This is a genomic window from Spiroplasma syrphidicola EA-1 (assembly GCF_000400955.1).
Taxonomy (GTDB): domain Bacteria; phylum Bacillota_I; class Bacilli_A; order Mycoplasmatales; family Mycoplasmataceae; genus Spiroplasma; species Spiroplasma syrphidicola.
Genome location: NC_021284.1, coordinates 346,029 through 807,401, shown reverse-complemented (window position 1 = coordinate 807,401; position 461,373 = coordinate 346,029). Strand labels below are relative to the sequence as shown.

Here is a 461,373-nt window from a genome sequence, read left to right as displayed (position 1 = left end):
CATATTATTGCTATTGTTTTACCTTTGATTGTGTCTTTTTTTGTATATTGATTATGAAATAGATATAGTATATACAAAATAACTCCACCAGAAATGCTTGCTTTTTCTACAATTACGATTTTGTTTTCAACTTTTTATATTGGCATTTTTACATATGAAGCAAAAGAAACTTCTTTTTTAAGAAGGATCTACTTAAAAAATAATAGTAAAGCTAATATTTTTATTGCCTTACTAATTGTTTCATCAGAAATTTATGTGGTAAATACGATATTAGGCCTATTACTTTATTATGGAATGTCTAAGATTTCTATTATTGGTTTAAATTCTGAATTATTTAACAATATTTTACCTTTTATGTGAATATATTTTGTTTTAACAACTTTTGTATCAATGGTTTTACTTACATTTATATTTGTTTTGTTAGCCGGAGTTTTTAAAAATAAATATGCTTGTTTTGGGGTGATGTTTCTAGTTTTTTTATTTTTATTAATATTTTCCGATGTAGCAATTCCCCCAATTCAATCCAATTCAATATTTTTTAATGTTGTTGGTTATTTTAATCCTTGAAAATATTCTAATTGAACAATGTTATTATTTACTTCTTATCAGGTTTTTGATCCAGAAGGGATGGGACAAATTTTTCTTCCTACAAATTCTAATTGACCGCCATTTAATAATATTGCACAGACTATTATTCCAAGTTTTGCGTTTATTGGTTTATTTATTTTTTTAAATATTAAATATTTTACTTTTTCATTAAAAAGTTAAGTTTAGAAGGGATAATAATATGAAAAAAAGATTAAATTTATTAGCTTCTGTTATAGTAGTAGGAGCAATGACTTTGGCTGTTGTAGCTTGTGATATTGGTGATAAAAATGGAAATAGGTTTTTAAATTCGTTACCTGATTTTGATTGAAGTGATTTAGATTATGGGGACGGATTAAAATATGATCTAAACAATAACCCGGCTGGAATAAATGTTGATGGAAATATTAGCCAAAATGGACAGTCAATTAAAGCTTTAAATTCTGGTAGATTTTTAGATTATTCTAAATTTAGTACTGGCTTTCAATATAAAGAAGGAATTAAAAAACAAGCTGTGACTGGGGCTCCAATGAATAAAGGATTTATGCCTAATGGTAATTTTGCGTCAGATTTTGGAATAACAAGTAAAGCTCAAAGTTATAAAACAGTTAATTCAATTTTAGATTGGTCACCGAATAATGATAATGATGCAAAATATAATAGATCTAATGTAAAATTACAAACTCGTGTAGATGTACCATTTTATAACCCAGAACAACATGAAGGAATGAATTTTAATTATTTAGGATTTTCAACTAGAAAACATAGAACTTTTGATAGTTCAATTGTAGGAAGTAAAAATCCATTTGAAAATACAAATACTAATTGGCAGTATATTAATAATTTTATTAATTGATCAGGATCATGGTTTGAAGGGCCAATAGTTCCGCCCCCAGCTGATACTATTGATATTGCTCATAAAAATGGGGTCCCAATTTATGGAAATGTTTTTCTTGATGGATCACATGGTTTAACAAAAGATATGTTAACTAACTTTATTAAAAAAGATGCAAGTGGAAATTATTTAATAGTTGACAAGTTGATTGAAATTGCCCAATATAATGGCTTTGATGGTTGATTTTTAAATGATGAATCTAATGGGTTTGATCCAAATGGAACGGTATTAGATTACCATGTTATTCTAGATATTGTTAATCAATTTAACCAAAAAATTAACAGGTCAGAAGACGAAAATGTTAAAAAACTGCGCTTAACATTTTATCGAGCATGATCAACTTTATCAAAACGTGGAAATGATTATGTTGATAAAGAAACTTATGGAATTACCCAAGAAGCAATTAAAACTAAAACACCAATAGACATTCAACTAGATTTTTCCGAGCCTGTTGAAAAATCTGAAATGTTTTTAAAAGAAAATCCATTTTATAAAAATAATAATTTATATACAATGTTAAACATTAGTGAACCAGGTGGGGGTTATACGTGATCAATTGGAACTTATGATTGAAAACAATTGTCTTATAAGTTAGTGAATGGCTACAATAATAGTGGAAAAAGTATAGTTGATTATGATAAAAATGTTTGATCCTCTTTCTCAGGTTATATGGATGACGGATCTGGAGCGATTGCTTCATATGCCGCAAAAAAATTAACAAACTATAATTCTATCTCTGATTTTGTTTTTGCAACACAAGTCAATAATTTATATAATGATATTATTTTTAATGGTTTAAACACTAATATTAACCCTAATGACAAAGGTTTAAATTTAAACAGATTATCAAATGATTACAGAGGATTTAAAGATAGAACACATTATAAAAACTTATTTTTATTAAATGATGATCGAATAAAAGTTCAAAATAAAGACAAAAAATTAGAAGATACAGATAATGAAAAGTTTATTAAAAATTTCATTTACAATGCAAATTCTAACAATGGTATCAATTCTAATTCTTATGGAATTGGTAATTTAATTAAAGAAAAAACAGTAATTAGTGATAAAGACCAAGATATTAATTTTGCAACTAATTTTTCAATGGGGAGTGGTATTCAATTTGTTGATAGAGATTCTGAAGGAAATAGTTATGTTGTAAAAAATTATCCGTTTACTAATAAACGTTTAGCTGATGTTTTACCAACATATCAGTGAAATATTGATCAAGCTGATAATAGTGATTTATCAAGTTATGATATATTAAACCCTAAAAAACCAGCATACAATAAAATTAATGGTTTTTATGATTATTATGATGTCTTTAAAAAAACTAATTCCTTATCTATTGGTTCAGGTTTTGATGAATATGGAAAAGTTATTCCAGCAAAACTGGAAGCGAATAAAAAATATCTATGAAATATTATGGGAACTGATATTAAAAATAAAAATAATTTAGTTCAAATGGCAATTAAAAATGATAGTAATTTAAATACTAAAGGATTAGTTACTATAACTGATATTGATGGTAAAAGTAATCGCTATGAAGAATTAGAACAAATAAATTCGCAAAAATATAATGATAATTGAACAATAGTTACCTTTGATTTATCGCAAATTAAAGGGACAATTGACAATAATCATAAAATATCGCGTATTGGGTTATCTTTTTCGGCAAATGCTGATATAAATGCAAAACTAAATGTTGGGCAATTAAAAATATTTAAAAATAGTAGTAGTTTTGCATCCCAAGATCCAGTTTTAATTTCGAATTTAAAAATTGAGTATTTAATTAAAAGAGAAAATAGTGTTAATATAAGATTTTTATTTGAAAGCATTGGTAATAATGTTGATTATTATGAATTTTATATAAAATCACCGAAATCAGGGATTTGAAATCGTGCTGGGGAAACAACTATGAATAATTATTTTATTAGAGATATAAACGTTGAAGGTTTAGAACATATTAATTTAGCAATTATTCCAATTGATAAGCAAGGAAATATAATGAAAGGTGTTGAATTTAAAATTGAAATATAAAGTCCAAAATTCTTTTATCGATGTAAAGAATAGTTTCATTAAAGAACATAAAGTTTTTTTATACACTTCTAAAACAATTTTTACAAGTTTTAAATCTTATATATATTTAATTATAATTCCTGCCTTATTAAGTTTTATTGATTTAGCAATTAAAAGTTCATTTTTTCATAATCCAATAAATCATTATTTATACCCAACCTTATTTTTTGTCCCAATTTTATCAATGATTTTATTTACTTCTTTTATTTTATTTGATTGAAGAAAAAGTATCTTTATCAAACAGATGAATAACTTTAAAATAACTAAAATTAATTTTTTACTTGGTTTTATTAACGCAAATATTGTTGCAAGTTTATTTACGATTGCCTGTAGTTTTCTTTATTTGTTTATTTTTGGGTTTATAACACCCACTAATGACTTTATTAATTGAATTTTATCGATTATAGATTTTAGACAAATTTTAGGCGTAATTTTTGCCTTATTATTGAGCTCAATTTTAGGTACTTTTATCGGTGTATCTATTACTGGAACTTTAAAAAATATTTATGTAATTCAGACGATAAATATTTTAATTATATTTTTTATGGCAATTTTTGGTGATATTTTTTTATCGCCAAATGATAGTTCTTCAGTTTTAGCAATCAGCATAATTGGTTATTTTGTTCCCCAAAAATATTCAACATGATTGCTATTATATGCAAATGCGGAAATGTATAAAAATTTTTATAATGTTTATTTCTTTATTAATAGTATTGATTCCTATATTCCTTTTTCTTATTATTGACAACCTTTATTAGGGAATTTAGGATTTATTATTTTAACTTTCAGCTATTCTTGTTATGCCTTTTCTTTAAATATAAAAAAATAAAAACTAATCTTTACTATTAGTTTTTATTTTAATTAAATTTTTAAAATAATTACTTTTCAGAAAGATTACTTAATAAAATATAAATAGATAATATTAATCATCTTTCAAATACTTATATAAATAATATAAATATTTGAAAATGTTTACTAACAATGAAATGCTTATTAAACCATTACAATTACTATAAATTGTATGTTAAGCAAAACTAAGGTATAATAAAACTATTAAAAGGAGATAAGTTAAAATGGAATTTAAAGAATGAAAACAAATTTTACGTGATAAAACAGAATTACATATGTATGAATGAAAACCAAAAAATTTAACTAGTGTTAAAGGGGTTGTTCAGTTAGTCCATGGTAGTTGTGAACATGCCTTACGATACCAAGAATTTGCTGAATACTTAGTAGAACATCATTATATTGTTATCGCAAGTGATCACCGTGGGCATGGTAAAACCGCTTTAGCAAAAGAAGATTTAGGATTTTTTGCAGAAGAAGATGGTTGAGATAAATTAATTGAAGATTTAAATGAAGTAACAACTTATATTAAAAAACATTATCCTGAACTACCAATTGTAATGTTTGGACACTCAATGGGATCATTTATGGTTCGTCATTATGCAATGTTGTATGGGGATAATTTAGCAGCTTTAGTAGTTTGCGGAACAGCCCATCATAAAAAAGGGTTACTAAAATTTTCAGCTCATTTAGCGGAAAAGCACCAAGCCAAATATGGGCCAAAAGCAAAAGACCACTTTATCTATAATTTATCTTATGCCCCATTAAATAAAAAATTCCAAAAAGAGGGTAAAACTGGGACAGAATGATTATCTTCTGATTTAAAAGTGCAAGATAAGTTTCAGCGTGATCCTTTGGCTGGACAAATTTTTTCAACAAGTGCTTTTAAAGATATGTTTAACGGTTTAATTTTTATTACCGATACAAAAAATATTGCTAAAACACCTAAAAAATTACCGCTATTATTTATTGCTGGAGGCGATGATCCGGTTGGTAACTTTGGGAAAGGTGTTAAAAAAACCTTTAAATTATATAAAAAACACCATCATAATGATGAAATGAAATTATATCCAGGGGCTCGTCACGAAATTTTAAATGAAAAAATTAAATCTGAAGTAATGGCTGATATTCTTAAATTCTATGATAAACATTTACCAGTTAAAAAATAAGTAATAAATTTTAATAATAAGAATAGGGTTAGTTTAAGGTTAAACCTATTCTTATTTTATTTTACTTATTTTGTAAAACAAGGGTTTCAAAGTGGATTATTGCAAAAAAAACATTCTTTTGCTATAATTATTATTACAAATAATTAAAAAGTTTGTAAATCGTTTTGGGAGAAAAGTAAATATGAACAATAAAATTCAGTTAATTTACAATAAAATGTGTTATGACTGTCAATTTAAATTTAGAAACATTATCTCATATGTTAAAAATAACCGAGAAAAAAATTTAAATGACCTAGATTTATTTAAGTGTAAAGTTGATAAAACACGAGATGTATTAGATGATAAAAATATTTTGCCTTTGGCATTAATTTTTTGTCGTCAAGACTCATATGTTTTTATTTGAAAAGATTCAATTTATAATGGAGATGGCACTACCAAAATACCAGTTATTAATAATACTATCTTATTATCACAACAAACAATTCACAAAATCAAGGACTATAATTTAGTTTCAAATAGTTTAACAACTACAAAAAAACAACAAATGTTAGTTCCAAAAATAATTGAAAAAAATAATCACGCTCTAAAACAAAGTTTTAGTCGTCAAATGACGTTGATTCATCGCCAACATTTTTTACATATGTCAAAAATGCGAAAAACAATTATGTTACTTAGTTTAGTTTTTATTTTAATGTTTGCAGCAATGGGTGGTTTTTTAAGTTGATATTTTTTATCTGGGCAAAATAATTCCGGATCAATAATTAATCCAAGTAAGCAACGAATTGATTTAAATGAACATCTTGCTGATTCTCAACTTGATTTAATTAATGATAATCGGGAAAACTCAATTTTACAAGCCGCAAAAAAGAAAAATAAAAAATTAGACATACAGGATTTATTAGTAAAAAATATTACTGATACAAATGCAGTTATTTATGTAAAATCTTCAAGTAATATTTATAATACTGATTCAACTGTCATAGTTTCTTTTTTACCTACAAAGATTTCTTTATTAACCCATGTTATAAAGAGAAATTTTTTTATCAACACTAATTCACCAAACCCACCAGAATTATTGAAAATTATTAAATTAGAAAACCCAAAATTAGTTTTAGACTATGTCAATATTGAAAATATTATTACAGTTGAAAATAATCAAATTATTTTAAAAGGAAATTTAGTTTCGCAAGGGGAAAAATCAATTTATGTTTCAGATGAATCATTAGAATTATATTTTAGTAATACAGATAGAAAAATGCTATCAAACGATTTAACTGAAATTAATTTAGGGGATATTAAAAATTATAAATCTAAGACAATTTTAGAAGCAGTTAAATTAAAAAATAAAAATGTTCTTATTGATCAAGTTGAAGTAATACCTGGTAATGTTGTTGATAAGGAAGCAAAAATTAAGGTTAAAAGTAATAGTAAAGATTATTATATTAATGATAGTTATTTAATTACAGTAGAATTTCGGAGTTTTAATAAAGAATTAGGTCAAATTAAAGAAAAGGTAGAAAATGATATTAAAATTAGCGATTTAGACACAGCATTTGAATTAGAAAATAATTTAATATTAGTTTCAGGATGAGTAGAAAATAAAGGACAAGGGACACACTTATTTAGTCTTGATGGTAAATATGTTACTAAAGTAGAAGACCAAATTTTTAATAAAATTATAAAAACACCTGATAACAATATATTAATGGGGCTAGGATATTCTAAAGGTTTATTTTTATTAGATAGTAGAAGTGGAAAAATAATAAAAAAAGTTGAAGATAATCCTAATAATCCTTTAAATGACAAATTGGGTGACATAATTTTTTTACACAATGGAACTATTTTAGGAATAAGTTCAGAAAAAAACCCTACTCTATATCAACTTAATGCGGATGGGACTCTTCTAAAACAAATTAAAAAATATGATGATATTTCCTACACTTATTTATATCAGTTAGAAAATGGATCAATTTTCTTGACGTCTAACTTGAATGGTGAAGAAATTATTCAATTAAATAAAGATTATAGCATTCAAAAGAAAATTTTCCTTAATCCTCCTGGAGTTTGTAATGCTTGAGGTTATAGCCTTCTTCAATCCGAAAATTCGGGCATTATCTTATTAGGGGGAGCAGCGCAAACTAAGTGTATTTATCATCTTTATTCAGATTTGAGTCTTAAAGAACAAACTGGGTTCCCTAATGAAGAAGAAATGCAATTAGCCATTAAATTAAAAAGCGGGACATTTTTAGGTTTTAGAAAAAGTTATAATGGTGACAATGGCGTGTATATCCTAAAAAATGAGTAGTATTTTACTTTTTAAAAAAATTTAAGTTATAGAAATATTTTAAAAGACTAAGATATTTAGTCTTTTTATTTATTATTTTCAAATGATACTTTATTAAAGTAATATAGATTTGACTTGTAATCTAAGAAGTTTTTTATTATTAAAGATTATAATATTAAACTAAGTATCAAAATAGTAATTAATTCGTTATAATATAGTTATATTATTGGAAGGTGAAAAAGATGTTTAGTTTTACAACAAAACAAAAGAAAATTATTAGCTGATCATTATTTGGCTTAGCAGTATTAGCTGGAATTGGAACTATTTTTTATTTATTTGATTTTATTATTGTTGCCATTGTGCTTTTATCTTTGGCTGGTTTAGGTTTTTTTTGTTTAATGATTTTATGGTTTATTTTTGAACGATATAATAAAAAACATTAGGGGGCAATTATGACAGAAAATGATATTATTCGGAAAATCAAGGAAATTAGTTTAAACAGTGATCATCGCTTTTCATTTATTGCAAAGTATATTATTCAAAATCTAGCTATTATCCCTGATATTACAATTACCGAAATGGCAGAATATACTTATACTTCTGTTGCAACAATAAATCGTTTTACTAAATACCTTGATTTGGACGGCTACAAAGAATTAATTCATGTTATTAAATATTTTAATTATAATTTAACGGGAGAAGAGTTCCTCTTAAATGAACAAAATAATAATAGTTTTATGATTAAGGGATACCACAATACTGTTAAAACTTTACACGATACATTTCGTTTAGTGATTAAACAAAAAGAAAGTTTTGATGAGATAATTACCTTAATTAAAAAAAGTCGTAAAATTGTTGTTTTTGCCGTTGGGGGAACATATAACGTTGCTAAGGATTTTCAAGAAAAACTGTTGCGGTTAGGTTTTAATATTTTTGCTGTTAATGATTTTCATAGCGGTTATTTTCTGGCAAAACAATTATCGCCTGATGATTTAGCAATTTTTATTAGTTATTCAGGGGAAACGTTAGACTTAATTAAATTAGCAAAAATTTGCCAAGATAATAGAACCCCAGTTGCTGTTATTTGTAAAAATGCCAATAATAGTTTAGCGGCAATTGCTAATAACGCAATTACTATTTCAAGTAATGAATCAATTGAACGATTAATTTCGACAACAAGTCGTTTTGCCTTATTATTTGCATTAGATATGCTGTATTCAAGTTTATTAACAACTGATATGGAGCAATATCATCATATTTTAGAAAATACCATTATTAATAAATTTTAAATAGAAAATTTTACAATTTTTGATGTGAAATTACAGAACAACTGTTTTTAATTGTGAATTAAGAACAGTTGTTTTAAGATAATAAAGGATATATCAGGAGGAATAGAAAATGGCAAAAAATCCAAAACAAACCGCACAAGATCTTGTCGGTGTAATTGGGCCTGAGAATGTTGTTTCATTTACAAATTGTTTAACAAGACTACGCTTAAACATCAAACCTGGCGTTAACGTAGATTTAGAAAAATTAAAAACAGTAACAAATGTAATGGGAATTTTAACACCCTCAGCAACTGAATTACAAATCGTTTTAGGACCTGGTTTTGTTGGAACAGTTACCCAAGAATTTGGGAAATTAGTTAATGCACAACAAACTAGTCCAGTTGATGGTGCTGAACAAAGCGCCGACTTTGTCAGTGCTGCTGACGTCGCAAAACAAGTAAAAGGAGCAATAAAAGGAAAATCAAATTGATTACAAAACTTCTTTACGAAGTTTTCACGAATTTTCTCACCAATGATTATTGGTTTCATTGGAGCAGGGATTCTAGCTGGGATTGCTGGAATTATGCAATCAGCTTTTGGTGGCGATATTACAACCGCTTCAGCAGTTGTTCAGTCATGATTTAACGCTTTAAACTTGTTATTAAATATTTGAAAAAATGCCTTCATTATTATTGTTGGTTGAAGAACAGCCGAAGTATTTGGAGGTAGTGGAGTATTAGGAGCAATGGTTGCTTCAATGTATTCACCAGTTTTTGGTTCAGAATTAATTAAATTAATTATCAATACTGATCCAAATAATATTACTTTTTTAGGAATTCCAATTCATAATCCAGCAAGTAACTGATTAACAGTTGGATTCCGTCCTGAAATGAATGAAAGTGGGCAATGAGTTTTTGGTTATGCTTCAGGAAATATTTTAGGAGCATTATTAACAGCAACAGCCTCAATTTGATTAGAACGTGGGGTTCGTAAGTTTATGCCTGGAGTTCTTGACACAATTGGAACACCAACCCTAGTTTTATTCGCATTATTAATCTTAAATATTTTTGTATTAATTCCTGTTTCAGGATATTTATACATGGGAGTAGCATGATTCTTTCTTCATCTCCATACAAATCCATTTGGAGCCTTCGTCCTAGCCGCAATTTTCTTAACTGCGGTCGCGTTTGGAATTCACCAAGGATTTGTCCCAATTTATGCAATGATGATTCAACAAACTGGTGTTAATGGATTATTCCCAATTTTAGCAATGGCTGGAATGGCTCAGTTTGGAACTGGAATCGCTTTATGATTATTAGCTGATAAAGGTAGTTTATTACGTCGTCAAATTCAAGGATCATTGATTCCAGCCTTTTTTGGAATTGGAGAACCAATGATTTATGGGGTAACTTTACCTCGTGTTCGTCCATTTATTACTTCATCAATTGGAGCTGGTTTTGCCGGATTCTTTATTGGCGCAATGTCAATGTGAGGAAACATTACTTTTGGTCTTAACGCAATGTTTGGGCCATCAGGAATTTTAGCAGCCTTTATGATGACAACTGATTCAGGAAATATTGTTTTAGCAGTAATTTTATACTTAATCGCTTGTGGAATATCAATTGCTGGGGGACTATTAGTAACCTTATTTGGATATTCACGAATTGTTAAAATTGGTGGTAAAGATATGAAAGAATTGTACAAAAAAAATGGTAAATATAAACTTTGACAACAAATTTTATGAACAACAGCCTTTTGTACAGTAGTTGGGATTTTTGTGTACTGAACAGTATCATATTATCAATTACCAAAAGCTGAACGCTTAAAAATTGCTAAAACAAAAGTAGAATAGAAGTTAAATGAAGGAGTTATTTATGAAAAAAATTGATTTGTCAAAAATTGATACTGAGCAAAGAAATATAAATAGTATGGATATTGACCAAAAAAGTACATCAGAAATTTTAACAATTATTAATAATGAAGATGGGAAAATTGCTGAGGCGATTAAAAGTGAATTGCCAACAATTACAACAGTTGTTGATTTAATTTTTCCCCGTTTTCAACAAAATGGTCGCGTTATTTATATTGGAGCTGGAACATCAGGGCGAATTGGTGTTTTAGATGCTTCTGAAATGCCCCCAACTTATGGTGTTAGTGATCAACTTATTATTGGTATTATGGCTGGGGGAGATTACGCCATTCGTAATGCCGTTGAAGGAGCTGAAGATGATGAAACCCAAGCAGTTGCTGATTTAAAAGCAATTAACTTAGGACCATTAGATACAGTCATTGGAATTGCTGCTTCAGGAAGAACACCATATGTTTTAGCTGGGTTAGAATATGCTAAAACAGTTGGCGCTTTAGCGGTTGGAATGTGTATGACAAAAAACTCAGAAATGAGTGCCGTTGCCGACCAAACAATTGCGGTTGTAACTGGCCCAGAAGTTGTAACTGGAAGTACAAGAATGAAAGCCGGAACAGCCACAAAGTTAGTATGTAATATGATTTCAACAACCTTAATGATTAAATGAGGAAAAGTTTACCAAAATTTAATGGTTGATTTAAAAGCTTCAAATGAGAAGTTAAAAGTACGAACAGCACGGATTATTAAAGAAATCACTGGGGCGGATGATGAAAAAATCAATGCCGCATTAGTGGAAGCAAATTATTCATGTAAGCATGCCATAGTGATGATTTTCTGTAATGTTAATTATGAGGAAAGTATTACCCTACTAGCTACAGCTAATAACAGTATTGCCGCAGTATTAAAAAATCAATAATTTATAGGTAAAAGACATCTCCTTTGAGATGTCTTTTATTCCCATAACAGGAGGTCAAGATGTTAGGAGTTTCAATTTATACAACGGGAGAAATGAGTTTGACCGAAAACCAAGCTTATTTAAAAACAGCGCAAAGCGCCGGCTTTAATTATGTTTTTTGTAGTGGCCATTTGGTCGAAAGCCAAAATGAGACTGAATTAGCGACTTTAATTAATTATGCCCAACAATTAGGGATGTATGTTTGTCTTGACATTAGTAAAAAATATTTTGATCAAGCAAAAATTATGACTTGAAAACCAGATGCGATTCGGTTAGACTTTGGTTTTAGTCTTACCGAAGTAATTAGCATAATTGATACTTTACCGTTTGATATTCAAATCAATGGTAGTGATAATAGCTTAGATGATATTATTGAAATTATTAAATTACGAGGAAGTAGTCGTTTATCGGTTTCTTATAACTTTTATCCAAAACCATATACTGGGATGGATGAGGGGACTTTAATTTATCGTAATCGAATTATTAAAGAATATGGTGTTAAAACAAATGCCTTTATTGCTTCTCAAGCCCATCCTCGTAAACCTGTTTTTCAAGGATTACCAACAGTCGAAAAAATGCGCTTTTTAGAGCCATATGTCCAGTTACAATGATATAAAAAGCACGATATTGATACTTGTATTATTGGGGATTTAAATGTTAGTGAAGAAGAATTAAAATTTTTAACAAAAATTAACAAATCGGACAATATTACGATAAAATTAGATTATGCTAATCTGCCAAAAGCGATTATCGCAAAATTACAAAATCAGCGTTATCATTTGCGCGAAGATAGCAATTCTTATGTTTTAAGGTTTTTAGAAAGTCGGGGATTAGGACAAAATAATAGTCTAGTCGTACCATTTCAGAATGAAATTAGCGGCGAAGTTAAACCGTATACATTATTAATTGATAATGAAAATTATCATCGTTATAATGGCGAGATTTATCTCACAAAATTACCAATTAAAATTGATGAAAAAACTAATTACCTTGCAAACCTGGAAAAAGAAGGGATTTTAATTGAATTATTAAAACCTGGCCAACCAATTGCTTTTGTATAATAACAAAAGCATTTTTTTACCAAAAAAAGAAAAAGTGTTTCAAATTAAAAACTATAAAAAAGTTTGGTATACTTAATTATGTCCACTAATTTGACAAAAAGGAGAGTTTAAAATGTACGCAAAAGAATTAATAGCAAGTTTAAATCAAGATATTCGTGAACATTTCCCATATCTAAAAGAAATTGAAGATAGTTATCAAATGGTTTTTGATGGAGTTTCAAGAATGGTTGTTTTAGACCGCTATGCTCAAAAAGATAATACTTTAAAAACATTAAAAAAGAATGATTTAGTGTTAACAGTTATTAAAGATGATGGCTGATTCCCAACTCGTGGAATTGGGAACATTGTTGAAGTTGATCGAATTAATGGAACTTGTGATATTAAAATTGAGGAAGAATATGTTCATAGTATCGATAAAGACTTATTAATTAATAATAGTAATAATATAATTCGTAAAAATTTACATATGGTGGAAAAACCATTAGAAATCTTTTATGAACAAATTGCTTGAAGAGTTGCTAAAGCTTTAAGCAACCAAGAGGAAAACCAACCACCACATTTAGAAAGTTTTTACAATGAGTTAAAAGACTTAAATATTGTTCCAGCAGGTCGTGTTTTATATGGAGCTGGAAGTAATAGTGATGTTACATTCTTTAACTGTTTTGTAATGCCCTTTATTAAAGACTCACGGGAAGGAATTTCAATTCACCGAAAAGAAGTAATGGAAATTATGTCACATGGGGGAGGAGTTGGAACAAATGGCTCAACTTTACGACCACGTGGAACTGTTGCTAAAACAGTTGGGGGTCGTTCATCAGGAGCGGTATCATGATTAAATGACTTGTCAACTTTAACACATTTAGTTGAACAAGGAGGGTCACGAAGAGGAGCCCAAATGATTATGATGGCGGACTGACACCCTGATATTATTGAATTTATTATTTCAAAAATGCAAAACCCAAAAATTCTACGTTGATTAAAAGAAAATGGGAATGATAAATTAATTCGGGATGAAGCAAGTCGTAAAATTAAGTTTTCACCATTAACAAGTCTTGATCGCACACTATATGAATATGCTGTTAACAAAGAAGCAGATATTAATGACAGTGCTGTTGTTCGCGAAGCGCGCATTAAATTAGATGAAGGGGGAACATGAGAGGTAAATAACCCAGCCTTTTTATCAGGGGCTAATATCTCTGTAACAATTACCCATAAATTTATGCAAGCAGTTGAAAACAATGAAGATTGAGAATTACAATTCCCTGACTTGGATAATTATACAAAAGAAGAAAAAGCCTTTTATGATGAAAACTGATCAAAAATTGGTGATATCAATGAATGAAAAGCTTTAGGATATAAAGTTAAAACTTACTATAAAATGAAAGCCAGAGATTTATGAGATTTAATTAATTTTTGTGCCAATTATTCAGCAGAGCCAGGAATCTTCTTTATTGACACGGCAAATGATATGACAAATGCGAAAGCATATGATATGAAAGTTGTGGCGACAAATCCTTGTGGGGAACAACCATTAGCACCATACTCAGTATGTAACTTAGCGGCAATTAATTTAGCTAACTTTGTTGATAAAACAACGAAAGAAATTTTATATGATAAACTACGCCAAACAGTTCGTACTTGTGTTAGAATGCAAGATAATGTTATTGATGCAACACCATATTTCCTAGAAGCAAATAAAAAACAAGCTTTAGGAGAACGTCGAGTTGGATTAGGAGTAATGGGATTACATGACTTACTAATTTATCATGGGGTTCGTTATGGTAGTGTGGCAGGTAATCAAATTGTTGATAAAATCTTTGAATTAATGGCAACAGAAGCTTACCGTGCTTCAATCGAATTAGCAAAAGAAAAAGGATCATTCCCATTCTTAATTAGTCCCGAACGTTTCATTAATACTGGATATATGAAAAAAATGCCAGAAGATATTCGTCAAGATATTTTAAAATATGGAATTCGTAATTCACACTTATTAACAATTGCCCCAACTGGTTCAACAGGAACAATGGTTGGAGTATCAACAGGATTAGAACCATACTTTGGCTTTAAATTCTATCGTTCAGGACGATTAGGAAAAAACATTGAAGTAAATGCAAAAATTGTTGATGAATGATTAAAATATAATCCAGGGTATAGTGCAACAAATTTACCAGATATTTTTGTTGCTGCGATGGATTTAGCACCAGAAGACCATGCTGATACACAATGTATTATTCAACGTTGAGTTGATTCATCAATTTCAAAAACTGTTAATGCCCCTCGTGGTTACTCAGTTAAAGATGTTGAAAAAATTTATACTCGTTTATACAAAGGAGGGGCAAAAGGAGGAACTGTTTATGTTGATGGTTCTCGTGATGCCCAAGTCTTATCATTAACAACTGATGAACAACATCCAGCATTAGAACAATTAAACTTTGATCAATTAGGAGTTGAAGTTGATAACCGTAGTGGTCAACAAGATGATGAAAAATTACATACTGTTGGAAAAATGCGTGGAATTAACCAAGACCGTAAAATTGGGGCTGAGGTTGGTGATGTTTGTCCAATTTGTAAAGAAGGAACAATGATTGATGCTGGAGGATGTGTTACATGTAATAACTGTAATGTCCAGTTAAAATGTGGTTTATAAAATAACCGAAAAATTATTAAATATAACAATGAACTAATTGTAAGGAATGATATTTATGGGCGAAAACAGCTTAACAAATGTTGTCAGCGCAAAGTTGCCAACAAAATATGGAAATTTTGCCTTAAGATTATTTAGCGATCAAAATGGCCGCGAAATAATTAAAGCAATTATTAAAGAACCACTTAATTTAAATCAACCAGTTTTGGTTCGATTACATTCAGAGTGTTTTACTGGGGATGTATTAGGATCATTACGGTGTGATTGTGGTGAACAATTAGCAAACGCTTTAGAAGCAATTAATGCTAGTACGGGGGTTGTCTTATATTTGCCCCAAGAAGGGCGGGGAATTGGTTTGGTTAATAAACTGAAAGCTTATAATCTCCAAGATGAAGGTTATGATACTGTGCAAGCAAATGAACAATTAGGTTTTGCTCCTGATTTAAGACATTATGATAGTGCTAGTGTAGCTTTAGCATTACTAGGAATAAAGGAAGTTAATTTATTAACCAATAACCCTGATAAAATTGAACAGCTAATTGCGAATGGCATTAATGTTACAGCAAGAACCCCTTTAATTGTTGGTAAAAATGAAACTAACGAAAAATATTTTCAAGCCAAAAAAGATAAAATGGGTCATTTATTATAAAACAAAAAAAGAATTAACTTAAGGTTAATTCTTTTTTTGATAATTTATTTTTTTGGCAAAGATTTATTTCACTATTAATAATAAAACGGTTATTAAAAATAAAGGGTCATTTTTGTACTAGTTGTTCCATTAATTTATACACTGGAGCAAATAGCAGCGCGGTAACAATAATATTTCCGGTCCCATGAATAGCGTCAAAGACTAAACCATTAATTCAATAGGCTAAACCAACACTGGTACTATTAAATAACAGAGCCGTTTGGATGGCATAAAGGCTACCAAATAAATAACCAAATAAGCCGTTCATAATAATCATTGTTCATCATCACTTACTAATTAACGGTTTTAATCAAAGAATAATTACGGCATATAAATTAAAAATAACAAAATACATTAAACTTCAATCGGCAATTCCAAAGGTTACCATATTTAAAGTACAATAGACATTCACAATTCCAAAACCAATTTCAATGCTAAAGAAAAAAATACTAAACATTAAAATAAAGGTCACAAATTCAATATTTGGTAAAAAAGCAAACGCTGCTTTTAAGGCTAAGCCAAGAGCACTAAAAACGGCAATTATGGTAATTTTCATTGTTAATTTAATTGAATTTGTTCAAAAAATATCTTTTTTCATTTGCTTAACCATTTGTTTTAACAGCTGTTAAAACAAAACGAAAGACATTAATATCTTCTAAAATAACATCTGTTGCTCCTTTTTCGCAACTATTATTTTCCCCTTTACAAATTGGATTAATGTTTTGCGCGTCTTTATCATCGCTATCTCCACTACGAAGATCAAAATATTCTTTATTAATATCAGTTTTAATGTTACCAATGCGGATAACAAAAATCCCAATTCCAGGTGTTACTGAATAATCAAAATCTTTGGTGTCTTTTTCAATGACATCAGCTAATGTTGTAACATTATTGAAAATTAGGGTTTTATTTAAATACTCAACACCATTTTTATCAGTTGCCCGAATTTCAACATTTTTATAAGTTACACTGTTATTTTTATGGAGTTGATCATAATATTTTGGAATATAAATGATATTTAAAATAATGGCTCCAAGAATTACAATTGCTAGACTTAGAAACATCAAATATTTTTTTCATGAAAAATTTTTCATAAAGTTCTCCTTTCCTAATTCTTAGGCTAAAAAAATAAAAAAGAACCAATAAAATAAGGGTTCTTTGTTTTTATTTATGAGTTAAAAAAAGACATTATTACAATAAAATCTTAACGTTGCTCATAAATATCACACCCCCAGGGATATTTACTTTTTATTTCTTTTATTAGTAGGTCTTCTGGCTTAGAATCACTTTACTTATTGCCTCTTCCCAAGAATAATCTCAGTGAGTTTATGCAATGTTCATCATCCTTACAGATGCTGGGGCAGCTTGAGCTTTTAACTCAATTCCCTTTAAAATAGTCGAGGACTATTAACTAATAAAACAATTTGAAAGCGAATGCTTTCTTATAATTAATTATAACTGACTTTTAAAATTTCTAGAAAATTAATTTTCAATATTTTTCTTGTCCAATTTTGGTTATAATAAAAGCAATAATAAATAGTTTTTACAAAGGAGTATAAAATATGAATAAAAAAATTAAACTTGTTGCTGTTGATTTAGATGGAACATCATTGAATTCGCAAGGATTATTATCTTCGCGAACTGTTAATACTTTTCAAAAGTTAAATCAATTAGGAATTAAATTAGTGATTGCCTCGGGGCGACCACTTTATCAAATTAATCATTTAGTCGAAAAAGTGGGCCTAAAAGATGAAAATGATTATTCAATTGGCTTAAATGGGGCTGTAGTTGGGAATAACTTTAATGGTGAAGTACTATATGAAGATCATTTACCAAGTAATTTTATCGGACAATTATGCACAGAGGCACAAGAATTAGGAATTTCAACAATTATTATGTTTGAAAATCAACAATCAACTTTTAATTTTTTACAAATTTATTGTCAGAATTTTAATGATGGCGTAACAGCCCATTATTTTGCAAATTTTAAGTCAAAATCTTCTCAGGAAGTTGTCTTAAATAAATATAAGGGAGAAACTAATTTAAAAATTGGTAAATTATTTATGGCTGGGTCAATTGCAACAATTGCCACAATTGTTAGCAATTGACAAGACCGGTTAGAAATTTCTCATGAAGTAAAAATAGACCATGCAATTGTTGAGATTACAAAAAAAGGAACAAATAAGGCGTGAGGATTAAAACAGTTATGTCAGTTAAGTAACATTAAACCAAGTGAAGTAATGGCTTTTGGCAACGAACAAAATGATGTTGAAATGTTAAAATGAGCCGGGGTTGGTGTCGCAATGGCTAATGCTGGGAACCATATTAAACAGCATGCTAATACGACTTGTTTATCAAATGATGAGGATGGGGTTGCCGAAGCACTAGAAAAGTATTTTGAATTTTAAAATTAGACTTAGATTTTATTAATCACGCAAAAATAGTGCTATAATCATATAGAATAGATATTTATATCTAAATATATTAAAACTATAGGCAACATAAAAAGGGGTTTTTATTGATGGAAAAAACATATATCGTAAAAGTTTTAGCAAAAAAAGATGTTAAAATTAATTATCAAAAAATTTTAAAATTAACAAGTGAGCAATTACAAGAACAAGGGATAACTGAACCGAAAGTATCATTGCGTTTTAAATGATATCGTCCAAGTATTGAGGTTTTTGATAGTATTTATACTTCGGCTGTTTGAGGAACAAAAGTAGGTTTTAAACATGAAGACAGTTTTTTTCCAGGGGTAAAGTTAGAAGATGTTGTATCTTTTAAAGCACTATATAAAGCTGTTATGAATAGTTTTACAAAAGTAAGTAATGCTGTTGAAGAAGATAGTGATTCGCAAGGGGAAGCAACAGATTATATTAATTTATTATTAAATTTATTAACAGAAATTATTAAGGCGGGTTTTATTCGCCCACAGTTTTATCATGAAAATTTAGATAATCCTCATGTCTTAAGTTTTATCTCTTGAATTTTAGCTGGAGCTTGTGCTGGAGTTGGTCGTTGATTTGGATATATCTTTTTAAACAAAGAATTGGGAATTACCTTTGTAGAACGCCTTTATTTATATTATCAAGAGTTAACAAATGAAAATAGTTTTGAAAGTATTAGCACTTATATGGAAATTATGGATGATTTTGTAATGTATTTAGAAGATAGCTCATATTTAGTAGATGAGTTTAGCGAATAATAGAAGGGAAAAACAAAAAAATGGCAAAAATGAAAAATTTTATTGATCAAACATATGATAACCAAAATGTTTATTTAATTATTAATGATAGTAATGAAGCAATTATGATTGATGCTTCTAATGCAGCAAAAGAAGCTGTTGACTATTTAACAGAACGTAATATTAGTTTAAAAGCATTATTTATTAGCCATGGTCATATTGATCATTTTGATGGCTTAGATTTTGTTTTAGCAAAATATCCTGATATTAAAATTTATTTACAACGTAAGGACGAAAAATTATTAGCTCAGAAACGTGTTGATGATATTACCGGTGATATTATTGGGCCAGTAATTAATTCTCCGCTTGTTAATTTAGAATTATTAGATGGTAATACAATAACAAATGATATTGGTTATGAAGTTGAAGTATTTAGTGTTCCTGGTCACACAAAAGGAACACAGTTATTCCGAATTAAAAAATTAAATTTAGTAACATCAGGATTTAGTTTATTACCAGATTATAATGCTCCAGGTTATACGGGAAAATTATGTAATGATCAATATTTTGTTAAAGAACTAGTTAAAATGACAAATTTAGAACCACAATGACATGTTTTACCAGGGCATAATAAAAATTTTACTATTCAAGCAGCGCTTGAAGCAGGTAAAATTAGCCCTGATCATTAATTTAGAAAATATTTTAGGAGGAATTAGCGAGTGTTTACTTGAAATCCCAAGACCCACTTTTATCTACGATTAGTTTCGTTAATTTGCTTAGTGTTGTTTTTAATCTTTGACTGTTATTGAGCAATTTTTCATCCAATGCCAAAATTTGCTAATTTAGGTTATGGCGATCGTGCTTCGGTTTATTTTGCTTATTTTACAACCCAAACAAATTATTTAGTTGCTTTTTATTTCTTAATTTATTTATTTGAAAATAAATTTAAAAATACTAAACCACATTATATTATTCGTTTGGCAGTTACAACCTATATTACAATTACAATGCTCGTTTTTTGAACTGGTATTTTTAGTCAAGCGTCAGAACCAAATCAGTATGATTTATGACGATGAATTGCAACAGTTATTTTACATTTAGTAATGCCAGTTGCAATGATTACTAGTTATGTTTTAACGGCAGGGGATGAAAACTATGATGGTTTAAAACATCATTATTTATATTTATGACTAATCATGCTTTATATGTTATTGTATTTTACTTTCACAATTATTCGGGGAACACTACGACAATGAGATGGTAAAGATCCTATTTCATGATTTCCTTATGGCTTTTTAGATTATACGAAAGAATTTGGAGAAGAATTACTAGTGATTTCACTTGTTGTTATTTTTACGATAGCAATCCTATTACAATATTTTTATATTTGAATTAACAACTTACTTTATAATCGTTATCATAAACCAGAAAATCCGCTACCAAAACAAAAATGTAATAAACGCTGTTATCAACCAGCTCGTTCAGCCATAATTGGCGGGGCTATTGCTATTGCCATTACTGTGGCAAACATGGTTATCTGTGCGTTAATGATTTTTGGCAATTTAGAAGAATTTGAGTATTTACATTTAAGCTTTAGTAATAAATTAACGTTAGTTGGATTCTTTACCATTTCTGTAATTATGTTTGTGGCAATGATTGTTTGTTATGTTTACATCTTGCGAGGTCGCCAACTGGCTCGAATTGCCGCGGGATTATTAATGATGAGTTTAATGTTTTTCACCTGAATTTGATTAGTTGGACCAATTTTATGTTTAGCAAGTGCGATTATGATTTTTAACGGTAAAGAAATTTTTGTTGGTGATAATCCACCTGCTGAGAAAGCAAAACAACCAAAAAAAATAAAACAACATCAGAAAAATTTAAGTTAATAGTTATTTCTTAAATTTTTCTTTCTTTTTGTTTAATAACTTAGTAAAATTAAAGTAAATTTAGTAGGAGCGATATGAGTAGTCAAATTCTGGAAGTAACTGTAAAAAGCAATGATGCTGGTCAAACACTATTTAATTTTTTAAAAAAAATGTTGCCAACAACAAGTTTGTCAGTTATTTATAAATTATTTCGTAATAAAAAAATCAAAGTAAATAATAAAAGTGTCAAAGATCGCAAATATTTGTTAGCTGTTAATGATAAAATTTTAATTTTTGATAAAAATATTGAAATTGTTTATCGCCCAACCGTCCAAACCCAGGTAAATAATAAGAATAATACTTTAAAAATTGTTTATGAAGATGAGAATTTGTTAATTGTTGATAAACCCCATGGGGTGGAAATGCATTCCACACTGCATGATAGTTTAGACCAAAGCGTTCGTAATTATTTAATTAATACTAACCAATATGATCCAAACTATGAGCAGTCATTTTTAATTTCGCATGTTCATCGTTTAGATAAATTTACTAGGGGTCTAGTAATTTATGCCAAAAACAAAGCAACATTAGATAGTTTATTGACAAAAATTAATGATAAAAAATATATTGTTAAAAAATATTTAGCTCAATGTCAAGGTAATTTCCCAGCGGACCTAACAACAGTGAGAGGATATCTTTATAAAGATGAACAAAGAAAACGAATGGTTTTCAGTCCCAAAAAAGTCGAAGAGAGCCAAGAATGTGAAACAAGTTTTAAGGTAATAAAACCATCAGTGGATTCAACATGATTAGAAGTTACTTTAACAACGGGACGGAAACATCAAATTAGAGCAACATTAAGCTATTTAAAACACCCTGTTGTAAATGATCAAAAATATGGGGCAAAAAGAATTAATCCTAATTTTATGATTGCGCTGTATGCTTATCAAATTGAATTTCATCATTTTTCTGGTAATTTAGAATATTTAAATGAAAAGATTATTAAAATTGAGGAAAATATTATAAAATAAAAAAGAATAGAAAAAAGGAGAACATTATGTTGTCAACACAAAAAGGGATTTTTGCAATTTTAATTGGAGCATTAACTTCTTTAATTGGGACGATTTTCCAATTTATTTTAATGTATTTACTAATTTCAAGTTATGGTCCAAAGTTTAACGGTTTTGTAAAGAATACCATTGCAATTGTTGCGTTTTTAGGAAGTGTTGAGGGAGCATTAGGTTCTTTAACTGTTATTTTCTTATTAAAACCTTTATTACAAAAAGATTATATTCGCGCTAATGAAATTTTGAATACAACAAAACATCAGTATCGCATTGCTGGAATTATTGGAATATTCTTATTATTAGGGATTTCATTAGCATATAGTAGTTACACATATATTTTTGAAAAAGATTTTTTAGTAACCGTTAATGGCGTGGCCGAAAAATATGCTTTATGAAAAATGATGATAATTGTTGCTTTAATTGGTTCAAAAAATTTAATTGGATTATTTTGAACAGCTTGCTATGAAAATTTAATGCAAGCTGATCAAAATAACCATATTCGTCGTTTAGTCATGATGATTTGTGATTTAGTTGCATATTCAATTATTTTCTATGCAATTTCTGTCACAATTGATCCACTTTTTATTTTCTTAATTTTCCTAATGTATTCCTTAATGAAAGGCGTCTTAGTTTATTTGTTTGTAAGACTAAATTATCCATGAATTAGAATTATGAAACAAAAAGATAATATGCAATTAGTTAAAAAGAGTAATATTATTGTTTTTAAAAACATTGGTGAGACTTTAATTATTAACTTAGATGCAATTGTTGTTGCCATTTTATTAGGCTTGAATATTTCTTCAACTTTGTCGCTGTATATGACAATTGCGGTTGGGGTTCGTAGTATTATGTTAATTTTAATTAATTCGTTCCGTGAATTTTTTGCCGCTTGAACAGCAAAGAATGGCCGTATTAATTGAGATACTTATATTAAGTTTGAAACATACGCTTTTATGATTGGCGCCTTCTTATTTATTAACCAGTTTATCTTATCCCCATATTTTGTGACAGCGTTATATGCTCCCCAAATTGGTGTTGACTTTTCTGGGTGAACAGCCCAAGAACTAGCTATTTTTAATGATATTTTCTATTATCCAACTTTTTCATTATTAATTGCGATTTCTTCGGTGTTTATTATTTTAGGAGAGCCTGCAAATGTCTTAATTTATGCGAAAGGAAACTACCAAAAGGTAGCAATGCCGATTTTTTACTTAGGGATTGCTAATGTTGTTATTTCTGTTATTGTTGCGATTATTTCACGATTCGCCTTTAATGATTATAAAAGTGCTTTATATGGAATTTTAATTATTACTTGTATCGTTACTTTCATTCGCTTTGTTTACTTATGAGTTTATAATTGGATGTATCTAACTTATAATAGTAGTTTCAAAGGTGTCTTTCGTAATTGAATGATTCTATTAGTTCCAATTATCATTGCTATTTTAGTCAACTATTTATTTATTAATGTTTCCTATAACCCCAATAATATTTATGATGAGAATTTTCAGTATCAGTGGGGCTGAAACATCTTATTATCAATTTTCTTTGGATTAATTGTTACCTCAATTATGCTGATTTTAATAAATTCAATTTTATGAGCCCCACGTTCAGTTAAAGGAATTATTTTACGACTACCAATTATTCACCGCATTTGGTTGAAAAAACAAGAAAAAGCCCGTAAAATTCGCAAATCAAAATTTGAAGATGATTTTATTAACTTAACTGAACCAACTGATCCGTACCAGGAAATGTGAGAACGAGAAGAAGCTTTAGTTAAAAGCCATATTACTAATCTTGAAATTGATGTCGGACCGAGTGGGGAAGATGAGATTTATGTCTTAAAAGGTTAAAAAAAGGAATTATTATAATTCCTTTTTTTATTATTGTAAATCAGCCCCTAAATAGCCTGGATGGTATTTTTCGCCATGAATTATTTTTGTAATATTATATAAGGCATTGATACTTTCTCCAAAACCAGTTGCCATATTATAGTATTTTCCCTCATAGGCAGCAATATTACCAGCGGCAAAAATGCGGGGATGGGAAGTTTGACCACTAGGACTAATAATAATTTTATTGGCTCTTGTAAATGTTAATGGTCATTGACTAATAACTGAAGGCGCAATTTTGGCACCATATTGGATTAAATAATAGTCAGCTTGTAAAGAAACTAAACTATTATCATCATTATGAATAAGAGTCATTTCAGTGATCAATTCCCCATTAGTTGTGATTGTTTCAATATGATAGTTTTTGTATTCTGTGACTTGATTTTGTTGTAATTTGGCAACGCTACTTTCTTTTGCCCGATAGTGTTCACGGCGATGTACAATAGTGACATTGCTTGTAATTTTTTCTTCAATAAAATGATTAGCTCAATCAAGTGCTGAATCACCACCACCTAAAATTGCAATTTTTTTATTATGATATTGCTGGGGATTATTAATTTGATAAGTCAGATTCTGATAGGTAACATTACTATCAAGTTGTTCTAATTTAATCGGCGTAAAAACACCATTTCCAGTTGTAATTAAAATTGTTTTAACTTCAATAACAGTATTATTTGATAATTTAACCGCAAAACCATCATTAATTTCAGTTAGCTCACTAACCTTTGTTTCTAATAAGAGAGTCATATTACCACAATATTTTTTGGTGTTTGCTAATAAATTATTAACAAAATCTTGCCCGGTAATTTTATCAATCCCAGGAAGATCATAAATTGCCTTATCGGGAAATAGTTCGGCTGGCTGTCCACCGGGGGCAGAATTACCTTCAATAATATAACCAGATAAGCCCATTAATCCGGCACAACTTCATGCATATAATCCAACCGGCCCAGCGCCGATAATTAGTAAATCTTTCATTTATAAATAAACCTTTCATTGTATTTTTATATTATTATTACATATTTTTAAAAAAAAGTAAGGGTTATTTTATTTTCTCGGTATAATTAGAAAAGAAAGTAGGAAGTAAATGCAAATTAACATAAATAGTTTAAAAGACAGTGAAAAATTAGCCCAAATTTTAGCTCAATTTGCTGGTCCAAATCAAGTACTATTACTGAATGGGCCATTAGCGGCTGGTAAAACAACAATCACAAAATTACTTTTAGCTGCCCTTGGTTATAATGAATTAGTAACTTCACCAACTTTTGTCATTATGAACCAATACCAGTGTCCAAATGAATTAACTGTTAATCATTTTGACTTTTACCGTTTATTAGATAACATTTCTCCTGAAGAAGCTGAAATGTATTTAGATGCTGCTAATGATTGCTATAATATTATTGAATGACCAGCCCCAATTAAGCAATATTTACCATTAAAATGAGTCATTACAGAAATTACAATTGAAGTATTATCAACTGGGCGGTTAATTGATATTAGAACAACAAATCCTGGATTACTAGCAAATTTAGAAGAGGAATTTTATCATGCATAGTTTATTTATTGATACAACAGGGAAATATTTAACCTTAATTTTAGAATCAAATAATATTGTTCTTGGCGATTATCATCTTGATGGGGAACGAAAACACACAGAATTAACGGTTCCAACAATCACAAAATTACTTGGTGAACATAATTTAAAGTTAAAAGATTTAACGGCGTTATATTTAACAATTGGACCAGGAAGTTACACTGGCATTCGGGTTCCAATCACAATCGCAATGATTTTGAAAACAATTAATCCTAATCTGAATGTTTATACAATTAATAGTCTATTATACCAAGCTGGGTTAGATAATTGTATTTCAATGATTGATGCGAAAGGAAGCCAGTTTTATTTTGCCATCTATCAAAATGGCCAAGAAATTATTCCAATTCAGTTGCTTACATTAGAAAATTGTCGAGAAATTAGTCAACAGTTTGCTGGTTATGAAATCCGCGAAGATTTACTTGAATTTGATTATTTAAATAATTATTTAAATTTAAAACCTTATTTTACTCTTAGCGAAACAGTAGATGATTTAGCACCTTTATATTTGAAAAAGGCGGTTGAAACTAATGAAACTAACCGTTAAACCAATTAGTAATAGTGACGGTGTTTTCATTTTTTTGCTAGAAAAAGAGAATTATCCCGACCATTATTATAAATATCGTAATCTAATTTTAATGATAAATGATCAAAACTATTATTGTCTAAAATTACTTTCTGAAGATAAAGTTCTTGGTTATGCGCTGCTATTAAAGAGTGGCCCGGATTTGGAATTAATTAGGTTAACAATTAAAAAATCAGAACAGCATCAAGGCTATGGGCAGTGATTTTTACAATACTTATTAACTACCCTTCAATTTGAAAAGCTGTTTTTAGAAGTAAATACAACAAATATTATTGCCCAAAAGTTATATCAAGCGAATGGTTTTGCGATAATTCGGACAATTGATAAATATTATGGTCAAAATAATGCTATTGTTATGGAATATAAAAAATAAACTTTAAGGTATAATAAATAAGGAAGAAAAAGGAGAAAAAAACAATGGGAAGAGCATTTGAAGTTCGTAAACAATCAATGGCCGCAACATCGGCGAAAAAAGCTGTCTTATATAATCGCATGGCCCGAGAAATCTATTTAGCGGCCCGTGAAGGGAGCCCTGATCCAACGGCTAATTTAGCTTTACGTAACGCAATTGATAAAGCTAAATCAAAACAAGTACCAAAAGATGTTATTGAACGGGCAATTAAAAAAGCCAGTGGTAATGATAATGATAATTACCAAGCAATTCGTTATGAAGGCTATGGTCCTGGGGGTAGTGCAATTATTGTTGAAACATTAACAAACAATGTTAATCGTGCTGTCGCTGAAGTTCGTAATTGTTTTACAAAAACTGGGGGTAAACTTGGTGTATCTGGCGCTGTAACTCATCTATTTGATCATTTAGCTTTGTTTGCTTTTACAAAGCATAGTGTTGATGAAGTTTTTGAACAGTTATTATTAGCAGATTGTGATGTTAATGATGTTGTTGATGAAGAAGACCAAGTTGTTGTCTATGCTCCTGCGACTGCTTTTAATGCAGTTAAAACAGTCTTAGATAGCATGGGAATTAGTGATTTTGCGATGGCGGAAATTACAATGCTAGCGCAAGAAGAAATTACTTTAGCTGGGGAAGAAAAAGAACGTTTTGAAAAATTATTAAATATGCTTGATGAATGTGATGATGTCCAAGAAGTCTATCATAATGTTAAACTAGATTAAGTTTTTAATCTAGTTTTTAATTTTTATAAAAAATAAATTTTATCTAAGCGAATATTTAGCAAGGTGGTAAAATAATATTATTACTATGAGAAAGGAAGAAATAGCAATGAGCAAAAAAATTCTTGTTATAAATGGGACAGTTAGTCCAGAAAAAACTTCATATTCAATCGCGTTAACTAAACGTTTTATTAAACATTATCAAGCTTTAAATCCCCAAGATGAGTTTATTTATTTAGATTTAAATAAAACAGCAATGGCGTTAAAAACTTTAACAGTTGATAACTTTGGAACCTTTTTTAATGCTGAAGATACTGATTTTTATGTTGACCAATTAAAAAATGTTGATAAAGTAATCATCAGCTGTCCAATGAATAATTTTAATGTTAGTGGATTAGTTAAAAATTATTTTGACCATATTTTAGTGGCTGATAAAACATTTTCATATAAATATTCAAAAAAAGGTGATGCAATTGGGTTATTACCACATTTAAAAGTACAAATTTTAACAACCCAGGGAGCACCTTATGGATGATATTTATGAGGAAATCATACGGAATACTTAAAAGGAACATGAGAATTTGTTGGGGCACAAGTTAATGAACCAATTCTAATCGCTGGAACAAAAGTTAGTCCGATGAAAGAATTAACTCCTGAACAATTAATTGATCAGTATGATGAGCAAATTCAAAAAGCAGTTAAAACATTTTAACAGTTAAATTTTAAATTATTACCAGGCAGTTACAAGGCAACCATATTAATTATTAACCAATATTAATAACTATTAACATGGGAGGGAAATAATGTATCCAAAAATTACATGAGATCTATCAAAAATACGTCGTAATTGCCGCGAAATGTTAAAAGAAGCAGCTAACCGGAATTTGGATTTAGTTAGTGTTGTTAATCTTGCGGCTGGCCATGAAGAAATTGTTTGAGCTTTGGCAATCCAAGGAATCAAAACAATTGGTGATTCACGCGTTTTAAACTTAAAAAAATATCAAGATATTCCAATTAAAAAAATGCTCTTGCGTGCGCCAATGTTAAAAGAATTGAAATACTTAGTTGAATATGCTGATTGTACTTTTATTTCTGATTTACAAACCATGCGAAACTTAAATCAAGAGGCAATTCGCCAAAATAAGCATGTTGAAATTATTTTAATGATTAATGAAAAAGAATTACATACAGCTTTTGACAGTAATTATCATTTTATCGCGGAATTAACTGAAATTGCTACTTTTTCCAATTTAGTTTTAACGGGGCTAGGAACAAATCTTAGTCAATATGATGAACCTGATGTTGTTATTAATAAACTAAATAATTTAGCTCATTTTAAAAGAATCCTTGAAGAAAAACTAGGGATTAGTATTTCGCTAATTAGTTGTGGAGGATCAAATCATATTAGTATTTGAGATAGTGAAAATCTTGATAAGGCTAATAATCAAATTCGTAGTGGAACTGGAATTTTAATGGGTGTTGGGTTAAACCATGAACCAATTCCATTTTTAGAACAAGAAACAAGTTGGTTAGAAGCTCAAATTATTGAAGTTTATCCTTCATCCTTGTCCACAAAAATTACCGTTAGTGGGGGAGATGATGAACTTCTTGCAACAGATAGTAATCCAAATCATAAGCAGGCAGTTATTGCTTTAGGTCATCAAGATTGTTATAGTAATGATTTAATTACCACTGATGATAATATTAAAATTTTACGCCAAGGGCCAGACTACACTATTCTAGATGTAACTAATAGTGAAAAAGATTATCAAGTTGGGGATGTTATTAAATTTAATTTAACCTACCTAGCAAATCTTGCCCTAATGAATAGTGAATATGTTGTTAAAGAATATTTAATTTAAAATGATAATATATCTCTTGCTATTCAAGCAATAGCGATACCAATATATAAAAATATTACACAAAGTTGCTCATTATAATTTAATTTTAAAGAGTAACTTTTTTTGTTTGTAATATTAGTTAGTTATTCTTAATAAATGGCAAACACCGTTAAATTGCCAATAATTATCATTTTTTTTTTTTTTTTTCAAAAACTAAAAAATTCGCTAGATATGGATTTTTTCAAATTATATACTTGAAGTAGCTTATTTTAAGCAAAGAAAGGATAATAAATAGTGAAAAAATTACTAGCAATATTAGGAGCCTTTGGTCTTACCGCGACTGGTGCAACAAGTGTTATCGCTTGTAAAACAACCAACAATGACAATAATCCAACAGTTGAAAAAAAAGATATTTCAAAAACTGTTGTAAATGATCCAAAAACAATTTTAAATCATGACAAGACATATGGAGATTTAAATAAAGATGAAACAATTCTTAAAAGTGTAGTTGATGCAATTAATGGTGCTTTATCAAAAAAATTAAAATCAACTGTTACGGCAGCTGATTTTAATTTAAAAAATGATAAAGATGAAAAAGCTAAACAAGTAGCTGGAAAAGTATTATTTACAGTTACGGCAAAAGCTGATTCAAAATTAATTACAGGAACTTTTAGTTTTACTAATACTTTAACTGAACCACCTTTGGAAAAAAATAGTATTAGTGAGGTTACTATGACTGATTTAGGAACAGTTGCAAAGCCTGAACAGACATATGGTCAGTTAAATCAGGATGCTGATATTATTAAAGCAGTTGTGACTGCGATTAATGAACAGACTAAATTATCAGTTACAGAGAAAGATTTTGATTTAACAAATGATCAAGAAAAAGATGCAAATCAAAAATCAGGGGCAGTTGTTGAATTTACAGTCACTGCAAGATCTGATTCAAAATTAATTAAAGATTCGTTTAATTTTACTAATACTTTAACTGAACCACCTTTGGAAAAAAATAGTATTAGTGAGGTTACTATGACTGATTTAGGAACAGTTGCAAAGCCTGAACAGACATATGGTCAGTTAAATCAGGATGCTGATATTATTAAAGCAGTTGTGACTGCGATTAACGAACAGACTAAATTATCAGTTTCAGAGAAAGATTTTAATTTAACAAATGATCAAGATAAAGATACAAATCAAAAATCAGGGGTAGCTGTTAAATTTACAGTGACTGCAACATCTGATTCAAAATTAATTAAAGATTCGTTTAATTTTACTAATACTTTGACTCAACCACCTTTGGAAAAAAATAGTATTGAGAAGGTTATTATGACTGATTTAGGAACAGTTGCAAAGTCTGAACAGACATATGGTGAGTTAAATCAGGATGCTGAAATTATTAAAGCAGTTGTGACTGCGATTAACGAACAGACTAAATTATCAGTTACAGAGAAAGATTTTGATTTAACAAATGATCAAGATAAAGATGCAAATCAAAAATCAGGGGTAGCTGTTAAATTTACAGTGACTGCAACATCTGATTCAAAATTAATTAAAGATTCGTTTAATTTTACTAATACTTTGACTGAACCACCTTTGGAAAAAAATAGTATTGAGAAGGTTACTATGACTGATTTAGGAACAGTTGCAAAGTCTGAACAGACATATGGTGAATTAAATCAGGATGCTGAAATTATTAAAGCAGTTGTGACTGCGATTAACGAACAGACTAAATTATCAGTTTCAGAGAAAGATTTTAATTTAACAAATGATCAAGATAAAGATACAAATCAAAAATCAGGGGTAGTTGTTAAATTTACAGTGACCGCAACATCTGATTCAAAATTGATTACAGGAACTTTTAGTTTTACTAATACTTTGAAATAGGCTGTTATTATCTAACATATTATTACATTTTATAAAATATTTACATCAACTTAATACATATTATATAAATTAGTCTTACTTAATAATAATATAATGTATAAATAGGCCCGTTAGCAGATACTAAAATAAATTATAGTATCTGTTTTTTTATATTTAAGATAGCTACCATATTTTTTAATTCTTGCCAATTTTTTAGTTGAAATGCTGTTAATATTAGTGCATAATGTAAGAAAGATATAGGAAATATAAAAAGGAGTTTTAATAATGTCAGATTTTTTAGGTGGCGGAGCAACAATGAATATTATTTTAATTATCATTGTCTTGGCGGTAATTATTTTTGCAATTGTTTCCTCAATTATGGGTCGTAAAGCCCAAAAATTAGAACGTGAAAAACGAAAAAAACAGGTAAAAGATAAAATTAAAGAATATATTAAAGAAACTGATAATCGTAAAAATTTACGTTTAGAATATGAAAAAGTTATTGCCCGAAAAGGGAAAGAATATAAATATCGTGATCTTTTTGATGTAATTGTTGATATTTATGAAGCAAAAACTAATTCTTTTTTAGAACAAAAAGCTTTTGAAATTGAAGGAATTTCAAAAAAAGTTGGGAAAAAGCAATATGAAACAACTTGAATTGTTAATCAAGAAATTGATTTAGTTGAAGCAAAAAAACGCATTGACATTATTGAGAAAAAAGTTAAATTAACAAAAGAACAAAAAAAAGAACAAAAAATTAATTCTAAAAAAGAATATCAACGTCAACGTGAAGAAATGGTGCGAAAAAAAGCAGAAGAACGAAAAATGCGTAAAGAAGGAACATTGCCACTGGAACCAATTGCTCCTCGGCCAAAAGCGGAAAAGTTTTCACCCCGTAAATAAAATAACTAATTTTAATAAATGAACTCCTTAGGAGTTCATTTATTTTTTTAGATTAGATTAATCGGGCTATTAAAATTTGCAAAAAATATTAAATTAGAATATAATCAAACAATATTACTTAAAAACTATTTAAAGAGGGATTTATGAACATATATAAAATTAAAAATTGATTAATTTCTTTTATTACGATAGTTTTAATTTTTATTTTCTTAAATAATGTCTTTTTCTTATTGCCAAGCTATATAATTGAAATGCATTTTCTCTCTTATTTTATTTTTAATATTATTTATATAATCCTAATGTTTTTTATTTTTAATTTTTATATGATATTAATTATAGATTTTTACCGTAATCTTAAGAATAGTTATAAACTAATTAAAAATAGTTATTTACTAATTTGAAAAAATTTTATTATTAATAATAGAGTGTTAATTATTTTATGATTTATTAATATTTTTAACATTTTTTTCAAATTATTTAATAATTTTGATTTTAATATTCTGAATGAGATTTTTGTCGATTTTCCCTTAGAAATTTATAATCAAGTTTATTATTTTTTAATAACTTTATATGTTTTATTTATTTTTTTCTTCTTTGTGACAGTTACAATTATTTATGTTGTTAAGTTTTATTTAAATTTAATTCGAAATTTTTCGTTCTATAGTAATTTTGATGAGTTTTTTATTGAATATTTTAATTACTTATTTTTCATTGATAATTTAAACCAAATTAAAATTTCTACCTCTGAATTTTTATTAGTTATTGGTAATTTGGAAAATAATAATTCCATTTATTATTTACAATGATCAAACTTTTTAAAAGAATTTAAAAAGGGAAAATGCCCACCTAATAATGTAATTTTTTCAGCTTAATAATCAATAAGTAAATAAAAACAAAAATTAAAGGAGAAATAATAATGAAAAAATTATTAAGTATATTAGGAGCAGTAGCAATTACTGCATCAGGAGCAACTGCTGTAGTTGCATGTAGTACTAATGCTAAAATCAATGATAGTTATGCCGTTATTCCAAATGCCTTTGCATTAAATCAACAATTAGCAAAAGAAGGATATAGTATTGAAAAATTACAAGTTAAATTTTTACCTGGTTTAAAGGAAGCAACAATTCGTTATATGGGCCAACCTTCAGAAGCACCATTTGTCACTAAAACAATAAAAATTAATCCAGTAACAAATGATATTAGTAAAATTATTACTAAAACATCATTAGCAATTAGTGCTTTTGAAGAAAAAAAACAAACCGAATCAGAAATTTTAAGAGCAATTAATTTATTGAATCAAACAAATTTAACAACAAATGAAGTTAAAATTAATTATGATAAAGAATTAGGACAAGTTACATTAACTGGAATTGGGGATTTTAATGGAACAGTAACAATTTATGATGAACCAATGGAATGAAGTGATTTAATACCTTTCCAAAATTTAGGGGATATTTATTTTTCCCATTCTGTGATAGATTATTTTAATGAAAATGTAAGTATTTTAGAAGAAGATGAGCAATCTGGAGCGACAGTAATGTTTATAATGCCGTTTGTTTTAGAATTTGTTGGTGGAAAAAATTTATTAATGGAATTTTTTCAAAAACAAATGGTTGATTGAGGAAAAAGCTGAATGAGCACACCAAATGTAGCTAAAGCAACATTTGATAGTAATTATCAAGGAAGTTTTATTTTAACACCCCCAACTAATAAAATTTTTAATAGTGGAAAAATGACTTTTAGTTTTAATGCTATTGATGATTCTCGTGATTATGTAACTTCAACGCACAAACCATTAGATAGTTTTGAAAAGGGGCATTATACTTATATTGAGGAAACTCTTGATAAAAGTTATGATGCTAATAATATAGACGAGATGGCCAAAGATTTAGTTGAAAAATATTTTGGTGAAGATTTTGCTAATAAATATAGTAGTATTTTAAATGAAGAATTTTGAATTACAAATGTTGACTATGTTAAAAAAACTGCTGTTTTAGAAGTGAAACCAGGCTCAATGTTATTCTATAATCATGATGAAGAATTATTAGCTGTTGTAAATGATGTCGATGTACCATTTTATGCTTATAAAATTAATGTTACTTTTGGGTAAAATCAATAAGAAACATTAATTAATAAAGGTTTTATTTTTAGGATAAATCCGCTAAATTAAAAAAATTTTTTATAAATGAACTCACAAGGAGTTCATTTTTTTCTTAAAAAATATGATAAGATAAAACAAGAGCAAGGGGATTAGCACCAATGGCAAGCAAGTTAACACTAAAAAAAGAAGATTACAAACGGTTTAAAAAATGCTTTAAAATTGCCTGAACGTTAGCTAAGCGGGAAAATTTAGCTGCTGTTCGGAATTGAGTTCTTAATAAAGAATTATCAGTTTTTTTTGACTTAAAAGATAATATTAATGGGGCAAAAATTAATGATGATGATTTTTTAGCCGATGATGATGATAACGAAGAAGATGATTCGCTGCTGTTTGACCCTAATCTTTATGATTTAACCTTAGAAACTTTTTGACCAGCTGATGGAGAAAGTGATGATAATGAAACTAAAAAGCTTCTTGCCATTGATAAAATTCAAGAAACAAAAATTACCGATAATCCAATTCCATTTTATCCCGGAGAAACTTTAGCCGATGGGGAAGAAATAGGTCAAAAAGCTCGCGAGTTTTTTATGCGCGATGGGCACTATTTTAATCTTGATCTATATAGTAAGAAAATTGCCTTTGCTAAAACCCAAGAGGTTTTAGCTGATGAACGCTATCAAATTTACTTTGAACCATCATTTCAATTTAATGACTGTATTACAAAATGTGATATTTTAAAAAAATTACCCGATGGAACATATCATTTAATTGAGGTTAAAGCATCAACTGGTTGTAAATTTGATAAAAATGAACAAGCCTACATTATGAAAGATGTCAAAGATGAATATGCATATGACGTTGCTTACCAGTATTATATTTTAACTGGTCTAGGATTAAAAGTTAGTCGTGTCTCAATGATGCTCTTAAATTCTGCTTATTATCGTGAGGGAGATCTTGATTATGATCAGTTGTTTTTATTCCAAGATGTTTATAAACATGCAACAAAAAAATTACCTGCTCTAACTCTGTTAGAATTTTGCCAGCAAATGCTAACGGGAGAATTTAATTCTCGCGTTCAAAAAAATAATCGGTCAATTGAGCTAGATTTAGCAACAATTAAAAAATATTTTAACGAAGATGAAAAGAATATCAAAAAAATGTTAGCTGCTGAGCAATGTTTTAATTTTAAAGGAGATTCATATGGTTTTTGTGCCCATATGACATCCTTTTTGCCTGAACATCATAGTGTTTTTGAATTGGTGCAAGGCCGAACAAAAAAAACGCTCCTAAAATATGATGAAGGGATTAATTTATTAAAAGATATTCATTTACCATTTACTTTTAAAATGGAGCAAGAAAAGAAAAAACCAATTACTTTTAGTGAAGCCCAAGTTCGCCAAATTAAAGCTGTGCAAAATTTGGCCCCAATTATTGACCCAAATAAAATCACAGCAATAACAAATGTCTTTAGTGAATATCAATATCCAATTTATATGTATGATTTTGAAACAATGAAATCAGCTGTACCCCGTTTTGATCATAGTTATTCATACCAACAAATCCCGTTTCAGTATTCTGTTCATATTATTATAGATGACAATTATGATTATAATGATGAAACAACAATGCAACACTTTGCCTATTTAGCTGATGGGCAAGAAGACCCCCGTTTAGGGCTAGCAAAACAATTAGTCAATGATTTGTCATCAGCTGGCCCAGGGGTATATGTCGCTTACTACAAAAGTTTTGAATGTAAAGTCCTATGGGAACTAGCTCAATATGCTAGTTTACTAGCATCACGTAGCGAGAGTCCCACAGAAAAACAAACATTATTAACATTACAAGAAGAATTATTAAGAATTCGTAGTCATACAATTGATTTAATGGATTTCTTTAAAGATTTTATGATTTATCAGAAAGAGTTTTATGGCTCAAAGTCAATTAAAAAAACCCAACCAGCTTTTGATAATAATTTTAGTTATCAAGCTTTAAAAATTCGAAAAGGGGATATGGCTAGTGAAACCTTTCGTCGTCGCGCGGAGAATAACATTTCTTTACCGCTATGATTAAAATATTTCCGTACGCCAATGTTAGAATATTGTAACCGTGATACATTAGCAATGGTTGTTATTTTCCAACATGTTGCTAAACTATTACAACAACTTAGAAAAGAGGAATAGAATGAAGAAAAAAATTATTTTTATGGGAACACCAACCTTTGCTTTAGGGGTTTTACAAGGATTACAAACTTTACAGTCAGAGCTTAGTTTAATCGCTATTATAACTCAACCTGATCGTAAGGTTGGGCGTAAACAAGAAATTCAATTTTCTCCGGTTAAGAAATTTGCTTTAGAACATGATATTCCAGTCTATCAACCAGAAAAGATTGGTGATTTAACCGCAACAATTACTAACCTTGCCCCAGATATTTTGCTGACTTGTGCTTATGGTCAATTTATTCCAGAAAAAATTTTAGCTATTCCAACAATTAATGCCTTAAATGTTCATGCTTCTCTGTTACCAAAATTACGAGGTGGGGCCCCAATTCATAAAGCGATTATTGATGGGGAAACGGAAACGGGAGTTAGTTTAATGCAAATGATTAAAAAAATGGATGCCGGAGTAGTTTATTATCAAGAAAAAATAACAATTAGTTCAACTGATACAGCAAGTAGTCTTCATGACAAATTAATGCTATTAGGGGAAAAAATTATTGCTGAACAATTATTAAAAGTTATCAATGGCGAATTAATTGGCGTTCCCCAAGATGAAAGTAAAGTTACTTTTGGTTATAATATTTCTCGTAGTGAAGAAGAAATTAACTGAAATAAACCAAGCCAAACAATTTATAATCAAATTCGGGGATTATATAGTTGACCAATTGCTTATACGACTTTGCAAGGTATTAACTATAAAATTTATCATAGTATGATGAGTTCTGAACCATTACATCCATCGGATAGTAACGTTGCTCCTGGAACAATTGTGGCAATAGAAAAAACGGGAATTAAAGTTAAAACTGCTGATGGGTATTTAATAATTACCGAATTACAACGGGCTGGTAAAAAACCCCAATTGGCAGAAAAATATTACTATAATATTAATGAAAATAAAGAATTACAAATAGGTTATCAATTTCAATAAAAGGAGTGCATCATAATGTACCGTTTAAAATCACTCAAATATCTAGTTACAACTGGCGTAATTACAGGCCTTTTAATTACCTTGGCGTATGTTAGTCAGTTTATCCGGATTGGACCAAACCAAAGTATTCTCCAATTAGCGGATGGTTTATTTCTGGGTCTAATTATTTTAATTCCAGGACCAATGATGTTAATTAGTGGCATAATTTATGTTGGGATAATTGATTTAATTACTGGTTTACCTGTTTATATCCCAATTTCAATGGCGATTAGGACGCTAATGTTTTTTATTACCGCTTTTGGTTATAAATTTTTAACTCGGTATGTCGTTTTTATCTTAAGTAGTTTAATGACATATTTATATGTTATTCCGGCATACTTCATTTTTGACCCAACAGTTGCTTTGGCGGAAGTAGTTAACGATAGTATTCAAATTGTTTTTGCCATTGTTATGGCAATAATCATTTCGTTAAGTCTCGAAAAAGTTAATCGCCGCTATCAACAACGATTATGAAATGACGAAGAGTTTCTGATTTATAAAAAAGTAAAGGTAAGAGCTAACAAAGCTGTAACACTAGAAAATAAGAATTAAAGAAGGGATTAAACATTATGGAAAAAGTTAATCAAGCTAGTAAATATTTAGCAAAAGAAATTAGCGAACCAATTGATATTGCGATCATTCTTGGTTCGGGGTTAGCAAATCTTGTTAATGATATGACAGTTATTAAAGAAATTCCGTTTACCAATATTCCCCATTTTACCGCCTCAACTGTTGTTGGCCATGAATCAAAACTGGTTTATGGAACATTGTTAGGTAAAAGAGTCCTAGCGTTAAAAGGGCGCTTTCATTACTATGAAGGTCATGACATTGATCAAGTTGTTTTACCAATCAGGGTTTTAGCAAAATTAAAAGTTAAAAATCTAATTTTAACAAATGCTTGTGGGGGAATTAGTGATCATTTATTACCAGGAACATTAATGTTGATTCGCGACCAAATTAGTCTGTTTTGTCCAAGTCCATTACGGGGAGCGAATTACGATGAATTTGGGCCACGCTTTCCCGATATGACAAATATTTATCATCCAGAGTTATTGGCGAAAGCCCAAGAAGTGGCGACGAAGTTAACAATTGCTGTACAAACGGGGGTTTATGGTTACTTTCCTGGTCCAATGTATGAAACACCAGCTGAAATTCGAGCTTACGAACTTTTAGGATGTGATGCGGTTGGAATGAGTACAGTTCCCGAAGCCATTGTTGCAAAGCATGCCGGGATGAATATTTTGGGCCTTAGTTTAATTACCAATAAAGCGGCTGGGCTTGGGGGTAATTTAAGTCATGATGAAGTGTTAATGATTGCCCAACAAGCCGAAACTCGGACAATTACCTTTTTAAAAGAAATAATTAAAACAGTATTTTAAGAGCTATCATTTTAGTATAATAAGAATAGTTATTTCAGAAAGGAAATTAAGATGGATTCAACATTTAAACAAATTACTTGAGCCGAAGTCCCTAGTTATGCCCAAGCGGGCTATCAATTAATTGATGTTCGCGAACCAGGGGAATTAACAATGTTAGCAAAACATCCCTTGGCCCAAAATATTCCAATGGCTGGGTTAGTTTTTAATCCAACAGATTTTTTCCCCGATAAAGCAACTAAACTAATGATTACTTGTCATAGTGGGGGGCGTTCCCAGCAAGTTTGTAATGTCTTAACTCGCAATGGCTATCATAATGTTGTTGATGTCGCTGGGGGAATGAGTAGCTATCAGGGTTAAAATAACAATAAAAACTCACTAAGGATTGGTGAGTTTTTATTATGGGAAGAAAAATAGCAATCATCTTTGATTTCATAGCAAAATCACAATTATTCCTTTATAATTAATAATTGAAGAAGTAAAAAAAGGAGAATTAAGCGGATAATGGAAAAATCAAAAATTAGGAATTTTTGTATTATTGCCCATATTGATCATGGTAAATCAACGTTAGCAGACCGGATTTTAGAAACAACCGGGACGGTTGAAAAACGCGAAATGCAAGAACAATTACTAGATTCAATGGCTTTAGAGCGTGAACGGGGAATTACAATTAAATTAAATTCTGTCCAGTTAAAATACCATGCTAAAGATGGCCAAGACTATATTTTTCATTTGATTGATACTCCTGGCCATGTTGATTTTACTTATGAAGTTTCCCGTAGTTTAGCGGCCTGTGAAGGAGCCATTTTAGTTGTTGATGCTTCACAAGGAATTGAAGCCCAAACTTTAGCGAATGTTTATTTAGCAATTGATAATAATTTAGAAATTATTCCTGTTATTAATAAAGTTGATTTACCATCAGCTGATCCTGAACGGGTAAAAGAACAAATTGAAAATTTAATTGGGATTCCTTGTGATGATGCTCCTTTAATTAGTGCCAAAACTGGCCTTAATATTGACCAAGTTTTAGAAGCAATCGTTAATAAAGTCCCAGCGCCATTAACTGCTGATGATAATAACCCCTTACAAGCGTTAATTTTTGATTCTTATTATGACAAGTACCGGGGGGTAACCGTTTCAATTCGGATTATGCAGGGAAAAGTTAAAGTTGGTGATCAAATCAAATTAATGAATAGTGAAGCTGTTTATCATGTCACAGAATTAGGAGTTAAAACCCCAAAAGAAGTTAAAAAAGAGGAATTAACCGCTGGGGAAGTAGGATGATTAGCGGCAAGTATTAAAACAATTAAGGATGTTAACGTTGGAGATACAATTACGTTAGTTGATAATCCGGCTGCTAAGCCATTAGCGGGATATAAAAAATTAAATCCAATGGTCTATTGTGGAATTTATCCGATTGATTCAGCCCGCTATAAAGACTTAAAAGAAGCGTTAGAAAAAATCCAATTATCAGATGCATCATTAGTTTATGAACCAGAAACATCACAAGCATTAGGGTTTGGTTTTCGCTGTGGTTTTTTAGGATTATTACATATGGATGTGATTCAAGAACGATTAGAACGTGAGTATAATTTAGAATTAATTGCAACAGCGCCATCGGTAATTTACCATGTTTATTTAACAAATCAAGAAATGATCAAAATTGATAATCCTAGTGAATTACCAGAAGTACAACGGATTGCCCGAATTGAAGAACCATATGTTAAAACAACAATTATGACGCCCGATAATTTTATTGGAGCCTTAATGGAATTATGTCAAAATAAACGGGGAACTTATGTTAACCTAGAATATATTGATGATACACGTCGGATTTTAACTTATGAAATGCCATTAAATGAAATTGTTTTTGATTTCTTTGATCGCTTAAAATCAATTAGTAAAGGTTATGCTTCATTTGATTATGAGTTTTTAGGATATCGCCCAAATAAATTAGTTAAAATGGATATTTTACTAAATGGGGATATCATCGATGCGTTATCAACAATTGTCCACCGTGACTTTGCGTTTCACCGTGGCAAAGCGTTATGTAGCAAGTTAAAAGAAATTATTCCCCGTCAGAACTTTGAAGTACCGATTCAAGCGGCAATTAATCAAAAGATTATTGCTCGTGAAGATATTAAAGCGATGCGAAAAAATGTTTTAGCTAAATGTTATGGGGGAGATATTACCCGTAAGAAAAAATTATTAGAAAAACAAAAAGAAGGTAAAAAAAGAATGAAAGCCATTGGTTCAGTAGAAGTACCACAAGAAGCATTTATGGCCGTCTTAAAATTGGATGATTAAAGAAATTAGAGGATAAGAGAAATGAAACTAAATGACCCAAAAAAATATTCACTTAGTGAGTTATTTAAAAATTTTAATTATAAGATTATTAATATTCCACCATATCAAAGAAAATATAGTTGAGGAATGGATCAATGATCCAAATTAACAGATAATATAGATGAATTATTACAAGAATTAATAGATAATGTTGATAAAGATATAAATGATATTTATTATATGGGAACATTAATTTTTCATAATGATAATAATAAAGGAGAGATTAATATTGTTGATGGTCAACAAAGAATAGTTACATACTTAATATTAACTTCTGCTTTTTATGACTTTTATTATAATAAAATATATTTAACTGCAGATGAAGAAGATAAAAATCATCTTGTTAAACAAGCGTTTGAAAATATTCTATTTTTACCTCCGCAGAAAATTTATGAAAAAAATAAGAATAGAGTAAAAACACATAGAATTAAATTACATGAAAAGGATATGAATATATATAAATCAGTAATTAGCAATGAAAATAAATATTCTAATTTTAAATTATCTAAAGCAAAAGTTTTTTTTAATAATTGATTAAATGAAAAAAATAAAGAAGAATTAGAAGTTTTAACACAAATTTTGCTTGAAAAATTAAATATTATTTTAATTACAATTAATGAAATAGAAGATGTATTTGTTTTGTTTGAATCAATCAATGATACAGGTTTAAAATTAACAGTGGCAGATTTATTGAAAAATTTATTAATTAGGAGTTATCAAAAATATGAAGTCGATCAGCAAAAACTAGATAATTTTGCGAGTGATTGATCAATAAAAATTGAGGAACCATTAGGAACTAATATAGATAAATTTCTTTTACATTATTTTATTTCAAAATATGGTAAAAATCCTCAAAAAGAAATTTTTCCTGAAGAATCTGTGAGCATAAAAAATTTATTTAAATTTTATAAAAGTGCAATAAATGATATTGATAATAATTTAACTGATTGATTACAAGATTTTTATGATGCCGCAAAATTTTATTCGGCTATTATCAATAAAAATAATATTTATTCAGACGAAATTATAAATAATTTTAGCGCGGCAAAAAAAACATTTAACTTGCTAAATGACTTTAAAACTTTAAGAATACAACAAATTTATCCATTTATTTTGTCTTTAAAACCTTATAAATTTACAAAAAACACAGAATTTGAAAATACTAATAAAGATTTAACTATCTTATTAAATTATTTATTTAGAACAATTATAATAAAAGGAAAATCACCATCTCATGTTGAACGAGAAATTTATGAGCTTGTTGAAAAAAATATTGAAGGAAAAAGTATTAATTTGGAATCAAAACCATTTATAGTCAAAGAATCATTAGAAATAGCTGACTTTGCGAATTTACTCTGAAAAAATGCATTTGAAAGTTACAGATTAAAATATATTCAAACAAAATATTGTGATAATATTATTCCTCATGGTGTTAATTTAGATAGCAATTTAGAATTAGAACATATTTTTCCTCAAAATCCTTCATCTGAATGGAAAAATGATTCTGATTGAAAAGAAGTAATTGAAAATGAAGAATTAAATGAGGATATTTTAAAGTGTATAGGTAATAGCACATTGATTAATCCAACTAAAAATAAAAAAGCAGGTAATAGTATATGAGAAAAGAAAAGACAGGCATATAATCAAGACAAAACATGATTCTGTTTTGAGAGTGATGAAACATTAAAAAGTCTACCAATTATTCTTAAACCAAAGGATATTCAACAGCGTAGTATTAATATAGTTGAATATTTGATTAATAATAAAGTTTTTGCTATATTAGAAAATGAAAAGGAAATTAGTTTTGATACTGATAAAAATGAATTTGTTACAAAGTAAGGGGTATTTATGAAGCCAATATTAAAATGGGTTGGTGGTAAACGCTGGCTAATGCCAAAAATTGAAGAATTGTTTAAAGAAAAAAAAATTATTTTTAATAAGAATTCTAATACATATTTTGAGCCATTTTTTGGGGCAGGAGCTATTTTTTTTAAAATAAAACCTGTTAATTCTGTTATTAATGATTATAATTCAGAATTAATAAACTTATATAATGTAATAAAAAATAATGTTAATGTTCTTATTGAAAAATTAACTGAATACACAAATTTTTTAAAAGAAAACACTAATTTTTATTATGAAATAAGAAATTGAGATCGTGAAGATTCATGAGATGATATAAGTCCAGAAGCAAAAGCGGCTAGAACCATTTTTTTAAATAAAAGCTGTTTCAATGGTTTATATAGAGTAAATCAAAAAGGTCAGTTTAATGTACCAATTGGAAAAAATAATATAACAAATATTTTAGATATAGATAATTTAAAAGAGGTTTCAACTTTTTTTAATACTAGTAATATTCTTTTTTTAAATAATGATTTTGAAGTTATTAGTTCCTTAGTAAAAAAAGGTGATCTTATCTATTTTGACCCTCCATATGATCCGATTGATTTAACTTCAAAATTTACTGAGTATACAAATCAGGGATTTACAAAAGAAGACCAAATTAGGTTAAAAAAATTTGCTGATTATTTAGTGAAAGAAAAAGGGGCAAATGTTATAATTAGTAATAGTTCAACAAGGTTTATAAAAGAACTATATTCAAATAATAATGAGCAAGCATTTTCAGATGTAAATTATTATATAATTGATTTAGTTCAAGCAAATCGAAATATTAATAGTAATCCTAAAAGACGTAATAAAATAGAAGAAGTTTTAATTTATAATGTAAAGCAAGAAAAGTAGGACAGTTTAATGAAAAAAGAAATAGTTTATAAAGTAGAAAATAATAAAACAATTATACCTCAAGCAGATAAATTGGAAAGTTTATATAATATATTAGTAGCAATTGAGATTAGACCACTTTTTTATCATGATATTGCAGATGATATTGAAGATTTGAAAGATAAGAGACAATGGGATTATTATGCAAGTAGTTTATATTTTTTAGGAGTTGCAAATAAATGAATTTATAATAAACATAAATTTATTTTTATAAATGAATTAGGCTCAGATATATTAAAATCATCAGATAGTAAAAGAAGTTTTATTAATTTAGCTAAAAAGAAATTAGTTGAATATGATTTATTCAACTTAGATGAAAATTATTTAGCTGATAAATTGGAAAATAAGTATAAACTTAGTGGAGAAACTATTTCTCGAAGAATTCAGACTATAAAAGCTTGGATAAAAATAATAAATGAAATTTAATTTTATTTATTATTAAAAATTTAATATTTATATAAAAACTAAATAAATACTATCCTAAAAAACTATATTAGAATTTTAAAATTTTAATATAGTTTTTTAATTATTAATAAAATAATTTTTAAATAAATTTAAAGCAATTATAATCAACTTTTGTTATTATTAATATAGAAATTACCTTGTCATTATTAATAAAATATCTAGGAGCTGATGGTTTTATTTATATGTATAGAAATTAGGTGATTAAATTGTTAAAAATAGCAAATTTATCAAAAAAATTTGGTAATAAAGCAATTTTAGAAAATGTAAATCTTACTTTAGAACCTGATAATATTTATGGTTTACTGGGCAATAATGGGGTTGGAAAAACAACGATCATAAAAATTATTTTTAATGAAATAAATAAAAATAATGGTGAAATAATTTATAATGATAAAAACCAATCAAATATTAATTATAAAGAATGATTTTATTTTACTGAAAATAATGAATTACCAAAAAATCTTTTAGTATATGAATATTTAGAAATTATTAAGGATTTATCCGGATTAAAAAAACAAGATTTTTTGGAACGATTAACTAAGTCTGAACAAATTTTAGATATAAAATTTGAAAAAAATAAGAAAATAAAAAATTTATCAGCAGGTCAGCAAAAATTATTAACTGCGCTTAGTGTGCTTATTTTAAAACCAAAGGTTGTCTTTTTTGATGAACCAACAGCAAATCTAGACCTGGAAAATAAAAAAATAATTGTAAATTTAATTCAGGTACTAAAAAGTAATGAACGAATTATTGTAATAACAACACATTTAATTGAGGAAGTTCAAAATATTTTAACAAATGTTATTATTTTAAATAATGGAGAAATTGTTTATGATGAACCTTTTAATGCCCAAAAGGAAAATTTAAAAAAGCTTTTTGAAATAAAGGTTTCTAATACTACTAATCAAGAAGATATAAAAAATTTGAACAAAGTGGAGGATTACTTAAATGAATAATATTTTAACTTTAAGTAAACTAAAAATTAAATTGTTTTTTAAAAAAATAAGTAATCTTGTTTTAATTAGCATGTTATTGATTCTTTTTATTATCTTAAATGGTCTAGGAAGCGTTTTAATTAAAGGGACAATTGATTTTGGGCTAATTTATATAAATATTTTAATTGCTCTTAATTCACTAATTTTTGCAACCTTTATTGTTTTTTTATCCGTCAAAACTTTTAACAGTGAAATTAGAGATGGGATTAGTAGTATTGAATTAAGATATGGTTGTAAAACAAGAGAATTATTTTTATCACGATTAATTTCTTCGCTGTTATTAATTTTGATTTTTTTTACAGTCAGCGTGATTATAAACATAATTTTTATTGCTTCCACTAGTGGATTTATTAATATTTTTGCTTATCGCTTATATATTTCCGCGTTAGGGTGATATGCCATATCTTCTTTTATTATTTTTGCTATTACTTTATTAATAACTTTATTTTTAAATGAAATTTTATCAGGTATTTTATCAATTATCTTCTTTGTTTTATTAATTTTATCCAGTGCAATGGGACCAATGTTTTTTAAAGATCTTGGTGTAAAAGATAGTAAATTAAATTATCCAAAAATAATTTATAAAAATATTCGTGATTCAGATTTTTTGAATACTTTAAAAAGTTTAGATCAAGAGTTTTTAGATTGAATAGCTTTTAAAAATAAAGTTGAATATAATTCCGATATTAATAATATATCGAATGATATTAATAAGCTAACATTAGGGCCTAGTATTTGAACTAATAAAATTGAACTAGGTAAAGAGTATCCAACACTTGTTCAATTTTATGATTATTTTGATAATTACTTTAATAATCCTAAAAATAATCATTTTTCATATGATGATATTGTAGATTTTAATACAAAGATGTATACATTAGAACCTTTAGAACAACTGTTTAAAAATATTTTATTGAATGTTGATACAAAGTATCAAAAATTAATTAAAATGATGTATCAGCAAAATGCTAATATTGCAGTTTTAACTGAATTAAGTTTAGATTATCAATGAAGTTTCGATGTTCCTCAAAATATTAAATCTGTTGCACAGCAATACAATATTTCTGCTGATAAAATTTTATTTTTTAAAACATTTAATTATTCTCTTAAACGGATAAAGTCTTCAATTTTTAGAGATGGCATTATAGGAAAACTTGACTACAAAGATATTCCTGATCTCCAAAAAAAGAATCTAATGTTAAATCCAATTTTACAAATTGCTGCAATGTTTCAATCAATTAATTATCGGGATTTTTATTTAGATAATGCAATTGCTGCAAGTGGAATAATATTTTCTAATACAATTAATTACAATATTTTGGAATATCCTCTAAATAATAATACAAATTTTGAAACTAATATTGTTAATTATAAAAGAAATTTCCATGTTGAAGTCCTTTATGTTATTTATTTTTTACTAAATAGTGCTTTAATTTGGATATTATATTTACAATTCAAAAAGAAAGTATATATTAGTTAGAAAATAGTTGTTAATAATTTAAAAAATAGTCATTTGACTATTTTTTAAATGAACCTAATATATAATTTTAATTATTTATGATTTGGATTTTTCTGATTAGCACGATTATTATTTGTGCTATTATATTGATCATTATTATGGCTTTGATTTGTGTTATTGCTATTTTTTTGATTTGCTTTGTTATTATTCATCATTTTTATTTCCTTTCTTTTAATTACATTATGATCAGGGATCTTCTTGGGAAAAGAATCTTAATTATTTTTTAAAAGATAATAAAATTATAATAAAATATCTTTGTTACAAAATTTAATTAAATTTTTATTGCTAGTAGATTGCTTTAATTTAATTAACTAATAAATTTAGTTAAGTAATCTAATAAGCTAATAAAATATTAGGTCAATTAATTTTGTAAGAGATATTATATTTATTTTTATAATAGTCTTACAACCTCATTATAATAAAAAATATCTAAATAATTAATATAATTCTTAAGAATTATATTGTCTGGCTATAATTTTTTAATTACCCCGGTCTTTGGCAAATAGCAACAGGGTTCTTTACTTTATTTTTCTTTTTATTTATAATTATTTCATGTATTAACCAAACTCTTGTATTAAAAATATATCAAAATATTAATTATAACTTAAGAAAGTAGGATAAAAAAATATGAAACATTTATTAAATATTTTTAGTGTTGTTGCTTTAGCAACTTCAACTGCTAGTGCAACACTAATAAAGGACTATAATTTTAGCGAAAATACACTACTAAATCGATCTTCAACAATTGATTTAGAAAATGTTAATTTAAATGGAGGAGAAATTAATTTGTATAAAATCAAGGATAAATTTGATGATGATGCAATAGTAACAAAAACCATTTTAATGGGTTTATTACCTCTTAATAAAGGCAACGATGCTGAATTAAAAAAAGTGATTGCAAATTCAACAAAAAATTTTGATAATTGGATTGTTGATTTACCAGAATTACCAGAATTAGAGCATGTGATAAATAATGTATCAATGACATTATTATATGTTGGAAGTGACTATGAATTTGAGAATTATTTAACAATTAATGACTTAATTTTAACGAATTATTCTTTAAATGAAAAACAAGATTTAAATAATGTAGTTAAAGAAAATATATTTAATGATCTTAAAGTTTTATCAGAAACAAGTTTAACTGATGAAATTATTAAGGCAAACAGCAAATATGGCGTTAAAAGAGAGGACTTTGAAATTTCAGAAATTTGATATGATTATGCAATTATTTCGGCCACAGAAACGTCAAATTATAAAGGTAATGTAACGATTATTTATAATGATGTGTATGAAAAAGTTGGTCATATCGAAAGTGGAGTTGTAAAAACTAATGTATATAATTCACATCATGAGGATGCAGAAGTTAAAACATTAGACGTTGATGTTGCTTTGGGCAAAGAAGCTTTCCTAAAAAAATATTCAAGTATGTCATATGTAGTAACAGGATATACTGATAATAATGGCCGTGGTGAAGAAGGTGGAAGAAGAGAACTTAATAGTATTACAGGTGAAAATGTTACATATAAAGACTTAAATTTAAAATCTAATTCGGATAATAATGTTATATTTACTAGAGACTATAGTTCAACGAACTGAAACAAAGCTCGTGGAGAAATTTCAGTTCGTTGAATTTCTGATAAGAAAATCGAGATTCAATTAGTAGTACACACAGAAGCATGAGCCACAGCATGAAATGCATACTGATCACGAGTAGAAGCACAAGCAATGATTTCAGAAATTAAATTCTTTTAATGAAAAAACAAGTATTCCAAGAAATTTTAACTTTTAAAATTTTACGTTTTCTATTAACAAGATGAATTAAGTCAAAATCATTCTGAATTATTTTTTCACTTATGTGTGCTATTAATATTATTATTTTGTGATCATTATCAGCTAAATTAGTAACTTTTTCTGATAATAGTTTAGTATTATTAATTATTTTTACAAATGCCGCTGGAATTTGTTTTATCGCGATTTTTAACATTTATTCGTTAATTCAGATTTATATTAAAGACCAAGAAAATGGGATTTATAGTTTAGAAAAACGAATGGGAGTTTCAAAAAATAATTACTTTTTTACGAGACTATTTGCTAATAAAATTATTATTTGATTTTGATTTTTACTTAGTGTTTTATTGTTTCTATTTTTTGTCGGAATATTTACAAAGAGTGAATCTGGATTCTTTTTTAGTAAAGTTTTACCAGGATTATTTACTCAAGTTATTTTTGACCTAGTATTTTCTGGAATTGTTTTAATATTAGTTGCCACAAAAAATATTAAATTATCTTCTAGTTTAGCAGGGGCTTTAACAGCTATTTTCATGATTTTTCCTTTTATAGGAATGATTCAGTTTACACTTTTTGATGCTAATCCATCAAAATATCGTTCTTTTAACCTTCAATATGTTGATTACACTCATATGTATGATTTAGAACAAATCCAAGAAAAATATCCAAATGGAGTTTTAGATAATTTATATAAAGATTTTAAAAATAATAGTATTAAACCACTTAAATTAATCAGTAGTAACTGTGATGCTAATCAAGAAACTAATCAGGATTGCATAGCATATTTTGAAAAAATAGATTTTCAAAAGGCATATGATCAAGGAGTCTTTTTAGATCTTGAAAATATTGTTAATAATAATGTTTTTAGTGAAACGGAAGATAAAACATATAAGTATGTGACAGAGTTAACAGAAGATTTTAAAAATACTTTTTCCTATCAATTTTTTACCGCAGTAAATAATAGGGTTAAAAATCAAGGTGATTTTAGTAAAAGTTGATTTAATGGTAAAAATATTAGTAATTATAATAGTCCGGGTCAATTGGGAGACACCCTTGCAATTTTATCAGACGTCCAATTAGATGGTGTTAATAAACATGAATTATTAGAAATAACAAATTTATTAAACAGTTATTATTCAAATTATTTTACAATTAAAGATACAAGGGTAAAAACTAATCCGAATGATAAAGGATTGTATTGGTTAACTCTCTCACAAGAAAAAATAAGTTTTAGTACAAAACATAATTTGGGAACAAAAATGATGATTTATATGTTAAGTCAGTTATTTAATGTAAAACAAAAGCCAATTTGACAGTCAACTGTTGATATTAATTTACAAACAATTGAGGATTTAAAAAAATATAATTTTAAACTTAAATTTATGTTAAATCCCTTTACAACTTTAATTTTAACATCATTATATAGTGGTAATAATAATTATTTAGCTGATAATAAAATTCATAAATATGATTTTATGCTTCCTGATTTTCGAACAGTTAAATTTAATTTTGTACCTGTTGATTCTCAAGGAGAAAATATTATTTACAAAATAGCTGGATATCAAGACACAGAACGACCATTTAACATTGCAATTATTTATCTTATTTGATCAATTACGGGCATTGCCTTAATGGGAATTGGCTATGGGATATTTTTACGAAAAGCAAAAATATAGAAAGGGGTTAATTTTATGAAATTTGAAATAAAAAATTATAGTAAACTTTTCAAAAATGGAGCTGGAATTAACGGACTTTCAATGGAATTCAATAGTGGTGATATTGTTGGTCTAATTGGAGATAATGGTGCTGGAAAATCAACTTTTATTAAATGTATTTTCCGGGAATATGAAAAAGATACAGGAGAAATTTATTTGGATGGTGAAAACATGCAAATAAAAGATTTGCGACAATTTTCTTTATTTCCAGATCAGAGTATTTATCCGAATGGAATTTCAATTTATGATTTTATGTATTATACAGCTAGTTTATCGGGAATAAAAAATAATGCAATTAAGGAAATTGTTTTAAAAGCCTTACAGGCAGTTAATCTTTTAGAATACAAGAATAAAACATTTAAAAATCTTTCAGCGGGGATGCAGAAAAGAGCTTTATTAGCTAATGCTTTAATTACTAAGCCAAAAGTTCTATTTCTTGATGAACCAACAGCCAATCTTGATGTTAAAACAAGAGTGCAATTTTTAGACTTGCTTAAAAGCTTGGCTGAACAAGGGGTGGCTATTATTATTACTACTCATTTAATTGATGAATTAGCCCAAATTATTAATCGTCTTGTTATTATTGAAAAAGGGGAAAAAGTTTTTGAGGATGCAATTAATAAAACTATTGATATTCGAAAAATCTATCAAGATGTAACAAAAAGTAGTAGCGAAAAAATTAATTTGTCAGTATTTACAGATAATTAATTATTAAGTTTTATATAATAGGTATTTAAAAACAGGCAATTAGCCTGTTTTTAAATACCTATTTACTTTTTTGTTTTCTTGGGTGTTTAACAATTTTTTTGCTGATTTTTTCTCATCAACTATCATTAATTTTTTGTTTTAATTCTAATGAATAGATTGGTTTAAAATACCAAATTATTAAATAAAATATTGTAAACAATAGTGGTCATATTCATGAAATAACAAATAAGAAATAATAAATCTCTTTTTGTTGGCCAATAAATATTTCGGCCACCGCTTTATAACCAAACGAAGTGCCGAACCCTAAGTTGTATACTTCAATGCCAAGACCAATAATTGTTGTATAAACAATACTTCTTTGAATAAAGGTTTTATCAAAGCGGGTTTTAGTATAACCGTAAGTATATAAGAATAAATAAGAAAAGAAAATTGTAATATGACCAAACATATCTTGTCAGTATCAATAATTTGTAAAACTCATATTACTTAAGTTTGCTGGGAAAAATACTGTTGCACAAGGCCCAATTAATCCTAATGGCAAAGTACAGTCCATAAATAACTTATTTGGTTTAATTAATAATATCATGATTGTAAATGCTGAGAAATTACAAAACTCCAATCAAAAATAGTTTTGTCAATTTTGTCAGGCATTTTGTTTATCATCAAGATATAAATGATTTAAGTAAAATCAAATTTCAGTAATCAAAACTAAGAAAAATAGCAAATAGCGAAAGCTAAGATCATATTTCTTATTTTCCCTGATTTTTAAGTAAAAATTAGGGAAAAGATATAATGTCAGAGGTAACAAAAATAATCCAAAAATAGCGAAAATATATGCTGCTGTTTCCATTCAATGTTCTCCTTTTTTTCTTTCCGTTTAATAGTATCATTATTTTTTTATTAAAAGCAACAAAACTATTCTCTTTTACCAAGAATAAATAAGGCAGCACTAGCTTTTATTTAATGGAAAATAGCAAATAATAGGGGATTTTTAATAGGGGATTTTAAGAAATTATTCCAAACAAAAAACATATACTATTTATAAAACTCTAGTATATGTTTTTAAATATCATTAAGCATATTATCATTAAAAAGATTTAAAGATTAACTTACGGTTACAGAAATTTGGGCTAAACCACCACTTAGAGCAGTAACATTGATAAAAGTTGTCCCTTTTTCTTTTGCATAAACGGTAATTATATCTCCATCTAACTTAGCTTGTGCTACTCTTTCATCACTTGAAGAAATATAAATACCACGTAGGTCGCTGTAATTTATTATCTGAACAGTAGCAGATTCACCCGATGGAAGATTAGTTAATTGAGTTAAACTAAGTTGGATATAAGTTGGTGAAATTTGAACATAAATTGATAACATTCCCGCATTAGATGTTGAAATATTAATGTATGTTCAACCAATTCTAACTCCGACTACTTTAATATATCCTTCAGAATATTCATATTTAATTAGACTAGGATCACTAGCTGCAACATTAACATCTCTTAGTTCACTATAATTTAAAATTCTAATAACACCATCATAACCAGGAGTTAATCCTAATTGATTAATATCGGTTCTAATTTGAACAATGTCATTTTCAATTTTAACATTAATTGTTACACTATTGGCATTATCAGCTGAAACATAAATTTCGACTTTACCGGTTTTTTCCATTGAGTTAACATTAATTTGACCATTGTCAGGATTATATCCTACTTTTAGTAAACTATCATCACTAATTCTTACGGAAACATTTTTTAAATCACGGAAATTAATGATGTTAATATTTTCGTAATCATTTGATTGTAGTCTAACATAATTTAAATCTAATTTAATATCAAAAGTAATAACTGAAACTGTAATTGCTTTATCTGTTGTGGCATTATCAGCTGATACTCAGATTTTTGTATTTCCAGTTTTGTTTGCTGTAATACTAATTTGGCCAGAAGAAGCATCATAACTTGCTGTGGCAATATTTTCATCAACAACTGAAACCTTTAAATTAACAAATTTACTATATTGTTTGACGTTAATAATTCTGTTTTGCTCAACATTAAAAGTAATTTCGCTGTTATCTAATTCAATTGGATATAAATCTTCTTTGTTAACTGTTACTTTTATTGTTGCATTATTTGGACTATTATCAGCAGCAATTGAAATATTAGTTTCCCCAACTAAATTTTTTGATGAAATTGTTAAAATTCCAGTACTAGCCTCGTATTCAACAGTCGCAATATCTTCATTCTCTGATGAAACAGTAACATTTTTTAAATCCTCGAAATTCATGATTTCTACTGTATCAGAATCTGCTTTTGTTAAATTTAGATTTTTATTCGATAATTTAATGGCAAATTCATCTTCTTTTAAAACAGTTACCGTGATTTGACTTTTTTCTTTCATGTTGTCAGCTGTAACTTCAACCAAAACAACCCCAGCAGCTCGCCCTGTTACGGTAATTACTCCATTAGCATAACCAACAATAGCAATCTCATCATTTTTACTGTTGACTTGAATATTTTTTAGATCAGTTTTATTTGTAATTTTAATGTTAATTGATTCATAAATTTTTAAATCACAACTATTTGAATCTAAGTTTATGGCTGTTTTATCCGTAGTCGGATTTGAAGTTCCACATGCAACAACTGATGTTGTAGTGGTAGCCACGATTCCAAAAGTTGCTAGAAAACTTAATAATTTTTTCACAAATTAACCCTGCTTTCTTTAATACCCATCCACCCTCTACCAAAGTTTTGATAAATTGATTTATATTAAAGTGATAGTTTTGTTATTAACTTTATTATAACATTTTTGAAAAGATATTAGAATTTCTATCGCCTAGCAATTTAAGATAGTTTGATTTTAAAAAATAATCATACAACAGCAGAATAATCCTTTTTTCTAGACTATTGCATTTTATTTTTATCATTCTATAATAAAGATAGTATCAAATATAACTAGATGTATTTCCAAATGAATTCCAATAATAATTAAAGAAAGCGAGATTTAAAAAAATGAAACACTTATTAAACATTTTTAGTGTGCTTACTTTAGCAACAACTAGCGTTAGCGCAACGTTATCAAAAGATTTTAGAGATGGAGAACAACAATTATCTTCCCGAGCTTCAACAGTGGATTTATCAACCATTGAATTACAAACTGGGGATATTAATTTATTTAAGATTAAAGATAAATTTGATGATGAAAAATTAGTAACAAGAACTATTTTAATGGGATTATTACCTTACAATAAAGGGAATGACACTGAGTTAAAAAGTATTATAGCTAGTGTCAACCGTAATTTTGATAATTGAATTGTTGATTTACCAGAATTACCAGTAATTGAACAAGTGGTAACAGATGCATCAATGACATTATTATATGTTGGGTCAGATTATGAATTTGAAAATTACCTAACGATTGATAATTTATTATTGAGTAATCATTCTTTAACAGAAAAACAAGATTTAAAAACTGTTATTCAAAAAACAAGTTTTGATAATTTAAAAACAATATCAGAAGCAATTATTATTGATGAAATTATTAAGCAAAACACTGAGTATGGTGTAACAAAGGCCGATTTTAAAATTTTAGAAATGTCTTATTCATATACCCTTGTAACAGCAACAGAAGAATCAAATTATAAAGGTAATGTAATTATTACTTACGATAATATTTTTACAGGGTTAGGGGAAATGGAAAGTAAAGTTGTACGATCAGATTCATATGCTACTCCTCAAAAGGATAAAGATGAGAAAACTGTGACTGTTGATGTTAATCTTGGCCGCGAAGTATTTTTAAAAAAATATTCGAAAATGTCTTATTTAGTTACAGGTCATAATTGGGATAGTGCTGGTGAGACTTGGTATTTAGATAGTAGCAAAGGTCAAAATGTTGTTTATAAAGATTTATCATTAATTTCAAATGATAATAACCAATTATTTAATCGCCAATATCATAATGTTAATCAAACAAAAACTTGAGCAGAGTTACAAACAAAATGAGCTGATAATTATCAGTTAGAAATTAAATTATTTGTAAATACTTGAGCATCAGCATCAGCTATAAACGGTTACTGAGCAAGAGTAGAAGCCCAAGTAAAAATTTCAGATATCCATTTTTTCTAATTTTCAATTTAAAAACTATAGTCAAAAAAATAACAATTATCATTTAAGTAATAAAAGTATTAGCTATAAATATAATACTTTTATTATAATTAAAGTCATTGTTTGGGTTTTAACTTTATTTCTTATTTTGCTTAATAAAATTTTTTAATTTTTATTAAAAATATTTTTAAATAAATAAGTTATTATTAGTTTATAATTTAATAGTATCAAAATAGAAAATTCCTAGGCTTAAAATTAATTAAATAAAATATTTTTATAAATTAATTAATAATTAAATTTTAAAATAAAAACAATAAATTAAATATTATAAAAGGAGGATATCAATAAGAATGAATGTTATCGAACTAAAGAATTTAACAAAAATTTTTGACTTTAACACTGGAGCATTTGATATTAGCATAGATGTAAAGCAGGGAGAAGTATACGGCTTTATTGGTCCTAATGGTGCAGGTAAGACAACAGTAATTAGACAAATGATCGGTTTTATTAAGTCAGATAGTGGTACAGGTCAAATTTTAGGACATGATATTTGAAAAAATAGTAATACTATTATGAAAGATTTAGGTTATTTATCGGGAGAGATTTTTTTACCAGATTTTATGATTGGTTTTGCTTATTTAAAATTATTAAGTGAGATACGAGGTAATGTTGATTGACATTATGTATTAAAATTAGTAAATTATTTTGAGCTTGATGCTAATACAAAAATAAAAAAAATGTCAAAGGGAATGAAACAGAAAGTGGCGATTATTGCCGCATTTATGCACAAACCAAAAGTTTTAGTATTAGATGAACCAACAAGTGGTCTTGACCCATTAATGCAACAAAAATTTAATAATTTAATTCAAGAATTAAAAAGCCACGGCACTTCCGTTTTTATGAGTTCGCACATTTTTGGTGAAATTGATAATCTTTGTGATAAAGTAGGGGTTATTAAAAAAGGCAAAATGGTTTCAGAAATTTCAATGGAAGAAGCCAAAAATAACTCTGAAAAAAAATATGAAATTAAATTTTTTACTGAAGAGGATTATAATAATTTTATTAAAACAGAATGAAATATTTTAGAGCAAAATAATGTCACTAGAGTTACGATAATTAGTGTTCATAATGAAAAAGTCAATAATTTTTTAAAATTTATAACTGAGTATAGACTTGAATATTTTAAAGAAATTCCATTTAATTTAGAAGAATTTGTTATGAAATATTATCAAGATGAGGTGAAGTTCAATGATTAATTTTAAATATGCCAAATCACAATTTAAAAGCATTAAAATACCGATAATTCTTTTTTCAATTTTTTTATTTGCATCACTAATCCCGGCATTTACTTATAAGTATATGGCTCCATATTTGTCAGTTTCAGATATTCCAAATGGAAATAGGCAAAGCCAAGGAGCAGCAAATATGATGGACTACACATACTTTGGTCTTGTTGGCTGCGCATTATATTTTGTCTTTAGTATAATAATGATCTATCGGCTATTAAATCGTGAAGTTGATAAAGGTTATTTTGCTGTTTGATTAGCAACACCAATGTCACGACGTACTATTTTAAATTCAAAGCTTTTCACAATCTTAATTACGATTTTTAGTATTCAGATTGCTTTGTTAATTGTTCAGTTTACTTTATTGCCAATTTTAACAAAAGATTTTAGCGCTGAAATTGCTGGAAATTTATTGCTCTTTAATATTAGTTATATGCTTTTAATTTTATTATGAGTATCAATTAATTGACTAATTATTACTTATTTTGATAAAGCAACAGTTGGTATTTCAGTTGCAACTGCTGTAACAATTGTTTTTATTGGTTTTTATATGATTTTTATTTTTGCAAGAGAAGCTAATTTTGATAAACTAAAATATTTTAGATTTGGTTCAATTCGATCATTGTTAAATTCACCATTGCATTATGCTCCGTTGTCATCATTGTATGGCGAACCTGGAATTTCGCCATTTCCTCCTGGCTTTGTTGGGGTAGTAACTACGGAATATCTGGGGGGAGCAAAAGCTAGTGAATTTGCCTGGCAAATGCCACTAATGTTAGGAACAGCAATTGGCTTTTATGCCTTAGGAGATTGATTTATTTGCAAACGTAACTTTTTCTTATAAAATTACCTTAAAAAGTTTGGTGAAAGCCTTGCTTTTTTTTTTTTTTTTTAAAATAAGGATATATTTTAAAAAAGAAGGAGGGAAAAAATGTACCGTGTTGACCGGAACAATTTTTACACAAATGAAAAAAAAGCCAGTATTTATACCCCCGAGCATGTTTCTGATTTTTTATATAAAATCTTAAAACCAACAATTAAATCAGGTGTTATTTTTGATCCCTGTGTGGGAGCAGGATCATTATTAAAACCCTGAAAAGAACAAGGGTGACAAACAATTGGGGTTGATATTGAATCAAATGGGGATTGAGAAATTGATTATTTAATTAATTATTTGGAATTAACAAAAAAGGATTTAAATGATATTGCCCCGGCCTTAGTAATAATGAATCCCCCTTTTAATATTGACCAAAAAACTAGTAAATATATTAAAGAACATTATGAAGGACGCCCACTATTACCAGAAATTTGATTGCAAAAAGCAATTGAATTATTTGGCAAAGATACTCCAATTGTGATGTTTACTCCATATGGCTTTCGTTTAAATCAAACAGTCGTTAGTAAACGCTGACAAAAATTTTTACACCATACTTACCCAGAAATTAGCTCGATTATTTCCTTACCAAAAAATATTTTTAAAAATGTCTTATTTCACTCTGAAATTTTAGTTTTTAATATTAAAGGTTTAAAACCACACTATTTTTTAGGGCAAGAGTAAAATGGCTTCTTCAAAGCAATTACAGTTAAATGCCAACCAGCATATCTCAAAATATAGCAAAAGTAAAGCAGATGACAAAGACATTTATCTTAGTATTATTGAAGTAATTATGTATTTAAAGAATCGTTTTGCTTCGGAAGTCGGGGAAAAAGGGGATGAGAAGAAATACTATATTTCTTTTACCAAAACTTTATCAATTGATTTCATGCTAAAGATGATTAAAAGTAAAAGTAAACGCACTGAATATTACCATCATTATAATGAACGAACAATTAAACCAGAAGGGGGTTTTATCTTATTAAGGTCAAATCACGACCCTGATTTCTGTCGAATTCTATTGATTTCGGAATTAAAACGGCAAGGGACAAATGACCAACGCCTCCAAGAAGGAAAGAAAAAGCAAGCGAAAGGAAATGCGATTGAACGATTAGGCAAGAATTTAATTGGGATTCGGGCCATGATGATGCATGAAAAAATTACGCCTTTTATCTGTTTTGGCTGAGGATGTGATTTTAACCATGAAGATACTTATATTGATTCCAAACTTTTTATGATGAATGAATTTTATCAGATCAATACTATCTATGTCTTTAAAAAAGATGGTGGGTCAGATTATAATTATTTTGCCCCTGTATCAATGTTTTTTCGTGAAGAACGTTGGACAATTAAAGAAATGTATGAATATATGAAAGAAATTGCGGAAACGGCTTTTCGCTACTATACGCAATAAAATAAATTTCAAGGAATAAATTTTTTTAAAATTTAATTGCTAAAAAAGGTAATTTAATATTCTTTTTTTCCATCCTTTATATAATAAAGTTATAAAGGAGGTGAGTAAAAGTTATTCCAAATTTTAAAAAATCTCTATTATATTTTAATTTACTGACTTTTTCCAGCTTCTTTTTAAAACCCAAAGAAGTTAAATCATTTTATCAATATAGTCCCAATATTACATAGTCAATTTATTAATTCTTATTATTTAGTAAAATATATTTAAAAACAGAACCTTTTCAAAACATAATATAAAAATAAAAAGTTATTCAATTGAATACCTACAATAAAATAGACACATAAAAAGTTAGTTATGTGTCATAATTTTATTGAAAGGTATTCTTTTATTATGGGAACAAAATGATTTACAAAAAACGAAAAACTTAATATTTTAAAATATTATAAGGAACATGGTTGAGCAAAAACAATTAAAAAATTTGAAATTACAACAACAACTTTATCTCGTTGAAAAAAAGCAATTAAAATTAGTGGCGAAAAAGCATTAGAACCAGGGAAAGGTCCACAATCAAAAGGGATTCGCCGAACAGGGCGACCAAAAGATCTTAACTTTGAACAAATGACAAAAAAAGAATTAATTGAATATATTGAAATGATTCAAGATGTAAAAAAGTCCTTGACCAAATCGAAAAAGAAGAAATTCCAAACGATTTGGTCCTTAAAGAAAAAATACAAGATTAAATATTTATATAAAATTTTAAATGTTTCTAGAGCTGGTTATTATAATTGATTTAATAGTGGTATGAAAGCATTTAATAAATGAAATAATACAATTGCAAAAATAATTAAAACATTATTTCTAAGTTTTAAGAAAATTTATGGATATAATATGCTAACGTTAATTATCAATAAACTATATAACTGAAATTTAAAACCACATATTGTTTATAGATATATGAAGAATATGAACTTGAAGTCAATTGTTAGAGTCAAAAAATTTAATTATCGATTATCTTCTGGTAGTAAAAGACATGAAAATATCATGAATCAAGATTTTTCAACCACAGATATTAATCAAAAATTGGGAACAGATATAACATATTTACTAACAAATGATAAAACCTACTTTTTATCAATTGTTAAAGATTTTCATACTAATGAAATTTTGGACTACCAAATAAGTAATAATTTAGGAACAGAATTTGTTTTTAAAAATATAATTAATTCTTGAGTAAAAGCTGGAAAACCATCAACTTGAGTACTGCAATCAGATCAAGGTTTTCATTATACAAATTCTGATTATGAAAAATTATGCAATTATCTTGGAATTAGAATTTCAATGTCCAGACGTGGGAACTCTTATGATAATGCCCACACAGAATCATGGTTTGGCACTATGAAAACTGAATTTTTATATCATATAAAAAGAAAAAAACGAACAGCTAAATGAATTAATGAAAATCTTCCTAAATATATCTACTTTTACAACAATTTTAGACCACAAGTCAAATTAAAAGGAATGAGCCCTGTTCAATACAGAAAGTCATTCCCTCAAGTAACTTTTTAAGTGTCTATTTTTCTTGACATATTCAAATTGAATAACTTTTTTGTTAATAATTTATTTTTTTTGTTATAATTATTATAATTTATCATTAAATATCAAAATAAATCAAAATAGTTTATCAATATCAAATTGTATCAAATATCACAAAATATTATGGTTGGGATATGGGTGGGTTTAGTAGAAGGTAAAAACTATGAAAAGTTTATTAGTAATTTTAAGTTTAATGAATACACCGGCAGCCGGAGTAGCTCCAGTGGTAACATCAACAGAAAATGTTTTACACATTAATGATGATGCAAAAGAAATGATTGAAGTTAAGCATAGTCTTGATTTAAAAGGATTTGTGGATCCAAATAATCCAGGAACCCTTGTTGAAGGAGAGCTTGATTTTACAGAAAGTTTAGTTGATTTTATTGAAACAACTAAAAACCAATTAGCTGAATTAAATGCGACAAGTTTTGAAGTAACCGCTGGGGAATCTCATTTTAATAATACTGCAATACCAGGTCATGCAATTAATCTTGGACCAATTCTAGATGAAATTTTACATGCTAAAACATATGAAGTTCTTAGCTTAACAGCAACAGTAACTGGACCATCAGAGTATGATAATTATCAGTTTGGTTTATCAGCGCAAATAGTTCTTGATGGTGTTGAAAAAACAATGGAAATGGATTCATTTCTAAAAAGTCAAGAATTAGCATGATTCCAAATTGCCGGAGGATTTTATAATCTTTATAACATTGAATTCTCAGTGGGGCAATCAATTGAACATACTGATGATAACTTTATTTCAAATATTGCTTTACCAGACTTAGGATTTGATTATGTTGGTTTCCAAGTTAGAGATCTTTTCAGAAATAATGAGGAATTTATTAAATTAGTAATCAGCACAATTAATAGTCAGTTAAAAACAAACATTAAAACAATTAACGTAGAAAAAGTTTCAAAAGTAGATGGAACTAATCCGGGGGTTGTTGGTGCTGAATATGGTGAATTCGAAGTTATTAATGAAGAACTTGTGTATGTTTCATTTTCATCAGCAGATGCAACTGGAATTTATCACATGTTAATCCAAGCATAGAACAAAAAAAGAGAGGAAAATTTCCTCTTTTTTTCTTTTTTTCTTTAAAAAACAAAATAAAAAAAATATTAACTTACCGATAATTAAAAAATTACGATATAATTACCCTATGAATGGGAAAAGGATAGAAATAAAAAATTTGCACAAAAAGGTTAAGGACTTAGTCATTATTAAGGATTTAAGTCTCGATATAATGAAAGGAGAAAAAATCGCAATTTTAGGGGCAAACGGAAGTGGAAAGACAACTTTAATTGAAATTATTGCCGGAATTACAAAACCATCTTCAGGAACAGCCAAGGTCCATACTCAAGGATCAAAAATGAAACGGTTAGGACTGCAATTTCAAGAAGGGTACTGGCCAAAAGGAGTTACACCTAAAATTATTATTAATTATTATACAAATAAAAAAGATCGTAACAGTGCTTGATTAAAAAAATTAATTGAGATTTTTGAAGTTGAGCCATATTTAAAAAAAGATTTAAATAATTTATCAGGAGGGGAAAAACAACGCTTTAATGCAATGTTAGCAGTTATTAATCAACCAGAAATTATTATTTTAGATGAGTTAATTACTGGGCTGGATTTAAAAATGCAAATGAAATTAATTGCTTTTTTTAAAACCTATCTAAAAGAACACCCTGATAAAACTTTAATTTTAGTTTCACATCATCCTGAAGAAGTTGAGGAAGTCTGTGAACGTATTATTTTATTAGAAAAAGGAACATTAATTGTTGATGCCCCATTAACAGAAATTAAACAAAAATATGGTAGTGTCCGCAATTTTATGGAGCAATATTATCAAGAAATGGGAGTGGTTGTGTAATGTTAGATAATTATTGACAAAAAGTGAAAACGAATTATTTTGAGTTTAACTTATTTTTAAGAAAAAACTTAAGTCTATTATTTTTATCAATTTTTAAAAGTTTTCGAACTTATATCTATGTTTATGTCATTCCAATTATTTTCTTGGTCGTAATTTATGTCTTTCAATCATATGGGGGAATTAATAAACCATTACCCCCAATTGTTGCTGGGTATTTGTTAATTCCTGGTTTTGGGATTGGAATCTTAATTAATACTTTAATTTCTGAATGAAAAGCTTCAATCTTTTTAAAACGGATTAATATTTTAGGAACCAATAAGTGACAATTTTTATTATCAATTTGAATTGTCGGTTATATTTTAGGAATGTCAGCAATTTTACTTGGTATTTTTATCATGTTAATTCTTGGCGAATTTATTGGGACAAAAAATAGTAATATTTTTCTAGAAACTTTTAGTTTTTTTAATTATGGTTCATCAACACAAGTCTTCATGGCTTGGTTTGGCTTTTTCTTAGGTTGTTCAATTGTTGTTATTACTAGTATTGGGATTGCAAGTATTATTGCAGGAGCTCTGCGTAGTGTACCATTGTGCCAAAGTTTAACGATTTTAATTTTAATTGTTTGTATCCCGTTATCTGATCTATTTCTAGGTCCAACAATTATGGGGGAAGCACCAAAAGTTTTTATTATTTTATCGTATTTGATTCCGCAAAAATATGGGGCATGAGCAACATTTTTATCGGTCGCGGGTGGCAATATTGATTATATTTTGGCCAATCCGGGTATGAAGACCACGATGATTAGTTTTACAAATTTATATGGACCAATTTTTGGTGGGTTAGGCTATGGATTAGGTTTACTAACAATTTCCTTTTTCACTTTTAACTGGAATAACCGGGGATAGAGCGATGAAAAAGTTACTAAGTTTCCTCGGAACAGTTAGCCTAATTATCCCACCAGTGACAAGTTTAGTCGGTTGCTCTTATTCGTTTTTAGGACCCGATTTAGCAAGTTTGCCTAGTTATGATTGAAAACAAGAAGAACCATATTTTAGTGCCTATCAACCAACATCAATTTCAAATTCAGTTATTAATAGTGGTCAATTAAGAGTTGATAATTCAGAACGCTATCTTAATTATCGTAATTTTAATACTGGTTATAAAAATCCAAAGGGTATTTATAAGCAAGCCGTAACAGGGGCACCGTTAAATGCCGCTTATTTACCGAATGGGAACTATCGCAAAGACTTTGGTGAACGTGATCGTAATTTGCTATTTTCCCAAATTAATAGTATTTTAGATTGAAATCCCGCAGTTGATCAAGATTTAAAATATAATCAAAGTGATCAAAAATTATTGAAAACAAAAAAAGTAGCTGGAAAATGAGTAACAAAACAAGATCCGACGGTTAAAACAATGAATATGGGTTTAGCAGTTCGTAGTACAAGTGGGGAAAGTACCGTTGTCGGAACAAACCGTTTATTTAACTATAATTTTAATAATTGACAGTATGTTAATACTTTTACTGCGTGAGCCGGAGCCGCTGATGAAGGAATTATTGTACCCCCACCAGCAGATGCTGTTAATGCTGCGCATATTAATGGAACGAAAATGTACGGTAATATTTATTTAGACGGTTATAATGGTTTAACAAGAAGTATGCTAACTGATTTTTTGGCCAAAGATAGTAATGGTAATTATTTAATTGTTGATGTTTTAATCGCAATGGCAAAATATCTTGGTTTTGATGGTTGGTTTTGAAATTATGAACCAAATGGTGGGGCCCCAGATGGTTTTATTATGGATATTAGTGGTGCAACCGGGATTATTAATCAGTTTATGAACAAGGTAAAAAGTAGTTCAGACCCTGCTATTAAAAATTTACAAATCATTAGTTATCGCAATTACGGTAATCTAAAGTATTTAGATAATGGCCAAGTTTATGATGTCTTAGCTGATCAATTAGCAAAAGCAACTGATGGTCATTTTCAACAAGACTTTTATGTTTATCCAAATGAAACTATTAAATGATCAAGCCATAACCCAAATTATAATCCCCTGGACCTTTATAATATGTATAATCTTGGTGGCTGGATTAATAACGAAATATTTTATAATGAAAAGCGGATTGGAACTCGTGATATTCGGGACTTAACGCAATTACATTTAGATCCAGCAACAAATCAGCCTTATACTGATGTGATTAAAGAAAATGATGATTTACGAAAAAATAAGTGAGCTTTTTCGGGTAAGAATGTTAATTCATTGAGTATTTTTGCCTCTTCAACCGCAACTGATTTGGCCCGTAGTTATTTAGATAAACAACCAAAAATTAGCTTAAAAAATGACTTATATGCAGTAATGCTTCAAAATGAATATGATGATATGATTTACACTGGCCGCAATCGCTTTTTAAGTAATGATGATCATGGTTCAATTTCCCTTGATTCCAATTTTGATGTTTCCCACATGAGTTATGGTGTTGGAAATGTTGTTTTAGAAAATACGGTTTTATTTGATAATGATCCTGATGCTTTGGCTGAATTCAAAACTAATTTTTCAACTGGGCAGGGACAATTATTTGTCAACGATGATGGAACAGTTATTAAAAATTACCCATGAAATAACCGTCGGCTAACAGATACCCAGCCAACTTATAAATGAGATATTCATAAAACAATTAATAATAATAATAATGAACAGGTGAAGACCGTTAAAGGTTATTACGATTATTATGATGCTTACCAAAAGGGCAATTCGCTTGCTTTAGGAAGTGGCTTTGATGAGAATGGAAAAGTAATCCCAGGAATAATTGACCAACCAATTGTCTGAAATATTATGGGGACTAATTATCAAAGTAGTGCCAAAGAACTTAATTTTAAAATCAAACTTAATAATTGAAATAGAACCGAATTAAAAAAATACTTTAATATAGTACCAGTTGTTACATTAAATGATGGCTCAACAGTTAACATTAATGATGTTAAATTAAAAGATTTAGCAAATAATTGAATAGATTTAACAGCTAATATTAGTCAAAATATTGTTTTAAAAAGTGATCAAAAAATTGCTAAACTTGGTTTAGCAATAAGTCCAACAACAAATGGAGCAAAAACTCCAGTTAAAATGAATGTTGGGGAATTTAAAGTTCACAATCTTAATCTGCCAGCCCCAACAACAGTTAATACAATAAATGGTAATTACATAACTAATTTAAACAATGAATATAGTATTTATCGCGATGACAAATATAATATTCGCTTAAATTGAACAATTAACGAAAATTTACGTGATGAAATCAGTTATTATCAAATTTATTTGGAGAATGGGAATGGGGCGTATTATTATTTAGGCCAAACAACAAATCGTAATTATTATCTTCATAGTTTAGATTTACAAGCAAATAGTAAAATTATAATTAAGACAGTAAATAGAGATAATCCTAATAAATCAACTTATCAAAGTTGAACGATAAATTAAAGATAATTATGTTTCAATTAATTAGTGAAAAAGCAATAGAAATGGTAATTGTGCTTGAATAAGATCGTGAGTCAATATCTAGTTTGATTTATTAATCTTAATCAGTGATTTTAAAAATAACTTACTAAAAGTTATTTTTTTATTTTTCCTTGTGAAAAAATCATAAGAAAATAACCAAAATTTACCAAAAATTTTTCAAGTTTACTAAGTTACTATAATTTTAGCAGAGGACTAAAGTTAAATTATTATATAATTTTAAAAATATTAAAGATAAATGGGGAATTTTATGAGAACACTTAAAAGAACACAGTATTCAATATTTTTTATCAGTATTGTTGCCTTTGTTATTGTCTTAAATAATTTGCTGATATTACTATTTAATCATTTTTTTCCAATTAATAATCTTAGTTACAGTCTTTTCAATATTAGCTATATCTTAATAATTTTTACGTTATTTGTTATTTACATGGCATTATTAATTCAATTGCATAAAAAACTAAAAGATAAAACTAATTCCCAGAAATATAACGATATTTTAATAGTAAAAAAAACTTTTGCCAATAATGGTCTTTTAATTTTTCTTTGATTAATTAATATTTTTGTTATTTTTTATAAACTTTTTATTAATTTTTACTGATCTTTTTTAACCAAACTAGCTTTTTCTAATTTATTAGAAGCCTTTAATGATTTATATTATTTTTTAGTTTTTCTTTATGCCTTATTTATTCTCTTTTTCTTAATAACAATAATTATTATTTATAGCATTAAATTTTATTTTAAAATAATTACTAATATTTCATTGTTAAATAGTTTTGATGAATTAGTCCTGACATATTTTAATTATTTATTTGTTATTGAAAACAACCCTCAAAATCATCTGTTTTATCATGAAACTTATTTAATTCCATTTAATATTAAAAGAATTAACCTCGTATCTGATTTACGTGAATCAATTCTTTTAAATCAGTTTAAAAAGGGGAATGCACCCCCTTATTTTTAAGAAAAAATAATATTAAATTAAAAATATTCTATAAAAAATAAAACTTAATTAAAGGAGTGAAACAAAATGAAAAAATTAATAAGTTTATTAGGAGCTGTTACACTAACAGCAACTAGTGCAACTGCAGTTGTTGCATGTCATACAAAAACTTCCGACAAGGATACATTTAATATCAAAGATAGCTATAAAGTTATTCCAAATGGTTTTTCTTTAGCTGAACAGTTAAAAAAAGATGGTAATAATATTGATAAGTTACAAATTAAATTTTTACCTGGGTTAACTAAAGCCACAATTCGTTATATGGGAGTAACAACGAAGTCTGATTTTATTTCAAAAACAGTAAATATTGAGTCAGCGACAAATGATTTGAGTAAAATTATTACCAAAAAATCAATTTCAATTGCCGGAATTGATAAAAAATTTTATGAAAAAGATGAAAATGGTAAGCCTACCAATATTATTAGTAATGATGTTATTTTAAAAGCAATTAATTTACTAAACCAAACTAACTTAACAACTGATGATGTTGATTTAGTTTACAAACCATTAGAAACAAAAATTGAATTAACAGGAAAAGGGCAATTTAGTGGAACATCAGTTGAGCTTAATGATGAACCAATGGAATGAACTGATTTACTTGAACAAAGTAATTTAAATGAAGTTTATTTTCCAAAAGGATTAGTTGAAGCTTTTCAAAAAGAGAGCGGTAATTTGGGAACTTTGATGATGACTATTTTTCCTGTTGCAATGGAATTCTTTGGAGCTCGTAATCCGTTATTAGAATTATATCAACAAAAATTAACTGATTTTGGATATGATGCGATGGGGGGAAGTGGTCCATACTCTGAATCAAAAACTATTGATCCTAAAGTAGAGGCAAAAATTTCAGATAATAAGGGTTCAATTACTTTAGGAGGAACACTAAATAAGAAAGATTCTTCAATAACAATCTTTTCGAAAGGCTCATTAACATTTAATTTCACAGTTCTTATTGATGAAAATGATAAATATGTTACTAGTACACATAGCCCTCTTGAAAGTTGAAAAGCTACAGACCCTAATAATGAAATTATTGAAACATTAAGTGAACATTATGATCAAAACAGTCAAGCGAAATTAGTCCATGATTTAGTAGCAAAATATTATGGAAAAGATTTTGCCACAAAATTCGAAAATGTTTTATTAGAAGATTTTTGAGTAACAGATTTTACGCCAACTAGTGCTATTTTAACGCCAAAACCAGGTTCAATGATTTTTCGTAATCACGATAAATCAACTTTAATAGTAAATATATTTGCAAAAAGCCCAGCATATAGTTACCATATTAAAGTTAATTTTGCATAATAATAAATAGTATTAAGCAATAATTAAATAGAAAAAGTCCTATTTGCTAAATGGGACTTTTTCTATTTAATAAACAACCTTGTGATATTTTTAGTTTTTAAACGATATTAAAAAGCAAAAAAAAGATTTTTTCTCATTTTATTTTAACAATTAGATAATATATTAGAGTTTTCTTAGAAAATAATGTATAATATCTTTGTAAAATAGGGTTAATATTAATTAGGCAGAGCATATCAATGCAAAAGATGGGTGAAAAAATGAAACAATTACGTGCATGATCATTAACATTATTAATAATAGGAGGTGTTCTTAGTACCTTTATTTTTGGATTATTAATTATTTTAATTACTAAGCTTAAAAGTGGGGATATTTTATTGTTATCACAAATTATTTTAAATGGTATAGCAACAGCAGTTTATAAAATGTCAGGAAATAATTTGCAACTTTTTGCAAACATTGTTGCAAAACCAGAAATAGTTGGTGGGATTTTAATTGCCATTTCAGCTGTCCTTGTTTTATTGTATTTAATTCCAGTTTGTTTATCAAAAATTAATGGTTTTAAAAAATTTGGGGTCGCATGAAGTTTTATTTTAGGGGCAGTAACATTAGCATTAACGGCAACACTAATTATTTTAGCAGCAAAACCAATAACTGCTCAACCAAGTTTTAACCTAGGAATTGATTTAAGTCCCTGAATTGTAATTTTATTTTTAGGCCCAGCATTTACTTTTTTTGGATCATGATTTGCTATTGGTTATTTAACAGTTGCCAAAGGAAAAACTGGGCTAAATGAAGATCAACAAAACCGCTTAAAAGCAATTAATTTAGCAACTGGTAAAATTGGGGCATCAGGAATTATTCCTCGTAAAGAATCAGTTTCTCAACAAGATATTGAAAAACGTCGCGCTGAAATGGGAAATCCTCAACAAAACCCTAATAGAGGTTTACAACGTGATGATTTAAAAAGTAAAGTTGAACGCTTAAAAGAAAAAATGTATCAAAGTACTAAATTTACAGAAGAAGGTTCAGCCCAAATTGTTGATGAGGGTTATGAAAAAATGAATAATAGTCGTTGAAAAAACCCCCAAGCACCACAAGGGCCAGTAAAACCAGTTATTAGTGTTGGTCCCAATGGGCAATATTTACGTACAGTTGATGAAACAAAAGGAGTTATTGATGAATCAACTCGTGGTGTTGCAATTGAACAACGTGGTGATTTTGTCCAAAAAGGTGATATTATTAAGCATCATGATTCCTATAAGCCTAATTTTGCTAATAATAATACTGCTAAACCAAAACCGGAAAAATATCAAGGGCCAATAATTATTCCTCGTTCAAAACAAAGTCAAACAATTGATACTCGCTCACTAGAAGAAAAAATTCGCCAAGTACCATTACCAACTGGAAAACAACGTGTTAATCCAAATGCAAAAGTTGATAATTCTTATGATGGAAAAGTATTTTTAGGAGATATTGAGAAAATTTATTCAGCAGGGCAAAAATATCGTCAAGATATTACAAAAAACCCAACTGCTAATAATAGCAATCAAACTGGGCCAAACAATTTTGATCCATATAATGATGATTATCATAAACCACAATAAGTGGTTTTTATTTGTCAATTACTAATTAATTGGGGAGGTTATTCTTAATGGCAATGGCAAAGTATTTGTCTTATCAAGGGACAACAATTCCATATTACTTAACAATAAAAAAACAAAAAAATATTGTTTTAAATGTTTCTAGTGGCGAAATTAAAATTTCAGCTCCTGCCCATGCCCAGGATTGAGAAATTGAAATGCTTCTATATAAAAATATTAAGAAAATTTTAAGCGTTGTTAATGATCATAATAATTATCGTAAAATTTATTGAAATCAGGCTGGTACTGGTTATTTAATCTTGTTTGATCAAAAATATCCGTTACAATTAACTTCTGATAATGTTTATAGCAAAATTATTGATCATGAAGCTTTTTTAATTAAAACAGCAGGGAGTGAAGAAGAAAATATTAAACGGATTCATACCTTTTTAAAGCAAAAATTTTATTATAAATTTGAACAGCTACTTAATAAATGAGCAAAAATAATGGATTTAGAATATAAAAATTTGACTGTTAAATCAATGAAACGCAAATGAGGGGTATGTTATCCTGAAAGTAAAAAAATTGTTTTAAATATTAAATTAATTCATTTTGATCCAAGCGTTTTAGAATATGTTATTGTCCATGAACTATCTCACCTGGTTCATCACAACCATTCAAAAGCATTTTGACATTATGTTGAGAAATATTTCCCAACTTACCGGGAAAAAATGAATATTTTAAAAAGACCAGGAATTTAAATTATAAATATAGGTTATAATATATAAGGTAAAAAAAACCATAAAGGAGCTGCTAAAATGGATCAAACATCAACGATAGCAACACATAAAATTAAACATAAAATTAAACATAAAATTAAACATAAAATTAACTATAAACAAAATATTATTGAATTATCAAAAAATTGACGATTTTGGGTGAAATTATTAATTGGGTTCTTACCAATTTTATCAATGATTATTTTTTCATCTTTTCAAGTTGCAAGAATCTTATGATTCCGTGCTAATCATGTTTTTCCCGACTTTTGAGTCGCAAAATATAACACAACATTAGCCGAATTAGAAAGTTGATCGGTCTTTCAATGTGTCTTTCAGGTCTATTTTCGTAATATTTTTCTATACACATCTTATTCAACAATTATTTTTTCAGCATTTTTCTTAAATTCAGCTTTTAATACGAACCATGAAGGAAATGGTAAATATGATAATAGTTATTTTGGGTTATGAACGATAGTTATTATGGGATTCACAATTTTTTTCTATAACTTATCGCTATTTATTACAAAAGATTATCAAACATGAGCATGAAACCATTGAATGAGTATGTTTTTACAACACTCATTAGTTCCAATTGCTGGGGTAATTTATTTTTTATTATTTTATCAACATAAAGCAACTTTTATTTATAATCGCCGTAAAATGTTAAGCTGATGAGGTTATGCTGGGGCAGCGATTATCGGGTATTACGTTATTTTTACAATTTTAGGTTATATTTTCAAGGCTAGTCATGCTTGAAAATTATTTCCTGATATGTCTTATTCTGGATATTTCCCCTATGATTTTATGGAATTTACAAATCCAGATGCGACATATACTGCCGGAGCATTACCAATGGGGGCGCAAACGTTCTTAATTTATTTTGCCTTCATTCTTATTATGAGTGGATTATATTTTGGTTTTTATTTCGCAATTATTAAACGTGTCAAATATCAAAATAATATAATAAAAAATCCTAGTCAAAAAAAATAGTTTTTTAAAATTACTATTTTTTTTATTTTTTGTTTAGTTCCAAACAAAAAAGGAATAAAATAATAGTATAGTTTTTACATGATAATCCTTGCAGATAATAGGGAGATGAAACATATGATTTATATTGGAACAACAGAAAAATTCTATCGCCTTGAACAAATTATTATGGACAATTATAAAGTTTCAAGTCTTAACTTAATTGCTAAAACAGCAACAAGTTTATTATCGTTTCTATCACCCCAACCACGAAAATATCTAATTTTTGTAGGGTGAGGTAATAATGGGGCCCAAGGATTAGCGCTAGCCCAAATGATTGTTGAAAAGAATGTTGGAAATAATGTTAAAGTTGTTTTTTGTGCGCCAAAATTAGATTTTCTGGCTCACCAAACACCAGTTAATAAACACTGAACTAATTTAATTGCTCAGCAAGATAAGATTGCGACTTGCTACTTAGATAATAATGAATATCAAGAATGAATCACGGAATGTGAAGAAATTATTGACTGCATTTTTGGGCTTGGTTTTGAGGGAAACATGGCGAAAAAATTACAAGAATTAATTACTGATATTAATAAAAGTAATAAACCAATTTTGGCGTGTGATATTCCCAGTGGTATTATAAATGATGAACAGAAAACCCCATCTGTTGCGATTAAAGCTAGTCGTACAGTTACATTTTTTATTTATAAAACAGCATTTATTAATTATCAAATTATCCCATTTTTGGGCAAAATTACTTTAACTACCCTTGATTTTGAACAAGAAAAGATTAATGAATTCTGTAATCAAATAATTGATAATAAAATTTTTATTGTGGATAATGTTAAAATAACGCCGAGACCGCTTGTTACAAATAAGGGAAATTATGGGAAATTAATGTTATTTGGTTCAAACAATGATTATTTAAATGCTGGAACAATTGCGGCTAATATGGCAATCCAAGCAGGGGCTGGCCACTTGACTTGAGTTATTCCCCAAGAATTACGGACTTATTTAGTTAATACTGTCCTTGAAATGACGTATTGTGATGCAAATGATCGATCAAAAATTCTTGATTTATTAGAAAAAGTAATAAATGTTGTTATTTTTGGTCCCGGCACTGGTCGCACCGAACGAACTTTAAATTTATTAAAACTAGTTTTAGACAATTATGAAGGTCGAATTGTAATTGATGCCGATGGAATTAATGTTTTAACCCCTGAATTATTACGAAAACTAAAGAACCGTGGTATTATTACTCCCCATCCCCAAGAATTTGCTCGGTTAATTAATAAACCGCTAGAAGTAGTTTTATCAGATCGTGTAGCATTAGCACAAGAATTGGCAAGCAAATATAAAATTATTGTTGTTTTAAAGGGTTATCAAACAATTATTACTGATGGGGAAGTGACATATATTAATTCAACGGGAAATCCATATATGGCAACACCCGGAATGGGGGATGCTTTAACAGGTTTGATTGCCAGTCTTTGTGGCCAGGGTTATAATAATTTAACAGCTAGTTACCTAGCAGTTTATTTACATGGTTTTTGTGGTGATTTAGTGGCCCAAACTAAAAAACCGGTTTTAGCAACAGATGTTGTTAATAAAATTGGAAATGTCATTGCCCAACTAATAAACAGTAATTATTAATGAAGGGAAAAAATAATGCGTCAAATTTTAAAAAGTTATTTAAAAGCGTATTTTAAAAATTGAATTGAAGCAATTGGCTTAATTTTATTTATTGTTATTATTGTTGCAACATTTGCTGGAGTTTTATCCGGAGCTCTTCAATTTAAAATTATTTATAATAATATTGCCAATAGTTCACAAGAATGAGATTTTTATTTTACTGGTCGAAGCCCATATAAAGCAAAGTTTATTCAAGATTACTATCTAAATAATATTTTTGTTAATCAAGATGGTAATGTTGAAACAGTAACTGATAGTGGGGACAGTATTATTGATAAAAATAGTGAATGATGAGTTAATGTTAAAAAAACTTGTGCAAACAATAGTAATCCTGCTAATCGAACTAATTGTGAAGACTTAGCAATTACTAAAAAATTAAATGATGTTTATCAAAATCAGGGAAAAATGTCTCATGATGGTTTAACACCAAGTGGCGTAGCTTATTTAGGAAAATTTAATTATAATCGTTGAAATGAATTATTATTTCGTATTTTAAAATCACCACGCTTGGATTGAGGTTTTGCTATTTCCAATGAACTAATTGCTAAAAGTACTAAAAACGATAATCTGACTTTAAATTTTGTTCCAACACCCTTAATTGATTTAACAAATAGCAAAGTTGCAAATTTTAATCAACTTCATCTTTTTGCTGGTCAACTGCCAGGTGAGGATAATACAATCGCAGTTAGTAGTTTATTTGCCAAACAGCATAACTTAAGCATTGGGAGTGAAGTTAGTTTAGGGGATAATGCCCCAAGTTTTACAGTTAGTGGGATCGCTAGTACTTTAAATACAATGTTAAGAATAGAACCGATTGGTTCAAATCATGCCAATACTAGTGGATTGAACAATTATGGTGTTATTTATTTACCGCAAAGTAAAATTTATCAATTATTAGGAAGTTCTTGAGTTAAAGAGCGTGAAAAAGCGTTAGATTATGTTTTTTCAACCCAGCAAATGGTAATGATAAAACTAAATAATTCTGATCCAGAAACATTGTTATCGTTGAAAAAAGCATTAGGACAAGTTTTTGTTAATCCTTCTGGAACGTTGCTATCTTTTAACGAAAGTGGTCTTGCTGTCCAAATGCAAAATATTAATTTGCAAATTATTCTTTATGCTGTGATGGGAAGTGTTTTATTAGGATTAGGCTTTATTTTCATTAATTATGCAATGAAAAAAGAAATGAATAAAACTCGTCGCCAAATTGGGATTTTTAAAGCTTTTGGTTATCGAACTGCCGAATTAGCTTGAGTTTTTACTGTGAAATTTTTTATCACGATGCTATTAGGAGCCCTAGTTGGTTATGCGATTAGTCTTCCAATTCAAATGTATGTTAACAAATTATATACGATTGGTCTGTTGGTTCCTTTTGATTTAATTTATATTGCGTGATGATTCCTTGTTTTGTTATTTGTCGCGATGCCAGTTTTATTTACCGTAATATCATTTGGTTTAATTTTATTGCACTTAAAATTACCTAGTTTAGATTTAATTAATTTAGCTTCCAAAAAACGCATTACTTTTTTTGAAACTTTTTTAAAAACTATCACAGTTAAAGCCCCGTTTCTCTTTCGGCTACAATTATCTTTTATGATGCGAACTTTTAGTAAATGATTAATAGTGATGGTAATTTTCTTTATATCTTCTTTACTTTTTATTCTCCAATTTAATGCTAGTGATATTTTTAAACAATTAACAGTTCGTACCAATTTAATTTATCAAAATAGTGTTGATCATAAATTTGATTTTGGGACAAAATTAACGGCTAGTGAAGTTAAAAATATTGGTGGTCACGAAACTTTACAACTATTAAATGTTGATAATTTTCGTTTAATACCAACATTAAATGCTGAACAAACAGCCCAAGAATCGCTTCAAAATTTTCATAGTTTAGTACAAAGTATTATTGAAGGTGGGGAATGCAAAGATTTGGCAAAGTTTGCTTCATATCAACCAATTTATCAGTCGATTTATTTTGATGACTTATTAGCTATTATCAAATTTGTCAAAAGTTGTGGGGCTGCTGAAAATTTACCTGGATGATTAACTAATATTGAAAAATTATCATCTCAATTAGACCAAACAAAAGTTAAAACAATTATTAGTTTTAACCAACTAATGTATAATCCAACAGCAGAAGCTTTAGGGGTGACATTACCAGTTTCACCAAGTGAAAATGAACAAACAGTAATTGATGATATTACCATTAAGGGTTTATCACAAACTCTTGCGGATGATTTTTATTATTTGCCAGGAATTTCGGAAAATGTAATTAACGAAGTTATTAATTTTTCAGCCGGAAGAACTAATATTCCGGCCATTATTTCAAAAAAAATAGCAAAATTAGCAAATTTAAATGTAAATGATCATTATCAATTTGTTGTTAAAAATGCAATTGGTTCTTTTCCAATTGCAATAGTTGTTAAAGGAATCATTAATGATGATACAATTCGCCGGAACATTTTTATCAGTGAACAAGCAATTCAAAGTTATTATCGTGATGCGCAAGGTGCAATTATGCCAAGTTTTTATAATAATCTTTTGTCAAAAAATCAGTTAATTCAAGAAAAAATCAATCTGAAAGAAATTTTAATGCAAAAGCAAAGTTTTAAAGTAACAGTTCAAAATTTAACGATTAATCTCTTTAATCAAGATTTAGATGTTACAATCGGTCAACTTTTGACGAATAATTTTAATGCTGCCGATGTTGCTAGTTTTACTAACCTTAATAATGTAACGATGATTAATTTGGAACGATTATTATTAGCAGCAGGAATGGAATTATTTAATAATTCATTATTGATTTTACAAGTTTTAAATGGCCTTATTATTTTTATTATTTTAGCTGTTGTTACTACTTCGGTAATTGATGAAGCAAGTGATATTATTTTGACAATGCGAGCATTAGGCTATCGTACGCGGGACATTAATTTTATTGTTATTGGTAATTATATTTTAGGAATAATTTTTGCCTTTTTCGCCGCTTATTTACTATCACTATTAATTTGACACTTTGTCCTCGCAATGGTGTTTACAAATTATCAGTTGGTAATAAATTTACCACTAAATTGGCAAACCCCAGTTTTAACAGGAACCATTATTGCCACAATTTTAGGGTTTGCCTGAGTCTTGGCAATGTACTTAATTAAAAAAAGAAAATTGCAGGAATTAACAATTTAAAATAATTTCATAATTTTAAAAAATCAGTTATAATATCAATAAGTAAGTAAATATTTAAAACGATGATTTAGGAGTAGTAGTTAAAGTGTTATCTTTCAGCGAGGTTATAGATGGTGAGAGTAACTAAGATAATATTAATGAATTCACCTAAGGAGTGCTGCTAATCCCAGCCGGATTATTTTTATAATTCGTTAAACTAATTAAGACTAGGAAACTAGTGCAAAAGGATGGTACCGTGAAACATTCACTCCTTGTTTATTTTTTTAAATAGACAAGGTTTTTTATTTAAGGAGGAAATTATGGAACAGCAATTAAATGATTTATTAGCACAAGCAAAAAAGGCGATCGCGTCATCAACATCCCTTGAACAACTTAATAACTTACAAGTTGAGTATTTAGGGAAAAAATCAGTTTTAAATGAATTTTTGAAGGGGATGAAAGATTTACCCCATGAAGAACGCCTCATCGTTGGTCAGTTAGCAAATAAAATTAAAGGGGAACTAACTGCGCTTTGACAAGCAACTCGTAAGGAATTAGAACTTGCCGAATTAACAGCAAAATTAAATGAGGAAAAAATTGATGTTACTTTACCTGGTTTTAATATTAATTCAGCGGGAAGGCATCCGTTAATGTTAGTGATTGAAGAAATTACTAATGTTTTTAATGGTTTAGGTTATGATGTTATTTTTGGACCAGAAGTCGAAAGTGATGAGTTTAATTTCCAAAAATTAAACCTCCCAAAAGATCATCCAGCCCGTGATATGCAAGATACTTTTTATATTACTGAATCAACATTATTACGAACACATTGTACAAACATGACAGCACGAATGTTATCACAAATGCAAGATAACGAAGAGGTAATTGCCGTAATTTCGGCTGGTAATACTTATCGCCGTGATGATGATGATGCAACTCATTCTCACCAGTTTATGCAAATTGATGGTTTTTTAGTTGCTCCAAATATTAGTTTTGCTAATTTAAAATGAACAATTCAGTATTTTTGTGAAAGAATGTTTGGCGAGAATGCTAAAACAAGATTAAGACCAAGTTTTTTCCCATTTACCGAGCCATCAGTTGAAGTCGATGTGACTTGCATTTGCTGTGGGGGACAAGGATGTTCAATTTGTAAAAAAACCGGGTGAATTGAAATTATGGGAGCCGGAATGATTAATCCCTTAGTTTATGAAGCATGTGGCCAATCAAAAGATTTAACAGGGTTTGCCTTTGGGATCGGAATTGAACGAATTGCAATGCTAAAATATGGTGTTGATGACATTCGCCGTTTTTACACTAATAATATTAAATTTTTAGAACAGTTTAGAAATTTTAACTAGGAGGAAATTATGATAATAACACGAAATTGATTAGAAAAATATCTTGATTTAAATAATATTAGTAATGACCATATTGTTGAGGCCTTAAATAAACTTGGTTTTGAAGTTGACAGTGTTGTTGATTATAATAAAAATTCTAATGTTGTTGGTGGGCGAATTCAAGTTGTTAACAAAATCCCAAATACGCATTTAAATTTTTGTTTAGTTGATACAAAACAAGACTTAGTTGATCCAATTGTTTGTGGTGCAGCTAATCCGGTGGAAGAAGGATATGTTGCGGTTGCTCGCCCGGGGGCAAAACTTGCCAATGGGATGGAAATCCAAATCCGTGAAGTGCAAGGGCATAGTTCCGAAGGGATGATGTGTTCGTTTAGTGAATTAGGAATTTCTGAAAAATATTTAACCGAATTAGAACAAGATGAAATTGTAATGTTAAAATTACCATCAGAAGAAGGTTATAATTTAATTGGAAAAGAAGATATTTTAACTGACTGAGGTTTTACTGATGTTGCTTTTGAAGTTGATTTAACTTTGAATCGTAGTGATTGTTTAAGTGCTTATGAATTAGCTCGGGAATTAGCTGCTTTTTTTGACCGACCATTATTGCCATTATTGATTGAAACAACCGAACAATTACCAAAATATGACCAAGATTTAAAAATTATCATTGATAGCCCAGAAATTATCAAAAGTTCTGCTGTTAATGTTAAATTACAAAATCTTGATCAGTCATTAGCCTTAGCAAAGAGAGTTTGATTAAAAATTAATCAATATTGTTCTGATATTGCTAAACCGCTTGATGATTTACAAATTCAAACAACAATTGAAACAGGCCAACCAATTATTGTTTATGACTATCACAAAATTAAAACCGGCTTACGAATCACAACCGATTATGAAAATGCGGAATTTAAGATTGCAAAAGGGGATTTAGTTATTTTAGATGGCGATGATTTTGTTGAACTAGTTGGGGTTAGAGTTAATCCTAATTATTTAGTTAGTTCAACAACTACGGAAATAACAATTTTAGCATTGAAAGTTAATCATTTGTTAATGCGTCGTCAACAACGCAAAGTAGGGATTAGTAATATTAATTTACAACGTTATTTAAAACCATTAAGTAGTTCAACAGTTAATTTTGGTTTAAGTCGTTTTTTAATGTTATTAGAAGAGCACCGTTTTTTGGCAGAATTATCAACAGTTAATTATGTTAGAGAATACAGTGAAAAACCAGTTTCATTAGCAATAACTTTAACTGAAATTAATGCTTTAATTGGTCATCAGTTTAATAGTGAACAAATAAAAAATCTTTTAACACCATTAGGATTTAGTGTTGCGGATAGTGGCGAAAACAAATTTGAGATTATTAGTCCAGCAACAAGAACAGATATTCAACAAAAAGCCGACTTAATTGAAGAAATTGCTCGATTATATGGTTATGATGAGATTATCGCCAAACCACCGGTTGTTCCAAACTTGGCAAAAAAAAGACTGGCAAGTGAAAAAACAATTCAAAATTTTGAAAATTTCTTATTAAATCAAGGATTTTACCAAGCCAAAACCTATTCATTGGTTCCGCAAACCGAAATAGAACAATTTAATTTCTTTAATTACAAAAAACCTTATCAATTATTATCACCATTATCACAAGAACATGAAATGATGCGCGTTAGCTTATTAAATAGTTTATTAGAAGCTGGAATTTATAATAATACCCGTAATAATAACAATATTAAATTATTTACTGTGGAAAAAGTTTATGTCAATCAAGGGGATAGTTATTATCACGGTGCTTTTATTGCCCAAAATGAAATTATTAATAATTTAGTAACAAAAGAAAAAATTGATAATTCATTCTATTATATGAAAGGATTATTTGAAGGTTTTTGTGCCAAAGAAGGGCTTGATTTAGCAGCGTTAGATTATCGTCTTGCCCCAGCAAGTACAGTTTATCATCCATATCGGACAAGTTTAATTTATTATCATAATCAATTATTAGGAATTATTGGGGTAATTCACCCCCAATATCAAAAAGAACATGATTTAAATCCAACCTATTTTTGTGAATTTCAGTTTGATATTATTTTTAAAGCAAATCATCAAGTTGTTAAATTTCAAGAAGTTTCAAAATTTACCCCATCATCACGAGATATCTCAATTTTATTAAAAGGTGATCAACAATATGGTTTAATTAAAAATCAAATTATTACTGGAGTTAATTATTTAACTGATGTCAGAGTAATTGATAAATATCGTGATCCGAAAACGATGAGCGATGAAGTTGCTTTAACAATTAGCTTCACATTTAATAACCTTACTCATCAATTAACAGAACAAGAGATTAATCTTGAATTTGATAAAATTAAAGAACATTTAACAAAACTAAAAATTGTAATTCGTTAGATTAAAACCCTTTATTTTTAAAGGGTTTTAATTATTTTTTCTGAGCTTCTGCTTTTGGCGATAATTCAAGATGATACTTGGCGATTAATAATTCAAATAAAAAATTAATTGTCATTAAATTATTAGCATAAGAAGTAAAATTAGGACTATTCTTGACGATATCTTTTTTTGTTAAGGTTATTTTTTGAATAAAATCGTTATTCTTAATTTTATTGGAGTTAGTAAATAATAGAATTTTAATTTTTTTTGTATGAGCTAATTGGTAAAGATCTTGTCATGGTAACTTAACTAATTGCTCATGATATAAATAAATAATTAAGAGATCATTTTCTTGCGTTGTCGCAAGGAGTTGTTGAAAAATACTAAAATAATTTACTAAAATTGTTTGGTATCTTAATAAATTTAAATAAAAATTAAAGTTTTTTAAAAAAATATTACTATCACTAGGACCATAAATAATAATCTGGGAACTGTTATGAATTCAATTAATAGCAATTTCAAAATCATTAATTTCAATGTTTAAATAAGTTTGTTCTAATTCAAAACCATATTGATGATATATTTTAGTGATAATATCAAGGGGGTTCTTTTGTTTATTTGCTAATTGCGTTGAAGTATAGCGTTGGGCTAATTGATATTGTCCAGATAATCAAATGATAAAGGCGTTATAATTTTTAAAGCCTAGTTTACGAACCAGCCGACTTAAAGATGAAGGACTAATATAGAGTTTTAACGCTAATTTATTAATTGATAATTTCAAGGTTTCTTTAATGTTTTCATTTAATTTGGCAACTAACTGCTGTTCCAAATTTGTTAGCTCATGACTTTCAGTATATTTAATAAGTTGCATTTTATCACTTCCAAAATTTTACTGATTACGGTATGCTATATTTATAGCATAAAAAGCCAAAAAAAGCGAAAGTTATGGCGTGGAATTCTTGTTATAATAGTTATAATAATAGAAATAAGGAAAGTTGGAGGGTCCAATGATTTATAAAAAAGCTGATTTTATTAATAGTCCAGTCATTAATTTTACCGAAAATTTAACAACAATTGAAAATCTAGAAAATTATTCGCCAAATATTCGGGACGGAAAAAATTTAACTGCTACGGGGATAATTAAATATAATGCCGAATTAGATGCAATTGAAGTTAAAGCAAAGATCAGCGGTGAATTAGTGATTGAAGATTCACGAACATTAAAGTTATTTTTGTATCCAATTACATTAGAATGAAATGACTATTATAGTTTTAAATTTTATCAAAAAACTGATATTAATTATTTAAAAGAGCAAAATTTTGATATAATAAAATATGCATGAGATGAAATAATTATTAATATTCCTATTAATTTATCGGAAAATAGTGATACAATAATTAGTGGTGATTCATCTTGACAGGTTTTATCGGAAGAAGACTTTGAGAGTTACTTGGCAAAACAAGAAGATTCACGATGAAATAAATTGCAAGAATTATGGGAGCAGAAAATAAAGGAGGGGAAATAAAGTGGCAGTACCATTTAGAAAGACGTCGAAACAGGCAAAAAGAAAGCGTCGTACACATTTTAAATTAGCTGGAGCAACATTAATTTCATGTAAAAATTGTGGAGCAACAATTAAACCACACAGAGTTTGTCGTGAATGTGGATATTATAAAAATAAAGAAGTAGTCAGAGTTGACTAAAAAAAACTTCCCTTTGAAAGGGAAGTTTTTTTTTTTTTTTTAGCCTATAATGATGATTTAAAAGTTTTTGTTGAAAAGTGTTGCATTATGGGGAAGAATGTCATATAATTTGTATGAAAGTGGGGGAAAGTGGGAGATGGCACTACTAGGCACATACAATCATACCTTAGATGATAAAGGGCGTTTAACGATTCCCTCAAAATTACGAGAGCAATTTAAAGCTAATAAAGTCTTTATTTCTCTTGGTTTTGATGGTTGTATTGATGTGCGCAGTGAAGATGAATGGCTAAAATGAATTGCCAAAGTTGCTTCAACTGGGCAAGCCACTCCTGAAGGACGAGCATTGGCAAGAAAAGTAATGTCAATGTCGGATGAAACTACTTTCGATAATGCCGGAAGAATAAAATTAACGGTAATTTTGCAAGAAAAAGCGCAAATTAGTAAAGATGTTGTTATTATTGGAAATAACGATCATTTGGAATTATGAGACCCAATTGTGTGAGAAAAATATATTGATGGTGCGCCAGCAATGGAAGACGCTGCCAAGAATTTTGAAGAAAAAATTTAATTAACAATGGATAAACATTATCCCGTTTTATTAAAAGAAGCACTTGAGGGCCTAATGATTAAACCAAATGGGGTTTATGTTGACTGCACATTAGGGCGTGCTGGTCACAGTACCGCAATTTTAAGCCAATTAACAACTGGAAAATTATATTGTTTTGAACAAGATGATGAGGCAATTAATGCCGCCAAAAAACAATTGGGGCTGTTAAACAAACCTAATTTTGAAATCATTAATGCCAATTTTATGCATTTACAAGCTGAATTAGTCATTCGAAATGTTCAAACAGTTAATGGGATTCTTTATGATTTAGGAGTTTCCTCACCACAGTTGGATAGTGACTACCGCGGGTTTAGTTATCGCTATGATAGTGAACTTGATATGCGGATGAATCAAAAGCAAAGTTTAACAGCTAAAATAGTTGTTAATACTTATTCTGTTAATGATTTAGCTCGGATTTTCCGCGAATATGGTGAAGAAAAATTTAGTTGAAAGATTGCCCAAACTATTGTTGCTGCTCGAGCAAAAGAAGAAATTAGCACAACATTTCAATTGGTTGATATTATTAAGCAATCGTTACCACAAAAAGTGTTAAAAAAAGCGAAACACCCTGCTAAGCAGGTGTTTCAAGCGATTCGAATTGAAGTTAATCAAGAATTAGAAGTGTTAAAAAAATCGTTGGAACAAGCGGTTGAAATGTTAGCAGTCACAGGGCGACTAGTTATTATTTCATTTCATTCCTTAGAAGATCGGATTGTTAAGCAGTTTTTTCAAAAACTGACAACCGATCCCGCCGCGATGGTATATCAAAATTTACCAGTCGTTTCCAATTACCAAAGTAATTTTAAAATTATTACAAAAAAGGTTATTGTCCCCACGAGTAAAGAGCTTGATGAAAATCATCGTAGCGCCAGTGCCAAAATGCGAATATTAGAACGGGTGAACTAATACGCAGTAATAGAAAGGAAGGTAGTGGATATGGATTACAAACTAAAAGAAGTATATGCCGTGTTAGAAATTAAAGAATATAGTTTTAGTTTTATGGTTGGAATTTATAGTAATTCAAATATTAAAGTCCTTTACAAAAAACACTTAGAGTATCGTTTTTGTGAAAATGGCAAAATTATGGATGAAAAAAATATGGCCAAAGAATTAAGCATTGTAATTAAAGATGCTAATCGTCAATTAGGACTTGATCTGCAACGTGTTGCTGTTTCAATTCCATCACACAATTTAAAAATTAAAACTTCAACCAAAATGCTAAATCTAACCACAGATCGTTTAATAACAAAAAACGATATTGATGCTTTAATTGGTCTAGCAAAAGAAGTACCATTATTAGATGATGAAACAACGTTTTTCATTCGACCATACCGCTACATTCTTAATGAACAAAAGGCGGTAACGGCGCCCCCAATTGGCTTTCCTGCACATAAAGTTAGCATCAAAGCAATTGTCTATGTAACAAAAAAACAAATTATACAAGGAATCTTTAATGTTCTGAAGTATGCAAAGGTAGAAGTAATGGGTATCCTACCAGAATCGTTTAGTCTTGCTTGAAATATCGCTTCACCATTAGATCTCCAAAATGGGATTACAATTGTGGATTGAGATTATGATAGTATTAAAGCACATATCTTTGTCCGTGAGACATTATGTGAACAAATTATTATTCCGGGTGGAATTAAAAAAATAATAATGCGTTTACGTCAAGTGATGAATTGTGATTATAAACAAGCAAGCAAATATTTATATAAAATAATTAACTTAAATAATAAAACAAAAGATAATCTGGTTATTTATAGTAAATACTTACCAGAACAACAAACACAATTAAACTTTACCCACCATGATTTAACAACAATTGTTAATCGGGTGTTAGAAGAAGAAATCGAACATTTAAATCAAAAATTAGCGACAACGCTAAAAAAATATGATTACCCCCTAGTTGTTGTTGGGGATATCCTAAAAATTAGTGGATTTAAAGAACAATTATTAACAATGAATAAAAACTATAATTTAAGTGTTTATTTACCTGAAACAATTGGCGCTCGCGAAGCGTGATGTACCGGGTTATTGGGAAACATTTATTATCAGCATTTAGCTAATAAAGTTAGCGGAACAAGTTTACAAGCTGTTGATCAACGTTTTGTAACATATCTGGCTCCAACCGTAAAACAGCCAGAAGTAACACAAAATCCAGCAGAAAAACAAGGTACATATTTACGACCATTACCAGTTAACCAATTTGGTGAACAAGGACAATATCAACAAAATTTGTACCAAAACCTTAAATAAAATAGTACAATATATTTAAATAAGAATATAAAGCGGAGGAATTAAACGATGGACAATTTTGACAATTATGAACAAGTCGCTTCAATTAAAGTAATTGGAGTTGGAGGCGCTGGAAACAATGCTGTTAATAGAATGATTGAAGCTGGAGTACAAGGTGTAGAGTTTATTGTTGCAAATACAGATGCCCAAATTATTAGTGTTTCAAAATCAAAGAACAAAATTGTTTTAGGAAAAGAAACATCAAAAGGATTAGGAGCCGGAGCCAACCCTGATGTTGGTCGTCAAGCAGCAATTGAATCAACCGATGAAATTAGAGAAGCATTAAAAGATGCTGATATGGTCTTTGTTGCCGCTGGAATGGGGGGAGGAACTGGGACCGGAGCGGCCCCAATCATCGCCAAAATCGCCAAAGAAGCAGGAGCTTTAACAGTTGGGATTATTACAACACCATTTTCATTTGAAGGCCGTGCGCGTAATAGTTATGCCATTCAAGGGACAGAAGAGTTACGCAAATATGTTGACTCACTAATTATTATTTCAAATGACCGTTTACTAGAAGTAATTGGGGGCGTACCATTAAAAGATTCATTTAAAGAGGCTGACAATATTTTACGTCAAGGGGTACAAACAATTACTGATTTAATTGCCGTACCGTCGTTAATTAACTTAGACTTTGCTGATATTAAAACCGTTATGCGCAATAAAGGGAATGCCTTATTTGGAATCGGAATTGGATCAGGAAAAGATAAAGCAATTGAAGCGGCTAACAAAGCAATTATTTCACCATTATTAGAAGCCTCAATTCGTGGGGCAAAAGATGCTATTATTAACGTTACAGGGGGAAATACTTTAACTTTAAATGATGCTAATGATGCTGTTGATATTGTCAAACAAGCAATTGGTGGGGAAGTTAATATTATTTTCGGAACAGCTGTTAATGAACATTTAGATGATGAAATGATTGTAACCGTTATTGCCACTGGGTTTGATGATGACCACCAAGCTTATAATTATAATGGTTATCCCCAAGATGCTGGTAGTGAAGAAGAATATGAAGGCCCAACGGAAAATCATGACGATGATGAAGTTGATGGTGAAAATATTCGTAAACGACCAAGTTATTTCAATAACTTACAACAAAATGCTGAACGGGAAACAGCAAATGCTAATCGCCGAATTAATGCTTGACGTGAACATGTTAATCCAGAACAAAATGACCAAAATGATGATGACGATGATGACTTACCACCATTTGTTCGCAGAAGTTGATAATTAATTATGGGAATTTTTTCAAAAAAGAAAAGTAATAACTTAGATTTTTCCCAACAAAAGATAGATTTTTCAGAACAAACATCATCTGTTGATCACCAACAACACGAGGGTACTAATCCAAGTCTTAACGCAGAACCATTACAAAAAGTTAGTTTTACTCAACCAGTTATCAATCCTGAACAGGCGTCACTAGTCAGCGCCAAAGATGATAGCACTGATCAAAGCGCGACAACAGGATATACAGCAAAAGACTTTAATGATGCTCCTAAAATTGCTGATTTATTGTTAAAACATGGCCAAATTATTGTTCATTTAGAACATTTACCAAAAGAAGAACGAATTCGCTTACTTGATTTTATCAGTGGGGTAATGTATAGTTTTGCTGGAACAGCCCGCCGCTTAGAAAATCAGACATATGAATTTGTCTTAGGAGATTAGGTGAACGATAAAGCATATTTAGCTCAGCATTATCAGAATGATTTAGCTTTTATTAATAAGTTAAAAGGATGATGTGAGCAAGCTAAACGAGGTCAAATCGTCACAACCGATTTTATGTCCTTGGCGCAATTAAATATCTTACAGGGTGTTTTTAAAAAAGCACAAATTAAGGACTATACAATACATCGTCCTTTTTTAAATGGTTATCGTGTAACAGTAACGGTTAATAGTTCAGTTAATAATACAGAGTTATTAGTGGCAACCCAACCAAAAGACCATCTTTTTAAGCATAATGTTTTGGTTGGTTACTTTTTAAATCAGTTGCAACTTGACCAAAAAGTCCTTGGTGATTTGTACCTTACCGAAGACAAAATCTATTTAAGTGTTCTTACAAAAATTAGCCCGGTTTTTTTATCAGGGCCATTAGAGTGCCAGAATCGCTGATTAGAATTTAGTTTAGCCCCAACGCCGGTTGAAATGGTTATTAAATTTAAGACTTTTAGCAAAGTTACGCAAAGTTTACGATTAGATGCGATTGTTAGTGCGATTTGTAATTTGTCACGAACTGTTGCTCAGACAATGATTAAAAAAGAAATGGTTTATGTCGACTTTTCAGTCAACAATCGTAGGACTTTTAGCATTAATTATGGTATGATATTATCGATAAAAAAATATGGACGATTTTTAATTCAAGATATTAATCAATTGAAAAATGATAATTTTCGAATTGAAATTGCCAAATATGAGTAGGTGAAAAGATGAGTGAACTGGAGCAACTAGAAAAAATCCTGGCCCGCCAAAAACAGCAGTTAACAGAATTGCAACAAGAAAATGACAATTTAAAAAAGTATATAGCAGAAGTTCAATCATTAGAAGAAGTTTCGCGCTATAATATTGAAAAATCCCATGAAGCTTTTGAAGTTGCCAGTCATAATGCTGGACGAATTATTATGAAAGCTGTTGATTTCTCATATGCCTTCAAAGAGGAAATTGCCAACTTATTAGATGAAATTGATGAAAATCGGGCAAATCCTCAAGCAGTTTTACAAGCAATTGATGATTTTCTTGAGCGGAATAAAAAAATTTATGCTTTTACCATTAATGATGGGACAAGAATTTCAGAAATGATTAAAAAAGAAATTATTAACAAAATTAAATAAAATAAGATATGATTAAAGTAGAAAAATAAACCACGGTTTAACAAAACTTTTATTCCAGCAAGATTAGGACGATGCGAGCTAATTATAAAAATTGTTAAATTATCAGTTATTTTTAACAACTTAACATGAAAGAGAAAGATAAATATTTAACAAAATATTTATGAAGTAAGATGGTACCGTGTTTTTAACACTCTTATATCACTTACTTTTTTATTAGGAAAGGAAAAAACATGAACTATAAAGATACCTTATTGACTCCAAATACTGAATTTGAAATGAAAGCTAATTTACCAACCAAAGAACCGTTATTACAAGAAAAATGACGAACATTAAATGTTGCGCAATTAAGTAATGCAAAAAACCGCGATAAACCACAGTTTTTATTACATGATGGGCCTCCTTATGCTAATGGTAATTTGCATGTTGGGCATGCCTTAAATAAAATTTTAAAAGACTTTATTGTCCGCTATCAAAATTTAAAAGGGAACTATAGTCCTTTTATTTGTGGTTGAGATACCCATGGTTTACCAATTGAAACAGCAGTTGCCAATCAAGGTGTTGATCGTAAAGCCGTTTCACCAGTTGAATTTCGTGAAATTTGTGCCCAATATGCTGCAGGCCAAATTAACAATCAAATTAATCAGTTAAATAAACTAGGATTATTAACCGATTTTGATGATAAATATGTTACATTAACATTAGATTATGAATTGGGACAGCTAGAATTATTTAAAAAAATGGTTGTTGATGATTTAATTTACCGTGATTTAAAACCAATTTATTGATCATGTTCAAGTGAGTCAGCTTTAGCCGAAGCAGAAATTGAATACGAAGAACTAACATCACCTTCAATTTATGTTACTTTTGATGTTGTAACAAGTAAAGAATTACCAGTTGGGACAAAAATAGTGATCTGAACAACAACACCATGAACAATTCCAATGAATCAATTATTAGCAGTTGGCGCTGAAATTGAGTATGTCCTTGTCACAGTTGCTGAGCAAGGCTATTTAGTTGCTAAAAATTTATTGGAATCTTTAACAATAACATTAGGGTGAGAAAATCCAACAGTTGTTAAAACTTACTATGGAAATGACCTTGTTGGAACAATAACTGCTCATCCGTTATATCAACGGGAAACAACAGTTGTTTTAGGCCATCATGTTACAACTGAAGCGGGAACTGGGATTGTTCATATTGCTTCAGGATTTGGTGAAGATGATTATTTAATCGCCCGTCAAAATAATATTAAAGTTTATGCACCATTAAATAACGAAGGAAAATATACAACAGCGATTAATGATGACCAATTAGTCGGACTATTTTATGAGAACGCTAATAAGTTAATTGGGGAACGCTTAGCCGCTAATAATCAATTATTAAAATTAAAGTTTATTAAACATAAACACCCAATTGATTGACGAACAAAAAAACCAGTAATTTACCGGGCAACTGATCAATGATTTGTTGCGATTAATAAAATTAAACCAGCGTTATTAACAGAAATTAGTCAAGTTAATTGGTTCCCAGAATGGGGTGAAAAACGGATTGCTAATATGATTGCTAATCGCCAAGATTGATGTATTTCGCGTCAACGACTATGAGGAGTCCCAATTATTGTTTTTTATGATGAAAATAATGTCCCACAAGTCAACGCAGAAATTATTGAGCATGTTATTAATCTTTTTAAAGTTAATCAAACAACAAATATTTGATTTTCATGATCAGCTGACGAATTATTACCAGCCAGTTATCAAAATAAAAATTTTAAAAAAGAACAAGATATTATGGATGTTTGATTCGATAGTGGATCAAGTAATTTAAATGTGATTAAAAACCGTGGTTATAATCATCCCGTTGAATTATATCTAGAAGGGGTTGACCAGTTCCGAGGATGATTTAATTCGTCTTTAATTACTTCCGTTATTGCAACAGGCCATGCTCCTTATCGTAATGTTGTTGCTCATGGTTTTGTTAATGATGAAAAAGGTCGCAAAATGAGTAAGTCGCTTGGGAATATTATTAGTCCCTTAGAAATTGCTGAACAATATGGGGCGGATGTTTTAAGAATGTGAGTAGCTTCGGTGGATTATCAAGATGATGTTAAAATTGGTCCTGATATTATAAAACAAAGTGCGGAAGCGTATCGAAAAATTCGTAATACTTTACGTTTTATGTTAGCAAATTTAGCTGATTTTGATGCAAGCAAAGATTTTAGTGCAAATTTAAGTGAAGTTGATAAGTATGTCTTACATTTAACAAAAGAGTTTCAAGCAAAAGTAATTAAAGGCTATGAAAGTTTGAATTTTAATACTGTCTTTACGTTAATTAATAATTTTGTTATTACAACTTTATCAAAGTTCTATTTAGATTTTATTAAAGATATTTTATATATTGAAAAAGCTAATGCGCCACGTCGTCGTGCCGTCCAAACAACTTTATACCAAATTTATCGTGTTTTAATTGATGTTTTAAAACCAATTATTCCTCATACGACAGAAGAAACTCATCAGTTCATTAACTATCCTGATAAAGCATCATCAATTCATTTAGAAGATAATTATGTTTTAAATTGTGAAGTTAGTCCTGAAATTATTAATCGTTGGAATAAAGTGCTAAAATTACGTGATGATATTAATAAAGAATTAGAAGTTTGTCGTGAGCAAAAAATTATTAATAAGTCATTAGAATGCCAAGTCACAATCGCCTTGAAACCAGAATATCAAGAATTAGCAGCTATTAGTGATTTACACCAAATTTTTATTGTTAGTGGTGTTAATTTTACCGACGATAAAACTAATTTAAGAGAATATGAAACAAGTTATTTACAAGTTCAACCAAAAAACGGTTCAAAATGTGAACGTTGTTGAATGATCGTTGATAAATTAGCGGCAAATAATGAAATTTGTTTACGTTGTTTTGATATCTTAAATTAAGAAATTATGAGATAATAATTAATAAAAGGAGAAGAAAAGATGACAGCACGCTCAAAACAGTTTTTTAATGATGTTAAGGAACATTTTAAATTAAGAGAATATCTTTGAAAATATAAACTAATTGTTTGTTTACCAATTTTTTGTGGTTTATTAACGTTAGATATTATTTCAAAACAATTAGCATTTAATTTATTACCTTATAATGTTCAAGTTCCGTTTTTAGATGGTTTTATTAATTTTCAGTTAATTATTAATAAAGGGATTGCCTTTGGGGCTAATGCTGATAATTTAGCTGGAACAATTGTTGGCGCTGTTTTAATTACTGTTTTAGCGTTACTATTATTTTTATATGCCAATCAAAAAGTTATTATTGTAGGATTAATAATGATTGTTACTGGTGGTTTTGGTAATTTAGTTGATCGAATGTGAAATAACGGTGGAGTTGTTGATTTTCTTGCTTGAGTATTATTTCCCCCATATAGTATTTTTAATTTAGCTGATATGTGAGTAACATTTGGGGTTGTTGTCATTGTGATTGGTGTTATTATCAGTATTATTAAATATTATCGCGAATATCAAAAAGAGGGAATTGCCCACCCAGAAAGAGAAGAATAATGAAGCTTATTAGTACTAGTCAAATGCGCCTTGATAAATATTTAACAGAATATTTTGCCACAACTCCAGAACCTTTATCACGAACTAAAATTCAAACGTTAATTCGAACAGGGTATATTAGCGTTAATAATCAACAAGTTAGTAGCAATTACCAATTACAAATCAATGATGAAATTGAAATTAAGAGCCCAGAAATATCTACTAACCAAGAATTAGTTGGCCAAGAGATGGATTTAAAAATTATGTATCAAGATGATGATTTAATGATTATTGACAAACCAAATGGGTTAGTTGTTCATCCAGCCCCGGGGCATTATGAAAATACCTTGGTAAATGGCTTGCTAGGATTAGATGTTAATTGATCAACTGCTAGTGGGGAATTACGGCCAGGAATTGTTCATCGTATTGATCGTCAAACAACAGGGTTACTAGTAGTTGCTAAGAACGATTTTACACATCAGGAATTACAAAAACAAATTCAAAATAAAATCCTCCATCGTCGTTACCGAGCTTTGGTGCATGGTGTAATTACTGAGAATCGGGCTAAAATTAATGCCCCAATTGGTCGTAGCCCTTTTGATCGCAAAAAAATGGCTGTGACGGGACAAAATTCAAAACCAGCTGTGACAAATATACTTGTAATTGAACGCTTTAGTGATTATACTTATATAGAGTGTGAGTTAGAAACAGGAAGAACTCATCAAATTAGAGTTCATTTGCAATATATTAATCACCCTGTTTATGGGGACCCAACTTATGGTTATTTAAGTGATAAGAAAGAATCATTTGGGCAATATTTACATGCATATGAATTAGAATTAGTTCATCCTCGCACTGGTAAAATAATTAAAATTACTAGTGAATTACCATTAGAATTTAGTGAAAAATTGGCAAGTTTACGAGAGAAAGAGTAGGTGATAATATGGCAAATTTTGATAAGGATAAGTTATCATTAGTAGAATATTTTTTAAAACAGGAAAAATATACTGTTTATAAAAATAAAGCGCGTAGTAATAATAATGTTTATCTTTACAAAATTGATAATAAGCAGTTTCAAATTATTCGAATTGTTGATAATTTTGAAAAGGATTTAAATGAGTTTATTATTGATGATGAAGTTGTCGTAAGTTTAAAAGGGTTTTTATCAAAAAAACAACAACGGGCAAAATTAAACGTATTATCAGTTATTTTAACCGAAGATCGTTCTCAAATGATTAAAAAGGAAGATGGGGATGTTATTTTAGCGGTTGATAAAACAAATTACGCAACCAAATTACAAGAATTTTATCCTAAAGCAAATATTTTGAGTGATAATATTGAAAATTCTAATGTGGGGTCTTTATCCCCAGAAGAATTAATGGATAAGATTAATGATCCCGATAGTAATATTACCAAGCATTTAAAAGAATTGAGTCAAAAACTAAGTTACAATAATTTGGTTATTACCTGAATTATTTGTTTTGTTTTATTAGCTTTTCCACTATTTATTATCTTTTTTGGAGCAAATGTACTAGGGATAGCTGGAACGCCAATATCAATTCAGCAACTAATATTTGGGGGGATTAACCGTGATTTATTAGTTTGGTCAAATCAATGATGACGGTTATGAACTTTTTGGATTTATGATGAAAGTATTATTTCAACAATTATTAATGTTTTTCTATTATTCTTAATTGGTCGATTTACCGAAGCAATTTTAGGGCGTTGAAGAATGGCGGTTATTTTAATTTTTGGGATTCCGTTAGTTGGCTTATTCTTATCATCAACAATGCCAAACTTTATTTTTTCAGGATCATCAATTATTTTAAGTTTGTTATGAGGAGGATTATTTACTTATAACTTTGGGAAAGATAATTTAGCTGAACTAGTTTCAAATAAAAGAACGCTAATTGTTCCAATTTGATTAATTGTTTTTCCAATTTTTGGTCAACAATATATTACGTTATTAATAGTTTTAGCTGCTTTTTTTGTTGGTAGTGCGCTTTCCTTTTTGTTTGACATTAATTTAAAACAAAAAAATGGTTTAACAGCGATAATTTATCCATTAATCATTTTATTGGGAACAATTATTACAATTTTGGTTTGTTTCTTAATTCGCCCGTATGTTCCCCCATATAATCCGGAAACAATATATACTTTAATTAAATATTGGCAATTAGGGTTAATTGATAAAGGAACAATTGAAAATATGCTCCGTAATTACTATCATTTACCACAAGAAAAATGACCAGAAATATTAAAAGAACAAGCAAATTCGTTATATCAGTTATGACAAGGAGTTAAATTCTAATGCCAGCAAATCAACAACAAAAACGAGAGAATTATTTAAGTTGAGATAATTTTTTTCTAAGTGTTGCCCATGTTTGCGCAATGCGGAGTAAAGACCCAAATACGCAAGTTGGGAGTTGTATTGTTAATAATATTAATCAAATTATTGCGACCGGCTATAATGGTTTACCACGTGGTTTAAATGATGATGAGTTTCCTTGAAGTCGGGAAGGACAATATTTAGAAACAAAGTATCCCTATGTTGCCCATGCCGAATTAAATGCAATTCTAAGTGCGAAAACAAACTTAGATAATTGTCGAATTTATACAACTTTATTTCCTTGCTCAGGATGTGCTAAATTAATTATCCAAGCTGGGATTAAAGAAGTCATTTATGATAATGATAAATATGATCAAACTGAAGATAATCAAGCTGTTAAAAAAATGTTTGCGCTTGCAAACATTAATTGTCGGATGATATCACCGGTTGAAGTTATTGTTAAATATTAGCAATAACTTTTTTATTTTGGTTCGAGATTAAAGTGGTCTTTGATGAATTGGTGATATTGTTCAAGGGGGAACATTTTTTTATATTTTTTGCCTAATTGTTTTGTTGACTCACTAGCTCCTAATGGTAAGACAATGTTAAATTTATTTTCAAGTTTTTTGATTTCAGCTAAAAATGTTGCCCGTGCTAGAATTGCACTGCACGCAATTGCTAAAATTTGTTCTTCACCATGGGTTAAAAAATTAACGTTTTCTTTAATAACATTTTTTTGATCTTGTAAATATTCAAAATATTTTTTGGGATTAACAAACTGATCGATATAAATTGCTTGATGTTGATTTAATTTTGCTGTTAAGTTTATTAAAGCCTGATTATGGCCCTGGGCTTTAATAATATGAGAATTATGATATTTATTAAATAATGTATTATAGGTTTCATTATTAATAATAACAATGCTATAACTAACAAGTTCTTTAATTTGGGGAGCTAAAGTTAAAATAACATCATCTCGTAATTTTTTGCTATCTTTAATTGGCAAGGTGGTTAATATTTGTGCGTTTTCTTTTGTAAATGATGTGGCACATACAACAAGCGGGCCGAATAGGTCACCAACCCCAACTTCATCGTTACCAATAATATTTGGTGTATTATAAGCGATTGCTAGTTTTTGGCTAGGTTCGTTTTTTTCCTTGCTGGGAAAAAAACGTTCTGCTGCTCTAATAGCATTGGGTCCTTGTCATAAAACAGTGTTTGTGTGGTAAATTGTAATTGTTATTCCATCTTTTTGAAAAACATTTTTTTTATTTTTGTCATGTTGTGTGACTTCATAGTTACTATAGTAGGCCATAATTTGTTTGATTATATTTAGATCAACATTTTTGAAACTAATATTAGCCATTACAAAGCCCTCCCGTTATTATTTTAATTATAGCGAAAAAATTGATTAAACAATAAAATTTAAAATATATTTGGTTTATTTTTAAAAATGGGTTAAAATATTCGTGTATCAAAATAGTTAATATAGTATTGAATTGGGGGTTATTTAAGTGATTAAGAATGTAGGGATAGATATTGTCAAAAATAATCGCATCACGGCGAGTCCTGAATTTGTTAAAAAGCTTTTATCGCCAGTTGAGTATGAATATTATTCAAAAATTAGCAACTTAAATCGTCAAATTGAATATTTAGCTGGCCGTTGAGCGGCAAAAGAAGCAATTATTAAAGCAATTAATCATGAAAGAATTGTTTTAAACGAGATTAGTATAACCTTAAGTGATAATAAAATAATAGTTGTTGACGGTGTTCCACTTCAACGAAATGAACAGTTAAATGTTTCAATCAGTCATGAACAAGAATATAGTGTTGCTGTTGCAATTCTAAGTGAAAATAATTAAGTTACCTTGGAGTTAAAAAGTTTAACTCATACCACCGATAATAAGGGAGGGTATTAATGTTTAACCTTTGAGAAAAAAATTTAATCGAATTTTTGAATCATTATAATTTTTCAAATAATTTTGTAAATTCGCAAAAAGATTATTTCCAATTTATTTTATTGGTTTCCGTTTTTACTTGCCTTTATGTTATTTCTATTTTAGCTATTAGTTATCTATTATATTTTTCTAATCGGCCTAACCAAAATCTAAAATATAAAATAATTAAATATTCAACAATTATTTTTTCCTTTGCAATATTTTTCTTAGGAAATACTATTTGAAAAAGCTTTTATATTGAAACAAAAACTCTTAATATTAAATCTTTTTTATTTACAATTTCTTGTTTTAATTATTTTCAATTATCAATTGGGATATTGTTAATCTTGCGTAATTGAAAAATAGTTAATATTTTACTAAAAATCGGATATTTTTTACCAATTGTTATTTTTGGTGCTTTAATATTAAATGATTTTAATCTTTTAAATGAAGTTTTTAACCCCATTTATTTAATTATCTTAACAATAATTGTTTTAAATGACTTATTTATTTTTATTCCTCTCGGGATTTTAGTGTCAAAACTATTTGGACCGAAAAGATTTTTAAAATTCTGTTTTTTAATTATCTTGTTTTTTAGTATTAATATCTTATCAAAATTTTCCCTTGCTATACCGTACTTAGAAAATCTTAAAAATCGACCCTTTTCAAAATTAATTAATTCAATTTTATTTGTTGTTGTTCCAATTCAAATTTTGATTGCCATTATTATGGTTGCGGAAGTTTTAAAAATAATGGATGTTTTAAGTCAAAAAAAAGAAGAGGAATCGGTTGATAGTTCTTTCTATATTATGCATAGTGAGAGGTTTAATTTTGATCTTAAAGCTCTGGCGCAAGGTTATCAACTACCGCTCAGAAATTAGAATTTAGTTCTTTCGAAAAACAAACTTTAATTTTAAACATTTTAAAAAAACAAAAAAAACAAAAAAACAGCCAAACTTTTTATTTTTTTAAAGGCACTATTTTATTAAATAGTGCTTTCTTTTTTAAAAATATGTTATAATTCATATGTTGTATTTACTTAATTTATGGTTATACAGACACATTTATGAATTCATTTGTCGAGTGCTTTATTTTTAATATAAAGTGGTAAATGTTAGAAGTAGATGGAAGCAGAAACGAAAAGGAGAAAACTAAAAATGGCAAAAGAATTAACAAGAGAAATGCTTTGGGAAGCCGGAGCACAATTTGGTCATCAAACAAAAAGATGAAATCCAAAAATGAAACCATATATTTATGGAGAAAAAAATAAGGTTCATATTATTGACCTACAACAAACATTATGAAGACTTGAAGATGTTAAAAAATTAATGGCAACATTAGCAACAAAAAAAGGAAAAATCCTTTTTGTTGGAACAAAAAAACAAGCAAAATGAATTGTAAAAGATGCAGCAGAACGTAGTGAAAACTTCTATGTTAATCAACGTTGATTAGGAGGAACACTAACTAACTTAAAAACAATCCACTTACGTGTTAAACGTTTATGAAATATTGAACGTCAAGAAAAAAATGGTGAATTAAAATTATTACCAAAAAAAGAACAAATTCTAATTAAAAAAGAAAAAGAAAAATTAGAAAAATTCCTTGGTGGAATCAAAGGGATGAAAGAATTACCACAAGCATTATTTGTTGTGGATCCAAAAGAAGAATATATTGCTGTTAAGGAAGCGCAAAAATTAAGAATTCCTGTTATTGCAATCTGTGATACTAATGTTGATCCTGATGGTATTGACTATATTATTCCTGCAAATGATGATACAACAAGAGCAATTGCAATTATTACTCATCATATTGCTGATTTATATGGAGATGCTATGGGCTTAAAAATGCCTGAACCACAATTTAAACCAAGTGAATTTGTCCGTCGTGAAGCTGATGATAATCGTTCTGACCGTCGTGAATTTGGGAAAAGAGATTTTAATCGTCCAGACCGTCGTGAACAATCAGGGCCAAGACCAGCAGCAACTCCAGTAGTGGAAAAACCAGTTGTTGAAACAGCACCAGTTGCTGAAGCGGCACCAATTGCTGAAAAAGCACCAGTTGCTGAAAAAACAGTTGAAGCACCAGTTTCAACTCCTGTTGAAAAAGCTCCAGTAGTTGAAGCAACTAACTCAGTTTTTGCTGGGATTGAAGTTGTTGACAATGATCTTGAAAAAAGTTTAACAAAATTAAAAGTTGATCAATTAGAAAAAATTGCTAGTGAAGTTGGCTTAAAAAAGGCTAAAAAAGCAGAAATGATTGAACAATTAACAGCATTATTACAAATTAGTAATAATCAAATCGTAAAAAAATAATTTAAGGAGGGTTTTTAGAAATGGTAGTTACTGCACAATTAGTTAAAGAATTACGTACTGCAACCGGAGCAGGGATGCTTGATTGTAAAAAAGCATTAGAAGAAACAAACGGAAATATTGATGAAGCAATCAAATGATTGCGTGAAAAAGGAATCACAAAAGCAGCAAAAAAATCTGATCGAATTGCCGCAGAAGGATTAGTTGGAATGGCGATGAAAGGAAATAAAGTTGTTGTTTTTGAAGTAAATTCAGAAACAGACTTTGTGGCCCAAAATCAACAATTTTTAACTTTATTAGATCAAATTGGTGCAACTTTAGTAAACAGTAATGTTAGTGCTGTTGAAGAAGCATTGCAATTAGACGTTAATGGTCAAACATTAGATGCGTTAATTACAAATGCGATTGCAACAATTGGTGAAAAAATTACTTTACGTCGTTTTACAATTTTAGAAATAAATGATAATCAATCAATCGGAACTTATGTTCACTCAAATAAAAGAATTGTTGCGGCTTTATTATTCGATGGGGTAATTAGCGAAGAAGCTGGAAAACAATTAGCAATGCATGTTTCAGCAATGCGTCCACAATTTGTTTCGCGTGAAGAAATGAGCCAAGACTTTTTAGCAAGTGAAAAAGCAATTTTAACAGCGGAAGCAAAAAATGATCCAAAAAATGCTGGTAAACCAGATAACATTTTAGAAAAAATGGTTGAAGGTCGTTTAAACAAACAATTAGCAGAAATTTCATTACTTGATCAAGCATTTGTTATTAATCCTGATCAAAAAGTTAGTGACTTTTTAAAAGCTAATAATGTTAGTGTTAAAAAAATGATTCGTTATGAAGTTGGAGAAGGAATTGAAAAAGAGCAAGTAGATTTTGCCCAAGAAGTTATGGCCCAAGTTCGTAAATAATTTTAAAAGGAGATGAAAGAATGTTTAATCTTTATGCAGATTTAGATTCAGTTAAAAGTCTAATTATTGCCTTAGCAATGGCCGCTTTCTTATTAGTGGCGGTTGGCGCTTCAATTTTAGGTTATTTAATTAGTTTTAAAAAACATGAGTTTAAAGAAGTCTTTATAAACAAAAAAGTATTAATTAGTGTCTTTTCAATATTAGGGTCTAATATCCCGGTGGTTGCTACTGGTTTTGTTCTTCAATTTGTTGTTGAAAATATTCCAAGTTATGCTGTGATTATCTTAATTGTCTTAGGTTTTGCCTTAACAGTTGGGGTTGGAATTTATATCTTTTTATTCTTACACACAATGGCAATTGGGATTGATGACAAAGAAATTACTTTCTTAGGAGAAAGAATTCTAATTCGTAAAATCAGCAATGTGAGACAAAATACAAAGTTAAATCAAATTACAATTAATTATATTGAAGGAACTCGAAGTAAGAAAAAATGTCGCTACTCTTTAGCTTCACAAGCTGGCCAATTTATTTTAAATAATGTTAGTTTGTTGAATCAAGAAGTAGAAGTTGACCCAGTTGAACCAAGTTCAACACTAAAAAGAAGCAAAGATGAAGCATCAGAATCATCAAAATAAAAAAACTTACTAATAAATTAGTAAGTTTTTTTATTGTTATAATTACTTTGTTTTTATTAATAATCTAATCTAATTCCATTACTAAAGTTAATAGTACTATATATCGCTGAAAATGTACTATGTGTTGAAACATATTTTTTTGAAACAATTTGAATATAATAATTATCATTTTCTTGGTACCAAGTGTAACCAAACTTAACTATGATATCAAAATAAGCTAATCCGCCTCATTGTTCATCATTTACAACTTCAATTGTTGCAAAATTATCAATATCATTATCATTTTGAATTTTATAGTTATTATCATTTGTAAAAATTGGAGTAAGATTTTGTACATTTCAATGATAAGAATCACTACCTCATGTAGCGCTAACACTACTTGTTCCTAAAAAATCCATTTTTTTATACTGTGTTAAATCTTGGTTTAATTTACCAACATTTACTTTTACAACTGAGTATAGCGTACGATTAGTACTAAATCCTGGAGTTTTTAAACTTACTGTTTCATCAGTATGATTACTATTATAGTAAAGTTCTTTTTTACCATCTTCAACTGGTGGGATAGTATATTCTAAAGTATATAAGTTATAGAATCCCCCTAAAATTTGAAAATCTGCAAATTGTTTACCTGTTTCAAATCCATCCATTTGTAAATCGAATGTTTCACCATCAATTGTAACATTTGCTGTTAAACTAAAAGTATAGTTTCCAAATTCATCTGGACCTGATACTTTAGCAATATTGTTATTAATTTGATAATTTTGTGCATGTAATAATGCATTCATTCCTTCATTTATGTTAATTGGGCCATGTTCATCTAAATTATTGAATCATGATTCACCTTTAACTACTTTAAAATCAACAATTTTATTTTCTTTTAAAAATTGTCGTTGTTCTTCTACAATTTGAATTAAACTATCAGAAAAATCATTTTCTTTTGCAATAACAGTTCCCCCAGGTCCGGCAAAAATGCTCATATCAAGGGTATGTTTAAATTGCACAGTTTCAACTGCTTTATTTTCAACAATACTATTTTCTGTTGAAGTTAATAGCGATGATACTCCTCCCATGACAGGAGTTGTTAATAAAGATAATACAACTAATAAACTTTTCATAGTTTTCCTCCTGCTATCCCACCCAAACCCAACCATATTTTGCTACAAATTTGTTCTTTTTTGGTAATTGATATTTTAGTAATTGCTATGTTGATATTTTTTAATTGATATTTTTTTAAATTATTTTGTAAATAATTATAACATAAAATAATTAATGTGATATTTTTTAATTCTTTTTCTAAAAGTAAGTTATAATAATTAAGTAAATTAATTAAAGGAGAAAGAATATATGATAAAACGGATTGGAATTCTTACTTCTGGTGGTGATTCACAGGGAATGAATGCTGCTATTAGTGGAGTTGTAAAAACTGCAATTGCTAAAGGTTTAGAAGTATATGCAGTAAAAGACGGTTATTTAGGATTAGTTAATGACTGAATTGAACCAGTTGACGTTAATTTTGCTGATTCAATTATTAATCGCGGGGGAACAGTGTTAGGTACAGCACGTTTGCCTGAATTTAAAGAAGTTGCAGTTCGTCAGAAGGCTGTTGCCAATTTAAACGCAAAAGGAATTGAAGCTTTAGTTGTAATTGGAGGAGATGGTAGTTACCAAGGAGCCCAACGATTAACGGAAATGGGTATTAATTGTGTTGCTTTACCAGGAACAATTGATAATGATATTACTTCAACTGACTATACAATTGGATTTGATACGGCAATTAATATTGTTGTTGAAGCCCTTGATCGCATTCGTGATACAATTCAATCTCATAATCGTTGTGCAATTGTTGAAGTAATGGGTCATTCATGTGGTGATATTGCCCTTTATGCGGGGATTGCCGCTGGAGCTGACATTATTTCAATTAATGAAGCAGCTTTAACTGAGGAAGAAATTGCCGCAAAAGTAAAAGAAATGCATGATAAAAATAAACGTAGTGTAATTGTTGTTGTTAGTGAGTTAATTTACCCAGATTTAAAAAAATTAGCTCGTTTAGTCGAAACAACTAGTGGTTATGTAACTCGTGAAGCTGTTTTGGCACATATTCAAAGAGGAGGTACGCCAACGGCAATGGAACGTTATCGTGCTTTCCAAATGGCAAAATTTGCTGTTGAACAAATTTTATCTGGAATTGGTGGAATCGCAGTTGGTAATGTTGGGGATGCAATTGTGGCTCGCCCAATTATGGAAGCCTTAAGCATTCCCCGCATTTCGCGGAAAGATATTTTGGCTGATTTTACTAATTTAAATGATAATATCTATAAAAAATAATGAAATTAGGATAAAATAAAAGAGTAGAGAGTTAAAAGGAGAATACAAAACTAATGGACAAAATAAACTTAAAAGATAAAATGAAAAGAACTAAAATCATTACAACAATTGGACCAAGTACTCATTCAGAAGAAGGAATCACAAAATTGTTTGATTTAGGAATGAATACAATTCGTTTAAACTTTTCACACGGTGATTATGAAGAACAAGGGGCTCGTATTGTTTGAACAAAAGAAATTATTAAAAAAATTGGGAAACCAATCTCAATTATGCTTGACACAAAAGGACCTGAAATTCGTGTTGGGAAAATGAAAGATGGTAAACAAGAAATTGTTAAAGGAACAAAAGTAACAATTTACTCATTACCAGCAGAATATGCTAGTCGTGAAGGAACAGGATCAGAAATGACTGTTTCATATGATATGTCACAAGACTTAAAAGTGGGAGATGTTGTTTTAGTTGATGATGGAAAATTACAATTAAATGTAACAGATGTACAACCAGGGGTTATTACAACTGAAGCATTTAATCATCATGTTGTAAAAACAAACAAAAGAATTAACTTACCCGGAGTGGCCTTTACATTACCATTCTTAGCTGACAAAGATATCGCCGATATTAAATATGGAGCTGAACAAGGGGTTGACTATATTGCTGCTTCGTTTGTAAACACCAAAGAAAACGTTTTAGAAATTCGTCAATTATTAAAAGAAGCAAATGCTGAACATATTCAAATTATTGCAAAAATTGAATCACAAATTGGAATTAATAATATTGATGATATTATTGCCGCTGCTGATGGAATTATGGTTGCACGGGGAGATTTAGGATTAGAAATTCCATATTATGATGTACCATATTGAGAAAAAATTATTATTAGAAAATGTCGTGAAGCTGGTAAAGTTGTTATTGTCGCAACACAAATGTTAGAATCAATGACAGATAATCCACATCCAACAAGAGCTGAAGTTACTGACGTTTACTTTGCAACAGAACTAGGGGCTGATGCAACAATGTTATCAGGAGAATCAGCGAACGGGGATTACCCATTTATTACTGTTGATACAATGGCAACAATTAATAAAAGAGCTGAAATGGAATTTTACTCAAAATTATATTATGAAAAACAATTAGAAAATGCTTGTCAAACAACAACAGGACCACGTGCTGAAATTGCTAAAAAATTAGCTGAAAAATGTAAGAACGGGGAATATGAATATGCAGTTGTGTTATCAAATACAGGAACATTATTAAAAACTGTTTCAAAATTCCGTCCAAATGTTGTAATTTTAGGAGTTTCTCCAACCCCAGAATTATATACTGCTTTTGGAGTATGACATTCAATTTTTATGAACAAAGTTGATAACTATAATGAATTTAAAGACAACGATCAAGCAATTATTGAAGTTGCAAAAAAATGAGGAGCAAAAGTTGGATCAAAAATCTTATTTGCTCGTAATGATGTATTAAAAGAATTAATAGTTGAATAATTAAACTACCTGACCACAAATTATTGAGCTCTTTTTCCCAGCAAGTTAAGGATGATGGAAGCTTAATAAAAACCTTAATAATTTACTACCAGGACAATAGTTTACGTTTAAGCTCATTTCGTGATAATGAGTGAAAGATAAATTAAGGTAACTTAATTTAATAAGGATGGTACCGCGAAAAAAATCGCTCCTAATTCATTAGAATAGGAGCGATTTTTTGCTTAGAAAGGAATGAAAACAATGATTAAAATAATTTTACCAGATGGGCAAGAAAAACAATTTGAGGGCCCACTTAGTGTTGAACAAATCGCAAGTAGTATAGCAATTAGTTTAGGAAAAGCAACTTGAGGAGCTATCATTGATGGCAAATATTATCAACGTGATGAAATTGTTACAGTGGGGGGGAAATTAGAATTAATAACTGAAAAATCACCACAGGCGTTACAATTAATTAATAATAGTGCTAGTTTATTATTAGCCCATACTTTACAAGAAATGTATCTTGATATTGTAATTGCCCAAAGTGAAGCTTCAGGAGAAGGATTCTATCTGGATTTTGATCTTAATCCTAGTATTAAAGAAGGGGATTTAGCTAAAATTGAAGAAAAATTTAAGCAAAATTTAGCTAGTCATTTGCAGGTTCAAAAAGTTTGTGAGCCATTTGCAATAGGAGCTAAACGCTACAAAAATAATTCTTATTTACAGGAATTATTACAAAGTGCTAACGAATCAGCAATTTGCTCATATCAAATTGGGGATAATTTTTATTATCAGCCTTTTGATGTTGTTAGTTTTAAGCTAATTAAAGCTTTTAAAATTATGGGATTGGCAGGGGCATACTGACAAAATAATGCTAAAAATAAAATGCTACAAAGAATCAGTGCTGTCAGTCATTTTTCAGTTAGTCAGTTTGAAGAAATGTTAAAAGAATTAAATGATCGTAAAGAACGTGATCATCGTAAAATTGGGAAAGATTTAGAGATTTTTACATTTGATAATTTAATTGGCCCAGGTTTACCAATTTGATTACCAAATGGAATGGTTTTGAAAAAAATTATTCAAGAATATATTCGTGAAAAAGAATGAGAATATGATTTTGTCGAAGTTGAAACCCCTGTTATTGGAACTGATGAAATGTATAAAATCTCAGGACATTGAGACCATTATCAAGAAAACATGTTCCCGGTAATGGAACGCGATAATGAAGCAAGTGTCCTACGACCAATGGCTTGTCCTCATCATATTGCAGTCTTTAATTATAAACAACGTAGTTATCGTGAGTTACCATTACGAATTGCTGAACATGCTATTTTACACCGCTTTGAATCATCAGGAAGCTTAACGGGGTTAGAACGAGTACGAATGATGACTTTAACTGATTCCCATATTTTTGTTCGTAATAGCCAAATTAAGGATGAATTTAAACGCTGCTTTAAATTAATTAACGAAGTTTTAACAACTTTTAATATTAAAGTTGATTATTATTCATTATCATTACGTGATCCAAATAATAAAGAAAAATATTATGATGATGATCAAATGTGAGAAAATGCCGAAAAAATGTTGCAAGAAGCCCTTGATGAATTAGCAATTCCTTATGTTCCAATGGTCGGGGAAGCGGCCTTTTATGGACCAAAGTTAGATATTCAAATTAAAACAGTCTTGAACCATGAAATTACTGTTTCAACATTACAATTTGATTTCTTACTACCAAAAAAATTTAATTTATCATATATTAATTCAAAAGGGGAAATTTCAACCCCAACAATCATTCACCGTGGGTTAATTGGAACATATGAACGTTTTATTGCCATTCTATTGGAACAAACTAATGGGGTTTTACCTTTATGATTAGCACCAACCCAAATTACAATTATTCCGGTTGCTTTAACAGCAAGTCATTTAGAATATAGCCAAAAGCTCCAACAACAATTTAAACAATTAAAAATTCGGACAATTGTTGATGAACGAGATGAACGATTAAGTTATAAAATTCGCGAGGCACAAACTTCAAAAATCCCTTATCAACTAGTAATTGGGGATAAAGAAGTGGCCGAAAATGTTATTACTTATCGTCAATATGGAAGTCAAGAACAAATTACAATGCCATTTGATCAGTTTATAATCCAATTAAATGATTTAATCATTAATAAAAAATAGTAAGATAAATAAATTAGAAAAAGAGGTGTGAAAAAAGTGAAACAGCAAAAAGTAGCCGTTGTGACTGGGGCTTCATCAGGAATTGGAAAAGTAATTGCCATTGAATTAAGTAAAGCAGGTTATTTAGTATATGGTTTAGCTCGTCGTCTTGAAAGAATGGAAGCGGAACTAAAACCATTTGGAATTATTCCTGTTCAAGTTGATGTAACAGATGACCCTAGCATTGTAGCAGCAATTACAAATATTATCACAAAAAGTGGCCGCATTGATGTATTAGTCAATAATGCTGGTTATGGTTTATATGGAACAATTGAAGATACCAACTTAGCAGAAGCCCGTCAGCAATTTGAAGTTAATCTTTTTGCTCTAGCTCGTGTCACGCAGTTAGTATTACCCCAAATGCGTGCGCAAAAAAGTGGCCATATTTTTAACCTTTCATCAATTATGGGAGTTATTTCTCATCCTGTTGGGGGTTGATATGCTGCTAGTAAATTTGCTGTCGAAGGATTAAGTAATTCCTTACGATTAGAAACAAGAAAATTTGGGATAAAAGTTGTAGTTATTGAACCAGGGGCAATTAAGTCAGAATGATCACATTTAGCGGCCGAAACCCTAGCAAAAACTGCTGAAACATCAGCTTATCAAGCAGAAATTAATTTAGCATTAGGGATGTTACCAGGACCAGATTTTGGTCATGACCCAATTGTGATTGCAAAATTAATTACAAAAGCCCTTCATAAACGTCATCCCAAAGCCCGTTATCATGCTGGGTATTTAGCAGGGCGAACATTATGAGTTAAACGTCATTTAAGTGATAAACATTTTGATAACATTATGATGCGCTCATTAGCAAAGTTAGCAAGAAAACAAGCCAAGAAAAAAGTAAAAAGAGGTTAGAATAATGAATATTTTTGAAATAGATTATTTACAATTATGTTTTTCTGAATTAGATGGGAAATTGACCAAAGAATCATTAGTAGATATCATTTTATCTCCCGACCAAATTGTTGTTGATAATTTACGGGTAAATTACCAAAATACTAGTGATTTTGAAAAAAGTTGGGATTCGTTTAAGCTTAAAATAACCGATAAAGTAGCGAAAAAATCAGTTAATGAGCAATTAATTAAGATTGATTTTGCAAATAATCCGAAAGTAAAAGTGCTATGTAAATTAAAACCAGCTGGTAAAATGATTATTCGTTGTACAGCAAGTATTACGCAGAGTATTAATGGTGATAATATTAGTTATAGTATTAATATTTTAAAATAAAAAAGCTTTTTTTTGTTAAAACAAACCTCATAAGGGGTTTGTTTTATTTGGACGATTTAATTGCAAAATAACAAAAAATAAATATAATTAATAATGATATTTTATTTTAAATAAAGGAGAGGTTTAAAAATGATAACATTTTCATGAATTTTAGCAATTACTCTGTCATTTTTCTTATGGGCCAGTCTATGAATGTTCCCAAAATTTTATAAAAAAACAGCCAACCATTGATATTTAAGAGTTGTCGTGGCAATTTGGATTTTATTTGTTGAAGTAGAACGCCTTTATATAATGCTACGTAATGGGGGATGACAACATTTTCCAAATTATTTTACCTTATATTCTTGTTCTATTGTGGCATGGTTATCAATTATTATTTTGTTTTTCCCTCACAAAATCTTTTTAGAGTGTTTTTTTCCATTAGCAATCTTTGGGCCAATTTTAACCTTGCTTGCTCCATCATCCTTGCCTCCGTTAACAGAATTACATTATTATACTTTCTTTTTTGGCCATACATTTAGTTTATTTGCCTTTCTATATGTTTATTTATATGGCTTAAGTGATTATAAACTTAATAAAGATACGATTAAAAATGTGGCTATTAAATCAATTTTAGCTGGTTTAATTATGTTACTTGCTGTTGAGTTATTTAATCAATATTTTGATACAAATTATATTACTGGAGATATTACCGGAGCCTTAGGGTTAGGAACATGAGCTCGACCATGGCAATTTGTTATTACCTTTGTTCTTGGTTTATTAATGATCATAATTGGGAATGCTATCCTATACTTTTCAAAACCAATTTATGCCTATAAAAGCCAAGTTAAATTACATGATACGTATTGAGAAATTTGAATGGGTAAAATTAAAGCAAAATTTAAAAAATCAAAACAACAACCTAAAGATAAAGAGTAACTTTAGGTTATTAACAATAATATTTAAGCGAAAACCTTCTTTGAAAAAGTACAAAGAAGGTTTTTTATGATTTAATTTATACAAAATTATCATATTTTATACAAAATAATCATTGATTACGATATAATGAAACAAAGAAAGGAAGAAGATAATGATTTTTGGATTAAACCAACAAGACCTTAAAGAAATGGGGTCAATTTATACAGCGCAAGAAATTTTTCAACAACCAAAGGTATGAAGTGAAGTTATTGCGTTAGTAGCAAAAGAAACTAAAAAAATTAAAACCTTTTTAAGTCGTTTTGATCTTAAAAAGATAAAAATTATTTTTACTGGCTCAGGTTCTAGTGAATTTGCCGGGATTATCTTAGCAGATTATCTAAGATTACGAGGTTATGATGCTATTAGTAACGCGGCAACTGATATAGTTTCCAATCCAGCTGTTTATTTTGATAACAGCGAAGAACCACTTATTTTGATTTCATTTGCTCGCTCTGGAAATTCCCCTGAATCTTTAGGAGCAATTAATTTAGCTGAACAAATTGTTCCAAACTTATTTCAAATTATTATTACCTGTAATAATGAAGGACAGCTATATCAAAAAAATAAAAACAATGAAAAAATATTAAGTTTATTATTACCACCAGCAACAAATGATCAATCCTTTGCAATGACATCAAGTTTTACGAGCATGCTATTAACAGTTTTCTTGATTTTTCACCAAGATGATAGTAGTGTTAAAAATGAATTAATTGATTTAATTACTAAAACAGAAAAATTCTTAAACGAAAACTACCGTCAAATTGTTGCTTTAGCACAAATACCAGCAGAACGGGTTGTTTTTTTAGGATCAAATATTTTAAAAGGTTATGCTCAAGAAGCAAGTTTAAAATTATTAGAGTTAACAAATGGAAAAGTAGTAAGTACCTTTAATACGGCGTTAGGTTTTAGGCATGGCCCTAAAGCAATTATCACCCCAAATACGACGGTATTCTTTTTTGTCAGCCAAGATAAATATACTCGTCAATATGACCTTGATTTGTTAAAAGAACTTTATCATGATAATATTGCTGGGGAAATTATTGTTTTTGATAGTATCATTGATAAAGCAATTATGACCTATTGTAATAAATATCTTCCTTGCGCATTGGCAGCTAGCAATGATGTTATTAGTGGATTACAAGCAATTGTTTGAGCCCAAATATATGCTTTATTTACTGCTCTGCAATTTAAAATTACCCCGGATAATCCTTGTCCAACGGGGCAAATCAATCGAGTTGTTAAAGGAGTTAAAATTCATCCTTGAAAAAAATAACTATCTAATAGTTATTTTTTATGTGAAAAAGATTTTCTAAATTATCATAATTTATAATTTATTATCATAATTTATATTGATTGTATTATAATGGGGATAGCATCTATAAATTATTAATTAGATGTTAAGAAGTTTTACAATAAAATAAGTCCGACACAAAAAAGTGTCAAAATTATTTATTTCCAAGTAAGTATTATTAAATAATAGAAAGGAAAATAACATGACAGAATTACTTTTGAATAAGAAGGAAAAGCCAGCTGCTAAAAAACCACGGGCTAATTCTTCTGTAAAAAATTTCTTTCATCATACTGGGGTTAGTTTACAACGCTTAGGAAAATCATTAATGTTTCCAATCGCTGTTTTACCGATTGCGGCGTTAATGAATCGGATCGGTTCATTAATGAGTGACCCGACAATTGGAATTGTGGAAAATTCGGCAGTATGATGAATTGGCCAATTTATTATGGCCCCGGGAGCTGCGGTCTTTAATAATATCGCAATCATTTTTGCGATTGGGGTGGCTTTTGGTTTAGCAAAAGATTTTCGTGGGGAAGCGGCCCTTTGTGGGGGAATTGCTTATTTTATTTTAGCCTTGATGACACAAGAAGGAATGATTGCCTCTTTATTTTATAATAACGTTTTGACATATGATGGGTTTAAGAACGCAACAAATCATGCTGATGAACTAATTTCCTGAAATTTTAGTCAGCTCTTATATGTTCCCAAACCATTTCAAGATCCTAGAGCCGGAGCTAATCCAGGAGATTTAATTAATTCGGGAATTTATGTTTTAAATACGGGGGTTATTGGTGGTATTACCTGTGGGGCCTTAGTTGCTTATTTTTATAATCGCTTTAAAGATATTCAATTGCCTCAAGCCTTAGCCTTTTTTGGCGGTCGACGCTTTGTCCCAATGATTACAGTTGTAACTACATTTGGTCTAGCCTTCATTTTTGCCGCAATTTGACCTTGAATTCAGTATGCCTTAATTATTATTGGGCAGGGGATTTCTTCCTCAACAGCATCCGCGGCCGGTGGGGCTTGGGTATATGCCTTTATTAACCGGTTATTACAACCATTTGGTGCTCATCATATTATTAATACCTTTTTATGATTCCAATTACCAATTGAAGGATCATTATTGCCAGGGATTAGTGAGGTTCCTGGGGCAATTAACTTAGGTGATGGCCGCTGAATCGTTTTTGGAGATATTACTGCCTTTAACGCCGGGGTTATTGGTTCAGGAATTTTCCAAGCAGGATTCTTTCCAACTTTCTTTGGGGGAATTCCAGCGACAGGTCTAGCAATGATTATGATTGCTGATAAAAATAAACGCCGGGAAACAGCAACGTTTATTGCTGGGACAGCGTTAGTGGCCTTTCTAACTGGAATTGATGAACCACTTGTCTTTATTTGAATTTTCTTATCACCACTATTACTCTTTATTCATGCTTTCTTAACCGCTTGTTTTGCTGCTTTAGTTGTCGGGATGGGAATTAGATTAGGATTTGGTTTTTCAGCGGGATTAATTGATTATTTAATTTCCGTACCAAAATCATGAACAATGTCATTACAAAATGCTAGTTCGGGGGCTAAAACATTAGCTAATCCATTATGAATCTTCCCAATTTCCGCGGTAATGGGAGTTATTTATTATTTTGTTTGATATTATGTTATTAAAAAAATGAATATTCCAACTCCGGGCCGTACAATTGGTACAAGTAAAACAGAAGATAACTTGCCAACAAATCTTGGGGCTGAAAATGTTGAAGATTTAAAAGTTATTGCGAAAGCTAATCAGGGAAAACATAATAAACGAGCAAATTTAAAAGAAAAATATGATAATATGGCCAGGGAAATTGTTCACCTCGTTGGCAAGGACAATTTTAAAGTAATTGAAAATTGTGCAACAAGATTACGGTTAGTTGTTAAAGATAATAAGTTAGATATTGATGAACAATTAAAAGCAGCCGGAGTGTATCAAGTTATCCGAATTGGTCAAGAAGGGCTTCAACTGGTGATTGGAACTGATGTTGAGCATGTTACTGATCGCATTCGTGAAATTGTTAAATTATAAGATTGTTTTAAAATAACGATGGTAATTTTTACAGTTGATTTAACAAATACCGTCCTGTTATATTCGTATATTGGTCTTGGTGTTTTTGGCGCTCTCTTGCTTATTTTCATTGGCTTGCACATTTGATGAAATCGTTATCAAGAAAAGAAAAGCCATATTGAGCATGTTGGCTCAAATTCAATTTGACGATTTATTAAATTAAATATTTTTGCCATTTTTGCGGCAATTTGAGGTTGTGGATTATTTAGTGCCATCATGGCTTTAATTAGTTTACGATAATTGATAAAAAGAATAGATATTATTATTTATTCTTTTTTAGGTTATAATTTATTTGTTGCCCCTTGGGGTGTTTTATATAACCAAAAGGAGAAAGTTATGCATAAAATTGAGCGCCAAAAAATATTATTAGATTTTTTAAAACAAAAATCATTTTATAATATGAATGATGTCAAAGATTATATGAATTCCCACCAAGTTCCTTATATTACTTTACGTCGTGATTTAAAAGAATTAGAAGAACAGGGAATTATTAATTTATCATATGGAGGGATTAATGTTTTAAACAATATTAATCAAAATGAAGAAACACGCCATACAAAGGCTAATTTAAATACTAATCTGAAGAATACCTTAGCAAAAACAGCCCAACAGTTGGTTAAGGAAAATGATGTTATTTTTGTTGGGGCTGGGACAACTTGTGAAGCCTTTGTGAAATTAATTACAAAAGAAATTAAAGTAATTACAAATTCATGGTATGTTTATAAACTAGCCCGCGAAAATTGCTATATTAATGAAGTAATTTTATTAGGGGGAAAATATCGTGATCAATCAGGAGCTTTTATTGGTAGCTTCACCGAAAAAGCCTTAAAAATTGAAAATTTTTCAAAAGGATTTATTTCTGTTAATGCAATTGATTTTAATGGTAATTTGTATAATAATAATGAACAGGAGTCACATTTAGAAACATTAGCTTTAAATATGGCCCAGGAAAAGGTTATTTTAGCTGATAGTACAAAATTTAATGTAATTGGCTATGATAATTTTTATCAGGCCAAAGATGTTGACTGAATTATCACTGATCAAAATGTTGTAATAATAGAAGCGTTGCAACCAAAGATAAAATACTAGAGGAGAAACAAATGATGATATTAAAAAATGCTAAAATAGTTTTATTAGATGAAATTATTGAATTGGGATGAATTGAAGTAGAGGGACAAAAAATAACAGCAATTAATCGGGGGGTAACTGACCTTGATGGTTTAGATTGTAGCGGTTTAACAATTATGCCAGGTTATATTGACTGTCACGTGCATGGTGGCTATGGTTATAATTTTGAACAAGGGACAATTGATAGTTTTGTTAATTTTGCTAAAAATGTTACAAAAGAAGGGATTACTCGTTATTGCCAAGGAACAGTAACCGGAGCGATTAGTAATTTAGAAAAAATTCTAACAGTTTATGCGGACTTTATGGCAAACCATAATAATGGTCCCCAAGCCCGTCAAATTGGGGCACATTTAGAAGGGCCATTTATTTCGCCAGCTTTTAAAGGAGCCCATGAAGAAACATTGTTACTAAAACCAGATGTTGTGGCAATGAAAAAATTAGTACAGGCATCAAATGATAATATTCGAATTGTAACTTATGCCCCAGAATTGCAAGATGGTAGTTTTACCAAATATTTATTAGACCAAAAAATTGTCCCATCAATGGGCCACTCAGCTGCAACTTTTAAAGATGTTGAACATGAAGTTAATGTTGGGGCCAATCATTTTACCCATTTACATAATGGGATGAGTCGTTATGATCATCGTAACCCAGGGATGATTAATGCCGGATTATATTTTGATGAAATTCTTTGTGAATTAATCACCGATGGGATTCATAATGATTTAAATGTTCTTAAAGAAGTTTATAAAATCAAGGGGCCAGATCATATTTGTATTATTACCGATGCAATGACAGCAAAAGGAATGCCAGATGGTCCATATAAACTAGGGGAGTTAGATGTTGTTAAAAACGGCCAAACTGTAACATTGTTAAATGGGGTGTTAGCTGGATCAGCTGCAACATATGATTATTGTGTAAAAAATATGTATGAGGTAACTAATTGTTCATTAATTGACTTAAGTAAAATGACAAGTATTAATGTTGCTAAACAGTTTGGTCTTTTTGACCAAACTGGGTCAATTACGGTTGGTAAATTTGCTGATTTTACAATTGTTGATGGACAATTAAATGTTAAAGCAACGATTGTCGAAGGTGAAATTGCCTACAATAATTTATAATTAATTTTTAAGGTTTTAAGCTTCTGTTAAAAAGAAGCTTAAAACCTTTTTATTTTATTGCTTTTTATTTTCCTTGCTGTTAAAAAAACTATTTGCTATAATTAAATTAACATTATAGCCCGAAAATATTATCATCGCTTTGTTGATATTTTTTATTGGCAATTTTAGTTGGAAAAAGGACAGAGAGGAGGCGATTTAATGCGCAAAGATAATATCGATATTAATCAGATTGAAAAAAATCTTGATCAACAGTTGGAAGGTGAACAAGTAACTGCTCATAAAAAACAGTCACCATTAGAAATGATGAAAAACATCAAAAATCCAAAAATTGGTTTTTTTACATTAGTTTCAATTTACTATAAAAGATATTTATTACGGGCTTTCACAATTGTTTTTGCCATTATTGTTTCTTCTTTTGCCTTAGTATCAATTACTTTTCTAATTGGTCAATTAATGAAAGAAGTTGCCCATGCATTTGGGGACCAACAGTTAAATCCTTCAACGGGACTTGAGTGATACTATTGATTAATTATAATTGCCGGGGTTTTATTAATTTCTGTTATTACAACTTATCTACGAGAAAGAGTCGGCGGGATGTTTGGCCGCCAAATTGAAATTGATATTCGTAATGCTGTTTTAAATAATTTAGTTAATTTAAATATTGGTTATTATTCGGATAAAAAAATTGGGGAAACAATGACAAAATTAATTAATGATACTCAAATTATTGGCGATGAATGTCAATTAACCCCAACAAACCTAATTAGTATTCCTATCATTTTTATTGGTAGTGCAGTAACATTAGTAATTATTGATTGACAATTAGCCTTAATTACCCTTGGAGCAACAGCTGTTTTTATGACGTTAGTTTCAGTGACATTTCGTTCACAAGCATTAGAAACAGAAGTTGTTCGGAAAAAAATTACCGAAGTAAATGGGGATGTGACAGACCGCATTGGATCTGTTGCGCTAATTAAAGCTAGTGGAACGGAAGAATATGAAAAGGTCCGTTTTGAAAAAATTCATGATAGTTATTATAATGCTAATAAGAAATTAAACCGTATTCAAGCTGGTATGATGACAATTATTTTAACATGTGCTTCGGGACTAACTGTCCTTGTTGTTGTCTGCGCAATTCTATTATATGGAACTGGTGGAGAAGGTACTGATGCTTCAAAAATTATGTTAATTCTACCATCATTTATTGCTGGGGTTAACACACTATGTTGACCAATCTGAACTTTAACAGGATTAATCCCTGGCATGGCTCGTGCGACAGCTTCAACACGACGAGTAACGGCTTTAATTAAAGTTTCAACAACAATTGAACCAAATTTATCAGCCCCAAAAATTGATAAAATAACAGGTGATATTGTTATGGAAGATATTGTATTTGCCTATCCGGAAAAACCAAATACAGTTATTTTACCAAAAACTAATTTAACTTTTGAACAAGGGAAAAATTATGCTTTTGTTGGGGCAACCGGAAGTGGTAAATCAACAATTAGTAAATTATTATTACGATTTTATGACCCAACAGAAGGGAAAATTTTAATTAATAACCAAGATTTAAAAAGTTTAAATTTACCAAGTTATTTAAGTCATGTTGGTTATGTTGAACAAGAACCAAAGATCTTATATGGTGATGTTTTATACAACGTTAAATATGGGAACTTTAATGCAACTGATGAAGAAGTAATTGCCGCTTGTAAAAAGGCTAATCTGCATAAGTTAGTAATGAGTTGAAAAGATGGTTATAATACCATTTTAGGAGAACGTGGTTTTATGATGTCAGGGGGGCAAAAACAGCGTTTAGTAATTGCCCGTATGATTTTAAAAGACCCAGAAATTTTAATTTTAGATGAGGCAACAAGTGCTTTAGACAATATTGTGGAAAAAGAAATTCAAAAAGAATTGGAAAAAATTATGGTTGGTAAAACAACAATTTCGATTGCCCACCGTTTAACAACAATTAAAAATGCTGATCAAATCTTTGTTTTAGAGCCTGGCGTGGGGATTGTCCAACAAGGTAAATTTAAAGATTTAATTGCCAAACCAGGAAGATTTAAGGACTTATATGAAGCTGGCCATCATGATTAAAATTCGAAAATAAAAGTAATTATCGATTGACTAATTAATATAATTGCTTATAATTAATAATGTAAAAGATGACAAGTAGCAGTGCTCACCTAAGCCCTTTATTGTGGTAACTAGGTTTACTAAAGTTTAAAATTAATCTTACTTAATAAGATCATTTATTTTAATAACTTTAAAATGTGCTACTTTAGCGCATTTTTTATTTAATTACAAAATGGAGGTAGTAAATGAGCCAAATAACTAAAAACAATAAAAACATTGACCAGGTAAATTATGATATTAGAGCACGCGAAGTTTTAATTATTCTTGATGATGGGAGCCGGATGGGACCATTATCACGTAATGAAGCAATTGCTTTTGCGGAAACTAAAGGGTTAGATTTATTAATTGTTTCGGCAAATAGTAATCCCCCAGTAGCAAAACTAGTTGACTATGGAAAATATAAATACGAGCAAAAGAAAAAAGAAAAAGAAAACAAGAAGAATCAACATGTAACGGAAAATAAAGAAATTCGCTTACGTACAGGAATCGGTGATCATGATTTAGGCTTTAAAGCTAAAAAAGTTCGTCAATTCTTGGAAGAAGGTTGCCGTGTTAAAATCTCATTAAAATTCCGTGGTCGGGAAGTTGCTCGTCCTGAATTTGGCCATGAAACTTTGAAAAAGTTTTATGCTTTAATTGAAGACTTGGCTAAAATCGATAAAGAGCCGCATTTAAATGGTTTGTTTTTAGATATGTATGTTGTACCAAAAAAATAGGTAATTAAATGATTGAAATGAAATGCAGAAAGGAAACAAAATTATGCCAAAGATGAAAACAAAAAAATCATTAGCAAAACGTGTTAAAGTAACAGGGACAGGAAAATGAAAAATTGCTAGTGCTTATACATCACATTTAGCGCAAAATAAATCAACAAAACAAAAGCGCCATCTACGTAAAGCTAGTTTAATGGATAAAACAGATCAAAGTAGATTAAAAAACTTATTGCAAAAGTAATTTTTAAAAGGGAGGATAGAAGAAAATGGCAAGAGTAAAAGGTGGGCCAGCCACAAGAAAAAGACGTAAAAGAATTATTAAACAAGCAAGTGGATATTTTGGAACAAAGTCAACACATTATAAAAAAGCAAAAGAACAATTAATGAAATCATTAAGCTATGCTTATCGTGATCGTAAACAACGTAAAAGAGATTTCCGTTCATTATGAATTCAAAGAATTAACGCCGCTGTTCGTGAACATGATATGTCATATTCACAGTTTATGAATGGTTTAAATAAAGCTCATATTGAAGTTAACCGTAAAATGTTATCAGAAATCGCAATTAATAATCCAAGTGAATTTAAATTATTAGTTGAAGAATCAAAAAAAGCTTTAAAAAATTAATCTAAAACTACTTTTTAAGACAATAAAAAGTAGTTTTTTTTCTTTTTATTAAAGATAGTTATGTTATACTAAAGGTAGTATGTTTTTTAAAATTATTAATTATATATCTCTAAATATCTCTAACATTAGTTTTATTGAATAATATTTTAAACATAATATACAAATTCTTGTCGAATTAATGAAGGAGAAAAGATATGAACAGAGAATTTAATCAACCAAATTTCATTACAAATGATTTTTCAGTAGTAGCAGAAAAAGGAACTAACTTCAAAACTATTACTTCTAAAGAAGGAGATACACATGACTTATTTGAATTCTGAGTTTTAGACAATGGTCAAGAAGTACACTGTATCGCTTGAGATGCAACTGCTCACAGTTTAAAAACAGCATTTGAAGGCCCAATCGCAGAAATTAAATTAACTTACAAAGAACGTCAAAACAAATTTACTAATGCTATTGATTATAGTATTAGAAATTACGAAGTTAAATAATTCTTCAATAAAAATAAAAAAAACATTTTGCATAAAATGTTTTTTTTATTGCCTTTTTTCCTAAATAAAAATGTTATGATATTCTTAAGAAAATATTTACTAAGGGTGAAAATAATAATGGCAATTTCTTTGAAAGAACAAGTTAATCAATTACCAACAAAACCAGGGTGCTATCTTTTTTACAATGATAAAAATCAAATTTTATATGTTGGAAAAGCCAAAAATCTCAAAAATCGCGTTAGTTCTTATTTTAATAAAGTCTATAATTATAAAACAACCAAACTAGTTCAAGAAATTACCCGCTTAGAAACGATTATTACGGGAACCGAAAAAGAAGCTTTAATTTTAGAACATAATTTAATTAAACAACATAAACCCAAATACAATATTTTATTAAATGACGACAAACATTATCCCTATATTATCATTACAAAAGAAAAAGATCCGCAGTATTTATATTTACGAAAAATCCCCAAAAAATATAGCTATGCTTTTGGTCCTTTTCCTGATGGTAGTCATGCCCGCGAAATTATGAAGGTTTTAGAACGGTTATATCCGTTACGTCGTTGCCAAGGGAATTTAGGTAAACCATGCCTTTATTATCACATTAAACAATGCTCTGGGGCTTGTTTTCAAGATGTTCCAGCCCAATACTATCTTGATATGATTAAAAGGGTCCGCCATTTTTTTAGTGGGAAAAATGATGATACAAAAGATTTATTAACGCTTAAAATGCACCAAGCAGCTCAAAATTTACAGTTTGAAGAAGCTAATAAACTAAAATTATTAATTCGCCGCTTAGATTGGTCAATTTCTGATCAAAATGTTGAATTTTTAGCAAAAAAAGATAATCTTGATGTGATTGGGATTTATTATCAAGATGACTACCTAGTAATAACAACCTTATTTTATCGCCAGGGAAAATTAAGTTATAAAGATAGCGAATTTTTAGTTTGCCAACAAGAGCAGTTTCAAGAAACCGTGCGCCTTTATTTACAAGAACTTTACGACAAAACAGCATTGCCACCCAAAATCTTTATTAATGAAATGATTGAATCAACCGAATTAGAATTATTATATGGGGCCCACTTTTTTTATCCAAAAACTAAAACGGAAAAAATTATGATGAATTTAGCAAATAGTAATAGCCAAGAAACTTATCAACAAATAATCAAGCGCCAAGCATTAGAACAGCAAACACCAGAAGTTCTAACGAAATTGCAAGACCTTTTACAGTTACCAGAAATCCCATATTTAATTGAAATGATTGACATTGCAAATATCCAAGACGAATATGTGACAGGGGCTGCTATTACCTATAAGAATGGTAAGCCTTCACGCAATGATTATCGTAAATATCATATTGATATTCCCCAACAAGATGATGGGGCGAGAATTGCCAATGTTGTGGCTCGCCGCTATCAAAAAATTTTAACAACAAATGGGGCCTTGCCTAATTTAATTATAATGGATGGGGGGATTCAGCAAGTTAATGCTTGCCGAAAAGAATTACAAGCTTTGCAGTTAACGATTCCGGTAATTGGTTTAGTTAAAAACAAGCAACACCGTACTGATCATTTATTAGATGTTAATCGCCAGGAAGTTTATTTACCAAAAGATGATAAATTATTTTTGTTTTTAACAAAAATGCAAGATGATGTCCATCGTTTTGCAATTACCAGTTTTCGTAAGCGTCAAAGTCGGGGGCTGATTAGTAGTATTCTAGACCAAGTACCAGGGCTGGGACCCCAAAAAATTAAACAACTACAAGCTAATTTTCCAACAATTAAAGATATCATTGCAGCTTCTTCGGAACAGTTAAATGAAATTATTAAAAATAAAAATACGGTAAAAGCATTACAAAATACCTTGCAAACTATTAAATAATTTTATTTTTGTTATAATAAAACTATGTTTATGTTTGTATCGCGGATAAAACTAAACATGAAATTGGACCATGAGAATTATTAAACAAAGGAGACATATATAAATGCATCGGTTTGCACGAAAAAAACTATTTTTGTCGTATCTATGTACAAAAAGTTTTCATAATATGCAAGACATCTTAGAGTATGCAAAAAAGAATGGAATCTCTTCAACAACTACTCGTCGTGATTTAAAACAAATCGAACACGAGGGAATTATCGAATTATTTTATGGTGGTGTTAATTTTATAGGTTTAAAAAACCAAATTACGGATAAAGAAGAACTTGTTGAAAATTTTGATAAAAAAATTATTATCGCTCAAAAAGCTGAAACTTATTTACAACAAAATGACTTTATTTTTGTTGGCAGTGGATCAACATGTGAATTATTTGTCAGTCGTATTTCAAGACCTGTAAAAGTAATAACAAATTCTTATCGAATTTTAAATTTACTAGAACAAAATCCAAATATTAATTACATAATTTTAGTTGGTGGTAAATGAAATAAAAATGGGGCAAGTTTTTACGGATCATTTTGTGAAGAAAGTTTAGCTTTAATCAACTTTACAAAAGTATTTTTTACGGCTAGTCATGTTGACCATAAAGGAAACATTTATAAAACAAATGAAGAAGAAGCTCGTGTAGAATTAGCAGCGCTAGCAAAAGTTCAGACAAAAATTGCCTTAATTGATAGTAGCAAAATTGGTAAAACCGGTTTTTACCAGTTCTATCATCTTGACAATTTAACTTCTCTGATAACAGATAATCCAGATTCCATTAAAAAGAAAACTTTAGCAAAAATAAATATTATTTAAAAACATTGGCATTAATTGGTTCAATGTTTTTTTAATAAAGGATAAAGATTTTTCCTCTGGTAAATATTTGACGAAAGGAGGTTATGAGTGGAAAAAATAGTATCCAAATAATATGTAACCAAATTGAAAATTTTGCTTTTGAAGATTTATTCATTATTTTAACAAAAATTGAAGAAGTAGTTAAAGAACGAACTGTCATGTATGATTAGTAAAATATTTTAATAATCTCTCAATTTTTTTTCATTCCATTTAGTATCAATCTTTAATATAATTCGAGTAATGATTATTCCGGATGTTTTACCTCGAAAATATTAAATGGGATGGATAGGTGGGTATAGTGGACAAAAAAATAATTCATGAGAAATTAGAAGAAATAGTTATTCGTAATGATGAAAGTGTTAGAACTATTATTGCCAAAACAATTTTAGAATTAACAAAAATTAAGACAAATATTATTATTAATGATATTGCAAATGCTTCATTTACAAGTATTTCTTCGGTAACAAAATTTTGTAAATCCTTAGGTTTTACAGGATGAAAAGAATTTTACATTTTATTTCGCTCTGAAGGCGACAATGAACAAAGCAACTTTAATCAGGAAATGACCCTAACAGATGAAAAGATAAATAATTTATTAGCCAAACATAAACTTTTAGTATCAGAAGTACTATCTTCTAATCAAACGGCAATTGTTGAATTACGTGATCTTTTTACTAGCGTGGCCAAGGTTTATATTATTGGTGAACAAAATTATTACGCCTTATTGCTAAATTTTTATCATCAATTAATAATTTCAAGTTATGATTCATATTTAACTTGTTTAAATTTTATTGCAAAAAAATTTTTTGAACGCCTGCAACCAAATGATTTAATTATCTTATTTGTTTTAGATCACAATTCAACTTATTTGATAAATTTAATCAAACAAAAAATTGAAGAATTCTCTTTTAAAAATATTAAAATAATTACAAAAGCAAATACGGTTGATAAGGTAAAAGATATTATCACAACAACCCCAATTTTAATTAATGACAAACAAAAAATTTATACCCACCAAACAATTTATGAAAGTTTACTTATTATTTTAAATTCAATGATAAATATTATTGAAGAATAAAAAAATACTCAGATTATAATGAGTATTTTTTTATTATCTTCAATTTTCAAGAACCATATGGTCAATAAATTTGGTAAAATATTTATCATTTCCAACTTTAGGTGGGTCTTGTCATGTCCCAAAACTATCAAATTCAAACCCCATATATTGACCTTGTTTAATATATAAGAAGAAAGGCGTTGCGTTACTTCCAAATACTGATTGGACAGTAATTGTTTTATCAATTTCGCCATTAATTAATTTATTATTTCTCTCTTGGGTTACGACTCAATCGGCAATTTTATTAAATCCTTTTTGTTCTCATATTCCTGAATGTTCTTTTGCATCAGCAATATATAAGTATGAATTTGTTAAATCTTCAATGACTTTTTGATCTTTTTCAGCATCATAATATGTTTCTAATCCATATTGATTACCCTCATTACCAGCTAAATAGTCTTTAAAAACTTGTGTTCCTTGGCCATTATTATATAATTCTTTAATTGTTGTTGCTTTTGTTACAGTACAATAAGGACAGTCATCTGCTGAAACAAACATTACAAAGGTGTCACCTTTATTTACTTTTGACATAAATTCTGTATAGTATTTCATATTATTTTGTGAACAAGCGACAACGCTTGTTGCTGTTGTGGTCATAAAGGCTGTTGCTGACAATAATGTTAATATTTTTTTCATAAAACCTGTGGCCTCCTGTACTAGTTTTAGTCATAACTATACTATACCGTATTTTTCTTAATTTTAAAAGATTTTTATTAAATATCTTTCAAAAAAACACACCAAAATATACCATTTTTTTCTAAACCAAGCTTTTTTTAAAAAAATAACCCTTAAATTTAATTTTGAAAATGATAGTATTATCCTATGAAAAATTAAAAACTAATTATGGAATCTTTTAAAGCAGGAAAAACTAATAAGATATTATTTATCCTTAAATAAACCAGTTATTTTAATATTAATTTAACAACCAAGTAAACTTTTGCCAAGTAAATAAAGTATTTTAACAAAGCTACTTATTACTTTTTAAATCAGTAGTTGGGTGGGGAGCAGGGTTGGAAAAAGTTAGTACTTTATCATTTTAATAAAAATTTTATTTTTAATCGAAGTATATTCCAAAGTTTTATTTATACAGGAGATTTTAAATTATGAAACAAGAATTACATTTTTTAACGCGCCATAGTGCAAAAATCAAGTATGGTTTATTTGTTATTTTTGCCTTGGTACCATTATTTTGTGTTCTTCTAGATTTATTTTTTTCAACAATAATAATGGATAGTCAATATGGTGAACAAACCCGTAATTTTGATTATTCAATTATTAACCAATCAATTTATTTATCAGTTTGAATTGCATTAGCAACATCGTGTTATGGGTTCTTGAATTGAATTAATTGCCATACTAAAACAATGCCAACTTGAATAACGGGGAAAAATAATTTGACCCGCATTGTGACTTTAAATCTAATTAGTTTTTTAATTTTTACTTTAACTTTTGCAATTGCACCCCAAAGCATTGTTGGTTTTAACACTTGATATAAAATTATTAAATCAGTCTTTGAACACATGCTAATTCCAATCATTATTTTGGCCTATTATTTTTTATTTACAACCAATAAAATTAGTACAAAACAATATTGTCAAAAATATTGTTGATATAATTTACCTTTACTAATTATCTATGTCACTTATGTTTTTTTACGATGAGTTATGTTAGTGACTTATTTTCCTTCTGATAAAGGTGAACCATTTACCCCAATGCCCTATGATCAAATCGACCCAGCAAATGTTGGCTATCCGCTTTTTTTCTTAGCCATCTTTGCCTTACTATTAGTTACTATATCATTGGCAATTTTGCTAAATTTTTTAAGTAATCTTCGTAGTAAGAAGGGAAAACAAATTTAACCAAGTACTTATTTTCTTGGGTTTTTCAACTTTAAATCAATCTATAAATAGAATTAATAAATTCTATTTTTTTATTTTTATGGTTTTTCTCAATTTTTCATGAAAACTTGCAAAAAAATAAAAATCAAGTATATTATTAATTAAATACAAAAGGAGATGTAAATAAATGATTGACACCACCACCATTTTTGTGGTTTTGTTACCTCTAATGATTATTTTGTTGATTTTATCAGCTTTTTTTTCCGCCTCAGAAACAGCAATTACCTCAATTAATGTAATTCGGTTAAAACAAATGGCGCGGGGAAAATTACAAATTAATAGTCCAAAAGCAAAAAAACGTAGTATTAAAAAGGCCAAACGCGTCTATAAGTTTGTCAAAGACTATGACCGTACTTTAGCAACAATTTTAATTATTAATACCTTAGTCAATACTGCGTTAGCAACAATTGGAACCTTATTTTTTACCAATATTATTAATAATGCTGAAACAGCAACCTGAGTCGCAACCGCTGTGATTGGGGTTATCGTTTTAATTTTTGGGGAATTAGTCCCAAAAACAATTGCCAAACGTTTTCCAGAAAAGTTTTCAATTTTTGCAGCTTATATTTTAACCTTTTGAAAAATTCTAGTTTATCCATTTACATGAGTTTTAGTAATAAAAAAACACCATGCTGGAGTATCTACAACCGAAAATGAATTGTTAGAATTAATCTCAACAATTGAATCAGAAGGGGTATTAGAAAAAAATGAAAAAAAATTAATTGAATCAGCAATTGTTTTTGATGAAAAAAATGTTGGTTCAGTTATGCGCCAAAAGAATAAAGTAAAATGAATTTATTCAGATATTCCATGACGGGAATTACAAACTTTTTATAAAGAAGAGCGTTATACCCGGATGCCAGTTTTAGATCGCAAAACTGATTTAGTAATTGGTCTGTTAAATATTAAGGATGTTTTTATTGCCTTAATTGACCATGAAACACTTGATTTTAAAAAATTATCAACGGAACCAATTTTTTTATCGCGTTATTTAAAGCTAGATGATGCCTTAGAAATCATGCAACAAGAACAAGTTCATATGGCAATTGTTAGTTCAAGTAAAGATAGTAATGATTTTTTAGGAGTTGTGACAATGGAAGACATTTTAGAAGAACTAGTTGGGGAAATCTATGATGAAGATGATGAAACTGGATCAGTGAAAGAAATTGGTCACCATATGTTCTGAATTAATGGTAATATGCGTGTCCCAAAAGTTTTCCAAAAATATCTTCAAATTGCCGCCCCACCAGATACACAGGGACAAACATTATACCAATGGTTTATCAGCCAAACAAATTATGATATTAAAAATCCTAATCTGAGTGCTAATGAATTTATTTATCATAATTATGCCTTTCGGATTAATAATAAAAAAACCCGTCGTGGTAATGTGAAAGGAATAATGTTTGAAATTGAATCATTAACTGATTTAAAACCTGATGATGATTTAGAAGATTAGTAATTTCAGTAAAAAATGGAATGAAATGAGATTAAATTAAAAAAATAGTGAACTAATCTATCATAATTCACTATTTTTTCATTTAAATGACAATTTACCAAAATTTACCAAAAAAAATTTGTAAATATAATTGATTTATAATCTTTTTTTATTTTTTAAAAAGCAAAAGATATATAATTAATAATATTTAGAATTTTTTATTGTATCAATTGGAGAAACAAATATGGAAAATAAAGAAAAAATTTTTTATGATAGTATGTGTAATAATTGTCAGGAAAAGTTTAAAAAAGTTATTACTGCAGCAAAAAAGAATCCGATAAAAGATTTAAAGGATTTAAAATTATTTGCTTGTTATGTTGATAAGGAACGTAGTATTGATAATGATAATGGTTTGGTTCCGTTAGCGTTTATTTTTTGTAAAAAAGATTCTTATGTTTTCTTTTGAAAAGAAGATTTATATAATGGTGATGGTTCACCAAAAATAAAAATTGCTAATGATAAATTAATATTGTCACAAACGACAATTGATCGGATTAAAGAAAATAAGCATAAAAGTAATCAGTTAACAGTTAATAATAAAGAAGAAACATATGCAATTGCCCAACAATTAATAAAAACAAATAATTTAATGATGCAACGTAATTTTAATCAACAAATGGCGATTTTAAATCGTCATGATTTTCATCTGTTAAAGTTTAAAAAAATGCTATTAGGTATAGTGTTAGCTTTAATTTTAATTTTGGCAACAATAGGAAGTGTTTTAGGATGATATTTTACCAGCCTTGCGAATAAGAATGTTAATGGTCAAGCACCTATTATAAACTGAAGAATTAATTTGAATGAACATTTAAAAAATCCTGAATTAGGGGAAATTGATGATAATCGGGAAGAAACGATTTTAAATGCAGCGAAACTACAAAACCCAGATTTAGTAATTAAAGAATTATTAATTGAGAATATTACTCAAACTTCAGCAATAATTTCCGTTAAATCATGAAGTTATAGATATGATTTAAATTCTTTCATAAATGTTTATTATTATGCTAAATTAAAAACATTAAAAACTGATGTTACGATAAATAATTTTTCAAATTTAACTAATGTTCCAAATGATCCGCAAAGTTTGTTGACAATAGTTAAAAGGGCAAATCTTGGTTTAGATACCAATGATGTTACAATTGAAAATATTAAGACTGCTAACCAAATAGTTTCTGCTGATTTAAAGGTTATTGAAGATAATAAAGTTTATGTTCATAATGATCAATTAAAAGTATATTTTAGTAACACTAATAAAAAATTATTATGAGAAGTTTTAACAACTACTAAATTAGGAGACATTAAAAATAATGAATCAACAACTATTCTAGCTAAAATTGAAAAATTAAATCCAAAACTATATGTTGATGAAATTGGGGTTGATATAAGTTCTATCAATAGTAATCAAGCCAAAATAAAAGTTAACTCCAATAGCCGGAATTATATTATTAGTTCTGAAACAGTTACAGTTGATTATCGAATTTTTAATCCAAGCATAGGAACAATTAAGGAAAAAGTTGAACAACCAGCAGGACAATCTTTTGATAGCAGTATTAGGTCATTAATCCAATTAAAAAATGAGACGATTTTGGCCGGAACTGATGCTGGCTCGATTTATCAGTTAAATTCTGATGGTAAAATTATTAAGAAAGTTGTTGATAGAAAATTTGATAATAAGCCAGTTTATTCGTTGGTCGAGTTATCAGATGGTATGATTTTAGCTGGGACAGAGGGTCAATACAATAATATAGGGGGAGTAATTTATCAGTTAAATAGTGATGGTTCAATTAAAGAAAGATTAATTAAAAATATTGAGGATGGTGCTGTTAATGCAATAGAGGAACTAAAAGATGGCACTATTTTGATAGGAGTATCGGTAAAGAGTAGTGTGAGAAGCTATGGCTCAATTTATCAATTGCGGAAATCTGGGCAAAGCTTTTCAGTAGAAAAAAAAGTTAATAAGGGAATAGATGGTGGTATTAATTCAATGAAACAACTTAATAATGAAAAGGTGTTAATTGGAACTGATTTCCCTTATGGATCAATATATGAATTAGATCCTAATAGTTTTAACAAAAAACTAATTGTTGATCAAAAATTTAATAATGGAAGAGTCTCTTTATTGCAATTGCAAGATGAAACGGTGCTGGCTGGCGTTGGAGGTTGATCTAACTATATTTCCGCAATTTACCAATTGAATAATAATGGAACAATTAAGGAAAAAATATTAGAAAATGATTACTTTATTAACATAAGTATGATACAACTAAAAAATAAAACTATTTTATTGAGTAGTAAAACCTCGATTTATCATTTAAATAGTCAATAAAATTAAAATGAGAGATAATATTGGCCATCTATCATTTTAATTATAAGATTATAATAATCATTAATGCCATTAAAATTTATTATAATTTTAATTTAATAGTAAAAAAGTACTTTAATTAGCGCATTTACAAAAATAATTCGGTTTTTTTATAATTTACGGTAAAATAAACATAGCATAAAACATTGAAAACAAGGAGGAAAATAATGAGTACAACCACAGCACAAGCAAGTACTAATAGTCAAGAAGAAACTCTTGCTGCTAATACTCGTGAAAAAGATAAAAAACCTTCAAAAATGGGATTTTTTAAATTACTATCAATTTATTATAAGCAATACTGATTTCGATGATTGCTGTTAATTATTTTTGTGATGGTAACAGCTGGGATTACTGTGGCGTTACCAAAACTAACAAATATTGTTATGACTGAATTGCAAACAGGAATTTTTGCACGGACAAGTTTATCTGATCCGGCAATGCCTTGAATGACATTAATTTATTGAGCAATTGGATTTGCCAGTTCATTTATTGTATCAGGAATCTTTTTATATTTACAAAACTGAGTAGGAGGATCAATTTCACGAAAAATTGAAATTGATATTCGTTTAAAAGTTTTAAATAAGTTAATTGATTTAGATATGAATTATTATCATGATAAAAAAATGGGAGATATTTTAACAAGATTAATTTCTGATACACAAATTTTAGGAGATCAAGCCTATCAAGTTCCTCAAAACTTTTTAAATGCTTTCTTTACCTTTTTTGGAGCGATAGCGATTATGTTTACCCTAGATAACCGTATTTTACAATATACTGAATTAGATGGTAAAATTATTCCGCAACTAGATGAAAATGGTAATTATGTCTTCAAAAATGGGGCTGGAACAGTAGCAGAATTATCAGGGATTATTCTAGGAATTTCATTTGGAATCCTCTTGTTAACAGCCTTTTGTTTTACTTTTATTCGTCGGTTAATGTATAAACAACGTCAAGTTGTTTCAAATGTCAATGGGGATGTTAATGACCGTTTAAATACTATTCGGCTAATTAAAGCTAGTGGCACTAGTCAATATGAAAAAAAACGTTTTACTGATATTCATAAAAACTATTATAAAGTAAGTATGCAAGCAATTCGCGCCCAGTCATTGTTAATTGCCTTTGTTATTACTACTTTAACAAGTATGAATACAATTGCTTTAATTGTTGGGATTGTTTTTGTTAATCAACAAAAATTAGATGCAACCGTAATGCTATCAATTTCAATGAGTATTAACTCGCTAATTTTTCCAATTATTCAAGTTGTTCGTTTACTAGGTAATTTAGCGCAAGCTTCAACATCATCAATGCGGGTAGCGGACATTTTTGAACAAACTTCAAAAATTGATGTCAATGAAGATCGTCAGGGCTTAACTGATATTTCTGGTAATATTGTCTTTGAAAATGTTTACTTTAAATATGACAACGATGATGAAAAAGAACGGTACATTTTAGAAAACTTTAACTTTAAATTCGTCCAAGGAAAATCATATGCCTTTGTTGGCGAAACCGGGGTTGGTAAATCAACAATTGCAAAATTATTATTACGTTACTATGATCCTTCGAAAGGAACTATTTATGTTAATAATGATAAAAATTTAAAAGAAATTAACTTGAAATCATATTTAGACCATGTTGGTTATGTTGAACAAGAACCTCAATTATTATATGGAACATTTTATGACAATATTGGTTATGGGGTCGTTGATGTTAGCAAGGCCGAAATTGAAGAAGCGGCTAAAAAAGCTGAGTTATATGATTTTATCTCATCATTACCAGAAGGTTTTGAAACAATCTTAGGAGAACGGGGATTTATTTTATCAGGGGGGCAAAAACAGCGCTTAGTAATTGCCCGAATGTTCTTACGTAATCCCGAAATTTTAATTTTAGATGAAGCAACTAGTGCTTTAGATAATATCGTTGAAAAAGAAATTCAAGTTGAACTAGACAAATTAATGAAAGGGCGAACAACAATTATTATTGCGCATCGTCTAAGTACCATTAAAAATGTTGACCAGATTTTAGTTTTAGAAAAAGGAAAAGGGGTTTGTCAAACTGGAACCTTTGAAGAATTAAAAAAAGTTGATGGCCGCTTTAAAAAATTATATGAAGCAGGATTAATGAATTAATTTATTGTAAAAAAAGATTTATGTTCTTAAATCTTTTTTTATTTTTTAATGTTATGATATTTACATAGGAGACGAGAAATGAAAAAAGTTAGTGCCAAAAGTTTAAATGATCATGATTTTTTTCTTCAATATCAAGCAATTGCTAATGATAATGAAGAAAATTTACTTAATAGTCTAAAAATTCCTCATCTTGGTTATGATGATGAACAAGCAAATAATTTATTAAAAACAAAAACTTTTGCGCAAATTCGGCCAGAGAAATTTAGTTTTTTAAAAGAGATTTTTATGACTTTTATTAATCCTTTTAATTTATTATTAATTTTTATTTTAGTTTTTCAAATTGTTAATTATATTATGACAAAATTTACTGACTCATTAGCATTAGCTAGTGCGGTAATTATTCTAATTATGATGTTATTAAGTGCGATAATTTCAATTGTTCAAAACTATAAAGCGTTCCGAACATCAAAAGAATTACAACAGTTGGTTAAAAAAACCGCATTTGTAATTCGAACTGGTGCTACAAAAATGACGTTAATTAATGAACAAAATATTGCTAATTTAGTCACAAAAGTCCAAAAAATTGAAGCCCAAAAAATTGTTCCGGGGGATTTAATTTATTTATCAACTGGCGATATTGTCCCATGTGATGTAAGGATTTTATATACCAAAAATTTATTAGTCAATCAATCTGTTTTGAATGGGGAGTCAACTCCCGCTTATAAAACAATTTTAAATAATAGTACCAACAAAGCTTTATTCGATATTTCTAACTTTTGTTTTATGGGCAGCAGTATTGTTGGTGGTAGTGCCATTGGTGTTGTTGTTAATACTGGGGCCGCAACTTATTTAGGAGCCATTAATACCGAATTACAAACAATTAAAGTTGAAACTAATTTTAATATCGGGATCAAAAAAATTACCCGTTTAATTATTATTATGATTTTAGTAATGGTACCGTTAGTCTTAGTTTTAAATGGGGTGCGAACAGGACAATGGTTAAATGCTGTTGTTTTTGCCGTATCAGTTGCTGTTGGTTTAACACCCGAATCATTACCAATGATTGTGGCCGCTAATTTAACGAAAGGAAGTAAGCGCTTAGCCAAACAAAAAGTTGTTATTAAGCAATTAGATGCCGTTCAAAACTTAGGAGCGATTGATGTTTTATGTACTGATAAAACAGGAACCTTGACTGAAGATGAAATTAAATTAGTTAATTACTATAATGTTAATAAAATTAATAATCCGCAAGTTTTAAAATATGGTTATTTAAATAGTTATTTTCAAACGGGGATGCGTAATCAAATTGATAATGCTATTTTAGATTATAAAAGAGTCAATTATACTAGTGATTTAAAAGATAAGTATCAAATGTTAGATGAAATTCCATTTGATTTTACCCGCCGGAAAATGTCAGTGTTATTAAATAATGTTGCTAAACAAGAACATACTTTAATTAGTAAAGGGGCCGTTGAAGAAATTTTAGCGGTTTGTAATTACCTTGATAATGATGGTGATATTCTCCCATTAGATCAAACCCAAAAATTAAAAATAATTGAAGATTTATTATTATTAAACCAAGAGGGTTTACGAGTAATTGCGATTGCTTATAAAAATACGACTAGCTCGGCAGTAACAATTGCTGATGAACAAGATTTAGTTTTTTTAGGATTTTTATGTTTTACAGATGTTGTTAAAAAAGATGTCGAAGAAACATTAAAATTGTTAAAAAAATATGGGGTAACAATGAAAATCTTAACTGGTGATTCACCCCAAGTAACAACTTCAGTTTGTGCCCAAATTGGCTTAAAAGTTGAGGGAACATTATTAGGGGAAGAAGTTGATGAATTATCACCTGAACAGTTAAAACATGCTGTTGAAACAACAACAATTTTTGCCAAATTAACCCCTTTACAAAAAGCCAAAATAATTGATGTTTTAAAAAGTAATAAACATAAAGTTGGTTATATGGGGGATGGAATTAATGATGCGCTAGCGCTACGAAAAAGTGATGTCGCGATTTCAGTTAATAACGCAACTGATATTGCCAAAGAAGCTTCAGATATCATTTTGTTAGAAAAATCATTGGCAGTTTTAGAACATGGGATTTTAGAAGGTCGTAATATCTTTGGAAATATTATTAAATATTTAAAAGTAACAATTGGGGCTAATTTTGGTTTAATGTTATCATTGTTAATTGCTTCATCATGATTGGCTTTTGCCCCAATGGCGCCAATTCAAATTTTATTTCAAAATTTATTATATGATTTTTCACAAGTAGCCGTTGTTTTTGATAAAGTTGATCCTGACTTTGCCCAAAAACCACGGAATTGAGATACAAAAGGAATTCTTTCATTTACGTTTTGAAATGGTCCATCCGTAACTTTTATTAGTGTTTTAAACTTTATTGTAATGGGAATTATTTTAACATCGTTAGGAACAATGGGTCAAATTGATTATAATAACCCAGAAAATGTTAATTTAATTTATCAGTTTCAAACAACAATGTTTACTGAGGGAGCCGTTTTACATATTTTAATGATATTCTTTATGCGAACAGATAAACTAAATCTCTTTAAAAATCGTCCTCCATTAGCGTTAGCTTTACCATTATTAGCAATCATCATCTTTGTGTTTGCTTTACCATATATTCCTGTTGTTGGTAGCTGGATTCAACTAGCGCCACCTCCAGCCATTTGGTACGCTTATTTAGCGGGGGGAGTCCTCTTATTTGCCGCGATTAGTATCGTTATTAAAATTATTTATAAAAAAATTTATAAGTTCTGATTATAAAACAGTTGCAAAACTGTTTTTTTGTTAAAAGGAATTTGTTACTTTCGCTGTTAAATAGTTAACAGAAAGGTTGGGGGAAATGATTTATCCTTTTTTAAAACAAGAAAGTAGAAATGACTGTGGCTTTGCTTGTTTAGGAATGCTAATTGAATATTATCACCAACAAAAAATTAGTTTATTAGATTTAAAAATGCAATATTACCAGCCCGAAACAGCATTAAGTATCTATGATTTAGGTCAATTAGCAAATAAGTATCAACTAACTTTTACGCCTTATCAAATTACTAATCAGGAATTTCTTGAACAAAAAATCGACCAACCCCTTATTGCTTATGTTAAAAATGAGAACGGCGATTTTCATTATATTATTATCTATGAAAAAAAAGGGCAAAAATATTTAATGGCTGATCCTAGTAGCGATAAAGTTACCTCAATTAGTAGCGATGATTTTTTAAATATTTTTCAAGGGATTATTATCTTTACTAAAAAAGCAAATAAATGAGTTTCTAACCGAACATCGTTTTTTAGTTTGTTTGTTTTTCTAAAACCTTATCGCAAAACTCTTTGCGCGATTTTTACTTTAACACTTCTTTTAAATTTATCTTTAATTTTTAGTAAAAGCTTTTTAAAAGTCTATTTTGATCAACTTACTAATGCGGTCAATAATGATCTGGGCATTATTTTTATTGCTTTTATTATTATTTTACTTTTTCGGTTATTTGTTAATTATTTTACAACGCTTTTAAACAATTATTTAAATCAGCAAATTACCAAAAAATTACTCTGCCAATTTATAAGTAATTTTAATCAATTATCATATCAAGAAGTCATCAAAATTAGTCGTAGTAATTGAATCAAGTTGCAAGAAGACTTGGCTTTATTAGCCACGTTTCTGGGTAGTCATCTTTCGCAACTATTAGTTACTTTTTTAATGTTTTTAATAAGTTTTTTTATTTTACTGATTATGAATAGCACAATTTTAATTATTGTCTTAATTGAAAATATTTTATCTTTTTTAATGATGCTGATATTTTTACATGTTCATAAATATCATTATCAAGTTTATTATAATCAAGGGGTAAAGCTGCAAAATCACACGCTTGCTTTGTATGATAGTTTTTTGGCCCAACGGGGGAGTAATTTAACAGGATATTGTAGTTATCAATGAGAACAACAACTAAATATTTTTTTGACAAAAAACTTTAAACTCCAACAAGTTATTTTAGGGCAAAATTTGCTCCAAAGCTTTTTAAGCCAAATAATTAGTTATATTATCTTTTATTTTTCTTTTACCTTAATTTTTCATGCTGTTTTTAGCATTGGTGATTTATTATTTTATTCGGCCCTGGCGATTTACATGAATGATTTTATTATTAGTAATTCAGTTTTAATCGTTCAAAAAACAAAATTTTATGACGCTTTTATAAGAACGCGATCTTTTATTTTTAAACAAGCCTCAGAACAAAACGAAATTGTTAGTTTACCTACGATTACAAGTCTTAATTTAGTTGAATTATCTTATGCCAATGATGCAGAAATACTATTTAAAAATGTAACCTTAACTTTTTCTGGTCATCTCTTTGTGAAAGGTCGTAGTGGGATTGGTAAAACAACCTTGTTACTTTTATTAAGCAAAATGTTGTTAACCGAAGAGGGTGAAATTAGAATAAATAATAATTATAATTTAACGTTAATATCACCAGGTTTAATAGCTACAAAAATTTATAGTCTTGTCCAACAACAATATTTATTTGCTGGAACGGTTTATGATAATATTACTAATTTTAATCAAGGCTGCAATTATCAAATTTTTAATTTTGAAGAAATTCAAACAGTTTTTCACCGTAATCAAATTAAATTAACAACACTTATTAATGCCAATGAACCTACTCTTTCAAAGGGACAAATTCAAATCATTAATTTTATAAAAATGTTAGGACAAGACCGCGATGTTTATTTAATTGATGAAGGGTTGAGTAATGTTGATAATGTATCAAAAAAACTTTTAATCCAATTCTTACTTAAGTTAAAGCGTAATAAAGTTATTATTTACGCTGGTCATGATTTAATGATTGAGCAATGTTTTGAACAAATCATTGATTTAGAAAGGGAGTTTAAACAAAATGATTAAAGGTAAAACTACTTTTTTAAGTCTTATTTTACTGATAATAACAATTTTTTTAATGTTATTTCTTGGTTTTAATTATGTTAAGAACTTTGAAGGAGGCTATATTATCAAAAATATTAACCCCCTTGATAGTAGCGAGGTTGATTTTCAATTTATTCCAACAAAGAAAGAAAACCTTAATTTTAACAATAAAAAAGCGATTCTTTATTTTCAGTATAATAAAACATGGCTAAAAACAAGTCTTGATTTAAAACGAACCCCAACAGGGAGTTATTCGTTAGCTTCATGAGATGTGTCCTATCAATTTCCGCTTTTTTTACTAGCAAAACTTGAATTACCCCCTAAAACAATGCTAAAATATTTAATAGATATTTTATTTTAAAAAAAGAGGGTGAACGGATGACAGATATCTTTGACATTACTAACGAAACAGCGATTGATCTGGAAAAATATTTGCCTGATTTTGAAGCAATTTTTGCCCATGTTAAAACAGTTTTAGCGATTACAGAACCGTTAGAATTATCATTGACGTTTGTTAATCCTGCGACACAAGTCGAACTTAATCAACAATATCGCAATAAAGACTATGTTGCTGATGTGTTAACTTTTCCCCTTGAAGATGAGAGCCCAATTGATTTTGGTAAAGTACTTGGGATTAGAGTTTTAGGGGATATTTTTATTTGCCCGCAAAAAGCAATTGAACAAGCCGAGGCTTATCACCACTCTTTACGTCGGGAATTAGCTTTTTTATTTACACATGGCATGCTTCATATTTTAGGATATGATCATATTGAACCAGCTGATGAAGAAGTTATGTTTGGTTTACAACGAAAAATTTTAGATGATTTACAAATCACTCGAAATCTAATACAATAGAAACAAGGAATGAGGATTAACATGGCAGAAAATAGAAATTCAAATAAAAAAAAGGTCTTTTTTAAACTTCGTAATAAATTTTCAAATGCTTTTCGTGGAATTTATACCGCAATTAAAGAAGAATCAAGTTTAATTATTCACTTAATTGTTTCCGTTTTAATCATCGGGTTGGGAATTTGATTACAAAAAGAAGTCCCTAATGAGTTTGGTTATGTTCAATGGGCGATTTTATTATTAACAATTGGAATTGTAATTGGGTTTGAACTAATTAATACAATGGTTGAAAACTTCGTTGATTTATTATCTTTTGAATATAATATTAAGGCAAAGAAAATTAAAGATATTTGTGCTGCGGCGACTTTAATTAACTCAATTTTGGCGATTGCGATTGGTTTATTAATTATGCTACCCCCATTAGTGGATGTAATTAAAATTTATTTAAAAATTAGTTAGGAGAATTATCATGGCAAATTATTTTGAAAAATTAGGGCAGTTAAAAGAAAATGCTTATGTTCCTTATTCAAATTTTCATGTTAGCGCAATTTGTTTACTGCAAGATGGTCGTGAAGTTGCGGGGGTAAATATTGAAAATAGTGCATATCCAGTTGGAATTTGCGCTGAACGAACAGCAATTTCCCAAGTATATACCTTGGGTTATCATAAAGAAGATATCATTAAATTATTTCTCTATACTGAAAGTGATAATATCTCTTCTCCTTGTGGAATGTGCCGTCAATTTATGATTGAGACTTTACCTTTAACAACGCCAATTGAAATGTATAATTGTCATGGTGAAAAACAAATAGTAACCGTTGCGGACTTATTACCATTTGCCTTTAATCAAGCGAGTTTAAAATAACATGAAAAAGCCAAAAATTCTGCCAATGTTAAAATTTAATAATTCAAAAACAAAACAATATAATAATATTCCAGGACTTTATAAAATAGTTGCTCCCGATCAAATCGAAGAATATTTAGCCGCAAATAAAATATATATTAAAATGTTCTATGCAATTCAAGATCGGCGAATGTTATTAACTCACAGTACATGATGAAAAAAAGGTTATGATTTAGAAGGATATTGTAAAAAGTACTTGGTTGATCTAACAACACGGTTGAAAATTAAAGCAATGATGCCAACAGCCAGTGAATTGGCAACAAAATGAGATATCAATGAATATGATGTTCCCGGTTATCAAGATGCGATGTTAAAAACTATTACAATTAAATCCTGAGTTAAAAATGATAATAATGATAAATGGGTTGTTGTTGTCCATGGTTTAAATTCTCATAAATTCCGTAGCATTTTCTTTGGTTTAATTTATTTACGTCAGGGTTATAATATTGTTGTTTTTGATCAACGTAACCATGGACAATCAACTGGGGAAATTACAACGATGAGTAATTTTGAGAAGCATGATTTAGAATGCATCGTTAATTTTTTGAAAGCTTTACCGGCAACAAAAATTAGCGAAATTAATTTTCATGGTTGATCAATGGGGACTTTTGTTATTGTTGAATATTTAAAAATGATTAGTGAGAAGCAAGAACTAGTTGGTTGGGCGGTATTAGACTCAACAGTTAATCGTTTAAGTGAATTGTATTATTACTATATGAATAATTTAAAAATCAATTATTATGAACATTATTATGCGATTAAATTATATGCTGAACAACAACGTGGTTATGATCCCGAAGAAATTAATCCGGGGGAAAATTTAGATTTAGTGGCGAAAATTCCATTTTTATATATATTAAATCAAAAAGACCATGCCACACCTTATCAAATGGGTAATCAGGCTTTTTATAATAAAAAAGGCTTTGAAAAAACGAACCTTAGTCGTAAAGTTTTATTCAATTGTGATCATGTTCGTGGAATTCACTATGATCCTGTTAATTATTTAAATGAAATTAATTTATTTATTACAAATTGTGACAACAAAAAAAGAAAGTAACTAATTACTTTCTTTTTTTTATTTTTGTTTTAATTTTAATTATTATTTTTTCATATCAGAGAACTTTATTTTGATTTTTTAAAAAAACTTTATACATCGCATTATTGAATCAAGTTAATAAAAGTTGAACCCCACCAAAAATAAGAAAGAAACTAAAACCAATTAAGAAAACCATCCCGGTCGGTGAAACATTTTCTATAAAAGGATTATAAATATCTAAAAAAGGATAGGGGAAAGCCCATAGCGTTTCATAGTCTAGTAATCAAATTTTTGCCCGAATTAAGACATAAATTCAATAGAATAAAGGATAACTAACTGAAAGTCACAAATCTTTAATTCAAAATTCTTTTTTTAAACTGATAGTTGTTGTTCCAAAAGAAATAAAAACATAAATAAAAAATAAAATTGGTAAGATAAAATGGGTGACAGTTGTACAAGCTTTTTGTGCGGTAGTAAAATCACCAAGATTTAATTGATTAGTACGAAAACCAGTAATAATCCCAATTCAAAAAATAATAAACATAATAATATCTCAATTAAGAATTGCTAATTTAACATTAACCCCAAAGAATCATGTTTTGTTTTCCTTATGATGATTAAAAATACTAAGAATCAATCAAACAATTGTAATAATATTAACTTGGACAGAATAGAAACTCATTAATAAATCAAAATTTTGAAAATGAGCATGATTTTGATAGAACTTATCTTCGATACCAATTGATGGGTAGGGTTTTATATATCAATATTCAACAAAAACATCCATGTAAAAACCATAAATTAAAAAGCCTAAGGCTAATCCGGCAGTAAAGATTTTAAAATATCATAGATAATCTTTATATCATATTTTATTTAAATGTTGTTTCATTGTTGCCTCTTTCAAATTATCAATATTTTTTTAATACTACACTAAATAAAGTTTTTATTCAAGACTTATCATTATTAATACTTTTCAGTATAATTAAACTATACAAAAATGAAAAGAGGATTTATATGAAAAATTCAGTTAAAGTTGAAAGAATGCAATCAATTATTGTTCGGGAAGTAACATTAATTATGCAACGCGAAATTAAAGACCCCTTAATTAACCAAATTATTATTCATGATGTTAAATTAACAAGTGATCTAGGATATGCCAAAATTTATTACTCATCATTATTAGAACAAAGACAAGAAGAAGTTGAATCCGCTCTTGAAAGTTATCGTAAAGAAATTCGTAGTAAATTAGCGAAAAAATTAGACATTTATAAATGTCCAGAATTAGAATTTATCTATGATAATGCTTTGGCCAATGCTAATCGTATTAATGATATTTTAGATAAAATTAAGCAATAATTAATAAAAAAGTTACTTTTAGATGAATATGTCAAGAAAAATAGACACTTAAAAAGTTACTTGAGGGAATGACTTTCTGTATTGAACAGGGCTCATTCCTTTTAATTTGACTTGTGGTCTAAAATTGTTGTAAAAGTAGATATATTTAGGAAGATTTTCATTAATTCATTTAGCTGTTCGTTTTTTTCTTTTTATATGATATAAAAATTCAGTTTTCATAGTGCCAAACCATGATTCTGTGTGGGCATTATTATAAGAGTTCCCACGTCTGGACATTGAAATTCTAATTCCAAGATAATTGCATAATTTTTCATAATCAGAATTTGTATAATGAAAACCTTGATCTGATTGCAGTACTCAAGTTGATGGTTTTCCAGCTTTTACTCAAGAATTAATTATATTTTTAAAAACAAATTCTGTTCCTAAATTATTACTTATTTGGTAGTCCAAAATTTCATTAGTATGAAAATCTTTAACAATTGATAAAAAGTAGGTTTTATCATTTGTTAGTAAATATGTTATATCTGTTCCTAATTTTTGATTAATATCTGTGGTTGAAAAATCTTGATTCATGATATTTTCATGTCTTTTACTACCAGAAGATAATCGATAATTAAATTTTTTGACTCTAACAATTGACTTCAAGTTCATATTCTTCATATATCTATAAACAATATGTGGTTTTAAATTTCAGTTATATAGTTTATTGATAATTAACGTTAGCATATTATATCCATAAATTTTCTTAAAACTTAGAAATAATGTTTTAATTATTTTTGCAATTGTATTATTTCATTTATTAAATGCTTTCATACCACTATTAAATCAATTATAATAACCAGCTCTAGAAACATTTAAAATTTTACATAAATATTTAATCTTGTATTTTTTCTTTAAGGACCAAATCGTTTGGAATTTCTTCTTTTTCGATTTGGTCAAGGACTTTTTTACATCTTGAATCATTTCAATATATTCAATTAATTCTTTTTTTGTCATTTGTTCAAAGTTAAGATCTTTTGGTCGCCCTGTTCGGCGAATCCCTTTTGATTGTGGACCTTTCCCTGGTTCTAATGCTTTTTCGCCACTAATTTTAATTGCTTTTTTTCAACGAGATAAAGTTGTTGTTGTAATTTCAAATTTTTTAATTGTTTTTGCTCAACCATGTTCCTTATAATATTTTAAAATATTAAGTTTTTCGTTTTTTGTAAATCATTTTGTTCCCATAATAAAAGAATACCTTTCAATAAAATTATGACACATAACTAACTTTTTATGTGTCTATTTTATTGTAGGTATTCAAGAAAGTAACTTTTTTATTTTATAAATGTGATTGATATAATAACATCAAGTTTTGTAGTAAACCCGCAATTGTCATTGGCCCAACACCGCCAGGAACAGGTGTAATTTGTTTAACATCGTCAATCACATTCTCAAAATCTACATCGCCACATAGTTTATTATTTTCATCATAGTTGGTACCAACATCAATAATAATAACATCTTTTTTCAACATTTCTTTGGTAATAAATTTTGCTTTACCTATTGCCACAATTAAGATATCTGCTTGTTTTGTTAATGCTGCTAAATTTTTTGTTTTAGAATGGCAAACAGTAATTGTTCCATTGGCATTTAAAACTAAATTAGCAATTGGTTTTCCGACGATATTACTACGTCCAACAATAACGACATGCTGACCTGTTAAGTCAATTTTATTATATTCAAATAAATTCATAATTCCTTTTGGGGTTGCTGGTAAGACGATTTCGTTTGGTGAGGCATTACTCAATAACATTTGCCCAAGAATTGTTGGGGAAAAACCATCAACATCTTTTGTAATTGCAATTGTTTCAGTAATCAGTAAGGCATTAATTTGTGGTGGTAAGGGGAGTTGAACAAGAATTCCATCAACATTATTATCATTATTTAATTGCTTAATTTCGTTTACTAAAATATCTTCCCTAATTTCGGCAGGGTGCTTAATAATTTCACAAATAATTCCAACTTTTTCACAAGCTATTTTTTTATTTTTAATATATGTTGTACTAGCTGCTAAATCACCAACTTGAATAATAACTAATTTTGGCTCTCGATAACCTTTATTTTTTCAGGCAATAATTTGTTCTTTTATTTGTGTTTTAATTTCCGTACTAATTTGTTTGCCATCAATTATTTTGCTATCCATTATTCCATTTCTCCTTTAGTATGATAAAATATTGCTATAATTATTATAACAATTTAATGTTTATAAAATATTTTTTTTGTTAATTTAATAATAAAAGAGAGGATTTAGCTTGTTATGAAAGATATTAAAGCAATTGCAACAAAACTTGGTCTAACAACAGAGCAATTAATTTTCTATGGTAATCATATTGCAAAAGTTAAAGCAGAAGTTTTTAGCACGCTTCCTCAGAAAGGGAAATTAATTTTAGTAACGGCAATTAATCCGACAAAAGCTGGGGAAGGTAAAACAACTTCTGCGATTGGAATTGCTGATTTAATGCACCACTTAAATTATTCAGTTGTTTTAGCTTTGCGTGAACCATCATTAGGGCCAGTTTTTGGCTTAAAGGGTTCAGCAACTGGGGGTGGAGAATGTGTTATTATTCCGGAACCAGAAATTAATTTACATTTTACTGGCGATTTCCATGCAATTACTAGTGCCAATAATTTAGTTTCCGCTGTGATTGATAACATTTTATATTGAAATAATGCTTTAGCAATTGATCCAAATAAAGTTATTTGGCAGCGCTGCCTTGATATTAATGATCGGGCTTTACGAAATGTTACATTAAACTTAGGACATAATATTGTTCGAACTGAACACTTTCAAATTACCGCCGCCAGTGAAATTATGGCAATTTTATCTTTGAGTAAAAATTTAGCAGATCTAGAAGACCGTCTAAACAATACAATTGTTGCTTATAATTTCCAACAAGAACCAGTTTATTTAAAAGAATTAAAAATTACGGGATCGATTATGGCTTTATTAAAAGAGGCGATTCGTCCTAATTTAGTTCAAACAAAATATCATACCCCAGCTTTTGTTCATTGTGGGCCATTTGCCAACATTTCGCATGGGACAAATTCATTAATAGCAACGGACTTAGCCTTAAAACTAGCTGATTATGTTGTTACTGAAACTGGGTTTGGTAGTGATTTAGGATTTGAAAAATTTAATGATATTATTAATTTGCAACAAGAATATACTCCTGCTTGTACAGTTTTAGTTGTAACAATTCGTGCTTTAAAACTGCATGGGGGTATGTCAGAAGCACAATTAGATTTAGTTGATTTAATTAGTTTACAAAAAGGTTTTGAACATTTAAATAAACATATAAATATTATTAGACAGTATAATTTACCATTTATTGTTTGTATTAATAAATTTTCTCAAGATGATCCTAGCGAATTAAATTGTTTAGAAGAATGATTAACTAACCAAGATATCAGTTATGGAATTAATACAACTTATCAAAATGGGGTTAATGCTGATGTTGATTTGGTTAATAAAATAATTGCCAAAACAACAGAGCAACAAGAATATCAACCATTATTTAATCCCCAAACAACAACAGTTACTGACAAAATTATAACAATTTGTCAAAAGATATATGGGGTGGAAAAAGTTATTTTTTCGGAAGTGGCCGAAAAGAAACTTGCGAAATATAACACCAGTCCCTTTCGTCATTGACCGGTTTGTATGGCGAAAAATCATCAAACAATTACTGGTAATAATGATAGTAATAATAATGTAATTTCAATTCGGGATGTTAAAATAAACTCAGGAGCAAAGTATTTTATTATTTATTTATCGGACATTATTACATTGCCAGGCTTAAATCAAACGCCAAATGCTAATAATATCGCTTTAATTGGGGATAAAATAATTAATATTAAATAGAACAGGGAACACAATGAAAGCTAAAAAAGCCAAGTTTTTAGAATTAAATAGTATTATCAAGAAACATTTTGATTTACAAATTAATTTTCGGCAGAAAATTAAAGCAATTTTTGCCCATTATCGCCAAGTTTTTAATGCGTTAGGATATGAAACTGTTGCGTTAGGGGAATACGGTTGTAAAACAATGACCAAATATGATAAGTTGGAGTTAGAAATTGCTGTGATTAAGCATTTCCCCCAAGAAAAAAGTGGTCTTCGCGATAAGATGTTTCAAGATATTGGAAAAGAAATTAAACGTTTTAGTGGGGTTGATCCATTTCAAAAAAATACTCAAAATGAAGGATATTTAGAGTATAAAATTGATGATGAAATTATTTTAACAGTCCGAATTATTCCATTTGTTTATAAAAAAAATAGTAATGATGAACTAGGTTATGTTTTCTGACGAAATGGAATTGAAAAAAAAGATAATGTTATTAGTGTTGTAAAAGCGTTTAATAAAGCAAACAAAATTTCCAATAATTTGCTAAGATCATTGGTAAAAATGATTAAATATGTTGTTGGTAGTGAGTTTGGTTATTATTATATTATTTATATTCTTGTTTTACGATGATTCTATGAATATTTTGTTAAACAATACGATAAATATTTGCAAAAAGTAACTGCTGATGTTGAATTGGATGAAGAAACATTAGCAAAATATCGTAGTACTGCTTTTCAAAAAAATTGATTCATTAATAATATTGATGGGGAAGAATTAATTTTCTATATTCTTGAACGTTATTGGATGTCAGAAACTTATTATTTCCGGGAATTAGAATTTATTGAAGAAGAAATCTTTGAATCAATTTCGCGCTATAGTTGGTATACTAATAGTTGCTTTTTAACTCCTTATGATTACTTTATTGATTTTAAAATATTTAATCTAAAAAATTATGATGATTTAAATTATATTCAAAATGAGTTAAAAAAATCGGAACTATCACGAATTCACTATGACTTTTGTCGTAACCATGATTTAAGTTTATATGTCACTCCAATTAAAGTTGCAGGACCAGTTGGATTTATTAATTACGCAATTAATTTTAAAAAGAAGGCAACAGAATTATTTAAAAAATTACCAGCTGAAAAAAGACGGGATGCAATTAGTGTTAATCAACGCGAAATTATGGAAGAATTAAATCTAATTGCCCATAAATGATTAGCAACTTATCGCAATAAATCAACTTATATTAAAACCTATTTTGATTATAAATATCCAATTATTTCAGCTTCAAATTACTATATGCGCTTACAAGCAATGCTTTCAGCGGTGGAAAATTTAAAAAATGATGACTATATTATTGGTTATGATAATTAATAATCTTTTTTAAAAATTAATTTATACTAAAAAAAATATGCTATAATATTACAACAAGAAAAAAATTATGAGGTGAGAAAGTGGAAGTAAAAGATTATAATGGTAGTCAGTTCTATAATTCAGTAATAAAAGAATTAACGTTAATTACTGAAAATGAACATATTACTTCAAATGTTAATCCAGTTTTTAGTTTAAAAGTTAAAGTTTATTATTTGAATAAAAATGTTAATAATGATTTAGCAACAAAAGATAAAATGATTGCGGAATTAATTCAAGAGAAAACTTCAGGATTAGAACGAACAATTATTGGAATTGTTAAAGAGTTTGCCGATTTACACTATAATGTTTATAAAAAAGAAGCAGATTTACATTACATGTATTTAAAATTTTTAAAAGAAGTAAAAATTATTACGTTAGAAAATTATGGGTCAAGATTAAATTATGTTCGAACATTCTACTATCGTTATTTAGAATGAATGGCTTGAACAGAACAATTAAATTATGTTCGAACAGATGCAAAGAAAATGTTGCGTTCGAATGGGTAAAAAATATATTTGGTAAAAATATATTTTTTATTTTATTGAAATAGGATATTATTAGTTTTAGATAAGAAATAGGTTAAGGAGTTAACATTGATGGCTAAAATAGTTTTAATTCTAACAAGTAGTATTGCCGCCCCAAAAGGTTTAGCTTTATATCAACAATTAAAAGTTATCCATGATGTTAAATTAGTGTTAACACCAGATGTCAAATATTTTTTACCATCAATACCCTCTGATGCTTTTAGCGAGTTATTTACTGAAAAATACTATGATAAGAACAGTAAATCAGTCCATATCGATTTAGCTGCCCAAGCTGATTTATTAGTTTGCTATCCAGCTAGTCATGATTTTATTGCTAAAATTACGGCTGGAATTACTGATAATTTAGCTAGCCTAGTTTATAGCGCTAGTGATTGTTATAAAATGGTGTTTCCGGCAATGAATAATATTATGTATCAGTCACCAGCCAACCAACGTAATCTTAAACAGTTAATTGCTGATGGTGTTGGGGTTTTCCCACCTAAAGAGGGTCTACTAGCTTGTAAAACGATTGGGATCGGCCGAGCATGAGAATCCGAAGATGTCTATCAAACAATTATTAAATATTTAACTTATCAAAACAATTTAAAAGCGAAAAAGGTATTACTAAACTTTGGTCGGACAAAAACATATCTTGATGATATTCGCTATTTAACAAATAATTCTTCTGGTTTAATGGGTGACGCCTTACACCAAGTATTGACTTGAAGTCGTTGCGCTTTAACAACGATTGTTGGGGATACAGATTTTCCAGTATATTATGATCATCTTAAAGTTAATACTAATCAGGAAATGTTAGCGCAAATGGTTAAAAACTTTGATCAAAAAGATATTGTTATTTGTTGTGCGGCATTAAATGATTATCAAATTAAGGAACCTTTTAAAGGGAAAATTGCCAAACGCCAGAATCCCTCTTTAAAATTAACATTAGATAGTAATATTGATGTTCTGGCTCATTTAGGGGCCAAAAAAACCCATCAATTTTTAGTAGGTTTTAGTGCTCAAAATGATTTTGATTTAGATTATGCTCGGCAGAAATTAATTGATAAAAATCTTGATTTATTAATTATTAATCAAACAAAGAGTATGCAACAAAACGACAATGAAATTATCTTTTTAACAAAAACTGAGGTTGAAAAAATTAGTAAAGCTTCAAAATTAATAATCGCCGGACAAATTGTGCAAAAGATTATTAGCCAATGCTAGAAATGAGGATTTACAATGGAATTATTAGTTGATATTGGTAATACGGCAATTAAGTTTGCCCTTAGTGATAATAAAAAACTTATCCCGTTTTTAATTATTCCTAGTCAAAATATTTTAACGGAAAAATACTTATTTGATAAATTAGAAATGGCAATTTTAGCAATTGGTAAAAGCCTAAAAGATTTTCATTTATTATGCTTATCATCAGTTCGGCCAATGTGAGATAACTTATTCCGCCAGTTAGCACAAGATATGCAATGATCTTTTTATCAAGTTAAAGTAAATTTAACTGTTCCAGAAAATTTTTTAGCGGTGCCAAATCCGCGCAATGTTGGGGCAGATATTTTAGTTGGGGCTTATGCAGCTGTCCAAAATTATCAAAAAGACAATTGTATTATTGTTAATATGGGAACAGCAACAACAATTACTTTAGTAAAGCAAAAACAACTAATTGGGACGATCATTATGCCTGGCTTAGAGACATCGGCAATTGCCTTATTTAATAATGCGCAATTATTACAGGAGTTTGAATATACTTTAGAAAAAGATAAGTATATTGGTCAAAATACTAAAGAAGCTATTAATTTAGGTCTTGTTAATGGTCATGGGTATGCTGTTAAAAGTTTAGTTGAACAAATTCAACAGCAAATCCCTGATTTAACTGTTATTTTAACTGGTGGCAATAGTAGATATTTCCAAACTTTTTTCTCAACATATCATCGCGATGAAACCTTAATTTTCAAAGGTTTATTGGCGTTATTAGTTGATAATAAAGTTATTAAATAAAATAAAACAGTACTTTACAGTACTGTTTTATTTTGAGATATTTTGTATAAAAGGCCAGTTAAGTATTATACACTTATTAGTTCGTTTCTTTATTATAGATTAATAAAGATTACTTAATCTGTCCTTCTGAATACTATATTTGATTTATCCATATTGTCTTACTTAAGACTTTGTAATTATATTACATTTTTTTTAAACTTGCAAATTATTTATTTTTTTTGTAAAAAAAATCAGTCAGAGTAAATTAACAGCCTTTAAAACTCTGACTGATTAGGCGTATGAAAAACAAACTTTAATTTTAAATTATTTTTATAAAATACTGCTATTCGCAATTATTTTTTGCACATAAGGAAAGGCTAGAACAATTTGCAATTATTAGAATGTATTTATTTTTCATAACTTAATATAATAAACGAACTGAATTCAATTAGCAATAAGTTTAAAAGAATTCATAAATGTTATCGTTTTATTGCTGAAACCATTTGAAGAAATGTTATAATTAAAGGCAGTTAAGGAATAAGGAGGGACTAGGATGAGCACAACAATGTTAAATGATGGTATTTTATTAATTGATAAGCCAGTTGGTAAAACTAGTAACCAAGTTATTCAAATTATTAAGAAAAAACTAGGAGTTAATAAAATTGGTCATGCGGGGACCCTTGATCCATTAGCAACAGGGTTATTAGTTGTTTTATTGAATAATGGTACAAAAATCAGTGATTATTTATTAACAGCAGATAAAGGCTATGATGTCACAATGAAATTGTTTATTAAAACGGATTCTGGGGATATAACGGGGAAAATAATGGAAGAAATTGCCCCATTTAAAATGAAAAAGAAAGTTATTAAAAAAGCTTTTGAAAGTTTTAATGGTTTTATTTATGAACAATATCCCCCAAAATACTCGGCGATAAAAGTAAATGGTAAAAAATTATATGAATATGCCCGCGCTGAACAGGAAGTACAAATTACACCACGAACAGTAACAATTCAAGCAATTAAATTTAAAAATTATAACCATGCAACTCAAACAATTCAATTTAGTGTCCTTTGTTCAAAGGGAACATATGTTCGTAGTTTAGTTGAAGATATTGCCGATAAAATGGGAGTATTGGCAACAGTTGAAAAATTAACTCGTGTCCAGTCAGGAAATTTTAAGTTAGCTGATGCTGTTAAAGTTGAAGATGTGGACCAAAAAGATATTATTTCGATGTATGATGCCTTGTTTATTAATAAACAGCCGTTATTAATGTATCATTATGATGAAGAAATTCGTCAAGGAAAACCTATTGTAATTATTAATCATAGTGATCCAAATATTTTTATTATTGATAAGCATAAAAATGTCTTAGCAATTTATAAACATATTGGTAAACATGTATATGCTTGCCAACGAGGATTATGATCAAATGAACAAGGCCCTACGCCAACCAGTGAAGGGGACAAGTACTAATAATGAAAATTTTAAATTGAACAGAACCTAATTTAACTGAAGAAAAAGTAGCATGTTTAGGATTTTTTGATGGCATCCATCCGGGTCATTTAAAATTATTAGAACAAGTTGGGGCAATTAAAGCCGTAACAAATAATAAGAGTCTTTTTTTTACCCTTTCAAAACGAGTAACCGATTTTTTTAATAACAACCAAACAGCAATAATTTCAAATAAAGCAAAAGAAGAAATTATTGCTCAACTTGGCTTTGATTACTATTTAAGTGTTTTGGTAAGTGAAGAGTTTTTAGCATTATCATGATTTGATTTTCTTACTATTTTAAAAGAACGTTTTAACGTTACAAAGGTTGTTGTTGGATCAGATTTTTGTTTTGGTAAAGACCGTTTGGGAAATGTTGATAAGTTAATTTCTTTTTTTGGCAAAGATAATGTCACTATTGTTTCACGGGATTTTAATTATTCTTCGTCAACAATTCGCAAATTATTAGAAGAACATCAAATTATTGCTGCCAATAAAATGCTTTTTCAGAAATACCAAATTATTGGGATTGTTGAAAAAGGGGAACAGCAAGGCCGATTAATTAATTTTCCGACTGCTAATCTCTATCTTAAAAATAAGTTATTAATTCCCTATGGTGTTTATGTTTCAACTGTTATTTATCAAAAGCAACAATATCAGGGAATGACTTGTTATTGAAATAAGAATGGTCAAGAACGTGTTGAAACATATTTGTTAAATTTTGATGGTGATTTGTATGGTCGGGAGTTAACAATCATATTTGAAGATTATTTGCGCGATAATATTAGTGTAAATAGTTTAGCTGATTTGAAAATAACCCTGGAAAAAGATTTAAAAAATACTATTGATTTTTTTCATAATAAAGCATAAAATGTTATTTAGGTTGTTATTACATTGTTTTTAAAGTTACCTTCTTTTATTTACTTTGTTTTAACATAATAAACCACCAATTAGAAGGGAAAAATACAATGATTTCAAAAGCAAAAAAAGAAGAATTAGTTGCTAAGCATGCGCGTGGTAAAAATGATACTGGATCAGCAGAAGTGCAAATCGCCTTATTAACAGAAGATATTGCAAATTTAACTGCTCATTTACAAAGACACCGTAAAGATATTGTTTCACGTCGTAGTTTGTTAAAAAAAGTTTCACAACGTAAACATTTATTAGCATATTTAACAAAAAAAGACTTTGCTCGTTACAAAGCAATTATTGAAGAATTAGGACTTCGTAAATAGTAACAAGGATAGTAATTCATTCAAATGTTTCTTTTAATTAGAATTATATTAAATAAAAATCTTTTCGATTATTATCTAATATAATTAGTTAGAAGAAACATTTTTATATTATAATGTAAAAAAATATGAAATTGTTAAGTTTAATTGAATAAGGAGATTTTGAAATGAGTAATATTTTTATACGAGATAAAAATGGTGAATTAATTTTACCAACGGATATTGAAATTACAAAAATAATTAAAGCGATTGATAATACACAAAAACAATTAAAAATTTTAAATTATAAATCTAATAGGACTAAAAAAAGTTAAAACTATTTTCAAAAATAATTAATAAACCTTTACCGGAAGGATTTTCTTTTTTAACGCCAATTTATTTTGATTACGCGAAGAATTTTGAGATAGGTAAAAATAGTTTTATTAATTTTGGTTGTTCTTTTTTGGGGCGGGGTGGAATAGTTATTGGTGATAATGTTTTAATAGGACCTAATTGCAATATTATGACAACTAATCATCCTGTTGATAAAACTCTTCGAAAAGGAACAATTTCAAAAGAAATTATTATTGAAAATAATGTTTGACTTGGTGCAAATGTAACAGTGACACCAGGGGTTGTAATTGGTGAGAATTCAATTATTGGAGCAGGCAGTGTTGTTACTAAAAACATTCCAAAAAATGTTATTGCTGCTGGGATTCCAGCAAAAGTTATTAAAGAAATTTAATTATATTTGATCTAATTATTATAATATTTTTTAGAACATTAAAAAAATTTTAAATTTTATAAAAATCAGATATAATTTAAAAGTTAGAATATTTATAAGTAAAAGATATTAAAAAGGAATAGAAACTATGTTATTAACATTTAATCCATTTGAATTTAATTCCCCCGATGCTCCAATATTGTGGGAATTGTATAGCTGACAACACATTATTCCATTAATAATGTGTTTAGGAATTACTTTTTCATTATATGCTTTCCCAAAGGGGTATGCATATTTATCAAAAACAAATTATTTTTTATATTCGTTAGTTGGTGTTCAAATTCTCTTTATGATTTACCTAAGAGTTATGCAAGCAATTAACTTAAAAGCATATCAAGAAGCTGGCATTAATTGAACTGGAATTTTGCCGTTTGACTTTTGTGCGTTAACACAAATCTTTTCAATTGTTACAGTATTTTGAAAGAATAATAAGTTTTTTAGTTTAACTATTTTCTTTCCAATTTTTGCTTCATGGCTAAGTATTTTTATTCCCGAAGGACAAGTACAAACTAATCCAATTACTTCAATTCGTTTTTGAGAATTCTTTGTTGCTCATTTCTTAAGTTTTTATATCTATTTTTATAGTTACTTATATGGAAAACGTCAATTTGATCGAAAATGAATTAAATTATCAGCTTTTAGTTTACTAATCTATGCTTTATTAATGTATATTGTTAATACATCATTTGGTACTAGTTTTATCTACATGGGCAAAGAAATTACCCCTGGGCCAGTTGATTTTCGCCCATGGTTAGGAACTGATTTTGGTAGTTTTGTTAATACGATGTTTACGATTTTTGTGATGGGATTAGGGGGAATGACCTTATCATACTGATTATTACGAGGTTTAAAACCATTCTATCAAGACAATGGCCAAACAAAATTACATGATTCTTGGGTTTATGTTTTAATTAATAAAATTAAAGCGAAAAAAGATAACGTATCAGCAGTAAAAAATAGTAAAAAAGTAAAGGAATAAAACTTTACTTTTTATTTTTTAATTTTTTTTACAGTCATATCCTTTTCTAAAATATCATTCACAAGGGGTTTAAAAATGAGAAAAAATAAGGTATAATTAATATAATTAATCAGAGAGGACATATTTTATGACAAATTTTAGTAAAAAATTATCAGAACCAGAGATTAGAATGATTTGAGACAATACCCAGCAAGGTGGGGGAAGAAATAATTTATTGTTCCGTCGTGATATTGCTGGTGCTTTTATCAAAATTGGAGAGTTAAATCAAGAAAGTGAATTCGGTTGAGTAATTGATTTATTAGTACCACTAGATAAGGGTGGTAAATTAGAAGTTAACAACTGTCTAGCAATGCATTGAAAAAATTCTAAAGCGCGTCGTGGTACTTTAAATGATTGAAAAGCTGCTGTTGAGGGAAAAGTACAAAGTGAAAATAAAAGGGAATTTCAAAAACCGACTAATGTTAAAACTAATAAAATCATAAAAGGATCTGGTATGAAAGTACATGAAGTTTCACCAATTTGAAATAAATATTAATGGTTAGTATAACCATTTTTTATTTGTCCTTAATTGTTTAAAATAGGACCAATTAATCAAAGAATATCGGCTGTTCAAATATTAAAACCAATTAGGAAAAATAATAATTATAGTTACGAAATTTTTAATTGAAATTGCTCATAATATAATCCTATTAGTTTAACAAATAGTAAATATGGATTTATTTCAATTATTATTAGTGCCAGTGCGACAAGTTCAGTTATTAAAGGTAAAACAAATAATATTGTAATTGTTTTGCCCCCAATTTCGTAAAAAAATAGTTATTTTTACAAAAAATAACGATTAATTTAAATAAATGATAAAAAACCTTATTTTGATGGCTTTTTTAATCCTTTTTTTCGGATAATTTTAGGAAAAGAAGATAAAAAAAATGCAATTCTTGCAAAATGAATTCGAACTTAGTATAATAATACCACGTTCAAAATTAACGGAAAAGGAAGTGTAGGCAAAGTAATGAAAAAATTATTGACGATGTTTACGACAATTTCAGTTTTTAATGCAACAACTAGTCTTGTTGTTAGTTGTAATATTAATGAATATCCATATATTATAAATAATTCTATCTCAAATCAGGCAAAAAAAGCCCTTGATAGTATTGTTTTAAATTCTGAACCAGGGCAGGAAGGGCAAGAACCTAAAATCTCAACGTTATTTAACTATGATTTAAATGTTTGATTAAAGCCAAATTATGTTCCAGAAAAAGATCTTTTAGTAACAAAAATTAAAAATAATGATAAAAAAAATATTCCGGAAATAACTGGACCAACATTACGTCATAGTACTCAAAAACCTACCTTGCCAAAAGATAGTTTCAAATATATGGGGCAACACTTACTAACAACAAAAGATATCGTTAATTCACCATGAAAAACGGTGGTTGAAAAATATAATCCAGGTGGAAAAGACAAAGATAAGCCAGGTTGAACCGATCAAGAAAAAAATACTTTAGTTCAAGATTTAAACGATTTAGCTTATTATTATTTCCCAAATTATAATAGCAATAGTACTGAAGCAAATCAGCCAAAATGACTGTTTGTTGATAAATTACGTTATGAATATCAGGATTGATATAAAAAAGATAGTCCTCGTGATTGGTCATTAAATCCGTTAGATAGTAACTATTCACCAGATGGAGAGTATGACCAAGGAATTTCCTACTTTACAATTATTAATAACTTTATTAATAACGTTGATTTTGAATATTATACTAATTTGCTAAGTTTATGAGGGCGAGATAAGGGAACAAATGTTGATGAAAGTATTACAAATGTTTCAATTACATTTACAACATGAGATCCAAAAAAATGAACAAAGCATTTTGTTCAAGGTAAACCCGTTATTAGTAGTAATGATAATGTTTTTGAAAATTTACCAATCTTACCATTAGATGAAGAATTAGGCGTTAAATTAGTAATTGCTGATTCTTATGGAAATTTACATAATTATATTATTGGTAAAATTGTTTTACCAAAAGAATTATTTTTCTAATATAAGCAATTAACAAAAAATATGTTAAAATATAACTGTCCGTAAGGACAGTTTTCTACGTTTGTTATAACGTTAAGGTGTGTTTGGGGTTATTAACCGCTATATAAATCAATAACTCTACACCCAAGCACTTAAAGCGGTTCAGGGTTATTTTAAAGATAAAATAAAAGACTAAGTTTTACTTAGTCTTTTTCAATTGTCTAGTAATTTTTTTAAAAAAAGTTATAGTTATATTAAAGGAGTTTAATGAAAATGAAGGAAATTAAAGTAGTTTTAATTATTGGCCCAACCGCTAGTGGCAAGACTGATTTGTCAATTAAATTAGCCCAAACCTTTAATGGAGAGTGTCTAAATGCCGATGCTACGCAAATGTTTAATGGTTTAGATATTGCAACTAATAAAATTACGCTTGAGGAACAGCAAGGAATTAAACATCATTTTCTTTCCTTTTTGGATTTAACAGCTAGTTATTCAATTAGTGATTTTCAAAAAGCCGGACGAGCAACAATTAATGAAATCGTGGCTGATCATAAATTGCCAATTGTTGTTGGGGGCAGTGGTTTATATATTAATGCTCTTTTAAAAAATTATCAGTTTTCTTCGCAAGGTCGTAACTTCGCTAATTTGGCAAAATATGATGATTATTCTAATCAAGAATTGTGAGAAAAACTAGCAGTTGTTGATAAAGCCGAAAGTGAAAAAATCCATTATAATAACCGCAAACGAATTCTGCGCGCTTTAGAATATTATGAGCAAAATCAAATTCCAAAATCAACCAATGATCGTGATCAAAATACTTGATATATTAAACCTTATATTATCGGACTGTTACCCGATAAAGATGAATTACATCATCGGATTGCCGAACGGGTATTAGCTTTGACAGCACGGGGATTATTTGCTGAAGTTGCCGAAGCTTATCAACAATGTCATCAGTCTTTAGCATATCAAAGTATGCATATTATTGGATGTCGAGAAATTGTTAGTTTTTTAAAAGGGGAAATTAGCGAGCAAGAAGCAATTATGGCAATGGTCAAGGCCAATAAAATTTATGCTAAAAAACAAATTACATGATTTAAACATCAATTAAGTGATGTTAATTGATATCAATTTTCCTATGCTAATTTTGAAACAGTTTGTCAAAAAATAATTACGGATTTAAAGGAAAGTAATTATTTGAGTCAAAAATAATCACTTCAATAAAAGATATTTTAATAATTTTTGGGTTTAGATAAAAAAGTTATTAAAATTAAGATATAATTAATCATAGTTTACCTAAATTTTACAAAATAAGGAGTCAATATGTACGAAAAGGATTATTACAAAATTTTAAATGTTGCTCAAACAGCAACTAAAGATGAGATTAAAGATGCCTTTCGTCAACTAGCAAAAAAGTACCATCCTGATATTTCAACTGAAAAAAATGCCGAACTTAAATTTCGGGAAATTTCAGAAGCATATGAAATTTTATCAGATGATAATAAAAGATCTCAATATGATCAGTTAAATTTTGTTGAAGAGTATCAAGTTGATTATGCTAGTGAAGGTCAGATTTTTAATAGTGGATATTTACTTAAAAAAATCCCTAAAAAAGTTAAAAAAGGACCTTTATTAACGGGAAAAGTAAAAGCAAAATTGACAAGTCTATTATTTAATTCAGTAATTTCATTCAATTTGTTTATTGAAGAAAATTGTACAAGTTGTAGTGGTAAAGGGTATGTTATTTTTAATAAGAAAAAATATCTTTGTGATAATTGCCAAGGTTTAGCAAGATTTGAAGTTGAAAAAACAGTGCAATTTAATGTAACAAATTTTAAAGAAACCAAACAAACTATTGTGTTAAAAGAACAAGGAAGTGATGGTTATAATGGGGGACCAAAAGGGGATATTAAATTAAAATTAATTTTAAAAAGAAATAAAGGTTAAAGGAATGGTGAATTACTCGTGAAATTTATCGATGTAGCAAAGATTAAATTAAAAGCTGGTGATGGTGGAAACGGCGCAGTGGCTTTTCATCGTGAATTGTATGTCCCAAAAGGTGGCCCATCAGGAGGAGATGGTGGTCATGGTGGTGACATTATTTTTGTTGGCGATGAGGGGATGAATACGCTATTAGATTTAAAATATCAACGTGAAATTAAAGCCGAAGATGGTAATAAAGGGGATATTAAAAATATGCATGGCCGTAATGCTCCCGATAAATATATTCACGTCCCATTGGGAACATTAATATATAATAATGATAATGACGAAATAATTTGTGATATTGTTCAACATAATCAAGAAGTTATTATTGCAAAAGGTGGTAAAGGTGGTCGTGGCAATGCTCGTTTTGCGAGTAGTAAAAATAAGGCGCCAACAATTTTTGAAGCTGGTGAATTAGGACAAGAATTAGAAATTCGTTGTGAATTAAAAGTCCTAGCTGATGTTGGGTTAGTTGGATTACCAAACGCTGGAAAATCAACATTATTATCAAAGATTTCAAAAGCAAAACCTCAAATTGCTGATTACCCTTTTACAACTTTAACTCCCCAATTAGGTGTTGCTCAAGATAGTAAAGGGCGAACATTTGTTGTTTCTGATTTACCAGGTTTAATTCCTGGGGCTGCTGAAGGGAAGGGCTTAGGTTTTGCATTTTTACGTCATATTGAGCGTTGTAAAATAATTGTCCATGTCCTTGATATGTCGGGAAATTATGGGACAGAAGATGTTTATCAAAACTATTTAAATATTCGTTCGGAATTAGAACGCTACAATATTAATTTAGCTCATCGCCCTGAAATTATTGTGGCAAACAAAATGGATATTGATTTATCAGCCCTTAATTTAACTGATTTTAAAGAAAAGTTACCAACTGCTGAAATCATTGAAATTAGTGGATTGTTTTCCCAGCATCTAGATGAACTGCTGTTAAAAATTGGTGATAAATTAGCAACCGTTAGTGATAGTCAAGCATTATGAGAAATTAATCAAGGCGAAGAAAATCCAGCGGATTATAAAGTTTATGAATTTGAAGAAGCCGGAATTGATGTCAAAGTTATTAATTTAGGAAATGGTTTATGAGAAGTAACGGGAGAAGATGTTCATAAAGCATATCAAAAAAATCCAATTAGTACTTATGATAATTTACTAGTCTTTAATAAAAAATTACAAAGTTTAAAAGTGTTTGATATGCTAAGAGAAAAAGGCATCAAAGATGGTGATTTGGTCAAAATCTTTGAATATGAATTAGAATGGAATGGATAAGATGACAACAATTGAACAATATGAAGAATATTTAGTATCTTGAATTAAAGCCGAAGTTACTGCTGCCCAATGTGCTGGAGTGATTGTTGGTTTATCGGGTGGAATTGATTCAGCTGTCGTAGCATTGTTAGCAAAAAAAGCTTTCCCAGATAATTATTTAACGGTAATTATGCCCTGCCAGTCTGATCCAGTTGATGAACAATTTGCTCAACAGTTGGTTGAAAAACATTCCTTAAATACTTTAACAATTGATCTTAGCGAAACTTATCAAACCTTATTAAAAAATTTACCTTTAAATCAGCATCAATTAGCAGCGGCTAATATTAAACCGCGTTTGCGAATGACAACGTTATATAGTTTGGCTCAGGCCAATCGTTATTTAGTGTTAGGAACAGATAATGCTGATGAATGGCATGTTGGTTATTTCACAAAATATGGTGATGGGGGAGTTGATTTAGTTCCATTAGTCCATTTATTAAAACAAGATGTTCGCGCTTTAGCCAAACTCTTAGGAGTTAATGATGTAATTATTGACCGATTACCAACAGCCGGATTATGAGAAAACCAAACCGATGAAGCGGAAATGGGTTTTTCATATCAACAGTTAGATGCTTTTTTACTTGGTGAACCAGTTGCAGAAAGTATTAAAACACGGATTGATTATTTGCATAAGATCTCTGAACATAAGCGTAATTTAGCGAAATCACCCTTAAAACCGTTTCGTAATTTACCAAATTATCATAAATAATTAAATATTATTTTAAAAATGACGATAATATCATTATCATCCTGGTTATTTTAGGTTTATAATTAAACTATAGAAAAGAGGAATAGGTATGCAATATATTATTCGTAGTAAAAATATTAGAGTTACTGAAGCGATGGATAATCATGTTAGAACAACATTAGATAAAATTCAAAAATATGAAATTATGAAAAATAATAAACTAGTACATGTTGACCTCGAATATACAAAAATTGGAGAAAACGATATTAAAGTGTCAATTGATTTGGCGGGGAAAAATAATTTTTTAACCGCAACAAGTAAAAACAAGGATTTTTATAAAGCCGTTGATTTGGTGTTAAAAAAATTAGAAGAACAGTTAAAAAAAATCAAAGATAAAATCATAACAAATCATACAAAAAGAACTTCTTTTGCTAAGGTAATTGAGGAAGATGAGTATAGTGATGTTGATTTGGATGAACAAGAGTAAAGAGTAAATTATGGCAGAAAAAAACTTTATTTAATTTAAATAAAGTTTTTATTTTTTATGCACTTGGTGTTGCAGCATTTTTTGTGCGAATTTTAATTACGCCTAAACCTTCTAATAATCAAATTAAAGCGCCAATAATTGTTACTAATTCTGCCACAAAGATTAATCATGTTGAAATTTGATTAACAGATGTAATTAAAGCGCCAATGATTCCAATTACAGCAAATGTTAAGAATACGATTCCCACAACTAATTTTGATCATTTGTGACGAACAAATGTTGTTACAAATAAATATAAAAATGATGATATTAAAATAATTGACCCACTATCTTTACCATATAATTCAATATTTGCTCCAATAACTCCGAATGAATTTAGAATTGCCATAATAAATAGTCATAATCCTGCAATTCAAATCATTATTTTTTGAAAAGTAATATTAATGGTAAATGTTCAACCGTTTTTACTTTTTGCCATCTCTTCTTTTCCTTTCTCATTATTTAACATTATTATAACTCTTTTTTATCCAAAACTAAATAATTCTTAAAATATCGTTTTCTTTGATATTTAAAAATTTAATCATCCCAGGAGCTAAGCAATAAATAAAATAACTATCTTTAAAATAGTGACTAATTTTTTGGGGACCAAAATTTTCAATTTGTTTGATAACTTGAAAGTTTTTGTTACAAAAAATAACATCAACATGATAAAACATTCCAAAACTATTAAAAGCATGGACTTTCCGCAATAAGTAACCATCTTTCATTGTAATGTTTTTTGGTTGAATTAGACTTGTTACTTTGTCTTTTAAATTGTGAATTACTTTAATTGACAAGTCTTGGGGAACACTGTTTATTGTTAATATTTTTGTATCTTTTAACGCATAATGAGGGTTCTTAGCACTTTTTTTATTTAATTTTGAAAAGATATTTGGAAAAAGTCGCATTTTCATCACCTAATTTTTATTCCTTCTTAACAATTATATAAAAATATAATATAATTACTAGTGAAAAGAGGTGTATAATATGAAATTTGCCTTGTTCTTGGCACCAGGGTTTGAAGAGGGAGAAGCAATCATTACTACTGATGTTTTACGTCGTGGTCAAATTAAAGTTGATCTAGTAAGTATTACAGATCAATTAGAAGTAACTTCATCCCATCAGGTCGTAATTAAAGCTGACCAGTTGGTAACAGAGGTTAAATATGAAGATTATGATGGTTTTATTTTACCAGGGGGTAAAGTAGGGGTTGATAATCTTGCTAAAAATAGTCAAATTAAAGAATGATTATTAAAAGCTAATCATGATGAAAAAACAATTGCGGCAGTTTGTGCAGCGCCCCAAATTTTGGGTCATTTAGGAATACTAGATAACCGTGAAGCAACAAGTTATCCTGGTTGCACAGAAGGAATGGAAAATGCGATCTACAATGATGAAATGGCAGCAATTACTGATGGTCATATCATTACTGGCGCTTCAGTTGGTTCAACAATGAACTTTGCTTTAGCCATTGCTGACCGTGTTTTGGGAGCAGAAAAAGTCTTTGCGTTACAAAATGAATTAGTTATTCGTGATTAAAAAAGTAATTTTATTACTTTTTTTCTTTTTTTACCAAAAAATAAATTTAATCTTTTTTTCTTTTTGCGATATAATTATCTTATCTCAAAAAGGCAATACCATGATTTTATCGTTTAGGACTTAATTTAATATTGTTTTGGGATATTTTTTTCAATTTTTATGGGTTTATTGATATTAAAAAATATGACAAAAGGAGCTAAAAAATTATGAAAAAATTATTAACTATTTTAAGTACCCTAACAATTAGTATGACAGGAGTAACATCAGTTGTTGCTTGTAGTGCTAACACTGAACAACCATCAGATCAATTATCACCAGAAAAAGTAAAAGCATTTTTAAAAACATATCAAAATGAAGCAAATCCTTTTACTTTAAGCCGTGATGATGGTAATCAACAAAATCGCTTAGTAAAAGACATTACTCAACAATTACATTTAACTTCGGAATATGAAGTTAGTGTTTTAGAAAATGGTTATTTATTGCCAGATCTTGAAGCATTAAACAGAACAGAAGTGGCAACAATTCGGAATGGAGAAGCAAAGGTCAGCGTAAAATACCAAGGGAAAGAATTTTGAAATGACAAAATTTTCTGATTAACAAATGATCTTAGCAATATTAAAACTAAGTTAACTAAATTAGACATTTTTACTGAATCAACAAATGGTTTTGTTGTTCCTGGAGCAATAGCCCCAAATGACATTACGGTTGAAATTTTAACAGCGCAGTTAAAAAAACAATTCCAAAATACTTTTAAATTTAATGTTCAGAAAATAACTGACATTCCTAGTTTGAATTCAACACCAAGCGAAACACAAGATGCACAATTGATTAATTATGGAAAAACATTAATTGAAGTAACAACATCAAACGACATTGCTGTTTTTAATGGTGAAATTAATTGAGTAACAGAACCAATTAATACTGTCGCTGGGTTCGCAATGGATTTAATGGGAAAAGGTCATAGCTCAAATAATGGGTTTGATTTTAAATTACCAATTCCAGGGCTACCAATTGAAGTATCATTAGGAAATCTATATACATTTGCTGGGCTAATTAACACATTAATTGGAAATGGGATTAAACTAGTTAATTTGGATAACATTGGAACTGATCATTTTGATAATGAATGGCAAAACTTTTTAACAACTTTTGATGGCCTATTAAAATCATTAATTGGAAGTTCAATTATTAATATTCCAATTAATATTGATATCAGTGGCACATTAAAAGTTAATGGAACAGTTGGGGAATTATTAACAAATATGGCCCCAAGTTTAATGGCTTTATTACAGTGATTTATTAGTAATGATTTTAAATCACATAATGCCGTTATGGAATTATTGCAATATTTATTAAGTGATGTTAATCCAAAAGTAAAAGCTGGTTTAGTTAAAACTTATGGGGAAAAAAGTCCAATGATAAATAAAACAAATACTAATTTGGATAGTTTATTAGGCCAAGCATTAGTAGGATATAAAAAGGATTTACCATTTAGTATTTCATTAAATCTTTTCGGTTCAGAACTTAAATTAACAGCTGATATTGCTTTTGGGCCTTTAGTAAAATTAGAACCAACAACATTAGTTATGAGTATTTTAAATGAGTTTAGTACTTTATCAGCAAATGGATTTGACCTAATTAACCAGAGTGTTATTAATAAAACTCATTTAAAAGGAGTTACAAAATTGGTTTTGGGATTTATTCCAGAAGTTAATCTTACTTTAAAAGATGCAATGGGACCGTTATGAAATGCGGCATTACCATCACTAGGATTTGATGCTAATCAGTTAGAACAATTAAATGTTGAATTATTACAAGGACGTTTAAAAGTAATGTTTAAAAATCAAAACGATCAATGAGAAGAGTTCCAAGACGTCTTTAAAGATGGTGATACACCAAACTTAAAACAAATTCTGGCGGCAAAAGATATGAAACTGCAATTTACTAATTTACAGTTTAAATTAACTTCAAAAGTTGACGCAAATGCAACATTTACAACAAACAATGATTTAACATTTGAAATGTTATTATCAGATAAAACAAAATAGCGTTTTAAAGAACTTTTTGACAATAAAAAAGAGAGCAAATTTCTGATTTATTAGATAAAAGTTCTTTTTTTATTTAAAAAAGAACATAAATTTTTTCATTTTTTAAGTTATAATGTACCTATCTCAAAAAGCAACAATTATGATTTTATCGTTTTGGACCTATTTAATTATTATTGTATTGAGATATTTTTTCAATTTTTATGGTTTTTAAATTTAAAACAAAAGGAGATGAAAGAATATGAAAAAATTATTAACCATTTTAAGTGCGTTAACTATTAGTATGACAGGGGTAACTACTGTAGTGGCATGTCATTCAAATACGCAGAAACCATCAGATCAATTATCACCAGAAAAAGTGAAGGATTTTTTAAAATTATATCAAGATGAAAAAAATCCGTTTATTTTAAGTCGTGATGATGGTAATCAACAAAATCGTTTAGTAAAAGATATTATTCAACAATTGCATTTATCTTCTAATTATGAAGTTAAAGTGTTAGAAAAAGATTATGAAGAACCAGTTTTACAAGGCAATACTAAAGCTGCTATGGCAACAGTTAATAACGGTACTGCTAATCTTAGTCTTAAATATCAAGGAAAAGAATTTTGAAATGACAAGATTTTTTGATTAACAAATGAACTTGGTACTGTTAAAACAAATTTAGAAAAGTTAACTAGTTTTACAGCTGACAATAATGGCTTTGTTGTTCCTGGGCAATTTACACCCGACAAAATTGATTCAGCAATAATGACCAAAGCCTTGAAAACTCAATTTAAAAGTAGTTTTAATTTTACTGTCTCAAAAATTAGCGCAAGACCTAGTGTAAAAGGAGCAACTACCAAAAAAAGTGATGATAGCATCATTAATTATGGTACAACAACAATTGATGTTAAAACCTCAAAAGGTATAACTGTTTTTAGTGGTGAAATTAATTGAGTAACAGAACCAATTAATACTGTTGCAGATTTTGTAATGGAATTAATGGGGAAAGGGCACAGTACAAATAATGGTTTTGATTTACAAATTCCAGGATTACCCATTAAATTATCATTGGCAACCCTATATGATTTTGTTGGTATGATTAATACAATGATGGGACATAGCATTAATTTAGTCGATTTAAGTAGCATTGGAACTGATAAATTTGATCAAAATTGAGCTAGCTTTTTGGCTGAACTTGATAAGAATATAATGACCATAGCTAAAGTTTCAATTTTGGACATATCACTTAATAAAACAATAGGTGAAGGAAAACCTAGTACTTCCAACCCTTTTGTTATTATTGAAGGAACAGTTGGGGATTTGTTAACAAATATGGCCCCAAGCATAATTGCTTTGTTACAATGATTTATTAGTAATGATTTTAAAAGTAACAACGTTATTTTAGAATTAATACAATTTTTATTATCTCCTGTTAATAGCGATGTTCAAAATGGAATTAAAAATGCTTGGGGAGAAGATGAGTTATTTTTTAAAAATGTTAAAACGAATTTGGATAGCTTAATTGGTTTAGCCATACTTGGTTATAAGCCAGACTTAGCATTTAACCTTAAGCTAAACATTGGGGCCGTCTTACCAATTATTCAAGGTTTTTTGTTTGGTAAAGATCTTCCTTTAGTAAAAGGCTTAGAATTAAGACCAACAAAATTAATTATGAGTATTTTAAATGAATTTAGTACTATTTCTAAAGGAGGTGTTGATTTACTTAATCAAAATATTCTTAATAAAGATAATATAAAAGGAATTCTAGCTGATGTTAAAAATAATCTACCAGAGGTTACTTTAAAAAATTTTATGGGACCGTTATGAAATACGGTTTTACCATCATTGGGATTAAATGCTAATCAGCTAGGACAATTAAATGTGGAATTACTGCAAGGTCGCTTAAAAGTGATGTTTAAAAATCAAAGTGATCAATGAGAAGAATTTCAAGATGTCTTTAAAAATACTGAAGACCCAAACTTAGACCAAATTCTGCAGGCAAAAGATATGAAACTTCAATTTACTAATTTACAGTTTAAATTAACGTCAAAACATGACCCAAATGCGACATTTACAACAAACAATGATTTAACATTTGAGATGTTATTATCAGATAAAACAGTTTAAAAAAATTAAAAAAATACTTATTTATAAGTATTTTTTTAATTTACAATGTTTTAGTTAATAGTATAATAATTAATATATGTTTGAAGAAAAAGAAGGGAAAAATAATAATGAAGAAACTTTTAACAATGATGACTGTCATATCATCAGTAATTATGACAACAACTCCTGTTTTAGGGTGTGGAGCCATTGCTAATTACCAAAAAAATTTGTTAGATACTTTCCAAATTAAAGATAGCCAAACAGGGGCTGAAATTTTTGCGAACTTACATACTTATATGCAAGTTCGTTACAATTTAACTGATGATAAAAGCGCAACTAAAATTGCTAATTATGCGATTTGATATAATGGTAGCGAAATAAGCAATAATGATGAAGTAAAAGTTACTGTTGGACAAATAGCCACAATTAAAATTTTCTTAAACAAATTTGATTCAGCTATTCAAAATGATCAGCAAAATTTAATTAACGCTGGGTATGCTTTGAATACAGAATATGCAATTGATATTATGGTAACAACGGTTAACAAACAAGATATTAAAAATGTTCACGTGCCAGATTTACAAACAATTGCGCAAGAGGGGGCTAATTATCAAGAATTAAATCAAAATCAAACTATTTTAACAGCTGTTACTAATAGTATTAATAAAACTTTAAATCTTGTTACTTCCCAAAAAGATTTTTATTTAACAAATGATTATCAAGATAAACCGGATTTTCAAACTGCTGATACAGTTGTCACTTTTACTGTTCATGCCCAAGCTAATAGTTATTTAATTCAAGGTGATTTTACTTTTATTGATACGTTAAGTGCTAAAAAAGATCTTAGTTTAGTTGAAATTAAACCATTCGAATTTCCAACTGATTTAATGGCCACATATGATAGTTTAAATGACAATCAAGAAATAATAGCAACGATAATAAAAGCAATTAAAGCAAAATTTGATATCTCTGTTGCAATCGAAGATTTTTCTATCACAAATGATCAAGCTGATAGTGCTCTTCAAACTGCCGGGGTAAAAGTGATTATGACAGTTTCCGCCACGCCAACTAGTTTAATTTTGGCTAATTATTTTCAATTTACAATCACTTTAAAATAATCACCCTTAAAAAAGAAAAAACAGAATAATTTGCTAAATTAAGATAAGGTAGTTTATAATGAAGATAATAGTAAAGTTAATGATAAGCAAGAAGGAAAAAATAAATTTATGGCAAAGCAAACCGAACAAAGTAGCTGAGTACAAAAATCAAAAAACGAAATTAATAGCGTTTTAGCAAAATTTAATAAAAGCAAGGTTATTTTTAAATCACCAACAAAAAAATGACAAATTGCGATCCGCTGAATGTTATTTTTTGGACCCTTATTAACATTAGTTGCAATTTTTATTTTTGCAATGTTTTATATTAAAAAAACACCAGGACTATATTATTTTATTCCTGTCGTAACAATTATCTTAGGGTTAGTTTTTGACGGTTTTATTATTTATTATTTAATTAAATGAACAAAAATAATGCGTTTGCAAAAAAACATTTTAGATAATTTAGATTTTAAAAAGTTATATGACTGGGGTCTAAAAGAAACTTTTGAGGATAAAATTGATGTAATTAATATTAGCAGCAGTTATAATTTACCACCAAGTAAAGTTGTTAATCTTGAAAATAATACAAAAATAGACCAAGTTTTAAATTTACATCATACTAGTTTTGAAATATCTTTAGGGTCAATTACCCATAAAACAAAGAAGAAAACTAGTTCAAATTATACTGAACCAATTTTTTATCGGGTTCCAATTTTAACTTTAAAACCTTTGAAAAAACCCGTTAAAGATAATATGATAATTCAATTAGTTGATCTTAATAATGATTTTTTCCGTCCAGCCCAGACAGTTAAAACTGGTAATCCTACTTTTGATGACATTTTTGTTGTGGGGAGCAATCAAAAAGATCTTAGTCATGTTTTACCCCCATCTGTCCAAACGAAACTAATTGCTGAACAACAAAAATCAGCAACAATCCCTGTGATGATATTTGAGGATGGGATTTTAACTTTAATTTTCCAGAGTTATTTAGTTGATGGCTGAAATGACCATAAAATGGTAATTAATGATGTTGAATTTTTTAGTGATTGAGATCATGTAACTAATGATATTATTACAAAAATGCAAATTGATTTAAACTGATTAAAAGATAGTTTAAATTGAGCCAATCAGTTTGATATAGTTGATGTTAAATAAGTTAGCGCCGCCTATTTTTCAGAAAGGGGATGAATCACATTAGCAAATTATTTACCAATCATATTGCGCAAGAATTAATTACCGAATTTAATGCAGAAATGCGGAGTGCGCAAGAAGTGCTATTGATTTTTCCTTTTATTTCAAAAAGTATTATTAATAAAATTGAAAGATCAATTAAATATTGTCAAAATCATAATATTATGATTCGCATTATTACAACGACATTTGATGATTTAGCCCAATTTAATGATTTTAATGAGCTAGAACGGTTAGTTACAACTTATAATAATATTTTAATTCATGTTGAAGATAATTTTGAAAAGCGAAGTGAGCGAATTCATATTAAGGCTTCAATTTTTTCGCGACCAAATCATCAGTCAACAGTAATTATTGGTTCTTCTAATTTAACTTACCGTGGAATGGTTACTGGTCGGGAATGAAATGTTAAATTGGAAGAACCAGCAAACAAGGATGTTATTACAAAAATGATTAATGAGTTTAATCATCTCTGAGAAAATAATTTAATTAATTTTAATGATCAAACAGCGCGCCAAGCATTATTAGCAAAAATTGCCCGTAATCAAGAACAGCAAATTGTTGGAATGTTTGGTACTAACGAAACTGAATTTGAGACCATTAAAAAATATTTGTACGACTACCAACAAAAAATTATTGACCATTTAGAATATCGTCGGGGAAGAGGTAAAAACAAACATTTAGTGATCATGGCAACAGGGACAGGAAAAACTGTCATTGGGGCGTTTGATTATTTGAAGCAATGTCAACGCCATAAACGAAGATTAAAAATTTTATTTTTAGCTCATCAGCGCGAAATTGTTGAGCAAGCGCTAAAAACTTTCCGGACAGTATTACAAGATAATACCTTTGGTCTTTTAATGTCTGAAGGAAAAGTACCGGATAAGCAAGATCATTTGTTTGCGACAATTCAAACAATGTTAAATAATTTAGATCAATTTGACCCAAATCATTTTGATTATCTTATTTTTGATGAGGCCCATCATATTGCAGCAGTAAGTTTTGAAAAGGTATTTAATTATTTTCAACCCCGCGAAATCTTAGGCTTAACAGCAACCCCCGAACGAGAAGATGGTAAGTCAATTAAAGAATATTTTGATGATGAATATGCTTATGAATTAAGAGTATGAAGCGCCATTAATCAGGGCTTATTAGCCGCTTTTGATTATTACTGTATTGACGATATTACCACTGATTTACAAGGGGTGGACTTATCTTCTGATAGTCAAGTTTTCCAGAAATTAAATACCCCCGCGCGTAATGATTTATTATTTAACACAATTGAAAAGTACTTGGGCGTTTATGCTCATCCAACAGCTTTAATCTTTTGTGTGACAACTGAGCATGCGAAAATAATTGCCAATTTTTTACAGAGCAAAAATCTGCGCGCCGCTTATTTAACAAGCGAAGTTAGTGACCAACGCACGACAATTTTACATCAATTTAAAACTGGTCGAATTAATTATTTATGTGTTGTTAACATGTTTAATGAAGGTCTTGATGTCCCAGAAATTGATACAATTATTCTTCTACGCCCAACTAATTCCCGAACAGTTTATTTACAGCAATTAGGGCGTGGCTTACGAAAAACGGCTCGGAAAGGGAAATTAGAGGTTTACGATTTAATTAGTAATATTGATAGTAAATATGATTTGACGATTGGAATTAAAAATTTATTTGACCCTAACCTAACATCAATAAAATCGTTAACTCAACAAGCAGGGCTGCCATATAATTGTACAATTACGTTAGAAAAAAAAGCGCAAGAGTTAATTCTTAATAATTTAAAAAAATGATATCACCATAAAAACCGCTTGCAACCGCAAATCGAAGAATATTATCAAAAATATCAGGATGAAGGATTATCTCGACTACTAGTTGATGTCGAAATGTCAATTTATCAATTTTATAATCATATTAATGATTTTTATTTGCGCCTTGCCAATAATTATCGTAAGTATAGTCCTGGGCAAAATGATTTACAACGTAATCAAAATTTATTAAAACAATTCTTGTTTTTAGACAGTTATGAGATTGTTAATTACTTTTATTTACGGTTAGCCCAAAAATTATCACCTGGCGAAATTAATTTGGAATATGATAATTTATTGGTAACATCATTATTATATGAAGTAACTAGCCATTCGGTCTTTGAAAAGTTATTACCAAATTATCAAAAGGAAGTTGATTTAGTTCAAAGAATTATTGATAATAATCAAATGATTGTCCGTGAATTGTTAATTATTTTAAAATATAAGTTAGAACATGAAACTTTGCTGAAAACGGCAGGAGGGGCAAATAATTTATTATTAAAACAATGTACCTTTACGGTCAAACAAGTTTTAGCAATAATTGGTCGAACAAATTTTTTATTGAACCGTGGGGCATTACGAATTATTGCTTTTCAAGCGGGATATTTAACTTTTGATAATCATTATCAAGTTATTTTAGCGGATGAAGATGGCCAAGGTTATGGGAAGTTAACAGGTTATGATGACCAACAGCAAAAATTTTATTGATCGGTACCCGAAAAAATGACAATTAATCATAAAATTGTTAAAGATATGGAAAATAAGGAAATTAAAAAATATTTATTTTTACAAAATAAGATTAATTTAAGTTATCCAAATTTAAAATTAAAGTTATATCGCTATATTGGGATTGGAAGCTTTGAACAGTTATTAGATAGTAAATATTTAACTGGGCAATTTGCGGTAATTTAAGGTTAATTTGATATAATTAAAAAAACAAGAAATGAACAAGACAGATGCAAGACGAAAGAAAAGATGATTTATTAATTAAATATGATCAAGGTAAAATTGCGGCGCTAATAAAACAATGGCAATTTCCAATTTTGGCCCTTGATTTTGAAGCGTATCATTTTAAAAAAGATTATAAGGATTATGATCATCTAAAAGAATGTAACGCTAAACCTTTTTTAGTTGGTGTTAATGTTATTCTTAACCCAACAACCTTATTAAAAAAACCTTTGGATGAATTAATGGCATATCACTATCATTTAAATTGAAATATAAATGATAAAAAACTACATAGTTTTAAATCATTTGCCCTTTTTCTTACTAAACTAGTTCGTAAACATAATATTCAAACATTGTTAGTTCTGGGTAAAGAATTAGAACAAGAATTAATTACTGTAATGACGAAACGTTGACCGCGCTGATTTCGATTAAAAAAATTAACAATAATTGATATTTATGATTTATATGCAAATCAAACTTTATTTCAGCTGTATCTGGGCGAAGATTCAACCCCTTTGAAAGTTAAACAAATTGACCAGTTTTTACGCTTTGATGAGTTATATCAAATTATGTTACGTCCGGCCAATAATGATCGTCAGTACTGAGATAATATTTGACGGCGCTTGGATGGTTTTTATTCATATGATAAAAAAAATCTTTATCAAAATTTGCAACAATATCAAGCAGAACATTTAAATGAAATTATTGATAAAAATTATAATGACTTATTAAAAATGACAAGTTTGCTAAAAACTTTTATTAGTTACGGAAAAAAAAGACAAGAATAAGTCTTTTTTTATTTAGAGGAAATAAATGATCGTTGTGATAATTATTATCTGAAAGGAGTAAGATAATGTTTAATTATTTAACAGGAATAGTTCAAAATGTTGCTAGTCAAAAAGTATGGCTAGATGTTAATAATCAAGGTTATGAAATTATGATTATTACTTACAAACCGCTTAAAATTAAAACAAATGAATCTTATCAATTTTATACAACATTAGTTAACAATGATTATGTTAATTACCAATGATATGGGTTTTTAACTTTAGAGACGCGAAAACTATTTTTAGATTTACTAATGATTCCCTCAATTGGTGTCAAAACAGCTTGTTTAGTTTTACAACAATTAAGTGTTGAACAACTTTTAGGAATGATTAAAAATGGCGCGATTGAAGAATTATGCCAATTGAAAGGGTTAAAAAATCACAGTGCTCGTTTAATCATGACAACATTACAAAAAATTTATTTTCGGAAAAGCTATAATAATATTCAAAATAGTATGATTGACTGCTTAAAAAAACTAGGGTATTCACTACCAATAATTTACCGGGCGTTAAATGCGCTTCCCGAGCAGAGTAATTTGGAACAATATTTAACGGCTGTGTTAAAGCAAATCAGTGCAAATAATGGGCAAAGCTAATTTTCGCCCAACTTCTTGAGAACAATATATTGGCCAAGAAGATCTTAAAACTAATTTACAAATTACGATTACTGCTAGTCAATTAGAAAACCGCGCTGTTGATCACATTTTGCTTTCTGGTCCAGCTGGTGTTGGGAAAACTAGTTTAGCCTATTTAATAGGGGTGATGTTAAAAACAAAAACCCATATTTTACATGGTCCAAATCTGCAAAAACCGAGTGATTTAATATGTGTTTTAACGCAATTAAAAGATTTTGAGGTTGTTTTTATTGATGAAATTCATGCGATAAGTAAAGAAGTTAGTGAGTTATTATATCCTGTCTTAGAAGATAATACTTTAAATTTAATTATTGGCAAAGATTATAATAGTAAAAATATTAATATTCCTTTACCAAAATTTACCTTAATAGGAGCAACTACAAATCTTTATCATTTATCCCAACCCTTAATTCAACGTTTTCCCATTAATTTAACAATGAATAATTATACGCTAGCTGACTTGCAACAAATAATTTTTAATTGTGCCCAACAACAAACAATTAAATTAGGAATGCCAGAAGCATATTTTATTGCCCAACATAGCCGTTTTAATCCTCGGATTGCCATCAATTTGTTTAAAAGGATTTATGACTACGCCTTAACAACAAACTGTAAAATAATCACAATTGTTTTGATTAAAGTTGTTTTTAAAAATTTACAAATTTATCTTGGGGGAATCAGTAAATTAGAAATTAACTATTTATCGATTATTAATAATACTTTTGGTAATAAGCCAACAGGGATTGATATGATTGCCCAAGTTTTAAATGAACCAGTGGTAAATATTACTAATAGTGTTGAACCGCTGTTATTAAAGCTAGGATTTTTGGAAAAAACAAACCGGGGTCGCGTAATAACTGTAAAAGGGCAGGGCTTTTTACAAAAAATAAATTTTAAAAAATTTGAAAATAGTTAATTTTTAAAAGAAGTTAGTTTATAATATAAAATGAAATAACATAAGGTGATTATATGGAAGAAAATAAACAACTTAATGAACGCCAACTTAGCAAGTATTTGCAAAAAATGATTAGTTTAAAAACAATTGAGCTAAAACTAATTAACGCAAATATTAGCGAGCTTGATGTAACTAATTATTTATTACAAGTAATATTACCTGATCGAAAAATTACAGATGTTAGTGAAGGGGCATTTTATATTTTTAATATTAAAATTAACCGGATTATTGAATTTATGAATAACCAAAAAGTGATGGACAAAAATATTTCTTTAGAAGAATTTGAAGATATGTTTAAGAAATAATTTTAATTATAGTGTACAATATAAATAGCAAAATCAAAAAAGAAAGAATTGTGGTGTTAAAATAGTGCAACAGGTAGAACAAACAAAAAAAACTAAGAAAAGCCCAGTTGATAAGAAAAAAATTACTAAATTAATTGCTCGAATTTCAATATTAGTTTTATTTGCTGTTGCTATTATTGTTGGTTCTTTTTTTTCTGCCGATAATTTCCGTTATCAGTACAAAACGGGGATAGCTTATTCTGGTGGATACCAAGTTCAAGTTGATGTTTATGATCATTCCGTAACTAATCCTGACCCTAATACTCCAAATGGAAATAGTGAAAAAGGTTTAGAATTATTGAAAGCCAAGTTAGACCCTTTAAATAATTCTAATTTATATTTACAAACATTAGGGAAACATAGTGTTGAAGTCATGATTGGTAAAAATAATTTCACTAATTTTAATGATTTAATTAATAATATTCAACGTTTAGGAGCAATTTATTTAACTGATAGTACAGGAAAAGATTTATTGGTTAAAGATAATGAAAGAACACCATTAAGTGATGTTATTTCGGGCTCAACAACAGGGGTTGACCAAGCTCGTAATCCAGTTATTACTTTACAAATCAAAGACCAAGTTAAGTGAAATGAAATTATTAATTCACTAACACCAGAACAAGGTAATGCACAACCATTGTATATTTGAACGGATATTGGTCAATTTATTGATGATTTACGCCATGATACTGATAATATTGAAATTATTCGTACTGCTTTTAATCAGTTAAGTTTAGCTGCCGATAATAATGTTTTAAAAATTTTTAATTTTGAATATTATGATGCTGGAACATCTAGCACAAAACGCGATAATCTCTTAACAACTTCATTATTTGGAGCCCAGTTAGTTGAAGTTATGAAAAGTGAGAAATTTACTTTTCAGGATGTTAAACATAATGATTTAATTATTGATCCAAACGATAAAGCGGCAATTTCAAATATTTATCTTGATCCAATTCGTCCAAAATTAAAACAGATTATTGACTATTCAAAAAAATTAACAGATAAATATAAAAAATATTTAATTAACTGAGATTCAATTAATAAAGGGGTTGGAGCAGGGGCTAACTCAAATACAATTCAAACAACAACTGCGACCGAAGCAAAACAAATTAGTAACTTAATTAATGGTGGGCTAAGTGGTTATGCCTTTGTAATTTCGGGATACCGTGAAATTGATCCAGTTGTATCACAACCAATCTTTATTATTTCAATGGTAATTCTTGGCGTTTTAACGTTAGCAATCTTTGTTTATCTAATAGTTTACTATCGTTTATTTGGTTTTATTGGCGTTTTAACATTAGCCTTTACGATTATTTTAACGCTATATTTTTCATCATTACTAGGGGTTCAAATTTCTCCTGAAAGTATTTCAGCATTAATTATTGCTTTTGGAATCGGATTAGAAGGAAATATTCTATTTTATTCTCGCTATAAGCGTGAACGTTATGAAAATGGTGTTCCCTATGAACCAGCGGTTAAGATTGCTAATAAACAAACAATTGCCTTATTTGTTGATGCAGTTGTTGTGTTAATTATTTTAGGATTATCTTTATTCTGAGTTGGAACAAATAATATTAAATCGTTTGCAACAATTTTATTAGTTAACTTAATTATTGCAATGGTAATGGTCTTTGCTGTTGCACGATTATTATATTGAGTTGTAATTAAATTACGTTGACAAGAAAAATTTAAGTGATTAGATATTCCCCAATATTCATTTAATAAATTAATTTTGAAAAAGAAAAAAAACGGGTATTCTTATCATAGCGATGATAAATTATTAGCAACAGCAACAGCAACAGCAACAGTAGTTGGAAGTGAAACCCCAGCAAAAAGTGATGTGGTGGGGACAGAAACTCCAATTAATGATAGTTTGAAAAAAAGTAAAAAACCAAAAAAACTAACAGCGCGTTTTTACCACTTTTCAAAATGAACACCAATTGCTGGATTGATTTTAGTTATTGCCGCAATTATTATTGCTTTAACAGGAGCCGCTAATTTTGATAGTTCAATTAAAAAAGGAACAGAAATCACAATTGGAAGCGAATATTGACAAGATCATGAAAATGAAGAAAAAGCCAAAGCAGATTTAGCTAACCATCTTGATACCATCATTCGTGAACATAAAATAAAAACGAAATTTACTTATAACTTATATACAATTAAACGTTTAAATGATACAAAAGTTTTAGTTGTAAGTACAAATATTACTGGTTCTAACTATGCCCGAGCATTATTAGCTTCAATTGCTTCATATTATGGAGCATCAGCAGAAGATAGCGGAATTAATATGTATCAAACTAATCCAATTATGGAAGTAAAAGCTTTAATTATTACCCTAATTAGTTTTGCAATTGGAATTTTATGTATTTTTGTTTATACATTATTCCGTTTAGATTGAGCGCAGTTTGTTGGAATTGTTTTAGGAAGTTTATTTGCTTTATCAATTACAGTTTCAATCGCGATTATTTTCCAAATTTTAATTACTTTTGAAATGTTGGTTGCCTTTATTGCTATTTTTGGTTTTGCGATGGCAATTGGAACAATTATTATGGCTCGAGCAAAACAAAATAAACGAACAGTTAATAATGTTGAATACGAAAAATTCTTTAATTATATGTCAAAACATCATAACGCAGTTAAAAAACTACGTAATGAACCAAAACAGTATGTCAAAGCTGAAATTAAAGCCTTACGTTTAGCAAACCCGGAATTAAAACGTGGCGAATTTAAAGAGACTTTTAAAGCGCAAATTAAAGCGATTAAAACTCAAGCGGCTGAAATTAAAAAGAAAAATAAAAAAGAAATAAAAGTAATTAATAAAGAGTTCCATCAGTATGATCTAGCAAATAACTTTTTACAAAAAATTGCTAATATTACAATTAAACAAATGTTTAAACATTGTTTAACATTATTAATTATTTTAGGTTCATTATTATTAGTATTAGCAGCATTTTCAGGAAGTTTATTTGGCTTTAACTTGGTAATTTTCTTAGGAATTTTCTTTGGAATGTTTGCAACATTGTTAATTGGAATTCCAATTTGAGTATCATTAGAAAAATACCGTGCCTTAAATAAAATTCGGGTAAAAAATTACTTAGACTCACAACGAGTTGAAATTGATGAACAAATTGTCATCGGGATAAATGATTAAGGAGAGCATCAAAATGATTGATTTAAAAAAATATATTGTTAATGTTCCTGACTTTCCGACCCCAGGTATTAGTTTTAAAGATATTACCCCATTATTGAATGATGCTGGTGCTTTTCACTACGTAATTGAGGAATTTAGCCAGTTGGTAAAACAATTAAAACCAACCGTAATTTTATCCCCTGAAGCAAGAGGTTTCTTGTTCGGGCCGGCGGTTAGTTTTAATAGTAATGTTGGTTTTGTCCCTGTTCGTAAACCAGGAAAGTTACCCCGGACTGTTGTTCGCAAAAATTATAGTTTAGAATATGGCGAAAATATGTTAGAAATGCATCTTGATGCAATCAAACCAAATGATCGGGTTTTGATTATTGATGATGTTCTTGCCACTGGGGGGACTGTTAAAGCAATTTGTGACTTAGTGGAAGAACAAGGAGCAACGGTTGTTGGTTTAGGATTTTTAATTAATTTAACTTCCGTACCAAAAGATTCAGGGTTATTAAAATATTCAACAACATCATTAGTTGAATATTAAGCTAAATAAGTATATAATTATAAACGCTATTGTTATGTAAGTAAAAGAGGTGTTTATAGTGGATCAGAATATAAAATTTGAAGATGTCTTAGCACAAATTAAACTCTATATTAAAGATGAAAAGAGTTTAAATGAAATTGTGAAAGCTTATGAATTTGCCGAAGAAAAACATCGTGGCCAAATTCGTAAAAGTGGGGCACCTTATATTATTCATCCATTATGAACAACCTTTTTTTTAGCCCAATGAAAAATGGGGCCAAAAACTTTAATTGCCGGATTATTACATGATGTTTTTGAAGACACCCCTGCGACTTATGAAGAAATGCAAAAACTGTTCGGCCTTGAAATTACTAATTTAGTTGAAGCAGTAACAAAAGTTAGTTATTTTGCAAAAGAAAATCGTACCCAAATTAAAGCCCAATATTTACGAAAGCTTTATTTATCAATGGCGAAAGATATTCGGGTAATTATTATTAAATTAGCTGATCGTTTACATAATTTACGAACAATTAATTTTTTATCCCCTGAACGCCAACAAATTATTGCTAAAGAAAGTTTAGAAATTTATTCAGCGATTGCCCATCGTTTAGGGATGAAGGCAGTAAAATCAGAGATTGAAGATTTATCATTTAAAATTTTAAACCCGCAAGAATATAATAAAATTATTACTTTATTAGAAACAAGTAATAAAGAACGGGAAAATACTATTAACAAAAAAATTGAGGAATTGAAAGACATTTTAATTAACCAGAAAAAAATGGATGTTAAGATTTATGGTCGCAGTAAATCAATTTATTCAATTCATCGAAAAATGAATCAGTTTGGAAAGAATTTTGATGATATTCATGACATCTTAGCGGTAAGAATTATTACTAATTCAATTGACGACTGTTATAAAGTATTAGGGTTTGTTCATCAACAATATACCCCATTAAATAACCGTTTTAAAGATTATATTGCCACGCCAAAACATAATTTATATCAATCTTTACATACAACAATTGCCGCTGAAGATGGTTCAATTTTTGAAGTTCAAATTAGGACAGAAGAAATGGATGAAATTGCTGAACAAGGGGTAGCTGCCCACTGACGCTATAAAGAAGGCGAAAATTATGATGTGCAGAAAAAACAAAAAGACATTGATGATCGGCTAGATATTTTCAAGCGAATTTTAGACCTTGAAAATTTAACCGTTCATGAACGCGATGAAATACAGCAAGAAGTTTATAAGCCTGACCAAGTAATGGAAGAAATTATTCAAAATGATATTTTTGCTTCGTTAGTTTATGTTTTAACTCCCAACGGGAAAGTTGTGACATTACCATTTGGTTCAACAGTATTAGACTTTGCCTATAAAATCCACTCTGAAATTGGGGAAAAAACAATTGGGGCCAAAATTAATGGGTTATTTTCCCCAATTGCAACCGTCTTAAAATCAGGAGATGTTGTTGATATTAAAACATCAGTGACCCAAAAACCAAATCATTCCTGATTAGTGATTGCCAAAACTTCATCCGCTGTCCAAAAAATTCGGAAATACTTAAAAAAAGAATTAGTTGAAACAAGTGGTGATTTAAAAACACAAAACTTGGAGAAAATTAAAACCGCTAAAGCTCAGATTGAAGAATATATTGGTAAAAAAGATTTAAAATATAAATTAGTTGATGCTGACACACAATTAGAACGGCTACGCGAAATTGACTATACAAATATTGAAGATTTCTTATTAGATGTCGCTAATGATGAATATACAATTGAAGAAGCAGTTAATTTAATTTATTATGATCCTGATACAAATCAAAATCAAAAGATTTTGAAAAAGTTACAGGATAAAAAATATAAAAAAGCGCAATTAAAAGATGACATTATTGTCCAAGGAATTACAAGTATTAAAGTTATTATTTCACAATGTTGTTTACCAATTCCTTATGAAGATATCGTTGGTTATGTCTCAAAATCAGAAGGAATTAAAGTGCATTTAAAAGAATGTCATAATATTCAAAGTGAAGATAAACAAGAACGTCAAGTTGATGTTGTTTGAAATGAACTTGTATGTAAAAATAAACAATATGATTGTGGGATTAGAATTGAAGCAATTGATCGCCCAGCATTATTAGCAGATATTACGAAAGTATTAAGTCATTTAAATGCTTCAATTCAGATGATTAATGCAAATACAAGTAGTGATTTAATGACAATTTCAATTAAGTTAATTATTAAAGTTGCTAATGTTGATCGTTTGCGCCAAATTCGCTCGTCATTATTATCAATTCCCGATATTAAAACGGTTGAAAGAATTTTAATGTAGTTTTTTCGTAATAAAATATGGTATTATTTTAGTATAGTTTCAATTAATATTGTTTTGAAGGTTGTTATAATAAACAGTGGAGCTTTAAAAATAGATTTTTGGAGGAAGTTATGTCTATAAAAACGTGAATTAAATTTAGTGCTGTTTGAGCAGTAACATTGTTAACAATTTTGTTATCAGTTGTCTTTATTCCTGTTTTAAATGGTCAAGTTGGTGATATTAAAGCCGCTGCCATTACTGCCTTGAGTATTCCGGGATTAACAAATAATCCGTTAGCAAATCTTAGCAATAATAGTGCTTATTCATTACTTAATTTTTTATTATCATATTCATCATTTGAAGGAATTTTTAGTTTACCAGGGCTAGGTTTATTTAAGTTTTGATCATTATTGTTATACATTTTTTTACCAATTTTTACCTTAATTGGGGGAGGATTAGCAATTTTTGTTATTACGTTATCAATTATCAATAATCAAGCAAAATGAAAAAATGAGCGATTAGTTAAAATAACATTATTATCAAAACGAATCACTGGGATTATTACTTACTTATTATTATTTATCGGACTATTTTTGATAGCAATTCAAGATAATTCAGCTTTTAATAATAGTCAAAAATTGGCGTGATATAATTTATCTGCTGATGGCAATATTGTTACTTTTGAAAATGGAACAACTTTTCACCCAACAATTTTTTCAATTGTGGGATTGGTGATTAATCAATTTGGTTTAAATCATTTCTTTAGTAACCAAACTGCTGTTTTACAGGCGGGAATGGTTATTTTAATCTTTTTAACACCAATCTTTTTTGTAATTTACCTTGTTAGTTTAATTATTAATCAAGCGGTACGGGTAGTTACTCCACAATCATTATCTTATGGTGGCGCAAGTAGTTTCAGCCAATGATTAGGTTTTGTCAATATTAGTTCAAGACGTGAATTACGAACAAGATTAGGAAGTAATATTGGAATGATCTTATTATTCTTTGGGTTTATTGCTGTCATGATTTTCCCAACCTTTATTCCTTTAAATGGTTTTCAAACTGCAAACTATGTTATTATCGCAATTGCCTTAGTTTTAATTTTTACCAGTTTTTTCCCATTGTATTTTATGTTGTATCGTTTAAAAAACTTACGTCGCTTTTCGTATAATTTATTAATGTTTATTCAAATGCTAGTATGATTAATTATTGGTGTTGTTTGACAGTTAGTATTAATTATTGCCTTCCAAAAATATTTCCAATATCCAGCCTATATTTCAATTATTACAACTTTTATCTTTTCATTAATTTTGGTGATATCATTTTTACTACTTGTCCGTGGTCACAGATAAAAACTGCTTGGCAGTTTTTTTTTTTTTTTTAAGTTCTGGGGCGATAACAAAATTAACCGTTTTTTTCAGCCCTGAATATGCTATAATTCTTATGATTATTTTATTTAACAAACAAAGAAAGGGTTCTATATGAAAAAAATAACATCAAATCAAATTCGTGCTATGTGAATCGAATTTTTTAAAAGTAAAAACCATTTTGAATTAGCACCATGTTCATTAATTCCAATTGATGATGATTCATTATTGTGAATTAATTCTGGAGTTGCAACGTTGAAACCTTATTTTGATGGTCGCAAAACACCTCCAGCACCACGTTTAGTTAATTCACAGAAATCAATTCGGACAAATGATATTGAAAATGTTGGTTACACGGCGCGCCATCATACTTTATTTGAAATGCTAGGAAATTTTTCAATTGGGGATTATTTCAAACCAGAAGCAATTGCTTTTGCGTGAGAATTTTTAACAAGTAAAGAATGAATTGGATTTGATCCGGAAAAACTATATATTACAATTTATAAAGAAGATAAAGAAGCATACGATATTTGACATAATAGCATTGGGATTCCAGACGAAAAAATAATTTTAGGAGATAAAGACACTAACTTTTGAGAAATTGGAGCGGGACCATGTGGACCAAATACAGAAATTTTTTATGATCGTGGCGAAAAATATGATCCGTTAAATTTAGGTATTAAATTACTACAAGAAGATATTGAAAACGACCGTTATTTAGAAGTTTGAAATATTGTTTTTTCCCAGTTTAATAATAATGGCGCTGGGGAATATAGCGAATTACCACGGAAAAATATTGATACGGGGGCTGGCTTAGAACGAATTGTTTCAATTGTTCAAGAAACACCAACTAATTTTGAAACTGATTTATTTATGCCGTTAATTAAGAAGGTTGAAGAATTAATAAATCACCGTTATCAATATGATATTAATAACTTTTTTGTCCCTAAAGACGATCAAACTAAAATTAATACAGCTTTTAAAGTTATTGCTGACCATATTCGTGCTGTTACTTTTGCGGTTGCGGATGGGGCTTTTCCTGGTAATAAAGATCGTGGCTATGTTATTCGCCGCTTAATTCGTCGCGCAAGTTTATATGGAAAAAAACTAGGATTAAACCAAGCATTTTTATATTTACTTGTTGATGTTGTGATTGAAATTATGGGGGATTTTTATCATTATTTAATTCCAAAAGCAGAAGTTGTTAAAAAAGCGATTTTTGATGAAGAAGAGAAATTCTTAAAAACATTAGAACAAGGTAGCAAGTTATTTAATGAAGTGAAAGATAAATACCACCAAATTTCAAAAGAACATGCTTTTCGGCTATTTGAAAGTTATGGATTCCCAATCGAACTAATTGAAGAAGAAGCAAATGACGCTAATATTAGTGTTGATGTCAAAGGTTTTTATGAATTACTAGATAAGGCGCGAACATTATCTCGTACTAATCGTAAAGATGTAAAAGCAATGCAGTTGCAGTCAGAAATTTTTACAACATTAGATGTTAATAGTACTTTTGTGGGTTATGACCAAGATGAAGTTGAAGGGGCAAAAGTAGTTTTCATGTTTGCCAATGATATTGTTGTTAATGAATTAACTGATTGTGAAGGTTATATCATTCTTGATCAAACCCCATTTTATGCCGAAAAAGGGGGGCAAGCTAGTGATAGCGGTTTAATGACAAACGATAAAGCCACAATTCAAGTCATAGATGTGCAACAAGGTCCAAATAAGCAACATCTACACTATGTTAAAGTAACAGGAACAGTAAAATTAAATGATTTAGTTAATGCAACAATTGATCGTGATAAAAGATTTTACACACGTAAAAATCACTCAGGAACACATTTACTACACGCTGCTTTACGAGAAGTGTTAGGTAATCATGCAATGCAAATTGGATCATATAATGATGAAGAACGCTTAAGAATTGATATTAGTCATAATCAGCCAATTAGTGCAAATGATCTACAGTTAGTAGAGCAATCAGTTCAAAACGCAATTTTAGCCCAGATTCCTTGTGAAGTTATTTATACTGATTTAAAAACAGCCCTTGAAGAACATCATGCTTTAGCTTTTTTCACGGAAAAATATGATGCAACAGTTCGAATTATTAAATTTGGGCACTATTCTTGTGAATTATGTGGGGGAACACATGTTACTAACTCTGTTGAAGTAGAAGACTTATTGGTAACTGGTGTTGAATCAAAAGGGGCTGGAACATTCCGAGTTCATGCCATCACTTCCCATAAGACAATTGCGGCTTATGTTAATGATCAATTTCAAAAAGAAATCCAAAGTTTAAGTAATTATTTTGATAAATATAATCAAGAAAAAAATCTTCTTAACGATGAACAATTAGTAGCTTTGGCTGAAAAAATTAATAATTTAGCGGCGAATAAAAATAATTTTGATGTTTTAAAAAATTTAGCAGGGCTTTATAAAGAACAATTTAAACAATGACAAAAAGAACTCGAAGAGTTAAAAATCAAAACGGTGTTAACTAAATATCATGCTTTACCAATAACAACAATTGGGGATATAAATCTGTTAGTTTATCAAACCCCAGAAGAATTATCAATTCCAGCTTTAAAAATGTTAATCGATGATTACAAAGCTCGTTTTAACAAAATTATCGCTTGCTTAATTGATGACAATAATCCCCAACAAGCAAAACTTGTTGTTGGAGTTAGTCATGATTTAACTGAACAGTATCAAGCAAATAAAATTGTTAAAAATCTTTGCCAATTATTAGAAGGCAATGGGGGAGGTAATGCTGGCTTAGCGCAATGTGGCTTTAAAAATGTTCCTGCCTTAGCGGAATTTTTAGCTAACCCAATGGCGGTCTTTGAACAATAATGGCATTTTATTTAGCATTAGATATTGGTACTAAAACAATTGGGCTAGCGTCTAGTCATGGGGTTATTGCCAGTGGCCGGGGAACTTATTATTTTGATGAGCAAGATTTTAGCAAAGCAGCAAATGATATTTATCAGATAATTGTGGCGGAAAAAGTAACCGATTTAATTGTTGGGTATCCAAAAAATATGAATAATACAATTGGCCCTCGGGCTGTGATGGTTGATGATTTTTTAGCAATTTTAAAATCATTGTTAAGGGTAACAATTAACATTCATCTTGTCGATGAGCGGTTAACAACAAGATTATCCAACCAAATTATGTTAGAGGCAAATTTGTCACGGCAAAAACGAAAAACAAAAAAAGATAGTCTTGCTGCTCAACTAATTTTAGAAACATTTTTGCAGCAGCAAGAAAACATAAAAAGGTAAATTATTTTACTTTTTTTTATTATTTTCAGAATTTTTTTTTCAATAATTAATGATAAGATTATCTATAGAAAGGAAGTTTATAATAATGCATTTTCATTCATGTCGAAAAATCGACCAAAAACGTTGAAATTACCATGAAATTATTACCAAGTATAATATTAGCCCAGAGGATGCAATTGGGTTATGAATTGCTGATTCTGATTTGCCTCTGCCCCGAAAAATTGTTCGTGGTATTGTCAAAAGGGCAAAGTATCCTTACTATGGATATCAAATCTTACGTAAAGATTTTGCGGAAAATTTATTATTATGACATCAAAAAACAAAAGATGTCGAACTTTCTTTATCAAATTTCTTTTTCACACCAAGTACAGTTTTTACTGTTGCCACGATAATTGAAGCCTTGACAACATTTAAAGATAAAATTTTAATTTGTACGCCAATTTATGAACCGTTATTTCACACAATTGAAGTTTTAGACCGTAAACCAGTTGTCGTTCCGTTAATTGTTGAACAAAATCAAATTACATTTGATTTTGTTGCATTACGAGCTAAAATTAAAGCAGAAAAGCCAAGGGCTTTTGTTGTTTGTTCACCACTTAATCCTGGGGGGCGGATTTGAACAAAAGAAGAAATGAGTGAAATTGTTAAAATTTGTAAAGAAAATAGTATAATATTAATTGCAGATGAAATTCATGGGGATATAACTTTATATCAAAATCAGTTTATTTCATTTTTAAAATTTTGGGAAGAATATGATAACATTATTGTTGCTAGTTCAATTAATAAAACGTTTAATTTAGCTGGGATTCATAATGGTTGGGGGATTGTCAAAAATCCAGTTGACCAAGCAAAAATAGCTACTATTCTTGATCAACGTCATATCTCATCTTCTCCAAATATTTTTGCCCAAGCGGCATGCATTAGTTGTTTTAAATATGGTGAAAAATATTTACAAACATCAAAAAAAATTTATCAACAAAATCTTGAGTATATTATTAATACTTTTAAAGAACAATGTCCAGAATTAGTCCCAATAATTCCGCAAGGAACATTCTTATGTTGCATTAATTTTGAAAAAACCGGGATTTCTCATCTCGAAATGATGGATTTATTAATTAAAGACATTAAAGTTTTACCACAATTTGCCGAGGATTTTGTTGATTCATGTCATTGCTTCTTCCGGTTAAATTTAGCAATTAAACCAAAAGTAATGGTTGAAGTTTGCCAACGAATTATTAAAATAGTAAATGAGTTTAAAAAAACAGAAGGAGAAATTATCAATGAAAAATAAAATGATCAATTCAGATTTAGCTCCCGCCGCAATTGGGCCATATTCACATGCCGTTTTAGCAGCAAATGGGACCCTTTATATTTCAGGTCAATTACCAATTGATCCTAAGACTGGCAATTTTGCTGGTGATGATATTGTATCTCAAACCGAGCAAGCGTTACAAAATGTTTTAGTAATTTTACAAGCAGCTAAGATGACAAAAGAAAATGTTTGTAAAACAACGGTATATTTAAAAGATATGAATGATTTCACTAAAATGAATGAAGTATATGCTGATTTTTTTGGTGATATTAAACCAGCTCGCGCTGCTTTTGAAGTTGGTAAATTACCAAAAGATGCAAAAGTAGAAATTGAGGTTGTTGCCTGCTAATGAAAACAATTATTATTGGTGGAGCAGCCCTTGGGATGGGTGTTGCTGCGCGCTTAAAACGTAATGATCCAACAATGGAAATTGTTGTTTATCAAAAACATAACTATGTTTCCTTAGGAGCTTGTGGTCTTCCTTATTTTGTCGCTGATAATTTTCAAGACCCTGATAAATTAATTGCGCGCCAAATTAGTCAATTTGAAGCAACAGGGATTATTATTCATCCAAATAGTCAAGTAACAAAACTTGATCCGAAAAATAAAATGATTACATTTCTTGATGAAAATCAAGTTGAAAAAACCGATTTCTATGATGAAGTCGTAATTGCCACAGGAGCACGACCAATTGTTCCTAACATTATGAATGTTAATCATCCAAAAGTGTTTACTTTAACAACGCTAGAAGATGGTGTTCGTTTTAAAGAAACCTTAGCTACAGACCAAACAATTCAAAAAATCGTTGTGATTGGGGCTGGTTTCATTGGGTTAGAAATGTGTGAGACCCTACGACATTTGCAAAAAGATGTCACATTAATTGAAATGGCAAATAATGTTGTTTCGAAACAATATGATGAAGAAATTAGTGCCATGATTAAAGCCGAATTAATTAAAAATGATGTTGAAGTATTATTAGAAGAACAAGTGACAGAAATTTTAGTTAAGGACAGCGAAATAGTTGGGGTTAAATTAGCAACGGGAAACATTGTAGACTGTGATGCAGTATTATTAAGTGTTGGTTTTATTCCAAATACTAGTTTTTTACAAGAAACAGGCTTAAAAATGCTAACAAACCATGCAATCGTTGTTAATGAACACGGTCAAACAAATCTTGCTCATGTTTGAAGTGGGGGCGATTGTGCTACTTCAAAAAATTATTTAACGGGGGAAGACATTTACAGCCCCTTAGCAACTGTTGCTTCAAAAATCGCCCGGGTAATTGCTGATAATATCACTGGTAAACCAGCAAAATTTGTCGGATCATTACAAACAGCAATTATTCGAGTTTTTGGGGTTGAAGCTGCTCGCACGGGTTTAACATCTGTTGAAGCCCAAGCAAAAGGCTATGATATTAAAACTGTTTTGATAAAGGATAAAGATCGAACACATTATGTTTCTAATCAAGGAGAACTAATGTTAAAGTTAATTTATGATCAAAAAAATGAAATAATATTAGGAGCCCAAATGGTTGGAAGCAATCAAGCGGTCTTACGAATTTATGGTTTAGTTGCAATTATATGGAATAAAGTTAAAGTTGATAGTATTTTAGAACAAATTGACTTACCATATGCTCCACCATTTTCTCGGACAACTGATATTATTCATATTGCAATATCAAAATTATTAAAATAAAATAATAGCGAAAAGGAGAAATAACAAAAAATGACAATTAATTTATTAGCAGATAATGCAGGGTCTAGTATTCTAAATGACTTTTTAGCGTTAGGGTCTTGGCAGACACTTGTTGCTGTACTTGTTTTTTATGCAGTTATCATTCCATTTTTTATCCTAATTAATCGTTATAAAGTTAAATTTATTTATCGAATTTTAATGGGATTAGGAATTGGGTTAGTTTTCGGGATTGTTATCCAAGCAATTATTGGTTTTCCCCAAACAGCTGAAGGCTTAAAAGAACATACTTGAGTAATGCAATTTAATATTTGAGCAAACTTATTAAAAGAAATCTTTATTAATGGAATTTTATTATTAACAGTTCCAGTCGTATTTTTAGCGATTTTCCGAATCACTGCTAAACCAGGGCAAAAAGGAATTGGCCGTATTACTTTAAAAGGAATTGGGTTATTATTATTAAATGTAACTTTTGCCTTTATTATAACTTTCTGATTAGGAATTTTATTTAAAGTTGGCGCTGGAATGGATCTTGATTCACAAGTTGAAGGAAATGATCCAAATGGTAACCATGAAACAAAACCATTACCACAAATTATTTGGGATTATATGCCTAAAAACTTTATTGGAGCATTAGCTTTAGGAGTTATTATTCCCGTGATGGTTTTAGGAGCAATAACAGGGCATTCGGTTAAAATGCTAAACAAACGTAAACCTGAACAAATGGCACGAATTCGTAATGCAATGGATACAGGTTGAGATTTAGTTATTTCAATGTTAATGACATTTATGAAAATCATGCCAATTGCCGTTATTTCAATGATTACAACAGCAATTACTTCACGACCAATTGGAGCCTTAGCAACAATTGGAAAAGTAATTGGATTAGGATACTTATCATTATTAATTTCTGTTGCCTTCTTAACATTGATGTTATTCTTATTTGGTTTCCGTTTGAAAGGATGATGAAAAGCAGCTTGAAAACCATTGGTACAAGCGTTTGCAACCCAATCTTCAAATGCAACATTACCTGTTGCAATGGAAACATTGAAAGATGATATGAAAGTTGATGATAAAGTTGTTTCAACAATTGCGCCACTTTCGACATCGTTAGGTCTGATGGCCTGTGCTGGGGTTCAAGCGGGCTTAGTTACTAGTTTTTTATGAACTGGTAGTGATAAAATTGCAAGTGGCTTTAGTGGTGGCTTAGCAGTCTTCTTTATTATGTCTTTAATTATTTGTTTAATTGCTTCATTAGGAATTGCCGGAATTCCCGGAACAGCCGCAGTTGTTACTAGCGGGGTTTTAGGTGGTTTAGGATATGCTTCTATGTTTGGACCAGTTTATGCAATTATTGGGGCTTTAGATGGCTTATTTGATATGGGTCGAACAGCTGTCAATGTTGTCGCCGGAGTAGCTGTCGCCTCCATGACCGCGAAGACGGAAGGGTTGATTGGCGAAGATAGTGAAATTCTATCAGCTAAACAATTAGCAAAACAAAAAGAAGTTTTATCAAACCGAATTAAAAAAGATGATTTAAAAGAAGCAAAACAATTAGCTTTAAAAGAAAAAATGGCGGCGAAAAAAGCCAGACATGCGAAATAAAAAATTAACATAATTATGTTAATTTTTTTTATTTTAGCCGGAGATAGGAAAATAAGAAATTGGTAAATGTTGGAATATCTTCTTGAGGTCCTAAAAACCCTTATTTTATTGCGTTTTTTAGGGGTATTTTTCAACTTTTCCCCTTATTTTTATTGGTAATTAATTGTATCATTTTTTTCAAAAAAATGATATAATTTATTTAGAAATTTTATTTATAGCAAATAGAGGTAAAGAAAATGAAAAAAAATCTTGCAATGATAAACAAAACAGAAGATATTAAGTTAGCAGAATTAAACAAACAATTTATCTTGCCAGATCAAACACCGGAAATGTCAAAAATTTTAATTAAAAGTTGAAAAGCTTCACAAGAATATCAAAAATTAATGAAAACAACAGACAAAAATTCAGGAAAAACAACAGATCTATCTCAAAAATACCAAGCGCAATATTTAAAATTTGTTAAAAACCTTTTGGGGGAAAAATTAACAGAATCGAAGGGAACAACAGCACCAACAAAACATTTACGTAACGAAAGAAAGTCAGAAAAAGTTTTGCATTCAAATGCTAGCCCACAAATTAAGAAAGTTAACCAAGTCCCGCTACCATTAATTAATAATAGTTCATCGGAAACTAATGCTTTTATGTTTAACGAAAAAATTAAATTAAGTGCCAAAAATAAAGGATTAAGTAAAACACAATTAGAATTATTAAAAAGCCGTAAGAATGGGAAAAAACAACTTAGCTTAAGCAATCTTAAGAATTTGAATGCTGAAACATCAAATGAAAACGTGCAGAAAAAGGATTCACTATCATCGCGGGTTGCTGATCAACCTCACACAAATTTTTTTGATGAAATGTTAGCAAATAATGATAACACTAGTTTGGAAAATAAGGAATTAGTATCATTTAATGAACGAATTAAATTAAAATCAAAAACATTTGGGTTAAATAAAACACAATTGGAATTATTAAAAAAACGAAATAATGATGTAAAAAACACTAGTTCAGGATATCCTCAAAGGTCAAAGACTTTAACATCAGGTGAAAATAGTCAAAAAGACGCCTCATTACCATCACCTTTTAATGAACAACCAACCACAAATTTTTTTGATGAAATGTTAGCAAATGAAGATAATGCTATTTCTGAAAATAAAGAAATTGTATCATTTAATGAACGAATTAAATTAAAATCAAAAACATTTGGGTTAAGTAAGACTCAAGTTGAACTATTAAAACGTCGTGATAGTGTTAAACCACAATATAATAATGATCGTCTTGCCAAGACTGGTGTAAAGACAAACCTGGAAGTTGAAACTCATCAGGAGCAAGAAAGTCTTAATAAAATTAATGTTATTAATCAAAACTTTAAGTTATCACCAGGACAGTTAAAATTAATTGCTGGTCGGGATTTAACTCCCCAACAATGAAAAGAATTTATTGGTTCATCACAAAAAAAAGGTGCTGAACCAGCTCCACGTCGTAAACGAGTGACAACTCAAGAAATTTTAGCGAAACAAAAACAAATTAGTGGTGCCGCTTTCAAAAATACCCTTGGTAAAAAACGGATTTTTGATGGCAAAGTTATTTCAAATTATATTGCTGAATCAACGGCGATTAAAACAGTTATTAAATCAAATCCTAATAATACAGAATTGGATAATAATAAGCTTTTAGAAATTAAGTCTTTGGTAATTTCAAATGAAGAAAAACTTAAAAAAGAGCAACAGACTATGGCAATGGCATCATCGATTTCCGATGACATTAAAGCTGAACCAAAAATAACTCTGGGTAAAGAAAATAAAGTTATCGAGGAAAAATATGTTTCAATTATTGATCCAAAAAAACGACCAAATTTAAAAAAATTAAAATATGGGGAAACATTCAATAATGCTAGCAAAGATAACGAACAAAATGATATTAAGCAAGTAGGGAAAAGAAGTTTAAGAAAAACAAAAAAAAGTAGTAAAAACATTGATAATGAGGAAAGTTTTGCTCCAAAAGAATTACCAGATTATCAAATTGACTATTTTAATTTAGAAAAACGACCCGACTTAGACAAGGATTTAACAAGAAATATTTATACCTATGAGGGTTATCATCCCAAAGAAATTCGCGAAATTGAACGCCAATATCTAAAAGAGGTAAATGAACAACAACAAAAAGAAAAATTAATTGCTAAGAATTTGAAAAAAACTGCTCGGCAACAAAAACATTTAAAAAATAAATATGTTAAACCACAACCATTACCTAAAATTTTAATTGATAAATATCAAAAAGAAGGGAAAAAGGTTATTAATGGGATGTTAATTGATGAATCAAAACCAAAAAAATAACTCAACTATTAAACAAACTATGATTAATGAGGTGAGATAATGAGCACGAAACAAAATGAGATGGAAATTCAAAAATTAATTAATAAGTATTTTGATGAAGTGATTACCTCAAGTGGAATTGATGCAACAAAACGACCAGATGTTGCTTTACAATGAGCCAAAGAAAAGGAACTGTGATCAAAAGAGCAAGACGCTGAATTACAGCGCCAATTACTGCTTCAACTTGAGCAAGCAAAATTAGCTGGAACAAATCAATCATTGATCAAAAAGCACTTAAAATTAAAAGATTTACAGCAAATTAGACTCCAAGAATTAAAGTTACGCGAAGAGTATTTAGCAACTTTAAATCAAAAACAAAAATTGCCGCGAATCACAAAAAAAGATTTAAATGCAGATGTTAAAATTAACCAAGATTCTGAACAATTAAACCAAGAAATAATGGCTTTAAAAAAGAAAAAAGCAGTTGATGATCAATCATATGGCACAATGTTTATGCAACAAATTGCTAAAACATTAATCGATGAATATGAAATGTACAATCAACCCCCGGTTGTTAAACTTCCTAAAGTGAAGAAAGTAAAAAAACCGCGAAAACTATTTACAAAAAAAATAGTTTATAAAAAAGGGCCACGGTCAAAATGATAATAATCACTTTGATTATTATTTTTTTATCCCTATTTTTAAGGATAAATAAAATAAGTATAATATTATAGATAATTTATAAAAAAAATCAACATTTTAGTAAAAACTATTTAAAAAAGATCAGAAATTTTATATAATATAATAGTGAATAAAAAGAGGGTAAAAAAATGGCAAAAGAAAAAAATAGTAATCAATTATTAACAGAAAATATTAATTATGGTAATATTATTGATCCTAATCGTGATCCAGCTGAGTTAGTCGATAAAAAATTAACTCCTGGGACAATTAAAGCCTTATTAGGAAAGCTTGATAAAAATAGTCAAGAGTTTAAAACATTACAAAAAAAATATCATGATGAAGTTGCTGGTACTAAAAAACCAGGTGTAATTCGCTTAAATAATGCTTCACATTGAGAAAAAGCCCGTACTAAGAGCCAGTTTATTAATCGCGATTATCAAAATGACTATAAAGAAAAAACTGAAACAAAACTTGCTTTATTAGCAAAAAAACCAGCAAAAAATGCTAAAACTGTTTCAACAGTTAGTGCTAATGAAACAATTAAATTATTAGAAAAAACTGCAAAGGTAAAAGAAAATTTAAATCCTAAACCAGTTAAACTGAAAGCTGTTGCTAAACCAAAAAAGGAGAAAAAAACCGGGGCAGCTAATTTAATTAAACCACCAGTTCACAACGAAAAAGAGGTTACTGTTGAATTAGCAAAACAATGAAACCAAGAAGTTGTTGGTAGTTATAGCGAAGGGCGAGGAACTAACTTTACTAACAAAAATAAAGGACAAACAAAACAGGAAAATAATGAAATTCAACGTCAATATCGCCCTGTTCTTGCAACACAATTATCACAAATTAAACGTAATGGCCTATCAATTGTTGATTTTATTATTGAACCAGATGATAAAATTGAAATTGAAAAAAAAGACGATGAAATTTTAGTTCATTTAGTAAAAGACCATAAAATTGAAATTGAATTTGATGAATTTTTTGCTAAACCAGAAGTTATTGAAAAACCAACGCCAGTTAAAGTAATTCGTAAAGAACAAAAACGTTTAACATTAGAAGAACACATGTTAAAACGCTTAGAAAGTAAAGCAAAAGTAGATAAACTAGAATTATTAGAACTACAACAGTTAAAAAATCTTCGTCATATTTTAGGAATTAAAGAAGGGGATTTTGAAACCCAACGAGAAATGACAAGATCGTTGCAAACAGAATTAATTGCGGAAATCTCAGAGATGGAATTACCAGATGCTGAAGTTTATAAACAAACAGATTACAATTATGTGTTTGATGCTGAGAAACGCCCTAATGTTGTTAAAAATAAAAAAGAAACATTTGAGCAACAAATTTTAAATTATTTATTAACAGTTCAAGAACAATATGACCAAGGTTATAATCGCCAAATTTCCCAAGAGTTAGCTGATTTTAATCAAGCAATTAATCAAACCAAATCAATGCTATTTAATGCAGATATTATTGAAAATCATAAACGTGCTAATAACCTTTTACGTTTATATGTTAAATTATTAAACCGTAAACAACAGTTAGAATTATTAATTTTAAATCGTCATTTATTAAAAAATACAGAGGTTAAAGCTGATATTGAAGGATTTGTTCGCTCGAAAAAAGAGTTTCAAAAGTTATTAATTCTACAAGAAACAATTAAAGACACTCGTCAACAATTAATTGAATTATTACAAGAACAAACGAAATTAGCAAATAAATTCCGTCAAGAAAACAAAAAATAGTTTATAATATTAATAAATAACAGGAAGTTATTTTTATTAAAAACAATCAGTAAATGAGGGATTATTTTGCCAAAATTAGAACTTAAAAGTCGACATGTTTACCGTCTTAAAGATGAGTCATTAATTTGTATTGATCGCAGTCATAAAAAAAGGTTATTTTTTAATTCACGTAATGAAAAAAGAAACTATTTATATTATCGAATATATTTTGAAGACCAAGTGGCAGATATTAAGCATCGTAAAGAATATGTGTTATTAAAAAATATTAAGTTAGATAATAAAGCTTTATATTTGTTTACTAATGAATTGTACCTCTTAGATTTAACCGAAAATCCTGAACCGTTAATTATTGACGAAGTTCATATTCGCTTAAATGATAATCTTCTTTCATATTCAAAAGAGTTAACCCAAGAATATAATAAAAACTTGCTTGAACAATTAATTAATAATGAAGAAGAAGAATATCGCCAAAAACGTACGAAACGGAAAAACCGCTAAGAAGAAACAATTGTTTCTTTTTTATTTTAAGGAGAATTAAGCCATGACTAAATATCGTTGAAAAAAAGCCGTAAATCAGGGTCGCCAAGCGTTAAAATTAGCGCCATTAACCTGAAAACTGGAATTAAAACCAGAAAAGTATCATGATTTGGATAAAGCCATTAAAAAGTACTTAAAAAACGTTAATTACTATTGATATTTTAAAAATGTCGCCTTTTATGATGAAAAAACAAACTTAACCTATTATTTACCCCGTCTGCTTTTAACCCGAAAACATTTATATGTTTTTAAAGCAAAAATAATTCCCTTAGAAGGTGAATTTACTTTAACCAATCCGGTTTGAAGTAAGGGTAATAAAAATATTAGTTCCCCAATTGTCACTCAACAATTTGTTATTAATCAAGTATTAGAACTTTTACAACAAAAACAGTTTTTAGCAACTTGTGTTATCAATTTACAATTATTAAAATACGCTGAGCAAACATCTTTTCAAGACATAACAAAATATAGTAATATTCATATTTTAAATACTCAAGAATTAACAGGAAGTGATATAATTAAGCATATCGAAAAATATGATGAACTAAGTTCAGATTATTTAGCTGATGAAACAATTTTTGCGTTACATAAGATTTTTACAGTCCATAGTAATAAAAAAAATCATCGGATCAAAAAACATTGATTATATTGTTTGTATCATTTAATTTAAAGGAGAATTATCGTGTCAAAACGAAAAGAACGCTTAAACGCTATTAACTTATTATATCGCCATTTTGTCTTAAATCATGATTTAACGATTACTCGTCAAGAAGCATTTGATTTTTCACAAAGTATTACAACTATTGAAGAAAGCAATAATTTTGAGCAACTATTAAAATACTTTGATGAAATTATTATTTTAATTAATCAAAATTTAGCGGAAGACTGAAATTTTGAACGCTTAAGTAATTTTCATAAGGCAACATTAGTTTATAGTACATATGAAATTAAATATTTAGCGGTTCCCCGGGCAGTTGTTATTAATGAAGCATTAGAAATATTAAAAAGATATGGTGAATTAACAGAACTGAATTATATTAATAAAGTTCTTGATCAAATTTAAGGTTAAATTTCCCCTTAAATGATTGGTAGTTAATTGTAGAAAAGAGGGAAAGAATGGCTAGTGTTAAAACATATACTGTTAGTGAAATTAATAAATATTTGAAAACCGTCTTAGAACAAGACAATAATTTAATTAACATTGCAATTCAAGGTGAAGTTTCAAATCTAACACGTCATAGTACTGGTCATCTTTATTTTACAATTAAAGATAAAGATTCCCAGTTAAAAGCAATTATGTTTAATTTTAATGCCAAAAATTTAAAATTTAATTTAAAAGAAGGTTTAAAAGTTGTCGCAATTGGAACAATTAAATTATATGAACCTTATGGCACTTATAGTCTCCAAGTCAATGTTTTAACGTTAGATGGGGTTGGTGAACTATATCAACAATATGAAGAATTGAAAGTTCGTTTAGAACAGCAAGGTTGATTTGATCAGTCCCTAAAGCAACCGATTCCACGCTTTCCAAAAAATATTGGAGTTATTACGGCCCCAACAGGAGCTGCTATTCGTGATATTATTACGACAATTCATCGTCGTTATCCCCAAGTTAATATTTATCTATTTCCTTGTTTAGTACAAGGCAAAGAGGCCACAAATGATATTGCAAATAAAATTAAGGGGGCTAATAATTTTGCTGTTAAATTAGATGTCTTAATTGTTGGCCGCGGTGGGGGTAGTATTGAAGATTTGTGAAGTTTTAATGAACTAGCAGTTGTTGAAGCAATTTATCAATCAGCAATTCCAATCATTTCAGCGGTTGGCCATGAAATTGATTTTACCTTGGCCGATTTTGTTAGTGATTTGCGGGCCCCAACCCCAACAGCGGCCGCTGAGTTAGCGACTCCGAATCAACAAGAATTATATCGTTATTTACAACAGCAACAAAAAATTTTAATTAGTATTATTAAAAACAATGTTGATAAAATCGCCCAGCAAATTGTTACGTATAAGAATAATCAAGTCTTAAAAAATCCTTTGCAAATTTATGAGCAAAAATTATATAGCTATCAGTTAATTGAAAATAAATTCGTTCATCTAAAAGAAACTTTTTTTAGTCATAATTTAAATCAAATTAAAAATTTTGAAACTAAAATAGTAACTTTAATAGCAAAGCTTTTAAAACAAAAAACCTATGATAAAAATAACTTAATAGCAAAATTAGATTTATTAAGCCCGTTAAAAACGTTAACCCGTGGTTATAGTATTACTTATTTAGAAGCAACAAAAAAAATTGTTTTTACAACTAATGCTGTTAAAAATAATGATAAAATTATCACAAGAGTTAATGATGGAATTATTTATGCCACAGTTGATAAAGTTGGGAAGGAAGAAAAAACGAATGGAACAAAAGAATAAATCATTTGAAGAAATTTTAGATGAGTTAAAAACAGTAGTCAGTGAACTTGAAAATAATCAGTTACCATTAGATTTAGCAATTGCTAATTTTGAAAAGGGGATTAATTTAACAAAACAAGCGGAACAACAGCTACAAGATATTAAGAACAAAGTAACAAAAATTGTGCAAGATAATAAAATTAGTGACTTTTCAGTGAATGAATAGGAGTTAAGATGGCCCAAATTTTTGAACGTAAAGGATGACTTAAAAAAAATAATCTGAAAATTTTGCACCGGTTAAATAAATTACAATTAAGCTGAATTATTTCTCGTCATTTTAAACCATTTGATAAAAAAGATTTAATTATTAAAAATTTTGTTTATTTACTGCGCTTAGCAAATTTAAATGAACAAGACTATTTTGATAGTATTATGTTAATTAAATTATTATTAATTTACTATCATCTTCAGCATGTTAAAAATAGTAAAGTTCAAGCTCAAGGAGAACAAATTTTAAAGGTCTTACAAGATTTAGGCGAAAAAGTAATTAATAATAAATTTGAATTTAATTGAGAAACAGAAATTTTTAAGCAAAATAATTTAAATAATAAAACAGAACGCTATTATAATTTTCACCAACTATATTCTATTATTGCCCAAATTTATGTTCAACCATTTTTACAACAAGATAATTATCAATTGTATTATAACTATGGTTATTTAGTTACTTTTTTAATTAATTTAACTGTTATGAAAAAGATTTTTAAAGATTATGAAAATGTTGATCTTTACAAAATTAAATTAAATGTTATTTGGGAATACCAATATGCCATTGCCAAAATTACGCCATTATATTTTAATCAATTTATTCAACGCAATAATTACTTTTTAAAAAAATACTAAGGAGTCACAAGAATGAAGTTAGCAGAATATTCAAATTTTAATGATTTAAAAAACCTTAAAACTAAAGCGTTAATTGAATTAGCTGCTGACCTGCGCCAAGAAATTATTGCAACAGTTACAAAAAATGGTGGCCATTTAGCTAGTAATTTAGGGATTGTTGAATTAACAATTAGTTTATTACAGAATTTTGATTTAGATAATAATGATATTATTATTTTTGATACTGGTCATCAAACTTATACTTATAAGATTTTAACTGATCGTAAAACAACATTTAAGACAATTCGGTTACGTAATGGTTTAGCTGCTTTTCAACATCCTCAAGAAAGTAAATATGATTTTTTAGCTAACGGCCATGCCGGAACAGGCTTGTCAATTGCAATTGGTTATAGTTATAATCCTAAGAATAATAATATTATTTGTGTTCTGGGTGATGCAGCATTTACAAATGGTTTAACGTTAGAAGCATTAACCCATTTAGGAACAATTGATAACAAAATTATTATTGTTTTAAATGATAATGGGATGAGTATTTCAAAAAATATTAATATTTTACATACAACTGTCAGCAAAGTGCGCCGTGGTTGATTCTATCGCTGGGGAGTTAAAATTGCAAAAGTAACAAAATACATTCCGCCCTTTACAATTTTTTGATTGGGATATTTATTAGTTGAAAAAATAGTGCGAGCCTTTGTCATTCCAAGTATTTTTGCTGGATTTAAACTAGATTATATTGGTCGGATTAATGGCCATAATTTTAAAGAATTAAAAAAAGGCCTACAAGCAGCAAAGAAAACCTCTGGATCAGTTGTCGTTCATGTTAACACGAAAAAAGGATATGGTTTTGGGTTGGAGCAAGAAGTCCAAGAGCGTTATCATTCTTATAGTTTAATTAGTCAAAAAGAACAAGAATGAAGTTATTATGTTGCCCAACAACTTGAAAGAAACTTTAATGACCAGGGAGAAAAATTTTATTTAATTTCCGCCGCAATGCAATCATCGCTATATCTCGAAGAATTTATGAATAATAATAAAAACTATTGTATTGATGTTGGGATGGCTGAAGAACATGCTGTGACCCTTGCCTCAGGATTAAGTCTTGATGGTCAAAAAGTTGTGGTAAGTATTTATTCAACTTTTTTACAACGTTGCTATGATCAACTTTTGCATGATATTATTCGTAATCATTTACCAGTTATTTTTTTAGTAGATCGTGCTAGTTTATCACCAGGGGATGGTGATAGTCATCATGGGATTTATGACGTTGGTTTTTTAAATAGTATGGGGGATTTAGCAATCATTGCCCAACCAGCAACTGATTTAGAATTTAATCAATTATTTGCTTTAGCTCTTAATAATAAAAGTAATCCATTTTTTATTCGCTATCCAAAATCAGGGATAACTTTTAACTCCCCAGATAATTTTGTTCCTTTTGGGATTGGTAGTTGAGAATATCAAATTAAAATCCCACAAGCGCAATATTTAATTATTACTTATGGAAATAACGTTATTAAAGCAAAAACAGCAATTACAGCAAGTGAAGAGCAAAAGATTGATTTGGTAAATGCTCGTTTCATTAATCCAATCGATGAAACAATGCTAGCAGCTATTTTTAATCAGCGCTATAAAAAAATTATTATTTTTGAAGAAGTGTTATCTCAAACCGGATTGTATAGTAAAATTGCTAGTTGTTTTCCCGCTGATCAACAGTTTAATTTAGTCCATTATGGTTTTACCAATGGCTTAACAAATGATTATCCAGCGGATATTACAACAATTATTAAAAATTTGATTGGGAAAAACGAAAAACAGCAATAATGCTGTTAAAATTAATTTGTTAAAGATTGATTAATGTAAAGGAGTCACAAAAAATGAAAACTTATCTTAATAAGGAAATTGATAAAACTAAAATATTATTGGCAAAGTTAACAGCAAATAACCTCGACGGGATTTTATTTTATTCACCAGAAAATCGTTTTTGATTATCAGAATTTATGTCATCAGAGGGGTATTTACTATTTAGTAAAACCCAAACAACATTATTTTTAGATGGTCGTTATATTACCGATGGTCAAGCAAAAGCAAAAAATGTTACAAATGTTGCTGAAATGATTACTAATAATCCTGGGGGATTTTTACAAATGTTAAAAGAACAATTGATAGCTAATAATATCAATAACCTTGGATTTGAAAGTAATTTTTTAACCTATCAACATTATCAAGTATTACAAAAGCAACTGGCTCCAATTACGTTAGTTCCAGTTGATTTTTCGGAATTAAGAGCAGTTAAAACAAACAAGGAAATTAACGCTTTAGCTCAAGCTTGTGCAATTGGAGATTTAGCTATTGAAAATGTTTTAAAAGTGATTAAACCTGGAATGACAGAACGGGAAGTTGAACAAGTCATTATTAATACTTTTATTAGCGCTGGAGCAGAAAAACCAAGTTTTGATACAATCGTTGCGTCTGGCGAACGAGGAGCTTTACCACATGGTCGCGCAACAGAGCGGGTAATTCAAAATAATGAATTAATTACAATTGATTTTGGTTGTATCTATAATGGTTTTTGTTCCGATACAACACGAACAATTGGGGTTGGTCAGCCTAGTGCAAAATTGCAAGAAATTTTTCAAATTGTTTATGAGGCTCAGGATGCTGCCATTAAGGCGATTAAACCAGGGGTGTTAACTTCAACAATTGATCAAATTGCTCGTGATTATATTAATAGCAAAGGATATGGTGAATATTTTACCCATTCAACTGGTCATGGCGTTGGAATTGAAATTCATGAATTTCCTCGGGTTTCTCCGTTTTGCCAAGTGCCATTAGAACCAGGAATGATTATTACCGTTGAACCAGGGATTTATATTCCTAATCTTGGGGGCGTACGGATTGAAGACGATATTTTAGTAACAGAAACTGGCTATGAATTACTAACAAAATCAGATAGAAAATTAATTTTAAAATAATGTTTAAAAATAAATGAAAAATTAGTCTTCTCATCGTTAGTTTGTTGATGCTCTTAGTAATTGTTTTGTCATTAATTATCTTAGGAACAACTGGGAAAATGATTAATACGGAATTGGTAAATCAACAAGATCAAAAGTTAATATTTCCCAACAATAATAAAATCGCCCCGGTTGAGTATTTATTATCACCATTTTATTTATTGCAATTTTCATTAGGAAATCTTTCAGCAATGAAGTTTGCCCTAGCGCCTCAAACAGTTAGTGCAACAATTTTAATAGGTTATCAAATTGGTTATATTTTATTAGTTATTGTTGCCCCAATTTTAGGAACAACTGTTATTAGTTTAATCTTAGTAATAATTTTTCATGGTAATGATAAAAGCAAAGTAATTCAAGAAGTAAAAGCACCAAAACCATCATCAGAGGAAATTTTATTAACAGAAATTAAACAAAATATGAATGATATTCAAGAGTTTTTAGTTAAACTCCATTATGATGTTAAGGCTCTAAAAAAATTTACTGGTTTAATAACACCAAAAAGTTCTAAACAATCAGCAGTAATGAAAACCCATCAAACATTTTTAACGACCAAAAAAAATGACCTAGATGGAATTTTGAAAAAACAAGAACAATTAATATCTGATCAAAATCAGGCACAAGAAAATAACCCTTCCCCAAAACTTTCTGTTGAACAAGATGCAATTAATCGCCCAGTTAGTTTGATAGAACCAAAAGAATATATTATGCCAAAACGAGAAGAAAATTTTGTTAATAATTTTCCAACGCAAGAATTTTTATCAACAAACTTACCACAAACCGAAAAAAAATTATCGTTAAGTGCAATATTTGATCGTAAGAAAGTTGACAAAGTTTTAAATGAATCAGAAGAGATTGATAATACAACAACAGTTGAAATTCAAGAAATTAATTTTAAAGACGAAGTTACAACAACTGAAACTACTAAAGAAAAGGTTGGGTTTGATTTAAATAATTATAATTATAGTGAAAAAACCGAAATTATTGATCAAAGCGGTGGGGCAATTTATCAACCAGGAGATGTCTTATTTTATCAAAATGAAGAATACAAAATTATCCAGTTAATTGCAAAAAATATTCCACAAACTGGTCAAGTTTTTGAATTAACCTTACAAAGTAATAAAGATGGTAATATTATTACAATTTATCGTAAATAGTTTTTAATTAAACATTAAAAAAAACTCATTCAATATTGAATGAGTTTTTTTGTTAAATCAAATTATTTACTGATTTATTTTTTGTTTTGACAGAAATAATGGGAAGCTGATAATGGCAATTCCAAGGAAAGTACCATAAATGATTAAAATTACCAGATTATTAGCATTAAAGGTAATTAGTAATGGTAGACAAACAGCACTAATTATTAAGCTGATAATGGCGTTACCAAAAACATGTTGGATCATCATCGCTAGATTAAAGTTATGAGCAGGAACGATTTCCGTAATTTCGGCTTTTTGTTTGCGTTGCATGATTCCCAGACTAAAACTTAGCCCAAAAAAACCGCCCGCAAGGCCCAAAATGAAGTATAGTCAAGCAAAAAAAGTGTTGGTAAATAAAGTAGTTATTAAAAAAGTACTAAATAATAATGCGAGACTAATGAAACTAATAATAGTTACTAAGAAACGATAACTGTTATTGTTGCTAATCTTCAGGGCATAACCAATTAAAAAGGCACTTTTTCGAATAAAATATAAGACTCCAATCAGGATAATTAATTCAGGGGTTATTGGAAAAACTAAAATTGGTAAAACATAACCAAAAAATTCAATTATTCCGTTTAAAAAACTGTTTGTAAATAGATATTTTAGAAAAGCTTTATTTTTTAAAAGCTCTTTAAAATTGGCATCTTTTAAATTAAAAGTAATATTTTCCCCTTTAATATCTTGGTTAGTTAAAACTAAAATTAAATTACCTAACCCCAAAACTCCTAGATAACTTCCAAGAATAATATTTTGTGTTTGATTTTTTGTCAAAAACATAATAAGAAAGGGGATTAGAATTAATGAAACTAAGCCAAGATTAAATATCAGATTGGGATTAAATTTAATTTCATTTTTAATTGCATAGCTACGCGTTATTTCCATTGTGAAGGGAACTAAACCGGCAGTAAAAATTCCAATTAAAATTAAATTAATAATAAACAACGTTAAGTAATTATTAAGATTAAAAGCATTAATAATCATTATGGTTGTTAAAAAAATGAATAAGAAACAACTATTTATTTGTAAGACTTTTTGATTACCAATTTTTATTTTTAACCGCATTCAAAGAGGAGTTATGAAAAACATCATTATTGGTATTAGCAAAAAAAGTCACATTCAGTGTAATCCGAGGTTAAAATAAATTATTGTTGGTAATAGGGAAAAAATTGTCCCCAAGAGGGCTCCTTGTCAAAAAAGCGTTATTTTCCAAGGAATCAGTTTATTCTTCATATCGTGTTCCTTTCTGTTGCAAAATATTTTTATGATTTTTTTTGCGTTGATATAAATTAACTTTTTTAGCATTTAAAAAGAATTTATTAAAGAGAAAAGGCCATTTATTTTGATATAGCATTAAAACGCGTCAAAAAAGAGGATATAAGGTAAATGGTAAAATCAAATATAAGGTAAATAAAATATCATCTTTTAAGGTATTTTGTATGAATAATGCATTTGCCGTTGCAAGATTATGAATTAAAAGTCAAACTAAATAATTAGTTAAGCGCATTCCTAAAATTAAGATTGGCATTAAGATAATTAAAATTCACCATCAGCGAATTAAATATTTTCGTAAGATAAAAATTAAAATTCCGTAAAGATTATATAGTAACATAATGAAAACCATTTCAATGACGGCACTTTCTAACAAAAATTGTAATATACTACTGATGTTAATAACCCCTAGGGCAATATTATAACGAAAAACAATTGTTGTAATAATAACCATAAAAGGTAAAAAATTAAAGCCAGGAATAAAACGAAAAACTAAGTTTAAGACAAAAGTAAAACTACTTAATAAAGCGATTATAGCTATTTCAAAAATGGGCTTAAAAGTTACACCACAATTTGAATTTTTTTCGATCATCAATATCTGTTACACTTTTTTAATCAAAGTGAAACATTGAGACTATCAGGGAAAAAGAATTTATTGTGGCTAAAATTAGATGTTGATTTAAAAAAGAATTTTTCATTTTTTTGCTCTCCATTTTTTTATGATAAATATAAAATTGTTATTAATTATTAAAATTTTTCCTTGTTTTTCTTACCTAAGTTATAAAACATCATCTCGACTTTTAAATAAGTATTTTTTCATTTGTGTTATCCTCTTTTCGTAATAATAAGTTAAATTATTACTGTTATTTTATCAAATTTTTTAAGGTTTGTTTCATCTTTTACGGTATAATTGAAATGCATAGGAGGAAACATTATGAAAAAACCACTAGTAATCATTACAGGAGCATCATCAGGAATTGGAAAAGCAGCAGCAATTGCTTTTAGTAAGGAAGGGTACCCGTTATTGTTAATTGCTCGCCGGAAAGAATTGTTAGAGCAATTACAATTACCAGAAGCAATTTGTGCCCAAGTTGATGTAACTGATTTTGAAAGTTTAAACAACGCAATTAAAGCTGCCGAAGCACAATATGGCCCTGCCGATTTATTAATTAATAATGCGGGCATAATGCCATTAGATAAAATTTATGACCAACCATTAACAGATCAATATAATTTAATTGATATTAATATTAAAGGTGTTTTAAATGGGATTCATGCTGTTGTGAATGGGATGAAAGAACGTTGCCATGGAACAATTATTAATGTTTCATCAGTTGCTGGCCGCTATACTTTTGCTAATCATAGTGTTTATTGTGGAACAAAATATGCTGTTCACGCAATTAGTGAAGAAATTCGTAAAGAATTAGGGCAATTTAATGTTCGCGTTAGTGTTTTAGCTCCTGCTATTGTTGATACGAATTTATTAACTTCGGTTAAAAATGCTAATATTTTGGCAAGTTACCAAGCAACGAAAAAAGAAATTGATAATGGGCTAAAACCTGAAGATTTAGCGGCAATGATGTTATATGTTTATCAATTACCACAGCGTATTGCGATTAAAGAATTAGTTACATCAGCAACAAATCAATTATGCTAACTAACTAAAAAATATTATTTTTCAAAAAAGGTATGATAATTTTAAAGGAGAAGAAAATGAAAAAAGCAATTGATACAATTAAAATACTAGGAGTTGAAGCAATTAATAAAGCAAATTCAGGGCATCCTGGGATTGTTTTAGGAGCAGCACCAATGGCTTATACGCTATTTACAAAGCATTTACGAGTTAATCCAAGTGTTGATAAATGAATTAATCGTGATCGCTTTATTTTATCAGCTGGACATGGGACTGGTTTATTATACCCATTATTGCACTTATCAGGATTTGACTTATCCATTGACGATTTAAAAGATTTTCGTCAAGTTGATTCAATTACTCCAGGCCATCCTGAATCACATTTAACACCAGGAGTTGATGTAACAACAGGGCCATTAGGACAAGGATTTGCAATGGCAGTTGGAAGTGCGTTAGCTGAAACGTTTTTAGCGGCAAAATATAATCAAGAAAAATATCCTTTGTTTGACCATTATACTTATGTCTTATGTGGCGATGGTGATTTACAAGAAGGGGTAACCCAAGAAGCATTATCATTAGCTGGACATTGAAAACTAAAGAAATTAATTGTTTTATTTGATTCAAATGATGTTCAGTTAGATAATATGACATCAGTTGCGCAAAGTGAAAATATTGCTGAACGTTTTGTTGCGGCAAACTGAAACTATTTAAAAGTTAAGGATGGGAATGATGTCGAAGCAATTGATGCTGCAATTAGTCAGGCCAAATTAAGTGATAAACCAACTTTAATTGAAGTTAAAACAATTATTGGGCAAGGGGCAACAAAACAAGGAACCCCAAATGTCCATGGGGCACCATTAGGCCATGATATTGAAACAGTTAAAACCAGCTTAGAATGAACAGAAAAAGATTTTGTTGTTCCAACTGAGGTTTATAGTTGTTTTGAAAAAAATGTTAAAGAACGTGGTGAAGATGCTTACGAAACTTGAATTAAACTTTATCAAGATTTTTGCCAAGAATATCCAGAGATTGGAACGGAAATTGATCGGGCAATTCATGGTGATTTTGCAATTAACCTAAAAGATTTTAGCGATTTAATTCCAACCCAACCGCAAGCAACACGTATTAGTAGTGGGACAATTGTTGATCGCATTTCACAATTATGTCCAAATTGAATTGGTGGTAGTGCTGACTTAACTGGTAGTACAAAAGCAAAAGGAGCCGATGGTAATTATAGTCACGACCATTTAACTGGCCGAAACATTAATTATGGTGTTCGTGAATTTGCCATGGGAGCTATCAATAATGGGATTTATGCCCATGGGGGATTATTACCATTTGCTGGGGTTTTCTTTGTTTTTGCTGATTATATGAAACCAGCCATCCGGATGAGTTCATTAATGGAATTACCAGTAATTTACATTATGTCGCATGATTCAATTGCTGTTGGTGAAGATGGCCCAACCCATCAACCAATTGAACAATTAGCAATGTTAAGAGCTCAACCAAATTTAAATGTTTATCGCCCAGCTGATTTTAAAGAAACATTAGGATCTTATTATCAAGCGTTTCAAACAAAACATACCCCAAGTGCAATTTTAATTACCCGCCAAAATTTACCAGAATTAAGTGATACTAGTGCTGAAAAAGTTAATCTAGGAGCATACAAAGTTTATGGTAAAGATGCAAATAATAATATTGTAATTTTAGCAACAGGAAGTGAAGTGCATTTAGCAATTGCTGTTGCCCAAAAACTGGAACAAGAAGAAAAATTACAAGTAAAAGTTGTTTCAATGCCGTCATGAGAGTTATTTGAACGACAGACAAAAGCTTATCGTGAAAGTTTAATTGAACCAACGGCGTTTAAAGTATCAATTGAATTAGGAGCAACATTTGGTTGAGAACGTTATACTTCAAATAATGGTTTAAATATTGGAATTGATACTTTTGGAAAATCAGGACCATTCCAAGATGTCTTTAATTATTTTGGAATTAGTGTTGATCATATTACCAAAAAAATTATTGATAAATTATAAAATAGAGAGTAATTATTATAATGTTTCTTTTAACTTTAAAGAATTTAATAAAAATCGTAGCAGATTATTATTAAATTTAGTAGTTAGAAGAAACATTTTTATATGGTAAAAAATAATACTGTTTTAAGACTACCTTGATATTTTCTATTAATAAGAACTATTTAAATAACGTTCCCAAAAAATAGGTGCTAATGCTCGTAACGATAGGGGAATAACAACTTGCGATAAGGGATAGGTAAAAATAAATAAATGAATAAAGTTATAAATTAAACTGTATAATCAATTACTATAACCTGGCCAAACTGAATCAGGGAAGGCAGTTGTTCAAATAAAATAGCCCCCAATTACTTGTCATAAGTAAATAATTAAAAAAATAGTGATACATAGAATAAAATAGTTAGCATAAGTAATATAATTTTTATCTTTTTTAACGGCAAAGCGCATTAATCCAGCTAGCGCTGGTGTTGTCATTGGTAAAAAATAGTCTAATAAGTATGATCAGGGGGAAATAATATAACCAGCTTGAATAAACAGTAAAGACATTAAGGCACTAATAGCTCCCGTTATTCAACCAGCTAAACTAGAATGTAGAAAAGCAATGATAATTAAAGGAATATATTTTAGGGCTAAACCGCCACCAAAGGGCAGATTAGGTAAAAAGTAGCTCTCAATGTACCCTAAAGCAATCGTAAAACTAGCAAAAAGAGCAATTAAAACATAATCAAAGGTTTGTCATTTTCAAAATCCCAATTTAATTTTGATTTGTTTTCAAAATGATTGGTCATTAATTTGTCATTTAATTTCGTGACGATAATATAAATAAACAACGCAATTAAAAGTTAAATTAATTAGATTTAAACCAATGATATTTAGCATTATAAACTGCATTTTATAATGGAGATATTCATCTTTTGTACATAATCAACTACTAATTGAGTATAAGACATTAAAAATTAAACCAAGCGTTGTAAAGGCAATTAAAAACTTTTTAATATTATCAACAGTTTCAACAGTAAGAGCTGGGAAAATTGTTATTAGTTGTTCGTTGTTAAGAGTAACAAAGATAAGAAAAAAACTTAAAAATAAGCCTAGAGAAATAAAAAGAAGAGTTTTATTGGTAATTAAAATCTTTTTTCATTGTGGTTCTTTTGTTATTGTCATAAAAAAAATCTCCTTACATTAAATTAACAATAATTAACATATGAGATTCAAATTAAGTAAAATATCTATTTTAATAATAGATGCCATAATTTGAACTTCCTCCGCTAGTATTAACTAGATCAGGTTCTAAGAGTATTTCTCAAACTTATCATTTGAAGATAAGCTACCTCTGTCAATTACAACTTTATCATACCATTATTTCTTAATTTTATTAAGAATATTTAAGTTAATTAATGTTTTGTCATAAAAAATTTGATAAAATAATCGTATAGGAATTTATATTTTTTAGATAAGGAAAACAAGATGAAAAACTGATTCAAACGCAAAAAACTTAATGAGAGCGAAATTACTAGTTTAAAAACAGCAAGCTCATATGATGATGAAATTGAAGCAGTTAGTGGCTTTCATTTTAATGATGACCCAGTTATATCACCGATTGAAAATAATGAAGTTCCAAAAGCAGAATTTAATGATAATCAAACTAATTCAAAAGGCAAACCAGAAAATATCTCAAGTATTTTGCAACAAGCACGTAATAAAATTAATGTTATTAAAAGTGAATCAAATATGAATGAACATGAAAATTTATTAGAACGGTTAGAGCAATTAAAAAATTTGCGGGACAATGCAACAGCCCAACCAAATGAATTTCAACAAATGTTAAATCAAATTAAAGAACGTAATTTTAATGATAGAATGGACTATATTATGTCACGAATTAATGCATCGCATCGTGATGACCATAAATTTAAAAATAACAAAATTACTGAAGAACAATTTGATGAGGAAGAGGTAATTATTAATGCTAATGGTGAAAAGGTTTTTGTTCCAAAAACAGCTGTTGAAAAATCTAAACCAAAACCGGGGGGAAAAGCAAAAAAAGAACCTAAAAAAATGGATGATGAAATGACAATTACCTTATCAATTGATCAATTACAAAAAATTGTCCGTGATACTGTTGAAGATGTTTTAGTAGAATTAGGGATTAAACAAAAATAAATTAAAACAGAAAGGATTTTGGAGAATGAAAGTAGCTTTATTTGGTGGTAGTTTTGACCCTTTTCATACTGATCATTTACAAATTATTAAATTAGTTAAAACTACATTGCCAGTTGATGAAATTTGAATAATTCCAACTAACCAAAATCCTTTCAAAACAAGAAAATTATCTCCAATTACTGATCGTTTAGCAATGATCAATTTAGCCGTTAATGATATTTCGTATGTCAAAATTAATAATATTGAATTGAAAAATAATGAGCCAAGCACTACTTATGAAACGGTTGTTAAATTAAAAGCAAGTAACCCTAACATTGAATTTTATTTTATTATTGGTTCTGACCAGTTACCAAAATTAGATGAATGAAATAATATAAACGAATTAATTAAAATTCAAACATTTATTATTTTACAACGCTCAGAAGAAGTTTCCCCAGAGTTATTGCAAAAGTATCAAGCTATTACGATTCCGTTTGTAAATAATAATTTTTTAGCATCAACAGATTTAAGGGCGGGAAAGAATTTAACTTTACAAATTCCGGCTATTAATAACTATATTAATGAACACTTATTATATTTACCAGAACGGTTAGAATCGCAAATGGATGAAAAACGTTACCAGCATTGTTTAAATGTTGGGCAAGCCGCCCAAGAATTAGCTACACTTTATGATTTAAATCCCCAACAAGCTTTAATTGCTGGAACATGACATGATGTGACAAAACAATGATCGCTTGAAAAACAAGAGGCTTATTTATTAAAATATGCGCCAGAATTAGTTAGTGAGCCAATGCCAACATGACATGGCTATAGTGCATATTATTATTTAAAACATGAATTACTATTTAACGATGAAGAAATTTTATCAGCGATCAAATGACATACGGTCGGTCATCGATCAATGACAAAATTAGAAATGATTACTTTTATTGCTGATAAAATTTCAAAAGAACGTCATTATGATGAGGTTGAACATTACCGTGAATTGGCAAAAATTAATTTGGAAAAAACATTCCAGGAATTAATTATTATGCAATATCAGCGGGCAGTTGACAAGCATGGGTTGTCAGGAATCGGCAAGAATATTATTAAAACAATTTCAAAGTGAGGAAAATCTTAATGAAATTAATAATTAGTGCAATGGCTGAAGAACTTAGCGAAACATTAACTAGTTTAGCAGCACAATTAATTCATAATAAAAATGGCTTAAAAGTTTATCAAAAAAATGATTGATTATTTGCTATTACAAAAATTGGTCAAGTTAATGCTGCAATTGCTTTAACAACAATTATTCAAAATTTTGACATTAGTAAAATTTTTAATTTAGGGACAGCAGGGAGTTTAATCCCAACAGTTAAAATTCAAGATATTGTTATTATTGAAAAAGCTTATTATACTTTTGCTGATGCAACAGTTTTTGGCTATCAATTAGGACAAATTCCCCAAGAACCATTTGGTTATCAAAGTGATCAAACCTTAATGACTTGTTTAAAAAAGATTGCCCCTGATGCTAAAGTGGGATTGTTAGGAACAAGTGATGTTTTTATTAATAGTTCAAATCATTTAGCACATTTAAGAGCAATCCCAGTCGAACTTACTGTTAGTGATATGGAGGGAACAGCTTTTTTCCAAACAGCTTATAGTTTTAACATTCCAATTGTTGCAGTTAAAATTATTAGTGACCAGGTTTTTTCGCCAATTAATTCGGAAGTTGAATTTAAAACTAATTTATTATTAGCAAGTAAAAAAATTAAAAATATTATTGATAATTTAATGCTATCTTGCTAACTTTTTATTATAATTTAATTAGTAGACTATAAAAACTTTTTTATCCTTAACAAACATGTTTTTCTTGGGAAGAGGGTGAATTTTATCAATAAGTTAATTAAAAATTCATTACAGTATATTTCAAAAAAACTATTAAACTATTTATCAATCTTTTTTCTATTAATTTTATCAGTTGGGGTATTTGCTGGGATGTTTAATTATAATGCTCAGTTAGATGTCTTATATACAAATGCAGTTAACAATTCAATTCGTTATGATACGCATGTCAATTTAAATAAAATGGATTTAAATAGTCGTAGTTATAATGCTTTAGCAAGTGATTGAATTGGTTTTGCTAACTTTGATCAAAAAACGATGATTTCAGATTGAATTGAATTTATTGAAAAAACAAATAATAATACCCAAGTTTGTCTTGATTCACAAAAAGGGATTACTGATCAATTACAAACTTTTATTAGTCAACATAATTTAAGTTTTAAACCTGGAAAATCATTATCCCAGTTTGTTGAAGAATTTAAAGGAGTAAATTGTAACTATTTAATTTATAGTCTAAAAAATATTTTAACAACTAGCTTAGATTCCCAAACAAAAAAACCATTAAATTGAGAACTGATGGTTGATAATAGTGCCGATTTAACAATTAATGAGACAACTTATCATCTAATTAATGCTTTTCACCATAACATAAATCAATTGTGAAGCAATAATAACTTAAACCGTGTTGATATTAGTAACAATATTAAAACAGCGACTAGTATTAGTGATGGTGAAATTTTTGTTAATAGTTATTTTATGAGTAAAAATGGCTTAAAAAATAATGATTTGCTTAATTTAGGGGTGAAAGATGGTAAACCAAATCAATTTGAAATTGTTGGAAATGGTTATCGTTATAGTGATTTAATGTTAGAAGCGTTTCGGACAATTAATGGTAATTACAATGGTTCATCTTCAACTAATTTTGCTTTGGTTTATATGACCGATAATGGCTATAAAAATATTTTTGAATATAATCCGGCTTTAACAAATAATTATCAAGCTTATATCCGCTTTAACAATAATGATAATTTTAATAATAGTTTTAAAGAGTTAAATACTTTAATAACTAACTATTTTTCAACAACTTGAAATCAAACAATTACTAAGTATGATGATTTTGGGGAACCTGGTCAACAAGAAATTTTAATTTTGATTGATTATATTATTTTTGCCGTAGTTTGTTTTGCCGCCAGCTTGGTTATTTTAACGATTATGTACTTTTTTATTAAACGTGATATTGCCGCTCAACATCAAACATTAGGGATTTTAAAATCACTTGGTTATAGTACTTGGCAATTAGCCTTAAGTATTATTGTTCCAATTGTTTTAACAATTATTTTAGGTTCAATTTTAGGTTATATTTTTGCCTTTGGGTTTGCTAGTTACTTTATTATTTTATACAAACCATTTGCATTATTACCATTTAGTGATTTTTATAACAATTGAATTATTTTTGCTGTTTTTCTGGTCACTATTCCATTAATTTTTATAATGATTTTAATGCTAATTACGATTAATTTATTGAATAAAAATCCGTTAACATTAATTAATAATCAAAAACAATTTAATAGTCTTAAAATTGGGAAAAAATTTAGAACAATTCGTAAAAAACCCGTCCTTTATTTACCATTTGGTGTCAAAATTGCCACTTCTTTTGCCCAAAAATCAATTACAAAATGGATTACAACTTTGTTAACTTTCCTTTTTGGAACTTTAGTGTTGTTTTTTGAGTTTAATGCTATTGATTTATTTAATAAATATGTTGCTAGTGTTCGAACACCGTATACCCAAAAAACAACCCAAGTAATTGATATTCCTTTTCAGTTTTCATATCAACTGGCAAATGATAAATTAGCAATAAACCCTGACCCAACTACTTTTAATTACAATTGAATTCCAGAGTCAGAAATCTTTCCAGCAGATATTGATGAAAATAGTTTTAATTGTTCGTGAGAATGAGCAAATAAATATATGCCAATTACTTTTACGGATCAAAACGACGAAGTTGGTAAAAATAAACCAGGAAACGAAATAATTAGAATTATCTCTCAACCAATGATGAATAAGTGTCTTAATGGTGATTATTTAAAACAAGTAATTAATAGTAAATCTTTTGATGAATTATTAAGCACAGTTCAATCTGCAACGACACCAGAATTATTTGTCAAAATCAAATTTTATTTACAAAATGCTAAATTACAGCCATCAATCCCAAATTTAAGTTTTGGAAAATTTATTTATGATTCAAATGATGAATTACCATTGTTTTCAACCTCAATTGAACCTTTACAATTAGAAGATAATACTAAAATCCGCCAAGCGAGTGTTATTGGTTTAGACCAAGAAACTAATTTTGCTGATTATTATAATTTTGATGATAATACTAGCTATGTTAATAATCTTTTTAAACCACTATCAAATTCAACTGCTATTCCAATTGTTGTTTCAAAAAAAATATGATATAGTAATGAAATTCCCATTACTCACCCATTTGAATGAAAAGTTAAAACTTCGCCAAAAGATTATCAAACAACCTTATTACAAGTTGTTGGTTATACAAATAATGATACTACAACCAATAATATTTATATGGATAGTAAAACTCTTCGGAGTTTATTAGGGATTGACCGAATTCCAGATCAAGTTGATAAAAAAGTTTTTGGCCAAAATCGCTTGATTTCCAAACGGAAAGAAGGCTTTCAACCTGAACATTATTTAACAATTTATTCAAAAAATGGTTTAAAACCAGAAAATTATATTTACTTTACCCCAACCTCAGCTAAAGATCAAAATGAGGCTGTAATATATGCAACGGCAATTTTAAATAATGCAAATAGTTTAATGCCCCTTGATTTATTACAAACATCTTTAGAAAATGTTTTTAAAAATGCTACTTTATTAATTCAAATTACAGCTATTTTTACTTTTATTATTGTGGCCTTTATTTTAATGGTTTTAGTTAATATTGTAGTTGAGGAAAATAAAGGAATTATGGCAACCTTAAAAGCAATGGGCTATAGTAACTTTAAAATTATGAATTATGTTTTATCATGATATATAATTGCTTTTGTGATTGGTTTAGGGTTACCATTCTTAATTTCCTTCTATGCTTGGCAATTATTAACTAGTTTTATTTTTTCTTTAACGGGTTTATTATTTGAATTAGTCTTTTCATGGCAAAGTATTGTGATAGTTATTCTAGCGTTATTTGTTCTGACAAGTGCAATTACAATGATTGTTTTAATTCGTTTACGTCGTGAACGGTTAATTGATTTGACAAAATAACATTTATTAACTGAATAAAAAAAGGTTGTTTGAAAACTTATATTTTATAAGACTGAAATTATTCAGTCTTTTTGATATTTAAATTGGAGATATCCATAATTATCGGTTTTTTATTGAAGTATAGTTTAAATATTTAATATTTTTTTATTTGGAACTTAATTTACCAATTTTTTTCATTTTTTTGATTTTTTTTTTTTTTTTTGCAAAAATAGTAATAATTTTTTATGTTTTAATATATAATTACGCCAAGTAATTAAAAATATTTATATTGTATCATTTGGAGGTGAACTGAATATGAAAAATAAAATGCAAGTATTTTACGACAATATGTGTACTAGTTGCCAACAAAAGTTTAAAAAAGTTGTTAGTGCTGTTAAGAAAAACATTTTAAAAGATTTAGATGATTTAGAATTATTTAAATGTAATATTGATAAAAACCACGATATTGATGAAGACAATGGGGTTATTCCTGTAGCTTTTATTTTCTGTAAACATGATTCTTATGCTTTCTTTTGAAAAGAGGATTTATATAATGGTGATGGATCACCCAAGTTAAATATGGTAAATAATGTAATCACATTATCACAAGCAACAATTGAGAGAATTAAAGAAAAATCAACAAATCAACAACAATTAGCTGTCATTAAAAAAGAGAAAACAGAATTAATTGCTTCAAAACTTATTAATGAAAATAGTAATTCCTTAAAAAATCATTTTGGTCGACAAATGTTAATTATGAATCGTCAACATCTTTTACATATGTCAAAGATTAAAAAACTAATTTTAAGCTTAGGTTTAGGTTTTATTTTAATTATCGGAGTAGTTGCTGGAACCTTAGGATGATATTTTACACGAATTGAAAATAAAATTGCTGGCTCACAATCATCAGATCCAAATTGACGTATTGATTTAGCAGAAGTATTAACAAAGCGTAATTTAGGACCGATTCCTGATAATAGAGAAGAGACTATTTTAAATGCTGCAGTGGCCCAAAATAATAATTTGAAAAAAGATGATCTTTATCTTAAAAATATTAAAGCTAGTAAAGCTAGTGTTTTTGTAAAATCATCAAGTAATATTTATTTGCATAATTCTTCGGTTGAAGTAAATTACTTACCAGAGTTAATAACATTAGCAACTGATGTTAAAAAAGTAAATTTTCCAAAAACTGTCACTAGCGGGACGTCAGAGGAACTATTAGATATAGTTAAAGGGTCTATTGAAAATGCTGATTTGGTTACAAGTAATGTTAAAATAGAAAATTTTAATAAGATTGGTGATGATGTCTTGCAAGTTGACTTAACTGTCATTGAAAATAGTAAAATTTATTTAAATAGTGATGTTTTAAAATTATATTTTAGTCAAAGTAATCGTAAATTATTATCAGAAGTTTTAACTGACGTTAATCTTGAGGATATTTTAAATAAAAAAGAAGATACAATCATAAATAAAATTGGGGAAAAGAATCCGGAAGTAAATCTAAAAGCAATTGAAGTTGAAAAGGGAACAATTCTTAATTCTTCTGCTTTTATTCAAGTATCGACAAAATATAATGAAGATTACATTTTAGATACTGACCCAATTCAAGTTAATTATCGTGTATTTAATAAAGATATTGGTACTGTAATTAGTTCAATACCAACTACTGATTCAACTGAGTTTAATGATGCTACAAGTGGTAATGGAATATTATATTTAGATAGTATCAAAAAAATATTAGTTGGAACAAATACTGGTTTATATTTACTTAATTCAGATGGAACATTTAAATCAAAAATTAATGATGAGATGGGCGACGACAATTCGATTAAAGCAATTGGTAAATTAAATGATAACACTATTTTAGTATCAACTGGGAGACAGACTGTATGACATTTGCATTCTGATGGTTCAGTTATTAATCAAGAAAAAATTCAGAACTCTTATACCATTACTTCTTTTTTACAATTAGAAGATGGAACCATTTTGGCTGGAGGATATAATGGGGCAATCTATCAATTAAATAAAGATGGCAAAGTAATTGCAACAGTTCAGGAAAATCTTGGCGTGGTAATTTCATCACTAGTAAAATTATCAAATAATACTATTTTGGCTGGAGGATGAAAGAATTCTATTGGAGGAAGAATTTTTCAACTAACAATGGCAGGTAAGATTATTAAAAAGGTTGGTGATTTTAAAAATGGCATTTATTCTATAATAGAATTGAAGGATGAAACGATTTTGGCAACAAGCATGCAAACAAATTATCAACTAAATGATGATGGTACTGTTAAAGAACAAGTTGAGGCTTTTCGCAAATCCGCTTTTGGAACAGTTCAACTTCCAAATGGAGATTTCTTTATGTTATCTGTTGAAGCTTCAGTTTATAAATTAAGAACTGAATAAAAAATAATTATTTTGATTATTCTGATTTATTTTTTAGTTAAATTTTAATAAATGCATGATTAAATTTTTTAATATTTGTAATGCATTTTTTACTCTTAATATCTAAATTTTATAAGGATTAAAGTATAAAAATAATTTGTTTATTAAATTTAATCCTATTTTAATAGATAGGATTTTTTTATTTTATGTTAAGATAAAAATGACCATTTACATAAAATTAAAAACAATTATACATTAGAAAATTTATCAAAGAAAATAACATATTAGTGATCAACCAGAATTATGATCAACAACGTAAATTATTAAAACGATTTATTAATTGATTATCTTTTTTTAAAAATATCAAGTATAATTAATTAGTTATGATAATTGAGGAGAAAAAAATGGAACATAAAAAAATTATTAATATTGCCGTGATTGCCCATGTTGATGCTGGTAAATCAACGTTAGTTGATGCTTTATTGCAACAAAGTGGTGTTTTTCATGAGAATGCCCAAATTGTGGACCTGATAATGGATAGTGATGCCTTAGAAAAAGAGCGGGGAATTACAATTTATGCAAAAAATTGTGCGATTAACTATAAGGATTATAAAATCAATATTGTTGATACCCCTGGCCATGCTGATTTTTCATCAGAAATTGAACGTATTATTAAAACCGTTGATACAGTAATCTTATTAGTCGATTCAAGTGAAGGGCCAATGCCCCAAACACGTTTTGTATTGCAAAAATCATTAGAATTAGGGTTACGTCCAATTTTATTAATTAATAAAATTGATAAAAAAGATCAACGAGCAGCGGAAGTTGTTAATGAAGCTTTAGAATTATTTATGAATTTAGGAGCAACTGATGAACAATTAGACTTTCCAGTTTTATATGGAATTGCTAAACAAGGAATTGTGCAAAAAGAATTAACTGATCAAGGAGAAAATTTAATTCCGTTATTTGAAACAATTATTAATCATGTCACACCATATCCGGATTTAACTAGTGAACCATTAAGAATGCAAGTTAGTTCTTTAGCTTTTGATGAATATATTGGGCGCTTAGGAATTGGGCGTTTATTTGCTGGAACAATTAGTGAAGGGCAAGAAGTGACAATTGCTAAAAATGATGGTCAATTAGCAAAAGGAAAAATTACTGGTGTTTTTGTCTATGAAGGATTAAAACGAATTAAAAAACAAACAGCGGTTGCTGGGGATATTGTTATTATTGCTGGAATTAGTGATATTTCAATTGGAGATACAATTTGTGATAAAAATAATGTTGTTGCAATGGAACCAATTACAATTGAAGAACCAACTTTAGCAATGAACTTTTTAGTTAACAAATCACCATTTGCTGGAAAAGAAGGAAAATTTGTTACAACTCGTAATATTAAAGAACGATTAGAAAAAGAATTAGAAGTTAATGTCGGATTACGTGTCCAACCATTAAGTGATTCAAGTGTTGATGGATTCCGTGTTTCAGGACGGGGAGAATTACACTTATCGATTTTATTAGAAAATCTACGCCGCGAAGGGTTTGAACTAGCGGTTTCAAAACCAGAAGTTCTTCTACGCCGTGATGATGTTAATGTCTTATTAGAACCAATGGAAGAAGTGATTATTACTGTTCCGGATGAGTATTCAGGAACAGTAATTGGAAAATTAAATTTACGTAAAGGAACAATGTTAAATATGGATATGGTCGGAACTCATACTAAGATTACATATAGTATTCCAACGCGTGGTTTAATTGGTTATCAACGTGAATTTATTAATGCAACTCATGGAGAAGGAATCTTAGTTCGTAAATTTAGTGGTTATGAACAATATAAAGGTGAAATCCCTAGTCGTGGTAATGGGGTCTTAATTGCAAATGAATTAGGAACAACAGCCGCCTATGCTTTAGGGGCGTTAGAAGAACGCGGAAGTTTATTTGTCACTCCAGGAACAAAAGTCTATGAAGGAATGATTGTCGGAATTCATAGTCGTAGTAATGATTTAGTTGTTAACCCATGTAAAAATAAAAAGTTAACAAATACGCGATCAGCTGGAAATGATGATGCCATTCGCTTATCACCACCAATCATTATGAATTTAGAAGAATCATTAGAATTTATTGAAAATGATGAATTAGTTGAAATTACACCATTAAATATTCGTTTACGTAAGAAATGATTAAATGCTAGTGAACGAAAACAATATGAAAAACAAGAACAAACACCAGTAGAATAAAAAAATAAAAACTTAGGATAATCCTAAGTTTTTATTTTTTTGAAACAATGTCTTGTTCTTTCTTCTTTGGTTCTTGTGCGATTTTTTTTGTTTTACTGCTACCACGGCTAATTTCCCCAGTAGCTAAAGATGATTTTTTCTTGAAATCAAATTTTGGTTCTGTTCCTTTTAATAAGCGGGCAATATTTTCGTGGTGGCGAGCAATTGACAAAATTGCTCCTAAAACAATAACAATATTAATTAATGCTAAACTATCATAATAGTTATTATAATTATTTGCAAGGTGGTGAAATTGGTTAAATCAAATAATTTTTGAATCAGCTAATAAATTTCCATCAAAATTAATGACACTAATACCACTAATTTGTGGGACCCAACATAAACAAGCAACTAAAAATACTGCTAAAATTGATGAAACCGAAACACGTTTTCAAATAAAGATGGTAATTCATCAAGTTCCGGCGGCTATTAAGAACAAGTAGGGGTTTGCCATTAATAATAACCCCCCAAATGATGCAACTGTTTTTCCACCTTTAAAACGGTAATAGATTGGATAACAATGTCCAACTAACACGAAGAAAGCCGGAATATAATAACTAGTTGCCCCAAAATTAACGCCATTAATATTAATACAACTAATTCCAAAAACAATAAACATTGTCACAATTACTTTTCCCATATCTAAGAAAGTTACTGCTAATCCTCATTTTTTCCCTAAAACGCGAGTTGTATTTGTTGCCCCCGCATTTTTTGAATAATAATCCCGGACATCAACTTTATACATTAATTTGCTAATTAAAATTGATCAACTAAAAGAACCAATTAAATAAGCGATAATTGACCCAATAATTGTGCCAATAATACCATAAATCTCCATTTTCTTCACCTCTATCTTTAAATCTTTTTAAGTATACTATAATAATAAATTAATTTAAAATATTTGTAAATATTACAGTTATAATATAATATATTATAGAAAGAGATAAAAAAAGGAAGTTCAATAGATGAGTGAGCAAACAAAAAAAACAAATTATGATGAATCTTCAATTCAGATTTTAGAAGGTTTAGATGCTGTTCGAAAGCGCCCAGGGATGTATATTGGTTCAACTGATATTCGTGGTCTACATCACTTAGTTTGAGAAATCGTTGATAACTCAATTGATGAAGCCTTAGCTGGTTTTTGTAATGAAATTAATGTCACAATTCATAAGGATAATTCAATTACTGTCCAAGATAATGGTCGTGGAGTTCCAGTTGGTAAACATAGTTCGGGTAAATCAACCCCTGAAGTAATTTTTTCGATTTTACATGCTGGTGGTAAATTTGGTGGTGACGGCTATAAGACTTCTGGGGGCTTACATGGGGTAGGTTCATCAGTTGTTAACGCCTTATCAGTTAAGTTTGATGTTGTGATTTATCGTGATAAAAAGATCAGTGAAATTAAATTTGAACATGGGGGAAAACTAAGTCAAAAATTAACAACAGTTGGAACCACAACAAAAACAGGAACAACAGTTCATTTTGTTCCTGATCCAGAGATTTTTAAGGTAATTGATTTTTCATTTTCAACAATTTCAGAACGAATTCGGGAATCAGCCTTTTTAAATAGTGGGTTAAAAATAACATTATTTGATGAACGAACTGAAAAACAAGTTGCATATCTTTTTAATAATGGGTTAGAAGAGTTTATTACTTTTATGAATGAGGGAAAAAAAACAATTACTCCAATTATGTTATTAAAAGGAAATGAAAAAAATATTGATGTTGAAATTGCAATTCAATATTCAACTGAATTTAATGAAAACCTTTTGAGTTTTGCCAATAATGTTAAAACAAGTGAAGGGGGTTCCCATGTTGTTGGATTCCGTAGTGGTTTAACACGCGTAATTAATGACTATGCCCGTAAAGAAGGGTTATTAAAAGAAAAAGATAAAAACTTAGATTCAACTGATACCCGTGAAGGTTTGACTGCTATTATTTCCGTTAAAGTTCCAGAAAATTTAATTCAATATGAAGGACAAACAAAAGGAAAATTAGGAACTGTTGATGCCAAAAGTGCCGTCGAAAGTATTGTTACTAGTCAATTTGGGTTTTGAATGACCGAAAATAAAACTAGTGCTTATGCGATTATTGAAAAAGCCTTATTGGCGCGGAATGCTCGTGAAGAAGCTCGTAAGGCTCGTGAAGCTGCTCGTGGGAATAAGAAAAAAAATTCAGAGCGCTTATTAACAGGAAAATTAACTCCAGCACAAAGTAAAAATAAATTAGATAATGAATTATTTTTAGTTGAAGGGGATTCAGCGGGTGGTAGTGCCAAATTAGGGCGTGACCGAAAATTCCAAGCAATTTTACCATTACGAGGAAAGGTAATTAATGCCGAAAAATCAAAACTAGAAGATTTATTAAAAAACGAAGAAATTAATGTGATGATTAATGCGATTGGAGCTGGGGTTGGAAAAGAATTTGATATTGATGATTCTAATTATGGTAAAATCATTATTATGACCGATGCTGATACCGATGGTGCCCATATTCAAACATTATTATTAACTTTCTTTTATCGTTATATGAAAGATTTGATTGAAAATAATCGTGTTTATATTGCTTTACCACCATTATTTAAAATTTTTAATACTAAAACAAAACAAATTGATTATGCTTGAGATGAAAATGAATTAAAAGCAAAACTAAAAACAATCAAAGATAAATTTGAATTACAACGCTATAAAGGATTAGGGGAAATGAATGCCGAACAATTGTGAGAGACAACAATGGATCCAAATACCCGCCAATTAATTGCTGTAACAATTGATGATGCTTCATTAGCTGATAAAAAAGTTGTAACCTTAATGGGTGATGACGCCAAAAAAAGAAAAGAATGAATTGATGAAAATGTTAAATTTACTTTAGAAGATGATTTTCCAACAATTATTCAACAGTAATAGATAAGAAAGGAAACCAACATTGTGAGTGATAATGTTAAACCAGAAAATTTAATTTATACTTTAAATGATATTATGGAAGACCGTTTTGGTCGTTATGCCAAATACATTATTCAAGATCGTGCTTTACCTGATGTGCGTGATGGATTAAAACCGGTTCAACGACGAATCCTTTTTGCGATGAATGAATTAAATTTAACTTTTAATTCGAGCTATAAAAAATCAGCACGGATTGTTGGGGAAGTAATTGGGAAGTATCACCCCCATGGTGATACTTCTGTTTATGATGCGATGGTTCGTTTATCACAAGACTGAAAAGTTCGTTATCCATTAATTGATATGCATGGAAATAATGGTTCAATTGATGGGGACCCAGCAGCGGCGATGCGTTATACCGAAACAAGATTAAGTGAAGTTGCTAGTTATTTATTACAAGATCTAGAAAAAGATACTGTGGCTTTTATTCCAAACTTTGATGATTCTGAACAAGAACCAGTTGTTTTACCAGCGTTATTCCCAAACCTATTAATTAATGGGGCCACAGGAATTGCAGCTGGATATGCAACAAATATCCCACCCCATAATTTACCAGAAATTATTGATGCAACAATTTTTTATTTATCAAAACCAACTTGTCGTTTGTCAGAGTTACTAAAATTTATTAAAGGCCCTGATTTTCCAACGGGAGGAATTGTCCAAGGCAAACAAGGAATTATTGATGCTTACCAAACAGGAAAAGGAAAAATTATTATTCGTAGTAAAATTACTAATGAAAACAATAATTTAGTTATTACTGAAATTCCTTATGAAGTTGTTAAACAAGATTTAGTTAAGAAAATTGATGATATTAAATATAATGAACCAGGCTTGAATATTAAAGAAGTTCGAGATGAAACTGATCGAACAGGATTACGAATTGTTATTGAATTAAGTAAACAAGCAAATTATGAAACAGTCCGTAAATACTTATTGAAAAATACTAACTTGCAAGTTTCATATAACTTTAATATTGTTGGAATTGCTAATAAACAACCAAAATTACTAGGACTAAAAGAAATCCTTGGTTATTATGTTGCTCACCAACAAGAGATTGTCACAAACCGTTCAAAATTTGAACTTGCTAAAGCAACTAAACGTTCAGAAATTGTTGATGGTTTAATTAAAACAGTTAGCATTTTAGATGAAGTAATTGCTGTGATTCGTCATTCTAAAGATCGCCAAGATGCCATTAAAAATTTAGTGGTAAAATTTTCATTTACCCAATTACAAGCGGAAGCAATTGTGCAGTTACGTTTATATCGTTTAACATCAACTGACATTTTACAATTACAAGCTGAACAAAAAGAATTGAAAAATTTAATTACAGAATTAGAAGCAATTTTAAGTGACATTAATAAATTAAATAGTGTTATTGTTGAACAATTAACATTAATTAAAAATAAGTTTAATGCTCCTCGTCGTACTTTTATTGAAGAAGAAATTGAAACAATTGAAATTGAAAAAACTGAAACAATTATTGAAAAAGATTTAAATATTTGAGTATCATATGATGGTTATATTAAAGCATTAGAAAATAATCAACTAGCGCGTTTGGCAAATGAAGATTTTAAACGTAAGCCAAATGATCTTTGAATTGCTGATTTACAAGCTAATACCTTAGATAAATTATTATTAATAACTTCAAAAGGAAATTATGTTATTATTCCGGTTTACAAAATTAAGGTTTCAAAAATTAAAGATATTGGTGAACATGTTAATACAATTTCGGAATTACCAGGGGAAGAAAAAATTATTGGTTGTTACTTATTAAATGATTTTAATAAACCTGATAATTATATTATGTTAGCAACAAAAAATGGAATGATTAAAAAAACAGCTGTCCCTGATTTTATGGCAACGCGAATTAGTAAAGCGATTCGTGCGATTAACCTAAAAGGAGATGATGAAGTTGTTAATAGTCAATTAGTGACAAAACAACCATATATTATTATTGCCACAGCAAATGGTTTTGCTGTTAAATATAAAGCTAGTGAAATCCCAACTTTAGGATTACGAACAGCTGGGGTTAAGGCAATTAATTTAAAAGATGATATTGTCGTTAATGCTGGTTACTGTAAAGATGACTCAATTTTATTGTTGACCGATCATGGAACTGCCAAACGAATTGCCACAACTGAATTAGCATTATCAGCTCGGCCAATTAAAGGTGCTCGTCTGTTTAAACAAAATAAAAAATCACCAGAATTAGTTAAATTATTATTTATTGCAAAAAATAAAGATGTCTTAAATGTTTTAAATGCAAATGATGAAATTAATGTTTTTAAAGTTGATAAATTACCTGTAACTGGATTAGCATTACCAGCTGGTGAATTTGAGTTAAAAAACATTGTTAACGCCGTAATTCCAACATTTTATGATTTAAAACAAATTCCATCGGTGGCAAGTCCAACTGTAAATCCGAGTGAACCAAAACATCCTAGTCAAGCTGGGGTTAAAAAAGCCGTTGCTGCAAATCAAAAGCAAAGTAAAGCTTCAGTAACACCAGCAAAAAGTTCAGTCTCAACACCAAGTAAAGTAGCAAGTGAAAAAGGGGCGATTAAAGATCAAACATCGATTAGTAAAAATGATGATGAAGTTGACCTCAACCCGCAAAACAAGATAATGATAAATTTCAATGAGCCTGTTAAAGAAGATGATACAACAATTAGTAACTCTCTTTCATCAACACAAATAGTTGAAGAAGTGAAACAAGAAGGAAAAAATGAAGATTCTGTTCCTTCAGTTCCTGATGTGGCTAACAAAGTAAAGCCACAAACTGTAACAACGACAGTTGAGAAATTATTGGCTAAAAAGGAAGAACAAAAGCAGCAGGTAAAATCTGCGGAAAGTATTTCACCAGTTTCAGAAGTTGTTAAAGCACCAGAAATAAAGGAACCTGTTAAAGCGGTTAGTCCAACTGAATTTAAGTTAAAGTCATTTGGAAAAGTAACAACGACAGTTGAAAAATTATTAGCTAAAAAAGAAGAACAAAAACAGCAGATAAAATCTGCGGAAAGTATCTCACCAGTTTCGGAAGTTGTAAAAGAACCAGAAATAAAGGAACCTACCAAAACGGTTAGTCCAACTGAATTTAAGTTAAAGTCATTTGGAAAAGTAACAACGACAGTTGAAAAATTAGTTACTAAAAAAACAATAACATCAGAAATACCAGAACCAGAAAAATTAATTAAAGTTGATTTTACCAATAAAAAACCAACTAACAAAAAAGTTGATAAAACACAATTTAAAAATGATTTGGCAATTGATGAAACAAAAGAATTGCAAATTACCTTTGATGATTTATTAAAAGAGAAAAAATAGCTAAATTTTAGTTATAATTACTTTATTAAGGAAGGTGCCAAAATGCAACAAGAAAATAAGTATTTAGTCAAAGCAACAAATATTTCAAAAATTTATAATCATGAGCCTGTTTTATCAGATATTAATTTAGAGGTGAAAAAAGGTGATCGGATTGGAATTGTTGGGCCAAACGGGAGTGGGAAAACTACTTTATGTGAAATTTTAGCACAATTACGTCGTCCTTCCAGTGGTCAAGCCCTAAAAGAATATGGCGTTCGGATTGGTATGCAATTACAAGAGTCAAAATATCCAAAAGGAACAACTGCTTATGATATTTTAAACCTCTACTTAAAAGCTTATAAACTATATTTAGAGCCAGAAGTAATTTTAAGTTATTTAACAACGCTAAATGTGAAAGAATTAATGAATAAAGACATTTCAAAATTATCTGGGGGACAACAACAACGAATTAATATTTTATTAGCGTTAATTATTAATCCTGATTTAGTTATTCTTGATGAATTAGCGACTGGCTTAGATTTGGAAAGTAAAGAACGAATTTATGACCTTTTATCACAATTTCTTGGTGATCAAGAAAAAGGCTTAATTATTATTTCTCATAATATGGATGAAATTCAAAATTTTTGTGACACCTTAATTTTTATGGTTAATGGCGTTATTCAAAAAATTAGCAACGTCCAAGAAATTGTTCGCGAATTTGGGACAGTTGAAAAATTTGTAAAAGAAAAATTTAAAGAGTATCAAATTCAACCAACTAATATTAGCAATAGTAATTTAAATCAGGAGGTGTCAAATGATAAATGAGCAAAACAATGAAAAAAATACGTTGATAAAAACAAAAAATAGTTTATTAGTTAGTGAAAATATTAATATTTTAGCGCTATATCGTTTTTTTATTAATTATTTAAAACGTCAAAAAGTTGTTGCCATTTTCACTTTAATTATCATTCCCTTAGCAATTGTTTTTCAAGGTTTTTTTAATGGAGTAAAAGGATTTTATGATTTAAAATTAGGAATTACCTTTATTGCAATTGGCAGTGCCATTTCGATTTATGTTATTGTTGGATTTTTATTAGATTTAAAAATGTCCGTGATTTATAAACGAATTGGGTTATTAGGAATTAAACCATTTGGTTTTATTTTAATATCATTGTTCTATTGTTTAACCCTTGTTATTATTACTGATCTGTTAGTTTTAATTACAAGCATTATTATTACCGCTAGTTTAAAATTGAATTTTAGCAATGTTTTTTCAATAATTACTTTATTAGGTTTTGTTTTATCAATTTTTTCAACGATTTTTGTGACTTGTTTAATTTTGATTTTTGTTGTTTTAGTTTATTCACGTTCAATGCAAACCTTAATTTCAACAATTTTCAGTTTAATTTTTGTGGGGGGAGCTTTTATAATGGTGGTCTTTATTCCAATGGCTTTTGGCAATAATTACACCACAGTTATTACGAGCCCATTAGGAATAGGAATTTACTTTAGTATTATTGGGGGATTAATATTATTATCAGTGCTAAGCGTTTGAATTAACTTACGAATTTTTAAATGAGATAATTAAAAGGTCTATTGACCTCTTTTTAATTTTTAAATTAGTGCTAAAATTACCTTAACAAAGGAGAAGACAATTATGATGACATTAAAACTTTATGTTCCCGAATTAAATTGTAGTAGTTGTGCTAATGCAATTGAAAAAAAATTACAAAAAATAGTTGCGATTAAATTACTAATTGGGGTGGCAACAAAAACAGTTACAATAACTTTTAATCCCAATGAAATTAGTAAAGATGATATTTTGGCAAAAATGAAAAAAACTGGTTTTGATTATGATGAATTATCAGCAGAAATGGTTTAAGTTAAACAAATGGCTAACCAACAAAAGCGAAAATGATCAAAACGCCAAATTAGAAATACCTATGAATTAGTTCTGGCAATTTGCTGTGATTTACCATTATTATTGGCAATGATTCCAGGGTTAAACGTACTACATAATCAATGATTACAATTAGGGTTAACAACAGTTATCATGTTTTATTGTGGTCGCAATTATTACCTTAATATGTATCGGGAAATTTTTAAATGACATTCAATTGGGATGAATACCTTAATTGGAATAGGGACCTTAATAGCCTATGGGTATAGCATTTATATTATTGCTAGCGCTAGTGCTTATATGTTGTTGTTTGAAGTTGCTGGAACTATTATCACAATGATGCTAATTGGTAATTTAATTAATACTAGTGTGCAACAAAAAGTAACGGTGGGGATTAAAGATGTTGTTTCCTTGCAGGCCCAAAGCGCAAACCTTGTTGATGAAAATAATAATATTACCGTAGTTAATACCCGCCTTGTTAAACTTAATAACTTATTACTAGTTAAAAAAGGCGAGCAAGTACCAGTTGATGGCGTAATCACGTTGGGTGTTAGTTATCTTAATGAAGCAATGCTAACAGGGGAGAGCGCAATTGTGACAAAAAAAGTTGGTGATCATGTTATTGGCGGGACCATTAATATGGGTGAACCCTTTTATTTCAAAGCGCAGAAAGTTGGGGCCGACACTGTCTTAGCTAATATTTTACAAAAAGTTGATGAAATTCAAAGTCAAAAACCAAGAATGCAACAAATTGCTGATCGAATTGCGAAATGATTTACACCTTTTATTTTATTAATAGCCTTGGCTACTTTTTTAGCCCAGTATTTTTATTTTAATCCCGCAAATTTACCAAAGGGGATTAACATTGCAATTACAGTTATTGTTATTAGTTGCCCATGTGCTTTAGGATTAGCAACCCCCTTAGCAGTAGCTGTTGGTTTTGGGAAAGCAATTAAAGAGGGAATCATTTTTAATAACACGAGTGCTTTTGAAAAAATTAATAAAATTGATGCAATTGCGTTTGATAAAACAGGAACAATTACAACAGGAGTCTTAACAGTTGAAAAAATTATTGGTTCTGTAGAGAATTATCGTTTTATTTATCAATTAGAAAAACTATCTGCCCACCCAATTGCTAAAAGCATTATCGCTTTTTTTGGTGAAAAGAGTTTTCCTGATCTTAAATTTACAAATTTTACCGAACAACCTGGAAAGGGTCTAACAGGAGAATATCAAAATAAAGAATATCAATTATTAGAATATTCCCATGCTGTTGAAATGCAATATCCTAATATTGTTAAAAACGAAGTAGCGTTATTAAAACATCCTAATGCAACATTAGTTGCTTTAACTATTAACAAAACAATCACTAACATAATTATTTTAACTGATCAAATTCGTAGTGATGCCCAAGTAACAATTAGTAAATTTAAAAAACAAGGAATTGAATTACATATGATTAGTGGGGATAATCTAACCAGTGTTAAAATAACAGCGGATGCTTTAGGTATTCCAAATTATCATGGCCAAGTTGACCCAATGTTAAAAGCGCAAATAGTTAAAACAATTCAAGATAGTGGGAAAGTGACAGCTTATGTTGGGGATGGAATTAATGACTTAGTAGCATTACAACAAGCAGATTTTGCCATTGCGATGGGAGAAGAAAATGCTGGGGCTGTTAATGGTAGTGACATTACAATAATTCGACCAAGTATTTTTAATATTTACAAAGCTTTTGTTTTGACAAAATTAACAAGAAAGATTATTTGAACAAACTTTTTTTGGGCTTTTAGTTATAACTTAATTACAATTCCGTTAGCTATGGTTGGGATTATTCCACCAATTTTGGGGGCTGTTGTAATGGGCTTTAGCCAATTAGTAGTGTTATTAAATTCATTGGCATTTAATCAAATTAAACTAAAATTTAAGTAAAATTAATTAATGTTATTGCAGATAAAGCAATTAAAATTTTAGTTAAAAAAATAATTCCTATAATGTAGGAATTATTTTTTGTTTTGTTTTATTATTTCATGCTATTAAACCAATCACCGAATTACCAATAAAAAATATTGTTTGTATTAAAATATTAATATTAATTATGACTGGTTGATGAGCAATTAAACTAGTTAACCCTGAAAACATTGAAAATTGTAAAAGATTTAAAATAATTCATAAAATTCATTGTTCTTTGATCCGTAAGAACATTAGCAAGCAAGCAATAATAGCAAAACTATTTACTAAACTATCAAAAAGGTGAGGTAAAAATTGATTTACGTACGCATATTCTGATTGGACAATTGCGTAATGAAAAGCTGGAATTTCATAGTACCATGGCACTGTCAAAATTGCACAAGCCCCTAGGGCTAACGGAGCAATAATTCATCATGTTGTCTTTCTTGCTTGAACGGATGATGTTTGGCCATAAACAAGAGTACGTTGTCAAGAATACCATCCTAAAAACTGAAAAGGAACATAAAAGAAAAGATTTAGTTGCGCAGTTCCAGTATAGCCAAAATCAAATGCAAACAGGCCAAAAATAATTGCATTTATTAACCCCCAAAAATAAGTACTCATCTTACCTAAACTAATTAAAAAAACATTTAAGATACCAGTAAAGCTAGCTAAACCACTTAAACAGTATAATATGGCATCAACTCATTTAGGCATATTTCCTAAATAAACTTTTGGAGTACTTAATACATTTGTAATTGTAAAAAAAGAAGGACTAGTTGTACTATTAATTAAATGGTTAAAATCAAAAAAAGATAAAAATGTTACAACTCCACCAACAATAATTAATAAAATTTTGTAAATTTTGGGTAACTCTTTAATATCTTGAATTATTGTTTTTACTCCTAAAAAATTAATTGGCCTAGTAATAGTAAATCATTGTTTATTTTTTTGTTCCATTTTTTATACCTTTTTTCTTTTTAATTTTATGATAGTATCTAATAATTTTAAGTCTTTCAGTAAACTATAATCAAATTCTATCATTTTTTAATAAGTATTGATAAATAATAATTATTTTAAAAAGACAAGTTTTTTCTAAAATTTTATTAAATTATATATATTTTTTAAAATAGGTGTAGAATATAGTTGTGTAAAGCAATTAAATATTAAATTATGAAAGGGAAAATATATAAATATGAGTAATACACAAGAAACGAAAGGGGAACAGCCCTCAAATAAATTAGTGATTGAATCTGATCATTTTACAAATGAACAGACTTTTACTGAAATATATAAATATACTTTAAAGAAAGCAAAAAATTCATTTTTTAAAACATTTTTAATGGGATTAGCTGCTGGATTATTTATTGGCTTTGGTTACATTGCCTCAATTATGGCAACAAGAGGTGATTGAAGTAACTTACCAGTCGGATTGAAAAGCTTTGTGTTTGGAATTACTTTTACCGTTGCAATTGTTATGATTATTTTTCTTGGTGGTGAATTATTTACTTCCAATTCAATGATTTGTTTAGCCGTTGTAAAACGTCAAGTTTCAGTTCATCGCTTTGTATTAAACTTAACATTTGTTTTATTAGGAAATATTTTGGGATGTGCAATCTTGGCAATTATTACTTATTTTGCTGGATTTTTAAAAAGTGCTGATTTTTTAAATAACACAGTTGGAATGATTGAATCAAAACTGGACCATACTTGATATGAAAATTTTGCTAGTGCAATTTTATGTAATTTTTTAGTCGCCGGATCAGTATACGCTGCTCATTCAACTAAAAATACTGCAGGAAAATTCTTTCTAGTTGTTATTATCATTATGGCATTTGCAATTTCAGGATTTTCGCACGTTGTTGCTAATTGTTATTTATGAGCAATTCAACCATTTTTAGGTATTTATGGTAATAGTGCTGGTAGTTGACAAAACTTCTTAAAGTTTGGCTATACAATACAATTACCAACTCTATTTGGAAATTTCTTAAGTGGGGGAATCTTTTTACCATTTTTATACTACTTTATTTTTCGAAAAGACATTCCAGCTAAAATTACATTATAATATTTTGTAAAAAAATATCAAAAAGATTAGATTAATCATAATATTTTTGTTATGATATATCTGTTGGAAATATTCTAAAAGAAATAAGCAGAGAGGGTGTTAAAATGCGTGAAGGAGTAATTTTACGTTGCGATAATTGTAAAGAAGAAAACTACATTGCAAAGCGTGATAAGAAAAAACAACAAGAAAAACTTGAAGTTAAAAAACATTGTTCAAAATGTAATGCACATACATTACACAAAGAAAAAAAATAACTCTTTTAATGAAAGAGTTATTTTTTTATGTTATAGTTATAGTGGAACTAAAAAGGGTTGTTGGTTACTTTGAACTAACAAGAAAGGAAACGATAAATGTCAACTTTAAAACTTGATACTAAAATACAAACTTTATTAAAGTTTTTATTAAACTTAAAATTAAACTTTGTAGCAATTTCAAGAATTTTAAAAACCAGAACTGATATTACTTTTGAACAAAAAAGTTTATTGTTAAACATAATTAAGGATAAACAAAATTTACAAGTACTTGTTAAAGAACGAATAAGTATTAAAAAAAATAATAGAAAAGTTAATCAAACAACCAAAAATGATAAAAAAGTTAATATAATGGCCCAAACAATTGAAAAAGTAAAAAGTTTGCGTAATGCAAGTAATAATTATAATAAAATGGGGCAAGGACAAATTAGTTGAATTAATCCATATTATAATCTTAAAACTTTTCAGAAGGGAACAATTTTAAGAACAAATTAAAAAGTAAAAACTATTTTGCTTTTTTTTTTTTTTTTTGTTAGAATTTTAATTGTATTATTATAAAAGGAGAATTAAATGACAATTTTTTCACAAATCTTAGCAATTATAATTTCGATTCTCCTTCTAATGAGTTTACATGCTTTTCCTAACTTTTATGCCAAAAAAAATGTTCGTAATATTGTTAGAATTATAATATTTCTTTGAATGAGTTATGTACAAATTCAAGTTTGCTATCAACATGTTTTAAATAATAATTTTCAAACTCCAGGTTGATTTTATTTAGAATTATGTACTTTATCTGGTTGAATAACTATAATTTTAATGGTTTGACCTAATAAATTAATGTTACAATGCTTTTTCCCATACGCAATTTTTGGCCCAGTATTAACATTAATTGTCCCAAATAATTACCCACTTGTGACTGAATTATCATTTTATCGTTTTTATTTTGGGCACACAGCAATCTTATTTGGCTTTTTTTATCTTTATTGATATGGATTTACAGATTATCATTTTTCAAAAGACACTATTTTAAAGAGTATTATTAGTGGTTTAATTACTATTATTGCTGTTGAATTATTTAATCAATACTTTAATACTAATTATATCCTTGGTGACATAGAAGGAGCTTTAGGAATAAAATTGACCCGACCATTCTTATTTTTACTAACGATTGGGGTAATAGGACCAGTTTTAATCTTTTTATCATATTTACCAATTTATTTTTTCAAACCAATTTATGATTTAAAAAATGATCAATTTTATCATTCCACTTGAATCCAGCTGGTCACAGCAAAAATTATTTTAAAAAGAAAACAATTATAGTTAATGTGTTAAAATAATACCATTAGATTAAAAATAAAGGAAAATAAGAATACTACTATGCAAGAATTTTTTACCCGATTTTATCGTAATACTTCCAAACGACCATTAGCATTATCTGGAGCTGCTTTAGGAACAGCCACAATGGGAAATGCCTGAGGAATGTTTAATGAAACTGATCTTGTTTTTTCATTTGGACTTAGTTGATTAAAATACATCACAATTAGTTTTGCAATGTTAGTTGTCATTTTAATGTTATTTAAGTACTTTTTTGCCCCTAAAGATTTTATTTACGATTTTAAACATCCAACATTAAGTAATTTTATTCCCACTATTTTAATGACATGTTTTGTAATTAGTGGTTTTTATGGTCAAGTTAATTTGCCGATGGTTCAATTAATTATTTGATTAAGTTGTATTTCTCTCCATCTAATTTATATTATTTGTTTTACAATTTATCATGTGATTCATTTTTCGTGAAAAAATTATTTAGCATCATGATTTGTTCCCCCAATTGGAATTGTTGTGGCTTGTGTAATGTCAAAAGGGGTTGGGGCCAATATTAGTTTAGAATTTAGCCAAGGCATCCATCAATTATCACAATTTTGTTGATACCTAGGCTTAGGATACTATGTTGTTATGTTACCATTAATGATTTATAAATATAGTTTTACAACTCATCTTGAGCATAATAATTTACCAGCTTATGGGATTATGGCAGCACCCCCAAACCTTTTATTAGCAGGTTATCTTTCAACTTTTAGTTATACCCAAATTGCTAGCCAATATAATTTAGTTATTTTTGGTCTTGCCCCACTAGCAATCTTTTTTACAATTTGTGTTTATATTTCAATGTTTAAAACCTTTCAGAAAAAATTTATGCCATTATTTGCTTGTTATACTTTCCCATTAGCAATTGGGATGGTAGCAATGGTCAAACTAAGTACATGAATTATTACTATTTTTCCTAATGCATCACAATTAGCAGCAATTATTAAAGTATGAGCTTTAATTGCGACAATCACTGGAACAACAGTTATTTTATTTGTTGACATGGGATTAATTATTTTTAGTATTTATCATGTTTATTATCGCCATGATAATAAAGTTGTTAAAAATAAATTTTTAAAATATTTTATTTAACAAATAGCAATAAAGATTAAAATGATATAATAGAAAAAGTTTATGAAATAGTATTTTAGGAGAAAAAATGGAAAAACCAGCAAACAATTTACAAAATGAAGCAAAAATGTCTTTTCAAGAGTATAAAATCTTAGTTACCAAGGATGATATTATTAAATTTGAAAAAAACTTAAAACCTTTTTGATGAGAAAATATTCCGGTTATTGGGACAACAATTTATGCAATTAGGACCGGAATTAAACAAAGTGAGATTGATCGGGGGTTATTACGCAAAGAAATAACAGTCGCTTATACCATTTTTGTTTTTGCTTTTTTAATTTATTTATATGGTCTCTTATATTTATTAACACCATGATTTGGTTATTGAATTAATAGAACAGGTTTAAAAAGAGCGAAGAAAAAACTAGCGGAACTTGAAAATGAAACTAAGGATCTAAAATAACATATTTGCTTTAAATTAAAATATGCGATAAGATAATGAAAATAATGAGGTGTAGAAATGAATTTTAAAAAAATCAATAACTTAAGCATTACATTTTTAATTGCAATCTTTTCTTTAATATTTATCTGCACACTTAAGCTAAACTTAACATTTATTGAATCACTAATTAAAGTTTTAATTTTACTATTTGTTATTATCATTTTTTTAAGTCAAATTAATAAAAAAAATTATCGTAAAATAATTATCTTATTAAGTATTTTGACGATTATTGCAGTGATTTCAATGACATGGTTTATCTATACTTATATTTATTTTTATTTTCTTTATAATGTTTTTTCATTAATTATTTACTTATTGCAAGCTAGTAATTTGTTCTTTTTTGGTATTTTTATAGCCTTATGTATTGCGTTTTCTATTGTTAGTTATTACTATCTAAAAAATGATATTTTATTACAGTACTTATTTAATAACCTTATTTCAAAATATTCAGAAGATAATTTTGAAGATTTTTTCATCCAGTTAATAGAATATCATCAAACACTTATTACAGCGCAACATCATTTATATGAACCCCGAGTATTAGAATTTAACTTTGATCAAAAAGAGCTTTTAATTATTACTAAAGTAGCGAGAGTCTGTCCTTGATAATTTTTAACAACTTACAACATTAAAAATTATTAAAGGAGAAAAAAGAAAATGGAAATTATAAAATTTAATAACGTTACAAAACGATATAATGCCCAAAAAGGGGTTTTTGATATTTCCTTTACAATTAATAAGGGAGAAATCTTTGGTTTTTTAGGTCCATCAGGATCAGGAAAAACAACCATTATGCGAATTTTATTAGGATTTTTAAAAGAAGATTGTGGGGATATTTCAATTAATAATTTAGACCCAACAACCAAATCCCATTTGATTAATCGCGAAATTGGTTTTATTGCAGGAGAACAAATTATTCCAAATAACATGTCAATAAAAGGATATTTAAAATTTTATGCCCAATTAAGAGGAATTAAAGATTTAACAAAAATGGAAGCATTAATCAAATATTTTGATTTAGATACTAGTGGAAAAATCAAAAAAATGTCAAAAGGGATGAAACAAAAATTAGCTATCATTACAGCCTTTATGGGCGATTTTTCTATCTATGTTTTAGATGAACCAACAAGTGGTCTTGACCCTGTGATGCAAAATAATTTTGTTAAATTAGTAAAAAAAGAAAAAGCAGCTGGAAAAACTATTTTATTATGTTCGCACATTATGCGCGAAGTGGAAGTATTATGTGATCGTTTAACAATTTTAAAAAAAGGACGTTTAGTTCATACCTCAACGTTAGCCGCCATTCATGAAGAACAAAAAACAGTGGAAGAAAAATTTTGAGAATGTTATGGTCAAGATGAAATGGGGGAATTATTAAATGTATTTTAATCGTGGAATATTATCAAAAACTTTCAAAGATGCTTTAATTCCTTTTGTAGGTTTTACAAGTATTGGTCTATTATTTTTAATTGTCTACTTAGTCCAAACAACTCAACAACCGCATTTACCGGTAACTGGGCCAGGATCATTAATTCAAACTGTTTCTTCAATGTATTATTCAATGTTTGGCGTAATTATTAGTTTTATGTATTGTATTCTTGTTGCTAGTAAAATTATTGCCGGTGATGTCGAAGATGGTTCATGAGCTGTCTTACTAGTATCACAACATTCACGTAATAAAATTATGTTTAACAAAATTATTGGCTTTGTTTTAACAATCTTAGTGCAATATTTAGTTTTCTTTGTAATAGGGGCTATTATTATTGCCAGTTCAAATTTAGGTTATAAACCAATTGGTAAATTTGCTTTAGTTAATTTATCAATGTTTGCTTTAACAGTTTTATTTGCCAGCATTTGTGTTATTATTGCCACATTATTTGAACGTCGAATTTATCCAATGCTAATTACGGGAGCGATTTTTATTGCTTTTTATCTTTTTAAATTTTTAACAAAGATGTTTAATCAATTAGAAGTAATGGAATACTTTACAATTATTAGTTTATTTGTTCCTAAATGAATTGATAACGGTAATGCTAATATCGCAATTACTATTACAATGTCGTTAGTAGTTGGAACAGGTTTATTTATTGGTTCAATCTTTATATTTAATCGAAAAAATTTATCAATTTAAATAAAGAGAGCAGTTTATAACTGTTCTTTTTATTTATTTTATCTTAATTTGGTTTTTTGTTAAACATAAGATATGATATATCTATATCTATATCTATAAAAAGTAAAATAATAAGCTTTAGAAATATTAGAAAGGATTATCAAAATGAAACAAGAAAAAACAAAATCACCAGATAGTTTATGTAAAGCCGGATGCATTGTTACAATCGTAATTGCTGCAATTTTAATAGTTACTTCTATTACCCGAGGAGCTAGCGCTTTTGCTCAAGCTCATCTTATTACTAGCACTTACTATTCGACTGTTACAATGGTTTTAGGGATTTTATGATTTTGCTTTGCCGCAGCACAAATTGCTTCAATCCTTTTAGCAGTTTTTGTCCTAAATGGTAAAGCCAACAATCATATTGCTGCTGGAGTGGTATCAATCATTCTAACAGGAATTATTGGGGGAATCTTAATTTTAGTTGGCAAATATGAAACAAAAGTAATTACACCTGTACTTAATGTTGAATAATTATTGATTAATAAGAACTGTCTAAACAGTTTTTTTTTTTTTTTTTAAGATTATAAAAGTCAACAAAATATAACTTAATACAGCATTTATTTGCTATAATAAATACTGTATTAAGTTATAAAAACTTTTAATAGTAAAAATAATTATTAATAACAGAAAAATAGGAGAGCACAGAAAATGATTATATTTTCATGAATTTTAGCAATATTTTTATCAATTTTTTTAGTTTTATCTTTATGAATTTTTCCGCAGTTTTATCTTAAAACAACAAAATTCCTATATTTAAGAATTGGATTAGCAATATGACTTTTAATTGTTGAAATTGATCAATTTTGATACATGCTACATGGTGATGGTTGAAAACATTTTGCCAATTATTTTACCTTATATTCATGTACAATTGTGGCTTGAGTAGCTTTAATTATGTTAATTTATCCAAACCGCATTTTTTTAGAGTGTTTTTTCCCACTAGGAGTGATGGGGCCAATTTTAACATTAATCTTTCCAAGCCGCCAACCTACAATTTTAGAGTGAGATTTTTATGTTTTTTATTTTGGTCATACAATGACTTTATTTGCCTTTTTATATCTTTATTTATTTGGGGTGACAAATTACCATTTTTCTCGTCAATCAATTCAGCATAGTTTTATTACTGGTATTATTATTATTTTAGCTGTTGAGTTATTTAATCAGTATTTTAACACAAATTACATTGTTGGAGATATTGCTTGAGCAATTGGCTTAAAAGAATTAGCACGCCCATGACAGTTTTTAATTTCTTTCATATTAGGAATTCCAATTATTGGTCTTGGTCTGATGATCACGTACTTTTTCAAACCAATTTATCAATATCAGACCCACGAAAAATTGCATTTAACATGGTGGGAAATTTTAGTTAAACAACTTAAAAAAAATAATCATAATAAAAAAATAAATTAGGAGAAAGAAACAAGGTGAGTAAATGACCAAGAAAAATATTACCTTTTTTACCCCAAAAAATCCCAACCGATATTTTTTTATTATTCCATTGGCGATATTAATTCTTGCAAGTGTTGGGATATTAATTGCCACCGGATGATTTTGAATTGATTTTTTAATTGCGGATAAATTAGCCCAAGGTCTAACAACTGAATTTGGAAAATACTGATCTCGTTTTTATGAACAGTTAGGGAATAGCGAATTATTTGTTGTGTTAATTATTTATTTAACAATTTTGTTGGAAACATGGTTTTTAAGTAAAATTAAAGCCGGAAAAACAAAGTTTAAAAATCGTTATTGATTAGTTAACACTTACTATTTTATTATTATTGGCATTTGAATTATCATTAATTTAATTAATATTATTATAGTGCCCAATCAGGACACTGGTTTTGGGCCAGGGATCGACTATTTTTTAATTGATAGTATTAAATATCAATTAACCGGAATAATTCTAGCTTTTATTTATCAAACAATATTACTAGGATTAGGCTTATATTATATTCGTTATCGCTTAGTTAAAACAAATCGGTTATTATCAGAACAACATTGATTAAAAGCAATTAAAGCAATCTCATTTTTAGCTATAACCTATATCATTATTGTTATTTTAAAAATGACAACTCATCGATGATACTATTATAATGCTGTTTTTGGTGATTTAATGAAAGACCGTCCAGATTTATTAGAGCATTACCTTAATTCTAATTTTAAATATGGTTATAACAACGGAGCGGGTTATATTGATAATATTCCATGAGAATATCAATATCCATGGTGAAAACCATCTCTTCCGTTGGCTAATAATCCCCAAATGCCTGCTTTTAAAATGCCATGAAAATATGCTTTTCCTAGTGGCCATATTAATGCCACATACTTTTCTGGATCAATTATTCTTTTAGTCTTAAAAAATCATAATAATCAAAAAATTAATTGGAAAGTTAAGGGGATGTTTATTTTCTGATTGGCTCATATTTTATCAATGAATTTTGCTCTGATTGTCTTACGATTTCATTGAATTTCAGATACAGCTTTTACCTTTATTTTTTCCGGTGGGTTGATATTTATCATTCATTTTCTTATTAATAAAATTTTTCAAAAAAACATATTATAAAATATGTTTTTTTATTGATATTTATTTATAATAGATTTATCTCAAAAAATAACAAAAGGTAAAATTATTATCGATAGTTTTATTCTCCATGATTGAGATATTATTTAAAAATACTAAGGAGTAAATATGAAAACAAATTACAACTTTGCACCGATAAAAATATTAACGATAACTTTAACAACAAAATCAAATAATAACTTATTTTTTAAAATTTCTAATTAATAACAGCATATCATTTTTTTACCATGCTACAAAAAAAAGTAACTATTATTAATATTATTATTTGAACTTTCCTGATTCTAACTGTTATTATTTTTAATACTTTTATTACCCAACATAACTATGAAGTTAATCGAATTAATACGAAAGAAAAGGTTGTTATGCTGACATTTGATGATGGACCAGGTTTAGCTGATGAAAAAATTTTGGATATTTTAAAGTCGGAAAATGTGAAGGCAACTTTTTTCCAAACAGGGGTTAATTTAGATCGTTACAATCGTGAACCAGCAATTAAAAATATCTTAAATAGAATGATTAAAGAAGGACACGCCTTGGGGAATCATTCTTATAGCCATCAAAAATATCTTTTCAAACAAAAACTTTTAATTGATGAATTACAAAGAACTAACAATTTAATTAAAAATATTTATCGGGCAAATAGCCAGGTAATTAATGATAAAGACATCCCAATTCGAATGCCTTATTTACAGCATTTTCAAGGATTAGATTATGTCCAACAGAAATTAAACATTCCATTTTGAGTTAGAGGCTATTTAGGGACAGACTATGAAGAAAGTAAAACTGGCAAAAGAACAATCCTAAAACAGTATGAAACGCATTTAAAACCAGGGATTATTTATGTTGCTCATACGCGTGATTATGCCGAATTTTGATTACGCGATTTAATCAAATGGTTAAAAAAACAAGGTTATCAATTTGCCTCATTTAATAAAACTGATCCAAGTTATTATATGAATTATGGAAAGTTGGTGAATTAAATGTGAAGTTGATATGAAATTCTTGATGCCATTATTATTTTAATTGTCTTATCTTTTGGTGTAACTAATACAATTTTTATTCAAATTAAATGACAACAAAATAAAGGATTAATTAATAGTAAAGCTAAAAAAGTTACTTTAATAAGTCTTATTAGTTTAGTTTATTTTTTAACGACTGTTTTATTAATTGATTTTATTGTTTACAATGTTACAATAAATAATTCTTGATTAATTTTTAATATCATTCAAATTACAACGATGGTCCTAATCTTATTATTAGTGCCAGCATTATGAATAATTTACTTATACCAGCCTAAAAAAAGAAAAGGGAATTGGGCAAAGAATAAATTTGTTTCTTAAAATAGCAATGATATAATTGTTGTTGTAGTAGCATAAAAACTATTACAACAACAATTTTTAAAATAAAAAACAAAATAAGGAGCAAATAGTTATAAATGACTTTAAAAATAAAATTAATTTGAAAACAAATTTATAAGTTATTTTTTGCAATCCTAGGAATTTCAATTTTAGCATGAGCTTTTATAAATGGAATTCTTGATAAAGACAATATTATTAATAAATATAATAGTGATTATACCGTTTATGTAACTGATTTTTTTACAACATTTACCTGTTTATCAAATTTAGGAATTCTCTTTTGATTTCTATTTAGTGGGATTCGTCATCGCTATGAAAATAAGACAAAAATTCAGTCATATCCTGTTGCGTTAGCCGGGGCAGTATATATCACAATTACTTTTATTATTTATAATTTTTTATTACTACCAATTGACCCATTACCAACAACTCCTTTAGGATGAATTACAACGGTTGTTGATCATATGATTAACCCGATTGCTTTTGTTATCTATGTTATTTTTTTAATGGAAAACAAAACTGAAGTAAACTTAAAGCAATTCTTTGTAAAATATTTTTGAAAATACATTATTGTTTTAATTGGTTATTGTTTATATGCAGTGATTCGCGGTGAATTACGCCGAATGTCAGGGGATCATTTTACATGAACTGATAGTGAAGGAATTTTGCATAATCGTTGATTCCCATATTTCTTTTTAAATGTTCACCAATCAACCCATGGTATTCCTGGTTATGTTTGATTTATCATCGCTTTTTTTGCCATTTTAGGAATTCTAATTGGGACAATGTTCTTATACAACTATAGTAATAATAAAATTATCAAAACAAAATATTATCAAAACTTGCAAAAAATAGCAATTAGTAAATAAAAGTTACCATTTGGTAACTTTTATTTACTAATTAAATGTATGCTTATACTTATAAAGTATGTTATAATTTAAAAAGTGAAAAAATAAAAAATAACTAGGAAGACTGAATGAAAAAATATTCAAATATAAATTTACTAAAAATTTTTGCTATCATTTTTGTAATTGCGCAGCATAGTATACCTTCATTTTGATACGGTAATATTGGACTATATGCAGCAGCTTACCCAATTCTCTATAACAATAATACAATTTTTGCACTAATAACAGGATTTTTTTTAATTAATAGTAGTACTTTGCGTAGTAAATACTTACAAATTTTATTATATGGTTTACCCTTGCTATTAACTCATGGTTTAGGGAGTGTTGATTATAGTTTACCGCCAAATTTAGCATTTCAAGACTTTATTAAAAAAACTTTTGATGATAGCTGATACTATTACTCAATTATTATTATTTATGTGTTGGCACCTTTTATTACACATTTTTATCAAACAAATAAAAATAGTAAATATTGGATAACAACCTTATTTATTGTTTTTTCAACATCAGTTGTTTTAACGAATGCTTTAACAAGACTTAATAATAATTTTGGATTAAATTTTATGCCAGGATTGAGCTATGCTAATTATTTTACTGATATGTCTTTTGTAAAATTATTTGTTTGATTTCAAATAGGGGCACTCATTAAAATTTATAATTTAACTGATTATAGCAAATATAAATGACCTAAATTAGGTACTTATTTAATTGCTGTTCCAATATGCTATGTGATGCTATATTTTAGTTTTACAAAGAATGCCACAAATTTTGAAAAATTAGCAGCCTCAGTAAATCAAATTTTTATTACATTATTTTCTGTCTCATTATTTGGAATTTTTTCAGCTGTACCCTTTGAATGTGATTTTATTGATACAATAGCTGAAACAACATTAGTAACATACTTATTACATAAATTGCAAATTGTTTGATTAAAACAATATTGAACTGGTTCAAATAGCTTAAGAAGTATTATCGGAGGAATTCTAATACCAGTTGGTTTCATGTTTTGAACTACTATTGGATATTTTTACAATAAAACTATTGGTGTACAAATTTCAAAACTTGTTAAAAAATGAGATCAGAAATTTTTAACTACAACATAAAAATATAAATTAAAATTTTCAAAAGAATACTAAAAATAAAATAGAGCGATAAAATTTATTTATTAAACTCTTTTTATTAAAAGTATTCTTTTATTTATTGAAAATTATTATGTGCTATAATTGCAATGAAAGAGTTGAAAAAACTTTAAATAAGGAGAGAAACAATGAAAACAATAGTTATTACAGGTTCAACTTCAGGGATTGGCAAAGCAACAGCGCTATATTTTGCCGAACAAGGTTATCATGTTATTGCAACAGCTCGTAATCCTGAAAAAGATAATCTGACAAATCTAAATAAAAACATTAAAATGTACCAAATGGATGTTAGTGATCTTAATAGTATTAACCAGGCCGTTGATAATATTATCAAAGAAAATGAAAAAATTGATATTTTATTAAATAATGCTGGTTATGGTTTATTAGCCCCATTTGAATTAACTTCCGAACAAGATGTTAAAACAATTTTTAACACAAATGTCTTTGGGTTAATGGAAGTTACAAGAGCTTTTCTTCCCATTTTTAAAAAGCAACAAGCAGGAACAATTATTAGTGTTTCATCAATTGGTGGGTTAGTAACAATGCCATTAAATTCAATTTACCATGCGACAAAATATGCTGTTGAAGGTTTTACTGAAGGTTTAAGTTATGAACTAGCTGATTTTAATATTAATGTTAAATTAATTGAACCAGGAGGGGTTAAAACTAATTTTTTTAATGCCGCAACAGTTAAAGAAGATCAAAACAATTTTCCTGAATATAATCCTATTATTGCAAAAGTTCGCGAAACTTTTAACGCTGGAATGACAGAACAAGAATCTAGTTATTCAACACCATTAGAAGTGGCACAAGCAATTTTTACAGCTGTTAATGATTATAATCCTAATAAAATTCATTACGTGGTTGGTAAGGGGGCCCAAGAAACTTACCAGGCAAAAAAACAGCTAGATGATGAAGAGTTTATTGCTTTAATCAATAATCGCTTTGGAATTAATAAAAAATAAAATTTTATCAATATTATTTTAAAGGATATAATATAAATAAAGAAAGTAGTTGCTAATAATGAATATTTTTATTTTTCACCGTGATTTTAGAATTGAAGATAATCTTGGTCTTGCCCAATTAGCAAAGGAAGAAAAAGAAATCTATTTATTATTTATTTTGACAAAAGTACAAACAAAAAATAATAATTACTTTTCACCGCGCAGTTTTGATGCCTTGGTTTATTGTTTAAAACAGTTAAACGAAAAAATCCACATTAATATTATCCAAAGTGAAACAGAAGCAACAGCGATTAAAGGATTACTAGATCAAGGGAACAAAATTAATAAAATTTATACTAATCTTGATTACTCACCATTTGCCATTAACCGTAGTAAACAAATGCGGGAATTAGCAAAACTAAATAACTTTATTTACCGGGAATTTAACGATTATTCCCTAGTTGCTCCAGAAACAATAAAAACTAGTCAAAATTCTTACTACACTGTTTTTACCCCATTTTGAAATAAATTAAAATTAACTTTTAATAATAATGATATTCCAAGATATCCGGTAAACCAATTTTTTGCTGAAAAAGTAAAAGCTTCTGATTTATTATTTGATATTACAAATTTACCATCAAATGATTTTAATTTACCATTAACCCCTGAACAAGTTAAAAAAGCGATTGATAGTTTAGATCAAGATTATCAAAACCAAAGAGATTTGTTATATTTAACAAATGGAACAGCAAACATTAGCACGGCCTTAAAATTTGGGGTTGTTTCAATTCGTCAATGTTATCTTTGAAGCATAGAAAAATTTGGTAATTTTGATAATCCCTTTGCGCGACAATTAGCATGGAGAGATTTTTATTATCAAGCAACATTCAATGCCCAACTTTATCAACAATGGAATTTTAGTGACAATTGGAATAAAAAAATGACAATTAAGTGAACAAATAATTCTGACTGGTTTGAAAAATGAAAAAAAGGGGAAACAGGTTTTGCTTTAGTTGATGCTGGGATGAAACAATTAAACACAACTGGTATAATGCACAATCGTGCTCGAATGGTTTGTGCCTCTTTTTTAGTTAAAAACTTACAAATTGATTGACGAAAAGGGGAACAATATTTTGCTCAACAGTTAATAGATTATGATCCAATTATTAATCAATGTTCATGACAATGAGTCGCCGGAACAGGATTTGATGCTCAGCCATTTTTCCGAATTTTTAATCCTGAATTACAACAAAAAAAATTTGACCCCCAATTAATTTACTGTGACAAATTTTTAGATAATCATGACCTAGTTGAAAAAATTATTGATTATAAAGATTCAACAAAAAAGGCTTTAGCAATTTATGATGTTAAATAATTAATTAAAAAATATTTAAATGTTTAGGAAATAATGCTTGCTTTTTAATTTTAAATTTATCATACTAAATTAAAATATTTCATACTGATCAGGGCAGTGAATTTAATAACAATATTATTTACAAGATTTTAGCTAAAAACAATGTTGCAAAATCTTATAGTAAACCAGGATGTCCTTATGATAATGCTGTTTCTGAATCAACTTATAAAATTTTAAAAACAGAATTAATTAAAAACAGAAAGTGTAAAAATGTTGAGCAATTTAAATTAGAATTATTTGACTTTGTTAATTGATATAATAATGTGCGAATTCACAGCAAATTAAATTATTTAACACCAATTGAATATAAAAATCGTTACTCTATATAAAATTTGTTCAAAAAACTCTTGCCATTCCACCATTATTTTTTAGAGTTAGGTAATAATAAATACAAAGTTAGAAAAGTTGGTGAAATTAGTTTAATGAAGCTTAATTTGGAAAAAATATTTTGGATATAATATTAGAATTATTACACCATGAAAGTTTTAATTAATTTTTATAATTTTATAGTATAATTATTAAAATATGAAAAAATTTATTATTTATGGAGGAATTAAATGAAAAATAAAATAGAATTTTTGTATAACAAAATGTGTTTTCGTTGTAAAAGTAAGTTTAAACAAATTGTTATTCAAATAAAAAATAACAATAATTTAGATATCAAAAATCTTGAATTTTTTTCATGTAAAGTTGAAAAAAACCGGTTAATTAATCAAGATCATGGTGTTAAACCTTTGGCTTTTATTCATTGTAAAAATGATTCATATGCTTTTTTTTGAAAAAATTCTCTTTATAATGGCGATGGTTCTTCAAAAATACCAGTAATCAATAATACAATTAAGTTATCACAAGCAACAATCGATAAAATAGCGGAAGATGCTAATAATAATCTTGTTATAGTAAATTCTTTGTCAAATCTTCCCAACGTTAATAGTAAAATCGAAAATAATGTTTCTAAAATTATTTCACAAGTTGATGTGATTAAACGCAATAATACTCATTTGACATTGCAAGTAGTTAAAACAAGAAAATTAATAGTAATTTTGACTCTAATATGTATTTTGATCTTAGGTTCAGTTGGGAGTTTTTTAGGATGATATTTTATTCATGGGGAAAATAATAATATAATTTCCTTACCGCCGGCATTAGGCCAAATTAATTTATCAGATCATTTAGTAGATTCAAATTTACAGAAGATTAATGATAATAGAACTGAAACAATTTTAAGTATGGCAAAAAATAAAAATAGTGATTTGATTGTCGAAGATTTATTAGTTAAAAATATTACGGAAACTACTGCTGACATTGTTGTTTTATCATCAAATAAAACATATATTGTTGGTTCATTAGTTAATGTTTCATTTACTCCACAAACAGTTACATTACAAACCCATGTTAAAAAAACAAATTTTTTTGCTGAAGTAGATTTAGCAAATCCAGAAAAAACAATAGATATGATTGTAAACGCGCCAGAAAATAAGTTACTAAAAAAAGAACAAGTTCAACTTAAAATTGAAAATTCAACTTATACTACTGATGTTTATAAAGCAACACTTATTCCAAGTGAAAATAATACTATTTATCTCGAAGATGATAATTTAGAAATTTTCTTTAGTACAACGGGCAAAAAACTTTTATCAGAAGTTTTATCACAAGTTGACCTAGGTGATATTGTTAATAAAAACCCAGAAATTATTATGGATGCAATTAAGAATAAAAATCCGAATATTGATACTAACCAAATTGAAATAGTTAGTAATTCAATTGAAGACAGTAGGGCAGAAATAAAAGTAAGCGAAAATAGCAAAGAATATATTCTTGATTCTCCATTAGTAACAATATATTATCGTGTATTTAATCCAAATATAGGGACTATAAAAGAGAAAGTAGAGCAACCTGATGGACAAAGTTTTAAAAGATGAGTTTCTATATTATTTCAATTAGCAAATGGAACTATTTTAGCCATAGAATCATCATCTTATGGTTCTATTTATGAGTTGAATATGGATGGAGCAATTAAACAAAAAGTTGGTAATACTTCTAATACTTCGTTAAATGCAATAGTGCAGTTGTCAGATGGTACGATTTTGGCTGGTGGGTCTAGAGATATTTATGAGTTGAATATGGATGGAACAATTAAAAAGAAAGTAGAGCAACCTGATGGCCAAAGTTTTGATAATTCTGTTAACACCTTATTTCAATTAGCTAATGGAACTATTTTAGCTGTAGAATCATCAGTTAATAGTTTTATTTATGAGTTGAATATGGATGGAACAATTAAACAAAAAGTTGGTAATAGTTCTAATACTTCGTTACATACAATAGTGCAGTTGTCAGATGGTACGATTTTGGCTGGTGGGTCTAGAGATATTTATGAGTTGAATATGGATGGAACAATTAAAAAGAAAGTAGAGCAACCAGGAGGAGTAGCATTTGATGGTAGTGTTAGTTCGTTAATCCAGTTGTCAGATGGTACGATTTTGGCTGCGACAGGTTATTCTCTATATCAGTTGAATATGGATGGAACAATTAAAAAGAAAATAGTTGATAAACAATTTGGTGGTAATAAATTATCTATAGTACAATTAAATAATGGGTCTATTTTAGCTGCTTCTAATCAAGATATTTATCAGTTGAATTCTGAATAGTTTAGTAAAGTATTTGTTTTTATAGTATAATATTTGTGTAGATGACCAAATGACACATGCTACGATTTTTATCGTATGCATGTGTTTTTTTTATTTGGTAAAGAACAAAATTGAATGAAAGGTTTATAAATGTCAGGATTATGAACAATTAAATCATCGCAACCTTTTTCACAGCAAGAAATTAAAAATAACTATATTGAATATGACTATAATTTAAAATCACGATATCAAATTAATGAAAATTTTAAAGCTAAAAAAATTTTAAATAATAATTTTAAGATCAATAAATCATATTGAGTTATGAATCGTTTTAATTTTTTAGTGCACAAAGGTAAAAAATATAAAAATCAAAAGAAACATTATCTTAAAAAAAGATAGATGAAATAGATAGGAGAGCAAAAAAATGTTAGAAAAATATAATGCTGAAATATTAAAAAGTAAAAAATTTTTAAAATTAATGAATATGATTGATTCCTTAGCAAAAAAGTGACTGATAAAAAAATACATGTTCCAGATTTTAGTGTAGAACTAATGAAATACGGATATACATCTGAGCAAGTAATAAATTTAGAAAAATTACTTAAAACATTAAACTCTGATGGAAAAATTAATATTGGCAATGAAAAAGAAAAAATAATGGTTGATTTTGATGTATATATGACACAAGAACTTCCAGGTTTGGGAATTGAACCAACAATAGCTGAATGTGAATTAAATTTAAAAAACTATATGGAATTAAAAAAAGAACCAGAATTAAAAACCAAAGAAAATAAAACAATATTTGAATTGCATGAGGTTATTGGATTTGATGATAATGGTAATCATGATGAAAATTATGATAAATTACTTTATACATTTACTAGTTATGAAGATGCTCAGAATGAATTAAATTATCAAGTTGAGCATGGATATGCGCAAAGTGAATTAGAAATTTAAGAAGAAGAAATTAATTATGATATTAATCAAAATAAAAACTATTTAGAAACAATTGAACATTTAAAAAGAGTTCAACAAAACTATCGAAAAGAATCGTTTCGTGATGAAATTTATAGTTTACGACATGCTTTTGCTAATAATGAAATTGGTATTGTTGGAATTAGTGTTAGATTAATGAAAATAGGTTTTAGTGCAGAGCAAGTATTAGATTGAGAAACAAAAGCTAAAACTTTAAATAAGAATAATGAAATTCTTATTGAACAAAATGATTTCGAAGAATTAAGAGTGCCATTTGACGATTATTTAAAAAATTTAAAGCCTGAGTACGGATTACAATTGTTTCGAAATGAAGGTGCTTTTAAAGAATACGAATCTGAGTTTAACAAGTATTTAAGTGCTAAAGAAATTCAAAATAAAGAATTTGAAACAAAAAGAGAAGAAATGGAGTGAGAATGATGGGATTTTTATTAAATATTTTAGCAGATGTGCCCGATTTTAGTGGCACAACAAAGCTAGTTGTTACTTTACTAAACGCTATTTTAACCCCAATTTCAATTATTGCGGGAGCGATTTGTGTTTTATATATCGTTAAACATGGCTTAAAAATTAAAAAATTTGCTGATGATCCTGAACAGAGAAACATTCAAATCTTTGCGATTGCTTGATGTATATTTGGATTAGGATTATGCGTTTTTGCCCCTATTTTTGTAAATACTATTTTACCTGAATTAATAAATGGGGGTGGGGGTTATCAACCTCCAACTAGTTAATATATGTTAGAGGCTATTAATAGTTTAAATTTAAATTTATTTGGATTTGTTGATTGAGTCCAGGACGGAATTTTAAAGGTTGTTTGAAATATTTTTATTTGAGGGCCATTAGGGTTAGTTGCTGTTTTTGATAAAGTGTTAATATTTTTATCATCAGGGATAGTATTTGATTTATTATTTAATTCAAATAGTCAATTTTCGTGAGAAAATATTCCAACAGCATTTTGACAATTTGAAATTGTGGATGTTGGGCTACTTGTTATTATTTTTATTTCACAATTTTTAACTTTGCAGTTTAAAGAAACTGATTAAATGAAACCAAAATTAATGCGTTGTTTGCGGTTTACCGGGTTAGCAGGAGTATTTGTTTTCTTTATTCCCCTTGGTTTTTTTCTTTGTAAATACAATTATTGTATGATTTGTTTCAATCCTAAATACAATTTTTGGAACAACTGGAGTTAAAATAGCGGAGACCTTATACTGAGCAGGAAATATCCATGGTGGAAGTGGACCCGTAAATGATTATATGGCTCCTGAAAATATTCGGGATGGAAGTATTATTGTTGAAATATTTGCGGTCTGATTTGTTTTGATTGCCGTTGCAATGCTAGGTTTAGATTTAACACAAAAGATATTTGAATTATTGTTCTTATTTCTTATTTCACCGCTAGTAATGGCTGGAATGGTACAAGATGAGGAGAAACGGGCTTTAACATGAAAAGACATGGTATTGTCGAAGATGTTAGCAGCATCAACAACGTTATTCACCCCTTAATCATATAAAATTTGTATTTTAATTCTAAAATTGTTATAATGTTTTCATATAAAATTTTTTAAAATAAAAGAGGAGTATAAAAATGGCAACTTCATCAAAACAAAACAACTTTAAAGAGCAAAATTTTCAAGATGCTAATTTAAAAACACCAGCTCACTTATTAGACAAAAAAATTACGGCTGTTACGTTAGAAAAATTAATTCGTCATAATAATGCTAATTTAAAAGGAGATATGGTTAAAAAACTGATGGCTAACTATTCAGTTGATCAAAAACGTGAACAATATAGTGCTTTATTACGCAATGATTTGTCAAAAACTAATAAAAAAGGAGATAATTTTGTTAATAAAAAATATGACACAATTCTAAGCACTCCTGAAAAACAATTAGTCAAAAAACCAAAAATTTCTAAACCAACTGTTAAAGTAGTAGTTACTAAACCAATTGTTCAAGAGCAACCAGTTGTCAAAGCAACACCAAAAATAGCAAAACCAAAAAAAGTTACTCCAGCAATTAATAAACCAGTAAAACCAAAAGTAGTTAAAACTAAGCCAGTTGAAATTAAAGTTGACCTACGCCCAACCTTTAACGTTGAACAAAAGTTAGAACCTGTTGTTAAAAAAGAGCCAATTGTTAAAACAACACCAGTTGTTGAAAAATTTAATAAAGTCGCTTTTTTAAACACTTTAGTTGAAAAAGAATGGTCAGGAAGAATTGATCCAACAACAGGACCAGAATATTATCCAACAAAGCGAAGATCAAATAAATTCGCAGATTTTATGAAAAGATTATTTGGGGTCTTTAAACTTCATAGTTTATTTAATAATAAACATAAGTGAAATAAAAATAAATAAGACTTGCAAGAGTCTTTTTTTCTTGCTTGATAACTTTGAGGCCTACTATTTTTAGACCTTAATTTCTGGTATAATTACTATAAATACTAGGGGTGAAAGTATGGAAAAAGATTATATCAAATATTATAACTGGGCCAATAATAAATGAGCAAAAAAATGGCGAATTACTAACAGTACTCGTCGCGAATTATTTCGTCTCAAAGCAAAAATTCATTATATCCCATTATGACAGCCAGCTGAGGTTGAACTTGATCTTGATAATCAACAATTAGTTGTACCCAAAAACTTAGTTAGTTTAATTTCATCCCTGCAATTACCAAAAACTGATTATTATATGTTTAAATATAATAACATTAATAATTTACTATTAACATGTCACTATATTGTTATTAACTATACAAAAATTGTCGAAAATAAACTACTAAATAATGAAATTGATCTACGTTGATCAACAACTTATGGGGCTTATTTCTTTAAAAAAATTACTAACTACTTAATTCAGCAAGATATTGCTATTGAAACTTATCGAACAGCGCGAATTAAAAAACAACAGCATTTTTACCGTGCTAAAAACAAAAAACTATTTTATTAAAAGGAGAAAAAAATGTGAAAGTTCGTCTAGACCAATTGATGTTAACTAGAAACCTAGCAGAATCAAGGGAAAAAGCCAAAGCCATGATTTTAGCTAATAATGTCTTAGTCAATAATGTTCCAGCATTAAAAGCCGGAGAATTAGTCCCCCTTGACTGTGAAATTAAATTACGCGGATTAGAGATGAAATATGTTTCGCGAGCAGGGGATAAATTAGATAAAGCATTAATAGCCTTTAAAATTGATGTGACAAACTTAGTTTGCTTAGACATTGGTTCTTCAACTGGGGGATTTACCGATTGCTTATTGCAACATAATGCCAAATTAGTTTATGCCGTTGATGTTGGTACAAATCAACTAGTCTGAAAACTACGCCAACACGCCCAAGTTATTAGTCTCGAAAAAACAAACTTTCGTTATGCAACTCCTAGTTTATTTTCCCAACCGATTGAATTTGCTTGCTGTGATGTTTCTTTTATTTCATTAGATAAAATCTTACCACCCTTAAAAGACATTTTACAGCCTAACCATTTTGCGGTAGTTTTAATTAAACCACAATTTGAAACAACAATTGAAAAAGTTAATCAAGGCAAGATTTCTGATCCTACTGTTCATTTTGAAACAATTACTAAAATTATTAACCTGGCTTTAGCAAATGATTTTAGTGTTTTACAATTAGATTATTCCCCAATTCTTGGCAATAAAAAAGCAAACATTGAATTTATTGCCTTACTGCAACGAACAGCTAATCCTGTCAATCATATTTCTAACAAAATGATTGAAAATGTTATCAATACAGCCTGAAAAAAATTAAAATAACTGCTTAAAGTGGTTATTTTTGTATTATAATATTTACATTAAGACAAGAAATGAGGTAAAAATATGGCTAAAGGCACATTATTAGGAAACGTTTTCGAAAAAATTAGTAACAACCATATTAAAGTTGGCGATAAACTATCTTTTATCGCCGAAAAAACCGATTTAGAGGACTTTGATTTAAATTCGCTTGAGAACAAATACAAAGTTATTTCAACAATCCCAAGTATCGATACTAGCGTTTGTTTATTACAAACAACGCAATTTAATAAAACAATCTTAGAGAAATACCCTGACATTCAATTAATTACAATTTCCCGTGATCTTCCATTTGCTTTAAATCGTGCTTGTGAAAGTTTTCTTCACCCGCAACATTTATTGTTAAGTGATGCAAACTATCGGGATTTTGGAAACAAAACAAAACTATACTTTGATTTTATTAATTTATTAATTCGAACTGTCCTTGTCTTAGACCGAGAAAATAAAGTAATTTATTTACAAATTGTATCACCAGTAACATCAGAGCCAAATTATCAAGAAGTATATGACTTTTTGGCAACAATTAATTAATAAGCAATAAAAATAACAAAAAAAGATATTGATAAGAACAAAAATAGCGTTGTTCTTATCATTTTTTTATGTTTTATGCCTTTATAATTTTCAAAATAAACCAAAATAAACTTTAAAAAGTCAGAATTTTGGGAATTCTAATTGTTTTTAGGGTAAAAAAAAGTTAGATTTTAATTGTAATCAAGTTTTATAATAATTTTAATGTTAAAAATGTTTTGGACCAAATAACAAAATAACGATAAAAATTATTTTTGTATTACAACGAAAGGAAATATCTTATGAAACCGGAAGAAAAAAATAAAGATCTAACAAAAAGTAAAATCCCAATGCCTGATACAGTATTAGTTGGTTGTGAACAACATGCCAAAGAATGTGAAAAATGTAACAATTTGCAAGATGGACAAGTAGCAATTACAAAATGTCCATTTTGTGAACAACAAATGTATTTTTGCCGAACAAAACCATGTAAATATAAATTACATTGCGTAACCCCAAACTGTATTAAATCAAGTCATTCATTTATTTTTATTTCACAACACAATCATGAAGTTTTGCCACCAACTTCAAAAGCACCAAAAAAAGGGCAAATGATTAAATATAACCAAAAATAATTTTCCAGAAAATTATTCTTTAAAAAATTAAATTTATTTAATTTTTTTGTTATAATTTTTTTATAAATAGTTAAAAATATATCATTAAAAAAAGGAAAGCTATGTTAAAAATATTTTATTCAATGACCAATTTAAAACCAATAAATACTTCAGTTAATAGTAGTGATTTAGATTTACAAACATTAATGATTATTTGAGGTTCAGTTGTTGCAGTGAGCATATTTTTTATTGTGCTTTTTTTACTCTTACATTTTTTTTGATGAAGAAAAAAAATTCGCAGCAATCGTGTTGGTTCACTTGTTGCAACTAAAGAACGGGGAATTGTAACAGAAATTAAAGGAAATATTTTTTTAATTTTATCGTCATTGTTTGCTGTTGCATTAGTTGTCGGAATAATTACCGTGATTCAGATTGCAGTGCAATAAATATTTGTAACTATTTTATAATTAATATTTATTCTTAAGAAAGGAAAAAATCTATGCAATATTTACAAAAATTGGGTAAAGCATTACAGTTTCCAATTGTTGTATTACCGATTGCAGCCTTATTAGTAAGGATAGGGGCATTAATGACCGATAGTAGTTTGAATTCTGCGTTAACACAGACAGGATCACTTTCGGGGATTTGATATTCTGGGGCTATTTTAAATGCAGTAGGATCTGCTGCTTTAAATAACCTTGCACCTTTATTCGCCATTGGGTTAGGATTTGGAATGGCCAAAGACTTCCGGGGAGAAGCAGCATTAGTTGCTTTCTTTGGATGAGCTGTAATCACAGGATTAATGGCAATTATTCCACAACTATACTATAGCAATGTTATGACAAGCTATGAACCAATTGGTAACTTTAATGGGGAAGCAAAATGGACAGAAGCGCATTCACAAATTCTATATGTTTTTGATTTCAATTCAAAAGCAGCAGATGGAACTTATGGTGCTAAATACAATATTGATATGGGAGTCTTTGGGGGAATTTTAGCTGGAGCTTGTGTTGCGTTAATTTATAATCGTTATCAAGATGTTAAATTACCAGCCGCTTTAGGATTCTTCTCAGGACGTCGTTTTGTGCCAATGGTTACAGTCTTATTCTTCTTATTAGGAGGATTTGTTATTGCGGCCATATGACCATGATTACAACTTGCATTGCAATATCTAGGTTACGGGTTAGGGGCAATCCCACCGCTTGGGGCATTCTTTTATGGAATCTTTAACCGTTTATTAATTCCATTTGGATTACACCAAGTATTAAATACTTATTTATGATTCCAACAACCAATTGTTGGACACTTAATGTCATTGAACGGAGTACCATTATACCAAATCACAGATGGGGTATTACAATGAGCAGTTTATCATATGGAAAATGGTAAACCAATTATTGATGGTTGAAATAGTACAGGAATTATTGAAACCATGAATGGTGACATTAATGCCTTTTTAGGACAATTATATGCTGATGCTAAATTTGGTTTAGCTGGAGGAAGTGGAATCTTCCAAACAGGATTCTTCCCAATGATGATGTTTGGTTTACCAGCCGCTTGTGCTGCAATGATTTTATCAGTTGAAGATAAAGGAAAACGTGCTGAAGTAGCCGGAATCTTAGGATCATCTGCTGGAATTTCATTCTTAACAGGGGTTACAGAACCAATTGAATTCTCATTTATCTTCTTAGCACCAATCTTATTAGGATTACATGCTTTAATTACTGGAGTATTCGCCGCAATTACTGTTGGATTCGGAATTCGTGCCGGATTTGGATTCTCAGCTGGGTTTGTTGACTGAGCTGTCTCAATCAAAACATCATGAGATATGTCAACAATTTCAGGAACATTGCAAAACCCAATTTACAAAGTATTAGGAAATCCGTTAATGATTCTGCCAATTGGTATTGCAGAGGGAGCAGTATACTTCTTCTCATTTAAATGATTAATTAAAAAACTAAACTTAGCAACTCCAGGGCGTGAAGATCAAGCCGCTGCAATTGCTAAAAAATTAGGAAAAACAGTTGAAAAACATGCAAATAAAAAACAAAAAGAAGAAAACGTTCAATTAGCTACTAGTGTTGGACCTGTTGTGGCAAGTGCCCCTACAGGTAGTGAAACAAGATTTGATTTGAAAAAAGATCCAGAAGGAGCAGCAAAAATGGCCAAAGTAATCTATGATGCAATTGGTCATGATAACCTAGAAAAAGTTGATAACTGTATGACACGTTTACGTTTAACAGTAAAAGATAACACAATTATTGATCAACAAAAAATTAAAGATACAGGTGTTGCTGGTTTAGTTCTAGTTTCAAAAGACAAAGGAATCCAAATTATTGTTGGAGTTTATGTTGAATCAGTAGCAAAAGAACTTTCAAAAATTTCAGGAAAATAATTTTAAAAATTAAATTACCACTTTATTTGCTTAAAAACCGATAATTTTATCGGTTTTTTTCTTTGTTATTTTTAATAAAACTATAAATTTTTTTGCCTTTTAATTAGTGTTGTTCTCTTAAAAATGTTATTAATAATCATTATATATAGTAATAAAATCAAAAAAATGATATAATTATTTTTGAAGAATTATTATAGAAAAATAAAGCTATTTAAATGGAGAAAACTGAAAAAGTGAAAAATAAACTTGATATTTTATATAATCGTATGTGCCCAGCATGTCAAAAAAAATTTAATGATATAATCAACAATATTAAACATAATTCAAGCAAAAATATCCAAAATTTAGATATTTTTAATTGCCGTATTGACCCTAATCGTTCAATAAGAGAAGATCAAGGAATTCGGCCAGTCGGAATAATCCGCTGTCCTTATGATTCTTATGTTTTTATTTGAAAAGATAATCTATATGATAATTTTGGTTTATCAAAATTGCCAGTCATTAATAATACGATTACTTTGTCTCGCGAAACAATTATGCAAAGTAAAAATAGTTTAATACCTTCTGGTAATAATCAATTATCTAATCAATCACAAATTTCAGCAATTAAAGAATTACAAGTTAAAAATAATTTTTATTTAGTTCACATTTCAAAAATGCGTAAAAAAATAGCTATTATTTTTGTCTTATTAATTTTGTTACTTGGGGCTAGTGGTGGTTTTATAACTTGATATTTTTTAACTGATCAAGCAAATAGTCAAAATAACTTAATTCTTTTATCTAACGATTTTACAATAACTAATTTAACAACTATTTCAAGTAATAAGCCTGAAGTAATTTTACAAGAAGCCCAAAAACAAAATTTAGAATTACAAATTAAAGAATTATTAGTTAAAGATATTACTGAAGCAAGTGCTGTTGTTTATCCAAAACCTAATAGTACAGTTTACAAAAGTAATTCAACAATTAAAGTTACTTTTAAAGCAACAAAAATTACTTTATCAACTCATCTTAAAAAAACTACTTTTACTGATGACATTTCTAAAAGTAATCTTGATGAAATTTTGGCAATTATTGCTAGTTATCCAGAAAATAATCAATTAAAAACCGCGGAGCTTAAACTTACTGAAACTAAATCAGGACGAAATGCTGAAAGTAAATTTTATAATTTAACAGCCAAAGATGCTAATAGTCAATATCTTAGTGATGATACAATGCAAGTATCATTTGAATACATTGTCAAAAAAGAACTATCAACAGATTTAAAAGTAACAAATCTAGAAAAAATTAATGACAAGTCAGATTCTACTATTCTTGAAAATCTTAAAAATAAAAATAAAGATCTTATCATGTCAGAAATTTTAATTGAGAATATTACTGATACAAAAGCTACAATCAAACCAATTAAAGATAGTCAATTTTATTTACCAAATGATAAAGGAATTGAAATTCAATTTGAGTTAAAAAAAGAATTAAAAGATGTTATTTTAGTAAAAATTTTGGGTGAACTTGAAGACAATAAAGAACAAACAATTCTTGATGCTATCCAAACAGCAAACAAAGACTTGGACATTAACCAAATTCAATTAGACGGGACTCCTAGCAATACAGAAGCAATTGTTAAAGCAAAAAGTGATAGTAAAGATTATAAACCAGGTAGCACACAAACGGTAAACTTTACACTATCAGTTGTCAATGATAAAAAAGATCTAAGTGATGTAATTACAGTAACAACATTAGGCGAACTTGACAACAACGAAGAACAAACAATCATTGATGCCATTAAAGCAAAAAATGACCAAGTTGATACTAATGAAATCCAATTAGATGGAGTTGCTGAAGAAACAAAAGCTACTATCAAAACAAAAGATGACAGTACAATTTATAATCCTGGAACTGTCGACGTTACCTTCACAATAAAACAAGAAAATACGAAAAAAGATCTAAGCGATGTAATCACAGAAACAACATTAGGCGAACTTGACAACAACGAAGAACAAACAATCATTGATGCCATTAAAGCAAAAAATGACCAAGTTGATACTAATGAAATCCAATTAGATGGAGTTGCTGAAGAAACAAAAGCTACTATCAAAACAAAAGATGACAGTACAATTTATAATCCTGGAACTGTCGACGTTACCTTCACAATAAAACAAGAAAATACGAAAAAAGATCTAAGCGATGTAATCACAGAAACAACATTAGGCGAACTTGACAACAACGAAGAACAAACAATCATTGATGCCATTAAAGCAAAAAATGACCAAGTTGATACTAATGAAATCCAATTAGATGGAGTTGCTGAAGAAACAAAAGCTACTATCAAAACAAAAGATGACAGTACAATTTATAATCCTGGAACTGTCGACGTTACCTTCACAATAAAACAAGAAAATACGAAAAAAGATCTAAGCGATGTAATCACAGAAACAACATTAGGCGAACTTGACAACAACGAAGAACAAACAATCATTGATGCCATTAAAGCAAAAAATGACCAAGTTGATACTAATGAAATCCAATTAGATGGAGTTGCTGAAGAAACAAAAGCTACTATCAAAACAAAAGATGACAGTACAATTTATAATCCTGGAACTGTCGACGTTACCTTCACAATAAAACAAGAAAATACGAAAAAAGATCTAAGCGATGTAATCACAGAAACAACATTAGGCGAACTTGACAACAACGAAGAACAAACAATCCTTAACGCTATTCAAACAGTAAACAAGGATGTCGACATTACTGAAATCCAATTAGACGGAGTTGCTGAAGAAACAAAAGCTACTATCAAAGCAAAAGATGACAGTACAATTTATAATCCTGGAACTGTCGACGTTACCTTCACAATAAAACAAGAAAATACGAAAAAAGATCTAAGCGATGTAATCACAGAAACAACATTAGGCGAACTTGACAACAACGAAGAACAAACAATCCTTAACGTTATTCAAACAGTAAACAAGGATGTCGACATTACTGAAATCCAATTAGACGGAGTTGCTGAAGAAACAAAAGCTACTATCAAAGCAAAAGATGACAGTACAATTTATAATCCTGGTACAATTGAAGTTACCTTCACAATAAAAGAACAATCGTCTACTAAAAAAGATACGAGTAAAATTTTATTAAAAATAGATTTTGACAAAAATATTAATATTAATAAAGAAGTTATACTTAAATAAAATAGCCTTTAAAAGGCTATTTTATTTTTTTAAAATCAGTTATAATTATTTTAGCATTAACCATGCTACTTATTAAAGAAATAACGTCTATATAAATTTATCAACGATTTAATTTACTATGAAAGGGATAAAATTTATGAAAACATTATTATCATTAACTGGAGTTTTTGCTTTAGGAGCAGCTCCAATCGGAACTTTAGTAAATAATACAAACAATATTAATGAAACAGAAAATTCAGTTTTAGTTGGATACTGACATAATTTTGACAATGCTCAATCAGCACAATGAACACAGGAATTTGCAAAATATATCGATTTAACTGACGTTCCAACTGATTACAGTTTTGTTAATGTTTCATTTATGCGTTCAGAACAAATAGGGGTATTGCCTGATTTTACACCATTAGTCGCAACACACCCAGAAATGACACAAGAGCAAAAAAATGCTTTTTTTGCGAGTGAAGTTGATGTACTACATAGTCGTGGTCAGAAAGTTATTTTATCATTAGGAGGAGCAGATGCACATGTTGATTTAAAAACAGCTGATACAGATGCTTTCATTGATAAAATTATTGAATTAACAAATAAATATGATTTTGATGGTCTAGATATTGATTTAGAACAAACTGCTATTAATGCTAGTGATAACGAAACAGTTATTCCAGAAGCTTTAAAATATGTTAAAGACTATTATCAAGCTCAAGGAAAATATTTCTACATTACAATGGCGCCAGAATTTCCATACTTAAAAACTAACGCAGCGAATGCAGATTATATTACATATTTAGAATCCCTGGAAGGATATTATGATTGAATTAATCCTCAATTTTATAATCAAGCTGGTGATGGAGTTAATGTCCAAGAAGAAGATCGTGCTGAGTTAAACTTGAACTTATATTGATTACCGCAAAATAACGTTGAATACAAAGCAGAATTTTTATACTTAATTAGCAAATACATTGTAGAGGGAAAAGATAACTTCTATCAAATTGATGCTAACAAATTAGTAATGGGATTACCTTCAAACATTGATGCTGCTAATAACGGTCAAGTTCAAACAGGTGATATTGCAAAAGCAACAAATTACTTAAAAGCAAAAAACATCTTTATCAAAGGATTAATGACTTGATCAGTAAACTGAGATAAAAATGTTAACTACTGATTCAGAGATATTTACTTAAATGAATTTTACCAATAAGATTATTAAAATAATAACTTAATAAAATACAATAACTAAAATTTAAAATTAAATTTAAAAGCCATTTTTAATAAAATGGCTTTTAAATTTTTCTATAAAATATTTAATATTTACTACTAAAAGATAATCTAGTTCCTTGTGCATTTGCATAAGCATCATAACTAGTACCAAGGACAAAACTTGCTTTCATCCCAATTACAAGTTTAGTTATCAATAATAATGTTAAACCATCTGGTTCAAACTCATAACTTACTTTTACATAAAAAGCTTGCCAATTACCATTTGATTCTTCTCAATTGTTTATATTAATCTCTTGATCATTACCTGTATTACGGATTTCAACTGTTTTATCAAAATTAGTTTTTCTTGTTATTACTGAACCCCCTGGATAACTTATCCCTGATTCATATTCACCATAATATGATAAATTAAGATTAAAATAATCTATAAATTCTTGTTTTCCTAAAACTGATCGATATCTTGTTGTTGCATGTACTTCACTTCAACGTGTTCCGCTTGTAACATGTAGCGCTGTATTTTTACGTTCAGCAAAATTAGCAATATCAGGAATGATTGTTTTATATTTGACTTCCACATCACCAAAATAACCAGACTCTTTTGTTGCACTAATAATTGCTTTTCCATAATGTAAATTACCCGTTTTAATTGCAATATCACTGATTCTTAAATTGCCATTAAGTTTAAGTACTTTGTCTAAAACTATTTTATAGCTCATGTCTTTTTCTTGAAAAGTTCCTAAATCATTATTAATAAGGACACTTCCTAAAGAATGATCACTTTCCCCGTTGGTATAAGTTAATTTGAATTTTAATTCTCCTGTAAATCCTGGTTCATTAATCGGAATAAATAGAGCATCCATAGTGAAAGTTTCATTTTTCGCTGGGATTGTTTGTTTTAAACCACCAATAAATCAAGCTGATTCGTTTTTAATTAGTGAAAAAAATAACAATTGTACATCGGCGTTTTCTGGATAGGCTTCATAAATCCCCATAAAAACTTGTCTCTTAATATCCGCAAAATTATAGTCTGAACCATCTAATGGAGACATATCAGCTCTGATAACTCCTAAATTTAAGTTATTTAAATTAATTGGGCTTGCTTTCTTATCTGTTTTATTAGTTACCTGATTACCATTAACTGATGGGTAAATTAAAGGCACATTTGTTGCTGTTAACCCAACAGCCCCTAAAATACTTAATAATAATTTCATAAATAGTTTCCCTTCTTGCGTAATTCCCTCCCGCCGCCCTTTAATAAGATTGCTAAGGTTGATATTACTAAGGTTGATATTACTAATTTTAATATATTTTATAGTAAATGTTAACTTTAAAACAAAAAAGTTTATAAATAAGGTAATTCAAATAGAACAAAAAATAGTGATTAATTATTATTTATTTACAATACTAATATTAAAAAATAGGGAACGACCAGTAATTTAAAAATAAACAATAAAAATCAACTATTTTAATCAATCACGTTTGATTTAAAAATTTGCAAAAATAATTTTAAAAAGTATAATAATAAGTAGGTTTAAAATATTAATTAGGAGAACTACTATGAACATCAGTAAAATTAAACATCAATTTTGTTGACTTGTTGGCATTATTTTGGCACTATTTGTTTTAAATAATATCATAACAGCAATTTTTAACGTTTTTCTAAATAATATAACTTTATTTTACTGAATTTATAATTTACTATATAGTATAATAATTTTTATTATTTTTATTTCATATATGAGTTTATTAATTCAATTATATACAGATATAAAAAGATACAATTTTTTAGCATCACCAAAGGTCAAATTAGAATGAAAAAATATTATTGGCAATAATAGTATCTTAATAATTTTATGAATAACGAATCTTTTCATTTTTTTCATAAAAATATTTAATCATAGGCATTCATTAATTAGCATCATTTTAGGAGCAGAAGATAGTATTTATTTTGGCTTATATTACTTTTTTGCCTTTTTATATTCAAGTTTTATTATTTTTTTAATCACAACTATTATTATTACTATTTTTTTTAAAAAGTACTTAAAAATAATTAAAAACATTTCAAATATTGATCTTTTTGAAGAATTTTTTGAAAACTATCTTGAGTATTTAGTTGTCATTGAACCTCAAAATACTGTTATCATTTATTTTTCTAATAATTTTTTGAATGCAGTTACGTTAAAATTTCGAAACTTAATTTTCCGTTTTCGTTGATCACTTTATTTAAATAATTTTAAAAAGGGCGTAGCACCACCTTTATTTTAATAATTTACTAAAATAAATCTTAAAATAAAAAAAACAAAATAAAAACTAATTTTAAACAATAAAAGGAGAAACAAAAAAATGAAAAAATTATTAAGTATTTTAGGAGCCGTTGCCATTACTGCTTCTGGGGCAAGTTCAGTTATTGCCTGTGGAACTCAAAATGTTGCTAGTCCAATTGACAAATTCAATATTAAAGATAGCTATGATGTTATTCCAAACGCCTATGAATTAAAAAAACTATTAGTAAAAGATGGAAATAATGTTGATATTTTACAAATTAAATTTACGCCAGGATTAAATGAAGCGATTATCCGTTATATGGGTGAACCTAACAGAGCACCTTTTGTGACAAAAAAGGTTACAATTAATCCTTTAACAAATGATGTTTATCATATTATTACTAAAACATCATTAGCAATTAATGGAATCCCTGAAGCAAAACAAAATAAAGAGGGGATTTTAGAAGCAATTAATCTTTTAAATCAAACTAATTTAACAGCAAATGATGTTGAAGTAGATTATGAAGCAGGAGGAAATGTTACTTTAACTGGCCAAAATAACTTTACTGGCAGCGTTATTATTTACAATGAAAAAATGCTTTGAAGTGATTTAATTCCAGTTCAAAATTTAGGAAATATTTATCTTGGTCATAATATTATTGACTATTATAATGGACATATACAAAAATATCCTGAAGATGAAAATGCTTTAGCTGTTATGCTAATGATGCCATTAGTATTTGAATACGTGGGAGCAAAAAATTTATTAATGGAATTTTTCCAAGCTAATATGATTACTTGAGGGCTCCAATGATCTGGTACCCCAGGGGCTGTTACAATTAAAATAGATAATAATTATAACGGAACATTTATCTTAAACCCACCGGAAAATAACTCATTTATTAATGAAAAAATTAAAATAACTTTTAAAGCTTTAGAAGATAATCGTCCATATGTTACTCCAACACAATTACCAACTGATGATTTAATACCAGGGGATTGAAGTACTCTTAAAGAAAATTTAGATAATGACTATACAATCAATAATATTGAAGAAATTGTCGGTGATTTAGTAACTAAATATTTTGGGGAAGAATTTGTTAATAAGTATCGTGATGTTTTAAATGAAGATTTTTGAATTAGAACAGTTGATTACAATACAAAAATTGCTAAATTAGAAGTTAAGCCTGGATCAATGCTATTTATGAACCATGATAAAATGGCAGCAAATGTTGTTAATGGCTATGTTTCACCAGTTTATGGTTACGATATTGAAGTCACTTTTGGCACTAAATAGGAAATAAAATTTAAAGAACAATAAAAAAGTAAGTTCAGTGAATATGTCAAGAAAAATAGACAATTAAAAAGTTACTTGAAGGAATGATTTTCTGTATTGAACAGGACTCATTCCTTTTAATTTGGCTTGTGGTCTTAAATTGTTGTAAAAATAGATATATTTAGGTAGATTTTCAATAATTCATTTGGCTGTTCGTTTTTTTATTTTTATATGATATAAAAATTCAGTTTTCATAGTACGAAATCATGATTCTGTATGGGCATTATCATAAGAGTTTCCACGTCTGGACATTGAAATCGTAATTCCAAGATAATTGCATAATTTTTCATAATCAGAATTTGTATAATGAAAACAAAGACTTTAATACTAATGAAATTTTGGACTACTAAATCAGTAATAATTTAGAAAAAGAATTTGTTTTTAAAAACATAATTAATTCTTGAGTAAAAGCTGGAAAGCCATCAACTTGAGTTCTACAATCAGATCTTTTACTATTGATCAAAAATAGGTTATGTCGTTTGTTAATAAATATGTTATGTCTGTTCCTATTTTTTGATTAATATCTGTGGTTGAAAAATCTTGATTCCTGATATTTTCATGTCTTTTGTTATCAAAAGATAATTTATAATTAAATTTTTTTATTCTAATAATTGATTTTAAATTCATATTTTCATATATCTATAGACAATATGTGATTTTAAATTTCAATTATATAGTTTATTAATAATTAGTGTTAACATATTATATCCATAAATTTTCTTAAAAGTTAGAAATAATGTTTTAACTATTTTTACAATTGTATTATTTCACTTATTAAATGCTTTCATACCACTATTAAATCAATTATAATAACCAGCTCTAGAAACATTTAAAATTTTGCATAAATATTTAATCTTGTATTTTTTCTTTAAGGACCAAATCATTTGAAATTTCTTCTTTTTCGATTTGTTCAAAGACTTTTTTACATCTTGAATCATTTCAATATACTCAATTAATTCTTTTTTTGTCATTAATTCAAAGTTAAGATTTTTTGGAGGGCCTGTTCGGCGAATTCCTTTAGATTGTAAACCATTTCCTGGTTCTAACGCTTTTTCGCCACTAATTTTAGCTGCTTTTTTTCAACGAGTTAAAGTTGGTGTTGTAATTCAAATTTTTTGATTGTTTTTGCTCAACCATTTTCTTTGTAATATTTTAAAATATTAAGTTTTTCGTTTTTTATAAATCATTTTGTTCCCATAATAAAAAAATACCTTTCAATAAAATTATGACACATAACTAACTTTTTATGTGTCTATTTTATTGTAGGTATTCACAGATGAACTTACTTTTCTTTTCGTTTTCTTTGATAATTATAAACTGATGTTAAAACTCAACTCTGGGGAACATATTTTGTTAATTTTTTAACAAATTTATTTGTTGTTCCTGTGATAAGATAATTTTTTTTCTTAACTTTTAAAGCTTTGTTTAAACTTTTATGCGCATATTTTTGCGTTGACATTACTTTTACTGTTGAATGATAATTAGCATCGCTTTGATTACTACTGCGATTTCAAAAATCGGTTTTTAATGGCCCTGGACAAACTGTAATAACACGAACTGGTGATTTTGTTTTTTTCAGTTCTGTATTAACAGCAACACCTAGACTTCACACATAAGCTTTCGCCGCATAATAACTAGCAAAAACTGGCCCAGGGGTAAAGGCTGCTAAACTACCAACATTAATCACTCGACCAACACCATTTTCAGAAAAACGTTGGACAAATAACTTTGTTAAAATATGTAAAGCTTTAATATCTAAATCAATCATATTTAATTCTTGTTCTAGATCAGAATCTTTAAAGTAACCCCAAACACCATATCCGGCATTATTTATTAAACATGTCACATTTTCGTTTTTTGTTTCCTGGGCTAATTGATAAACATTAGCTATTTTACTTAAATCTAAGTTTAATAGTTTGACTTTTTGATTAGGGTACTTTTTAGCTAACTCTTCTACTGATTCACAATTACGAGCAACAGCTATAACATGATAGCCTTTTTCAAATAATTCTTGGCAATAGGCATATCCTAAGCCTTTACTTGCGCCTGTTACAATTGCTCATTGATTAGCAATTTTTTGCTTTGCCATTTTAATTATTTTCCTTTTGTTCAGGTAATTTTGGTTTATTGTTAATAACTGTAAAATCAAATAACATTTTACGATTTAAATAAATATAATTTCCTGCTGAATACAATGATAATAGCGTTGCTAAATACATTGGAATCATGATTACTTGATTAATTCAACCAAATTCATCCCATTGACCATTACCATGAATTTGGCCATTAAACATTTGGAAACCAACAAAAAATAGCATTGACATTCCTAACATTTCAACCGCTGCTTTAACTTTTCCTCATCAATTTGCGGCCATTACCACTTTTTTGCTAGCTAAAATTTGACGGACAACATCGATAATTAAATCACGTCCTAATAAAACGACAACAATTCAAACCGGCAAAATATTGGCACAAGCAAAAACAATTAAGACAGTATTGGTTAATAATTTATCGGCAATTGAATCAAAAAACTTTCCAAAAGTAGTTACTTGATTATAATGACGAGCAATATAGCCGTCTAAAAAATCAGTTAAACTAGCAATAATAAAAATAATTCCTGCCACTAAATAGGCATAAGGTAGGGTATAAGTAACAGTATCATTAACCTTAATAACAATTGCATCAGTCCATCCAGCATACAAGGCATTTGAAAATGGATATAATAGCATTAAAACAATTATTACTGGTACTAAAAATAATCTAATTAAAGTGATACGATTAGCTCAATTCATTGAATTTTTCCTCTTTTCTGTACTTTTTATTTTACTTTTACTATTATATTATATAATTAAAAAAAATAAAGAAAAGCGATTTAAGGAGATAAAATAGATGGAAGAGCAAATTGTCGCATTATTATTAAAACATAATTTGACATTATCTAGTTATGAATCAATTACGGGAGGATTATTTGCCAATACAATTACAAATATCCCAAATGCTAGTAAAATATTTCCTGGCGGTCTCATAACTTATAGTAATTATGTTAAAAGCAAAAATGGCAAAGTTAGTAAGCAAATAATTCAAAAATATGGCGTTGTATCTTACGAAGTTGCCGCAGCAATGGCTGATAAATGTCAAAAACAATTTAAAACTGATCTTGCTGTCAGTTTTACTGGTAATGCGGGGCCAACAGCGCTTGATAATTTACCAATTGGTCTTGTATTCATTGGGGTTAAATATCATTCAACCTTAATCGTTGAAAAATTATTATTAGACCCTCATCTTGATCGAATTACAATCAAAAAACTTGCTGTTGAAAAAGCTTTGACTATTTTATTAGAAATAATTAAATAATTAAATGAAATTAAAATAAAATTAGGTAACTAAAATTAGAAAGGAGAATGTAATGGGAACAACAAAAGAACCAAACACTAATATTGAAAAAAATTCAGAAGCAGAAAAAGATCAAATATTAGTTAATGCTTTAAAAGAAATTGAAAAAATATATGGTAAAGGGGCTGTAATGCGTTTAGGAGATAAAACTAATCTAGCAATCGAAGCCGTTTCAACTGGTAGTTTACTATTAGATAATGCGATTGGAATTGGAGGTTATCCAAAAGGGCGAATTATTGAAATTTTTGGTCCTGAATCTTCCGGGAAAACAACGCTTTCCTTACATGCTATTGCGGAAGTACAAAAAAATCATGGTCGTGCAGCTTTTATTGATGCTGAACATGCTTTAGATCCTAATTATGCCAAAAAATTAGGGGTTGATATTAATAACTTAATTATTGCCCAACCAGATAGTGGCGAACAAGCCCTTGATATTTTAGAAACATTAGTTAAATCGAATGTTATTGATATTGTTGTCATTGATTCAGTGGCAGCTTTAGTTCCAAAAGTTGAATTAGAAGGGGAAATGACCGATATTACAATTGGGGCTCAAGCCCGACTAATGAGTAAGGGACTACGAAAACTGAATGGAATTATCTCCAAAACTAATTGTATTGTTATTTTTATTAATCAAATTCGAGAAAAAGTTGGTGTTTTATTTGGTAATCCTGAAACAACAGCTGGAGGTCGCGCATTACGCTTTTATGCCTCTGTCCGGCTTGATGTTCGACGCGTGGAAACATTAACAAATTCTGGAACAGCAATTGCCAATAAAGTTAAAATTAAAGTTGTTAAAAACAAAGTGGCTCCACCGTTTAAAGTTGCCTTAATTGAAATTAATTATAATGAAGGAATTGATTCTTTAGCAGAATTAATTGATTTAGCAGTAACATATGATGTCCTTGATAAATCAGGGGTTTGATATTCATACAATAATAATCGGTTAGGGCAAGGAAAAGAAAAAGTTAAAGAATTTTTAACTTTAAACCCCGATGTTAAAATCGCTATCAAAGATAAAATTTTGGCACTAATTAAAAAGAATGAAAAATAACTATTAACTTTCCCAGTAGGGGAGTTAATAGTTATCGGTAGGGGAGTTTAGAATTAATTATTATCAATAAATTTAATCAATATCAAAGCCTTTTAAATAATTTAAACTTTTTTCTAAATGAAATAAGTCTATTTCAATTTTTGTAATTAAATCATCAATACATGTTTCAATATTTGTCTTACTATTAATTAATGGTTTTCAAATTTGATTCAAATGGTGATTTTTTTTACTATATGAATATTTATCTAGTAATAAAGTATAAGTATCATTCACAAAAGACATAGATAAAGCTTCTTGATATTGGCGTGAATAGTCAATTAAATTAGCCATTGCTTTGGGACTTAATATTTTACGAAGTTCAACCGGATTTGTGGTATTAGTATCAAAAATGTTATTGAATTCATTTCCCTCAAAATTAATTTCTTTATTTCGTAAAACAAATTTTTTAAATTCATTTTGGTGGGGAACAATATTTGCTTCAATATTGAAACTAACTGGTAATTTGGTACTGAAAAAGAAATAGTTTTCTGATCTTTTCATCTCAACCAATAGCATTAATGATAAAAAATTAAGCGTTTTTTTAATAACTTTTTCTTTCTCATCTTCATACAAATAACTAACATCACTTTGATCAAACAAATCGAAAAAAAACAAAGCAACATATGCTAAAATAACTAATCCTTTCAAAAAAACCATTGTTTTTCGAACAGTAATTACTCCTAATGAAAATTTAGTTTTTTCAAATGAACCATTAATTACCTTATTATCCATTTTTTCTTTTAAACTACTTACCCGAATTAAGCTTTCTTGTAAAAGATTATTTTTTCGGGGATTTTTACTAACACTAGTAAAATTAGGAACAGGCATGATGTTAAATTGGTTATTAATAACCTCTAATATAACTTTATCCTTAAAATAGTCATCAATTGCAATTTGATAATATTGATTATAATTTAGTTGATTCAAGAAGAGAGTTGTTTTAATTGAACGAGCACTAATAATACTCATTGTCACAATTAACCCAGCAAAAACGATAACCCCGCTTAATAATAAAATCAGAGATATTAAAAAAGTAAACTTAAAGTCCAGTAAAATACCACCTGTAATCATTAACGCAATTGACAATATCAACATTATTACAAAAAAGACTTTAAATGTAACTGAACTGATAAAAAAAGACTTATTTTTCTGGTAATATTTGCTAATGTGTTCATAATGTAAAGCTCTAATTTTATCTTTTGTTTGGTTTGATAAGGCTAATTTTTCCATATTAATTAACTCCTTTATCTCTTTTACAAACATTATAATAATATTTTCAACTTTGTCTATAATAAAAAGAATATTATTTTGTTTTTTTCTTTCTAAATAAAATAGTTTTCATTTTTAAAAAAATTTTTACAATATTTTTAAAAATAAGATATAATGGATTTGTAGTTGAAAAGCTAAAATGAATGGAAAAAAATTATTTGTTTATTTATATAAATAACTATTTATATAACATTTTTTTGCTCGTAAACTACAAACGAAAAATGACTTATTTTATTTATTTCCAAATAATAAAAAAAATTCTAACGGTCCAAAACGATACAAACATTTTATTATTAGAACTTAACTTTTAAATAAAATATGTTATATAATATGTTGCCTTTGTGCGCTTTACTCTTTGTGGGTAAAGCGCTTTTTAAATTTTGACAAAAAATAAGGAATTATTTACTTAACTTGGTTTATAATTAATAGAGAATAGAAGAGGTAAAATTTTTTATGAGTGACCAAATTGAAAAACAATTATTTGGAGAATTAAAAGGATCAGAACGGGCAATGTTTGATGCCTTACTAAAAAGTTACTATTTAGATGATGATCAGTTAGATTATTTACACCGCTACTATAAACCAATTTTTACTATTGGGGATGAAGAAAACTGTATTTGTTTAAGTAATAAAAAATACTTTGAATGTTGTAAACCAAAAGTTTTGGCAACAAGTGCTCAACGTGATAATTATATTTCGATTTTAGAAGTAATTAGTAAGCCCGAGTTAAAAGAAAAATATCTTGAACAAGAAAAAGGTTACTTTAAAACAGCAGTCTTACAACAAAACCAAGCAGCTTGTCTTATTAATGATTGCCAAAATCCCGTAATTGAAATTGCTTTATATCAACAAATGCCAACAAAACCGCAATTATTTTTAGATCGTTATAATGAAAAACATTATTTTAAAAATATTAATACTAATTTTTTAGATCTTGTTAATCCCGCTGAAACTCCTTATACTTTTAGCGTTATTTGTCATGAACATCATGATAAATTATTAAGTAATAATAAATTAGCCGATCAAATTAAAGCCTTATTAATAAATTACTATGATAATTTGATTGATCATCATGTTGCATATCAAACTTTTTTACAATATTCTCATTTACTTTCAGTTGCTGAACAAGTAATCATGACCTTAAAATTAAAAAAAATTATTAAATTACATTATTTCTACGATTTAGAATTAATGCGTATTACAAGCGACTTAAATAATGATAGAAATAGCTACATTATTAAAGAAATTTCACTAACAAAAAAAATCAATGTACTGCAATGTAATGATATTCTGTTGGCCCAATTAACACCAATTACTTTCCAAGCAATTAATTCACCAAATAATCCATTTTTACCAAATAAGATTTTATATGCAAATATCATTCATTATGATAAACATAGTAGCATTAAATTTGTTTATCATAAAAATAATCGGATTTATAATACATATTTTGAGGAATGAGATGAAAAAATTAAAACACCTAAGCAATGAGAAAATTTTATTTCTAGTTTAATAATTAATTTATCAAATCATTTTCTTCTTGACCAAAAATATTATGAAAAATTAAATGAAAAACAAAAGCAAATGTTAAATATTTATTATTATAATCGTTTTGAGCAGCCAAGAAATTCTGGCCAAGAAATGATGCTACAAACTTTTATTAATAATTTTCATAATGGAATTAATATTATTAAATAGGAAAGGGTTAGAAAACTAATATGACAACGTGAGGATGAATTTTATTAGCTATTTTAATAATAATTTTAATAATTTTTATTATAATCTGATGAATCTTTTATAATCGTAAACAAGAAATGATTTTTAATATTTTTAAACGTTTAGAAGTTGAAAATCAAGAATACTTGAACAATAAATATTTAAAAAATCCTTTAGAAACAGTTGATGTTAAACTTAAATTAAATCCAAACGAACATGCCTACAGTGATGAAATTATTAATGTTTATTTAACAAAAAAACAAAAACAAAATAAATTATCATCAAAATATTTTATTCCGTTTGAAAAGGGGCTTAACGTAGGCTATGGCAATGGTAAAAAAAGCATTGAAAATAACTTAATCCCATTTCAACTTGGGCATTTAGTCATTACTAATCAACGCCTGTTAATTATTAATGAAGATATAACTACAACTTGAGATTTAAATTTAATTAAAAACCTTGAATTATCAATCTTTCAAATCAAAAATAAAATTAAACAAGGAATTTATTTATTTATGGAAGATAAGTGTTATATTATGATTATAGATAATTTGGATCTAGCATATTTAATTTACAGGATGTGAAAAAATAATGGACATTAAGTGACTAATTATTATTGTTTTTGCTAGTTTACTATTAATAGCAATACTAATACTAGCAATTTTAGCTTTTTTACAACAAAAACGAATTAAGCAATACCAAAAAATCAAAACTAATTATCAAAAAGAAATTAACTTGGCAAAAACAGCTTTTAACAAGAATTTGAACCCAATTAAAATTAAATATGAATTACCAGACAATGAAATTTGTTATCTCCAACAAAAAATTAAAGGGACAATTCTTTCCCAAAAAAAAATTAAAAAGAATCTCTTTTTATTTGAGTTAAAAGATGATCAACAATTTTTGTTAACAAATTTAAATGGTTTTTTAAATTTTCGATCACACAAAGAAAACCCTGATTATCATGGTGACATTTACTTAACAAATCAAAGAGTTTTAATCGATGAAGTAAATAAAGCTATTACAATTTGACTAGCTGATATTATTACTGTATTACCAACAATTTTGAATATTAATGATACATTCCAACCAGGATTGTTATTAATTACAAAACAAAAATCAGTCTATTGTTTTTGAACAGATGATGTTAAAATGGGACTAAGAATTAATGAATTATCACAACAAAAGAGGGGACAGAAAGGGGATTAAGAACAATGGAAATGCATATAATTTTAATTTTTACCTTAGTTTTAGCAATTTGCCTCTATGGATTTCATATTATCTTTTTACTACATTATCAAAACCAAAAGAAAATTATTAATTTTAAAAAAGAATACAAGTGAAAAGGGATGATAATCTTTGTTTTTACTGGAATATACGGTATTTTAACCCCTATTATTCTTTTTGTTGCTATAGATTACTTTTTATTATTATTTGTGCCTAATATTAGTCCAATTTGAGCTTATTTATATGTAATAATTGGTTTAATAAACTACGCTTTAATTTTAATTTATTTAATTATAGAAACTTTAACAATTAATAGTCTTTGAATCAAAGTAACGGAAGCAGAAATTATTTTTTTAGATGAAACAGTTAACTTTCAACAGGTAATTGGTTTAGATATTACTGGCTTTTTTAAAAAATTTTGTTTCATGATCGAAGGAGATAAAGAAAAAAAGACCATTATTGGTAAAAAAGCTTTCAACTTTTTAAAAGATATTGAAAATTAAAAAAATATAATAAAAACAGTATTATACAATACTGTTTTTATTTGATAATTCAGAAAAGAAAATATTACACTATATTTAATAATGAGGAAAAAAATTTATAATTATTTTAAATATTAAATAAAAGAAAAGTAAAGAGATATTTTAAAACTAAAAAGGGGAGAGATAGTAATGAAGCTTTTATTTATTTAATATAATATTTTCTTTAAAAGTTAAAATTTTAGGAAAAATTATTTTCCATACCCTAATATTACATCAAATTAAAAATAATACAATAATTATTATTTATTTTTTAAAAAATAAAATATTTTTCCAATATATTATATTAGTCTATATTATAGAATACATATATAAAATAATAAGTTAAATATCCTTTATTCTTATTTAACTTATTATTTCTTATTTTTCTCGCTTTTTTTTAGCGCTGCTTCAACAGCTTTTGCGATCATTTCTTCTACTTCAGTCTTGGTTAAAACAATTGTTTTTTCTTCACCATTAATATTATCAGTTATTTCTGGTATTTTATTAGCATCCAATTGAGTATTATCCACATTTTTTTGTTTCGATGCAGCTGAAACGACCTTTTTTTGACCATTTTTACGCTGTCCTTTTTGTTTTGGCTGTTCTGAATTGACATCAATAGTTTCATTATTAACATTAGGTGAGGTATTTTCTTCAATTATATTTGAATAGCTTTCTAATTGTGAATCTAATGCCATTTCAGAATTTGGAGTAGGGGTAATTGCTGTTTCATTTAGTCCAATATTAGCTCTCAATTTCGCCATTTTTGATTTAATATCTGTTTCTGATACCCCTTCTGACATTTTTTCTTCTTCATCGAGTCCTAAATTATGTTTTATCGCATTATTTTTTTTCTTAGCATTTGCTAATAAAAACTGAATAGTCCCCTTTTCTGCTTCTTGTTTATTAGGTTCAGGCGGTTGACTACTAGTTGGATTTAACATTCTTGACATTTTTTCTTTAATTTTTGTTTCATTAGCTGAGGCAATCGCCTTTTTATTATTTAAAGGACAAACATGTATTTTTAAGTGTACAGAGCAAAAAGTTGGTGTCTTAGCCATAATAATTCTCCTTTTTTCTAATTTGATTATATCAAAGTTATAAATAAAAAACATTTAAAAAGAATTATTTAAACAAATTAGATCAATTTTATTAATAATTTCTTCTTTTGTTCAATTTCATCATTGCATTTTTTCTAATTCAATAATTTTTGATTGATCAAAACGATATTTGATAATTTTGGCGGGATTACCTGCAACAATTGCATAAGGGGGAACATTTTTTGTTACAACACTTTTAGTTCCAATTACTGCCCCATTGCCAATTTTTATCCCTGGCATAATAGTGGCTTGATAGCCAATTCAAACATCATTTCCAATAACTGTATCACCACGATTAGGTAATTGTGTTAGCATTTGTTGTTTAAATTCTTCATCGTTGGCGTATAAATAAAATGGATAACTTGAAATGGCATTATAATTATGATTAGCTCCATTCATCAAAAAAATTGTTTCTTTTGCAATTGAACAAAATTTACCTATAACTAAATTATCATTAAAAAAATTAGGGAAATGATAGCGAATATTTTTATTTTGAAATTCAATTGCTTCTTGTTCATTGTCACAATGATAATATGTATAGTCACCAATCGTAATATTTTTATTACTAATATAATTTTTAATTAAATAAATACCCTCAATATTTGTTGGTTTTTTTATTTTTTCATCTGGCAATATTATTTTTTTATTCATAACATTATCTCCTTTTTTTCTTTGTATCATCCAATGTTCGGCTATCTGATTGAATATATTTAGTTTGTTGTTGTAAAATATATTTCATTTCTTCTAGTTTTTCCCCTGTCATCAATAAATCTTTTTGGTATTTTTTATTTAAATTATTTATTAATTTGTTAGTTTCGGATAAGGGACTTGCTGTTGCAAAATTATTAAGACTAAGTTGTTCTTTTAAATCATATTTACTAATAATTCCTTTGATGCCAACGCCAATTAAGCGAATTCCTTCCCCATTTCATAATTTTTCAAAGAGACTAATCGCAATTGAATAAACTTTATCATCATCGCAAGTATATGTTGATAACTTTATTTGTTTTGAATGACGTTGATGATTACTATATTTTAGTGTCACATATATAACATTCCCGATTAAAGTTCGTTTACGGGCACGCTGACAAACATGTTTTGCCAATAAAAATATTTTTTCTTTAATTTCTTCATAATCACTCAAATCATATTCAAGTGTTGTTTCATTAGCAATTGATTTTAAACCATTATTATCATATTTTAATTCATCGCTCCCTTTGCCTTGGGCTTTGGCAATTAAGCTATGAGCATTATTACCAATTATTTTTTCTAAAAAATCAACATCTTGATAATGGGCCAAGTCCCCTATTGTATAAATTTCTAATTTTTCTAATTGGGATGCAGTCTGTCTACCAATCCCAAATAATTTTGTGACAGCCAAAGGATGAATTATTTTGGGAACATCTTCCCTTTTAATTAAAGTTATTCCCATTGGTTTTTTAAAATCACTCCCAATTTTAGCTAAAGACTTATTATATGAAATTCCAATACTATTTGGTAAACCCAATTCTTTAAAAACTCTTTTTTGCATATCTTGTGCTAAATTCATCGCACTCTGATATTTCCGATAAATCTCTGTTACATCAATATAACATTCATCAATTGATGCTACTTCAATTTTAGTTGTGTAGTTTTCACAAATAAAATCAAAAAGCCTTTGGGCAAAATTTACATACAAATTAAAATCATGATCAACCACAATTAACTCTTTACATAATTCTTTTGCTTTATATAATGGCATTGCACTATTAATTCCAAATTCACGAGCGGGATAATTAGCTGTTGAAACAATTGCTCGTCGCGATGGTGAAGAAACAACAAGCGGTTTACCACGAAATTCCGGCGTGATTGCTTCATGACAACTAGCAAAAAAACTATTCATATCAATATGAAAAATAACTTTCATCTTCTCTCCTTTTTATAAACCAAATGGTCCGGTATATTTATAATTATGTTTAAAGATAAAATTATAACCAACTAAGTAAGTAAAACGATTACTACGAGCATATAATCGAGCATTAAGTCAATCCCCGAAAAAATCTGGAAACTCTTCTCGCACAAATTTTTTCATTTTACTTTCATAAAGATTTTCTAAATTTTCTTTTAACTTAGGGCTCATTGCAAGACAAACTAAATATAATCCTCCCATTAAAATTGGAAACAAACTAAATAATTGATACTTATTAATAATATTTATTATTTCATTATCTAAAATACTTGGTTTAAGATTAACAACTACTACAAAAATAATATTTAATAAAATAAAAAAATAAAATAAAAATAAAAATAACTTTGGTGCTTGAAATAATCAAAAGCGAATTGATTTTATTGTTGAATTTTTTTTAAATAATTCTGATCCAAAAAAAACTTTTCCTAAAACATAATCTAATCCTAATCCTGTTAAAGATAAATTTACATTATTAACTGATAAATCATTAATCAAAAGAATTTTGTTTTGATAAATTTTATCGATTGAATAATTTTTAAGATTATATTTTAATTCTAAAGCTGTAATATTATTTTGTAATAAATATTTTTCCCCAATTTCAATCGCTTGCATTTTATTATTGGAATTATTATTGTGAAATTCAGTTGGCATAATAATATTACGATACATTAATCAAATATAAAAAATAAAAATGAGATGAAATAAAAATAAAACTGCAATTAAAATAAACGTAAAATTATTACTGCCTAAAAACATTTTCTTTATCCTCCTAATATTTTTTATGATTCATCATTATTATCTTCAACTAATTCTATTTTTCCAGAGTTAACTTGTTGTAAACGTTCTTTTACAACTTGGCCAAGTGTCCCTATTCCATTTGTGCTATTAAGTTTCATTTTCAACAATAATTCTCGTTCTTTATTATTTGGATCATTAGCAGCTTTTAATAGGCGTAATCGTTGTGCTGTTGTCAGATTATTTGGATCTAAAACATCTTCATCGTTAATAAAAATAGCTTCTTTTTTACTAGCAGCAATATTATTTCGAACACGATTTAAAAATGAATTAACCGAAAGATTCTCTTCGGGTTCATCTAGCGGTAAATCTAATTGATCATAATCATTTTCTTCGTTTGTTGTACTTTCAGTAATTTCAAAGTCATTATTAACATCAGTAAAATCAAAATCATTATTAAATTTAATTTCATCTTCTTGTTCATGATCTAAATCAAAAGGTTTTAACTCAACAGTTTCATCTTCTTGAATTGGCAAACTATTTTGGCTACCATGACTATTATATCCTTGAAAAGGGACATTAAAATCTCCTGCTCGTGGCGTAGCATCAAGAACAATTTCTGGCTTTTTAACTAAATCATCTAATGAATCAGGAATAAAAAAACTATATTTTCTTTTTCCGGTTACTAATGGTTCTTGAGCACGTTCTCTTAAAGTCGCCATTTTTTCTTGCACAACATTATTTTTAACATTATTTCAACGATTCTGTAACTCATTCGCATTAAATAAAGGACGTGATTCATCATTTGAAAATTTAGCATTATTATTAAGATTCATATCATCCAATTGTTCTAATTCTTCATCTTGATCAATTTTTTGACCTAAACTTACTGCTGATTCAGATGGTTTTTTTCTTTCAACTTTAATTCAGTAATCATCAATATCTAATTTATTTTTTTCAATTGAAGTAGGTCTTTTAGTAGGATCAATATATGATGAATCATTTTCATCTTCTTCTCAATAATTAAATTGTTTTTTGTTTTCCATTAATAACCCCTACTTTCTATTATTATCATTTTCATATTAATTATACTACGATTTAAAGCAGAAAAAAAGTATTCAGTCCTACATTACTTGCGTTAAAATGATAAGGACCAAATACTTTAAAATATTTTTATTTTCATTACTAATAGTTCAATTTTAAAAGACAATTAAATATTTCATTTAAATAAAAATTTAGTTGCCCCAATAAATACAGCTAACAATAAAATACTAGCTACTATTGGTTGCCAAGTACTAGTAAAATGATGATAATATTCTGTTCTTTCACCAAGTGAAACCCCTATACCAGTATTAAATTGCGCTTCTCAGTTAGTTCCAGTGATAGCATAGTAAAATAGAAAAATTGGATATTTATGAGGAATAAAATAAGTTAATACTCTAACTCCAAAGTCAAAACTAATTGTTGGGGGATAAATCAAGACCCCTGATAATAAAAGAGTTAAGATATATATAATTATTGCAATTGAATTAGTTATTCCTTCATTACTAAAAATTCCCCCAAGCAAAAAGGCAATTGCAATTGATAGTAAAATTGTTAACATCAAGGCCAACATTAAATAACCTCAATTAATATTTTTAAAAACAGCAATAAAATCATTAGTGGCTATCATTACACCAAATAGCATTTCAAAAAAGAATCCGATAATTCCTAAAAATAAATAAAATAACGCTAGTAAAACTAAAAATGTTGATTTTTTAACTCCTGTTGCATCAATCCGTTTTAAAAAAACAGATTTTTTTCAATCAACTAAGGTTGTTGATAATGACACAATAATACTTAAAGCTGGTAATAGCATATAAATAAAAAGCAATAATGTTTTAATTTTTGTCCCACCACCAGATTCTTGAAAATTATTAAAAATATAGTAAAAGACAACTAAAAAAATCGTTGAAACTATAAAAATAAAAATTGGACCCCGTTTTTCACGGAAAAATGATTTATTTATTAATAGTATTAATTCCGTAAAAATTGAAAAATTAGATTTGAAATTTATATTTTTATTTGGAGTAGTTTTCATGTTTTATTTCTCCTTTAAAATATAAATTCATTAAATTTCGAATTGAGCCAAATTTATTTTTTACTTCCTTAATTGGGCAATCTAACAAAATTGATTTATTCCCAAACAATAAGATCCGATTGCATAACATTTCTACCTCTTCAGGATGATGGGAAACAATTAACAAAGTTTTATTATTGTTAATAGTATATTCATTGAAAAAATTTAAAATTTTATACTGTAATTCAATATCCAGCCCTGTTGTTAATTCATCTAAAATAACAATTTTTGGATTGTTAATAACTGCTAGCATTGCATTAAACCGCTGTTTTTGTCCTCCTGATAATTTTTGTAAATTAGTATTTTTAATTTTGTCTAATTCAAAAACTTCCTCAAGCATCTTTTCATAAGCTGGGGAAAAATTTTCATAAACCTTACGGTAAAACTTAATCATATCTTTAATTCGAATTCCAATTGGCCAATATCCTTCTTGAAATTGAATTCCAACATCTTTTTTAATATTACTATCCAAATTAATAATAATTTCTCCAGCTGTCGGTTTTAAAAAATTGGAAATCATTTCAACAAAAGTTGTTTTTCCACAGCCATTAGCTCCTAAAATTGCCACACGATCACCAGGATAAATCTGGACATTAAGATTTTTTAAAACTTCTTTTTTTTGATAACTTTTAGATAAGTTTTTAACTTCAATAATTGGTAACATTTGTTTTCCTCCTTTGTTTAAACAAGGAAAAATTAACAAACTTATTCTGAAGATTTGAAAATAATTTTTTCATTAATTTAAATACTTTAAAAATTAATAAAAAATAATTCTAATCTTCTAACTCTTTTAAATACTCCTTTTCACACCATAAACAATATCTTTGATTTTACGCTGGTAATTTTTATATTTAAAATAATTTAAATAATTAGAATTATACTTTTTGAAAACTTACACTTAAACTCAATAAATCGTAAGTTAATTATATCTTATTTTTTATAGTTTTACATAAATATATCTTTAATTTAATAATAGTTTTAATTAAAAAACATCTACCTTTTTTTGGTTTTGTAAGCGAATTGTTTCTTTTCCAAATTCATAAAATAACATACCACTAGTATAAATACTAATCGCAATCACAATTCATTTAAATCAAGTCAAAAATTCACTATCGCTTAATCCTAAACCAATTTTAATTCCAATAAAAACTAATAAGAAAGCACTAATAACACCAACTACTCCTCCAACGGCCATTGCTCCGGCAATTTTAGGAGAATAATTTTTATCCTTTATAAATTTTGTTGCCCCAACTGGAATTAGAAAGGCACAGGCTCCCATCATAACCGGAAATGCTACAGTAATATCCATTCCCATCATAGCAATAACAGCCATCGCCGGAGCATAAAAACCAATCCCTAATGACATCAGAATTCCTAATCCTACATAAATAATTGCTGTTACTGGTAATTTTCATCATGCTCCGGGTTGTAATAATGTTGTTGAATTTCCATTTAAGCCAGTTAAAACATCAACTCCGGGTTGCGATAAAATCATTAAAATCGCAATAACTAATAAACAGCCACCAATTACTAATTTCATAATACGGGCATTAATTTTATTAGCAATTGCTGCCCCTAAATAAGCCCCTAATATTGAAGCAACAATTAAAACAACTAAAGTTGTAATATCAACTTTAACAGCTGTCATAAAAATTATTGCTTCAAAAATAACAGGAATGGTACAACCAACATTTAAAATTCCAGGCAATTTTTTACTATCTTTTGAGATTTTAAAATTATTTAACATTACGACTGAAATAGCAAATGATCCGATCCCTAATGTATCAAAAAAATTAGCAATAAAACCAGTAAAAGCACTTTTTCAATAACTAGTCTCACGATCAACAACTAGCATTTTGGCACTATCTTTAACTAATAAAATCGTATATAAAATACCAATTATTAATAACAAGAAGATTAAAATAAAAGCTCCTAAGTAACTAATATTAATTCAACTAAAGCCTCAACCTTGATTTAATGAATGAGGTAAATAAAATAAGAAAGTTGTTAAAAAACCTATTAAAACTAAAATTGGAATTATCGCAAAACTTAAGATATAGTTTTTTTTCGTAATTGCAGGGCTAAGATTTTTTATTTTAGATTTTTGAAGAGTAACACTAGCACAATAAAGTTCATAATTTTGCTTTTCTTCTGTTACTGGTTTACTTTTTTGCAAACTTTTTAACTCAGCTTGATATTGTTTTTTTAATGTTCTTGCTCCTGGGTTATGTTGTAAACTACCTAATTTAGCATACTGATCCTGATTTTCTATAATTAAACTATCAAGTTGCTGGTTCAAACTCTTAATTTTTGTTTGATATTCGTTAATAATTAGCTCTTTGGTTTTTAGAAACTCACTTTTTAATAGTTCATTATTAATAAATTCTTGTTTTAAATGCTTAAGATCTAAGCGCTTTTGTAGCCCTAATTCTTTTTTAATTTTAATAACTTCATCTTGCTTCTTTTCTGTTTTAGCAATTAATTTCCTTTGAATTTCAATTAATTGATATCAATCAATTTGCTGCTCTTGTTCCATTATGTCAACCTTATTCCTTATATATTATCTTCTTAATAAAAAAGTATTTTTAACAAATACTTTATTTCGCTTTTTTCATTGAATTCATGACTTTTTTAATATCTGCTTCTGAAGGTTTACGCCCCATTTGCATATACATTGCACGAATTTGTTTTTCTGTAATTGGTGGATTATCACGTAATTGTTTTTGCACAATTTTTTTTGTAATAATAAATCCTAGAACTCCTCCTAAAATAAGAGCTCCAATCCCAATTATTAATCCTGCTCATCATGGCATTTTCTTTCACCTACCTTTTACTTAATAAAAACTTTTTTTCTCATTAATTTTAACATATTTTAGCCATAAATCGTGATTTCACGGCAATTAATTCAATTTTATCTTATTTTTGATATTTAATCCCTAATTCGGCTAACTGTTCATCGCCGACTAAACTTGGTGAATTAGTCATTGGATCAAGGCCTGAAGCATTTTTAGGGAAAGCAATTACATCACGAATTGAATCGCTATTTGTTAATAACATTATAATGCGATCTAGCCCTAAAGCTAAGCCTCCATGGGGAGGAACACCATAATTAAATGCATTTAAGAATCAACCAAATTTATCGTTAATTTCTTCTTCCCTTAACGATAAAGCTTTAAACATTCGTTCCTGAATGTCATTACGATGGATTCGAATACTTCCCCCACCAATTTCATAGCCATTTAAAACAATATCATAAGCATCAGCACGGGCGTTAGCTTGATCACAATCAAATGTTGCTAGATAATCTTGTGTTGGGGATGTAAAAGGATGATGGGCCGCTTCAAAACGTTGATTTTCAGCTGATCATTCAAATAATGGTCAATTAACTATTCATAAGAAATTAAATTGGTTTGGATTAGCTAAATTAAAATCTTTTGCCAATTGTACCCGTACTGCCCCTAATGCTTGGCAAACAATCTGGTAATCCCCACTAACAAAAAAGTAAGTTCCTGATTCTTTACTATTGAATATTTTTTGTAAAGCATCCTTTTCAGTTAAACTAACAAATTTATTAATTGAACCTTCTCATTCCTGGTTTTGGTTTAAGCGTAATCATCCTAATCCTTGCGCTTTATTTTGTTGGGCAATTCTTGTTAATTCCTCAATTTGTTTTTTATCAACTTGTTGAGGAATAAAAATTGCTTTAATTGTCCCATTATTTTTTAAAACATCTTGAAAGATTTTAAATTCTGTTGCCGTAAAAAGATCATTTACTGTTGTTAATTTTAAATCATAACGAGTATCTGGTTTATCACTACCATATTCATCAATTGCTTGGTCATAATCCATTCGAATAAACGGAGTGTTAATTTCAATATCCAACGCTTCTTTCATTACATAACTAAATAAACCTTCAATTATTGCAATAATATCTTCCTTATCAACAAAACTCATTTCCAAATCTAACTGTGTAAATTCTGGTTGACGATCACTGCGTAAATCTTCATCACGAAAACATTTAGCAACTTGAAAATAACGATCAAAACCACTCAGCATTAATAATTGTTTAAACAATTGGGGTGATTGTGGTAAGGCATAAAAACTATGGGGATGTTGACGTGAAGGAACTAAAAAATCACGAGCTCCTTCTGGGGTTGATTTGTTTAAGATTGGGGTTTCAACATCAATAAAATCTTTTGATTGTAAATAATTACGAATTAAGTGAATAACTTTATTACGTAAAAATAGTTTTTGTTGCATCACCGGACGGCGTAAATCTAAATAACGATACGTCATCCTTACATCTTCTAAGGCATCTGTTTTATCATCAATTATTAAGGGTGTTGTTTGTGCTTTTGAAATAACTACTAAATTTGTTAAATTAATTTCAATATCTCCGGTTGGTAATTGGGGATTTTTGCTTTTTCTTTCAACAACTGTCCCAGTAATCGTAATGACATCTTCATTACGTAAACTATTTGCTAATTCATAATCAGCAAAATCATGATTAACAATAATTTGAGTTATTCCATAGCGATCACGTAAATCAATAAACTGCATTCCCCCTAAACGACGATTGCGTGCTACTCAGCCTGATAATTTTACTTCTAAGCCAACGTGATTAATTTTTAACTCACCACAAGTATGTGTTCTCTTCATTTTTAAGCTTTTCCTTTCATTAAAACATTAATAATTTTTTCAAATTTAACTTCATGTTCTTTCCCTGTTGCTTGATTTTTGATTTTAACAACATTTTTTTTCAATTCTTCATCCCCAATAATAATGACATTTTTTGCTTTTAGTCGCTCTGAAGACTTAAATTGGGCTTTAACACCGCGATTTAAATAATCAGTATCAGCACAAAGGCCATTACTACGTAATAATAGTAATAATGAACTAGCAAAATAACGGGCATGTTCTGATAAAACAATAACATAGACATCTAATTCATCTTCAGTTGCTAACTTAATTCCATTTTTAGCAAGCGTTAATAAAATTCGTTCTAATCCCATCGCAAAACCAACGGCTGGATAATTTAATTGTTGGTCAAATTCATTAATTAAATGATCATAGCGACCCCCACCTAATAATGTTAATTCTTTCCCCTCTTCGTCTAATGTTGTCATTTCAAAAACAAGGGAAGTATAATAATCAAGCCCTCGAACTAGCTTATGATCAAGTTCAAAAGGAATTGCTAGTTTATTTAAGACATTTTGAATATTATTAAAATAAGTTGCTTCTTCTGGTGATAAGTATTCATGAATTTTTGGTGCTAAGATAAATTTGTCATGATCAATTTTACAATCTAGGACGCGTAAGGGGTTATTAACTATTCTTGTTAAACAATCATCGCATAATTTTTCATTACTTAAAAATTCTTTTAACGCTGCGATGTATTTAGGACGACTATCAGAATCAGTTAGACAGTTTAATTTTAATGTTACTTGTTCTAATCCTATTAGTTTTAACAGATTATATCCTAAGAGAATTACTTCCACATCTAATAAATAAGATTTAACCCCTACAACTTCTGTTCCAAATTGATTAAATTGGCGTAAACGACCATGTTGAGGACGTTCATAACGAAACATACTACCGATATAAAATAATTTTAACGGTAATTCATATTTACCATATAATTTATTTTCAATAATACTACGGACTGTTGGAACCGTTCCTTCTGGACGTAGGACAAATTCTCGCTCTTTTTTATCTAATAATTCAAACATTTCTTTACTAACAATATCGGTTTCAGTTCCAATTGAACGAACAAATAAATCTTTGCCCTCAAAAATTGGTGTTCTAATTTCATGAAAATTATATTGACTAGCAATATTTCGTAAAATTAATTCTAAGGCTGTTAATTCTTTAGCATTTTCATAATAAATATCTTCGGTTCCCCGTGGACGTTGTAATTTCATCTTTTTTCCTCCCTTAAAATAAAAACTAAAAGATTAATAGGAACGATTATCTCGCGGTGCCATCCCATTTCATTATCTTTTAGTTAATGCGCTTATTTACTATTATTATTTAGTTGTAACCAAAATTTGTCAAAATAACTATTTTAAGTAATAAGTTTCACCAAATCTTATCTCTCTAAAAAATAAAATAGCTAAAATTATTTTAGTTTTACATCTTTATTATATCGTAATTAATAAAAAAAGAATAAAAAAACATACTATTTTTAGGATGTTTATTTTTTATCATAATATTTATTTCATGTTGGTTCTTCAATTGGTTGATCATTAACATTTAAATTAGGACGTTTACTAAAATCTATTCCTTCTTCATTAAGATTGTTGATTTCTTCTTCCTCTGATAATAACATATTTTCAGGACGATTACGATTTTGTAATGATTGGATTTGCATTCTAATTCTTGACATTGCTAATTTACCATCTTTAAATTCAATCATTCATTGAATTGGTAATTCATTTAAGTCAATTCCATCAAAATCACGTGTTAACATTAGAATTAAACTAACAAATTTGCCAAATCCTTCTTCGCCTTTTCATTGGTTTGTTTCAATTGTATTATGAATTAAATTATTATCAACAATATCAAAACTTGATGAATGATGCTCAGTAATTCGATCAGCTCATTCTGATTCAGCAATCAAATAGAAACCTGTTGCTAAATTACAATTTAACAAATGAATGTCATTTTTAAATAACGAAATATTAAATTTATCTGAATCAATTGCACTAATACTAATTATAAAATCATCTAACGAAACAACATCACTTAACCATTTGAAAATTCCTTGCATGTAACGGAAAATAAACTTAATTTTATTTGAAGAATAGACAATAGTTTTTCAACTACCATAGTCAAATTGATATTCAGCATTAGCTTTCACATTTCTAATATTTTCTTCTGGTTCTAAGGAAATAAATTCTGGAATTTTCAGAACTATCATATCTTTTTTCATCTAGGAATCCCCTTTGTTGTATTTAATAAAATATACTTAACGTTAATATTATATCATAAATTTTTCAATTCTTAAATTCTAACTTCTCTGACGATGGAATAAATTATGTGGTTGTTGAGGCATATTTTTAAATGCTTATTTTTACATTATAAGCATTTAGAAGATGAAAAATCTTATTTACTTATATTTATTAAACCATTTTTAGCAAAAATTACAATACAAAAAAGTACTAATTTTATAAATTAGCTAATATTTTTTTATTAAAGCTTTAAATAAATATGTTAGTTTTTAGTACTTAAAATACCTCGAACTGCCCTAGCAAATGAGCTAGTTCTTGATTTTAAAATTGGCACAGAACCTTGCTTTGGAATATATTCTTCATCAATATTGTTCTTTACTCAAATATTTTGGAAAAAATAATTCTTTCTAGCTTTAATTTCATCATTATAATCATTGATAATAATATCAATTGGATCTCATCCATTTACTTTGGCCATTCTCATGCTTAACATATTGGAAAATGTTGTTTTACTATATGCCTTTGCCCCGTATGATTTTAAAGACTTAACATTATGGGAAATTTGCGATTCAGTTTGTGAACCAATATAGTATTCTTTACTATAATTATTAATTCCTTCTTTGTTATTTTTAACATATTTTAAAAGTTCTTGAATTTGAACATTTTTATGTCTTAAAAACACAAATTTATTTTGATAAAGTGGTGTTAATAAATCTTCAATATATTTTATTAAATTAGTTACATCACCATTTTTAATAAATGCTTCCAGGTCATAATATATTGCTCGCTTTTTAATTTCGATTGAATTTAAATAACCTTTTATTTTTAGTTTAAACCTACGAAAACTAAAACATTGATGTAAATACTTTTTTAAATGAAATTCATCTAAAACAATATCGCCATGAAGTTGTGATGCCGTTGTTTTAATTCATGTCGCCCCATCTCCAAGAATAACAACTTTCTTATCTTTTAACTCATAGTTTTCATTTAGAAACTTATACAATTTTTGATCATAATTGTATAATTCATTTTTCCCTTTGTCATTTAAAATCATAAATAATTTTTTATCTTTTAAAACTCTACGATTATTAATTGACTTTTTTTTATCAAAACCGGTATGAGCATATGCCATCCGGATTGTACTTTTACTAATTTCTTTCTTTCGTAATTTTTTGTTGTAATTAAAAATATTGGTGTATGTATCATCAATGCCGACATACAAATATTTTTCTTTGAACTTAATTTTTTTCTTATCAAAATTAGAACAAAAATTATTATACTCTTGCAAATTAATACTTCGGTTAATGTTTGAAATTGTCATTAATGAAATTTCTGAATACTTATATTTATCTAAAATATCCCGGTAGCGTTTACCACTATCAAGTTCTTTTAAAATTTTAACATATAAATCAAAATGTAGGCGTTGATAAGGTTTACGGCCAATTTCAACATCTAACAAAAAAACATATTTATGTTTATACTCTTTTCGATCATAATAACGAAATCTTGTTCTTTCATAAGTAACTGGTCCTCATTCAGTAATTAAAGTGGCTGGACGCTTACCATAAAGAATATATCCTTTATTATTATTTGAGTATTTTCTACGTAAATGTAAATCCAATTCTTCATAATGTTCTTGAATAGCTTTTCTAGTTTTATTTTTAACTTCTTCTTCAAAATTCTTAAACATTTCAATTTGTTTAAAAATATTTTGTGAATAGTCATTTTGATACAAAGAAAAATTAATACTATTTTGGTACATAATATTTTTTACCCCTATTCTGATCTGATTGAATCCTAATATTTTGTTTTCTTTGATACATTCTGTAATCTATAATTTTCTGTAAATAGTTATTTTTATCTTAACATAAAATAAAAAAATCCTATTTAATAAATAGGATTAAATATTTTAGTTATCTAATTTTTTTACGTCGGCGAATAATAAACCATGTCATAAATATTCCTAAACCTACAATTGGCAATAAAATTATTGGTAATAACCATGATAAATATTTATGTTGGGAATTAGCATGCGGTTTATTTGGGTCTGGTGGCGTTGGAGGGTCTGGGGGAACAATTTCAGACTCAGAATCATTTATCAATGTATATTCTGAATAACCTGTTGTTTTATCACTTGTTGAAGCTGAATAAATGAATAGTTTTAAAGTTGAAACAGAAGTTTCTGCCTTTAAAAATTCATTTAAAACAGCATCTGATAAATCTCCTGGTGTATTTGCATGTGTTTCGGGATTTTCATCAGGAATTTTATTTGCTGAAATTCCATAGTCTTCATTTAGATCAATATCATTATATTTATAGCTAGTCATGTAGTTTTCAACATCTTCATAAATTCAATTTCTTAATTGTTCAGTACTAAACTTAGAAAAATTATATTGATAATTTTTAAACTGAATTGCACTTAAATCATAACTAGTTTCTGGATTATAAGTTGAGGAATTACGGATTGACAAAGTCGCGTTACCAATTAAAAGTGTTGAAGTAACTAAAGTATTAACTGAAACTGTTAGAAATTGTGGATTATCTTTATTATTTAGCAAAGGTTCAAACCCGGATGCATCAACTGTAATATCTTTACCATCAGGGGTTTGAATTTGATAATCAATTCCAAGAATGGCTTTATTGGTAAATTTGTTAATGTATTTTTTAACTTTATCAATAATTGCATCACGAATAGGATTAACTTCTTCTTCATTTAATTTTAAAACATCTATATTACCGCTAATATCCTTGTAGTTTTCAGGAGTTGGATTTGGCGGAATTTTTTGGGCAATAATATCACTTGTATAATCTTTTCAATAAGCGGCAACTTGTTCATAATTCAATTGCGCAATCCCGGTAGAATCTAAATTCTTATAAGTGGATAAATAATTTTTTAAATGAACACCATGAATTGTTGTTCAAAATTCGACTGCTTGATTATTTTCAATAACATCTAAAAAACGGGGGTACTGATTTTGATATTCAGGACCAATAATAGCATATTTTTGTGCCGTAGTTTTGTCAGACATTTCTACTGTATAATGTCAAATTCCACTATCTGATCAATACTGCGTTGCTGAGTTTGAAGTTATTTTTTGGTTTCTTTGTCTATCATTAGGAGTTTCAAAAGCTTTAAATGATTTTTCATCAATCCCTTCCCGGTAAACATTTTTTATTGCTTCACTTGAAAAAGTCTGGTTTACCCCTTTTCCAACAACTGAACCTTCGGCAATAAAACCTAAATCATATTCTTCTGGATTCTTTTCTGGGTTTATAACTTCCCCATTTTTATTTAATGGATCTAACGGAAAAGGCACAGTTGATTTTTGTTTAACTCAAATTATTTGTGTTTTTGTCCCAGTATCCGGATTGATTTCTTTATCATATTTAGGATTAGGTTGTCCATTTTCCAAATTCGGAGTAATTAATTCTTTTTGCTTTGGATTGTGTTCTGGATCTCATGCATGCCATTTTAGCTTTAAATTTGGTACTAACGTTTCAATAACAATATCAATAGTATACATAATATCATATTCACTATCTTTATGGCGGATTACAATGGAATAATCATTTTTTTCTTCGCCCTTAATACGATTATCTTCTAGTGTAGCAATAAACTTATTATCTAAAACATCAATTTTGACGCCATTTATTTCAACTCATTCGGGATTAACTGTAACATCTTCTGCTTGCTCTAAAGCATCAAATTCTAATCCAACTGTTGTGTGATAACGTCATTTACCCCCATAATTCTTTGAAGTATCAGGTGGAGCCAATTGTTCAGGTGCATCTGTAACCATTCCTTTTGTTGAATCATCTGGATTAACTACTTTACCAGGTAAAATATGCAATCGTTCATTCAACTCATTACTTCAATAGTCTTTTGATAACGTAATTTTTATTGGTGTTTCAAATGACCAAACTTCTTGCTGATTAGTAGTAGGATTTTTAAATTTAATAATAGTTGTTGCTTTTCGTGTTAAATCACTAAAAGAATACGGTTGAATATATTGTTTTCAATCATTATATTCATTTCCCAAAACATTTGAAATTTTAGCGCTTAATAGTGAGGTTAAATCATTATTTTTACCTGTTGGGTCTTTAATATTACGTTGGTCAATTAGACTTCCAGAGTAATTTGAAACAAAGTTAATTTCATTAGATAAAGCAATTGATAAATTATTCTTTATAGAATTTAAATTTCATTTTGATGAAACAATACCTCCATTAAAATTAATGTATGCTTCTGATCAAATAGATCCTGTTCCAGCTTGATGTGCTTTTGTTCACAAAAAAAATCTAAATTGGATTAAAGTTCCAGAAACAATTGCATCTCAATAGACTCCTGATTGATCATAAGAACCAAAAGTAAAGTTTTTTGATGTATATACAAGACAATAGGGAGACCCACTTGCTCTTAAAATATCATCACTATGTCAACTTGATATCTGTTCAAGATTTGCAATAGTTATAGAGACATCCCCAAAATCCTTTCTCCCGGCTTCTTTTCCATCAGCATAACCAGAAGTATATAAAGTAATAGTTTTATAATATTGTTTAAATTCTTCTCATGAATCAGCATAATTTATTCATGTAATAGATGTATATCCAGGATACCCCTTTTTTTCTGAATGATTTAAGTTACCTTCTTGTCTATTACGCTCTTCTGCTTTTGTTGATATTTTAATATCTGGGTGAAATGGTGTTCCTTTTAAATTACTATATAATGAAATTATTTGATGTGTTGTTAATGATAAAATTGGTGCTGTTAATAAAGTTGATGCTGTGATAATTGATAATAATACTTTCAAAGTTTATTCCCCCTTTGCTTTGATTTCATAACTATTAACGTTATGAATTTCATTCTGTAATTGTCTAAAATTATTCATGGCATTTTGCATTGCACCACCAAATTGTTGAGATAATTCATAAGTCAATTTTGATAATGAATTATATTTTCAATTAAAAGGTTTGTTTATTCCCTCATATAATCCTGGCGGATATTTTGCTTTTCTTGCTCGCTTTGGTTTAAAGTATAAAGTATTTAAAAATGCATTAGATAGTCTTCGATATAATCCATCACCATAAATTTCTTTTCAATATCATTTATTTGCTTTATCAATAGCTGTTTTATTATTTTCACTATCCTTAATTAATTGATCACGGTGAGTTTGTAAACTTATTACATAGTCATCAAACTGAAATTTAAGATCATCATTATTCTGAATTACATAATTAACAATATTACGAAGTTGTAGTTGTTTTTCGGGAGCAGTTTTATATAACTCTCCATATTTAAAATGCTTACCATTCTTATGGATTGGAACATCTGTTAAATAAGTTTTAATTAAATTAGTTAATTCATCGGAATTATTTTTAATATCATTATGAACTTGCATCCTAAATTTTGGTGTTATTTCATCTCGCTTTGTTCGTAACTCTTTAAAAAATTCTCTTCTATTTTCAACATATTGCTGAGTTTGAAACCGAAAATATTCATTAGCTTCTTCTGATATTTTACCCATTTCACGATACTTAAATTCCTTACCCCCTTTTGCCAATGATTTTGGCTCTTTTTCCATAAACCCAATATGAGCATGAATATTTTCAGTATTGTCATGGACAACAAATCAATAGTCTAAATTGTTTGGATCTAATCCAGCTTTACGAAAGTATTTTTTAATATTAGAATCAATTACTTCAGCAATTTGTTCACGATTATGCAAATTGTATTCCTTTTCAAAATCATTTGAAAAACTTAATACACAATCCCACAGTAATTGATTTTCTTCAAGATTTTTTATTTTGCTACTCATTTCATCTGCTTGTGCTGGGGTTAGTTTTTTGCCATTAGCATAAATTCCGGTATCTTTTTTATCTTCACTTTTAGAAATTTCATTAATTTTTTTAGTATAGTCTTTTGCTGATTCAGCATTTTTTAAGTTTTTTAGTTTATCATTATTTAAACAGCATTTACATAATGCTTCTGGTCTAGTAATGTATTTTCAATAATCGCCGCTTTTATAATATTTTCGTTTGGACTGAAATTTTTCACTGTTTTTTGAAAACCGAATTATCTTTCAAATTACCGGGACACTTTGATCAGCATGCTTATACCCGCCAGTTTTATTCAAGCTCATATTCCGCCTCATTTTTGTATAATTGTTTTAATAAATCGAAACTCTTGCTTTGACAAATTTCATCAGCATCTTTATACTGACTATTATTTTTAATTACGTTCACAGTTATTCCTGCATTTGCCAATAAGTTATTTATTTTTTCACTAGCTAGTCTTCCTGGATTATCATTATCTAGAAAAACATTAACTTTATCAAAACGCTTTGATAGTATGGAAATTTGATTTCTTGATAAATTAGTTCCCATTAAAGCAACTGCTGGAATTCCGTTTTGGGCCAATGAAATAACATCCATATAACCTTCAACAACCGTAATTTCTTTTTGAAATTCCGGAATTTTATTTAAATTAAATAATATATTACTTTTAGTAAACACATCTGTTTCTGCTGAATTAAGATATTTTATTTGACTTGTATTTGTTAAATCTCTGCCAGAAAAACCAACAACTTGATTGTTTTCATTTTTAATCGGAATCATAACACGTTCTTTAAAAACACTGCACAATTCATCTTTATAGTTTAGTCTAGCTAAATTAGCTTTAATTAATTCTTCTTGGCCATAACCTTTTTTTAGTAAAAAGTTAATTAGATCATCATTATTGGAATATCCTAAATCAAATTCATCAATTGTTTGTTCAGAATATTTTCTATTAAGTAAGTATTCTTTTGCTGTTACGCCACTTATTGTATTTAGACTATTTTTGAAATATAACATGGTTAAATTGTTCAATTGATATAATTTATCTTTTTCAGTTTGAGGGACTAGTTTTGCCTGTGTAATTGTCTGTTGCTGATCTAAATTATATTTAACTGCAATTAATTGCTTAGCTTCATTAATTGAAAGATTTTCTATTTTAGCAACAAAATATTCAACTGTTCCACCAACATTGCAAACAAAACAACGCCAAACTTGTTTTTCTACCGATACTGATAAACTAGGATGCGAATCACTATGAAAAGGACAAATTGCAACATAATTTCGCCCTCTTTTCGATAATTTTAAATAATCACGAAATACCTCTAACATATTTATTTACCTTTATTAATATTTGTCCTTTACCAAATAAAAAAACACATGCATACGATAAAAATCGTAGCATGTGTCATTTGGTCATCTACACAAATATTATACTATAAAAATGAAATATTAATAATTATAATATATATCATTTTTACCATGTTTTTTAAATAAATTTATAACATCCTTTTTTAAATTTTCTTGTAAATTAGTTTCATTAATAATACTTATTTCTTTAATCTGATGTTGTCCATTATTATATTGTTTTTTTATAGATATATTTTTATTTTCTAATAATTCATAATGTTTATATAATTCATATACAATATTATTTTTTAAATTTTCATTTTTAAAAATATTATAAACTGTCATTAGCATTAAACAGATATTTTTATATTCTTTTGATTTATCAATAGCAGAATTAAAATGTCTAATCTCTTTTTTATTCATTTTTATTAAATTATTTGTATTTTCTTTTATTATATTAAAATCTTTATCTAAAAAATCAAAAATTCCATCTAAAAATGATAAAACTATTTCTGGTACTGAGTCAGTTTTTTGTTTTTGCAATAAATCTAAATATCTATCTGCTGATTCAATTAATATTAAATTTGCTAAGTTATCTAATAATTGATTTTTAAGAGTTTCATTAATCAATAATTTATTTGTTCCTTTTAACATCTGTATCACCTTTTTTGATTAAATCCTATAATTGTTTCTTATATGATATCATACATATTTTATAATATTTTAAAAATTAATTCAATATTTAAATTATTTTTTAGTTTTTGTACCTTTATGTCCTTTTCTTAAAGTTTCATGATATTTATGAGGATTAGGATATTTTCTCATAATCTCTTCTCTTCTTTTTTCTTTTTCATCTTGAACTTGCATCTTTATTCTCTCTGTAATACTTTGTTGTTTTAATTTTTCACGATCATTTCTTAATTGTTCAATAGTAATTTTAGCATTATATTCGATTTGTTTTTGCTTTGTTTTTTCTTTTTCTTGCTTTATTTTATGTCAACCTCTAACACACCAAATTATTAATCAAATTAAGGCAGTTAAAGCACCACCACCACCAAATAAACTTATTAAAATTACAACTCAAGATTCCATTAAAAATACCTAATTCCTATTATATTTTTTAATTTAATAACTATTTTTATTATTACACAATTCTTTTAATATTTTGCTATTTTTTATTAATATTCTTTAATATCCAACATCCTAAAATTAATAATATAACTCCTAATGCTGATATACTAATCATTGATCCAATTGAACTTATCAACTGTAATATTCCAAATACAATCAAGCCTATTATAAATGTATAAATTATTAAAATAATTAGTTTTGTATTTGTTTTCTTTATTCCCCCATTCATTTTATTTCGTAGTTATCTCTTCAAAATTGAATAGCTTCTTTTAACAGATCTGCTTTAATTTCATAATAACCTTTACCACTTGGCCCTCTTTTATATTCCACAAGGGCGGGTGGTTTGTACGTTAGTTTTTTATCCCCTCAATTATTTCAATGCAATAAGTCGTTTCGATAAGCTTGCCAAGATTTAGTTGCTGAATTATATTCTGCTTTATTAAGAAATTCAATCATTCTTGCATATCAATTATGTTTGATATGAACTTTATTTATTGTTGCCATAATTAATATCTAATTAAATTGTGAATAAATTAGTATTTTACTCCTATTTTTTTAAGTTCCCTAAAAAGTTCCTCATTTTTATCTTTACTTCAAATTCCAGCCTTTTCATTAAAGATAAATGAAGATAATAAAGGTACATGTATATTCATATCAACTATTTTTTTTATGCATTTTAGATAATCTGCTTTATACGGTAATACTACTTCAATTACTTTTTTCTTTCATTCTTGTTTATAAACAATCCCACTATAAATATCATTTAATTCTGGAACAATAAAATTAGTAATTCCGCCAATGCCACATATTTGACCATAATTTTGCTCTACATTAGGATATTCAACTATTTTAATATGTAATACTAAATGCTCTAATAAATTACAATATACTAATCTATCAGCTTTTTGATAATCAAATGAGTTTAATCGCGCATGATCTGGTGTAGAAAGTAAAATTGCTTTATCTTCATCAATATGATGAATATATAATCCTTCTTTACCTCTAGTTATTCCTGGAGTTTTTTTTATACAGTCTGCATCTAAAAAATAATCTTTTGGTACTGAACCGTATTTTTTTAAAAGACTATCTACACATTCATCATATGTCATAGATAATAATTCTTCTATATAAGACATTTTATTATTTCTCCAATTCTACTTTTTAATTTAAATATTTATAAAATTTCGTTTTCTATGTTTAATACATGTATAAGATATGTAATATTTATTAATACAAATATTTATCCTTTTGACTTATTGCATCAAGGATGCATTGGCTGCAAATTTTCTAATCTATTGTCTCTATAATTGCCATTAATATGATCTACATCTCAAGAATAATCTTTATCAGGTTGATAACCTTGATATTGAGCTTTTAAAATTATTTCCCCACATTCTGGGCATAAGGATTCTTGTGTTAAATCAATTTCTTTTAATTTATATTCTTCATAAATATCAAATATTTTATTTTCAATATAATCTTTTCAAATAAGATTTTTATCATCTTTGGACCATTTTCCTCTTTTATCTGCCATATTTGTTTCCTTTCTTTGTTTATAAAAATTAATTTTTTTTAAACTAATTACAAATATTATTTATTCTTTATTGAATTTATCAAATTTATCTAAATAGTTTGCAAAAACTGTAGTAAGTTTTTTATAAGTTTTAATCTCATATAATTTTTTCCTCTTCATCATTAAAAATATTATTTACTTTTTTATTTTCTTCTAAATTTTCTAATAAAGATAAAGTACTATAACTATTTATTAATTTTATAAATTTTTTATTTTTTATTACTAATTTATTTAATTTTTTTGTTGTTTCATATGATAACCTAGCTTCACTGCCAATATAATTAGGATTACCATGATCAAAAATAATTCCCTCAATTTTTTCTAATTTATCAATATAATCATTTACATAATATTCATTAAAATTAGTAGGATTCCAAGAGCATTCACCATCAAATTTTTCACTTTTCGTATTGTAAAAATTTTGAACAAATCAATCTATAACTTCTGATTTGAGGTTCTCAAATTTATCAATGATTTTTTTTGTTTTCTTATTTTCCAAATATAATTTATAAAAAAAGTTTGAACATAATATTAAAAGATTAAAAAACATTAATGAGCTTCCAAGTATAATAAAAATTGAATAATATTTTTTTCATAAATCTATTCATCAATAGATACATGCACCAAAAAATATTAATATTATAGAAAAACAAAAAGATAATATAAACAAAGTAGTATATTTTAAATATTTATTTAGTATTGTATTAATTAATTTATACATTATTTATTTGCCTTTCAATTTTTTATACTACTCTTAATCATTTTTATTTCTAAATTTATTTAAATCATTTTTAATAATAAAATACATAATTTCCATTGATAGCTCAGGGTTAAATGCAGTAAAGTTATTAGTTCTATAACATTCTTCTTTAATTATATTATCAATATTTTCGTCATTTAATTGAGAATTTAAAATTTCTACACTAATACTTCTTGATGGATTATATGGTTGAAACTCTGGATTTGATGGTATTATTTCTTGCAAAAAATAATTTTGATGGTGTAAAAAATATTTTATTCTGTCTTTTTCTACTTTTTTATAAATAATCGATGATAAATAATTATATTTGTCATTTTTTTCAAACGACTGTCAAATAACAATACTATCATTATTCATAATATTATCATTATTTTTAATAAAATATTTTTCCAATGTTTCTAATGCTCAGTTGTTAATTTTATTAATATTTTCGTTACTCATATGCTATTTTTCCTTACTATTTTCTAGTTCTTTTAACTTTAGTTTCATTTCTAGGATTTCTTTTTCAATTTTTAATGCTTCTAGATCACTACTATTTTCTTGCTTAATTTCTGGTTTAACATAATAAGGATTGTATTCAGGTGGAATAGCATCAGGATGACGTTCTAAAAATTCTTTAATTAAGGTTTCTGTTGTTTTTTGATCTTTACTAATTTCAAATAATTTGTTAATAAAATTTTCTGGTCCTACCAATTCTATTCATTCCAAGTAATCTTTATCCATTTCATTATTAAACTTTTGTTTTTCAGCTAATTTTTTATACTCTTTTTGATAATGTTTATCAATTGCCTTGTAGTTTGTTTCGCCTCCAAGTAAACTTTTAATACCCATATTAAATCTCCTTTATAAATTAATAATGGTTAATACAGTTGATATTTGTCTTTATTATAATATAAAAAACTAGAATTTTATTATAAATTCTAGTTTATTTTTTTGATTTCAAAGACTTTTTTTCTTCTTTAATTCTTTGTCTATTTAGTTTGTCTTTCTTGATCTCTTTTGGTATTTCTTCAGCACGTTTATACCTCTTATTATGACACCAGGAATTACTTGAAATTAAATAGCGAAAATTGTTTTGCTTGTGTAAAAAAGACCTAATTATCAATCTTAGTAATTTACAAAACCTATTTTTTAAGAATATGATTTAAAAATTTCTTCCTTGTTATTTTTGTCTTAATATAAAATAAAAAATCCTATTTATTAAATAGGATTTAAGTTTTGATAAATATATTCACTTTAAATTTCTAATAAAGCATTATTATAATGCAAAGCCAATATTCTTCAAAGAACTAGATAATGATTGAACTGCTTTTCCAACATAATAATTCACTTGAAAACCAGTTACTTGTTTTTGTGCTTGTTCAATATAGTTAGTACCTTCCAATAATTTTTGTTTTGCTAAAGCTACAAAAGGTGTATTTTGTGCATTATTTAAAACAACCATTGCTGTATCAAGAACGGGATAACCAAGTTCAATGTTCTTAAATTTTCAAGTTAAACTTACATCTTGTAGAGATCTCCCAAAATGAATTATTGAAAATTCTATAAAATCCTGTGCTACGCTTTTATCACCATATTTGTCATAAGAAATAATTTTCAAAGAACTAGATAATGATTGAACTGCTTTTCCAACATAATAGTCCATTTTATCAGGATTCCCTAGTCTTGCTGCCTGATCAACATTATCAGCACTTTCCAATAATCATTTTTTTGCTTGAACTATATCAGCTGTATGTTCTACATTATTTAAAATTTCATAAGATTTACTAATATCTGAATAAGCAATCTGAATTTTAAATAATTTTGAAGATACATCTGTAGTTTGCACAGAATCCCCTAAATTCATAAATGCATTCTCTATAAAATTCATTGCTTGTTTTTTCATCTCATTAATATAATTTTCATTTTTAATATTTACGGTTTGATTATTTTCTTGATTAATTGATAACACTGAAGTCGTTCCAGATGTAGATAATCCTACTACTCCAATTAAAGATATTAATTTTTTCATTCTAACAAGTCCTTTCCTTCTGACCCACCCAAAACCCTACCTATTTTAATAAGTAATATTTTGATAATCAATATTTAAAATTTTTTAAAATTTACACTGAAAAAATAGTAATTATTTACTATTTTCTAGCTCTTTTAACTTTAGTTTCATTTCAAGGATTTCTTTTTCAATTTTTAATGCTTCTAGATCTTTACTATTTTCTTGTACAACTTCTGGTTTAACATAATAAGGATTATATTCAGGCGGAATAGCATCAGGGTAACGTTCTAAAAAATCTTTTATATCTCGTTGTTCCATTTCATAATATTTTGGTCCTACTGCTTCAAGCACTCTCTTAACAAAATTTTCAGGCCCTATTTTATTAAGCAAACTAAAATAGGTTTTGTCAGAATCATTAATAAATTTTTGTTTTTCTGCTAGTTTTTTATATTCTTTTTGATAATGCTTATTAATTGCCTTGTAGTTTGTTTCGCCTCCAAGTAAACTTTTAATACCCATATTAAATCTCCTTTGTAAATTAATAATGGTTAATACAGTTGATATTTGCTTTTATTATAATATAAAAAACTAGAATTTATAATAAAATTCTAGTTTTTATTTTTAGATTTTTCTAATTTTTTATCTAGTTTATCTTTAATTCGTTTCTTTTTAGCAGCCATTATTTCTTGTGGAATTTCCTCAGCACGTTTATAACCTTTTCTGGCTTCTCCACCAAATACTTCTCCGGCTGAATCTCAACCAACACGAACACCTTTTTTAACTGTTCTTCCGATTCCTACAAATGGTGATGCTAAACCAGCCCCAATTGCTTTACCAAATTTACGAGCATATGTTCCGACTTTACCTTTTCGCTTAACATCAATTCCATTTTTAGTTGGAACAATTCCACTAGTATCTTTGGCACTAGTTCAGCCATTTTTTACGGCTCATATACTTTTTCCAGCCCCAATTGCAGCTAATCCACCAATAGTGGCTAACCCGCCTATAATACCACTGCGACTAGCCATTCTAGTTGGTGCACTAATTGGCGGTATACCTGATCTACTTGCCCCGGTTGAATCAGGTCCTAACATTGAATTTAATGATTCCCCAAATGGACTTGATAGCGGATTTGCTCCACCCATTCCCATTTTTCGTTCATATTTCAATTGTTTTTTTGATTTGGCAAATCCTAAGGCTCTCCCAACCATTTTAGCCGAGCCAGCTGCAAACATTCCGGCGGCCATTGTTGTTCGAATTGAGTTCATTCCTTCCATTGCCCCGACTCCTTCACCAATAAAGTTAGCAATAATGACTGTAATTCCTCAGGTTCCTAAGGCCCCACCTAATAAACATAATAAAGTCAGTAACATTTTTGCGTAACTTGGGAAATTACTTGGGCCAAAACTTGGTTTTGCAACAATACTTGTATACAACATATAAATATAATATGCCACTAATGTTGCTGATGCTGCTAACATCTTCGACAAAACCATATCTTTTCAAGTTAAGGCGCGTTTCCCTTCATCTTGCACCATTCCGGCCATTACTAATGGGGAAACTATAAATAAGAACAATAATTCAAATACTTTTTGGGTTAAGGCTAAACCTAGCATAGCTACTGCAATTAATACAAATCACACCGCAAATATTTCTACAATTACTGATCAATCATTTATGTTTGAAGGAGGGCCATAACCATCAACATGCCCTTGCATTCCATTAATATTACCTGCTCAATATAAGGCATCTGCTAAATTAACTCCACTTGTTCCAAAAATAGTATTTAAAATTGAAACAAACCAGGTAATAATTGCATTTACAAAGAAAAAACCCAATGGAATAAAGAAAACAAATACACCAGCTAATCCGGTAAACCTCAAACAACTAATTAGTTTTGGTTTCATCTTATCTGCTTCTCTAAACTGCAATGTTAAAAACTGCGAAATAAAGATAATAACAAGTAAACCAACTGCGACAATTGAAAATTGTCAAAATGCTGTTGGAACATTTTCTCATGAAAATTGGGTTTTTGAATTAAACAATAAATCAAATACTATCCCACTTGATAAAAATAATAACACTTGATCAAATGCCGAAACGATTCCTAAAGGTCCCTCAATAAAAATTTTTCAGACAACCTTTAAAATCCCTTCTTGGATTCAATCAATAAACCCAAACAGGTTTAAATTGTTAATAACATCTACCATATATTAACTATTTGGAGGTTGATATCCTCCAGCCCCATTCATTAATTCCGGCAAGATAGTATTTACAAAAATTGGTGCGAAAATACATAAAGCTAATCCAACAACACACCAAACAATTGCAAAAATTTGAATATTACGTTGTTCAGGATCATCAGCAAACTTCTTAATTTTTAAAGCATGTTTAACAATATATAAAACACAAATTGCCCCGGCAATAATTGAAATTGGGGTTAAAATGGCATTTAATAAAGTAACAACTAGTTTTGTTGTGCCACTAAAATCCGGAACATCTGCTAAAATATTTAATAAAAATCCCATATTATTCTCACTCCGTTTCATTATTTTTTGCCTCAAATTCTTTATTTTGAATTTCTTTGACATTTAAATATTCATTAAATTCAGATTCGTATTCTTTAAATGCACCTTCATTTTGAAACAATTGTAATCCATACTCAGGTTTTAAGCTTTTTAGATAATTATCAAATGGAACTCTTAATTCTTCATTTTCGTTTTGTTCAATAAGAATTTCATTATTTGTATTTAAAGTTTTAGCTTTTGTTTCTCAATCTAATACTTGTTCTGCACTAAAACCTATTTTCATTAATCTAGCACTAATCCCAACAATACCAATTTCATTATTGACAAAAGCATGTCGCAAACTATAAATTTCATCATAAAACGCTTCTTTTTGATAGTTTTGTTCAACTCTTTTTAAATGTTCAAGTGTTTCTAAATAGTTTTCATTTTGATTAATGTCATAATCAATTTCTTCTTCTTGAATTTCTAATTCACTTGGCGCATATCCATGCTCAACTTGATAATTTAATTCATTCTGAGCATCCTCATAACTAGTAAATGTATAAAGTAATTCATCATAATTTTCATCATAATTACCATTATCATCAAATCCAATAACCTCATGCAATTCAAATATTGTTTGTCTTTTACTCATTTTTATATCTCCATTTCATAATCTTCTTTTTTATTTGTGTTACTTTCAATTTGTTCATCTAATCCTGTTTGTAGATCTTTAATTTCGGCAATTGTAAAATTACTTATATTTTCTTTACAATTAAGACATTCAAAATTAATACAAACATTATTAAAACTATCAAAGAAAGTTTTTGTTATATTTATTTGTTCATGCTCACAATTTGGCATAGTCTTATCTCCTATCTATTTCATTTATCTCTTTTCAGATAATGTTTCTTTTGATTTTTATATTTTTTACCTTTGTGCACTAAGAAATTAAAACGGTTCATAACCCAATATGATTTATTAATCTTAAAATTATTATTTAAAACTTGTTTAGCTTTAAAATTTTCATTAATTTGATATCGTGATTTTAAATTATAATCATATTCAATATAGTTATTTTTAATTTCTTGCTGTGAAAAAGGTTGCGATGATTTAATCGTTCATAATCCTGACATTACTACCTCTTCTACAAATTTGTTCTTTACCAAATAAAAAAACACATGCATACGATAAAAATCGTAGCATGTGTCATTTGGTCATCTACACAAATATTATACTATACTTCATACAAATCATTATTTAAAAATTGAAAAACTTTCTTTGATATTTTAACTATTTCTTGGTCTAAATCTGATTTATATATTTCTTTTACTCTTTCCTCAATTCTTATTAAATCAGAAATATCCAATTCCACATTTGAAAACAAAGATCTTTCAATTCCATCAAACTTTTCAATAACAAATATTTTATTTAATTTAAGAATAGAATCACATTTTAATAAAGCCGGGTTTTTTATTTTAGAAATTTTTAACATATTTTTATACTGAATTAATTTGTACATATTATTTTGAGTTAATTTAGTAATATTAAAACAAACTAAAAATTTAGAAGTATCTTCATAAATTAATAATCTTCTAGGTTTATTATCATCTTTAGAAGTTGGTGGATTTTCTCCATTATCATAAGGAATATGGCATCTAAGAATTTTATTTTTCACTATCAATATAATTTTCTATATTTTCAATAACTTCTAATGCATCTTTAAAATTTATTTTATATTCATCTTTATATTTTTTAATGTCCATAATTTGTGAAGAATGATCACCTTTTATATAATTTTTTCTAGCCTCGATCCATGCTGGGTCTACATGTGATAAATCTGATAATTCTTCAAAAGAAGCTCCTGATAAAAAAATAAGTATATTTTTCAAAAATTTTTCTTGGGTTTCATTTAATCGTTCAAAATTATCTTGATTAAAAATAAGACTATTATCATCAATTAATGATAAATAATTAAGGCGAACTGTATTAACTACTGCTCCATTAATATATGCAAATAAATTATCTTCAAATAATTCCATTCCATATTTTCCGAGAAAAAGTATTTGTGCTAAATGCAAATGTTTATTTAAAATTAAATTTCCTTCAGTTACATTTACACCATTAAATTCTAAAGGTGTTTTACTATTAAATCTATTTTTATTCTCTTTTATTAAGAAGCTTGCTACTGTAATTGCATTCATTTCATCACCCCAAAATAATATTTATATATTTAATTATACCCCAAATTTTATTTTTATTATCCTATGATAATAATAATAATTTGAAATAAATAACTATTAGTATTGAGACTTCAAATTTTTATTCTTTATTAAGCTAAAATTTTGAATAATATTTTAGTTAATTTTATTCTAATTCATAACTATTATCATTTTTAAAATGATAAGGCTCATTATTTAACAATACTTCTTCATTAGAAATTCCTAATTCTTTTAGAAGTAAATTCCCTGACAAAATATCTGAAACTTCGTATCGCTCATTAATTAAAGCTTCATTAGATAAAATTCTAAAAGTTATATCTTCATTTTCTAAATAATTTTGATCATAATTATCTGTAAATACTAAATAACTAACTTTATTATTTACTTCCGTATATCCTATTAATTCATTAGCAAAATCATTTAAAACTGTCTTTAAATCAGTAAAGTTTTCACTAGCTATTTCATTTCAGTCAATTTTAGTTGTTTCTAATAGCTTAATTTTATTATTTATTGGCTCATCAAATCTAAATAATTTAAGCATATTACTTTTTACTCAATTCACTAATTAATTGTTGAACTTTGCTAATCTGCTCATTTACTTCATTAAGATCTTTTTCTTTATAATTATCAGGATATAATTTCATAATTAGTTTAATTGTGGTTAAAGTAGTTAATTCGTCTGTCAAAATTCCAGCAGCTTTTACTTTTGCTTCCGGATTGGTAATATTTTTATTATTTTCTAAATAAAGAATTTGATATAAACAATCATCCATAATTACGTTATATCGATATAATTCAATTGTCGTTAAATGAATTAGTTCTTGTAAATCTGCACAAATTATAATTCCCCCACAAAGTTCTTTAATTGTTTCAGGGGATTTTAATTCATCAATTTCTCCTTTGGTTTTTAAATAATCTTTCTGTTTTGAATCATATAATTTTTGATAATATTCAATATCTTTTTCTGGTTCTGGTTGGGGTGGTTTTGGAGGATTTGGATTAACTCCTCACCCTGTTCCTTCACATGCAATAGTTGTATTGACAATTGGGGTTGTTAAAACTATTATTGCTAAAAAACTTAGTATTTTTTTCATCTTCTATCCTTTTAAATAAATTAAAGACTTTGTATTTTATAAAGTCTTACTAACCTAAATATTTTGTTTAGTCTCATAAAATAGCATCATCACCATCAAATGAGATTACATCAGTTTCGTTATTCGATGCTGTTACTGACGTCTTTGTTTTTAATAAATTCTTGTTTTGCCTGGCGCATTTCTTCTCAAATTTGAGCTGTTTCTTCTTTAAAATGCGTTTTTAAACCTGTTAATGCACAATCTCTATCACCATAAATAGGTTTCCCTGCTTCATCATTTCCTTCAAAAGTCGAGATTTTAATTTTATCTCATTCTTTATTTTCTTTTGGGAAAGATAGCTGCACATAATCAGCAGTTTCTAATGAATCTGCTTCTTTAATTAAATGCTCCCCATCATTTGCCAATTGTTTAAGAAAGGCTGAATTTTGTGGGTAAAAGAATGTTTCTTTTTCCGATAATCTTACCAGGAATTTTGGTTTCATTACTTTAACTGATCCGTCTGCTAAAGTAATTTCCTTTGAGTCCATAACTTTTAAAATTCTTTCTTTTTTAATTAAAAAAGAATCATAGTTTTGTTTTAAATTTTGTTCTGTATTTTGTAATTGATCTGTCATATATTAATTTCCTCTATACTTTCTGTAAATAAAAAATTAATATTTAGGTTAGTTTGTCCTTTACCAAATAAAAAACACATGCATACGATAAAAATCGTAGCATGTGTCATTTGGTCATCTACACAAATATTATACTATAAAATTATTTAATTTATAAAATTTTAAATACTATCTACATAAAATATTTATTTTGTTTGTTCAACTAAAATATATGAAATGCCAATAACATCATTTCCTATAATATTGTTTCCATTTACTTCTAAATAAAAATATCCAACTTCCGGGACTTCATCAGTTTTATAAGGATGGGCTGCATCAATAATATAATTTTTTTCTGATATTTTTACGGCATGAAATGCTTCTATAATATTAATATCCCTAATTACAGCATCAGGAGCCAATTTTTGTAAATACCAAATTATTCAATTTTTTTGATCATTCTGGTTTGATCTAAACAAATCTAGAATTTTACCCATCTCTAATTTAAAAATATTATGTACACCACTTACATTTCAAGTATCAATATTAGTAATATCTTTATCTTCCCTAACTGATTTTTCAATTATTTTATAATTAGTTATTACTGGTGACACACTAACTCCTATAAAAGTAGAACTTATTAAACTTAATAAAATATTTTTCATAGTTTTCCTTCTTTCTGTTTTCCCACCCTGACCCATCCATAGTTTATATTTGAGCATAGTTAGTAAGATTAATAATTAAAATTTAAATAAAATTAAAAAATATATTTTAAAGAATTTATTATTTTGTAAATTTTAATTTTTGTATTGTCACTATATAATTAATTTTATTTAATTATTAATTTTTAATAAATATTTTAATACTTTTGATATTTAAAAATATTATATATTAAAATTAAATTTATTCATTATTTTTTACCTCTTTCTTTCCGGCGGTTTTCTTTTCAAACTTCATAATCTGTTTTAATTTGCTGTGAAAACTCTTTTATATAATCTAGTTCTTGTAAAATTTCTTCATCAGGGTTATTTAAAGTATTTAAATCAATCCCAAGTTGTTTGGCCAAGATATTTTGCATTACCTTAATTCGCTGATCAGTAATTATTTGTTGCGATAACAAATAAGAAACTAAATCATCAGTATAATTTTTTGTGGCTTTTAATAAAAGACTTGTTGATTTGTTTATTTCTTCACGAACTATATCTGCTATCATGTCAGTTTTATCTTCTAAGTTATTTTTTTGAATAGAAGAAATATATGTATTAGCTAGTAATTCATTAATTGAATTGTATTTATCTTTATGACTTTCAACAAATAATTTATGTTCTTGAATTTGATTTAAATGTCTTAATTTAAATCTAACTTCTACTATCTTTTTACTCATGATTTACTCTCCTGAAATACTGATTAAACTTTTTGGCTGATGAAAAACTAACTGTTTTACTGGCCCTTATTTTATATTGTTCTTGTTTTAAAACAGTTTCTTCACGATTTACATTTATTGTTTTAAATTTACCAAAGTTAGATATTAAAACCTCATTATCATTAGTTAATTCATCACTAATTAATTCAAAAGTTAAATTTATTAACTCTTTTGATCGCTTTTGAGTTAGATTAGCTTTTGATGCTAACTGTTTGGCCAAATCATTAATCATCACTTTTTTCATTTTGTTTTAATCCCTCAGTAATAAAATATCGAATTACATCCCCCAACGAATGTTCTTCATCAGTATATTTTTTAACTTCAAAATATGTTTCCGGGGATAATTTTAGTTGGATTCTAAAATTATTTGATTTTGTTGTTTTTTTACTCTGTTTTCCCATTTTTTACCTCACTTTTAAGTTTTAGTTTTCTGTTAGTTTAATACCTATTGCTTCTTGTTCAATTTCAGTTAATTCAACATGTAGGCAATGGCGATTATAATCTGTTGCCATAAATAACATATCTCCCCTTTGCGCAGTTGCACAAAAGTTAATTTCAGCCGATGATAAACCACCACTTGCCTGGTACAAATCGCTCACATCCTGTAAATCTTTTTGTTTTAGTTTTAAAATTCCAACATATTGAGCATTGTTCAAAATTGCTGTTGCTTCACGTTCTAATTCCGGGGTTGTTTTAAAGTCTGATAAGTTTTGGGTGACTAACATAACACCCCCATTAAATCCTCTAATCATTTTGACTGTTTCAAATAAGAATTTTAAAGCTTGTGGATTATCGCGATCAATAACAACGTGGGCCTCATCAACAGCAAGAATGATTTCATTATTATCATTAAAACGATTATTATTAATTTCATTTCGAATGAAATTTAACATTAAGAACATTTGAGCTTTTAAAACATTAAATTGTGATTTTGAATATAAGGTTTGAATGTCTAGCACATTTAATAAGTTATTAGCTAAACTAACGGATGACTGCTTATTTCATAAAGCCGCATATTTCCCATACCCGGTAAAATCATATTCAATTGTTTTAATAATTTTATTTAAAAGGATTTCTTCACCCAAATTCGGAATTTGTGCTTTTAAAAAGATAACTAAATCACTAAAAGTTGGCCAATCACTATTTTTCATTTTTACTATTTTATTTGATTTATTAACTTTTAAAGATAAATAAAAATCTAATATTCTTTGCAATAAGAATTTTATTTCCTCTTCATAAAATGAAGGTTCTGTAAAACGAAAGAATGTTTCTAGAATTTGTAAATGGTCTCCAATAACCATTTCAATACTAATATTTTCATCAACTGGAACTTGAATTTGCAAAGGATTAAAATTACCTTTTGTCCCACTTCCTGCATCAATTCAATTGCCATCATGATAGTTACATAACTGACCAAATTCTCGTTTGGGATCAATAATAATTACTTTGCGACCTAAGGCAATATGGTAATTTAGAAATTTGCTAACAGTTGTTGTTTTACCTCCCCCAGTTGTTCCAATAAAAAAGGCATTCGAATTTTGATAGTCTCCCCCTCGCTTAAACTGATCAGAAAATACAACATCACCTGTCGAGTTATAACCAACAAATAAACCTTTTTCATCTTCTAAAGCATTATTTAGAAATGGAAATGAATTACCAATAGTTACACACGGCATTTCAAATGAATTTGTATATGCTGTTGGGTCAGTTGGTTTTGGTAAGATCCCACTATATCCATCTATTTGCTTGAAAAGCAGATAATCCATTTTCATATTTTGTTGTTTTAAAAGCAATTCCACACTTTCTTCTGCTTGTTTTAAAGTTTTCTTATCAACACCATAGTTCAAAAATAAGACATTAACTCTTTTAATTGTTTCTTCACCAGAAGAAATTAAATTTACTAGATTTTCAAACGACTGATATTCATTTTCTTTTTCTGTTCGATTAACAGTTCTTTTAATTGAAAAAAAGTTAGTACGTGCATTTACCATTGCCCTGTGTAATTGTTCTTTAACTGCATCTAAATTAGTTTTAGCAATGTTAATAATAACAGTACTATCTGTTGCACATAATTTAGCTGCTCAACCATTCTGAGGATAAGTTGGATAATCTCTAACTCCTTTTACCGAATAATAAACATCATTAATTTTAAAATTATTTTGGGTAAATGTAATATTATCAATTGCTAATAGTTCATTTAGTTTGTTACTATATTCATCTATTTTTTCATTAGAAAACGGTTCGTCATATGGATTAAAAATAAGTTTAATGTTATTTACTAATTCATATTTAGTAATTTCTTCAGCTCGCAAATTTATTTCATTAATTTTACTTTTAATTAATTTAACAGCTTTAAATAGTTTTGAAACTTCTGTTTCATAAATAAATAAAATAAAAGTCTTTGCCGTTTGTGAATATCCTAAAATTCCTTCCTGGTCAGAATATAAGTTTTGATAACCTTCCAATTGTTTTGTTCTACTATCATAACCATGTTTAGATAATTTTTTAGTTTTCTTTAATTCTTCTAATTTATTCATGACTGTTTGTAGAAATTTCAAATTCTTATTCAGATTATGAGGACGCTCCATTTTTACTAAACTTAATTGACAATCGGTCAAACGAAACATACTAGCTAATTGTTCTAATTTTAGGATTTGTTCTTCGGGATCTAAAGTTGTGATATTAATACCTTTAACTTCTAAGGCACTAATATATCATTTTTTACCACCCTCTAAAATACTTGTTTCAATATAACCTTCATCATGCAATTTTCGATAAGGCATTAGTAAAGATGTGTTATTAGTTTTAGAATCTATACTAAACTTTTTCTTTTTACTCCAAAAAATGAATCCTCGAATTGCAATCATATAGATTTTCGCATTATAGCGTTCTGAATGAATTAACGTCAGCATTAAAAACATAAACACCGTTATACCAATAATTATTCGAATTAGCATTGATAAAAATACTAAATTATAACCAATCAAAAAAGCAATAACTGCATAAATAAGCGTAAAGGCTAAATCAACTAACGTAAAGTTATCTTTTAACTTTAACTTCTGCTTTTTTAATTGAGGAGCGATGATACTATTATTCATTTTTACATCTCCATTTCATAATCTTCTTCACTTGCCTTAATTTGACTATTTTTTAAATTATCATTTTCATATTTTAATTGTTCATTTTCTTTTTCAAGAACATTAATTTTTTGATGAGCTTTAGATAATTCATTTTGTAAATATTGAGCATTTTCATAACCCTGGTTTAACTGGGCATAAGTTTCAATATCTAAAACAACTCCTTTATCTCCTGACACATGTTTATCTGCTAATTCATCAATTAAATTCCCAGTTGCATCATATGCTTGATCAAGATTTTTATTAATTCCTTTTAACAAAGTGTTTACCTGATAAGAATAGTCAATTGTCTCATCTTTATCTAACGAATGAAATTGAAACTCTTTTACAGTTCGATACTCTTTCAAATTAAAATGCTCAATAATTTTCTTTTTATTTTCCTTTGATATATCAACTAATGATTTCTCTTTATTTTCAATATGATAAAATTCTTTAATAATATTTGAATTAAATATTCTAACTAAGTTATTTGGCAATAATTTATTTTCTTTATTATTATTTAGTAAATCTTTTATAACTAATTGATTTTTTATTTCATTATTCTTATAAGAAGTAGTAGTCAATATTCCATATGTTTGATATGGATTATGCCCCTGTCCTAATGCTATAAATGCACGTTTCTTTTGATTTCCGTATTGATCTAAATCTCCTGGATTCTGAACTTCATATACTTGTCATGTGCGTATTTTCATATTTTTCCTCATTTCTATTGTTTTTTGTTTATAGTATGTTAATATTAATTTATCTTAGTGTTGTAAGTTTTTACTTATAAGATGAGACGTAAGTACCTGAATAGTTCAGGTATGATTTTAGAACCATTGGTTCTTTTTTTATTTTTATAATTCCATCTCGTTAGATAATTCATTACATATTCAGACTTCAATTTGATAATTATGATCGCTTAATTTATCAATTAATTCTTCACTTGTTAAATCATCTCATTGCGTTCAATAATGGCCATCTCCTGTTAAATCTTCATCTTCATTTTCTACCGGGCAATAACCAGTTGCTGTAAAAGTATATTCCGAATCATTTTTTATCAACTCTTTAATTTCTTTAATGGCTTCTTCACGATTCAAGGCTAAATCACTTCCATCTTTCATTGGGAATTTTTCATTAAAATTAACAACTTGGTATTTTTCAACATTTTCTGGCAAATCATTAAATTTCGCGTTAAATTCTTCATCATTCATTTCTTTAAATGAATAAGCTAAATTAACTAAATTTAGGATATTACTATTACTACAAATTAAATCTAACTCCGGATTACCAATAAATTGGCCCAATATTCATCCATTTCTCAGAATACTTTCATTTCTAGAATATTTATATTCAGAATCTATCTTTGATCACAATGTACTTAATTTATCTAGTTTATTTTTTTCACTTAATGACATTTATTAAACCTTTCATTCTAATTTGTTCTTTACCAAATAAAAAACACATGCATACGATAAAAATCGTAGCATGTGTCATTTGGTCATCTACCTTAACATTATACCCCATTTCTTCGAAAATTACGGAGTAATTTCAGAAGCAGGATAAGGAGTGCGCGCACAACCCCAATTTTTCCGATAGATATCGGAAAAATCGTGGGCGCACTCACTCTACAAGAGGGCATAAAAGTGCGCGCTAAAGTATAAAAAAGACTGTGTTTACAGCCTTTTTCGTGGGCGCAAAAGTGTGCGCACTTTTCTTTTTGCCCTCTTTCTCGGACAGCCGAGGATTATATCTTGTTTTCAAACTTAGCAGTTTTAAAATATAAAAGCATAATGTAACTATCTCAACTAAAGTTTTCTTTATCTGAATAATGAAAAAAATAACTATCTATAGTTTTTTTCATTATTTTAATTCATGACAATAATATTTTAATATCAATTTTAATTGAAAAATCAAACTTTGAGTTTTTAAAAATAAATGAATCTAATATTTGAAATTTAATAAAATTTTTATAATTTTCAAGTTCCTTATTTTCAAGTTCCTTATTTTCAAGTTCCTTATTTTCAAGTTTTTCTTGAATATAGTTAATAGCTTCAGATAAAACTATATATAATTGTTTGATGCTCTCTTTGCCTTTTTTAAGGTAATTGTCTGGAATATTAAATAATATAAAATATAGTTTAAATTCAATCGGTACTAAAGATGTAAAAAAAGCTAGAAAAAATATACTTCAAGAATTTTGGTTTTTTTCAACACTAAAAGAATAATAAAAATAACTTAATAACGCAAATGAAAATATTATTACACTTCTTAAAATTATATTAAGTCACATAATTCCAATTTTAGATCAAACAAAATTGTAGTATGATTTAACAAATATATTTTCTGCAAAAATTGAATTAAAAGTATTGTTTGTATATTTATTAAACGGTATAGAAATAACTAATAAAATTGGAATTAAAAATAATATTAATAAATTTATTAATAATAATTCCCATGGAAATAATTTTATTATTATTAGAAAGTCCAAAATAAAAATAGTAGAAAATGTAATTACTACTAATTCAATTAAAAATTTTTTAATATAAAAACTTGACATATAACCCCCACTCCCTTTTTTTAAAGATATTATCCTATTTGTATTTATTAAGTTATTTTTATTATTATTTTTCTGTTTGCTTTTTAATTTGTTCAGCAAAATATTTAGCACCTTTTTGTTCAATTTCACATATTTCAAAAATAGAAAAATCAGCCCTTCTTTTATATCATTTTTTATTTACTGATGATAAGACCCTATAATCTCAACTTCAAATTTTTTTTTCAAATTCTATATTTTCTTGAACAAGAAAAATAAAAACTTCAAAAATTCATTCACGTTCATCATCTATACCATTATTTAATCCATTTATTCATGAATTTGCATCAAATCCCATTGACATTCCTCTTAGTATTGTTTTATCATCAGCCACAATTGGTTCTTTTATAACAACTTCATTTGCATATTTTTTACCAAAAAAATCAAACAATTGGGGAATGTAAGCTATTAATTTTTCTGGTTTTTTAATTAAATTATTTTTATATTCTAATCAGTCATTATAATTTTTAACAATAGGTATCTTAAGATTTTTAGAAATTATATTTGGATGTAATCTATCATATATTGAATTTTCAATGACTTTATTTTCTCAATTTGGTTCTAAAAAATCTTCTCAATTTTGATATATTTTGACATAAATATTATCTTTACGAATATTATTTTTTATGATTATTTTATAAAATCAATAAAGATTTTTTATACTCTTTTTGATTTTTTTTACTACAATATTCAAAGAACAATAATCTTTAAATGGTATATAATAAGAATCAACTTTTTTAAAATAAATATTATACTTTTTATTAAAATAAAATGTAATATTTTTAAACATTATTGATGTATCAACATCCATACTTCTAAATTTTTTTTTATAAAAATACATAAATTTATTATACTTTTTATAACATTTTTCAAATTTAAAGTAATAATTCCTCTGATGATTAATTCAAATAATAATACCAAAAGTTAAAGCTATTATGCTCACTAATCCTCCAACTCCGGCTAAAACAGCTTGTAGAATATCAATATCAGTTCACTTTGATGTATTTTCTGTTTCATTGATACTACTATAACTAAAAATAAATTTTACTGACCAAAAAATATTTCTCATATGCTATCCTTCCTAATTATTATGTTAATTATCTTTATTTTACACATAAAAACAAGATTTATTTCAAATCTTGCTTATTTTTATTTATTAAATTTTTATTTTCTTCTTTATTTATTTTGGTTTGAATGTTGCGATATTTTGCAACAATTTCACGTTCTTCGGGTGTTCTTTCACTTGGTGCTTTAGCTAGTAAGCTTGTAATATTTGGTAATTCAACCTTTTCTTTGCTTTGTGAAATCTCTCTTTCTGTTTCTTGTTTGACCAAAATATCAACATCAATATTATTTTTACCGGGAACATATGAAAATAAATCAAAAAAGTAGTCATTTAAGAAATCAACAGTATTAATTTCTTTTTCTTTTCGTTCTTTTCCTAGATTAAATTCCTTAGCAAATTTTCAGGCTGATTCCATGTAAACTAATCCTGGATTTTCTTTCGAACTAAAAATAATTCCATAAGGATTTTTTAGTTTCATCAAATCCCCGGCTTTAATTAATGGCATTCCTTCTAATCTAGTTTGTGGTGGGTTTTTAATGATTTTCTTTGTTTTTGGATCGCGACTAGTTGTGTAACTGACAACTTCTACTGTTTGATCACCTAGAATTTTTGAATACATTTCGGCTGTTTGTGTATCATTTGTTTGAATATAAATGTTTAAGTTACAATTGGAGCGAATAATCCCCCCATTTTCTTTTCCATATTTTTGGTCTAATTGTAAAAAGTCTTGCAAAATAAGTAAAAAGAACATCCCTCGACTTCGAGCAACCGTTACGAATCCTTGAAAGTTTGGAATCATTGGCATGTTCCCAAATTCATCTAAATAAAATTGGATGTCTCTTGGCAAACGCTTATTAGATTGTGAATTTGCTATCAGAACATTTGCTTTATATAATTGAGAAACAATTAAACTGGCAAAAATATGGCGGTTAGTTTTTTCATCAGGCACAATTAGAAATAGAGCTTTTGGCTTATCAGTAAATGCAAATAAATCAATTTCGTTTTTACAAACAATAGTCTGAATTCCAATATCTTGATAAATTTGTAGTCCTTTATCTAACGTAGATAAAATAGAACCTAGTTCTTTATCACCCGTTTTCAAGGCATTTGAACCAATTATTCGGGCCATTGATTTTAGAGGTAAAGAATTATGTCATTGTTTCATTTTTTGGCGGTCTGATGCCAAAATTCCGATAGTTGGCAAATTGAACATTTCTAGTGTCAATTCATTTGGGTCTTTATCCAATATTTCTAACATCCCTAGCATTAAACATTTGGCAATACTTCCGGCCATTGTAGAAAAGTGATCATTGTCGCTCCCTTTTAACGGTCAAATTGTTAAAACTAAATCATTAATTTCTTCAATAGCAAAAGATTTTAATTCTCGTTTCATTGTTTCACAAAGCAACTCTGCTTTACTTACTTTTCTAAATCACATCTTTTCAAAAATAGCAATTTGTCCTTTTTCTTCTAGTGAATTTAAACAATCATAACAAAAACTTTCTTCATGATCATAGCACTTAATGTCTTTCAATTTTTCTTTTAACTCTTCTAAGTTATTGAATTTAACCATCTGAATTTGTTCATTTAATGTAACTGAATCATAATAATATTTGAATGCAATAGCTAGCGGGTTTCAAGATGAGGATAATTTAGCATCACGTAAATTTAAGGTTAATACTTCATATCCCTTTTCTTGTAATGGTTTAGAAAGATTTTGATATAACTCTCCTTTTGGATCAGTAAAAACCATACATGGTTGTTTGTCAGAAGCCAAATTTGCATTATAAATTGCTGAGGGCATTACGATTTTTTGAGACTTTCCGGAATTTGTTGGTCCTAAACATACGACATGCGTATTATCTCGAATGTTAAAAACTAACTCATTTTTGTTTTTAATAAATCTTGTTGCTCAACCAGGTTGCTCAGAATTTATAAGACTATAACTAGGATATAGTTCATTGAAAGATTCTATTTTTCCCTTTTCCTTTAGTTCATTAACTATTCATTTTGCTGCACCATATTCAGTTGAATCTACTTCTTTAATATAAACTTTTTCCAATTCTTTTTTAATTAAAATAATAGTAAAAGCTATAGTTCAAAAAATGGTAGTTAGAATTACACATAGCAAAGTTATAAAAACCGGATTTTCTTTAATAAACAATCATAAAAAATCAAAATATTTAAATAATTTAAACCCTTCCATTTTTCATACTTTCAAAAATGGAATTATCACAACCCCAATTCCTAAAACAAAAGGAAATATAATAATAGAGTTAATTAAAGATTCTTTTCTAGATTTATTTCAAAATTTCTTTTTTTCTTGATTATCCATTAAAACTTAGCACTCCAAAAACTATAACACCAATTATTGCAATTGCTAATACTATTAAATTAAAAATTAGTCTAACCCTTATTTCTCTTTTAGCTTTGCAAATTTGTTCTTCATCTAACTTTTGAATTTCTTGTTTTAATTCAGGTTTGCTATTAACTCATTTTTGAAAATATTTTGATCATATTTTTTGACAGTACTTATTTCACTTAACAAAAACTATAATTTCATAAATTACTAAAACAATTGATAAAAACATCAACGCCGACATTGTTGTTTGATAAGTCATATTTATATCCTTTCATTCATTTTTGTTCTTTACCAAATAAAAAACACATGCATACGATAAAAATCGTAGCATGTGTCATTTGGTCATCTACACAAATATTATACTATGAAAGAATTTGAACGTTTTAAAAAATTATTTTTTTATGGACATATTACAATAAATATGTGTTACTTGACCGTTATTAAAATTAGCCTCTCCTCCATCTGCTTTTCTCTTAATGTGATCAATTGAAGCTGAATTCATATCAACATATCCATTACAAATTTTGCATTTTGGAAGAGTATCAAATAATGTTTGCATTTTAATAATATTTTTTTGACCTCGTGAAAAATCTTTTCTAGTTGAGTTATCTTCATTATCTGTAATCGCTAAATTTAAATAACTAAAATTTTGATTATTTTGAATACATTTTTTTACTATATTATCTATTTCTTCATTTTCATTAGAAATTATTTCATTTATTAAAAGTCTATATCAGTTTGCCACATTTACATATGAATTACTTGTACTTCTATTTTTTCTTATAATTTGCTGAACTAAAAAATGATATTTTACTAAAATTAATTCAATTTTTTCACGAGCTCTAATAAATTCAGGAAATTTATTTTGTTCATTTAATTCTTTAACTAATAATAAAAATCCATAGTATGATCCAATCTTGTGCTTCCCATTACTTGAATAAAAATATACATATGGATGAAGACCTAAAGAACCTTTTTGATTTGAATTTATTACTTCAAGTAATTTTAAAGTATTTTTCATATATTTTATTATAATTCTTTCGTCAATTGTTTTATTTTCAACATATTCAAGATTATCTTTTAAAGCATTTGATATTTTAATTGTTTGTAAAATAATACCTAATGAATCTCCTGATGATAATAAACCTGCCATGGCAAATGAACTTAAATCTGATTTAGAAACTGTTCCAGTTTTAAATAAAAATAAGTGAATTTTTTCTGCATAATCCTTAATTAATTTTTGAGTATTTTCTGAAAACATTGATCAATAATTATGGCCTTTTCCCGCACGATAAATTGCCCTTGCAGCAATAGACTGAGGGGTATGTCTTGATTGAATAAGTTCTAATTCTGCTGGCAAAATTGGAGAGGCAGATTGATTAATTTTTAAAAATGATTGCTCTGCTCTATCTGAATCACCTTCAACTCATTGAACTTGAATAGAAATAGAACCTAAATTTTTAAGGTACAGATTAATATTTGAATTTTTACTATCGTGAGTTTGCCCAGTCTGTTTATAATAATCCGAAAATAAACCTACTTTTTCTTTCATTAATGTTCTAGTATCTTCTGCAATCTTTTTTTGCTCTTCAGGTATATAATTGTCAAAATATTTAGCAGAAATATCCTTGTCTCCATAGTCATCATTAATTCATGCGCATAAACTACTAAGACGATGTGAACCATCAATTACAAATATCAAGCCATTTTTATTCTTTCATAAAATAATAGCAGGCACTAAATCCCCTTTTAAAAAACTTTCTACAAGTCCTACTATTTTTTGGGGGCTTCAATCATTGGTTTCCCTTTGAAAATCTGGTTTACGTAAATTTAGAAAGAAAAATGAATCATTTTTTAAATCTTCAATTGATATAGTTGTTTTATTTCTTGTATTATTTGATGCTTCTTCCAGAGTTTCAAAATCATCTCTTGGAATTATTGCATCTAAAGTAACTAATTTCATATATTTGTCCAATCTACTTTATAAACAAAAATATTTTATCATAAATATATAATTAATTAAAAATTTAATATTTATAATTAATCATATATCAGTTTTTTTATTAATATATTATAGGTAATATAAATATTATATAAAATAAAAAAATACACGCATATGGTAAAAATTGTATGCGTATATTTTTTGATCATCTAATATAACATTATACTATTTTTTATTTTTGGGTGGTATATCATGATTAATTATTGGTTTAACAACATCATTATTTGTTGGTTTTTTTGCAAATGTTCCATCTGTATTATGAAAACGATTACCTTCTGGACTTTTTGATTTTCATTTTATTGCCATATTTTCACCTCCTGGCTCTAATTGATAGACTAAACTCAATTATTTGTCAAGAGAATATACAAACTAATTCTTGACAATTGCATTATATAATTCATTTTTTAAAAGTGAATAACATTTTGATATTTAAATTTATAATTTTTAAAATATTTTAGAATATTAATTAAAAACACATGTTAAACATGTGTTCCTAATATCTTAATTTAATTATTAATTAAACTTAATAAAATTTCATATTCATAATGTTTAAACAAAGTACTTCTAACTCATCAGTAATGTTTTCGATCTAATTCGGTATCATTTGCTCAGGGCATAATTTCTTGGCCCTTTTTTGCTTTTTGAACTGCAATATTTATTTTATTAAAAGCATCTAAAATTTGTTCTTTAGTATAATGGCGAAATAAAGTATTTTTTATCCATCAATAATGTCTGTGATCAAGTTTATTATTTAAATTTTCCATATTTTAATTACTCTCCTTTTTAATTCTCGCTTGAACTTCTTGATCAACTTGTCTAATCGTTCGATGCAATTTTTTAAGCATGATATTTTTAATATCTTCTGAATCAAAACTAAATAATAATTTTAATTGTTCTAACATTACATAACAGTCTGCCATTTCTTCTTTAATTTGATCCTTATTTTCCTCTCCTTTAATATTTTTGCAAAGTTCTTTAATTAACTCTGATAATTCTTCAATAGCTTGGGTAATTTGCTTATCCCCATAATGCATTAAAATTGGTTCTAATAATTTATCCATTTATTTTTTTCCTTTCTTTTTCAAATATTCACTATGAGTTCAATAATGGCCTAAATATCATCCACAAGGTTTTAAACAATCACATATCGGGAAATTTTTTATTTTATACATTTGAATCCAAGGTCTTTGTTCTGTATAACCCAGCCAATCTCCTTCACCAAAATATGTTTCAACACCATCAAAATCTTTATGAAATAACTGATTTTGTTTCATTTTTTCATTATCTTTTTTTAATTGCTCATTTTCTTTAATAACAATTGACATATAATTATTTGCAGAATCTATACACATATTTTTAGTATTAATTGTAATGTCCTTTTCTGTAATTTCTTGCTCACAAATTTTTAATGCCCGATACAGCATTGATTCTAAGCAAACACATTGTTCAATATCTTCGGATGTACAATATCCATCTTTGCCATAGTGCTTATCTTTATATTCTTTTAAACGTTCTTTAACTGTTACCATTTTGCACCTCATTATCTATTTTATAAATATCCAGAAAATTATTAATTTCTAATGTTTCCATTTCTTTTGGATATTTCCCGGTTTCATCTAAACAGTTTTGATATTTATCTTTATTTTGAACAACAGGAATTAACTTATTTATTTTTTTATTATTAATAATGTTTTTAATACTATTAATTTTCTCAATTTCTAAGCAAAATATTTCATTTAGTCTATTATTTAAATCTTGGTTATGAAATTCATTAGCTGCTAACATAATACTTTCATATGCTCCAACAACATAACCTCAACATTTTGTAATTAAAGTTGTTTTACCATTGGCCAACTATTAAAATTACTTTTACTTTTTAATTTTGGATACTTTACATAGTTGATCATAATGATTATCACAAAGTCCTTTCTTTAATTTTTTGGAATAAAACTTTATTTTTCTAGTGCATAGTAAACTTTGCTGACAATATTCGGTTGATAACTCTTTTAATTCAACTCAGTCATTATTTGGCATGATTATCTCCTATTCTAACTTACGATATTCTTGCAAGCCGGAAAATTACTACATGCTTTAAAATAATTACCCTTATAACTCTTACGTTGAATAATATAACCAACATCGCATTTACTACATTTAACTGAATTTTTAAAAATTATGCTTGTTGCATTATTAAAATCTAAAATAAAGTTATTATAAAATAATTTTAGAAATTCAATATGATTAATTTCTCCATCTGCAATTCTGTCTAATACCTTTTCCATATCAGCCGTATACTTTTCATTAATAATATTTGAAAAATATTTTTGTAATAAATTATGGGCTTTAATACCATCTTCAGTAGGATAAATGCTTTTATTATCAAATTTAATATATTCACGGTTAATTAAGGTTCTCATAATTGTGGCATATGTTGAAGGTCTTCCAACCCCTGCAATTTCAAGTTTTTTAATTAAAGAATGCTCAGTATAGCGAGGGCTTGGTTTTGTAAAATGTTGTTCTGCAATTCATTCTGATTCTAAAGTTATCATTTCTCCAACTTTAAAATGATAATCAAAATTATCTAAAACTATTTCTTGTAAATCATAATAACTAGTAAAGTGATATTTTTTAAAATTTAATTTAAAAGTATATCCGTTATTAGAAAATAATACTTTATATTTAACACCAGTTTCATTTGCCATTAAAGCATATAAGGTATTGATGTAAATTAATTCATATAATTTATATTCATCGTAATTAGCAATTTCTTTTTTTGCTTTATCTAGTGTTAAATTAATATTTGTTGGGCGAATTGCTTCATGGGCATCTTGAACATTCTCTTTAGTCTTACCGGATTTATATTGACCAACATATTCTTGGCCATAATTTGTTGCAATAAATTTATGGACTGCTCGTACAAAATCATCGTTAAGTCTTGTAGAGTCTGTTCGTGGATAAGTAATATATCCATTTTCGAATAAATGTTGCAATAAATTTGTTGTTTTTTCACTAGAATAATTTAGATCTATATTTGCATCTTGCAAAATACTTGATGTTGTATATGCATCATAAATGTTTTTGCTAAATTCGGTTTCAATGATTTCTTTTACAACTAAATTATTAGTAATTTTAGATAAAACTTCTTCTGCTTTTTCTTGTGAATTGAGAACTTTATCTTTCACAATTTCTTTACCATCTTGATCTAAATATAATTCAATTTCGTTTTTATCTTTATATTCTTGTTTAATGGTTCAGTACTCTAACTTATTATGTTCTTTTCTTTCTAACTCTGTATCTACAATTAACTTTAAAGCTACTGATTGAACTCTCCCAGCAGATTTTAAATTCTCAGCTTTTTGTAATAAATTAGATAATTTAAACCCCATAATACGGTCAATCATTTGCCGTGATTGTTGAGCATTAACTAATTGATAGTCTAATTGTCCTGGATTGTTAAAAGCATTTTCAATTGCTTTTTCTGTAATTTCATTAAAAGTTAATCTAATTGTTTTATTTTGACATTTTAATTGCTCTTGTAAATGTCATGCTATAGCTTCTCCTTCACGATCAGGGTCAGTTGCTAAAATAACTTTATCAACTTCATTGGCAAAACTAATTAATTGTTTTATAGTATCTTTTTTGTTTTCGACAACATTAAATATTGGAGTCATAGTATCTAATTCTATTCCCAATGGATACTTTTCATTTTTAATTACTAATTCTGTAATATGACCCATTGAGGCCTTTACAAGAAAACTATGCTGAGGAAATACTTTTTCTAAATAAGATTTTACTTTGGATATTTTGTTAGGTGATTCTAACACGACTAAATATTTCAATTTAGCACCTACTTTCTATATAAAATATTGATATAATTTTTAAAAGGATGATAAATTATGTTTAAAAATAAGAATAATAGGATTTTATTTGAAAATAATATTTCTAAACAAGATTTTATAATTCGTTTAATTTATGCTGAGTTAAGATTTATTTCAATTCACGAAATTACTAAAATCATTATTAATGAGACACTTGAAGAAATTAGATTATCTGATGGATATGGAAATTCAAATAGTCCAAAAAGTTTTTTACTTGATTTACAAGCTGAATTTATTAATTTTTTTAGTTTATGAAAAAATGAATATAGTGAAAATGAAATAACAATAGATATCTATTCAAAAATTGGGGATTTAGTACCTATTATCAAACCTTGAAGTAAATCTAAATATTTAGAGATTGCACCAGGAAAACGTACAAGAACAAATAGAATTAATACATTTTCAAATCCATTAGATAAAAACAATAGCTTTGGAGGAACTCTATATTATCCATTTCCACTTTTAACAAGAACGGAGCATAATCACACATCATTTATTTTATTTGAAGAATCAATTGTAGATAAAAGAATAAAAGATATAGTATATAAAACATATTCTCTTAAAAATGTTTCATATATTTTGGATAAAGTTTATTTCAATAAAAATAGATTAGTATTAAAAGATATAGAAATAAATAAAGATACAAATGAACAATTACATAGATTACAAGGAATAATTAAAACATGGCCTTGATTTGCTGTTATATTGTTTAATTGTATATTTAACGAAGATTGAAAAATAATTAATAGATTTCAAATAGATTAAATTCTACTAATGTTTTTATAAAAATATACATATTTAAAATTTCATCTTTATTATAGTCACTTGCTAAAATTCTTTCTTCATTTCTTATAATTTTTTTATATGATTTTTCTAGTTCTTCCAGAAATATTTGATTATTTGATCAATATTTTTTATTTTCAGAAATTAATTTTAATATAAAAGGTTTATAACCAGAATTAATAAGTATTGAGTTTGAAATTACTGATTCCAAATTTTCAAAAAAACTAGAATTTTTAAATAAATTTAACTCTATGATATCTCTAATAAAAGAAAATATACTTAATATTTTTTGATTATTATAATTACTTATTAAGATAAGTTCTTTATTTTTTAAAATTTTATTTTGCTGCATTTTTAATTTCTTTAAAAATATTTTTGGATTGGATCAATAATCATAATTCTCAAAAATTAGTTTTAAAAGAAATATTTTATACTCTGAAGAGATAAATATTGAAACTGAAATTGTTGATCCCAAATTTCTAAAAAAATCTGAGTTATTAATGTCTCTTGAATTATATTTTGTTATTTTTTTCATTTTATTTAATTTTAAAAAATTTCTTTTAGTCATATTTCTATTTTCCTTTTTTAAGATTTTTTAGAATATCTATTAACAACTTAATGTTATCTTTCACTTTTGTATTTTTTTATAGCATAAATAATGCATTATCATATTAAATTTATTAACTGTATTACCATGTCCTATTTTTTTATTACAAAAATTACAATTTTCAGATTTCTTCATAACTTTATTCTCCTTCTGGTAATTGATCTATTTTTCCTAAACCATCTGACGTAACTATTCACTCATACATATGATTATGAATATCTTCCTCACCATCAAATTCGCTTGGAGATTTACAGTTATTACAAATATCTTCATTTTTGATTTTTTCAGTATTTGTATAAGGGCAAGATTTAAAAAAATCTTTTTGGGTCAATTTAACTTCTTCTTTAAATGATTTATATTCACCCTCTATTTCAATAATTATTCCATAACCATTACTATTCAATGATCCATCTCATGTAATTTGTTTAATTTTTTTGTCCTTAATATTGTTGTAAATATGATTTTTATTAATTAAAAAGTCCTCTAATGTTGTCTTTACACAGAAGTACCCATGTCTAGTTTCAGGCTCAATAGTAATTTCTGCAGTTAAATTTAGTTGTTTAATAAATTTATTTAAAGTTAATGTTTCTGTTCTTTTTGACATTTTAGTTATATCCTCCTACATTTAAATAAGTATCATTTTTGTTAGCTAATGCATTTTGTAATTGCATTGCTTGTTGTAAGTATTGTTTTGAATTATTTCTTTTCATTTCTTCAAATGCATCAAAAAGTTTTTTACCATTTATCGAAATAATTTCTTCAACTCCTTTTTCACCATAGACTATTTGTTCATAGTCTCTGTTAAAAAGGCAAGCTGTTGCAAAATAACCTGTCGGGCAATAAATATGTCCTGGATTATTTTCACCAGCTCCTAAACATGCATTTTCACTTCCACATGGTCATTTTTTACTGATTTGAAATCATTCTCTTGATCACCAAATAACAGCTTTAGGATTAACTGGCGATTGAACTGCAAATGCTGTTTTCTTTTCAGTTCATTTAACTAAATATCTTTTATTTAGAAAAACTTGTTTTTTAATTTGTTCCAAATTAGAATGTTCCTTTCTACAGACTTTCTAAATCTTTTAATAATTGCTCTGTATCTATTTTTGTATTATTTAAAGAACTATTTGTTTTTTGATACATTTGATGAAATTCATTAATTGTATTTTGTTTTTTACTATTTGAAGAAATGAAATTTTTAATAATTTCACTACCTGGTTTATAGTCTTTTAAGTTTTGCAGATCTGTTTTTAAAAATATTGGATATAAATTAACATCGCTAATTCCTACCGTTAAACAATTGGCAAATCCTTCATCATTAAAAACTCAATTAGCTTTTACATAAAATACTTCCAAATTAACACAATTAACACATGGATTATTTATGAAATATCCTATTACTTTACCCTGTTTATTTTCTAAACGATGATAAATTTCAGAATTTAGTATGTATAGATTGTAAATATTCTTTGCCATGTTAAAACTCCTAACTAAGCCCCAATCAATGTTGTTGTCACTGATTGGAATCACTGATTTTTTCAGCAACACCCACTCACTGTTTTTTAATCAACATAAAAATCTTTGTTTTTAATCATTGATGTGTCGCCAGGGGAAAAAATCAAAATTTACGCAATAAAAAACACTTTTCATAATTAGGCACTCCTTTCGTCCTAATTTTTAAAGCTTGATATGTTTAATTTTGAAATTGCGCGCATAAAATATTGTTTTAATAAAACAATAATAAAACAATAATAGTTGTTAATATTTAATATAGTTTGTAACTGACTTTTTGACACATGTTTATAGTTATATTTAATTTTATATTTAATTTTATATGACTAATTATTTGGTAAAGAACAATTTTCAATATGAAATGAGGTGAAATACAAGTGAAAAATAAATTATCTAATTTATTAATAATTATTAAAGTTACCAAATATTAATCATATAAAATATTAAAAAAGTAATGTTCCTGTTGCACTTCCCTTCAACGTATATACACTAAATTCTTGAGACTAACCATATTATTATTTGTAAGATTCTAAATGGACTCAATCAGAAAGGAGATTATCAATAGGAACATATCGATAATTAAGTGCTTTAGCTAATCCCAAGAATTTAGTGTATATACAATTTAAGCAGTAAAAAAGACTGAATGATTTCAGTCTTCTAGAATGCTTATAAAATATGGGTTTTACAACAACCACTTTTTTTATTCGGTCTTCTCTGACCCTTTAATTTGCTATTATATTAGCAGAAAATAACAATTAATTGTCTTTACGCTTTAATTATATATTAACTCAAACCAAAAAACTTTTAATATTTTAGGATATTAAAAGTTTTTATTTTGCAATTATAGTTTTAATGGGATTTTAATTTTAAATTACACAAGCATCACATTGATAATTTTCACTATCGGCTAAAACTTCTTGGCGAATTCTAACATAATAAATTGATGCACATCTTTTTGTAAAAGCTCGAATATAAGCTTTATTTAAGTCACGAGTAGTTGCTTTCTCAGTCATAAATAATGTTAATGAAATTGCTTGATCTACATGTTGTTGGGCAGCAGCAGCAATATCAATAATTGGATCTGGACCTAATTCATAAGCGCCAAAAGTATAATATTCCATGTTATCAAAATTAATTTGATAAGCAGGAACATAAATTCTTCCTAATTTTCCTTCTTTTCGAACTTCTACTGCATCTACAACTGGTTGCAAACTAGGTGTACATGAAGAAAGATAACTAATTGAGCCGGTTGGTGCAACTGCTAACAAATGGGAATTTGCTAACCCCCTGCTTTTTATCTTTTCGACTAAATCAAGTCAATCTTGTTGGGTTGGAATTTTAATATCGTATTGTTTAAATAAATTAATTATTTTTTCGGTTTGTGGTGTTCATTTTTTTTCATCACAAGCAGTATACTTTTCAAAATAACTACCATCAGCAAACTTTGAATTTTCAAAGTTAGCAAAAGATCCATATTTTTTAGCTAATTGATTGGAAGCTTTAAAAGCATAATAAGCTATCGTATAGAAAAAGATATTGGTAAAGTCTACTGCTTCAGGGGAATGATAGAACAAATGATTAGTTGCCAAAAAACCGTGTAAGTTCATTGCACCTAAACCAACGGCATGGTTTTTTTTATTCCCTTGGGCAATTGATGGGGCGGAAGATAAATCACTTTTTCGCGAAACATGATCAAGGGCTTCAATAGCTAATTGAACTGTCTCTGCAAACTCTGATCCACTTTCCATCATCTTGGCGATGTTTAAACTGCCAAGATTACAACAAATATCATCCCCTATTTTTTGAAAACTTAAATCAGAATTATATTCACTAGCAGTACTTACCTGCGCGATTTCACTGCAAAGATTACTCATTACAATTCGGCCGGGATGAGCATTGCGATTATTAACAGTATCATCAAATAATAAATATGGATAACCACTCTCAAAGTGTAGTTCCGCAATCATTTGAAATAATTTACGGGGATTAATAAATGTTTTTTTAATGTTTGGATTATTTAATAAATTATAATATTCTTTTGTAATTGAAATATCACTCATTGGTTTATGATATTCTCTTTCAATATCATAGGGGCTAAACAAAGCCATTTGTTCATTTTTTTTAGCTAATTCAAAAGTAATATCCGGAATGATTACACCAAGCGATAAAGATTTAATGCGAATTTTTTCATCAGCATTTTCTCTTTTCGTATCTAAAAATAAGATAATATCAGGATGGTGAGCATTTAAATAAACTGCTCCCGCTCCTTGGCGTTGCCCTAATTGGTTAGCATATGAAAAACAATCCTCTAAAATTTTCATCACTGGAATTACACCAGTTGCTTGGTTAACAATGTTTTTAATTGGGGCGCCAAACTCTCTTAGGTTAGTTAAACATAACGCTACTCCTCCCCCTTTTTTGGAAAGCTGCAGCGATGAAGTAACAGCACGAGCAATTGATTCCATATTGTCTTCAATCCGTAATAAATAACAAGAAATATATTCACCACGTTGTTGTTTACCGGCATTCAAAAAAGTTGGAGTTGCTGGTTGAAAACGACCAAGCATTATTTGTTTTAATATTTTTTTAGCAGTTTCAATATTGCCATTGCCAAAAAATAGAGCATTCATAATAACTCTTTCTTCATAACTCTCTAAGTATTCTTTGCTATCAAAACTTTTTAAAGCATAAAAGTTATAAAATTTTAAGGCTCCCATTAAACTTGGAAAACGATGATTAAAGCTTTGTGCTAATTTTGTTAATTCTTCAATTGCAGTAATCGAATACTGATTAATTAAATCCTTATCATAATAGTTATTATCTACAAGATAATTAATTCGTTGAGTTACAGTCTCAAAGATTTTACTGTTAGGAATAATTACATTTTTTAAATATGACTCTGCTGCTAACTGATCAAATTTAAAATTATCTTTCCCTTTTTCAAAAAGTTTTGTTCTGGCATTTAAGGTAATGTATTCTTCATTAATGTCTTTATCATTTAATTTAAATTTCTTTGTCATACTTCTCCCCTTCTTGTCATAATTTTTTTAAAATGTTTTGTACTGTTTGTACATCAGTTTTTGTTCCTAATAATTCAAATTGATAAAGTAAAGGTACTTTAAGTTTATTAGAAATAATCGGTCCCGCAATTGCATAAGTATCACCAAAGTTTGTATTGCCTGATGAGATAACCCCACAGCAATATTGGCGATTCTCTTTAGTATTTAAAAAATTAATTACTTGCTTTGGTACAGCACCTGTACAATCATTTCCCCCAGCCGCATAAGTTGGAACAATTAAAATATAGTCTTTGTTAACTAGCAAAGGTGTTGTTAAGTCAATTGGAATCCGACTATTATTTATTTTTAATTTTTCAACAAAGCGATGGGTATTATTTGATGTCGATGAAAAATAAACAACATAAGGTTCCCCTTGCGGTTGTTTTATTTTTAAATTATTTTTCATCTTAAAATTCTCAGTCTTCATCAGCGGTTTCTTCCGTAAAACCCATAATGTATGAAGAACCATTTCCAGAAAAGAAGTCATGATTTTCATCAGCACGAGCTGACAGTTGCGTAAAAATTTCTGGCGCAATCCGAGTTTCTTCTGAGGTAAAGGGTGATTCATAACCTAAGTTTTGTAAGAACTTCCCAGCATTATAACGACTAAAACAAATGGCATCCTCAACTAATCCAAATCCTTCATAAAGTTCTGTTAAATATTTTTCTTCTAAAGCCAAAATTTCAAATAATAATTTGAAAACAAAATCTTGCATTTCTTTTTGTTCACTAGTAGATAGTTTAGCAATCTTTTTTTGATACTTATAACCACTATAATAATTATGAATTACCTTATCGCGTAAAATTAAGCGAATAATATCAGAAGTATTACTTAATTTTCCTCGCGCTGATAAAAAGAATGGTAAGTAAAAACCACCATATAATAAAAATCCGGGCATTAAGGCGGCCGCTACTTTTGACTTTAAAGGGTCATCCCCTAAATAGTATGGAATCAAAATGCGAGCTCGTTCTTGGAGACTTTCAGTATTAATAACTCATTCATGAGCCTCATTAATTTGTTCACTTGAACATAAAGTTGAAAAAATTGTCCCATATGATCGTGCATGAACAGCTACCATAAAAGCAAAATTTGTATAAATGACTTGTTCATGATCAGTTAAGGAATTAGCAATTTGGGCCGGGTCCCCAACCGTTGCTTGAATTGTATCTAATAGGGTTAAACCGGTAAAGGTGCGAGTAATTAATTGTTGCCATTCTGTAGTTAAACTATGTCATGATGTTAAATCATTTGAAACTGGAATTTTTTCTGGTAATCAAAAGTTTTGGGTTACTCGTGTTCATACTTCTAAATCTTTCTCATCATTAATAACATTTCAATTAACTGACCGCATTTTACCGTGCATCCCATTTTGAAAATATTCAAAAGGAGAAACTGATTCATCATAATATATCTTTTTCTTTGCCATAAGATCTCCTTTCTAACTTTTTATTAAATTGTCTACAACTAAAAAAGCAACCGCTAAAATTAGGGATGCTGAAAATTTTTGGAAATTATCTATTGATATTATTAAAACTAAAAAATAATTTAAATAATAATTTAAATAACTCTGTAATTCATTCCCCAGGAATAACATAATTCTAATGAAATAAATGACCGGTTTCCTGGCTTAGTTTCTTTTTACTAGCTACCCTTCTCAAAGATTCCTTCAATGGTTATTGTAACTTTCATCCACATCACAGTTGCTGGGACAGCAAGAGATTTTAACTCTTTTCCCGAACATCAATTATTTCTTTACTTATTTAGTTGTATATTTATGATACTATAATATTTAAAAATTGCAAAATAAAATTCCATTTTAATAAAATGGAATTTTTGAAAAAAACCTTAAATTTTTCCTTCAGCTTTAAATTTTTTGGTTAATTTGGTCAGCATTTCTTGGGTCATTTTATCTAAATCAAATTGTGGGCTAAAATCTCATTCCGCTTTGGCACAACTATCATCAATGCTATTTGGCCATGATTCGGCAATTGCTTGACGAACAGGGTCAACTTTATAAGTCATTTCAAAATTAGGAATGTATTTTTTAATTGACGCCGCAACTTCTTCGGGAGCAAATGACATTGCTGTAATATTAAATGAATTACGATGAATTAGTCTTTCTGGGTCAGCGTTCATCAACTTAACTACGGCTTCAATTGCATCATCCATATACATCATATCCATTTTTGTTCCTTGCGCAATATAACACTCATATTTTCCTGTTAATATCGCCTGATAATAAATATCAACAGCATAATCAGTTGTTCCTCCTCCTGGTTCTACTTTATAAGAAATTAGACCAGGAAATCTTACCGAACGTGAATCAACCCCATATTTTAGATAATAGTAATTTTCTAATAATTCTCCAGCTACTTTTGTTACACCATACATTGTTGTTGGATGCATTACAGTATCTTGGGGAGTATTATCGGGGTTAGCATCAGGACCATAGGCGGCAATTGATGAAGGAGCAAAGAATTTTAACTTTAACTCTTTTGCTACTTCCAGGGCATTCATCAATCCTGTCATATTTAAATCTCAAGCAAATTTTGGGTTTTTTTCAGCCGTAGCTGATAATAAAGCTGCTAAATGAACAATTGTATCAACTTGATATTTTTGTGCTAATTCCTTAAGCTTGTCATAATCTTTAACATCTAACTTCTCAAAGATACCTTCCTCACAAATTGGATTGTTTTCAAGCTGTCTTACATCGGTGGCAATAACATTGTTTAATCCTAAATCATTTCTTAAACGAGCAACAAGTTCAGAACCAATTTGACCTAATGCTCCAGTGATTAAAACTTTTTTCATTATTTGTTTTCCTCCTTATTTGTTTTTAATTTTTGATATTCACTTGTAATAATTTGATAAACCTGATCTAATTCGTCTTTTGTATGTAAAGCAGAAATCATTAATCTAATCCGAGCTTTTCCTTTTTGAACAGTAGGATAGATAATTGGGGATACTAAAATATTATGTTCAAATAACACTTTTGTTAAATCCGTTGCTATTGCTTCTTCATAAACCATAAATGGTGTAATTGGCGTTTTAGTTGTTCCAATTGAATAACCATCGGCAATAAATTTATTTTGGAGATATCTTGTATTATCTCAAAGCGCGTGAATGCGATGATTACTTTTTTCTAATTCATCTAAGATTTTAATACCCGCATAACAAAAACTGGCTGGTAAAGATGAAGAAAATAAAAATACTCTTGATCGTTGTTTTAAGTATTCAATTAAGCTCGCTTTGCCACAAATAAAACCTCCCACTAAGCCAAATGCTTTTGATAAAGTTCCGACTTCAATATCAATTTTTCCTTCTAAGCCAAAGTGGGCAATCGTTCCTTCCCCATTGTTTCCTAACACCCCTTCACCATGCGCATCATCTGCGATGGTATAAGCATGATATTTTTTTGCTAAACGATTAATTTCTGGTAAGGGAGCAATATCGCCATCCATTGAAAAGACAGCATCGCTAATAATAAAAATATTGCCTTTAACTTTATCCGCGTGTTTAACTAAAATCCGTTCTAAGTCTTCCATGTCACAATGTTTATAAACTTCGCGACTTGCTTTTGATAATCTAATCCCATCAATTATGGAAGCATGATTTAATTCATCAGAAATAATTAAATCTTCTTCGGTTGTAATGGTAGGAATTAATCCGGTATTGGCTTGAAAACCACTTTGCACAACGATAGTACTTTCCACTTTTTTAAATTTTGCTAAACGTTGTTCAAATTCTTCATGGATTGAGTAACTACCTGAAATTGTTCGGACAGCTCCAGGACCAACCCCAAATAAATCAATCCCCTCTTTAACAGCATTAACTGTAATAGGATCATTGGCAAAACCTAAATAATTATTCGAACACATATTCAAAAATTGTTGATCATTGATTTTTACCACATCGCTTTGTCCTGTTGCTAAAATTTTAATAACATTATAAACTTTATTTGTTTTTGCTAATTCTAATTCTGCTTCTAATCGTGAATATAAATTCATGATTTTATCACCTCATCTTTCTTAAACACAATTGATAATATTCTAAATATTAGTTTTTTTAGTTCGTTTTACAATTAAGTAATATTCAGTAAGCATTGAAATTGATACATAGAAAATAACGGTAATTGCCAATCATTTTAGGACACTATTAAACATTTGTTCATCCATTCCAGCACCCATTTGTAAGCCGACAAAGACCAGTAAAAAAGCCGCCACGACGCCAAAAATTGATCAAATCATAATGAGATTTGCAGTTAATTGTAAGTATTTTTTACGTTTAATAAAACTATAAGCTGCTGGTAACATACATAATGATGAGCCACAAGCCATAATTGGAAAGACCACTTGTTGATCAAGACCCAAAAAGGATAATGAAGCCATCGCTGGAGCATATAAACCAATCCCAAACGATTGAATCATTCCTAAAAAGAAAAAGACAACTGTGGCAACAATAATTCGTCATGGTTTATCAATTAAGGATGTTTTATCCCCAATATCAGACGTGTTAATTACATTAACTTGGGGATGAGTTAGAATCATTAAGATTGCAACAAAAAAAAGCGTTACCCCCATTACAATTTTGACTATTTTAGGGTCTTTAATTTTTGAAACAAATAATGACCCAACAAATGTTCCAGCGATAACAGCACCGACTAAAACAAATAAAGTTGTAGTATTTACTTTAATTGCCCCAACAAATAAAGCGGATTCGATTAAAGCACTCACTCCTAATGCAACATTTAGAGTTCCAGGTAGTTTTGAATCATCTTTAATAGATTTTGTGGCTTTTAACAACCCAGTTATTACCCCAAATGATCCAACCCCAATTGTATCGGTAAAACCACCAGTAAAGCCTGTTGCTCCAACGATATATTTATTTTGATTAGGATCATTGTATTTGACTCTTAATGTAATTCAAAAATATAGGATACAAAAAATAATTGCTGAAAGTAATAAGAAAATGACAATAATAAAGGCAATTAATTCTTCACTTGATCAACTAAATTTTTTCCCATTATTTTTTCAAGGGTAAAAAACTAAATAATTAATTAATAAACTACATGTAACTACTACTAAAGCAATCCCAAATAACATCATTCAAAAAGTAAATCTCTTTTTGTAATCACTTTTTGAAACAAATTCAGTCTTTTCAGTATTAGTATGACTTAATTCAATATTTTCTAATTCCATTTCTTTTTCTCCTTTCTTCTAATTAATAAATACCAAGGGCTTAAAACTATAAATAGTTTTACGATCTAAATTTAATTACGGAAAGTTTTTAATTATCCCTTATAAAATAATTAAAATTAAAAGACCTTAAAAAAATAATCTAAGTTTTCTAACAAAATTATTATTTTAAGCTATTGGATAATTTAGATAAACTGTTTTTCTACCTTCATTATATGCTTTGAATTCAAGAATTCAATAAATTTTTACAGTTTTCCTAAAATAAATAATATTTTTTTCCTATTTTAAGTTTAAAAAAAGGCTTATTTAAATAAAGCCTCTTTTAAAATATCGAATTATTGTTTATTAAAATTTTTTTATAAGAGTTGAATTTTACATAATGTTGCAAAAAAGCTATTTTTGGATAATCTGTCATTAAGTCTTTTTTAGATTCTTTTTTGCTATTTTGACGATGATTTTTACGGTGAAACATTTCTTTAAAATCTTCTCGTGTTAGTTTCCCTTTGCTTTGCACTTCAACTAAAATTCGGAAGATAATGATATGAACTGCCACACCAATCGCAATGGCTAATAAATATCATAAAATCCCAATATAACTCATTGATCAAGTTGTAACTCCTCCAAATAAGGCAATGATTGGGCCTCCTCATGCTCCAACTCATCCAGAAACTTGGAATAATCCAGCACACATCGCCGCCACCCCTGATCCGATAATATTAGGGACAATTGCAGCTCAAGTATATTTAACAGCAAATGGAATTGCTCCTTCGGAAATTCCCATAAATCCTAGAATTGATGCATTAATTGCTAATTCTTTATCAGCTTTAAAACGTTTGCGGAAAATTAGGGCTGTAATCCCACAACCCAATGGGGCGATAGCAAACGATGCAGCAGCAGCTCCCATTGATTTTCCCCCATCAATAAAAATTAACGCCGTAGCTGAAAAGGATGCAATTTTGTTAATTGGTCCTCCCATATCAACTCCCGCTAAAATTCCTAAAACTAATCCGACTAAGGCCATCCCTACTCCAGAATTTTCTAGGCGATTTAAACCATCATAAAGATAACCAATTGCTAAACCAAAGATATTACCAATCACAAACATTCATAATGCTCCGAAAATAACAGAGACAAAAACTGGAATAATAATAATTGGCATAATTGGTTTAATATAACGGTGAATTCGTCATTTTGTGTTAATTCATTTTACAAGATACCCGACTGAAAAACCAAATATTAAAGCAGCAAAAATTCCTAATCCTTGCATTAAATTAGCTTTTTTGGCAAAAATAGCATAATGTAACCACATATCAGGATTACATCCTAAAAAGGTTAAAACAAAAGCTGGGGTTATTGCAGCTCGTCCAGCAATTGAATTAGCGATATAAGCCCCCATAATAGGCATCATAACGGTAAAACCAATTCCAGCAAATTTATTTAATAAATACATTGCCCCAATTTCTCATCCGCTAATGATTTTGTCTGAGACAACTTCGTGCCCATTAATTATTTCGGTAACATTCTTTTGGAGATATTCAATTTTGTTGTAATCTCACGTCCCACTATAATCTAATCATGTTCCTCAAATAATTTTTCCGATCCCGGTCACAATCGCAAATAAAATCCCAGCAAAGACAATAAATGGGATCATAAAAGAAACACCACTCATAATATGATTAATTCAGGCCTTTTTATTTTTAACGGCAAAAATATTTTGCTCCCCTTCATTTTTACTTAACAGTTTTCCTTTTGACAAAGTATTTAATAATTCGGTTTGGGGATTATTAATTACTTGCTTTGTTCCCACTTTATAAACTTTTTTACCAATAAAGCGATCCATTTCAACAGAAATATCAGTTGCTAGAATTACCCCATCGGCTTTTGCGATGTCTTCAGTTGTTAAAGGATATTCCTGCCCTTTTTGCCCTTGCGTTTCACAACTTAAATTTCAATTTAATTCTGTGGCAGCTGCTAATAAGGCATCGCGAGCCATATAGGTATGGACAACTCCCGTTGCACAAGCAGAAACCCCAACCAGATTAATAGTTTTATTATCTTTTGTAATAGTTTGATTTTCAACACTTTGACTTTCATCTTGTTGGGATAATATTTTAGTAATTACAGTTTTGTCAGTTTCTCTTTCCAGCAACTGGCGAAAATCAGGTTTTAATAATTTTCTGGCAATACCACTTAAAATATCTAAGTAATTACCAGTTCCTTCTGGGATTATTAACATAATAATAAACTTTGTATCTTTACTGTCTAGCGAATTTCATAAAATTTTATTTTTTAAGCGAATATAAAAAATGGCTGGGGCTTTTACTTCGGGAATTCGAGCATGCGGAATCGCAAAACCATCTTCAAAAGCTGTTGAAGAAATTTTTTCACGATTCTTAAAACCGGCCACAAGTTTTTGATAGTTTTCTACTAAACCATATTCTTGCGCAATTTTAGCATATTTGTTAAATAATGTCTCTAAATCTTTCACATCATCAACATCAAGAAATATGTAATTTTCGTTAATAATATTTTCCATGTTTATTTTCCTTTCTAAGGCAATGTTATGTGAAAACAATTATAAACACAAGTAAAAAAATTAAAAAAATAATTAATTTTATGGAAAAACTTTACAAAAAAATATTAGGTTAACCTAATATTTTTTTCTTACATAAAGTTGAAACTATAAATCAGAAAAGACAAGATCAAAAGATAAATTATCTGATGTAGTTATAAAAACATCTTTATGAACAGTTGAAGTTAATTCAAATTGTAAATTACTTAAATGAATTTTAAAATCTTTAGCTGCCATAAATTGACTTAAATCAGGACTTGCTTTTTCTTTAAACATATCTTTTAAATTTTCTCACACACCATCCTTATTTTTTAGCATTATTCTTGCCTCACCATGTAATAATTTTGTTTTAATTTTTCCGGATAGATTTGAACTAACTGTAGACAAAATATTATTACCTAACTGGTCAATAACATTTTCATTAGTAACTTTTTGAAGTATATCAACCAAACCATTATATTTATCTAATCCTAATAAATTTTCAGTTATTATATTTTTTAAATTAATATTTTTATTTAAGTTACTAAAGTTATTTAATATACTTGTGAATAATAAAGTTGGGTTTAATTCTACTAAATCATTTCCTAGTTTATCTTTTTCTTTTTTTAAATTATTATATAGTTTTTTTGTATTATTATAATCACTAGCAGCAGTAAGATACTCTTTCGTAGACTTTAATTTTTCTACCACTCCATCGCTATTTTTTTGGGCATTGTTATGATCATCAACAGCAGTAAGATAATTTTCCCCAGATTTTAATTGTTCAACTACATCAAATAATTTTTTTCTTGTTTCATCATATAATTTCTTAGCAGCTAAATATTCCTCTGAATTTTCTTCAAAAATATTCATTTGTTGTTGTGCATCATCATATTTTTTCTTAATAGCAAGATATTCCTCTGATTCATAAACTAAATCATTTAATCTTTTTGCAGTATCATCAAGTACTTTCTTAGCATCTAAATATTCCTCTGATTCATAAACTAAATCATTTAATCTTTTTGCAGTATCATCAAGTACTTTCTTAGCATCTAAATATTCCTCTGATTTATAAATTAGTTCAGTTAGATAATTAAATCTGCTATTAGCTTTATTATATTTATTTTTAACCATAATATAATCATTATATTTTTTTCATGAATAAATACCTAAAATATTTTTATCATTACTATATTCTTTTGAAAATAATGTTATTGTAATAGATTTTTCTTTTTTATATCCAAGAAACAGATAATAAATTAAACTATCTAAATTAGTTTTAGTATTTTTATATAATAAGCTATCTTCACCTCAGGTATTTTTAATTCCAGTTTGGACATTTTGATCAACCTCTTTCAATAAATATTGAATTAATTCTAACATTATGTTATGAGTTTTAAATTCATTATTTACTAATCAATGTAATAAAGCAATTAAACTTGGGGCCATATTTGTTAATAACTCTCCAACTGTTCCATTAATATTAATTATTTTTTGTGCAGCTGCTGGGAGCATATCCTTTATTTTCATATTCAAAGTATTTTTTATTGATTCATCTTGACTACTAATAAACTCTAAGAACTCTGTTCAATTATTATCAAATTTATTATCAAATTTATCACTCCCAATTGAATTATAAACCTTATCAACATTAGTTTTTACCAATTCTTTTAAAGCTGGCAAAATATCTTTCACTAATTTGCTAAATGTCATAATGCCCATTTTTGGAATTGAAAATGGTAACGGTAAATCAACACTAGTAATATTAGAACTTGTTCCTTTTTTACTTAAAACACTATTAGCATTAACAATATCGGTAATTGATTCTGATACTCAATTAATTGTTCCATCATAAATAATTGTTTTTGAGTTTTTTGTATTTACTCAACACTCAAGATTGATTGTTCCATAATTAATTAATTTATTATCTAAAGCTCTATTTTTTAAAGCATGTAATTTTGGAAATGAATTAATTTCATTAACTTTAAAATTTAAAGTTTTATTAAACTTTACTTTAAAGGAATTTGTAATATCGTCTTTAGTAATTTCACTAATTTTTTTTGTAACTTTCCCAGTTTGTTTTACTACAATACCTCCTAATTGCCCTTGCATCGTTTTAAACTGTTCTAGACCTTCTTGCACAATTCCATTCTGCAAAGTAGTTCAAAATATTTTATTTTTATAAACTTCTTGATTATTAATTTTAATAACAATCGTTGCGCTACCAGGTTCAACCTTAACTTTTTCATTTTGATTTTTAATTTCTTTAAGATTAGATTCTTGATAGTCTTGGTCCAAAACGGCAATATTACTATTGCTCCCTAAATTTAAAGTTGCCTTTAAATCTTTTATTAAGCGATCTTTTTTATTACCTTCTTCTCGACTTAATTTAAAAGGTGTATTTTTGTTTGTATATTTTTCTAAAGCTTTTTTTATTTTTTGATTAACATCTTTTGTGGTATTTGTCACATGACCTTTCCCACTACATGCTACAACCGAACCTACCCCTGTTGTAGTAATTGTTAAAACACTCAAAATTGTTAATAATTTTTTCATGTTACTTCTCTCCTTTTTCTCATAAAATATCTCAAACAAATTGAAATTTACTTTTTCAATAATTGTTGCCTTTGAGATACAGTTATTATAAATAAAAAAATTAAAAGACAAATTATCTTTTAAAATTGTTTTAACTTTTTTAATTTTATTTGGTAAAGTTTGAAAAAAATATTTTTAAGTTTTTAACTAAATAAAGTCATTTGATAATCAAACGGCGACATTTTCATTTGTTTCAATCATAATTTCTTGGCCAGCAAAACCATCAAAAGTAATTCATCCTAAACCAGAAATAAATAATGAATATAAGTTTGAAGATTTAATTTTAAATCGTGTTGCTTTTCAATTTTGATAGTCTGCTAAATTTAAATTAGCCTGTTGAGCATGTTCAAAAAAATAATTATTTTTATTATTTAATTTTGTTCGATGCAATTCAATCTTATTATTTTTGTAAAAATGAAAATTACTTTTGGGACCAGTCAAATATGTAAAACTAGCTAAGCCTTGATAAAAAATTGTTTGTTCACTATTAAGTTGAAACGTAACAGGACGAATTAACTGATTAACAATTAATTCTTTTTGATTTTTTTTGGCTAAATAATGAATGATATTATGTTCATTCTTAACTCCAGGAGTATCATAAATTTTATTCTTAGTTCCCAAATTAACTTCAATTGTTGCTAAAGTTGTTGCGAAACTATTAGCAACAGTAATTTTTTGTTGTTGGTTTGTTAATTTTATTAAACTATTTAATAACGTACTTTTCCCAGTATTAGATGTCCCAACAAAGTAAACCGGACCTTGTTGATTACTGATTAAATGATATAGTTCATCAAGTTGATAATTTTTTATTGCACTAACTAATAAAATTTTTGTAATTTTATGATATAACGGACTATCAACAAAGATTGATTTAACATAGTTAATAACTTTTTTAGGGTTTGTTAATTTTATTACCAAATCAATTTTATTAATGATAATAATAACATTATTATTCGCAATTAATTTTTCTAATTCAAGATTACGTGAACCATATAAATCATAAATATCTAACAAGTAACAATATGTATTTTTTTTGTCATAAGTTGTTGTAATTTGCTTTAAAAAATCAATTTCCGCAACATCATAATCAATTAATTCATTATAATTTGTTAAACGAAAACAACGATAACAATAATTTTGTTCTAGGTTTTTAACATAACCAATTTGATCTGAATGCTCACTTTGCATTGTGATCCCACAGCCATGGCAAGTTTTATAAGATGTCATAATCAATTCCATATTCTCCTTCATCAAAAAATCCTTTATGTAAAATATTACGCTGTGCCAAACGCTTATAAACTAAACGATCTAACAACCGTACTAACCGATTTGATTCATCAACTCCAGCTACTGGCACAACTAAAATACTTTCAATATGCGCACGATTAGCAAAAAAAACGTCAGTAATTAATTGATCACCAACCATAATAATTTCATTTGGTTGAACATTAAACTTTTTACTAATAACACGAAAATACTTTAATAATGGTTTCTTGGCATTTCAATAATAATGTTCAATCCCAGCCTTATTAGCAAAGCTTTCAACTCGTTTTTTAGCATTATTTGATAATAAAACAAAATGCATTCCCAATTTTTCTACCCGTTGAATTAAGTTTAAATTATCAGTATTTGGAATTCGGCGGTAAAATGGGGTCAAAGTATTATCTAAATCACAAATAAAAACTTTAATCCCATGTTTTTTTAGTGACTCAAGGTTAATTTTATTAACGTTTTGGACATAAATAGATGGCTTAAAATAATTTAATAATAAATTACGATTTTTCTTTTTTCTAAAAATTTGCTTGGCCATGCTTTTATCACCTCTAAGTATTTATTATAACTCATTTTCTTTATAAAAACAAAAACAACCCGGGTGAGGTTGTTTTTATCGGGTATCCAAGAAGCATAAGACTAAACTTTAATACAAAGTATGGTCATATTAATTAGGGCTAAACTTGTTCAAATATTATTATAAATAAATGTACAAATCTTACACTTCTCTAGACATTTATTATTATATATTTCAATTAGTAAAATACAATAAATAATGATTAAAATTTTCAGTTTTTTGTCCGAATTGGAACAAATTTGGAACAATATTGGAAAATATTTGGAACATTAGTTAAAATAGCACTAGTTCCTTTAGCTTTTAAACTAAACCATCTTTAAAATTAATAAATAACTATTGATCAACAATTACAAAAATTAAATATTTTAACAAAAATTACTTAGACCTTGATTATTTTTGCTTGGCAATGTAAGATATTAACAACAAAAACAAGAAAAATAATGACTTTAAGAAAAAACCTTTAAAATAAGGGTTTTTAAAAGTCCCCTACCGGTATCATCAACTCCCCTACCGCCTATTTTTAATGTTTAGAAAGGAAAATTATGACAAATCGCATTAACACTCGCCCAGTTATGGTTGGCAATATTCAAATTGGTGGCCAAAATAAAGTTGTTATTCAATCAATGACTAACACAAAAACCCATGATATTGAGGCAACATTAGCTCAAATCAATGCCCTTTATCAAGAAGGATGTGATCTTGTCCGGGTTGCTGTCTTAGGAAAAGATGACGCTAATGCCTTAAAAGAACTAGTTGAGCGTGCCCCTTGCCCGCTTGTTGCCGACATTCACTTTAATTATGAGTTTGCTTTAATTGCCGCTGATGCTGGTATTAGCAAAATTCGGATTAATCCAGGAAATATTGGTAATATTGAAAATACCAAAAAAGTTGTTTTAAAATGCCAAGAGAAAAAAATCCCAATTCGAATTGGGGTTAACTCAGGTAGTTTACCCCTTGATTTAGTTAATAAATATGGTTGAACAGCAAAAGCGATGATTGAAAGTGCTCGCCGTCATATTGAAATCTTAGAAAATTTAGATTTTTATGATATTGTTTTATCTTTAAAAGCAACTGAACCACTAATGGCAATTGAAGCTTATACCCTAGCCAGTCAAGAATGAACCTATCCGATTCATTTAGGAATTACCGAAGCTGGTAGTTTACACACTGGAACAATTAAATCTTGCGCTGGGCTTTCCCCACTACTGCTGCAAGGGATTGGTGATACAATTCGAATTAGCTTATCAACTGATCCAATTGCTGAAGTTGAGGTATGTAAAAGATTATTAAATGCCTTAGATTTATACCAAAATGTTGTTGACGTTATTGCTTGTCCAACTTGTGGTCGTTTAGAATATGAATTATTTACTGTTGTTAAAGAAATTGAAGAATATACAAAAAATATGAAATTTCCATTAAAAATAGCTATTTTAGGATGTGTTGTTAATGGGCCTGGTGAAGCTAAACAAGCAGATGTTGGGATTGCCGGGGGTAAAAATGGTGGCATTATTTTTAAAAAAGGAAAAATATTTAAAACTTGTCAACAAGATGAACTAGTTCCCGAGCTAAAAAAACTAATTGATGAAGAATATCAACAATGATCAAAAAATAATACCCGTTAATTTAACTATCCCTTTAAATATGTTATAATCATAAAGTAATTATATGTTAGAAAATATTGAGGTGGCTAAAAATGGCAGTATGTTGTCCAACAAAAAATCATGATTGTTCATCATGTCGAACATGTAGTAAACCAAAAGTTGGTTGTCGTTCATGTTTAATCTGTATTTCATGTACAGACTGTGTTAATAAAAAATGTGAATGTTGTAAAGCAACAAGATAAAAAAACTGATTATATAATCAGTTTTTTTAATTAGAAATTAAATGGGTATATGGAAATTCACTCATTAAGAAATCAAATCAACCAGGATTAGGGTCAATGTAAGGATATAATCTCTCAAATCCTTCTAAAGCAGCATCAAAATCTTCCGTATTTAAATAGCCTTTAGCAACTAAATACATAAAAACAATGGCGGCACTACGATTGATTCCTCAAATACAATGAACATAAATCTCTCTATCCCGAATATTATTATCAATAATTTTTAAAACCTGAATAATGCTATTAATATCAATTGCTTGAAATGTTGGGTAATCCTTAAAATTGAAATAAACGTGCTTTTTATCACTTCAAAAATGATCATTATTATCAACTTTAACCGGTATTTTTATTTGTTGTTCCTTATAAATTTCCTCTGCACATGAAATGACAATTTCAGCATTTTCAGGAACACTATGGCGATCTCCTAAATAAAGGTGATCTAAAATTTTCTTTGCTGACATTGTTCCTCCTTATTTTACTTTTACTTTATTTAAATTATGAAATGGATCAGTAAAACTTTTCGCTTTAATCATTGCAATTTCCGCTTGATATGGTGGGATCGCAGTTGCTTTGTCCCCAACATAAGGTGTTTCTAAAATTTTAATTTTACCATCTAATAAAGGATGATAAATAATGTTAATTAAAGTTTCAAATCCTAAAAAACCATAGCCAATATTTTCATGACGATCTTTATGATTATTAATTGGGTTTTTACTATCATTAATATGTAAGCATAATAAATTGTCTAAACCAATTTTGTTATTAAATTCAGCTAAAATTTTATCTAAATCATTTTCAAAATCATATCCAGCATCATGCATATGACAAGTATCTCAACAGACCCCTAATTTTTCCGAAAAATTAACATTATCAATAATATATTTTAATTCATCAAAATTAATTCCTAATTCGCTGCCTTTACCTGCCATTGTTTCCAAAGCAATTTTAACTGTTTGCTCTTTTGTTAAAACTAAATTTAAGCCTTTGACAATTTGGTCTAAACCGACTTGGCGTTCAGCACCAACTGCACTACCAGGATGTAAGACAATTATCTTAACCCCAATTTCCTCAGCACGTTTAATTTCTTTTTTCAAAAACTCAACCGCAATTTCAAAAGTACTAAGATTTATGCTATTTCCTAAATTAATAATGTATGGTGCATGGATAATTACATTATCAAGACTTAAATTATTACTTTTTAATTCGGCATGAAATTCTTCAATAAAAAAATTACTAGTATCAACTCTAATTGTATTTTGTGGAGGGCCAGTATAAATCATCATGGCATTTGCATCATTAGCAATTGTATCCTTTAAAGCTCCTAGTAAATAATTACCAGGTTTATTCATACTAACATGACTACCAATTATTAAATCTTTCATTATCTTTTTCCCTTCTGGTGCTTTATTTCTTTGCTCTTTTATAATATCATATATATAATTAATTAATAGTAAAAATTGTTTTAAGAAAGGAAAAAATAATGATTAATGCTGAACAAAAAAAAGATTTAAAATTAATGGTTGATAATATTTATAGTGATATTAATTTTAATAAGATAGAACATATCATCCGGTGAAAATGATTCAATTTGCTAACATACCTTGGATTAATACTTCTATTAACGGGAGCAATTATTTGGACAATTTTTGCTTTTAACCCTAATTTCAGTAATCTTAATCAAAAATTATTTTTAATTTTAACAATTATTTTTCTAATTTTACTATTTTTAACTATGGTTTTAATTTTTTGGGTTCATAAAAAACAGCAGCAAATTATTAAAAAAATTAAAGAAAAATTTAATTATCAAAAATTATTACCGTTGTATCAAACTATTCTTAATAGTAATAATAAAATAATAAAAATCAAGACAATCGACTATCAATGAACAATTAACCCCAATAATAATTATTACCATCTTAACGAAACCTTTAATGATCTAATTATTGATGGAAATTATGACACCTTTGCGTTTAATTTAGGAACTGTTAGTCTTACCACATCAGCAGTGTTAGATAACTTACAACCAAATTTACAACTCCAACCCCAAAATTTAAATTATTATCGCTGCCTTTTCTTAACAATTGATCTGGGCCAAAAAGCAAGTCATGATTTTGAAATAACGCATAAAAATCATTATCAAAAAAATGATTTAACCTTTGCCAATTTTTTTAACTATGATCAAGATAATAAAATCTTGACCCCTGCTTTCCAAGAAGCTATTTTAGTTTTGATGCAAACTACAAAATTAATTCCCAACATCAAATTGGTTAATAACGTTTTATCACTGCATTTAGCAACTATTAATAGTAATAATGGCAAAGATAATTATGATAGTTTATTTAATTTCCCTATTAGTTTAAACCCAGTAACAACATATCATAATATCTTAAATACCCTTGCACATGATTATCAAATTCTAATTAAGAGTTTAGCATGACTTGAAATCGCAAAAAAAGTTAGTTATAAATTAAAATAATTTATAACTAACTTTTTTAATAATTAGAAACAGAATAGTCCGCGATTACCCGATCTAATTTATGCGATAAAATTTTAGCATCGGGGTCAGCAACAACTATTGCCGCTTTAACTCATTTATAATCTAATAACGAAGTTGAAACAATAATAATTTCATTATTAACTGTTTTACCATCATAATGGTCTTTTGAAGCAATACGAACAATATCATTAGGATATTTCCCAAATTGTAACCCGGTTACAACATCATCACCACGAGAAGTAATAACCATTAAACTACGGTATTTAAATTTTGGGAAAATAATATCAGTAACGACTGATTGCGTTATCACAAATAAGTATGATCCAAATAATGCTGGACCAAAGAAGTATTTAACTTTATAAATCGCAAAAGCAGAATTTGTTAAGCCATTAACTGGGTCAATATTATTTGCTCCAACAATTTTACCTATTTCATCAATTTGTTCTTTTCAGTCATTTCCAAAGTAAACTCGTGTAATTTCGGTTGAAGACATTAAAATAGTATGAATTGCTAAAACTATTAAAATAATAAAGTAATTAACAACACGATTATAATTAGCAATTGATTTTTTATGTTTTGTTGAATAATAAGCTAACACAAAATCAATCCCAGCCGTTGATGAACCACCCTTATAAACAATTCCAAAAGCAATTCCATTTAGAATTCCGGCAACAGCAGCAAAAACAAATAACCAAATTTGATACATTCCCTGGGAATTATGGAAGGTATTTATATCATTATAGTTAACAATTAAATTAAATTCAGTTGGATTAATTGCTGGAATAAAAGCAAAAGCAAAGTGGAATCCGTTTTGGAATAAGACATAAATAATTGTTCGAATTGAAAAACGTCATCCTACTTTTAAAACCCCAAAAATAAATAATGGAATATTCATTGTTAAGAAGAAGACTCAATACATTGTTGTTTGTAATGATAATTCTGATTGGTTAGGTCAAATTGCAATCGAAATTGCCCGCGCAATCGCTCCAATCCCGGTTGGGGTAATACCATTACTTGTTGTTGGGGCAATAAAATAGTCATAACTAATCATTGACAAAAAAGCTGCTGACAAAATAAATGCATAATCTCGAAATAGTCGTGATTTAAAATATTGCTTAATTCCAACATTAAAATCATTTAAACTAATGCGGTCACGATTCCGTGTTTTTCGTTTCTCCACTATTAAATCTTTTGCCCGTGCCGCTCTAATTTTAAGTTCTTCATTGTTGGCAAAGTCATCTTTATTTTTTTCGTTTTTTCCCATCACTATCTCCATTTTATAGTTTAATTTACCAATTTTTTGCAAATATAATATTTAATATAGTATAACACTAAAATAAAATAAAAAAACAACAAATTGTTGTTTTTTTATTTTGTAATTAATTATTCACTTTTTAAACGAATTGTAACTTTGAATGATCCAACTTTGACTGGGTCGTAATCGTTTCTTGTAATATCAACAACTGTGTAATCTCTTTGGAATTTTTGATTCATTTGTCCAAATTTAACTCCACGGTTTGCTCCTCTTCCTGATGGAATAAATACAGGAATTTTACGATAGTCTAATGCTGGTACGCTCATATAAATAACAATTTGTTGGTATGGTGAATCCACATCTTTCAATGCTTCATTTAAATATTTTACAAATTCATTTGCTACTAATTGTGAACCAAATGCTTTATCTTCAACAAACTCATGTGATTGATTATGAGTAATGTAGAATGAAATTCTTGCGTCACAAGCTACTAATAAATATTTTTCTGGAACTGTTGCGCCATTATATGTATATGATGATTTATCTTGACATTTTTCAGCAATTGCAGCAGCAATTTCGTTTGCAACTGTTTCAACTTTGTATAACTTTTCAGTATTTAAGTCATATTTTGCTGATTTATTTCATAATAATTCATCATCGTTAACACGAACTTGTTCTAAGAATAATAATTTACGTAATCATTTTTTAGGAGCATTTTTTCATTCATCTTCTCCTAAAATTACTTTACTTGGACCTTCTTCATCTTTAACTTTTGATTTCATTACTTGAATAACATCTAAAGCTACTGGTGATTTTTCTTGTTTATCAACTAACATTAATGATGGACCAAATCCAGATAAAATTTTATGTGTATTTGATTTGAATAATTTAATTCATTCATCATGTTTAATTTCAAACAATTCGTTAATTGTATCTAAATCATCGTTTGATGATTGTGATAAATCAATAACATATTTTGAACTTAATAAGTTGAATAATCTTCTTAATAAGTATTTTAATGTATTAACTGTTTCATACATTTTAAATTTATGAATTGGATCATTATCTCATGGTGATAATGCGTTATTGTAAATAATTTTTAATGCTAAATAATTAACACTTGATTTTTTAGCAACTTGAGCAAGTGCTCCAGCTTCAGTATCAATTACGTCAATTGTATGACCGTATTTATCAACCATTTCTTTGAATTGTTTTGAATTATAAATTAACATATCAGCAGTTCCTGTAACTCCTTCAGTTAATCCTAATTTAAAGTCTTTAACAACTTTAGCAAACTCTCCATCAAATTGGAATGATTCTGGTTCATTAACAATTTGTCCATATTTAATATCTTTGAACACTGTTAAATCAGCATCACGATAAATGAATTTTGTTGATATTGTTGTATCAGCAGTATCATGTTTATCATTTGTTGACAATGCTAAGTCAACGTTTAATATTGTTTGCAATCCTGGATATTTTTCTAATAAATAAGTTACTGCCATTGCAGCATTAGATTTACCATATCCGATAGTTGCTATAATGAAAGTTTTCCCATGGTATTTAACATGTTGGATAACACAGTTTTTTCATCAGTATTTTTTTACTGTTTTAATATTGTGTTTATCTTTCATTGTGAAGTAAGCAGTTGAAATAACTCCTATCATTCTTTACACCTCTATTTTCCTTTAATATATCTAATATCATATATTATGTCCGTGTAAATTCTATTTATCATTTTTGTAAATAGAAAATACAACTAAAATAATTATATCTTATTTATACTTTTTTTCAATCAAAAATTATTAAATTATATAATATTGTTCTATTTTTATTTAAAATAAAAATAATTTTTGTTTTAAAATTAAAAATAAAATATAATTTTATTTTTAAAATAATTTAAAAAAGAAAAAAAATACTGTTTTTAATTATTAAAAAGTCCTTTTTTCTAGTCTTTTTTAAAGGTGTAAGTAAAACTTAGAAAAAAATTTATATTATTTTAAATAATATAAATTTTTTTTGTTTTATAAAATACAACAACAATTTATTTTATACAAATAAAATATTTAAATGACTATCATTTAAGTGATTATTTTTATCTGACCATGTTAAATTTGCGCCATTTGGTGTTTTATAACTTCCTTCAATACTATTCATCTGTTTAATTCCTACATATGCCGAAACACCAGAAGACACCAAATTTGTTAAACTACTAGTACAAGCAGTAATAATTGCCGCAATTCCAGCCAAAACGGCCCCCGATAACATCCCAGCTTTTAGTGTTTTCATTTCAGTAATTGATAATTTCACCATCTTAATTCCTCCTATTATTATATTTAAAAATAAAGGTAATATTTCCTTTTAAAAAAAGAGTTAATTTTACATTAACTCTTTTTTGATCAAAATTAAGACATATTATTTTATGCAACTGAAACAATAGTTACTTTATAAGGTGTTTGAATCCCTTTAATTTCAACAGTTTCGCCAACTTTTTTACCAATAATTGCTTTAGCAATTGGTGATTCATTTGAAATTGTATTTTCAAATGGATTTGCTTCAACCGCTCCAACAATTTTAATTTCAAAATCTTTTTTTAATAATAAATTTGTAAAAGTAACTTTACTTCCTAATTTAATAACTCCAGCTTTTGATTTAACTTCTTTAATTTCTTTTGCCTTTGTTAATAAACCTTCGATTTGCTTAATTCGCCCTTCAACTTCGGCTTGACGATTACGTGCGGCATCATAGTCAGCATTTTCTGACAAGTCCCCTTGCGCACGAGCTTCCTTTAATTCTTCAATTACTTGTGGACGAACGATATTAATTAAATTATCTAATTCTGCTTGTAAATCTTTGATTCCCTCTTTTGTTAATAAAATTTCTTCATTTGGCATCATAAAATCACTCCTCTAATTACTTTATTGCTTATTTAACACTTGAATATTATAACATTATTCTTTCAAAAAATACTATCTTTCGCACTAATAAACCCTATCTTTTTAACAAACTTTTAACTTTTGTGGCAATCATATCAATGGCTATTTCATTGCCTTCATAATATGGAACTATAATATCAGCATATTTAATACTTGGTTCAACAAAATATTCATACATGGGTTTAACCGTTGATAAATATTGATGAATAATATCTTGGACTGTTCGTCCTCGTTCTTCAATATCACGTGTTAAACGGCGAATAAAACGAATATCATCTTCTGTTTTAATAAAGATTTTTATATTAGATAATTTGCGAATTTCATCAATTGCCAAAGCAAGAATCCCATCTAAAATAATGACATCCCCCGCTTTAACAAGTTCTGTTTCTTTTAAGCGATTATTCTGGGTAAAATCATAAATTGGTCGTAAAACATCCTTTCCTTGTTTTAAAGCTGTTAAATGAGAAATTAACAAATCCAAATCTAAGGCATTAGGATGATCAAAATTAATTTTTTTGCGCTCGGCTAAACTTAAATTATCTAGTGATTTATAATAACTATCCATTGTTAAATAAACAATTCTTTGATTTTTTAAAATATGGGCAATTTTCTTCGCAACTGTTGTTTTACCACTTGCTGTTCCTCCAGCAATTGCTAAAATTTGGACTTCTTTCTGATCTAACATCTTTTCCCCCTTGATATCTTCCATAAATTATTTTAGCATATCATCGGAAATAATAAAATATTACAATAAAAAAATCCTATATTATTATAGGATTTTTTTATATAGTTAAAGTTTATTAAACTAATATTTAAAATGATTTTGATTTTGCTGTAGCTGTTACTTTTGCTGTGAAAGTAAACTCTCCTTTAACTAATTTTGAAGTATTTGTAGCTTTTACTGTAAAATTAATTGTTTTTGGGCTTGAATAATCACCTTTAGCGGCATCATTTGTAATTGTGTAGTCAGTTGTAATTACTGCCCCTAATACTAATTTAGAAATTTCTGTACTAACTGCATCTAACATTGTTTTATCTTGATTAATTACAGCTAATTCATTGTCTTGAACATCTGTTACGTTGCCTACTGTAATTGCAATTGCTTGATCGGCAACTTTTACATCTTTAATCTCTTGTTTAACAAAAGAACCTGCTTTTGGTAAAGTTACTTTAATGTATCCTGTTTCACCAACAATCAGTTTGCTTTCTTTAACTGCTGTAATTTTTACATAAACATCAGCTGTTGCTTCTGTTAAATTAACTGTTTTATATTCAGTTCCTTTATCATCACTAAAAACATCATATGTATAATCAGTTGTTTCAACTGCTTTAGCAGCGATTTTTTGAACTGCTTGTTCAACATTTTTCTTAATAGATTTAACTACTTCTGCTTTTTCTACAGCAGCCTCGTCTTTAGCTGGAACTAAAGCTGGGTTTGTAATACTTTTAATACTTGAAATGTCATTGCTTGTAGCGCTTGAACCATTGTTACATGCTACTACTGCTGATGAGCCTGTTGCTGTTAAACCGACCGCACCTAAAATTGCTAATAAACGCTTCATAATAATTGTTCCTTCCTTACTAATGTTAAATACTTTTATTTAACATTACCCCTATAGTATACCAAAAATAGAAAAAAATCAAGAATTCAATTGCAAACTTAAGAAAAAAATTATTTTAATTTGGAAATTTTGAACAATTTTTTACGGATTTTAATGACAATTATGCAAAATAAAAACAGATTATTTAAAATCTGTTTTGTTAGTCTGAAATATCGCTTGTTTCTTGCTCTTTTTTTTCTAAATTTTCATAGATCGCATTAAGATTATCCAGTAAAGCCCTCGCCGTTTGATAATTCTCATTTGGTGGGTCTTGTGCGTTTGATAACGCTTTATTCCGTTCTAAATATTCGATAACTTCATTACGTAGATCTTTTGCGACATATTTTAAATCATCGCAAATCACAAACTCATTATCTAATTTTGCTTGTAAAGCTGGATTTGTTTGCATTCTTTGTAAATATTTTCGACGATAATATGTAAAGTATCAAATAGTTGCAAAAGAAACTGAACTAATAATAAAGGCTAATTCAATCAAGGCTCCCGTTAATTTACTTTGAAAGTCCTTTGTCGAGCTAGTAATAACACCATTAACTAAACTGTAATAATGTCATCCAAAGACGAATCCTAAGATTAATAAAACAATTGGAAAAGCGATTCATTCTCATACTTTCATTTTAATTTTTTTCTGAAATCCTAATTTTAAATTTACCGCAATTACCATTGCATAAATAAAAATTACAATTGCCGAAGCAGCTTCTGTTAACGAAGAAATATCAAATGGTTGTTCATATTGAAGAATTTGGCCAATACTTGGAAACATTCCATAATCTAATGTTAATGAAATTCCCTTAATTAAATCCGGAATTGCTAATCACAAAAGAATCATTAAAATTGTAATGCATAAATTTAAAATTGATGCCCGAACTGGTAAACCATCTTTATTCAGTTTGCGGAAACGATCAGGTAAATAACCTTCAGTTGCCATCGGTTGGATTGATGTTCCACCATATAAAGCATTTTGCATTGCCACGTTAACTTTAAGAGCAAAGGAGGAAATAATCATTATAATCGGTCCCCCATATAAAATTACTTTACTATTAAAACTATTTCATGTCCCCATATTCATATTTTGAACAAAACTATTAAAAGCAGCAAAGAAAATAATTGAAATAACAATATAAAAAATTGTACTAATAAACATAATTAGGGTAATTCCACGCCCAATATTTTTTTCAGGATTAATAATGTTTTTCCCTGCCGTTGAAAAAGTTTCAAAACCAGCAAAAAAGAAGAAACATGAATTAAAGGCTTTTATAAAACCAGGTAAGGAAAAGTGACTATTTTGACCCCAATAAGATAAATTCTCTGGACCTTTTTGAAAAGCTAATGCTAAACCGGCAATAATTAAAAAACCAGCTGTAACTCACTTAACTATTCCTGTTCCGTTTGCTAATTTTCGGTATAATTTCATTCCTCCAAAAATAATTGCTGATGCTGACATATAAATTAGAATACCAATTAAATCTAATCATAGATCACCAAAGGCTCCTCAATTGGCAGCATATCAAGGTAAAATATATTCGTTATCACTAATTTTTTGGGCCACAAAATCAACCCCAAAGGCTCCACGAATTAACATCATAACTTGGATTGTAATTAAAAATGGTAATGAGACATATTGCATAAAAGCAACAAAGATTCCTCAAAATTTTCCAAATGATGTCCGAACATAAATGTAAGCTGCCCCATTATTATTAGATTGATGAATTTTGGCCATTTTGGCAAAAGCTCAAGCACATATCCCAGCAATTAACCCTTCGACGGCAAAGACTCATACAACATGCATTCCAATTGGATCAGACTTTGATGTCACATTTGATAAAATCGCAAAATTACCGATAAATCCAATTGAAACCGTATAGTTAAAACCTAGCGAGACAAAATCAGCTAAACTAAATTTTTTGGTTTGCTTTTTTTCTCGCATAAATTAATATCGCTTCCTCTCTATTTAAACCCAATAATAAATTAAAATACCATATCCCTTTACCAACTTATTTTTTAATAAAAAAATACCATAAAATAATATGTTTTTTATTATATCCCCAAAGTTATTAAAAATCAATTAATTTAATAAAATTAATAAAATTAATCTTGTTATCCTAATAAAAATAAAAGCAGTTTTTATAGGATTATTAACCTAAAAACTGCTTTTATTTTTATTAAATAACTAATTTCTAATTAAAAGATTATTTTAATTAGTGATGAAAAGTAATACTAATATTTTTTGGTTTTAATTTTAAAGCATAATTAATCTCGTTAATAACTACTTCATTAATTTCTTGTGTTAAGACTGTCAGATTTTCTTTGCCAATTACACGTCCGCTAATAAAGATGTGTAGTAAAAAATTATCTTCAAATAAACGACATTTAATTTCATCAATAAAAAAACGGTTTGCAATATCACGTAAAGCATATGAAACTAATTTTTTTACAGCTAATAAATTAACTAATAATTCGCCACGATAATTTTTTTCAATCAATAAATTATTACTTTCCATAGTATTTGTCTCCTTACTTATGCTCGTCCTGAGTATTTTCCATCAGCAGTTGATACAGTAATTATTTCATTTTCTTTAATAAACAAAGGGACTAAGAGTTCTCAACCTGTTTCTAAAACAGCTTTTTTCATTGCTCCTGATGTTGTATCCCCTTTAATTGCCGCTTCGGCTTCAACAATTGTTAAATCAATTTTATCTGGTAAAACAATCCCAATTACTTCCCCTTCAAACTTACTAACTGAAACCATTACCCCTTCTTTTAAGAAGTTTTTTTCTCAAGCTAATCGTTCTGAAGGAATTTCTAATTGTTCATATGTCACAGTATCCATAAAAATGGCATTTGATCCATCATCATATAAGAATTGCATTTCAACTTTATCAATCATCGCTTTACTTACTTTATCGCCACCAGTAAAAGTAATCATTGTTGTTGAACCTGTTCGTAAATTTTTTACTTTTGTTTTAACATGGGCTTGACCACGACCAGATTTTGAATGTTGGGCTTCCAGAACAACATAAATATTACCTTCATATTCAAAAGTTATTCCGGGGCGAAAATCATTTACACTAATCATACTATTCCTCTTTCTAAAATTAATATCACTTTAATTATAAACTAAACTAATTATATCTCAATAGTTATCTGGCTATTCTAAATTATTATCAAAAATCTTTTCATATTCTTTATTAATTTTTTTATGGGTAATTTCTAGATCCTCAATTGAACCATTTAAATCATTATAATTTTTCAGAAAACCTTTTCAACGCGCTTCTCAGCGATCAAATTCCCCTTTAATATTAATTAAATTTTTACGAATCACTTCAATACTTTTATTAAAAGCAATTTCACGGGAGTGTTTTTCAATAATAAATAAAATCGCTGATAAAGTTGTTGGCGATGTAATTCAGATTTTTTGTTTAAAAGCATAAGAAATTAATTCATCAGGAAATTGGGCATAAACAAAGGAAAAAACATTTTCAGAAGGAATAAACATAATTGCACTGGAAATATTATTTTCCGGATTAATATATTTTGCAACTTCATTAACACGGGCCTTTAAATCGTTTTTAAAAGCAATTAAATAACGATCTTGATTTGTTTTTTCCGTTTCTTCTAAATACTTATTATAATTCGTGAAGGAAAATTTCGCATCAATTGCAATATCTTCTTTTTCCCCTTGTGTTTTTAAAACTGCATCAACAACCCCACCATTTGGTAATTTATACTGACGCTGTCAAATATTTTGATTTTCCCCATACATATCAGCTAAAATTTTTTCTAACGAATATTCCCCAAGGTTTCCCCGTTTTTTACTGTTATTTAAAAAAATGTCATTCAAACTACGGACCTTTTTTTCAACTTCTTCTAAAGTATCAGTTGATTTTGTAAGGACTGTTAAATTATTTAAAACATCATTTAATGATTTAGCAACTGATAGACCTTGACTATTTAGGACATTTTTTAAATCACTATCTTGCTTATCGGCAGTTGATTTAAAATTACCAAGTTCTTGGGCTAATAAGGCCAAATTTTCTTTAAATTTTTGGTCATTATTAATTGTTTGGCCAATTAAAGTTGTTAATTCTTGTTTTTGATATTGTAATTGTTCTTGTAAATTACGAACTTGTTGTTCTAACAATTCTTTTGATGCTTGGATATCTTTTTGCAAAACCAATGAATCATTATTATTTAAATTTTTTTGTTTTGATTTTATTAAATATAACACTAAGAATAATAATAAGACAAATAAAATTATTCCTAATAAAATATAGGCGACAACTGTCATATCTTTTTTTCCTTTCTAGGATGTAATTACTGATTAACCTCTTTGATTAAAACATTTTTTTTAATAAACTGCAAGAACAATTAAAGGTTAGATGGAATAAATTATATGGTTGCTGAGGCGTATTTTTAAATCTTTATAATCAAAAATGTCTTCTTTGTTATTTGTAACTTTTTCTTCCAAGTTTTTAAAATTTTTAATTTGATTAAAAATATTTAGGGGGCGTTTATTTTTTAAACAAACAAAAATCAATACTATTTTGATACAGTCGAAAATAGATTCAAACCCCTTATTATTATCTTAACGGTGAAAACCTTACTATGTAATGGAAAACTGTGACAAAATATACTATGAAACTATAATCAATTTTCTTCTTTAAATCAAAATAAAAGAGCTATTAAAAATAGCTCTTTTAAAATTGGAAGATATTTTAATAACCTAACTATTTTAAAACAAATGTTTGTATTTCTTCGTTTTGATTTTTAGTAAACACAAGGGTCCCAGCATTAAGAGATAAAACTTGGACTAATTCCCCTACTAAATTAGTTTTTATTTGATTAACTACAATACCCTCATCATTAACAACATATGCATTATTAGCATCTTTGTAAAAAATAATTTCATTATTTTTTACATATTGCTTTAAATAAAATATTGTTTGATATTCTAAATTAATATTTGATAATCCTAAATCAATTAGTGTTCCATCTTTTTTAACAATATAATTTGAATTTGATGTTGTTATAATAAATGAATTAAATCCTAATTGACCAGTTGTTATCTTTCAAATATTGCCTTTAATTTTGCCTGAAACAGGTGAAATTAGCCCATTATTTGTAATAATATGACCAGCATTATTTTCCCCATTAGGCGAAACAACAAGCATCATACTTGAATCTTTGCTTATCATAATTAGTGGATAAGTTCCTGATAATTGGAATACTTTTTCAACAGAATTATTATCACCAATTTGATAAAGATACTTAGTTGAAGCAACAAAAAGATGATTTTTAGCAGGAAAGTTTACTATTTTTAAATCATTTTCTGGTATTAAACTGGTAATTTCAACTACATCACCATTAACATCAACAATATATCTGTGGTTGGTTGTTAGTAAAAGTATTTTAGTTTGTTGTTGGCTATAACCAATTGCAATATTTCCCAAATAATAATCATTAGCAATTTTACTACTAATATCTTTCACATGACCATTACCATCAATAATGTAATAATTTGAGCTATTTCGATCAGGACTAAAAATATAATGATGATTATTAAAATCCATTTTTAAAATTGAAATTGATTTTAATGGGCTTGATTTCATTAAATGAGAAAGATCAATAATATCTCCTGTTTTACTTAAAATGTAAAGGTGATGATTGTTACCGTCAAAATCACTTGTAATAAAAATTAATTTTTCCTCTGATTGATTAGCAATCACGTTGCCTAAAGTTCCAAAGCCATTTGGGTAGTTATATTCGATGCGGCCAGTAATCAAGCCACTGACATTTTTAACATTGCCATCAATATCAAAAATAAAATAATTTATGCTATTATCAGAATTTAAAGTTTCAATTAATATTGTATTTAATTTTGTCCCCATTAAAAGAAAAGTTTGATATTTCCCTGTCAAATCGTTAATTAGTTTAATTTCATTCTTTGGCCCAATTAAATAAAATAACCCACTATCAGTTTGCAGTAATGATTTATTTGTTTGCCATCCAACATTTATTAAACTAGTAGCTAGGCCTTGAATTGAAGGAGATATATCAATTAATCCTTCATCAGCATCAAATAAATATGTGTTATTTGTTGTTGTCTGAAAAAATGCTAAATTTTTATTTGTTCCAACTGGACTAATCAAAGTAATTGTCCCTTGATAACCGTCAATTATTTTAGCATCATTATCTTTAAGCAATATTAATTGATTTGATTTTTGGTTAAAAACTAAACTTAAGTTTTCGGTTTCTAATAAAGGTTTCAAATCATTAAGTGAATCAATTTTAATATTTTTTTGCTCAAAATTTAAATTAAGTTCATCTGATTGAACTGTTTTAATATTATTTTCAGCATTAAATTTATTAAATATTTTATCGTTTGAAAATCCAGCGATGCCTATAGCAGCAGCGCCTAATAACATAAGTAAATTTTTCATATTTTTCCTCTTATTCTATTCCCACCAGTTACCCTACCCTATTAATTAGTAATGATAATTTAGTATTTAATAGATAATAATTGATAATTTTATTACTTTGTTACTTAAAAATATATATGATAATATTAAATATAATATTAGTTCTTAACAATAATGTCAATAAAAAATAATTATAAAATTTCCATAAATATAATAACAATAATAAAACGGAGTTATTGCCCTCATTTTATTTCCGGACTCCTAAATCTTCAATAGTTAATTTAACCAGAAAAAAACTAAAGCCATCTTTTCGGGGCTTTAGTTTGATAATATTTTTTTACAATTCAATTGTTAAAGTTCCTTTATAACGATCTGATGTATCAACAGCTTTAATTGTAACTGCTGTTGGGGTTTTGCTAATAATAACATGACGATTATTAAAAAAAATTGTTTTATTTTTTAATTCAAAATAAGCTTGTAACTCATTTTCTGGTAATTCTTTCAAGTCATTAATATCATAAATTAGTTTCAAATCAGCTAAATTAGCTACTTCTTCTTGGTACAAAGTTGTCAGAATTCTTGGTGTTTTATCCAAAAAATGCTTTGCGTCAGAAGCAGCACTAATTTCTAATTCCACTGGCTCTGTTTTGACAATTCTTTCTGTTAACGATAAATCTTTTCAGGGTGTTACAACACCATTATTATAATAAGTAAAAACTAACTCATTATCATTTACAGTTCCCCGGAAATCATCTGTTTCTAAAGCACGATAAATTACATCTTGAAACATAATTTCCGTTACTGTTTGTTGCGAAGTAATAATCGGTACTAATGCTAATTCCGTTTTAATAACCGAAAGGGTTATTTTTGTTTGATCATGGGGTTCGGATTTTTGACAGCTAACAACAAGACTACTAGTTGAAAAAATACTAATTGTATTGAAAGTTAATAACAGTTTTCTCATCATTAATAGTCCTCCCTAAAAGCCCCATAGTCTTTTTGAATAATTTCTAATTGTTCTTGGTAACGCATTTCGGCAAATTTTCGTTCATTTGCATTTAGTAAAAAGCGATTCATTTGTAACCCTCAGTGTTTATATTTTGAACTTCCATAACCAACAGTAATTGCGGTACGGGGCATTGAATATGAGATTTTTACTTGGTATGACCCATTTGGTACATACAATGGTAAAAAGAGATAATCTTGGTAAATTGAATTGAATTCTGCTTTGGCAAATGATTGATAACGCGCATCTAATTCATTTTTGGCGATGCGAGTAATTTCGTCACTTTTAGCAACTAAATTATTATAATCTTTAAATGAATTATAAAAATCTTCGCTAGCAGTTGTTTCTAAATTTTTTCAATATTGGTTTGTTAACTGATCTTTTGCCTCTTGATATTCAGGGGCATAATGATTAGTCATTTTAAGCCCATCAAAAATGCGGGCTGTTCCAGAAGTGGCTTGTAAATCCCCTTCAATAATCATTGTTTGTAAATAAGTACTTGGATCAGCAAAATCTGGTGATCATCCCAAAATTGCTAAGTCCCAGTCCCCTTTGCGTTGACGAGTATTGTAATCATTATCATCAACACTAACATCCGCTTGGATCTTAATATGAGGACTATGAGCATTAAAAGTATCAATCATATTTTCAATAAATTTATTAATTGTTAAACTAGTTACTCCGTTCATTAATAATTTTAAAGTTACGGTATTTGGTAGATTATTAGCGGTTAATCAATTACCAATTTCGGCATTTAATTGATCAAGATCAGGTACTAACAAGGGATTTTGAAATAAGGCATCACTACCATCACGCATTTCTAAACGGGCACTATCAACATCCCCGCCTAACAAGCGATTTGCATATTCTTCTTCGACATATTGAGCATAGTCTTTCCCATCGTTATTAATAAAATTACGAGCTGTATAAACATTTCGTAAAAACGATGATGTTTCTGTTGTATCATATGATTCAGAATAAAATTTAACAAATTTACTACGATTTAATTGCGTTGATAAATATTCCCGAATTGCTTTTGATTGTAAAGCTTTTGAAGCCGCAATCGCCTCTTGTCTCAAAGCGGCATTTGGGCTAACAACATTAGCATTACTATAATTATATTGCATAATATAAGTCGTTGGATCAGGGTTTAAAATACTTGACGCTCCTGAAAAAATTGGACTAGCTGGGTCATGGCCAACATATTTATTTCAACCACTAATATCAGTTGAGGCAACAACAAATTCTGTTACATCCCCTGATTCAAAGAGAATTCTTTCGCGTGAATCATCTTTTGTTGGTAAATAGGTATAAACTAATTTGTTAATATATGCTAACTTTTGATGACGGTAATTAGGGTTTTTTTCTAAAACAATTTCTAAAGCTGGGTCATATTTTTTAGGTAAATAAGCCCCTGAATATCAAATATTACGATAGTTTGTTCCATAACTATATCCCTGTGATAAGGCAACTTCTGGCAAGGGAGCAAAAGCTAAATAAGTCATTAGAGTATCAAAGTAATAAGCTGATTTTGCTAAATGAAAAGTAATCTCAGTATTGTCAGCATTGACAGTCATTCCTAATTTTGCTCAGATTGGATCATGAATATAATCTTCGCCATTATAATCACTACTACCAAAATAATTTCAAATTTCATTTGCTCCGGCAATAAAAGTTCGTCATAACCCTCCTGTTTCAGACAGGTTTTTGGGAAATAACACAAACTTAGCAGTATTAATTAAATCTGTCGCACGGACATTACGAATATAATTACCTTGGTAATCAAATCACTTTGCTTCGGGCGAAATTTTATATGTTCACTCAGTAAAATCGGCATTGGTTTGACCAACTAAATGACTACTTTTATCGGCTTGAACGGCTAAATCACCATAACTACGGTTATATTTATCGGTTGCCACTAATGTTCCAACTAAATCAGCTAAAATTTTATTATCATCAACCTTGTTGGTACTTGCCGTTGATCAACTTTGAACTGGTTTTTTAAAGATTGACCGAAAAACGGTTGGGTCAACTGTTCGATTAGCTAAATAATCCATTGTAATTGCACATGATACAACACTAGGAGCAACAGTGATTAGCGCCGTGATTGAGGCTAAAGCGGCTAGTTTCTTCTTAAACATTATTAACTCCTCCTTTGCTATTTGTTTTATCTTGTTCTTTTAATTGTTGTTTAATTGTGATAATTTCGCGTTTATTCCCAAAAACAAAGTGATTAGGAATAACTTCATGAAATTCTGGTAAGGCATAATGATAATCATAATGCTCAATTTCAGGGTCATAAATATAATGCTCACGATTCTTTTCCAAATTCGGATTAGGTAACGGAATCGCTGATAATAAGGCCTTGGTATAAGGGTGCAGTGGATTAATAAACAACTCTTCAGCTGGGGCCAATTCAACTAGTTGCCCGTGATAAATTACGGCAATTCGATCAGCAATAAAGCGGACAACTGATAAGTCATGGGCGACAAAAATGTAAGTTAAATTAATTTGGCTTTGGAATTTTTTCAATAAATTTAAAATTTGAGCCCGGATTGAAACATCTAAAGCTGAAATTGGTTCATCAGCAATAATAAATTCTGGTTTCATAATTAAGGCACGGGCAATTCCAATCCGCTGACGTTGCCCCCCTGAAAATTCATGAGAATAACGTGATAAGTGTTCAGGTAATAATCCGACTTCTTTAATCATATTTAAAATTAAAAATCGTTTAACATCTAAATCCTTAACTTCTTTTAAAGTCATTGCCGCTTCATTTTCGGCTAAATTTGCATTATAAAATTCTAAGTATAAGTTACGAGCTTCATCATTTTTATATATCTCTGGAAACGCTTCAAGGCCTTCCCCAATAATTTCTTCAACCGAAATCCGATCATTTAAAGATGCTGAGGGGTCTTGAAAAACCATTTGAATTTTTTTCTTATTTTGGCGGTTTTCAGCTTGACTAGGAGTTTTAAATAATGGATGTTTGGTAATAACTTCGTCAAAGATTGGTAATTCTAATAAAGCTAAAAATTCTTTTATCTCATTAAATTGTTCTCCTGATAATTGTGGTTTATTAACTAATTTATTGTATAAGTTAATAATTGTTAAATCACAATATACATTGTACTTCTTAAAATAGATTAACTCTTTAACTGCGCTAGTAAGAAGGGGCAAATCATTCTTAAAGGGAGCTAAATATTCTGCTAAATTTTTCCCGCCTTCATTTGCCGTTAGATTATCAAAAGCCTTTTCAACATCACCATTACTATTAAGAACTATTAATAATTCATTCAGTAAGTTCAAAGCAATAGTTAAATTAGCTAAAACATCACTTTTTTGCTTTAACTGTGAAAATTCTGTTTGCTGTCCAGTTGTCTTTAACCCTTCTTTTGCTTGCTGAGCAAAAAGAGCATTTAAATCTTTTGTGCGAACAAAATAACGTTTGTGATAATTTTTAATAATCTTTTGACGTTCACTTTGAGGGGCCAGTAAAAGATACAACTGTTTATTGTTTTGTTTTAAAGTTTGATGCTTTACCAAATATTCCTGGCGTTGTTCTAAAACTGAACGAATAATTTCAAAAACCTCTTCAAAATAGTTTTTAATTTCCGTAGCACTTGCTGATGATGATAAATCATTATGTAATTTAACAATTATTTCTAAGAGTGTATAAAGTTGTTGGGCTGATAAAATCAGCTCTTGACACAATTTACTATTTGCTTTTAACAAAGTTGTTAAGGCTGTTTCTAAAGCTAAATCTAAATCTGGAATATATTCATTTAATTTATCAACAAAACGAATTAAAGCTTGATACTTCTTTAAAATAATTGTTAATAGATAAATATTATTTTCAATTTGTTCTTGTAAAATTCGAAAATGTTTACCTGCTTTATCACGAGCAAAAATTGTTTGATAAGCGCCTTTTGTTGCTATGATATTTTGGTAATCTTTATTTAAATAAGGAGTTAATTGTTTTGTTGTTGGATTATAACGAGCATTTTCAAAATATTGATAGTATCTTATTTTTAACTCATTAATATAGCTTTCTAAATTCTTTGATAGTATCGTATTATTTGTTGTGATTAAACGAATTCGTTCTTGAATAAATAAGGTATTTTTCAATAAGTTTGGTGCCTTCCCACGAATAATTTTATTATTCATGTAAACAGCCCCTTCTTTAATTTGTTCAATCCCAGCAATTGCTCGCCCAATTGTTGTTTTACCACTTCCCGATTCCCCAACAATACTAAAAATTTCTCCGCGATAAATGTCAAAGCTGGCACCTTTAACGGCATTAACTCGTTTTTGTTTTTGGCGAAATTGTACAACTACATCGCGTACTCGTAACATAATGTCTTCATGTTTTTGCATTTATCGTTTTCCTCCTTTAATCATTTTGAATAATATTGTCTAAATCTTTTAATTGTTTTGGGCGGGCCACTTTTGGGGCACGAGGATCTAATAGTCATGTTTTTGCATAATGACTTGGGCTTACTTCAAACATTGGCGGTTCAATTAAATAATCAATTTTCATCGCATATTTATTTCGTGGGGCAAATGGATCTCCAACTACTTTTGTATAAAGTGATGGAGGTGATCCGGGGATTGAATATAATTCTTCCCCTTTGGCTCCAAATTGTGGTAATGATGATAATAACGCTCACGTATATGGGTGACGAGAATCAAAGAATAGATCATCAACTGTCCCATATTCAATAATTTGACCAGCATACATCACGGCAACACGATCAGCAATTGTCGCAACAACTCCTAAATCATGGGTAATAAAAATTACGGTAAACTTATATTCTTTTTGTAATTCTTTAATTAAATCTAAAATTTGCGCTTGAATTGTGACATCTAAAGCTGTTGTTGGTTCATCACAAATTAAGATTTTTGGCTGACAGGCTAAGGCAATGGCAATAACAACCCGTTGGCGCATTCCTCCAGAATACATTCCAGGAATGTCATGATAACGTTTTTTGGCATTTTTAATTCCAACTTTTTCTAATAATAAAATTGCTTCTTGTTTCGCTTGTGAACGATTTAATTTGCGGTGTTTACGAATTACTTCCGAAATTTGAAAACCAACCGATAATAATGGATTTAATGATGTCATTGGATCTTGAAAAATTGTCGCAATTGTTTGTCCTCGTAATTTGGTAATTTGTTTTACTAATCTTTTTTTGTTAATAAAATCAAAACTTTTAATTGGTTCTCATTGTTCTAATAAATCATTAAAATTTTGGGCATCAATTGTTTGACCATTAAACATCTCAGTATTAAATTGTTGAACTTTTTCTAAAAACGGCGTTGTAAATTGTTTTTTGGCAAAATAACGGCTGATTCGTTGTTGTTGCGTTGCTTTAACCGTTTGTTTATTGGCAAGATAGTTTTTTAAGATTTTTAAATTACTTTTTAAAAAGATCCGATCTCTTCAATTTAATCGTAAGACCTTTTTAATTTCTGCTTCAGCTAAAGTAATTTTTTGTTCTAAGCGTTTAATCGCTTGATCATATTTTTCTTGGTCAGATAAAATTGTTTTAAAATTAGTAACTTTATCTAACTCTGTTTCATGCGCGGTGATTGTTTTTGCCAGTTTATGCGAAGCTTTAAAATCAATCTTTGCTTTTAATTCTTTAATTGTTGTTGTTAATTGCAAAATTTTAGCATCAAGATTTTCGACTGTCATTTTATTTAAATCAGTAATTTGTTGATTTAAACTTTTAATTAAACGGCGGTTATACTTTAAAATTGTTTTAATTAAACTATTTTCTAAAGAAATTTTGTTAAACTCAACTAAATCAACAGGCTTACGAAAATAGGTATTTTGGTCAGCTAAACTGTTTTGAGATGGATAATAAATAATTTCCCCACTATTAATTCACCCATTTTTTTCTAACATATTAGTAAAAGTTTTTGTCATAACTGACTTTCCACTACCTGATTCCCCAACAATTGCTAATGTTTCTCCATCATAAATGTCAAAAGAAATATTCCGAATTGCCGTTAGAATATTTGCTCTGGTTTTAAAATTAATTACTAAATCTTTAATTGAAATGATTACTTCGTTTGACATATATTATAACTCCTTTTATTTATAGTGATTTTTGGGGTCTAGCGTATCAGCAAAGACTTTCCCAAATAAGAAAAATAGCATTGATGTTCCGGCAATAAAGACAATTGGAATAATTAAAAGATGTGGGAAATCTTGTCATTTACTTGAGGCTAAAACTTCATTTAAAATAAATCCTAATGTTGTATTTTCTCGCCCTTCAATAAATCCAAAGTTAAAGTAATTTAATGTTGAATCAATCGCAATTGACATTGGTACAGCAAATGAAATTGTTTGAATAATTATCGGTAGAATTTTTGGCAAAATGTTTTTTGAAATAATACGGTGACCACGTGTTCCTAACATTTTTGAAGCCATGTTATATTCAGTATTACGTACTAAGATAATTTGTACCCGAATAACTTCCGCTAAAGCAATCCAACTGGTAATTGAAACGGCAAAAATAATGACAATCATGGATTTCCCTAAGGCAAAAATAATTATTAGCCATAAAATTAAGGTTGGGACTAAATTTAAAAATCTGGTAATTTCAATAAATCAAATATCTGTTTTACGATAAAATCCTCAAATTGATCCAATTAAAATTCCTAAAACAATTTGAATTGTCGCAATTACTAGCGTAAATAATAAGGTTGTTCGCATTCCAATTCAAATTTTAATTCAATAGTTTTCCCCTGACATTCCTAACCCAAAAATATATTGTCAAGTTGGCGCCATTGGGCGTTCTTGATTTGGAAATGGTAAGTCTTCTGGTAAAGGACGAGCAATATTACCAATTGGGACAATTGTTGTTAATAAAATTATTAACGCTAAGAAAAAAGCACAAATAATAAAAGTCTTACTTGTAATTAATAATCTTCCGACTACTTTTCAATAACTATATGATTTAGTTGATAGTTTTTCCACCGCTTCTTCTTGGGGGCCAACAATTTCAAATAAACTTGCATCTAAATTATTGATATCATAGTCATTAAATTCAAATCAATCATTACCAACAAAATTTTTCATCATTTTCTTTCCCTTTCTTATTTCGTTAATTTAACCCGTGGGTCTAAAACAGCCATCATAATATCAGCTAATAAACTAGTTGCAATTCCTGCTGTCGCAGTTAATAAAATATAACCCATAACAACAAAGGAATCTTTCGCCGCAACCCCGGCGACAATAAAGCGGCTCATTCCTGGAATTCCCCAGTTCTGTTCGGCAAAGATACTTGCCCCAAAAATAGTTGTCACAAATGCAGTTGGGAAAACCCGGAAAATTCTAATTCCGGCATTACGGAAAATATGAATGTAGAACACATAACTATCTGACATTCCTTTTGATAAGGCAAATTTTGTATAATCTGCTGTCATTTCATCAATCACATAACGACGAGTTGTTAAAACAATTGGCGGAGCAATCATTAAAAAGATTGCAACAACTGGCCAAAACTTAGTACTAAAGCCCCCAGAACTAAATAATCCATGTGCTTTAAACACATAAATTGAGATTAAATAAATTCCAATTACAATAATAACTGGTGGGATTGCTAATAATGTAATAACGGCAGTATTAATACCATTATCAACTGATTTTTCTTTATGTTTAGCTGAAATAATCCCTAATGGTACACCAATAAAGTAAGCTAATAAAACTGTCACTGAACCAAAGGCAAAAGAATATGGGATTGCCCGTGCAAAGGCTGTTGAAACTAATTCTCCTGGTTGACCAACCGCAGCTGAGAAGATAGTTCCTAAATAAAATCAAGTTTGATATGTATCCCCTGTTAAATGACCAGTAACAGAATCATAATATGTATTAACTAATAATGTTTTTTTAATAAATGGCGTAACATTACGTAAATATGTTCCTAATTGGCTTCAGATTGAGCCATAAACTCCAAAAATCTTCATTCGCTCTGTCAGCAAAGCATTATATTCTGGCGATCCTGGAATAATTTTTAATTTAGCAAGATCAATATCTGAGACATAAGTATCATCTGGGGTTACTAGTCGTAATAAAATAAAAATTGCACAAATTGCCAAAATTAAAGTTATTAACGAAAAGAAAATTCTTTTTAATGAATACCCTAGCAATGGGAACTTATTAAAAAACTCTTTACTATTTAGTCAATAAAGATTTAAATGGTATTTCAAATTAACTAATAATGAGAATTTTTTCTCACTTTGAAAATCATCTACAACAATATCTGCAAATTTATCTTTAATTATTTCTGTGTTATTTTCTAATGAAGAAGTTTCCTTCCTTTCATGTGTATCACTATCGTGAAAATTAGCCATATAATTTTCGCCCTCCTTAGTTAAAATATCTAGTTCCTATATTGATTTTTGCATAATTAGCTTATAATTCAAAGTTTAATATTAAAATATAATATTAATTAAATATATCATAGTTTAAAAATAATTGCAATTTTATCAACTATTTTCTAAAAAATTTATTTATTAATTAAACCCTATTGGAAATAAATAAAAAAGAGATTAAATTCGCTTAATCTCCTTCTTTTTTTAAATAATCATTTTGTTCTAACGTCCTAAACGCTGCTTTTATTAAGCGACGTTTTTCGGCAGTATTTACCGAAAAATAAACTTTATTATTACCAGTTGATGTTTTTTCAGCTTCTTTTTTATCTGTTTTAATTAAAACTGAAATTATCATATCCTCGCGGTCATGCTTTAAAAAGAAATTATATTGTTCTTGTAATGTTTCTTCGGCAATTTGGTTTTCGGTGATTAATTTCCCCGTGAAATCATAAACACTATTAATATAATAGTCTTTTTCGGTGATTGGGGGTAATTTCTTTTCATCCAGTAATCCTTTATATAGTTCCAAACACTCTGGTAGTTTTGATTTTTTTGAAATTTCCAGATTATTTCGATCAATATGATATTCTTCAACCAGGTTTAAAATGTAGGTAAAGTTAACTAAATGTTTGTGAATTTCTTTAAAAATAAATTTAATCAACTGATATTCCCGAAACGAAATAAAATAATTTTGACTATCTTCATTGCCATTTTCATCATTTAAAACAAACCCCATTTTGGCTTGTAAATAACTCTTAAATAAAATACTATTATTATCAACCTTTGTTTCTTTAATTAGTTTCCGAAAACTATTATTATCGCGTTTAATTAACCGCGATAAGCTTTTTTTATAGTTTTTAATTTGGACATTATAAGAAATTAATCCTAATAAAATTGTTGTAATAAAAGATAAAATCGCAACAATCCCTTCTCAATAATTAGCAATAAATATTCAAAAATCCTCAAAAGCAATCATTTAATTTTCCTCGTTTCCAAATTAGGGTACTAGTTTGCTAAGTTAATAAATTAATAAGTTGTATTGTTAAAATCTTAGCATAGCGCCCAATAATAGTCAATTTCTCTAATCACTAAAATATTTATGCAAAAAAAATATTAAAAAAGAAAAGAAAATCCGCTTTTTATTATAAAATTTAACTACAATAATAAATAACATTAAAGGAATAAGAAAAATGGCAAAGACAAAAAATAAACTAAAAGAATTAAGAACAACCGAAAAAAAAGCGCACGCTCAAGAAGTAGCTGCCACAATTAAGGAAGTTAATACTAATAAAAATGAAAAATTGCAGAATTATCAAAAATGAAAAAAACTGCAATATTGGCACTATTTAATTATATTTAGTATTTGTGCAATTATTATTGGTTTTAGTTTTATTATTGGCCTTGTTTTCCTTAAAGATATCAAAAAAGTTGAATGAGTTTTAGTTGGTTTTGGAGTAATTTTATTAGTCTTATGGTTTATCCTTGGCTGACAAAAGAATCGCCAAGCAGCCCAATACTATAATGATTCGCGTCGTCGTTATCAACCAACCTTAACTGAAGAAGAAGCAACAATTAAAAAAGCCCGCAAAATTGTCTTAGCAACAACAATTATTGTCTTAATAACAAGTCTTATTATGTTGCTAATAACTAGCCTTTAAAATCTTTAATAAATTCCCCCAGCGTTGTTTTACGCTTTTTCAGAACATTATTAACAGCATAATGTAAAGCTTGTTCTTCCCCTAATAAAAATAATTGGTTTTTAGCCCTTGTAATCCCTGTATAAACTAAGTTACGGTTTAACATAATTCAAAAAGCTTTCGTAATAACAAAAATAACATATTCATACTCACTACCTTGGAGTTTATGAACACTACATGCATAAGCTAACGTAATATCATAATACAGTTCAGGGGGATATTTAATTAATTGATCATCGAACTGAATAATTAAAACATTATTTAAATCCTTATCTTGTTTAATATCAACAATTATCCCCACATCGCCATTATATACTTCTAATTCCGGGCGATTTTTTAATTGCATTACTTTATCATTAACCCGAAATTCTTGATAACCAATCTTACAATGTTTTTGGCCATAATCCGGATTAATTTTGTTTTGCAGATAATTGTTGAGCGTATTAATCCCGAGAGCCCCGTTATACATTGGAGCAATTACTTGAATTTGATCATATTCAACTTGCTGTTGATCAACTAAATTTTGATATAAATCCCCAACAGTCGTTAAAATATCATTGGGATTACTATTGTTGATAAATTTAACATCTTGTTTATCAGCAAAATGATATTCAAAGTAATCTTGTTGAATTGCATAACTTAATTCTAAAATATCATTTCCTTCTTGCTGACGATAAACTTCAGTTAAAGGAACAACATTAAAAATGTCTGTGCTAATAATGTCGCGTAAAACATCCCCACAAGCAACTGATGGTAATTGATTAACATCGCCAATTAAAATCAGTTTTTTTAGATTTTGACTAGCTTTAGCAATTGCTGATAATAATAAAGTGTCGACCATACTTACTTCATCTAAAATTAAAATATCAATTTCAAGGGGATTAGTTTCATTATGAAAAAACTGATTTGTTAATGGGTCATATTTTAATAATTTATGAATTGTCACCGCTTTTTGTTTTGTTTTATCGCGTAAGCGCTTAGCCGCTTTCCCCGTTGGGGCCGCTAAAATAATTTTATTATTTTTAAAACCTTTTTTTAAAATACTAACAATGCCATCAACAACAGTTGTTTTACCAGTTCCCGGACCCCCAACAATTAATAGAAAATTACTTAACAGCGCTTCTTTTATTGCTTTAACTTGCTGGAGATTATAACTAATTTGTTTTTGGGCTTCAATTTGGTGAAAAATAGTATTAACCTCCTCCACACTAATTGGAGCATTAGTATTTAAACTATTTAATAACGCCGCAATATTAAGTTCACTATGATAAATTTCGGCAACATAAATTTTTTCATTTTTAAAAATTAATAAATTAAGATCTTTAACATATTTTAACCCCGCCAAAATAATCTCTTTTGTTACCGTGGTAAAATTTTTTTGTAGTATTTTTGTTAACTGTTCTAATTCTAAATAAGTATCCCCACTACTATTACAAAATTCTTTCGCATAATATCAGGCATAATAACCAATACGAATATAGTCAGTTGGATTTGAATTAAACGTTAAAAAGATTTTATCAATGGCTTTAAAACTAATATTATCTTTTAGCAATAATGAATAAGGATCTTTTTGTAAAATCGCCATAATTTGGTCAACATCATATTTTGTTTTTAATAGCGATAAAATTTGTAATGATAAATTATTTTGACTAAATAAGTGATTTATTTCATCTTCTTGCGTCATTTTGCTAAAAGCTGTTTGAATAATTTTAGCTTGATTTGGAGTTAAACCCTTAATATCATTTAAAGACGCTAAATTATTTTTAATCTTATTAATAACATCCTCTTGAAAATGATTAATAATAACCTCTGCTGTCTTGGGTCCAATTGTTGGAAATAAATCACTTGAGAGATATCGGACTAAATCATCTTTCGTTTGGGGCATGATTTTTTTTATTTGTTGAACTTCAAAATTTTGGCCATAACGCGGATTATTTTTTACTTCCCCAGTTAATTCATACAATTGATCTTGGTGCATTTCCATTAAAAAACCTTTAATAAAAATATGATGATTACGATCATGTTCTAATTGAAACTTACAAATTCGATAACCATTCGCTGATTCAAATACAATTAACTTTAAATAACCCTTAATTACTGTCATAATTTCCCCTTTTGTTTATAAGTATCATAATTTTGTGTCATCTAAATAGGCTGTATCAATTACGCCCCCACCAAGACAAACTTCATCTTGATAAAACACCGCTGATTGACCAGGGGTAATAGCTTTTACTTTTTCAGCAAAGCGAACTAAGCAACTTGTTGGTGAAAGAATTTCGACGCTAACAGGAATATCTTTTTGGCGATAACGAAATTTAGCTGTACAAGTAAAATTATTTGTTTGTAACTGATTAATTCAATTAGTATCATTTACTAAACAACTTGTTGAGTATAGTCATTGATCTTCGGAACTATTTGCGATATATAAAATATTTTTAGCAACATTTTTGCCAACCACAAAATAAGCTTCCGCCATTCCCCCTAAGTTAAGACCACGGCGTTGACCAATTGTATAATACATCACCCCAGAATGTTGACCTAAAACTTCATTTGTTTCAATATCAACAATATCACCAACTTGGTTTGGAATATAATTTTCCAAGAACTTTTTAAAATCACGTTCCCCAATAAAACAAATTCCCGTTGAATCTTTTTTCGTTGCGGTTGCTAATCCTAATTGTTCAGCCATCGCGCGAACTTCTCGTTTAGTTAAATCACCTAACGGAAATAATGTTTTAGCCAACTGGGCTTGAGAAAGTTGACATAAAAAATAACTTTGATCTTTTGTTGTATCAACTCCTCTTAATAATTGATATTCTTGTAACTCTTCATTATATCTAACCCGCGCATAATGCCCCATTGCAATGTAGTCACCATGATATTGTTCTAACGCTGTTTTTAGAAAAAAATCAAACTTAATATATTTATTACATAAAATATCCGGATTTGGTGTACGCCCTTGCTTATACTCAGCAATAAAATGCGTAAAAACATAATCTCAGTATTCTTTAATAAAGTCAACACGATGAATTGGGGCCCCTAATTTTTCACTAACTGCCTTCGCATCTTGATAATCAACTTCTTGCGGACAAATAATATCATTAATTTGTTGATTACCTAAAATATCATTATTTAAATTACTATCTCAATTGCGCATAAATAGGGCTTCAACTTCATAGCCTGCTTGTTGCAATAAATACAACGCAACAGAAGAATCGACTCCCCCGGATAAGCCCACAATAACTTTTTTCATATTAATCCCCTTTTTTGTTTAAGGTAATTTAAACATTTTTTGGGAAAAAATGCAATCCTTTCTTACACGCTCTTGTTAGAAAAATAAGTTTTTAACCCAAAACCAAAACAAATTTGACTAATAATTAAACAGCTAACTAATCCTATCTCAACCAATAAAAATTCAATCTTAATTGTTGTAACTAAAAAACCATACTGATAAATCATAATAAATAATAAATAAGCAATAAATATCGTATTAATAATTAAAAGATATCATAATCAAATACGACGATCTTGGACAAATAAAATTGGTAAAATAATAAATAGTAAATATAACGTCATCACAATCAAATTAAAAACCTCAGCTGAATTAAAATATGAATTTGGATTAAAACCTAGTGTTAGTGGGCCTAATAGTTCTTCCATGACAGGAAAAAAATTAAAACCGCTGGTTGGGATAATATTGGCAAGCAAAATTAAACTTAAGATCCCACAAAATCCGATTAAAGTAAAAATCCGACCACTAAAAAATAAGGGGTTTTTTCATTTAATAATTTTATGTTTTGAAACTCTTTTAATTTTTTGCGTTCCGTTATTTCGAACCTTCACCATGTAATTATAACCAAATGAAGGATTAGTATTATGTAATTGGTGATTATTTTTATCATTAATATTAGCTTGGTTATCTTTTTTCTTTTGTTTACGCTGTTTTTTAATCCCCAATTCTTCATCTGATGAACTAAATAAACTGGCATAAAAATTATTAATTTGATTAACATCACTTTCCCCGTCAGAATTTAATTCGCGATATTTATTATTTCCTAAATTTTCTTCCACTGGTAACTCGATGATTTCTTTTGTAATAGTTTCCTCAGGAGTTATAGCTTCTAAATTTGGTCGTTTATTAATATCAATTTCAACTTCGCTATTACTATACTGATATTTTGCGATAATATCATTAGAATTTTGATTATTTAAACAATCATTATTGCGTAAATGAGGAAAAAGCTTTCCTAAATTATGTTGGGTTTTTGGGGTTATTTTTGGTGAAGCTGTTCTTTTTTGTGTAAGTTTTGGTTGGGCCGTGTTTTTTTCTTCTACTTTTGTAAACTGATCAACTAAATTAGGAGCTGGGGGTGAATAATCTGGATTCATAATGACCGGCTCAAGTTCCTTTTTTTTAAGAACTTCAACCTTTTTTATTTCTGGTTTTAAAATAGGTTTTAAAAGATCTTGATTGGCTTTTTTAAAATTATCATTAACAGAAGTTGGCTTTGGTTTTTCCCCAGCGACAATCTTTTTCGCAATTAAGCGGGCTTGTTCATAAATATTATTTTTATCAGCCTTTTTAGCATCCCCAAGCGTTTTACTTGTCCCCACCTTATTATTTATGATTGCTTTTTGATTATTAGATTTAACTTCCTTAATATCAACTTTTTCTGGGCGTCTTATTATTTCGTTATTTAGTTTAATTGGTGGAGTTTTTGTCTTTAATGGTGTTTTTGTTTGGATAAAAAAGTGGTGATTCATATTATGAACATTAATTTGTTCAGGAATCAACCCTACTTCTTCTGGTTTATTGATATTAACTTGTTTTTTAAACGGCTTTACATCTAAAATTTTAATTTCATTGCTTTTCATCTAACTCACCTTTTAATAAAGAACTTACTTTTTTATATTATACCAGAAAATAAAGGCTTTTAATAGCCCTCAAGATAGTTCTCGCGTTTTAATTACAGCCTTTATTAGAAAAAAAAAAAAAAAAACTAGAATAACCTTCTAGTTTTTTATTAGCGTGAAACTTGATCCAATAATTTTTCTCATTTTTGAGCTTCTTTTTCTCAAGATTCTTTTGATAAAATGCTTTTTCTAGCACGCATTGCATTTTTAACACGAGCAATATTTGACATTTTAATTTGTTTTTTAGTTCTTTCCTCGTATAAAGCATTATTCTTAATAATTTCTTGTTTTTGTTGCTCTTCTAACTTAGCTATTTTTTCAACATCAACTTTATCAAGTTCTGCTTTTTTCGCTGCAATTTTCTTTTCACGTTCTTTTGCAGCGGCAATTCGAGCTTCTCATTTTTTTGCTTCAAGAATACATGCTTCATTATTTTTCTTAACTCATTCTTCATGTAATTGCTTTTGGCGAATTGCTTGAACTTCTTCTTTTGTCTGTAAATCACTACCTTCATTAATAATTTGATTAATTAAATCTGATACACTTGCAGTTGGTGCTTGAGCGACTGTTTTTTTTACCGCCATTCTAAAAACTCCTTTTACTTTCTTAATTATTTTTCATATGTTATTCTTGATTAGAACAAATTAATTATATCAAAAATAGAAAAAATGTGTATAAAATCTCTCAATAAACTATTAATAAATAAAAAAAGGCTGATTTTAGTTTTTTTTAACTTTTAAGGGTCCTATTAGGTAAAAAAAATGAAAAATGATAAAATAATTACACAGGAGGAAGACAAATGCTTAACTTTAATGACAAAAAAATTAACCAATTAATTGCCAATTTTATTACTTATATGACCGATCCCAAACATGATAACGGAAAACAAAAAATTAACGTTAATCAAGACCTACAAATCCATCATATTAATTCCTTGGCATCAAAAAGTAACTTAAATATTGTGATCAGCTCATATATTTTAACCCCTGTTCAACAAGAACAAGCGAAAAAAATTATTCAGCAATATCATAACGCTAATGAATCTTTTACATGATGTACAATCACCGAAGATAATCAACAACTTGACCGTGATTTTTACCACCAACAAGGTTTAGAGCACTTTGAAACAGCCCAAGTAATGCTTTTGGATTTAAATAAGTTTAATATGGCAAATGATTTAGCCGAAAATATCACATTTCAAGCCGTAAATAGTCCCGAAGATGTTAAAAAAGTTAAAAACGTTATTCATAATGCTTTTGATTTATCGCTAATTGATTTATCTAAATATCAAAGCCTTTTTGAAATTAATCAAGATGAAGAAATTAGTTATTTTACAATTTTAACGCAAGATAACCAGCCAGCAACGACTGGAAATTTATATCTTGAATCAGAGTTAGCAATTGTTGATGATATTGCTACCCACCAAGACTTTCAAAAACAAGGTTTTGCCAAAGCGATGTTAATTCATTTACTAAATTATGCTAAAACAAAAGGTTATCAAACAGTTGGTTTAATTGCAACCCCCGATGGTTTTCCTTTATATAAAAAATTAGGTTTTATCGAACAAGAAGTCTATATTAATGTTTATACAATGAATTACTAATTGCTAAAATTCAAGATAATAAAAAAATAACCTGGCGAGGTTATTTTTTTATTCCTATTCTCTTCATAAATATACTTTTGCATCAGCTGGTTTACCACAGCCACAAAGCCCTTCATACGCTCCCTCAGCAGCTAATTCCATCTTTGCTTTAAAGAATTCTGAATATCCTTCTGCGATTGATTGGGCTGCTAACGGCCCTTTTTCAATTGATAATAGGACTGTTTTGCCTAATTCTAATTCATTAAAGACTTTTGTCATATCCCCATTGCTAATTACTGTTAAATTGTCTAAATTTTTTGCCATTCTTTCATACTCCATTCTTAAATTAACTAAGTTAATTATAGCGGAAATTAGAACAAATAAGAAATATTTCAGAATATAAAAAGGATTCTTGTAAACAAGAATCCTTTTTACTAACCTGGCACTGCCCTATTTTCACCTTGCGGCTATCGTCGGCGTAATAGTGCTTAACTTCTGTGTTCGGGATGGGAACAGGTGTGACCACTATGCCATAAGCACCAGATTATGCTGAGCGGAATTATCCTCTCAAAACTAGATAATAAACAATCTTTTATTTTGTAAATGGGTTCTTCATTGAAGTCCTCGACCTATTAGTATTGGTTAGCTGAACACGTCACCGTGCTTACACACCCAACCTATCAACCTCGTCGTCTTCAAGGGGTCTTACTCCACGAAGGATGGGAAGTCTCATCTTAAAGTATGCTTCTCGCTTAGATGCCTTCAGCGATTATCATTTCCACACATAGCTACCCAGCTGTGCCACTGGCGTGACAACTGGAGCACCAGCGGTGCGTCCATCCCGGTCCTCTCGTACTAGGGACAGATCTCTTCAAACTTCCTACGCCCACAACAGATAGGGACCAAACTGTCTCACGACGTTCTGAACCCAGCTCGCGTACCGCTTTAATGGGCGAACAGCCCAACCCTTGGAACCAACTTCAGCTCCAGGATGCGATGAGCCGACATCGAGGTGCCAAACCTCCCCGTCGATGTGAACTCTTGGGGGAGATCAGCCTGTTATCCCCAGGGTAACTTTTATCCGTTGAGCGACGGCCCTTCCACGCGGGACCGCCGGATCACTAAGCCCAGCTTTCGCTCCTGTTCGACTTGTAAGTCTCACAGTCAAGCACCCTTCTACCTTTGCGCTCTATGTATGATTTCCGACCATACTGAGGGTACCTTTGGGCGCCTCCGTTACATTTTAGGAGGCGACCGCCCCAGTCAAACTACCCACCTGACACTGTCTCTGATCTGGCTAACAGATCTAGGTTAGGATTCCGACATAGCAAGGGTGGTATTCCAAGGATGACTCCACAACAACTAGCGTTGCTGCTTCAAAGTCTCCCACCTATCCTATACATACTATGTCAAAACCCAATATCAAGCTATAGTAAAGCTCCATGGGGTCTTTCCGTCTAGTTGCGGGTAACCTGCATCTTCACAGGTACTAAAATTTCACCGAGTCTGTAGCCGAGACAGCGAAGGGATCATTACGCCTTTCGTGCGGGTCAGAACTTACCTGACAAGGAATTTCGCTACCTTAGGACCGTTATAGTTACGGCCGCCGTTCACTGGGGCTTCGGTTCAAAGCTTCGCTAATGCTAACTAATCCCCTTAACCTTCCAGCACTGGGCAGGCGTCACCCCCTATACGTCGTCTTACGACTTTGCAGAGAGCTGTGTTTTTGCTAAACAGTTGTCCCTTCCTCTTCACTGCGGCTCATATTGCTATGAGCACCCCTTCTCGCTAACTTACGGGGCTATTTTGCAGAGTTCCTTAGCTACAGTTATCTCGCTTGCCTTAGGATTCTCTCCTTGACCACGTGTGTTCGTTCTAGGTACAGGCACCTTATAGATTAACGCTAGAAGCTTTTCTTGGAAGCATGGAGTCATATACTTCGTTACTAGGCGAACCGTTCACTCCCCATCACACTTCAAGGTTATGCAAGGCGGATTTGCCAACCTTACCCTCTTTGTGCTTAGCCCGGAATCCAATAACCGGGATATACTATCCTTCTCCGTCACTCCATCACTCTATATGGTGGTACAGGAATATCAACCTGTTGTCCATCGACTACGCCTGTCGGCCTCGCCTTAGGTCCTGACTAACCCTGGGTGGACGAACCTTGCCCAGGAAACCTTGGTCAAACGGCATGAGGGATTCTCACCCTCAAACGTTACTCATGCCGGCATTCTCACTTCTAACCAGTCCAGCAGTCCTCACGGTCTACCTTCATCCCTGTTAGAACGCTCCCCTACCGCCCTGTATATTACTATACAAAACCCATAGCTTCGGTATTATGCTTAGCCCCGGTACATTTTCGGCGCAAAGTTACTCGACTAGTGAGCTGTTACGCACTCTTTAAAGGGTGGCTGCTTCTAAGCCAACCTCCTAGCTGTCTAAGCGACTTCACATCCTTACACACTTAGCATAAATTTTGGGACCTTAGCTGATGATCTGGGCTGTTTCCCTTACGTGCATGGACCTTATCACCCATGTACTGACTGCCGAGTATACAATATTGGCATTCGGAGTTTAATTGCATTCAGTACCCCTAGGTGGGGCCATCATACATTTAGTGCTCTACCTCCAATTTGCTCATCTCGACGCTAGCCCTAAAGCTATATCGGGGAGAACCAGCTATCTCCAGGTTCGATTGGAATTTCACCCCTAGCCACAAGTCATCCGCGGTCTTTTCAACGAACGTCGGTTCGGTCCTCCATTAAGTTTTACCTCAACTTCAACCTGCTCATGGCTAGATCACCTGGTTTCGGGTCTATGACAACATACTAAACGCCCTATTAAGGCTCGCTTTCACTACGGCTCCGTGTCTTCCACTTAACCTTGCATGCTATCATAACTCGCCGGCTCATTCTACAAAAGGCACGCCGTCACCCATTAACGGGCTCCGACTTCTTGTAGGCATATGGTTTCAGGTACTTTTTCACTCCCCTCCCGGGGTGCTTTTCACCTTTCCCTCACGGTACTGGTTCACTATCGGTGAATAGGTAGTATTTAGCCTTACGCGGTGGTCCGCGTTGATTCCGACAAGATTTCACGTGTCTCGCCGTACTCAGGATTCCACTTCGAGTCCTGTTCATTTCGTATACGGGGCTATCACCCTCTGTGGCATGGTTTCCCAACCATTTCTACTATAAACAAGTTTTGTAACTCTACTAATGTGGTCCTACAACCCCAACATAAGTTGGTTTGGGCTGTTCCCCTTTCGCTCGCCGCTACTCAGAGAATCGCTTTCGCTTTCTTTTCCTCTAGGTACTAAGATGTTTCAATTCCCTAGGTATACCTTCACTATAACTATTTATTCATTATAGGATGATGAGAGATTAATCTCACCGGGTTTCCCCATTCGGACATGTCCGGATCAAAGCTTACTTCCAGCTCCCCGAACCTTATCGCAGGTAGTCACGTCCTTCATCGTCTCCTATTCCCAAGGCATTCACCATACGCCCTTTGTAACTTCAAAGTTTGATCATTGCTTAATTAATAAAATTAATCAAGGTTTTTATAATTTTTTTGAGAATCATTTACAAAATATAACTGTGAAATTTTAGTTATTAATTTAAAAATTACTTTAATAACAGAAAATTTGAATTATTTTGTTATTTCATTAAAAATGAAATAACTAGATGTCTATTATCCAGTTTTCAAAGAACAATTTTTAATCAAAATTTAACTACTTGTTCAATTTCGATTAATTCAGAGAAACTAATCTCTGAAAACTAAACATAACTTCATTATAGCCGTATTTACTATAAAGTATAACTCCATAGAAAGGAGGTGATCCATCCGCACCTTCCGGTACGGATACCTTGTTACGACTTCACCCTAATCATCAATCCTACCTTGGGCGGCTCCCTCCTTACGGTTAGGATACCGACTTCTGGTATTATCAACTCTCATGGTGTGACGGGCGGTGTGTACAAGACCCGAGAACGTATTCACCGCGACATTGCTGATTCGCGATTACTAGCGATTCCAACTTCATGAGGGCGAGTTGCAGCCCTCAATCCGAACTGAGACCGGTTTTTTCAGATTAGCTCCCCCTTGCGAGATCGCAACTGTTTGTACCGGCCATTGTATCACGTGTGTAGCCCAAGACATAAGGGGCATGATGATTTGACGTCATCCCCACCTTCCTCTAGTTTGCACTAGCAGTCCCGTTAGAGTATCTCAACTTAATGGAGTAACTAACGGCAAGGGTTGCGTTCGTTGCTGGACTTAACCAAACACCTCACGGCACGAACTGACGACAACCATGCACCACCTGTCTCAATGTTAACCTCTACTGTATCTCTACAGCTTCGCACTGGATGTCAAGCCTTGGTAAGGTTCTTCGCGTTGCTTCGAATTAAACCACATGATCCACCGCTTGTGCGGGTCCCCGTCAATTCCTTTGAGTTTCACTCTTGCGAGCATACTACTCAGGCGGAGTACTTAATGCGTTAGCTGCAGCACCGAACTTAGTCCGACACTTAGTACTCATCGTTTACGGCGTGGACTACTAGGGTATCTAATCCTATTTGCTCCCCACGCTTTCGTGCCTAAACGTCAGTAATAGGCCGGTTGATCGCCTTCGCCACTGGTGTTCCTCCATATATCTACGCATTTCACCGCTACACATGGAATTCCATCAACCTCTCCTACACTCTAGCCTAACAGTTTTCAAGGCGACCTGGAGTTGAGCTCCAGGTTTTAACCCCAAACTTGCTAAACCGTCTGCGCACGCTTTACGCCCAATAAATCCGGATAACGCTTGCCACCTATGTATTACCGCGGCTGCTGGCACATAGTTAGCCGTGGCTTTCTGGTAAGGTACCGTCAAATAAGTATCATTTCCTATACTTACTGTTCTTCCCTTACAACAGACCTTTACAATCCGAAGACCGTCTTCAGTCACGCGGCATTGCTCCATCAGGCTTTCGCCCATTGTGAAAAATTCCCTACTGCTGCCTCCCGTAGGAGTTCGGGCCGTGTCTCAGTCCCGATGTGGCCGATCAACCTCTCAGTTCGGCTACGTATCATTGCCTTGGTAGGCCATTACCCCACCAACTAGCTAATACGCCGCACCCTCATCCATTAGTGATCCAAACGGACCTTTTAACATCCTCTGATGCCAGAAAATGTCGTATGCGGTATTAGCAGTCGTTTCCAACTGTTATCCCCCGCTAATGGGTAGATTAGATACGTGTTACTCACCCGTTCGCCACTGGGTGCAAGCACCCCGTTCGACTTGCATGTATTAGGCATGCCGCCAGCGTTCATCCTGAGCCAGGATCAAACTCTCATTAAAAAATTGTATATTTGTCCTAGCTATAATGACGGATACTCATTGATTTAAAATGATTATCTTTTGTTGTTATGTTTAGTTTTCAAAGATCGTTTTATTTTTAGTGCGAATAAAACACCTTACAAATCATACAAAATTCTAAACCTAATGTCAACAAATATTGTAATTTTTTTAAAATATTTATTGTTTTTTTAAAATTATGAATTGAATGTGTAAATTAGGGTCCTACGACTCTGTTCTATCTTTGCACATCTATAAGTATATAAAATCTTATTTATTTTGCAAGCATTTTTATCATTTTTTTTCGTTTTTTTTGCAAAATTTTTAGCAAAAAACCACAATAACCATTTATCTAACAATAACGGTGATATTTAGCGGTTAAATCAAAAAATAAATAAGAAAAAACCATTAAAATAATGGTTTTTTGTACTAAGATTAGGAATTTTAATAAATTAACTTTTAATTTAAACTGTTTAAATATGTCACCTTGTCAGCAATTATTTCATTATAATAAATATCATCCTCATAATTATTGGAACGATAAGACTGCACGCGTCCTTTCACAATAATCATGGCTTTATCTTGCAAACTGATATCTAAATCATCAATATTATTAGTCCATACTTTAATATTAACTAGATCGTTATCATAATGGCCATCGCGATTTTTAAATGGTCGTTGGACCTTTAATAAAAACTTCATTAATTTCCGTTCTGACTCTTTTTTGTCATAAACAATCTCATAACTTCCCTCAACTTGGCCAACCAACATTACTTGGTTCATTTCATCATCCTTTCTCTTTCCCACCTTAATACTTTCTTATTATAAAAATAACTAAATTTAAAGTTGGAAAAAGATTTATCTATTACATAAACCCTATTCTAAATAATCCATCCCCTTTTGAATTTCCACTTGGGACAAATCAGGATAGTCTAGTTGACGCATTACTTCATAAGCAACTATGCCCACGGTATTAGCGACATTTAAGCTACGGACATGCTCACTCATTGGAATCCGGAAACAACGTTCTAAATTGGCTTTTAAAATCGTTGTTGGAATCCCAGTTGATTCACGACCAAATAAAATAAAAATCGGATCAGAATCACTGGTGAAATCAACTTTACTATGCGGAAATTTTGCATAACGTGTCGCGCAATATAATTTTACCGTTGGGTTCAAACTAACAAAATGTTCTCAATCATTGTATAATTGATAGTCAGCGTACTCAATATAATTAGCACTACTACGTGTCACAAAGCGGTTGTCAAAAATAAAGCCTAACGGTTCAATGATATGTAATTTGGCGTTTACCGCCACACAAGTTCGGATAATTGCCCCAACATTCTGGGCAATTTCTGGTTCAAATAAAACAATATTTAATCTTTTGGTTGTTGTCATTCGGCTTCCTCCTTTTTTCATCATTCTTTAAACTGGTTAACTGCTTTAGCCCGATGCGAATACTGATTTTTTTCTGCTAACGTTAATTGAGCATAGGTTTTATTTAATTCTTCAACTTTAAAAATTGGATCATAACCAAAATTATTGTCCCCAATTGGTGTTGTTGTTATTTCCCCTTTTGTAATGCCCGTAAAACTACCTTCTTTGCCATTTAACGGATTAAGATATACCAAAGTACAAACTGCCTGGGCTGAGCGATCTGTTAAATTTGCGCATTTATCAATTAACATTTGATTGATTAAATTATTATCCGTGATTGGCAAAGCCCAACGTTTGGTAAAAATCCCCGGAAAATTATTCAAACCAATAATTTCTAACCCTGAATCATCCGCTAAAACCGGCTTATTAATTTTATGAGCTAAATAAGCAGCTTTTTGATAAGCATTTTCCAAAAAAGTTGTTCCTTCTTCTGGAATATCAATTACGGTTGGTAAATCTAATAGTGATTTAACCGTTACATTCATTTCAGCAAAAATCGCGGTAAATTCGCGAACCTTATTTTTGTTATTTGTTGCAATTCAAATTTCGTGCATTGTAATCCCCTTTTTAATTCTTTTACAAATATATTGTATAATAATTTAAATAAAGGAATGAAAAAAATGAAATATAAATGTTGAAAAAAACTTGCTTTAGGAATTACTAATCAAAATTACTTAACTGCTAATAATTTATTTGTGCGCTATAGTTTACCTGATACCACTTTCTATTTAGACCACCATAATGAAATTAAAGTTCTTGAAGCACTAAAAAATGTCTCTTGAACAATTCCAATTGTTGATTATGGTTTTGAAGCAAATAATTTTTATCTTGTTAGTCCTTATTTAACCAATAGTACAACAATTAACACAAATAATCTAACACCTAATTTATTAAAGCAAGCAAGTAATCTAATAAAAAACCTCTGAGCTGTTAAAATTGCTAACCCCGTCATTTTTGACCCCGAACAATTTTTAAATAACTTTAAAAGTAAAATTAAAACCCCATTAGTTGACTTAACTAGCTATGAAAAAACAATTGACTATCAAAAATTAGTAACACCAGCAAAAGACCTTGTTCTTTGTCATAACGATTTAAATCCTGGGAATTTTTTAATCCATCACGATAAAATGTACTTAATTGATTTTGAATATGCGATGTATAATGATCGGTTATTTGATATCGGCTCTTTCATTTCTGAAACCTTAACAAAACCAGAAGATATTACCCTTTGATTAACTTTTTTTGATCTTAATCGCCAAGAAAAAGAAAAACTTGCTGCATGAATTAATTATCAAAATATCTTATGAATCTACTGAGCTACTTACATGTACCAAGAACGACAAAATCGCGTTTTTTATGACATTGTTCGCGCTAAATACCAAAAACTAAAACAAGAAGGTCAACTGTTCTAACCTTCTTGTTTATTATTTTTTGCTATTTTTTTCAAATTAATAACTCCACTAATATTACGAATTCAGACCGATAAAAACGTTCCGAAAAAAGCCGAAACTAGTAAAAAACCAAAAGCAACTAAGCAACGATATAAAATATCATCTCAAGTTCATCAATAACCAGTTAAATATAAACCATATAATGTTCACGCTAAAATTGTTGTATAAATAAACTGATCAGCTTGATGCCCTTTTACAATAAATCCTAACAATGTTAAGAAGAAGACACCAATTATGTAAGCTAAACCAAAACCAATGCCAACGCCAACTTCATAATGGTGCGCAAATTTAAGATCAGGAGATGATAATAAAAATAAAACTAAAAATGGTGCAACCCCTTCAATGATTAAAAACAAGACACTTTTTCAGAAAACTGTTCGGGTTGCTTGGAAATCTAATTCATGTTGGACAACGGGAGAAATATGACTATTTTCACTATTTTCAACCTTATTTTTATTATCAATTACTTTCATTTCTTCACCTCAACGTTTTGTTAATTTTAACATAAAAAAAATTGTTCTTACAACAATTAAAATAATGGAGCGGGTGAAGGGAATCGAACCCTCACAGTCAGCTTGGAAGGCTGAAGTTCTACCATTAAACTACACCCGCATATAAACTAATATCCAACTAAATATATACCATTTGATATTAGTGATGTCAATCATTTTTTTAAAAAAATGGTACCCGAGACCGGACTTGAACCGGTACAGTCAAACAACCGACGGATTTTAAGTCCGTTGCGTCTACCTATTCCGCCACTCGGGCATATAAATGGTCTCCTGTGCAGGACTTGAACCTACGACCTACTGGTTAAAAGCCAGCAGCTCTACCGACTGAGCTAACAGGAGATAATGTTTTAAATAATGGCTGGGCTAGCTGGATTCGAACCAGCGCATGAAGGAGTCAAAGTCCTTTGCCTTACCGCTTGGCGATAGCCCAACATAATAATGGTGGAGGGAGAGGGATTCGAACCCCCGAACCCGAAGGAGCTGAGTTACAGTCAGATGTGTTTGGCCACTTCACTACCCCTCCAAAATGGTGCTGGCTAGAAGACTTGAACTCCCAACCTACTGATTACAAGTCAGTTGCTCTACCAGTTGAGCTAAGCCAGCAATAATGGTCGGGTGTAACGGACTTGAACCGCTGACCACCTGCTTGTAAGGCAGGCGCTCTCCCAACTGAGCTAACACCCGATGACACAATGCTGTTTTGTATTGTGTTAAAACCTTTATTATTTTATATAAAACCATTATTTTTGTCAATTATTTTCTAATTCTTTTCAAAAATATTTTAAAAATGTTGAATTTAGGGAAAGAAAAAGCAAACTTTCATATCTAGTAATGCTATGAATTATTTTGCTTTGTTCTTTGTTTAGTTATGTTGTTGCATTTGCGCAGCACGTTGGTACTGTGGAATTGAAATTAGATAATCATCTTCACTTCGTCATAATCCTTTTATGACTGATGTAATTAAGTAAATCATAAACATTGTTCCAATTAACATAAAACTAAAGTTTAAAATGTTCAAGAAGATTTGGAACCCGTTTTGACGGTTTGAGAAAATACGGCCAAATGCTTCAATTAATTTTACAATTGCTGAAATGATTTGAATTACTAATAAAATTGTTGCAAAAACAGTATAAACTGTTGAAACAAAACGATATCATTTTCCTAAACTTGTTTGGGCAATCATATGATCAACTGTTTTACGATTATAAAAGAATGGGACAAAAAGTAAACTAAAGCCAGCCACAACTCCTAAAATTGTCATTACAGTAATGAAAGTATTTTTAGCACTTGCTGTTACAAACCCCGAATTATTTGTTACTCCCATAAATGAACCAATTGCAATAATTGCTCCAATGGCTCCTAACATTCATCCAGTTCCTAAATAACGAACAATTGTTACCCGTGCATTTTTTGTTGCTTTAACATCAGTATTTGGTAATCATGTTAAGGCAAAGGGAGCAATTACTCCTCCTAATGACAATGATAATACTGCTAAACTTCATTTATTGGCACATAATTCAGCATCCGTTCCACTTGTTGCGTAACGAATTAACCCAATGTTACAAATTAATGTTGTTGTTAAAGTAAACATAATAATAATTAAAAATAGTACTCGATAAGTTCCTAAATCTTCTCATGAATTCATAAATAATGTTTGATAAGTATTTAGATCCCCTGTTATTTGACCATTCGTGTAATTACTTCAAAAATAAAAATAATAACCGGCTAAAAATAAAACTCCAATGATTCCAAATAAACTTGATAAAACTATTCAAAATCTTGTAAAGCCAAATCCTAACGTTCTCATTAAATTAATCACTTCCTTTTTTTTAAATGATAAGCATTATTATATCGGAAAAATAATTTTTAGCAACCCTTTGCTTTATTGGGTTTTAGGGAAAAAGGGCGAAAACTAATAAATAAAAAAAGTGAAATTAAATTACACTTTTGATTATTTTTTGGCAGCTCAGCGAAATGTTTTTGTTGATAATCCCAATAAGGCAAAAATAAGAATTAAAGAAATTAAAATAGGTTGTCAAACAGCGGTATAATCATAGCCTCTTGTATAATTACTATGATTATAAATTGCTTCAAAACTATCCATTGGAGCATTACCATAAGCACCATATAAGAAAACATAAACCGGATGTTTAAAGGGAATAAAATAAGTAATATAACGCGTAACATCACTTTTAATAATCATTGCTGGGGATAATAAAATTCCGGCCATAAATACTGAAATGAAGAATACTCCAACCACTAACCCTTGGACCAAACCATCACTTGAGGTAATTCCTCCGATAAAAGTAGATAAAGCAATTGCCACTAATGAAATTAAAATAATACCAAAAATAATGTATCCTCACCCCATTGATTTAAATGAAGAAAGATAATCTTGGCCCCCTAATGGTAACGAAATTAAAAATAATAAAATTAACCCTGATAAGGAAATGATAAAATAGAAAAATCATAAGCTTAAAATAAAAGCAATCTTACTAATTCCCGAATTTTCAATTCGTTTTAAAAAGACCGAATTCTTTCATTCAACAATTGAAGAGGATAACAAAATCAACATTGTAGTTAGCGGTAATAAGGTATAACTAAGAAGATTTACTTGTTTAATTAACAAATTAATCTCATCATTACCAGGAACAAAGACAATTGAATTAAAAATAAATTTAAACATTACTAAAAAAATGATTGGTAAAATATAAGTAAATAAAAATCCTTTTGGAGTTTTAATAAAACTCTTATTTAAAATATATAGAACAGCGGTGAAACTATTAGTTGTTGCTTTAAAATCGATCTTTTTCATTCGCTAATTCTCCTTTAAAATAAGTCATCATCAGGTTTCGCACTGATCCCCATTTCTTAATAATATAATCCATTGGTTTATCTAAAAAAATTGTTCCCGCTTCAATAATTACTAATCGATTTGCTAACAATTCAATTTCTTCTGAATTATGTGAAATTATTAATAAGGTTTTATCTTTCTCACTAAAAAACTGTTTAAAAAAAGCAATAATTTTATATTGAATATTCATATCTAACCCAGTTGATAGTTCATCTAAAATTAATAGCTCTGGGTTCGCAATAATACTTAATAGGGCATTAAAACGCTGTTTTTGCCCCCCTGATAATTTTCTTAAGGGTTGCTTAAGAAAATCCTTAATTTCAAAAATATCAATTAATTCTTCTAAGTTATACATGTTATTTTTTAAGATGCGATTAAATGTTAATACATCATTCGCTGAAATTCCTGGCGGCCAATCTCCTTGTTGATACTGAATTCCGATTGCCCGACGTAATTGAGGACTTTTAAAATTATATTTAATTTCCCCTTGTGACTTTGGCGTTGAACCAGAAATTATTTCAACTAAAGTTGATTTCCCCGCCCCATTTGCACCAACAATCGCGATCCGATCATTTTGTTTTATTGTTAAGTTAATATTTTTTAAAATTTGTCGTTTCCGAACATTTTTTGATAAATTCTTAATTTCCACAATTGTTTCCATTGAATCTATACCTCTTCTATATATATAGTTTAATTATATGTTAAATAAATAATTAGTCAATTTCTCACTCTGAATATAAATTGTATTGTAGTTAAAAAAAGAATTTTTATTATATAATTTTAATAAGTAATAAAATAGTAATTAACAAACGCATAATAATTTTAAACTTATATAGAAAGAATTCTAATTATGATATATGCATGAAATGTTGATTTATTTAAAAAAATGGGATTATACGACGGTCCTATCGCCCAAGGTTTAGTTTGATTAATCTTTTTACTTTTAGCAGGTGGGGTTATTTTTAGTGCGATTAAAATGGCAGGCTTTTTAGTTGCCTTTACAGCTAGAAAAAATATTGGTCAATCATTAGCTGGGGGGCTTATTTTAGCAATTATTACATCTTTACCAGAATTAACAATTGCTTTTACAATGGGAGCTAGTAATACCCCACAGTTTAGTTTTGGAAATACTTTAGGAGCTAATTCATTTTTTATGACTATTTTTGCCTTGGGGAGTTTAATTTTTCTAAAAAAACATAAATTTAATAAAATTAATAAATTTTATTCAAATCTTTTATTTGAATTTGCTTTTTTTAGCGCCCTTATCCTTCTTGCTTTTTTACCAAATTTATTATATCCAAACAATAAAGTCTTAATTCCCTTTTTATCTTTAACAATTCCAGGAATTGAAATGTCCTGACTATTAATTTCTATTGCCATAATATACTTTACAGTAATTACCATATCAATAGTGAAAGAAAAAAATAAAACTAAAAATAATTTAACTCTTGAATTTGAAATAACAGATGATCTAATTAGTGAGAAAGATTATAAAAATCATTTAACAATTAAAAAAATTACTTGCCTATTTATTTTATTCACTATTTTATTAGTCTTTTTAGCTTTTTCATTATCATTAACCGCTGATATCCTCCCCCATGTCTATGGCATTCCCGAAACTTCCGTTGGCGGGATAATTCTTTCTTTTGTCACAAATTGTCCAGAATTGACATCTACTTTTGTGCTATTAAAAAATAATAAAAAAAAGATTGCTTTTGGTGGGCTAATTGGAAGTCTTAACTTTAATTTAGTAATTAATTTCTTTGCCGATTTAGCTTTCCGACAAAACGGCTCTTTAAATCATATTATTTACAATAACCCCTATTATCTGCAATACAGTATTTTAACAATCCTGCAATTTATCTTAATGTTTTTTACTTTTTCAACAACAACGAAAGCGGTACAAACCAACAAAAAATGGTATATTTCAATTAACGTCCTAATTATTTTAACTTACATTATTGTATGAACATTAATTTTAACCATTGTACCTGTTAGGTAAAATAATTAACTTCTTAATTTCCTTTCTTTAATAAAAAGAGTCTGTTAAAGCAAAATAAATGATACAATATTGAGAGATTAATATTTTGTGAAAGGAACAATTAAATATGAAAAATAGACAGGTCCTAAAACCTCAGGCTTATGATCTTGAGCAACCGCTAAATCCTTCTAATGCTTTTTCGCCTTGTAAAACAAAAACAATCCGAAAATATCTTAGTTTTCACTTTACTTTTAAAATTAAATTAAACCAAATAATAATAATGGCTTTTTTATTAGCTCTTAACATTTTATTTCAATACTTAAGTAATATTATGGTTTTAACAATCTATCCCTTTGATATTATTTTAGTTTATATTCCCTTTTTTCTTGTGGGCTATCTTTTTGGTTTTTTAAAAACACTATTTTTTATTTTAGCTTTTTTAATGTTATCGTTCTTAACATGACCTCCTTATCTAGCAGTCTGAGAAACTTTTGTCTTAAATACAATTATTCTTAATTTTATTTTTGCGCTTCCCTCGCTTATATATTCAACCTATACTCGCCAAAATAATTTAACTGAAAAAACGGCTGGGATTAAAATCAAATATTTTAGTCATATTATTATCATCATGCTATTATCATGAATTATTACATCGCTTGGTTTAAGTATTTTTGTTATTAAAGCAAGTGATCCTGGTAGTTATGTTAATCAAAATAACCATTTATTTCAAAACTTTCATGGCGGGATTTTTGCCTTTGCTTTTAGTTATCAATTAATCCGCCATACGATTAATACAATTATTTTTTTAGCAATCTTCTGACACATCTATCACATCATTGACAGATATCACTAAAAATTAAGCAATTATTTTCATTTAAAAATAATTAGGGTCTGTTAATTTTATGATAAAGTTAAATAGTGAGGTGAAAAAAAATGAAAGCATTTGATTATGAAGATATTCAGTTAATTCCAGAATTATGTATTGTCCAATCACGTAGTGAATGTAATACAAAAGTAAAATTAGGAAAACATACTTTTAATTTACCTGTTGTTCCTTCTAATATGGCAACTGTTGTTAATGAAGAATTATGTCAAAAATTGGCAGAAAAAAATTATTTTTATATTATGCATCGATTTAATGTCGATCAAGTTAAATTTGTCCGTGAAATGAAAGGAAAAAATCTAATTACTTCCATTTCAGTTGGGGTTAAACCAGAGGATTACCAATTGGTCTCAACACTAAAAGCACAAAATTTAATTCCTGACTACATTACAATTGATATTGCCCATGGTCATGCTTTTAGCGTTCGTGATATGATTCATCATATTCGTAAAGAAATGGGAAAAGACGTCTTTATTATTGCCGGAAACGTTGGAACACCAAAAGCTGTTCGCGACTTAGAGCAATGAGGAGCTGACGCCACTAAAGTTGGAATTGGTCCGGGAAAAGTATGTATTACAAAACTAAAAACTGGTTTTGGTACTGGGGGATGGCAATTATCAGCTGTTAAATGATGTAGTAAAGGAAGTTCAAAACCAATTATTGCTGATGGCGGAATTCGTGTTAATGGTGATATTGCTAAATCAATCAGAATGGGAGCAACTTTCTGTATGGTGGGAAGCTTATTTGCCGCACACCAAGAATCACCAGGAAGCCAAGTTGAAGAAAATGGTATCCAGTATAAAGAATATTTTGGTTCAGCTAGTGAATACAATAAAAGTGAAAAACGCTATGTTGAAGGAAAAAAAGAATTAATTGAAATTCGTGGTAGCATCTTTGAAACACTACAAGAAATGACCGAAGATTTACAATCATCAATTTCTTATGCTGGGGGAACTGATGTTGAAGCAATTAAAAAAGTTGATTATGTTGTTTTAAAAGATAGTAATTTTTAAAAAAAAAAAAAAAACCTTTTTAAAAGGTTTTTTTTATCGAAAACTACGTGATTGTTCTTGTTTGTAGCGTCTTTTTTCTTTCTTGCTCATTCAGTGTTCACGTTTACGTGCTTCTTTACGTTTAACTGAAGAAACTTTATTAAAGCGTTTTAATGCTTTGTCTAATGGTTCGCCTGATTTTACAACAACAGTTGCCATCTTTTCACTCCTAAAATCTATTTTTAAATTTAACAACTTAATATTATCATATATTTTTTTTAAAACCAATTATTTTAATTTTTATTATTAAATATTAATTATTTTTTCGTTTTGGTAAAAATTTCATAAAGGTCATTAATCCGTTTTTCGTACATACTATGTTTCTTTGGCACATAATATTTAACCCCTGCCATTTCTGGTGGTAAATATGTTTGTTCAACATAATCGTTGGGAAAATCATGGGGATATTTATAACCCTTCCCTGCCCCTAGTTTTTTGGCGGATTTATAGCTGGTATCTTTTAAATGCAATGGAATTTTAAATTCTTTCCCGCTTAGAACATCTTCATAAGCTTGATCAGTGGCTAAATAAGCACTATTTGATTTTTCACTTAAAGCCATTTCAACAATTGCCAATCCTAAAGGAATTCGCCCTTCAGGTAAACCAATTTGACGAAAAGCATCAATTGCCGCTTTAACATGAATCGCAATCGCCGGATTGGCTAAGCCAATATCTTCATAAGCGATAATTAACATTCGTCGCATTAATGCTTCATGATCACCACTCGCTAATAAACGGGCAAAATAATAGAGCGCCGCATCAACATCACTACCTCGAATCGATTTTTGTAAAGCTGATTTCAAATCATGATGTTCATCACCATCAGCATTATTTAATAAGTTTGCATTTGGAATAATGTTTTTTAAAATTTTAGGGGTAATTTCAACACCATCATATAAGTTTAAACATAATTCTAAAATATTTAATGCTAAACGTAAATCTCCACTTGTTGCTTTGGCAATAATATTAATACTATCAGAACCAATTTTTAAATTTTGTAAGAGTGGATTTTTAGTGATTAATCGTTGCAAACCTGTTGCCATTTCTTCGGCACTAATTCGTTCTAATTTAATAATATTAGCACGAGAACGAATCGCCGGATTAATGACAAAAAAAGGATTTTCCGTTGTGCAGGCAAACATTAAAATATTACCTTGTTCTAGATATTTTAATAAAATATCTTGTTTATCGCGGTTCATCCGATGGATTTCCTCTAGAATAACAATAAAGCGATCATTATTACTTGCTGTTGTTAAAATCTTTTCTAAATCTTGTTTTTTATCAATTTCCGCATTAAAAACGGCATAAGGGATCTTTAAGTCATTTGCCAACGCTAGCGCTAAACTACTCTTACCAATTCCTGGTTCCCCATAAAAAATTAAAGAAGAGGCATAGTTTTTCGCAACCATTCGACGAATTAAGCCATTTTCATGTAACAAATGTTCTTGGCCAATAATATCTTCAATTGTTGTTGGTTTTAATAAATATGCCAAAGGCTGTTGCATTTTTTCACCTCTTTTGTAATAATAGCATATCATAACAGCCCTAATTCTCCTACCATTTAATTATGAAGAAATAAAAAAACATATACTAATGTATATGTTTATGCTTTATTTAATTGCTGCTCGGGCATGGTTAACAACTTCTGTTAACTGTTGACATGAAGCATCAAAACCAGCTTGTTCTTTTGCTGTTAAGTTTCAATTAATAATACGTGATCATCCTTTATTATTAACAATTGCTGGAACTCCAGTATAGATTCCTTGGTGTCCAAAGTTTCCATCTAAATAGGCCCCAACCATCATTGCTTTGTTTTCATCACAAAGCACGGCACGAACAATATCAGTTAAGACAATTCCAATTCCATAGAATGTTGCTCTTTTTTTCTCAATAATTTTATAAGCCATGTGAATTGCTTCTTGCGTAATTTCATCTAACTGTGCATCAGTAAGTTTTCCTTCTGCCACATATTGGGCAATTGGTTTTCCCATTACTGAAGCTGTACTTCAAATTGGAGTTGATGAATCACCATGTTCTCCCATTAAAACGGCTGAAACTTCTTTTGCTCCAACATTTAATTTTTCCGCTACTAAGCGACGTAAACGCGCTGAGTCTAAACTTGTTCCTGACCCAATAATACTATGTTTATCAAAACCAGTTACTTCATAATAAACTGTTGTTAAAATATCAACTGGATTAGATGCAACAACGGTAATTCCACTAAATCCTGATTTTTTAATTTCTAAGGCAATACTTTTCATAATTTTGGCATTATCAGCCACCATATCAATTCTTGTTTCCCCTGGTTTTTGTGGGCGACCAGCTGTAATCACAATTACATCCGCATCATGACAGTCACTATATGTCCCAACACGAATACTTGCAAATGAATGTGGTAAAAAAGCATTCCCATCTGCTAAATCTAATGCTTGCCCTTCAGCGGCATCAACATTAACGTCAATTAAAATATATTCTTGGGCAATTCCTTGGTTAATCGCTGAATACAAAAATGATGTTCCAACGGCTCCAGTCCCAACTAAAACTACTTTACGATTTTTCATACTTATCTCTCTCCATTACTATCTCTTTACTTTTTTTCCGTTTTTATTTTACACTAAATATCATAAAAATAAAAATTAAAACAAGAAAGATTCTTATTTTAATAATTTAATTCTTGTTGTTTTGTTTGTTCACGGCGTAACAATTCAAAAATATCTGATTCAAATTTAATTGTTCCGTTAATTACGGCTAATAATGGTTGTTCCCCAATTTTGGCTGGTAATTGTAATGTATCTTCAAAATACTTATCAATTCCGCGAATTAAGGCTCCCCCACCACAAATTGTCATTCCATTACGGAAAATGTCTCCCGCTAATTCTGGTGGTGTTTCTTCTAACACCTGCACAACTAAATCAATAATTCTTGAAACAGGAACTTTTAGAACTTCACGAATTTCTTCTGGTCCGATTTCAATTTCACGGGGTAACCCAGAAACAATATCACGACCATAAATTTTCATTTTTCGTTCATCAGAGTATTTTGCTAATGATCCAATTTCCATTTTGATCATTTCAGCGGTTTTGATTCCAATTTCTAAACCATATTGGCTACGAATATATTTTAAAATTTCTTCATTAAATAAATTCCCAGCTACTTTAACTGATTTTGATAAAACTAGGTCTCCTGATGATAAAACAGCAACGTCAGTGGTTCCTCCCCCACTATCAATTACTAAATTACCAACTGGTTTATAAATATCAACTCCCCCACCAAGGGCAGCCATTTTAACTTCTTCTTCGACAAATACTTTTTCTGCCCCTAAATTAGTTGCAATTTTCTTTAAAGCATTTTTTTCTAACTCGGTAACTGTTGATGGACATGCTAATAACATAACTGAACCTTTTAATTGTTTTGCAATACGTAAACGATTAAAAATATATCTTAATTGTGCTTCTGTAGCACGAATATCAGTAATAACTCCATCTTCCATTGGACGAATAATTCTAATTGCTTTATTACCCTTTCCAATCATTTTATAAGCCTCGTTCCCGACTGCAATAATATGGTTATCTTTAATTCGGTATGCAACAATTGATGGTTCATTATAAACAACACCAGTTCCTGCGACATAAACTAAGGTATATGATGTCCCTAAGTCCATCGAAATGAAATTAGGTTTTTTTGTATTAAATACTGCCATGCGCCAATTCCTCCTTAAGTTTTATTATATCGCTTTTCAAGGTTAAAACAATATTAAAATAAAGAAATTATTAAGTTATTGTTCTGGTAAGCAAAGAATTATCAGTTATAATAAATGTGAACAAGGAGTAATGTCAATGAGCAAGAAGCATTTAATTAATAACCATGCCATTAATGGTGAAGAATTTATCGATATTAATCAACAAATTACTTTTTTAGAACAACGAGGATTTACAATTGAAAATAAAAATGAATTAGCCCATATTATTACTAATTATGGTTACTTCCGATTATTCCATACTTTTATTCCGCAATTTTTAGATGCCCATAACCACTTAATTGCCCCCTTAACCGAAAAAGATATTTTAGCAATTTATTATTTTGATCGTAATTTAGCAACTTTATACTACCAATTTTTTGGTTATTTTGAACACAAACTACGTTCAAATATTATTATTCAAGGGAACATTGAATGTCCAAATATTTTAAAACAATTTGATTATTTTTACCCTAATCCAAATGCCCAAGATAATATTATTAGAATTATTGAAAAACATATTTATTTAGGGGCAACCTACTTAAAACCTTACCATCAAGTAAAACTATACCCACTTTTTATTATTATTAATTTTATTGATTTGAATGAAGCAATAAAAATGATGCATACCTTTAAGGATAACACGGCAATTTTAAAAAACTTTTACTTTGATAATGAAAAAGATTTTTTATTTATTTGCAACAATATTATGCGCTTATTCCGTAATGCAACAGCCCACTATGATCGAATGTATCGCTTCTTTATCAACCTTGATGATGAGGATGCTCAACAATTAAATAACATTTTATTGGGGATTATTAAAGACCCAAACCACTATCAAACGGTTATGAACCATGTTGTTGATAACAACTATAATACTTTTATTTTAACAATCTTTCTTGTTTATTTATTAAGTCGTAGTCAAGCCAAACATTTTATCAACCAGTTAAATCAGTTATTAACAAAAGGCGTTGAAAAAAAGATTCCCAATTTCAATTTTGTCACTGATATGTTAACTAGCGAAGATGCAATGAATTGACCAGCCAATTGATTAGAAATTCTAAAATACATTACTACTCATAAAAAATATGTTTCATAAAAAAACATTGCTAGCTAGCAATGTTTTTTTATCTTATTCTAATTTACCAAAGACATTTTTAAAGACTTCATCATATGTTGAAACGGGAATAATTTTTAAAGATTCCTGAACTTCTTTTGGGATGTCATCAATATCTTTGACATTTTTACTTGGAATTAAAATTGTTTTTAACCCACTACGGTTAGCAGAAATTGATTTTTCACGTAAGCCCCCAATTGGTAAGACTTGACCACGTAACGTAATTTCTCCTGTCATTCCAATATCTTGGGAAACCGGACGATTACTTAACGCACTAATGATAGCTGTTGTTAAAGTAATTCCAGCTGATGGACCATCTTTTGGTACCGCCCCTTCGGGAACGTGAATATGGATATCATGGTTTTCAAAGAATTTTGTATCTAACCCAAACTTATCAGCATTGGCTTTAACATAGTCAAGGGCAATTGAAGCAGATTCTTTCATCACATCTCCTAGTTTTCCGGTTAAAACAAAGTTTCCTTTCCCATTAAAGCTATTAACCTCAATTGGTAAAATATCCCCACCAAATTGGGTATAAGCTAAACCAGTTACAACTCCAACTTGTGATTCTTGTTCTTTTTCGGTATGTTCAAAACGACGTTTACCTAATAATTCATTAACTGTTTGAGCTGTTACTGTTAGATTTGTCATTTCTTTATTTAAGAATTTAACAATAAATTTACGAGCAATTGCGTTTAAGTCACGCTCTAATTGTCTAACTCCAGCTTCACGTGTATAGTGTTTAATTACTTCGTTAATTGCTTCATCAGTTATTGTTAACTGACCATCAGCTAAACCATTATTGCTTAATACTTTTGGTACTAAATAATCTTTTGCAATATGTGATTTTTCTAATTCAGTATATGAAGATAATTGAATAATTTCCATTCGGTCAATTAATGCTTCTGGAATATTATCATAATAGTTTGCTGTTGCAATAAACATTACATTGCTTAAATCATAACTTTCTTCTAAATAGTGATCAGAAAAGGCAGCATTTTGTTCTGGGTCTAATACTTCTAACATTGCACTAGCCGGATCACCACGATAATCTGATGACATTTTATCAATTTCATCTAATAAAAATAATGGGTTTGTTGATTTTGCTCGTTTCATTGATTGAATAATTCGACCAGGCATTGCGCCAATATATGTTTTACGGTGTCCACGAATTTCTGATTCATCTTTTACACCACCTAAAGCAACTTTAACAAAATTACGACCAGTTGCTTCCGCGATTGATTTCGCTAAACTAGTTTTCCCAACCCCTGGAGGCCCAACTAAACAAATAATTTGTCCTTTTAATGAATTAGTCATTGATTTAACAGCTAAATATTCAACAATTCTTTCTTTAACTTTTTCTAGACCAAAGTGGTATTTATCTAAAACTTCTTTGGCAAATTTTAAATCATTTTTTTCATCCGTTTTTTCTCATCATGGTACTTGCATCATTCAATCAATATATGTTCGAATAATATTTGACTCACTTGATGCTTGTGGTAAAGATTCATAACGGGCAATTTCTTGTTCAATTCGTTCCTTAATATTTTTTGGGAACGGTTCTTTTTCCAAACGTTCTTTGTAAATTTTCATGTCATCAGCGGCATCATCAAATTCACCAAGTTCATCTTTAATTGCTTTTAATTTTTCTCGTAAATAATACTCACGTTGTTGTTCATCAACACGTTCTTTAATTTTTTTGGTAATTTTATTATCAATATCATTAACTTGTTGCTTGTTTACTAAATGATCAAAAATAATTTGTAAACGTTTTTCGACATCTAATTGTTCTAAAATTTCTTGTTTTTTAGCAACCGGAATAAATGGTAAAAACTGAGCAATTGTATCAACAACTTCATTACCATCAACTGAATCCCCAATTTGATCTAATAAATCTTCTGGTAAGATATCTTGTAATTCCATTAATTCTTTAATGTTTGCTGTGATTTTTTCCGCAATTTTATCATCTGATTTAACAAAAGATTTTAAAATATCAATATCAGCCGCATAATATTCGTCTTCACGCAATTCTAAAATTTTAACACGATCAACTGCTTTAAAATTAACAGTTAAACTACCGTCTTCTCAAACCTTACGAATTTTTAATTCGGCTAAAACCCCAATGCGATAAATTTCTGATAATTTTGGATCATCTTCTAATGGTTTTTTTTGGCTAACTAAAACAATATGGTTATCAAATTCTTTATTTGCCTTATTAACAGCCAAAACTGACTTATCACGGCCAACTTCTAGGACTTGTTCAAACCCTGGAAAAATATAACTTCCCCTTGTAATTAATACTGGTACATCCTTTAATTGTGTTGTTTTTGATTCCATTTCAAAATACCTCCTCTTGTTAAATATTCATTAATATTAAGCTAATTTTATCTTATTTTAAATTAGTTTAACACTTTCTGAACTACACTTGAATTATAACAAAAAAATTAGCACTTGCAATATTAAAGTGCTAATTTTTTAAATATTTTTTTGGTTGTTTTTCAATTGTATCAAAATATTATTATTTTGCAATTAATTTATTTTTAAAGCGAAGAAAATAGGTAAAAAAACTATTAAAATAGGCTTTTAATAGTTTTTTTAAAGTTATTTCCCATTTTTTTCGTATAAAAAGGCAAACACTTTATCATGAATTAATTGTTCTTTTACTTGTTCTTCGGAAATTAATTTCGCTTCTTTTAAAGTTTTTCCATCAATTCCAAATTGTTTTCCTAATTTTTCATATTGTTCATCAATTTCAGCAGGATTAATATCAAATTTTTCCTTATTTAAAACCGCATCAACAATAACCCCATTTTCTAAACGATTTTTCGCATCTTTGAATAATTCTTCATAAATATCGTCTTCTGTTAATCCTGAACGTTCTTTGTATGTTTTCATATCCATTTGTTGCGCTGTTAATTTTTGTTTAAATTCATTTTTTAACTGGTTAGCTTCTTTTTTAATAATTGATTCAGGAATTAAAATATTTGAATCTTTAACAATTTCACGGAATAGTAAACCAATAAAACGGTCATATTCTTGTTTTTGTAATTGTTCTTTAATGTTATTTTCCACATGTTCACGTAATTTTGCTAAAGTATCAATTCCTTTTAGATTAATATCTTTTGCTAAATCATCATTTAATTCTGGCAATTCTTTTGATTTCACTTCTTTAATTTTTAATTTAAATACTGCTGGTTGGCCTTTTAATTCTTCAACATGGTAATCGGCAGGGAATGTTACGTTAACTTCCTGTTCTTCACCACTTTTAAAACCAATCATGCCATCTTCAAAACCAGGAATAAATTGACCACTACCAATTTCTAAGGTAAAATCTGTTGCTTTACCACCTTTAAATGGGACATTATTAACAAAACCTTCAAAATCAAAGATTACAGTATCACCTTTTTCAATTCCGCTATCTTTTGGTTTATGAATCGCAAAGCGATCACGTAATTGGTCAATACTACGATCAATATCTTCTTTTTTAGCAACAACTTTTTCTTTTTTAATATCATCAAACCCTGTATAACGATTAATTGTAATTTCTGGTTTTAAATCAAAGTCTAATTCTAAAATATATTCTTCTTTACTTAATTTTTTAACAGTTGGAACTGGTGAAGAAAATGGTTGAACATCTGATTTTTGGTCAAAGGCAAATTCATAAGCTTTATTTACAACTAAGCGGTGCGCACTGTTTAAAATTTTTGCTTCTGTTAAATGCTTTTTAATTAAATCAGCTGGCACTTTTCCTTTTCGAAAACCAGGAATTTCTAATTCATTAGCGGCTTTCTGTTCAGCTTTTTTAACATAGTCTGTTCATTCTTTTCCATCAATTGTTACAGTTCATTTTCCAATCCCTTTTGCCAGGATTTTTTCTGCTTTAAATTTCATATCACTACCTACCTTCTTTACACATTTACAATTATAACAAAAAGTCTAATTTATATACATTAATTTTCGTTTTTTTAAAACATTTAGTGATAACCCTAAAAATCAATTTCGTTAAGAACTTTAACCTGGTCAATAACTAACTGGGGATTAATAGCAAAGCGATTAACTAATTTGTGATGATCATAATCAACCCCTAGCATTTTATTAGCTTGGGTAATAATCGCCGTTGTTAAAACCGGAATCTCACTTGGGGCTAATGAATCAGGGAAACGATATAAATAATAGGCTTCTAATAGGTTTAAACACAAGTGGTATAAACTAGGATTATCATTGTAAACTATTTCATCAAATAATTTTAGGAATTTTTGATGATTATCATCATCGTAAGGTCATTTTAAGGTATCTGGAGTAATTGTAAAGGTTTGCTTTTTTTTGATAACTTTTATTGGGGTTGTGATTTCTTGTTCTTGTAACAAAAATAATAACCGAACTTTAATTGGATCTCCAACAGTTGGATTAACCAATAGCTCGCTAATTATTGGTAAGAAATTGCGTAAATTTTGAGCTTGTAAAACTGGCACAACCATTAAAAATTCATCAACTGATAATAAAGGTTGGGTCAAAACTGCCGTAATCTTAGCTGGTGTTCAAACGTTATCAATTCTCTTACCATCGTTTATTTGAACCGTAATTATTTTTCCTAACGTTTTTAATTCTTTTTCAACGAAAGCGGGAACATAGGGCATTCTTAATTCATCATTAATTTTCTCTTGGGCCCTATGATATTCTCCCTGCGCAATTAACGTTTTAATTGTTGATAATAATTCATCATAGTAATTATCTTGTTCCATCCCTTTTCCCCTTTTCTTTATTGTTATTATTATAATTAATATTTTGCCAAAATAAAACCTTATTTATTTTTCTAAATAAGGTTTTGCTTTTTTTCAATTTAATGGCGCCCACGGAGAGATTCGAACTCACGACCCTACGCTTAGAAGGCGCATGCTCTATCCTACTGAGCTACGTGGGCATATCTTAAATATCATAACATATCCCAAATAATTTTCAATATCATTTCCTTTTATTTCCGAGAATTTTAGCAGTATAACTCTTCGGAAAAGTCAGGAATTGAATAAACGGGAAACGTTTTTCCTGTTCGGTTAAATTGGCGATGGTGATATTGTTCAGCAATAATAACAACTGCACGATAAATCATTACAAAAAAGATGCCATTGATTCCAAATTTAATTAAATTAAATGGTACTAAAATCGGAATCAAGATGCCTTTGAACCAAGTAATTACTTCGGGAGGATAATTCATAAAGGCTCCATACATTGGTAAGATAAATAATCAGTTAAAAAAGGCCATTACAAAACTAACTGCAACTGTTGCTAAAACTAAAGCACAACTTAATGTTAAATACTCGATTTTTTTGCTATTTTTTTGATTCTTAATTATTTTATTAAATAAAAATATTAATCCTCAAAATAAAATAATAAAAACCAGATCCGCTAGCATTAGGGCAAAAACATCAATTGGTGAATCCCCCAAATATAGGATTCGCAATCACGAAACAACAACAGTAATAAATAAGGTATAAAATAAACCAATAATTTTTAGAGCCATTAAAAAAATAAAATCTGTTAATTCAATTTTTAAAAATGGCGCTGATGGAAAAATTGACAAATTAATTAGTTTACTGATTCATGATAATAAAACATATAGCGCAACAATAACGGCTAAACTAACAATTTTTTTGCTATTAAGTTTAAAAATTTGCTGATATTTTTGGCGCATTATTTTCGCTCCTTTTGTGATTTATATTAATTATAACTGATTTTTTTCAGAAGATAAATGGCAATTTCGTAATATAATTTAATTATATATGTTATATTAATATTTAGAATTAAAAAGAAAGAAGGAAAAAAATGAAAAAAGATAACATCGTACCCGTTATTATTGAAATTCCCAAGGGTAGTGCCAACAAATATGAATATGATAGTAAAACTGGTCGTATCATCTTAGATCGTGTCTTATATGGGGCTAATTTTTATCCAGGTGAGTATGGATTTATTGAAAATACCTTAGACTGAGATGGGGACCCATTAGATGTCATTTCATTAATTACTTATCCAACTGTCCCAGGTTGTCAAATTAATATTCGTGTGTTAGGAACAATTAATATGATTGATAATGGTGAAATTGATACTAAGTTAATTGGGGTTGTTAATGATGATCCCCGTTTTAATCATATTGAAACACTAGATGATATTCCGCAACACTTAAAAGATGAAATTGAAAACTTCTTTTTACAATATAAAGCTTTACAAAAAAAAGAAGTTCGTATCAATGGTTGAAGTGGTTTAGACCAAGCTTTAAAAGAAATTAAGGAATGTCAAGAACGTTATTTAGAATATAAAACAATTTTAGAAACAGAAGGCAAAGAAAAAGTAATGGCAATTTGAAAAGAAAAAGGACTTGGCCAAGCTTAATTTAATAAAATAAAAGGATTTATTACGAAATAAATCCTTTTATTTTATTTCTTTTTCAATTAAACTAACAATTTCGGCGGGAGTTTTTGTATTTGCATTAATAACTAAAACATTAAATTTATCTTTAATTTTTTGATATCATTCTTCATATTTTTTGTTTAATAAAATTCAGTATGCCTCATCAACAGTTTGTTCACTGGCACGTCCTCTTTTTTTAATCCGTTCAATCGCAATGCTCGGATCAACTTGTAAATAAACAACTAAATCTGGTTTAATTTGGTCATCTAAATATAAACTTTCTAATACAACAATATTATAAAATTCCATATAGACTTTATAATCAACTTCGTCCATATAACCTAGTTCATAAAGGACATCGACAAAAATTGCATCCTCTAAAATACTACGGTCAAAAATAATATTAGGGGTAATTTTGGCTTGTTTTAATTGCTTACTACGAGCCATTACCATATATACTTGCATTTTAAAGGCCATTGCTTTCGGGTCTTGATAATATGCATCTAGATAAGGATTTTCTTCAACTGGTTCATCCATCACAAGATAATTATGTTTTGCTCCTAGCATTTGGCTAATTGTTGATTTCCCTACTCCAACAACTCCGGCTAACGTAATTTTCATTTATTTAATCCTCCATTAATTGTTTTTCTGTTTTGCTATCACACCTACACCAAAAAAGCGTTTAACTTCTTTTGGTTTTAAATGTCTTCATTCCCCCGGACGAAGTGTTTCATCTAATTCTAAAAAGGAAATTGCGACACGTTTTAATTTTAAAACTTCTTTACCAACCGCTGCAATCATCCTTTTAACTTGGTGTTTTTTTCCTTCATGAATTGTTAAACTAATCACAGCATTATTTGTTTTGTCAGCATAATTTAGTAATTTTGCTGTTGCCGGACTAGAAATAATCCCTGGTTCAATTTCAACTCCTCGGGCTAATTGTTGTAACTCTGTTTTACTAATGGCCCCATTAATTAAAACATGGTATGTTTTATTAACAACATGACTAGGATGAGTAATAATATTTGCAAATTCCCCATCATTTGTTAATAATAATAACCCACTAGTATCATAGTCTAATCGCCCAACAGGATAAATTCGTTGGGGAATTCCTTGAATATAGCTTAATACTGTTCGGCGATGTTGGGGGTCAGACATTGTTGACACACAATTTCGGGGTTTATTTAACATAATATAAACTTTTTCGCGATTAATATTTTGCAATGGTTTATTATTAATTGCAATTTTATCGTGGGGTCCAACTTTTGTTCCTAACTCACTAATCACAACCCCATTAACTGTTACTTTTCCAGCGGCAATTAACTCTTCCGCTTTTCGGCGCGAACAATAACCGGAATTGGCAATAACTTTTTGTAAACGTTCCATCTTATTTAAATAACTCCTCATCATCTTCTAATTTTGCTTCTTGCAATTCTGGTAACTCTGATAACGATGATAATTTAAAGACCTTTAAAAATTCTTCCGTTACTTGATAGTTCATTGGTTTTCCAGCAATTTCACTTTTACCAACTTCTTTAATTAATTCCCGGGCTTTTAATTTATGAATAACATTATCGGAATTAACTCCTCGTAAATCTTCAATTTCTGGTTTCGAAATTGGTCCTCGATAGGCAATTATCGCCAAGGTTTCTAAAGCTGCTTGGGATAGTTTACTTTCAAATTTATTATTGGCTAATTTTAAGTAAAAACTATAATATTCTTTTTTGGTTGTTAACCGGTATTTTTTTGCAAATTTGGTAATAATAAAACCGCGGCGAGTATTATTTTGATATTCTTCTTCTAACTCAGTTAATAATAATGTTACTTCCTGGGGTTCTAACTCTAAAACTTCACAAATTTCATCCAACATAATTCCTTCATCGCCGACTAAAAATAATAATCCTTCTAATAAAGCGATTTTTTCTGCATTATTCATTTGTTTTCCTCCTTATTACTTCTGAAAAGTAAGATAAATTTGTTCTAAGTGATCGGATTGTTCAATCACAATTTTTTGACTTCGTGCTAAATCAAGTAAAGCAATAAAACTAGCCACAAAAACTTGTAACGTTGGTTCAAAATGGCTTAATAATTCTTCTAATAATCATGTTTTTGATGTTTCACCCATTAACTGGACAATTTTAACCGCCATATCTTCTGGGGATACTTCGCTAATAACAATATTTGATTGTAAGGGGCGCTGTAAATTAATTCGTTCCAGCATTTTTAAAAAGGTATTAGCTAATTTATCAACATTAATTTTTGGCGATAATGGTAATTGTTCATCAGGCACTTTGTTTCCCTTAATAATTGTTTTTGGTTTTGATAAGTACTGGCGCCCTTGTTCATGTTGTTCTTTAAAGTATTTTGTCACTTCTTTAATTTTTTTGTATTCTAATAAGCGGGCAATTAATTCATTGCGTAAATCAGTTTCGTAGTTATCTTCAATTTCGACTTCTTGTTTTGGGATTAATAATTTCGTCTTAATTTCCACTAAGTAACTGGCCATCAATAAATATTCTGCTGCCACTTCGATATTAAGGTTATTAACATCGGCTAAATAACTAGTAAATTGGTCGGTTAATTGCGCTAAACTAATTGTAAAAATATCAAGTTCTTTGCCCTTAATTAGATGTAATAATAAATCTAACGGGCCCGTAAATTGTTCTAAATTAACTTCATAGCGCTCCATTGCCAATTTTCCTTTCTTTGTTAATAATCTCTTTAATTAATAATAACGATATTTTTGCAATAATGAAATATTTTGATTAAAAATAATAACTGCCAAAAAAAAGTATATCATTTTATTTGATATACTCAAAGCCTGTTATTAATTATTGAATAATGTCATAAATTAGTTCTTGTTCTTTTGGGGCTTTTTCAACAACACGATAAATTTTATCTGGTCATTCATAAATTGCTTGGGTTGGGTAACGATTTGTATATAATGTCATAATAACTTCATCTTTTTTCACAACATCGCCATGTTTTTTATTTAAATAAATTCCAGCTTTATGATCAATTTCATCGGTCATTTCACTGCGCCCAGCCCCTAAGCGTGATGCTAAGAACCCAAGTTCACTCGTATTAAAGATTTCTAAATAACCATCTTGTTTTGCTTTAATTTCAATTCTATTAGTTACTTTTAATAAATTCTCAATTGTGGTTAGATTTTCAATAATTGCTAAATCGCCCCCTTGTTCTTTAATAAAAGCTTTAAAATAATTTAATGGTTCTGGGGTTTTTAAGCGTGCTTCACAAGCAGCAAAGGCTTCATCCAGGTTATCAAAAATCCCCCCTTGGCAAAGACTTAACGCAGCAACTTTACAACTAATATAAATTAAATCTTGTGGTCCGCGCCCTTGTAATACTTCTAAAACCTCAAAAATTTCAATTAAATTACCAATTGCATGCCCTAATGGTTGTGACATATTAGTTATAATAACTGCTACTTTTTTATTAAAGTCCAACCCTAATTCAATCATAATTTGGGCTAATTCACGTGCTTCTGAATTACTTTTTAATAACGCCCCACTACCACTTTTAACATCTAACACAATCCCATCACTTCCCGTTGCAATTTTTTTACACATTACACTTGAAGCAATTAACGGTAATGAATCAGAAGTTCCGGTTACATCGCGTAATTGATAAATCTTTTTATCCGCTGGGACAATTTCTTGTGATTGGGAAATAATTGACATATTAGTTTTTTCAATAATTTTAACAAATTCATCGAAAGTAAAATTAGTTTTAAAGCCTGGGAAACTTTCTAATTTATCAATTGTGCCCCCCGTATGACCAAAACCACGACCAGAAATTTTCGCAACTTTTAAGCCAAAAGAAGCGACAAGTGGGCCATAAATCAATGAAACTTTATCACCAACACCCCCAGAAGAGTGTTTATCAACTTTAAAACCAGGAATTTGTGATAAATCATAAGTTTCTCCTGAATTAACCATTGCCTCCGTTAAATAAAAAATTTCTTTCGCTGACATTGACTGAAAATAAACTGCCATTAAAAAAGCCGCCATTTGATAGTCGGGAATAATCCCATTCGTATATTCAGAAATTAAGTAATGAATTTCTTCTTTTGTTAATTCTTGACCATTTTTCTTTTTTTCAATGAAATTTAAAATATCCATATTATCTATCCTAACTTTTTTTCTTTAATTCTTTTTTATATTCATGGTATGCTTTTTTATCATCCACATTAGCAAATTGATCAAGGCCTTTTTGAATGATTTGTTTAACATTATTAGCAATTAAGTCAGTTGGTTTTGTCATAAACGTATCTGGTTTAATTGGTTTGTGGAAAACAATATGAACATATTTGCGACCTCTTTTTTTTGCCTTTTTATTTAAAACACGATATGAATTTACGATTGATACAGGAATAATTGGAACATGAGCTTTTTGGGCAATTTTAAAACTTCCCGCTTGAAATTCCCCCATTTCTTCTGAGTGACTACGAGTCCCCTCAGGAAAAATCACCATTGTGCGGGGAATGCGAATTAATTCATTTGCTTCTTGCATAACTTCTAATGCTTGACGAGGATTTTTACGATCTAAAAATAAAACATCAATTAATGTTAAAAAACGTTTAAAAGTTTTATCATTTTGTAATTCCAATTTGGCAATAAAAGCACATGGTGCTGTTTTACTAAAATCATTTAAACTAAATAAAATTCCCGGGTCAATGTTTGATTGGTGGTTTGCAACCATTAAACATCCTTTATCAATTCAATTATCACGATTGTGAACAATTAATTTAATATCAAAAAGTCATAAAAAATAACGACATCTTTTTTGTAATCAATGATAGCGATATTCTTCTGTTACTAAATTGGGGTCTCGCTTTACTTTTTTCGCCATACTTTTTGATTTTGTCAAAGTTCTTAAAAAGCGCGGTAAAGTTAGAAAGACTTTTCAGCCATTAATCATCTAATTTTCTTCCTTCCTAATATATTCTTTTATAATAAAACCGGGTTTAACAACTTCACTTATTTGTTGAAAAGCGGTTATATCAAAGCCAGGAAAATAGGTATCTCCAACATAATGCCCTTTAATTTCTGAGATAATTAGCATATCTGCATAGGGTAAAAAATCTTCATAGACTTTTTTGCCCCCACAAATTAAAATTTCATTTGTTGGATTTTTACTATATTTCTCTATAATATTATCAAAATTATTGATAACTTCAACATCAACGTCATCAATTTTATAATCTTCTTGATGGGTTAATAAAAAGATCTTACGATCAGGTAGTTTTTTACCGATCCCCTCATAGGTTTTACGACCAAACAAAATTGTTTTTCCCAAAGTTGTTGCTTTAAAATGGGCTAACTCTTCTTTTAAATGTCATGGTAATTTATTACCCGCCCCAATTAAACGATTTTCATCCATTGCTCATAATAGTTTAATCATTAGACAGCAACAGCTCCTTTAATTAAAGGGGCTGGATCATAGTTTTCTAAACTAATATCCTCATATTTAAAATCAAACAACGAAGTAATGTTCTGATTTAATTTTAAGGTTGGTAAGGAGCGCGGTGTTCGGGTTAATTGTTCATTTACTTGGTCTAAATGATTTTGATAAATGTGACAATCACCAATACTGTGGACAAAATCACCAGGTTCTAAGCCTGTTACTTGCGCAATTAAATATGTTAATAAAGCATAACTGGCAATATTAAATGGAACTCCTAAAAAAACATCAGCACTACGTTGATATAATTGACAACTTAGTTTTTTATCTTCTGACACATAAAATTGCATTAATGTATGACATGGTGGTAAAGCCATCTCATTAATTTCCGCCGGATTCCAGGCGCTAATAATATGGCGGCGAGAAAACGGATTCGTTTTAAGATTTTCAATTAATTGTGCTAATTGATCAACACCATTAAAATTACGTCATTGCTTACCATAAACTGGCCCTAAATCACCATGGCGTTTCGCAAATTCACCATCAGTTTTAATTTTTTCAACAAATTCAGCTAATGTTTCATTATTATATTCTTGTGATTTTTTAAATTTTTCATATGGTCATTCATTTCAAATCCGAACATCATTATCAACTAAATATTTAATGTTAGTATCCCCAGCAATAAACCATAATAATTCGTGAACGACTGACTTAAAGTGAATTTTCTTTGTTGTTAATAACGGAAACCCCTCATTCAAGTTAAAACGCATCTGATAACCAAAATATGAAATTGTTCCTGTTGCAGTTCGATCTGCTTTTTCTTGGCCATTTGCTAAAACAAATTCGACCATTTTCAAATATTGTTTCATAATACTCTCCTCTTAGTGTTAATTTACTATTCAATATTACCCTATTTGGTAAATAAAATCACTTAAAATGATTAAAAAACTATTGCTATTTTTATCTTGTCTATGTTAATATCAACTTATCAAAGGGGTGACAACAGTGAAAAAAAAGTTTTTCCAAATTTTATATAAAATTAAACTATCTTTTGGTCTGTTTGCCCCAAAATCAACTTCACAAGTTTTATGAAATATTTTTAATAATAATGATTATGAACAAGCCTTTATTATTAATAATGAAATTAATGAAAATAATGCTATTACCAATAATAGCGAAACAGTTGTAATTGAAAAAGAAGAACAAGAATTATCTTTGGCCCCTGTTGCTAAAAAAATTAGTTCTCAACAACAAAATAATTTCTTCACAAGTCCATTATTAGTAATTTTGGGATTTGTCTTATGATTTTTCTTAATTAAAGTAGTGCAACTACCACCAGTAAAATAGATAAATTAAAAAAATACAACAACTAAACCCTAAAATTAATATAAATTTTTCATATTTTTAAACCCTTTATAAAATAAAATTAATTATATATAATAGAAATGAACTAGACATACTCCTGTCTAGTTTTTTTATTATTTTAATGCATAAAAAAGATATTATTGCTAATATCTTTAGAACCATGGGTTAAAGGTTTTTGTAATACCAAATCACCCATTAACAATTTCTTGGAAAGCCGGAACATTAAAGTAAACAATTGTTAAGACTCCAACGGCAACCACTAAGATTACTAATAAACTAATGATAATTTTAGCTCATAAAGGTAATTTCTTCTTATTGGCACGTTTTTGATCTCTTTCTCATACTTTTTTTGCTTTAGCACTCGCTTTTAATTCTTTTTTAGTTAATAAAGCATCATTTTCTGGACTTAAATCGTCATAATTATCAGCCCCTAAATCATCATAATTGTCTGAATTTAAATCTTCATCATAACCATCATTGTAATCAGCTGGATAATTATCATCATTTTCATAATTATCTGAATAATATTGATCTTCATCATTAATAAATTCATTATCCATGTTATTAACATCATCTCATTGATCAATATAATCTTCTTTACTTGATAATTCTGGATTCATAATTGCAAAATGATTATCTGTTGCTAAATTGTCATTATTATAGTTGTCAAAATCATATCCTTGGTTTTCTGGAACAAATTGTTGTGAATTATATCCCATATTCATTGAATCTTGACCAATTACAGGTGGTTGGTTAGGTTGATAATAGTTTTGTTGTGGATACTGTTGTTGTTGATATCCAGGAGCAGTTTGGAATTGGTTAGCTGATGGGGCATTTAAATAATATGGATTATTTTGTTGTTGACCATAAGCAAGATTTAATGGATTAATTGATAAACTTTGAGGATTTACATCATACATATTCATCCCCTGCATGTTTTGCTGTTGACCATTATTAATTGGTGGTAAAACATAAGGTTGATAAACAATAGCTTGATAAATTGGTTTATTAAAGTGAATTGATTGCTCAGGACCACCAGCCATACCCATTTGGTTAAAACCTGGACCATGACCTTGTTGGGCAAATGGTGAAAACATTTGTTGACCCATAAATTGATTATATTGATCACCCATCATTGGCATTCTTGGACCTGGGTATTGCATTGGATTAGATAATGGTGTTAAAAAACCATTATTAAAACCAGGACCAATATTGTTTTGTTGTTGATTTTTTAACATTTGATTTTCTTGCATTAGTTGTTTAATTAAATCATTGTTATTAGTTTGACCTGGTTGTGCTGGTTGATTAGGCTGATTTGACTTAATTGGCTGACCTGGTTGATTTGATGGCCCAATTGGTTTTACTGGTTGGCCACTTGGCTGGTTACTAGCTTTATTATCAACTGTTGTTTTAATTGGTTCACCCGGTCTTACTGGCTTAATAGAACCAATTACTTGCCCTGGTGCTGGCTTTGGCCCTTGATTATTAATCACCTGATTTTTATTTACCCCTGTACTTGTATTCGCAATATTTGTAACTGTTTGTGAATTATTTTGGCTCATTACTTTATTATTGGCCATGTTTGCATTATCAGCTAACTTATTATTGATTAGTGGTCCATTATTTGTTTCACCTACATTTTCGTTACCTTTGCTTTGATTGTTCATAGTTTTAACCCCCTGTATTAATTTTTTACCCGTACATTAATATTATACTACAAAAATCAAAAAATTTCTAAATTTTCTTGCTTTTATTATATCCACAGTATATAATATTATACTAAATTCCAAGGTGACAGGTGGTAAAAACCCTTTAAATTAAAGGCTGTTCCGTTTTTTCGGTTGGTTTTTTTAAAAACGAATTCTTACGTTTTGATAAGAAAACAGCTAAAATAATCCCGACAATTAAGCCTGAAATTAAGTCATTAAGACCAATTACTAAAAAATAATACCAGTTACTATAAGTTGTTCCATCATCAAAAGCATGGGCAATGATATAGCCAATAATAACTAGAATTGGTAAAACAATAATCGCACGTAATGATGAAACAATTGTTGCTAGTCTTGTTTTATTGATCCCTTGAAATAACGTTGTTGCCGTAAAAGAAATTCCTGCTAAAGGGAAGCTCATTGTCATCAAAATAACCCATCAACGAACTTCATTAACACTTTCCGGGGGAAAGGCAAAAACTCGCATTAAACTAGGAGCAAACAAAAGACAGACAAAAAAGACAATCACTAATCATCCTGTTACTAAAATAAAGCTCCGTCAGGTAATTTGATAAATTTTATGATATTGCTTTGCTCCATAACTATAACTGATTAAAGATTTGCTACCCTGACTGATCCCTAACGCAACCGAAGTAAATAGCATAATTCAGGGACTTATCGCACTATTATATAGCTGTAAAATAGAAGAACCATACTGATTACGTTGTTCTACTTGGCCAGGTAAATACGCAATCATCGTTGCTGAAAGAATTGCGACAGAAACAATTGCTAAGTTATTTAAAAATGATGGTAAACCTAACTGAAAGATTTTTTTAAGATTATTTTTTTTCAAAGTATAAAGATCATGTCAACGAAAACGTAAGTATGAATCCTGACTTTTATAAATAATAATCATACTAATTGTGATTGAAATACCTCACGAAACAATTGTTCCTAAAATTGCCCCTTCTAATAATAAATTCCCGGCCTTAACAAAAATAATGGCAAATACAGCATTAGTGACAATTGATAAAACCGTAATTAAAGCAGCTCATTTCCCTTTCCCATCGGCTCCTAATAATGTTAATAATAAAAAGTTAATAAACATTAAGGGACTAGCAATTAACATTGGTCAAATATAACGTCAAGTCAAATCTTGAATAATTCAAGCTCCTTTTTTTGATAATTGGATAAAAATAATGATATTATCTCATTTTGGAAAAACTAACGTAAAAACAAAAAGTCCAGCAAAAAGCGAAAAAAGAAAGGTAATTGTTACGGAATTACCAGAGATAATTTTTGCCTCTTCGCGGTTAACTTGCCCATAACGATAAGAAAACGAAATAGAGCTTCCTAAAGCAGTTAAAACAGCAAAAGAAAATAACAAGTTATAAATTTGAGAAGATATTTGGGTGGCAATATTAACAAATTCTTTCGCAATTTGAGGGGATAAAATCCCATTATTAACACTAATATTATTTTTATATCATTCGAGATACGGCTGATAATCAAGGACATTTTGGGTTACAAACGACAATGAAATCAACTTATCAATTAATGGATAAGATGCTGAAATTGTCATAACAAAAATTGTTGGCAAAGAATAGATGAAAACTGCTTTTCATAGATTTTCATAGCGTAATTTTAATTCATTTTGTGATAGTATTTTCATTTAAACTCCCATTGATAAATTTTTAATAATTGTCGATCTAAATTAATTTTAAAACATCACTAATATGCTCAACGGCTTTAACATTTCGTCATTCATGTAGAATGTTAAATTCATTATCAAGCATAAAAGTACTACGTTCAATTCCCATAAAAGTATTATTAAACATTTTCTTTTCTTTTAAAACATTAAAAGTATTACATAATTGTGAATCAACATCACATACTAAAGGAAATTCAATATTATTTGATAATTTAAATTGTTGTTGTTTTTTTGGAACATCGCGACTAACCCCAATGACACTATAACCGGCTTGTTTGAATTGGTCATAAAGTTTATTATATTCAACTGTTTCTAAGGTACAAGCACTAGTATTTGCTTTTGGGAAAAAGTAAATAATATATCCTTTTTCTTGTTGAAACTCACTTAATAAATGCTCAGTATTATCAGAAAATAATAATTTTGTTGTTTTTAAATTAATCATGGTAACCTCTACTTTCTTTTGCCATAAAAAAAATAAACTAATTATTGTAAAATAGTTTAATTAAATAATTCGTTACTTCTAGTTTATTTTTTAAAATATTAAATGATAATTTTAAGTTTAAGAATATTAAGTACAATGAAATTTCTGAAATTGTAAACTTATATTCAAGTTCGGAAATTTCTGTTTCCACAGCCTGAACTTCTTCTGAAATGCTATCATAATCATCTTTGACAGCGCTATTTTTTAAACTAGCTCTTTCTTGTAAATCACTAATATCTAAATTAATATCACTAACTGTTTGCATTAGCTCATTTAAACGTTGTTCAATTTTTTCTTCGCGTAATGTCATATTACTATCTTTATGTTCCATATTCTCACCTACTTATGAATATAATATATCATAAATATTTAAAAAAGAAAGTATCTAGCAAAAAACTAAATTATCTTAGGCTTTTTCCTTAAAAATAAAAAAACTGATAACAAATCAGTTTTTTTCTATTTAGTAATTAATTACTAATCCTTTTAAGCGGGTTACTGAATTAATCGTTTCGCGAATTCCTTGCACCCCTTGCCCTGAATCTTTGATTCCTAAAAATGGGAATGAGTCTGGGCCACGTTGTGATTTACTATTAATGTTTACTGTTCCTGTTTCTAATTGCTCAGCGATTAAAAAGGCATGATCTAAATTGTTTGTAAAAATACTTGCTTGTAACGCAAAATTAGAATCATTAGCAATTTTAACCATTTCAGCAAGTGATTTACAACGAATAACTGGTAAAACAGGGCCAAATGGTTCTTCTCATGCTAATTTCATCGCTGTTGTAACATGGTCAAGTAATGTTGGAGCTAATAAATTTCCTTGGCGCGTATTACCTGTTACTAATTTTGCTTGATGGGCTAAAGCATCATCAATTAACCCTTGAACAAAATCAGCTGATTTATCATCAATAATTGGAATCACTGTTGCATTATCTAACGGTGAACCAACTGTTAATTTTTCAACTTCTGTTTTTAACATTGCAACTAAATCATCAGCTACTTCTTCTGCGACTAAAACTCGTTTAATTGCGGTACAACGTTGTCCTGAGTATGAAAAGGCCCCGGCCATTATTTCTTTAACTGTTTTAGCTAAATTAGCATCCCCTAAAACTAAGGCTGGATCTTTTCCCCCTAATTCTAAGACTAATTCTTTTCCATTACATTTTTGTTTAATTTGATTTCCAACATTAACTGAACCAGTAAATGAAATTAAATCAATTTCGGGGTTTGTAATTAATAAATCCCCAATATCACGACCACGACCAGTCACAACATTAATTACGCCAGCTGGAAATTTTGCTTCATGAAATAATTTTGCTAAAAATAACCCTGTTAAACTACCATTTGTTGCTGGTTTAAAAACAACGGTATTTCCCATTACTAAACTTGGAGCAATTTTAGAAATACTTAAGTTTACTGGATAATTAAACGGTGAAATTGCTAGAATAACTCCTTTTGGAATTCGGGAAAATATTCCTAATTTATTTTTAATATTTCACCCATCTCCTGTCATTGTTTCTGGATGAACACGTTTTGCTTCTTCAATTGTATAGTCAATATATTCAATGCTTCGTTCAATTTCAACTTCCGCATCTTTAATTCCCTTTCCAACTTCATAAGCCATAATTTTTGCTAATTCATTTTTATGTTCCAATAGTAATTGGCTTCAATGTTTTAGTAGTTTAATTCTTTCAAATAAAGTTGTTTTTTTTCATGTTGCAAATGATTGACGAGCAGCGCTAAAAGCTTGATTAATTTCGTTCGCTTTTAAAGCTGGTACTCTTCCACATGGTTTTAAATCAATTGGGGAAATAATTTCAAGTCATTCATTATTATTAATCATTTCGCCATTTATTAAGGCGTTCAATTCTAAATTCATTTTTCTCTTCTCCTTGCTTCTGGATACATTTTATTATTTTTTTAGTAATAATAAAAGAGCTTTTTCAACTTAATTAATTTTATTTCTTCCTAAAAAATCAGCTAAAATATCTTGGGCTCTTTTAACATAAGCATGATATTTTTCTAACTTTGAAGTAAATTTTTGGTCAATTAACGGGGGAATAATCCCAAAATTAGCTTTCATTGGTTGAAAGTTATTTTGATCAGCATGCAGAATATAATTAATCAAAGCCCCTAGCATTGTTTCTTTAGGAAAAATAACAGCTGGTTGCTTTTCCAAATAATTAACAACATTTAAGGCCGTTACAATTCCACAAGCACTAGATTCAACATACCCTTCCACCCCAGTAATTTGTCCAGCAAAAAAGACATTAGGATGTTCTTTTAACTGTAAGCGCTCATTTAATAATAACGGGGTATTTATATAATTATTTTTATGAATCACCCCATAACGAACAATATTTGCTTGTTCTAATCCGGGAATTAATTGGATAAGTCGTTTTTGTTCGGGAAACTTGAGGTTGGTTTGAAAGCCAACGAGATTATATAATGTTCCCACGGCATTATCTTGGCGTAATTGAACAACGGCATAAGGTCGTTCATCCTTGTTTTGCCCTAATCCCACTGGTTTTAAGGGCCCAAATAATGGCGCTTGAATACTGCGCTTTGCCATTACTTCGATTGGCATGCAACCTTCAAAATAGATTTCTTTTTCAAACGATTTAAGTTCAACAGTTTCAGCGTTAATAAGTTCATTAACTCAATGATCATATTGTTCTTTGGTCATTGGGCAATTAAGATAATCGGCACTATCGCCCTTATCATAACGAGATTTAAAATAAGCCTTTGATAAATCAATGCTATCTTTGGTAACAATTGGGGCCGCAGCATCAAAGAAATAAAAATAATTGGCCCCAATTAACTCTTGTAAGGCTGTTTGCATTTTTGGGGTTGTTAATGGTCCTGTTGCCACAATTGTTATTTTTGTTAAATCAATCGCATCAACTTCTTCATCAATGACTTTAATATTAGGATGATTACGTAAATAAGTTGTAATAGCATTAGAAAAGAGATCACGGTCAACCGCTAAAGCATCACCAGCTGGTACTTGGTTAGCTAAAGCATTTTTAATTATTAAAGAATCTAACTGCGCCATTTCGGCTTTTAATAATCCGACCCCGGTTGTAACGCTATTACTGCGTAAAGAATTTGAACAAACTAACTCAGCAAAAGTATCTTGTTTTTGAACAGGATTTTTTTGTTTTGTTTTTACTTCATATAAATTAACAAAATAACCGCGCTTTGCTAATTGATAAGCGGCTTCCGTCCCAGCTAAGCCAGCACCAATAATATTAATTTCTGTTTTTTTCATCCTTATTCTTGCTCCGCTGTTAAATTAGCATATTGTTTTAAATAGTCATCATATTTATCTTGTTCAACTTTAATTTTTTCTGGACTTGCTTTGGCTAAAAAATTAGCATTTTCTAAAATACTTTTACTACGAGCAATTTCTTTTTCTAAACGGGCTAATTCCTCCGTTCTTTTTGATGTTTCCAGTTCATTATTAATAACCCCTTCGGCTTTTAAATAAACTGTATAATGTTCTAATGGTACCGCAATGTATTCTTTACTTTCTCCAAATGATGTTACAACGTTACTAATATCACTATTTACTAACCGAATAATAAACTTATTAATACTATCAAGAGCTGTTGCTAATTCTTGTTCTTGTTCACCAGTTGTTTTAATAATTAAACTTAAGGCTTGTGTTTTTGGAATTTGATATTGCGTTCTTAATTCCCGGATTAAACCCGTAATCTTTACCACTTCATTTAAGAAGTTAGTTTGATAAGTAAAGGCAAAAGCCGGATACTCTTCAAGCATAATTGATGGTTTTAAATTTAGGGTTTGATAAATTTCCTCAGTAATAAAAGGAACAAACGGATGGAGCATAATAATAATTTGTTTTAAAACAAAGAATAAAGTTTGCTGTGTTCCATTGACAACTTCTTGGTTATCACTTCCTAAATTAACTTTTGCTAACTCAATGTATCATGAACAAAATTTGTTTCAAATAAAATCATATAAGTCTTTTGCTACTAGCACAAACTCATATTTTTCCATATTAGCTTTTACCGCTTTAACTGTTAAAGTCAACTCTGATAAAATTCAACAATCAATAATTGATTCTTGGTGTTGTTCGATAAGTGGTTTAATTTCATTTTGATAGTTAGTGAATGGTTTAAAATCTGTTGGACGATTCATTTCGACAAATCGCGCCGCATTTCATAATTTATTTAAAAAGTTTCAAGCAGCTTTAATTTTTTCTTCCGAATAACGTAAATCTTGACCAGGGGCACTATTCGTTACTAAAAAATAACGTAAAGTATCAGCCCCATATTCACTAATAACATCCATTGGATCAATTCCGTTCCCTAATGATTTACTCATTTTTTGACCTTTTTCATCACGAATTAAACCATGAATTAAAACATCATTAAATGGTTTATTATTAGTGAACTCTAATGATTGGAACATCATTCGTGAAACTCAGAAGAAAATAATATCATAACCGGTAACTAAAACATTAGTTGGGAAATAATGGTTAAATAATTCTTCATTTCAGTTTCATCCTAATGTTGTAAATGGTCATAACGCTGAAGAAAATCAAGTATCTAAAACATCTTCATCTTGATATCAATCAGTTTCGTTAGGTGGTTCTGTTCCAACAAAAACTTTACTTTCATCATCGCGATGATATCACGCTGGGATTTGATGACCTCATCATAATTGACGAGAAATACATCAGTCTTGGATATTTTCCATTCATGTTTGTAATGTTTTATCAAAACGGTGTGGAAAGAAATTTATTTTATCTTTTGAACTTTGGAATTTTAAAATTTTGTCAGCAAAATAATCCATTTTAACAAATCATTGTTTTGATAAATAAGGTTCAACAACAACCCCACTACGTTCAGAGAAACCAACTTGGTGAACATGGTCTTCAATTTTAACAACTAAATCTTGGGCCGTTAAATCATTAACTAAATTAGTACGAGCCGTAAAACGATCTTGACCTTGGTATTTACCCGCCATTTCATTTAATGTACCGTCTAAATTCATACAAATTGGCATCGCTAAATTATGACGTTTCCCAATTTCAAAATCATTTGCATCATGGGCGGGGGTACATTTCATTGCTCCCGTTCCAAAATCTTTTTCAACATAATCATCACAAATAACTGGGATTAATTCCCCATTGGCGGGATTAATAACTTGTTGATGCCAATATTGTTGATAACGTTCATCGGTTGAATTAACAACAACACATTGATCGGCAAACATTGTTTCGGGACGAGTTGTGGCAATTGTTAGAAATTCGGTTGTACTATTCGCTAAAAAGTATTTAAAATAATACATTTTACCAACTTGTTCTTGGTAAATTACTTCAATATTTGATAACGCTGTTTTTTGTTTTGGATCTCATGAAATGATTCTTTTTCCTTGGTAAATTAATCCTTTTTCGTAAAGGTCAATAAAAACTTTTTGGACTGCTGACGATAGGTTATCATTTAAGGTAAATTGTTCTTTTGAATAATCTAATGCTAACCCTAATTTTGCTCACTGGTCACGAATAATTTGCGCATATTCTTCTTTTCATTCTCAAACTTGATCAATAAATTTTTCCCGACCTAAATCATGGCGCAATTGATTTTTTGTCGTTCTTAAGCGTTCTTCAACTTTTGCTTGGGTTGCAATTCCCGCATGATCCATTCCTGGTAAATATAAGGTATCATAACCATTTAATTTTTTATAACGAATAATTAAGTCTTGTAAACTGGTATCTCACGCATGGCCTAAATGTAATTTTCCTGTTACATTTGGAGGTGGGATAACAATACTAAAAGATGGGTTATCTTTTGTTATTTTTGCGGTGAAATAACCTTTCTCAACTCATCCTTGGTATTTATCTTGTTCAACATTTTGGGGATCATATTTTTTAGCTAATTCTTTTTTCATTTTAATGTTTTTCCTTTCTAAATAAAAAACTCCTATTAAAAAATAATAGGAGCAATTATTTGCATAACTACGGTACCATCCTGATTTTAATAAAATAAAAATTTTATTATCTTAATTTAAGATATTAAATTATCAGATTAGCAACCTTCATTACATTAATAGGTTAATTTTTCAGCAATCATTAACTCTCTGTAACTATTTATCGTAATTACTCCTCTAATCTTGTCATAATAATTATAATAAATATTTGAATAAAAACAACTATACCATAAAGAATTAATACTATTATTATCTATATTACTAATTTGAAATTCATTTTTTCCTTTGATTTTTTAATGAAAAAAAAACAAAAACAATAACTTTTAAAGTTATTGTTTTTAAATAATTATCTTAATTTTTTGGATATACTGATGCTTTTGTTTTATTTTTTCCAAATTTTTCAAATTTAACAACACCATCAATTAAAGCAAATAATGTGTCATCTCCACCACGTCCAACATTTACCCCTGGGTGAACTTTTGTTCCACGTTGACGGTAAATAATTGAGCCAGCATGAATTGCTTGACCATCTGCTCTTTTTGCTCCTAAACGTTTTGAATGTGAGTCACGACCATTTTTAGTTGACCCAACTCCTTTTTTAGAAGCAAATAATTGCAATCCTAATAAAAATTTCATCATTATTGTTCGACCTCCTTTAGTTGGATATACGTTTGATATTGTTGATATATCGTTAACAATTGATAATACATTGTTTGTAAGATTATCTGCAAGATATCATCATCATTTAATACTTCAATGACAATTAACCCATCATCAATTGTAAAATTACAACTATGTTCTTTGATTTGATCAATTGCATTTAAAGTTCCTGTTGAAATTGCTGTAACAGCGGCACAAACAAGATCTTTTCCTGATTCGGCTTGTAAGGCATGCCCGGTAATTTCAACTTTTTTAATTTTATTTTCAGTTTTTATAAAATTAATCTTTATCATCTTTATTTATCTGTGTTTTTGTCTTCTGCTGGTTTTTTAGCAGCTGTTGTTTTGGCAGCTGTCGTACTTGGTGATTTTGGTTTTGCTGTTGTAGTTGTTGTTTTTGGCGCTGCTGGTTTAGCGGTTGCGGGTTTTGACACAGTTGCTGGTTTAGCTTCTGCGACTTTTTCCCCTACCGGTTTTACCTCAGCAGCAGGTTTAACAGCCGGCGCAGCTTTTGGGGCTGCTGGGGCAGAACTTGCTGCTGGTGCTGTTTTACTTGCACTAGCTCCTGTTAAAGAAATTTCTTCAATTTTAACTTTTGTATACGGTTGACGATGCCCATATTTTTTATGAACATTTTTCTTTGGTTTATAATGAAAGACAACAATTTTCTTTTGTTTTCCTTGCTTCATAATAACCCCCGTTACAGCAGCCCCTTTAATTGTTGGTGAACCAATTTTCCCATCAATCATTAGGACTTCGTCAAAACGAACTTTATCTCCTTCAACACCTGTTAACATTTCTACAAAAATTTCATCACCTTGTGATACTTTAATTTGTTTTCCACCAGTTTTAATAATTGCAAACATTTATTTACACCTCCAGTTTATACTCGCCTAGTAAGTAGATTCGTGTTTCAAATCCTTTTGGTACTTAAAAGTCAAAGAGCGGTTGAAACTGAAACAACCATAATTAATTATAACGATATCTCGTTAAAATACAATAAGATATTTATTTTTTTTATTTTTTCACCAAATCAGATTAGATTGGGCTATAATAAAACATATAAACTAGCATGGGAGAAACAAACAAGTATGAGGCGGAAAAAATACCGGTTAAATTATAAAGTAAAACGAATGTTCAAGTTCAAAGGGGCGGTTGAAGCAACCCAATTAGCCCAAAATTTTGTGCGTTATATGACTAACCCTTTTATTGATCAAACTTTAAAAAATGAGCTAATTGACCATGAAAATGAAATCTATATGTCCGATATTATTAGTGATGAAGGGTCAAAATATACGATTGCCATTAGTACCCAGTTAGATTATCAAGAAGATGCTGAACGGGTAAAAGAATTAGTCCAAGATTATGTTGATAATGACCTTGATTTTATTTGATATACAATTCGGGATAAAATTGATATCCAAGAAAACCAGTTTTTTGAATCAATTGGGTTAGTTCAAAATGATAACTTAATTGGGATGATTATGGATGTTAAAAAATTGAAAAAACAACAGAAAAATGTTGATGATCAAACGATTAAATTCCGACGAGTTAATAATAAAAAAAGATTAAATGACTTTAGTAACATTCTTAAAGCAGCAATGGGACCAAAAAGTTGAGATTATTTATTTTATAAAACATTATTAAAATTAAATAAAGATGATGATGTTGCGGAAATTGATTTATTATATAAAAATGACCAACCAGCAGTAACAGGAAACATTTATTTTGAAAAAGACCTTGTTATTATCGATGATATCGCTACGCACCCTGATTTTCGTCACCAAGGGTTGGCAAAGAAAATGATTAATCATCTCTTACATCGTGCCGTTTCCCATGGTTATGACTTAGTCGGTTTAATTGCGACTCCACAAGGTTATAATCTTTACCGAAAAATGGGTTTTCGCCCGATTAAGCTTTATTTAACCGAATATGTAACAAAAACTAGTAAAAGTAACCTTGAACAAATTGCCACAAAAATTAGTAAAGGAAAACTGAAAAAACTACAAGTTGTTAAAAAAGATAGTTTATTGGCAATGGTTAATAATATTGTCTGTGAAAAATGTCAGGAAAAAATTGAAGATCCGCAGTACATTACTACTTTAACAAACTTACCAAACTTTAGTATTAATAACTATCATAAAAAATGTTATCACTTTTCAGCCAAAGAACGTTGAGTTGTTATTAGTGAACAATAAAAAACTTGGTCCCTATTCTTTCGGGTTAACCAAGTTTTTCTTTGTTTTTCTAAGATGATGTGTTTCGCTAATTTGATCATGTTCATAATCATCTGGTTTATCAATCAGTTTTGTCCGATATTTAAACCAAAAGTAGGCTAAAATTGGAATAATAATCGCCGCCGAACAAAGATCGGTTAGACCAATAAAAATATAGAAGAAGATTGGGTTCCCAGTTTTAACACTAACAGCATAACCAATCCCAATTAATGGTAAAATAACAATCACTGTTCGTAAACTACTTGTAAGTGTTGCTAAGAATGAACGATTAATTCCTTGGAATAATGTTAAAGCAATATAGGTAAACCCACAAAATGGATACGTTGCAAAGTTAATAACAATTCATCAACGATATTGCACAGCATATTCATGGGGAAAGGCAAATAATTCCATCATTTGCTGTCCAAATGAAATGATAACAATTAACATTAAAACAAATCAGGCAATGATAATGATGCTAACTCGTTTTAAAATTTGTCAAATCCGTTGGTATTTTTCGGCGCCAAAATTATAAGCTAAAATTGTTCTTGATCCTTGCGTCATCCCAATTCCCGCCGATAAAATCAAGGTCATTCACGGTACCATTGAAGAGTACAATTCTTGTAAGACCGAAACCCCATCATTAAAATCTTGATTTGGTAATTGAACAACTAACATTGTTGAAACATATGAAGTAATCACAATTGCCCCATTAATAATAAAGTTTGGGAATCCTGCCCGCATAAACTGCCAAATATTGTTTAATTTAATATTAACTAAATTAGCTCAGGTAAATTTGGCATAACTATCTTTTGTTTTAAAGACAATGAAAAATCCTCAAATTACTTGGACAATTCATGAAAAAACTGTTCCTAACATGGCTCCAGCCATTTCTAAATGAACAACGCGCATAAAGAAAATTGCGACCCCGGCATTAATTGCTAATGAACTAACAACCATTGCCATTACTCATTTCATTCGTCCTTCACTACGAATTAATGAAATAAAGTAATAACTTAAAAACATCATTGGTGTTGCTAATAACATTGGAATTGTATAATTTCAACATAATGCTTGGGTAATTGGATTAAAATGTGACCCCATTTGAGAAGTAATAAAAACTGCTCCTCATCCAGGATAAACGAGACTAAAAATAATAAAAGAAATTAAAATTGAGAATAATGTTGTTACCGCAAAAGCATTTCCTGATAACTCTTGCATTTTATGAGTATCACGTTTCCCAAAAGCAATTGAGAAATTCATTGCACAACCCATCCCAAACATAACACTAAAAGCTCACAATAAATTATATGTTTGTGAAGCATATTGTGTTGCAACATTAATAAATGAGCGCATATCAGCTAAGGGAATTTCATTTACCAATGTCCCCTTCATTTGATTATACATATCAATATAGTATTGATTATGAATTGCATCTGGTGCCGCAAAGACTTGGGCTAAACTTTTATCTAAAATATTGTATAGCCCTTGCACAATCATTAAAAAAACGGTTGGCAAACAAAAAATTAAAATGGTTTTTCAAGGTTTTTCATAACGTAGCGTTTGTTCACGTTTTGTTAAAACTGTTGTCACAATTTTGTTCCTCCTTTTTGTTGTAAATATCTGTTTGCATTTTCTTCATAAATGCTGAAAAATGGTTTATACCATCAATAAAAAAATCTTTAAATTGATTTATATCTTCCAACCATTATTATATCGGAAAAAATCATTATTTAAAGATTTTTTAAAATATTTTGTATTATGAAACTAAGGCTGATGCCTGACCAAAGTTCTTATTATTTGAGAAAACAACATCATCATAAATTTTTGTAATATTAGTAAAGTATGGTTGAATCCCAATTAAAATAATTTTTTGTTCAAAAGCGGCAAAGGCAATCCGTTTAATTTCATTTTTTGTATCATTTAATTTAATAACATAAGAATCAGCAAATTGGTGAATAATTTCATAGCCCAATTTTTTAATTTCTTGACCCAATTTTTCTAGCATTTCTGGTTCCATTACCGTGAATTGAAAGTAATTATGTGAAGCATTAATAACTTCGCCATAATAGACAACTTTTCCATAATTTAAAATCGTAATTTCATCGGCAATATCTTGTAACTCCGATAAAATATGCGAACAAATTAAGATTGTTTTACCCTGATCACGTAATTTGATTAAATCATTAAATAATTCTTGGCGCGCTGTTGGATCTAAATTAGCAGCTGGCTCATCTAAAATCAAAACTTCTGGATCGGCCATTAAAGCTTGTGCTAACAGAATTTTCTTTTTCATCCCTGATGAAAACGTATTAGGATTTTTTGATTTAAACTTAATTAAATTTAAACTAACTAAAATTTTGCGGGCTTTTGCTTTTGCTTCTTTATAAGGAATTCCCCGTAAATATCCCATTTCAGCTAAATACTCTAAAGATTTTAAATGCTTCGGAAAACGAGCATTTTCAGGAATATAACCAATTGTTTTCTTGGCATCAACAGAAGTTGCTTCTAAACCATTGATATAAAATTCGCCATTTGTCGCAATAATCGCTCCAATTAAAGATTTAATTGTGGTTGTTTTACCACTACCATTAGGACCAATAAACCCATGAATTTTACCTTTTTTAACGCTAATATTAATGTTATCAACTGCGGTAAATTTTTTAAATTTTTTGGTAAAATTTTTAATTTCAATTGCTAATTCTGGATTAGGGTTAATATTATTAACCTTTTTTTTAAATAGCGCTTTCATCATTAAACAAAATCCTTTCTAGTAATTGATCATACTGATAAGGCAGCTATACCAAGACTAAAAATGGTATAAACGGAAATCATTACTGGTAAATTGACAATTTCAACTGGAGCAGCAAAATTAGCACCAATAGAATAAGTTGTAAAAATATCACTACCAGATTGATATTTTACTGGGTATAATTGTGAAGTTAAAAAATTATTTAATGGTAACATTGGCAAAAACCCATTAGTTCCTTTGTTTCCTGTTCACATTACCATTCATTGTTGCCAAATGTTTAAGTATCCCATTAAACGATAACTTAATTCTTGTTTTTTGATTTTGTCAATTGCCTTATTAACATTGTCAATATCATTATTGGTTTTACCAAAACTTTGGATTGGTCTTAAAATTTCTGATATTAGATTATTAGTAAAATAATGAATTGTATTTAATGATAAATCATTAAAATATAATCCTTTTGAATTGTTACTTTCATATGGTGGGTTTAAAGAACTAGATACTAAGTCAAATAAATTACCGAAAGTTGTCCCTGTAATTTGTTTTGATATATCATATAAGTCAATTAATCTTTTGACAGAATAATTTTTTGAGTTTGGAGTAAAAAGTTCCTTTTGATATCACTCATTCATTAGTTGTAGAATTGCTTTGTCTTCTGGGGTTGTAATATTAGTTGTATCAAAATTTTTAATTCCTAAATCACCAACAACATTATTTTTTCATGATAAAGTAACTGGTTTTTTAGTTTTAACATTTTCATAAAAATTAGATAATAAATTGATTCCCAAATTATCATTTTCTAATATTGTAAAATTTTGACCCCCACTGTATTTTGGTAAACTAACGTTATCTATTGTTAATTCATGATCGCTAACAAGATTATTCATTAAAGGATAAGTACTAGCATTAGTTAAAATATATGTTCGATATCCTTCCGATGAAACATTAGGTTTTTCAGCAATAATTTTCTGAGCTTCCTTATTAATATTGGTTAAATCATATTTTAAGGAAAAGTTTCCTCAATTACTAGAATTTTTAAGTGTTAAACCGTCACTGTTAAGGTTTCAAATATCTCAACCCCGAATATCTGTCATATTTTTAAAGACATTTTTGTTTGTGCTATTTAATGAAATTTTCTTTTTAGCAGAATCAGATGTAAATGATAAAAAAATTGAACTTGGATTACTGTTATTTGAAACATTATAAATAAAAGGCCCCAAGGCACCAATTAATGATAAAAATCCTAGGATAAAAAGAATTCCAATTACCCCTTTGCTACCAATTATTAACGATAATAAAATAGCAACACTTGATAATAAAAATTGGATAATAATTGCTGTTAAAAACATATATGGTAAAGCACTATATATCGCATTAGTTAATAACTGCCCTAATTCACCAGTAACATAACCAAATAAAGGTGGAATAAATAATACAATAATTGCATAACCTAAACAAATTAATTGTAATGATAATCATTTTTCAAAAATCATTTTAAAGCGAGTAATTGGTAAAGACGCCATAATTAATAATGTTCCATCATCTAATTCGTCCCGAATAATTTGGACCGATTTAAAACCTATATACATTGCTGTAAAAGAAAAATAAAAAATAAAGAAAATCCACAAATAAAATGTTAATTGTTCGTTTATAGCATTATTTAAATTACTACCAGAATTTGAAAAACCCGTAAAGGCTAAAACTAAAATGGCATTTGTAACCATTGTAATTGCTAAAAGGACATAGGTTGACGGTGACTTTAACATTTTAATTAAACTATAACGAAAAATTTTTAATGAAAAAGCATTCTTAAGTTTTTCTTGGAACTTCGATGTTTTTTGATTTTTGTTCTTTAAAACTGAATGATTCATTTTGATTTCCTCTCTTTTTTAATTATTAATTATTAATAATTAATAATATTTCATAAAATAGTTTAAAAATAGTTTTACTATGTGCTAATTTTATTAACACTCAAAATGATTGTATCTGTTTTTCTAATCTTTATCAAATAATTTTTTGCCCCGTTCTTTGGCCTTTTCTTTTTTTATTTTTTTAATTGAGTTTTTAATATGTTCCCGGCGGATTTGTTTAGTTAAATTATCAATTTCTTCTTTACGTTTTTTCTTATAACCTGGTTTAACTTTTTTGTTATTATTTTTTGTTTTATAGCGATTAATAATTTTATTAACTTCATTTGTTGTTGTTTGTGGTTGATATTTTTTCCGAACTGGTTCAAGGTTAATAGTTACTAATTCATTACTACTATTTCATTTTTGATATTCAAAAGTGATCCCTCACTGTTCTAATTGTTTAACTAAATTTAAGTTTTTCGTATCGTATAAGACATAACTTTTACCAGTATACTGCCCCCGTCCAGTTCGACCACTACGGTGAATATAGTATTCTAGATTATTTGGTAAATCAATTGAAATAACATGGCTAACCCCATCTAAATCAATTCCCCGTGCTGCAACATCGGTTGCAATAACATATTTAAATTCCAGATTTTTAATTCGTTTAACCATTTGTGTTCGTAAGCGTGGTTCTAACCCAGCATGTAATTGACAAACTGAATAACCATTTTCACGGAGTAAATCAAAATAACCAGGAATTTCTTCACGGCGATTAACAAAAATTATACATAAATATGGATTAATTGTGGCTAAAACTTTTAACAAGACCTTCCCACGATCTTGATGTTTTGTCGGAATTAAAACATGTTCAATATTTTGGTTAGTTACCGTTGATTTATTTACATCAATAAAATGGGGATTTTTTAAATATTTTAATAAAAATGGTTTTAATGCTTCAGCAATTGTTGCGGAAAAAACAGAAACTTTAACATCATTATTTACTTTACTTAAAATATAATCAACATCATCAATAAACCCTAAATCAAAAATCATGTCACATTCATCAATAATAAATGATGATAGTTTTCCAAAGTTTAACGCATCTGCTAGAAAAAGATCTTTTAACCGTGTTGGGGTTACCACAATAATTTGTGGTTGAGATTTTTGTAACTGCTCAACTTGCCGCTTAATATCTTCCCCTCCAATAAAACAACCAACTTGTAATTCTGGTTGGTATGTTTTAAAAAAACGAATATTTTCATAAATTTGTTTAGCTAATTCTCGAGTTGGCGTTACAATAACACTTTGAATCCGATTTAGCTGATAATCTAAATTATTTAATATTGGCAAAATAAAAGCATGACTTTTTCCAGTACCAGTATTAGCTAAACAAATAACATTTTGATGTTTCTGTAATAATGGGATTACTTGTTCTTGCACTAAAGTTGGTTCTGAAAATTTTAGATCAACTAATCCATCATTTAAAAATTTTTTTAATCCGAAACTACTAAATTGCCCCATTATTTTCTTCCTCAATTTCTGATATATTAAAAATTATAGCAAATAAAAAATGAAATTAGGTTAATTTCATTTTTTATTTTTTTCTTTTCAATAAAAGTTTACTAGCTTTATATTGTTCTTCATAAAAGGCTTTTTCTTTAATAAAAACATTATTTCGTTCAATAATTATTTCTGCCCAATATTTTTCAACATCTAGTAATTTGTCTTTATTACTAATTCCTTTTTTAAAGGCTTTTTTAGCTTTCCTAATTTCTTTTTTGCTTCCTTTATTGGCTTTTTGTAAACTATTCTTTGCATCAATATACTCAATTGAATACTGACAAATCATTGCCCGATATAACTTAACTGTTACTCAACTCGCAATCAGAGATAAAACTGGGACAGCAACAATAATTCCTGTTAATAATCCCCCAACTAAAGCGGCAAAGTTTAACCCTGTTGTTAATTCCATGTTTAATCAGTCAATTACACCAGCTTCATTTGAATAACTTTGTGCTCATTCTAAAATATTATAAGTTTTACCTTCAAAAATAAATGTTGCATTATATCCTCAAGCAAAAGTTCCAGTATTTGCTAATTTTAAAACAGTTGGAAAGCCTAACTGTTGAATTAATTGAAAACCATTACCACTAAAAGTATGAATTTGATTAATATTAGTTGGTAAATCACTATTATTATCTCAATAGTATCCCGAATATGGGAGTGCTAAAAAGGTTAAACATAAAATTAAAATTATAATTGGAATTGTCCAAATAATTGAAATCCCTCATTTACCAAATGATTTCATTTTTTTCCTTCTCTCTAATTTTAGAAATTAAGTTTTTTGCTAATTACTTAGTTTTTTTGTTTTTTAGCAGTTACTTTTTTGGCTGGTTTAGCCTTTGAAACTACTTGCGCTGGAATAGTATTTGATTTTTTTACCGTACTAGTTTTTTTTACACTACTTGGTTTTTTTCCTAAACGATCGGCAATTAAATCTTCTGCTCGAAAAATCCCTGAAGCTGCTGAACCATCTTTTTCACGATAATCTTTAAAATTTTTACTTTCAACTACCCCTGTTTTACGATTAATTGAAATTAACATTGCTGGTGTTGCCTTAGCAATTGCATCATTTTTAATTTCCAATCATTTTGCTCTTTGAATTTTATCAAACATTTCTTTTGTCATTTTTTGCTTTTCTTTGATAGCTGCCATTCTTAAATCCCCTTTATATCTTAATCTATATAATATAATTATATAATTTTTTTAGCAATTATTTTAAAAATTAATTAAAAGTTTTAAAATAATAAATTAATTAATTTTTCTTAAATTTTATTTTGATTTATAAGAATTAATTACTATTTAATTCTCAAATTGTTCCAGTAACAGAAGCAGCTCAAATTTTACCATTATTTAACTTAATGCCACAAGTATAAAAATCTTCCTTAATGTCAGCTAACTCTTTAAAAGATCCATCAGCATTTAAATGTAATAATTGTGATTCAAATCCTAAAGCAATGAATTTATCTTCGGAAAAATAAATAAACTCTGTAATAACGGGAATTGATTTGTCTAATATTGTTTTAACAATGTTTCCATCTAAATCTAATTCAAAAATTTTAGTATCGTTATCAATATAAGTTGAGAATAAAATAGTTCCATTCTCCAATTGAAATAGTACCGAGTTTCATTTTGTACTAGTAATCCCAGTATCAATTTTGGTAACATCATTCCAATTTGATTGATTTAATTGATATATTTGATTATGCTTTCCAACTGCTCATAATCTTTCATCTTGCAATTTAATTAAACTTGTAATTTCATCGTTAAATTGCTCATCGTTAGTTAAATGTTCCGATGGTTTTCCATCTAAAAATACTTTATGTAAGATACTTTTATCATCAAAAACCAAAAATTCATTTTCAGTAATTTGTAACATCATATTAACTCAAAGATCTGATAGTTTTTTAATAATTTTCCCTTCTGAATCTAATTCGTAAATTCCCTCACTAGTCCCAAAAATAATTTTATTATCAGATGTCATTATTATTTTAGTTGGTAAAATTCCTTGGCCATTAAATTCACTGTTTACTAATACTTGCTCTGTTCCAATGCTGGCATTAAAAATTCTGTAATGAACAATTTGCTGACTATTTGGAACATAAAAAACGCTATCTTCTTTTGCTACTACAATTGCTTGGGTTGCTGTAATTGAATCTGCCAAAATCATAACTTCTTCTTGAATCAAATTTGGATTTGCGGCAAAAACAGCTTTGATAATTAGTTCCTCTTCTCTTTCTAACAGATCACCAATATTAATTTTTTCTAAATCATCGGAAATTTGTTTTATCCCTGTCGTACTAAAATATATTTTTAGTTCTTCATCCTCAAGATAATAACCATTATTAGCCTTAGCAGCTAAAACTGCTTCTAAAAGAGTCCCCCCAGTACCAATATTTGAAACTGCATTAATTTCTACTTTTTCTTTTGATAATAATGAGTTTTCGGCTTTAATCTTTTCTAACATAATTTCTTTATTTAAATCTTCAACTGGCGTTGTAAAATTTGAAATTTTAATATGTGTACTAAGTGTAAGTTTTTGAGCAGCAAAATGAACAATCACAGTTGAACTAAAACTATAAATACTACTTGAAGATTTTACATAAATTGTTGCTCGATCTTCACTAATTTCTTTTACTAATAAATCTTCAACCACCAAATTTTTATTCTTAACTTTAGCTGCTGTTAAAATAGTTTGTTCACGATTATCTTCAATCACTGCTAATTGATTTTCTTGCAAATGCTGTTCTAAATTAATACGACTTGGGATTTGTTCAGGTAATGGATTAGAAATATTTGGAGTAGTATGTAAAAAATATCATCCTAAAAAACCAGAAAAACTAGCAAAAATTAATAAAAATACTAAGCCAAAAATAACAATAAGTCTTCGTGTTTTATTAGTATCAAGATAATGTCTTTGATTCATGATTACCATATTTCTCTTTAAATCAATTAAGTGACGATTGATATTATCATTTTTTTGGCTATTAATAATAGTTGGCACAGTAAAAAAATCACTTGGTAACAATTCATTATTATTATTATTATTATTATTATTATTACTTAACTTTTGTTTTTGATTGTTTGTGATATTATCAATTGTTTCTTGTGATAACACAATTGCATCGTTGGTAATTGGTAATTTTGGGACAGTATTAGTAAAAAGATTATTTTTTCATAGAAAAACATAAGAATCATTTTGACAATTAATCAGTGCTAATGGCGTAATCCCTTTATCATCACCAATCTTACGTTCCTTATCAATAACACATTTAAATAATTGTAATTCTTTTAATAGTTCTGGTAAGTTCTTTCTAATATATAAAATTAATTGTTTAAAACGTGCTTGACACTTCGCACACATTTTTTCATAAAAACCTTGCATTTTGTTTTTCATTTTGTTCTCCTAAAATAATATTAGTGGTAAAGATTATACCAAAGCATTATAAAAAGAGCAAATTATTTTAAAAAAATAATTAAAAGAGATTTATTTTTCCCCTAAAAAATATGCTATGATTAAATAAAATTAAGAAATAAATGGTGAAAAATGAATGTTATTAAAGTTACCCCTCGCGGTTATTGCTTGGGAGTTGTTAAGTCAATTAAATGAGCAAAAGATGCGGCTAAGCAATATCAAGATAAAGAGATTTTTATGCTGGGCTATTTAGTCCATAATCAACATGTAGTTAAAGAAATCATTGATTTAGGAATTATTCCAATTAATGATTATAAACAAAACCGCTTGGACTTATTAGCAAACTTACCAAATAATAGTGTAGTTATCCTCTCAGCGCATGGTAGTGATGAACGGATTAAAACTTTAGCTGCGCAAAAAAATATTATTATAGTAGATACCGAATGTGAATGAGTTACAGCAACAAAAGATTTAATTCGCGAATATTTAGCAAAAAAAGACTATGAAATTATTTTTATTGGTAAAACTCACCATCCTGAAACAAATGCGATTTTATCAATTAGCCCCCTAATTCATTTAGTAACAACCGTTGCTGAAATTGAACCAATTATTCCAAAACTTGATCACACCAAGAAAATCCTCATCACTAACCAAACAACTTTATCAAAAATTGATATTGAAGATATTGTTCTTAATATTAAAAACCGTTTACCACAACAAATGATTGAATTTAAAAATGATTTATGTAATGCTACTCTCGAACGACAAAACGCGGTTTTGGCATTAGATTCAGATCAAATTGATTTACTACTTGTTGTTGGTGATAAACGTAGTAATAATACTTTAAAGTTAGTGGAAATGGGAGAACGCAAAAATATTCCTTCTTACCGGATTAATGATAAAAATGATATTAAAGCGCAATGATTAGAAAATATTAATACTGTTGCTGTAACAGCTGGAGCATCAACACCAAGTAATATCCAATTAGAAGTAATTAAATATTTAGAAGAGCAATAAAAAAAACATTATTATCGGTAGTTAATAATGTTTTTTATTTTATAGGAGCTAATTGTTAAGTCCGGAAATTTTTCGATTAAATATTGGGTAAAAATTTTTGTGTAGTAATTTTCCATATAATGATTGAAACAAATAACATTTAAGTTTTTTTCATTAGCTATTACTCACTCAGTTCATTTTACTTCGCCAGTAATAAATAAATCAATTTCCGCAGGTAGGCTATTAAGATAACTACCTCCCGCCCCAGCACAAATGGCTACTGTTGAAATTTTCTGATTAAAATCTGGCAGATTATGTTGAACAACATCAATTTCAAAAAGGTTTTTTAAATTATCACTAATTAGGTTAGCGGTTGTGTTAATTGTCGCCACTTTTAAGATATGATCATTTTTTGTAAAGCTATGAATCTCTTCTCCCGCTAGGGTTGCTAAAATCGCTTCATTCATTTTACCGTCAAAATTAGTATGCGTTGCATAGACGATAATATTATTTTCATCTAATAACTTAAAAATTTTATTTTTATAGGGTACCTTTTGTTCTTTTTTTAATTTTTCAAAAACAAAAGGATGATGCGTAATTATTAAATTAGCCTTTGTTTTAATTGCCTCGTTAATAACTGCTGTTGTCAAATCAAGGGCCACCATGATTTTATTAACAGCAATTGTTTGCTTACCATATTGATGCCCACAATGATCTCATTTTTCTGCTCATCGCAAGGGGAAGTCAGCTTCAATTATTTTAAAAATTTCTTTCGCTTGCATGTTAAATCATCTTATTAATTAATTTTAATTTCTTTTTTAATTCTTTATAACGCTGACTTTTTTCTGGTAATTGCCCCAATAAGGTTTGATAATAATCACTTTTTAATAATCACTTTTCATTAAATAAAGCGCTTTGCTCTTTGTGTAATAAAACACCAAAGGCAATATCTTTTTGTGATTTGACTTTGTGACCGGCCACTTTATTAACAACAATAATTTCGTAAATATAATTATTTTCTTTAATTAATAGTTCTTTTTCAATAAAATATTTTTGGTCTTTAACCCATTGACGTAATAAATAAGGATCATCATTTGGACAAAAAATATAACGACCAATTGTTGTTTGATCTTCTTGAAGAATATCAAAAATAGTACTACTTCCCATCCCGGCAATAATACATGAATCAATTTTTATCCCTTTAACCCCATTTAAGCCATCAGCTAAAATTGGAGTGATAACTTCTTCAACGTCATATTTTTTAATATTGTCAATTGCTTGTTGAAGCGGCTTTGGTGCGATATCGCAAGCATATGCTTTTGTGATTAAATTACCTTTCGCTAAATAAATTGGTACTAAACCATGGTCTGTCCCAATATCACAAATAATATCTTTATTATTAACTTGCTTGGCGATTAACAATAAACGCTCTGATAATTTAGTCATAGTGTTCCCCACCTTATCCTTTAAAGAAATCTTTTAATACTTTTGCTTTTGATGTTGCTTGATTTGGTTTAAATTTGCGAATTGTTTTAGCTTCAATTTGACGAATTCGTTCTCTTGTAACTTTAAATTCCCGCCCTACTTCTTCTAAAGTTTTTGGTGAATCATATTTTGATAAATGTTTATCAATTAATTTGTTTTTACGACTCTGAACTTTTTCAATTGGAGTATCATAGTGAATATCAAGCGTTTTAATTGTTTGAACTAACTCTGGGAAGGTTTCATCTTCACATTCTTTTGCTAGGCGTAACACTGTTCGTAATTTTGTTGGTAAAATCCCAAAACGCATACGAATAACTTTTTCTTCTCGTGCTGATAAAATTTCATGAAAAACTTCGTCAATTACTTCCCGTAATGATTCTTTTTCCGCATATTCATCAGGGGTAAAAATATCTTTGTCATCAACAAAATCACCAAAATGGGTATCATCTTCATCGCCAATTGGTTTTTCTAATGATACTGGTTCAATTGATAATCTTTTAATTTCCCGAACCTTTTCCCCAGTCATTCCTTGCCCCATTCTTTCAGCAATTTCATCAAAACTTGGTTCACGACCTAACTCTTGGGTTAACTGACGCTCAATTCTTGTTAATTTATTAATTGTTTCGACCATATGAACAGGAATTCTAATTGTTCGGGCTTGGTCAGCAATTGCGCGGGTAATTGCCTGACGAATCCATCATGTTGCATAAGTTGAAAACTTAAACCCACGTTTATAGTCAAATTTATCAACGGCTTTCATTAAACCAATATTACCTTCTTCAATTAAATCCGAAAAATCTAATCCCCGGTTTAAATGTTTTCTGGCCACCGAAACAACTAATTTTAAGTTTGAAGTAATTAATTTGTCACGACCATATTTGCGTTCTTCATCATCTTTTGATTCAAGCATTTTAGCATATTTAATCTCTTCTTCACGCGTTAAAATCTTACTTGTTCCTAGGACATTAAAATAAGCTTTAATAATATCTTGAATTTTAGTTTCGTTTGATATTCCCCCAACTTTATATTTAATTTTTTCCTCTGCCGCTTTTTTTACTGGTTTTTCTGGTTGTTCTTCAACTTCTTCGATTCCTGTCACATCGCTAAAATCAACTCCGTTGCTTAGTAATTCCTCAAAATATTCGTCAACATCGTTATCATCAATTTCAAAATGATCATTAATTAAACTTAATAATTTTTCTTGTTCAATTTCATTATTATTTTCTTCCAGATATTTGCTAACATATTCTTTGAATTCCTCAAATGTTTGCATATCCTTAACTTCTTTTTTTGTTAATTCCATTTTATCTACCCCTTCTTAAATTTTAATCGTTGATTCAAATTATCAACTTCATTGGAAATCACTTGTTTTTCCTCAAGTGTACTTGCTTCAGTCATTTTTTTCCGCAATATTTCAATTTCTTTTTCATTTGCATAATCATTAATTAGAATTGCATAATCCTCTAATGCTTTTTTATTATATTTAGTTTTCAGTGTTGATTTATTAAGAATTGTCATTAAAATTGCATTCAGCTGCCCGTCATTAATCTCATCACACAACATATTAATATTAACACTTTCTTCGGCTAAATGTCTATTATAATAATCAATTATATCATTTGCAATTAAACGATAATTATTATTATTTAATGCCCCAATTTTCAGCTGATAAAAATTCATTGCTTGCCGGGAAAATAATAGTTGAAGAATCATTTTCTCTTCCGCTAAGGTGTAACGTTTTAAGTTTTTAATCCGATAAGGCTTTCAAGACAAGATAATTTCATTTGAAGTTGGTGGGTTAATTGGTTCCACAGATGAAGGCTCATCGGGAATAAAATAATTTGCCTTCTCCCTTGGCGCAGAGGTTTTTGTCCCCACCACAGGTGGTTTGCTTGACCCTTTTGTACTAACTGGTTTTAAATTACTCTTTAAATTGTCAATTTTTGCCGCAATTGCTGTTGGCGATAATTTTGTTACTTTTGCTAAATTATTAATTGAGAGTTCCTTTTCAATTGGATCAGGGATTACTTTAACTAAGTTCCCAACTATTGTTAAAAACTCAGCAAGTTCGTTGGCATCTTCCAAATTATATTTGTCCCTAAAATAATTAATAGCAAAATTAACTGGATAATTAGCGCCAGTAATAATCTTAGTAATAAATTCTTCTTCCCCGGCTTTAACTAATTCATCAGGGTCTTTACCAGTTTCATTATAAACAACTTTTACTTTAAAATTATTGACCAGTAATTTCCCAGCTGCTTTTAAGCTTGCTTTAACCCCTGGTAAATCTCCATCTAAGAAAATAATACACTCTGGCGTTACTTTCTTCATTGCGTTAATATGATAATCACTTAAATTAGTCCCCATTAACGCAACCGTGTTTTTAATTCCAATGCGGTTTAAACTAATAATATCCATATAACCTTCAAGCAAAATCAAATTACCACTTTTTTTAATAAATGGTTTTGCCCGGTAGAAATTATACATTACTTGTTCTTTTTTAAAGACTTTTGTTTCTAAAGTATTTAAATACTTTGGTAAATTAGGTTTTTCCTGCACTAAACGACCAGAAAAACCAATAATATTATTTTCATCATCATGGATTGGAAACATTACACGATCATTAAAATAATCATAGATTTGTCCTTTTCCATTAATATTCACTAACCCCGCTTGTTCAATTTCATTAATTGTATAACCTTTTTTTAGTAAAAAATTATATAAACTTTGACTGTTACTATCAGCATAACCTAAGTCAAAAGCCAAAATATCCTCATTGGTAATATCACGCTCTTCTAAATATTGTTTAGCAAGGAGTCCCTTTTTTGTTTGTAAATTATTCATAAAAAAGGTTTTTGCCAATTCATTAATGGCAAAAATCTTTTTATCTTCCTCACTATAACGAGAAACTTCTTGGTAATTTTGGAGTTCGGTTAATGAAACATTGGCTTTTTCCGCCACAATTTTCAAAGCTTCAATAAAAGAAATATTTTTATATTCTTGCAGAAAAGTAAAAACATTCCCCCCCGCTGAACAAGCAAAGCACCGATAAATTTGTTTTTCTGGTGAAATACTCATTGATGGATGGGAATCTTGGTGAAATGGACAAACTGCCCAAAAATTTCGCCCCCGTTTTTCTAACTGTAAATATTCTGATAAAACTTCAACAATACTTACTTTTGAACGAATTGATTCAATTTTTTCATTACTAATTAAGGCCATTACGTTCTCACCTCTTTTTGGTTATTTTAAATGTTCTTTTAAATAAGCTGGTAATTCGCTAATTGCCAGACGAATTTGTTCCATTGTATCACGATCACGAATTGTAACTGCGTTGTCTGTTAAACTATCAAAATCATAGGTAATACAATATGGCGTTCCAATTGCATCTTGACGACGATAACGCTTACCAATGTTTCCTGTTTCATCATAGGTACAATCAAAATCGTTTAATAATGTTTCATACAATTGATATGCTTGTTCATTCAATTGTTTACTTAACGGAATAACAGCAATTTGATATGGTGTTAATAATGGTGATAATTTTAAAACTACCCGACTATCATTTTCACCAATTTTTTCAACTTCATAACTATCAGCTAATAAAGCTAACAATAAACGACCAACCCCCACTGAAGGTTCAATGACATGTGGAATAATTTTTTCGTTTGTTTCTGGATTTAGATAACTTAAATTTTGATGACTATAATCACTATGACTTTTTAAATCAAAATCGCCACGGTCAGCAATTCCTCATAACTCCCCTTGTCCAAACGAAAATTTATATTCAATGTCAATTGTTCTTTTCGCATAATGGGCTAATTCTTTCGGGTCATGCTCACGTAATACATAATTCTCTGATTTTAAACCGATTGTTGTTAAAAAAATTTTAACTTGTTGAACTCAGTAACTAAATCAGTCAGTTTGATCAGCGGGATCATAGAAAAATTCTAATTCCATTTGTTCAAATTCACGCGTACGAAAAATGAAGTTTCCAGGGGTAATTTCATTTCGAAATGACTTCCCAATTTGGCCAACTCCAAATGGCAATTTTTTTCGCAATGAACGTTGAATATTTTTAAAGTTAACAAAAATTCCTTGGGCTGTTTCTGGTCTTAAATAGACAATTGATTTTTCATCTTGCAAAACCCCTTGGTTTGTTTGAAACATTAATTGAAATTGACGAATATCAGTAAAATCATGCGCGCCACAGTGTGGGCAAGCAATTTGTTCGTTGTTAATAAAATCAGTTAATTGTTTATTATCTCAACCCCCACAATTAATGTTAGGATATTTTTCTTCAATTAACTTATCAGCGCGCATTCTTGTTTGACATTTTTTACAATCTAACAATGGGTCAGAAAAATTGCCAAGATGCCCTGATGCTTTTCAAACATTATTGTTCATTAAAATTGCACTATCTAAACCAACATTATATTTTGATTTTGTGACAAAAAACTTTCATCATAAATTTTTCAATTTACGAATAATTTCAATTCCTAACGGACCAAAATCCCAGGCATTAGCTAAACCACCATAAATCTCACTTCCTGGAAAAACAAACCCTTGGGTCTTAAGATGATTAACAACTTCTTCTAACGAATATTTCATTTAAAAATAACTCCATTCTATTCCTTCTGATTTATTATACTATGTTATGCGCTGTTATTTAAAATAAATTGATTTGTCAGCCATTTCTTTAATACTATATGAAAAAATACCAACAACATTTAAATAATACTCACATAGCATTTTAAATAAAAGCATTAATTCCTGATTTGTCACAAATGTTTTATTATCAAAAGCTGTGACGGTAAATTGGTGGTCTTGTCATAAAATAATTTCTTTTATTAATCCAATTGAAAAAAGATAATCTTTTTCAGTAATGCAACCCCTACAAAGCAAGCCTTGATCAATAAAAGAAATTGTCTTAATTCCCTCTTTTTTGTGACAACGTTGACATTTACTAAAATCTCAACGTAAACCATATCATTTCAGCATTTTAAATAAGTAGAAAATTACAATAATTAAATTATCACTGTTATTTAATAACCGGTCTAAACTATTGGTAATTAAATTATATAGTTCATCATCACCAGTTCGCTCTTCAATTACCTGGTCAAGCACTTCCACCATTAAGGTTGCAACTAAATAATCATCATAATCTTTTGCTAATAAATTACGATCTTTAATTAAAACACCAGTTTTTAATTTACTAACTTTATTCTTATGGTAGGACAAAAAGAGTTCAAACTCACTCGTGGCAAATAACTGTAATGAAAACTGGTTTTTTGAAATTGCCTTTCGAACCCCAGGGGCATAAAAACTTAGTTTCCCTTCTTCACGCGAAAAAATTGTGATAATTTGGTCATAATCATTATAATTAATTTTACTAATCACAAGTCCCTGTAAAGTATTAGCCATTCTTAGTAACTCTCTTTGTTATATCCTAAGCGAGCAATCATTGATGGTTTATCACGTCATTTATCAACTACTTTAACAAATAATTCTAAATATATTTTTGTATTTAAAATTTGTTCTAGCTCTTCGCGAGCTTGCGTTCCAATCTTTTTAATTAATTGCCCCCCTTTACCAATAATAATTTTTTTTTGGGAATCACGTTCAACACAAATTGAGGCAATAATTTTTAATAGGGTTGGTTTTTCTTCTAATTTATCAATTAAAATTGCGACACTATGAGGGACTTCTTCTTCCGTTAAAAAAAGAATTTTCTCACGAATAATTTCGCGAATTAAAAATAATTCTGGTTGATCACTAATCATTTCATCAGGATAATATTTTGGCCCAACTTCTAAATGACTTTTTAAAATCGTTAATAAGCGGTCAGTATTATTATTTTTTAAAGCTGAAATTGGAATAATTTCAGTAAACTGATAAAGTTCTTTTCAAGCAGCAATTTTTTCTAGTAACTGGTCATTAGTTACCAAGTCAATTTTAGTAATTACCAAAATTACCGGAACATTACGCTCTTTTAAGGCCTTTAAAATAAAATGATCATTTTGACCAATATATTCATTCGCTGGGACTAAAAACAAAATTACCTCCGCGGCTTTTGTTGACGATAATGCCACTTTGTTCATAAATTTCCCCATTGCATGATGAGCACTATGAATTCCAGGGGTATCCATAAAAACAATTTGCGCTTCATCATCATTATAAATTCCTTGAATCCGATTACGAGTTGTTTGCGCTTTTGGCGAAACAATTGCCACCTTTTGGGCTAATAGACTATTTAATAACGTTGATTTTCCAACATTTGGTCGCCCAACAATTGCCACAAATCCTGATTTAGTTTCCATAATTATGTCTCCTTTTCTGAGTATTACTACTATTTTAATTATAAAACAAAGTCCGAAAGAATAGTTCGTTCCTTAAAAATTAAATGAAATTTGATCATCTAATGATAAATGATTTAAAGTTCCTAAATCTTCAAAAGATTGCATATGTGCTTTGGTAATATTAGTTCGTTTTTGTAAATCAGCAATTGAGATAAAAGGTTTTTCTAATCGCGCGCGGATAATACTTTCCCCAACAGCTTCTCCTAAACCATCAATCGCTGAAAATGGTGGTAAAATCATTTTATTATTATTTTCATCTTTTACAACTTTAAAATTTTTATTATCACTATCTTCTAAACTAATATTTAACATTTTAATTCCCCGCCCATACATTTCCAAGGCCACTTCATAAACTGGAATTAAATCTTTTTCTTTTTGCGATGGTTTATTTTGAAAATTAAAATCTTTAACATCCATCCGTTGTTGGATATCCTGAACAACTTGTTTAATTGTTTCAGGGCCTTTTAAGATTGTTTTAATATCAAAAACATCTGTTCGCGTTGAAAAATATGTTGCATAATATTCCGCTGGATAATTGATTTTAAATCATGCTACCCGTCAAGCCATTAAAACATAAGCTGTTGCATGGGCCTTAGGAAACATGTATTTAATTTTATTACATGAATCAATATATCATTGTTCAACATTGTGTTCTAACATTAAGGCTTGATATTCTGGTAGCAAGCCTTTTCCTTTTCGGACATCTTCCATAATTTTAAAAGCTGTTTTTGCTGGTAGTCCTTTATAAATTAAATTAACCATAATGTCATCACGACAACCAATTACCTCAGAAATTTTAACACCTTGGTTCCGAATTAACTCTTGGGCATTCCCTAATCAAACATCGGTTCCATGTGACAACCCTGAAATTTGAACTAAGTCAGCAAATGATTGTGGTTTTGTATCTAATAACATTTTACGGACAAAAGTTGTCCCAAATTCAGGAATTCCAATTGCCCCGGTTTTTTCGCCATTTAAATCATCAGGGGTAATTGCTAAACTATCTAAATTGCAAAACAAACTCAAAACATTTGGGTCATTTGTTGGAATTGTTTTTGGATCAACCCCAGTTAAATCTTGGAGCATTCGTAATGCGGTGGGATCAACATGGCCTAAAATATCTAATTTTAAAACATTATCATGAATAGCATGGAAATCAAAGTGAGTTGTTAATCACGTTGAGTTAACATCATCGGCAGGAAAATTAACTGGGGTAAATTCTTCAACAATAAAATCATTTGGAATAACAACAATTCCTCCGGGGTGTTGGCCAGTTGTTCGTTTAACCCCTTCACATCCTTTCGCAATTCGTTCAATTTCCGCTTTGCGTTTTAAATGTAAAGCATTTTTTAATTCAAAATAACTTTTAACATATCCATAAGCTGATTTTTCAGCAACTGTTGAAATTGTTCCGGCACGATAAACGCTTTTTTCGCCAAACATTTCTTTTGTAAAATCATGGGCAATTGGTTGGTATTCCCCCGAAAAATTTAAATCAATATCGGGAACTTTATCAGCTTCAAACCCTAGGAAAGTTTCAAACGGAATATCATGTCCTTCCCCAAATAATTGATGCTGACAGTTTGGACAAACTTTATTTGGTAAATCATAACCACAGCGAACACTACCATCAGTAATAAATTCGCTATAGCAACATTCTTTACATAAGTAATGGGGTTGAAGCGGATTAACTTCAGTAATATTACTCATTGTTGCAACGAAACTACTTCCAACACTTCCCCGTGATCCAACTAAGTAACCATCTTGGAGCGATTTATCAACTAATTTATGAGCAATTCAATAAATAACAGCAAAACCATGTTTAATAATTGCTGTTAATTCTCGCTCTAACCGTTCAGCAACAATTGCTGGCAATTGTTCGCCATAAATTTGATGAGCATTTTTATAACATAGTGCTCGTAATAACTCATCACTACCTTCAATTTTAGGAGTATATAGTTTATCTTTAATGACTTGCACTTTTTCAACTTGTTGGGCAATTAGCTTTGAATTAGTAACAACTAATTCATAGGCTAACTTTTCGTCTTGTAAAAATTGAAATTCATTTAACATTTCATCTGTTGTACGTAAAAATTGTTCTGGATAATCTTTTACCCGTTGCTTATAGTCATATAATGGATGGGCTTTGCCCCCAATTCCTTTTGCATGAATATATACTTCCCGGAAAATTTTATCTTCAGGATTTAAATAGTGGGCATCACCCGTTGCTACAACAATTTTATTCATTTCTTTTGCAATGGTAATAATATCTTTAACAATTATTTCTAAACGTTCTTGGGTTAAATCCCCCATTTGAATTAAATGTTTATACACACTTAACGGTTGAACTTCAATATAGTCATAAAAACCTATTGCTAATCGCAATTCTTCTTTTGATTTGTTACGGGCTAACTCAAAAATTTCCCCATTAACACATCCTGAACCAATTAATAAATTAGCTCGGACAGGAGCAAGACAATCTTTTAATAATTTTGGCGAACCATAAAAATATTTTGTATGAGCCTCAGTAACGAGCGTAAATAAATCTTTTAACCCTTGTTGGTTTTTTGCTAAAATCGTAACATGTTTTGGTCGTAATTTATTATAAATTAAAGGTTGATGAATTTGATCAATTTCATCATCAAAGGTAATATTATAGTCTGATGTTAATTTTCGTAATTGATATTCATAAATTTCTGATAAAACATTAGCATCATAATCCCCACGGTGAGCAATTTCTTCATTATAAATAACATTATAACAACGAGCAATTGTTCCCAAGCGATAATTTTTTAGATTTGGTTCTAAGATTCGTGCTAATTGTAAAGTATCAATTACCGTATTATCAATTGTTGGACGGTTCGCTTTTTGCAACCATGACTGAATAAATCCCATATCAAATTCGGCATTATGGGCAATTAAAATTGCATCTTGAAAATAAGCTAGAATATCATCAATGCTATCAATAAAACTAGGTTTATCAACTAAAAGATCATTTGTAATTCCCGTTAATTCTGTTGTAAAAGGTGAAATTGGTTTTGAGGGTTTAAATAAATGATTAACAACCTTTTTTTCACCGGTATTACTATCATAAACAACTGCCCCAAATTCAATAATTTCATCATACTCACTACTTAAACCAGTTGTTTCCAAGTCAAAAATAACATATTTTGCTGTTTTCAAATTATGATGGTGAGGATTTTTAACATATCAAACTTTATTATCTAAAACATCAGCTTCAACCCCATAAATTACCTTTAGATTGGGATATTTTAAACTTGTATTATAAACTTCAGGGAAGGCTTGAACATTAATATGATCTGTAATAGCAACTGCTTGATGTTCTCATTTGTTTAAGGTTTTAAATAAACTAGGAATTTCAATTAAACCATCCATTGTACTCATTTTGGTATGTAAATGTAATTCCACTCTTTTTTCCGGAGTTGTATCTTGGCGTTCGGCATTTTTTTCCTCTAATTTAGTGATTTTTTTGGCAAACAGCATTTGTTCATTAGCATAAGTATCATAACGAATATCCCCAAAAACACTAATTCAATCACCATTTTTTAACTCTTCAATCGCTGTATCTGGTTGTTCATCACGCGAAAAAAATTTGACCCCAATTGAATCAGTTTTATCGGTAATTTGAATTGTATAAATATATTTTTTAGCAGCAGTTTGTACTCGTGCTTTATTAAAAACTTCTCCATGAATCGTAATATTAGGAGTATCTTGATCAATTTCAACAATCTTTTTATATGTTGGTGAAAGTGGATTAGCTTTTGTATAGCCTCCCACCTTTGGTTTAACTGTTACTAAGGGTTTATTATCTTGCTGTTTTTCATCATACGCTAAAGCGGAAGATTGATATTTGCGTAATTCCTGTTCATTAAGTTCTAAAATATTATTAACTGTTTCAATTTGATTAACAGTTAAAGTTAAATTGGCAAAACCATAACGACGAAGTTGTTTTTGATAATAAATACTATGTTCTGTTACTAATTTTTTTTCACTATCTGAGTAAACCGCAATTAATAATTCTTCCCCCACTAAAGTAAACCGATCATTTGATAATTTTCCAAAAAAACTTTGCTTAACTTCTGATTTATTAACGCGAATATATTCAAGATAGCTAAAAATGTCGGTTAATTGATAACTTCTGTTAAGAACTTCAAAACCTACTTTGGTTGGCATTTGCGAATTATTAAGCAATGTTGTTTCCAAAGTTAGCAGTAAATCAACAGGCAAAAAATCATTGACAGCAATGATTACTTTAAAGACTTTATCGGTCGTACTATATTCACTTTTAATAATTTTAGCCCCCATAAAATATTGGTCATCAAACTTTAAATTATTGGCTAAAAATAATCGTTCTAATTGTTGATCCATCTTGCTAGTCCTCCTGGTATTTTAGAAAAAGATATCTTTAATCGTAATTCCTATAAATAATAAAATAAATAAAACAGCGCCCGTAATATTAATAATTAGTTTCGCCTTATTTGGTAAATGTCAATTGGGATTAATGTCCTGATATTTTGTTTTTGCTTGCGCTAATTTTATTTCATCTTTACGATAATATCACATTTTATAGCGACCATTAACTTTTTTACCACTAATAATTATTCCTTCAACTGCTGTTTCCAAAAATTTATAACCATCTAATGGTGGAATTGGAATTAAGTTTAAAACAAATAAATTAGCTGATAACATTGCGACATATAGGAAAAATGGGACCGCGCCATTATCTAAGATTGATGACATTGTTTTAGCAATCCCAACTGGACCAGATAATTGCCCTCATTGACCAGTAAATAATAAGCCAAATGATTTTAAGATTGAAACAGACTGGGTAAAAGTTTCTTTTCAACCGTAACTGTATCCTTGTCATGTTGAGGTGAAAATTCGGTTTGGGGCCGCAATCCCAACAGTATAAGGTCCTTTACTTGCATCAAACCCAATAGCGCTAGTAACTGTTGGTTCCAATAATGGGCCACTAAATTGGTGATGAGCATTAACTGTTCGAATCCGAAAAACAATCGCATCATTATGTGCTGGATTTTTATCATATTGTTTTTTTAAAACATCAATAAAATTATAGACTGTAGTTGTATAATCCGGGATTTGATTATTTTTACTCAAATGACTAACAGTTAATCCTGCCGGATCATCACATTTTTCTTTCCCTTCGGCAAGACAATTATTATAGTCAGTTGCTGCTTGTTCAATTTGAGCTTTATCAGTTCCTAATCAATAATCCAAAATAACAATTTCCTGATTAACCTCTGTTATGTTCGGTGTTCCTTGGAAAGCTTGATAAGCTACCCCTTGTGGGGAATATGTTGCTCCTCAATATGTCATATCATTTGATTTATAACCTAGCGAAGCAAATAAAATTGTAAAAATAAAAACAGCAATAAAAAAATTCATTATTGCTCCGGCAACAATAAACAACAATTTTTTTCAGCGCTTAATATTTTCCATTTTTCGCTGCTCAGGGACAACTTCATCTTCGCGCCCCTTTGGTGGATCGGCTAATTCACTTGCGATATATACATATCCTCCAAAAGGAATTAACCGTAAAGAGTACTTTGTTTCCTTTTTTCCTCAGCTAAATAATTTTGGTCCAAAACCAATCGCAAATTCATAAACATAAGCCCCCGCTAATTTAGCAATAATAAAATGGGCAAATTCGTGAATTGTAACTAAAATTAATAAAATAATTATTCCAATTACAAATCCTAAAATTATCATTCCAACTGACATTTTTTAACTCCTTTGCTAATTACTTCCCGGGACCCTATTTTTAAAATAGGCTTCTATCATTATTCTAATCTTATCATTTAATTCTTTAATTTGTTTATAATTAGTAAGTTTTTTGCCTGGCGTTTGAGCCATAAAATACTCAACATAATTAACAATTTGATAAAACCGCAATTGCTTGTTAATAAATAATTCTCGCAACGTTTCATTGGCGCTAACCATAGCTACCGCTTTTGAATTATTTTCAGTTAAACATTCTTGCGCTAATTGTAACGCTTTTCATCGCTGGTAATCAGCTTTTTGGAACGACAGAGTTAGTAAATTGTCAAAATTAAGTGGTTCAAATAGTCGACTATTTTGACGCACCGGATAAAACAGAAAATAACTCAGTACTTGCAGCATTGAGGGAACAGACATCTGGCCAATAATTGTATTATCATGATACTGAATAGCGGAATGTAAGATTGATTCGGGATGAATGACCGTTAAAATTTGATCAGTTTTAAATAAATGATAAGCTTCTACTACTTCAAAAGCTTTATTCATCATTGTTGATGAATCAATCGTAATTTTAGCCCCCATATTTCAATTTGGGTGGTTAAAAGCTTCTTGGTCATTAATTTCTTCTAATTGTTCTAGCGATAAATTAGCAAACATTCCCCCAGAGGCTGTTAAAATAATTTGTTTAATTGGATTATTTGCCTCAAGACATTGGAAAATGGCACAATGTTCAGAGTCAATTGGATATAATGTGCCATTATTGGCCGTTAATAAATCATTAATTTGATGACCCGCCATCACTAAAGATTCCTTATTTGCTAACAATAAAACACGATTTTTTGTTGCTAAAGCTGCTAAAGTTGGAAATAATCCGGCAAAACCACTAATCGCATTAATGACATAAGCATTAGGAAAATGGTCAAAAAGGTTACGATAACCATCTTCGCCAGTTAAAAAAGTAATTTGAGGAAATTGGGTTGCTAAACTGTTAACTTCTGCTTCCTGTTGAGTAATAACAAATTTTATACTTGAAAATTCAAGTAGAATTTTTTTTAACGCCACAAGGTTTTGACCAGCCCCAACCGCTATTAACTTAAATGAACCGGGACTTTCTCGTAATAAACTTAAGGTTTGTTCGCCGATATTACCACTAGCTCCTAATAAAATTAATTCTTGCATTTATTAAGCCATTACAATTGATGAAATAATAAACATTACAAAGAAGACTAATGAAAATGAATCAAGACGATCAAGAACCCCACCATGGCCTGGTAATAAATTACTAAAGTCTTTAATCCCATAACGACGTTTAATTCATGAAAATGATAAATCCCCAACTTGTGAAACAACTGATAAAATAATTCCTAATAAAACATAAATTACATAGCGCATTGTATTTTGGGCATCATCATTTGAGAAAAAGTTAAACACTCAATTTTGTTCAGGAGCAAATTGAAACATTAAAATCGCATAAGCAATCGCCGCTCCAGCCCCAACAATTGTTCCTGTTACTGATCCTTCTCATGTTTTATTTGGTGAAATACTTGGCGCTAATTTATGTTTCCCATAACTAATTCCCCCAACAAAGGCAAAAGTATCTGTCAAAATAATAATTAGTGCTAATCAAACAACACTACTTCATCCATAACTTGGATTTAGCATGAATTTTGTCATTCCTTTTAAGGCAAAAGTTAAATATAATGAAAAGGCAAAAACAATAAACATTTTTGTAAAAGAAATTTCTTTTGACGCAAAAATTAAACATAAGTAGATTAATACAACAAATAAGTAAACTAATAAAATTACTCAACTATGTAGTCATTCTCAACTAATTAAACTATAAAACGGAAAGTTAAGTTGTGATAAACTATGACCAGCACTTTCAACTGGAAATAAAAATAAGAAAATAATTAAAATGTATGTAATAATTTGGACATAAATTGGTCACTTTGTTCCCCCAACTAACTTTAGGATTTCAAAATTAGCAAGACCCAAAATAACAATGTTAAGACCGATAAAAACATAATCAGCAATTGCTATATTTGCTAAATCAGTTCATTCTGTTGCTACTGCTCCAGTGAAAAGATAGAAAAATAATAAAACAATTAAAACAACAAAAGTTAAATAACGTTGTTGATATTTTTTTTGAAACATTCCTTTTTCTTTGTGCTTTGGCTTAGCCACTTTTTCAACATTTTCAGTATTTGGTGATGTTGAATTTTGTACATTTACATTTTCATTACTCATTATCTGTGATTCCCCCAAATCTTCTATTTCTATTATTATAATCCATAATTGCCGCTAGTAAACATTTTTCATCAAATTCTGGTCAATATTTATCTGAGAAATATAATTCAGCATATCTACTTTGAAATAATAAAAAGTTACTTAACCGTTTTTCGCCCCCCGGTCGAATTAATAAATCAACAAGTGGTAAATCCTTTGTATACAAATGGTTTGCTAAAATTGTTTCGTCAACAACAGGGATTTTTTCAGCAATAATATTATTAATTGCAGACACCATTTCTTCAACAGCCCCATAATCAAAGGCAAAAGTTAAAACCATTCCTTTGTTATCTTTTGTTTTTGCTAAACTATCTTGCAAAATTTCAAGGGTTTTGGGTGGCATTTTTGTTGTTCGGCCAATATGGTTAATACGAATTTGTTCGTTATTAAAATCATTAATTTGCTTATTTTGTAGTAAACGTTGCGGCATGTTCATTAAATAATTAACTTCCCCAACTGAGCGATTTCAGTTTTCCGTTGAAAAGCAATAAATTGTTAAGTACTTAATCCCCATTTTACTAGCTGCCAAAGCAATAGTTTTAATTTGCTTAGCCCCTTGTTCATGGCCATCGGTACGCGCTAATCCTTGGGCTGTTGCTCAGCGACCATTACCATCTAAAATAATCGCAACATGTTCTGGTCCTTTTACACTCATGTTTTTTCTCCTCCTAAAAGATGAAAAATGGAAGATTATACTTCCATTAGTTCTTTTTCTTTTGCAATAGCTTTTTCATCAATTAACTTAATATATTTATCAGTTAATTTTTGAATTTCTCCTTCATAATATTTTTTATCGTCTTCTGTTCCCGTACCATCTTTTTTAATGGTATCATTAGCATCACGACGTTCGTTACGAACAGCTACTTTAAACCCTTCAACTTCTTTTCACATCTCTTTTACTAAAATTTTACGACGTTCTTCTGTTAAAGCCGGGATATTTAAGCGAATTAAATCTCCTTCCGCCATTGGTGATATTCCTAAATCAGATTTATTAATTGCCCCAACAATAGCAGCAATAATTGAGCGATCATAGGGTTTAATTACCAATTGACGCGCTTCAGGGACAATAATATTTGCCATTTGCGTAATTGGAGTCATTGTCCCATAATAATCCACAACAATATGTGATAACATATTTGGATTAGCACGTCCAGTGCGAATTTTAACTAGTTCATTTTCTAAGGCAGTAATTACCTTCTCCATTTTATTTTTTGTTTGTTCTATAATCATATCAGCCATTATTTTTCTCCTCCTGTTACAATTGTTGCGCGTGCTTGCCCATGGGCAGCTTTATAAATATTATTGGCATCGTTAATATCAAAGACAACAATATCAACATTATCTTCCATTGCTAAACTTGATGCTGTTAAGTCCATTACTTTTAAGTTTTTTTGTTGTAAGTCTCGTAAACTAATCTGTTCAAAGCGAACAGCATCTTTATTTTGTTTTGGATCTTTATCATAGATTCCATCAACCCCATTTTTGGCCATTAGTAAGACATCAGCTTCAAGTTCAATTGCTCGAATTGTTGCTGCTGTATCAGTCGTAAATTTAGGTTGCCCTGTTCCTCCGGCTAAAATAACAATTGCCCCTTTTTCTAATAAGGCTTTTGCCTTTTTAAATAAATATGGTGATGCTACTTCTGGCACTTGTACTTTTGAAGTAACAACAACATGCGTACTTCCTTCATTTTTTAACACTGCTTCTAATGCTAAGGCATTCATTACTGTTGCCAACATCCCCATATAATCAGCACTAATTGGATTCATACTAATTGTATCGGCTTGATTTCCTCGTCAGATATTTCCCCCACCAACAACAATGGCAATTTGTAAGCCTTCTTCTTGCAATTTAACAATTTGTTTGGCAATATCATGAATTTTTTGTGAATCATAAATATTATCTTCTGTTCCTAGGGCTTCCCCAGAAATTTTTAATAAAACGCGCTTATATTTCAATCCCATTATTTAATATCCTCTTTTCAATTTTCTCAATTATCATATCTTATTATAAATTGTTTACGACAATAATTAAAGTAAAAAAATAAAATATTTAAAAAAAGAACATTTAATTGTAATATCGTAATGATCCGATATCTTAAATGTTCTTCATATTGTTTAGTTAAAGCCTAAGCCCCCTAAGCCACCCATTCCTGGGATATTTGGCATTCGCCCTGATTTAATTTGACGGGCAATTTCATCAACTTGTTTTTTTGTTTTTTCAAATTGATTAATTAATTCATTATATTCTTTTTCACTACGACCAGAACCTTTAATAATACGGTTTTTTCGTGATAAATGTTTTAATAACCGTGGTTCACGACGTTCCTTAATTGTCATTGATGATAATAAAACTTCCGTTACTTTTAACTTACGTTCCGCATCAGCAATTTTTTCATCACTAACTTTTGGCATCCCCGGAATTAATTTCATTAATCCCCCCATTTTTCCCATTTTTGAAATTTGGCGCATTTGGTTTAACAAGTCTTGTAAATCAAATTGCCCCATCATCATTCGGTTCATCGTTTTTTTCATGTCCCGTTCATCAATGACATCTTTTGCTTTTTCAAATAAGGTTTGGACATCTCCCATTCCCAAAATTCGGTCAGCCATTCGGTCAGGGTAAAAAATTTGTAAGTTACTCATTCCTTCCCCAGTCCCAATAAAACTAATTGGTAATTTTGTTAAATGGGTAATTGATAAAGCAGCTCCCCCACGAGCATCTCCATCTAACTTTGTGACAACTACTCCCGTTAATTTTAATAAGTCATTAAATTCACTAGCAACATTAATAATATCTTGTCCTGTCATTCCATCAACAACAATTAAAATTTCACTTGGCGAAACATTATTTTTAATTTCTTTTAATTCTTGCATTAAATTTTCATCAATATGTAAACGACCAGCAGTATCTAATAAGACAACATCATGTTTATGTTCTTTGGCATATTCCACCGCTTGTTGCGCTGTTAAAACAGGATTTTGGGTTCCCCGTTCAAAAACTTCTACCCCTAAATTTTGCCCAATTGTTTTTAACTGATCAATTGCGGCAGGACGATAAATATCACAAGCTACTAACAACGGTTTTTTATGATATTTTTTTTCAATTAGTTTTGCAATTTTCCCAGTTGTGGTTGTTTTCCCACTCCCTTGTAATCCAACCATCATAATAACAGCTGGTTTAGCTGAAAGATTTAATTCATAAGCTGTTTTCCCAAAAATGTTAATTAATTCTTCATGAACAATTTTAATCATCATTTGCGAAGCATTTAAGCCTTCGTTAATATATTCTCCTTTTGCTTTAGCTTCAACTGCTTTAATAAAATCTTTTACAACGGCATTATTTACATCGGCTTCTAGTAAAGCCAAACGAATTTCACGTAACGTTTCTTGCACTGTTTCATCAGTTAAAGTCGATTTTTTTAAATTCTTTTCAATTGACTTTTTCAAGCGATTAGCTAAAAAATCTCCAATCATGTTATTTTCCTCCTTTGTTATTTTTTTAATCTTTGTTAATTATACCCAAAAATTAGAAAATAACATCTAATCAAGAAGAAAATTAAAGGAATTATCGCAAAAAAAGTCAAAAAAAATAACTTATAATTTAATAATTAATAAGTTATAGTTTGATTGATATTATATTGCTACAAAGTAATAACTAGTTTTTTAGTTACTAATATTTGGTTGGACTGTATTAATAATTGGGCCTTCTTCAACTTTAATACTATCATCTTGTATTAATAATAAAATTCCGGCAACTAAACCAAAAATAAAAGCAAAAAGAATACAGCAAACTCCTAAAGCAATTGATGGTTTTGGATTGTTAAGTTGTTTTTTTGTTAGTACTGTTAATGGAATCATTCATGCTAATGGCAAAATAAAAACAGATGTTAAAACTGTTCCCGCAATCATTAACCCGTAAGAGACTTGGCGCATTAAATTTACCTCCTTCTATTTTCTCATAACATCACGATATAATTTTATTGCTTTATCAATAACCTTATATGTATTAATTATAACAAAAAAAATCAAACCTAAAAGTTTGATTTTTCTTGTTAAATAATTGTTTCGGTAATTCGTAATTCACGGATAATAGTAATAACAATATCACCAGGAACTGATTTATTAGCCTTAATTTTTTCCCGAATATCATAGGCTAATTTATGAGTTTCTTCATCTGTTTTTTGAACTGGGTTAACAATAACTCGGATTTGTCGACCTGCTTGCACGGCATAAGCATGATCAACCCCGGGGATACTTTCACAAATTGTTTCTAATTCTTTCATTCGCGTAATATAATTTTCTAACGTATTATTACGACTTCCTGGTCGCGCGGCCGAAATTGTATCAGCAGCAGACACTAAGACTGAATATGGGTTTGTTGGAGGAACTTCACCATGATGAGAATGAATAGCATTAATAATAATGTCACTCTCATTGCATTTTGTTGCTAATTTAACTCCCAATGTTACATGGCTTCCTTCATTTTCAAAATCAATTGCTTTACCAATATCGTGTAATAATCCAGCGCGAATTGCAATACTTGGTTCTAACCCTAATTCACTAGCCATAATACCAGCTAACTTTGCAACTTCAATTGAATGGAGTAAAACATTTTGACCATAACTTGTCCGGAATTTTAACATTCCTAAATGTTCAATTAAACTAAGATCAATGTTAGTAATTCCTAATTCCTCAACTGTTTGACGCCCAACATCTAAAATTAAGACATCAAAATCATTTTGCTCGTTTTTAACAACCTCTTCAATCCGATTTGGTTGGATTCTCCCATCAAGGACTAATTTTTCTAGGGCTCGGCGAGCAATTTCCCGACGAATCGGATTAAATGATGATAATTGCACTTGGTTTGGGGTATCATCAATTATTAAATCAACCCCCGTTGCTAATTCAAAAGTTTTAATATTATGGCCATCTTTCCCAATAATTCGCCCCTTCATATTATCATCTTCTAACTCTAAAATCGCTGTTGTTTTTTCAATAACAGTATCCGTGGCATAACGTTCAATTGCTGTGGTAATAATATCAATTGCCTTATTTTTGGCGGTTAGTTTCGCCGCTGTTTCAGCATTTTTTAAAAAAGCCCCAATTTCTAATTGATATTTATCGCCAATTTCTTTAAACAAAATTTCTTTAGCCGCTTCACGAGAATAACCTGATACTTTTTCTAATAAAGTAATACTTTCTTCAACTAATTGCTTATAATATTTTGTTGTTGTTTCTAATTCATTTTGTTTGCGAAAAAAAACTTGTTCTTTTTTATTTAACCCTTCTTCCCGCTCATGAATTAATTGTTCACGTTCTGCTGAAAATTTTTCGCGTTCTAAAAACTCACTTCTTTTTCGATCAGTTTCATCTTTCGCTTCTTGACGAATTAAAGCTGCTTCAACTTTCCCTTCCGCCTTGGCAACATTAATAATTTTTTTTGCCGTTTGTTCAGCTTCTAATACTTTTTGTTTTATTTTCCGTTTTAAACGAAAACGCAGATATTTCTCAATAATATATCCTAGTACTAAGCCACTTAAGCCGACTGAGATAACTATTATTATTCATTGGTATGTTGCCATTGTTGTGACTTTCCTCTCTCCATGTTTGACGAACAGAAGTAATTAAAATATGTTGCCAAAACTTAATTGTTAATCTTTTTTTCTTTACTTATACTATACTATTTTTTCACCGAAAATACTAGGGATATTCATATCTTGATGGTGATTTTCCAAAATTTTGCAAAAAAAATATAATGACAATAATGTCATTATATTTTTTTAATTACCTAATAATGATTTATTTATGAGGGCTAAATGGTTCAATTACTAACAACGTATTTGGTTCTTCACGTTTTAAAACTTTTTTATCAAGATCATAATAATCCCCATTTGACATTGCAATTCAATCTAATAAATCTTTAATTTCTCCTAATTCTTCCGAAAAATCAATAATAAATCAATCATAGAATTTTGTTGTTGTTAAATCATTACGAGTTGATGCATCTTTTGCTAATTTATTAGTTAATTCAGCAAAGTAAGTTCTTTTCTCTTTGTATGCTTCAACAATCTCTTTCAGGTTATTATATTTTTTATATTCGGGCAACGTAAGGCTATCTAATTGAAAATGAACATCAGATTGCATCATGAAATTCATAATTCGACGTTGATGTAATACCTCATCTTGACCTTGCACTTGGAAATAATGGCTAAAACCAGGGAATCCTAACCGATCTGCATTGCTACTTAAGTTATAACAAAATAATTGCATTTTTGCATGTTCAGTTAAATATGTTTGTAAATCTTTTACACTATCTGTTGCTACCATTTTTTACACCTCTTTCCTATGCTATTATTTTACTCCAAAATAAAAAAAGATAAACCTAATTCGGAATATCCTTTTTTAATCAAATTAAACTTTAAAAGTTATTTTCTTCTTAGCATAATAGCATTCAGTTTCTTTCACCTTAAATTTAGAAATTTCAAGCCTATTATTCACAACATTTAACTCTTCAAAGCTTAATAATTGTTCAAGCGGAACTGTTAAAACATTTGTTTTAGCGGGATTTAAGTGCGGATAAATTTTACGCCAATAGGTTTCAATTTTTTCCTTCATGCTTTGCTCTGTTAAAACTGCTGTCATTGCCGCCATGATTTCTGCTTTTGATACTTTATTATTTTGTTGATTAACAACAATTCTTTTTTGATTAAAAATTGGGGTCAAATCTAACTTATTATCAATTACGACAACAAGCTCATCTGTGAAATAGTTTTCCCGATTATTAATGGCTTTAATTTTAAAACTAAAATTAACTACTTCTACTTTTGGATTTTCATTTGCTAAGAAATTTTCAAATGTAAAGTACTTATCAAACTGTTGGGGTGAATAACCTAAATATTGCATGGCATATTTTTTAATGGCTGCAGGTAAAGTATTATAATAATTTTCTTCTCCCAAAATAAGGTTTTGTTCTAAATAACTTTTGAAATGTCAATTATTAAGGGTTTGATAATCAACATATTCTTTTTCATATAAAAATCCGTTTTTACGATAGTGATATGGTGCAACAAACTGGGCAAATAAAATAATTAATAAACCAGCAAAGGCAATTAATAATAAGACAGTGTAATCCGCAATACGATTATTTTTAATAAATAACTCTGTCTCATTTTCCCGTTGAGTTTCTAAAATAAAGCGAATAATATTTCAACCCAAAAAGTAAAAACCAGTTTGAACACCTGAACGTGTAATAGTATAACCTTCCGGATTATTTAATTTTGTTAATTGTTGAGAACCATTTGCTCACCAATGAGTAAGGCGATTTTTAATTTTACATTTACCAGTCTTAACACTAACTGGTTCAATTGTTTCTAATTGCGCTTGGTTCGGATAATTTTTAAAGTAAGCCTTATTTCAAGCCTGTGATCAAGTCATTTTTGTTAAATCATCTTTCCGATGGAAAAAATGCTGCATCGAATATTTTAAATCAAATGGATATTGTTTGGGATCTTTTTTTCATGGTTTTTTTGAACATCATTGCCCAAAGTTTGGGACAATAAAAGTAATAACAACTCATAAAATGAAATTAAAGAATGATTCATATAAAAAGATTGGCTGACGATAAACAATTTCTGCTTGCCCTAAAGCATTAATCACTGTTTCAGGATGCATCCCATCTCATGCTCAAGCATTATCGCGGATAAAGGCTGGTAACCAGGATAAGGCATCATAAGTTGTGACGTTTCCTAATAATTCATGGTTAAAAAAGTTTCCTCAGCGACCAATAATTTGTCCTAGTAAAATGTTAGGAATAATGCAATCAGCATAAACTCATAATGAAACATGAGATGAACGACCAACAACACCAAATATTGTTAACCCCACAATTGCTCCAAATAAGACTCCCCCATGAATACTCATGCCGGCTTCTCAAAAGGCGAATAATGAGAAAAATGGGATTGCCCCTCGTGATGAGATTCAAGGATCATCAACAAAAGTATTAACTTTTCCAAAAAAGCTAGCTCCAAATAGGGAAGCGGGAATAATTAAGAAAACTGACCAAATTAATGGTTCAATTGGAATGCGACGGCGTTTTAAACGGAAGTAACTGACCAAAATGGCCGCGATCATTCCTAATGTCATAAAGACTGCATACATATGAACTCAACCATAATTGGCTAAAATATTATGCGGGGTATTCTCAGGAGTAATTGTGCTAGGATCTAGAGGTGATGATAAGAAATTAAATAACATTGCTAGTTTCCTCTCCTTTTTTATTAAGATATGTTAATTATATACATAGAATTAAGATATCCTCAAAAAAAATGAAAAATTATTCTAATCCTAAAAGGTTAGCAAAAATTTTTCAGCATTCTTCCCGGCCAATTTTATCTTTACTTGATGTTTTAATAAATTCATCACTTGTTTTAAACCCTAAAGCTTCTTTAATTAATTTTTCATTTTTATTAATATCATTACGTTTTAACTTATCTAATTTTGTTCCAATAATTACTGTTTTAAGATGATGATACTTTAAAAACTCATACATTGCTAAGTCATCACTAGTTGGCAGATGACGTAAATCAATCAGCAAACAAACAAATTTTAGATTATCCCGGGCTGTTAAATAGTCTTCCATCAATTGACCAAAAGCATCTTTTTGATCATTGCTAACACGAGCAAACCCATAACCAGGAGCATCAACAAGACGAAAAGTATTATTATTTACACTAAAAAAATTAAGCATTTTAGTTTTTCCTGGTTGTTGAGAAACTTTAGCAAGTTGTTTATTATTAGTTAGCATATTTAAAAAACTTGATTTACCAACATTACTACGCCCTAAAACACAAATTTCCATTAAATCATCATCGATTCAACCAGCCTTATTTACAGCAGAAGTTAAATATTTGGCATTTTTAAATTTAAACATTGTGACCTCCTTTTTGCTTATTAATTTCATACATAATTACGGCACTAGCCTGACTAACATTTAAAGACTCAAGTTGAGGATTTATGTTAATTTTTAAATTTAATTGACTCATTGCTACTAATTCTGAACTTAAACCATTACCCTCATTGCCAAACATTAATGCAACTTTTTGGCTGGTTGGAAGAGAATATTGGTCTAAATAAACTGCTTTTTGATTTAATCCAGTTGAAATAAGATAATAGTTTTGTGCTGCGGCTAATTCTTGTAGGACATTCAAATAATTTGTTTTCAGAACTTTTAGATTTAATTTTAAAAAAGCGCCCTGCGAAGCACGCAAAACTTTCTCATTAAAAATACTGACACTATCGCCAAGAATTAAAATATTATTAAAATTAAACCCTAGGGCTGTTCGTAATAAAGCGCCCATGTTCCCAGGATCTTGGACATTTTCTAAAATTAACATATCGGTGCTAAAATCAAGATAATTGTAATTTTTTAATTTATTTAAATCTAAAACAGCAAAAACATTTTGACTATTAACACTTCCTTTTAATTTATTAGCAACATGTTCACTCACAATTGTTAAAGGAATCGTTGGTGCTGTTGTTATAAAATAATCTTGGTGTTCTTTTGTAGTAATAATTTCTACTAGCGCTAAAGTCTTTAATGCTTCCTTAATAATATTTCAACCTTCTACTAAAAACTTAGCATCTTCATTTATCTTCGCACCATTTTTTAATTTAATTAAGGCTTTGATATGGTCGTTATCAGTTGAATTAATTTCTCTAATCATTTTGCTGCTCCTAAGTTTATTCTACATACATAAAGCCAATGATATATTTTTTTAACTTTGGATCATGTCATTCTGTTTTATTTTTAGCTGTTGGTCGAATCATTACCGCCATTGCCCGAGGGCGACGAGGAGGATCTTGCATTTTTCCTAGTAAAACAGCCAACCCGGTTTTTTGCTGTTCTTTTTCTTTGTTATAGTCTTCAGCATCTTTAACCCCAACTTGTTTCGCCATAATTTTAATCTTATTTTTGGCAAATCATTTTTGGAATTTGTTATATTCCTCATAAGTAAATTCTTTTTCTTCTCAGTCAAGATAAATTCGATCTTCTTGTTCATCCCAAGATGATAAGTAATCACGAAAATGAACATTAGCAGTCGGTCCTCGTTGCATTAACTCGGCTGTCTTTTCTAACACTTCAGCTAAAGTTTCAAACCCATAACCAACAAAAGCGTTACCAACTCAGTGATGCTTATAAACTGGTTTTGCGGCATTAATTGGTTCAGTAAAAGTAACTGCATAAGTTCAGTATTTATTATCAACGGCACTTTTAAAAATTTCATAACCATATTTTGAATGCTTAATTACAACAGCATCTTTCTTAACAGCACACACTAAATGTTTAAAATGGTTAATTATCGTTGTTTTATCCTTTTCAGCTAGCGATGTTTTCATTTTATCTTTTTTCATATTCAAAATTTGTTCAGCGTAATACGATGGCATTAATAAACCCCCATGTTTTTTTATAGTTTAATTATATAATAGGGTTTGATAATAATTAAGTAATTTGGCGAATATTTTTAATAATTTTATTAAAAAAGAAGTTTATCCTTAAACTTCTTTTTTTGTTAATAATGGTAAAGATTTTGTATATATTTCTAACATTTTTTGTAAGTCACTAATCCGCACATATTCATTATACGCATGCATCGTTGAATCTTCCAAATCAAATTCAGCCCCAAAGGCTACACAATTAGGCATTGATTTAGCATAAGTTCCCCCACCAAGAGCAATTGGTTGGGCTTTTTGATCCCCTGTTACTTCACGATAAACTTTCATAATATTTGTAATCATCATACTATCTTTCGCCATATGAATTGGAATTTGTCAATCAACACTTTTCAATTCTAATTGATATTTTTTAAGCTCCGCGCTAAGACCAGCAACAATCTCTTCTTGCGTAAATGTAACTGGAACACGTAAGTTCAAAGTTAAACGACTTTTTGTTTTATCAATTTCAACGATCCCATTATTAACAATTAAATGACCTGTTTCATCAACCATTGTTGGAAAGATTTTACTAAAATTAAAGGCTTGATATAAATGGTCTTTGACAAAATTGGCAATTGGGGATTGGTTACTAAATTGGGCATACGCATTTAATGTTGCTAATGCGGCATTAATTCCCCGGTCAGGAAAACTACCATGGGAAGCTTTTCCTTTGACAATTAAGTTTTCTCCCTCCAAGTAATTTTCAATCCCTTCTGTTGTTAATCATTTGGCAATTTCGGTTTTAAACTCGCCATGATAATAAACTAAATCAGCGACACAATTATAAGCTTCGCCCCCTTTTAAAGTAAACGGTTCCCCTGACCCTAAAATATCACCATCATAAATTCCTTTTTCCGCGTAAACAACTGGGAAAGCGCCATCAGGGGTATAACCTAATGCTGGCGTACCTTCTGTTGCCATATAAGTTTCAATACAAGTTCAGTCTGTTTCTTCCGTTAACCCATAAATTAAACGAATGCGATAATCCGGGTTAAAATTATGATCTTTTAAATACTTTAAGGCATATAAATTAATAATTGTTGGTCCTTTATCATCAAAAGCCCCACGACCAAATAATTTACCATCTTTTACAATTGGTTGAAATGGTTCAAATTCTCATTTTGTTAAATCACCTGTCGGTACAACATCTAAATGGCCTAAAATAGCAAAAACTTCTTCGCCACTACCATATTCAACAAACCCATAACGATTTTGGGGGTCCTGGTAAGTTTTAAAGCCCAATTCTTTTGCTAAATTAATTGCAAAATCTAGAACATCTTTTGTTCCTTGACCAAATGGTCCATCACTAACAGGTTCTGAGCGAACAGAGGGAATTTTGATAATTTCTTTAATTTTTTCTAACGCTAATGGAAAATACTCTTCTTGTAATTTTTTCACATCAATTAACATAATTTTCATCTCCTATCAATTATTTGGTTTTATCATAACACAAAAAAACGCTATTCTAATAGATTTACGAGAATATCGTTTAAAAGATCATAGCCTTGCGGAGTACAACGTAAATGATTGTCAACAACTTCTAAGCGGTTAAGCCTAATTTCACTATTAATTTTTGGTAAATAATACTGATAAGCTTCTTTAGCATCTTTAACTGTTGCTAAATTAATTCCTCGCGTTAAGCGTAATCCCATCATTAAAATTTGAAAATAATAATCTGGTTGTGAAATTGGTGCCGTTTGTTGGGTTCAGTCACAATATTTACGACTATTTTCAACTAGCAAATATTCTGGATCATTTAAAAAACCAGCTGCTCCTGGTCCAAGCGGTCAAAATGATTTATTAGTTCAATATGCTAAATTATGTAAAGCATATTTCTTATTTAAGGTGTAATTGGAAATTTCATATCGTTCATATCCCATTTGTTGTAATTCCCTGTTAACAATTTCATCAAATTCAATATCATAATCTGGTAATTTTGTTTTTGTTTTTCCTCAGTATGAATTTTCTTTTAAGATCAAGGAATATCAACTAAGATGGTCTGGTTTTAATTGCCCAACAACTGCCAAGTCGTGGATAATATGGGTTTGATTTTGGTCAAACAAATTATAAATTAAATCAAAAGAAATATTATCAAATCCCATTTTTCGGGCTAAATGGTAATTATCAATAACATCCTTGACACTATGATGGCGATTAATTTTTTTTAATAACTGATCATCAAACGTTTGAACACCAATTGATAAACGATTAACATTATAATCTTTTAAGACAGTTAATTGTGTCGGGCTAATATTCTCAGGATTTAATTCAATTGAATATTCGACTAAATTTGTTTGATCAAACTGTTGTAAAATTTTTAAAACTGCACTTAATTGCTGATCTGATAAACTATTTGGTGTACCCCCACCTAAATAAATTGTTTTTAAATTAAATTTGCTTAGATCTAATCGCGCAACTTCTGTCGCTAAACTATTTAAAAATTCTGTTACCATTTCTTCTTTGCTTTTTTTAATCTTAAAAAAATCACAATAAAAACAAATGTGATTGCAAAATGGAATGTGGACATATAAATGTTCAATCATCGTTTTCTCCCTTATAAATTAATATTGTTATTATTATATTATAAAATAGCTTAATCAAAAGAAAAAAAACGTTTAAAACGTTTTTTTAACAATTATCCCTTATTAAATCAGCGGCCAATAATTGGAACCCCTTTGCCGGATTTTTTACGACGAGCAATTAATCATGGGATAGAAATTAGTAAGGTTAAGATAATTAAAAAGATAATAAAGATAACTAAGCAAATACGGTTTGTTTTTTTACGTAAGGCTGCTAGTTCTTCTGGTTTAACAATTTCATAACCATAATAACCAATAATATTTGCTTTCCGTTTTTTTGTTAAAATAATATTTGTAATATGAATCCCTAACATTGTAATTAAAATAATAATATTAATGGTAATTGCGGCGGTTAAGTCATCAACAATTCCTCAGCTTCAGAAACCAAACATAAATTGTTCCCCTTTATGTTGTTGGAATCCATATAAAATCCCTAAGATAATGGCCCCAAAGACATAAGTTGGAAAAGCAACTCAATTTAAAACAATTCCTCGGACAGTCATTTTTTTATAGTTATTAATTAGAAAATGGGGAATAGTATGATTACCACGGTTTAAATTAATAACATAAGTATTAGCTTCTCGGCGAACCCGTGATAAATCAAAGATCCCACTAAATAATACTCCTAATGAAATAATTAATAAGGTAATTGTTAAAAATGGATGTGGAATATAAATTGCTTTAATACCAATAATACTTTCCATTCCATTATTATGGGTAACAAAATATAAGGCAATAAATAAACTTGTACAAATTGTCCCAAAAAAGCCAATAACTGTCATTACTAAACTACGAACTTTTTCTGAGCGAATTTCCCGTGCAATTTCAAATGGCATTAATTTATTAACATGCTCTTTGCTTAATTTATTTGAATGTTGCTTTGGACTCAATTGTGGTTGATACGCATAACGTGATACTTCTGCGCCAACGTTTCCTGTTGGGACGGGAACATTATTGTATTCAATTGGTTGGAAATAATTCGGATTTTGATATCCTTGCCCATTAAATTGCCCTGGGTTTGGGTATCCTGGTGTTGAGTTAATTGGTGAAGGATAACTTGGTCCCCCATAATTATTTGGTCCATAATCATTAAATTGTTGTTGATCATAAAATTCGTTCATGCTCATTTGATTATGCGGATTAATAATTCGACGTTGGTATGGGCGACGATATTGATTAACATACATATGTTCATCATTAAAATAACCTTCATTAGCGACGTTATTATAATATTGCTGTTGTGATGGCATTTGTTGTTGAGGAACATTAAAGTTATTTGCTCCATAATTTTGATTACCATTTTGATTCATCATTCGGCGCGGCAAAATTGGTTGTGGCGCTGCTGGTTGATATTGCTGAGCTACTTCATGATTATAATATGGTTCAACATAACCAACTGGTCCTGCTGGTTCTTGTTGGGGGGCAACAAAATTTTCTTGGGGACTAATAACGGCTTCTTCATTATTAATATCAAGATAATAATTATATTGACTAGAGGGATTAATTCGTCCTGGTTTAATCATTTGATTTGTATTATATAACATATTAGTATTATTTAATTGATTTTGTTTATATGCCACATTTGGTTGAATAAACTGGGGATTATTTTGGGAATTATCAAAAGTTGGTGCGGCTGGGGGAATATTTGGGTTTACATTAGGATTAGACAAATTTTGATCGCTAGGGTCATTTACGCCAACTTGAAAATTATCTCCTTGGCTGTTATTTTGCCCTTTTGGAGAATTATTATTTGTGACTAAATTTTTAACTGAATTAAAAAAACCCATACTTTGTACACCTGCCCTAATAGATCTAGTATTTCTTCTTTACAATGAAGGTTATTACCTTAGCCTTTTAACCCGATTTTTTTAGCTAACATAATTTCTTGTTCAAAATCCTCAATATTTTCTTTTAAACTAGCTTTTTCCTTCATTTTTAATGTATTTAATTTCCGCTGTTTTCGTTTTTTATTTTGAAATAACGAGAATGTTATCACAAAATAAATGAATAACAATAGCGCTGCAAATCCTAATAAAATACCAACTAACCCGATTACTGGTAAATTAAAATCTAGAATTTGAATATTTGTTGAATAGTTTATGCCCATTTTTACACCACACTATCTAAATGTATTATAACAAAAAATTTTGATTTTCAAAACAAAAAATGCATTTTTAGTAATTTTTGAGTATTTTGACCCGCTAGCGCTGTTCAGGTGAACTTGTTATGTTTGAAACTTGTGATTGCACTTTATCAACAAGACTTTCGCGTAATAAAATGTTAATTTTTGGGACTAATAAAACAAGATGATTACGATATTCCGCTAAAATAAGATCAGAGGTAAAATAAAATCCAACTAAAATTCCTAAAATAATCATCGCTGCAACTGTAAAAATAATCGTTGTAATATTATCAATATTGACAGCAAAGTTTGGTGTTTCAATAAAATTTTGTCCTAATACATAATCAGCAAAAATCCCGACTTTTTTATATTTGAAAATATTATCAGTAAATTGGACAAGAAATTCTGAACCAAAAAATAATAACTGAAATTGCCCAACAATTGGTAAGTTATTTGGGGCGCGATATTTCCATTCACAAACCATCGCAAATAAAATATTGAAACACATAGCATAAGCTAAACCATTAATTAATTGTAAAACAAGGAAAGCTTCTGGGGAGTGATTAAATGCCGAAACAGCAAAGAAAATAAATCAAAAGAACATTCCTAAGGCAAAACTATATTTAATTCCTAATTTATTATATAGAACATGACAAGCTAAATATGCCCCAAAAAACTGCGGAATAAAGAAAAATTGTTGGTTTAAACGAATAAATTGATTAACAATATCAATATTATGGTATTTTTCTCATGTTCTCTGCCCTAATAATCATAAATAAATATTTGATTGGGATACTTCTTTTAAAACAATAATAAAGAACAACATCACAAAAATTATTAATACTTTATATCAACGGAATGGTTCTAACGCTTTTTGTTGTTCAACGGTAAAACTTGTTGCCGTAAAGTTTTTACGAGCAAAAAACCAATATAATACTAAAGCTGATAAAATAGCAAGAAAAGCTAATGAGCCAATAATTGAAAATTGGGCACGACTATTTAAAACATTAGCTGTTGAAGAAATAATTAATAAATTAAGATCATTACCAGCCAATAACGCTAAAGTTATTAGCGGAGCAATTAAACTAACTGTTTTAAAAGGAAAAAACTTTTTCCCGTATATTTCATTATATGATAAATAATTAAGTCCTTTAATAGTAGCCCCTGCCCCAAGGATAACTGATAAAATAATTGTTGTCACGATATTTGGATAAGCTGTAAATACTAAAATTCCCCCAGCCACTAAACTATAAATAACATAATGAAAAATTCGTCAGCTAAATTTCGATAATCTTTTTTGTCAAAATAAAAACGGAATCATAAAAATAAAGGCATAAAAACCAATTGAAATTGCAAATAATAGTAATAAGCTATCTAAGCCAGTATAGCCAAAATTATTTAAAAGTGAGCTTAAGTCAACGCTATTACCAATAATTAAAAATAAGGCAAATCAAAAGCAAAATATTTCAATCAAAAAAATCTTTTGACTTAACGCTTTAATATTACCACTTTTAAAAATAAAGAGCCCATAAAATAAAAATAATAATAGTAATAATAATGGGTTAAATAAGAAATTATCTCAATTTTGCTGCAAGCAAGAACACCCTCTCTTTTTCTCATTAGATTATAACACAATAAAAAACCAACCGCGATAAAACTGAAAGATAACCAAAAGAAAAAGTGTCTAAAACACTTTTGCTTCTAATTAATTAAATTTTTTTGGAAATTAACAAGTTTTTACATTTCTTCAATAACATTAACACCTAACAAATTAAAGGCATTAGAAAGGACTTGATATACTACTTTAACAAATACTAAACGTTGCTTTGTTAATTCAATTTGTTCAAGATTAATAATTTTAAATTCATTATAATATGAATGAAATTGACGGGCAATATTTTGTAAATAATCACAAACTAAGTGTGGTTGACGTAATGTCGCCGCTCCTTCAATACAACGGTTAAACAAATCAAGATCATTTAATAAGTCTAACTCTTTTTGCTCAACTAATAAGTCAAAATTTTGGACATCACTAATATCAATATTATTAGCAATTCCTTGTTTTAAAACACTATTACAACGTGCTGAAGCATACTGAGCATAGTAAACGGGGTTTTTTGATGAATGTTCTTTTAAAATGCCAATATCTAAGTCCATATGACTTTGGGCACTTTTTGAAACTAACATATAACGAATTGGATCAACCCCAATTTCTTCAATTAAGTCAATTAATCATACTGCTGTTCCCTTACGTTTACTCATTTTATACTCAGCACCATCTTTGATTAAACGAACCATTTGAATCATATCAATGTCTAAAACATCTTTTTGATACCCTAGTAATTGTAAACCAGCTAACATTCGAATAATATAACCGTGGTGGTCACCCCCTCAGAAATTAACCAATTTATCAGCTTTACTACGAATTAAACGCTCATTATGAACAGCTAAATCAGGGGTAATATATGTAAAATCACCATTTGCTTTAATTAAAACCCGATCTTTGTCATCGCCAAAATCTGTTGTGCGTAATCATAAAGCCCCATCTTTGTGATAACTTTTCCCTAATTTTTCATATTGTTTTAATGTTTCTTCAATTTTTCCACCAGTATAAATTGCTTTTTCTGATGAATAATACTCAATATTAACACGGAATAATTCTAACTGGGCTTTAATGATATCCATAAAAATTTTGACCGATTTTTCGCGGAACAATTCATGTACTTCCGGATCACTAATTTTGTAATGTTCATCGAAAGTTAAATCAATAAAACGATCTTGATATTCATCGATAAATAATTGGGCAACATCATTATACATTTCCCCACGATAAGCTTCTTCAGGATATGGTGTTGTTTTACCCAATAAATTTAAATAGCTAACAAAGACTGTAACAGCTAACGTATTAATTTGATTTCCAGCATCATTAGTATAATATTCTGTTTGGACATTATATCCTGCTGCCTTCAAAATACGAGCAACACTATCACCAATTGCCCCATTTCGAGCGTGACCAACATGTAAAAATCCGGTTGGATTAGCTGAAACAATTTCTAAGTTATAAGTATAGTTTTTTGGCGCTGAATGACCAAATGATGCTTTTTTTGTTAACACATCGTTAATAACAGCTCATAGTTGTTGATTAGCAATTGTAAAATTAATAAATCCTGGGCCAGCAATTTCAATTTTCTGAAAGTAGTTTTTATTGTGTTCTTCAAGGTAAGCAATAATTTCACTAGCAATTTCACGCGGACTGCAACCTAATTCTTTTGCTAATAGTAACGCTAAATTAGTTGATAAATGGCCAAAATTACCCTGTTTTGGTTTTTCAATAATAATATCTTTTGTGATTTTCTTACTAATTAAGAAATCATTTAATAGGTTTGTAATTATCTTAATATTTGTATTCATATTTTCTTCCCTTCTTTCTTATGTTGTCATTTGTTTTTGGATTTTACTATAATAAAAACCATCGGTGTTATTCTCATCGCCAAAGACTTGTTTTTCTTCCAATAAAATTAAATCTGGATTAGCGTGTAAAAATTCTTTAATTTGATCATCATTTTCATAACGATTAAAAGTACAAGTTGAATAAACAAGGATTCCCCCCGG

420 protein-coding genes, 8 tRNA genes, 3 rRNA genes, 2 pseudogenes and 3 riboswitches (2 of these 436 running past the window's edge) are annotated in these 461,373 nt (G+C 28.9%); of the genes and pseudogenes, 234 read left to right on the top strand and 199 right to left on the bottom strand.

Annotated features, from left to right (window positions below; all coding sequences use genetic code 4):
* The 12 genes from SSYRP_RS03730 to ribA form a co-directional block, all read left to right on the top strand.
* Positions 1-768, top strand: the 3' portion of a protein-coding gene (locus SSYRP_RS03730) for a hypothetical protein (RefSeq protein WP_016340980.1). Its footprint begins 84 nt before the window's first position; only the last 768 of its 852 coding nucleotides appear in the window; its start codon lies off the left edge, out of view; the stop codon is at positions 766-768.
* A 19-nt stretch (positions 769-787) separates the two neighbouring features.
* A complete protein-coding gene (locus tag SSYRP_RS03725) occupies positions 788-3,520 on the top strand; it encodes an endo-beta-N-acetylglucosaminidase (protein WP_016340979.1) in 2,733 nt (910 codons plus the stop codon).
* Positions 3,510-4,388 carry a hypothetical protein gene (locus SSYRP_RS03720; RefSeq protein ID WP_144060305.1) on the top strand — a complete coding sequence of 293 codons (879 nt, stop codon included), beginning with the start codon at positions 3,510-3,512 and terminating at the stop codon, positions 4,386-4,388. Before SSYRP_RS03725 ends, SSYRP_RS03720 begins: the two co-directional genes overlap by 11 nt.
* Positions 4,389-4,632: 244 nt before the next feature.
* Complete coding sequence (locus tag SSYRP_RS03715; protein ID WP_016340977.1) at positions 4,633-5,574, top strand: alpha/beta fold hydrolase; 942 nt, start codon at positions 4,633-4,635, stop codon at positions 5,572-5,574.
* Positions 5,575-5,755: 181 nt separating this feature from the next.
* Positions 5,756-7,879: a hypothetical protein gene (locus SSYRP_RS03710; RefSeq protein WP_016340976.1), complete on the top strand. Its 2,124-nt coding sequence runs from the start codon at positions 5,756-5,758 to the stop codon at positions 7,877-7,879.
* 221 nt (positions 7,880-8,100) lie between these two features.
* Positions 8,101-8,301, top strand: coding sequence for a hypothetical protein (locus SSYRP_RS03705; protein WP_016340975.1), 201 nt, complete (start codon positions 8,101-8,103; stop codon positions 8,299-8,301).
* Positions 8,302-8,310: 9 nt separating this feature from the next.
* Positions 8,311-9,147 (top strand): MurR/RpiR family transcriptional regulator, encoded by an 837-nt coding sequence (locus tag SSYRP_RS03700; RefSeq protein ID WP_016340974.1) that lies wholly within the window; start codon positions 8,311-8,313, stop codon positions 9,145-9,147.
* Between the two features lie 109 nt (positions 9,148-9,256).
* A complete protein-coding gene (locus SSYRP_RS03695; RefSeq protein ID WP_016340973.1) occupies positions 9,257-10,978 on the top strand; it encodes a PTS transporter subunit EIIC in 1,722 nt (573 codons plus the stop codon).
* A 22-nt stretch (positions 10,979-11,000) separates the two neighbouring features.
* Complete coding sequence (murQ, locus tag SSYRP_RS03690; RefSeq protein ID WP_016340972.1) at positions 11,001-11,906, top strand: N-acetylmuramic acid 6-phosphate etherase; 906 nt, start codon at positions 11,001-11,003, stop codon at positions 11,904-11,906.
* 59 nt (positions 11,907-11,965) lie between these two features.
* A complete protein-coding gene (locus SSYRP_RS03685) occupies positions 11,966-13,006 on the top strand; it encodes a MupG family TIM beta-alpha barrel fold protein (RefSeq protein WP_016340971.1) in 1,041 nt (346 codons plus the stop codon).
* 112 nt (positions 13,007-13,118) lie between these two features.
* Positions 13,119-15,653, top strand: coding sequence for a vitamin B12-dependent ribonucleotide reductase (locus SSYRP_RS03680; protein ID WP_016340970.1), 2,535 nt, complete (start codon positions 13,119-13,121; stop codon positions 15,651-15,653).
* 55 nt (positions 15,654-15,708) lie between these two features.
* Positions 15,709-16,299: a GTP cyclohydrolase II gene (ribA, locus tag SSYRP_RS03675; RefSeq protein WP_016340969.1), complete on the top strand. Its 591-nt coding sequence runs from the start codon at positions 15,709-15,711 to the stop codon at positions 16,297-16,299.
* Positions 16,300-16,312: 13 nt separating this feature from the next.
* On the opposite strand, the gene SSYRP_RS03670 is transcribed toward ribA, so the two are convergent.
* Together SSYRP_RS03670 and SSYRP_RS03665 are read right to left on the bottom strand one after the other, a co-directional pair.
* Positions 16,313-16,936 (bottom strand): hypothetical protein, encoded by a 624-nt coding sequence (locus SSYRP_RS03670; RefSeq protein ID WP_144060304.1) that lies wholly within the window; start codon positions 16,934-16,936, stop codon positions 16,313-16,315.
* A gap of 4 nt (positions 16,937-16,940) precedes the next feature.
* On the bottom strand, positions 16,941-17,432 hold the full coding sequence (locus SSYRP_RS03665) for a hypothetical protein (RefSeq protein ID WP_016340967.1): 492 nt from the start codon (positions 17,430-17,432) through the stop codon (positions 16,941-16,943).
* 151 nt (positions 17,433-17,583) lie between these two features.
* Positions 17,584-17,769: riboswitch (cobalamin riboswitch) on the bottom strand.
* 131 nt (positions 17,770-17,900) lie between these two features.
* Here SSYRP_RS03665 and SSYRP_RS03660 point away from each other — a divergent pair.
* The 6 genes from SSYRP_RS03660 (at position 17,901) to SSYRP_RS03635 (ending at position 24,307) form a co-directional block, all read left to right on the top strand.
* On the top strand, positions 17,901-18,746 hold the full coding sequence (locus tag SSYRP_RS03660) for a Cof-type HAD-IIB family hydrolase (RefSeq protein ID WP_016340966.1): 846 nt from the start codon (positions 17,901-17,903) through the stop codon (positions 18,744-18,746).
* Positions 18,747-18,859: 113 nt separating this feature from the next.
* Positions 18,860-19,543, top strand: coding sequence for a hypothetical protein (locus SSYRP_RS03655; protein WP_016340965.1), 684 nt, complete (start codon positions 18,860-18,862; stop codon positions 19,541-19,543).
* A 20-nt stretch (positions 19,544-19,563) separates the two neighbouring features.
* Complete coding sequence (locus tag SSYRP_RS03650; protein WP_016340964.1) at positions 19,564-20,211, top strand: MBL fold metallo-hydrolase; 648 nt, start codon at positions 19,564-19,566, stop codon at positions 20,209-20,211.
* Between the two features lie 30 nt (positions 20,212-20,241).
* Positions 20,242-21,411 carry a Pr6Pr family membrane protein gene (locus SSYRP_RS03645; protein WP_016340963.1) on the top strand — a complete coding sequence of 390 codons (1,170 nt, stop codon included), beginning with the start codon at positions 20,242-20,244 and terminating at the stop codon, positions 21,409-21,411.
* Between the two features lie 74 nt (positions 21,412-21,485).
* Complete coding sequence (locus SSYRP_RS03640) at positions 21,486-22,421, top strand: RluA family pseudouridine synthase (protein ID WP_016340962.1); 936 nt, start codon at positions 21,486-21,488, stop codon at positions 22,419-22,421.
* A gap of 26 nt (positions 22,422-22,447) precedes the next feature.
* Positions 22,448-24,307: a hypothetical protein gene (locus SSYRP_RS03635; protein ID WP_016340961.1), complete on the top strand. Its 1,860-nt coding sequence runs from the start codon at positions 22,448-22,450 to the stop codon at positions 24,305-24,307.
* A gap of 30 nt (positions 24,308-24,337) precedes the next feature.
* Here SSYRP_RS03635 and SSYRP_RS03630 read toward each other — a convergent pair whose 3' ends face one another.
* A complete protein-coding gene (locus tag SSYRP_RS03630) occupies positions 24,338-25,324 on the bottom strand; it encodes an NAD(P)/FAD-dependent oxidoreductase (RefSeq protein ID WP_016340960.1) in 987 nt (328 codons plus the stop codon).
* 109 nt (positions 25,325-25,433) lie between these two features.
* Between SSYRP_RS03630 and tsaE the strand changes: the two genes are divergently transcribed.
* From tsaE to SSYRP_RS03525, 21 genes are all read left to right on the top strand, one after another.
* Positions 25,434-25,901, top strand: coding sequence for a tRNA (adenosine(37)-N6)-threonylcarbamoyltransferase complex ATPase subunit type 1 TsaE (gene tsaE, locus SSYRP_RS03625; protein ID WP_016340959.1), 468 nt, complete (start codon positions 25,434-25,436; stop codon positions 25,899-25,901).
* Complete coding sequence (gene tsaB / locus SSYRP_RS03620) at positions 25,894-26,484, top strand: tRNA (adenosine(37)-N6)-threonylcarbamoyltransferase complex dimerization subunit type 1 TsaB (protein ID WP_016340958.1); 591 nt, start codon at positions 25,894-25,896, stop codon at positions 26,482-26,484. The genes tsaE and tsaB overlap by 8 nt, the downstream gene beginning before the upstream one ends.
* Positions 26,468-26,896, top strand: a complete 429-nt coding sequence (locus SSYRP_RS03615) for a GNAT family N-acetyltransferase (protein WP_016340957.1) — start codon at positions 26,468-26,470, stop codon at positions 26,894-26,896. Before tsaB ends, SSYRP_RS03615 begins: the two co-directional genes overlap by 17 nt.
* A 44-nt stretch (positions 26,897-26,940) precedes the next feature.
* The gene (locus SSYRP_RS03610; RefSeq protein WP_016340956.1) at positions 26,941-27,657 is read left to right on the top strand and encodes a YebC/PmpR family DNA-binding transcriptional regulator; all 717 of its coding nucleotides are present in this window, start codon (positions 26,941-26,943) and stop codon (positions 27,655-27,657) included.
* Positions 27,658-27,763: 106 nt separating this feature from the next.
* A complete protein-coding gene (locus SSYRP_RS03605) occupies positions 27,764-28,366 on the top strand; it encodes an FMN-dependent NADH-azoreductase (protein WP_016340955.1) in 603 nt (200 codons plus the stop codon).
* A gap of 91 nt (positions 28,367-28,457) precedes the next feature.
* Entirely contained in the window at positions 28,458-29,516 is a 1,059-nt protein-coding gene (locus SSYRP_RS03600) for an alanine racemase (RefSeq protein ID WP_016340954.1), read from the top strand.
* Positions 29,517-29,789: 273 nt separating this feature from the next.
* A complete protein-coding gene (locus SSYRP_RS03595) occupies positions 29,790-31,379 on the top strand; it encodes a spiralin repeat-containing protein (protein ID WP_016340953.1) in 1,590 nt (529 codons plus the stop codon).
* 264 nt (positions 31,380-31,643) lie between these two features.
* Positions 31,644-32,261, top strand: a complete 618-nt coding sequence (locus SSYRP_RS03590; RefSeq protein WP_016340952.1) for a hypothetical protein — start codon at positions 31,644-31,646, stop codon at positions 32,259-32,261.
* Between the two features lie 143 nt (positions 32,262-32,404).
* Positions 32,405-33,133 carry a hypothetical protein gene (locus SSYRP_RS03585; protein ID WP_016340951.1) on the top strand — a complete coding sequence of 243 codons (729 nt, stop codon included), beginning with the start codon at positions 32,405-32,407 and terminating at the stop codon, positions 33,131-33,133.
* A gap of 44 nt (positions 33,134-33,177) precedes the next feature.
* The gene (locus SSYRP_RS03580; RefSeq protein ID WP_016340950.1) at positions 33,178-34,371 is read left to right on the top strand and encodes a lipoprotein; all 1,194 of its coding nucleotides are present in this window, start codon (positions 33,178-33,180) and stop codon (positions 34,369-34,371) included.
* Between the two features lie 149 nt (positions 34,372-34,520).
* On the top strand, positions 34,521-36,542 hold the full coding sequence (locus SSYRP_RS03575) for a DUF2779 domain-containing protein (RefSeq protein ID WP_016340949.1): 2,022 nt from the start codon (positions 34,521-34,523) through the stop codon (positions 36,540-36,542).
* A gap of 1 nt (position 36,543) precedes the next feature.
* The gene (fmt, locus tag SSYRP_RS03570) at positions 36,544-37,506 is read left to right on the top strand and encodes a methionyl-tRNA formyltransferase (RefSeq protein WP_016340948.1); all 963 of its coding nucleotides are present in this window, start codon (positions 36,544-36,546) and stop codon (positions 37,504-37,506) included.
* A gap of 15 nt (positions 37,507-37,521) precedes the next feature.
* Positions 37,522-38,097, top strand: a complete 576-nt coding sequence (locus tag SSYRP_RS03565; RefSeq protein ID WP_016340947.1) for an ECF transporter S component family protein — start codon at positions 37,522-37,524, stop codon at positions 38,095-38,097.
* A gap of 17 nt (positions 38,098-38,114) precedes the next feature.
* Positions 38,115-38,924, top strand: coding sequence for a purine-nucleoside phosphorylase (locus SSYRP_RS03560; RefSeq protein WP_016340946.1), 810 nt, complete (start codon positions 38,115-38,117; stop codon positions 38,922-38,924).
* Positions 38,925-38,975: 51 nt separating this feature from the next.
* Positions 38,976-39,281, top strand: coding sequence for a rhodanese-like domain-containing protein (locus SSYRP_RS03555; RefSeq protein WP_016340945.1), 306 nt, complete (start codon positions 38,976-38,978; stop codon positions 39,279-39,281).
* Between the two features lie 144 nt (positions 39,282-39,425).
* A complete protein-coding gene (gene lepA, locus SSYRP_RS03550) occupies positions 39,426-41,228 on the top strand; it encodes a translation elongation factor 4 (RefSeq protein WP_016340944.1) in 1,803 nt (600 codons plus the stop codon).
* A 21-nt stretch (positions 41,229-41,249) separates the two neighbouring features.
* Positions 41,250-43,106: a DUF262 domain-containing protein gene (locus SSYRP_RS03545; protein ID WP_016340943.1), complete on the top strand. Its 1,857-nt coding sequence runs from the start codon at positions 41,250-41,252 to the stop codon at positions 43,104-43,106.
* A 9-nt stretch (positions 43,107-43,115) separates the two neighbouring features.
* A complete protein-coding gene (locus SSYRP_RS03540; RefSeq protein WP_016340942.1) occupies positions 43,116-44,009 on the top strand; it encodes a DNA adenine methylase in 894 nt (297 codons plus the stop codon).
* A gap of 9 nt (positions 44,010-44,018) precedes the next feature.
* Entirely contained in the window at positions 44,019-44,474 is a 456-nt protein-coding gene (locus SSYRP_RS03535) for a DUF7226 domain-containing protein (protein ID WP_016340941.1), read from the top strand.
* A gap of 245 nt (positions 44,475-44,719) precedes the next feature.
* Positions 44,720-45,469 (top strand): ABC transporter ATP-binding protein, encoded by a 750-nt coding sequence (locus SSYRP_RS03530; protein ID WP_016340940.1) that lies wholly within the window; start codon positions 44,720-44,722, stop codon positions 45,467-45,469.
* Positions 45,462-46,988, top strand: a complete 1,527-nt coding sequence (locus tag SSYRP_RS03525; RefSeq protein WP_016340939.1) for a hypothetical protein — start codon at positions 45,462-45,464, stop codon at positions 46,986-46,988. The genes SSYRP_RS03530 and SSYRP_RS03525 overlap by 8 nt, the downstream gene beginning before the upstream one ends.
* 71 nt (positions 46,989-47,059) lie before the next feature.
* On the opposite strand, the gene SSYRP_RS05335 is transcribed toward SSYRP_RS03525, so the two are convergent.
* A complete protein-coding gene (locus SSYRP_RS05335; protein ID WP_016340938.1) occupies positions 47,060-47,182 on the bottom strand; it encodes a hypothetical protein in 123 nt (40 codons plus the stop codon).
* Positions 47,183-47,654: 472 nt separating this feature from the next.
* Here SSYRP_RS05335 and SSYRP_RS03520 point away from each other — a divergent pair, with 472 nt between their 5' ends.
* The 3 genes from SSYRP_RS03520 to SSYRP_RS03510 are packed head-to-tail and all read left to right on the top strand — an operon-like array spanning position 47,655 to position 51,241.
* Positions 47,655-48,782, top strand: a complete 1,128-nt coding sequence (locus SSYRP_RS03520) for a hypothetical protein (protein WP_016340937.1) — start codon at positions 47,655-47,657, stop codon at positions 48,780-48,782.
* A complete protein-coding gene (locus SSYRP_RS03515) occupies positions 48,782-50,494 on the top strand; it encodes a hypothetical protein (RefSeq protein WP_016340936.1) in 1,713 nt (570 codons plus the stop codon). The genes SSYRP_RS03520 and SSYRP_RS03515 overlap by 1 nt, the downstream gene beginning before the upstream one ends.
* A gap of 15 nt (positions 50,495-50,509) precedes the next feature.
* Complete coding sequence (locus tag SSYRP_RS03510) at positions 50,510-51,241, top strand: ABC transporter ATP-binding protein (RefSeq protein WP_016340935.1); 732 nt, start codon at positions 50,510-50,512, stop codon at positions 51,239-51,241.
* A 58-nt stretch (positions 51,242-51,299) separates the two neighbouring features.
* On the opposite strand, the gene SSYRP_RS03505 is transcribed toward SSYRP_RS03510, so the two are convergent.
* The gene (locus tag SSYRP_RS03505) at positions 51,300-52,091 is read right to left on the bottom strand and encodes a TMEM164 family acyltransferase (RefSeq protein ID WP_016340934.1); all 792 of its coding nucleotides are present in this window, start codon (positions 52,089-52,091) and stop codon (positions 51,300-51,302) included.
* Positions 52,092-52,345: 254 nt separating this feature from the next.
* On the bottom strand, positions 52,346-53,944 hold the full coding sequence (locus SSYRP_RS03500) for a lipoprotein (protein ID WP_016340933.1): 1,599 nt from the start codon (positions 53,942-53,944) through the stop codon (positions 52,346-52,348).
* 308 nt (positions 53,945-54,252) lie between these two features.
* Here SSYRP_RS03500 and SSYRP_RS03495 point away from each other — a divergent pair, with 308 nt between their 5' ends.
* The 19 genes from SSYRP_RS03495 (at position 54,253) to pheT (ending at position 80,155) form a co-directional block, all read left to right on the top strand.
* Positions 54,253-55,365 (top strand): hypothetical protein, encoded by a 1,113-nt coding sequence (locus SSYRP_RS03495; RefSeq protein WP_016340932.1) that lies wholly within the window; start codon positions 54,253-54,255, stop codon positions 55,363-55,365.
* A 329-nt stretch (positions 55,366-55,694) separates the two neighbouring features.
* Positions 55,695-56,600 carry an ABC transporter ATP-binding protein gene (locus SSYRP_RS03490; RefSeq protein WP_016340931.1) on the top strand — a complete coding sequence of 302 codons (906 nt, stop codon included), beginning with the start codon at positions 55,695-55,697 and terminating at the stop codon, positions 56,598-56,600.
* Entirely contained in the window at positions 56,593-57,474 is an 882-nt protein-coding gene (locus tag SSYRP_RS03485) for an ABC transporter permease subunit (protein WP_016340930.1), read from the top strand. Before SSYRP_RS03490 ends, SSYRP_RS03485 begins: the two co-directional genes overlap by 8 nt.
* Positions 57,475-57,561: 87 nt before the next feature.
* Positions 57,562-58,188 carry an N-6 DNA methylase gene (locus SSYRP_RS03480; protein ID WP_016340929.1) on the top strand — a complete coding sequence of 209 codons (627 nt, stop codon included), beginning with the start codon at positions 57,562-57,564 and terminating at the stop codon, positions 58,186-58,188.
* A 1-nt stretch (position 58,189) separates the two neighbouring features.
* On the top strand, positions 58,190-58,918 hold the full coding sequence (locus tag SSYRP_RS03475) for an EcoRI family type II restriction endonuclease (protein WP_016340928.1): 729 nt from the start codon (positions 58,190-58,192) through the stop codon (positions 58,916-58,918).
* Positions 58,919-59,308: 390 nt separating this feature from the next.
* Positions 59,309-60,484: an IS3 family transposase gene (locus tag SSYRP_RS03470; protein WP_016340927.1), complete on the top strand. Its 1,176-nt coding sequence runs from the start codon at positions 59,309-59,311 to the stop codon at positions 60,482-60,484.
* A gap of 190 nt (positions 60,485-60,674) precedes the next feature.
* Positions 60,675-61,565 (top strand): hypothetical protein, encoded by an 891-nt coding sequence (locus tag SSYRP_RS03465; RefSeq protein ID WP_016340926.1) that lies wholly within the window; start codon positions 60,675-60,677, stop codon positions 61,563-61,565.
* 109 nt (positions 61,566-61,674) lie between these two features.
* Positions 61,675-62,388 (top strand): ATP-binding cassette domain-containing protein, encoded by a 714-nt coding sequence (locus SSYRP_RS03460; protein WP_041614477.1) that lies wholly within the window; start codon positions 61,675-61,677, stop codon positions 62,386-62,388.
* Positions 62,388-63,293: a hypothetical protein gene (locus SSYRP_RS03455; RefSeq protein WP_016340924.1), complete on the top strand. Its 906-nt coding sequence runs from the start codon at positions 62,388-62,390 to the stop codon at positions 63,291-63,293. The genes SSYRP_RS03460 and SSYRP_RS03455 overlap by 1 nt, the downstream gene beginning before the upstream one ends.
* A 4-nt stretch (positions 63,294-63,297) precedes the next feature.
* On the top strand, positions 63,298-65,868 hold the full coding sequence (locus SSYRP_RS03450) for an endo-beta-N-acetylglucosaminidase (RefSeq protein WP_016340923.1): 2,571 nt from the start codon (positions 63,298-63,300) through the stop codon (positions 65,866-65,868).
* 286 nt (positions 65,869-66,154) lie between these two features.
* Positions 66,155-66,868: a hypothetical protein gene (locus tag SSYRP_RS03445; protein WP_016340922.1), complete on the top strand. Its 714-nt coding sequence runs from the start codon at positions 66,155-66,157 to the stop codon at positions 66,866-66,868.
* A 66-nt stretch (positions 66,869-66,934) separates the two neighbouring features.
* Entirely contained in the window at positions 66,935-68,212 is a 1,278-nt protein-coding gene (locus tag SSYRP_RS03440) for a lipoprotein (RefSeq protein WP_016340921.1), read from the top strand.
* Between the two features lie 257 nt (positions 68,213-68,469).
* Entirely contained in the window at positions 68,470-69,816 is a 1,347-nt protein-coding gene (locus SSYRP_RS03435; protein ID WP_041614556.1) for an MFS transporter, read from the top strand.
* Positions 69,817-69,863: 47 nt separating this feature from the next.
* Positions 69,864-70,553 carry a M48 family metallopeptidase gene (locus tag SSYRP_RS03430; protein ID WP_016340919.1) on the top strand — a complete coding sequence of 230 codons (690 nt, stop codon included), beginning with the start codon at positions 69,864-69,866 and terminating at the stop codon, positions 70,551-70,553.
* A gap of 57 nt (positions 70,554-70,610) precedes the next feature.
* The gene (locus SSYRP_RS03425; RefSeq protein WP_016340918.1) at positions 70,611-71,561 is read left to right on the top strand and encodes a hypothetical protein; all 951 of its coding nucleotides are present in this window, start codon (positions 70,611-70,613) and stop codon (positions 71,559-71,561) included.
* Between the two features lie 114 nt (positions 71,562-71,675).
* On the top strand, positions 71,676-73,193 hold the full coding sequence (locus SSYRP_RS03420; RefSeq protein WP_016340917.1) for an NAD(P)H-hydrate dehydratase: 1,518 nt from the start codon (positions 71,676-71,678) through the stop codon (positions 73,191-73,193).
* A 15-nt stretch (positions 73,194-73,208) separates the two neighbouring features.
* Positions 73,209-76,415, top strand: a complete 3,207-nt coding sequence (locus SSYRP_RS03415) for an ABC transporter permease (RefSeq protein WP_016340916.1) — start codon at positions 73,209-73,211, stop codon at positions 76,413-76,415.
* 299 nt (positions 76,416-76,714) lie between these two features.
* Complete coding sequence (pheS, locus tag SSYRP_RS03410; protein ID WP_016340915.1) at positions 76,715-77,752, top strand: phenylalanine--tRNA ligase subunit alpha; 1,038 nt, start codon at positions 76,715-76,717, stop codon at positions 77,750-77,752.
* Between the two features lie 9 nt (positions 77,753-77,761).
* The gene (pheT, locus tag SSYRP_RS03405; protein ID WP_016340914.1) at positions 77,762-80,155 is read left to right on the top strand and encodes a phenylalanine--tRNA ligase subunit beta; all 2,394 of its coding nucleotides are present in this window, start codon (positions 77,762-77,764) and stop codon (positions 80,153-80,155) included.
* Between the two features lie 31 nt (positions 80,156-80,186).
* Here the strand turns inward: pheT and SSYRP_RS03400 are convergent, their stop codons facing one another.
* Positions 80,187-81,005 (bottom strand): MurR/RpiR family transcriptional regulator, encoded by an 819-nt coding sequence (locus SSYRP_RS03400; protein ID WP_016340913.1) that lies wholly within the window; start codon positions 81,003-81,005, stop codon positions 80,187-80,189.
* A gap of 136 nt (positions 81,006-81,141) precedes the next feature.
* Here SSYRP_RS03400 and SSYRP_RS03395 point away from each other — a divergent pair, with 136 nt between their 5' ends.
* From SSYRP_RS03395 to SSYRP_RS03330, 14 genes are all read left to right on the top strand, one after another.
* Complete coding sequence (locus tag SSYRP_RS03395; RefSeq protein ID WP_016340912.1) at positions 81,142-81,660, top strand: YceD family protein; 519 nt, start codon at positions 81,142-81,144, stop codon at positions 81,658-81,660.
* 1 nt (position 81,661) lies between these two features.
* Positions 81,662-81,838, top strand: a complete 177-nt coding sequence (rpmF, locus tag SSYRP_RS03390) for a 50S ribosomal protein L32 (protein ID WP_016339057.1) — start codon at positions 81,662-81,664, stop codon at positions 81,836-81,838.
* A gap of 136 nt (positions 81,839-81,974) precedes the next feature.
* Positions 81,975-82,406 (top strand): division/cell wall cluster transcriptional repressor MraZ, encoded by a 432-nt coding sequence (gene mraZ / locus SSYRP_RS03385; RefSeq protein WP_016340911.1) that lies wholly within the window; start codon positions 81,975-81,977, stop codon positions 82,404-82,406.
* 6 nt (positions 82,407-82,412) lie between these two features.
* Positions 82,413-83,351, top strand: a complete 939-nt coding sequence (gene rsmH / locus SSYRP_RS03380; protein ID WP_083939343.1) for a 16S rRNA (cytosine(1402)-N(4))-methyltransferase RsmH — start codon at positions 82,413-82,415, stop codon at positions 83,349-83,351.
* Between the two features lie 30 nt (positions 83,352-83,381).
* On the top strand, positions 83,382-84,701 hold the full coding sequence (locus SSYRP_RS03375) for a cell division protein FtsA (RefSeq protein ID WP_016340909.1): 1,320 nt from the start codon (positions 83,382-83,384) through the stop codon (positions 84,699-84,701).
* A 48-nt stretch (positions 84,702-84,749) separates the two neighbouring features.
* Positions 84,750-85,973 carry a cell division protein FtsZ gene (ftsZ, locus tag SSYRP_RS03370; RefSeq protein ID WP_016340908.1) on the top strand — a complete coding sequence of 408 codons (1,224 nt, stop codon included), beginning with the start codon at positions 84,750-84,752 and terminating at the stop codon, positions 85,971-85,973.
* A 6-nt stretch (positions 85,974-85,979) separates the two neighbouring features.
* Positions 85,980-86,411 carry a cell division protein SepF gene (locus SSYRP_RS03365; RefSeq protein WP_016340907.1) on the top strand — a complete coding sequence of 144 codons (432 nt, stop codon included), beginning with the start codon at positions 85,980-85,982 and terminating at the stop codon, positions 86,409-86,411.
* Complete coding sequence (locus SSYRP_RS03360) at positions 86,412-87,161, top strand: hypothetical protein (RefSeq protein WP_016340906.1); 750 nt, start codon at positions 86,412-86,414, stop codon at positions 87,159-87,161.
* Between the two features lie 8 nt (positions 87,162-87,169).
* Positions 87,170-87,571, top strand: coding sequence for a hypothetical protein (locus SSYRP_RS03355; protein WP_016340905.1), 402 nt, complete (start codon positions 87,170-87,172; stop codon positions 87,569-87,571).
* A gap of 230 nt (positions 87,572-87,801) precedes the next feature.
* Positions 87,802-90,507 carry an isoleucine--tRNA ligase gene (gene ileS, locus SSYRP_RS03350; protein WP_016340904.1) on the top strand — a complete coding sequence of 902 codons (2,706 nt, stop codon included), beginning with the start codon at positions 87,802-87,804 and terminating at the stop codon, positions 90,505-90,507.
* Between the two features lie 39 nt (positions 90,508-90,546).
* The gene (gene lspA, locus SSYRP_RS03345; protein ID WP_016340903.1) at positions 90,547-91,122 is read left to right on the top strand and encodes a signal peptidase II; all 576 of its coding nucleotides are present in this window, start codon (positions 90,547-90,549) and stop codon (positions 91,120-91,122) included.
* Positions 91,122-92,036 (top strand): RluA family pseudouridine synthase, encoded by a 915-nt coding sequence (locus SSYRP_RS03340; protein WP_016340902.1) that lies wholly within the window; start codon positions 91,122-91,124, stop codon positions 92,034-92,036. The genes lspA and SSYRP_RS03340 overlap by 1 nt, the downstream gene beginning before the upstream one ends.
* Before the next feature lie 8 nt (positions 92,037-92,044).
* Positions 92,045-93,412: a rhomboid family intramembrane serine protease gene (locus SSYRP_RS03335; RefSeq protein WP_016340901.1), complete on the top strand. Its 1,368-nt coding sequence runs from the start codon at positions 92,045-92,047 to the stop codon at positions 93,410-93,412.
* The gene (locus tag SSYRP_RS03330) at positions 93,412-93,900 is read left to right on the top strand and encodes a deoxycytidylate deaminase (protein ID WP_016340900.1); all 489 of its coding nucleotides are present in this window, start codon (positions 93,412-93,414) and stop codon (positions 93,898-93,900) included. The genes SSYRP_RS03335 and SSYRP_RS03330 overlap by 1 nt, the downstream gene beginning before the upstream one ends.
* A gap of 11 nt (positions 93,901-93,911) precedes the next feature.
* Here the strand turns inward: SSYRP_RS03330 and rnhC are convergent, their stop codons facing one another.
* On the bottom strand, positions 93,912-94,796 hold the full coding sequence (gene rnhC, locus SSYRP_RS03325; RefSeq protein WP_016340899.1) for a ribonuclease HIII: 885 nt from the start codon (positions 94,794-94,796) through the stop codon (positions 93,912-93,914).
* Positions 94,797-94,944: 148 nt separating this feature from the next.
* On the opposite strand from rnhC, the gene SSYRP_RS03320 reads away from it, so the two are divergent.
* From SSYRP_RS03320 to SSYRP_RS03300, 5 genes are all read left to right on the top strand, one after another.
* Positions 94,945-95,292 carry a holo-ACP synthase gene (locus SSYRP_RS03320; protein ID WP_016340898.1) on the top strand — a complete coding sequence of 116 codons (348 nt, stop codon included), beginning with the start codon at positions 94,945-94,947 and terminating at the stop codon, positions 95,290-95,292.
* Positions 95,293-95,348: 56 nt separating this feature from the next.
* Positions 95,349-96,248, top strand: a complete 900-nt coding sequence (locus tag SSYRP_RS03315; protein WP_016340897.1) for a hypothetical protein — start codon at positions 95,349-95,351, stop codon at positions 96,246-96,248.
* Positions 96,249-96,524: 276 nt separating this feature from the next.
* On the top strand, positions 96,525-97,679 hold the full coding sequence (gene rpsB, locus SSYRP_RS03310; RefSeq protein WP_016340896.1) for a 30S ribosomal protein S2: 1,155 nt from the start codon (positions 96,525-96,527) through the stop codon (positions 97,677-97,679).
* 20 nt (positions 97,680-97,699) lie between these two features.
* Positions 97,700-98,590, top strand: a complete 891-nt coding sequence (tsf, locus tag SSYRP_RS03305) for a translation elongation factor Ts (RefSeq protein WP_016340895.1) — start codon at positions 97,700-97,702, stop codon at positions 98,588-98,590.
* 20 nt (positions 98,591-98,610) lie between these two features.
* Complete coding sequence (locus SSYRP_RS03300; protein WP_016340894.1) at positions 98,611-99,225, top strand: hypothetical protein; 615 nt, start codon at positions 98,611-98,613, stop codon at positions 99,223-99,225.
* Between the two features lie 56 nt (positions 99,226-99,281).
* Here the strand turns inward: SSYRP_RS03300 and SSYRP_RS03295 are convergent, their stop codons facing one another.
* Positions 99,282-100,340: a hypothetical protein gene (locus SSYRP_RS03295; RefSeq protein ID WP_016340893.1), complete on the bottom strand. Its 1,059-nt coding sequence runs from the start codon at positions 100,338-100,340 to the stop codon at positions 99,282-99,284.
* A 229-nt stretch (positions 100,341-100,569) separates the two neighbouring features.
* On the opposite strand from SSYRP_RS03295, the gene pfkA reads away from it, so the two are divergent.
* The 20 genes from pfkA to SSYRP_RS03200 all read left to right on the top strand — a co-directional run bounded on the left by pfkA (position 100,570) and on the right by SSYRP_RS03200 (position 120,891).
* Positions 100,570-101,550, top strand: coding sequence for a 6-phosphofructokinase (pfkA, locus tag SSYRP_RS03290; RefSeq protein WP_016340892.1), 981 nt, complete (start codon positions 100,570-100,572; stop codon positions 101,548-101,550).
* Between the two features lie 53 nt (positions 101,551-101,603).
* Positions 101,604-103,040: a pyruvate kinase gene (gene pyk, locus SSYRP_RS03285; RefSeq protein WP_016340891.1), complete on the top strand. Its 1,437-nt coding sequence runs from the start codon at positions 101,604-101,606 to the stop codon at positions 103,038-103,040.
* A gap of 240 nt (positions 103,041-103,280) precedes the next feature.
* A complete protein-coding gene (thrS, locus tag SSYRP_RS03280; RefSeq protein WP_016340890.1) occupies positions 103,281-105,200 on the top strand; it encodes a threonine--tRNA ligase in 1,920 nt (639 codons plus the stop codon).
* Between the two features lie 36 nt (positions 105,201-105,236).
* Positions 105,237-106,097: an oxidoreductase gene (locus SSYRP_RS03275; RefSeq protein WP_016340889.1), complete on the top strand. Its 861-nt coding sequence runs from the start codon at positions 105,237-105,239 to the stop codon at positions 106,095-106,097.
* A 4-nt stretch (positions 106,098-106,101) separates the two neighbouring features.
* Positions 106,102-106,470, top strand: coding sequence for a hypothetical protein (locus SSYRP_RS03270; protein ID WP_016340888.1), 369 nt, complete (start codon positions 106,102-106,104; stop codon positions 106,468-106,470).
* 129 nt (positions 106,471-106,599) lie between these two features.
* The gene (locus tag SSYRP_RS03265) at positions 106,600-107,388 is read left to right on the top strand and encodes a TMEM164 family acyltransferase (RefSeq protein WP_016340887.1); all 789 of its coding nucleotides are present in this window, start codon (positions 106,600-106,602) and stop codon (positions 107,386-107,388) included.
* Between the two features lie 151 nt (positions 107,389-107,539).
* A complete protein-coding gene (locus SSYRP_RS03260; protein WP_016340886.1) occupies positions 107,540-108,700 on the top strand; it encodes an SIS domain-containing protein in 1,161 nt (386 codons plus the stop codon).
* Positions 108,701-108,920: 220 nt separating this feature from the next.
* Complete coding sequence (locus SSYRP_RS03255; protein WP_016340885.1) at positions 108,921-110,777, top strand: PTS transporter subunit EIIC; 1,857 nt, start codon at positions 108,921-108,923, stop codon at positions 110,775-110,777.
* Positions 110,778-110,795: 18 nt separating this feature from the next.
* A complete protein-coding gene (locus SSYRP_RS03250; RefSeq protein WP_016340884.1) occupies positions 110,796-111,056 on the top strand; it encodes a hypothetical protein in 261 nt (86 codons plus the stop codon).
* Positions 111,057-111,152: 96 nt separating this feature from the next.
* Positions 111,153-111,905, top strand: coding sequence for a DeoR/GlpR family DNA-binding transcription regulator (locus SSYRP_RS03245; protein ID WP_016340883.1), 753 nt, complete (start codon positions 111,153-111,155; stop codon positions 111,903-111,905).
* An 11-nt stretch (positions 111,906-111,916) separates the two neighbouring features.
* Complete coding sequence (nagA, locus tag SSYRP_RS03240; RefSeq protein WP_016340882.1) at positions 111,917-113,065, top strand: N-acetylglucosamine-6-phosphate deacetylase; 1,149 nt, start codon at positions 111,917-111,919, stop codon at positions 113,063-113,065.
* Between the two features lie 198 nt (positions 113,066-113,263).
* A complete protein-coding gene (locus SSYRP_RS03235) occupies positions 113,264-115,165 on the top strand; it encodes an ABC transporter ATP-binding protein (RefSeq protein ID WP_016340881.1) in 1,902 nt (633 codons plus the stop codon).
* Positions 115,166-115,389: 224 nt separating this feature from the next.
* On the top strand, positions 115,390-115,920 hold the full coding sequence (gene infC, locus SSYRP_RS03230; RefSeq protein WP_016339021.1) for a translation initiation factor IF-3: 531 nt from the start codon (positions 115,390-115,392) through the stop codon (positions 115,918-115,920).
* Between the two features lie 43 nt (positions 115,921-115,963).
* Complete coding sequence (gene rpmI / locus SSYRP_RS03225; RefSeq protein ID WP_016339020.1) at positions 115,964-116,158, top strand: 50S ribosomal protein L35; 195 nt, start codon at positions 115,964-115,966, stop codon at positions 116,156-116,158.
* Between the two features lie 25 nt (positions 116,159-116,183).
* Positions 116,184-116,543: a 50S ribosomal protein L20 gene (gene rplT / locus SSYRP_RS03220; protein ID WP_016340880.1), complete on the top strand. Its 360-nt coding sequence runs from the start codon at positions 116,184-116,186 to the stop codon at positions 116,541-116,543.
* Between the two features lie 194 nt (positions 116,544-116,737).
* Entirely contained in the window at positions 116,738-117,034 is a 297-nt protein-coding gene (locus tag SSYRP_RS03215) for a hypothetical protein (RefSeq protein ID WP_016340879.1), read from the top strand.
* A 117-nt stretch (positions 117,035-117,151) separates the two neighbouring features.
* Entirely contained in the window at positions 117,152-118,921 is a 1,770-nt protein-coding gene (gene uvrC, locus SSYRP_RS03210; protein WP_016340878.1) for an excinuclease ABC subunit UvrC, read from the top strand.
* A gap of 103 nt (positions 118,922-119,024) precedes the next feature.
* The gene (locus SSYRP_RS03205; RefSeq protein WP_016340877.1) at positions 119,025-119,774 is read left to right on the top strand and encodes a DeoR/GlpR family DNA-binding transcription regulator; all 750 of its coding nucleotides are present in this window, start codon (positions 119,025-119,027) and stop codon (positions 119,772-119,774) included.
* 83 nt (positions 119,775-119,857) lie between these two features.
* The gene (locus SSYRP_RS05330) at positions 119,858-119,983 is read left to right on the top strand and encodes a hypothetical protein (protein WP_016340876.1); all 126 of its coding nucleotides are present in this window, start codon (positions 119,858-119,860) and stop codon (positions 119,981-119,983) included.
* A gap of 128 nt (positions 119,984-120,111) precedes the next feature.
* On the top strand, positions 120,112-120,891 hold the full coding sequence (locus SSYRP_RS03200) for a MurR/RpiR family transcriptional regulator (protein WP_016340875.1): 780 nt from the start codon (positions 120,112-120,114) through the stop codon (positions 120,889-120,891).
* Between the two features lie 33 nt (positions 120,892-120,924).
* On the opposite strand, the gene SSYRP_RS03195 is transcribed toward SSYRP_RS03200, so the two are convergent.
* Complete coding sequence (locus SSYRP_RS03195) at positions 120,925-121,566, bottom strand: lipoprotein (protein WP_016340874.1); 642 nt, start codon at positions 121,564-121,566, stop codon at positions 120,925-120,927.
* A gap of 467 nt (positions 121,567-122,033) precedes the next feature.
* Between SSYRP_RS03195 and SSYRP_RS03190 the strand changes: the two genes are divergently transcribed.
* The 11 genes from SSYRP_RS03190 to SSYRP_RS03140 all read left to right on the top strand — a co-directional run bounded on the left by SSYRP_RS03190 (position 122,034) and on the right by SSYRP_RS03140 (position 136,566).
* Positions 122,034-122,789 carry a hypothetical protein gene (locus SSYRP_RS03190; protein ID WP_016340873.1) on the top strand — a complete coding sequence of 252 codons (756 nt, stop codon included), beginning with the start codon at positions 122,034-122,036 and terminating at the stop codon, positions 122,787-122,789.
* Between the two features lie 166 nt (positions 122,790-122,955).
* On the top strand, positions 122,956-124,287 hold the full coding sequence (locus SSYRP_RS03185) for a hemolysin family protein (protein WP_016340872.1): 1,332 nt from the start codon (positions 122,956-122,958) through the stop codon (positions 124,285-124,287).
* 223 nt (positions 124,288-124,510) lie between these two features.
* Positions 124,511-126,652, top strand: a complete 2,142-nt coding sequence (locus SSYRP_RS05235; protein WP_016340871.1) for a hypothetical protein — start codon at positions 124,511-124,513, stop codon at positions 126,650-126,652.
* A gap of 203 nt (positions 126,653-126,855) precedes the next feature.
* The gene (locus SSYRP_RS03175) at positions 126,856-128,814 is read left to right on the top strand and encodes an ABC transporter ATP-binding protein (protein ID WP_016340870.1); all 1,959 of its coding nucleotides are present in this window, start codon (positions 126,856-126,858) and stop codon (positions 128,812-128,814) included.
* Between the two features lie 78 nt (positions 128,815-128,892).
* A complete protein-coding gene (mgtA, locus tag SSYRP_RS03170) occupies positions 128,893-131,607 on the top strand; it encodes a magnesium-translocating P-type ATPase (protein ID WP_016340869.1) in 2,715 nt (904 codons plus the stop codon).
* A gap of 79 nt (positions 131,608-131,686) precedes the next feature.
* A complete protein-coding gene (locus SSYRP_RS03165; RefSeq protein ID WP_016340868.1) occupies positions 131,687-133,738 on the top strand; it encodes a cysteine peptidase family C39 domain-containing protein in 2,052 nt (683 codons plus the stop codon).
* Positions 133,731-134,117 carry a hypothetical protein gene (locus tag SSYRP_RS03160; protein WP_016340867.1) on the top strand — a complete coding sequence of 129 codons (387 nt, stop codon included), beginning with the start codon at positions 133,731-133,733 and terminating at the stop codon, positions 134,115-134,117. Before SSYRP_RS03165 ends, SSYRP_RS03160 begins: the two co-directional genes overlap by 8 nt.
* Positions 134,118-134,134: 17 nt before the next feature.
* On the top strand, positions 134,135-134,611 hold the full coding sequence (gene ybeY / locus SSYRP_RS03155; RefSeq protein ID WP_016340866.1) for an rRNA maturation RNase YbeY: 477 nt from the start codon (positions 134,135-134,137) through the stop codon (positions 134,609-134,611).
* 21 nt (positions 134,612-134,632) lie between these two features.
* Entirely contained in the window at positions 134,633-135,064 is a 432-nt protein-coding gene (locus SSYRP_RS03150) for a diacylglycerol kinase family protein (protein WP_016340865.1), read from the top strand.
* 10 nt (positions 135,065-135,074) lie between these two features.
* On the top strand, positions 135,075-135,470 hold the full coding sequence (cdd, locus tag SSYRP_RS03145; protein ID WP_016340864.1) for a cytidine deaminase: 396 nt from the start codon (positions 135,075-135,077) through the stop codon (positions 135,468-135,470).
* A gap of 1 nt (position 135,471) precedes the next feature.
* Positions 135,472-136,566, top strand: coding sequence for an alpha/beta hydrolase (locus SSYRP_RS03140; RefSeq protein ID WP_016340863.1), 1,095 nt, complete (start codon positions 135,472-135,474; stop codon positions 136,564-136,566).
* Positions 136,567-136,570: 4 nt separating this feature from the next.
* Here SSYRP_RS03140 and SSYRP_RS03135 read toward each other — a convergent pair whose 3' ends face one another.
* The gene (locus SSYRP_RS03135) at positions 136,571-137,434 is read right to left on the bottom strand and encodes a hypothetical protein (protein WP_016340862.1); all 864 of its coding nucleotides are present in this window, start codon (positions 137,432-137,434) and stop codon (positions 136,571-136,573) included.
* Between the two features lie 125 nt (positions 137,435-137,559).
* On the opposite strand from SSYRP_RS03135, the gene rbfA reads away from it, so the two are divergent.
* Positions 137,560-137,901: a 30S ribosome-binding factor RbfA gene (gene rbfA, locus SSYRP_RS03130; RefSeq protein ID WP_016340861.1), complete on the top strand. Its 342-nt coding sequence runs from the start codon at positions 137,560-137,562 to the stop codon at positions 137,899-137,901.
* A gap of 48 nt (positions 137,902-137,949) precedes the next feature.
* Here rbfA and SSYRP_RS03125 read toward each other — a convergent pair whose 3' ends face one another.
* Together SSYRP_RS03125 and SSYRP_RS03120 are read right to left on the bottom strand one after the other, a co-directional pair.
* Entirely contained in the window at positions 137,950-139,125 is a 1,176-nt protein-coding gene (locus SSYRP_RS03125; protein ID WP_016340860.1) for an IS3 family transposase, read from the bottom strand.
* A gap of 94 nt (positions 139,126-139,219) precedes the next feature.
* Positions 139,220-140,083, bottom strand: a complete 864-nt coding sequence (locus SSYRP_RS03120; RefSeq protein ID WP_016340859.1) for a bifunctional 5,10-methylenetetrahydrofolate dehydrogenase/5,10-methenyltetrahydrofolate cyclohydrolase — start codon at positions 140,081-140,083, stop codon at positions 139,220-139,222.
* Positions 140,084-140,197: 114 nt separating this feature from the next.
* Here SSYRP_RS03120 and SSYRP_RS03115 point away from each other — a divergent pair, with 114 nt between their 5' ends.
* From SSYRP_RS03115 to hpf, 18 genes are all read left to right on the top strand, one after another.
* Positions 140,198-141,802, top strand: a complete 1,605-nt coding sequence (locus SSYRP_RS03115) for a formate--tetrahydrofolate ligase (RefSeq protein WP_016340858.1) — start codon at positions 140,198-140,200, stop codon at positions 141,800-141,802.
* A gap of 13 nt (positions 141,803-141,815) precedes the next feature.
* Positions 141,816-143,162: a hypothetical protein gene (locus SSYRP_RS03110; protein WP_016340857.1), complete on the top strand. Its 1,347-nt coding sequence runs from the start codon at positions 141,816-141,818 to the stop codon at positions 143,160-143,162.
* Positions 143,163-143,242: 80 nt separating this feature from the next.
* The gene (locus SSYRP_RS03105; protein ID WP_016340856.1) at positions 143,243-143,707 is read left to right on the top strand and encodes a hypothetical protein; all 465 of its coding nucleotides are present in this window, start codon (positions 143,243-143,245) and stop codon (positions 143,705-143,707) included.
* 90 nt (positions 143,708-143,797) lie between these two features.
* Positions 143,798-144,949: a bifunctional phosphopantothenoylcysteine decarboxylase/phosphopantothenate--cysteine ligase CoaBC gene (gene coaBC, locus SSYRP_RS03100; RefSeq protein ID WP_016340855.1), complete on the top strand. Its 1,152-nt coding sequence runs from the start codon at positions 143,798-143,800 to the stop codon at positions 144,947-144,949.
* Between the two features lie 15 nt (positions 144,950-144,964).
* Positions 144,965-145,735: a type III pantothenate kinase gene (locus tag SSYRP_RS03095; RefSeq protein ID WP_016340854.1), complete on the top strand. Its 771-nt coding sequence runs from the start codon at positions 144,965-144,967 to the stop codon at positions 145,733-145,735.
* A gap of 532 nt (positions 145,736-146,267) precedes the next feature.
* The gene (gene truB, locus SSYRP_RS03090; protein ID WP_016340853.1) at positions 146,268-147,188 is read left to right on the top strand and encodes a tRNA pseudouridine(55) synthase TruB; all 921 of its coding nucleotides are present in this window, start codon (positions 146,268-146,270) and stop codon (positions 147,186-147,188) included.
* Positions 147,189-147,190: 2 nt separating this feature from the next.
* Positions 147,191-148,075 (top strand): riboflavin kinase, encoded by an 885-nt coding sequence (locus SSYRP_RS03085; protein WP_016340852.1) that lies wholly within the window; start codon positions 147,191-147,193, stop codon positions 148,073-148,075.
* 101 nt (positions 148,076-148,176) lie between these two features.
* The gene (gene rpsO / locus SSYRP_RS03080) at positions 148,177-148,440 is read left to right on the top strand and encodes a 30S ribosomal protein S15 (RefSeq protein WP_408020056.1); all 264 of its coding nucleotides are present in this window, start codon (positions 148,177-148,179) and stop codon (positions 148,438-148,440) included.
* Positions 148,441-148,604: 164 nt separating this feature from the next.
* Positions 148,605-148,751 carry a hypothetical protein gene (locus tag SSYRP_RS03075; protein WP_016340850.1) on the top strand — a complete coding sequence of 49 codons (147 nt, stop codon included), beginning with the start codon at positions 148,605-148,607 and terminating at the stop codon, positions 148,749-148,751.
* 128 nt (positions 148,752-148,879) lie between these two features.
* Positions 148,880-149,161, top strand: a complete 282-nt coding sequence (locus tag SSYRP_RS05360) for a DapH/DapD/GlmU-related protein (protein ID WP_144060303.1) — start codon at positions 148,880-148,882, stop codon at positions 149,159-149,161.
* 127 nt (positions 149,162-149,288) lie between these two features.
* Complete coding sequence (locus tag SSYRP_RS03065) at positions 149,289-150,179, top strand: TMEM164 family acyltransferase (RefSeq protein WP_016340848.1); 891 nt, start codon at positions 149,289-149,291, stop codon at positions 150,177-150,179.
* Positions 150,180-150,306: 127 nt separating this feature from the next.
* Positions 150,307-150,714, top strand: a complete 408-nt coding sequence (locus SSYRP_RS03060) for a hypothetical protein (protein WP_016340847.1) — start codon at positions 150,307-150,309, stop codon at positions 150,712-150,714.
* A gap of 474 nt (positions 150,715-151,188) precedes the next feature.
* The gene (locus tag SSYRP_RS03055; protein ID WP_016340846.1) at positions 151,189-152,223 is read left to right on the top strand and encodes a hypothetical protein; all 1,035 of its coding nucleotides are present in this window, start codon (positions 151,189-151,191) and stop codon (positions 152,221-152,223) included.
* Positions 152,224-152,475: 252 nt separating this feature from the next.
* Positions 152,476-153,414 carry a tRNA (adenosine(37)-N6)-dimethylallyltransferase MiaA gene (miaA, locus tag SSYRP_RS03050; protein ID WP_016340845.1) on the top strand — a complete coding sequence of 313 codons (939 nt, stop codon included), beginning with the start codon at positions 152,476-152,478 and terminating at the stop codon, positions 153,412-153,414.
* Positions 153,415-153,525: 111 nt separating this feature from the next.
* Positions 153,526-154,149 carry a DnaJ domain-containing protein gene (locus SSYRP_RS05355; protein WP_016340844.1) on the top strand — a complete coding sequence of 208 codons (624 nt, stop codon included), beginning with the start codon at positions 153,526-153,528 and terminating at the stop codon, positions 154,147-154,149.
* A gap of 18 nt (positions 154,150-154,167) precedes the next feature.
* Complete coding sequence (gene obgE, locus SSYRP_RS03040; protein ID WP_016340843.1) at positions 154,168-155,469, top strand: GTPase ObgE; 1,302 nt, start codon at positions 154,168-154,170, stop codon at positions 155,467-155,469.
* A gap of 1 nt (position 155,470) precedes the next feature.
* Positions 155,471-156,217, top strand: coding sequence for an NAD(+) synthase (gene nadE / locus SSYRP_RS03035; RefSeq protein ID WP_016340842.1), 747 nt, complete (start codon positions 155,471-155,473; stop codon positions 156,215-156,217).
* An 88-nt stretch (positions 156,218-156,305) separates the two neighbouring features.
* The gene (gene hpf / locus SSYRP_RS03030) at positions 156,306-156,683 is read left to right on the top strand and encodes a ribosome hibernation-promoting factor, HPF/YfiA family (protein WP_016340841.1); all 378 of its coding nucleotides are present in this window, start codon (positions 156,306-156,308) and stop codon (positions 156,681-156,683) included.
* Positions 156,684-156,738: 55 nt separating this feature from the next.
* Here the strand turns inward: hpf and SSYRP_RS03025 are convergent, their stop codons facing one another.
* Both SSYRP_RS03025 and SSYRP_RS03020 read right to left on the bottom strand, forming a co-directional pair.
* Positions 156,739-157,191: a hypothetical protein gene (locus tag SSYRP_RS03025; RefSeq protein WP_016340840.1), complete on the bottom strand. Its 453-nt coding sequence runs from the start codon at positions 157,189-157,191 to the stop codon at positions 156,739-156,741.
* 25 nt (positions 157,192-157,216) lie between these two features.
* Positions 157,217-157,630 (bottom strand): hypothetical protein, encoded by a 414-nt coding sequence (locus tag SSYRP_RS03020; protein WP_016340839.1) that lies wholly within the window; start codon positions 157,628-157,630, stop codon positions 157,217-157,219.
* A gap of 79 nt (positions 157,631-157,709) precedes the next feature.
* On the opposite strand from SSYRP_RS03020, the gene SSYRP_RS03015 reads away from it, so the two are divergent.
* The 32 genes from SSYRP_RS03015 to SSYRP_RS02860 all read left to right on the top strand — a co-directional run bounded on the left by SSYRP_RS03015 (position 157,710) and on the right by SSYRP_RS02860 (position 198,182).
* A complete protein-coding gene (locus tag SSYRP_RS03015) occupies positions 157,710-158,261 on the top strand; it encodes a DJ-1 family glyoxalase III (protein ID WP_016340838.1) in 552 nt (183 codons plus the stop codon).
* Positions 158,262-158,467: 206 nt separating this feature from the next.
* On the top strand, positions 158,468-160,309 hold the full coding sequence (locus tag SSYRP_RS03010) for a lipoprotein (protein ID WP_016340837.1): 1,842 nt from the start codon (positions 158,468-158,470) through the stop codon (positions 160,307-160,309).
* 238 nt (positions 160,310-160,547) lie between these two features.
* On the top strand, positions 160,548-162,416 hold the full coding sequence (locus SSYRP_RS03005) for a lipoprotein (protein WP_016340836.1): 1,869 nt from the start codon (positions 160,548-160,550) through the stop codon (positions 162,414-162,416).
* Between the two features lie 107 nt (positions 162,417-162,523).
* Positions 162,524-163,513: a spiralin repeat-containing protein gene (locus SSYRP_RS03000; RefSeq protein ID WP_016340835.1), complete on the top strand. Its 990-nt coding sequence runs from the start codon at positions 162,524-162,526 to the stop codon at positions 163,511-163,513.
* Positions 163,514-163,621: 108 nt separating this feature from the next.
* Positions 163,622-164,647, top strand: coding sequence for a hypothetical protein (locus tag SSYRP_RS02995; RefSeq protein WP_016340834.1), 1,026 nt, complete (start codon positions 163,622-163,624; stop codon positions 164,645-164,647).
* 29 nt (positions 164,648-164,676) lie between these two features.
* Positions 164,677-167,406 carry a DEAD/DEAH box helicase family protein gene (locus SSYRP_RS02990; RefSeq protein WP_016340833.1) on the top strand — a complete coding sequence of 910 codons (2,730 nt, stop codon included), beginning with the start codon at positions 164,677-164,679 and terminating at the stop codon, positions 167,404-167,406.
* Positions 167,407-167,450: 44 nt separating this feature from the next.
* Positions 167,451-168,230 (top strand): hypothetical protein, encoded by a 780-nt coding sequence (locus tag SSYRP_RS02985; RefSeq protein ID WP_016340832.1) that lies wholly within the window; start codon positions 167,451-167,453, stop codon positions 168,228-168,230.
* 65 nt (positions 168,231-168,295) lie between these two features.
* Positions 168,296-168,865, top strand: a complete 570-nt coding sequence (gene ruvA, locus SSYRP_RS02980) for a Holliday junction branch migration protein RuvA (RefSeq protein ID WP_016340831.1) — start codon at positions 168,296-168,298, stop codon at positions 168,863-168,865.
* On the top strand, positions 168,852-169,820 hold the full coding sequence (gene ruvB / locus SSYRP_RS02975) for a Holliday junction branch migration DNA helicase RuvB (protein ID WP_016340830.1): 969 nt from the start codon (positions 168,852-168,854) through the stop codon (positions 169,818-169,820). Before ruvA ends, ruvB begins: the two co-directional genes overlap by 14 nt.
* Before the next feature lie 53 nt (positions 169,821-169,873).
* Positions 169,874-170,164: a hypothetical protein gene (locus SSYRP_RS02970; protein ID WP_016340829.1), complete on the top strand. Its 291-nt coding sequence runs from the start codon at positions 169,874-169,876 to the stop codon at positions 170,162-170,164.
* A 64-nt stretch (positions 170,165-170,228) separates the two neighbouring features.
* A complete protein-coding gene (locus tag SSYRP_RS02965; RefSeq protein ID WP_016340828.1) occupies positions 170,229-173,360 on the top strand; it encodes a protein translocase SecDF, variant type in 3,132 nt (1,043 codons plus the stop codon).
* Between the two features lie 13 nt (positions 173,361-173,373).
* Positions 173,374-173,889: an adenine phosphoribosyltransferase gene (locus SSYRP_RS02960; RefSeq protein WP_016340827.1), complete on the top strand. Its 516-nt coding sequence runs from the start codon at positions 173,374-173,376 to the stop codon at positions 173,887-173,889.
* 58 nt (positions 173,890-173,947) lie between these two features.
* Positions 173,948-176,197 (top strand): RelA/SpoT family protein, encoded by a 2,250-nt coding sequence (locus SSYRP_RS02955; protein WP_016340826.1) that lies wholly within the window; start codon positions 173,948-173,950, stop codon positions 176,195-176,197.
* Between the two features lie 110 nt (positions 176,198-176,307).
* Positions 176,308-177,528 (top strand): motility-associated protein Scm1, encoded by a 1,221-nt coding sequence (gene scm1, locus SSYRP_RS02950; protein WP_016340825.1) that lies wholly within the window; start codon positions 176,308-176,310, stop codon positions 177,526-177,528.
* Positions 177,529-177,657: 129 nt separating this feature from the next.
* Positions 177,658-180,402, top strand: coding sequence for an alanine--tRNA ligase (gene alaS / locus SSYRP_RS02945; RefSeq protein WP_016340824.1), 2,745 nt, complete (start codon positions 177,658-177,660; stop codon positions 180,400-180,402).
* On the top strand, positions 180,402-180,833 hold the full coding sequence (gene ruvX, locus SSYRP_RS02940) for a Holliday junction resolvase RuvX (protein ID WP_016340823.1): 432 nt from the start codon (positions 180,402-180,404) through the stop codon (positions 180,831-180,833). Before alaS ends, ruvX begins: the two co-directional genes overlap by 1 nt.
* An 85-nt stretch (positions 180,834-180,918) precedes the next feature.
* Positions 180,919-182,124, top strand: coding sequence for a MalY/PatB family protein (locus tag SSYRP_RS02935; protein ID WP_016340822.1), 1,206 nt, complete (start codon positions 180,919-180,921; stop codon positions 182,122-182,124).
* Positions 182,114-182,494, top strand: coding sequence for a RidA family protein (locus SSYRP_RS02930; RefSeq protein ID WP_016340821.1), 381 nt, complete (start codon positions 182,114-182,116; stop codon positions 182,492-182,494). Before SSYRP_RS02935 ends, SSYRP_RS02930 begins: the two co-directional genes overlap by 11 nt.
* Positions 182,494-183,840 (top strand): CoA-disulfide reductase, encoded by a 1,347-nt coding sequence (locus SSYRP_RS02925; RefSeq protein ID WP_016340820.1) that lies wholly within the window; start codon positions 182,494-182,496, stop codon positions 183,838-183,840. The genes SSYRP_RS02930 and SSYRP_RS02925 overlap by 1 nt, the downstream gene beginning before the upstream one ends.
* Before the next feature lie 30 nt (positions 183,841-183,870).
* A complete protein-coding gene (locus SSYRP_RS02920) occupies positions 183,871-185,442 on the top strand; it encodes a dicarboxylate/amino acid:cation symporter (protein WP_016340819.1) in 1,572 nt (523 codons plus the stop codon).
* Between the two features lie 236 nt (positions 185,443-185,678).
* The gene (locus tag SSYRP_RS02915; protein ID WP_016340818.1) at positions 185,679-187,775 is read left to right on the top strand and encodes a hypothetical protein; all 2,097 of its coding nucleotides are present in this window, start codon (positions 185,679-185,681) and stop codon (positions 187,773-187,775) included.
* Positions 187,776-187,814: 39 nt separating this feature from the next.
* Complete coding sequence (locus SSYRP_RS02910; protein ID WP_016340817.1) at positions 187,815-188,420, top strand: hypothetical protein; 606 nt, start codon at positions 187,815-187,817, stop codon at positions 188,418-188,420.
* Between the two features lie 164 nt (positions 188,421-188,584).
* Positions 188,585-190,180, top strand: coding sequence for a hypothetical protein (locus tag SSYRP_RS02905; RefSeq protein WP_016340816.1), 1,596 nt, complete (start codon positions 188,585-188,587; stop codon positions 190,178-190,180).
* Between the two features lie 66 nt (positions 190,181-190,246).
* On the top strand, positions 190,247-190,678 hold the full coding sequence (locus SSYRP_RS02900; protein ID WP_016340815.1) for a hypothetical protein: 432 nt from the start codon (positions 190,247-190,249) through the stop codon (positions 190,676-190,678).
* Between the two features lie 43 nt (positions 190,679-190,721).
* Positions 190,722-191,387: a hypothetical protein gene (locus SSYRP_RS02895; protein ID WP_016340814.1), complete on the top strand. Its 666-nt coding sequence runs from the start codon at positions 190,722-190,724 to the stop codon at positions 191,385-191,387.
* Between the two features lie 12 nt (positions 191,388-191,399).
* Positions 191,400-191,780, top strand: a complete 381-nt coding sequence (locus tag SSYRP_RS02890; protein WP_016340813.1) for a transcription antitermination factor NusB — start codon at positions 191,400-191,402, stop codon at positions 191,778-191,780.
* Positions 191,781-191,833: 53 nt separating this feature from the next.
* A complete protein-coding gene (gene xseA, locus SSYRP_RS02885; RefSeq protein ID WP_016340812.1) occupies positions 191,834-193,138 on the top strand; it encodes an exodeoxyribonuclease VII large subunit in 1,305 nt (434 codons plus the stop codon).
* Entirely contained in the window at positions 193,122-193,343 is a 222-nt protein-coding gene (xseB, locus tag SSYRP_RS02880) for an exodeoxyribonuclease VII small subunit (protein ID WP_016340811.1), read from the top strand. Before xseA ends, xseB begins: the two co-directional genes overlap by 17 nt.
* An 8-nt stretch (positions 193,344-193,351) precedes the next feature.
* Positions 193,352-194,020: a hypothetical protein gene (locus tag SSYRP_RS02875; protein WP_016340810.1), complete on the top strand. Its 669-nt coding sequence runs from the start codon at positions 193,352-193,354 to the stop codon at positions 194,018-194,020.
* 12 nt (positions 194,021-194,032) lie between these two features.
* Positions 194,033-195,838, top strand: a complete 1,806-nt coding sequence (locus SSYRP_RS02870; protein ID WP_016340809.1) for a 1-deoxy-D-xylulose-5-phosphate synthase — start codon at positions 194,033-194,035, stop codon at positions 195,836-195,838.
* A gap of 53 nt (positions 195,839-195,891) precedes the next feature.
* Positions 195,892-196,989, top strand: a complete 1,098-nt coding sequence (locus SSYRP_RS02865) for an aminopeptidase P family protein (RefSeq protein ID WP_016340808.1) — start codon at positions 195,892-195,894, stop codon at positions 196,987-196,989.
* Between the two features lie 47 nt (positions 196,990-197,036).
* On the top strand, positions 197,037-198,182 hold the full coding sequence (locus tag SSYRP_RS02860; RefSeq protein WP_236608035.1) for a hypothetical protein: 1,146 nt from the start codon (positions 197,037-197,039) through the stop codon (positions 198,180-198,182).
* A gap of 66 nt (positions 198,183-198,248) precedes the next feature.
* On the opposite strand, the gene SSYRP_RS02855 is transcribed toward SSYRP_RS02860, so the two are convergent.
* The gene (locus SSYRP_RS02855; RefSeq protein WP_016340806.1) at positions 198,249-199,457 is read right to left on the bottom strand and encodes a hypothetical protein; all 1,209 of its coding nucleotides are present in this window, start codon (positions 199,455-199,457) and stop codon (positions 198,249-198,251) included.
* Positions 199,447-200,088, bottom strand: a complete 642-nt coding sequence (locus SSYRP_RS02850; RefSeq protein WP_016340805.1) for a hypothetical protein — start codon at positions 200,086-200,088, stop codon at positions 199,447-199,449. Before SSYRP_RS02850 ends, SSYRP_RS02855 begins: the two co-directional genes overlap by 11 nt.
* Before the next feature lie 342 nt (positions 200,089-200,430).
* On the opposite strand from SSYRP_RS02850, the gene SSYRP_RS02845 reads away from it, so the two are divergent.
* Positions 200,431-201,153, top strand: coding sequence for an SDR family oxidoreductase (locus tag SSYRP_RS02845; RefSeq protein WP_016340804.1), 723 nt, complete (start codon positions 200,431-200,433; stop codon positions 201,151-201,153).
* Positions 201,154-201,209: 56 nt separating this feature from the next.
* On the top strand, positions 201,210-203,165 hold the full coding sequence (tkt, locus tag SSYRP_RS02840) for a transketolase (protein WP_016340803.1): 1,956 nt from the start codon (positions 201,210-201,212) through the stop codon (positions 203,163-203,165).
* Positions 203,166-203,312: 147 nt separating this feature from the next.
* Here tkt and SSYRP_RS02835 read toward each other — a convergent pair whose 3' ends face one another.
* On the bottom strand, positions 203,313-204,326 hold the full coding sequence (locus tag SSYRP_RS02835) for an energy-coupled thiamine transporter ThiT (RefSeq protein ID WP_016340802.1): 1,014 nt from the start codon (positions 204,324-204,326) through the stop codon (positions 203,313-203,315).
* Between the two features lie 78 nt (positions 204,327-204,404).
* Positions 204,405-204,507: riboswitch (TPP riboswitch) on the bottom strand.
* Positions 204,508-204,629: 122 nt separating this feature from the next.
* Here SSYRP_RS02835 and SSYRP_RS02830 point away from each other — a divergent pair.
* The 6 genes from SSYRP_RS02830 to typA all read left to right on the top strand — a co-directional run bounded on the left by SSYRP_RS02830 (position 204,630) and on the right by typA (position 215,038).
* Positions 204,630-205,325 carry a hypothetical protein gene (locus SSYRP_RS02830; protein WP_016340801.1) on the top strand — a complete coding sequence of 232 codons (696 nt, stop codon included), beginning with the start codon at positions 204,630-204,632 and terminating at the stop codon, positions 205,323-205,325.
* A gap of 25 nt (positions 205,326-205,350) precedes the next feature.
* Positions 205,351-206,445, top strand: a complete 1,095-nt coding sequence (locus SSYRP_RS02825; RefSeq protein WP_016340800.1) for a nicotinate-nucleotide adenylyltransferase — start codon at positions 205,351-205,353, stop codon at positions 206,443-206,445.
* Positions 206,445-207,113 (top strand): 5'-methylthioadenosine/S-adenosylhomocysteine nucleosidase, encoded by a 669-nt coding sequence (gene mtnN, locus SSYRP_RS02820; protein ID WP_016340799.1) that lies wholly within the window; start codon positions 206,445-206,447, stop codon positions 207,111-207,113. Before SSYRP_RS02825 ends, mtnN begins: the two co-directional genes overlap by 1 nt.
* 75 nt (positions 207,114-207,188) lie before the next feature.
* Complete coding sequence (locus tag SSYRP_RS02815) at positions 207,189-210,434, top strand: ABC transporter permease (protein ID WP_016340798.1); 3,246 nt, start codon at positions 207,189-207,191, stop codon at positions 210,432-210,434.
* A gap of 294 nt (positions 210,435-210,728) precedes the next feature.
* Positions 210,729-212,819 (top strand): PQQ-binding-like beta-propeller repeat protein, encoded by a 2,091-nt coding sequence (locus SSYRP_RS02810; protein ID WP_016340797.1) that lies wholly within the window; start codon positions 210,729-210,731, stop codon positions 212,817-212,819.
* Between the two features lie 383 nt (positions 212,820-213,202).
* Positions 213,203-215,038: a translational GTPase TypA gene (gene typA, locus SSYRP_RS02805; protein WP_016340796.1), complete on the top strand. Its 1,836-nt coding sequence runs from the start codon at positions 213,203-213,205 to the stop codon at positions 215,036-215,038.
* 31 nt (positions 215,039-215,069) lie between these two features.
* On the opposite strand, the gene plsY is transcribed toward typA, so the two are convergent.
* Positions 215,070-215,915 (bottom strand): glycerol-3-phosphate 1-O-acyltransferase PlsY, encoded by an 846-nt coding sequence (gene plsY, locus SSYRP_RS02800; protein WP_016340795.1) that lies wholly within the window; start codon positions 215,913-215,915, stop codon positions 215,070-215,072.
* Between the two features lie 127 nt (positions 215,916-216,042).
* Between plsY and parE the strand changes: the two genes are divergently transcribed.
* The 6 genes from parE to SSYRP_RS02770 all read left to right on the top strand — a co-directional run bounded on the left by parE (position 216,043) and on the right by SSYRP_RS02770 (position 225,151).
* Positions 216,043-217,980, top strand: coding sequence for a DNA topoisomerase IV subunit B (parE, locus tag SSYRP_RS02795; protein ID WP_016340794.1), 1,938 nt, complete (start codon positions 216,043-216,045; stop codon positions 217,978-217,980).
* Positions 217,981-218,004: 24 nt separating this feature from the next.
* Positions 218,005-221,340: a DNA topoisomerase IV subunit A gene (parC, locus tag SSYRP_RS02790; RefSeq protein ID WP_016340793.1), complete on the top strand. Its 3,336-nt coding sequence runs from the start codon at positions 218,005-218,007 to the stop codon at positions 221,338-221,340.
* 42 nt (positions 221,341-221,382) lie between these two features.
* Positions 221,383-222,186 (top strand): ATP-binding cassette domain-containing protein, encoded by an 804-nt coding sequence (locus SSYRP_RS02785; RefSeq protein WP_016340792.1) that lies wholly within the window; start codon positions 221,383-221,385, stop codon positions 222,184-222,186.
* The gene (locus SSYRP_RS02780; RefSeq protein WP_016340791.1) at positions 222,134-222,907 is read left to right on the top strand and encodes a hypothetical protein; all 774 of its coding nucleotides are present in this window, start codon (positions 222,134-222,136) and stop codon (positions 222,905-222,907) included. The genes SSYRP_RS02785 and SSYRP_RS02780 overlap by 53 nt, the downstream gene beginning before the upstream one ends.
* 69 nt (positions 222,908-222,976) lie before the next feature.
* Positions 222,977-223,201 (top strand): heavy-metal-associated domain-containing protein, encoded by a 225-nt coding sequence (locus SSYRP_RS02775; protein WP_016340790.1) that lies wholly within the window; start codon positions 222,977-222,979, stop codon positions 223,199-223,201.
* Between the two features lie 9 nt (positions 223,202-223,210).
* Positions 223,211-225,151, top strand: coding sequence for a heavy metal translocating P-type ATPase (locus SSYRP_RS02770; protein WP_016340789.1), 1,941 nt, complete (start codon positions 223,211-223,213; stop codon positions 225,149-225,151).
* A gap of 57 nt (positions 225,152-225,208) precedes the next feature.
* On the opposite strand, the gene pnuC is transcribed toward SSYRP_RS02770, so the two are convergent.
* Positions 225,209-226,129 carry a nicotinamide riboside transporter PnuC gene (gene pnuC, locus SSYRP_RS02765; RefSeq protein WP_016340788.1) on the bottom strand — a complete coding sequence of 307 codons (921 nt, stop codon included), beginning with the start codon at positions 226,127-226,129 and terminating at the stop codon, positions 225,209-225,211.
* Between the two features lie 235 nt (positions 226,130-226,364).
* Between pnuC and SSYRP_RS02760 the strand changes: the two genes are divergently transcribed.
* The 35 genes from SSYRP_RS02760 to SSYRP_RS02605 all read left to right on the top strand — a co-directional run bounded on the left by SSYRP_RS02760 (position 226,365) and on the right by SSYRP_RS02605 (position 256,273).
* On the top strand, positions 226,365-227,234 hold the full coding sequence (locus SSYRP_RS02760) for a formate/nitrite transporter family protein (RefSeq protein ID WP_016340787.1): 870 nt from the start codon (positions 226,365-226,367) through the stop codon (positions 227,232-227,234).
* 104 nt (positions 227,235-227,338) lie between these two features.
* Complete coding sequence (gene rpmG, locus SSYRP_RS02755) at positions 227,339-227,488, top strand: 50S ribosomal protein L33 (protein WP_016340786.1); 150 nt, start codon at positions 227,339-227,341, stop codon at positions 227,486-227,488.
* 96 nt (positions 227,489-227,584) lie between these two features.
* On the top strand, positions 227,585-227,980 hold the full coding sequence (locus tag SSYRP_RS02750; RefSeq protein ID WP_016340785.1) for a hypothetical protein: 396 nt from the start codon (positions 227,585-227,587) through the stop codon (positions 227,978-227,980).
* Positions 227,981-228,055: 75 nt separating this feature from the next.
* The gene (locus tag SSYRP_RS02745; RefSeq protein WP_016340784.1) at positions 228,056-228,805 is read left to right on the top strand and encodes a TMEM164 family acyltransferase; all 750 of its coding nucleotides are present in this window, start codon (positions 228,056-228,058) and stop codon (positions 228,803-228,805) included.
* A 57-nt stretch (positions 228,806-228,862) separates the two neighbouring features.
* Positions 228,863-229,945, top strand: a complete 1,083-nt coding sequence (locus SSYRP_RS02740; protein ID WP_016340783.1) for a TDT family transporter — start codon at positions 228,863-228,865, stop codon at positions 229,943-229,945.
* A 67-nt stretch (positions 229,946-230,012) separates the two neighbouring features.
* Positions 230,013-230,387: a hypothetical protein gene (locus SSYRP_RS02735; RefSeq protein WP_016340782.1), complete on the top strand. Its 375-nt coding sequence runs from the start codon at positions 230,013-230,015 to the stop codon at positions 230,385-230,387.
* Between the two features lie 57 nt (positions 230,388-230,444).
* Complete coding sequence (locus SSYRP_RS02730) at positions 230,445-231,035, top strand: hypothetical protein (RefSeq protein WP_016340781.1); 591 nt, start codon at positions 230,445-230,447, stop codon at positions 231,033-231,035.
* Between the two features lie 48 nt (positions 231,036-231,083).
* Entirely contained in the window at positions 231,084-231,815 is a 732-nt protein-coding gene (locus tag SSYRP_RS02725; protein ID WP_016340780.1) for an ABC transporter ATP-binding protein, read from the top strand.
* Positions 231,805-232,557 carry an ABC transporter permease gene (locus SSYRP_RS02720; RefSeq protein ID WP_016340779.1) on the top strand — a complete coding sequence of 251 codons (753 nt, stop codon included), beginning with the start codon at positions 231,805-231,807 and terminating at the stop codon, positions 232,555-232,557. The genes SSYRP_RS02725 and SSYRP_RS02720 overlap by 11 nt, the downstream gene beginning before the upstream one ends.
* Positions 232,558-232,701: 144 nt before the next feature.
* On the top strand, positions 232,702-233,070 hold the full coding sequence (locus SSYRP_RS02715) for a hypothetical protein (RefSeq protein WP_016340778.1): 369 nt from the start codon (positions 232,702-232,704) through the stop codon (positions 233,068-233,070).
* A 177-nt stretch (positions 233,071-233,247) separates the two neighbouring features.
* Positions 233,248-234,009: a TMEM164 family acyltransferase gene (locus SSYRP_RS02710; protein WP_016340777.1), complete on the top strand. Its 762-nt coding sequence runs from the start codon at positions 233,248-233,250 to the stop codon at positions 234,007-234,009.
* Between the two features lie 22 nt (positions 234,010-234,031).
* A complete protein-coding gene (locus SSYRP_RS02705) occupies positions 234,032-235,162 on the top strand; it encodes a phosphatase PAP2 family protein (RefSeq protein ID WP_016340776.1) in 1,131 nt (376 codons plus the stop codon).
* Positions 235,163-235,407: 245 nt separating this feature from the next.
* Positions 235,408-236,160, top strand: coding sequence for a polysaccharide deacetylase family protein (locus SSYRP_RS02700; RefSeq protein ID WP_016340775.1), 753 nt, complete (start codon positions 235,408-235,410; stop codon positions 236,158-236,160).
* Complete coding sequence (locus SSYRP_RS02695) at positions 236,161-236,520, top strand: hypothetical protein (protein ID WP_016340774.1); 360 nt, start codon at positions 236,161-236,163, stop codon at positions 236,518-236,520.
* Between the two features lie 95 nt (positions 236,521-236,615).
* Complete coding sequence (locus SSYRP_RS02690; protein ID WP_016340773.1) at positions 236,616-237,407, top strand: Pr6Pr family membrane protein; 792 nt, start codon at positions 236,616-236,618, stop codon at positions 237,405-237,407.
* Positions 237,408-237,514: 107 nt separating this feature from the next.
* Positions 237,515-238,549, top strand: coding sequence for an acyltransferase family protein (locus tag SSYRP_RS02685; RefSeq protein WP_016340772.1), 1,035 nt, complete (start codon positions 237,515-237,517; stop codon positions 238,547-238,549).
* Positions 238,550-238,713: 164 nt separating this feature from the next.
* Positions 238,714-239,550 (top strand): SDR family oxidoreductase, encoded by an 837-nt coding sequence (locus SSYRP_RS02680; RefSeq protein ID WP_016340771.1) that lies wholly within the window; start codon positions 238,714-238,716, stop codon positions 239,548-239,550.
* 58 nt (positions 239,551-239,608) lie between these two features.
* Positions 239,609-240,904 carry a cryptochrome/photolyase family protein gene (locus tag SSYRP_RS02675; RefSeq protein WP_016340770.1) on the top strand — a complete coding sequence of 432 codons (1,296 nt, stop codon included), beginning with the start codon at positions 239,609-239,611 and terminating at the stop codon, positions 240,902-240,904.
* Between the two features lie 68 nt (positions 240,905-240,972).
* Positions 240,973-241,272 (top strand): IS3 family transposase, encoded by a 300-nt coding sequence (locus SSYRP_RS05370; RefSeq protein WP_083939350.1) that lies wholly within the window; start codon positions 240,973-240,975, stop codon positions 241,270-241,272.
* A 228-nt stretch (positions 241,273-241,500) separates the two neighbouring features.
* Positions 241,501-243,591 (top strand): TolB-like translocation protein, encoded by a 2,091-nt coding sequence (locus SSYRP_RS02670; RefSeq protein ID WP_016340769.1) that lies wholly within the window; start codon positions 241,501-241,503, stop codon positions 243,589-243,591.
* A 129-nt stretch (positions 243,592-243,720) separates the two neighbouring features.
* Complete coding sequence (locus SSYRP_RS02665; RefSeq protein ID WP_016340768.1) at positions 243,721-243,969, top strand: hypothetical protein; 249 nt, start codon at positions 243,721-243,723, stop codon at positions 243,967-243,969.
* Between the two features lie 153 nt (positions 243,970-244,122).
* Positions 244,123-244,527, top strand: coding sequence for a hypothetical protein (locus SSYRP_RS05300; RefSeq protein WP_236608034.1), 405 nt, complete (start codon positions 244,123-244,125; stop codon positions 244,525-244,527).
* 174 nt (positions 244,528-244,701) lie between these two features.
* Positions 244,702-244,998, top strand: a complete 297-nt coding sequence (locus SSYRP_RS05295) for a hypothetical protein (RefSeq protein WP_016340765.1) — start codon at positions 244,702-244,704, stop codon at positions 244,996-244,998.
* A complete protein-coding gene (locus SSYRP_RS02655; protein ID WP_016340764.1) occupies positions 244,983-245,297 on the top strand; it encodes an Mbov_0395 family pilin-like conjugal transfer protein in 315 nt (104 codons plus the stop codon). The genes SSYRP_RS05295 and SSYRP_RS02655 overlap by 16 nt, the downstream gene beginning before the upstream one ends.
* A 3-nt stretch (positions 245,298-245,300) precedes the next feature.
* Positions 245,301-245,609, top strand: coding sequence for an Mbov_0396 family ICE element transmembrane protein (locus tag SSYRP_RS05290; RefSeq protein ID WP_016340763.1), 309 nt, complete (start codon positions 245,301-245,303; stop codon positions 245,607-245,609).
* Between the two features lie 52 nt (positions 245,610-245,661).
* Complete coding sequence (locus SSYRP_RS05285; protein ID WP_016340762.1) at positions 245,662-246,072, top strand: Mbov_0396 family ICE element transmembrane protein; 411 nt, start codon at positions 245,662-245,664, stop codon at positions 246,070-246,072.
* Between the two features lie 82 nt (positions 246,073-246,154).
* Positions 246,155-246,925: a hypothetical protein gene (locus SSYRP_RS02645; RefSeq protein ID WP_016340761.1), complete on the top strand. Its 771-nt coding sequence runs from the start codon at positions 246,155-246,157 to the stop codon at positions 246,923-246,925.
* Positions 246,926-247,025: 100 nt separating this feature from the next.
* Positions 247,026-247,517 (top strand): hypothetical protein, encoded by a 492-nt coding sequence (locus SSYRP_RS02640; protein WP_016340760.1) that lies wholly within the window; start codon positions 247,026-247,028, stop codon positions 247,515-247,517.
* 14 nt (positions 247,518-247,531) lie between these two features.
* Positions 247,532-248,335, top strand: a complete 804-nt coding sequence (locus SSYRP_RS02635; RefSeq protein ID WP_016340759.1) for a TlyA family RNA methyltransferase — start codon at positions 247,532-247,534, stop codon at positions 248,333-248,335.
* Between the two features lie 63 nt (positions 248,336-248,398).
* Positions 248,399-248,902 (top strand): thiol peroxidase, encoded by a 504-nt coding sequence (locus tag SSYRP_RS02630; RefSeq protein ID WP_016340758.1) that lies wholly within the window; start codon positions 248,399-248,401, stop codon positions 248,900-248,902.
* A gap of 278 nt (positions 248,903-249,180) precedes the next feature.
* Positions 249,181-249,513 (top strand): hypothetical protein, encoded by a 333-nt coding sequence (locus SSYRP_RS02625; protein ID WP_016340757.1) that lies wholly within the window; start codon positions 249,181-249,183, stop codon positions 249,511-249,513.
* A 101-nt stretch (positions 249,514-249,614) separates the two neighbouring features.
* Positions 249,615-249,938: a hypothetical protein gene (locus tag SSYRP_RS02620; RefSeq protein WP_016340756.1), complete on the top strand. Its 324-nt coding sequence runs from the start codon at positions 249,615-249,617 to the stop codon at positions 249,936-249,938.
* A gap of 53 nt (positions 249,939-249,991) precedes the next feature.
* Positions 249,992-251,887, top strand: coding sequence for a PTS transporter subunit EIIC (locus tag SSYRP_RS02615; protein ID WP_016340755.1), 1,896 nt, complete (start codon positions 249,992-249,994; stop codon positions 251,885-251,887).
* 233 nt (positions 251,888-252,120) lie between these two features.
* Positions 252,121-255,075, top strand: a complete 2,955-nt coding sequence (locus SSYRP_RS02610) for a hypothetical protein (RefSeq protein ID WP_016340754.1) — start codon at positions 252,121-252,123, stop codon at positions 255,073-255,075.
* A gap of 136 nt (positions 255,076-255,211) precedes the next feature.
* Complete coding sequence (locus SSYRP_RS02605) at positions 255,212-256,273, top strand: glycosyl hydrolase family 18 protein (RefSeq protein ID WP_016340753.1); 1,062 nt, start codon at positions 255,212-255,214, stop codon at positions 256,271-256,273.
* Between the two features lie 103 nt (positions 256,274-256,376).
* On the opposite strand, the gene SSYRP_RS02600 is transcribed toward SSYRP_RS02605, so the two are convergent.
* Positions 256,377-257,504, bottom strand: coding sequence for a hypothetical protein (locus tag SSYRP_RS02600; protein ID WP_016340752.1), 1,128 nt, complete (start codon positions 257,502-257,504; stop codon positions 256,377-256,379).
* A 346-nt stretch (positions 257,505-257,850) separates the two neighbouring features.
* Here SSYRP_RS02600 and SSYRP_RS02595 point away from each other — a divergent pair, with 346 nt between their 5' ends.
* Together SSYRP_RS02595 and SSYRP_RS02590 are read left to right on the top strand one after the other, a co-directional pair.
* Entirely contained in the window at positions 257,851-258,558 is a 708-nt protein-coding gene (locus SSYRP_RS02595; protein WP_016340751.1) for a hypothetical protein, read from the top strand.
* A gap of 78 nt (positions 258,559-258,636) precedes the next feature.
* On the top strand, positions 258,637-259,854 hold the full coding sequence (locus SSYRP_RS02590) for a lipoprotein (protein WP_016340750.1): 1,218 nt from the start codon (positions 258,637-258,639) through the stop codon (positions 259,852-259,854).
* Between the two features lie 63 nt (positions 259,855-259,917).
* Here SSYRP_RS02590 and SSYRP_RS05365 read toward each other — a convergent pair.
* The 4 genes and pseudogenes from SSYRP_RS05365 to pgsA form a co-directional block, all read right to left on the bottom strand.
* Positions 259,918-260,205, bottom strand: a pseudogene (locus SSYRP_RS05365) (transposase); the annotation flags it as partial.
* Between the two features lie 305 nt (positions 260,206-260,510).
* Positions 260,511-261,026: a hypothetical protein gene (locus tag SSYRP_RS05275; protein WP_236608060.1), complete on the bottom strand. Its 516-nt coding sequence runs from the start codon at positions 261,024-261,026 to the stop codon at positions 260,511-260,513.
* 149 nt (positions 261,027-261,175) lie between these two features.
* Positions 261,176-261,982 carry an SDR family NAD(P)-dependent oxidoreductase gene (locus tag SSYRP_RS02580; RefSeq protein WP_016340748.1) on the bottom strand — a complete coding sequence of 269 codons (807 nt, stop codon included), beginning with the start codon at positions 261,980-261,982 and terminating at the stop codon, positions 261,176-261,178.
* 1 nt (position 261,983) lies between these two features.
* Complete coding sequence (pgsA, locus tag SSYRP_RS02575) at positions 261,984-262,685, bottom strand: CDP-diacylglycerol--glycerol-3-phosphate 3-phosphatidyltransferase (protein WP_016340747.1); 702 nt, start codon at positions 262,683-262,685, stop codon at positions 261,984-261,986.
* 97 nt (positions 262,686-262,782) lie between these two features.
* Here pgsA and SSYRP_RS02570 point away from each other — a divergent pair, with 97 nt between their 5' ends.
* Positions 262,783-263,247, top strand: a complete 465-nt coding sequence (locus SSYRP_RS02570; RefSeq protein ID WP_016340746.1) for a CinA family protein — start codon at positions 262,783-262,785, stop codon at positions 263,245-263,247.
* A gap of 52 nt (positions 263,248-263,299) precedes the next feature.
* Positions 263,300-264,337 carry a recombinase RecA gene (gene recA, locus SSYRP_RS02565; protein WP_016340745.1) on the top strand — a complete coding sequence of 346 codons (1,038 nt, stop codon included), beginning with the start codon at positions 263,300-263,302 and terminating at the stop codon, positions 264,335-264,337.
* Between the two features lie 72 nt (positions 264,338-264,409).
* Here the strand turns inward: recA and SSYRP_RS02560 are convergent, their stop codons facing one another.
* Positions 264,410-265,606 carry a DUF3137 domain-containing protein gene (locus SSYRP_RS02560; protein WP_016340744.1) on the bottom strand — a complete coding sequence of 399 codons (1,197 nt, stop codon included), beginning with the start codon at positions 265,604-265,606 and terminating at the stop codon, positions 264,410-264,412.
* Between the two features lie 492 nt (positions 265,607-266,098).
* Here SSYRP_RS02560 and SSYRP_RS02555 point away from each other — a divergent pair, with 492 nt between their 5' ends.
* From SSYRP_RS02555 to SSYRP_RS02540, 4 genes are read left to right on the top strand one after another with little or no spacing between them, the layout of a single operon-like run.
* Complete coding sequence (locus SSYRP_RS02555) at positions 266,099-267,343, top strand: hypothetical protein (protein WP_016340743.1); 1,245 nt, start codon at positions 266,099-266,101, stop codon at positions 267,341-267,343.
* A gap of 20 nt (positions 267,344-267,363) precedes the next feature.
* Entirely contained in the window at positions 267,364-267,963 is a 600-nt protein-coding gene (locus SSYRP_RS02550) for a hypothetical protein (protein ID WP_016340742.1), read from the top strand.
* Positions 267,953-268,570, top strand: a complete 618-nt coding sequence (locus SSYRP_RS02545; RefSeq protein WP_016340741.1) for a hypothetical protein — start codon at positions 267,953-267,955, stop codon at positions 268,568-268,570. The genes SSYRP_RS02550 and SSYRP_RS02545 overlap by 11 nt, the downstream gene beginning before the upstream one ends.
* A 5-nt stretch (positions 268,571-268,575) precedes the next feature.
* On the top strand, positions 268,576-269,091 hold the full coding sequence (locus tag SSYRP_RS02540; RefSeq protein ID WP_016340740.1) for a hypothetical protein: 516 nt from the start codon (positions 268,576-268,578) through the stop codon (positions 269,089-269,091).
* A gap of 389 nt (positions 269,092-269,480) precedes the next feature.
* Here SSYRP_RS02540 and SSYRP_RS02535 read toward each other — a convergent pair whose 3' ends face one another.
* From SSYRP_RS02535 to topA, 54 genes are all read right to left on the bottom strand, one after another.
* Entirely contained in the window at positions 269,481-270,170 is a 690-nt protein-coding gene (locus tag SSYRP_RS02535) for a hypothetical protein (protein ID WP_016340739.1), read from the bottom strand.
* A gap of 54 nt (positions 270,171-270,224) precedes the next feature.
* Positions 270,225-270,860 (bottom strand): CatB-related O-acetyltransferase, encoded by a 636-nt coding sequence (locus SSYRP_RS02530; RefSeq protein WP_016340738.1) that lies wholly within the window; start codon positions 270,858-270,860, stop codon positions 270,225-270,227.
* A gap of 4 nt (positions 270,861-270,864) precedes the next feature.
* Positions 270,865-272,115 carry a DNA polymerase IV gene (gene dinB, locus SSYRP_RS02525; RefSeq protein ID WP_016340737.1) on the bottom strand — a complete coding sequence of 417 codons (1,251 nt, stop codon included), beginning with the start codon at positions 272,113-272,115 and terminating at the stop codon, positions 270,865-270,867.
* Positions 272,116-272,127: 12 nt separating this feature from the next.
* Positions 272,128-272,913: a hypothetical protein gene (locus SSYRP_RS02520; RefSeq protein ID WP_016340736.1), complete on the bottom strand. Its 786-nt coding sequence runs from the start codon at positions 272,911-272,913 to the stop codon at positions 272,128-272,130.
* Between the two features lie 23 nt (positions 272,914-272,936).
* Complete coding sequence (locus SSYRP_RS02515; RefSeq protein WP_016340735.1) at positions 272,937-273,938, bottom strand: hypothetical protein; 1,002 nt, start codon at positions 273,936-273,938, stop codon at positions 272,937-272,939.
* Between the two features lie 164 nt (positions 273,939-274,102).
* The gene (locus SSYRP_RS02510) at positions 274,103-274,972 is read right to left on the bottom strand and encodes an ABC transporter permease (protein ID WP_016340734.1); all 870 of its coding nucleotides are present in this window, start codon (positions 274,970-274,972) and stop codon (positions 274,103-274,105) included.
* A complete protein-coding gene (locus SSYRP_RS02505; RefSeq protein ID WP_016340733.1) occupies positions 274,953-275,675 on the bottom strand; it encodes an ABC transporter ATP-binding protein in 723 nt (240 codons plus the stop codon). Before SSYRP_RS02505 ends, SSYRP_RS02510 begins: the two co-directional genes overlap by 20 nt.
* Positions 275,676-275,993: 318 nt before the next feature.
* Positions 275,994-277,547, bottom strand: a complete 1,554-nt coding sequence (locus SSYRP_RS02500; RefSeq protein ID WP_016340732.1) for a sulfite exporter TauE/SafE family protein — start codon at positions 277,545-277,547, stop codon at positions 275,994-275,996.
* Positions 277,548-277,608: 61 nt separating this feature from the next.
* Positions 277,609-277,824 (bottom strand): YneF family protein, encoded by a 216-nt coding sequence (locus tag SSYRP_RS02495; protein ID WP_016340731.1) that lies wholly within the window; start codon positions 277,822-277,824, stop codon positions 277,609-277,611.
* A gap of 103 nt (positions 277,825-277,927) precedes the next feature.
* On the bottom strand, positions 277,928-279,670 hold the full coding sequence (gene aspS / locus SSYRP_RS02490) for an aspartate--tRNA ligase (protein ID WP_016340730.1): 1,743 nt from the start codon (positions 279,668-279,670) through the stop codon (positions 277,928-277,930).
* A gap of 2 nt (positions 279,671-279,672) precedes the next feature.
* Positions 279,673-280,932 carry a histidine--tRNA ligase gene (hisS, locus tag SSYRP_RS02485; protein ID WP_016340729.1) on the bottom strand — a complete coding sequence of 420 codons (1,260 nt, stop codon included), beginning with the start codon at positions 280,930-280,932 and terminating at the stop codon, positions 279,673-279,675.
* A 272-nt stretch (positions 280,933-281,204) separates the two neighbouring features.
* Positions 281,205-281,942 (bottom strand): hypothetical protein, encoded by a 738-nt coding sequence (locus SSYRP_RS02480; protein ID WP_016340728.1) that lies wholly within the window; start codon positions 281,940-281,942, stop codon positions 281,205-281,207.
* A 281-nt stretch (positions 281,943-282,223) separates the two neighbouring features.
* Positions 282,224-283,723 (bottom strand): Mbov_0401 family ICE element transposase-like protein, encoded by a 1,500-nt coding sequence (locus SSYRP_RS02475; RefSeq protein ID WP_016340727.1) that lies wholly within the window; start codon positions 283,721-283,723, stop codon positions 282,224-282,226.
* A gap of 151 nt (positions 283,724-283,874) precedes the next feature.
* Entirely contained in the window at positions 283,875-286,772 is a 2,898-nt protein-coding gene (locus SSYRP_RS02470) for an Mbov_0399 family ICE element protein (protein ID WP_016340726.1), read from the bottom strand.
* 3 nt (positions 286,773-286,775) lie between these two features.
* Positions 286,776-288,101: a relaxase/mobilization nuclease domain-containing protein gene (locus SSYRP_RS02465; RefSeq protein WP_016340725.1), complete on the bottom strand. Its 1,326-nt coding sequence runs from the start codon at positions 288,099-288,101 to the stop codon at positions 286,776-286,778.
* Complete coding sequence (gene dnaG / locus SSYRP_RS02460; protein ID WP_016340724.1) at positions 288,088-289,125, bottom strand: DNA primase; 1,038 nt, start codon at positions 289,123-289,125, stop codon at positions 288,088-288,090. Before dnaG (SSYRP_RS02460) ends, SSYRP_RS02465 begins: the two co-directional genes overlap by 14 nt.
* Positions 289,126-289,245: 120 nt before the next feature.
* On the bottom strand, positions 289,246-289,797 hold the full coding sequence (locus tag SSYRP_RS02455; protein WP_016340723.1) for a hypothetical protein: 552 nt from the start codon (positions 289,795-289,797) through the stop codon (positions 289,246-289,248).
* A gap of 93 nt (positions 289,798-289,890) precedes the next feature.
* Positions 289,891-290,235, bottom strand: a complete 345-nt coding sequence (locus SSYRP_RS02450; protein WP_016340722.1) for a hypothetical protein — start codon at positions 290,233-290,235, stop codon at positions 289,891-289,893.
* A 252-nt stretch (positions 290,236-290,487) separates the two neighbouring features.
* Positions 290,488-290,778, bottom strand: a complete 291-nt coding sequence (locus SSYRP_RS02440) for a hypothetical protein (RefSeq protein ID WP_016340721.1) — start codon at positions 290,776-290,778, stop codon at positions 290,488-290,490.
* Between the two features lie 29 nt (positions 290,779-290,807).
* Entirely contained in the window at positions 290,808-291,410 is a 603-nt protein-coding gene (locus SSYRP_RS02435; RefSeq protein WP_016340720.1) for a hypothetical protein, read from the bottom strand.
* A 104-nt stretch (positions 291,411-291,514) separates the two neighbouring features.
* Positions 291,515-291,808 carry an HNH endonuclease signature motif containing protein gene (locus tag SSYRP_RS02430; RefSeq protein ID WP_016340719.1) on the bottom strand — a complete coding sequence of 98 codons (294 nt, stop codon included), beginning with the start codon at positions 291,806-291,808 and terminating at the stop codon, positions 291,515-291,517.
* A 130-nt stretch (positions 291,809-291,938) separates the two neighbouring features.
* On the bottom strand, positions 291,939-292,397 hold the full coding sequence (locus tag SSYRP_RS02425) for a hypothetical protein (protein ID WP_041614459.1): 459 nt from the start codon (positions 292,395-292,397) through the stop codon (positions 291,939-291,941).
* 204 nt (positions 292,398-292,601) lie between these two features.
* On the bottom strand, positions 292,602-293,048 hold the full coding sequence (locus SSYRP_RS02420; protein WP_016340717.1) for a hypothetical protein: 447 nt from the start codon (positions 293,046-293,048) through the stop codon (positions 292,602-292,604).
* Between the two features lie 3 nt (positions 293,049-293,051).
* Positions 293,052-293,438: a hypothetical protein gene (locus SSYRP_RS02415; RefSeq protein ID WP_016340716.1), complete on the bottom strand. Its 387-nt coding sequence runs from the start codon at positions 293,436-293,438 to the stop codon at positions 293,052-293,054.
* Between the two features lie 427 nt (positions 293,439-293,865).
* The gene (locus SSYRP_RS02410; protein WP_016340715.1) at positions 293,866-294,618 is read right to left on the bottom strand and encodes a hypothetical protein; all 753 of its coding nucleotides are present in this window, start codon (positions 294,616-294,618) and stop codon (positions 293,866-293,868) included.
* A gap of 111 nt (positions 294,619-294,729) precedes the next feature.
* Positions 294,730-295,116: a hypothetical protein gene (locus SSYRP_RS02405; protein ID WP_016340714.1), complete on the bottom strand. Its 387-nt coding sequence runs from the start codon at positions 295,114-295,116 to the stop codon at positions 294,730-294,732.
* An 89-nt stretch (positions 295,117-295,205) separates the two neighbouring features.
* Positions 295,206-296,807: an Mbov_0396 family ICE element transmembrane protein gene (locus tag SSYRP_RS02400; RefSeq protein WP_016340713.1), complete on the bottom strand. Its 1,602-nt coding sequence runs from the start codon at positions 296,805-296,807 to the stop codon at positions 295,206-295,208.
* A 3-nt stretch (positions 296,808-296,810) separates the two neighbouring features.
* Positions 296,811-297,146, bottom strand: a complete 336-nt coding sequence (locus SSYRP_RS02395) for a pilin (RefSeq protein WP_016340712.1) — start codon at positions 297,144-297,146, stop codon at positions 296,811-296,813.
* The gene (locus tag SSYRP_RS02390) at positions 297,127-297,759 is read right to left on the bottom strand and encodes a hypothetical protein (protein WP_016340711.1); all 633 of its coding nucleotides are present in this window, start codon (positions 297,757-297,759) and stop codon (positions 297,127-297,129) included. Before SSYRP_RS02390 ends, SSYRP_RS02395 begins: the two co-directional genes overlap by 20 nt.
* Positions 297,760-297,761: 2 nt before the next feature.
* Positions 297,762-297,968: a hypothetical protein gene (locus SSYRP_RS02385; protein ID WP_016340710.1), complete on the bottom strand. Its 207-nt coding sequence runs from the start codon at positions 297,966-297,968 to the stop codon at positions 297,762-297,764.
* A gap of 11 nt (positions 297,969-297,979) precedes the next feature.
* Complete coding sequence (locus tag SSYRP_RS02380) at positions 297,980-298,240, bottom strand: hypothetical protein (RefSeq protein ID WP_016340709.1); 261 nt, start codon at positions 298,238-298,240, stop codon at positions 297,980-297,982.
* A gap of 101 nt (positions 298,241-298,341) precedes the next feature.
* Positions 298,342-298,782 carry a hypothetical protein gene (locus SSYRP_RS02375; RefSeq protein ID WP_016340708.1) on the bottom strand — a complete coding sequence of 147 codons (441 nt, stop codon included), beginning with the start codon at positions 298,780-298,782 and terminating at the stop codon, positions 298,342-298,344.
* Positions 298,772-299,308 carry a type II toxin-antitoxin system antitoxin SocA domain-containing protein gene (locus SSYRP_RS02370; protein WP_016340707.1) on the bottom strand — a complete coding sequence of 179 codons (537 nt, stop codon included), beginning with the start codon at positions 299,306-299,308 and terminating at the stop codon, positions 298,772-298,774. Before SSYRP_RS02370 ends, SSYRP_RS02375 begins: the two co-directional genes overlap by 11 nt.
* Before the next feature lie 163 nt (positions 299,309-299,471).
* Positions 299,472-299,867 (bottom strand): hypothetical protein, encoded by a 396-nt coding sequence (locus tag SSYRP_RS02365; RefSeq protein ID WP_016340706.1) that lies wholly within the window; start codon positions 299,865-299,867, stop codon positions 299,472-299,474.
* 1 nt (position 299,868) lies between these two features.
* A complete protein-coding gene (locus SSYRP_RS02360; protein ID WP_016340705.1) occupies positions 299,869-300,420 on the bottom strand; it encodes a hypothetical protein in 552 nt (183 codons plus the stop codon).
* Positions 300,421-300,539: 119 nt separating this feature from the next.
* A complete protein-coding gene (locus SSYRP_RS02355; RefSeq protein ID WP_016340704.1) occupies positions 300,540-301,034 on the bottom strand; it encodes a hypothetical protein in 495 nt (164 codons plus the stop codon).
* 185 nt (positions 301,035-301,219) lie between these two features.
* A complete protein-coding gene (locus SSYRP_RS02350; RefSeq protein ID WP_144060301.1) occupies positions 301,220-301,627 on the bottom strand; it encodes a hypothetical protein in 408 nt (135 codons plus the stop codon).
* 296 nt (positions 301,628-301,923) lie between these two features.
* Entirely contained in the window at positions 301,924-302,397 is a 474-nt protein-coding gene (locus tag SSYRP_RS02345; protein WP_016340702.1) for an HhH-GDP family DNA glycosylase, read from the bottom strand.
* Complete coding sequence (locus SSYRP_RS02340; protein ID WP_016340701.1) at positions 302,390-302,680, bottom strand: HU family DNA-binding protein; 291 nt, start codon at positions 302,678-302,680, stop codon at positions 302,390-302,392. The genes SSYRP_RS02345 and SSYRP_RS02340 overlap by 8 nt, the downstream gene beginning before the upstream one ends.
* On the bottom strand, positions 302,661-302,837 hold the full coding sequence (locus SSYRP_RS05225) for a hypothetical protein (RefSeq protein WP_016340700.1): 177 nt from the start codon (positions 302,835-302,837) through the stop codon (positions 302,661-302,663). Before SSYRP_RS05225 ends, SSYRP_RS02340 begins: the two co-directional genes overlap by 20 nt.
* A 21-nt stretch (positions 302,838-302,858) precedes the next feature.
* Positions 302,859-305,534 carry an Mbov_0397 family ICE element conjugal transfer ATPase gene (locus SSYRP_RS02335; RefSeq protein WP_016340699.1) on the bottom strand — a complete coding sequence of 892 codons (2,676 nt, stop codon included), beginning with the start codon at positions 305,532-305,534 and terminating at the stop codon, positions 302,859-302,861.
* A gap of 2 nt (positions 305,535-305,536) precedes the next feature.
* Positions 305,537-306,265 carry a hypothetical protein gene (locus SSYRP_RS02330; protein WP_016340698.1) on the bottom strand — a complete coding sequence of 243 codons (729 nt, stop codon included), beginning with the start codon at positions 306,263-306,265 and terminating at the stop codon, positions 305,537-305,539.
* Positions 306,266-306,409: 144 nt separating this feature from the next.
* A complete protein-coding gene (locus SSYRP_RS02325) occupies positions 306,410-306,970 on the bottom strand; it encodes a hypothetical protein (protein WP_016340697.1) in 561 nt (186 codons plus the stop codon).
* Between the two features lie 329 nt (positions 306,971-307,299).
* Entirely contained in the window at positions 307,300-308,112 is an 813-nt protein-coding gene (locus SSYRP_RS02320) for a hypothetical protein (RefSeq protein ID WP_016340696.1), read from the bottom strand.
* Between the two features lie 64 nt (positions 308,113-308,176).
* A complete protein-coding gene (locus SSYRP_RS02315) occupies positions 308,177-309,217 on the bottom strand; it encodes a hypothetical protein (protein ID WP_016340695.1) in 1,041 nt (346 codons plus the stop codon).
* A 58-nt stretch (positions 309,218-309,275) separates the two neighbouring features.
* A complete protein-coding gene (locus SSYRP_RS02310; protein ID WP_016340694.1) occupies positions 309,276-311,549 on the bottom strand; it encodes a type IV secretory system conjugative DNA transfer family protein in 2,274 nt (757 codons plus the stop codon).
* Positions 311,542-311,835, bottom strand: coding sequence for a hypothetical protein (locus SSYRP_RS02305; RefSeq protein WP_016340693.1), 294 nt, complete (start codon positions 311,833-311,835; stop codon positions 311,542-311,544). Before SSYRP_RS02305 ends, SSYRP_RS02310 begins: the two co-directional genes overlap by 8 nt.
* A 132-nt stretch (positions 311,836-311,967) precedes the next feature.
* Positions 311,968-313,539: a GmrSD restriction endonuclease domain-containing protein gene (locus SSYRP_RS02300; RefSeq protein ID WP_016340692.1), complete on the bottom strand. Its 1,572-nt coding sequence runs from the start codon at positions 313,537-313,539 to the stop codon at positions 311,968-311,970.
* Between the two features lie 204 nt (positions 313,540-313,743).
* Entirely contained in the window at positions 313,744-313,884 is a 141-nt protein-coding gene (locus SSYRP_RS05220; RefSeq protein ID WP_016340691.1) for a hypothetical protein, read from the bottom strand.
* A 200-nt stretch (positions 313,885-314,084) separates the two neighbouring features.
* Positions 314,085-314,342, bottom strand: coding sequence for a hypothetical protein (locus SSYRP_RS02295; protein WP_016340690.1), 258 nt, complete (start codon positions 314,340-314,342; stop codon positions 314,085-314,087).
* A gap of 3 nt (positions 314,343-314,345) precedes the next feature.
* A complete protein-coding gene (locus tag SSYRP_RS02290) occupies positions 314,346-314,639 on the bottom strand; it encodes a nucleoside triphosphate pyrophosphohydrolase family protein (protein ID WP_016340689.1) in 294 nt (97 codons plus the stop codon).
* Positions 314,640-315,107, bottom strand: coding sequence for a hypothetical protein (locus SSYRP_RS02285; protein WP_016340688.1), 468 nt, complete (start codon positions 315,105-315,107; stop codon positions 314,640-314,642).
* The gene (locus SSYRP_RS02280) at positions 315,094-315,432 is read right to left on the bottom strand and encodes a hypothetical protein (protein ID WP_016340687.1); all 339 of its coding nucleotides are present in this window, start codon (positions 315,430-315,432) and stop codon (positions 315,094-315,096) included. Before SSYRP_RS02280 ends, SSYRP_RS02285 begins: the two co-directional genes overlap by 14 nt.
* A gap of 194 nt (positions 315,433-315,626) precedes the next feature.
* A complete protein-coding gene (gene topA / locus SSYRP_RS02275) occupies positions 315,627-317,402 on the bottom strand; it encodes a type I DNA topoisomerase (protein WP_236608058.1) in 1,776 nt (591 codons plus the stop codon).
* Positions 317,403-317,474: 72 nt separating this feature from the next.
* Here topA and SSYRP_RS02270 point away from each other — a divergent pair, with 72 nt between their 5' ends.
* Positions 317,475-318,221: a hypothetical protein gene (locus tag SSYRP_RS02270; protein WP_016340684.1), complete on the top strand. Its 747-nt coding sequence runs from the start codon at positions 317,475-317,477 to the stop codon at positions 318,219-318,221.
* On the opposite strand, the gene SSYRP_RS02265 is transcribed toward SSYRP_RS02270, so the two are convergent.
* The 14 genes from SSYRP_RS02265 to SSYRP_RS02200 all read right to left on the bottom strand — a co-directional run bounded on the left by SSYRP_RS02265 (position 318,199) and on the right by SSYRP_RS02200 (position 335,572).
* A complete protein-coding gene (locus tag SSYRP_RS02265) occupies positions 318,199-318,807 on the bottom strand; it encodes a hypothetical protein (protein WP_016340683.1) in 609 nt (202 codons plus the stop codon). The two genes, SSYRP_RS02270 and SSYRP_RS02265, sit on opposite strands and share 23 nt — an antisense overlap.
* Before the next feature lie 178 nt (positions 318,808-318,985).
* Positions 318,986-319,450: a hypothetical protein gene (locus SSYRP_RS05230; RefSeq protein ID WP_016340682.1), complete on the bottom strand. Its 465-nt coding sequence runs from the start codon at positions 319,448-319,450 to the stop codon at positions 318,986-318,988.
* 1 nt (position 319,451) lies between these two features.
* Complete coding sequence (locus SSYRP_RS02255) at positions 319,452-319,895, bottom strand: hypothetical protein (RefSeq protein ID WP_016340681.1); 444 nt, start codon at positions 319,893-319,895, stop codon at positions 319,452-319,454.
* A 16-nt stretch (positions 319,896-319,911) separates the two neighbouring features.
* Positions 319,912-320,325: a hypothetical protein gene (locus tag SSYRP_RS02250; protein WP_016340680.1), complete on the bottom strand. Its 414-nt coding sequence runs from the start codon at positions 320,323-320,325 to the stop codon at positions 319,912-319,914.
* A 902-nt stretch (positions 320,326-321,227) separates the two neighbouring features.
* The gene (nrdE, locus tag SSYRP_RS02245; RefSeq protein ID WP_016340679.1) at positions 321,228-323,381 is read right to left on the bottom strand and encodes a class 1b ribonucleoside-diphosphate reductase subunit alpha; all 2,154 of its coding nucleotides are present in this window, start codon (positions 323,379-323,381) and stop codon (positions 321,228-321,230) included.
* Complete coding sequence (nrdI, locus tag SSYRP_RS02240; protein WP_051090649.1) at positions 323,365-323,847, bottom strand: class Ib ribonucleoside-diphosphate reductase assembly flavoprotein NrdI; 483 nt, start codon at positions 323,845-323,847, stop codon at positions 323,365-323,367. The genes nrdE and nrdI overlap by 17 nt, the downstream gene beginning before the upstream one ends.
* Positions 323,828-324,847, bottom strand: coding sequence for a class 1b ribonucleoside-diphosphate reductase subunit beta (gene nrdF / locus SSYRP_RS02235; RefSeq protein WP_016340677.1), 1,020 nt, complete (start codon positions 324,845-324,847; stop codon positions 323,828-323,830). The genes nrdI and nrdF overlap by 20 nt, the downstream gene beginning before the upstream one ends.
* Before the next feature lie 169 nt (positions 324,848-325,016).
* A riboswitch (cobalamin riboswitch) is annotated at positions 325,017-325,181 on the bottom strand.
* Between the two features lie 85 nt (positions 325,182-325,266).
* On the bottom strand, positions 325,267-326,232 hold the full coding sequence (locus SSYRP_RS02230; RefSeq protein ID WP_016340676.1) for an L-threonine 3-dehydrogenase: 966 nt from the start codon (positions 326,230-326,232) through the stop codon (positions 325,267-325,269).
* Positions 326,232-327,428 carry an aminotransferase class I/II-fold pyridoxal phosphate-dependent enzyme gene (locus SSYRP_RS02225; RefSeq protein ID WP_016340675.1) on the bottom strand — a complete coding sequence of 399 codons (1,197 nt, stop codon included), beginning with the start codon at positions 327,426-327,428 and terminating at the stop codon, positions 326,232-326,234. Before SSYRP_RS02225 ends, SSYRP_RS02230 begins: the two co-directional genes overlap by 1 nt.
* Positions 327,429-327,470: 42 nt before the next feature.
* Positions 327,471-328,619, bottom strand: coding sequence for a TSUP family transporter (locus SSYRP_RS02220; protein WP_016340674.1), 1,149 nt, complete (start codon positions 328,617-328,619; stop codon positions 327,471-327,473).
* 319 nt (positions 328,620-328,938) lie between these two features.
* Positions 328,939-331,152 (bottom strand): PTS fructose transporter subunit IIABC, encoded by a 2,214-nt coding sequence (locus SSYRP_RS05165; protein WP_016340673.1) that lies wholly within the window; start codon positions 331,150-331,152, stop codon positions 328,939-328,941.
* Positions 331,153-331,296: 144 nt separating this feature from the next.
* Positions 331,297-333,723, bottom strand: coding sequence for a lipoprotein (locus SSYRP_RS02210; protein WP_016340672.1), 2,427 nt, complete (start codon positions 333,721-333,723; stop codon positions 331,297-331,299).
* A 186-nt stretch (positions 333,724-333,909) separates the two neighbouring features.
* On the bottom strand, positions 333,910-335,001 hold the full coding sequence (gene yqeH / locus SSYRP_RS02205) for a ribosome biogenesis GTPase YqeH (protein ID WP_236608056.1): 1,092 nt from the start codon (positions 334,999-335,001) through the stop codon (positions 333,910-333,912).
* On the bottom strand, positions 334,976-335,572 hold the full coding sequence (locus SSYRP_RS02200; RefSeq protein WP_016340670.1) for a YqeG family HAD IIIA-type phosphatase: 597 nt from the start codon (positions 335,570-335,572) through the stop codon (positions 334,976-334,978). Before SSYRP_RS02200 ends, yqeH begins: the two co-directional genes overlap by 26 nt.
* Positions 335,573-336,153: 581 nt before the next feature.
* Here SSYRP_RS02200 and ispG point away from each other — a divergent pair.
* Positions 336,154-337,233: a flavodoxin-dependent (E)-4-hydroxy-3-methylbut-2-enyl-diphosphate synthase gene (gene ispG / locus SSYRP_RS02195; protein ID WP_016340669.1), complete on the top strand. Its 1,080-nt coding sequence runs from the start codon at positions 336,154-336,156 to the stop codon at positions 337,231-337,233.
* Between the two features lie 71 nt (positions 337,234-337,304).
* The gene (locus SSYRP_RS05215) at positions 337,305-337,454 is read left to right on the top strand and encodes a hypothetical protein (protein WP_169336067.1); all 150 of its coding nucleotides are present in this window, start codon (positions 337,305-337,307) and stop codon (positions 337,452-337,454) included.
* 26 nt (positions 337,455-337,480) lie between these two features.
* On the opposite strand, the gene SSYRP_RS02190 is transcribed toward SSYRP_RS05215, so the two are convergent.
* Both SSYRP_RS02190 and SSYRP_RS02185 read right to left on the bottom strand, forming a co-directional pair.
* The gene (locus SSYRP_RS02190) at positions 337,481-337,954 is read right to left on the bottom strand and encodes a dual specificity protein phosphatase family protein (protein WP_016340668.1); all 474 of its coding nucleotides are present in this window, start codon (positions 337,952-337,954) and stop codon (positions 337,481-337,483) included.
* A gap of 9 nt (positions 337,955-337,963) precedes the next feature.
* A complete protein-coding gene (locus SSYRP_RS02185; RefSeq protein ID WP_016340667.1) occupies positions 337,964-338,875 on the bottom strand; it encodes a deoxyribonuclease IV in 912 nt (303 codons plus the stop codon).
* 98 nt (positions 338,876-338,973) lie between these two features.
* Here SSYRP_RS02185 and SSYRP_RS02180 point away from each other — a divergent pair, with 98 nt between their 5' ends.
* Positions 338,974-339,969, top strand: coding sequence for a hypothetical protein (locus SSYRP_RS02180; protein WP_016340666.1), 996 nt, complete (start codon positions 338,974-338,976; stop codon positions 339,967-339,969).
* 16 nt (positions 339,970-339,985) lie between these two features.
* On the opposite strand, the gene SSYRP_RS02175 is transcribed toward SSYRP_RS02180, so the two are convergent.
* The 18 genes from SSYRP_RS02175 to SSYRP_RS02090 all read right to left on the bottom strand — a co-directional run bounded on the left by SSYRP_RS02175 (position 339,986) and on the right by SSYRP_RS02090 (position 362,586).
* Entirely contained in the window at positions 339,986-341,254 is a 1,269-nt protein-coding gene (locus SSYRP_RS02175) for a YitT family protein (protein ID WP_016340665.1), read from the bottom strand.
* Between the two features lie 119 nt (positions 341,255-341,373).
* On the bottom strand, positions 341,374-342,912 hold the full coding sequence (gene fib, locus SSYRP_RS02170) for a cytoskeletal motor fibril protein Fib (RefSeq protein WP_016340664.1): 1,539 nt from the start codon (positions 342,910-342,912) through the stop codon (positions 341,374-341,376).
* A gap of 382 nt (positions 342,913-343,294) precedes the next feature.
* Positions 343,295-343,558, bottom strand: coding sequence for a hypothetical protein (locus SSYRP_RS02165; protein ID WP_016338827.1), 264 nt, complete (start codon positions 343,556-343,558; stop codon positions 343,295-343,297).
* Positions 343,559-343,665: 107 nt separating this feature from the next.
* Positions 343,666-344,139 (bottom strand): transcription elongation factor GreA, encoded by a 474-nt coding sequence (gene greA / locus SSYRP_RS02160; RefSeq protein ID WP_016340663.1) that lies wholly within the window; start codon positions 344,137-344,139, stop codon positions 343,666-343,668.
* A 97-nt stretch (positions 344,140-344,236) separates the two neighbouring features.
* Positions 344,237-344,866 carry a uridine kinase gene (udk, locus tag SSYRP_RS02155; protein WP_016340662.1) on the bottom strand — a complete coding sequence of 210 codons (630 nt, stop codon included), beginning with the start codon at positions 344,864-344,866 and terminating at the stop codon, positions 344,237-344,239.
* 127 nt (positions 344,867-344,993) lie between these two features.
* Positions 344,994-345,743 (bottom strand): spiralin lipoprotein, encoded by a 750-nt coding sequence (locus SSYRP_RS02150; RefSeq protein WP_016340661.1) that lies wholly within the window; start codon positions 345,741-345,743, stop codon positions 344,994-344,996.
* 199 nt (positions 345,744-345,942) lie between these two features.
* Positions 345,943-347,727: an APC family permease gene (locus SSYRP_RS02145; RefSeq protein ID WP_016340660.1), complete on the bottom strand. Its 1,785-nt coding sequence runs from the start codon at positions 347,725-347,727 to the stop codon at positions 345,943-345,945.
* 271 nt (positions 347,728-347,998) lie between these two features.
* Positions 347,999-348,301, bottom strand: a complete 303-nt coding sequence (locus tag SSYRP_RS02140; RefSeq protein WP_016340659.1) for a hypothetical protein — start codon at positions 348,299-348,301, stop codon at positions 347,999-348,001.
* A gap of 17 nt (positions 348,302-348,318) precedes the next feature.
* The gene (efp, locus tag SSYRP_RS02135) at positions 348,319-348,876 is read right to left on the bottom strand and encodes an elongation factor P (RefSeq protein WP_016340658.1); all 558 of its coding nucleotides are present in this window, start codon (positions 348,874-348,876) and stop codon (positions 348,319-348,321) included.
* Between the two features lie 72 nt (positions 348,877-348,948).
* Entirely contained in the window at positions 348,949-350,088 is a 1,140-nt protein-coding gene (gene rmuC, locus SSYRP_RS02130; RefSeq protein WP_016340657.1) for a DNA recombination protein RmuC, read from the bottom strand.
* 439 nt (positions 350,089-350,527) lie between these two features.
* Entirely contained in the window at positions 350,528-352,240 is a 1,713-nt protein-coding gene (locus tag SSYRP_RS02125; protein WP_016340656.1) for a hypothetical protein, read from the bottom strand.
* Positions 352,241-352,556: 316 nt separating this feature from the next.
* Positions 352,557-353,186, bottom strand: coding sequence for a hypothetical protein (locus SSYRP_RS02120; protein WP_016340655.1), 630 nt, complete (start codon positions 353,184-353,186; stop codon positions 352,557-352,559).
* Positions 353,186-355,366 carry an ABC transporter substrate-binding protein gene (locus SSYRP_RS02115; RefSeq protein ID WP_016340654.1) on the bottom strand — a complete coding sequence of 727 codons (2,181 nt, stop codon included), beginning with the start codon at positions 355,364-355,366 and terminating at the stop codon, positions 353,186-353,188. Before SSYRP_RS02115 ends, SSYRP_RS02120 begins: the two co-directional genes overlap by 1 nt.
* Entirely contained in the window at positions 355,359-357,602 is a 2,244-nt protein-coding gene (locus SSYRP_RS05350; protein ID WP_016340653.1) for an ATP-binding cassette domain-containing protein, read from the bottom strand. Before SSYRP_RS05350 ends, SSYRP_RS02115 begins: the two co-directional genes overlap by 8 nt.
* Positions 357,603-357,618: 16 nt before the next feature.
* A complete protein-coding gene (gene oppD, locus SSYRP_RS05345; protein WP_016340652.1) occupies positions 357,619-359,310 on the bottom strand; it encodes an oligopeptide ABC transporter ATP-binding protein OppD in 1,692 nt (563 codons plus the stop codon).
* A gap of 15 nt (positions 359,311-359,325) precedes the next feature.
* On the bottom strand, positions 359,326-360,318 hold the full coding sequence (gene oppC, locus SSYRP_RS02100; protein ID WP_016340651.1) for an oligopeptide ABC transporter permease OppC: 993 nt from the start codon (positions 360,316-360,318) through the stop codon (positions 359,326-359,328).
* Between the two features lie 14 nt (positions 360,319-360,332).
* Complete coding sequence (gene oppB, locus SSYRP_RS02095) at positions 360,333-361,589, bottom strand: oligopeptide ABC transporter permease OppB (RefSeq protein WP_016340650.1); 1,257 nt, start codon at positions 361,587-361,589, stop codon at positions 360,333-360,335.
* 208 nt (positions 361,590-361,797) lie between these two features.
* Entirely contained in the window at positions 361,798-362,586 is a 789-nt protein-coding gene (locus SSYRP_RS02090; protein WP_016340649.1) for a hypothetical protein, read from the bottom strand.
* Positions 362,587-362,800: 214 nt separating this feature from the next.
* Here SSYRP_RS02090 and SSYRP_RS02085 point away from each other — a divergent pair, with 214 nt between their 5' ends.
* A complete protein-coding gene (locus SSYRP_RS02085; protein WP_016340648.1) occupies positions 362,801-363,268 on the top strand; it encodes a hypothetical protein in 468 nt (155 codons plus the stop codon).
* Here the strand turns inward: SSYRP_RS02085 and recD2 are convergent.
* The 4 genes from recD2 to SSYRP_RS02065 form a co-directional block, all read right to left on the bottom strand.
* Positions 363,258-365,411, bottom strand: a complete 2,154-nt coding sequence (recD2, locus tag SSYRP_RS02080; protein ID WP_016340647.1) for an SF1B family DNA helicase RecD2 — start codon at positions 365,409-365,411, stop codon at positions 363,258-363,260. The two genes, SSYRP_RS02085 and recD2, sit on opposite strands and share 11 nt — an antisense overlap.
* A 15-nt stretch (positions 365,412-365,426) precedes the next feature.
* Positions 365,427-366,560, bottom strand: a complete 1,134-nt coding sequence (mnmA, locus tag SSYRP_RS02075; RefSeq protein ID WP_016340646.1) for a tRNA 2-thiouridine(34) synthase MnmA — start codon at positions 366,558-366,560, stop codon at positions 365,427-365,429.
* Between the two features lie 62 nt (positions 366,561-366,622).
* The gene (locus tag SSYRP_RS02070) at positions 366,623-368,182 is read right to left on the bottom strand and encodes a DUF805 domain-containing protein (protein ID WP_016340645.1); all 1,560 of its coding nucleotides are present in this window, start codon (positions 368,180-368,182) and stop codon (positions 366,623-366,625) included.
* Between the two features lie 149 nt (positions 368,183-368,331).
* On the bottom strand, positions 368,332-368,805 hold the full coding sequence (locus tag SSYRP_RS02065) for a hypothetical protein (RefSeq protein WP_016340644.1): 474 nt from the start codon (positions 368,803-368,805) through the stop codon (positions 368,332-368,334).
* A gap of 215 nt (positions 368,806-369,020) precedes the next feature.
* On the opposite strand from SSYRP_RS02065, the gene SSYRP_RS02060 reads away from it, so the two are divergent.
* Positions 369,021-369,824 (top strand): GNAT family N-acetyltransferase, encoded by an 804-nt coding sequence (locus tag SSYRP_RS02060; RefSeq protein ID WP_016340643.1) that lies wholly within the window; start codon positions 369,021-369,023, stop codon positions 369,822-369,824.
* Between the two features lie 54 nt (positions 369,825-369,878).
* On the opposite strand, the gene SSYRP_RS02055 is transcribed toward SSYRP_RS02060, so the two are convergent.
* The 7 genes from SSYRP_RS02055 to rdgB form a co-directional block, all read right to left on the bottom strand.
* Positions 369,879-370,127: a hypothetical protein gene (locus tag SSYRP_RS02055; RefSeq protein ID WP_016340642.1), complete on the bottom strand. Its 249-nt coding sequence runs from the start codon at positions 370,125-370,127 to the stop codon at positions 369,879-369,881.
* Positions 370,128-370,240: 113 nt separating this feature from the next.
* A 5S ribosomal RNA gene (gene rrf / locus SSYRP_RS02050) occupies positions 370,241-370,347 on the bottom strand.
* Between the two features lie 68 nt (positions 370,348-370,415).
* Positions 370,416-373,329, bottom strand: a 23S ribosomal RNA gene (locus tag SSYRP_RS02045).
* 307 nt (positions 373,330-373,636) lie between these two features.
* Positions 373,637-375,156 (bottom strand): 16S ribosomal RNA (locus tag SSYRP_RS02040).
* The 16S, 23S and 5S rRNA genes sit together here, the layout of an rRNA operon.
* Before the next feature lie 456 nt (positions 375,157-375,612).
* Positions 375,613-375,960, bottom strand: a complete 348-nt coding sequence (locus SSYRP_RS02035; protein ID WP_236608054.1) for a single-stranded DNA-binding protein — start codon at positions 375,958-375,960, stop codon at positions 375,613-375,615.
* A gap of 69 nt (positions 375,961-376,029) precedes the next feature.
* The gene (locus SSYRP_RS02030) at positions 376,030-376,551 is read right to left on the bottom strand and encodes a tRNA (cytidine(34)-2'-O)-methyltransferase (RefSeq protein ID WP_016340640.1); all 522 of its coding nucleotides are present in this window, start codon (positions 376,549-376,551) and stop codon (positions 376,030-376,032) included.
* Complete coding sequence (gene rdgB / locus SSYRP_RS02025; protein ID WP_016340639.1) at positions 376,530-377,144, bottom strand: RdgB/HAM1 family non-canonical purine NTP pyrophosphatase; 615 nt, start codon at positions 377,142-377,144, stop codon at positions 376,530-376,532. Before rdgB ends, SSYRP_RS02030 begins: the two co-directional genes overlap by 22 nt.
* A gap of 66 nt (positions 377,145-377,210) precedes the next feature.
* Between rdgB and SSYRP_RS02020 the strand changes: the two genes are divergently transcribed.
* Positions 377,211-378,002, top strand: a complete 792-nt coding sequence (locus SSYRP_RS02020) for a phosphotransferase (protein ID WP_016340638.1) — start codon at positions 377,211-377,213, stop codon at positions 378,000-378,002.
* On the opposite strand, the gene SSYRP_RS02015 is transcribed toward SSYRP_RS02020, so the two are convergent.
* The 11 genes from SSYRP_RS02015 to SSYRP_RS01965 form a co-directional block, all read right to left on the bottom strand.
* Positions 377,999-378,547 carry a DxFTY motif-containing membrane protein gene (locus SSYRP_RS02015; RefSeq protein ID WP_236608053.1) on the bottom strand — a complete coding sequence of 183 codons (549 nt, stop codon included), beginning with the start codon at positions 378,545-378,547 and terminating at the stop codon, positions 377,999-378,001. The genes SSYRP_RS02020 and SSYRP_RS02015 overlap by 4 nt on opposite strands.
* A gap of 32 nt (positions 378,548-378,579) precedes the next feature.
* Positions 378,580-378,653 (bottom strand) — tRNA-Gly (locus SSYRP_RS02010).
* Between the two features lie 69 nt (positions 378,654-378,722).
* Positions 378,723-378,809, bottom strand: a tRNA-Leu gene (locus SSYRP_RS02005).
* A 7-nt stretch (positions 378,810-378,816) separates the two neighbouring features.
* A tRNA-Lys gene (locus SSYRP_RS02000) sits at positions 378,817-378,892 on the bottom strand.
* Positions 378,893-378,908: 16 nt separating this feature from the next.
* Positions 378,909-378,983, bottom strand: a tRNA-Gln gene (locus tag SSYRP_RS01995).
* Between the two features lie 9 nt (positions 378,984-378,992).
* Positions 378,993-379,076 (bottom strand) — tRNA-Tyr (locus SSYRP_RS01990).
* Between the two features lie 4 nt (positions 379,077-379,080).
* Positions 379,081-379,156: transfer RNA gene (locus SSYRP_RS01985), tRNA-Thr, on the bottom strand.
* Between the two features lie 5 nt (positions 379,157-379,161).
* A tRNA-Val gene (locus tag SSYRP_RS01980) sits at positions 379,162-379,237 on the bottom strand.
* A gap of 178 nt (positions 379,238-379,415) precedes the next feature.
* On the bottom strand, positions 379,416-380,360 hold the full coding sequence (locus tag SSYRP_RS01975) for a hypothetical protein (RefSeq protein ID WP_016340636.1): 945 nt from the start codon (positions 380,358-380,360) through the stop codon (positions 379,416-379,418).
* A gap of 144 nt (positions 380,361-380,504) precedes the next feature.
* On the bottom strand, positions 380,505-381,368 hold the full coding sequence (locus SSYRP_RS01970; RefSeq protein WP_016340635.1) for an ABC transporter permease: 864 nt from the start codon (positions 381,366-381,368) through the stop codon (positions 380,505-380,507).
* Positions 381,349-382,068 (bottom strand): ATP-binding cassette domain-containing protein, encoded by a 720-nt coding sequence (locus SSYRP_RS01965; protein WP_016340634.1) that lies wholly within the window; start codon positions 382,066-382,068, stop codon positions 381,349-381,351. The genes SSYRP_RS01970 and SSYRP_RS01965 overlap by 20 nt, the downstream gene beginning before the upstream one ends.
* Positions 382,069-382,257: 189 nt before the next feature.
* Between SSYRP_RS01965 and SSYRP_RS01960 the strand changes: the two genes are divergently transcribed.
* The 3 genes from SSYRP_RS01960 (at position 382,258) to SSYRP_RS01950 (ending at position 385,284) form a co-directional block, all read left to right on the top strand.
* Entirely contained in the window at positions 382,258-383,409 is a 1,152-nt protein-coding gene (locus SSYRP_RS01960; protein ID WP_016340633.1) for a sodium:calcium antiporter, read from the top strand.
* 106 nt (positions 383,410-383,515) lie between these two features.
* On the top strand, positions 383,516-384,241 hold the full coding sequence (locus tag SSYRP_RS01955) for a hypothetical protein (RefSeq protein WP_016340632.1): 726 nt from the start codon (positions 383,516-383,518) through the stop codon (positions 384,239-384,241).
* An 80-nt stretch (positions 384,242-384,321) separates the two neighbouring features.
* Positions 384,322-385,284, top strand: a complete 963-nt coding sequence (locus tag SSYRP_RS01950; protein WP_016340631.1) for a GMP reductase — start codon at positions 384,322-384,324, stop codon at positions 385,282-385,284.
* 33 nt (positions 385,285-385,317) lie between these two features.
* Here the strand turns inward: SSYRP_RS01950 and rpsU are convergent, their stop codons facing one another.
* The 4 genes from rpsU to mreB all read right to left on the bottom strand — a co-directional run bounded on the left by rpsU (position 385,318) and on the right by mreB (position 389,023).
* Positions 385,318-385,482, bottom strand: coding sequence for a 30S ribosomal protein S21 (gene rpsU, locus SSYRP_RS01945; protein ID WP_016338790.1), 165 nt, complete (start codon positions 385,480-385,482; stop codon positions 385,318-385,320).
* Between the two features lie 98 nt (positions 385,483-385,580).
* Positions 385,581-386,828 carry a replication-associated recombination protein A gene (locus SSYRP_RS01940; RefSeq protein WP_016340630.1) on the bottom strand — a complete coding sequence of 416 codons (1,248 nt, stop codon included), beginning with the start codon at positions 386,826-386,828 and terminating at the stop codon, positions 385,581-385,583.
* Positions 386,829-386,933: 105 nt separating this feature from the next.
* A complete protein-coding gene (locus SSYRP_RS01935) occupies positions 386,934-387,884 on the bottom strand; it encodes an L-lactate dehydrogenase (RefSeq protein WP_016340629.1) in 951 nt (316 codons plus the stop codon).
* A gap of 98 nt (positions 387,885-387,982) precedes the next feature.
* Positions 387,983-389,023, bottom strand: a complete 1,041-nt coding sequence (mreB, locus tag SSYRP_RS01930; protein WP_016340628.1) for a rod shape-determining protein — start codon at positions 389,021-389,023, stop codon at positions 387,983-387,985.
* Positions 389,024-389,159: 136 nt separating this feature from the next.
* Between mreB and SSYRP_RS01925 the strand changes: the two genes are divergently transcribed.
* Positions 389,160-390,158 (top strand): Abi family protein, encoded by a 999-nt coding sequence (locus SSYRP_RS01925; RefSeq protein ID WP_016340627.1) that lies wholly within the window; start codon positions 389,160-389,162, stop codon positions 390,156-390,158.
* 33 nt (positions 390,159-390,191) lie between these two features.
* Here SSYRP_RS01925 and lon read toward each other — a convergent pair whose 3' ends face one another.
* From lon to SSYRP_RS01900, 5 genes are all read right to left on the bottom strand, one after another.
* Positions 390,192-392,513: an endopeptidase La gene (lon, locus tag SSYRP_RS01920; RefSeq protein WP_016340626.1), complete on the bottom strand. Its 2,322-nt coding sequence runs from the start codon at positions 392,511-392,513 to the stop codon at positions 390,192-390,194.
* A gap of 264 nt (positions 392,514-392,777) precedes the next feature.
* Positions 392,778-394,067 (bottom strand): trigger factor, encoded by a 1,290-nt coding sequence (tig, locus tag SSYRP_RS01915; protein ID WP_016340625.1) that lies wholly within the window; start codon positions 394,065-394,067, stop codon positions 392,778-392,780.
* Positions 394,068-394,162: 95 nt separating this feature from the next.
* On the bottom strand, positions 394,163-394,918 hold the full coding sequence (locus SSYRP_RS01910; RefSeq protein WP_016340624.1) for a DUF3196 family protein: 756 nt from the start codon (positions 394,916-394,918) through the stop codon (positions 394,163-394,165).
* Positions 394,919-395,020: 102 nt separating this feature from the next.
* Positions 395,021-395,097, bottom strand: a tRNA-Arg gene (locus SSYRP_RS01905).
* A gap of 66 nt (positions 395,098-395,163) precedes the next feature.
* Positions 395,164-395,865 (bottom strand): ECF transporter S component, encoded by a 702-nt coding sequence (locus tag SSYRP_RS01900; protein WP_016340623.1) that lies wholly within the window; start codon positions 395,863-395,865, stop codon positions 395,164-395,166.
* A gap of 131 nt (positions 395,866-395,996) precedes the next feature.
* Here SSYRP_RS01900 and SSYRP_RS01895 point away from each other — a divergent pair, with 131 nt between their 5' ends.
* Positions 395,997-396,560, top strand: coding sequence for an inorganic diphosphatase (locus SSYRP_RS01895; protein WP_016340622.1), 564 nt, complete (start codon positions 395,997-395,999; stop codon positions 396,558-396,560).
* 39 nt (positions 396,561-396,599) lie between these two features.
* On the opposite strand, the gene SSYRP_RS01890 is transcribed toward SSYRP_RS01895, so the two are convergent.
* The 8 genes from SSYRP_RS01890 to thyA form a co-directional block, all read right to left on the bottom strand.
* Positions 396,600-397,199, bottom strand: coding sequence for a deoxynucleoside kinase (locus tag SSYRP_RS01890; RefSeq protein ID WP_016340621.1), 600 nt, complete (start codon positions 397,197-397,199; stop codon positions 396,600-396,602).
* A 15-nt stretch (positions 397,200-397,214) separates the two neighbouring features.
* A complete protein-coding gene (locus SSYRP_RS01885) occupies positions 397,215-397,964 on the bottom strand; it encodes a pseudouridine synthase (RefSeq protein WP_016340620.1) in 750 nt (249 codons plus the stop codon).
* A gap of 1 nt (position 397,965) precedes the next feature.
* Entirely contained in the window at positions 397,966-398,514 is a 549-nt protein-coding gene (scpB, locus tag SSYRP_RS01880; protein WP_016340619.1) for an SMC-Scp complex subunit ScpB, read from the bottom strand.
* Between the two features lie 15 nt (positions 398,515-398,529).
* A complete protein-coding gene (locus SSYRP_RS01875) occupies positions 398,530-399,267 on the bottom strand; it encodes a segregation and condensation protein A (RefSeq protein ID WP_016340618.1) in 738 nt (245 codons plus the stop codon).
* A 142-nt stretch (positions 399,268-399,409) separates the two neighbouring features.
* Positions 399,410-400,720, bottom strand: coding sequence for a thymidine phosphorylase (locus tag SSYRP_RS01870; RefSeq protein WP_016340617.1), 1,311 nt, complete (start codon positions 400,718-400,720; stop codon positions 399,410-399,412).
* A gap of 10 nt (positions 400,721-400,730) precedes the next feature.
* On the bottom strand, positions 400,731-401,519 hold the full coding sequence (locus SSYRP_RS01865) for a lysophospholipid acyltransferase family protein (protein WP_016340616.1): 789 nt from the start codon (positions 401,517-401,519) through the stop codon (positions 400,731-400,733).
* The gene (locus tag SSYRP_RS01860) at positions 401,520-402,002 is read right to left on the bottom strand and encodes a dihydrofolate reductase (protein WP_016340615.1); all 483 of its coding nucleotides are present in this window, start codon (positions 402,000-402,002) and stop codon (positions 401,520-401,522) included.
* Positions 402,002-402,871, bottom strand: a complete 870-nt coding sequence (gene thyA, locus SSYRP_RS01855) for a thymidylate synthase (RefSeq protein WP_016340614.1) — start codon at positions 402,869-402,871, stop codon at positions 402,002-402,004. Before thyA ends, SSYRP_RS01860 begins: the two co-directional genes overlap by 1 nt.
* Positions 402,872-403,007: 136 nt before the next feature.
* On the opposite strand from thyA, the gene SSYRP_RS01850 reads away from it, so the two are divergent.
* Positions 403,008-403,349 (top strand): hypothetical protein, encoded by a 342-nt coding sequence (locus tag SSYRP_RS01850; protein ID WP_016340613.1) that lies wholly within the window; start codon positions 403,008-403,010, stop codon positions 403,347-403,349.
* 170 nt (positions 403,350-403,519) lie between these two features.
* Here SSYRP_RS01850 and SSYRP_RS01845 read toward each other — a convergent pair whose 3' ends face one another.
* From SSYRP_RS01845 to rplU, 10 genes and pseudogenes are all read right to left on the bottom strand, one after another.
* Positions 403,520-405,034, bottom strand: a complete 1,515-nt coding sequence (locus SSYRP_RS01845; protein ID WP_016340612.1) for a hypothetical protein — start codon at positions 405,032-405,034, stop codon at positions 403,520-403,522.
* A gap of 145 nt (positions 405,035-405,179) precedes the next feature.
* Positions 405,180-406,748: an MATE family efflux transporter gene (locus tag SSYRP_RS01840; protein WP_016340611.1), complete on the bottom strand. Its 1,569-nt coding sequence runs from the start codon at positions 406,746-406,748 to the stop codon at positions 405,180-405,182.
* Between the two features lie 37 nt (positions 406,749-406,785).
* The gene (locus SSYRP_RS01835; RefSeq protein ID WP_016340610.1) at positions 406,786-407,229 is read right to left on the bottom strand and encodes a peroxiredoxin; all 444 of its coding nucleotides are present in this window, start codon (positions 407,227-407,229) and stop codon (positions 406,786-406,788) included.
* A gap of 37 nt (positions 407,230-407,266) precedes the next feature.
* Positions 407,267-407,599 carry a hypothetical protein gene (locus SSYRP_RS01830; RefSeq protein ID WP_016340609.1) on the bottom strand — a complete coding sequence of 111 codons (333 nt, stop codon included), beginning with the start codon at positions 407,597-407,599 and terminating at the stop codon, positions 407,267-407,269.
* 129 nt (positions 407,600-407,728) lie between these two features.
* Entirely contained in the window at positions 407,729-409,147 is a 1,419-nt protein-coding gene (locus SSYRP_RS01825) for an NADP-dependent glyceraldehyde-3-phosphate dehydrogenase (protein ID WP_016340608.1), read from the bottom strand.
* Positions 409,148-409,216: 69 nt separating this feature from the next.
* Entirely contained in the window at positions 409,217-410,539 is a 1,323-nt protein-coding gene (trmFO, locus tag SSYRP_RS01820) for a methylenetetrahydrofolate--tRNA-(uracil(54)-C(5))-methyltransferase (FADH(2)-oxidizing) TrmFO (RefSeq protein WP_016340607.1), read from the bottom strand.
* A gap of 2 nt (positions 410,540-410,541) precedes the next feature.
* Positions 410,542-413,187 (bottom strand): valine--tRNA ligase, encoded by a 2,646-nt coding sequence (locus SSYRP_RS01815; RefSeq protein WP_016340606.1) that lies wholly within the window; start codon positions 413,185-413,187, stop codon positions 410,542-410,544.
* Between the two features lie 390 nt (positions 413,188-413,577).
* Positions 413,578-413,862: a 50S ribosomal protein L27 gene (gene rpmA / locus SSYRP_RS01810; protein WP_041611930.1), complete on the bottom strand. Its 285-nt coding sequence runs from the start codon at positions 413,860-413,862 to the stop codon at positions 413,578-413,580.
* A 2-nt stretch (positions 413,863-413,864) separates the two neighbouring features.
* Complete coding sequence (locus SSYRP_RS01805; RefSeq protein ID WP_016340605.1) at positions 413,865-414,179, bottom strand: ribosomal-processing cysteine protease Prp; 315 nt, start codon at positions 414,177-414,179, stop codon at positions 413,865-413,867.
* Positions 414,180-414,457: 278 nt separating this feature from the next.
* A pseudogene (gene rplU, locus SSYRP_RS05250) lies at positions 414,458-414,751 on the bottom strand (50S ribosomal protein L21); the annotation flags it as partial.
* Positions 414,752-414,976: 225 nt separating this feature from the next.
* On the opposite strand from rplU, the gene SSYRP_RS01795 reads away from it, so the two are divergent.
* Positions 414,977-416,083, top strand: a complete 1,107-nt coding sequence (locus tag SSYRP_RS01795; protein WP_016340603.1) for a GNAT family N-acetyltransferase — start codon at positions 414,977-414,979, stop codon at positions 416,081-416,083.
* Positions 416,084-416,095: 12 nt separating this feature from the next.
* Here the strand turns inward: SSYRP_RS01795 and SSYRP_RS01790 are convergent, their stop codons facing one another.
* The 7 genes from SSYRP_RS01790 to SSYRP_RS01760 form a co-directional block, all read right to left on the bottom strand.
* Entirely contained in the window at positions 416,096-417,694 is a 1,599-nt protein-coding gene (locus tag SSYRP_RS01790) for an MATE family efflux transporter (RefSeq protein WP_016340602.1), read from the bottom strand.
* Between the two features lie 166 nt (positions 417,695-417,860).
* Complete coding sequence (locus tag SSYRP_RS01785; RefSeq protein ID WP_016340601.1) at positions 417,861-418,856, bottom strand: ABC transporter ATP-binding protein; 996 nt, start codon at positions 418,854-418,856, stop codon at positions 417,861-417,863.
* Complete coding sequence (locus tag SSYRP_RS01780; RefSeq protein WP_016340600.1) at positions 418,856-420,724, bottom strand: ABC transporter permease; 1,869 nt, start codon at positions 420,722-420,724, stop codon at positions 418,856-418,858. Before SSYRP_RS01780 ends, SSYRP_RS01785 begins: the two co-directional genes overlap by 1 nt.
* Before the next feature lie 123 nt (positions 420,725-420,847).
* Positions 420,848-422,227, bottom strand: coding sequence for a DEAD/DEAH box helicase (locus tag SSYRP_RS01775; RefSeq protein WP_016340599.1), 1,380 nt, complete (start codon positions 422,225-422,227; stop codon positions 420,848-420,850).
* Between the two features lie 73 nt (positions 422,228-422,300).
* Positions 422,301-423,014, bottom strand: a complete 714-nt coding sequence (locus SSYRP_RS01770; protein WP_016340598.1) for a hypothetical protein — start codon at positions 423,012-423,014, stop codon at positions 422,301-422,303.
* 47 nt (positions 423,015-423,061) lie between these two features.
* The gene (locus SSYRP_RS01765; protein ID WP_016340597.1) at positions 423,062-423,421 is read right to left on the bottom strand and encodes a hypothetical protein; all 360 of its coding nucleotides are present in this window, start codon (positions 423,419-423,421) and stop codon (positions 423,062-423,064) included.
* A gap of 136 nt (positions 423,422-423,557) precedes the next feature.
* Positions 423,558-425,663, bottom strand: coding sequence for a ligand-binding sensor domain-containing protein (locus tag SSYRP_RS01760; protein WP_016340596.1), 2,106 nt, complete (start codon positions 425,661-425,663; stop codon positions 423,558-423,560).
* A gap of 150 nt (positions 425,664-425,813) precedes the next feature.
* On the opposite strand from SSYRP_RS01760, the gene ispH reads away from it, so the two are divergent.
* A complete protein-coding gene (gene ispH, locus SSYRP_RS01755) occupies positions 425,814-426,698 on the top strand; it encodes a 4-hydroxy-3-methylbut-2-enyl diphosphate reductase (protein ID WP_016340595.1) in 885 nt (294 codons plus the stop codon).
* 11 nt (positions 426,699-426,709) lie between these two features.
* Here ispH and SSYRP_RS01750 read toward each other — a convergent pair whose 3' ends face one another.
* The 29 genes from SSYRP_RS01750 to rsmB form a co-directional block, all read right to left on the bottom strand.
* Complete coding sequence (locus SSYRP_RS01750) at positions 426,710-427,459, bottom strand: Nif3-like dinuclear metal center hexameric protein (protein ID WP_016340594.1); 750 nt, start codon at positions 427,457-427,459, stop codon at positions 426,710-426,712.
* 1 nt (position 427,460) lies between these two features.
* On the bottom strand, positions 427,461-428,123 hold the full coding sequence (locus SSYRP_RS01745) for a tRNA (adenine(22)-N(1))-methyltransferase (protein ID WP_016340593.1): 663 nt from the start codon (positions 428,121-428,123) through the stop codon (positions 427,461-427,463).
* Positions 428,124-428,136: 13 nt separating this feature from the next.
* A complete protein-coding gene (locus SSYRP_RS01740; protein ID WP_016340592.1) occupies positions 428,137-429,465 on the bottom strand; it encodes a sigma-70 family RNA polymerase sigma factor in 1,329 nt (442 codons plus the stop codon).
* A 5-nt stretch (positions 429,466-429,470) separates the two neighbouring features.
* Entirely contained in the window at positions 429,471-431,384 is a 1,914-nt protein-coding gene (dnaG, locus tag SSYRP_RS01735) for a DNA primase (RefSeq protein ID WP_016340591.1), read from the bottom strand.
* Positions 431,385-431,405: 21 nt separating this feature from the next.
* Complete coding sequence (locus SSYRP_RS01730) at positions 431,406-432,773, bottom strand: glycine--tRNA ligase (RefSeq protein WP_016340590.1); 1,368 nt, start codon at positions 432,771-432,773, stop codon at positions 431,406-431,408.
* 54 nt (positions 432,774-432,827) lie between these two features.
* Positions 432,828-433,586 (bottom strand): DNA repair protein RecO, encoded by a 759-nt coding sequence (gene recO / locus SSYRP_RS01725; protein WP_016340589.1) that lies wholly within the window; start codon positions 433,584-433,586, stop codon positions 432,828-432,830.
* Positions 433,587-433,588: 2 nt separating this feature from the next.
* Complete coding sequence (gene era / locus SSYRP_RS01720) at positions 433,589-434,482, bottom strand: GTPase Era (protein ID WP_016340588.1); 894 nt, start codon at positions 434,480-434,482, stop codon at positions 433,589-433,591.
* Between the two features lie 72 nt (positions 434,483-434,554).
* Positions 434,555-438,910 carry a PolC-type DNA polymerase III gene (locus SSYRP_RS01715; RefSeq protein WP_016340587.1) on the bottom strand — a complete coding sequence of 1,452 codons (4,356 nt, stop codon included), beginning with the start codon at positions 438,908-438,910 and terminating at the stop codon, positions 434,555-434,557.
* Between the two features lie 21 nt (positions 438,911-438,931).
* Positions 438,932-440,284 (bottom strand): site-2 protease family protein, encoded by a 1,353-nt coding sequence (locus tag SSYRP_RS01710; RefSeq protein WP_016340586.1) that lies wholly within the window; start codon positions 440,282-440,284, stop codon positions 438,932-438,934.
* Positions 440,285-440,299: 15 nt separating this feature from the next.
* Positions 440,300-441,460 carry a 1-deoxy-D-xylulose-5-phosphate reductoisomerase gene (dxr, locus tag SSYRP_RS01705; protein WP_016340585.1) on the bottom strand — a complete coding sequence of 387 codons (1,161 nt, stop codon included), beginning with the start codon at positions 441,458-441,460 and terminating at the stop codon, positions 440,300-440,302.
* A 3-nt stretch (positions 441,461-441,463) separates the two neighbouring features.
* A complete protein-coding gene (locus tag SSYRP_RS01700) occupies positions 441,464-442,528 on the bottom strand; it encodes a phosphatidate cytidylyltransferase (protein WP_016340584.1) in 1,065 nt (354 codons plus the stop codon).
* The gene (gene uppS / locus SSYRP_RS01695) at positions 442,521-443,222 is read right to left on the bottom strand and encodes a polyprenyl diphosphate synthase (protein WP_016340583.1); all 702 of its coding nucleotides are present in this window, start codon (positions 443,220-443,222) and stop codon (positions 442,521-442,523) included. The genes SSYRP_RS01700 and uppS overlap by 8 nt, the downstream gene beginning before the upstream one ends.
* Positions 443,223-443,257: 35 nt before the next feature.
* A complete protein-coding gene (gene frr / locus SSYRP_RS01690; RefSeq protein ID WP_016340582.1) occupies positions 443,258-443,806 on the bottom strand; it encodes a ribosome recycling factor in 549 nt (182 codons plus the stop codon).
* On the bottom strand, positions 443,806-444,531 hold the full coding sequence (gene pyrH, locus SSYRP_RS01685) for a UMP kinase (RefSeq protein ID WP_016340581.1): 726 nt from the start codon (positions 444,529-444,531) through the stop codon (positions 443,806-443,808). Before pyrH ends, frr begins: the two co-directional genes overlap by 1 nt.
* A 153-nt stretch (positions 444,532-444,684) precedes the next feature.
* Positions 444,685-446,043 (bottom strand): signal recognition particle protein, encoded by a 1,359-nt coding sequence (ffh, locus tag SSYRP_RS01680; protein ID WP_016340580.1) that lies wholly within the window; start codon positions 446,041-446,043, stop codon positions 444,685-444,687.
* Between the two features lie 189 nt (positions 446,044-446,232).
* On the bottom strand, positions 446,233-446,502 hold the full coding sequence (locus SSYRP_RS01675) for a hypothetical protein (RefSeq protein WP_016340579.1): 270 nt from the start codon (positions 446,500-446,502) through the stop codon (positions 446,233-446,235).
* Between the two features lie 119 nt (positions 446,503-446,621).
* The gene (rny, locus tag SSYRP_RS01670) at positions 446,622-448,151 is read right to left on the bottom strand and encodes a ribonuclease Y (RefSeq protein WP_016340578.1); all 1,530 of its coding nucleotides are present in this window, start codon (positions 448,149-448,151) and stop codon (positions 446,622-446,624) included.
* A gap of 217 nt (positions 448,152-448,368) precedes the next feature.
* Positions 448,369-448,896 (bottom strand): ferritin, encoded by a 528-nt coding sequence (locus SSYRP_RS01665; protein ID WP_016340577.1) that lies wholly within the window; start codon positions 448,894-448,896, stop codon positions 448,369-448,371.
* An 84-nt stretch (positions 448,897-448,980) separates the two neighbouring features.
* Positions 448,981-450,822, bottom strand: coding sequence for a prolipoprotein diacylglyceryl transferase (locus tag SSYRP_RS05160; protein WP_016340576.1), 1,842 nt, complete (start codon positions 450,820-450,822; stop codon positions 448,981-448,983).
* 79 nt (positions 450,823-450,901) lie between these two features.
* On the bottom strand, positions 450,902-451,498 hold the full coding sequence (gene yihA / locus SSYRP_RS01655; RefSeq protein WP_016340575.1) for a ribosome biogenesis GTP-binding protein YihA/YsxC: 597 nt from the start codon (positions 451,496-451,498) through the stop codon (positions 450,902-450,904).
* Positions 451,491-452,291: a TrmH family RNA methyltransferase gene (locus SSYRP_RS01650; RefSeq protein ID WP_016340574.1), complete on the bottom strand. Its 801-nt coding sequence runs from the start codon at positions 452,289-452,291 to the stop codon at positions 451,491-451,493. Before SSYRP_RS01650 ends, yihA begins: the two co-directional genes overlap by 8 nt.
* Before the next feature lie 16 nt (positions 452,292-452,307).
* Positions 452,308-453,012 (bottom strand): hypothetical protein, encoded by a 705-nt coding sequence (locus tag SSYRP_RS01645; RefSeq protein WP_016340573.1) that lies wholly within the window; start codon positions 453,010-453,012, stop codon positions 452,308-452,310.
* A 108-nt stretch (positions 453,013-453,120) separates the two neighbouring features.
* Positions 453,121-454,470 (bottom strand): Sapep family Mn(2+)-dependent dipeptidase, encoded by a 1,350-nt coding sequence (locus SSYRP_RS01640; RefSeq protein WP_016340572.1) that lies wholly within the window; start codon positions 454,468-454,470, stop codon positions 453,121-453,123.
* 50 nt (positions 454,471-454,520) lie between these two features.
* Positions 454,521-455,603 (bottom strand): radical SAM family heme chaperone HemW, encoded by a 1,083-nt coding sequence (hemW, locus tag SSYRP_RS01635; RefSeq protein ID WP_016340571.1) that lies wholly within the window; start codon positions 455,601-455,603, stop codon positions 454,521-454,523.
* 92 nt (positions 455,604-455,695) lie between these two features.
* Positions 455,696-457,426 (bottom strand): MSC_0882 family membrane protein, encoded by a 1,731-nt coding sequence (locus SSYRP_RS01630; RefSeq protein WP_016340570.1) that lies wholly within the window; start codon positions 457,424-457,426, stop codon positions 455,696-455,698.
* A 59-nt stretch (positions 457,427-457,485) separates the two neighbouring features.
* Entirely contained in the window at positions 457,486-457,746 is a 261-nt protein-coding gene (locus tag SSYRP_RS01625) for a hypothetical protein (RefSeq protein ID WP_016340569.1), read from the bottom strand.
* Positions 457,747-457,840: 94 nt separating this feature from the next.
* On the bottom strand, positions 457,841-459,355 hold the full coding sequence (locus tag SSYRP_RS01620; protein WP_016340568.1) for a hypothetical protein: 1,515 nt from the start codon (positions 459,353-459,355) through the stop codon (positions 457,841-457,843).
* Positions 459,356-459,498: 143 nt separating this feature from the next.
* The gene (gene argS, locus SSYRP_RS01615; RefSeq protein ID WP_016340567.1) at positions 459,499-461,172 is read right to left on the bottom strand and encodes an arginine--tRNA ligase; all 1,674 of its coding nucleotides are present in this window, start codon (positions 461,170-461,172) and stop codon (positions 459,499-459,501) included.
* 18 nt (positions 461,173-461,190) lie between these two features.
* Positions 461,191-461,373, bottom strand: the 3' portion of a protein-coding gene (rsmB, locus tag SSYRP_RS01610) for a 16S rRNA (cytosine(967)-C(5))-methyltransferase RsmB (protein WP_016340566.1). Its footprint extends 1,107 nt past the window's final position; only the last 183 of its 1,290 coding nucleotides appear in the window; its start codon lies beyond the right edge, outside the window; the stop codon is at positions 461,191-461,193.